This is a genomic window from Kosakonia sp. R1.Fl, from assembly GCF_023516815.1.
Classification (GTDB): domain Bacteria; phylum Pseudomonadota; class Gammaproteobacteria; order Enterobacterales; family Enterobacteriaceae; genus Kosakonia.
This window is the reverse complement of record NZ_JAMGSQ010000001.1, coordinates 2,867,924-3,329,296: the sequence shown is the minus strand read 5'-3', so window position 1 is coordinate 3,329,296 and position 461,373 is coordinate 2,867,924. Positions and strand designations below refer to the sequence as shown.

444 protein-coding genes, 7 tRNA genes, 1 pseudogene, 2 riboswitches and 1 other annotated feature (2 of these 455 only partly in view) are annotated in these 461,373 nt (G+C 54.1%); of the genes and pseudogenes, 153 read left to right on the top strand and 299 right to left on the bottom strand.

Annotation, left to right across the window (positions count from 1 at the left end):
- The 5 genes from M8Q36_RS15735 to M8Q36_RS15715 form a co-directional block, all read right to left on the bottom strand.
- Positions 1–1,574 carry the 5' end (the start) of a glycosyltransferase family protein gene (locus tag M8Q36_RS15735; RefSeq protein ID WP_249881507.1) on the bottom strand. It extends 1,867 nt beyond the left edge of the window, so only the first 1,574 of its 3,441 coding nucleotides appear in the window; the start codon lies at positions 1,572–1,574; its stop codon lies beyond the left edge, outside the window.
- 47 nt (positions 1,575–1,621) lie between these two features.
- A complete protein-coding gene (locus tag M8Q36_RS15730) occupies positions 1,622–5,269 on the bottom strand; it encodes a glycosyltransferase (protein ID WP_249881506.1) in 3,648 nt (1,215 codons plus the stop codon).
- Positions 5,270–5,453: 184 nt separating this feature from the next.
- Positions 5,454–6,359, bottom strand: a complete 906-nt coding sequence (locus M8Q36_RS15725) for a flagellin N-terminal helical domain-containing protein (RefSeq protein WP_065368156.1) — start codon at positions 6,357–6,359, stop codon at positions 5,454–5,456.
- A 199-nt stretch (positions 6,360–6,558) separates the two neighbouring features.
- A complete protein-coding gene (locus M8Q36_RS15720; protein WP_020454183.1) occupies positions 6,559–7,464 on the bottom strand; it encodes a flagellin N-terminal helical domain-containing protein in 906 nt (301 codons plus the stop codon).
- A 183-nt stretch (positions 7,465–7,647) separates the two neighbouring features.
- Positions 7,648–8,553: a flagellin N-terminal helical domain-containing protein gene (locus M8Q36_RS15715; RefSeq protein ID WP_017458356.1), complete on the bottom strand. Its 906-nt coding sequence runs from the start codon at positions 8,551–8,553 to the stop codon at positions 7,648–7,650.
- A gap of 240 nt (positions 8,554–8,793) precedes the next feature.
- On the opposite strand from M8Q36_RS15715, the gene fliD reads away from it, so the two are divergent.
- From fliD to amyA, 4 genes are all read left to right on the top strand, one after another.
- Positions 8,794–10,212, top strand: coding sequence for a flagellar filament capping protein FliD (gene fliD / locus M8Q36_RS15710; protein ID WP_249881505.1), 1,419 nt, complete (start codon positions 8,794–8,796; stop codon positions 10,210–10,212).
- Between the two features lie 23 nt (positions 10,213–10,235).
- The gene (gene fliS / locus M8Q36_RS15705; protein WP_017458358.1) at positions 10,236–10,646 is read left to right on the top strand and encodes a flagellar export chaperone FliS; all 411 of its coding nucleotides are present in this window, start codon (positions 10,236–10,238) and stop codon (positions 10,644–10,646) included.
- Positions 10,646–11,005, top strand: coding sequence for a flagella biosynthesis regulatory protein FliT (gene fliT, locus M8Q36_RS15700; protein WP_065368154.1), 360 nt, complete (start codon positions 10,646–10,648; stop codon positions 11,003–11,005). Before fliS ends, fliT begins: the two co-directional genes overlap by 1 nt.
- Before the next feature lie 175 nt (positions 11,006–11,180).
- The gene (amyA, locus tag M8Q36_RS15695; protein ID WP_249881504.1) at positions 11,181–12,668 is read left to right on the top strand and encodes an alpha-amylase; all 1,488 of its coding nucleotides are present in this window, start codon (positions 11,181–11,183) and stop codon (positions 12,666–12,668) included.
- 73 nt (positions 12,669–12,741) lie between these two features.
- Here the strand turns inward: amyA and yedD are convergent, their stop codons facing one another.
- Positions 12,742–13,152 carry a lipoprotein YedD gene (yedD, locus tag M8Q36_RS15690; protein WP_249881503.1) on the bottom strand — a complete coding sequence of 137 codons (411 nt, stop codon included), beginning with the start codon at positions 13,150–13,152 and terminating at the stop codon, positions 12,742–12,744.
- Between the two features lie 193 nt (positions 13,153–13,345).
- On the opposite strand from yedD, the gene yedE reads away from it, so the two are divergent.
- The 3 genes from yedE to M8Q36_RS15675 all read left to right on the top strand — a co-directional run bounded on the left by yedE (position 13,346) and on the right by M8Q36_RS15675 (position 15,712).
- Positions 13,346–14,554, top strand: coding sequence for a selenium metabolism membrane protein YedE/FdhT (yedE, locus tag M8Q36_RS15685; RefSeq protein ID WP_249881502.1), 1,209 nt, complete (start codon positions 13,346–13,348; stop codon positions 14,552–14,554).
- The gene (gene yedF, locus M8Q36_RS15680) at positions 14,551–14,781 is read left to right on the top strand and encodes a sulfurtransferase-like selenium metabolism protein YedF (protein ID WP_017458363.1); all 231 of its coding nucleotides are present in this window, start codon (positions 14,551–14,553) and stop codon (positions 14,779–14,781) included. The genes yedE and yedF overlap by 4 nt, the downstream gene beginning before the upstream one ends.
- Before the next feature lie 88 nt (positions 14,782–14,869).
- Entirely contained in the window at positions 14,870–15,712 is an 843-nt protein-coding gene (locus M8Q36_RS15675; protein ID WP_249881501.1) for a WcbI family polysaccharide biosynthesis putative acetyltransferase, read from the top strand.
- A gap of 149 nt (positions 15,713–15,861) precedes the next feature.
- Here the strand turns inward: M8Q36_RS15675 and M8Q36_RS15670 are convergent, their stop codons facing one another.
- The 14 genes from M8Q36_RS15670 to M8Q36_RS15605 all read right to left on the bottom strand — a co-directional run bounded on the left by M8Q36_RS15670 (position 15,862) and on the right by M8Q36_RS15605 (position 27,192).
- On the bottom strand, positions 15,862–16,758 hold the full coding sequence (locus tag M8Q36_RS15670; RefSeq protein WP_249881500.1) for a diguanylate cyclase: 897 nt from the start codon (positions 16,756–16,758) through the stop codon (positions 15,862–15,864).
- A gap of 185 nt (positions 16,759–16,943) precedes the next feature.
- Positions 16,944–17,336, bottom strand: coding sequence for a VOC family protein (locus M8Q36_RS15665; RefSeq protein WP_249881499.1), 393 nt, complete (start codon positions 17,334–17,336; stop codon positions 16,944–16,946).
- 374 nt (positions 17,337–17,710) lie between these two features.
- Positions 17,711–18,028 carry a hypothetical protein gene (locus tag M8Q36_RS15660; protein WP_249881498.1) on the bottom strand — a complete coding sequence of 106 codons (318 nt, stop codon included), beginning with the start codon at positions 18,026–18,028 and terminating at the stop codon, positions 17,711–17,713.
- Positions 18,028–18,267 (bottom strand): hypothetical protein, encoded by a 240-nt coding sequence (locus M8Q36_RS15655; RefSeq protein WP_249881497.1) that lies wholly within the window; start codon positions 18,265–18,267, stop codon positions 18,028–18,030. The genes M8Q36_RS15660 and M8Q36_RS15655 overlap by 1 nt, the downstream gene beginning before the upstream one ends.
- A gap of 55 nt (positions 18,268–18,322) precedes the next feature.
- The gene (locus M8Q36_RS15650) at positions 18,323–19,558 is read right to left on the bottom strand and encodes a tail fiber domain-containing protein (RefSeq protein ID WP_249881496.1); all 1,236 of its coding nucleotides are present in this window, start codon (positions 19,556–19,558) and stop codon (positions 18,323–18,325) included.
- A 59-nt stretch (positions 19,559–19,617) separates the two neighbouring features.
- Entirely contained in the window at positions 19,618–19,854 is a 237-nt protein-coding gene (cor, locus tag M8Q36_RS15645) for a phage exclusion lipoprotein Cor (RefSeq protein WP_249881495.1), read from the bottom strand.
- A 110-nt stretch (positions 19,855–19,964) separates the two neighbouring features.
- Positions 19,965–20,639 (bottom strand): hypothetical protein, encoded by a 675-nt coding sequence (locus M8Q36_RS15640; protein ID WP_249881494.1) that lies wholly within the window; start codon positions 20,637–20,639, stop codon positions 19,965–19,967.
- Positions 20,640–20,942 (bottom strand): hypothetical protein, encoded by a 303-nt coding sequence (locus M8Q36_RS15635; protein ID WP_249881493.1) that lies wholly within the window; start codon positions 20,940–20,942, stop codon positions 20,640–20,642. It lies immediately after the preceding gene.
- Positions 20,942–24,124, bottom strand: a complete 3,183-nt coding sequence (locus M8Q36_RS15630; protein WP_249881492.1) for a TipJ family phage tail tip protein — start codon at positions 24,122–24,124, stop codon at positions 20,942–20,944. Before M8Q36_RS15630 ends, M8Q36_RS15635 begins: the two co-directional genes overlap by 1 nt.
- Positions 24,125–24,175: 51 nt before the next feature.
- Entirely contained in the window at positions 24,176–24,775 is a 600-nt protein-coding gene (locus tag M8Q36_RS15625; protein WP_249881491.1) for a tail assembly protein, read from the bottom strand.
- Between the two features lie 54 nt (positions 24,776–24,829).
- The gene (locus tag M8Q36_RS15620) at positions 24,830–25,444 is read right to left on the bottom strand and encodes a hypothetical protein (protein ID WP_249881490.1); all 615 of its coding nucleotides are present in this window, start codon (positions 25,442–25,444) and stop codon (positions 24,830–24,832) included.
- A gap of 109 nt (positions 25,445–25,553) precedes the next feature.
- On the bottom strand, positions 25,554–26,297 hold the full coding sequence (locus M8Q36_RS15615) for a hypothetical protein (RefSeq protein ID WP_249881489.1): 744 nt from the start codon (positions 26,295–26,297) through the stop codon (positions 25,554–25,556).
- 78 nt (positions 26,298–26,375) lie between these two features.
- Positions 26,376–26,957: a BRO-N domain-containing protein gene (locus M8Q36_RS15610; protein WP_249881488.1), complete on the bottom strand. Its 582-nt coding sequence runs from the start codon at positions 26,955–26,957 to the stop codon at positions 26,376–26,378.
- A gap of 73 nt (positions 26,958–27,030) precedes the next feature.
- Positions 27,031–27,192, bottom strand: coding sequence for an Arc family DNA-binding protein (locus tag M8Q36_RS15605; RefSeq protein WP_249881487.1), 162 nt, complete (start codon positions 27,190–27,192; stop codon positions 27,031–27,033).
- A 114-nt stretch (positions 27,193–27,306) separates the two neighbouring features.
- Between M8Q36_RS15605 and M8Q36_RS15600 the strand changes: the two genes are divergently transcribed.
- Complete coding sequence (locus M8Q36_RS15600) at positions 27,307–27,741, top strand: Arc family DNA-binding protein (protein WP_249881486.1); 435 nt, start codon at positions 27,307–27,309, stop codon at positions 27,739–27,741.
- 186 nt (positions 27,742–27,927) lie between these two features.
- On the opposite strand, the gene M8Q36_RS15595 is transcribed toward M8Q36_RS15600, so the two are convergent.
- The 35 genes from M8Q36_RS15595 to M8Q36_RS15425 form a co-directional block, all read right to left on the bottom strand.
- Positions 27,928–28,656, bottom strand: a complete 729-nt coding sequence (locus M8Q36_RS15595) for a C40 family peptidase (protein ID WP_249881485.1) — start codon at positions 28,654–28,656, stop codon at positions 27,928–27,930.
- Position 28,657: 1 nt separating this feature from the next.
- Complete coding sequence (locus M8Q36_RS15590; RefSeq protein ID WP_249881484.1) at positions 28,658–29,413, bottom strand: phage minor tail protein L; 756 nt, start codon at positions 29,411–29,413, stop codon at positions 28,658–28,660.
- Positions 29,410–29,757, bottom strand: coding sequence for a phage tail protein (locus M8Q36_RS15585; protein ID WP_249882785.1), 348 nt, complete (start codon positions 29,755–29,757; stop codon positions 29,410–29,412). Before M8Q36_RS15585 ends, M8Q36_RS15590 begins: the two co-directional genes overlap by 4 nt.
- A 2-nt stretch (positions 29,758–29,759) precedes the next feature.
- The gene (locus M8Q36_RS15580) at positions 29,760–32,261 is read right to left on the bottom strand and encodes a phage tail tape measure protein (RefSeq protein WP_249881483.1); all 2,502 of its coding nucleotides are present in this window, start codon (positions 32,259–32,261) and stop codon (positions 29,760–29,762) included.
- Positions 32,242–32,550 carry a phage tail assembly protein T gene (locus M8Q36_RS15575; RefSeq protein ID WP_249881482.1) on the bottom strand — a complete coding sequence of 103 codons (309 nt, stop codon included), beginning with the start codon at positions 32,548–32,550 and terminating at the stop codon, positions 32,242–32,244. The genes M8Q36_RS15580 and M8Q36_RS15575 overlap by 20 nt, the downstream gene beginning before the upstream one ends.
- 8 nt (positions 32,551–32,558) lie before the next feature.
- Positions 32,559–32,966 carry a phage tail assembly chaperone G gene (gene gpG, locus M8Q36_RS15570; RefSeq protein WP_249881481.1) on the bottom strand — a complete coding sequence of 136 codons (408 nt, stop codon included), beginning with the start codon at positions 32,964–32,966 and terminating at the stop codon, positions 32,559–32,561.
- A 36-nt stretch (positions 32,967–33,002) separates the two neighbouring features.
- Entirely contained in the window at positions 33,003–33,740 is a 738-nt protein-coding gene (locus tag M8Q36_RS15565) for a phage tail tube protein (RefSeq protein ID WP_502825494.1), read from the bottom strand.
- Between the two features lie 7 nt (positions 33,741–33,747).
- The gene (gene gpU / locus M8Q36_RS15560; RefSeq protein ID WP_249881479.1) at positions 33,748–34,146 is read right to left on the bottom strand and encodes a phage tail terminator protein; all 399 of its coding nucleotides are present in this window, start codon (positions 34,144–34,146) and stop codon (positions 33,748–33,750) included.
- Positions 34,143–34,694, bottom strand: coding sequence for a phage tail protein (locus M8Q36_RS15555; RefSeq protein WP_249881478.1), 552 nt, complete (start codon positions 34,692–34,694; stop codon positions 34,143–34,145). Before M8Q36_RS15555 ends, gpU begins: the two co-directional genes overlap by 4 nt.
- 11 nt (positions 34,695–34,705) lie before the next feature.
- Positions 34,706–34,978: a DNA breaking-rejoining protein gene (locus M8Q36_RS15550; RefSeq protein WP_249881477.1), complete on the bottom strand. Its 273-nt coding sequence runs from the start codon at positions 34,976–34,978 to the stop codon at positions 34,706–34,708.
- Positions 34,971–35,297: a DUF2190 family protein gene (locus tag M8Q36_RS15545; RefSeq protein ID WP_249881476.1), complete on the bottom strand. Its 327-nt coding sequence runs from the start codon at positions 35,295–35,297 to the stop codon at positions 34,971–34,973. The genes M8Q36_RS15550 and M8Q36_RS15545 overlap by 8 nt, the downstream gene beginning before the upstream one ends.
- A gap of 82 nt (positions 35,298–35,379) precedes the next feature.
- Positions 35,380–37,404, bottom strand: coding sequence for a ClpP-like prohead protease/major capsid protein fusion protein (locus M8Q36_RS15540; RefSeq protein WP_349654605.1), 2,025 nt, complete (start codon positions 37,402–37,404; stop codon positions 35,380–35,382).
- Positions 37,331–38,839: a phage portal protein gene (locus tag M8Q36_RS15535; protein WP_249881475.1), complete on the bottom strand. Its 1,509-nt coding sequence runs from the start codon at positions 38,837–38,839 to the stop codon at positions 37,331–37,333. The genes M8Q36_RS15540 and M8Q36_RS15535 overlap by 74 nt, the downstream gene beginning before the upstream one ends.
- The gene (locus M8Q36_RS15530) at positions 38,839–39,051 is read right to left on the bottom strand and encodes a DUF6148 family protein (RefSeq protein WP_249881474.1); all 213 of its coding nucleotides are present in this window, start codon (positions 39,049–39,051) and stop codon (positions 38,839–38,841) included. The genes M8Q36_RS15535 and M8Q36_RS15530 overlap by 1 nt, the downstream gene beginning before the upstream one ends.
- Positions 39,048–41,156 carry a phage terminase large subunit family protein gene (locus tag M8Q36_RS15525; protein WP_249881473.1) on the bottom strand — a complete coding sequence of 703 codons (2,109 nt, stop codon included), beginning with the start codon at positions 41,154–41,156 and terminating at the stop codon, positions 39,048–39,050. Before M8Q36_RS15525 ends, M8Q36_RS15530 begins: the two co-directional genes overlap by 4 nt.
- On the bottom strand, positions 41,156–41,647 hold the full coding sequence (locus tag M8Q36_RS15520) for a DUF1441 family protein (protein WP_249881472.1): 492 nt from the start codon (positions 41,645–41,647) through the stop codon (positions 41,156–41,158). The genes M8Q36_RS15525 and M8Q36_RS15520 overlap by 1 nt, the downstream gene beginning before the upstream one ends.
- A gap of 312 nt (positions 41,648–41,959) precedes the next feature.
- A complete protein-coding gene (locus M8Q36_RS15515) occupies positions 41,960–42,367 on the bottom strand; it encodes a DUF2513 domain-containing protein (protein WP_249881471.1) in 408 nt (135 codons plus the stop codon).
- Between the two features lie 74 nt (positions 42,368–42,441).
- Positions 42,442–42,642, bottom strand: coding sequence for a hypothetical protein (locus tag M8Q36_RS15510; protein WP_249881470.1), 201 nt, complete (start codon positions 42,640–42,642; stop codon positions 42,442–42,444).
- Between the two features lie 634 nt (positions 42,643–43,276).
- Positions 43,277–43,810: a hypothetical protein gene (locus tag M8Q36_RS15505; RefSeq protein ID WP_249881469.1), complete on the bottom strand. Its 534-nt coding sequence runs from the start codon at positions 43,808–43,810 to the stop codon at positions 43,277–43,279.
- Positions 43,810–44,259, bottom strand: coding sequence for a lysozyme (locus M8Q36_RS15500; RefSeq protein ID WP_249882783.1), 450 nt, complete (start codon positions 44,257–44,259; stop codon positions 43,810–43,812). Before M8Q36_RS15500 ends, M8Q36_RS15505 begins: the two co-directional genes overlap by 1 nt.
- Positions 44,256–44,540 (bottom strand): phage holin family protein, encoded by a 285-nt coding sequence (locus M8Q36_RS15495; protein WP_061493547.1) that lies wholly within the window; start codon positions 44,538–44,540, stop codon positions 44,256–44,258. Before M8Q36_RS15495 ends, M8Q36_RS15500 begins: the two co-directional genes overlap by 4 nt.
- A complete protein-coding gene (locus tag M8Q36_RS15490) occupies positions 44,527–44,907 on the bottom strand; it encodes a phage holin family protein (RefSeq protein WP_020454456.1) in 381 nt (126 codons plus the stop codon). Before M8Q36_RS15490 ends, M8Q36_RS15495 begins: the two co-directional genes overlap by 14 nt.
- A gap of 144 nt (positions 44,908–45,051) precedes the next feature.
- Complete coding sequence (locus tag M8Q36_RS15485; RefSeq protein ID WP_249881468.1) at positions 45,052–45,546, bottom strand: hypothetical protein; 495 nt, start codon at positions 45,544–45,546, stop codon at positions 45,052–45,054.
- 3 nt (positions 45,547–45,549) lie between these two features.
- On the bottom strand, positions 45,550–45,852 hold the full coding sequence (locus M8Q36_RS15480) for a hypothetical protein (protein ID WP_249881467.1): 303 nt from the start codon (positions 45,850–45,852) through the stop codon (positions 45,550–45,552).
- 416 nt (positions 45,853–46,268) lie between these two features.
- Positions 46,269–47,027 (bottom strand): antitermination protein, encoded by a 759-nt coding sequence (locus M8Q36_RS15475; protein ID WP_249881466.1) that lies wholly within the window; start codon positions 47,025–47,027, stop codon positions 46,269–46,271.
- Between the two features lie 12 nt (positions 47,028–47,039).
- Positions 47,040–48,038: a DUF968 domain-containing protein gene (locus tag M8Q36_RS15470; RefSeq protein WP_249881465.1), complete on the bottom strand. Its 999-nt coding sequence runs from the start codon at positions 48,036–48,038 to the stop codon at positions 47,040–47,042.
- On the bottom strand, positions 48,035–48,754 hold the full coding sequence (locus M8Q36_RS15465; protein WP_502825474.1) for a phage antirepressor KilAC domain-containing protein: 720 nt from the start codon (positions 48,752–48,754) through the stop codon (positions 48,035–48,037). The genes M8Q36_RS15470 and M8Q36_RS15465 overlap by 4 nt, the downstream gene beginning before the upstream one ends.
- A gap of 11 nt (positions 48,755–48,765) precedes the next feature.
- Positions 48,766–49,155, bottom strand: a complete 390-nt coding sequence (locus tag M8Q36_RS15460) for a RusA family crossover junction endodeoxyribonuclease (protein WP_249881464.1) — start codon at positions 49,153–49,155, stop codon at positions 48,766–48,768.
- A complete protein-coding gene (locus M8Q36_RS15455) occupies positions 49,152–49,490 on the bottom strand; it encodes a LexA family protein (RefSeq protein WP_249881463.1) in 339 nt (112 codons plus the stop codon). The genes M8Q36_RS15460 and M8Q36_RS15455 overlap by 4 nt, the downstream gene beginning before the upstream one ends.
- A 9-nt stretch (positions 49,491–49,499) precedes the next feature.
- Complete coding sequence (locus tag M8Q36_RS15450; RefSeq protein ID WP_249881462.1) at positions 49,500–50,375, bottom strand: DNA adenine methylase; 876 nt, start codon at positions 50,373–50,375, stop codon at positions 49,500–49,502.
- Entirely contained in the window at positions 50,369–50,800 is a 432-nt protein-coding gene (locus tag M8Q36_RS15445; RefSeq protein WP_249881461.1) for a PerC family transcriptional regulator, read from the bottom strand. The genes M8Q36_RS15450 and M8Q36_RS15445 overlap by 7 nt, the downstream gene beginning before the upstream one ends.
- Positions 50,797–51,735 (bottom strand): conserved phage C-terminal domain-containing protein, encoded by a 939-nt coding sequence (locus M8Q36_RS15440; RefSeq protein WP_249881460.1) that lies wholly within the window; start codon positions 51,733–51,735, stop codon positions 50,797–50,799. The genes M8Q36_RS15445 and M8Q36_RS15440 overlap by 4 nt, the downstream gene beginning before the upstream one ends.
- The gene (locus M8Q36_RS15435) at positions 51,719–51,910 is read right to left on the bottom strand and encodes a DUF4222 domain-containing protein (RefSeq protein ID WP_249881459.1); all 192 of its coding nucleotides are present in this window, start codon (positions 51,908–51,910) and stop codon (positions 51,719–51,721) included. Before M8Q36_RS15435 ends, M8Q36_RS15440 begins: the two co-directional genes overlap by 17 nt.
- A 239-nt stretch (positions 51,911–52,149) precedes the next feature.
- Positions 52,150–52,611, bottom strand: a complete 462-nt coding sequence (locus tag M8Q36_RS15430) for a YmfL family putative regulatory protein (RefSeq protein ID WP_249881458.1) — start codon at positions 52,609–52,611, stop codon at positions 52,150–52,152.
- Positions 52,612–52,636: 25 nt separating this feature from the next.
- Complete coding sequence (locus tag M8Q36_RS15425; RefSeq protein WP_131409057.1) at positions 52,637–52,834, bottom strand: Cro/CI family transcriptional regulator; 198 nt, start codon at positions 52,832–52,834, stop codon at positions 52,637–52,639.
- A 99-nt stretch (positions 52,835–52,933) separates the two neighbouring features.
- On the opposite strand from M8Q36_RS15425, the gene M8Q36_RS15420 reads away from it, so the two are divergent.
- A complete protein-coding gene (locus M8Q36_RS15420) occupies positions 52,934–53,590 on the top strand; it encodes a LexA family protein (RefSeq protein ID WP_249881457.1) in 657 nt (218 codons plus the stop codon).
- 281 nt (positions 53,591–53,871) lie between these two features.
- Here M8Q36_RS15420 and M8Q36_RS15415 read toward each other — a convergent pair whose 3' ends face one another.
- Positions 53,872–54,156, bottom strand: coding sequence for a hypothetical protein (locus M8Q36_RS15415; protein ID WP_249881456.1), 285 nt, complete (start codon positions 54,154–54,156; stop codon positions 53,872–53,874).
- Positions 54,157–54,666: 510 nt separating this feature from the next.
- On the opposite strand from M8Q36_RS15415, the gene M8Q36_RS15410 reads away from it, so the two are divergent.
- From M8Q36_RS15410 to M8Q36_RS15355, 12 genes are all read left to right on the top strand, one after another.
- Complete coding sequence (locus M8Q36_RS15410; RefSeq protein WP_249881455.1) at positions 54,667–55,209, top strand: HD family hydrolase; 543 nt, start codon at positions 54,667–54,669, stop codon at positions 55,207–55,209.
- Positions 55,200–55,976 (top strand): hypothetical protein, encoded by a 777-nt coding sequence (locus tag M8Q36_RS15405; protein ID WP_249881454.1) that lies wholly within the window; start codon positions 55,200–55,202, stop codon positions 55,974–55,976. Before M8Q36_RS15410 ends, M8Q36_RS15405 begins: the two co-directional genes overlap by 10 nt.
- Positions 55,977–55,996: 20 nt before the next feature.
- Complete coding sequence (locus tag M8Q36_RS15400) at positions 55,997–56,470, top strand: SAM-dependent methyltransferase (protein ID WP_283946085.1); 474 nt, start codon at positions 55,997–55,999, stop codon at positions 56,468–56,470.
- Positions 56,463–56,879 (top strand): hypothetical protein, encoded by a 417-nt coding sequence (locus M8Q36_RS15395; protein ID WP_249881452.1) that lies wholly within the window; start codon positions 56,463–56,465, stop codon positions 56,877–56,879. Before M8Q36_RS15400 ends, M8Q36_RS15395 begins: the two co-directional genes overlap by 8 nt.
- A 1-nt stretch (position 56,880) precedes the next feature.
- On the top strand, positions 56,881–57,375 hold the full coding sequence (locus tag M8Q36_RS15390) for an ead/Ea22-like family protein (protein WP_249881451.1): 495 nt from the start codon (positions 56,881–56,883) through the stop codon (positions 57,373–57,375).
- A 2-nt stretch (positions 57,376–57,377) separates the two neighbouring features.
- Entirely contained in the window at positions 57,378–57,686 is a 309-nt protein-coding gene (locus M8Q36_RS15385) for a hypothetical protein (protein WP_249881450.1), read from the top strand.
- Between the two features lie 2 nt (positions 57,687–57,688).
- The gene (locus M8Q36_RS15380) at positions 57,689–58,066 is read left to right on the top strand and encodes an HNH endonuclease (RefSeq protein ID WP_249881449.1); all 378 of its coding nucleotides are present in this window, start codon (positions 57,689–57,691) and stop codon (positions 58,064–58,066) included.
- The gene (locus M8Q36_RS15375) at positions 58,063–58,632 is read left to right on the top strand and encodes a hypothetical protein (RefSeq protein WP_249881448.1); all 570 of its coding nucleotides are present in this window, start codon (positions 58,063–58,065) and stop codon (positions 58,630–58,632) included. The genes M8Q36_RS15380 and M8Q36_RS15375 overlap by 4 nt, the downstream gene beginning before the upstream one ends.
- A 1-nt stretch (position 58,633) precedes the next feature.
- Positions 58,634–59,020, top strand: coding sequence for a hypothetical protein (locus M8Q36_RS15370; RefSeq protein ID WP_249881447.1), 387 nt, complete (start codon positions 58,634–58,636; stop codon positions 59,018–59,020).
- A 73-nt stretch (positions 59,021–59,093) separates the two neighbouring features.
- The gene (locus tag M8Q36_RS15365; protein WP_249881446.1) at positions 59,094–59,369 is read left to right on the top strand and encodes a hypothetical protein; all 276 of its coding nucleotides are present in this window, start codon (positions 59,094–59,096) and stop codon (positions 59,367–59,369) included.
- Between the two features lie 27 nt (positions 59,370–59,396).
- Positions 59,397–59,690: an excisionase family protein gene (locus M8Q36_RS15360; protein WP_249881445.1), complete on the top strand. Its 294-nt coding sequence runs from the start codon at positions 59,397–59,399 to the stop codon at positions 59,688–59,690.
- Positions 59,687–60,985, top strand: coding sequence for a site-specific integrase (locus M8Q36_RS15355; RefSeq protein ID WP_249881444.1), 1,299 nt, complete (start codon positions 59,687–59,689; stop codon positions 60,983–60,985). The genes M8Q36_RS15360 and M8Q36_RS15355 overlap by 4 nt, the downstream gene beginning before the upstream one ends.
- Before the next feature lie 29 nt (positions 60,986–61,014).
- Here the strand turns inward: M8Q36_RS15355 and fliE are convergent, their stop codons facing one another.
- Complete coding sequence (gene fliE / locus M8Q36_RS15350; RefSeq protein ID WP_017458367.1) at positions 61,015–61,326, bottom strand: flagellar hook-basal body complex protein FliE; 312 nt, start codon at positions 61,324–61,326, stop codon at positions 61,015–61,017.
- Between the two features lie 225 nt (positions 61,327–61,551).
- On the opposite strand from fliE, the gene fliF reads away from it, so the two are divergent.
- From fliF to rcsA, 14 genes are all read left to right on the top strand, one after another.
- Positions 61,552–63,252, top strand: coding sequence for a flagellar basal-body MS-ring/collar protein FliF (gene fliF, locus M8Q36_RS15345; protein ID WP_249881443.1), 1,701 nt, complete (start codon positions 61,552–61,554; stop codon positions 63,250–63,252).
- The gene (fliG, locus tag M8Q36_RS15340) at positions 63,242–64,240 is read left to right on the top strand and encodes a flagellar motor switch protein FliG (RefSeq protein ID WP_017458369.1); all 999 of its coding nucleotides are present in this window, start codon (positions 63,242–63,244) and stop codon (positions 64,238–64,240) included. Before fliF ends, fliG begins: the two co-directional genes overlap by 11 nt.
- Positions 64,233–64,949: a flagellar assembly protein FliH gene (gene fliH / locus M8Q36_RS15335; protein WP_249881442.1), complete on the top strand. Its 717-nt coding sequence runs from the start codon at positions 64,233–64,235 to the stop codon at positions 64,947–64,949. The genes fliG and fliH overlap by 8 nt, the downstream gene beginning before the upstream one ends.
- Complete coding sequence (gene fliI, locus M8Q36_RS15330) at positions 64,949–66,319, top strand: flagellar protein export ATPase FliI (protein WP_249881441.1); 1,371 nt, start codon at positions 64,949–64,951, stop codon at positions 66,317–66,319. Before fliH ends, fliI begins: the two co-directional genes overlap by 1 nt.
- Positions 66,320–66,338: 19 nt before the next feature.
- Complete coding sequence (gene fliJ, locus M8Q36_RS15325) at positions 66,339–66,782, top strand: flagellar export protein FliJ (protein ID WP_017458372.1); 444 nt, start codon at positions 66,339–66,341, stop codon at positions 66,780–66,782.
- The gene (gene fliK / locus M8Q36_RS15320; protein ID WP_249881440.1) at positions 66,779–68,053 is read left to right on the top strand and encodes a flagellar hook length control protein FliK; all 1,275 of its coding nucleotides are present in this window, start codon (positions 66,779–66,781) and stop codon (positions 68,051–68,053) included. The genes fliJ and fliK overlap by 4 nt, the downstream gene beginning before the upstream one ends.
- Before the next feature lie 103 nt (positions 68,054–68,156).
- Entirely contained in the window at positions 68,157–68,624 is a 468-nt protein-coding gene (gene fliL, locus M8Q36_RS15315; protein ID WP_017458374.1) for a flagellar basal body-associated protein FliL, read from the top strand.
- A 4-nt stretch (positions 68,625–68,628) separates the two neighbouring features.
- The gene (gene fliM / locus M8Q36_RS15310) at positions 68,629–69,633 is read left to right on the top strand and encodes a flagellar motor switch protein FliM (RefSeq protein ID WP_017458375.1); all 1,005 of its coding nucleotides are present in this window, start codon (positions 68,629–68,631) and stop codon (positions 69,631–69,633) included.
- Complete coding sequence (fliN, locus tag M8Q36_RS15305; protein ID WP_020454200.1) at positions 69,630–70,046, top strand: flagellar motor switch protein FliN; 417 nt, start codon at positions 69,630–69,632, stop codon at positions 70,044–70,046. Before fliM ends, fliN begins: the two co-directional genes overlap by 4 nt.
- A 7-nt stretch (positions 70,047–70,053) precedes the next feature.
- On the top strand, positions 70,054–70,428 hold the full coding sequence (fliO, locus tag M8Q36_RS15300; RefSeq protein ID WP_017458377.1) for a flagellar biosynthetic protein FliO: 375 nt from the start codon (positions 70,054–70,056) through the stop codon (positions 70,426–70,428).
- Complete coding sequence (gene fliP / locus M8Q36_RS15295; protein WP_017458378.1) at positions 70,428–71,165, top strand: flagellar type III secretion system pore protein FliP; 738 nt, start codon at positions 70,428–70,430, stop codon at positions 71,163–71,165. Before fliO ends, fliP begins: the two co-directional genes overlap by 1 nt.
- Before the next feature lie 9 nt (positions 71,166–71,174).
- Positions 71,175–71,444 carry a flagellar biosynthesis protein FliQ gene (gene fliQ, locus M8Q36_RS15290; RefSeq protein WP_017458379.1) on the top strand — a complete coding sequence of 90 codons (270 nt, stop codon included), beginning with the start codon at positions 71,175–71,177 and terminating at the stop codon, positions 71,442–71,444.
- 8 nt (positions 71,445–71,452) lie between these two features.
- Entirely contained in the window at positions 71,453–72,250 is a 798-nt protein-coding gene (gene fliR, locus M8Q36_RS15285; RefSeq protein WP_017458380.1) for a flagellar biosynthetic protein FliR, read from the top strand.
- A 276-nt stretch (positions 72,251–72,526) separates the two neighbouring features.
- Positions 72,527–73,150: a transcriptional regulator RcsA gene (rcsA, locus tag M8Q36_RS15280; protein WP_017458381.1), complete on the top strand. Its 624-nt coding sequence runs from the start codon at positions 72,527–72,529 to the stop codon at positions 73,148–73,150.
- 41 nt (positions 73,151–73,191) lie between these two features.
- On the opposite strand, the gene dsrB is transcribed toward rcsA, so the two are convergent.
- The gene (gene dsrB / locus M8Q36_RS15275) at positions 73,192–73,380 is read right to left on the bottom strand and encodes a protein DsrB (protein ID WP_017458382.1); all 189 of its coding nucleotides are present in this window, start codon (positions 73,378–73,380) and stop codon (positions 73,192–73,194) included.
- Positions 73,381–73,507: 127 nt separating this feature from the next.
- Here dsrB and yodD point away from each other — a divergent pair, with 127 nt between their 5' ends.
- Positions 73,508–73,738: a YodD family peroxide/acid resistance protein gene (gene yodD, locus M8Q36_RS15270; RefSeq protein ID WP_017458383.1), complete on the top strand. Its 231-nt coding sequence runs from the start codon at positions 73,508–73,510 to the stop codon at positions 73,736–73,738.
- A gap of 222 nt (positions 73,739–73,960) precedes the next feature.
- Positions 73,961–74,791, top strand: coding sequence for a mannosyl-3-phosphoglycerate phosphatase-related protein (locus M8Q36_RS15265; protein ID WP_249881439.1), 831 nt, complete (start codon positions 73,961–73,963; stop codon positions 74,789–74,791).
- On the opposite strand, the gene dgcQ is transcribed toward M8Q36_RS15265, so the two are convergent.
- The 3 genes from dgcQ to M8Q36_RS15250 form a co-directional block, all read right to left on the bottom strand.
- Positions 74,755–76,452, bottom strand: coding sequence for a cellulose biosynthesis regulator diguanylate cyclase DgcQ (dgcQ, locus tag M8Q36_RS15260; RefSeq protein WP_249881438.1), 1,698 nt, complete (start codon positions 76,450–76,452; stop codon positions 74,755–74,757). The genes M8Q36_RS15265 and dgcQ overlap by 37 nt on opposite strands.
- A gap of 93 nt (positions 76,453–76,545) precedes the next feature.
- A complete protein-coding gene (locus M8Q36_RS15255) occupies positions 76,546–76,728 on the bottom strand; it encodes a YodC family protein (RefSeq protein WP_017458386.1) in 183 nt (60 codons plus the stop codon).
- A 79-nt stretch (positions 76,729–76,807) separates the two neighbouring features.
- Positions 76,808–77,719: a DUF808 domain-containing protein gene (locus M8Q36_RS15250; RefSeq protein WP_249881437.1), complete on the bottom strand. Its 912-nt coding sequence runs from the start codon at positions 77,717–77,719 to the stop codon at positions 76,808–76,810.
- 176 nt (positions 77,720–77,895) lie between these two features.
- Between M8Q36_RS15250 and yedA the strand changes: the two genes are divergently transcribed.
- Complete coding sequence (gene yedA, locus M8Q36_RS15245) at positions 77,896–78,807, top strand: drug/metabolite exporter YedA (protein ID WP_249881436.1); 912 nt, start codon at positions 77,896–77,898, stop codon at positions 78,805–78,807.
- On the opposite strand, the gene M8Q36_RS15240 is transcribed toward yedA, so the two are convergent.
- The 4 genes from M8Q36_RS15240 to M8Q36_RS15225 all read right to left on the bottom strand — a co-directional run bounded on the left by M8Q36_RS15240 (position 78,782) and on the right by M8Q36_RS15225 (position 80,779).
- Entirely contained in the window at positions 78,782–79,276 is a 495-nt protein-coding gene (locus tag M8Q36_RS15240) for a very short patch repair endonuclease (protein WP_249881435.1), read from the bottom strand. The genes yedA and M8Q36_RS15240 overlap by 26 nt on opposite strands.
- A gap of 12 nt (positions 79,277–79,288) precedes the next feature.
- A complete protein-coding gene (locus M8Q36_RS15235) occupies positions 79,289–79,987 on the bottom strand; it encodes a phosphohydrolase (RefSeq protein ID WP_249881434.1) in 699 nt (232 codons plus the stop codon).
- A 36-nt stretch (positions 79,988–80,023) separates the two neighbouring features.
- Positions 80,024–80,290, bottom strand: coding sequence for a cell division protein DrpB (gene drpB / locus M8Q36_RS15230; protein WP_249882781.1), 267 nt, complete (start codon positions 80,288–80,290; stop codon positions 80,024–80,026).
- A 399-nt stretch (positions 80,291–80,689) separates the two neighbouring features.
- A tRNA-Ser gene (locus tag M8Q36_RS15225) sits at positions 80,690–80,779 on the bottom strand.
- 93 nt (positions 80,780–80,872) lie between these two features.
- On the opposite strand from M8Q36_RS15225, the gene mtfA reads away from it, so the two are divergent.
- Complete coding sequence (gene mtfA / locus M8Q36_RS15220) at positions 80,873–81,670, top strand: DgsA anti-repressor MtfA (protein WP_020454212.1); 798 nt, start codon at positions 80,873–80,875, stop codon at positions 81,668–81,670.
- Positions 81,671–81,769: 99 nt separating this feature from the next.
- A tRNA-Asn gene (locus tag M8Q36_RS15215) sits at positions 81,770–81,845 on the top strand.
- 187 nt (positions 81,846–82,032) lie between these two features.
- Here the strand turns inward: M8Q36_RS15215 and M8Q36_RS15210 are convergent.
- Entirely contained in the window at positions 82,033–82,812 is a 780-nt protein-coding gene (locus M8Q36_RS15210; protein WP_249881433.1) for an SDR family oxidoreductase, read from the bottom strand.
- A complete protein-coding gene (locus M8Q36_RS15205; protein ID WP_249881432.1) occupies positions 82,812–83,138 on the bottom strand; it encodes a nuclear transport factor 2 family protein in 327 nt (108 codons plus the stop codon). The genes M8Q36_RS15210 and M8Q36_RS15205 overlap by 1 nt, the downstream gene beginning before the upstream one ends.
- Positions 83,139–83,228: 90 nt before the next feature.
- On the opposite strand from M8Q36_RS15205, the gene M8Q36_RS15200 reads away from it, so the two are divergent.
- Both M8Q36_RS15200 and M8Q36_RS15195 read left to right on the top strand, forming a co-directional pair.
- Positions 83,229–83,573: a winged helix-turn-helix transcriptional regulator gene (locus tag M8Q36_RS15200; RefSeq protein WP_249881431.1), complete on the top strand. Its 345-nt coding sequence runs from the start codon at positions 83,229–83,231 to the stop codon at positions 83,571–83,573.
- Between the two features lie 236 nt (positions 83,574–83,809).
- A complete protein-coding gene (locus M8Q36_RS15195) occupies positions 83,810–84,601 on the top strand; it encodes an MBL fold metallo-hydrolase (RefSeq protein ID WP_249881430.1) in 792 nt (263 codons plus the stop codon).
- A gap of 59 nt (positions 84,602–84,660) precedes the next feature.
- Here the strand turns inward: M8Q36_RS15195 and M8Q36_RS15190 are convergent, their stop codons facing one another.
- A complete protein-coding gene (locus tag M8Q36_RS15190) occupies positions 84,661–85,173 on the bottom strand; it encodes a GNAT family N-acetyltransferase (RefSeq protein WP_249881429.1) in 513 nt (170 codons plus the stop codon).
- Between the two features lie 304 nt (positions 85,174–85,477).
- Between M8Q36_RS15190 and M8Q36_RS15185 the strand changes: the two genes are divergently transcribed.
- Positions 85,478–86,023 carry a chorismate mutase gene (locus M8Q36_RS15185; RefSeq protein WP_249881428.1) on the top strand — a complete coding sequence of 182 codons (546 nt, stop codon included), beginning with the start codon at positions 85,478–85,480 and terminating at the stop codon, positions 86,021–86,023.
- 349 nt (positions 86,024–86,372) lie between these two features.
- Positions 86,373–87,698 (top strand): shikimate transporter, encoded by a 1,326-nt coding sequence (shiA, locus tag M8Q36_RS15180; protein ID WP_249881427.1) that lies wholly within the window; start codon positions 86,373–86,375, stop codon positions 87,696–87,698.
- Positions 87,699–87,741: 43 nt separating this feature from the next.
- Here shiA and cbl read toward each other — a convergent pair whose 3' ends face one another.
- Positions 87,742–88,692 (bottom strand): HTH-type transcriptional regulator Cbl, encoded by a 951-nt coding sequence (cbl, locus tag M8Q36_RS15175; protein ID WP_020454221.1) that lies wholly within the window; start codon positions 88,690–88,692, stop codon positions 87,742–87,744.
- Between the two features lie 104 nt (positions 88,693–88,796).
- A complete protein-coding gene (nac, locus tag M8Q36_RS15170) occupies positions 88,797–89,714 on the bottom strand; it encodes a nitrogen assimilation transcriptional regulator NAC (RefSeq protein WP_086873058.1) in 918 nt (305 codons plus the stop codon).
- Between the two features lie 330 nt (positions 89,715–90,044).
- On the opposite strand from nac, the gene M8Q36_RS15165 reads away from it, so the two are divergent.
- A tRNA-Asn gene (locus M8Q36_RS15165) sits at positions 90,045–90,120 on the top strand.
- Positions 90,121–90,450: 330 nt separating this feature from the next.
- Here the strand turns inward: M8Q36_RS15165 and M8Q36_RS15160 are convergent.
- A complete protein-coding gene (locus M8Q36_RS15160) occupies positions 90,451–91,995 on the bottom strand; it encodes a methyl-accepting chemotaxis protein (RefSeq protein ID WP_249881426.1) in 1,545 nt (514 codons plus the stop codon).
- A gap of 349 nt (positions 91,996–92,344) precedes the next feature.
- Positions 92,345–93,277: a LysR family transcriptional regulator gene (locus M8Q36_RS15155; protein ID WP_249881425.1), complete on the bottom strand. Its 933-nt coding sequence runs from the start codon at positions 93,275–93,277 to the stop codon at positions 92,345–92,347.
- A 95-nt stretch (positions 93,278–93,372) separates the two neighbouring features.
- On the opposite strand from M8Q36_RS15155, the gene M8Q36_RS15150 reads away from it, so the two are divergent.
- The 6 genes and pseudogenes from M8Q36_RS15150 to M8Q36_RS15125 all read left to right on the top strand — a co-directional run bounded on the left by M8Q36_RS15150 (position 93,373) and on the right by M8Q36_RS15125 (position 99,456).
- Positions 93,373–93,861, top strand: a complete 489-nt coding sequence (locus tag M8Q36_RS15150; RefSeq protein ID WP_249881424.1) for a GNAT family N-acetyltransferase — start codon at positions 93,373–93,375, stop codon at positions 93,859–93,861.
- 159 nt (positions 93,862–94,020) lie between these two features.
- A complete protein-coding gene (locus M8Q36_RS15145; RefSeq protein ID WP_017458405.1) occupies positions 94,021–94,209 on the top strand; it encodes a YjfB family protein in 189 nt (62 codons plus the stop codon).
- Between the two features lie 146 nt (positions 94,210–94,355).
- Positions 94,356–95,093, top strand: a pseudogene (gene acuR / locus M8Q36_RS15140) (acrylate utilization transcriptional regulator AcuR).
- Positions 95,090–96,067: an acrylyl-CoA reductase (NADPH) gene (gene acuI / locus M8Q36_RS15135; protein WP_249881423.1), complete on the top strand. Its 978-nt coding sequence runs from the start codon at positions 95,090–95,092 to the stop codon at positions 96,065–96,067. Before acuR ends, acuI begins: the two are co-directional and overlap by 4 nt.
- A 136-nt stretch (positions 96,068–96,203) precedes the next feature.
- Entirely contained in the window at positions 96,204–97,658 is a 1,455-nt protein-coding gene (locus M8Q36_RS15130) for an AMP nucleosidase (RefSeq protein ID WP_249881422.1), read from the top strand.
- Positions 97,659–97,677: 19 nt separating this feature from the next.
- A complete protein-coding gene (locus M8Q36_RS15125; RefSeq protein WP_249881421.1) occupies positions 97,678–99,456 on the top strand; it encodes an aminopeptidase P family protein in 1,779 nt (592 codons plus the stop codon).
- 232 nt (positions 99,457–99,688) lie between these two features.
- On the opposite strand, the gene M8Q36_RS15120 is transcribed toward M8Q36_RS15125, so the two are convergent.
- From M8Q36_RS15120 to M8Q36_RS25600, 3 genes are all read right to left on the bottom strand, one after another.
- A tRNA-Asn gene (locus tag M8Q36_RS15120) sits at positions 99,689–99,764 on the bottom strand.
- Positions 99,765–99,845: 81 nt separating this feature from the next.
- On the bottom strand, positions 99,846–101,312 hold the full coding sequence (locus tag M8Q36_RS15115) for an EmmdR/YeeO family multidrug/toxin efflux MATE transporter (protein WP_096325403.1): 1,467 nt from the start codon (positions 101,310–101,312) through the stop codon (positions 99,846–99,848).
- 9 nt (positions 101,313–101,321) lie between these two features.
- Positions 101,322–101,480 (bottom strand): DUF5951 family protein, encoded by a 159-nt coding sequence (locus M8Q36_RS25600; RefSeq protein WP_353891278.1) that lies wholly within the window; start codon positions 101,478–101,480, stop codon positions 101,322–101,324.
- 6 nt (positions 101,481–101,486) lie between these two features.
- Between M8Q36_RS25600 and M8Q36_RS15110 the strand changes: the two genes are divergently transcribed.
- A tRNA-Asn gene (locus tag M8Q36_RS15110) sits at positions 101,487–101,562 on the top strand.
- Positions 101,563–101,862: 300 nt separating this feature from the next.
- On the top strand, positions 101,863–103,041 hold the full coding sequence (locus M8Q36_RS15105; protein ID WP_249881420.1) for a dienelactone hydrolase family protein: 1,179 nt from the start codon (positions 101,863–101,865) through the stop codon (positions 103,039–103,041).
- 108 nt (positions 103,042–103,149) lie between these two features.
- Here M8Q36_RS15105 and M8Q36_RS15100 read toward each other — a convergent pair whose 3' ends face one another.
- Positions 103,150–104,457 (bottom strand): MFS transporter, encoded by a 1,308-nt coding sequence (locus tag M8Q36_RS15100; RefSeq protein WP_249881419.1) that lies wholly within the window; start codon positions 104,455–104,457, stop codon positions 103,150–103,152.
- Positions 104,458–104,667: 210 nt separating this feature from the next.
- On the opposite strand from M8Q36_RS15100, the gene M8Q36_RS15095 reads away from it, so the two are divergent.
- Positions 104,668–105,003, top strand: coding sequence for a gamma-glutamylcyclotransferase family protein (locus M8Q36_RS15095; RefSeq protein ID WP_249881418.1), 336 nt, complete (start codon positions 104,668–104,670; stop codon positions 105,001–105,003).
- 512 nt (positions 105,004–105,515) lie between these two features.
- Complete coding sequence (locus tag M8Q36_RS15090) at positions 105,516–106,025, top strand: hypothetical protein (protein ID WP_249881417.1); 510 nt, start codon at positions 105,516–105,518, stop codon at positions 106,023–106,025.
- 97 nt (positions 106,026–106,122) lie between these two features.
- Here M8Q36_RS15090 and M8Q36_RS15085 read toward each other — a convergent pair whose 3' ends face one another.
- The 8 genes from M8Q36_RS15085 to fusA form a co-directional block, all read right to left on the bottom strand.
- Positions 106,123–106,368: a DUF2543 family protein gene (locus M8Q36_RS15085; RefSeq protein WP_017458416.1), complete on the bottom strand. Its 246-nt coding sequence runs from the start codon at positions 106,366–106,368 to the stop codon at positions 106,123–106,125.
- 37 nt (positions 106,369–106,405) lie between these two features.
- Positions 106,406–106,945 (bottom strand): DUF2058 domain-containing protein, encoded by a 540-nt coding sequence (locus tag M8Q36_RS15080; protein ID WP_249881416.1) that lies wholly within the window; start codon positions 106,943–106,945, stop codon positions 106,406–106,408.
- A gap of 252 nt (positions 106,946–107,197) precedes the next feature.
- A complete protein-coding gene (locus M8Q36_RS15075; protein WP_249881415.1) occupies positions 107,198–107,674 on the bottom strand; it encodes a cold-shock protein in 477 nt (158 codons plus the stop codon).
- Positions 107,675–107,862: 188 nt separating this feature from the next.
- Positions 107,863–108,888 carry an LLM class flavin-dependent oxidoreductase gene (locus tag M8Q36_RS15070; RefSeq protein ID WP_249881414.1) on the bottom strand — a complete coding sequence of 342 codons (1,026 nt, stop codon included), beginning with the start codon at positions 108,886–108,888 and terminating at the stop codon, positions 107,863–107,865.
- A gap of 145 nt (positions 108,889–109,033) precedes the next feature.
- Complete coding sequence (gene ldtA / locus M8Q36_RS15065; RefSeq protein WP_249881413.1) at positions 109,034–109,984, bottom strand: L,D-transpeptidase; 951 nt, start codon at positions 109,982–109,984, stop codon at positions 109,034–109,036.
- A 79-nt stretch (positions 109,985–110,063) separates the two neighbouring features.
- A complete protein-coding gene (gene proR / locus M8Q36_RS15060) occupies positions 110,064–110,366 on the bottom strand; it encodes a transcriptional regulator ProR (protein ID WP_249881412.1) in 303 nt (100 codons plus the stop codon).
- Between the two features lie 4 nt (positions 110,367–110,370).
- Positions 110,371–110,724: a type II toxin-antitoxin system RelE/ParE family toxin gene (locus M8Q36_RS15055; protein ID WP_416211206.1), complete on the bottom strand. Its 354-nt coding sequence runs from the start codon at positions 110,722–110,724 to the stop codon at positions 110,371–110,373.
- A gap of 215 nt (positions 110,725–110,939) precedes the next feature.
- Complete coding sequence (gene fusA / locus M8Q36_RS15050) at positions 110,940–113,042, bottom strand: elongation factor G (RefSeq protein ID WP_249881410.1); 2,103 nt, start codon at positions 113,040–113,042, stop codon at positions 110,940–110,942.
- Positions 113,043–113,279: 237 nt separating this feature from the next.
- Here fusA and M8Q36_RS15045 point away from each other — a divergent pair, with 237 nt between their 5' ends.
- Positions 113,280–113,591 carry an ArsR/SmtB family transcription factor gene (locus M8Q36_RS15045; protein WP_017458424.1) on the top strand — a complete coding sequence of 104 codons (312 nt, stop codon included), beginning with the start codon at positions 113,280–113,282 and terminating at the stop codon, positions 113,589–113,591.
- Positions 113,592–113,628: 37 nt separating this feature from the next.
- Here the strand turns inward: M8Q36_RS15045 and cobT are convergent, their stop codons facing one another.
- From cobT to M8Q36_RS14945, 20 genes are read right to left on the bottom strand one after another with little or no spacing between them, the layout of a single operon-like run.
- Complete coding sequence (cobT, locus tag M8Q36_RS15040) at positions 113,629–114,687, bottom strand: nicotinate-nucleotide--dimethylbenzimidazole phosphoribosyltransferase (RefSeq protein ID WP_249881409.1); 1,059 nt, start codon at positions 114,685–114,687, stop codon at positions 113,629–113,631.
- Between the two features lie 27 nt (positions 114,688–114,714).
- Positions 114,715–115,455, bottom strand: coding sequence for an adenosylcobinamide-GDP ribazoletransferase (gene cobS, locus M8Q36_RS15035; RefSeq protein WP_249881408.1), 741 nt, complete (start codon positions 115,453–115,455; stop codon positions 114,715–114,717).
- The gene (cobU, locus tag M8Q36_RS15030) at positions 115,452–115,997 is read right to left on the bottom strand and encodes a bifunctional adenosylcobinamide kinase/adenosylcobinamide-phosphate guanylyltransferase (protein ID WP_249881407.1); all 546 of its coding nucleotides are present in this window, start codon (positions 115,995–115,997) and stop codon (positions 115,452–115,454) included. Before cobU ends, cobS begins: the two co-directional genes overlap by 4 nt.
- Positions 115,991–117,514, bottom strand: a complete 1,524-nt coding sequence (locus M8Q36_RS15025; protein WP_249881406.1) for a cobyric acid synthase — start codon at positions 117,512–117,514, stop codon at positions 115,991–115,993. The genes cobU and M8Q36_RS15025 overlap by 7 nt, the downstream gene beginning before the upstream one ends.
- Positions 117,511–118,326 carry an energy-coupling factor ABC transporter ATP-binding protein gene (locus tag M8Q36_RS15020; RefSeq protein WP_249881405.1) on the bottom strand — a complete coding sequence of 272 codons (816 nt, stop codon included), beginning with the start codon at positions 118,324–118,326 and terminating at the stop codon, positions 117,511–117,513. Before M8Q36_RS15020 ends, M8Q36_RS15025 begins: the two co-directional genes overlap by 4 nt.
- Positions 118,327–118,335: 9 nt before the next feature.
- Positions 118,336–119,016 carry an energy-coupling factor ABC transporter transmembrane protein gene (locus M8Q36_RS15015; protein WP_502825493.1) on the bottom strand — a complete coding sequence of 227 codons (681 nt, stop codon included), beginning with the start codon at positions 119,014–119,016 and terminating at the stop codon, positions 118,336–118,338.
- A complete protein-coding gene (locus M8Q36_RS15010) occupies positions 119,000–119,281 on the bottom strand; it encodes an energy-coupling factor ABC transporter substrate-binding protein (protein ID WP_249881403.1) in 282 nt (93 codons plus the stop codon). Before M8Q36_RS15010 ends, M8Q36_RS15015 begins: the two co-directional genes overlap by 17 nt.
- Position 119,282: 1 nt before the next feature.
- On the bottom strand, positions 119,283–120,017 hold the full coding sequence (gene cbiM, locus M8Q36_RS15005; RefSeq protein WP_249881402.1) for a cobalt ECF transporter S component CbiM: 735 nt from the start codon (positions 120,015–120,017) through the stop codon (positions 119,283–119,285).
- Positions 119,999–120,724, bottom strand: a complete 726-nt coding sequence (locus tag M8Q36_RS15000) for a cobalt-factor II C(20)-methyltransferase (protein WP_249881401.1) — start codon at positions 120,722–120,724, stop codon at positions 119,999–120,001. Before M8Q36_RS15000 ends, cbiM begins: the two co-directional genes overlap by 19 nt.
- Complete coding sequence (gene cbiK, locus M8Q36_RS14995; protein WP_249881400.1) at positions 120,721–121,515, bottom strand: sirohydrochlorin cobaltochelatase; 795 nt, start codon at positions 121,513–121,515, stop codon at positions 120,721–120,723. Before cbiK ends, M8Q36_RS15000 begins: the two co-directional genes overlap by 4 nt.
- A gap of 10 nt (positions 121,516–121,525) precedes the next feature.
- Positions 121,526–122,311: a cobalt-precorrin-6A reductase gene (locus M8Q36_RS14990; protein ID WP_160269577.1), complete on the bottom strand. Its 786-nt coding sequence runs from the start codon at positions 122,309–122,311 to the stop codon at positions 121,526–121,528.
- Positions 122,308–123,033, bottom strand: coding sequence for a precorrin-3B C(17)-methyltransferase (locus tag M8Q36_RS14985; RefSeq protein WP_249881399.1), 726 nt, complete (start codon positions 123,031–123,033; stop codon positions 122,308–122,310). The genes M8Q36_RS14990 and M8Q36_RS14985 overlap by 4 nt, the downstream gene beginning before the upstream one ends.
- Positions 123,033–124,088: a cobalt-precorrin 5A hydrolase gene (cbiG, locus tag M8Q36_RS14980; protein WP_249881398.1), complete on the bottom strand. Its 1,056-nt coding sequence runs from the start codon at positions 124,086–124,088 to the stop codon at positions 123,033–123,035. Before cbiG ends, M8Q36_RS14985 begins: the two co-directional genes overlap by 1 nt.
- Positions 124,069–124,842: a cobalt-precorrin-4 methyltransferase gene (locus M8Q36_RS14975; RefSeq protein ID WP_249881397.1), complete on the bottom strand. Its 774-nt coding sequence runs from the start codon at positions 124,840–124,842 to the stop codon at positions 124,069–124,071. Before M8Q36_RS14975 ends, cbiG begins: the two co-directional genes overlap by 20 nt.
- Complete coding sequence (locus M8Q36_RS14970) at positions 124,835–125,404, bottom strand: decarboxylating cobalt-precorrin-6B (C(15))-methyltransferase (RefSeq protein WP_249881396.1); 570 nt, start codon at positions 125,402–125,404, stop codon at positions 124,835–124,837. Before M8Q36_RS14970 ends, M8Q36_RS14975 begins: the two co-directional genes overlap by 8 nt.
- On the bottom strand, positions 125,394–125,999 hold the full coding sequence (locus M8Q36_RS14965) for a cobalt-precorrin-7 (C(5))-methyltransferase (protein ID WP_249881395.1): 606 nt from the start codon (positions 125,997–125,999) through the stop codon (positions 125,394–125,396). Before M8Q36_RS14965 ends, M8Q36_RS14970 begins: the two co-directional genes overlap by 11 nt.
- Positions 125,993–127,132 carry a cobalt-precorrin-5B (C(1))-methyltransferase CbiD gene (gene cbiD / locus M8Q36_RS14960; protein ID WP_249881394.1) on the bottom strand — a complete coding sequence of 380 codons (1,140 nt, stop codon included), beginning with the start codon at positions 127,130–127,132 and terminating at the stop codon, positions 125,993–125,995. Before cbiD ends, M8Q36_RS14965 begins: the two co-directional genes overlap by 7 nt.
- Complete coding sequence (locus M8Q36_RS14955; protein WP_249882780.1) at positions 127,129–127,761, bottom strand: cobalt-precorrin-8 methylmutase; 633 nt, start codon at positions 127,759–127,761, stop codon at positions 127,129–127,131. The genes cbiD and M8Q36_RS14955 overlap by 4 nt, the downstream gene beginning before the upstream one ends.
- 11 nt (positions 127,762–127,772) lie before the next feature.
- A complete protein-coding gene (gene cbiB / locus M8Q36_RS14950) occupies positions 127,773–128,729 on the bottom strand; it encodes an adenosylcobinamide-phosphate synthase CbiB (protein WP_249881393.1) in 957 nt (318 codons plus the stop codon).
- Positions 128,726–130,099, bottom strand: coding sequence for a cobyrinic acid a,c-diamide synthase CobB (locus M8Q36_RS14945; RefSeq protein ID WP_249881392.1), 1,374 nt, complete (start codon positions 130,097–130,099; stop codon positions 128,726–128,728). Before M8Q36_RS14945 ends, cbiB begins: the two co-directional genes overlap by 4 nt.
- A gap of 99 nt (positions 130,100–130,198) precedes the next feature.
- Positions 130,199–130,380, bottom strand: a riboswitch (cobalamin riboswitch).
- A 440-nt stretch (positions 130,381–130,820) separates the two neighbouring features.
- Between M8Q36_RS14945 and M8Q36_RS14940 the strand changes: the two genes are divergently transcribed.
- Entirely contained in the window at positions 130,821–131,681 is an 861-nt protein-coding gene (locus tag M8Q36_RS14940) for an L-threonine kinase (RefSeq protein WP_249881391.1), read from the top strand.
- A 35-nt stretch (positions 131,682–131,716) separates the two neighbouring features.
- Here M8Q36_RS14940 and M8Q36_RS14935 read toward each other — a convergent pair whose 3' ends face one another.
- From M8Q36_RS14935 to dacD, 4 genes are all read right to left on the bottom strand, one after another.
- Complete coding sequence (locus M8Q36_RS14935; RefSeq protein ID WP_017458442.1) at positions 131,717–132,052, bottom strand: DUF496 family protein; 336 nt, start codon at positions 132,050–132,052, stop codon at positions 131,717–131,719.
- 166 nt (positions 132,053–132,218) lie between these two features.
- Entirely contained in the window at positions 132,219–133,277 is a 1,059-nt protein-coding gene (locus M8Q36_RS14930) for an FUSC family protein (RefSeq protein WP_249881390.1), read from the bottom strand.
- A 126-nt stretch (positions 133,278–133,403) separates the two neighbouring features.
- Positions 133,404–133,877, bottom strand: a complete 474-nt coding sequence (sbmC, locus tag M8Q36_RS14925) for a DNA gyrase inhibitor SbmC (RefSeq protein WP_200550498.1) — start codon at positions 133,875–133,877, stop codon at positions 133,404–133,406.
- A gap of 121 nt (positions 133,878–133,998) precedes the next feature.
- A complete protein-coding gene (gene dacD, locus M8Q36_RS14920; RefSeq protein WP_249881389.1) occupies positions 133,999–135,159 on the bottom strand; it encodes a serine-type D-Ala-D-Ala carboxypeptidase DacD in 1,161 nt (386 codons plus the stop codon).
- Positions 135,160–135,369: 210 nt separating this feature from the next.
- On the opposite strand from dacD, the gene sbcB reads away from it, so the two are divergent.
- The gene (sbcB, locus tag M8Q36_RS14915; protein ID WP_249881388.1) at positions 135,370–136,794 is read left to right on the top strand and encodes an exodeoxyribonuclease I; all 1,425 of its coding nucleotides are present in this window, start codon (positions 135,370–135,372) and stop codon (positions 136,792–136,794) included.
- 32 nt (positions 136,795–136,826) lie between these two features.
- Here the strand turns inward: sbcB and tsuB are convergent, their stop codons facing one another.
- The 5 genes from tsuB to M8Q36_RS14895 form a co-directional block, all read right to left on the bottom strand.
- Positions 136,827–137,054 carry a thiosulfate utilization sulfurtransferase TsuB/YeeD gene (tsuB, locus tag M8Q36_RS14910; RefSeq protein ID WP_249881387.1) on the bottom strand — a complete coding sequence of 76 codons (228 nt, stop codon included), beginning with the start codon at positions 137,052–137,054 and terminating at the stop codon, positions 136,827–136,829.
- Between the two features lie 15 nt (positions 137,055–137,069).
- Positions 137,070–138,125, bottom strand: coding sequence for a thiosulfate utilization transporter TsuA/YeeE (gene tsuA / locus M8Q36_RS14905; protein ID WP_249881386.1), 1,056 nt, complete (start codon positions 138,123–138,125; stop codon positions 137,070–137,072).
- Positions 138,126–138,292: 167 nt separating this feature from the next.
- The gene (locus M8Q36_RS14900) at positions 138,293–139,654 is read right to left on the bottom strand and encodes an APC family permease (protein ID WP_249881385.1); all 1,362 of its coding nucleotides are present in this window, start codon (positions 139,652–139,654) and stop codon (positions 138,293–138,295) included.
- Entirely contained in the window at positions 139,644–139,706 is a 63-nt protein-coding gene (yoeI, locus tag M8Q36_RS25595; protein ID WP_487249776.1) for a membrane protein YoeI, read from the bottom strand. Before yoeI ends, M8Q36_RS14900 begins: the two co-directional genes overlap by 11 nt.
- 286 nt (positions 139,707–139,992) lie before the next feature.
- Positions 139,993–140,820, bottom strand: coding sequence for an SDR family oxidoreductase (locus M8Q36_RS14895; RefSeq protein WP_249881384.1), 828 nt, complete (start codon positions 140,818–140,820; stop codon positions 139,993–139,995).
- 175 nt (positions 140,821–140,995) lie between these two features.
- Here M8Q36_RS14895 and hisL point away from each other — a divergent pair, with 175 nt between their 5' ends.
- From hisL to hisIE, 9 genes are all read left to right on the top strand, one after another.
- On the top strand, positions 140,996–141,046 hold the full coding sequence (gene hisL, locus M8Q36_RS14890) for a his operon leader peptide (RefSeq protein ID WP_001364200.1): 51 nt from the start codon (positions 140,996–140,998) through the stop codon (positions 141,044–141,046).
- Positions 141,022–141,144 (top strand) — a sequence feature (His leader region). Its footprint overlaps the gene before it by 25 nt.
- A 35-nt stretch (positions 141,145–141,179) precedes the next feature.
- Positions 141,180–142,079: an ATP phosphoribosyltransferase gene (gene hisG, locus M8Q36_RS14885; RefSeq protein ID WP_249881383.1), complete on the top strand. Its 900-nt coding sequence runs from the start codon at positions 141,180–141,182 to the stop codon at positions 142,077–142,079.
- Positions 142,080–142,083: 4 nt separating this feature from the next.
- Complete coding sequence (gene hisD / locus M8Q36_RS14880) at positions 142,084–143,388, top strand: histidinol dehydrogenase (RefSeq protein ID WP_249881382.1); 1,305 nt, start codon at positions 142,084–142,086, stop codon at positions 143,386–143,388.
- Positions 143,385–144,446 carry a histidinol-phosphate transaminase gene (gene hisC, locus M8Q36_RS14875; RefSeq protein ID WP_249881381.1) on the top strand — a complete coding sequence of 354 codons (1,062 nt, stop codon included), beginning with the start codon at positions 143,385–143,387 and terminating at the stop codon, positions 144,444–144,446. Before hisD ends, hisC begins: the two co-directional genes overlap by 4 nt.
- Positions 144,443–145,510 (top strand): bifunctional histidinol-phosphatase/imidazoleglycerol-phosphate dehydratase HisB, encoded by a 1,068-nt coding sequence (gene hisB, locus M8Q36_RS14870; RefSeq protein ID WP_249881380.1) that lies wholly within the window; start codon positions 144,443–144,445, stop codon positions 145,508–145,510. Before hisC ends, hisB begins: the two co-directional genes overlap by 4 nt.
- Positions 145,510–146,100, top strand: a complete 591-nt coding sequence (hisH, locus tag M8Q36_RS14865; protein ID WP_045510644.1) for an imidazole glycerol phosphate synthase subunit HisH — start codon at positions 145,510–145,512, stop codon at positions 146,098–146,100. Before hisB ends, hisH begins: the two co-directional genes overlap by 1 nt.
- A complete protein-coding gene (gene hisA / locus M8Q36_RS14860; RefSeq protein WP_249881379.1) occupies positions 146,100–146,837 on the top strand; it encodes a 1-(5-phosphoribosyl)-5-[(5-phosphoribosylamino)methylideneamino]imidazole-4-carboxamide isomerase in 738 nt (245 codons plus the stop codon). The genes hisH and hisA overlap by 1 nt, the downstream gene beginning before the upstream one ends.
- Positions 146,819–147,595, top strand: a complete 777-nt coding sequence (hisF, locus tag M8Q36_RS14855) for an imidazole glycerol phosphate synthase subunit HisF (protein WP_249881378.1) — start codon at positions 146,819–146,821, stop codon at positions 147,593–147,595. The genes hisA and hisF overlap by 19 nt, the downstream gene beginning before the upstream one ends.
- Complete coding sequence (gene hisIE, locus M8Q36_RS14850) at positions 147,589–148,200, top strand: bifunctional phosphoribosyl-AMP cyclohydrolase/phosphoribosyl-ATP diphosphatase HisIE (protein ID WP_249881377.1); 612 nt, start codon at positions 147,589–147,591, stop codon at positions 148,198–148,200. Before hisF ends, hisIE begins: the two co-directional genes overlap by 7 nt.
- A gap of 39 nt (positions 148,201–148,239) precedes the next feature.
- Here hisIE and wzzB read toward each other — a convergent pair whose 3' ends face one another.
- Positions 148,240–149,223 carry an LPS O-antigen chain length determinant protein WzzB gene (gene wzzB, locus M8Q36_RS14845; RefSeq protein ID WP_249881376.1) on the bottom strand — a complete coding sequence of 328 codons (984 nt, stop codon included), beginning with the start codon at positions 149,221–149,223 and terminating at the stop codon, positions 148,240–148,242.
- Between the two features lie 203 nt (positions 149,224–149,426).
- On the opposite strand from wzzB, the gene M8Q36_RS14840 reads away from it, so the two are divergent.
- Positions 149,427–150,431: an NAD-dependent epimerase gene (locus M8Q36_RS14840; RefSeq protein WP_249881375.1), complete on the top strand. Its 1,005-nt coding sequence runs from the start codon at positions 149,427–149,429 to the stop codon at positions 150,429–150,431.
- Between the two features lie 42 nt (positions 150,432–150,473).
- On the opposite strand, the gene ugd is transcribed toward M8Q36_RS14840, so the two are convergent.
- The 38 genes from ugd to M8Q36_RS14650 form a co-directional block, all read right to left on the bottom strand.
- Positions 150,474–151,640 carry a UDP-glucose 6-dehydrogenase gene (gene ugd / locus M8Q36_RS14835; protein WP_249881374.1) on the bottom strand — a complete coding sequence of 389 codons (1,167 nt, stop codon included), beginning with the start codon at positions 151,638–151,640 and terminating at the stop codon, positions 150,474–150,476.
- Between the two features lie 267 nt (positions 151,641–151,907).
- Positions 151,908–153,314, bottom strand: coding sequence for an NADP-dependent phosphogluconate dehydrogenase (gene gnd / locus M8Q36_RS14830; protein WP_249881373.1), 1,407 nt, complete (start codon positions 153,312–153,314; stop codon positions 151,908–151,910).
- Between the two features lie 99 nt (positions 153,315–153,413).
- A complete protein-coding gene (locus M8Q36_RS14825) occupies positions 153,414–154,460 on the bottom strand; it encodes a DUF1972 domain-containing protein (RefSeq protein WP_249881372.1) in 1,047 nt (348 codons plus the stop codon).
- 23 nt (positions 154,461–154,483) lie between these two features.
- Entirely contained in the window at positions 154,484–155,632 is a 1,149-nt protein-coding gene (locus M8Q36_RS14820) for a glycosyltransferase family 4 protein (RefSeq protein ID WP_249881371.1), read from the bottom strand.
- Between the two features lie 64 nt (positions 155,633–155,696).
- Positions 155,697–156,827: a hypothetical protein gene (locus M8Q36_RS14815; protein WP_249881370.1), complete on the bottom strand. Its 1,131-nt coding sequence runs from the start codon at positions 156,825–156,827 to the stop codon at positions 155,697–155,699.
- Positions 156,824–157,819, bottom strand: coding sequence for a glycosyltransferase family 2 protein (locus tag M8Q36_RS14810; RefSeq protein ID WP_249881369.1), 996 nt, complete (start codon positions 157,817–157,819; stop codon positions 156,824–156,826). The genes M8Q36_RS14815 and M8Q36_RS14810 overlap by 4 nt, the downstream gene beginning before the upstream one ends.
- A complete protein-coding gene (gene wzx, locus M8Q36_RS14805) occupies positions 157,816–159,144 on the bottom strand; it encodes an O-unit flippase-like protein (RefSeq protein WP_249881368.1) in 1,329 nt (442 codons plus the stop codon). Before wzx ends, M8Q36_RS14810 begins: the two co-directional genes overlap by 4 nt.
- Before the next feature lie 27 nt (positions 159,145–159,171).
- The gene (locus tag M8Q36_RS14800; protein ID WP_249881367.1) at positions 159,172–160,038 is read right to left on the bottom strand and encodes an NAD-dependent epimerase/dehydratase family protein; all 867 of its coding nucleotides are present in this window, start codon (positions 160,036–160,038) and stop codon (positions 159,172–159,174) included.
- 7 nt (positions 160,039–160,045) lie between these two features.
- A complete protein-coding gene (gene rfbC, locus M8Q36_RS14795; protein WP_249881366.1) occupies positions 160,046–160,582 on the bottom strand; it encodes a dTDP-4-dehydrorhamnose 3,5-epimerase in 537 nt (178 codons plus the stop codon).
- Between the two features lie 49 nt (positions 160,583–160,631).
- Positions 160,632–161,945 carry a lipopolysaccharide biosynthesis protein RfbH gene (gene rfbH / locus M8Q36_RS14790; protein ID WP_097405675.1) on the bottom strand — a complete coding sequence of 438 codons (1,314 nt, stop codon included), beginning with the start codon at positions 161,943–161,945 and terminating at the stop codon, positions 160,632–160,634.
- Between the two features lie 21 nt (positions 161,946–161,966).
- Positions 161,967–163,046 (bottom strand): CDP-glucose 4,6-dehydratase, encoded by a 1,080-nt coding sequence (rfbG, locus tag M8Q36_RS14785; protein WP_249881365.1) that lies wholly within the window; start codon positions 163,044–163,046, stop codon positions 161,967–161,969.
- A gap of 5 nt (positions 163,047–163,051) precedes the next feature.
- Positions 163,052–163,825 carry a glucose-1-phosphate cytidylyltransferase gene (gene rfbF, locus M8Q36_RS14780; protein WP_097405673.1) on the bottom strand — a complete coding sequence of 258 codons (774 nt, stop codon included), beginning with the start codon at positions 163,823–163,825 and terminating at the stop codon, positions 163,052–163,054.
- A 16-nt stretch (positions 163,826–163,841) separates the two neighbouring features.
- Entirely contained in the window at positions 163,842–164,816 is a 975-nt protein-coding gene (locus tag M8Q36_RS25515; RefSeq protein ID WP_249881364.1) for a CDP-6-deoxy-delta-3,4-glucoseen reductase, read from the bottom strand.
- A gap of 6 nt (positions 164,817–164,822) precedes the next feature.
- The gene (gene rfbC, locus M8Q36_RS14770; RefSeq protein ID WP_097405671.1) at positions 164,823–165,371 is read right to left on the bottom strand and encodes a dTDP-4-dehydrorhamnose 3,5-epimerase; all 549 of its coding nucleotides are present in this window, start codon (positions 165,369–165,371) and stop codon (positions 164,823–164,825) included.
- A 2-nt stretch (positions 165,372–165,373) separates the two neighbouring features.
- On the bottom strand, positions 165,374–166,252 hold the full coding sequence (gene rfbA, locus M8Q36_RS14765; protein WP_097405670.1) for a glucose-1-phosphate thymidylyltransferase RfbA: 879 nt from the start codon (positions 166,250–166,252) through the stop codon (positions 165,374–165,376).
- A gap of 48 nt (positions 166,253–166,300) precedes the next feature.
- Complete coding sequence (gene rfbD / locus M8Q36_RS14760) at positions 166,301–167,200, bottom strand: dTDP-4-dehydrorhamnose reductase (protein ID WP_249881363.1); 900 nt, start codon at positions 167,198–167,200, stop codon at positions 166,301–166,303.
- Positions 167,197–168,285, bottom strand: coding sequence for a dTDP-glucose 4,6-dehydratase (rfbB, locus tag M8Q36_RS14755; protein WP_249881362.1), 1,089 nt, complete (start codon positions 168,283–168,285; stop codon positions 167,197–167,199). The genes rfbD and rfbB overlap by 4 nt, the downstream gene beginning before the upstream one ends.
- Before the next feature lie 407 nt (positions 168,286–168,692).
- A complete protein-coding gene (gene galF / locus M8Q36_RS14750; protein ID WP_017458475.1) occupies positions 168,693–169,586 on the bottom strand; it encodes a GalU regulator GalF in 894 nt (297 codons plus the stop codon).
- 177 nt (positions 169,587–169,763) lie between these two features.
- Positions 169,764–171,179: a colanic acid biosynthesis protein WcaM gene (wcaM, locus tag M8Q36_RS14745; RefSeq protein WP_249881361.1), complete on the bottom strand. Its 1,416-nt coding sequence runs from the start codon at positions 171,177–171,179 to the stop codon at positions 169,764–169,766.
- A 10-nt stretch (positions 171,180–171,189) separates the two neighbouring features.
- A complete protein-coding gene (wcaL, locus tag M8Q36_RS14740; RefSeq protein ID WP_249881360.1) occupies positions 171,190–172,410 on the bottom strand; it encodes a colanic acid biosynthesis glycosyltransferase WcaL in 1,221 nt (406 codons plus the stop codon).
- Positions 172,407–173,687 carry a colanic acid biosynthesis pyruvyl transferase WcaK gene (gene wcaK, locus M8Q36_RS14735; protein ID WP_249881359.1) on the bottom strand — a complete coding sequence of 427 codons (1,281 nt, stop codon included), beginning with the start codon at positions 173,685–173,687 and terminating at the stop codon, positions 172,407–172,409. Before wcaK ends, wcaL begins: the two co-directional genes overlap by 4 nt.
- 32 nt (positions 173,688–173,719) lie before the next feature.
- Positions 173,720–175,198, bottom strand: a complete 1,479-nt coding sequence (gene wzxC, locus M8Q36_RS14730) for a colanic acid undecaprenyl disphosphate flippase WzxC (RefSeq protein ID WP_249881358.1) — start codon at positions 175,196–175,198, stop codon at positions 173,720–173,722.
- A gap of 9 nt (positions 175,199–175,207) precedes the next feature.
- Complete coding sequence (gene wcaJ / locus M8Q36_RS14725) at positions 175,208–176,602, bottom strand: undecaprenyl-phosphate glucose phosphotransferase (protein ID WP_249881357.1); 1,395 nt, start codon at positions 176,600–176,602, stop codon at positions 175,208–175,210.
- Between the two features lie 59 nt (positions 176,603–176,661).
- A complete protein-coding gene (gene cpsG / locus M8Q36_RS14720) occupies positions 176,662–178,032 on the bottom strand; it encodes a colanic acid biosynthesis phosphomannomutase CpsG (RefSeq protein WP_044489686.1) in 1,371 nt (456 codons plus the stop codon).
- Positions 178,033–178,141: 109 nt separating this feature from the next.
- Positions 178,142–179,578 (bottom strand): mannose-1-phosphate guanyltransferase, encoded by a 1,437-nt coding sequence (gene cpsB, locus M8Q36_RS14715; RefSeq protein WP_249881356.1) that lies wholly within the window; start codon positions 179,576–179,578, stop codon positions 178,142–178,144.
- On the bottom strand, positions 179,575–180,879 hold the full coding sequence (wcaI, locus tag M8Q36_RS14710; RefSeq protein WP_249881355.1) for a colanic acid biosynthesis fucosyltransferase WcaI: 1,305 nt from the start codon (positions 180,877–180,879) through the stop codon (positions 179,575–179,577). The genes cpsB and wcaI overlap by 4 nt, the downstream gene beginning before the upstream one ends.
- On the bottom strand, positions 180,876–181,349 hold the full coding sequence (locus tag M8Q36_RS14705; protein WP_020454306.1) for a GDP-mannose mannosyl hydrolase: 474 nt from the start codon (positions 181,347–181,349) through the stop codon (positions 180,876–180,878). The genes wcaI and M8Q36_RS14705 overlap by 4 nt, the downstream gene beginning before the upstream one ends.
- 2 nt (positions 181,350–181,351) lie before the next feature.
- Positions 181,352–182,317, bottom strand: coding sequence for a GDP-L-fucose synthase (gene fcl, locus M8Q36_RS14700; protein ID WP_086868345.1), 966 nt, complete (start codon positions 182,315–182,317; stop codon positions 181,352–181,354).
- A gap of 2 nt (positions 182,318–182,319) precedes the next feature.
- Positions 182,320–183,441, bottom strand: coding sequence for a GDP-mannose 4,6-dehydratase (gene gmd / locus M8Q36_RS14695; RefSeq protein WP_017458486.1), 1,122 nt, complete (start codon positions 183,439–183,441; stop codon positions 182,320–182,322).
- Positions 183,442–183,467: 26 nt separating this feature from the next.
- The gene (wcaF, locus tag M8Q36_RS14690) at positions 183,468–184,022 is read right to left on the bottom strand and encodes a colanic acid biosynthesis acetyltransferase WcaF (protein WP_017458487.1); all 555 of its coding nucleotides are present in this window, start codon (positions 184,020–184,022) and stop codon (positions 183,468–183,470) included.
- 22 nt (positions 184,023–184,044) lie between these two features.
- Positions 184,045–184,791 (bottom strand): colanic acid biosynthesis glycosyltransferase WcaE, encoded by a 747-nt coding sequence (gene wcaE / locus M8Q36_RS14685; RefSeq protein ID WP_017458488.1) that lies wholly within the window; start codon positions 184,789–184,791, stop codon positions 184,045–184,047.
- A 13-nt stretch (positions 184,792–184,804) separates the two neighbouring features.
- Positions 184,805–186,025: a colanic acid polymerase WcaD gene (gene wcaD, locus M8Q36_RS14680; protein ID WP_020454309.1), complete on the bottom strand. Its 1,221-nt coding sequence runs from the start codon at positions 186,023–186,025 to the stop codon at positions 184,805–184,807.
- Positions 186,000–187,217, bottom strand: a complete 1,218-nt coding sequence (wcaC, locus tag M8Q36_RS14675; RefSeq protein ID WP_249881354.1) for a colanic acid biosynthesis glycosyltransferase WcaC — start codon at positions 187,215–187,217, stop codon at positions 186,000–186,002. Before wcaC ends, wcaD begins: the two co-directional genes overlap by 26 nt.
- Positions 187,214–187,705: a colanic acid biosynthesis acetyltransferase WcaB gene (gene wcaB / locus M8Q36_RS14670; RefSeq protein WP_249881353.1), complete on the bottom strand. Its 492-nt coding sequence runs from the start codon at positions 187,703–187,705 to the stop codon at positions 187,214–187,216. Before wcaB ends, wcaC begins: the two co-directional genes overlap by 4 nt.
- The gene (gene wcaA / locus M8Q36_RS14665) at positions 187,705–188,550 is read right to left on the bottom strand and encodes a colanic acid biosynthesis glycosyltransferase WcaA (protein ID WP_044489411.1); all 846 of its coding nucleotides are present in this window, start codon (positions 188,548–188,550) and stop codon (positions 187,705–187,707) included. The genes wcaB and wcaA overlap by 1 nt, the downstream gene beginning before the upstream one ends.
- Before the next feature lie 103 nt (positions 188,551–188,653).
- Positions 188,654–190,822, bottom strand: a complete 2,169-nt coding sequence (wzc, locus tag M8Q36_RS14660; RefSeq protein ID WP_020454313.1) for a tyrosine-protein kinase Wzc — start codon at positions 190,820–190,822, stop codon at positions 188,654–188,656.
- A 2-nt stretch (positions 190,823–190,824) separates the two neighbouring features.
- Positions 190,825–191,268, bottom strand: coding sequence for a low molecular weight protein-tyrosine-phosphatase Wzb (wzb, locus tag M8Q36_RS14655; protein WP_020454314.1), 444 nt, complete (start codon positions 191,266–191,268; stop codon positions 190,825–190,827).
- 2 nt (positions 191,269–191,270) lie between these two features.
- On the bottom strand, positions 191,271–192,416 hold the full coding sequence (locus tag M8Q36_RS14650) for a polysaccharide export protein (RefSeq protein ID WP_249881352.1): 1,146 nt from the start codon (positions 192,414–192,416) through the stop codon (positions 191,271–191,273).
- A gap of 693 nt (positions 192,417–193,109) precedes the next feature.
- Between M8Q36_RS14650 and M8Q36_RS14645 the strand changes: the two genes are divergently transcribed.
- Positions 193,110–194,693 (top strand): TerC family protein, encoded by a 1,584-nt coding sequence (locus M8Q36_RS14645; protein WP_249881351.1) that lies wholly within the window; start codon positions 193,110–193,112, stop codon positions 194,691–194,693.
- A 40-nt stretch (positions 194,694–194,733) separates the two neighbouring features.
- Here M8Q36_RS14645 and M8Q36_RS14640 read toward each other — a convergent pair whose 3' ends face one another.
- Positions 194,734–195,489, bottom strand: coding sequence for a DeoR/GlpR family DNA-binding transcription regulator (locus M8Q36_RS14640; RefSeq protein WP_045510709.1), 756 nt, complete (start codon positions 195,487–195,489; stop codon positions 194,734–194,736).
- 84 nt (positions 195,490–195,573) lie between these two features.
- On the opposite strand from M8Q36_RS14640, the gene M8Q36_RS14635 reads away from it, so the two are divergent.
- A complete protein-coding gene (locus M8Q36_RS14635) occupies positions 195,574–196,158 on the top strand; it encodes an NUDIX hydrolase (RefSeq protein ID WP_249881350.1) in 585 nt (194 codons plus the stop codon).
- A gap of 46 nt (positions 196,159–196,204) precedes the next feature.
- Here the strand turns inward: M8Q36_RS14635 and asmA are convergent, their stop codons facing one another.
- From asmA to udk, 3 genes are all read right to left on the bottom strand, one after another.
- Complete coding sequence (asmA, locus tag M8Q36_RS14630; RefSeq protein ID WP_249881349.1) at positions 196,205–198,055, bottom strand: outer membrane assembly protein AsmA; 1,851 nt, start codon at positions 198,053–198,055, stop codon at positions 196,205–196,207.
- A gap of 25 nt (positions 198,056–198,080) precedes the next feature.
- The gene (dcd, locus tag M8Q36_RS14625; RefSeq protein WP_017458501.1) at positions 198,081–198,662 is read right to left on the bottom strand and encodes a dCTP deaminase; all 582 of its coding nucleotides are present in this window, start codon (positions 198,660–198,662) and stop codon (positions 198,081–198,083) included.
- A gap of 86 nt (positions 198,663–198,748) precedes the next feature.
- On the bottom strand, positions 198,749–199,390 hold the full coding sequence (gene udk, locus M8Q36_RS14620) for a uridine kinase (protein WP_017458502.1): 642 nt from the start codon (positions 199,388–199,390) through the stop codon (positions 198,749–198,751).
- 353 nt (positions 199,391–199,743) lie between these two features.
- Between udk and M8Q36_RS14615 the strand changes: the two genes are divergently transcribed.
- Complete coding sequence (locus M8Q36_RS14615; RefSeq protein WP_249881348.1) at positions 199,744–203,073, top strand: diguanylate cyclase; 3,330 nt, start codon at positions 199,744–199,746, stop codon at positions 203,071–203,073.
- Between the two features lie 157 nt (positions 203,074–203,230).
- On the opposite strand, the gene alkA is transcribed toward M8Q36_RS14615, so the two are convergent.
- Positions 203,231–204,079: a DNA-3-methyladenine glycosylase 2 gene (gene alkA / locus M8Q36_RS14610; RefSeq protein ID WP_249881347.1), complete on the bottom strand. Its 849-nt coding sequence runs from the start codon at positions 204,077–204,079 to the stop codon at positions 203,231–203,233.
- 133 nt (positions 204,080–204,212) lie between these two features.
- Between alkA and yegD the strand changes: the two genes are divergently transcribed.
- The 7 genes from yegD to baeR all read left to right on the top strand — a co-directional run bounded on the left by yegD (position 204,213) and on the right by baeR (position 216,841).
- Positions 204,213–205,565, top strand: coding sequence for a molecular chaperone (gene yegD / locus M8Q36_RS14605; RefSeq protein WP_249881346.1), 1,353 nt, complete (start codon positions 204,213–204,215; stop codon positions 205,563–205,565).
- Between the two features lie 180 nt (positions 205,566–205,745).
- A complete protein-coding gene (locus M8Q36_RS14600; protein WP_160269521.1) occupies positions 205,746–206,981 on the top strand; it encodes an MdtA/MuxA family multidrug efflux RND transporter periplasmic adaptor subunit in 1,236 nt (411 codons plus the stop codon).
- Positions 206,981–210,103, top strand: a complete 3,123-nt coding sequence (locus M8Q36_RS14595; RefSeq protein WP_249881345.1) for an MdtB/MuxB family multidrug efflux RND transporter permease subunit — start codon at positions 206,981–206,983, stop codon at positions 210,101–210,103. Before M8Q36_RS14600 ends, M8Q36_RS14595 begins: the two co-directional genes overlap by 1 nt.
- Entirely contained in the window at positions 210,104–213,181 is a 3,078-nt protein-coding gene (gene mdtC / locus M8Q36_RS14590) for a multidrug efflux RND transporter permease subunit MdtC (protein WP_249881344.1), read from the top strand.
- The gene (locus M8Q36_RS14585; protein ID WP_249881343.1) at positions 213,178–214,593 is read left to right on the top strand and encodes an MFS transporter; all 1,416 of its coding nucleotides are present in this window, start codon (positions 213,178–213,180) and stop codon (positions 214,591–214,593) included. The genes mdtC and M8Q36_RS14585 overlap by 4 nt, the downstream gene beginning before the upstream one ends.
- On the top strand, positions 214,590–216,122 hold the full coding sequence (gene baeS, locus M8Q36_RS14580) for an envelope stress sensor histidine kinase BaeS (protein WP_249881342.1): 1,533 nt from the start codon (positions 214,590–214,592) through the stop codon (positions 216,120–216,122). The genes M8Q36_RS14585 and baeS overlap by 4 nt, the downstream gene beginning before the upstream one ends.
- A complete protein-coding gene (baeR, locus tag M8Q36_RS14575) occupies positions 216,119–216,841 on the top strand; it encodes an envelope stress response regulator BaeR (RefSeq protein WP_017458511.1) in 723 nt (240 codons plus the stop codon). The genes baeS and baeR overlap by 4 nt, the downstream gene beginning before the upstream one ends.
- 41 nt (positions 216,842–216,882) lie before the next feature.
- Here baeR and M8Q36_RS14570 read toward each other — a convergent pair whose 3' ends face one another.
- Positions 216,883–217,347, bottom strand: coding sequence for a helix-turn-helix domain-containing protein (locus M8Q36_RS14570; protein ID WP_249881341.1), 465 nt, complete (start codon positions 217,345–217,347; stop codon positions 216,883–216,885).
- Between the two features lie 233 nt (positions 217,348–217,580).
- Between M8Q36_RS14570 and M8Q36_RS14565 the strand changes: the two genes are divergently transcribed.
- The 3 genes from M8Q36_RS14565 (at position 217,581) to yegS (ending at position 220,940) form a co-directional block, all read left to right on the top strand.
- The gene (locus M8Q36_RS14565) at positions 217,581–218,312 is read left to right on the top strand and encodes a tetratricopeptide repeat protein (RefSeq protein WP_249881340.1); all 732 of its coding nucleotides are present in this window, start codon (positions 217,581–217,583) and stop codon (positions 218,310–218,312) included.
- Positions 218,313–218,429: 117 nt separating this feature from the next.
- Entirely contained in the window at positions 218,430–219,791 is a 1,362-nt protein-coding gene (trhP, locus tag M8Q36_RS14560) for a prephenate-dependent tRNA uridine(34) hydroxylase TrhP (protein ID WP_020454331.1), read from the top strand.
- A 249-nt stretch (positions 219,792–220,040) separates the two neighbouring features.
- Entirely contained in the window at positions 220,041–220,940 is a 900-nt protein-coding gene (yegS, locus tag M8Q36_RS14555) for a lipid kinase YegS (RefSeq protein WP_249881339.1), read from the top strand.
- Between the two features lie 613 nt (positions 220,941–221,553).
- Here yegS and M8Q36_RS14550 read toward each other — a convergent pair.
- The 11 genes from M8Q36_RS14550 to M8Q36_RS14500 form a co-directional block, all read right to left on the bottom strand.
- Positions 221,554–222,327, bottom strand: coding sequence for an ABC transporter ATP-binding protein (locus M8Q36_RS14550; RefSeq protein WP_249881338.1), 774 nt, complete (start codon positions 222,325–222,327; stop codon positions 221,554–221,556).
- 10 nt (positions 222,328–222,337) lie between these two features.
- A complete protein-coding gene (locus tag M8Q36_RS14545) occupies positions 222,338–223,201 on the bottom strand; it encodes an ABC transporter ATP-binding protein (RefSeq protein WP_249881337.1) in 864 nt (287 codons plus the stop codon).
- The gene (locus M8Q36_RS14540) at positions 223,173–224,078 is read right to left on the bottom strand and encodes an ABC transporter permease (protein ID WP_249881336.1); all 906 of its coding nucleotides are present in this window, start codon (positions 224,076–224,078) and stop codon (positions 223,173–223,175) included. Before M8Q36_RS14540 ends, M8Q36_RS14545 begins: the two co-directional genes overlap by 29 nt.
- Positions 224,075–225,112 (bottom strand): ABC transporter permease, encoded by a 1,038-nt coding sequence (locus M8Q36_RS14535; RefSeq protein ID WP_249881335.1) that lies wholly within the window; start codon positions 225,110–225,112, stop codon positions 224,075–224,077. The genes M8Q36_RS14540 and M8Q36_RS14535 overlap by 4 nt, the downstream gene beginning before the upstream one ends.
- Positions 225,109–226,737: an ABC transporter substrate-binding protein gene (locus M8Q36_RS14530; RefSeq protein WP_249881334.1), complete on the bottom strand. Its 1,629-nt coding sequence runs from the start codon at positions 226,735–226,737 to the stop codon at positions 225,109–225,111. The genes M8Q36_RS14535 and M8Q36_RS14530 overlap by 4 nt, the downstream gene beginning before the upstream one ends.
- An 88-nt stretch (positions 226,738–226,825) precedes the next feature.
- Positions 226,826–227,980, bottom strand: a complete 1,155-nt coding sequence (locus M8Q36_RS14525; RefSeq protein WP_249881333.1) for a mandelate racemase family protein — start codon at positions 227,978–227,980, stop codon at positions 226,826–226,828.
- A gap of 236 nt (positions 227,981–228,216) precedes the next feature.
- Complete coding sequence (gene fbaB / locus M8Q36_RS14520; RefSeq protein WP_131410601.1) at positions 228,217–229,269, bottom strand: class I fructose-bisphosphate aldolase; 1,053 nt, start codon at positions 229,267–229,269, stop codon at positions 228,217–228,219.
- Positions 229,270–229,419: 150 nt separating this feature from the next.
- On the bottom strand, positions 229,420–230,220 hold the full coding sequence (gene thiD / locus M8Q36_RS14515; RefSeq protein WP_249881332.1) for a bifunctional hydroxymethylpyrimidine kinase/phosphomethylpyrimidine kinase: 801 nt from the start codon (positions 230,218–230,220) through the stop codon (positions 229,420–229,422).
- Positions 230,217–230,999 (bottom strand): hydroxyethylthiazole kinase, encoded by a 783-nt coding sequence (gene thiM / locus M8Q36_RS14510; protein WP_249881331.1) that lies wholly within the window; start codon positions 230,997–230,999, stop codon positions 230,217–230,219. Before thiM ends, thiD begins: the two co-directional genes overlap by 4 nt.
- 34 nt (positions 231,000–231,033) lie before the next feature.
- A riboswitch (TPP riboswitch) is annotated at positions 231,034–231,130 on the bottom strand.
- 131 nt (positions 231,131–231,261) lie between these two features.
- Entirely contained in the window at positions 231,262–235,896 is a 4,635-nt protein-coding gene (locus M8Q36_RS14505; protein WP_249881330.1) for an autotransporter outer membrane beta-barrel domain-containing protein, read from the bottom strand.
- Positions 235,897–236,653: 757 nt separating this feature from the next.
- A complete protein-coding gene (locus tag M8Q36_RS14500) occupies positions 236,654–237,727 on the bottom strand; it encodes a LacI family DNA-binding transcriptional regulator (protein WP_249881329.1) in 1,074 nt (357 codons plus the stop codon).
- A gap of 268 nt (positions 237,728–237,995) precedes the next feature.
- On the opposite strand from M8Q36_RS14500, the gene M8Q36_RS14495 reads away from it, so the two are divergent.
- Positions 237,996–239,264, top strand: a complete 1,269-nt coding sequence (locus M8Q36_RS14495; RefSeq protein ID WP_249881328.1) for a maltoporin — start codon at positions 237,996–237,998, stop codon at positions 239,262–239,264.
- Positions 239,265–239,487: 223 nt separating this feature from the next.
- Here M8Q36_RS14495 and M8Q36_RS14490 read toward each other — a convergent pair whose 3' ends face one another.
- The 6 genes from M8Q36_RS14490 to M8Q36_RS14465 form a co-directional block, all read right to left on the bottom strand.
- The gene (locus M8Q36_RS14490) at positions 239,488–239,805 is read right to left on the bottom strand and encodes a PTS sugar transporter subunit IIB (RefSeq protein WP_249881327.1); all 318 of its coding nucleotides are present in this window, start codon (positions 239,803–239,805) and stop codon (positions 239,488–239,490) included.
- A gap of 66 nt (positions 239,806–239,871) precedes the next feature.
- Entirely contained in the window at positions 239,872–241,929 is a 2,058-nt protein-coding gene (locus M8Q36_RS14485; RefSeq protein WP_249881326.1) for a beta-galactosidase, read from the bottom strand.
- A gap of 30 nt (positions 241,930–241,959) precedes the next feature.
- The gene (locus M8Q36_RS14480) at positions 241,960–243,159 is read right to left on the bottom strand and encodes a glycoside hydrolase family 53 protein (protein WP_249881325.1); all 1,200 of its coding nucleotides are present in this window, start codon (positions 243,157–243,159) and stop codon (positions 241,960–241,962) included.
- A gap of 4 nt (positions 243,160–243,163) precedes the next feature.
- Positions 243,164–244,015: a sugar ABC transporter permease gene (locus M8Q36_RS14475; RefSeq protein WP_020454348.1), complete on the bottom strand. Its 852-nt coding sequence runs from the start codon at positions 244,013–244,015 to the stop codon at positions 243,164–243,166.
- Positions 244,016–244,025: 10 nt separating this feature from the next.
- On the bottom strand, positions 244,026–245,333 hold the full coding sequence (locus M8Q36_RS14470; protein WP_017459830.1) for a carbohydrate ABC transporter permease: 1,308 nt from the start codon (positions 245,331–245,333) through the stop codon (positions 244,026–244,028).
- 56 nt (positions 245,334–245,389) lie between these two features.
- The gene (locus M8Q36_RS14465) at positions 245,390–246,625 is read right to left on the bottom strand and encodes an extracellular solute-binding protein (RefSeq protein WP_017459829.1); all 1,236 of its coding nucleotides are present in this window, start codon (positions 246,623–246,625) and stop codon (positions 245,390–245,392) included.
- Between the two features lie 353 nt (positions 246,626–246,978).
- Between M8Q36_RS14465 and M8Q36_RS14460 the strand changes: the two genes are divergently transcribed.
- From M8Q36_RS14460 to M8Q36_RS14445, 4 genes are all read left to right on the top strand, one after another.
- On the top strand, positions 246,979–248,109 hold the full coding sequence (locus M8Q36_RS14460; RefSeq protein ID WP_097407471.1) for an ABC transporter ATP-binding protein: 1,131 nt from the start codon (positions 246,979–246,981) through the stop codon (positions 248,107–248,109).
- A gap of 108 nt (positions 248,110–248,217) precedes the next feature.
- Complete coding sequence (locus M8Q36_RS14455) at positions 248,218–249,231, top strand: zinc-binding alcohol dehydrogenase family protein (protein WP_249882779.1); 1,014 nt, start codon at positions 248,218–248,220, stop codon at positions 249,229–249,231.
- Between the two features lie 198 nt (positions 249,232–249,429).
- Complete coding sequence (locus tag M8Q36_RS14450; protein ID WP_200550425.1) at positions 249,430–249,765, top strand: RcnB family protein; 336 nt, start codon at positions 249,430–249,432, stop codon at positions 249,763–249,765.
- Between the two features lie 12 nt (positions 249,766–249,777).
- Entirely contained in the window at positions 249,778–250,203 is a 426-nt protein-coding gene (locus M8Q36_RS14445) for a GNAT family N-acetyltransferase (protein ID WP_249881324.1), read from the top strand.
- A gap of 33 nt (positions 250,204–250,236) precedes the next feature.
- On the opposite strand, the gene apbC is transcribed toward M8Q36_RS14445, so the two are convergent.
- Positions 250,237–251,346, bottom strand: a complete 1,110-nt coding sequence (gene apbC, locus M8Q36_RS14440; RefSeq protein ID WP_017459824.1) for an iron-sulfur cluster carrier protein ApbC — start codon at positions 251,344–251,346, stop codon at positions 250,237–250,239.
- 282 nt (positions 251,347–251,628) lie between these two features.
- On the opposite strand from apbC, the gene metG reads away from it, so the two are divergent.
- Positions 251,629–253,662 carry a methionine--tRNA ligase gene (gene metG / locus M8Q36_RS14435; RefSeq protein WP_249882778.1) on the top strand — a complete coding sequence of 678 codons (2,034 nt, stop codon included), beginning with the start codon at positions 251,629–251,631 and terminating at the stop codon, positions 253,660–253,662.
- A gap of 87 nt (positions 253,663–253,749) precedes the next feature.
- A complete protein-coding gene (locus M8Q36_RS14430) occupies positions 253,750–254,205 on the top strand; it encodes a YehR family lipoprotein (protein ID WP_249881323.1) in 456 nt (151 codons plus the stop codon).
- 84 nt (positions 254,206–254,289) lie between these two features.
- Here the strand turns inward: M8Q36_RS14430 and M8Q36_RS14425 are convergent, their stop codons facing one another.
- Genes M8Q36_RS14425 through M8Q36_RS14415 form a run of 3 tightly spaced genes read right to left on the bottom strand, consistent with a single transcriptional unit; the run spans position 254,290 to position 257,230 of the window.
- Positions 254,290–254,775 carry a YehS family protein gene (locus M8Q36_RS14425; RefSeq protein WP_045510781.1) on the bottom strand — a complete coding sequence of 162 codons (486 nt, stop codon included), beginning with the start codon at positions 254,773–254,775 and terminating at the stop codon, positions 254,290–254,292.
- A 53-nt stretch (positions 254,776–254,828) separates the two neighbouring features.
- Positions 254,829–255,548 carry a two-component system response regulator BtsR gene (btsR, locus tag M8Q36_RS14420; protein WP_017459820.1) on the bottom strand — a complete coding sequence of 240 codons (720 nt, stop codon included), beginning with the start codon at positions 255,546–255,548 and terminating at the stop codon, positions 254,829–254,831.
- Positions 255,542–257,230, bottom strand: a complete 1,689-nt coding sequence (locus M8Q36_RS14415; protein WP_020454358.1) for a sensor histidine kinase — start codon at positions 257,228–257,230, stop codon at positions 255,542–255,544. Before M8Q36_RS14415 ends, btsR begins: the two co-directional genes overlap by 7 nt.
- A gap of 219 nt (positions 257,231–257,449) precedes the next feature.
- On the opposite strand from M8Q36_RS14415, the gene mlrA reads away from it, so the two are divergent.
- Both mlrA and M8Q36_RS14405 read left to right on the top strand, forming a co-directional pair.
- On the top strand, positions 257,450–258,181 hold the full coding sequence (gene mlrA, locus M8Q36_RS14410) for an HTH-type transcriptional regulator MlrA (RefSeq protein WP_249881322.1): 732 nt from the start codon (positions 257,450–257,452) through the stop codon (positions 258,179–258,181).
- 60 nt (positions 258,182–258,241) lie between these two features.
- A complete protein-coding gene (locus tag M8Q36_RS14405; RefSeq protein WP_020454361.1) occupies positions 258,242–258,355 on the top strand; it encodes a protein YohO in 114 nt (37 codons plus the stop codon).
- Here the strand turns inward: M8Q36_RS14405 and M8Q36_RS14400 are convergent.
- The 5 genes from M8Q36_RS14400 to bglX all read right to left on the bottom strand — a co-directional run bounded on the left by M8Q36_RS14400 (position 258,330) and on the right by bglX (position 264,518).
- Positions 258,330–259,067 carry an ABC transporter permease gene (locus M8Q36_RS14400; RefSeq protein ID WP_249881321.1) on the bottom strand — a complete coding sequence of 246 codons (738 nt, stop codon included), beginning with the start codon at positions 259,065–259,067 and terminating at the stop codon, positions 258,330–258,332. The two genes, M8Q36_RS14405 and M8Q36_RS14400, sit on opposite strands and share 26 nt — an antisense overlap.
- The gene (locus M8Q36_RS14395; protein ID WP_249881320.1) at positions 259,051–259,998 is read right to left on the bottom strand and encodes an ABC transporter ATP-binding protein; all 948 of its coding nucleotides are present in this window, start codon (positions 259,996–259,998) and stop codon (positions 259,051–259,053) included. The genes M8Q36_RS14400 and M8Q36_RS14395 overlap by 17 nt, the downstream gene beginning before the upstream one ends.
- Positions 259,991–261,145, bottom strand: a complete 1,155-nt coding sequence (locus tag M8Q36_RS14390; protein WP_249881319.1) for an ABC transporter permease — start codon at positions 261,143–261,145, stop codon at positions 259,991–259,993. The genes M8Q36_RS14395 and M8Q36_RS14390 overlap by 8 nt, the downstream gene beginning before the upstream one ends.
- 8 nt (positions 261,146–261,153) lie before the next feature.
- A complete protein-coding gene (gene osmF, locus M8Q36_RS14385) occupies positions 261,154–262,071 on the bottom strand; it encodes a glycine betaine ABC transporter substrate-binding protein OsmF (RefSeq protein WP_249881318.1) in 918 nt (305 codons plus the stop codon).
- 149 nt (positions 262,072–262,220) lie between these two features.
- Complete coding sequence (bglX, locus tag M8Q36_RS14380) at positions 262,221–264,518, bottom strand: beta-glucosidase BglX (protein ID WP_249881317.1); 2,298 nt, start codon at positions 264,516–264,518, stop codon at positions 262,221–262,223.
- A 308-nt stretch (positions 264,519–264,826) separates the two neighbouring features.
- Here bglX and dld point away from each other — a divergent pair, with 308 nt between their 5' ends.
- Complete coding sequence (gene dld, locus M8Q36_RS14375; protein WP_249881316.1) at positions 264,827–266,563, top strand: D-lactate dehydrogenase; 1,737 nt, start codon at positions 264,827–264,829, stop codon at positions 266,561–266,563.
- A gap of 101 nt (positions 266,564–266,664) precedes the next feature.
- A complete protein-coding gene (locus M8Q36_RS14370) occupies positions 266,665–267,219 on the top strand; it encodes a GNAT family N-acetyltransferase (protein ID WP_249881315.1) in 555 nt (184 codons plus the stop codon).
- Here the strand turns inward: M8Q36_RS14370 and pbpG are convergent, their stop codons facing one another.
- Entirely contained in the window at positions 267,220–268,164 is a 945-nt protein-coding gene (pbpG, locus tag M8Q36_RS14365; RefSeq protein WP_017459803.1) for a D-alanyl-D-alanine endopeptidase, read from the bottom strand.
- 170 nt (positions 268,165–268,334) lie between these two features.
- Positions 268,335–268,922, bottom strand: coding sequence for a Yip1 family protein (locus M8Q36_RS14360; protein ID WP_017459802.1), 588 nt, complete (start codon positions 268,920–268,922; stop codon positions 268,335–268,337).
- Positions 268,923–269,092: 170 nt separating this feature from the next.
- Here M8Q36_RS14360 and M8Q36_RS14355 point away from each other — a divergent pair, with 170 nt between their 5' ends.
- On the top strand, positions 269,093–269,677 hold the full coding sequence (locus M8Q36_RS14355) for a DedA family protein (protein WP_200550414.1): 585 nt from the start codon (positions 269,093–269,095) through the stop codon (positions 269,675–269,677).
- Here the strand turns inward: M8Q36_RS14355 and M8Q36_RS14350 are convergent.
- Positions 269,674–270,447 (bottom strand): SDR family oxidoreductase, encoded by a 774-nt coding sequence (locus M8Q36_RS14350; protein ID WP_249881314.1) that lies wholly within the window; start codon positions 270,445–270,447, stop codon positions 269,674–269,676. The genes M8Q36_RS14355 and M8Q36_RS14350 overlap by 4 nt on opposite strands.
- 109 nt (positions 270,448–270,556) lie before the next feature.
- Here M8Q36_RS14350 and yohP point away from each other — a divergent pair, with 109 nt between their 5' ends.
- Positions 270,557–270,640, top strand: coding sequence for a small membrane protein YohP (gene yohP, locus M8Q36_RS25475; RefSeq protein WP_000698460.1), 84 nt, complete (start codon positions 270,557–270,559; stop codon positions 270,638–270,640).
- Between the two features lie 39 nt (positions 270,641–270,679).
- Here the strand turns inward: yohP and M8Q36_RS14345 are convergent, their stop codons facing one another.
- The gene (locus M8Q36_RS14345) at positions 270,680–271,636 is read right to left on the bottom strand and encodes an MBL fold metallo-hydrolase (RefSeq protein WP_249881313.1); all 957 of its coding nucleotides are present in this window, start codon (positions 271,634–271,636) and stop codon (positions 270,680–270,682) included.
- 73 nt (positions 271,637–271,709) lie between these two features.
- Between M8Q36_RS14345 and M8Q36_RS14340 the strand changes: the two genes are divergently transcribed.
- The gene (locus tag M8Q36_RS14340) at positions 271,710–272,624 is read left to right on the top strand and encodes a LysR family transcriptional regulator (RefSeq protein ID WP_249881312.1); all 915 of its coding nucleotides are present in this window, start codon (positions 271,710–271,712) and stop codon (positions 272,622–272,624) included.
- Between the two features lie 421 nt (positions 272,625–273,045).
- On the opposite strand, the gene dusC is transcribed toward M8Q36_RS14340, so the two are convergent.
- Complete coding sequence (dusC, locus tag M8Q36_RS14335) at positions 273,046–273,996, bottom strand: tRNA dihydrouridine(16) synthase DusC (protein ID WP_249881311.1); 951 nt, start codon at positions 273,994–273,996, stop codon at positions 273,046–273,048.
- 220 nt (positions 273,997–274,216) lie between these two features.
- Here dusC and M8Q36_RS14330 point away from each other — a divergent pair, with 220 nt between their 5' ends.
- The 4 genes from M8Q36_RS14330 to sanA all read left to right on the top strand — a co-directional run bounded on the left by M8Q36_RS14330 (position 274,217) and on the right by sanA (position 277,165).
- Positions 274,217–274,615 carry a CidA/LrgA family protein gene (locus tag M8Q36_RS14330; protein ID WP_045510813.1) on the top strand — a complete coding sequence of 133 codons (399 nt, stop codon included), beginning with the start codon at positions 274,217–274,219 and terminating at the stop codon, positions 274,613–274,615.
- A complete protein-coding gene (locus M8Q36_RS14325) occupies positions 274,612–275,307 on the top strand; it encodes a CidB/LrgB family autolysis modulator (protein ID WP_249881310.1) in 696 nt (231 codons plus the stop codon). The genes M8Q36_RS14330 and M8Q36_RS14325 overlap by 4 nt, the downstream gene beginning before the upstream one ends.
- Positions 275,308–275,436: 129 nt before the next feature.
- Entirely contained in the window at positions 275,437–276,324 is an 888-nt protein-coding gene (gene cdd, locus M8Q36_RS14320) for a cytidine deaminase (RefSeq protein ID WP_249881309.1), read from the top strand.
- 121 nt (positions 276,325–276,445) lie between these two features.
- A complete protein-coding gene (sanA, locus tag M8Q36_RS14315) occupies positions 276,446–277,165 on the top strand; it encodes an outer membrane permeability protein SanA (protein ID WP_017459792.1) in 720 nt (239 codons plus the stop codon).
- Positions 277,166–277,169: 4 nt separating this feature from the next.
- On the opposite strand, the gene M8Q36_RS14310 is transcribed toward sanA, so the two are convergent.
- The 9 genes from M8Q36_RS14310 to M8Q36_RS14270 all read right to left on the bottom strand — a co-directional run bounded on the left by M8Q36_RS14310 (position 277,170) and on the right by M8Q36_RS14270 (position 286,337).
- Positions 277,170–277,595, bottom strand: a complete 426-nt coding sequence (locus M8Q36_RS14310; protein WP_249881308.1) for a hypothetical protein — start codon at positions 277,593–277,595, stop codon at positions 277,170–277,172.
- Positions 277,596–277,730: 135 nt separating this feature from the next.
- Positions 277,731–277,958, bottom strand: a complete 228-nt coding sequence (locus tag M8Q36_RS14305; RefSeq protein ID WP_249881307.1) for a hypothetical protein — start codon at positions 277,956–277,958, stop codon at positions 277,731–277,733.
- A gap of 178 nt (positions 277,959–278,136) precedes the next feature.
- Complete coding sequence (mglC, locus tag M8Q36_RS14300; protein WP_017459789.1) at positions 278,137–279,147, bottom strand: galactose/methyl galactoside ABC transporter permease MglC; 1,011 nt, start codon at positions 279,145–279,147, stop codon at positions 278,137–278,139.
- 15 nt (positions 279,148–279,162) lie between these two features.
- The gene (gene mglA / locus M8Q36_RS14295) at positions 279,163–280,683 is read right to left on the bottom strand and encodes a galactose/methyl galactoside ABC transporter ATP-binding protein MglA (RefSeq protein ID WP_017459788.1); all 1,521 of its coding nucleotides are present in this window, start codon (positions 280,681–280,683) and stop codon (positions 279,163–279,165) included.
- An 81-nt stretch (positions 280,684–280,764) separates the two neighbouring features.
- Positions 280,765–281,763 (bottom strand): galactose/glucose ABC transporter substrate-binding protein MglB, encoded by a 999-nt coding sequence (gene mglB, locus M8Q36_RS14290; RefSeq protein WP_200550405.1) that lies wholly within the window; start codon positions 281,761–281,763, stop codon positions 280,765–280,767.
- 294 nt (positions 281,764–282,057) lie between these two features.
- Complete coding sequence (gene galS, locus M8Q36_RS14285; RefSeq protein ID WP_020454385.1) at positions 282,058–283,083, bottom strand: HTH-type transcriptional regulator GalS; 1,026 nt, start codon at positions 283,081–283,083, stop codon at positions 282,058–282,060.
- 155 nt (positions 283,084–283,238) lie between these two features.
- Positions 283,239–284,399 (bottom strand): DUF418 domain-containing protein YeiB, encoded by a 1,161-nt coding sequence (yeiB, locus tag M8Q36_RS14280; RefSeq protein WP_249881306.1) that lies wholly within the window; start codon positions 284,397–284,399, stop codon positions 283,239–283,241.
- 18 nt (positions 284,400–284,417) lie between these two features.
- A complete protein-coding gene (gene folE / locus M8Q36_RS14275) occupies positions 284,418–285,083 on the bottom strand; it encodes a GTP cyclohydrolase I FolE (RefSeq protein WP_017459784.1) in 666 nt (221 codons plus the stop codon).
- A gap of 126 nt (positions 285,084–285,209) precedes the next feature.
- Positions 285,210–286,337 (bottom strand): YbfB/YjiJ family MFS transporter, encoded by a 1,128-nt coding sequence (locus M8Q36_RS14270; RefSeq protein WP_249881305.1) that lies wholly within the window; start codon positions 286,335–286,337, stop codon positions 285,210–285,212.
- Positions 286,338–286,489: 152 nt separating this feature from the next.
- On the opposite strand from M8Q36_RS14270, the gene fghA reads away from it, so the two are divergent.
- Positions 286,490–287,326 carry an S-formylglutathione hydrolase gene (fghA, locus tag M8Q36_RS14265; RefSeq protein WP_160269460.1) on the top strand — a complete coding sequence of 279 codons (837 nt, stop codon included), beginning with the start codon at positions 286,490–286,492 and terminating at the stop codon, positions 287,324–287,326.
- Between the two features lie 90 nt (positions 287,327–287,416).
- Here the strand turns inward: fghA and M8Q36_RS14260 are convergent, their stop codons facing one another.
- The 7 genes from M8Q36_RS14260 to yieE form a co-directional block, all read right to left on the bottom strand.
- Positions 287,417–290,203, bottom strand: coding sequence for an RHS repeat domain-containing protein (locus M8Q36_RS14260; protein ID WP_249881304.1), 2,787 nt, complete (start codon positions 290,201–290,203; stop codon positions 287,417–287,419).
- Positions 290,204–290,456: 253 nt separating this feature from the next.
- On the bottom strand, positions 290,457–291,926 hold the full coding sequence (locus tag M8Q36_RS14255; RefSeq protein ID WP_020454390.1) for an amino acid permease: 1,470 nt from the start codon (positions 291,924–291,926) through the stop codon (positions 290,457–290,459).
- 182 nt (positions 291,927–292,108) lie between these two features.
- Positions 292,109–292,846, bottom strand: a complete 738-nt coding sequence (locus M8Q36_RS14250) for an amino acid ABC transporter ATP-binding protein (RefSeq protein WP_249881303.1) — start codon at positions 292,844–292,846, stop codon at positions 292,109–292,111.
- Complete coding sequence (locus M8Q36_RS14245) at positions 292,827–293,483, bottom strand: amino acid ABC transporter permease (protein ID WP_045514135.1); 657 nt, start codon at positions 293,481–293,483, stop codon at positions 292,827–292,829. Before M8Q36_RS14245 ends, M8Q36_RS14250 begins: the two co-directional genes overlap by 20 nt.
- Positions 293,483–294,148: an amino acid ABC transporter permease gene (locus M8Q36_RS14240; protein ID WP_249881302.1), complete on the bottom strand. Its 666-nt coding sequence runs from the start codon at positions 294,146–294,148 to the stop codon at positions 293,483–293,485. Before M8Q36_RS14240 ends, M8Q36_RS14245 begins: the two co-directional genes overlap by 1 nt.
- A gap of 3 nt (positions 294,149–294,151) precedes the next feature.
- Complete coding sequence (locus tag M8Q36_RS14235; protein ID WP_502825492.1) at positions 294,152–294,937, bottom strand: transporter substrate-binding domain-containing protein; 786 nt, start codon at positions 294,935–294,937, stop codon at positions 294,152–294,154.
- Between the two features lie 176 nt (positions 294,938–295,113).
- Positions 295,114–295,980 carry a DNA-binding transcriptional regulator YeiE gene (gene yieE, locus M8Q36_RS14230; protein WP_249881301.1) on the bottom strand — a complete coding sequence of 289 codons (867 nt, stop codon included), beginning with the start codon at positions 295,978–295,980 and terminating at the stop codon, positions 295,114–295,116.
- 101 nt (positions 295,981–296,081) lie between these two features.
- On the opposite strand from yieE, the gene M8Q36_RS14225 reads away from it, so the two are divergent.
- Both M8Q36_RS14225 and nfo read left to right on the top strand, forming a co-directional pair.
- Positions 296,082–297,131 (top strand): YeiH family putative sulfate export transporter, encoded by a 1,050-nt coding sequence (locus M8Q36_RS14225; RefSeq protein WP_249881300.1) that lies wholly within the window; start codon positions 296,082–296,084, stop codon positions 297,129–297,131.
- A gap of 71 nt (positions 297,132–297,202) precedes the next feature.
- Positions 297,203–298,060: a deoxyribonuclease IV gene (nfo, locus tag M8Q36_RS14220; protein ID WP_249881299.1), complete on the top strand. Its 858-nt coding sequence runs from the start codon at positions 297,203–297,205 to the stop codon at positions 298,058–298,060.
- Positions 298,061–298,110: 50 nt separating this feature from the next.
- On the opposite strand, the gene fruA is transcribed toward nfo, so the two are convergent.
- The 3 genes from fruA to fruB are packed head-to-tail and all read right to left on the bottom strand — an operon-like array spanning position 298,111 to position 301,888.
- Positions 298,111–299,802 carry a PTS fructose transporter subunit IIBC gene (gene fruA, locus M8Q36_RS14215; RefSeq protein ID WP_249881298.1) on the bottom strand — a complete coding sequence of 564 codons (1,692 nt, stop codon included), beginning with the start codon at positions 299,800–299,802 and terminating at the stop codon, positions 298,111–298,113.
- 16 nt (positions 299,803–299,818) lie between these two features.
- Positions 299,819–300,757 carry a 1-phosphofructokinase gene (gene fruK, locus M8Q36_RS14210; protein WP_045514123.1) on the bottom strand — a complete coding sequence of 313 codons (939 nt, stop codon included), beginning with the start codon at positions 300,755–300,757 and terminating at the stop codon, positions 299,819–299,821.
- Positions 300,758–301,888: a fused PTS fructose transporter subunit IIA/HPr protein gene (fruB, locus tag M8Q36_RS14205; protein ID WP_249881297.1), complete on the bottom strand. Its 1,131-nt coding sequence runs from the start codon at positions 301,886–301,888 to the stop codon at positions 300,758–300,760.
- Positions 301,889–302,252: 364 nt separating this feature from the next.
- Between fruB and setB the strand changes: the two genes are divergently transcribed.
- Positions 302,253–303,434 carry a sugar efflux transporter SetB gene (setB, locus tag M8Q36_RS14200; protein ID WP_249881296.1) on the top strand — a complete coding sequence of 394 codons (1,182 nt, stop codon included), beginning with the start codon at positions 302,253–302,255 and terminating at the stop codon, positions 303,432–303,434.
- On the opposite strand, the gene M8Q36_RS14195 is transcribed toward setB, so the two are convergent.
- The gene (locus M8Q36_RS14195) at positions 303,431–303,685 is read right to left on the bottom strand and encodes a YkgJ family cysteine cluster protein (RefSeq protein WP_017458533.1); all 255 of its coding nucleotides are present in this window, start codon (positions 303,683–303,685) and stop codon (positions 303,431–303,433) included. The genes setB and M8Q36_RS14195 overlap by 4 nt on opposite strands.
- A gap of 163 nt (positions 303,686–303,848) precedes the next feature.
- On the opposite strand from M8Q36_RS14195, the gene yeiP reads away from it, so the two are divergent.
- Positions 303,849–304,421 (top strand): elongation factor P-like protein YeiP, encoded by a 573-nt coding sequence (yeiP, locus tag M8Q36_RS14190; RefSeq protein WP_017458534.1) that lies wholly within the window; start codon positions 303,849–303,851, stop codon positions 304,419–304,421.
- Between the two features lie 66 nt (positions 304,422–304,487).
- Here the strand turns inward: yeiP and uxuA are convergent, their stop codons facing one another.
- Positions 304,488–305,678, bottom strand: coding sequence for a mannonate dehydratase (gene uxuA / locus M8Q36_RS14185; protein ID WP_249881295.1), 1,191 nt, complete (start codon positions 305,676–305,678; stop codon positions 304,488–304,490).
- Between the two features lie 206 nt (positions 305,679–305,884).
- Here uxuA and M8Q36_RS14180 point away from each other — a divergent pair, with 206 nt between their 5' ends.
- The 9 genes from M8Q36_RS14180 (at position 305,885) to yejF (ending at position 317,525) form a co-directional block, all read left to right on the top strand.
- The gene (locus tag M8Q36_RS14180; RefSeq protein ID WP_249881294.1) at positions 305,885–307,351 is read left to right on the top strand and encodes a mannitol dehydrogenase family protein; all 1,467 of its coding nucleotides are present in this window, start codon (positions 305,885–305,887) and stop codon (positions 307,349–307,351) included.
- A 120-nt stretch (positions 307,352–307,471) separates the two neighbouring features.
- Complete coding sequence (locus M8Q36_RS14175; protein ID WP_249881293.1) at positions 307,472–308,452, top strand: CobW family GTP-binding protein; 981 nt, start codon at positions 307,472–307,474, stop codon at positions 308,450–308,452.
- A 40-nt stretch (positions 308,453–308,492) separates the two neighbouring features.
- Complete coding sequence (locus tag M8Q36_RS14170) at positions 308,493–309,194, top strand: phosphatase PAP2 family protein (RefSeq protein ID WP_249881292.1); 702 nt, start codon at positions 308,493–308,495, stop codon at positions 309,192–309,194.
- Positions 309,195–309,617: 423 nt separating this feature from the next.
- Positions 309,618–310,181, top strand: coding sequence for a bifunctional murein DD-endopeptidase/murein LD-carboxypeptidase (gene mepS / locus M8Q36_RS14165; RefSeq protein WP_017458539.1), 564 nt, complete (start codon positions 309,618–309,620; stop codon positions 310,179–310,181).
- A gap of 158 nt (positions 310,182–310,339) precedes the next feature.
- Positions 310,340–311,896, top strand: a complete 1,557-nt coding sequence (gene pdeN / locus M8Q36_RS14160) for a cyclic di-3',5'-guanosine monophosphate phosphodiesterase PdeN (RefSeq protein WP_249881291.1) — start codon at positions 310,340–310,342, stop codon at positions 311,894–311,896.
- Positions 311,897–311,990: 94 nt separating this feature from the next.
- Entirely contained in the window at positions 311,991–313,799 is a 1,809-nt protein-coding gene (locus M8Q36_RS14155; RefSeq protein ID WP_249881290.1) for an extracellular solute-binding protein, read from the top strand.
- A gap of 9 nt (positions 313,800–313,808) precedes the next feature.
- Positions 313,809–314,909 carry a microcin C ABC transporter permease YejB gene (locus tag M8Q36_RS14150; RefSeq protein ID WP_017458542.1) on the top strand — a complete coding sequence of 367 codons (1,101 nt, stop codon included), beginning with the start codon at positions 313,809–313,811 and terminating at the stop codon, positions 314,907–314,909.
- Entirely contained in the window at positions 314,909–315,934 is a 1,026-nt protein-coding gene (locus M8Q36_RS14145; protein ID WP_249881289.1) for a microcin C ABC transporter permease, read from the top strand. Before M8Q36_RS14150 ends, M8Q36_RS14145 begins: the two co-directional genes overlap by 1 nt.
- Position 315,935: 1 nt before the next feature.
- Positions 315,936–317,525 (top strand): microcin C ABC transporter ATP-binding protein YejF, encoded by a 1,590-nt coding sequence (yejF, locus tag M8Q36_RS14140; protein ID WP_249881288.1) that lies wholly within the window; start codon positions 315,936–315,938, stop codon positions 317,523–317,525.
- A gap of 1 nt (position 317,526) precedes the next feature.
- Here yejF and M8Q36_RS14135 read toward each other — a convergent pair whose 3' ends face one another.
- The 3 genes from M8Q36_RS14135 to rsuA form a co-directional block, all read right to left on the bottom strand.
- Positions 317,527–317,871 carry a YejG family protein gene (locus M8Q36_RS14135; RefSeq protein WP_200550382.1) on the bottom strand — a complete coding sequence of 115 codons (345 nt, stop codon included), beginning with the start codon at positions 317,869–317,871 and terminating at the stop codon, positions 317,527–317,529.
- A gap of 336 nt (positions 317,872–318,207) precedes the next feature.
- Positions 318,208–319,401 (bottom strand): Bcr/CflA family multidrug efflux MFS transporter, encoded by a 1,194-nt coding sequence (locus M8Q36_RS14130; RefSeq protein ID WP_249881287.1) that lies wholly within the window; start codon positions 319,399–319,401, stop codon positions 318,208–318,210.
- 14 nt (positions 319,402–319,415) lie between these two features.
- Entirely contained in the window at positions 319,416–320,123 is a 708-nt protein-coding gene (gene rsuA / locus M8Q36_RS14125; RefSeq protein WP_249881286.1) for a 16S rRNA pseudouridine(516) synthase RsuA, read from the bottom strand.
- Between the two features lie 149 nt (positions 320,124–320,272).
- Here rsuA and radD point away from each other — a divergent pair, with 149 nt between their 5' ends.
- Positions 320,273–322,033 (top strand): DNA repair helicase RadD, encoded by a 1,761-nt coding sequence (radD, locus tag M8Q36_RS14120; protein ID WP_249881285.1) that lies wholly within the window; start codon positions 320,273–320,275, stop codon positions 322,031–322,033.
- Between the two features lie 123 nt (positions 322,034–322,156).
- The gene (gene rplY, locus M8Q36_RS14115; protein WP_065370493.1) at positions 322,157–322,441 is read left to right on the top strand and encodes a 50S ribosomal protein L25; all 285 of its coding nucleotides are present in this window, start codon (positions 322,157–322,159) and stop codon (positions 322,439–322,441) included.
- A 228-nt stretch (positions 322,442–322,669) separates the two neighbouring features.
- Here the strand turns inward: rplY and yejK are convergent, their stop codons facing one another.
- The gene (gene yejK / locus M8Q36_RS14110) at positions 322,670–323,677 is read right to left on the bottom strand and encodes a nucleoid-associated protein YejK (protein ID WP_200550378.1); all 1,008 of its coding nucleotides are present in this window, start codon (positions 323,675–323,677) and stop codon (positions 322,670–322,672) included.
- A gap of 133 nt (positions 323,678–323,810) precedes the next feature.
- Here yejK and M8Q36_RS14105 point away from each other — a divergent pair, with 133 nt between their 5' ends.
- The 3 genes from M8Q36_RS14105 to M8Q36_RS14095 all read left to right on the top strand — a co-directional run bounded on the left by M8Q36_RS14105 (position 323,811) and on the right by M8Q36_RS14095 (position 325,970).
- Positions 323,811–324,038, top strand: coding sequence for a YejL family protein (locus M8Q36_RS14105; RefSeq protein ID WP_017458551.1), 228 nt, complete (start codon positions 323,811–323,813; stop codon positions 324,036–324,038).
- An 18-nt stretch (positions 324,039–324,056) separates the two neighbouring features.
- A complete protein-coding gene (yejM, locus tag M8Q36_RS14100; RefSeq protein ID WP_249881284.1) occupies positions 324,057–325,817 on the top strand; it encodes an LPS biosynthesis-modulating metalloenzyme YejM in 1,761 nt (586 codons plus the stop codon).
- A 76-nt stretch (positions 325,818–325,893) separates the two neighbouring features.
- Positions 325,894–325,970, top strand: a tRNA-Pro gene (locus M8Q36_RS14095).
- Positions 325,971–326,064: 94 nt separating this feature from the next.
- On the opposite strand, the gene M8Q36_RS14090 is transcribed toward M8Q36_RS14095, so the two are convergent.
- A complete protein-coding gene (locus M8Q36_RS14090) occupies positions 326,065–327,021 on the bottom strand; it encodes a DUF2786 domain-containing protein (RefSeq protein ID WP_249881283.1) in 957 nt (318 codons plus the stop codon).
- A gap of 288 nt (positions 327,022–327,309) precedes the next feature.
- Positions 327,310–328,965: a malate dehydrogenase (quinone) gene (gene mqo, locus M8Q36_RS14085; protein WP_249881282.1), complete on the bottom strand. Its 1,656-nt coding sequence runs from the start codon at positions 328,963–328,965 to the stop codon at positions 327,310–327,312.
- A gap of 274 nt (positions 328,966–329,239) precedes the next feature.
- Between mqo and M8Q36_RS14080 the strand changes: the two genes are divergently transcribed.
- Positions 329,240–330,475: a SulP family inorganic anion transporter gene (locus M8Q36_RS14080; RefSeq protein WP_249881281.1), complete on the top strand. Its 1,236-nt coding sequence runs from the start codon at positions 329,240–329,242 to the stop codon at positions 330,473–330,475.
- On the opposite strand, the gene mgtE is transcribed toward M8Q36_RS14080, so the two are convergent.
- From mgtE to M8Q36_RS14050, 6 genes are all read right to left on the bottom strand, one after another.
- Complete coding sequence (mgtE, locus tag M8Q36_RS14075; RefSeq protein ID WP_200550372.1) at positions 330,438–331,874, bottom strand: magnesium transporter; 1,437 nt, start codon at positions 331,872–331,874, stop codon at positions 330,438–330,440. The genes M8Q36_RS14080 and mgtE overlap by 38 nt on opposite strands.
- Before the next feature lie 147 nt (positions 331,875–332,021).
- A complete protein-coding gene (locus tag M8Q36_RS14070) occupies positions 332,022–333,665 on the bottom strand; it encodes a multidrug ABC transporter permease/ATP-binding protein (RefSeq protein ID WP_249881280.1) in 1,644 nt (547 codons plus the stop codon).
- 73 nt (positions 333,666–333,738) lie between these two features.
- Entirely contained in the window at positions 333,739–334,389 is a 651-nt protein-coding gene (gene alkB / locus M8Q36_RS14065; protein ID WP_249881279.1) for a DNA oxidative demethylase AlkB, read from the bottom strand.
- The gene (gene ada, locus M8Q36_RS14060; protein ID WP_249881278.1) at positions 334,389–335,450 is read right to left on the bottom strand and encodes a bifunctional DNA-binding transcriptional regulator/O6-methylguanine-DNA methyltransferase Ada; all 1,062 of its coding nucleotides are present in this window, start codon (positions 335,448–335,450) and stop codon (positions 334,389–334,391) included. The genes alkB and ada overlap by 1 nt, the downstream gene beginning before the upstream one ends.
- A gap of 72 nt (positions 335,451–335,522) precedes the next feature.
- Positions 335,523–336,554 carry an FAD:protein FMN transferase ApbE gene (apbE, locus tag M8Q36_RS14055; protein WP_249881277.1) on the bottom strand — a complete coding sequence of 344 codons (1,032 nt, stop codon included), beginning with the start codon at positions 336,552–336,554 and terminating at the stop codon, positions 335,523–335,525.
- Between the two features lie 116 nt (positions 336,555–336,670).
- Positions 336,671–337,813 carry a porin OmpC gene (locus tag M8Q36_RS14050; RefSeq protein WP_249881276.1) on the bottom strand — a complete coding sequence of 381 codons (1,143 nt, stop codon included), beginning with the start codon at positions 337,811–337,813 and terminating at the stop codon, positions 336,671–336,673.
- Positions 337,814–338,651: 838 nt separating this feature from the next.
- On the opposite strand from M8Q36_RS14050, the gene rcsD reads away from it, so the two are divergent.
- Both rcsD and rcsB read left to right on the top strand, forming a co-directional pair.
- Positions 338,652–341,321: a phosphotransferase RcsD gene (gene rcsD, locus M8Q36_RS14045; protein ID WP_083127019.1), complete on the top strand. Its 2,670-nt coding sequence runs from the start codon at positions 338,652–338,654 to the stop codon at positions 341,319–341,321.
- A gap of 16 nt (positions 341,322–341,337) precedes the next feature.
- Positions 341,338–341,988 carry a response regulator transcription factor RcsB gene (rcsB, locus tag M8Q36_RS14040; RefSeq protein ID WP_017458563.1) on the top strand — a complete coding sequence of 217 codons (651 nt, stop codon included), beginning with the start codon at positions 341,338–341,340 and terminating at the stop codon, positions 341,986–341,988.
- Between the two features lie 33 nt (positions 341,989–342,021).
- On the opposite strand, the gene rcsC is transcribed toward rcsB, so the two are convergent.
- Together rcsC and gyrA are read right to left on the bottom strand one after the other, a co-directional pair.
- Positions 342,022–344,868: a two-component system sensor histidine kinase RcsC gene (rcsC, locus tag M8Q36_RS14035; RefSeq protein WP_249881275.1), complete on the bottom strand. Its 2,847-nt coding sequence runs from the start codon at positions 344,866–344,868 to the stop codon at positions 342,022–342,024.
- A 113-nt stretch (positions 344,869–344,981) separates the two neighbouring features.
- Positions 344,982–347,624, bottom strand: a complete 2,643-nt coding sequence (gene gyrA, locus M8Q36_RS14030; RefSeq protein WP_249881274.1) for a DNA topoisomerase (ATP-hydrolyzing) subunit A — start codon at positions 347,622–347,624, stop codon at positions 344,982–344,984.
- 158 nt (positions 347,625–347,782) lie between these two features.
- On the opposite strand from gyrA, the gene ubiG reads away from it, so the two are divergent.
- The 4 genes from ubiG to yfaE all read left to right on the top strand — a co-directional run bounded on the left by ubiG (position 347,783) and on the right by yfaE (position 352,580).
- Positions 347,783–348,511, top strand: a complete 729-nt coding sequence (ubiG, locus tag M8Q36_RS14025; RefSeq protein ID WP_020454501.1) for a bifunctional 2-polyprenyl-6-hydroxyphenol methylase/3-demethylubiquinol 3-O-methyltransferase UbiG — start codon at positions 347,783–347,785, stop codon at positions 348,509–348,511.
- A gap of 345 nt (positions 348,512–348,856) precedes the next feature.
- A complete protein-coding gene (gene nrdA, locus M8Q36_RS14020; protein ID WP_249881273.1) occupies positions 348,857–351,142 on the top strand; it encodes a class 1a ribonucleoside-diphosphate reductase subunit alpha in 2,286 nt (761 codons plus the stop codon).
- A 53-nt stretch (positions 351,143–351,195) separates the two neighbouring features.
- Positions 351,196–352,326 carry a class Ia ribonucleoside-diphosphate reductase subunit beta gene (nrdB, locus tag M8Q36_RS14015; RefSeq protein WP_017458568.1) on the top strand — a complete coding sequence of 377 codons (1,131 nt, stop codon included), beginning with the start codon at positions 351,196–351,198 and terminating at the stop codon, positions 352,324–352,326.
- On the top strand, positions 352,326–352,580 hold the full coding sequence (gene yfaE, locus M8Q36_RS14010; protein WP_017458569.1) for a class I ribonucleotide reductase maintenance protein YfaE: 255 nt from the start codon (positions 352,326–352,328) through the stop codon (positions 352,578–352,580). Before nrdB ends, yfaE begins: the two co-directional genes overlap by 1 nt.
- A 27-nt stretch (positions 352,581–352,607) precedes the next feature.
- Here yfaE and glpQ read toward each other — a convergent pair whose 3' ends face one another.
- Together glpQ and glpT are read right to left on the bottom strand one after the other, a co-directional pair.
- Complete coding sequence (gene glpQ / locus M8Q36_RS14005; RefSeq protein ID WP_249881272.1) at positions 352,608–353,672, bottom strand: glycerophosphodiester phosphodiesterase; 1,065 nt, start codon at positions 353,670–353,672, stop codon at positions 352,608–352,610.
- A gap of 12 nt (positions 353,673–353,684) precedes the next feature.
- A complete protein-coding gene (gene glpT, locus M8Q36_RS14000; protein ID WP_249881271.1) occupies positions 353,685–355,037 on the bottom strand; it encodes a glycerol-3-phosphate transporter in 1,353 nt (450 codons plus the stop codon).
- 273 nt (positions 355,038–355,310) lie between these two features.
- Here glpT and glpA point away from each other — a divergent pair, with 273 nt between their 5' ends.
- From glpA to glpC, 3 genes are read left to right on the top strand one after another with little or no spacing between them, the layout of a single operon-like run.
- Complete coding sequence (gene glpA, locus M8Q36_RS13995) at positions 355,311–356,933, top strand: anaerobic glycerol-3-phosphate dehydrogenase subunit A (RefSeq protein ID WP_249881270.1); 1,623 nt, start codon at positions 355,311–355,313, stop codon at positions 356,931–356,933.
- Positions 356,923–358,179 (top strand): glycerol-3-phosphate dehydrogenase subunit GlpB, encoded by a 1,257-nt coding sequence (glpB, locus tag M8Q36_RS13990; protein WP_249881269.1) that lies wholly within the window; start codon positions 356,923–356,925, stop codon positions 358,177–358,179. Before glpA ends, glpB begins: the two co-directional genes overlap by 11 nt.
- Positions 358,176–359,366 carry an anaerobic glycerol-3-phosphate dehydrogenase subunit GlpC gene (gene glpC, locus M8Q36_RS13985; RefSeq protein WP_249881268.1) on the top strand — a complete coding sequence of 397 codons (1,191 nt, stop codon included), beginning with the start codon at positions 358,176–358,178 and terminating at the stop codon, positions 359,364–359,366. Before glpB ends, glpC begins: the two co-directional genes overlap by 4 nt.
- 23 nt (positions 359,367–359,389) lie before the next feature.
- Here glpC and M8Q36_RS13980 read toward each other — a convergent pair whose 3' ends face one another.
- Both M8Q36_RS13980 and M8Q36_RS13975 read right to left on the bottom strand, forming a co-directional pair.
- Complete coding sequence (locus M8Q36_RS13980) at positions 359,390–360,589, bottom strand: nicotinamide mononucleotide deamidase-related protein YfaY (RefSeq protein WP_020454508.1); 1,200 nt, start codon at positions 360,587–360,589, stop codon at positions 359,390–359,392.
- Between the two features lie 93 nt (positions 360,590–360,682).
- Entirely contained in the window at positions 360,683–361,225 is a 543-nt protein-coding gene (locus M8Q36_RS13975) for a YfaZ family outer membrane protein (RefSeq protein WP_020454509.1), read from the bottom strand.
- A gap of 172 nt (positions 361,226–361,397) precedes the next feature.
- Here M8Q36_RS13975 and nudI point away from each other — a divergent pair, with 172 nt between their 5' ends.
- Positions 361,398–361,823, top strand: a complete 426-nt coding sequence (gene nudI, locus M8Q36_RS13970) for a nucleoside triphosphatase NudI (RefSeq protein ID WP_249881267.1) — start codon at positions 361,398–361,400, stop codon at positions 361,821–361,823.
- Positions 361,824–361,831: 8 nt separating this feature from the next.
- On the opposite strand, the gene M8Q36_RS13965 is transcribed toward nudI, so the two are convergent.
- The 9 genes from M8Q36_RS13965 to M8Q36_RS13925 all read right to left on the bottom strand — a co-directional run bounded on the left by M8Q36_RS13965 (position 361,832) and on the right by M8Q36_RS13925 (position 370,781).
- Complete coding sequence (locus M8Q36_RS13965; RefSeq protein WP_249881266.1) at positions 361,832–362,764, bottom strand: Rpn family recombination-promoting nuclease/putative transposase; 933 nt, start codon at positions 362,762–362,764, stop codon at positions 361,832–361,834.
- A 112-nt stretch (positions 362,765–362,876) separates the two neighbouring features.
- Positions 362,877–364,247 (bottom strand): o-succinylbenzoate--CoA ligase, encoded by a 1,371-nt coding sequence (gene menE / locus M8Q36_RS13960; RefSeq protein WP_249881265.1) that lies wholly within the window; start codon positions 364,245–364,247, stop codon positions 362,877–362,879.
- Positions 364,244–365,209 carry an o-succinylbenzoate synthase gene (menC, locus tag M8Q36_RS13955; protein WP_249881264.1) on the bottom strand — a complete coding sequence of 322 codons (966 nt, stop codon included), beginning with the start codon at positions 365,207–365,209 and terminating at the stop codon, positions 364,244–364,246. Before menC ends, menE begins: the two co-directional genes overlap by 4 nt.
- Positions 365,209–366,066 carry a 1,4-dihydroxy-2-naphthoyl-CoA synthase gene (menB, locus tag M8Q36_RS13950; RefSeq protein ID WP_249881263.1) on the bottom strand — a complete coding sequence of 286 codons (858 nt, stop codon included), beginning with the start codon at positions 366,064–366,066 and terminating at the stop codon, positions 365,209–365,211. The genes menC and menB overlap by 1 nt, the downstream gene beginning before the upstream one ends.
- Complete coding sequence (gene menH, locus M8Q36_RS13945; RefSeq protein WP_249881262.1) at positions 366,063–366,839, bottom strand: 2-succinyl-6-hydroxy-2,4-cyclohexadiene-1-carboxylate synthase; 777 nt, start codon at positions 366,837–366,839, stop codon at positions 366,063–366,065. Before menH ends, menB begins: the two co-directional genes overlap by 4 nt.
- The gene (gene menD, locus M8Q36_RS13940; protein WP_249881261.1) at positions 366,836–368,506 is read right to left on the bottom strand and encodes a 2-succinyl-5-enolpyruvyl-6-hydroxy-3-cyclohexene-1-carboxylic-acid synthase; all 1,671 of its coding nucleotides are present in this window, start codon (positions 368,504–368,506) and stop codon (positions 366,836–366,838) included. The genes menH and menD overlap by 4 nt, the downstream gene beginning before the upstream one ends.
- A 71-nt stretch (positions 368,507–368,577) precedes the next feature.
- Positions 368,578–369,873, bottom strand: coding sequence for an isochorismate synthase MenF (gene menF, locus M8Q36_RS13935; protein ID WP_249881260.1), 1,296 nt, complete (start codon positions 369,871–369,873; stop codon positions 368,578–368,580).
- An 87-nt stretch (positions 369,874–369,960) separates the two neighbouring features.
- Positions 369,961–370,266 (bottom strand): stress response protein ElaB, encoded by a 306-nt coding sequence (gene elaB, locus M8Q36_RS13930; RefSeq protein WP_017458585.1) that lies wholly within the window; start codon positions 370,264–370,266, stop codon positions 369,961–369,963.
- A gap of 53 nt (positions 370,267–370,319) precedes the next feature.
- On the bottom strand, positions 370,320–370,781 hold the full coding sequence (locus M8Q36_RS13925; protein ID WP_249881259.1) for a GNAT family N-acetyltransferase: 462 nt from the start codon (positions 370,779–370,781) through the stop codon (positions 370,320–370,322).
- 62 nt (positions 370,782–370,843) lie between these two features.
- On the opposite strand from M8Q36_RS13925, the gene rbn reads away from it, so the two are divergent.
- Both rbn and M8Q36_RS13915 read left to right on the top strand, forming a co-directional pair.
- Positions 370,844–371,761 (top strand): ribonuclease BN, encoded by a 918-nt coding sequence (gene rbn, locus M8Q36_RS13920; protein ID WP_249881258.1) that lies wholly within the window; start codon positions 370,844–370,846, stop codon positions 371,759–371,761.
- 77 nt (positions 371,762–371,838) lie between these two features.
- Positions 371,839–372,864 carry a chemotaxis protein gene (locus tag M8Q36_RS13915; protein WP_249882776.1) on the top strand — a complete coding sequence of 342 codons (1,026 nt, stop codon included), beginning with the start codon at positions 371,839–371,841 and terminating at the stop codon, positions 372,862–372,864.
- A 75-nt stretch (positions 372,865–372,939) separates the two neighbouring features.
- On the opposite strand, the gene nuoN is transcribed toward M8Q36_RS13915, so the two are convergent.
- The 14 genes from nuoN to lrhA all read right to left on the bottom strand — a co-directional run bounded on the left by nuoN (position 372,940) and on the right by lrhA (position 389,645).
- Positions 372,940–374,397: an NADH-quinone oxidoreductase subunit NuoN gene (nuoN, locus tag M8Q36_RS13910; protein WP_020454521.1), complete on the bottom strand. Its 1,458-nt coding sequence runs from the start codon at positions 374,395–374,397 to the stop codon at positions 372,940–372,942.
- A gap of 6 nt (positions 374,398–374,403) precedes the next feature.
- Complete coding sequence (nuoM, locus tag M8Q36_RS13905; RefSeq protein WP_020454522.1) at positions 374,404–375,933, bottom strand: NADH-quinone oxidoreductase subunit M; 1,530 nt, start codon at positions 375,931–375,933, stop codon at positions 374,404–374,406.
- 234 nt (positions 375,934–376,167) lie between these two features.
- Positions 376,168–378,009 (bottom strand): NADH-quinone oxidoreductase subunit L, encoded by a 1,842-nt coding sequence (gene nuoL / locus M8Q36_RS13900; RefSeq protein ID WP_249881257.1) that lies wholly within the window; start codon positions 378,007–378,009, stop codon positions 376,168–376,170.
- Positions 378,006–378,308 (bottom strand): NADH-quinone oxidoreductase subunit NuoK, encoded by a 303-nt coding sequence (gene nuoK, locus M8Q36_RS13895; RefSeq protein ID WP_002463445.1) that lies wholly within the window; start codon positions 378,306–378,308, stop codon positions 378,006–378,008. The genes nuoL and nuoK overlap by 4 nt, the downstream gene beginning before the upstream one ends.
- A complete protein-coding gene (gene nuoJ, locus M8Q36_RS13890; protein WP_017458592.1) occupies positions 378,305–378,859 on the bottom strand; it encodes an NADH-quinone oxidoreductase subunit J in 555 nt (184 codons plus the stop codon). The genes nuoK and nuoJ overlap by 4 nt, the downstream gene beginning before the upstream one ends.
- Before the next feature lie 11 nt (positions 378,860–378,870).
- Positions 378,871–379,413: an NADH-quinone oxidoreductase subunit NuoI gene (nuoI, locus tag M8Q36_RS13885; protein WP_017458593.1), complete on the bottom strand. Its 543-nt coding sequence runs from the start codon at positions 379,411–379,413 to the stop codon at positions 378,871–378,873.
- 14 nt (positions 379,414–379,427) lie between these two features.
- Positions 379,428–380,405: an NADH-quinone oxidoreductase subunit NuoH gene (gene nuoH, locus M8Q36_RS13880; protein ID WP_017458594.1), complete on the bottom strand. Its 978-nt coding sequence runs from the start codon at positions 380,403–380,405 to the stop codon at positions 379,428–379,430.
- Positions 380,402–383,128 (bottom strand): NADH-quinone oxidoreductase subunit NuoG, encoded by a 2,727-nt coding sequence (nuoG, locus tag M8Q36_RS13875; RefSeq protein ID WP_249881256.1) that lies wholly within the window; start codon positions 383,126–383,128, stop codon positions 380,402–380,404. The genes nuoH and nuoG overlap by 4 nt, the downstream gene beginning before the upstream one ends.
- A gap of 90 nt (positions 383,129–383,218) precedes the next feature.
- Positions 383,219–384,556: an NADH-quinone oxidoreductase subunit NuoF gene (gene nuoF / locus M8Q36_RS13870; protein ID WP_020454525.1), complete on the bottom strand. Its 1,338-nt coding sequence runs from the start codon at positions 384,554–384,556 to the stop codon at positions 383,219–383,221.
- On the bottom strand, positions 384,553–385,053 hold the full coding sequence (gene nuoE / locus M8Q36_RS13865) for an NADH-quinone oxidoreductase subunit NuoE (protein WP_017458597.1): 501 nt from the start codon (positions 385,051–385,053) through the stop codon (positions 384,553–384,555). The genes nuoF and nuoE overlap by 4 nt, the downstream gene beginning before the upstream one ends.
- Positions 385,054–385,055: 2 nt before the next feature.
- Complete coding sequence (gene nuoC, locus M8Q36_RS13860; RefSeq protein WP_020454526.1) at positions 385,056–386,858, bottom strand: NADH-quinone oxidoreductase subunit C/D; 1,803 nt, start codon at positions 386,856–386,858, stop codon at positions 385,056–385,058.
- Between the two features lie 89 nt (positions 386,859–386,947).
- Positions 386,948–387,622, bottom strand: coding sequence for an NADH-quinone oxidoreductase subunit NuoB (gene nuoB, locus M8Q36_RS13855; protein WP_007371088.1), 675 nt, complete (start codon positions 387,620–387,622; stop codon positions 386,948–386,950).
- A 15-nt stretch (positions 387,623–387,637) separates the two neighbouring features.
- On the bottom strand, positions 387,638–388,081 hold the full coding sequence (gene nuoA, locus M8Q36_RS13850; RefSeq protein ID WP_017458599.1) for an NADH-quinone oxidoreductase subunit NuoA: 444 nt from the start codon (positions 388,079–388,081) through the stop codon (positions 387,638–387,640).
- Positions 388,082–388,706: 625 nt separating this feature from the next.
- Positions 388,707–389,645, bottom strand: a complete 939-nt coding sequence (gene lrhA, locus M8Q36_RS13845; RefSeq protein ID WP_045512998.1) for a transcriptional regulator LrhA — start codon at positions 389,643–389,645, stop codon at positions 388,707–388,709.
- A 946-nt stretch (positions 389,646–390,591) separates the two neighbouring features.
- Between lrhA and M8Q36_RS13840 the strand changes: the two genes are divergently transcribed.
- Together M8Q36_RS13840 and yfbR are read left to right on the top strand one after the other, a co-directional pair.
- The gene (locus M8Q36_RS13840) at positions 390,592–391,806 is read left to right on the top strand and encodes a pyridoxal phosphate-dependent aminotransferase (RefSeq protein WP_249881255.1); all 1,215 of its coding nucleotides are present in this window, start codon (positions 390,592–390,594) and stop codon (positions 391,804–391,806) included.
- Between the two features lie 79 nt (positions 391,807–391,885).
- The gene (gene yfbR, locus M8Q36_RS13835; RefSeq protein WP_020454531.1) at positions 391,886–392,485 is read left to right on the top strand and encodes a 5'-deoxynucleotidase; all 600 of its coding nucleotides are present in this window, start codon (positions 391,886–391,888) and stop codon (positions 392,483–392,485) included.
- A gap of 31 nt (positions 392,486–392,516) precedes the next feature.
- Here the strand turns inward: yfbR and M8Q36_RS13830 are convergent, their stop codons facing one another.
- The 4 genes from M8Q36_RS13830 to yfbV all read right to left on the bottom strand — a co-directional run bounded on the left by M8Q36_RS13830 (position 392,517) and on the right by yfbV (position 396,217).
- On the bottom strand, positions 392,517–394,349 hold the full coding sequence (locus tag M8Q36_RS13830) for an SLC13 family permease (protein ID WP_249881254.1): 1,833 nt from the start codon (positions 394,347–394,349) through the stop codon (positions 392,517–392,519).
- A 75-nt stretch (positions 394,350–394,424) separates the two neighbouring features.
- Positions 394,425–395,084 (bottom strand): sugar phosphatase, encoded by a 660-nt coding sequence (locus M8Q36_RS13825; protein ID WP_249881253.1) that lies wholly within the window; start codon positions 395,082–395,084, stop codon positions 394,425–394,427.
- 10 nt (positions 395,085–395,094) lie between these two features.
- Complete coding sequence (locus M8Q36_RS13820) at positions 395,095–395,589, bottom strand: YfbU family protein (protein WP_200550337.1); 495 nt, start codon at positions 395,587–395,589, stop codon at positions 395,095–395,097.
- A 172-nt stretch (positions 395,590–395,761) separates the two neighbouring features.
- Positions 395,762–396,217, bottom strand: a complete 456-nt coding sequence (yfbV, locus tag M8Q36_RS13815; RefSeq protein WP_044489434.1) for a terminus macrodomain insulation protein YfbV — start codon at positions 396,215–396,217, stop codon at positions 395,762–395,764.
- Positions 396,218–396,553: 336 nt separating this feature from the next.
- Here yfbV and ackA point away from each other — a divergent pair, with 336 nt between their 5' ends.
- Together ackA and pta are read left to right on the top strand one after the other, a co-directional pair.
- On the top strand, positions 396,554–397,756 hold the full coding sequence (gene ackA, locus M8Q36_RS13810) for an acetate kinase (RefSeq protein ID WP_020454536.1): 1,203 nt from the start codon (positions 396,554–396,556) through the stop codon (positions 397,754–397,756).
- Positions 397,757–397,834: 78 nt separating this feature from the next.
- Positions 397,835–399,973: a phosphate acetyltransferase gene (gene pta, locus M8Q36_RS13805; RefSeq protein WP_200550335.1), complete on the top strand. Its 2,139-nt coding sequence runs from the start codon at positions 397,835–397,837 to the stop codon at positions 399,971–399,973.
- 294 nt (positions 399,974–400,267) lie between these two features.
- Here the strand turns inward: pta and yfcD are convergent, their stop codons facing one another.
- The 3 genes from yfcD to yfcF are packed head-to-tail and all read right to left on the bottom strand — an operon-like array spanning position 400,268 to position 402,119.
- Positions 400,268–400,813, bottom strand: coding sequence for an NUDIX hydrolase YfcD (gene yfcD / locus M8Q36_RS13800; protein ID WP_249881252.1), 546 nt, complete (start codon positions 400,811–400,813; stop codon positions 400,268–400,270).
- Positions 400,814–400,867: 54 nt separating this feature from the next.
- Positions 400,868–401,419, bottom strand: coding sequence for a phosphodiesterase (yfcE, locus tag M8Q36_RS13795; protein WP_249881251.1), 552 nt, complete (start codon positions 401,417–401,419; stop codon positions 400,868–400,870).
- A 55-nt stretch (positions 401,420–401,474) separates the two neighbouring features.
- The gene (gene yfcF, locus M8Q36_RS13790; protein ID WP_097407093.1) at positions 401,475–402,119 is read right to left on the bottom strand and encodes a glutathione transferase; all 645 of its coding nucleotides are present in this window, start codon (positions 402,117–402,119) and stop codon (positions 401,475–401,477) included.
- Between the two features lie 139 nt (positions 402,120–402,258).
- Here yfcF and yfcG point away from each other — a divergent pair, with 139 nt between their 5' ends.
- The 4 genes from yfcG (at position 402,259) to M8Q36_RS13770 (ending at position 405,083) form a co-directional block, all read left to right on the top strand.
- Positions 402,259–402,888: a GSH-dependent disulfide bond oxidoreductase gene (yfcG, locus tag M8Q36_RS13785; RefSeq protein ID WP_249881250.1), complete on the top strand. Its 630-nt coding sequence runs from the start codon at positions 402,259–402,261 to the stop codon at positions 402,886–402,888.
- Positions 402,889–403,008: 120 nt separating this feature from the next.
- Positions 403,009–403,905 carry a TIGR01777 family oxidoreductase gene (locus M8Q36_RS13780; RefSeq protein ID WP_200550331.1) on the top strand — a complete coding sequence of 299 codons (897 nt, stop codon included), beginning with the start codon at positions 403,009–403,011 and terminating at the stop codon, positions 403,903–403,905.
- A 68-nt stretch (positions 403,906–403,973) separates the two neighbouring features.
- On the top strand, positions 403,974–404,465 hold the full coding sequence (locus M8Q36_RS13775) for a GNAT family N-acetyltransferase (RefSeq protein ID WP_249881249.1): 492 nt from the start codon (positions 403,974–403,976) through the stop codon (positions 404,463–404,465).
- A 51-nt stretch (positions 404,466–404,516) separates the two neighbouring features.
- Positions 404,517–405,083: a hypothetical protein gene (locus M8Q36_RS13770; RefSeq protein WP_249881248.1), complete on the top strand. Its 567-nt coding sequence runs from the start codon at positions 404,517–404,519 to the stop codon at positions 405,081–405,083.
- A gap of 6 nt (positions 405,084–405,089) precedes the next feature.
- Here the strand turns inward: M8Q36_RS13770 and hisP are convergent, their stop codons facing one another.
- The 15 genes from hisP to pdxB all read right to left on the bottom strand — a co-directional run bounded on the left by hisP (position 405,090) and on the right by pdxB (position 419,293).
- A complete protein-coding gene (hisP, locus tag M8Q36_RS13765) occupies positions 405,090–405,863 on the bottom strand; it encodes a histidine ABC transporter ATP-binding protein HisP (protein ID WP_017458616.1) in 774 nt (257 codons plus the stop codon).
- A gap of 7 nt (positions 405,864–405,870) precedes the next feature.
- Positions 405,871–406,587 carry an ABC transporter permease gene (locus M8Q36_RS13760; protein ID WP_020454550.1) on the bottom strand — a complete coding sequence of 239 codons (717 nt, stop codon included), beginning with the start codon at positions 406,585–406,587 and terminating at the stop codon, positions 405,871–405,873.
- The gene (locus tag M8Q36_RS13755) at positions 406,584–407,270 is read right to left on the bottom strand and encodes a histidine ABC transporter permease HisQ (protein WP_097400372.1); all 687 of its coding nucleotides are present in this window, start codon (positions 407,268–407,270) and stop codon (positions 406,584–406,586) included. Before M8Q36_RS13755 ends, M8Q36_RS13760 begins: the two co-directional genes overlap by 4 nt.
- Before the next feature lie 83 nt (positions 407,271–407,353).
- Positions 407,354–408,136 (bottom strand): histidine ABC transporter substrate-binding protein HisJ, encoded by a 783-nt coding sequence (hisJ, locus tag M8Q36_RS13750; protein ID WP_017458619.1) that lies wholly within the window; start codon positions 408,134–408,136, stop codon positions 407,354–407,356.
- Positions 408,137–408,402: 266 nt separating this feature from the next.
- On the bottom strand, positions 408,403–409,185 hold the full coding sequence (gene argT, locus M8Q36_RS13745) for a lysine/arginine/ornithine ABC transporter substrate-binding protein ArgT (RefSeq protein ID WP_017458620.1): 783 nt from the start codon (positions 409,183–409,185) through the stop codon (positions 408,403–408,405).
- A 272-nt stretch (positions 409,186–409,457) separates the two neighbouring features.
- Complete coding sequence (locus M8Q36_RS13740) at positions 409,458–410,039, bottom strand: UbiX family flavin prenyltransferase (RefSeq protein WP_017458621.1); 582 nt, start codon at positions 410,037–410,039, stop codon at positions 409,458–409,460.
- Between the two features lie 92 nt (positions 410,040–410,131).
- Positions 410,132–411,649: an amidophosphoribosyltransferase gene (gene purF / locus M8Q36_RS13735; protein ID WP_017458622.1), complete on the bottom strand. Its 1,518-nt coding sequence runs from the start codon at positions 411,647–411,649 to the stop codon at positions 410,132–410,134.
- A 180-nt stretch (positions 411,650–411,829) separates the two neighbouring features.
- On the bottom strand, positions 411,830–412,318 hold the full coding sequence (gene cvpA, locus M8Q36_RS13730) for a colicin V production protein (RefSeq protein ID WP_020454555.1): 489 nt from the start codon (positions 412,316–412,318) through the stop codon (positions 411,830–411,832).
- A gap of 210 nt (positions 412,319–412,528) precedes the next feature.
- A complete protein-coding gene (dedD, locus tag M8Q36_RS13725; protein WP_249881247.1) occupies positions 412,529–413,230 on the bottom strand; it encodes a cell division protein DedD in 702 nt (233 codons plus the stop codon).
- Positions 413,220–414,491: a bifunctional tetrahydrofolate synthase/dihydrofolate synthase gene (gene folC / locus M8Q36_RS13720; protein ID WP_249881246.1), complete on the bottom strand. Its 1,272-nt coding sequence runs from the start codon at positions 414,489–414,491 to the stop codon at positions 413,220–413,222. Before folC ends, dedD begins: the two co-directional genes overlap by 11 nt.
- A 70-nt stretch (positions 414,492–414,561) precedes the next feature.
- A complete protein-coding gene (gene accD / locus M8Q36_RS13715; protein ID WP_020454558.1) occupies positions 414,562–415,476 on the bottom strand; it encodes an acetyl-CoA carboxylase, carboxyltransferase subunit beta in 915 nt (304 codons plus the stop codon).
- Positions 415,477–415,579: 103 nt separating this feature from the next.
- Positions 415,580–416,239, bottom strand: a complete 660-nt coding sequence (locus M8Q36_RS13710; RefSeq protein ID WP_017458627.1) for a DedA family protein — start codon at positions 416,237–416,239, stop codon at positions 415,580–415,582.
- Positions 416,240–416,266: 27 nt separating this feature from the next.
- Positions 416,267–417,079, bottom strand: coding sequence for a tRNA pseudouridine(38-40) synthase TruA (gene truA / locus M8Q36_RS13705; protein WP_017458628.1), 813 nt, complete (start codon positions 417,077–417,079; stop codon positions 416,267–416,269).
- Positions 417,079–418,092 (bottom strand): aspartate-semialdehyde dehydrogenase, encoded by a 1,014-nt coding sequence (locus tag M8Q36_RS13700; RefSeq protein WP_249881245.1) that lies wholly within the window; start codon positions 418,090–418,092, stop codon positions 417,079–417,081. Before M8Q36_RS13700 ends, truA begins: the two co-directional genes overlap by 1 nt.
- 64 nt (positions 418,093–418,156) lie before the next feature.
- Positions 418,157–419,293, bottom strand: coding sequence for a 4-phosphoerythronate dehydrogenase PdxB (gene pdxB, locus M8Q36_RS13695; protein ID WP_249881244.1), 1,137 nt, complete (start codon positions 419,291–419,293; stop codon positions 418,157–418,159).
- A gap of 111 nt (positions 419,294–419,404) precedes the next feature.
- Between pdxB and flk the strand changes: the two genes are divergently transcribed.
- Positions 419,405–420,412 (top strand): flagella biosynthesis regulator Flk, encoded by a 1,008-nt coding sequence (flk, locus tag M8Q36_RS13690; protein WP_249882775.1) that lies wholly within the window; start codon positions 419,405–419,407, stop codon positions 420,410–420,412.
- Positions 420,413–420,443: 31 nt separating this feature from the next.
- On the opposite strand, the gene M8Q36_RS13685 is transcribed toward flk, so the two are convergent.
- The 3 genes from M8Q36_RS13685 to fabB all read right to left on the bottom strand — a co-directional run bounded on the left by M8Q36_RS13685 (position 420,444) and on the right by fabB (position 424,762).
- Positions 420,444–421,874: a 6-phospho-beta-glucosidase gene (locus M8Q36_RS13685; RefSeq protein WP_249881243.1), complete on the bottom strand. Its 1,431-nt coding sequence runs from the start codon at positions 421,872–421,874 to the stop codon at positions 420,444–420,446.
- 120 nt (positions 421,875–421,994) lie between these two features.
- Positions 421,995–423,176, bottom strand: coding sequence for an MFS transporter (locus tag M8Q36_RS13680; protein WP_249881242.1), 1,182 nt, complete (start codon positions 423,174–423,176; stop codon positions 421,995–421,997).
- Positions 423,177–423,547: 371 nt separating this feature from the next.
- Positions 423,548–424,762: a beta-ketoacyl-ACP synthase I gene (fabB, locus tag M8Q36_RS13675; protein WP_200550317.1), complete on the bottom strand. Its 1,215-nt coding sequence runs from the start codon at positions 424,760–424,762 to the stop codon at positions 423,548–423,550.
- A gap of 156 nt (positions 424,763–424,918) precedes the next feature.
- On the opposite strand from fabB, the gene mnmC reads away from it, so the two are divergent.
- Complete coding sequence (mnmC, locus tag M8Q36_RS13670) at positions 424,919–426,919, top strand: bifunctional tRNA (5-methylaminomethyl-2-thiouridine)(34)-methyltransferase MnmC2/FAD-dependent 5-carboxymethylaminomethyl-2-thiouridine(34) oxidoreductase MnmC1 (protein WP_249881241.1); 2,001 nt, start codon at positions 424,919–424,921, stop codon at positions 426,917–426,919.
- 43 nt (positions 426,920–426,962) lie between these two features.
- On the opposite strand, the gene M8Q36_RS13665 is transcribed toward mnmC, so the two are convergent.
- From M8Q36_RS13665 to prmB, 6 genes are read right to left on the bottom strand one after another with little or no spacing between them, the layout of a single operon-like run.
- Positions 426,963–427,241: a YfcL family protein gene (locus M8Q36_RS13665; protein ID WP_020454568.1), complete on the bottom strand. Its 279-nt coding sequence runs from the start codon at positions 427,239–427,241 to the stop codon at positions 426,963–426,965.
- A gap of 27 nt (positions 427,242–427,268) precedes the next feature.
- A complete protein-coding gene (locus M8Q36_RS13660; RefSeq protein WP_020454569.1) occupies positions 427,269–427,808 on the bottom strand; it encodes an elongation factor P hydroxylase in 540 nt (179 codons plus the stop codon).
- A complete protein-coding gene (locus M8Q36_RS13655) occupies positions 427,805–428,617 on the bottom strand; it encodes a sulfite exporter TauE/SafE family protein (protein ID WP_249881240.1) in 813 nt (270 codons plus the stop codon). The genes M8Q36_RS13660 and M8Q36_RS13655 overlap by 4 nt, the downstream gene beginning before the upstream one ends.
- Entirely contained in the window at positions 428,617–429,441 is an 825-nt protein-coding gene (gene mepA / locus M8Q36_RS13650) for a penicillin-insensitive murein endopeptidase (protein ID WP_249881239.1), read from the bottom strand. Before mepA ends, M8Q36_RS13655 begins: the two co-directional genes overlap by 1 nt.
- 2 nt (positions 429,442–429,443) lie before the next feature.
- Positions 429,444–430,529 (bottom strand): chorismate synthase, encoded by a 1,086-nt coding sequence (aroC, locus tag M8Q36_RS13645; protein ID WP_131406771.1) that lies wholly within the window; start codon positions 430,527–430,529, stop codon positions 429,444–429,446.
- Between the two features lie 37 nt (positions 430,530–430,566).
- Complete coding sequence (gene prmB, locus M8Q36_RS13640) at positions 430,567–431,499, bottom strand: 50S ribosomal protein L3 N(5)-glutamine methyltransferase (protein WP_249882774.1); 933 nt, start codon at positions 431,497–431,499, stop codon at positions 430,567–430,569.
- A gap of 166 nt (positions 431,500–431,665) precedes the next feature.
- Here prmB and smrB point away from each other — a divergent pair, with 166 nt between their 5' ends.
- The gene (gene smrB, locus M8Q36_RS13635; protein WP_045513070.1) at positions 431,666–432,217 is read left to right on the top strand and encodes an endonuclease SmrB; all 552 of its coding nucleotides are present in this window, start codon (positions 431,666–431,668) and stop codon (positions 432,215–432,217) included.
- Between the two features lie 58 nt (positions 432,218–432,275).
- Here the strand turns inward: smrB and sixA are convergent, their stop codons facing one another.
- The 4 genes from sixA to M8Q36_RS13615 all read right to left on the bottom strand — a co-directional run bounded on the left by sixA (position 432,276) and on the right by M8Q36_RS13615 (position 436,872).
- On the bottom strand, positions 432,276–432,761 hold the full coding sequence (gene sixA / locus M8Q36_RS13630) for a phosphohistidine phosphatase SixA (RefSeq protein WP_249881238.1): 486 nt from the start codon (positions 432,759–432,761) through the stop codon (positions 432,276–432,278).
- A 208-nt stretch (positions 432,762–432,969) separates the two neighbouring features.
- Positions 432,970–435,117 (bottom strand): fatty acid oxidation complex subunit alpha FadJ, encoded by a 2,148-nt coding sequence (gene fadJ / locus M8Q36_RS13625; RefSeq protein WP_249881237.1) that lies wholly within the window; start codon positions 435,115–435,117, stop codon positions 432,970–432,972.
- The gene (gene fadI / locus M8Q36_RS13620; protein ID WP_249881236.1) at positions 435,117–436,424 is read right to left on the bottom strand and encodes an acetyl-CoA C-acyltransferase FadI; all 1,308 of its coding nucleotides are present in this window, start codon (positions 436,422–436,424) and stop codon (positions 435,117–435,119) included. The genes fadJ and fadI overlap by 1 nt, the downstream gene beginning before the upstream one ends.
- Positions 436,425–436,587: 163 nt before the next feature.
- Positions 436,588–436,872, bottom strand: a complete 285-nt coding sequence (locus M8Q36_RS13615; protein WP_249881235.1) for a YfcZ/YiiS family protein — start codon at positions 436,870–436,872, stop codon at positions 436,588–436,590.
- A 372-nt stretch (positions 436,873–437,244) separates the two neighbouring features.
- Here M8Q36_RS13615 and fadL point away from each other — a divergent pair, with 372 nt between their 5' ends.
- The gene (gene fadL, locus M8Q36_RS13610; protein ID WP_502825473.1) at positions 437,245–438,612 is read left to right on the top strand and encodes a long-chain fatty acid transporter FadL; all 1,368 of its coding nucleotides are present in this window, start codon (positions 437,245–437,247) and stop codon (positions 438,610–438,612) included.
- 57 nt (positions 438,613–438,669) lie between these two features.
- On the opposite strand, the gene mlaA is transcribed toward fadL, so the two are convergent.
- Entirely contained in the window at positions 438,670–439,425 is a 756-nt protein-coding gene (gene mlaA / locus M8Q36_RS13605; protein ID WP_017458648.1) for a phospholipid-binding lipoprotein MlaA, read from the bottom strand.
- A gap of 305 nt (positions 439,426–439,730) precedes the next feature.
- Here mlaA and M8Q36_RS13600 point away from each other — a divergent pair, with 305 nt between their 5' ends.
- On the top strand, positions 439,731–440,672 hold the full coding sequence (locus M8Q36_RS13600) for a formate/nitrite transporter family protein (protein WP_249881233.1): 942 nt from the start codon (positions 439,731–439,733) through the stop codon (positions 440,670–440,672).
- 75 nt (positions 440,673–440,747) lie between these two features.
- Positions 440,748–440,819 (top strand) — tRNA-Arg (locus M8Q36_RS13595).
- 120 nt (positions 440,820–440,939) lie between these two features.
- On the opposite strand, the gene M8Q36_RS13590 is transcribed toward M8Q36_RS13595, so the two are convergent.
- Entirely contained in the window at positions 440,940–442,307 is a 1,368-nt protein-coding gene (locus tag M8Q36_RS13590) for a formimidoylglutamate deiminase (protein ID WP_249881232.1), read from the bottom strand.
- Between the two features lie 110 nt (positions 442,308–442,417).
- Between M8Q36_RS13590 and hutC the strand changes: the two genes are divergently transcribed.
- Together hutC and M8Q36_RS13580 are read left to right on the top strand one after the other, a co-directional pair.
- A complete protein-coding gene (gene hutC, locus M8Q36_RS13585; RefSeq protein ID WP_249881231.1) occupies positions 442,418–443,179 on the top strand; it encodes a histidine utilization transcriptional repressor HutC in 762 nt (253 codons plus the stop codon).
- The gene (locus tag M8Q36_RS13580; RefSeq protein ID WP_249881230.1) at positions 443,176–443,739 is read left to right on the top strand and encodes a HutD/Ves family protein; all 564 of its coding nucleotides are present in this window, start codon (positions 443,176–443,178) and stop codon (positions 443,737–443,739) included. The genes hutC and M8Q36_RS13580 overlap by 4 nt, the downstream gene beginning before the upstream one ends.
- Here M8Q36_RS13580 and M8Q36_RS13575 read toward each other — a convergent pair.
- From M8Q36_RS13575 to M8Q36_RS13540, 8 genes are read right to left on the bottom strand one after another with little or no spacing between them, the layout of a single operon-like run.
- Positions 443,726–444,493: an enoyl-CoA hydratase-related protein gene (locus tag M8Q36_RS13575; protein ID WP_249881229.1), complete on the bottom strand. Its 768-nt coding sequence runs from the start codon at positions 444,491–444,493 to the stop codon at positions 443,726–443,728. The genes M8Q36_RS13580 and M8Q36_RS13575 overlap by 14 nt on opposite strands.
- Positions 444,486–445,382, bottom strand: a complete 897-nt coding sequence (locus M8Q36_RS13570; protein WP_249881228.1) for a 3-hydroxyacyl-CoA dehydrogenase family protein — start codon at positions 445,380–445,382, stop codon at positions 444,486–444,488. The genes M8Q36_RS13575 and M8Q36_RS13570 overlap by 8 nt, the downstream gene beginning before the upstream one ends.
- 11 nt (positions 445,383–445,393) lie before the next feature.
- Positions 445,394–446,590 carry a CaiB/BaiF CoA transferase family protein gene (locus M8Q36_RS13565; RefSeq protein ID WP_249881227.1) on the bottom strand — a complete coding sequence of 399 codons (1,197 nt, stop codon included), beginning with the start codon at positions 446,588–446,590 and terminating at the stop codon, positions 445,394–445,396.
- The gene (locus tag M8Q36_RS13560; RefSeq protein ID WP_502825491.1) at positions 446,583–448,118 is read right to left on the bottom strand and encodes an HAL/PAL/TAL family ammonia-lyase; all 1,536 of its coding nucleotides are present in this window, start codon (positions 448,116–448,118) and stop codon (positions 446,583–446,585) included. The genes M8Q36_RS13565 and M8Q36_RS13560 overlap by 8 nt, the downstream gene beginning before the upstream one ends.
- Positions 448,119–448,156: 38 nt before the next feature.
- On the bottom strand, positions 448,157–449,038 hold the full coding sequence (locus M8Q36_RS13555) for an ABC transporter substrate-binding protein (RefSeq protein WP_045513091.1): 882 nt from the start codon (positions 449,036–449,038) through the stop codon (positions 448,157–448,159).
- Between the two features lie 33 nt (positions 449,039–449,071).
- The gene (locus tag M8Q36_RS13550; protein WP_020454586.1) at positions 449,072–449,752 is read right to left on the bottom strand and encodes an ABC transporter permease; all 681 of its coding nucleotides are present in this window, start codon (positions 449,750–449,752) and stop codon (positions 449,072–449,074) included.
- 3 nt (positions 449,753–449,755) lie between these two features.
- Entirely contained in the window at positions 449,756–450,400 is a 645-nt protein-coding gene (locus M8Q36_RS13545; protein ID WP_249881225.1) for an ABC transporter permease, read from the bottom strand.
- Positions 450,397–451,494, bottom strand: coding sequence for an ABC transporter ATP-binding protein (locus M8Q36_RS13540; RefSeq protein WP_249881224.1), 1,098 nt, complete (start codon positions 451,492–451,494; stop codon positions 450,397–450,399). The genes M8Q36_RS13545 and M8Q36_RS13540 overlap by 4 nt, the downstream gene beginning before the upstream one ends.
- Positions 451,495–451,977: 483 nt before the next feature.
- Here M8Q36_RS13540 and hutU point away from each other — a divergent pair, with 483 nt between their 5' ends.
- Genes hutU through hutG form a run of 3 tightly spaced genes read left to right on the top strand, consistent with a single transcriptional unit; the run spans position 451,978 to position 455,705 of the window.
- A complete protein-coding gene (hutU, locus tag M8Q36_RS13535; RefSeq protein WP_249881223.1) occupies positions 451,978–453,654 on the top strand; it encodes a urocanate hydratase in 1,677 nt (558 codons plus the stop codon).
- Between the two features lie 49 nt (positions 453,655–453,703).
- Positions 453,704–454,912: an imidazolonepropionase gene (gene hutI, locus M8Q36_RS13530; RefSeq protein ID WP_249881222.1), complete on the top strand. Its 1,209-nt coding sequence runs from the start codon at positions 453,704–453,706 to the stop codon at positions 454,910–454,912.
- Positions 454,905–455,705 carry an N-formylglutamate deformylase gene (hutG, locus tag M8Q36_RS13525; protein ID WP_249881221.1) on the top strand — a complete coding sequence of 267 codons (801 nt, stop codon included), beginning with the start codon at positions 454,905–454,907 and terminating at the stop codon, positions 455,703–455,705. The genes hutI and hutG overlap by 8 nt, the downstream gene beginning before the upstream one ends.
- Positions 455,706–455,931: 226 nt before the next feature.
- On the opposite strand, the gene hutH is transcribed toward hutG, so the two are convergent.
- Together hutH and M8Q36_RS13515 are read right to left on the bottom strand one after the other, a co-directional pair.
- The gene (gene hutH / locus M8Q36_RS13520) at positions 455,932–457,458 is read right to left on the bottom strand and encodes a histidine ammonia-lyase (RefSeq protein ID WP_249881220.1); all 1,527 of its coding nucleotides are present in this window, start codon (positions 457,456–457,458) and stop codon (positions 455,932–455,934) included.
- Entirely contained in the window at positions 457,455–457,970 is a 516-nt protein-coding gene (locus tag M8Q36_RS13515) for a urocanase-related protein (RefSeq protein WP_283945956.1), read from the bottom strand. The genes hutH and M8Q36_RS13515 overlap by 4 nt, the downstream gene beginning before the upstream one ends.
- A gap of 197 nt (positions 457,971–458,167) precedes the next feature.
- On the opposite strand from M8Q36_RS13515, the gene M8Q36_RS13505 reads away from it, so the two are divergent.
- Both M8Q36_RS13505 and ypdK read left to right on the top strand, forming a co-directional pair.
- Positions 458,168–458,563: a hypothetical protein gene (locus tag M8Q36_RS13505; protein ID WP_249881219.1), complete on the top strand. Its 396-nt coding sequence runs from the start codon at positions 458,168–458,170 to the stop codon at positions 458,561–458,563.
- A 211-nt stretch (positions 458,564–458,774) separates the two neighbouring features.
- Positions 458,775–458,846, top strand: a complete 72-nt coding sequence (gene ypdK, locus M8Q36_RS13500) for a membrane protein YpdK (RefSeq protein WP_099458783.1) — start codon at positions 458,775–458,777, stop codon at positions 458,844–458,846.
- Between the two features lie 74 nt (positions 458,847–458,920).
- On the opposite strand, the gene alaC is transcribed toward ypdK, so the two are convergent.
- The gene (alaC, locus tag M8Q36_RS13495) at positions 458,921–460,162 is read right to left on the bottom strand and encodes an alanine transaminase (protein WP_249881218.1); all 1,242 of its coding nucleotides are present in this window, start codon (positions 460,160–460,162) and stop codon (positions 458,921–458,923) included.
- Positions 460,163–460,552: 390 nt separating this feature from the next.
- Between alaC and M8Q36_RS13490 the strand changes: the two genes are divergently transcribed.
- Positions 460,553–461,373 carry the beginning of a LytS/YhcK type 5TM receptor domain-containing protein gene (locus M8Q36_RS13490; protein ID WP_175273358.1) on the top strand. It continues 865 nt past the right edge of the window, so only the first 821 of its 1,686 coding nucleotides appear in the window; the start codon lies at positions 460,553–460,555; its stop codon lies beyond the right edge, outside the window.

Genomic DNA, 461,373 nt, shown 5'->3' with positions numbered 1-461,373 from the left:
AAAGAACCAACGATGCCGCCCTCAATTTCAATGCTTGCGGGAGTGAGCATTTTCTCGTCAACAATATTGACGATATCCGCATAATGACCAATCGCGGCGGTGTCATAACGGGCAATCAATTTTGTGATGAGATCGAATTCAAAAGCCGATCCTGCGTTAGTGTCCCATCCACCGCATTCCAGCCATGCCGAGGCGCGAAAGAAAACCCGTTGCAAATAACGGGATGGCGCACTGACAAAGAGATCAAGATTAAATTCTGGCTTGAAAAAATGCGTCACCGAATCCGCATGCTTCACGGCTTCATCAGCATAAATAGCCTGCACAGCGGAGCGCTGTTGCAGTGTTCGGGCTAAACGATACACGCTGTCATGCCTGTAGGTCACACCGGCAGGAACCACCTGTAACCAGTCGGCAGCAGCGCTCTGAACCAGGCTGGCAAAATGGTGCTGGTAATGCTGAAAATCGACAACCGAGAGGGTGTTATCCGTTGCGTCGTGATGCGCGCCATCCTGCACGAGAAGGATGCGGGCATTCGGCAAATCGCCTGATTGCCCACGTAAAGAATCCACGGTGATATTAACAGCGGCGCTATCGCCGTGCGGATTGAGAATAACGAACAGCAACGCCAGTGAAGAGCGCGTATCAATGCGTTTTTCCGCCACGCTATTTTCAAGCCAACCCTGAAACGTATTACGGTAATGTTGTTGTGCTTTTTCTTGTGCTTTACGTTGTGTTTTTTCTATGAAGTCCCTGAATTGCACCAGCGATCGTTCGCGTCTCAGTAATAATTGCTCGCGCGACTTATACAGGTTTTCGCGAGCGTGTTCGATAGCTTCCGGGGTATTCACCAGCGTATAACCTGCATTACCGTTTTCGCGTATCGTTTTTTCACTTAATGCATAGCTTTCGTAACCTGGCGCGATTAACCCAACGACCGGACAACCACATAAATTCGCCAGCAGACAGGTACCAGAAGATTCATAGGTATATAACACGCGCCCACGCTTGAGAACTTTTGCCAGTTCGTCGAGCGGCAGCGGGTTTTGCATACTCAGTATCGTCAGATTTTTCGGCAATTTGTCATATTCAATAACGCTGGCGGGTAAGCGGTTAATATAAAGTAAGTCCAGATCCTTATGCGGGTTATCATCCTGGAACAGATCGAGATCGTAATTCTCAATATTTAACAGCGCCGGTTGAAACTCTTTTTCGGCGAATTCCACGCGATACCAGAAAAACAGATCATCAGGCGAAAAGTCGAGGCGATTGCCATTCATCACCCCTTCTCTGTTGAGCATATAGCGCACTACCACCGGCGCACGCAGCGGGTTGCCGCTCGTCACTTCCGGGTAGACCGCAATCCACGGTTCGCCTGACGTCTGTAACTGCGCGTAATCATCTTCCGTAAGACGCGGCGTATTCCATTTTGGGTTAACCGTCCCGCCCACAATCCACGCTTTGCCGCCCGAGTTGTTTATGGTCTGGCAAAAAAAATGCAGCACTTGTATCCCGGCCGACGCTTCCGAGTAATCGGGTGCCACAATCAGATAGGGGTACTGAGCGAGGTTATTCATCGATATTCCTTGAACGTTTGCCAGGCCCGCCGGCCTGGCAGAGAAAATTATGCTTTCGGTAACCAGCCCTGCTGCCAGTCATCCAGACCTGCGCCGCGCAAATACCAGTTATTCAGCACCGCTTCACGCAGCGCATCGCCCTGCCGATGACGTAAATCGGCATCGTTGATATAGGCCTGAACCGCGTTCATCCAGTCTTTGAAGCGGTTTTCCACCAGCGTCACCGGCAGATCGCAACGGTAAGGCACAATGTCGGTGGCGATGATCGGCACACCGCAGGTGCCGATCTCCAGCAGACGCAGGTTGCTCTTACATTCGTTGAACTGATTAATTTCCAGCGGCACCAACGCCAGGTCAAGATTGAGGCTGGCCAGTTTTTCCGGGTACATTTCAAACGGCACACCAGGGTGGAATTCACAGCGAATATTGCGCGGTTTCATGCCCATAAAGACCCATTCCACCTTCCCTTCCAGTTCTTTAATCAGCGGCAACAAGATCTCCAGATCGCCGGTATGAGAACTGCCGCCCGCCCAGCCAACGCGCACTTTTTTGCCCGTGCCACGCTCGCTCAACAGATGTTCCCACTGGTTCGGCGCAAGACGGTTTTGCGCAATACGGATGTCGCTATGGAAACGGCTGTAGGCGTCCGCCAGCGGCGCGGTGGAAACCACCAGCCAGTCCGCGCTGTCGACGACTTTGCGAAAATTCTTCACCATTTGCTGCGGGAAGTGCTGACGAGAACCATTTTTGATCGGCACATTAAGCAGGTAGTCATCATATTCGAGCACGATTTTGGCATTACTGGTGCTGCGTAACTGCTCAATAATCTGCGGGAAACGGCTGCCGGTAATCAGCTCCAGCAAAATCACATCCGGCTGCTGCGCGGCAGCTTCCATCACGCCAGGTATGGTGTTGGTCAGGCCGCCTTCAATCATCAAGTGACGTTCCAGCGCTTTGAAGGGTTGCATCACCCGGTGGTGCCCGCCGCCGACCCAGTTAACATGGTGCGCCAGCACCACCGGCAGCGGCCGCCCCGGCAACGGCTGATGCAGGCGCGCCAGGCTCGCGCTGAGCGTGAACGCCTGCCCCGCTTTTTGCATTAACGGATGGTATGACGGTTCTGCCAGCAGCCCTTGCCGCCATTCATTACGCAGCGTGGCAAAATCCGTCAGTAACGGGCGCTCCTGCACATGGAACTTATCGCCCAGTAAACGAGTGGCACCGCCCATATGTTTCACGCGGGCGTACGGTGTCCAGACATTGAGATAACCTTGCTGCTGCGCGCGTAACCCAAGATCGACATCGGCAAAATAGAGCGGATAGGTTTCCTGGTTAAAACCGTTGAGGGCGAAAAAGACCTCTTTGCGCACCATCATGCAGGAAGCGCTTACCGCCGCCAGGTTACGCGGCGTTTTCAGATAGTGCTGGAAACCGTTGCTTTCGCCATCGGCACCGTCGAACGCCACCTCCACACCATGCTGCACGCCGAGCAAAAAGCCGCCGTGCTGAATACGACCATCCTGATACTCCAGACGCGCGCCAACCAGCCCCACTTCCGGGCGTAGCGTCTGCTCCAGCAAGGCATCAAGCCAGCCGCCATCAATAATTTCACAATCATTATTGAGAAAAACCAGCACCTCACCGCGCGCCTGTTGCGCCGCAGCGTTGTTGATTTCAGCAAAATTAAACGGCGCGTCGTAGCGCAAAATGCGCACCTGATCGATACCCAGCTCCGCCAGATCATTGAGAAAACGGCAGGCATCCTCTTCCACCGACTGGTTATCAACAATTAACAGCTCATAGTGCTGATAACGCGTTTTCTCCATCAAACTTTCAATACAGCGTTTGAGCAGGGCAACGCGATCGCGGGTTGGAATAATGATCGACACCAGCGGCTTTGCGTCCCAGTGGTAGCGCAGGCGTTTGATGTTCGCCGCTAACCCCTCTTCCAGCGAGGCCTGAATGCCAAGCCGTTGCAGGTGCGCCAGTAAAATCTGTTCGCATTCGGCCACCACCGCCGGATTTTCGCTCCAGCACGACGCCGCTTCCGGGCTTTCCACCAGCACTTCAGCAACGCGGCCCAGCGCCGGTGTTCCCTGCCCTTCAACAAAGCGCCACAGCAAGTCGATCATTGCCGCCTGCGGATAGTGGCTGTTCAGGCCACCAAGCTGGCGGGCAATATCACGCGAAAAAAGCAGAACGCGGCCGACATACGGCACGCCGCGCAGCAGGTCAATATTGACATCAGGACGCAGCGTCAGGAGTGGTTCGCCGTTTTCCGCGCGCGTCATTTCATCGCAGTAAAACAGCCAGGCACTTTGTTGCTGCATCCGTTGTTCGGCAAAGCGCAACAACGCATCATCCCGCAGTGTAAAACCGGCGGGGATCAGTAGCAGCGCATCGGCATCCCGCGTGCTTAGCAGCGCATTTACTGCCGCAGGCCAGGCGTTATCATCGGCAATGACATCAATGCTGGCGGCAGCCAGTGACTGGCTTTCCACAGAGCGCCTGGTCTGCGCGCTGCGGTCGTTATCGCCAAGGATAACCACGCCGATACTGGCTTTGTCAGGGTTTGCGCCAGCGAAAGAGAGCAGCGCTTCGCGGCGCGCATCGCTAATCTGGCGATCTTCGAGCCAGCGGCTGAAGGAGTACTCGCTGGTCTGCTGCTGCGCCAGCACCGCTTTACTGTGGAAGTTCAGCGTATAGCGTGCTTTGTTATCGAGCTGGCGGGGTTTTTCCACCAACGGCAGTGAAAAAATGGCCTCCAGCGCGGTATCCAGCGTCCATTTATTGACAAAAGTCGCACGCTGCGCCAGCGCCCACTCGCGTGCGCTGGCATAACCGCTTTGCAGCAGCTCCACCCACTCATTGGCGTCCGGGCAGTTGTGCAGCGTCACCGCGCAGAAATGATCGGCTTCATGACGCGCCAGGTTATCGGCATTCAGATAACCTTCAACGTAACCTTCGTTAACCAGGAACAGCGGGATCCCAAGCGTCAGCGCTTTCGCCACGCTTTCGTCATTACCGATGATCACGTCATACTGTTCCAGCCAGGCCGGTTCGAGGCGTTGTACCTGCTGGCTCAGATCGAACCACTCGATCTGGATGCCCGCCTCCCTCGCCTGCTGCTGAACTTCATACATTTCTGCCGACATTTTGCCCGCTATATAAAGAACGCGGGACAAGGTTTGCGCGTCGCGCGTGCGGGTAAATGCGCCAAAGCTGGCCGGTACTGACCACGGTAAATGTTTGAGCTGCGCGTTCTCCACACCGGTCTGTAGCAAGATGGCTGAAGTGCGCGCGGAGAGATCCAGCGTCAGCGCGGCAAACTGGTTCTCCAGCGCCACGCCCCACGGCAAGTAGAGATCGTTGTAATCGCTGAAATGGCGGAAGATCATCGCGCCGTCGAGTTTCCCGGCTTCGATAGCATCAAGTAACTTTTCGCTAAAGAAACCGCGATAGATCCAGATGGCGTTGTAATAGGTTTCCAGCGCCCCCTGCTTTTCGGTGATGACAGTAAAACGCCCTGTCGCGCTCAGGCGTGCAATTTCACTCGTTAACTTCTGCCCGGCGGTTGAGCTAATGACATCCACGCGCCAGCCTCTGGCCAGCAAGGCGTCCGCAATATCGATAAGTTCAGAGGTATGGGGGGTAAACGCGTCAAATTGATCAACGCTGATTAGTATGCTTTGCATCTGTCATCCTCATATCACCGCGCAAACCGCCGGGGTGATAGCAAAAGGCGTTCCTGTCGTTATGCAATATTCTGGAGGACGAAAGAAAGATCGAGAGGCAAAACAGCTAACAGAAAAGGCGTTATATCTGGCGATTGCAGATAAAAAAAGGCATCCGAAGATGCCTTTTTTAAGCGGTTGCGAATTAACGCAGCAGGGACAGCATGGTCTGCGGAACCTGGTTGGCCTGGGCCAGCACGGAAGAACCAGCCTGCTGCAGGATCTGCGCGCGGGACATGTTCGACACTTCAGTTGCGTAGTCAGAATCCTGAATACGGCTGCGTGCGGAAGACAGGTTGTTCACGGTGTTGTTCAGGTTGGTGATGGTGGATTCGAAACGGTTCTGGGATGCACCCAGCAGGCTGCGCTGGGAGTCAACCGCTTTGATTGCCGCATCGATATCTGCCAGCGGGTTACCGTCGGTGGTGCCACCGCTGTTCACAGTACCGCTCAGAACGTCGAAGCCTTCAGCAGCGGTAGTACGTGCAGTACCGTTGATGGTCTGGCCGGAAGTCTGGGAAGTTGCACCGGTAGCGTTGTACAGGTTGTAAGAGTTGGAAGAGGTCAGGCTGATGGAGATCTGCTCGCCGTCTTTCGCGCCAACCTGGAAGTTGTAGCTGCTGGTGCCGGAACCGGTGTTCAGCACTTTGATGCCGTTGAAGTCGGTCTGGGTGGTTACGCGGTTCACTTCTTCCATACGCTGGTTAACTTCAGCCTGGATGGAGTCGATGTCAGAGGCAGAGTTGGAGCTGTTCTGCGCCTGAACGGTCAGGTCACGGATACGCTGCAAGTTGTTGTTGATTTCGCCCAGCGCGCCTTCAGCGGTCTGCGCCAGAGAGATACCGTCGTTCGCGTTACGTGCAGCAACGGTCAGGCCGTTGATGTTAGAAGTAAAACGGTTAGCAATTGCCTGGCCAGCCGCATCATCTTTTGCACTGTTGATACGCAGACCGGAAGAGAGACGCTCGATCGAGGTGCCCAGAGAAGACTGAGATTTAGTCAGGTTGTTCTGGGTCATCAGCGACAGGGTGTTAGTATTAATAACAGCCATGATAATTATCCTTCAGTGAGAAATTTATATTCCGGTATGGGCCAGCGGCTTCATCACCGTCATAATTGTTATCGACGACCTCGCAGAACTCTTTAGTAGTTTTTCTATTTTTTGAGCAATTTTCGTCGAAAATATGCGCAAATCACAAAATAAAAAAGCGCCGACAAGCGGCGCTTTTCTGATACTACGTAATTTGCGATTAACGCAGCAGGGACAGCATGGTCTGCGGAACCTGGTTGGCCTGAGCCAGCACGGAAGAACCAGCCTGCTGCAGGATCTGCGCGCGGGACATGTTCGACACTTCAGTTGCGTAATCAGAATCCTGAATACGGCTGCGTGCGGAAGACAGGTTGTTCACGGTGTTGTTCAGGTTGGTGATGGTGGATTCGAAACGGTTCTGGGATGCACCCAGCAGGCTGCGCTGGGAGTCAACCGCTTTGATTGCCGCATCGATATCTGCCAGCGGGTTACCGTCGGTAGCGCCGCCGCTGCTTACAGTACCGCTCAGAACGTCGAAGCCTTCAGCAGCGGTAGAACGTGCAGTACCGTTGATGGTCTGGCCGGAAGTCTGGGAAGTTGCACCGGTAGCGTTGTACAGGTTGTAAGAGTTGGAAGAGCTCAGGCTGATGGAGATAGTTTCGCCGTCTTTCGCGCCAACCTGGAAGTTGTAGCTGCTGGAGCCAGAACCGGTGTTCAGCACTTTGATGCCGTTGAAGTCGGTCTGGGTGGTCACGCGGTTCACTTCTTCCATACGCTGGTTAACTTCAGCCTGGATGGAGTCGATGTCAGATGCAGAGTTAGAGCTGTTCTGTGCCTGAACGGTCAGGTCACGGATACGCTGCAAGTTGTTGTTGATTTCGCCCAGTGCGCCTTCAGCGGTCTGCGCCAGAGAGATACCGTCGTTCGCGTTACGTGCAGCAACGGTCAGGCCGTTGATGTTAGAAGTAAAACGGTTAGCAATTGCCTGGCCTGCAGCGTCGTCTTTAGCGCTGTTGATACGCAGACCGGAAGAGAGGCGCTCGATCGAGGTGCCCAGAGAAGACTGAGATTTAGTCAGGTTGTTCTGGGTCATCAGCGACAGGGTGTTAGTATTAATAACAGCCATGATTATTATCCTTCATTGAGTAATTTATATTCCGGTATGCGCCAGCGGCTTCATCACCGTCCTAATTGTTATCGACGGGGTTAACGAACTCTTTAGGGATTTTTTTATTTTTATTCGGCTTATTTTTCAAAGAAATAAAAAAGCGCCGACAAGCGGCGCTTTCTGATACTACGTAATTTGCGATTAACGCAGCAGGGACAGCATGGTCTGCGGAACCTGGTTGGCCTGAGCCAGCACGGAAGAACCAGCCTGCTGCAGGATCTGCGCGCGGGACATGTTCGACACTTCAGTCGCGTAGTCAGAATCCTGAATACGGCTGCGTGCGGACGACAGGTTGTTCACGGTGTTGTTCAGGTTAGTGATGGTGGATTCAAAACGGTTCTGGGATGCACCCAGCAGGCTGCGCTGAGTGTCAACCGCTTTGATTGCCGCATCGATATCTGCCAGCGGGTTACCGTTGGTGGTACCGCCGCTGTTCACTGTACCGCTCAGAACGTCGAAGCCTTCAGCAGCGGTAGAACGTGCAGTACCGTTGATGGTCTGGCCGGAAGTCTGGGAAGTTGCACCGGTAGCGTTGTACAGGTTGTAAGAATCAGAAGAGGTCAGGCTGATGGAGATCTGCTCGCCGTCTTTCGCGCCAACCTGGAAGTTGTAGCTGCTGGTGCCGGAACCAGTGTTCAGCACTTTGATGCCGTTGAAGTCGGTCTGGGTGGTTACGCGGTTCACTTCTTCCATACGCTGGTTAACTTCAGCCTGAATGGAGTCAATGTCAGATGCAGAGTTAGAGCTGTTCTGTGCCTGAACGGTCAGGTCACGGATACGCTGCAGGTTGTTGTTGATTTCGCTCAGCGCACCTTCAGCGGTCTGCGCCAGAGAGATACCATCGTTCGCGTTACGTGCAGCAACGGTCAGGCCGTTGATGTTAGAAGTAAAGCGGTTAGCAATTGCCTGGCCAGCAGCGTCATCTTTAGCGCTGTTAATACGCAGACCAGAAGACAGGCGCTCAATAGACGTACCCAGAGAAGACTGAGATTTAGTCAGGTTGTTCTGAGTCATCAGAGACAGGGTGTTAGTATTAATAACAGCCATGATGTAATTCCTTAAAAAAGTTATCAGATTCAGGCATCTGCCTACGGTTTTCTCACCGTCACCCTGATTATCGACCGCCTCCGAGCAACCTTTAGAAAAAAAGATCATTTTTTTAAAGCCGCAAACTGCCCGCTATTCTTTATCTTTATTTCGCCATTGTTTTAAAAAAAACCCTCTAATCTTTTCGCAGTCGCTGCCGATAATCCCCACAGTGATTGTCTAAAACTGAAGGATAAAGAAATGGCAACTATTAGTTCTATCGGAGCAGGCACCAGCTTAAGTTCGTCGCTCAGTACGCTGTATAGCCAGCTGCAGACGGCCGAAGAGACAAGGCTGACGCCAATTACCACTCAGCAGACATCGTATAAAGCAAAACTCACTGCCTGGGGTATCGTTCAGACGTCGCTGACCAAACTGCAAACAGCGGCCAACGCGCTGAAAGACACCTCCAAAATTGCATCGGCCAAAGTTTCCAGCACCAACACGGCGTTTACCGCCTCCCTGGCGACCAGTGCAACGGCGGGATCATATTCTATTGAAGTGACGTCGCTGGCAGCAGCGCAGTCGCTGCTCAGCCCGAAAGCGGCAAGTAAAGATACGGATTTAGGTGATAGCAGCCTGAGCTCGCGTACCATTACGATCACCCAACCGGGTCAAAAAGATCCGCTGACCGTTACGCTGGCAAGCGATAAGACCAGCCTGGCGGATATCCGTGATGCGATCAACGCGAAAGCAGGAAGTGTGACCGCAAGTATCATTAAAGCCGATGACAGCAGCTACTATCTGGCGCTGACCTCGCGCGATAGCGGTACCACCAACCAGATGACGATCACCACTAATGATACCGAATTAGCCAAGTACGTTAGTTATGATTCAAGTAACGCCGGCAGCGCCAGCAATACCATGACGCAGCAGGTTGCCGCTGCTGACGCCAACCTGAAGATCAACGGCGTGGCGATCACGCGTAGCAGTAACACCATCACCGATGCGCCGGAAGGCGTAACGCTGACGCTGAACAAGACCAATATCGGCAGCCCGGAAACGCTGGCGGTAACCAAAGATAACGCGCCAATGACTGCCGCGGTGCAGGCGTTTGTTGATGCTTATAACTCACTGCAAACGACCATTGCCAACCAGACAAAATACACGAAAGTGGATCAGGGCAGTACGTCTCAGGACAATTCTAACGGCGATCTGCTGGGTGACGGTACGCTGCGTAACATTCAGACGCGTCTGCGCTCGCTGCTCTCCTCTTCGCAGAGCAACAGTGGCAGCTATAACATTCTGTCGCAGCTGGGTATTACCCAGGATGTCTCCGGCAAATTGACCGTTGACAGCACCAAGCTCGACAAAGCGCTGACGGAAAAATCAACTGACGTGATCTCCTTCCTGACCGGTGATGGCAAAACCACAGGTTTTGCGACGCAGGCCAGCAATCTGCTGGACGATTTCCTCGGTACTGACGGCACCGTGCAGAATGCAACCGATGGGATTAACAAGACGCTGAAAAAGCTCTCTGAGCAGTATGACCGGGTTAACGACCAGATCACCGCAACCATGGCTCGTTATAAAGCGCAATTTACAAGTTTAAGTACGCTGGTATCGTCACTGGAATCAACCGGTAACTATTTGACCCAGCAATTTAACAAGACCAATTAATAAAGTATTCGTTGAGGTTTGAAATGTATACGAAATCGGGAACTCAGGCTTATGCTCAGGTCGGCGTGGAAAGCGCCGTCCTGAGCGCCAGCCCGCATCAGCTTGTGGTACTGCTTTTTGATGGCGCGTTAAGCGCCATGAAAAGGGCTGCGATCCTGATTGAGCAGGGAGATATTCCCGGTAAAGGACAGGCGCTTTCAAAGGCTATTAATATCATTACCAACGGTTTGCGTGCCGGTCTCGACCACGAAGTCGGTGGCGAGATCGCCGCAAACCTGGACAGTCTTTATGACTATATGACACGACGTCTTTTACAGGCTAATCTCCACAATGACCTCTCCGCCATTGATGAAGTTTCAACGTTGCTCAACAACATTGCTGATGCCTGGAAAGAGATTGGCCCCAATAATCAAAACGCGCGGGACACTTACTAATGGAAGCAAATTTCGGGTTGCTCCACCACTATCAGCAGCTGTTGGTCACCAGCCGCACCATGCTTAACCTCGCGAAGGAAGGGCGTTGGGACGAACTCATTGAGCACGAGTTGAAATACATTACCGCTGTGGAGAAACTGACACAGTTCCAGGACATTAGTGAAGTCGCGCCTCAAATGCAGGCGCAAATTCGCCCGCTGTTACAGCAAATTCTGGACAATGAAGTTTCACTCAAAGAACTGTTAAGCCAGCGAATGGACGAGCTGCGGACATTGGTTGGACAGACATCCCGACAACATAACCTACATTCGACATATGGACGTCTCTCTGGAAACATTTTATTCCCCAACGAGATCTAATCTCATACCCGGCGGGTGATACAGGAACAGTCCATCACCCGCTACGGTTTTCGCCTTACCCCCCTTTTCCCGTTCTTATCTCGCAATACAAATTCCCACACCAATATGTGCGTAGCGGTTCGTCGTTTCTGAAATCTCAGCCATACTTCCAGCGTCTCATTCTGGAGCATGGAAGATGAAAAACCCCACCCTGTTGCAAACGTTTCACTGGTACTCCCCTGATGGCGGCGCACTCTGGCCGGAACTTCGCGCGCGCGCAGGTGCGCTGAAGGAGATGGGGATCAATATGGTCTGGCTTCCACCGGCGTACAAAGGTGCCGCAGGCGACCAGTCGGTGGGTTATGACAGCTACGATTTATTCGATTTAGGTGAATTTGATCAGAAAGGCAGCGTCGCCACCAAATATGGAGACAAAGCACAACTGCTCGCTGCCATAGACGCCCTGCAGGCGAACGGTATCGCCGTGCTGCTGGATGTGGTGGTGAACCACAAAATGGGCGCCGATGAAAAAGAAGCCGTACGCGTGAACCGGGTCAATCAACAGGATCGCACGCAAATTGACGGCGAGATTGTTGAATGCGAAGCCTGGACGCGCTTCACCTTCCCTGCCCGCGCCGGGCAATATTCGCAGTTTATCTGGGATTACAAATGTTTTAGCGGCGTCGATCATATCGAAAATCCTGACGAATACGGCGTATTTAAAATCGTTAACGACTATACCGGCGACGGCTGGAACGACCAGGTCGACGACGAGCTGGGCAACTTTGACTACCTGATGGGCGCCAACATCGATTTTCGTAACCATGCGGTGACGGAAGAGATCAAATACTGGGCGCGTTGGGTAATGGAACAGACTCACTGCGACGGTTTTCGTCTGGACGCGGTGAAACACATTCCGGCCTGGTTCTATAAAGAGTGGATCGAACATGTGCAGGAAGTCGCGCCCGGGCCGCTGTTTATTGTCGCGGAATACTGGTCCCATGAAGTGGAAAAGCTGCAGCAGTATATCGGCCAGGTTGAGGGCAAAACGATGCTCTTTGACGCGCCGCTGCATATGAAATTTCACGAAGCCTCGCAACAGGGGCGCAATTACGATATGCGCCAGATCTTCGACGGAACCCTGGTGGCAGCCGATCCGTTTCACGCCGTAACGCTGGTTGCCAACCACGACACGCAACCCCTGCAAGCCCTGGAAGCGCCGGTCGAAGCCTGGTTTAAACCGCTGGCCTATGCGCTTATCCTGCTGCGTGAAAATGGCGTGCCGTCAGTCTTTTATCCGGATCTGTTTGGCGCAAGCTACGACGATACTGGCGGCGATGGCGAAACCTACCACGTCGATATGCCCGTCATTGAAAATCTCGAACGGTTAATTCTCGCCCGCCAGCGTTTCGCCCACGGCGTGCAAACCCTGTGGTTTGATCATCCTAACTGCATCGCCTTTAGCCGCAGCGGCACCGAATGTGAGCCGGGTTGCGTGGTGGTGATGTCCAATGGCGACGAAGGAGAAAAGCAGTTGATGCTGGGGGAGAATTACGCCAGTAAAGTGTGGCGGGATTTTCTTGGCAACCGCGAGGAGACGATCACCACCGATGAACACGGTGAAGGAACATTCACCTGCCATGGGGGTAGCGTCAGCGTGTGGGTCATTGAAGATGCGCTATAAAAGTGCGCCGGGCAATATGCAGGCCCGGCGTGCTATTTAGTGCGCCGGGCAACATGCAGGCCCGGCGTGCTATTTAATGCGTAATGTTCAGCCCGGATTTTGTCAAAGCGTCCTGGCATTCAACCGTAGGTTTATCGACGCGTTGCAATGTCAGGCCATCAAACTCCAGCGTATTACCTTCGCGCTCAAGGCGGTAAATGTCACGTTTTTGCGTCACGTTATACAGCTTGTCGCCATTACGCATCAGCTTGCCCGGCACGGCAATCACGCGTTGCCACTGGCGGCAATCGAGCGTATCACCCTCTTTTGTCACGATAAGGCTGGCGATGGTTTCCGGGCTCACCAGGCTGCTTTGCGGCCCGGAAGATTGCCAGTAACCCGCCAGCCCTGCCGGTGCGGGCTGTTTCACCACCGCATCGTAATTATCCACCTGAACGCAGCCGCTCAGCAGCATCGCCGCGCCAATAATCACTCGCTTTTTCATTATTTATCCTGCTCGCGAAGAAAAAAATATTGTGGCATTAAAGCATTATCATCGCCACCCTTTCCCCCACCCCCTGCAAGTTTGATCTGTACCAGGTTTTTCGCCTTTTTTACGTTAGCTTGTCATCCCGCCCGTGTATTATCCGGGGTTCTTTTGCATTACCCGTTCCTTCTGAGTTCAGAGGCTCATTTCTATGTCATGGCAACAGTTCAAAGACCGCTTTCTGATTAAGTTCTGGTCTCCCGTCCCGGCGGTTATCGCTGCGGGCATTCTCTCTACCTACTATTTTGGTATCACCGGCACGTTCTGGGCGGTCACCGGCGAGTTTACCCGCTGGGGCGGCCAGTTATTGCAACTGGCAGGTGTGCATACCGAAGAGTGGGGCTACTTCAAATTGATCCACCTGGACGGCACCCCGCTCACCCGTATTGACGGCATGATGATTATCGGCATGTTCGGCGGCTGTTTCGCCGCCGCGCTGTGGGCGAACAACGTTAAACTGCGTTTGCCGCACAGCCGTATCCGCATCATGCAGGCGATTATCGGCGGAATGATTGCCGGTTTCGGCGCACGTCTGGCGATGGGTTGTAACCTCGCCGCCTTCTTTACCGGTATTCCACAGTTCTCGTTACACGCATGGTTTTTTGCCATTGCCACCGCCATTGGCTCGTGGTTTGGCGCACGCTTCACGTTGCTGCCGCTGTTTCGTATCCCGGTTAAAATGCAAAAAGTCTCAGCCGCCTCACCGCTGACGCAAAAACCCGCGCAGGCAAAACGCCGTTTTCGCATCGGCATGCTGGTGTTCTTCGGCATGGTGGCCTGGGCGTTGCTGACGGCAATGAACCAGCCCAAATTAGGCCTGGCAATGCTGTTTGGTGTGGGTTTTGGTCTGCTTATCGAACGTGCGCAAATCTGTTTTACCTCGGCCTTCCGCGATATGTGGATCACCGGGCGCACGATGATGGCGAAAGCGATTATTTTCGGAATGGCGGCCAGCGCTATCGGTATCTTTAGTTATGTCCAGTTGGGCATGGAAGCCAAAATCATGTGGGCGGGTCCGAATGCGGTGATCGGCGGATTGCTGTTCGGCTTTGGCATTGTACTGGCCGGCGGCTGTGAAACCGGCTGGATGTATCGCGCGGTGGAAGGCCAGGTGCATTACTGGTGGGTTGGGCTGGGTAACGTGATTGGCTCAACGATCCTTGCCTACTACTGGGATGATTTATCCCCTGCGCTGGCTACCAGCTGGGACAAAATCAACCTGTTGAAAACCTTCGGTCCGCTGGGTGGACTGCTGGTCACTTATCTTTTGTTGCTGGCCGCTTTCTTGTTTGTCGTCGGCTGGGAAAAACGCTTCTTCCGCCGCGCTAACACCGCGACTACCGTTAAGGAGACTGCATGAATATCGTGCCCGATTACCGTCTTGATATGAGCGGCGAGCCCTGCCCTTACCCTGCTGTTGCCACGCTTGAAGCGCTGCCGCAGTTAAAAAAAGGCGAGATTCTGGAAGTGGTAAGCGACTGCCCGCAATCCATTAACAATATTCCTCTGGATGCGCGTAATCACGGCTATACCGTGCTGGATATTCAGCAAGATGGGCCGACGATCCGCTATTTGATACAAAAATAAGGTTTTACCTGTACTCCCCCCCCAGGCTAACGATAAAATTAGGCGCTGTAATTACAACGGAATGCATTAGCCTGGGGGCGTTTATAAAATGAAATTAGCATTAATTGGTAATTGCCAACTTGAAGTTCTGGGAAATTTGATAATGAACGTCAGCGGGCTGCATGAAGGAAAGTTCGACGGCATTTTCAATATGCCTATTTATAAACTTAACGAAAATAATGACTTCATTAACTTCTATCACGAATTAGAACAGTGTGATTTCATTTTTATGCAGCATCATGCAGAAAAATGGGGACCGTTTTCAACAGCGGCCCTAAGCCAATTCTTCGATATCACCATGCTGCCGACTATGGAATCCCGCATTTCAACGCCGCAGCTCGGGTATTATAAAGATAAAATCCCTGATTTTATGGTCTATGTCGATTACCGCATGCTGCATCTTTATCTCACCAATGTGAGTGTTCGAAACGTGGTAGAAGTGTACCATTCGGTGAGTTTTTCCAGTGAAAAACAAACCACTATGCTCAAAGAAGATGCGTTGAAATACCGCACATTATTTCAACAAGGCAAGCTTTACTTCGATTATTCAGAAGAGTATTTCCGCACCCTTTCCGCTAACCCAGATTGCTACTCAACGGTAAGCCACCCGGATAACTATAATCTCAGTTTGTTATTACAGGTGATTTATCACAAATCGCTGGGTATTAACGAGAGTTTCGATCTGCAGGGTAATGACCTGCTGAAAAATTACCTTGCACCGAAAATTGGCTCCGGCGACAACGCGTATCATATGATGCGCCCGACAGGCCTTGCGCTGGCCAGTAAAATTAATTATGCCTTCTTTGACAGCCAAAATCGGCATGCCCTTAAACAAGCGCTGTTCAACTCGTCTTATTATATTGGTCTGGAAGACCGCTACCAGAATCTATAATTATCAGGGCGTTTTCCTGCCATAAAAAAGCCCTTTAAAGGGCTTTTTTATTATGATTAAAAATCAGATCAACTGGCAGTGAAAACTAAAAAAATCCCTGTAGCAGCAATGAATGCAATATAAAAAATCAAACCTGAGATAACAGAATATTAGTCGGTAATAAGGTGAATCTCACCGCCTTCATCCATAAACATACAGCGATTGCGCCCGGTCTGTTTTCCCCGGTACATCGACGCATCGGCTCTTTTTGCGACGACGCCAATAGACTCGCCTGCCCATGCCTGAGTCACGCCGATGGTCACCGTAATGTTAAGCGCTTTATCGTCACAGTGAATGGTTGTCTCTGCAACCGATTCACACAGGCGCAACGCGGCCTGACACGCCTCTCTGTCCGAAGGCGCGTGTAAAATAATGATGAACTCCTCACCGCCGTAGCGGTAAGCGGTGTCGCTCCCACGGATCCGATCGCGCAGTTGCTGCGCCAGCTCACGTAAAACACCATCGCCAATCAGATGCCCATATGTATCATTCACATTTTTAAAACGATCGATATCAAGCAGCAGCATATAAATATTCTGGTCTGATACTTCCTTCAATTGCTGCTCAAATCGTTCATCCAGCATTCTGCGGCCAGGCAAGCCGGTTAATATATCAACGCCACCGCGCATTTTTAATAAATACGTTTTATAGGCGGTCACTGCTGCGGAAAATAATGAAAGCCGATGCTTAAATTCTGAAAACTTATCCGTGTTTGTCTTTTTATCCCTAATCACCCACATCAATTCACGGCCGCAGTTATGTATTTTTTTGTGTGTTGCATAAATTGCCTGCAGGCAGTTGGACTCCTCCTGATTCGTGGGTTGATGCCCATCCAGCCAGCGACCGAAATGGCACAGGTGGTGCGAGTGTGCGTTTATGCTTTCCGACTTTTCAATATTACTATTAACTACGCAGGCGAACATATTGATTAACCAATCATAATGCGCGTCAACTGCCTTATTAAGATCAAAAAGAATATTATCAATTTGTTCCGTACTCCGATACATGATATTCCTCACCGCTGCGTTACAGGCGCTACAGTGTAAAAAACAAAATGTATATTTATGTCAATGTAATAAAGAGAGCGCAATAATCAGATATTTCTTCACAAGGAATATTTACGCAAGCGGGACTCACCCGCTTGCTTATTCATGGACATTTTAAAGCACGCTGATGATAAGACTGACCGCATTCAGTCAGTTATCCACGCTCTGTTTTGCAACACTACACGATAGCCGTCACTGTCCTGCCAGCTCTTGCCTGAAATATCCCAGTAAGGGTTAAACGAAACCGCCTCTGTAAATCCGGCTTTGCGCATAGCCTCACAGCGCGCAGTCCATTCAGCAGCATCAGGGTAATAGAGCACCAGCAAATCCTCTGCCGTCGCAGCAGGTTTCACCGGATGGTGATGACACAGGGTGAATTCAATGTGCCAGGGCGCAGAGCGATGCCCCACCATCACGCCACTGAATCCATCGTGATCGGTGAAATCTGCAATCTTGTGCAGTTCAAGCGCGTCGCAGTACATGCGGCAGGTCAGTTCAAGGTCCGTTACGGGCCGGGCGATTCTCATATGGGCAAACATGCGCAATCTGTCCTTCGGGTGTCGTCAGTTGAAAACGATAAGCATGACTTTATCCGCAACGGCAATAACGGATGTGATCGTCTGTGCCCACGCAAAGTGGCAGGGAGGGTGCAAAAAGGATTGGGTGGGAAAACGCGCGAAACACAAAAGAAGAGAAGATAACCGCCTGAGTGGTGGTTATCTTCCCATTATTCGTGGTTATGCGTGAGCAAGGCTCACTACACCTGCATATTCATGATATGACTGTGCAATTTTCATAAACAGTAAAGTTCGCCCAAGAGCACACGTAACAACAGGCGTTTACTGATATGCAATTTGGTTAACATCCATATTCGCCCATAAACGTAGAATAAAAATGCCCCATACATGCCCCATCACACAATGCCACCATCATCATGCAATCGGGTAATAGTGTACGTAAGTAGTCCATGCACGGTGACACCATCCAGCGCCTCACCTTCAACCGCTTCCCCGTCTTCAGTTATCAGCGCCCCGCCCATCCACTTAGCGAACTGCGCGCGGCCGTCGAAGGTTGCCAGTACCGTTTCACCTTCACCAGGCCTTGAAGCCCTGTCTATCACCGCATACCCTGAATCGGTTTCGATGATCCGGCAATTGGCATCCATCTGACAAATCGAGTCAACAGTGAGGACGCGCTCTGCATAGTCTGTTGCTGGCGATGGAAATCCCATTAGTGGATCCTCCCCATATTTCTCAACATCCAGAGACGGTTTTCGCTAAAGTCCGTCGTCTTGTCCACGAAGTCTGTTTGATACTGCTCAATCCACGCGTTTGCATCCGCCTGGCTGAAATGCCAGTTGCGAGCAGCAAGCTCACGTATAAAATCGGCTGTGCGCAGGTATTGGTAACCCTTGGGGTTTTGCTGTATGGAAGCCACAAAGGCGGAATGTATTTCGTACTGGCGTGGCATAATTGCATCCTGTGAATACTGTTTTTATATACAGTAGTTACGTTGATTGCAGCAATCAAGATCCAGGTTGCAACTGTTTAACAACTCCCTCTAATTCTTCGATTTTTAATATGGACACTTTCAGCGCCAGCAGGGCATCAAGCAGGAGGACATTGGTATCCAGTGCCAGCGTGCTGGAGTCGTCAAAGAAGTTCGGTACCTCTTTCACATAGTCTGCATCAATCTCACGAACGTCCTGGGCTATCACACCACGCCGGACGCGCTCCTTCTCATCGTCGTTGTAGATGAAAGAACACGGCATGATTTTTTTGATGTTCTCGTAAGACTGCAATCCGTCGTTATATTCAATGTCGCGCTTAAGGTTACGGTCTGATGTTGCCGCTTTTGTAAAAATGTACGATCCCGGCTGAGCACCTGAACCGCTACAGGCCAGATCTCCGGACGACATGGAAAATGACCATATTCTGGCACCAAAATTTGTGTCATTAGCGGTTTGCATCAAAATAGTTGCGGGCCATGCTGCCGTTCCTGTACCAAGCGCCCCAAGCCCGGTACATAACTCATAACCGCTGCCATTGTTATATTTGTATGAATAGCCGAATACCGCATTAACTCCGCCTGAATCAATGGTTATCCCTTGTTTGTATCCTGCACCGTTAAGCGCATTAAGATAACTACCAACAGTGCCGGCGGAGCTGGCCAACTTTCCGTTTACTGTCACATCGCTGCTGATAGTCCCGCCTGATTTTCCGTTGACAGTATCAAGCCGCGAATCATCACCGGCGGCGACCGTATTAGCCGTTGTGCCTACATTGAGAGCCGCAGCGCCACCCAGTGAACTTTTATCAGCCTTGCCGTCCAGCGCTATTTTATCGGCCTTGCTGGCTAAAGACGTTGCCAGACTGTTCCATGTGGGGCCGGTAAAAGATGTGTCGTCGGGAAGTTTCACCGTGGCAGTACCACTTCCGGCAAAGATTTGCTGCCAGTTCTGTTTGTCGTAATTCAGGCCGCGCAAAGCCTCAGCACTCTGCGCAACCAGCGCGGCGGTAACCAGGTTCATTGCAACGCGGGGCACAGCATACCAGGCTGCGCCAGCCTGCGTCGGCCCGGTGTAATTGCTGACGAGCGTCAGGGCAGTTATGCTGTCCACCGTTTTCACCGGCAGCGTGTAAGGGATGCCGCCGACCGTAACCACAATAAAATCGGCGGCGGCAAGCTCAGTAGTGAATGACGTGCCATTCCCGGCAACTACGGCTGAATTGTTCGTTAGTGTTAAGGTTCCTGCTGACATATTTTCTCCGGAAATAAAAAAACCCGCTTCGTGAGCGGGTTCTGTATATATTACATCTGCTATTTGCAGGTTGAAGAGGTAAAGTTATTTCGGTTTACCCATCGCCAGTTAAATGGGTCTCCAGCTTTATACTCTACCTGATGTGCGACAACACGAACGCCATAAATCTGAACAGTTCTTGGAAGACTACCAAGCATCGCTGTGGCTTCGCAAACCGGCTCTTGCTTTTCAAGCAATTGACCTGAACAGCCGGATAAAACAAATAAGAACATTAAAATTGCAATTATTTTTTTCATTTTTTATACCAGAGGTTAATTAACATAATTAAATTACCCCTGAATTATAAATAATGAAAATAGGTTTAATGTATTGATTTCTATAAATTCGATCGATTAAAACGATCAATTTAATCATAGGCTTCTGTTTTTATCGCTATGATTGCATTCCCATTGTTTGTACTACCAACAACGGAACCGGAAGCATTGCTGTTGGAAGCGGCACTTATTCTTGAGGTTGTGCCATTAAACCTGCATCCAGTGTATGCGGTGGCTGCAATAATCTGTGGCTGTCCCTGTACCATGAACTGTATCAGCGTTGACCCAAGAATCCCAGGACATACGGCATAGCTTCCATCCAGTGTCTGATCAATGTTTACGCCTCCACTGTTACCGGGCGTGCCGATTGTAACAAGGTCGCTTAACACACGACTCTCATTTGTTAATACAAGCTTGCCTACAGCATCCCATATTGCAAAGCCCCATTGAGGAAGGGTTTGAGGGAAAATGGCGAAAATATAAGCCGTCAGCGTGTGGGCTTGACCATAAGGGTTTCCTGAAGACACCGATATATTGTTTCCTGACCTTGCCGCACCAACAACAGTTGGCTGATTTGTATAATTTGTTTTGCAGAAAGCAATCGCAGGAAATGAAGCGTCGAGATTGACTGCGGCTGATGCGCTGTGGAATGTCCCATTTGCAACAGAATTCACAACTACTTTTCTGTATAAACAAAATGGGGTTGATTGTGGCGTAACAAAGGGATTACCGTTTTCCATGAGTATCATCGCGCCATAATCGGCCATTTAATTTTTCTCCAAAAATACAACCAGCTCGCATGCTGATGCAGGATAGTTGCCACTCCCTACGCTGTTTGCCGATGAGATCGTAATTGTGTTTCCGTTGGCTTCAATTCTTCTTCCAACATTTACCGCACCAGCATCAAGAGAAACGACAAACCCTACCTTAAAACCAGCCGGTACGGCGTAGCTCCATGAACCAGAGGTTTGTCCTGCGGCCAGAGGAATGTGACCTATAACAGATACTGGTTTGATGCCATAGTTGTTGGGGATGCCATTGGCATCCCATGTCTGAATTCCCCACGTCATCAGTATACCCCTGTTAATTTCCCGAACTGCACGCGCAGGACACCATTACCGTCTTTAACGCTCTGGGTGGTGTTGGTTATCCTCATCCCCCCCTCTCCGGAAACTGCCCCATTAACTTCAAACGTCCCGTCCGCTTTCATTATTGTTCCGGTCTGGCCAGGAATATAATTTGAAGAACGGAGTTCGCCGATTTTTGCGAGTGTAATGGCAGCATACTGAATAAAGGCATCGCTGATAAACACCTGCCCATTAACTACCGCGAACGGTGAATATTGCGTGTCGCCGCTGCCGCTCATCAGTACGAACTGATTGGCATTGAACCCCACCCGGGTGACAACTGGCTGCCCGGCCTGCGCCAGCACCGCAATCGACATCCCCGCGTTGTACATCACACCGTTGATACGCACACCAGTCTTCAACGTATAGATAGCTGTCGCGCCCTCGGCATCAACAACAGCTGTGAGCTTATCTTCCAGCGCCGCAGTCACGTCACCAATCTGCGCCTGCACCTGCGTTGAGAGCTCCGCCAGCGCGCTATCGACTTCAGCAATGGTGGTTTTTACGACCAGGATATCGGCCCGCACTTCACCATACTGTTGATACTGATGTTCAACGGTGCTGTGGTTCGCCAGCGCGTTTTGCAGCGCAGCTTCGAGGTTAGTGTCTATGTCGCTGGACAGGCGGTCACCGTCGGCGGAGGTAAGGAAATCACCAGTAATGTCACCGAGATAATCAGCAGCCTGGTCGTTGGCCATCCCCCTTATCCAGTCGGTATAGCCTGATTCGTTACCGGTCTTATCGACGATCTGCGCACGGTACCAGAATTCCTGCCCCGCTTTGAGCCCGAGCTGGGTGTATTCTGCCGACGGGTACGGCACATCGCTGAGCAGCAACGGACTGGAAAAATCGCTGTTGGCGGTATACTGAATTTCCGTTTTCAGCGTGTCGGCAGTATTAGCCGGGAAACCCCAGTTCAGGCGGATCCCCCAGTTAATACCTGTTGCAGTAAAGCCCACCGGCTTCGGCGGGTTGCCTTCTTTTCCGGTCAGCGTCGTTTCGGTTGAGTATCCCCAGCCGCTGGAAATTTCCGCTGCATTTATGGCGCGCGCACGCACCAGATATCGCCCGGCATAAATACCCGGCACCTCAAATGATGCAGTGGAGCTGCGCGGGACGTTAACCCAGTTGCCATCGTTGCGGCGCCACTGAGCCTCATATGCAATAGCGCTGACCGTGTCTGACCATGAAACACGCATGGTCTGAACGCTAATCCCCTGGTTAACAACGGAGTAACTGTCGATAACGATATTATCGGGCGCGGCCTGGCTGCCCGGTGGCACGACACTCACAGGGCGGCTGTCGATGACTGCACCGGTATCGATGCGGGCATATTTATCTGGATCATGCGCCGCCCCGGTGATGGAAAACGTGCCATCATCATTATCGGTTACACTCACCACCCGGTACTGTTGCGCATACAGTTCGTCGGACTCAACAATCCACACGCTTTCGGCTTCCGGCGGTTCGCTGTAGGCAGTCGTTACCGTGACAATACTGCCGTTAACGGCCTGGATGGTACGGCTCTGCGCGGCACCAGAGGGCAAATTAAGGATCAGACGGGCACCGGCAACAGCATCAGGCGTTCTGTCCAGCGTGATTGCCCGGCCATTCACAGCGCTGATTCGCCCGCCGGTGACTTTGCCGGAGAGGTTCTCATCAGCCACAGCAATAATATGGCCGGGCTGTGGAATATTGCCGTCCAGCCCCACAGAGAAAGTCACCACCCTGTCTTTATTATTGGTGAGGATCCCCCAGCGCCCTTTGCGGTTCGCTTCCGACTGGCGGGTACAGCCAATCGCCGTCAGCTCAAGCTGATTAAATCCTCTGTAGCGGGAGACCAGTTCAGCTTCGAACACAGGCTCCATTGCATCCGCGTAGGCGTTATCCGGATCGGACCATGAAACCAGCGCGCTGGTATACCGGTTTTTCGTTGTGCTGCTGCTGTAGCTGAAGCGACCATCGATGACGTTTGCTTTGGTGTAGCTGTAATCAACATCGCGCGGCATGTCTGCCAGGGTCACAATCTGGTTACCTCCCCAGTATGTCATCCCCCGGAAGATAGCCGCGAAGTCACGCAGCACCGTGTAGGCGTCATTGCGATCCTGGACATAGACATTACAGATATAGCGAGGCTCAGTCCCGCTGCCGCCTTTGCCATCAGGAACAGGCGCATCGCAATACTGCGCCACCTGATAGAGCGTCCATTTGTCGATGTTCTCAGCATTAAGACGGTCGCCCAGACCGAAACGGTCAGAGACTACCAGATCGTAAAAAATCCATGCCGGATTATCTGTCCAGGCCCACTTAAAGGCACCCGACCATGTGCCGCTGTATGAGCGTGTTTCCGGGTCGTAATTGTCCGGCACGCGGATAACGCGTCCGCGCGGCTCACAGGAAATCTGCGGGATGGAGCCGTTGAACTGGCTCGAGTCAAATTCAATATAGAGCAGCGCCGTATTGGGATAGCGCAGCTTGGCGTCGATAACCTCCGTGTAGCTCTGGAGCGTCATGGTGTCGCCAATTTTGGCACTGTTGGCGTCAGCAGTAATTTTCCTTACCCGAACGGTCCATGACGTGGCACCCGCAGGTAAATCAATACGGTGGCTACGTTCGTAGCCTGATGTGGTTTTTCCGCTCACTGCCGTGTTGATTTTAGTGACAAACGCACCGCCATCGACCTGGAGATCAATCGCGTACAGAATCTGATTACCCACCAGATCGCCATCATCTTCCTGCTTAAAGAGTGACGGCCATTTCAGGCGCAGGCGTACCGCGGAAAGCTGAGAGTTGGTAAAGGTGTGTGTCCAGGCAACAGAGCTTTTAATCTCGATACCGACGCTGATCTCATTCTCTGTACCGGGAATGCCCTGAATATAACTTTGCGCCTGGGTACCCGGACGGAACTCCCACGTCACCCCGCTGAAATTTGATGAGCCGTTCGTATTCAGCAGTGGCGTGCCGTCGAGAAAAATACTCTGCCCGGTGAGCTGCCCGGAAAATTCCCCCTCACCCAGCGCGACAAGGAGCTTCGCCTTCGCGACAGACTGGAGATCGTCAGGCTGTTCTGTAGGCGTGCGGGAACTTGAGCTGCCGCCTTTGCGCCCCTGAATTTTCTTTGCCATATTGCGCCCATAAAAAAACCGCCCGCAGGCGGTGATTAACCGGAGAGGATTTTATTGCTGGTCTTCGACGTAAATACCGGCGGAAATAATCGCGCCACCGATACGGCGTTTACCGTAAAGAAGCGGTACCGGATAGCCCTGTGCGGCTGTATTCGTCACACCGCCAAATGCGTACGATGCCCTGTTGTCGCTGTCCTGTTTACTCGCCAGTCCTGCGGCCTGCGGGGAAAGCATCTGTACGACCCCGCCCAGCATCATTACCGCGCCCATTTTAGCCATCCCGTAACCGACTGCAGACAGCGTACCACCAGAAAAATAGCCAATGGCAACACCGACTACTACCAGCACAGCACCAAGGATGGTCTGTAATGCACCGGCTTTTTTACTTCCCATTGCGACTGGAACTATTCTTATAACCTCATCCGTTACGGGGAACCCCAGATCATCAACGCCAATATTCTTTTTCCCGCGAAAAACAGCATAAGTCAGACCACGGCGTTTGCTGGAAATCATGAACTGCTCAAAGCCTTTAACGGTAGCAGCCAGAGCGCGCGTTGCTTCGTGAGTTGTGCGGATCAGACGATAGTGTACCTTGCCAAAGGTTTTACCAAGTATTCCGCTTAGTTCGATTCGAGTCATTATTTCTTGCAAAAGAATGCCCCCACAACAAAAACCCGCCATTTGGCGGGCTTGGTTAGTGATGATCTACAGTCCTTTTTCTTTCTTGTCTTTATTCTCAGCGTCTCTTTCATCTGTCACACTCTTAAATAAAAGAGATTCATAACTAATTTTGACAAAACCTTGACCTCTTTTGATTCCTTTTAGTTCTAATGCAATATCACCGCCACCAGCAGGTGAAAAAAAGGTACTATACGAACCGCACCCCTGATACGCTAGACATTGATAAAACTCGTTTTTTTCTCTATATAAATCTCGACCAATATACTCATATGACAGGTCTGGCTTGCTATACTTTTTAGTTAAAAGAGACTTAAGGCTTTTGTATTCGTCCAACCCTTTACTGCCAAATGCATCATCGTTAATATTTTCTATTGCAATAACTTTAACAAGGCCAAACTTATCATCAACAACACCATAATATTCTTCAAAACCAGGTACTGGTGTAGGTGGTTTATTTATCACATAAATCTTCAGTCTTGTTTCATTTTTATCATAGAGACTAGCTCCGTAATCATTTACTAGCTTTTCTCTGCTATCTCCCCAGGTTAATCCAAGCGGTGCAGAAAAACCATCAGCAGCGCGGGTTAAAGAAACTATAGATAAAAGTATTACACCGATAGCTAAGTTGACCTTATTCATCCCTATCCCCTTCAGTAAAAGATAAGATAAATCCTATCAGGATCGAAGGCGTAAAAAAACCCGCAGTTAAGCGGGTTTGGATATCGAACTATTTTGATTATTGAAACAGTTAAGCTACATCAGCACCGTGAATAATATGACGGATTGCTTTGATACCTTCTGCGTTATAACGGAACGCCTCAACCTGCTTGTCTGAGTGTTTCGACTTATCCAGGAAGAACTTCCCATATTGATCTGTTTTCAAATTGTGCTTGTTGGCAATGCGCCCGATTTTGTTCGCCGTGCAACCGATCTCGGCGGCTACCTCACCAGCAGTTGAGTAATGTTCTTCAATGACCGGCAGAGGAACGACTTCATGACCAAGAAGCGGATTAACGAGATTCGCCACGATCACTTGATTAGCTGACTCACCAAGCCGGGGGAACATGGTCATCAACTCACGAGCCGATGCTATGTTCTTTTCCAGCGCCTGCGCTTTCAGTTGCTCCGCCTTTGCGCGTCGATATTCAGGAAGCCCGGAGTTACTTTGTACCGGCACCTGAATGGCCTGCATGTCTTCAAGTTTATCAACCAGAGAACGGCGAACAGCCTTAGACTCGCGAGCGGCTACACGAAGCGCTTGTTTAATGGTCATGGTAATGATGTCGATTTCAGCACCATTTTTCTGACCTGCACTTTTTGTGTAGGTCTCTCCTTCAAGTTCATCGACGATTTTCTCAATGAACTTGTTATTACGCACAGCAGGTTCACCACACTGCTTACGGGCATCATTGACCATTGAAAGCAGTGACTGGCTGTCAATGGTTTTCTCGGTGACAATGCTACCTTTTGGTGCTAAATTTAATGAAGTCATTGGTTGGTCCTTATGACAGTTTTATGGATAGCCAGCAGCTGCGAACTGCTGGCTTTTCTATTTGCATCTCTGCAAAATTCATCTGATTCTTGCCTCCTCACCCGGAAGAAGCTGATTATCTGCCTGATCCTTTATAAGCCTCATGAAAGCGGCTCCATCAGAGAATCGGTCATGAAGCCGACCAGCCAAAGGTGATTCAATGGCTCTGAGCGCTGGCTCAATTTGATAGCGCCATGCTTCATACATCACGGCAAAATAATCAAACATTGCATTCACGTTATGCGCATGCATTTCCCGATCATTGATATGGCGTTCTACAGGAGTGTTAATAGCGATCTCGCTATCCAAAATATTCAGCACCCAATGGCGAAATTCCTTAGCTATTGCCGTGCGAGCAAACATGGCAACCAAGTGGGCTCCGCGCAGAGAAAAAACGCGTGTCATTTGCTCTCCATAAGGGGTGGTCACTTTGACCACCCTTGACATTTGATCTGTAAATTCATCTGAATGGCGTGAGTAAATTCGCTGTACAGCTTTTTCGTCTGCATACTCAAGCGCGCAACCAATTTGGTTGGCCGTCAACCAAATACCGTCCAAGTTTTCCACTGGTTGCAAGCAAAGCCCGTGGAAGTTGAGATCCGTTTTCGCTACAATATTCATGTCGATATTTCCTTTGCCGGATTTTTTCGATAAGGAGCCCTGACTATCGCAAGTAGTTGGGGCTTCGTCGTTTCTATACCTTGATAAAACCATCTTCTTTCAGGCTCCGCTCAATGCGCTTAATAACTTCGCTATTCAGCGAACGCCCCTCTTCTTTAGCTGCCTTTTTAATGATCTCTTTCAGGTGCTCCGGGAACCGGATACCTGTTGGCGGAATATTGCGGATATGTTCCATACTCACTCCTTTGGTTACATGGTGTAGTCATTAAAATACTACATGATGTAGCTATCGCGTCAAGTGTATTTTGACTACATTATGAAGCTAGTTTTATTTAGATCTGGAGTCACAATGAAAGGGGCGAGCTTGATTGCACCATTCGGTCTACGTATGCCGGAAGAACTGAAGGAAAAAATCGCAGAACGGGCCAAAAATAATGGCCGCTCAATGAATGCTGAAATAGTTCAGATACTCCAAGATGCGGTTGACGGTCGTATAAACCCATTAGCCGACGACGATGAAATTGAGAAGATTTACATTGAGGTCATTTCCCGTGATCCCAGCAAAATGAGCATGGAAGACTTCGATGCTAATAACGCAAAGCTTGATTGGCTAATTGACGCCTTTATGCAACGCATATCAGAGGACACAGAAAGATTCCAGTCTGCAATCCGCTTCAAATCACAAACCAAAGAGTTAATCGCAAGGCAAATTCATCAGCTAGTTCTGCAAAAGGCTGATTACCCAAGCCTAAGCAAAACCCCAGAAAACAGTAAAAAAAAATAAGTCACTGATACAAATTTATATCACAATCCCGCTGTTTAATTGTTAAAGAGCAACTTCTGGCGTGATTAAAACGCATGCTCTTTTGTGTGTAAAGCCTATAAATATCAGCAAATTAACTTAAATTATCTACGATTAGATATGAATAGATACTGTGATGTTGCGCTTACATAAATTTACAATGCCCTATCAGCCCAACTGAGTGGGCAACATCATTTCTTTGTAGCGTAATACCTTCATCGTTCTTTCCTTCCAGTAGCCGCCCCATGGCTCCCGATTGCTGAGTCTTCCGTACAGGTGATGCAACATCATGTTACCTTCCAGCAGGATCGCCGCATGATTCCACTTATTTGCCTGCACCTGCATGATCAGCAGGTCGCTGGGAGCTGGCGCGCCGGACACTTCCCGGAATCCACACTCGTACCAGTTGTCTTGGTATAAATTATCCGGATACTGGTCTTCCCACCACGGATAATCGACACGGTAATCAGGAAGCTCAATGCCGTGCATTTGCCGGAACCAGCTCATCACCAGCCCCCAGCAGTCATAAACGCCGAGCACAAACGGGCGCTCCAGCAGCGGCAGTTCGCCGCGCGGCAGGATGGTACGAAAGTCGCCTTCCGGCCAGCTTACGATATGCCACGGCAGCCCACTCAGATCGCATTGCGCTTTGTCGGCCTCGCTGGGCTGGGTGGTGGCGTCAGGGTGGCTGTGTACAATCGCCGTTACCGTGCCCCGGTCTTCTGCCGCAGCATAGTCCTCCGGGCAGAGGACAAAATTATCCTCCGGTGTTTCGGCAATATTGCGGCACGGAAAATAGCGTTCCACACGGCTTTTCTGCACCACCAGGCCGCAGCACTCGCGCGGATATTCGGCGGCCGCATGCGCCATAATGGCGTCAATAATTTTCTGGCGCATATCAGCTCCGGATCAGCGATGTGCCGGGAAAACCGCCAAACGACAGTTCATTATTTTCCCCAAAACGCAATTTGCACCCTGTGAGCGTACCGTTGCATTCATCCAGCGACGGATCACTTACCGGGTTATTGTGCTTATCGAAATAGCGCGTACCGGCGTAATCACAGCCGTTACCGGAACGGTACTGACCGCGAATGCACCAGGTACAAAGCGAATGCAGCTGGCGCGTCGGGATCATCAGTCCCTGCAAATCCATCGGGCTGGACAGCGTGAACGCCACAACCTCGTTTGTCTCGCTGCTTTTCGCATCGATGTACCAGACCTGCAACTTTTCCTGCAACGGATCAGCCGTCGGGTTTCCCTCAGCAAAATTCCGTGCGTCAAGGTACTGCGCCAGCGTGTCGTGGATGGTGACTTTCGCCTGCAGCATGTCATCGTAGGCAAGGCACAGCGCAGTGATCGACGCATCGAGGTTAGCAACAGTCAGTTTCGGTGATGCGCTGCTGCCGCTGGTTGATACTTCAATTCCATCCAGCTCATACGGCCAGGCTTTGTACTCGTTACCCTGCCACCAGACGGACTTCGCTGGCAGCAATGATTCATCGCCACCCGCAGCGATAATTTCCGCTTCCGTGTGAGGGATGTTGTGACTGTGAAAACGAAGAATATCGCCCACACCGAAAGCGGATCCGTCAACGTCAAGGAGCCGGACCGCGTTGCCCGGTTCCAGTTTTTGATAGTCGCTGTGTAAACTCATGGTGCAAATGCCTGCTCGAAGGTTGCAGTGACAGACATAACATTCTGGCTTTTGACAACCTGCTGGAGGCTGTCAGCCTCAACACGCCAGAGCGCCAGCGCCCCGAAAGGCGGTTTAAAAGAAAAGGATTTGGTCTTGTGTCTGCGCAGGAACGCATAAATTTCCAGCGCAGTTTCCGTACGCCCGTTGAAGGAAAAATCAAACGTCAGCGATTCAGGATGAAGGCCATCGCCACTCACCTGGGCATAACCATCACCGAATTGGGCTTTTCTGACGTTGTCTTTACTTTTTATTGTGGGCTGCCCGGCTGATTGAATCGGCCAGGTAAAGGTTTCAATGGTCATCATTACCTCCGGTTTACTGCACTCCAGATAATGCCGCCGGGACGGACTTCGCGCTGAATACCCTCAGTGACAGACTTCTCTACTACCTGCTGATATGCTTTTCCAATCTTCTCACTGGACGCCTGCGGCTTACCGTTGCTGTTCTCAGAGGAGGTCACTGAAACCGGAGCGTAAACACTCACACCCATCGGGGAAGAAGCTACAGGCGAGGCGTTGCCGACATATCCACCATTTGCATAACCTCTCATCAGCCTGTAAAGGTTACCAACACCGATTCGGCTCGTAGCCTCCTGGGTAAACACGAACTCACCGCGATGGACGATACCTGCAGGATCATATTTTCCGCCAGGCCCTGTGAACCCACCGCCCGCAAAGCCAAGAAAAGAACCAAACGCGGTACCACCCAGCGCAGCTTTAGCGGTACTCAGTATTGTCAGTTGGCTCACCATCTGAACGATCCCTTTAAGGAAGGTGGTGAGAAAGTCTTTGAAGTTTGATTTGCCCGTTGTCAGAAAATCAGTGAGCTGGGATGACATTCCCGTGAACGCCCCCTGCGAAATCTGCTGTACCTGCGAATAAACGTTGGTGGCCGTATCTGCAAATTCTGCAAATCCTTTTTTAGCCCCGGCCTGCCAGTCGCCACGTAACTTATCCTCCTCTGCGTAATAATTACGCAGCGCCACCAGCTCTTTCTGGTAATCGGTATCCGTCAGCTTACCGCCGGAATTCAGCCACCCACTTTCAAGCTGGGCAAATGAATTTTGTCGGGATGCGTCACGATCGTTCAACGTTGACGACTTCGTAAGCGCAGCCTGTTTCGCGGACATCTGGGTGACGTACTTACTCGCGGTGTCCATCCGCTTATTCAGTTGTTCCTGCGCAACAATCTGATCGCCCAGCAAGGCTTTCTGCTGCGCCAGCGCAATAACCTGCTCTTTACTGGAAAGCAGCGACTGTTCCTGCTTCGTCAGCTTTCGCTTACCCGCGGCATCTTCCAGCACGGTGAATTGCGCTTCGGTTGCCCAGAGGTCTTTTCGTTGCTGGCTGATGACATCGTTAATACCCTGATGCTGTTGCAAAACCTTAAGCTGAGCCTGAAGCGCCAGCAGCTCAGCGGTGGACTTATCCTCCGCCCGGTCACCAGCGGGGACACTGGTTTTAGGTCCTTTCGGATCCTTATATTTCTCATTAACCGCAGCAATAAGCTGGTTGAATTTCTCCTGCTTTATCAGCCCCTGATCGAGCTGTCGCTGGTACTTCGCCTGCAGGTCATTGCGGATTTGTGCGTTTGTGCGGGCGTTTTCGAGAAATTTATCCGCCTCGACGTTGGCGGCGATCTGCTCTTTATTAAACTGCGCCGTTTTTTCAGCCTGTTGCTGACGCAGAATGGCAAGGTGATTTTCTTTTTCAGTCTGGGCATCAAGATTTTGCTGGCGCTCCTGATCCCCCTTTTCCATTTCAGCATTGATGGTGTCGAAAACGGCAGATCCGGTCTGGAACTGAGGTTTCGGCAAGGGGGTGGAGGTGGCTTTATCTGCCACCCTGTCATTCCAGAATTTATAATCTTTTACTTTATCAATCAGCCCCTGCCAGTAGCTGGTGAGGCTGTCGACTTCGGTTTTGGCAGAATCAGTAAACTGCGTCTGGCTGTTACTGAGAGAATCAATAATAAGTTTTGTTGCGCCCGCTTTATCGCCCAAATCAACCATATGTTTGACCTGCTCATACAGAGCAAGGTTGGCAAAATTGTACTGGCTGTTGATATCGACAAACGCTTTTAGCGGATCCTGCGGAATCTTGCCCAGTTGGGTAACAAGATCCTCAACGCTTTGCCCGGTGTTTTTCGACAGCGTTAGTGCCGTCTGGCTCACCAGGCGAATCTGTTCAATCGTCAGGCCAATCCCCGTAGCCTGGGCCACCGCTGCAGCGGCAGCGGTTTTACTCGCATCAGCATTTTTGGCGATGGCCACTGACAGGCGTGAAAGACTGTCACTGGTTTGCCCGCTGATATTGCCGGTTTTAGCCAGTGCCTGGTTATAGGCTGTCGACTGCTGGCTGCTCCGGTACAGATCCAGAGAAAGCAGCGCCACCCCGCCCGCCAGCGCGCCGATACCAAGCGTCATCGGGGTGATCAGGCTCAGCATGATGCGAAAATAATCCCCCACCCCGGTAAGCGCCCCCTTGACGCCGCCAAAGGAGTCTTTGATCTGACCACCCTGCTGGAGAAGAATCAGAAACGGGGACTGCCCGCCAGCGAGCTGTGTTGCAATGTCGGTGAACTGCGCCGGTAGCATCTGCATTGCATTTCTGTACTGCCCCACAGAAATACCCGCTTTCCTGGCTGAAATTTCCTGCCGGCTGAATGCCTGCTGTACCTGTAACGCAGCATCATTTGCCGCCTCACCCGCTCCCTGTAACTGCCGGCGGGCAAAGGCAATCTGTTCCGTAAACTTTGCGTTATCGATATCAAGGCTGACGACAAGATCACCCACTGGCTGGGCCATAGCGTTTTCCTCCGGAAATGCCCTCAGCAAGATGCATCATCGTTTCGTCATCCTGTTCCGGGGCTGATGGGCTGGGCCTGAGAAGACTGAAATCAGCGGGCGTCAGGCCGTGATCCCGGCACATCATGTCAACGACAAGATGGCTGAGGCATGAAAAATGATTATCAAGCAGGTCATTGCTGAAATACTGATCGCGGAAGAAATCCCCCCACTCCGCCAGCTCTGTGGAAGACATTGCAGAAAGCATTGCACGCCAGTCAGGTTTGCCAAACTCGCGCGCCAGCTTCATAACGAAGTTCAGCTCGCTGGCATAGACTTTTCCGGGCTGGCTTCCTCATCTGCGGGTTGTTCCACAGGATCTGCGTCGGCCTGGACGGGAGGCAACATCAGCGACATCTCCTGCACGATAAACTCAGCTTCACTGAGCGCCGGTAGCGGCCATGTTGACATAACCTGCTGCTGAAGCTCATCCACCGACGGACCGTTGATATCGGCCTGCCAGAGAGACATCGCCACCAGCCGGGAAGAAATTTTCACGCCCACAATGGATGTCATCTGCGTGCGGACTGATTCATCCGCATCGACTGGGATCTCTTTTGATACCTTCGTGAGATAGCCGATGTATTCAATGCGCTGGAGCGCGGAAAGTTCGTAAAGCGTGATTTCCGCGCCGTTGAACGCGAATTGCTGTGTTTTAAGAAACATGAATTACTCCGGGGAACGGGGCGGGTGCCCCGGTGATCAGGAAACCGTGACGTCCAGTTGTGCAATAAACTGTCCGTCACTGGTCATCACAATGATGTCAGTTGTACCCGCAGACTCGCCCTTATAGCTGACGGTCATGCCATCCGCGGTTACCGTTGCGACGGCAGGTCTCGAAGAAGCGACGCGGAAGGCTTTATCCGTTGCGCCTGCCGGGGCAATGACGACGGTTGCCGTGGCGGTATCACCCACGCCAATGGCATCGGTGGTTTTATCCAGCGTAACGCCGGTGACAGGAACGACGGGCGCACGCTGGTCTTCGGCCAGTGACGGTTTACCGTTATTGGTGATTTTCGCCGTGCGGGTGATAACTTCGTTAGACGGGATAGCTTTGCCCAGGCTGCTGGCCCAGCCTTTAAACACATCGACAGCACCGTTGGGATACTTGATTTTGTAGGCACGCTCTTCACCGTTGTTAAACCAGCTCACCAGATCCTGTTGACCGGATTCGCCCGGCTTCCAGGCCAGCGTAAAACTGGTATCACCCGCTGATTTCGTGCCCTGGGCGGTAGATGCCCATTCAGCGTCATCATCATCGAGATAGCTGTCGTCGTATGATTCAGCCGTCATATCGCCGGGCGTCAGCTCTTTAATCTTCGCGAGTCGGGTCCAGTCGATATCCGAAAGCGGGTTTGCATAAGGGTCACCGGTACCGGAATAAATCCACAAAGTTGTTCCGGCACCTTTTACGGGTACTGCAGGCGATTTCGCCATAATGCGGTCCTCACATTGAGTAAGTGATTGAATATTTCAGATCAACGGAACCCCAGGTCGCGGCTTCGTCATCGCGCTGATAGTCATAGCTGACGGGTGACAGCGTTTCGACAAGCTCATCCAGCGCCGGGATGTCACTCAGCACAGGGTGAATGCGGTCTTCACTCCACGCATCAAGCGCGCTGTCGGTCTCGGTCGCCTTGAGGAAAACCTCAATATGCAGTTCTGCCGTCCACATCTCCCCGTCCAGCTCCGATTCATTACATTCGGCACCGGAGATATAGACGGCGACGGCGGGTAAATCGCCTGGTTCAATGAATGCCGGGCGACCGTCAAAAAAGGTGGTTTCAGCAGTGATTGCCGCCTGTAATGCAGAAATCACAGCAGCACGGATATCGGTATGAATCATTTAAGGATCAGCCTCAGTTGTCTGTTCAGCGCGGCGGACAGTTCCTTTGGAAGATCGGACTCCCGCAACCCACCGACTTCCCTGTTAAATGCCTCAGTAAGCGGAGCAGCAAGAGGAATACTCACCACCTCAATCGGGTAACGGCTTTTCGTGGTGCGCCTGAGTACGTGCCAGCGACCATTCGACAGTTGCTGGATAAAGGCACCGGGAAAAGAATATTTACCGATCCGCAGAACGCTGTTCGTTCCCCTGCTGTCTTTTTTGCGCCGGGACAATCGCACACTGGCCGGGCCAAGTTTGATAGCCGGTAAATTCCCGCGGTTAACACGGATGGTGACCACAGGTCTTCTGACCGTGGCTTTTTTCACACGGGCGCGCTGCCTGATGAGTTTTTGCGGCAGTTTCTTCTCCCCTGCTACCGCTTTTGTACTGCGCGATACCGCACGGGAAGCGATACGGTTCACGGCCTGAGCAGATGCCCGCGGTACAGCCGTTTTACTGATGCTTTCCAGATTGCGCATCGCCTGCTCAAGCCCTTTGATGGACATGACACCTCCCGTCACTCGATGAAGATACGGGGCTTACCGTTAAAAATGTCGTGCCGGGTGACAGCGAAAGAGGTCCCCTCATAGTCGACGACGTCATTCCGCTTTGGTGTGTAGGGAGAGAACACCACAAGCGACAGGCCATTTCCCATCAACGGCCCCATCTCTTCCAGAAATCCGGCAGGCACAACACTCATCGACGTGCCGTTGATAATGGCGGTTTTTCCCATCATGGCAACGGTTGCCGCGTCCATGCGGCTGACCATATTGTCGAAGGGGTTAGGCATTGATTTTCACTTCAATGACCGTCGTCGCAGCGGCAGCATCTTCCCAGGCAACACCAGCAGGCACCGCATCAGCTTCCGCAAGTTGCACGGCACCCTCTTTCAGAAAAACGCGGGCACCAGCCGTAATAGCGTCAGCCGTGAGCTTAGGCAGGAGAAACACGCCTTCGGTGAAGCCATCACCGGTTTCACCGGGCTGGATTGTGGCGATTGCAACAGCCACAACGGAGCCGACAGCAACGGGAGCACCGCCGGGGATATCGGTCTGACCGCTGTTGATCAGGGGAATGGTTTTACCATCCTGAATAAAATTCTTAGCCACAGAGCACTCCTTTCAGCCCGCGACGGGCTGAATTTTGGGTATAAAAAAAGCCCTTACGGGCGTCAGTTTCTGCAATGGGGGATTACTTCCCGCTGGATTTCACCATGCCGCGGTAATCAAGCGGTGCCACGCCAGCATCGATACGGACTTTTGTCGCAATACCGTCGGTGGTGAACCCCTCCTGCTGGTCGATATAAGGCGTATCAACCCCGTTCAGATAAGCCACTTCAATGGTGTCGCTACCCTGCGCAGCGGCGAGATACCAAGCTTCCGCATCCGCATCATCCAGGCGAGCTTCCGCGATAACTTCGGCAAAGTTCTGGATGGGGTTAATGATACCGGCGTTGACGTCAGCGCCTTTGACACTGGCAGATTTGATGGTCTGGTTTGCGGTGGTTTCCAGCCCTACCGGTACCAGCATAAAGGCTGGACGGATATTCAGGGAGCGTTCGCCCTCTTTCTGCAGGCGCATCAGTTTACGTGCGTTATCGAGACTGGTTACGGAGATAGCCCCCTGGGACAGGTTTTTGTGATCTGCATGGAAAATGCCTTTCCCGTCGGAGAGTTTCGCGTTTTTGGTGAGCACGGCATAAACCAGATCGCCGATGGTGCCTTTAGCCGCCCGCCCCATCTTCATCGGGACATCCGTTAACTGATTCAGATCATCGTTGATAATGGCCTGACGGGTGACAGAGAAAATCTCACCGTAAGTGGCCAGCGCAATGGTTTCGCCTTTATCCCCTGTGGTGACGTATTTGTATTCTGCCCCCTCGCGAACCTGTCGCAACGACGGGAAGCCGCCCATACCGACGCGGTGCGCCGTTTTAAAGTCAGACAACTGGCCTTTTTTGGTCCAGCGCTGGAATGTCTCTTCCGCTTCATCCCAGCCCTGCAACAACGCTTTGTTGGCAACATCGAGCAGAATATTGCCAAAATCAGAGGTGCTGTGCGTCAGCGCCAGGCCGACCATCTGCATCGGATTATGGCTTGCAACACCAATTCCGCGTTCAGTCAGGGACATCCGCGCATATTCACGCAGGGTCATGCCGTTATAAACGTTATCCCGCTCCTGATCTTCAAACCCAGCGCGCGCCATCAGCGCCTGGCGGATACCATCGCCGCAGAAATTACCGTTGCCCGCATAAATGTGAGCCGGTGTGGTTTTGTTGGATGGCGTGGACGTTTTTCCGAGCTCAGCCAGGAGCAGGTCTTTGGCCTGGTCGACGGAACATTCCGGATCCGCAACACATTTGGCCTGAAGCTCCTGATGTTTCCCGCCAAACATTGCGAAGAGATCGCCGATGCCGTTAACGCGGGCTTTCTGCTCCGCCAGCACCTGGGCACGAATGGTCGTTTCGTCCGCACCGGAAGGCGTGTCCGGGGTGTTTTGCGGTGCCGGGTTCTCGCGCTGGGCGCTGTTTCGCGGCGGCGTGATCATATTACGAATGCTGCTTGGCATCTTTTCGAATTCCTCAATACGTTTGGAATGAATACAGGCCATCGCCTGCAGTGAAGGGGTAACCTGATCGGCGAAACCCATGGCGAGGCACTCAGCGCCATCCATCCAGGTTTCATCTTCAAGCAGGGCGGCAATCTCCTCAGTGGACTTGCCTGTTTTCTGCGCATAAGCCGGAATAAGTACGGATTCGACCTTATCCAGCAGGTCTGCGTAATCGCGCATGTCGTTGGCATCACCACCCGCAAAACCCCATGGCTTATGAACCATCATCATGGTGTTTTCCGGCATGATGACCGGGTTGCCGACCATCGCGATGACTGACGCCATCGACGCGGCCACACCATCAATGTGAACAGTGATGGACGCACCGTGATGCTTCAGCGCATTAAAAATGGCGATGCCGTCAAAGACATCGCCTCCTGGTGAATTAATGTGAAGATTGATCAGGCTGATATCGCCAAGCGCCTTTAAATCGCTGACAAACTGTTTTGCCGTTACCCCCCAGTAGCCGATTTCATCATAAATAAAAATATCGGCAGTGCTGCTCCCGCTGGCCTGCATGCGGAACCAGGAGTTACTTTTTGCGCTGGCTTTCGGACGGTGGCGCGCCCGGCTCTTTGACTTCGGCACTGGTGCCTCCTTTATCATTGGAAGGGTCTGTATCAAACACCAGCCCCAGTTCTTTGTTTTCGTCGATTTCAGCTTTGCGACGGGATTTAACATCATCAGGATTGCGACCACTGGCGCGCACCCAGTCAGATTCTGTGGCAGCACCACCCCTGATCTGGGTTTTCCAGGCGTTGGCCTCTTTTACCGGATCAATCCATGGCATCACCGGACCGGAATAGACGGCGTTATAGAGCGTGTCCATGTCGACACCACGCGGCACCATAATTTCACCGGATGCCACCGCCATTTTCAGCCAGGCGCGGTACATTGGTCGGGTTACCGCGCCGATAAACCAGTTCTGCAGGATAAGGTAGCCGTCGGTGGACTCCACCAGCTCCTGACGCTGTGCGCTGTACGTCCCGTTGTAGTTTCTCGCAGTACTCGAAAAACTCAGGCGGGTGCCGGCAGCGACGGCGCGCAGCTGACCGTTTCGGAAAGTCTCCAGGTTGGGATTGGGGCGGTCGGATTTAATCATCCCGATCTCTTCACCGGGCTGCAGGTCGTCATACAGCATACCGGGCTGGATCATCAGCTCGCGGTCATCTTTGCCCGTTCCCGCTGAATCATCCTCATAACTTTGCCCGTCTCCTTTTTTGATATACATACCCAGCGCGGCGGCAATACGTGCGGCAGTCAGCTCTGAATCCTCATACTCTTTCAGGGCACTGAGCCGCATCAGGACACCGGATAGCAACGAATTGCCGCGGGTCTGATGCAGCCGCCGGGTATACTTCAGATGCAGCATGTTTTCCGCCTCAACATCCTTGGTGTCGAGTTGTTTCCCACTTACCGGCAGAATCTTGTAGACCTGATAGGCTTTCGGGCGCCCCCAGTCATCGAGGTAAACCCCCTGGCTGAGTTTGCGGGATACATCGCTGTTCATTGGGACGAAATCCGCTTCCAGCGCCTCCAGCCAGAATGGGATCCGCGCTGATGGCACCAGCCCGTTGCCCGTTCCGCTGACTATCTGGGCGAATACTTCACCGTCACGCAGCCAGCTGCGAAGCATAAGTCGCTCCAGCATGGGGCGGGTGAACTGGCCCGTGACTTCAGGCTTAACAGACCATTCAGCGAACTTCTTGCGGATATCCACCACCAGCTTTTTCGCTATTTTGCCGCTGTTCATCTTGGGATGTGGCTCCACCACAATCCCGTTCGCTCCCACGACACGCTCTTCCAGTTTGTCGAAAATGCCGATCACCAGATCGTTGTTGTTGTCGAGCCAGCGCGCCTGCTCCCGAAGGGAAACGGCGCCCATCTGGCTCAGCTGGTTAGCGGACCGATTTTCCCGGCGTGCCTTGTGAGTCCGGGACGGTCTTGCGGCCTCATAAGCCTGTATCACCGCCCTTGCCCGCAGCCGTGAAGCTTTCCATGCCGGCGAAAAAAGTCCGATTGCATCGTCAAGGATGGTCATCAGAACCTCGCCAGTCTGTAGCCCGGTCTGCCCCGGCGTTTGTTGTTAATCGCAGCCAGTCGACGCTCCCACTCCTGCCGTCCCTTACGGATCTCGGCCAGATTTTCAAAGCTCATCTGCTGCCCGTTAAAGGTAATGGACTTGCCGCCCAGCACCGCCATTTCTGCGTCGGTATAACGCTGGATCATGGCTTCAATATCACTCTGGTTCACACCCAGCCTCCTGACGTAGCCCACGGGTTTGCTTCTGTTTCGGATTTCGACTTTTTACGCCGGGTTTTAACTACCGGCACGGGATGAACTTCCGGCGCGGGTGGCGTTTCGCCAGTTTCCGCCGGCGCGTCCTCCAGCCAGGTTTCCCGCCGTGCCCACTCAGGTGCATCCGGCCATTTGATTTTCTCGTAGCCGTGAAGGGTCGCCAGCGCGCTGGCATAGACAAGCAGGTCGAAGGCTTCATTCGCGCCGCGCCCCGGTTTGCTCCATTTGTCATCGGTTGATCGCTCCTCATACGTCAGTTCGTCGTAAAACCAGCTGCCGAGCCATTTCGGGAAATGCACATAATTCGGACCAGGGGATTCGCGCCATAAGGCGTTATTAACCTGGTCTTTCAGTGCATCAGTCTGTAGAAGATACAGCGGCACATCACCCGCGGCTTTTGCCCGACGGGTGGACCTGTCAGTGTTATCAGGGAATGTGCGGGTGATGAGTTTTGAGCGTCTAACGCTGTCGCCCTTGAAGAGAAATATCCTTTTACCCAGTCCATCCCGGCGGCATTTGCGCCAGAATTTATAGGCATTGTCGGTGACGCCATCCTCTCCGCCGGAATCGACCGCCATTGCCATCAGTCGCATGCGTTTTTTCGGGTCGCCTGCCAGAGGCCAGGACTTTTCAAACACATCAGAAAGCAGTAAATCCCAGTCCTCGGGATAACTGGCGGGATCTACCGGGTAACACTCTCCATCCTGGCTGGTTCGCAAGGATTGGCGAATGTTGTAGCGATCAACTACCCATCGCTCTCCCTGCGCACCATACCCGGTCACCTGAACCACAAACCGGCGGGATTTACCGCCCTGAACGTCGACAGTAGCCATAATAAATTCAACACCGTCGGGTACTGCGCGTTTGGGCACATCTTCGGCACGCTGCTCGAGCAGTTCGCTTTTACGCTGTTCAAGACTGGCGCGGGGCAGATAAGGCCTGCCAAAGTCGGTATTAACCACCGTTTTGAGCGTTTCCTCACTCCGGGTGGCTTCATACTCCTGCTCAGCCGTGAGGAATTTATAAATCATCTGCGCCCACGTCTGGTACGCAGCGGCGGGCCCCTCCATCCAGAACGATGCGATACGCGAGCGACGTGGTTCACCGAATCGATTGCCATCCCGGTCTATTTTTTCCCCGTCGCGTAGCCAGACATGCCGGATATTCAGTTCACGCTTCATCTCCGGAGTTATCCTGCCCTTACAGGCAGGGCACTGGAGATAAGCGGCTTCACTTGCCAGAACCGGATCCGCCGTTTCCCTGTACCCCGCCATATTGGCGATTTCTGGCTGGAAATATTCGTGGCAATGCGGACACTGCCAGTACAGGCGGCGACGGTCGCCACGATTAAATAAAGAGAGGATACCGGTAGTCGGCGGCGCTTCATGTGGCGATGCAGGCCGCCATTTAGTGTCACGAATATCGCGACCGGGCGAGCTTTCGACCAGGGTCATGCCGCCGGACATAAACGTGGTTGTTCGTTTTGAACCGAGTGAAAACGCGTCACCTTCCCCGTCAATGTCTTCGGGGAACCGGTCGTAGTCAGTAAGCGCCACACTTTTATAGTCCGACGACGACATGATATTGACCGATGGCCAGCCGAGTTTGAGGTAGTTACCCGCCCGGAATGTCCGGTCATGGACGTTATTGTCATTGCGGCGGGGACTCAGCCGGGCTTTGACTTCCGGACTGCAGCGGAATGTCCTGTCGAGGCGCTTTTTCGAGTGCTCGCGCGCTTTCTCCTCGGAAACCTGGATGACCAGCATGTCAGCCGGATCGCAGACAATGTTGTAGACAATCCAGCCATCGATCAGACCAATGGTTTTCCCGGTTCGGGCTGGCCCGACAAAAACCACTGCATCATATTCCCGCGATGCCAGGCAATTCATCGGCTCAATAATATAAGGTGCAAGATTTGGATCCCACGGTACGGAGTTACCCGCGCCCATCGGCACACGCATATATGAGCTGACCGCATCGGCCACCTGCATACGACGCGGGGCACGTAAAATGCCGGAGACATCGCGGCGGATCCCCCTGGCTGATGCCCGTTTTGCCATCAGTCCTCCTCTGGCTCTCCCTCCTCTGGTTCGGCGTCCATCACTTTTTGTGCCACCTGGTCGCGCAGATCATCGATAACACTCTGTACGCGCGATACCGCAACCGGCGTCAGCGCGCAGTCGCGCTCAAGAATATCCGGGAGCGTCTCAAGCACCATAACGACAGCTTTCGCCATTAATGAAAATTCCCGTGCAACGTCTTCGGCCGGTATCAGTTGATTTGTGTCGACCTCGAATTTCAGCCGCTCATTTTCAGCTTTCCAGTGCGCGAGCCTGTCTGCTGGCTCCATTTCTTCCACGTTTGCCGTGGAGAGGGTCGGGATCATCAGTTCGCACAGAATGTCTGTGACGAGATAAAGTTTCAGTTTGCTGTTACTGCCGGGTGCCGGGCTGACATTTTTCAGCCGTGCTGCAACCGTCTGCCGGTGGACGCCAGTGATACCGGCGAGCTGGTTGATATTGAGTTTTAACGCTGCGATTTCCTGGTCCATGATGATGAACACTTTTTGAACAATTCGACATCATTGAAAAGCGGACACCTTAAAAATCAATAAGCTGCCCACATGATGATGATGACTATAAAACGCGAAAACTAGCCGAAACCCGCGGCCGCGTCGCCCCGTGGCTGGCGGCTCCGCCGGGAGGACCCACTCAATTGTTAATGATTATCAATATCGCTTGCATTGAATGGTCGCAGGCTTACGGCAGAAAGACTTTCTATTGTTTAGCGCATGCGAAGCGCAATAAAAAAGCCCCGCATAGGCGAGGCGTGTTTTAATTAATGAAGCGGATTTCGATATTTATTAAGAACCAAGAATGTTATCTATTTTTTTCTGAACGAATCCTTCCAGCAAGCGCTTTGATACATCAACTAACGTCCCAATGCTTGCATCTTTAAATCCAGTCTTTACGGTATTCCATACTTCTTTATTTCGTATCGCTTCGAGAAAATCATGGCCGCTGGCAGTTAAACGTAACGGTAATGCGCCCCACGAACCTCCGTCATCTGCACCTTCAAAGTAACCGAAGCCATATTTACCGTCAGTTCTAGCAATCAGGTTTCGATCATCTAACAAGCGCATATGAAATAAGAATTCATTAGTCATGAAGTCATAGCCAGCTTGCTGCAATTTATAAATATCTGTTTGCGGCTCACCTGCAGCCTCGAAAGCTTCAAGAAGTCCTTTCAAATATTCATGATCTATTTTCATAGCCATCCCCACTTAAGAAGTGAGGGTTTAATTTAGCATTATCACAGGCACTCAGTGAATGCCTGCTGTAATGCCTACTCGCCCACAGAGTGCTCATAGCGTGAGATGGTCTTTCCTGCTGCGTTCATCACATAGGCCACCTCTCCTTCTTTCAGAAAGATGTTCTGATCCGTGCCGGCAACCGCGATGCTTTGTTGGGCGGGATTGAAACCAACGCTCAGACCGCTATGAATCTCTTCGCCGCCACCGGGCGACATTACTTTTACTGTTAACATGCTTCTTCTCCTGCTTCTGGGGATAAAAAAAGGCCGCCATTGGCGACCTTGTGAAGGTTTGATGCTATTAAGTTGTATGACACGGTTTGCAGCAGTAGTAACACCCATTTGCATTGTAACCAAGCCGCTTAGCTTCCGTTACAGCAGGTGCGCATGAGCCATAGTCACCAAGATATTTCCGGTTCGACTCCGACGGCATGTAACTGCAACCAGAAACATGAACTTCATTATCACCGTTAGACTGCTTATTCGTATTTACGTAATACAAAGACATTCTAATATCCCCAGAGTATCGCTGCGTTATGCAGCATCAGGGATAGTAATAATCTTACCGGTTCGTTTGTTCGATATATCCTTAGAATTTGAGCCCGTTCACTTTAAACATTGCTGCCTGATGTATTCCTGCAAGTAGCTCACTTGCCCGGTGATGGTGCTGGTTCGATATCTGAGGGCAAACCCAGGATTTCTCTTATTAACTACCGCTTACTCTTGCCAACCTGGCATTATGTGCCACGTTTAAATAACCCTAGCGTGGCTCCTACCCACACCAGGGAAACGCTCAGGGATGAGCGTTAGTCAATGCTTGAACCTATCAGATAAACGAAATATTTCTCCATTCGCCCTCTTCGGAGGGCTATTTTTGTTGCTGCCGCTGACGCTCAATATCACGGATACCTGCAAAGTTGTTATTGCCCTGCTCGATAGTTGAAAGCAGCGGCCGAATCCACAGCACCGCCTGGCAATATGTCAGCCCGCTGGTGGCATCGGCACTACCATCGGTTGTGTCAGGCTGGCCGGAATCGGTGTGCATTGCGCTGGCACGTAAACGGTACGCGTATTCGAGCAACCCGCGAGCAACGTCAGCAGGAACAGGCAGATCACAGGTTTTCTCACGGCGAAGAATCTCCCGGTATTCAATAACGGTTTTTTCGGCATCACCAGCGACTACCGCATTAGCACTGGCTGCCAGTTGCGCCACCTGGTTAAACCGGTTGACGTTGAATGCCTGAGTGGCAATCACCTGCCCCTGCAGCGCGTTGTCACTCTTCAGGACGCGGTTATCGCTTTCTGCATTTGACAGGTCAGCTTTTGCAAATGCCAACAGCGCTGCCAGAACGGCAATAACGACTACCGCCGCAATTGATGCAATAGCAGTTATGCGGTTCATCACGCACCATCCAGGAATAACGCACGCTCTGCCTCACGGCGACGGGTAAGACCAGTCAGCACCTGCCCGCCAGCTTTGTTCCAGCGTAAGAACTCATCGGCGGCGCCGCGGTAATCACCGGCATTAAGTTTTTTCAGCAGCGTTGATGTGGAAAGCGCCCGGGCGCCGAGGTTGTAGGCGAAAGCAACCAGCGCATCGAACTGGCCCTGCGTCAGTTTAACTTTCACCAGCTTCGATACGTCGCTTTCATAGCTGACCAGCCCGGTACGCAGCAAACGTTCTGCCGTTTCCTCTTTGATGGTCATTCCGGCGCGGATTGGTTTCCCGTCCACCGGCTGTGTCCAGCCATAGCCGATCGTCCACACGCCCACGCTGTCCTGATACGCCGTCAGCCGCAGACCTTCAAACTGTTTTATGAGCGCAATGCCCTTATCGCTGATCTGCATTATTCTGGCCTCAGTACGTGAAAAATCCGGGCTACGTTACCGCGCGCAGCGAATACAGCAGCGCAGATGATGAGATTCATCAACACGGTCGCCCAGTGAACATGGAAATAGAAATCGAACATGAAACGGAATGGCACCGAGGCATAAGCCAGGATGATCAGATATGCCAGCCATGACGCCCACCAGTTGTGTCGCCCGCCCGGCTTACGAAACATCATCAGGCGCAGAACAATAGCCGTACTGGTCACCACGTTGGTCAGTACCAGCGGATCACTTGTTACCATTTGTCCCTCCCCGCCACCTTTGCAGCAGCGACAGAGGATCCTGCTCGCTGAAGAAGGTGAGCGTCTTAATCGCCACCGCAGAAAGCAAAACCGCGCCGAGCGCATCAAGCGGTTTGTCACTGTAATGGGTGATGCTCGCCAGCATTGAACCCACCAGCCCGGAGCCGTACACGCCAGCGAAGTAAGAAACGATGAAGTAGGCCGAACGGCGGAGAATCGTCAGATCGGCAGCAGTGGCGACATAGAACACGGCGCCAGCGAACGCACCGAACACGACGCCGTAATCGGTGCCGGTTAACAAGCCATACAAACTGGCACCGGTTAAAGCGCTTGCCGCCGCAGCGGAACCGGAAACAGGTTCGGACATTTAGCCCCCTCGTATATGCTGTGAGTCCTCTCAGAATGAGGGGAATAAGAAAGGCCGCCTGTAGGCAGCCAGAAATGAAAAAGGCCACCAATTGGTGGCCTTTGCATTTACGGTGAGGTCTGACAAGCTACCCTCACATGAATATTATGAGTGTTGGTGAGTAGCCCCTAATGTCTCTAAATCTATGGGCGTGCTCTTGTACAGTTCAATTGGAACAGTTTTCTTGACCCTGACTGCCTGAGAGTTACAAAGGATAGATGCAAACCACAGAACCCGGTTAAAGCTCAAATTGAGCCTTATCATCATCTGAATAATCTTATCTGCTTCAGCAGCCGCTGGTAACGAGCTAGTATCTTCCATCTCTTCTCGTTTGCACTCTTCCAAGGTAGCCATAACTCTTGGGTCTTCTTCTTTTTGCAGACGCCAAGTTCTAGCCAACACAAGTGGAAGATTAAAAGACAATGTATCTTCGAACGAAGATGCGACTAACTGCTTGAGCCTAAGAGAAGCATCCTCCCGACCTAAATACTCCATAACCCGTTTTAGCATGATCATTCGACGCAAATATACAGCTCTCGCGTACAAAGAAAGTTGTAAGAACACCAGCCCTACTATAAGCAGAGGAATAAAAGTGCTCATATGTCACCCACCAGTTGTGGTTGTTGTTGTGTTCGGAGCTTCAACCTTGTCGGCTGCAACATCCATTGTCTTCTTACTACTATCGGCAAACTCATACTGTAACTTTAGCTTAGATATAACAGCTTCGTTGTCCAGTCGACGCATGTTAGCTGCAAATTTGAGCAAAAGATATAGGGGCAGTGATCCTAAAAGAAGTAAGAAACCTATCGATGCAATTGTTGGGTTCTTATCATAAAAGGAAAGTACTGCACCAAAGGTCTCATGAGCCAAGTCACCAACCCAGCTCTTAGAATCTTCATCAGACATGATTAACGGCCCATACTTTTTTTTACAAAAAAATAGCATGGCACATGTATTAATCAAGGTGATGAGATCAGGACTTAGTATTTACACAACTTACGAATGAATCAAAGTCAATCTGCAGTTTTTTATAAAACTTAATTACTAACAATAAGAATATTCCGCTTACTGGTACGGGCAACCAATTCATTGTTATTGCAGATTCAAATTGTGGTCCTGCCTTATTGAGCTTTCCGTTAGGCTGAAACATGTAACATTAGTATCGCCATCGCACTTATCTCATTGGTGGCGGTTTACCATAAAAAAACCCGCTCGCTGGCGGGTTTTTAACGCTGAACACACAATGCCCATCGTTGGGAAAATCCTAACCAGTTTTTTTGAAAATTGCAAGCATCGTGACGCCATAAGTCGCGAAAATGTGGCTAACGTGTCACTTTTCTCAAATACATCTCTGCGCTTGCCTCTTCAAGCCAGCATTTAGTCACCAACGCGTTAATCACATCGGCATAACCGCTATACCATTCGTAATTGGTCAGGTCTGGCACAACTTTTTTGACCAGTGCGCGGGCAAGCGTTGTCGGAACGCGGCTGTAGCGATTGCCATTACAGCGACCGCATACCTTATTAACCGGTACACCGTGCAGCTTGGTGCGCTTTTCATCGAGCACTTCGCCCTTGCCTTTACAGCCACGGCACGCTGTTCTTACCTCTCCTTTACCGCCGCAGTGATGGCAGATCTCTTGCACCTCTTCATACCTGACCTTTGCCTCCACACCTTTAACGCCGGGGTGCTTGACCACATCGCGCATAACATGTAATACACCAAGGCCATTACAGTGCGGGCACCGCGCCTTACTTGCCGCCGATCGGGAATAATCGGCATAGGCGAATTGCACCAACACCGGCAGAATTTCGAGGCGGTCTTTCTCGCTGAGTTTCGTCAGCACCGGATTTTTTAGCGCCAGCGCATAGTTCATCAGTCCATCAATCGCCGGTGCCGGATCCTGAATCCCCATCTTTGCCAGGAACAGATTAAAGCCAAGCGATGCTTTTGACTGCACCATGCCCTGAGCCGCCATTACATCGGTAATGGTCAGTGCGACACCGCCCGTAGCTGGCGTCTCGTCGTTATATTTCTGCGACTTTGGCGAATAGAATTTAGGTAATGATTCGAGGTTCATAGCGTCTCCACTTTACGCAAGCACCAGCACGCCTATGGCTGCCGCTTTTTGTTGAATTCGTATAACCAGTTCAAGCTGGCTACCATGTTTTTCTTCCCATGCTTTTGGATCTGCATGAAGCTCACGGTGATCCGCCCTGCAAAGCGGAATAACGTGAAAATCATGAGCTTTTGTTCCCATTCCTCCTTGTCCATGTCCAATCAGGTGGTGAGCATCATCAGCAGGCATGCCGCATGCAACACAGGGCTGCGTCTTAACCCAACTGATATATTTGGGTATTACCAGTCGAGTGCTTTTTGGACGCTTCATTTGAGCGTTCGGTGTATCCGGGTCTGCTGCTATTTTCACTACTTGCTTTGCGACCTCCTTAACGATTTCCCGCGCCTGCGGCATACCGGGCACCAGATCAAGCTCGCGCGTCACCGATTTAATGACCGGCTTAGGCATAAGGAGAACCTGCCGTGCGGCTTCCTCCGGCAGCACGTCGGCGAGGCCGTAACGCGCCAGCCACCAGCAGAACTCCGGCAGCGTCAGTGAATGGGAGTCGTCGAAGCCAAGCTCACGGCGTGCGGTCGTGAGGATGTATGAGGCGCAGTTCGCCCTTGCTATGGCTGCCAGTCGCTCTGTGCTGTGCTCGCGAAGGATGTTGTCGCAGTGCCAGCACAGCCGGATCGCACCCGGCGCGTGGCGCATGGTTGTCATGTTCTCATCGTGCCAGCTTTCGTGTGGCCACTGGCATCCGGTACCGGATTCAAGCCAGCTTTCCAGGCCGTTGATGCCGCCAGCGCGGCGCAACACCGCTTCATTTTCGAATACGCCAGCCAGTGCCGGATCTTCCGCCAGCGGCTGCTCTGCTGGTGGCAGTTCACCGTTCGGCATACCCGCCAGGCGCTCGGGTTCGTTCTCAAGCAACATGCGGCCGCGGCGAAAATACGGCAGTAGGCTGGTGCCGGGACGGAACATGACAAGCCCAAGCTCAGTTACCACGACGGGGTTTAACAGAACCCTCACTCTGCGCCCTCCTTCGCGATATGTGCAGCCCACAGACCGCCAATCCACTGCACACCTTTTGCGGTAAATCGTGCCTGGCTGAATGCATGGTTGTTTTCGGTGCTGGTACCGGTTTTCACTTCGAACCGGCCAAGAGCGATATGACGGTGGCGCGGTGTCAGCGTGCCGCCCAGTCGGTATAGAATGTCGTTATCCAGCAGGAAGCATCGAAAATCTGGCTCTTTTGCGTTAAGCAGCTTCGCTACCTGTCTGAAGGACATCGAGCCTTTCGCGGAGCAATAACGGTCGACAAACTCAACCTTTGGCGCAGCGGCGGCAAGTTCTTGCTTAAGTTGTTGTTGCTGCTCTGCAAGGTCAGCAGCGAGGCGCAGTGCTTCAGGTAATGACTTCGGCACCTGCATTGCCTGCTGGCTTTCCAGTTCCTGCCAGCGATCTACCAGGCGCGCGGTAAATTCGGGAGATAATCTGGCAACCACAATATAACTGTCTCGCTTGCATACCTCATAAACCGATACGGATTGTCCTAGATGATTTTTAACAACCCCCAATGGAGGAAGCTGAATAACTCCGCGCTCTGCCAGTCGCTCGATGGTGCGCTTAACATTGTCGTGACGTGACTCAACCAGATCGGCAATCTCCTGGCTGCTCATTGTCAATTCCTGCCCTGGCATAAATGGCGCAGGGGTGAAAGCTGGTGTTGCGTTCATCTGTTGCATGCGTATCTCCTTTAAGCGGCTGCAACCGCTGTTGGTTCAAACTTGCTGATCGTGATCTCCACCATGCCGCCCTGCTGTACCGGTCCCCACTCCACCAGCAGGCGTTTAACCTGGCTGTCGTCCTCCCACACTCCGGCATGCGTTAGCGAATCAAGCAGCGCTTTGCAGTAATTGTCGATGTCGCGGAGACGCTCATCAGGTGGGAAGAGTGTTATTTCCACAGCGGCCAGTGCGGTTGATGGCTTCGGCAAGCGGCGTAGCTGCTCGATAATTGCCGCGCAGGCAGCACTCTGGTACTTTCGCCCGGCGGCGCTGATAAGGTGGCGGCCTTTAAGCGGCCCTTTATTCGGGGCGCGCCAGTAGGTGTTCACGCTCGGCGGGAAAGGTAAAATCAGCTTCATGCCGTGGACCCTCTGCGTTTCAGCCATTCCTGAGCCAGATCAGCCGAGCTTTCTTCACCCGCCAGGAGTGCGCGGATCAATTCCTCGGCTTCATCGAGCGCCAGCGTGTCGTTTACGCCAATCACTTTGATTCCGCGCGCGGTGCCGCTGGCAATCGTGATGTAGCCTTTTTTCACCAGGGCGCGCAGGTGTTCAAAGGCAGCGTTGACCGACGCGACGCCAATCAGCGCCGAAAGCTCGGTGTAGGTCGGCGGGTAGCCGTGCACGTTGTGAAAATCCACCAGCGCATTAAGCACCTGCTGCTGCCGGTCAGTCAGTGGTTTACGTTCTTCCACGGTTCCCCCTCAGAGAATGGCCACGATGTCGGTGGCGGTTTCGCGCGTGCTGCCTTTGCTCGATATGGCGCGGCGGGCGCTGACATGGTGCAGGTCGAAGCCATGCCCCTTGTAAAGCTCGATGATGCGAGGCGCGGTGGAATTGCTGATCACCACTCTGGCGCCACGCTCATGCGCGGCCACACAGCAGCGCGCTAACGCCTGCTGGTCGTCCCACGTAAAACCCCCGGCGGCATAGTTGGTAAAACCGGCGGTACCGGGCATCGGTTCGTATGGCGGATCGCAGTACACAACATCACCCTCACCGGCAAGCGCCAGGGTTTTCTGAAAACCAGCGTTCATAAACACGCAGTTGTGCGCCATGTTGGCGAAGGTTTTTATTTCTTCTTGTGGAAAATACGGGGAGCGGTACTTGCCAAAGCCGACATTAAATTGCCCGCTGAGGTTGTATCGAATCAGGCCGTTAAAGCAGTGTCTGTTCAGGTACAGGAATGCTGCTGCACGCTCAATGCTGTCTATCCGCTGCGCGTTGAATTCTTCCCGGACAATCCCATAACCGCGCTCAGAGTTGAGACTGGTGAACATGCGGCGGGCAAACGTCAGAACCTGCTCCGGAACGATGGCTAACATCTGGTACAGGTTGATCAGATCAGCGTTTACGTCAGCCAGCAGGAAACTTGCATGCTTATCAGAGTTGATGAAGACAGAACCGCCGCCCACGAATGGTTCGACGAGGCGTTTACCCGCCGGAATGAGGCGATCAAGTTCCGGCAGCAGTGAATACTTGCCACCAGCCCATTTGAGGAACGGGCGCTGCCATGCGCGTGGTGCTGGCGTTTCTGATGGTCTGGCAATGGTAATGACATTATCTACCTGGCTCACCATGCCCCCCCGATATTGGTTTCGTTCCAGCGGTTCCCGGCACCATCAGCAACGCCGCGCGTCATTCCTGACAGGCACTTTGCCCGGCGCAGCGCGAAGCATGCTCTGGCTTGTGGGGTTTTTGCACAGTCAAAGGCTTCCAGCCATACAGTGGCAGCGCGACGGCGTAAGCCCCTTGCCTCCAGATCAAGTGCCTTGTTCGCCAGTTCAACCGGACGGCCTGTTTCGCTGGGGGCAATCGGTGCGTCGGTGTAATACAGGAAAAAGCGGCCAAGCGGCTTGCGCTTTAACTGGCCGATGCTCGCCAGGCGCTCAAGCGTGCGCTGTACAACTCTGAGATCCAGATGTTCAAGGCCGCAACACACCTCGCTAGTGGTGCATTCGCCGTTTTGCTGGATGTATTCGAGGACTTCAGAAAAGGCGCTCATCCACGGAACCCCGGCGGTATAGTGGTATCAGGGCAACTAATGGCATTGATGTCCCTCTCCCGTTTCCTGTCCCATGTCTCGCGAAGCGGACGGCCTTTCGCTTCCCAGTTGGTGGCGCGCTGAAGGTAACCTTCGAATTTCTTCGGCCCAAACAGAGTTTCCGGGCGCATGTACTGATAAAACTCGTCGTTGTCGCGCCAGTGCTCGTGCTTCAGGTCGATAACCAGTTTCATGTCATTGACTGTGAACCCCTCGCGAAGACGCGCGCGGATGTGCTCAAGCGATCTCCGTGATTTCTGGTAACGAGATCCGCTGACCTGGTTCAGATGGGTAAGAACCTCAATCGCAGAATCAGTTATTGCCACTTCGGGGTCGGGTTGCGCAGCAACCTGACAAGAGGGTTTTGAGATCTGTTTGTGGTGATCTGTGTAATGATCTGTATAGAGAATAGGTTCCGCGACTTCGCGGTTAGGGTTCTGCGATTCTGCGGTTTCGGTTCCGCGATTCTGCGTAATGGGTTCCGCAACTTCGCGTTTCCCGTTCCGCGATTCTGCGGAATCCACTGGATTCGCAGGAAAGAGAGCATTTATCAGCGCATCACCATCAATTCGGTAATGCGTTTTTTTGGTGCCATTAACCTGACGCTGTGCTTTTTCCACCACACCATGAAGCCAGCGCGTGCAAATCTTGTTTACGAGGCGCTGCACCTGGTCTTCACTTACACCACGGATTTCGGCTGCAAGCTCGCTGTGCTCTTTGTAAAACCAACCATCATTCAGATCTGATTTACCTGACCAGAACACAAGCTGATTTAGTATTGCCCCAAGCGCATGCGCCTGCTGATCGCCGGAAAAGAAGTCTAGGTAAGGAACAGGGATCGTGATGCTGTTTCTCTGCCCTGACAGCGACTGGACGATTTCAAATATCTGGCTCATGGTCGTCCTTTATTTCTCTGAATTTACGCTGGAACTGCTCAAGCGGGCTGAAGCATTCATGCTCATAGCCTTGCGCTTCACGAAGATAGATAACGCGCTGCTTTTCTGGCTCCCAGCGGATAACCCGTACCGGGATTCCGCGGTGGTCTCTGAACCGCCGGTTAACTTCAGCCATTCTTCGCGCCCCTGCTCGTTCATAGTGGCAAACTCCTCTACCATTCCGGCGGCGCGCTGGTAGTTGTTGGCATCTGCGCAACCGCGTACTCTTTCCACATAGCCGAACGGTGCATTACGCCCCACCAGCGGTGGGCAGCGGAATTGCTTAGCTGGCCGATATCGGTTTAAACTGTTCATGCGTAGGTATCTCCACAACGATCGACACGCCACGACGCCAGAGGCTGCAACCTGCTGGCGTCACTTCTTTTTGCGGCTGAATAATTCGATGATGGCCGCGACTTCTTCTTCACGCGCAGCCATATGACGGCGGTGATATTCGTGGATAAGTTCTGCTTCATGCTGTTCAATCACCCCGTCTTTTAGTGCCTGTTGGATAATCTGATCAACCTGCCCGCGAGCTGCGGCGGTGCGCATCGCCCTGCTGAAAAGGTCGACGCGATCGAGATCTTCAAAGGTTGGAACTTCCACCAGCAGACAGCCGCGGCGCTTCGCAAAGTAATCAGCCAGGAATGAGGTATTCGATAAGTCCTCCATCGCTTCCAGCTCTGTCACTTCGAAAAACCGGCAGCCGTTTTTCTCGTAAAGGTTGTTATTGAACTGCGTGGCGGTCATGCCAAGCGCACCGGCCATGGCTTCACGTCCACCGGGATAGGCTTTACACATCGCCTTAACCACTTCTTTCAAGCTGTGCTCTACCATCTTGTTTTTCCTTTGGTAGTTACGATTAAGCGGCCGTTTCGTTAGGCTTTGCATAAAGAGTCGGATCGACTTTCAATGCGTTGTTGGTGATGGTCTGGATTTCAAAAGCGCGACCTTTAGGAATTACGTTTCCCCAGCCTGAAACTGATGCGTGAGAAATACCCAGCAGCCTTGCAAGGTTGCTCACGCCACCGAAGTAAGAAAGCACTTCGTCTTTGTTCATATGACCCTCTCATGTAGTAAATGGGAACATCTGAATAGTAGGATATCTTACATATAGAGGTCAAGGATTCCTACATAGATAAATGGTAGGATTGCCTACATGAAAATGAATGATCGCATCCGCTCACGCCGTAAAGAGCTAAAGCTGACTCAGGCTGTATTAGGGAAGCTCGTTGGCGTTAACCGTGTAACTGTCACTGGCTGGGAATCTGGTGATTATGCTCCTGGTGGTTCTAACCTTCAGGCGTTGGCTGCTGCTCTAAAATGCAATCCCCAATGGCTCATTGCTGGTGTTGGTGATCCTGAAAGTGATGCACCAGCGTTAAGCCCCACAGATAAATTTGGAGTGAAGCAAATCCCTGTCCTGACTTGGGTTCAGGCTGGTGAATGGACTGAATCTGCATCGCCAATAACACAAAATGATGTTTCTGAATGGATTTATACCACTGCAAACCTCTCTGATGAGGGATTCGCGCTGAAAGTACGTGGCGATTCAATGACTAATCCAAATGGAGCGCCAAGTATCCCAGAGGGCTCTTTGGTGATAGTTGATCCAGATTATGGTAGTCCATACGAGGTTAACGGCCGGATTGTGGTAGCTCAGATTGAAGGTTCCACTGAGGCGACATTGAAAAAATTCGTCATCGATGGGCCGATGAAATACCTTGTCCCTTTGAATCCAAATTATCGAGTGCTTGAGGTAAATGGAAACTGCCGTATTGTCGGCGTCGTTAAACAGGTTGTTACCGACCTCTGAAAAGATCCGCAATTCAACCAAAGCCGCCAAGTGCGGCATTTTTTTTACCCATCGATGTAAGATTTCCTACTTTTCATGTTGACACGGCAAGGTAAGTTATCCTACATTCAATTCGTCGGCGTATGGCACATGCGTCGTTAGCGGTCCGGGGATTCCTTTGACAGTATCCCGATCCAGCGGGTAGCCGGAATGTGCAAGCCAGCCCCGTACTTCGGCCTGAGTGATTCACCATCGTGGCGATTAGGTGTGACCACCGGGAAGAGTCCGGTAAAACGCGGCGGCTAAAAGTGTGCTCTCGGATAGCTGAGGATTTCGATAACGGTGTGGCGGGCCTGCTCGACGCTCTCAGTGTAACCGGTGATTTCGACGGGAGCCTCCTTGATGAAATCCACAGCATCATCGGTGCTGATGGTGCCGTCGGAAATAAGAGCCGAGATCAGCGCAACGGTAAATTCAGACCGTGCGACAAGGTTTACAACGTTTTTCTCGGCTACTGCCTGAGCCTCTTTCAGGCGGGCAATTTCGAGAGTCAGTTGGTTAATTTGTTGCTGCAGCACCGTGTCCATATTCGAGTCCTTCTGATTGGGTGAGAACACAAGGAAACCACCGAACCTGATGTGGTTAAAAGCCAGGCACACAACATGAAAGCGCACTCCTTCTCTCATCAGTTATGGGTGGCAGGTGTGATTAAGCGGGAGTGCGCTTCCAGTTGTGGTGAATTGCAGCCGCTTCGACAGTAACGAGAAGATAAGCGTCTGGCACCACACAACAGTATAAATGCCAACTGGTAGTTTTTGGCGGCGTCGGATCTTTCCCGTGAGGGCGCCGCATTTTTTTTACATAACTGTAAGCGCGTTCCGGCCTCTTCCCCTGAGTGTCTGGTCGTTAATGCAAACCCCTTCCGGAGCGCGCTTTCAATTATGTGGAGATACCACAGGCGGTTGCAGCCGCCCGCTTCATTAAGCGCCCTGCTCCGGGCGTTTATTAAAGCGAACTGTCATTAATTATCGCCACCCGGCGAGGGATTCGTGCATCCAAAAATCGCGCGTTGCAGCGCGCAAAGGAGATACAACGCAATGAAAGAAACCTTTATTCGCACCTACACGGGCAAAAAGTTTGACTACCTGACGGCCACCACCGACGACATTGATATCGAAGATATTGCCAATGCCCTGTCTAAGGTCTGCCGCTTTAACGGTCATCTGCCGGAATTCTACAGCGTAGCGCAGCATTCGGTGCTGTGTAGCCGCATCGTTCCGGTTGAGAACGCATTTGAAGCACTGATGCACGATGCTGCCGAAGCCTATGTGCAGGACATTCCCGCACCACTGAAAGCGCTGCTACCTGACTACCAGCGCATCGAGGCTCTGGTTGATGAAATGATCCGCCAAAAGTTCGGGTTGCCGCGCGAGCATACGCCAGTCGTCAAATATGCAGACCTCACCATGCTTGCGACCGAGCGCCGTGATCTGGATATCGACGACGGTACTACCTGGGCAATTCTGGAAAATATTCCGGCAACCGACCTGATCCAGATTAACCCGCTCCGCCCAGGGCAAGCCTATGCCCTCTTCATGAATCGCTTTAACGAATTGCAGGAGGCACGCCAATGCGCCTGAATGCCAAAGAACTGATCGCTGATGCCCGCGTTACGGCTCCTACTCTGCCACCAGCAGCATCGAAGTTAATGACTGAAATGGCTGACCGCCTGGATGTTCAGTTTGCGGCGCTGTGCGAATCACGCGAGCAGGTTAAGCGGATCGCTGTGGAAAGTGACTTCAACCTGCATTGTGCAGCGCGTGAATTAAATACGTCGTGGATGATGCACAGAACAATGCTCGGCGCGCAGGCCGCCCTGCTTTGCCTTTCACAGGGTGATATCCGTTCTGCAAAAGACTGGCTTGAAGGTACCACGGACGAAGCATTTGCGGATATGCCTGACGATTTGACGCCTGATGGTTTGCAGGCATGGTACGACAGGAACATGACCAGCAATGACGGCGGTAATGGGTTCCTAACGCAAGAAGAAGCTCTGGTAAAACTGCGCCAGCGCGCTCCCGCCACCGACGCTGCAATCGCCTCCCTGCGCACAGAAGGGGCAGCAAATGCCATTCCTGAAGGCTATGCGCTGATGCCAAAACAAATTCACCTGGATGCTGACGCTGTTGAGTGCATTTGCTCTCAGGGTGGCGATGGTGGGTACAACTACGGCGATTTCACAGATGTGGTTTTGTGGGTTGGCGAAGTGGAAGACGATGACGGTAGTAAAACTCACGGCCTGAATGTTTCCTCCGCAGACTACCCAGAAGAAGGCTCAATCAATCTTTGCGAGTTTTCTGCCCAGCTCCGCAGCCAGTCTGAGCAGGTGAAGGGGGTGCAATCGTGAGCGAGCTTTCAATCCTCGATATGTGCTGCGGCAGCCGCATGTTCTGGTTCGATAAGCAGGACAATCGCGCAGTGTTCAGCGATATCCGCGCCGAGCAGCACACGCTATGCGACGGGCGTAGCCTCGTTATCAACCCGGATGTGATAGCTGACTTCCGCGCGCTGCCGTTCGCTGATTCATCTTTCCCGGTTGTTGTGTTCGATCCGCCACACCTTGAGCGCGTCGGCGATAACGCCTGGATGGGTAAAAAATACGGACGCCTGAACAAAGACACCTGGCGCGATGACCTGCGCGCCGGCTTCAAAGAGGCTTTCCGCGTGCTGTGGCCACACGGCGTACTCGTTTTCAAATGGAACGAAACGCAGATACCAGTGAGCCAGATTCTCGCGCTGACCGACGAGAAGCCAGCCATCTGGCAGCGCACCGGCAAAGCCGACAAAACGCACTGGGTGTTATTCGTGAAAGGCAACGCAGGAGAAGGCAGCAATGGCTAAGCACTCTCACACCACCGCGCGCCTTGAGAAAAAGGTATCTAAAAACGCAAAAGAGCTTTTGCTGGCGTTGTTTCCTCACTTCAAGGCGAAAGACTTCTCACTTGAAGAGGGAGATTTCACCGGGTATCGCGGGGACGTTTTTCACCAGCAATGGCATGTCTGGTTCGGGCCCGATTATTTCTATGGAGATTACGACAGCGAGGATTGTTACTGGATTCTCTACTCCTGGCTTATCGACAACACCACTGACTTTGAAGGCATGTCTGCTGCGCAGGAAGAGAACGACTGGCAAGAGGACACTGACCTTGAGCCGTTTTATTCACCGTGGCGAGGCGCTTCACGCGCAGAGGTAATTAGCCACTGCCGCGACCTGGTTAAAGCTGGCGTAACACTTGAGAGGATGCGCTGATATGAGCATGACTAACAACGACGAGCTGGCGCTGAAGCTGAAAGCGGCGGCAGAGAAAGCGACAAAAGGTAACTGGCGTCGCGCATCAACCCGATTTAATGGAATCACCGCGACTCCATTCTCACTCAGTGGCGTAGAGAGGATGCTGGCCAGAACATTAGAGAAATGTGATGCGGAATTCATCACTACTGCATCGCCAGCCAACATCCTCGCCCTGCTGGCAGAGCGTGACGCCGACAAGAAGCGCATCGAAATGCTGGAAAAATACGTCAACGAGCGTGACGCACAAAACCAGGATTTACTGCTGACAATCGGCAAGCTTCGCGAAGAGCTGGAAGCGCGGACAGTTAGCGTTAAGTTGCCGGATTGCGATTACGCAGCCGTTCAGCACATGTCAGGCGGCACACCGATTACTGCTGATGGCACGCAGAACGCCATAAAGTGCTTCAAGGCCGACCTTGCCGCCGCTGGCATCAAACTGGATGTGGGAGAGTGATTATGCAAACTGAAGATTACGAAATTGACCGTAAAGATCTGGAATTGTGGTGGGGGCTTAGTTACGCGAGTTTTCTGGTGATGCCGCGTGTTGCCATGCAACTTATGCCAGAAGAATGGCAGGAGAAAATGGCAGAGTTGCTTAATCAATATGATGAGGCAATCAATACTGATGCCTTCGGCGTTAAGGGCTGTCGTGTCCAGGCGATTGGTGAGAATGGCAAGCTGATGACGATGCCTGACGAATGGAAGAATTATCGTCATCCCTCGCGTGAAACCAAAGCCGCGATTAAAAAGCCTGATGGGGAATAGATATGGCGCTCACTAAAAAACAACGCTCCGAGCTGCGAATGAAATTCGGTGGCCGCTGCGCGTATTGTGGTTGCGAGCTTGGCGAAAAATGGCATGCCGATCACGTTGAAGCGGTACGAAGAAATATCAGTAACGGCTACGCAATGGACAAGCCAGAAAATGACACCATCAGCAATATGGTTCCAGCATGCATTCCATGCAATCTGTTCAAAATGTGCAGCACCGTTGAAGACTTCCGCAGTCGCATAGCTACCCAGGTTGACGTGACGCGCCGGGCATCAAGAAGTTACCGCACCGCTGAATCATTCGGTCTAATTAAACCAACTAACGCGCCAGTGGTGTTCTGGTTTGAACAATATCAGCAGCAGGAGGCAGTATGACAGCAAAACTGAGCCGGCAAGAGTTAGAGACAGTGCTAACGCAATGTCGAAACTATCATGCTGACTGCATAGCACCTGTTTCTGTGCGTAAAGTCGAAACAATGGCCCGCATGCTGCTGGCGGGAATGAGCAGAGAGCCGGTGGCGGATATTCGTGAGGATTTGGGGCGGCTTTTCGTGCACATCAAGCATCCTACTAATCTGAAAGCTGGAGATGTCCTCTACGCCGCACCGCCAGCGCCGGTGGCTGCGCCTGAATGCTTCCGCAACGCGGTATCAGCGCTTGAGTCTCTTTATCGAAACGGGCAGAAACAATGCTGGAATGAGCGCTACACGACGGACATGGCTTATGCCTCCGGTGTGCTCAATGCCTGCCGCGCCGCCATGCAAGCCGAACCTGTAACGGCGGCTACGGTGCCTGGGGATTTGCTGGCAACGTTCACCCGGAAACGACTGTTACAAATCATCGTCACTGGGCCTGATGCATCTGGTGCAGAACAAAACATACTGGCTCGCATAGCGCTGTCACTGATGCCACTCCCGGCAGCGCCTGAGCAGGAGGTGTGAGGTGGACGACAACGTTATCCCACTTGTGCAGCCAAAGCGCGACGAAGAGAAGTTGTTGAATGTCACAGTGACTGACCGTAAGGAGTACGCACAGCAGCGCTGCAAGCATCGTGCAGTTGAAGCCGATGAGACAAACAGGGTTATACGATGCCTGAATTGTGGATGCGTCGTTGACCCTTTCGAACACATCCTGCGGTGCGCCATTGATGGCGAGCATATTGTCACTGAAATTATGCAACTGCACCGCCGCCGCGATGAAATGCGTGAATCAGTGGCCAGCCTGGAGCGAGAAGAAAAGAATGCAAAGGCCCGGCTGCGTTCTGCCAGAACATTGATTCTCTTCGCCGAGAACGACCTGAAAAACGTTGAGCAGGGAGTGAAGCAATGATGCCTAACCCATTCGACGCCGTGATGTTCGTCCTGCTGGCGGCTGGCGCGCTCAATGAGCTTGGGTGGTTACCATGGTGAGCAAACTCAAACAGCGGCGTATGCGCCGCCTTAAAGCAGATCTGTGGTGGTGGAAAGAGGAAGCAAAAGACCTTCACACCCGCGTCATGGAACAGGCCGATGAGATTGCCGCGCTGCGCCAGCAGATATTTCGCGTGCCGATGCCAGTGCTCGTCCCTGCCCCGATCATGAAACTGGTGGCTCCGGCCACCAGCGAGCCTGAAATTTGTTTGAAATGTAACGACGGTGCCAGGCTTGGCTGCTCGTCATGTGCGTACAGATTGAAATAGCCGGTTGCAGCCGGTGGAGATACCTGGATGAATGAAAAATCTTACGTTGTCCCCAATGAATGGGTGACTGAGCAAAAGCTCACTGAAATTACTGGCCTGCGCCACGGCACAATAGAGGTGGCACGTAAGAAGTCATGGCTTCTTGGTCGTGAATACCTGCATGTCGCTCCTGATGGAGATCCGAAGCCGAACAGTGAATGTATGTATAACCGCAAGGCTATTGACCAGTGGATTGAAAGCCTCAAAAAGAAACAGCCAGGTGCACGGTCATTACAATCCGTTTATTCTTGTCAGGCTCTTGGGCGTCAGGAGGGTGAATGAATAAAACATACCCAACAGGCGTTGAAAACCATGGCGGTTCACTACGCATATGGTTCATCTACGAAGGGAGGAGGGTCAGAGAGAATCTCGGTGTTACCGATACACCAAAGAATAGAAAGATGGCGGGAGAATTGCGGGCGGCAGTTTGCTTTGAAATAAAAACAGGGAGATTTAATTACGCAGCACATTTTCCAAACTCCCCTAACCTTTCAAAGTTTGGCGTTTCAGATCGGCAGATAACACATATAACAGTGCAGGAAATTGCAGAGCGCTGGCTTGAGCTGAAGAAGGTCGAAATCTGCGCGAATGCACACGGAAGGTATCGGTCAGTGGTGAGAAATATGCTTCCGCGCCTTGGTAAAGACAGGCTGATCTCATCCTTTACGAAGGAGGATATGCTGAACCTCCGGCGCGAATTGCTGACGGGTTATCAAATATTGAAGAAAGGACATACCAGACCTGTAAAAGGCCGATCTGTCCCTACGGTCAATTACTATATGGGCGTGGTAAATGGCCTGTTTCAGTTTGCAATTGATGGTGGATATATAAAGGAAAGCCCGTTCAATGGAATGTTGCCACTTAAAAAATCACGTTCTGAGCCAGATCCGCTTAGTCGTGATGAATTCGACAGGCTTATTGATGCGCTACGGCATCAGCAGGTCAAAAACATGTGGTCACTGGCTATTTATACCGGGCTGCGACACGGTGAGTTGGTATCTCTTGCCTGGGAGGATATAGATCTCGTTCAGGGTGTGGTTACGGTTTCAAGAAATCATACTTTGGCTAACGAGTTTACATTTCCTAAAACTGAAGCTGGCACAGATCGGAAGGTTTTTCTTGTTGACGCCGCGATAGAGATTTTGCGAAATCAGGCTGAAATGACAAGGCTGGGTAAGCAGTACGAAGTTGAGGTTATGACGAGAGAGTTTGGAAGGTCGGTCAAGCATAAATGCACGTTTGTATTCAACCCACAAATCAGTTCGATAAACGGCAAGTGTGGTCATCACTATTCCGTAAGTTCGATAAATCAGATCTGGGGAGATGCACTAAAAAAAGCGGGACTACGGCACAGGAATGCATACCAGTCCCGACACACTTATGCATGCTGGTCTTTATCTGCCGGAGCTAACCCGAACTTCATAGCCAACCAGATGGGACATGCCGACGCCCAGATGGTTTACAAAGTTTATGGGAAATGGATGGCCGACAACAATCTGGATCAGATCGCAATTCTGAACCAGAAATTGTCAGCGTTTGCCCCACCCATGCCCCAGGCAGTAGGATCCAATCTGTAATACTGTTATGCAACAGTATCTTAGGTTGGTCACACCTGCATGTTCATGATGTCCTGGTATGCAGAAACCAGTTTGTTACGTACCTGAATGCCCATTTGCAATGAAATCGATGATTTCTGCAAATCGGTCATTACGTCGTTCAGCGCTACGCCCGGCTCACCGAGTGTAAATTTTTCCGCCTGAGTACGCGCTGCGTTTTGCGTGTCGCTAATGCGATCCAGCGCAGCATGCAGTTGCCCGGCGAAGCTGATAGACGGTTCACTTTCCACGCTCTGATTACGCGCAATCCCGGCAGTTGCCTGCAGCTGACTGACGACGCTTTCAATGCCCTGTATAGCCATGGTAAATCCCCGGATGGTTTGATACCTGACAAGGTTAACAGCTTGTCAATGGGATAATGGCGGTAAATAGCGATAAAAAACCAGGTTATTTGAGGCATAGAAAATTCGGATTCATCAAATAATGACACTGCCAGTTAATGGACATTTGTCGAGTTTGCCGACCCGGGAGTCTGTTTTGTTTCTCAACTCAAATAACAACATCCACCCAGAGTTACGAGGTGCGCAATGAGTGCGACTGCAACAACTGCACCGCAGAATAAATCTCTTGAGTGGCTTAACCGCTTACGCGCGAACCCCAAAATTCCTCTCATGGTGGCCGCTGCAGCAGCGGTTGCCATTGTTGTTGCGATGGTACTGTGGGCGAAAAGCCCGGACTACCGCACGCTTTATAGCAACCTGTCCGATCAGGACGGCGGCGCTATCGTCACCCAATTGACGCAGATGAACGTCCCCTACCGCTTTGCTGACGGCAGCGGTGCTATTGAAGTTCCCGCCGATAAAGTCCAGGAGCTGCGCCTGAAACTGGCTCAGCAGGGTCTGCCGAAAGGCGGCGCTGTGGGTTTTGAATTGCTGGATCAGGAAAAATTCGGTATCAGCCAGTTCAGCGAACAAGTGAACTACCAGCGTGCGCTGGAAGGCGAACTGGCACGCACCATCGAAGCACTCGGCCCGGTAAAAGGCGCACGCGTTCACCTCGCGATGCCAAAACCGTCGCTGTTCGTGCGCGAGCAGAAAGCCCCTTCCGCGTCCGTAACGGTGAATTTACAACCGGGACGCGCGCTGGATGACGGCCAGATCAGCGCCGTGGTACACCTCGTTTCCAGCGCGGTGGCAGGTTTGCCGCCGGGCAACGTGACCGTTGTCGATCAGGGCGGTCGTCTGCTGACCCAATCCGGCGTTGCCGGACGTGATCTGAATGATGCACAACTAAAATACACCGCCGACGTTGAAGGGCGTATCCAGCGTCGTATTGAAGCGATCCTTGGGCCTATCGTGGGTAACGGCAACGTTCACGCGCAGGTAACGGCGAAACTCGATTTTGCGAATAAAGAGCAAACGGAAGAGCAATACACGCCAAACGGCGGCGATCCGTCGCAGGCTGTACTGCGTTCACGTCAGGTAAACAGCAGCGAGCAGATTGGCGGCCAGTATCCTGGCGGCGTTCCGGGTGCGCTGTCGAACCAGCCTGCCCCGGCGAATACCGCACCGATCACCACGCCTGCGACCAATCAGCAGAACGGTCAGCAGACTCAAAATGCGCAAGGTCAGCAAGGCACGAGCACGGCAAGCACCACTACCGGGCCGCGTAACACCACGCATAACGAAACGAATAACTACGAAGTCGACCGTACGATCCGCCACACCAAAATGAATGTCGGCGATATCGAGCGCCTCTCTGTGGCGGTGGTGGTTAACTATCGTTCGCTGCCGGGTGGCAAAACCGCCGCGCTGACAGCCGACCAGATTAAACAGATTGAAGATTTGACTCGCGAAGCGATGGGTTACACCGAGAAACGCGGTGACACCCTGAACGTCGTCAACTCGCCGTTCAACGCAACGGACGATCTCGGTGGTCAGCTCCCGTTCTGGCAGCAGCAGTCGTTTATCGAACAGCTGATGTCCGCAGGCCGCTGGTTGCTGGTGCTCATCGTGGCGTGGCTGCTGTGGCGTAAAGCGGTTCGTCCGCAGCTGGTACGCCGCCAGGAAGAAGCGAAAGCCCTGCAGGAAGCGCAACAGGCCAGAGCAGAAATCGAAGAATCGGTGGAAGTTCGCCTCAGCAAAGACGAACAGAACCAGCAGCGTCGCTCTAACCAGCGCCTGAGCGCCGAGGTGATGAGCCAGCGTATTCGCGAAATGTCAGATAACGATCCGCGCGTCGTGGCGCTGGTCATTCGCCAGTGGATGAGTAACGAACATGAGCAATAATCTTTCCGGAACGGACAAAAGCGTCATCCTGCTGATGACCATTGGCGAAGATCGCGCGGCTGAGGTGTTCAAACACCTCTCCGCCCGCGAAGTCCAGCACTTGAGTACCGCGATGGCCAGCGTACGTCAGATCTCCAACAAACAGCTGATGGACGTGCTGCAGGAGTTCGAGAACGAGGCGGAACAATTCGCGGCGCTGAACATCAACGCCAACGATTACCTGCGTTCGGTGCTGGTCAAAGCCCTCGGCGAAGAGCGTGCTTCCAGCCTGCTGGAAGATATTCTCGAAACGCGCGATACCACCAGCGGCATCGAAACGCTCAACTTTATGGAGCCGCAGAGCGCCGCCGACCTTATCCGCGACGAACACCCGCAGATCATCGCCACTATCCTTGTGCACCTCAAACGTTCTCAGGCGGCGGATATCCTTGCGCTGTTTGATGAGCGTATGCGCCACGATGTGATGCTGCGTATCGCCACCTTCGGCGGCGTACAGCCTGCCGCACTGGCGGAACTGACCGAAGTGCTGAACAACCTGCTCGACGGCCAGAACCTCAAGCGCAGCAAAATGGGCGGCGTGAGAACCGCGGCGGAAATCATCAACCTGATGAAAACGCAGCAGGAAGAAGCCGTTATTACCGCCGTTCGCGAGTTCGACGGCGAGCTGGCGCAAAAAATTATCGACGAGATGTTCCTGTTCGAAAACCTGGTGGATGTGGACGATCGCAGCATCCAGCGCCTGCTGCAGGAAGTGGATTCCGAATCCCTGCTGGTCGCCCTCAAAGGCGCCGAGCCGCCGTTGCGCGAGAAGTTCCTGCGCAACATGTCGCAGCGTGCGGCAGATATCCTGCGCGACGATCTGGCCAACCGTGGGCCGGTGCGTCTGTCTCAGGTGGAAAACGAACAGAAAGCCATCCTGCTCATCGTTCGCCGTCTGGCGGAGACCGGCGAGATGGTAATTGGCAGCGGCGAGGATACCTATGTCTAATGAATTGCCGTGGAAAGTCTGGAAGCCGGACGATCTGGCCCTCCCGCTGGCCGCCGAGTTCGCTCCCCTGCTGACGAAGGAGTCGTCGTCAGCCGCTGAAGAGGACGGCGAGGAAGACGAGATATCCCAGGAGCAAAAGCTGCAACAACAGCTGGCGCAGATCCAGATGCAGGCGCACGACGCCGGGTATAACGCCGGTCTGGCGGAAGGCCGCAAAGCGGGTCACGACGTCGGCTACCAGGAAGGTCTGGCACAGGGGCGCGAAGATGGCCTGAACCAGGCGCGCCAGCAACAGGCGCCGATACATGCGCGTATGCAGCAGTTGGTCAGCGAATTCCAGTACACGCTGGATGCGCTGGACAGCGTTATCGCCTCGCGTCTGATGCAGATGGCGCTGGAAGCCGCGCGTCAGGTGTTAGGCCAGGTGCCGGTTGTTGATAACAGCGCACTGATTAAGCAGATCCAGCATTTAATTCAGCAGGAGCCGCTGTTCAGCGGGAAACCGCAGTTGCGCGTGCATCCGGACGATTTGCAGCGCGTGGAAGAGATGCTTGGCGCAACCCTCAGCCTGCACGGCTGGCGTTTGCGTGGCGACCCGACCCTGCATCCGGGCGGGTGCAAAGTATCCGCCGATGAAGGCGATCTCGACGCCAGCGTAGCAACACGCTGGCAGGAACTGTGCCGTCTGGCGGCGCCGGGAGTAGTTTAATGACCGCACGTTTGACCCGCTGGCTAACGACGCTGGATAACTTTGAAGTCAAAATGGCGCAGCTGCCCGCTGTGCGCCGTTATGGTCGACTGACCCGCGCGACCGGGCTGGTGCTGGAAGCCACCGGCCTGCAGCTGCCGCTGGGCGCGACCTGCATTATTGAGCGTCAGGACGGTGTCGAAACGCGCGAAGTCGAATGCGAAGTGGTTGGCTTCAATGGCCAGCGCCTGTTTTTGATGCCGCTGGAAGAAGTCGAAGGTATTTTGCCTGGCGCGCGCGTGTATGCCCGCAGCGTGTTAGGTGATGGTTTGCAAAGCGGTAAACAACTGCCGCTCGGCCCTGCCCTGCTTGGCCGCGTACTGGATGGCGGCGGCAAGCCGCTTGATGGCTTGCCTGCACCAGAAACCGGTGAAACCGGGGCGCTGGTCACGCAGCCGTTTAACCCTTTACAACGTACAGCGATTGAGCATGTGCTCGATACTGGTGTACGCGCCATTAACGCGCTGCTGACCGTCGGTCGAGGTCAGCGTATGGGCCTGTTCGCCGGTTCCGGCGTCGGTAAAAGCGTGTTGTTAGGCATGATGGCCCGTTATACCCAGGCCGACGTTATCGTCGTCGGGCTGATTGGTGAACGTGGCCGCGAAGTAAAAGATTTTATCGAGAACATCCTTGGCGCGGATGGTCGCGCACGTTCGGTGGTGATTGCCGCCCCGGCAGACGTTTCTCCTTTATTGCGTATGCAGGGCGCTGCGTACGCGACGCGCATTGCTGAAGATTTCCGCGACCGCGGTCAGCATGTGCTTCTGATCATGGACTCCCTGACGCGTTATGCCATGGCGCAGCGTGAAATCGCGCTGGCTATCGGCGAACCGCCAGCGACGAAAGGTTATCCCCCTTCTGTCTTCGCCAAATTACCGGCGCTGGTGGAACGCGCGGGGAACGGTATTCACGGCGGCGGATCGATCACCGCGTTTTATACCGTTCTGACCGAAGGGGATGACCAGCAAGATCCGATCGCTGACTCCGCACGCGCCATTCTTGATGGGCACATTGTCTTGTCTCGCCGCCTGGCGGAAGCCGGTCACTACCCGGCCATTGACATTGAAGCCTCCATCAGCCGTGCGATGACAGCGTTAATTACGGAACAACATTACGCCAGAGTCCGGAACTTTAAACAGTTGCTGTCGAGCTTCCAACGTAACCGCGATCTGGTCAGCGTTGGCGCATATGCGCGCGGTAGCGACCCAATGCTGGATAAAGCCATCGCATTGTGGCCACACCTGGAAGCCTTCCTGCAGCAGGGCATTTTTGAACGTGCCGGGTGGGAAGATTCAATACAGGCATTAGAGCTGATCTTCCCGACAGTCTAAGGTAGTGGAGAGCTGACTTATGACGCAAAACAGCGCATTAACGACGCTAAAGGATTTGGCAGAGAAAGAAGTCGACGACGCCGCACTGAAACTGGGTGAGATGCGCCGCGGCTGCCAGCAAGCGGAAGAGCAATTAAAGATGCTGATTGAATATCAGCATGAGTATCGCAGCAGTCTGAATAACAACATGAGCCAGGGGATCGATAACCAACGCTGGCAGAATTATCAGCAATTTATTCAGACGCTGGAAAAAGCGATTGAGCAGCACCGCCAGCAGTTAGCGCAGTGGAATGAAAAAGTCGATAGTGCCCTGGGTAGCTGGCGTGAAAAGAAACAACGTTTACAAGCCTGGCAAACCTTGCAGGACCGACAAAGCGCCGCGGCGTTACTGGCGGAAAACCGTCTCGATCAGAAAAAAATGGATGAATTTGCACAGCGCGCGTCCCTGAGGAAAATAGAATGATCAACTTGTCAAAACTGTTAATGACAGAATCCGATGCCACCACCGGTGTGCAAGCCGGCAAAAGCGGCGGCGATTCTGCACAAGATTTCCTCGCTCTGCTGACGGGTGCAATGACCGGCGGCCAGGGACAGGAGAGCGATGCACCCATCACGCTTGCCGATCTGCAAGCAGCAGCCCTGAGCGGCAAGCTGGCGAAAGGCAACCTGGCAGCAACCGCAGCCACCGGCGAAGAGACGCAGGCACAAACCCCGGCGCAAAAACTGGCAGAACTGCTGGCGCGGCAGAGCGCGAAAAGCGATCTGACTGCATCAGCGGCAAGCGACGCCGATGTGCAAAAACTGTTTTCTGGCCTGACGCCTGCGGCGAAAACCGATGTGCTGGCCGCGTTAAGCAAAACCGCGAAAGCGGGTGACAGCGAAAACAAAACCGATTTAAGCGATGAGGAACTGGCAGGTTTAAGCGCGCTGATGGCGATGCTCCCGCATCAACAAGCTGCGCAGTTAAACAACGCCAGCGCCCAACCGGCTACCGCGACAAGCGGTATTGATGTGGCCAAAGCAGCAAACCGCGCACTGAATACCAGTTCACTGACGACAGATACTGATTTACCGCGCGGTAGTGCGAAAAATGACAGCGCTGCCGGTACCACGCCGTTCCATGTAGCGGATGATGCCCAGCAGACGGCGGTGCTCGCCTCCTCTTCTGCGGCGGTGAAGAAAGATAATGACAATGCGCTGCAAACCACCAATACCACTGCCAGCATCGCACCGGTGACCACCACCGCCAGCGCCGCGCAGGCCAGCACGCCTGTCGCCGCGCCGGTGATCAGCGCCCCGCTGGGTAGCCATGAGTGGCAGCAGAATATCAGCCAGCATGTCACGCTCTTTACCCGCCAGGGCCAGCAGAGCGCGGAACTGCGTCTGCATCCGGAAGATCTGGGCCAGGTACAGATTTCTATTAAGCTCGAAGATAACCAGGCGCAGTTGCAGATGGTGTCAGCGCACAGCCATGTTCGTCAGGCACTGGAAGCGGCGCTGCCGATGCTGCGTACGTCGCTTGCAGAAAACGGTATTCAGTTGGGTCAGAGCAATATCAGCAGCGAGTCTTTTGCCGGTCAGCAGCAGCAACAGCAGGCCTCTCAACAACAGCAACAGGCTTCACGTTCGGGCGCAGGCGATCTGTTTGGCACAGATGATGGCGACGCGTTAGTCGCCCCGGCGAGCCTGCAATCTGCGGCTCGTGGCAACGGCGCAGTCGACATCTTTGCCTAAACGCCAGAGGTAGCATGATTATCCCCGTCTTTTCCACCCTTTGACGGGAGCAGGACACGGGATAATCAGCTCATAAGCAGTATTAACAGGAAGCCCGTAACAGATGACTGACTCCGCTATTAACAAAAAACGTAAGCGCTCTATCTGGATCCCGCTGCTGGTGTTAATCACACTCGCAGCTTGCGCCACCGCTGGCTATAGTTACTGGCGTATGCAACAGAAACCTGCGGCTAACGCAAAAGTGGAAGCGCCTCCTCCGCCTGCGCCGGTTTTCTTCGCTCTCGACACCTTCACTGTAAATCTGGGCGATGCTGACCGTGTGTTGTATGTCGGTATCACACTGCGTCTGAAAGATGACGCTACGCGCGCCAGACTTAGCGAATATCTGCCGGAAGTACGCAGCCGCTTGTTGATGTTGTTCTCACGTCAGGACGCAGCACAGCTTGCAACCAACGAAGGCAAGCAGAACCTTGCTACCGCGATTAAAGAGACGATCGCAACGCCATTAGTGCCAGGACAGCCGAAGCAGGAAGTCACTGACGTTCTTTATACAGCTTTCATTTTGCGGTAAAGACATGGGCGATAGCATTCTTTCTCAGGCCGAAATCGATGCGCTGCTCAACGGAGACAGCGATAAGAGTGATGATCCGCAACCGGGTATGGGCGGCGATAGCGATATTCGACCCTATGATCCCAATACCCAGCGCCGCGTGGTGCGTGAGCGTCTGCAAGCGCTGGAGATCATCAACGAGCGTTTTGCGCGTCAGTTCCGTATGGGGTTGTTTAACTTGCTGCGTCGTAGCCCGGATATCACCGTCGGCGCGATCCGCATTCAGCCCTATCATGAGTTTGCGCGTAACTTACCCGTTCCGACCAACCTTAACTTGATCCACCTGAAACCACTGCGCGGCACCGGCCTGTTTGTTTTCTCGCCAAGCCTGGTGTTTATCGCCGTGGATAACTTGTTCGGTGGCGACGGACGTTTTCCAACGAAAGTGGAAGGCCGTGAATTTACGCACACTGAACAGCGCGTTATCAACCGCATGCTGAAGCTGGCGCTTGAAGCCTACAGCGATGCATGGAAGGCGATTCACCCGCTGGACGTGGAATATGTGCGTTCGGAGATGCAGGTAAAATTCACCAACATCACGACATCGCCAAACGACATTGTTGTGAATACGCCGTTCCATGTTGAAATCGGCAACCTGACGGGTGAGTTCAATATCTGTCTGCCGTTTAGCATGATCGAACCGCTGCGCGAAACGCTGGTTAACCCGCCGCTGGAAAACTCCCGTAATGAAGACCAGAACTGGCGTGACAACCTGGTGCGTCAGGTTCAGCACTCTGAACTGAATTTGATTGCCAATTTCGCGGATATTCCCCTGCGCCTGTCGCAGATACTTAAGCTCCAACCCGGCGATGTGCTGCCGATTGATAAACCCGATCGCATTATCGCTCATGTGGACGGCGTACCGGTGCTAACGAGCCAGTATGGTACGGTCAACGGACAATATGCGTTACGTGTAGAGCACTTGATAAACCCGATTTTGAATTCGCTGAATGAGGAACAGCCCAAATGAGTGATATGAACAATCCGTCCGATGAGAACAGCGGAGCACTGGACGATCTGTGGGCTGACGCGTTGAACGAACAAAAAACCACTCCCGCGACGAAAAGCGCGGCCGATGCCGTGTTCCAGCAGCTCGGCGGTGGTGATGTTGGCGGCACTCTCCAGGATATCGACCTGATTATGGATATCCCGGTCAAACTGACCGTGGAACTGGGTCGTACGCGTATGACAATTAAAGAGCTGCTGCGTTTGACGCAGGGTTCCGTGGTGGCACTTGACGGGCTGGCGGGCGAACCGCTGGATATCCTGATCAACGGTTATCTGATTGCTCAGGGTGAAGTGGTGGTCGTTGCGGATAAATACGGCGTACGTATCACCGATATCATCACCCCTTCCGAGCGTATGCGTCGTTTGAGCCGCTGAGTCGAGCATGAAAACACAGGCCACGGTTTCCCAACCGTCTGCCCTTTCCGGTTCGCCACTGTTGCAGGTCAGTGGCGCGCTGTTTGGCATGATCGCGTTAATTCTGATTATCGCGTGGCTCGCCAAACGCCTTGGCCTCGGCGGCAAAACCGCCAGCGGCCGGGGTTTAAAAGTGACCGCCAGCACCACGGTTGGCCCGCGTGAACGCGTGGTGATCGTGGATGTTGAAGATGCACGCCTGGTGCTGGGCGTTACGCCCACCAACATCAATCTGTTGCACAAACTTCCTCCCGCACCCGCAGAAAGTGAAGACGTGAACGTGAAAAATGTGGATTTCCAGACCGTGATGAAGAATTTGCTTAAGCGTTCCGGGAGATCCTGATGCGCCGTTTGTTCTCTTTTGCGCTGGCCGGATTATGGCTGGTTGCCCCTGCGGCATTTGCACAACTTCCGGGTTTGATTAGCCAGCCGATAGCCGGTGGTGGCCAGAGCTGGTCGCTGCCGGTGCAGACGCTGGTATTTATTACCTCGCTCACCTTCCTGCCCGCCATTTTGCTGATGATGACCAGCTTTACCCGCATCATCATTGTCTTCGGCCTGCTGCGAAACGCGCTGGGAACACCGTCTGCTCCGCCGAACCAGGTGCTGCTTGGGCTGGCGCTGTTTTTGACCTTTTTTATTATGTCCCCGGTGATCGATAAGATTTATACCGACGCCTATCAGCCGTTTAGCGAAAATAAAATCTCTGTCGATGTGGCGCTGGAACGCGGCGCACAACCGCTGCGTGAATTTATGCTGCGCCAGACGCGCGAAGCCGATTTGGCGCTGTTTGCCCGTCTCTCTAATAGCCCGCCGATTCAGGGGCCGGAAGCCGTATCAATGCGTATTCTGCTACCCGCTTATGTCACCAGCGAGCTGAAAACCGCATTCCAGATTGGTTTTACGATCTTTATTCCGTTCCTGATTATCGATCTGGTGATCGCCAGCGTCCTGATGGCGCTCGGGATGATGATGGTACCGCCTGCCACCATTGCCCTGCCGTTCAAACTCATGCTGTTCGTGCTGGTCGATGGCTGGCAGTTACTGGTCAGCTCGCTCGCCCAGAGCTTTTACAGTTAGGAGTAAGCCATGACACCAGAATCGGTCATGATGATGGGCACCGAGGCGATGAAAGTCGCACTCGCGCTCGCTGCCCCACTGCTGCTGGTTGCGCTGGTCACGGGCCTGGTTATCAGTATTTTGCAGGCGGCAACGCAGATCAACGAAATGACGCTCTCCTTTATCCCGAAAATCATCGCCGTGTTTGTCACGATTGTGGTTGCCGGGCCGTGGATGCTGAATTTACTGCTTGATTACATGCGCACCCTGTTCAACAACATTCCTTATATCATCGGGTAAGCCGACTTATGTTGAACGTCACCAGCGATCAGTGGCTGCATTGGATCAGTATGTATTTCTGGCCACTGCTGCGCGTGATGGCGTTAATTATGACCGCGCCGATCCTCAGCGAATCGCGTATTCCGCGTCGGATAAAAGTGGGGCTGGGGATTGTGATTACTATCGTGATCGCCCCCACCTTGCCGCCCACGCCGGATGTACCGGTATTCGCGCCAGCGGCACTTTGGCTGGCGCTGCAGCAGATCCTGATTGGCGTTGCGCTCGGTTTTACGATGCAGTTCGCCTTTGCGACCATTCGTACCGCCGGTGAGCTGATTGGCCTGCAAATGGGTCTCTCTTTTGCCACCTTTGTCGATCCCACCAGCCACTTAAACATGCCGGTGCTGGCGCGCATCCTCGATATGCTGGCGCTGCTGCTGTTCCTCACGTTCAACGGACATTTGTGGCTAATCTCGATGCTGGTCGATACCTTCCACACCTTGCCGATTGGTGGTAATCCGGTAAACAGCAATGCGTACCTGGCGCTGACGCGTGCGGCGGGCATGATCTTCCTCAATGGGTTGATGCTGGCGTTACCGGTTATTACCTTGCTGCTGACCATTAACCTTTCCCTGGGTTTACTGAACCGCATGGCACCGCAATTGTCGGTGTTCGTGATTGGTTTTCCCGTTACGTTAAGCGTTGGGATTTTACTGATGGCGGCAATGATGCCGTTGATCGCCCCTTATTGTGAGCGATTATTCAGTGAGATTTTCAATCTGTTAGCTGATATTGTTAGCGAACTTCCGCAGAATAGTAATCCCTGACTTTAGTAATGCCTTTCTGAGGATATTCCTAAAGTTAAATTTGAAAAACATCCCCCACCATATATCTGGCGCGGCTTATTTGTTTTTAGCCTTCTCACATAACGCAACATTTACTTTACTTTAAGATGATTCCTGGCAAATTATACCTAACTTTACGGGATAGTGGGTTCGCCTGAAGTTTCGCGTCGTACTTCAGTAATATAAGTTTTTCCTGTATGGCTTCTGAAGCTTCTGGCGGGTGGTGAATTATCGTTACGCATTGAGTGAGGGTATGCCATGTCAACGATTATTATGGATTTATGCAGTTATACCCGGTTGGGATTAACAGGGTATCTGACAAGCCGGGGGGTTAAAAAGCGAGATATCAACGACATCCAGACTGTTGATGAACTCGAATCAGCTTGCGCCACACTCCAGCCAACCGTGGTGTTTATTAATGAGGACTGCTTTATTCATGACCCAAGCAGCAGTCAACACATTAAGCAAGTCATTAATCAGCATCCTCGTACACTTTTTATTGTGTTTATGGCTATCGCCAATATCCACTTTGACGAATATCTTTTGGTTCGCAAAAACTTATTGATTAGTTCTAAATCAATCAAGCCTGAGTCGCTGGATAATATTCTGGGAGATTGTCTCAACAAAGAGAAAAAAAGCGTTGGGACCATTAACTTACCAACACTTTCGCTAAGTCGTACCGAGTCAAGCATGTTGAAAATGTGGATGTCCGGGCAGGATACGATTCAAATTTCCGATCAGATGAATATTAAAGCGAAAACGGTATCATCACATAAGGGTAATATTAAAAGAAAAATTAAAACGCATAATAAGCAGGTTATATATCATGTAGTACGACTAACAGATAATGTTACCACTGGTATATTTGTTAATATGCGTTGAAGGTATTTTTTCTATTCACCCTCCAGGCGGAGGGCGAAATATTAATCTGCACGTTCTACAAATACGCCGTCCGGGTGGTCTTTTTCATTAAAGAACCAAATCCCGAGCGGGTAATCTTCCAGTGAGACCAGGTACATCGTACCTTCATTAAACGCTTCGACAGCCAATACCACCCCCGGACGGCGTGGACCCCCGTCCGTTTTGACCGTAACCCGATCGTTAACCTTCATAAGTACCCTCCTCTCGCATTTACGCCAGTGTAGAACAAAACCGTTGCCCTGACAGCGTGCTTGCGTTTAGCTGGCGATTTTTTCTACCGACTATACTTAACACTGCATTTATGAAGGAGGTGACGGCGTGAAAACAGTCAAAGAGTATAGCGAGACCGCAAAGCGGGACGTGCATATTGATGTCGATGCCCTGCTGGCTGCAATTAACGAAATCAGCGAAAGTGAAGTGCATCGCGTCGATGACGAAGATGGCCAGCGCGTAAGCGTGGATGGTCGGGAATATCATACCTGGCGGGAACTGGCGGAAGCATTTGAACTGGACGTGCATGACTTCAGTATTACGGAGGCGAATCGCTGAAGAAAACATCCCGGCCGCCGAAACGGCCGGGACAAACTTGCTCTCGCAAGAAGCACTTAAAATTCGTACACCAGGGAATCTGATGTGGGGACAACTTTATAGATAAAACATCCACAAGACAAGAAATAACTATAAATCAATGAATTAGCAGATACATCTGTATTCTACTGCATACAATGCGCGACAAAAGTCTCCCGACTCATACTGCCAAAGGAGCTCACTATGCCGAGCCTGGACGACCCATTACTGATCTTTACTGACATAGAAGGAACACTGCTGGATAGCCACACGGGTGAATGGCAACCTGCTGCCCAGTGGCTTGCTCGCCTGCGCCAGCGGCAGATACCGGTGATCCTCTGTAGCAGCAAAACGGCGGCAGAAATGGTAGCTGTGCAAAACATGCTGCAACTGCAGGGCCTGCCCTTTATTGCCGAAAACGGCGCGGTGATTCAGTTAGATGAACACTGGCAAGATCACGACGACTACCCACGGATTATTACCGGTTCCCCCCATGCCGAAATCGCCCGTGTGCTGACCCAATTACGCCTGAGCAATGGCTGGAAATTCACCACTTTTACAGAGCTGGATGAACATGTTCTTGCTGAGTTAACAGGTCTTACGCCTGCGCAGGCTAACCTCGCTAAGTTGCAGGAAGCCTCTGAAACGCTGATCTGGCGCGACAGCGATGAGCGCATGAACGCCTTTGATGATGCGCTGGCGCAACTGGGCTTACGTGTTGTTCAGGGGGCACGATTCTGGCATGTGCTGGATGAGCGCGGCGGAAAAGATCAGGCCGTAAATTGGCTCACCCGGCAATATCGCCATTACCAGGGCAAACGCGCCGTCACGGTCGGGCTGGGTGATGGACCAAACGATGCGCCGCTACTTGATAACGTTGACTACGCCGTGGTGGTAAAAGGTCTTAATCGTGAGGGGGTAAGGCTGCGCCAGGATAGCCCGCCACGGGTTTATCATACACAACAAGAGGGAGCGGCGGGCTGGCGCGAAGGCCTCGATCACCTGTTTGGGATCACATCGACTGAACAGACTTGATTGCGACCACTGTTTTTTGCCAGGTATAAGCGGCTATCGGCAATGGATTGCAGGTATTCAAAATCGTAATTGCCGCTTTCCTGCGCAGCGCTTACGCCGAGCGAGACAGTAATGCGCAACGTTGTACGCTTGTGGATCAGGATCTCTTTACTTTCAATGCGTGAACGGATGTGCTCGGCAACCTGTACTGCCTGCTCAAGCGTGCTGTCCGGTAATAAAATACAGAACTCTTCGCCGCCGACGCGACCGGCGACATCCTGCTCTCGGATGGAGCTGCTGATAAGCCCGGCGGCGTGGGATAACACCAAATCACCGGCCTGATGACCGAACTGGTCGTTGACGCCCTTAAAATGGTCAATATCAAGCTGAATAATCGAGAAAGGTCGCCCCTGCACCCGCGCCTCTTCTGATAACACTTTCGCCTGCTCAAAGAACGATCCCCGATTATAAAGGCGGGTCAGCGGGTCAAACCACGCCTGCCATTGCAGCGTGTGTTGCATGCTATACAAGTTGGTCACCATTCTGCGGATCACCACCCAGGAAAAGAGCAGCATGCCGGTAAACAGCACCCACAGCAGCGAGAGCGCAATGCTGATACGCCCGAAATCTCCGGAGAGGCCTTCACGCAAAGAGTGAACACGCAGCAGGACGCCACCAAAATGTTTAAGCTTTTGCCAGCTCACATAACGGGTACCCAAATGCAGGCCACCGACGGTATCGTGCGCCATGTCGGCTTGTAGCTTAGCGATCTCATCCTGATTAAACTCAACGCTGGCATTCTGCCGTGGTTGCGTACTGATAAGCAGGCGGAAATGATTATCGTAAAGCTGATATTCCCCACCATCTTGCTGGAGTTGTTCATCAATCAGTAACGGCTTAATTGCACTCAGCGGAAAGCTCATTACCAGCACGCCGTACCAGTAATGCTGATAATCGAGCGGCACGCTGGCGGCGACAAAACTGTTATTTTCCGGGTTGGTTAAAAGCGTGAACCAGCGAACGCCTCGCGCACGATTTTCCTGTTGCTGTTGGCCGCTAAACCATGGGCGCGTTAATAAGCGGTAGTAGGTAGAAATAATGTCCTGCTCGCGATCCACAGCGCGTGTGGAGAGAAAAAAACCGGCGCGCGAGAAATAATAAGCCTGACGCGGCAGCATGGCGGCCTCAGAGGAGAGACGAAACAGATACCCAAGCTCCATCGCCGCCATGAGTTCGTCGTGTAAACGTTCCTCGTCGCGACGCAGCAGCCCACTCTGTTCAACTAAAGAATCAGAAACGCCGTAAATAGGCAGCGTCCGGCTATTATCCAGGCCAATCTGCCAGTACGGTAAGGCGCGTTTACGATCAAACTCACCCTGCACGGAATTTAGTGCCTCAAATCCCAACGGCTTTTGCAGCGCGGCCTGCATACCATTTCGGAAAAAAAGTAACCGGTCTACGCCGACCTGAATCTGCATATCCAGAGCATTACTGACGTTTTCCAGCGCGCTACGCTGGCTGGCGACATAAGCCCCCTGCAGCACAATGACTTCACGCCACGTCAGTAGCGTTGAACACACCATCACGATCACAAAGCAAAGGTTTACCACCTGAGCCGGAACAAAATAGCGCTGCAGTTGTTTAAACGACCTGGGCTGTTTTACGACACGGTTCTGCCGCACACGGGCTCCCTGAGATGTCTGTGAATGCTCTTTCGCCCCGCTCGCGTGTAATCCGGCAATAAAAACGCCCAGCAATGCCGGGCGTTTTTGTGGTTACGCTTCTTCGTGGATCCGCCGCCTGTTGCCAGGCATTAGCTCATCTTCACGAAAGGCTTCCCGTTTGACGCCGTAGCCGTCATACCAGCGGCACTCAACCATACCACTGGCATAACCGGTAACAATCATGAGCGGACCACCCTTTTTACTCTGCACTTCATCGCTGACCAAAAAGACCATTCTTGCCTCCGGTATCAGGGCGAAACTTTTTCACCTTAGACGAAGTTGCTTAAATTTGCGTAATCCTTGCCGCGAGATTTTATTTTTCACCGCCACGTAAACGTTCCACACCTTTCATCACCGCAACCACAACGGCACCAATCACAAAGCCCAGCACCAGGTTGGCCACCATCGGTGCCAGCGCTTGCAGCAGTGCAGGCTGGTTTGTGGCGAATTGCTCGATAGCATGATGTAACGGCGCAATGCCGTGAACCACAATCCCGCCACCGACAAGAAACATTGCCAGCGTACCGACAACAGACAGGATCTTCATGAGCCAGGGCGCGGTGAATAACAACCCTTTCCCCAGCCCTTGCGTCAGAACGCCCGGTTTCTTCACCAGCCAGTAGCCCATATCATCGAGCTTAACAATGATGCCCACCAGCCCGTAAACACCAATGGTAACCAGCACCGCGATGCCCGACAGGATCAGCACCTGGTTTAGCAAAGGCGCGTCGGCAACGATGCCAAGGGTGATAGCGACAATCTCGGCAGAGAGAATAAAATCGGTGCGCACCGCGCCTTTGATTTTATCTTTCTCGAACTGCTGCGGATCTTGCGCCGCCAGCGCCTCCAGACGCTGCTGGCGGGCTTCCGGGCTCTCTTTATGTTTACGCGCTTCAAACGTGTGCAGCACTTTCTCCACACCTTCAAAGCATAAAAACGCGCCGCCAAGCATCAACAGCGGTGTAATGGCCCACGGGATAAAAGCGCTAATCAGTAACGCCAGCGGCACGAGAATCACCTTATTCAGCAATGATCCACGCGCGACGCTCCACACCACCGGCAATTCGCGGTTGGCGCGCACGCCGGTGACCTGCTGCGCGTTAAGCGAAAGATCGTCGCCCAGCACACCGGCAGTCTTTTTCGCCGCCAGTTTGCCCATCACTGAAATATCATCCAGCAACGTCGCAATATCATCGAGTAATGTTAATAAACTACTTCCTGCCAAAATATCTTCCTTTTGAATTTATGATGTCACGCTTCTCAGTATGATGGAAAAAGTCCGGGACGAAAATCACCTCCTTGAGTCAACAAAAATTTAACACTTCTTTCGCAATTAACCACTCGCCAGGCCGATAGTTTTAACGTTTACTATAAGCCTCTTATCTTTTGCCGTGGTGGGTTATGCGTTTCAGGCAAGTTTTACCGCTTATTGGCGCGCTTTTCGCGCTCTATATTATTTGGGGTTCCACGTACTTTGTTATTCGCATTGGCGTTGAAAGCTGGCCGCCGTTTATGCTGGCCGGGACACGCTTTTTATCTGCGGGCGTCATTCTGACCAGCGTCTTATTACTGACCGGCCATAAATTGCCGCCACTTCGTCCGACGCTTAATGCCGCGCTGATTGGCGTGCTACTACTGGCAGTGGGCAATGGGTTTGTGACCGTCGCCGAACACCAAAATGTGCCATCAGGAATTGCCGCTGTTGTTGTGGCGACCGTTCCGCTATTTACCTTGTGTTTCAGTCATTTTTTCGGCATTAAAACGCGAAAACTTGAGTGGTTTGGCATTGCCATTGGTCTGGCAGGCATTGTTTTGCTTAATAGTGGCGGGAATTTAAGCGGTAATCCGTGGGGCGCTGTGTTGATTCTGGTCGGTTCGCTAAGCTGGGCATTCGGCTCGGTATACGGTTCGCGCATTGAACTGCCGGGCGGAATGATGGCGGGCGCAATCGAAATGCTGGCCGCAGGCATTGTGTTGTTAGCGGCTTCGGCATTAAGCGGCGAGCGCCTGAGCGCAGTACCGCCACTGTCCGGTTTCTTTGCCGTCGGTTATCTGGCGCTATTTGGCTCCATTATCGCTATCAACGCCTATATGTACCTGATCCGCAACGTCTCGCCTGCCGTTGCCACCAGCTATGCGTATGTCAATCCGGTTGTCGCCGTGCTGCTCGGCACGAGCTTTGGCGGGGAACATCTCTCGTCTGTGGAATGGCTGGCGTTGGGCATCATTATTATGGCGGTGGTGCTGGTGACATTGGGTAAATATCTCCTTCCGGCGCGCCCGGGAGTTACGCCTTGCGAGACAGAGAAGTAACCGCCATCGCATGAATACCCTGAGTGTCGATCTGCGCAGTCTGTTGCCCTTCGCAGATCCACTCCTCCAGCCGTTCACATAGCGCCTCGTCGCTAAGTTTTAACCGCCCCCGCAGCGCACACTCCCAGACCACCAGCACTCGCCAGCCCTGCTCCAGCAACAACGCCGTGTCGCGTGCATCGCGTTCAACATTTTTGCCAATCTTTTCCAGCCAGAAATCCGTGCGCGTGGCAGGCACTTTGAACAGATAACAGGTGTGGTGATGCCAGAAGCAACCGTGGGTAAAGATAACGCAGCGATAATCGTCGAGCACAAAATCAGGCCGCCCCGGCAAGGCGGCGTCCTGGACACGAAAATCGAGTTCCAGTGAAAGAAGACATGCGGCAAGCCGCTTTTCAATCGCCGTATCCTTTGTGCCGATGGCGCGCATATTTTTACTGCGCGTTGCTTTATCATGCACATCCGCCATTACGCGTCTCCGTCAGGCCAGATGAAAACCAAAGCGGCGCAGCACCTCTTCATCCACGCGCTGGTGATCGCCTTGCAGTTCGGCGCTGAGTTTCGCCATAAAGTGCACTAAAAAATCCGCGTTGTGTTCGGCGAGTTTACGCCCTTGTTCAGTCTGCATGGTGGCGGGTAATTTCAGCAATTTGCAACGAAAATGATCGAGGGCGAAGGCTTTATCATCCAGTTCACGTTCGGCGGCAAACGGATCTTCGCCATCGAATAAGGCCGCTCCCATTGAGCCGGAAACGGCAAAAACGCGTGCAAGGCCAATCGCTCCAAGCGATTCCAGCCGATCGGCATCCTGAACAATTTTCGCCTCCAGCGTTTGCGGCGCAATGCCGGCGCTGAAGCTGTGCGCTTCAATGGCATGGCGTACGCCAGCCACCGCGTTTTGCGGGAAATCAGGAAACTCGCTTTCGAGAATAGCCGCCGTTTTTTCTGCCGCCATGACTGAAGACTGGTGACGCTGCGGGTGATTTTTGGCAAAGCTCACAATGTCATGGAAATAACAGGCGGTGAGCACCACCAGCGCATCAACCTGCTGGCCTTGCATTAGCGTTTGTGCTGTTTTCCAGACCCGGCGAAAGTGTGAGACGTCATGCGCGGCGTCGCCGTGGTTAAAATGCTGAGAAATCCATTGGTCAAAACGGTGCTGCCAGTCGATTACATTCATTCTTGTTCCCGTTAATGAAAGCCCTTACCTGCTGTTTCAGGCATCCGGATCCTGCGGACGTGTATACCAGGCAATAGCGCCAAGTATCGCACCCACGACGGCTAACACCAGCACGCCAAAAACAGAGTTCAGCCAGTTCCCGGTCGCGGTACCCACCGTGCCAGTATTAAATCCGGCAGGCAAATTTGTCTGGCTGACTGGCCAGATATCGTTTAGCACAGACCAGATAAAATAGACGCAGAAAATCCAGAACACCCAGAGTGCCAGTTTGCCACCGAGGCTACGCACCGCTTTATCGTCCATAATGATTTTTTCCGCATGGGTTAAGGGATGAAAGAAATGAAATTGTCCCGACATAAATGTGACAACTTTCTCATCATATCGTCAGTTGATGAATTTTAAAGATATATCAGCGAGACTGATGAATCCCCTCACCCGCAACGGTCGCAAACCGCGAATGAGTGTGCCATGCGTAAATGACAAACAGACGTAACGGGATAAAAATTAATAAGAAAAAGTGTAATTAGTGCATTTAGAGTGACATTTTCAGACCGCGCGGAAACGCTCCAAAAATTAATGATAAAAGCGGCATTCATTTCTATCAATTATGTTAAGAAAAGGTTATAAAATGTGCAAATGCAAGAGTGGAAAAGCAACTGTGACGGGAGTCGTTGAAAGCGAAGCGCGTAACTGTTTGAATAATGGCGGAGAGAGGGGGATTTGAACCCCCGGTTGAGTTGCCCCAACTACGGTTTTCGAGACCGTCCCGTTCAGCCGCTCCGGCATCTCTCCGTTCAGATGGTTGCCATGATGCCAGGTAATTTGGCATTTTAACAGACCCTGTCCCGTTAATTTGGTTCAAGTGGCGAGTTTGCGAGCAAAACGATGATTAAGTGGCCCTGGAAGACAAGGGAATCTGCCGAAGGCGCAGAATACCCCTGGGAAGAAGCGTTAAATGCCCCTGTGTTAGCAAATTTGTCGCCGGAGGAACAAGAGAAACTTGTTCATCTGGCTGACCGCTTTTTGCAGCAAAAACGCCTGGTTCCGTTGCAAGGATTCGATCTGGATGCGCTGAAAAGCGCGCGCATCGGCTTACTGTTTTGCCTGCCGGTGCTGGAGCTTGGTCTTGAATGGCTGGATGGCTTCCACGAAGTGCTGATCTACCCGGCGCCGTTTGTTGTTGATGACGAGTGGGAAGACGACATTGGTCTGGTGCACAATCAACGCGTGGTCCAGTCCGGGCAGAGCTGGCAACAAGGCCCCATCATCCTGAACTGGCTGGATATTCAGGATTCGTTCGACGCTTCTGGCTTCAATCTCATTATTCATGAAGTGGCGCATAAACTGGATACGCGCAACGGCGATCGCGCCAGCGGCATTCCACTGATTCCGCTGCGCGAAGTGGCAGGCTGGGAACACGATCTGCGCGCCGCGATGGACAACATTCAGGATGAGATCGATCTGGTTGGCGAAAGCGCAGCCAGCATTGACGCCTACGCGGCAACCGATCCGGCAGAGTGTTTCGCCGTGCTTTCCGAGTATTTCTTTAGCGCGCCTGAGCTGTTTGCTCCCCGCTTCCCGGCGCTGTGGCAGCGCTTCTGCCATTTCTATGGCCAGGATCCACTAAGCCGTCTGCGCGGGCAGGCGGGCTGCGATAACGAAAGCGCAAGGCAGGTACATTAAAACGCCGCCTGTGTTTTAATTCGCCAGTTGAATCAGTGCGTTAAATTTAGTGTTGACACTCAAGTACGGGGCCAGTAGTATGCGCCCCGTTCACACGATTCCTCTGTAGTTCAGTCGGTAGAACGGCGGACTGTTAATCCGTATGTCACTGGTTCGAGTCCAGTCAGAGGAGCCAGATTCAGAAAAGCCTGCTTTTAAGCAGGCTTTTTGCTTTTCAGGCCTGGCAACGTGTTGCCCCGTTCCCTTCAGCCGTTACTTCTCTTTTTCCGTACAGCGAGCGGCCTGATTTACGCACATTCCAGCTCGCGCGAGAGAATAAACAGCCGCCGGCACACAGACTTCACGCGCCATCGTCGTCGCGATTACGCGGTGGGTACTGTGCCGCCATCAATAACGTACTCCGTACCCGTGATTGCCGCCGCGCAGGATGAAGCGAGGAACACAATGAGATTCGCCACTTCCACCGGTTTTGACGGGCGCCCCAGCGGGATGCCACCGAGCGAATCCATGATGATTTTCTTGCCGCCTTCATAATCCGTTCCTGCCTGATGCGCGAGCCGTTCAGCCAGCGCGACAGAGGCTTCCGTTTCAATCCAGCCGGGTGCGACACGCAGCACGCGGATCCCTTTTGGTGACACCTCTTTCGACAGGCTTTTACTGTAGGTAGAGAGTGCAGCCTTTGCCGCGGCATACGCTGTTGTCGATTCCGGCAACGGCAGTTCGCGCTGGATAGAGGTGACATGAATAATAACCCCCGCTCCCTGCGCGAGCATGCCGGGTAAAAGCACTCTGTCGAGCCGAACCGCAGGCAGCAGATTAAGATTCAGTTCCTGCTGCCATTCCTCTTCGCCTAACGCCGCAAAACCACCCGCGGGCGCTGTCGAGCCGCCAACAACATGAACAATAATGTCTACGCCGCCAAAGCGGCTCTGCACCGCCCGCGCGACGCGCTGACAACCTTCAACCGTTGTCAGATCGGCCGCCACAAAGTGATCCGCTAACGATTCATCAGGCTGGATCCGCGCGGTGGTTAACACTTTTGCCCCCTGTTCATGAAACAGACCAACAACCGCCTTTCCGACACCTTTAGTGCCCGCCGTGACCAGAACGCGTTTTCCTTGTAAGTTCAGATTCATGCTCATCAGACGATCTCCAGTGCGGCAATCTTCCCGTCCAGCAAAGTGAACGCATGGCTAAGTTGCACCGGGCTGCCGGGAAAATTGCCCGCCACATGCGAGGTCACCGTTAACCGTGTTCCCTCATCAGCAACCCGGATCGGTTCAACGGTGTACTCAAACGCACTCTGCACGTCGCGTTGCCAGGCCTGGATAGCGACAAGGCCGCGATGGGTCTTATGTTCATCGATAACCACGGCATCAGGCGTAAAACAGTGGTTAACGTTGGCGATATCTGCGCCATTGCTGATGGCGAAGTAGGTAGCAACAGCGTCGGGTAGTGACAAAGACATGATGAGAGGCTCCTTCGGTTTGCGGTGCTCTCATTTTCACCATATAGTGTCAAATCATCAAGAACGCACAAAAAAGTTAGTAACAGGCTTATGAGTAAGATTTATACCCCCGATACCGCCGCGCTTGGCGTCGAACAGGTGCTGCGATTACTGGAAGGCCGCTGGAAGCTGGTCATCCTGTTTCATTTATTTGATGGAAAAGTTCAGCGCTACTCCGATTTCAGCAGGCTTATTCCGGGCATTTCGCAAAAGATGTTGAGCCAACAACTAAGGCAGCTTGAAGCGGATGGCATCGTGTCGCGCAAGGTCTATCCGCAGATCCCGCCGAAGGTGGAATACCGGCTGACAGAGTGGGGCCAGGCTCTGTGCCCGGCGCTGGATGCCATGCTGAAATGGGCAGAAAAACGCGACACCTTCCCACCGAACGCGCCGTAAATCCGGCAATCACCTTTTCCTTCGTTCTGCCCCAGCCTGCTGCGCGCTGAACCGTTCTGTCGCGCAGCGGGCATTTCTTCTTTTTTTGGCCGCACTCTCCAGCACATACCGCGACCGCAATGTGCCATGCTAAAGATGTTGTTATTCAAATAATGGCGCGGGCATCGCCCGGCAAAAAGAAGCCATTCGCTGCAAAACCCTTTAGCACTGACGTATCCGCAACAAAGAGGACGATAATGATCACCTTATGCAACGCGTGCGGCACATCGTATGCAATCACCGACACTCACCCACACCGGTGCGATATCTGCGAAGATGAACGCCAGTTCGTGCCGGTAACGGGACAGAAGTGGGTTGATTTCCCCACCCTTCTGGCCTCGCATGTCAATAAATGGCAACAACACGAGAGCGATCTCTTCAGCATTAAAACCGTGCCTGATTTCGCGATTGCGCAGCGCGCTTTCCTGCTGAGAACAGCGCAGGGCAATATCCTGTGGGACTGCATTTCCACCCTCGACGACGCCACAAAGACGCTAATCGCCTCTGTGGGCGGGCTCAAGGCTATCGCTATTTCGCATCCCCATTTCTATACCACCATGCAAGACTGGGCCGCCGCGTTTGACGCACCGATTTATCTGCATGAACGCGATCGCGAGTGGATCATGCGCGACAGTCCGCACATTACCCTCTGGGACGGCGACACCCTGCAACTGACCTCCGACGTGAGCATCATGCGCCTTGGCGGCCATTTTGCCGGTGGCTGCGTCCTTCACTGGGCGCGTGATGACGGTGTGTTGCTGTCCGGCGATATCGTTCAGGTCACGCCAGGCGCTAATGCCGTCTCCTTTATGTGGAGCTATCCCAATATGCTGCCGCTACCGGCAGAGACGGTTCGTGAAATGACACGCCGGCTGGATGCGGTGAAATTCGCGAAACTTTACGGCGCGTTTGAAGGGCGGGAGATCGTGCAACATGCTGCGGAAATTGTGCGCCGATCAGGTGAGAAATATATCGCTTGCCTGCGCTAAGCGGTTGTTTATCTATCCGTTCGCGCACGCTTGCGTATAACGCACTGCGCCCCTTGATTTCAATACAATAATTGCATGGCAACCCGACGTTTCGGATCCAGCCCGGCGAGGATTTCCTCTGTTAGTACCGCTTTCAGCCGGGGTGAAATGGCGTTGCCTTCAACGATGTCAAAACCCAGCGAAGCGTAAAAAGGCGCGTTGAAGGGCGCATCACGATCGGTCGTCAACGAGGCGCCGTTTAAACCGCGCGCTTTGCCTTCCGACAGCAGCGCGTGCATCAGGCGCCGGCCAATGCCCTGCCGCTGCCAGTTCGGGTGAACATCCGCTTCGGCAATGTGCAGCCAGTTTTCTGTGATCGCGGCACCGGCAAACCCGACGGGAATATCGCCCGGCGCGAAAGCGACGAATAACACGCCTTCCCTGCACAACTGGTGCAACGCTTCCAGGCTGTTAGCAACAGGCGTTCCGCTCACTGCACCCGCCTCGCGCAGGGTTTCAAACGCTGCAAGTTCGATGGCTCTTAACGCCGCAAAATGCTCGCTTCGCGCTGGTCTGATTGTGATATCTGTCATCTGAATGTTCCCAAAGGTAACAAGCGTTAAGCCTGAGCGACACGAGAGTGTCAGGCGTTCCCGCGCCATCTCGCGCCCGGTATTGTACATCCCGCATGCGCCAGCACAATTTTCATACTGCTCCCCCACTCTTTGTACCTTATTTACATCGTTTCATTTACTTACATAAAACGCTCAACAGGAAATAATTCATTCACGTAACTAATAGAATATGAATCGTGTTAGTGATTTTAGCCGTGATGGTCGATTCGCCGTTCTTCCCCGAGAACGGCTTTTTTTTGGGTTTTGACAGGAGGGTAAGTTGATGTTCCAGTCTGCGGTTGTTTTCCTTTCGTCACTGTTCATGTGCGGCAATGTGTTTGCAGGCTCCGTCGCCTCGGTGTCGCTCAGCACACTTTCATCAGCGCTCAATGAACGCATGCTGATCATGAAAGACGTCGCCAGTTACAAGGCACAGCACAATTCCCACGTAGAAGATCTAGAACGGGAGCAAAAGGTACTGGCAGAAGCGGTAAAAAATGCCCAGGACGCGGGTCTGGATCCCCGCTCTGTGGAGCCTTTTTTTCGCGCGTTGATGAACGCCAGCAAAGCCGTTCAGTATCGCTATCTGGCCGACTGGTTAGCCACACCGGATGCCAACAGCACTGTCAGAAGTCTGGACGTAACCCGGCAACAGATAAATCAACTGGATAGCCAGTTGCTCACCGCCATCAGCCAGCGGCTGCTCACCGGTGCCTTTACTGAAGCCGACACCGCATGGCTGTCGGCACAAATTATGGCGCCCAATCTCAGCGAGGCGGATAAAAACAACCTGCTTGCCGCTTTACGCCGTATTCATCGCGTACGTTAGCCATCAATGCCGTACGCAATGAATAACACGGATACCTGGCCTGCCAGGCGCATGACAGGCCGGGCATCCGATAAGAAGATTAACGGCTTATGGCCGGCGTCTGCGGTGTAACATCAACCGCCCAAATACCACACACGCGAACCATTCAACAACCGAATAATCTTCTGCGCATTAACGCCCCCTGAGTTAAATTCCCCCTTTCATGCCGCCCGCTCTGCAAAAGAGTTTTCACCTGTCCGCTGTCGCTGTAGTCTCAATAGCGGCTTTTTTAGCTGCGTACGATGTGAGTAACCTTTTCTCCTATTAAAACTAGAAAATTTGGCAATTTTGAGGAACGGACAAAACAACTATGGACTCCACGCTCATCACCACCCGCCCCGATGAAGAGGTACCGCCACTAAATCGCGCCCGCCGTGCAGCCTGGGGCAGCTTCGCTGGCGCAGTGGTCGACTGGTTCGATTTTTTACTGTATGGCATCACCGCCGCGCTGGTGTTTAACAGCGAATTTTTCCCGCAGATAGATCCGGCAATGGGCACGCTTGCCGCTTTCGCCACGTTTGGCGTCGGATTTTTATTCCGCCCGCTCGGCGGCATTGTCTTTGGTCATTTCGGCGATCGTCTCGGTCGCAAGCGAATGCTGATGATGACGGTCTGGATGATGGGGATTGCCACAGCCTGTATTGGTATTCTGCCCTCTTTTGCCACCATCGGCTGGTGGGCACCGGCGTTATTGGTCATCCTGCGCGCCATTCAGGGTTTCGCCGTTGGCGGCGAATGGGGCGGTGCGGCGCTGCTGGCTGTCGAAAGTGCGCCCTCCGGCAAAAAAGCCTTCTATAGCAGCGGCGTTCAGGTCGGATATGGCGTCGGGTTGTTGCTCTCCACGGGTCTTGTGTCGCTTATCAGCAGCCTGACCACCAACGAACAGTTTCTGAGCTGGGGCTGGCGTCTGCCTTTCTTGTTCAGCATTGTACTGGTGCTTGGTGCGCTGTGGGTGCGTAACGGCATGGCGGAATCGGCCGAGTTTGAACGAGCGCAGACGCAACAACCGACGCAAATAAAAAAACGCCCGCCCGTATTTGAAGCGCTGTTTCGCCATCCAGGGGCGTTTTTGAAAATTATCGCCCTGCGCCTGTGCGAACTGCTGACCATGTATATCGTCACCGCCTTTGCGCTGAATTACTCGACACAAAATCTGGGTTTACCGCGTGAGCTGTTCCTCAATATCGGTTTGCTGGTCGGCGGGATTAGTTGCCTGACCATTCCGTTATTCGCCTGGCTGGCGGATCGTTATGGACGGCGGCGCATCTATATCACCGGCGCATTGATCGGCGCGCTGAGCGCCTTCCCGTTCTTTATGGCACTGGAAACGCGCTCCATTTTCGGCGTGGTGATCTTCTCGTTACTGCTGGCCAATATCGCCCACGATATGGTGGTTTGCGTACAGCAGCCGATGTTCACTGAAATGTTCGGCGCGGGTTATCGCTACAGCGGCGCGGGTGTTGGTTACCAGGTCGCCAGCGTGGTTGGCGGCGGTTTTACGCCCTTTATTGCCGCCGCACTGCTGAACTTTTCCGGCGGCGAGTGGCATGCCGTCGCCATTTATCTGCTGGCAGGCTGTCTGCTCTCCGCTCTGACAGCGATGCTGATGAAAACACCGCAGCACGAGCATCAATAAAAAAAGCCTCCGCATGCGGAGGCTTTTTTTATTGTGACCCTTGTTAAATCTGGTAATCGATCGCCGCTTCATCCGGCTCCATCACCTGGCGTTTGATATCATCGACCGACAGCCCGGCGTTACACAGTTCAATAAAGCGCCAGACATAATTTCGTTGTAACTGGCCGCGTTTTAACCCTAACCAGACAGTATTGGCATCAAACAGGTGTTGCGTATCGAGCCGCACCAGTTTGCCCTCTTCGTTTTCGCCGCTCGATTGCTCCGCCACCAGCCCGACGCCCAGCCCCAGCTCGACATAGGTTTTGATAACATCGGAATCCTGCGCGCTCAGCACCACATCCGGGATTAACCCCTTGCGACCAAACGCTTCATCAATGCGCGAACGTCCGGTTATCCCCTGGCGATAAGTGATAAGCGGCCAGCGGCTGATATCTTCGAGCGTTAACGGTGAGGATTGCGCCAGCGGGTGATCCGCCGGTACCAGCAAACTGTGGTGCCAGCGAAACCAGGGGAACGCCACGAGTGAGCTGTCATTGCTTAAGCGTTCGCTGGCAATGCCGATGTCTGCGCCACCGTTATGCAGCAGAGATTCAATCTCTTGTGGGGTGCCCTGAATCAACTCCAGCCGCACTTCCGGGAACAGCGCGCGAAAAGCTTTAATCACCGAGGGCAAGCTGTAACGTGCCTGTGTATGCGTCGTCGCAATAGTCAGCACGCCAGAGGTGTCATTGGTAAACAGATCGGCGAGCCTGCGCACATTGCTCGCTTCGTTAAGAATGCGCTCGGCAATCACCAGCAGCGCTTTACCGGGTTCCGTCATGCCCAACAAACGTTTGCCGCGACGGATAAAAATCTCAATCCCCAGCTCTTCTTCAAGCTCACGAATATGGCGGCTCACGCCGGATTGTGATGTGTAAAGCATGTTGGCGACTTCGGTCAGGTTGTAATCCCGCCGCGCCGCCTCGCGGATAATTTTGAGTTGCTGGAAATTCACCCTTCACTGCTCCTGGCCTGTCAGACATGACGATATTGTTAAAGTCTGCGGCCAGGCAGAACAAATAATAAAAACCAGCATCTTATTCCATTAAGGAATAATGCTTAGCTCACCAGCTGCAACTCGTGGCTTTCCATCGCCGGGCGGCTGACTAATGACATTAAAATATCTTTCACCGCTTGCGCCTGCGGCGAGAGCGTGCCGCGCGCGGAAACGTTTAATGACAACGGCAAGTTCATCGACGGCGTGGTGATACGCGCCATCCAGCCGTTGGTCGCGGCGCACAGCGAACGCGCGGCAGATTCCGGCAGTACCGTCACGCCCATTCCGCTGGCAATTGCCGCCGTCAGCGTGGCGATCGACTCAATTTCGCCAATGATCTTCGCGGTCAGTCGACGCAGCGAAAAGGCTTCATCAACACGCAAACGGACAGCGCTGTAATCGCGCGGCAGGAAAAGATTCATATCGGCAACCGCCGTCAGATCGACGCTCTGGCCTGGGCAGTCACGCGTGCCCACCAGATACAGATCCTCTTTCAGTAGCGGCAGGCTGTTGATCCCCGCGCCAGGCGCGCGTTCATACAGCACCGCCATATCCAGTTGCCCACTGAGCAATTTATCGTTCAGCGTTGAGCCGCTATTTTCATGCAGATAAACCATAACTTCCGGCAACTCGGTCCGCACCGCCTGCAACAACGGCATGGTGACGGAAGACGCAGCAGTGCCCGGTGCCAGGCCGATGGAGACTTGTCCCCGCAGGCACTGACCGACATTGTTTACCGCCAGTTGCGCCTGTTCGCACTGGCGCAAAATCGTTCGTGCATGGGTGTAGAGGATTTTGCCCGCTTCGGTCGGCGTCACACCGCGTTTGGTGCGAATAAGCAATTGCTGATCCAGCTCGCCTTCCAGAGTGGCAACCTGCTGGCTCAGCGCGGGCTGCGCAATGTGTAATACTTCGGCTGCCTGAGTCAGGCTTCCAATATCGACGATTTTTACGAAGTATTTCAGTCGTCTTAAGTTCATTTTGCCTCCTGTACGGGTACCAGTGCCAACGCCGGATGTGATGTAGCCAGAGGAGTTGCAATATGCTTGCCAGTTTTAGTTAGGCAAAACGAAAGGCGCTAACAGGCTGGATAATAAGAGATTCTAATTACGAGCGGGGGAATTATTACTGAAACAGTGGTTCGTATGCTGCCCCATGGAGGATGCATTGCACAGTTTTGGTGCAAATGCGCGCTTAAGTGCTTATCCCGGCAGCAGATTGCTGAAATAGTCAGCAAACGATCGCGACGGCACGATCCATCCTTTGACAAGGCTCTGGGGCATCGCTAATATTCGCCCCGTTCACACGATTCCTCTGTAGTTCAGTCGGTAGAACGGCGGACTGTTAATCCGTATGTCACTGGTTCGAGTCCAGTCAGAGGAGCCAGATTTAAAAAAGCCTGCTTTTTAAGCAGGCTTTTTGCTTTTCTGCCAACCGCACGCGATAAACCACTCACCTTTCATCCAGGCAAAACGTTGCTTTGTTCGCTGCGCGCTTGCGCCTCAGATGCGGTTTCCCCTCTCCTTCTTTCAGCTATTGCTGGCCGTTCAGGGCTTATGCTTACCCGATTCAGGAATAAAGGCTGTTCGTGCAGTATAAAAGTGAATATGACCTCCCGTTGTTGCGATTTCTGATTTGCCTGTAATGACGAGGCTGGCAGGGATAAGGATTAACGGGCCTGCCCTCTGCAGGCCCGTAAGTGTGTTGCTGCGGTGATTATCTGCCGGTATTAAAAAAGGCTACAGTTTGCGTCAGCCGGCGGGTCTGCTCTTCCAGCGCACTGGCCGCCGATACCGCATGCTGAACCAGAGCGGTGTTCTGCTGCGTGACCGCATCAATTTGCACAATCGCTTCGTTAACATGGCTGATGCCTTTACTCTGCTCGTCGGTCGCGACGGAGATTTCCGACATGATGTCCGACACGCGCCGCACCGCCACAATCATCTCGTCGATACTGCTGCCGGCAATTTTGATTTGCGACGAGCCGTTGTTAACCCGAGTGACGGACTCTTCCACCAGCCCTTTAATTTCCTGCGCCGCCTGCGAACTGCGCAACGACAAGCTGCGCACTTCACCTGCGACCACCGCGAAGCCTCTGCCCTGCTCACCGGCTCTGGCCGCTTCAACTGCCGCATTCAGCGCCAGAATATTGGTCTGAAACGCGATGCCATTGACCACCTCAATAATGCTCGCGATTTTCCCGGCGCTTTCGGAGATACCGTTCATGGTTTCATTCATGCTCCGCATTACCACACCGCCGCGCGAGGCGATATCCACGGCTTCACTCGCCAGATGGCGCGCCTGCCCGGCATTCTCCGCGTTTTGTTTCACGGCGGCGGTGATCTGTTCCATGCTGGACGAGGTGCGTTCCAGTGATATCGCCTGCTGCTCAGAATGGGAGGCAACCTGTTGATTTCCTGCAACAATATCATGAGTGCTGGTGTTGATTATCTCCGCCCCTTCACGGATATCTTTAATCACGGCGGTCAGTTGCTCACGCATCACACCCATTTCGTGGATCAGGCTTGAGTTATCCCCGGCTTTTTTATCCACCGTCTGCGAAAGATCCCCGGCGGCAATCCGCGCGGCGACATCAACGGCATAACGAGGTTCGCCCCCAAGCGCTAGCAACGTTCCCCGGTTGATGAGATAGACGATCACCGACAGCAAAATACTGATAGCCACAAATTCAATCAGGTTCTGATACAGCGAAACCCGAAACGCCGCGTCGATATCATCCACATACAAACCGGTGGTGATGATCCAGCCCCAGGGCGTCCACGGAATGCTGTAAGCGATTTTCGGCTGAGCTTCTGTCTCACCGGGACGGGGGAAAACGTAAGCGGTAAACCCGGCCTGATTATCACGGGTAACAGTAACCATATCCCTGAAGATATAGGCACCATTGGCGTCCGCGATCTGTGGCCCCTGACCAATCAGCTTGGCGTTGATCGGATGCATAATCACTTCGGCCTGGGTATTGAGAATCGTGAAGTATCCCGTTTCCCCATAGCGTAAATCCTTAATTAACTGGGTTGCACGCTGTTGCGCTTCCTGTTGCGTGATCGTCCCTTTATCAACCAGCGCGGCCTGTGTTTTGACGATACTCAGCGCCAGTTGCGAAACATGCTGCAACTCGTTTTTCCGCAGTGACAGTTGGTCTTCTTTGACCGTAAAAGAGCTGTAGAGCAGTGTCCCGGCAAGGCACACCAGCGCCACGATGAGAGGGAGCCAAAGTTTTTGCGCGAGGGATAGTTTCATGGCATGAGTACCTATTGTTGTTTTATATGGCGGGTACAGCATCGGCTTCGGGCATTCGAACCGCGCCTTATCTCTATATCGGAAATAAAAAAAAACGAGTTAATCGATAGAAGTTGTATATCTTTAACAACTTAACCGTTTTGAGGTTATGAAAAAGTAACTGATTAATAAATAGAGTGTTATTTTTGGCAGGTTAATTTATCCGGTGAAAGTCTTATTAATAAATAAGAACGCCGTCACATTCATGCGCGAAGGCGTCTCCGGGAGATAGCAGCAATCCCGCCGCATTCGCTAACGAGTCATCGCCGGTTTTGTGCACCGCGCAACGTCTGGCCTACAGGCAGGCTGTTTACGTGTTGCGCGTAGTTTGCGGGTGCGACAGCGCTTTCAACATTTTCTGCAACCACTGCGCCGCCCCGCGCTTGCCGCTGCGTTTATGGGAATAAATCTTCACCTCGAACGGCGGAACCGCAAAAGGCAGCGTAAAAATGGTGATCCTTGCCGCCTGCTTTAACTTTTCCGCAGCCGAACGCGGAAGCGCCATCAGCAGATCGCTGTCGGCGATAATAAAAGGCGCGCTGAGCATTGAGGGCGTTTTTATCGCCACCTGTCGCGTATAACCCAGACGTTCAAGTTCACTATCCAGCACGCCTTGGCTTTCATTCCACGGTGTCACCACCAGGTGGCGCGCGGCAAGGTAATCGTCCAGTGTTAATTGTTGCCTGAGTTGATTGCTGATAACGACATATTCATCGGTAAACCAGCCGATTTCATCCAGCTCTGCGTAATGAATATCCTGCGGCGCGCTAAATCCCAGCGCAAAGTCCACTTCTCCTGCCAGCAGCTCATTAAGCGCCGGGCTATGGGGCAAATAGCGAAACTCAAAACGCAGGCCGGGTGCGGTGTGCTGCAATTCAGCCATCAGCGCGGGAAAAATACTAAACGCGGTGAAATCGGTGATTGCGACCTGCAAACAGTCTGTGGTCGTCGCGGGATTAAACTCCGCTTGCGGGGTGAGTTCATGATTCAGATGCGCTAATGCCGACGCAATGGCGGGCGCAAGTTGGCTGGCATAGACGCTTGGGCACATAAGGTGCCCTTCGCGGAAAAATAACGGGTCGTTGAGCGTCACACGTAGCCTTGAGAGCGCGTGGCTGAGCGCCGATGTGCTCATCGCCAGTTCTTCTGCCGCCTGGCGCACAGAACGGTGGCGGTAGACCGCGTCGAATACAGGTAACAGGTTGAGATCAAGACGTCGTAACGTTGGATGCATAATATTCATCGAGTAGTGATTTCATTGCACTTAATTCTTTGCACAATACCGCTTATGCTGGCGGCCATCAATTTTGAACTCCCGGTAAAAAAACAGGAAAAACAATGAGCATTACCATCCGCCCCGCCCGCCCGACTGACGCAAACGCCATTTTTGCGATGATTTATGAACTGGCGGTGTATGAAAAAGCGCCTGAAGAAGTGATCACCACAGCCGATGAAATCCGCGAAACCCTGTTTGGCGCAACGAGCAAAACGGAAGCCTTGATCTGTGAAATCGAAGGCAAAGCCGTGGGCTATGCGGTGTTCTTCACCAGTTATTCAACCTGGCTTGGTCGCAACGGCATTTACATGGAAGATCTCTATGTTTCACCGGATTTTCGCGGTAACGGTGCCGGAAAAGCGATGCTGCAAAAGATTGCGCAGTACGCCGTTGAGCGCCGCTGCGGTCGTCTGGAGTGGAGCGTGCTCGACTGGAACCAGCCAGCCATTGATTTTTATCAGAGCATCGGCGCGCGGGCGCAAAGTGAATGGGTGCGTTACCGGCTGGATGGCGATGCCCTGCTGAAATTCGCCGAAAGCCCCGGCGTTTAATCTTTCTCCATTAACCCGCCACGGCGGGTTTTCGCTTATTCATCATCGGGTTCGTCTCACGCCTCGCTTAAAGATCCCGCGCTTACTGCCGATAAAAACTGTGCAGCTATACTCATAGCTGTTCTCTGGTTGTTTTTTCTACAATAAAGGATTTACAGCATGGATCCGATACAAATTGCATCATTAGCCAGCAGCCTTGACTCTTATCAGCTTGATAACCAAGTCAACACGCTGGTGCTGAAAAAAGCGCTCGATACCCAGAAAACAATCGCCAGCGACTTGATTCAGCAGATCCCGCAGTTACCTTCCAACCCGGCAATCGGTCGTAATATCAATACCACCGCCTAACCCGGTTTGCCCGCTGGCGTTTGCGGTAACAGCGTCAACCGGCAACGTTTGCAAGCCCGCCTCGTGCGGGCTTTTTTGTTTCTTCGCTTGCCTGCAAGGGTAAATCGGCGTAGCCTCTGCCGAATTAAAACCGATCGGTCTAAATTATGAATGGCGAAACAGCAGCACGGCAAAAACCCCGCCGTGGACGGCCGCCAAAAGTCGAGCGCGACTTTACCGATACCCGCCAGGCGCTGATTCGCTCAGGCCTGGAAGTGCTAACGGAAACCGGCTATCTCTCAGCGGGTATTGATGCGGTGATCAAAAATATCGCGGTTCCTAAAGGCTCGTTCTATCACTGCTTTAAAAGTAAGCAGGAATTTGGCATGGCAGTGCTCACCGCTTACGGTGACTTTTTCGCGCATAAACTGGATAAATTTTTAACCGATACTCAACGCACACCGCTGCAACGTATGGCCGCCTTTGTGCACCACGCGGGCCAGGGAATGGCGAAATACGATTTCCGCCGTGGTTGCCTGGTGGGCAACCTGTTGCAGGAAACGCCACTGTTACCGGAAGCCTTCCCGGCGCGCCTGAAAGCCATCCTCGCCGACTGGGAAACGCGCGTCGCAAGGTGTCTGGATGAAGCAAAAGCCTGCGGCGAACTGCCGCCAGACGCCGCGAGCCGCGAACTGGCCAGGGTGTTCTGGTCCGGCTGGGAAGGCGCAGTGATGCGCGCCAAGCTGTTCCGCTCCGTCGAGCCGCTGGATCAGTACTGGAAATTTTTCCATCACAGCATAACAACCGCCCCTGCTGCGTGAAGCATGACGGGGGATGGAGCATCTGCACAGGACGGCGAAAACGCCGAAAATACACCTCATCCGACGAGGAAAACGCAGTCATGAAAGCATTAGTTCTGGAACAGAATGAGAATAAAACCCTGGCGGAAGTGAAAGAGGTCGACCTGCCCGCATTGGGTGAAGGCGACGTTCGGGTCGATATTGACTGGTCCAGCCTTAACTACAAAGACGCGCTGGCTATCACCGGTAAAGGCAAAATCATTCGCCAGTTCCCGATGGTGCCAGGCATTGATTTTTGCGGTCGCGTGAGCGAAAGCCGCGATGCGCGCTTTGCTCCCGGCCAGGCCGTGATCCTCACCGGCTGGGGCGTGGGCGAAAACCACTGGGGTGGACTTGCCGAGCAGGCCTGCGTAAAAGGCGACTGGCTGGTGGCGCTGCCGGAAAGTTTACGTGCGCGCAATGCGATGATCATTGGCACCGCTGGGTTTACCGCCATGCTGTGCGTCATGGCGTTGCAGGATGCAGGCATTAAACCGCAGGACGGTACCGTGCTGGTCACCGGTGCCAGTGGCGGCGTTGGCAGCACTGCTGTCGTGCTGCTGAAAGCGCTGGGCTACACCGTTGCTGCCGTGACCGGGCGCGAATCTACCCATGATTTTCTGCGTAAGCTGGGCGCCGATGAGATCCTGCCGCGCAGCGATTTTGAACAGACCCGCCCGCTGGAAAAACAGCTGTGGGCCGGTGCGATCGATACCGTTGGCAACCACGTACTGGCAAAAGTGCTGGCGCAGACGAACTACGGCGGATGCGTTGCCGCATGCGGTCTGGCAGGCGGTTTCGAACTGCCTACCACCGTGATGCCGTTTATTCTGCGAAACGTGCGTTTGCAAGGCGTGGATTCCGTGATGGTGCCAACCGCACAGCGCGGCGCCGTGTGGGAAAATCTCGCACGCACGTTGCCAGAAAGTTACTACCAGCAGGCAGCAACCGAAATTACGCTGGAACAGGCTCCGGCAACCGCTGCCGATTTTCTGAGTAATAAGATCCAGGGCCGTACACTGGTGAAAATCAGCGGCTAATCCGCCTTCCGGCGCGGGCTGTCGCGCCGGATCGTTCCCTCATCCGTTTCCTCTGAATCCCGTTGCGCGCTGCTTTCGTTTCACATTCCTGTGACATACTATCGGCTACAGCCGTAGAGCAGATAAGGAGATAAAGATGAATAATAAGGGTGCAAATCTGACCCCGGAGCAAGCGCTGGATCAACTTGAAGCGTTGTATGACCGTTCCGTTGAGGCCCTTCGTCAGGCGATCGCTCGCTATATTGACGACGGTCAGCTTCCCGATACCGAAGCCCGCGCACAAGGGTTATTCGTCTATCCGCAGTTATCCGTAAGCTGGAATGGCAGCGCGACGAACCCACCGAAAACCCGCGCCTACGCCCGCTTCACCCATTCGGGCTGTTACACCACCACCATCACCCGCCCTTCGCTGTTTCGTCCCTATTTACTCGAACAATTAACCCTGCTGTGCCAGGACTATGGTGCGCACATCGAGGTGGGGTTATCCGCGCATGAAATCCCGTACCCTTACGTGATTGATGGTTCGGAGCTGACGCTGGACAGATCAATGAGCGCGGGCTTAACGCGCCATTTTCCCACGACCGAACTGGCGCAGATTGGCGACGAGACCGCCGATGGCCTGTTCCACCCGACCGAGCTTTACCCGCTTTCCCATTTTGATGCGCGCCGTGTCGATTTCTCGCTGGCGCGACTGCGCCACTACACCGGCACGCCGGTTGAACATTTCCAGCCGTTTGTGTTGTTCACCAACTACACGCGTTATGTCGACGAGTTCGTGCGCTGGGGCTGTAATGAGATCCTCAACCCGGACAGCCCTTACGTCGCCCTCTCCTGCGCGGGTGGCAACTGGATCACTGCTGATACGGAAGCGCCGGAGCAGGCCATTTCCGACCTGGCGTGGAAAAAACACCAGATGCCGGCCTGGCACCTCGTCACCGCTGACGGTCAGGGTATTACGCTGATTAACATTGGCGTTGGCCCGTCGAACGCGAAAACCATTTGCGATCATCTGGCCGTGCTGCGCCCGGATGTCTGGCTGATGATTGGCCACTGCGGCGGCCTGCGTGAAAGCCAGTCGATTGGCGATTACGTACTGGCGCATGCCTACCTGCGCGATGACCACGTGCTGGATGCCGTGCTGCCGCCGGATATTCCGATCCCGAGCATCGCTGAAGTACAACGTGCGCTGTACGACGCGACCAAAGCGGTAAGCGACATGCCGGGTGAGGAGGTTAAACAGCGGCTGCGTACCGGCACGGTGGTCACCACCGACGATCGCAACTGGGAGCTGCGTTATTCCGCCTCCTCACTACGCTTTAACTTAAGCCGCGCGGTGGCGATTGATATGGAAAGCGCCACCATTGCCGCCCAGGGTTATCGCTTCCGCGTGCCGTATGGCACCCTGCTCTGCGTTTCTGACAAACCGCTGCACGGCGAGATCAAACTTCCCGGCCAGGCCAACCGTTTTTACGAAGGGGCGATTTCCGAGCATTTGCAAATTGGCATCCGCGCCATCGACCTGCTCCGCGCTGAGGGCGATCGTCTGCACTCGCGTAAATTGCGCACCTTTAACGAACCACCATTCAGATAACAATTAAAAAGGATTAACCATGCAAACCCCGACACCGTTACAAGCGTTACGCGATCGGCTGGTCGCCCTGGAGCTTGACGGTATGATTGTTCCGCGCGCCGATGCGCACCAGAGCGAAGACTGCGCGCCACATGATAATAAGCTCCAGTGGCTCACCGGCTTTACCGGTTCTGCCGGGCTGGCGCTGGTGCTGCGCGATAAGGCGCTGTTGTTCGTGGATGGCCGCTACCAGGTACAGGTACGCAGCGAAGTCGATCTCCATGATTTTGCGATCCACCATTTGCACAACGAGCCGCTGGATCAGTGGTTAAACGCTTCATTGCCTGCGGGCAGCCGCATCGGCTTTGAGCCGCTGTTGATGGTCAACAGCCAGTTTCAGGCGCTGAACGCCACGCACTGTGAACTGGTGGCACTGGATAGCGATCCGTTCGATGCCATCTGGGCCGATCGCCCGGCGGCACCGTGCGGCGCGATCCGTGAAATGCCGCTGGCGATAAGCGGTGAAAGCAGTGCCGATAAACGCGCACGCATCGCGCGGGTGCTGGCGGAAAAAGGCGCGGATTACCTGGCAATTACGCTGCCGGATAATATCGCCTGGCTGCTGAATATTCGCGGTTCGGACATCGCGATGAACCCGGTGGCGCACTCTTTCGCCTTGCTCAGCCGCGAGGGAAACGTCGAGTGGTTTGTCAATCCGCAGAAAATTGCCGGTTTATCTGCGCAGCTCACCTCCACGCTGACGCTGCATGATTTCGAGGATTTCCTGCCGCGCTGCCAGCAAATCGCTGCCGGCAAACGCATCCTGCTTGATGGTGATTTCGCGCCGGTGGCGCTGCGTTTTGCCATCGAACAACAGGGTGGTGAAGTGCTGTGGAGCGCCGATCCCATTACCTTTATCAAAGCGCATAAAAACGCGACCGAACTGGCAGGCTACCGCGAAAGCCACCAGCAGGATGGCGCGGCGTGGGTTAATTTTCTCGCCTGGCTGGCGCGCGAAGTGCCCGCCCGTGAAGCGGCGGGTAACCCGATAACCGAACTGGAAGCACAGCAAAAACAGCTGGCATTCCGCCAGCAGCAACCCGGTTTTATTGAACAGAGTTTCAGCACCATTTCAGCCTCCGCCAGCAATGCGGCGATGTGCCATTACCACAGCAGCGAAAAAACGAATAAAGCGATTACCTGTGCCAACTTCTATTTGAATGATTCCGGCGGTCAGTACCAAAACGGTACCACTGACGCGACGCGTACGCTGTCGTTTGGCCCTCTCAATGCTCAGCAGCGGTTGCATTACACCGCCGTGCTGAAAGGCTTTTTATCGATGTTCACCCTGCAATTTCCTGCAGGTACGCACGGTCACCAACTGGATGCGTTTGCCCGCCGGGCGCTGTGGGATTTAGGGCTGGATTTCGATCACGGCACCGGTCATGGCGTTGGTCATCAGTTGTTGATCCACGAGCAGCCGCAGCGCATTGCGAAAAAGGTCAACCCCTGGCCGCTGTCGGCGGGCAACATCATGACTATTGAGCCGGGCTACTATTTAGCGGACAACTACGGCATTCGTATCGAAAACCAGGCAGAAGTGGTGGAAAGCCAGCCGGGATTTTGTCGCTTTGCTTCGCTGACGCTTATTCCCATCGATTTAAGCCAGGTGGAATGGAGCCTGCTTAATGAACAGGAGCAGCAGTGGCTGGATGACTATCACCAGCAGGTGCGCGACACTCTATCGCCACTGGTTGATGACGACGCCCGCGCGTGGCTTGATGCCGCCACTGCCCCGCTGCGCGTGCAGGCAAGCTAAGCGTTCGGTTCATTTACAAACCCGCTGCGGCGGGTTTTATTTTAATAAGTGCAGGCGTAACGACTCTTCAGCGTTTCTTTGCCAGCCTATCGATGCCCGAACTGACGATAGCCTTTGTCATTGCGATGGATTGCTGCTTCAAAGAGAATTTCCCGCAGGGAAAAGCGCTAAGCTGTGGGATGTAAGAACGCAGAAAAGCAAAAAGCCTGCTTAAAAGCAGGCTTTTTAAATCTGGCTCCTCTGACTGGACTCGAACCAGTGACATACGGATTAACAGTCCGCCGTTCTACCGACTGAACTACAGAGGAATCGTGTGAACGGGGCGAATATTAGCGATGCCCCAAGGCCTTGTCAAAGCCTGATTTTCACATTTTGGCGCGTTTGCCGAATTATTCTCCATTCTGTGCAGAAATGGTGCTTTTTTGCGGCTTCGGGTACTTCCACAGCCAGCGCCCGCTGACCATACGCCAGTAAAACAGCGCGCCGCGCACCGCCCAGTCAAGGAACATGCCGAGCCAGACCCCAACCACGCCCATACCGAGCATAATCCCGAGGGTATAACCGGCGACGACGCGACAACCCCACATTCCCAGCATGGACACCCACATGGCAAAACGGGCGTCGCGCGCGCCTTTCAGCCCGGCGGGTAGCACCCACGATGCCGCCCAGATGGGCATAAACGCCGCGTTAAGCCAGAGAAGCACTTTAACCACCTCTTTTACATCCTCTTCCTGGGTGTAAAACGAGGCGAAAAGCCCGGCAAACGGCGCGGTTCCCCAGGCAAGCACCGTCAGTAACAGCGTCGAGAGCCAGAATACATGCCGCAACTGGCGCTCAGCCTGGCTTATCTGTCCTTTGCCCAGTCGTTTACCGGTAATAATTGTGGAGGCGGAACCCAGCGCGTTGCCCGGCAGGTTAATTAGCGCCGCAACGGAGAAAGCAATAAAGTTACCGGCGATAACGTTGGTGCCCATACCGGCAACGAACATTTGCGTCAGTAGTTTGCCGCCGTTAAACAGCACCGATTCGATACTGGCGGGGATGCCGATACCCATCACTTCCCAGATAATGCCGAAGTTGAGCTTTTCGAAGTAACTTTTTAGCGGAATACGCAGCGCCGGATTAAAGCCAATCATCAGCACCCAGATAATCGCCACCGCGCCAATATAGCGAGAAATGGTCAGCCCCAGCCCAGCCCCGGCGAAGCCCATCCCTTTCCAGCCAAAGAGGCCGTAGATCAGCACGCTGCTGATTAGAATGTTGAGGATATTCATGCCGCCGTTAATCAGCAGCGGGATTTTGGTATTGCCCGCACCGCGCAGCGCACCGCTGCCAATCAGCGCAATGGCCGCAGCCGGGTAGCTGAGAACCGTCAGTTCAAGGTAGGTCAGCGCCAGCGCTTTGACCTCCGCCGTTGCCGCCCCGGCGATAAAATCGATAATTTCTGTGCCGTAGTAGTGGATCACCGCCGCCAGCACAATCGAAAACAGGGTCATGATCACCAGCGACTGACGCGTCGCCGCCCTCGCCCGCTCGCCGTCCAGCTTACCGAGGCTGAACGCCACCACCACCGTGGTTCCCAGGTCGATAGCCGCGAAAAACGACATCACCACCATGTTAAAACTATCGGCAAGACCTACCCCCGCCATCGCCTCTTTGCCCAGCCAGCTCACGAGGAAGGTGCTGAGCACGCCCATCATCAGGACACAGGTATTTTCGAGGAAGATAGGTACGGCAAGGGGGGTGATTTCTCGCCAGAATAAAACACGGTAGCTTTTACGCTTTCTGTACCACGGCGTGCGCATGACAGCCTGGCGAAGAGGAGTAACGACGTTCAAATTGGTCCTTAGCCGCAAAAGGTGAAATCACATTTCAAATGATGGGGGAGAAACCCTGATCCTGCAAAGCATTTCGGCAGAAAACGATGATAACGAACTCAAATTGTCGATGGATTCAGCAGTCAGAACACCCTGCGAGAAATGAGGTTTGACAAAAGATTTTTCGCCGCTAAGATAAGCCTCCACAACGATTCCTCTGTAGTTCAGTCGGTAGAACGGCGGACTGTTAATCCGTATGTCACTGGTTCGAGTCCAGTCAGAGGAGCCAGATTTAAAAAGCCTGTTTTTAAGCAGGCTTTTTGCTTTTATCGCTCCGCTAAACATAGCGATAAGTTTTTCCCTTCCAGAAACGGCCCCTTTCCGCATCTTCAGTATCAAGCTGCATTTGTTACCTAATCCGTTGAAAATGTTTGCTTACCTTAATGCTCTAATCGCTGCTTGCAGAAATCATCGACATGCGTAATCAATACCGCGCGACAGGAAATACAAAAACGCGTGACCAGCCTGGTAAAGTTGCTCGCCGGTCACGCCGCGTCTATCAGGGACAAACATTTCAGGGTTAACCACCATGCGCAACCGTTTTACGACTCGTCTGGCAAAACGCCTTTTCGCCACCGCACTCCTTCTTTTTACTGCCTCAGGCCATGCAGATGTGGTGGGGCAAGCCCCCGAATACCAACAAATTGACGGGTTGATAAGAGAGCCGCTTTTGCTGGCGGTCACCTTAGATAATGGTCAGCCGGCCGTGCTGGATGCCTTTGTGACACGCATGACCAGCCAAACGCCTTTGCCCGTGGTGTTAATCACTAATGGAACCGTTGGCACTGCTGAATTTGATCGCTGGATAATCAACCCGAACCGTTATGCCGCAACGGCTATCGCTTTTGCGCGCCACGGTTATGCGGCGGTGGTAGTCCTGCGCCAGGGCTACGGGCAATCAAGCGGTGCGGCGGAGTATGCCGATGGCTCCTGCGCGCAACCTTTACATCTGCAGGCCGGGGAGCAGGACACCCGTAACCTGCTCGCCGCCCTCGATGCCGTGCGCCGCCAGCCGTGGGCCGCAGCCGATAACGCGATCCTTGCCGGGATGTCCGCAGGTGGTTTTGCGGTAATTGCTACTGGCGCGGCTAATCCACCAGGCGTTAAGGCGGTGATCAATTTCGACGGCGGAAGGGGCGCGATTGACGGGAAATCACTCTGCGATAAAGCTGGTCTGCTGCAAGCTTACGCACGTTACGGGAAAACAGCGCAGATCCCGTCCCTGTGGCTGTATGCGAAAAATGATAAATCCTTCCCGCCGTCGATGGGCAAAGAGATGTTCGATGCCTATCAGCAGAGAGGCGACACGGCGCAATTCATCACGATGCCTGCCTTCGGTAATAACGGCCATGTCTTTATGGATTCAGCGCCGGAGAGTTTCTGGTGGCAGACGGTGGCAGCATTTCTAAAACAGCAGCATTTACCGACCGGCGAAGCTGTGCCTCTGCCCGAAACGCACCTGGATGCACCACCCGCCCTCAATGCTGCCGGGAAAAAAGCGTTCTCAGAATATGCAGCAACACAACGCTATGAAAAAGCCTTTGCCACGGACGAGGACGGCGACTGGGGCGCCGCGTACTGGGCCAGAAACAGCCATCAAGCCGCAGAAACGGCGCTAAGTATCTGTCAACAGGAGCAGCGTCCGGGCGCGGCTAAATGCACGGTGTACGCCATTAATAACCGTGTCGTCACCGGAAAGATGCCTTAGAGCCAACAGAAACCGATATGCAGTGAAAACGCACTCAGCATGTGTTGCCATTCTGGCAACACATGCAATGTCTGGTCATAACTTAAAAGCGCTTCTATTAAATATTGTTTATGTGTCTTGTTTATGCTGCCCGCGTTTATAAAATGCGGCCGGGTAAGTTTTTTCGTAATACCCTTTCATTTCAACTTCATTAAGTGAAAGTGCCCGACGCAAATGAAACGAACATAGAATAACAGGAGCAATTAACACCACCACGGCACCGGAAATAACAGTAAATGGAACCACACCTAACAAACTGATATACCAGCCGGCAAAAGCAACGCCAAAAGGGTTCGCCAGACTGGATAAAAAGCCTGCCATGGCGCTCATTCTTACTCGGTAATCACGTGGCGTTGCGGTTGAGCGCAGCGTACTGAGGTTGATATTAATAAAAATAAACGCCATACCGCAGAAAAACGCTAGCGCAATAGACATATAGATATTTCCCATCAGGACAATTGCCATAACGCTGCTGCCCAACAGGACAAAACCAAATAAAACATTATTGAGCCGTCCCACCCATTCTCTTATGAAAGCGTTAATGTAAAGGCTACTAACAATCAATCCCAAAGCAAATGAGAGTTCGAATGCACCAAGATAGGTAGCGGGAAGCTTTAATTCAGTGCTGATCCAGTACGGTATCGTCACGGAAAAGAAAGGAAACATCGTAAAATTAATGACAGAGGAGACCAATGCAATATGAAATTCAGATTTAACATGATAAATCGCTTTAAATGCCCCTTTCGTTTTATGAAACCAGCTCTCCTTTTCACCCGTTGAAACGGCGTCCACATCATATTTAAACGATAAAATAATAAATGCGATGCAGGACAATACATAAACCAGTGCAGAAATGTACAGCGCAACCCCTGCTGAAAAAATCGAAATAAGCGAGGCGGCAATCACCGGACCTGCCAACATAATTATGGAATTGATGGTCGAGCGGTGCGATATAGCCTGCGTCACTTCCCCTTCTGCAACAAGATCGGGAATCAGTCCCATAATCGTTGGTTCACGCACAGATGAGATAGCGCTTATTACCACGAGTCCCGAGGCGATAGCCACCAGATTGAAATATCCCAGATAACTTGCCAGGCAGAATAATGTGATGATCCCTGAAACAGCGAACTGACAGGCAATGATAAATTTAATGCGATTGAAGCTATCGCCAAATGACGCCAGAAACGGTTTAAGGTAAACCTCTGCCGCCACGGATATCGCAATGAGTGAGGAAAAAGCGACCGCCGAGTGCGTGGCTTGCAGGCACCACCAGGCCATAGCCAGGCGGAAAATATGCCCCGACACCATGCCCAGCGATGCGCCCGTTTGCAATAAGAAGAAACGGAAGTCAGGACGCATCGACGCATCAACTTTCATATTGCCCATCCCATTAGCGCCAAAATTGCTTTTCGCTTTGTATCAGCCCCATCGTCCCCGCCGGTAAGGTTAACAATGTGGGTACAACTTGATCTTTGAGATACAGGATAGCGTGTTTGCTCCGATTCGCGACAGTTGCGAACTGCAGCGCTTAAACGTATGTTGATGATCATTCTGCTGGTTATTCATTGCGTTAGATAATGAGGAAAAATGGAATCACTGTTTGTTTACGGGACGCTTCGCCCCGGTCATTCGAATGCACATATTCTGGAAAATATCGGTGGAGAGTGGCTGCCGGGTTACGTTACGGGAACATTTTATGAATTTGGCTGGGGAGCCGCCGCCGAATTCCCTGGCATTGTGCTGGATAAAGACGGTTCCCGGGTTGATGGTTACCTGTTTATATCCGCTAATCTCGCGGCGCACTGGACGATGCTGGACGAATTCGAAGAGGGCTACGATCGTGTTCAGGTGGATGTGACCACGCTCGACGGCAAGCATGTGACGGCATGGATTTATCAACTGCAACCGCAGGAAAAAGCGTAGCATCGCTGTGATTAACAACCTTCATCGCCAAATGCAGCATGCCTGAAGCAAGTCTGCTGAACCTTTCTGCTGAATAAGGCCCCTCTTTTGCGGGGCTTATGCCTCGCTAACCGTTAAGCCGCAAAACGCTGGCGGTTTGCAAAATACCGGAACCTGTTCGAAGCAAATCCAACACCGGCGATACCGCTTCTCGCAGGCCGCCCCACGTTAGCAGCCCCTATCGTTATTTACCATGTTGAGTTGAACTCACAGCAGACCGCACAATTATTCGTTTTTCAAACCGCACACTATCAATAATACTCATCGCGTAAGCCTGGCAGCGCGCTGCTATGTAAAAATGAAACAGGATCTGCGTGACGTTTTAAAAACGTTCATTTAAAGCACCTGTCATATGCTGGCAGGCCATGTGTTATTTTCGACACGGGATTTATTAACAGTGATACAAAGCTGCCAGCACTATTTTTCGTTATCGCCAGTTAATACCGCACAATGAAATTCATAAGGCACATTAAATGACTTTTGAAATTTTAAATTACCTAATTGAAATTGCATCAAATAGCACTCAACTTCCTTCTGAAGCCCAGCGGAAAACGCATTATGATCACAGCCCGCCTGAGGATGAGTTATCCGCTTTTATTACGGCACTCTCGTCAGAAAAAGTGGATAACGATATTCTGTCTAAAACAAAATATCGCTTACAGCTACTTTCTACTGCACAAAAAGATGATAAAAAAGCAGAAGAGTTGTTATTAGCCAACATATCACCCGATAAAGAAGCGTTCCCGTTAATTGATTTTACAGAGTGGCCTATTGTCCGTTACGCTGTTTCGGGCGAATTACAAACTGTGGAATCGGAAGAATATTTTAACAACATTTCTACGGCAGCGGCGATAATACGCTCCGCGATTGTCGACTGCGAACGCGCTAAAAAAGCACCGACATTCTCTATTCTTGAAAAAGTCCTGGCGTTGAACAGCGCGTTACCTGAACGGTACAAAGCGATGGCAAATATTCTCTACTGATCTTTTGCGCGTTCGGGGAGAGTTGCGATGTCCGCTTCCTGCGGCGAGCGGACATAAAAAATGCACTTTCGCGCTTCGGGAATCACAGTAACAGAGGTTACTCGTTGCCCCACTGGTTCAGAAACGTCGCAATCTCATCAATACGCAGCGCGTCGATACCCGCTTCAGTGGCCATCTCTTGCTGCGCCTCTTCACTGATTTCTTCGTTATTCATCAAACGGGTGATCAGTAGCTGAAAATAGTGCGCCAGCGCATCGCGTTCTGATTCTTTTACCGTTTTTTCGGTTTCCGTCGAATACTCATCCACGATGTCATAAAATTTAAGCGGTACTTCGTTACTCATACATTCCCCCGGAGGTTGAGATCGTTTGCAGTGGTTATTACCACATCAAATCATCAGGCACTTTAAAATCAGCGTACGGATCATCTTCATCTTGCTCTTCCTGACTAAGCGCGCTGTTTAATACAATACTGTTCGCATCCCGCTGAGCGATTTTATCGGCTACGATTGCAGGAATAATCGCATATTCACTTTCATCCTTGCCATCAACAACCAGACGAGCAATGGCGAGGCGACCGCTAATCAGTTGTGCCTGAGTATTTTTATCCACCGCTATTTTTTTAATTAACTTATTATCTGTGAAATTAAAATCAATATTGCCTTTGGCAATGGTGATCCTGTTCATTTCAATAAGTTGTTTCACCTGCGCTTTATATTCTTTCGATAACGCAGCTTGTTTTTGTTGCTCGCTTAACTGCTTATCGCGCTCAAGCTGTGCTTTTTTATTCTCTTCCACTGCCTCTCTTGCTTCACGCGCCTGAACGCGTGATTTTTTAGCAGTGCGCTGGACTTTGGCCATTTTCTTACTGGTTACTAATCCCGCTTTGAGCATCTGCTCTTGTAAGGTGAGTTTTGTCATTTTCGTCTGTAAACCGGTTGAACAATGTGTCGGATTATAGCTGTAATTGCTGCGAAGAGACCAGATTGTGGAATCGACTCATTACCCGCGAAGCGCAAACATTGCGCTCGCCATTCCACACTCGCACGGGGCGAAAGCATTGCTCTGGCGGGACGGATTGAACAGAAAAACGGGAACCACAGCGAACAGTAAATGATGCCGAAACGCGGTTTAGAAAAACGCCGGTTTCGGCAGCAAACCATTCTGGATGTTTTAGACTTTAAGCAGCTTAACCGTCGCATCCACGTCTATCTCGTCTTCGGAGAAGATCAGGGTTGTTCCCTGAAAGGTGGTGATTGCCAGTTTTTTTAGCGAGCGCATTTCGCCAGGCTTCGCGGCTGATTTCGGCCGAATACTCCCCATCAACGCGCCAACAGACAACACCGCATTGTCTTTATCGATGCGGGTATCGGCAGGAACTTCTTCGCTGTACACCAGATAAGATTTGATCGAAGTGAGCTTAATTCGTTCACCGGCGATATAGATGTATTTGCTATCCGGGACCACTTTCACGGCATAAGCAGACAACCCTTTGTTGTTTGTCGTGGGTTCGAACGTTACCGCCGCATCTTTTTTAAGCAACTCAGGGTTGGCGACCTTAATCACATGAAAGTAACGGTTTTCTCCGTTTTCATCTCTGATAAATCCAAAACCTTTATCTTTAAACCAGGTTGTGATCTTTCCGTTCATCGCCTTACCACCTACTTAATCGTTCATTTGCTCTGTTTTTGCTGCGCGCAGTTTAAAGCACAATGCCTGCGCCGACTACGTCTTTGGCTTAAGTGTCGGTGATAAATTTCCACACTGCAAAACGGAGTGCGGCGCTTTATAAAAGCGCCGCACGATGAGGAGGTAAGGTTTTCAACGGCAGTTTCTGATCAATCACGCCAGCCAATCGCCGGTGCGACATGCTTAAGAATCGACTCAATCACGTGCGCATTATAATCTACGCCTAATTGATTCGGCACCGTCAGCAGTAGCGTATCCGCTTCGGCAATGGCCTCATCCTTTTTCAACTGCTCGATTAATTTATCCGGTTCTGCGGCGTAGCTGCGGCCAAAAACAGCGCGGGTTTTCTCATCAAGAAAGCCGATTTTATCGCTGTCATCATGGCTGCCACCAAAGTAAGCCCGATCACGATCGTCCATTAACGCAAAAATACTGCGGCTGACGGAAACGCGCGGCGTGCGCGAGTGCCCTGCTGCTTTCCAGGCTTCACGGTAGGCACGAATCTGCTGCGCCTGCTGGATATGGAACGGTTCGCCGGTTTCATCATTTTTCAGCGTGGAGCTTTGCAGGTTCATCCCCAGTTTTGCCGCCCAAACCGCTGTCGCGTTCGAACCTGCGCCCCACCAGATACGTTCGCGCAAACCTTCAGACCAGGGTTCCGGGCGCAGCAAACCGGGCGGGTTCGGGAACATCGGCTGCGGGTTCGGTTTGGCAAACCCTTCGCCGCGCAGCACATCCAGAAACGTTTCCGTATGATGGCGCGCCATATCCGCATCGGTTTCGCCTTCCGCCGGCTGAAAGCCAAAATAGCGCCAGCCATCAATAACCTGTTCCGGGGAGCCCCGGCTGATGCCCAATTGCAAACGCCCGCCGGAAATCAAATCTGCCGCACCGGCATCTTCTGCCATATACAGCGGATTTTCATAGCGCATATCGATAACGCCGGTGCCAATCTCTATTTTGTGCGTTTTGGCACCAATGGCGGCCAGCAGCGGGAAAGGTGAGCTGAGCTGGCGGGCAAAGTGATGCACGCGGAAATACGCGCCATCCGCACCAAGTTCTTCAGCGGCAACCGCCAGATCGATGGATTGCAGCAACGTATCAGCCGCCGAACGCGTCGCGGATTGTGGCGAAGGTGTCCAGTGACCAAATGACAAAAATCCGATCTTCTTCATGGCGTCGTTGTCCTTCTGTTCAGAAAGGTAATCAGCAGACGGGAGTGTAATTACCCGTCCAGAATTGCCCCTACTCTACGCACTCCATGAGAAGAATAAATACCGATCGTTTAACCTTAAGGTTCAAATTTATTGATAAACCATTCTATAGCGGTTGTTTATCTATCGGGTTGTTCATAGCAGGTGCACTAATATTTACCGGCATACCAGAACGGCGCTCCAGTTCCAGGGTTGCGCGGTTCGCATCAATGCCTTCGCCTTTCATCAGCGCATGCAGCACCGGAGTGGCAGGCAGCGGCACTTTGTTGCTGGACTCAAACTCGGCGCGATTGCGGGATAGCGGTTCGTGAACTTCAACCCAACTGCTGCCATCCGGCTCGGTGGTTATCTTGACCGGCTGGTCGATAATCTGCACCCGCGTTCCCACAGGCACGTTGTCGAAGAGATATTTAATGTCGTCGCTGCGTAAACGGATACAGCCCTGACTGACGCGCAGCCCAATGCCAAAATTAGCATTCGTACCGTGAATAGCGTACAGCTTCCCGATATAGATGGCATAAAGCCCCATTGGGTTATCCGGCCCGGCGGGCACAAACGCAGGTAAAGTTTTTCCCTCTTTTTCGTACGCTTTCCGCGTATTCGCCGTAGGTGTCCAGGTTGGCCCTTCCTGCTTGCGTTCCACCGAAGTCACCCAGTTGCGCGGCGTTTCGCGTCCGGCCTGGCCGATGCCAATCGGTAAGATCTCGACCGTATTCGAATCTTTCGGGTAATAGTAGAGGCGCATTTCCGCAACGTTAATCACAATGCCTTCGCGGACGGTAGCGGGCAGGATCACCTGCTGCGGAATGACCAGCTGCGAGCCAGCTTTGGGTAAAAAGGGATCGGCATCCGGGTTGGCTTCGAGCATATTACTCAGCCCCTGTCCGTATTTCGCGGCAAACGCTTCCAGTGGGAAGGTGTTGTCATGAGGAATGGTGATAGTTAACGGGCTGCCCACCAGCCGACTGCCTTCCGGCGGCAGCGGATAGCTCACAGCCTGCGCGCCCTGGGCGCAGAGTAACGCAACACAACAAAGAAGTTTAACGCAGCGCATCATCTTATCCTCAGGCGCAACGGGTATTTGCTAATCATAGTTTGCTTTGTGGGTTTTCTCTTTTTTACAGCGCATTATCGCTTCACAGCGCAAAGCCATAGTGCGAGCCATCCGGCAGCTCAATATCAATGCGTAGCTTGCTGCCTGTCGCTTCCACATAGCGCTTCAGCGTGGAAAGTTTAATGTCCCGGCCCTGCTTTTCCATCACCGCTACCGTGGGCTGTTTCAGCCCCAACTCCTGCGCCATTTCGATCTGCGTTTTTTGTACCCGCTCACGCAGCTCTGCAAGATGGATATTGAGCAGCATCTCTTGCGCGAGTGACTGCGCAGCGGTGACAACATCAGCCTTTTGTTCGGCAATTAGCTGTTCCAGTGTTTTGCTCATCGTATTACTCCTTGATTTTAATCTGGTGCAGATGGTGCGTTAGCTCCCGATCTGCAATCTGGATCATCACATCGTAAAAGCGTTTGTCATGACTCGCCTTGTTACCAGCGCAAAGCAATATGCCCACGCGCTGCGGATCAAAGGCATAGAAGACCCGAAACGGCTCACCCCGGCTTTGTATGCGCAGTTCCTTCATATTGTTATAACGCGAGCCTTTTACCGTATCCGCGTAAGGCCTTGGTAGCTGCGGACCTTTAACCCGTAGCACCATCAACGCCGCCAGTACACGGGCGCGATCGTTGTCACCCAGTGCATCAAACCACTTTTCAAACGTCTGCGTCATTGTTATCTGCCACACAACACACCTCACCAATATAGATCAAAAACTATATAGATCAAATTCTATATTTGAATGATGTAGCGTTCGGTCGGTGTATGCATGCACAGATGGAAAGTAATGGAAGCGTGATTCCTGAATATCAGCCGCAAAATGCAACGTTGCATTGATTTTGCGACCCGGCTTCACGCAAAAAAAACCCCGCCGGAGCGGGGTTTGCTGTTACAGCGTAGACGTTACGCTTTCGCACGGCTGGCGATGATATCGTCCGCCACGTTGCGCGGCGCTTCCGCATAGTGGTGGAACTCCATGCTGTAGGTCGCGCGGCCTTGCGACATGGATCGCAGCGTGGTGGAGTAGCCAAACATCTCGGCCAGCGGCACATCGGCGCGGATAATCTGGCTACCGAAACGCTCTTCCATGCCCTGCACCATCCCGCGACGGGAAGAGAGATCGCCCATAATGTTCCCGGCGTACTCTTCCGGCGTTTCCACTTCCACATGCATGATCGGCTCAAGGATTGCCGGATCCGCTTTACGTGCGCCCTCTTTGAAGCCAAAGATCGCCGCCATGCGGAAGGCCATTTCCGAGGAGTCGACATCGTGATAGGAACCGAATGTCAGGGTTGCCTTCACATCGACGACCGGATAACCCGCCAGCACGCCGTTGTTCATGGCTTCGCGCAGGCCTTTTTCCACGGAAGGAATGTACTCGCGCGGCACCACGCCGCCTTTGGTGGCATCTTCAAATACAAAGCCGCTACCCGGCTCCAGCGGTTCAAGTGTCAGAACCACATGACCATACTGACCTTTACCGCCGGACTGGCGCACAAATTTACCTTCGATATCCTTCACGGTTTTACGCAAGGTTTCGCGATAGGTAACCTGCGGGCGACCGATATTCGCCTCCACGCCAAACTCACGTTTCATGCGGTCGACAATAATTTCCAGATGCAACTCGCCCATCCCGGAAATAATCGTCTGTCCGGATTCCTCGTCAGTATGCAGACGGAATGACGGATCTTCTGACGCCAGCCGTTGCAAGGCGATGCCCATTTTCTCCTGATCCGCTTTGGTTTTCGGTTCAATAGCGAGCGAAATCACCGGCTCAGGAAACTCCATGCGCTCCAGGGTGATCACTTTATCCGGGTCGCTTAACGTGTCACCGGTGGTGACATCTTTCAGACCGACGCACGCGGCAATATCACCGGCGCGCAGCTCATCCACTTCGTGGCGATCGTTGGCATGCATCTGCACGATACGTCCGATACGCTCTTTCTTGCCTTTCACCGGGTTGTAAACTGCATCCCCTTTTTTCAGCACGCCGGAATAGACGCGGATAAAGGTAAGCTGTCCAACATACGGGTCGGTCATCAGTTTAAACGCCAGCGCCGAGAACGGTTCGTCGTCATTCGCATGGCGCTCTGCCGGTTGGCCTTTTTCATCCACGCCCTGAATAGCAGGGATATCCAGCGGCGACGGCATCAGTTCCACCACCGCGTCGAGCATGCGCTGGACGCCTTTATTTTTAAAGGCGCTGCCGCACAGCATCGGCTGAATTTCCCCGGCAACCGTGCGTTTGCGCAGGCCGGCAATAATTTCCGCTTCGTCGAGCGAGCCGGTTTCCAGATATTTATCCATCAGCTCGTCACTGGCTTCCGCCGCCGCGGACATCATCTTCTCACGCCACTCCAGCGCGGTTGCCATGAGATCATCCGGCACCGGGCCATAGCTGAAAGTCATGCCCTGCGTCGCGTCATCCCAGATGATTTCGCGCATTTTGATCAAATCCACCACGCCGGTGAAATGCTCTTCCGCGCCGATAGGGATCACAATCGGCACCGGGTTGGCTTTCAGGCGGTCGATCATCATCTGTACCACGCGGAAAAAATCCGCGCCGGGTCTGTCCATCTTGTTGACGAACGCGAGACGCGGCACGTGGTATTTATTAGCCTGACGCCACACGGTTTCCGACTGCGGTTGCACGCCACCCACGGAGTCATACACCATTACCGCGCCGTCGAGCACACGCATGGAACGTTCCACTTCAATGGTGAAATCCACGTGCCCGGGGGTGTCGATAATGTTGATGCGGTGCGGCTCAAAACCTCTGTCCATACCAGGCCAGAAGCAGCTTACCGCCGCAGAGGTAATAGTAATGCCGCGCTCTTGCTCCTGCGCCATCCAGTCGGTTGTTGCCGCGCCATCGTGTACTTCACCCAGTTTGTGGCTCATCCCGGTGTAAAACAGAATGCGCTCAGTAGTGGTTGTTTTACCGGCATCGATATGCGCTGAGATACCGATGTTGCGATAACGTTCGAGGGGGATGGGTCGGGGCATGATGCGTCCTTAGTCATTTGACTGTTAGTTCGCGACCGGAATTGGCCGCTATTCATTCACGGCATCTATAATAGTACAACTGTACGAGTATATTCGAACTATTTTTGCTATTCTTACGATTGGTTGAGCCGCGATTGACCTCGTGGCTTTCGCAAAGCAGTTTGCGTATAGTACCGGCCCAGCCGCCGATACGGGCTGCTGCTTTTTCAGCACAGCCACCGCCGACACAGGAAGATTATGATCGCTAACCACCCCGAACGTGAGCAATTTCGCCTTGAAAATGTGCTCTTTGCCCTTGGCAATCCCCTGCGCCTGGCGATGATCAAGCGGCTTGCCGACGGCAGCGAATTGAGTTGTAACGCCCTGCGCCCGGAAGATGTGGCGAAATCCACGATGACGCACCACTGGCGCGTCCTGCGCGATAGCGGCGTGGTCTGGCAGCGCCCGCAGGGACGGGAAAATATGATCTCCCTGCGCCGTGAAGACCTCGACGCCTGCTTTCCGGGATTGCTGGATACGCTGTTGCAGGCGATGCAAAAAGAGGGGTAATGCCGGGCAAGGCGAAGCGACACCCGGCAAAAAGATCTTATTTCGTTTCCGGCAACACTATATTGCTCGCCGCCAGCGTGCCCATGTGGTTGTAGATCGCACATGCCGCATCAACCAGTTGCATCGCCAGCGCCGCCCCGCTCCCTTCACCTAAACGCATGCCCATATTGAGATACGGCTCCAGCCCTAAATGTTCCAGCGCCAGGTGCGCCCCTTTTTCCGCCGACAGATGCGAAGGGATCAGGTACGGTTTTACCTGTGGCGCCATGCGGCACGCCGCCAGCGCCGACGCGTAAGAAAGAAAACCATCCAGAACTACAGGCAAACCACAAGACGCCGCGCCGAGCATCACGCCGGTCATTCCCAGCAGATCGTATCCCCCCACTTTTGCCAGCACCTCAAGGCCATCGGCGGGATTGGGCTGGTTGACGGCAATTGCTTTACGCACCACCTGCGCTTTATGCCCGAGCAGGTTTTCCGGCAAATTTGCGCCAATGCCGACCACATGTTCAGGTTCTTCGCCGGTCAACACGCTGACAATCGCCGCCGCCGGCGTGGTGTTCGCCATGCCGAGTTCACCGACGCCAAAGAGCTTCACGCCTTGCGCCGCCAGCTCTCGGGTATAGCGCATCGTTTCCAGCAACAACGCTTCGGCTTGCTGCTGGCTCATTGCCGGGCCGGTGGCGATATTGTCGCTGCCGCGCGCGACTTTCATATTCACCAGGCCGGGGATCGGATCGGCATCAATGCCAACATCCAGCACATGTACTTTCGCACCGGCCTGCGCGGCCAGAACGCAAACGCCCGTCGTCGCCTGCGTCATGTTCGCCGCCTGAATCGCAGTGACAACCTGCGGTGATACCGCCACGCCCTCATGCCAGACACCATGATCGGCACAGAGCACCACAATGGCTTTCTCACCGCTACGTGGTGTGCCGTTTAACCCCGGCATTCCCGCCAGTTGTACCGCTAATGCTTCCAGTCGCCCGAGGCTGCCAACCGGCTTCAGTAAACCATCCAGGTGGCGCTGTGCCTGCGCCATTGCTACATCATTGGGGGTCGGAATACTTGCCAGTAGTGTCGTCAATGTCTGCATGTTGTTTCTCGTTATGTTGCGGGCTGTTCAGAGCAGCGCCAGAAGAAATACCAGTTCGCCAAGTTCAATCGCTGCACCCAGCGTGTCGCCGGTTTGCCCACCCAGCGTGCGTTTAAGCATCTGCCCCAGCAGAAAGATCGCCGCCAACATCACCAGCAGCGCAATAATCCCTTTCATGCCCAATATGGCAATCGCCAGCAACGCCGTGATTGCCAGCGTAACCAGCGTGTCTCTGGCGGAAACTTTGCCGATAAACAGGTTGCCGAGCCCCTCTTCGCGCGCATAGCGATGGCCGAACATCAGTAATACTGAGCAGCCACGCCCGGCGGCGCAGGCCATCGCCAGAGCGGCAATGATGCTCACACCGCGCAGTTGCAGCTCGCTGATAACCAGGATTTTGGCGACCAGCACAAACACCAGCGCCAGGCCACCGTGGGTGCCAAGTCGGCTGTCACGCATGATTTCCAGCATCCGTTCGCGTCGACGCGCGGAAAAGATACCGTCGCAGGTGTCCGCCAGACCATCCAGATGAAAGCCACCGGTTAGCAAGGCCAGCGCCAGCACGCCAAAAAGCGCCGCCAGCGGCACGCCGCACCAGGGTTGTAACGCCAGTACGACAACACCGCTGAGCGCCCCGAGCAGCAGCCCGACCAATGGAAAGGTCACAATACCGCGCACATATTCCGCGACATCCAGCCCCTGCACACAACGGCCAGGCACCGGCAAACGGCTGATAAAGGAGAGCGTGGCGAAAAACAATTTGATCATTTGATTTTGACTCCAATCCCAGACACCACCAGCCAGACGTGATCTGCCGCCTGCGCCAGCCGCTGGTTGACGCGCCCGGCGATATCGCGAAAATGCCGCGCCAGCCGGTTTTCCGGCACAATACCCATGCCCACTTCATTAGTCACCAGCACCACCGGCGACGGGCACGCCGCGCAGGCTGCAATCAATTGCTCAATCTCTTGCTGAACCTGCGCTTCCAGCGCGGCGTAATCCCAGTTATCCGGGTCGTCGCCCGCGCCAGAAGCAAATAGCAGATTGGTGACAAGCGTCGTAATGCACTCCAGCAATACCGCTTCGTCAGGATCGTTATGCGGAGTAATGACGGCTGACAATTGTTGCCAGCGCTCTTCGGTGCGCCAGTGTCGGGGGCGTTCCTGCCGGTGGTGCTCAATCCGCATCGCCATTTCGTCATCAACGATTTGCGAAGTGGCGATATAGAGCACCGTTTTTGCATCCGCGACCAGCGATTCAGCATGACGGCTTTTGCCGCTGCGCGCGCCGCCGGTAACAAGGGTTAACATGCTTGCTCCTGATGTTGCTGCATAATCTGATAAATACGATCAATGTCCACATGCTGACGCATGGCGTCGGCGAGGATATCAAACTGCTGCGCTTTGTACTGCGCATAATCAACGCGCGCATCCAGCGGCGGCAGCCCTTTGCGCTGGCGCAGCCCGTTAAGCAGTGTGCGGGTGAACGCGTCGCTATCAAACAAGCCATGCAGATAGGTGCCAAACACCAGACCGTCACGGCTGACTGCGCCGTCTGCCACGCGCTGCCCCGCTTTTTGTAGCCACAACGCCGGCTGGCAACCGCTGCTGCGCGTGGTTTCACCCAGATGAATTTCATATCCGCGCAGCGTTAGCCCGGCGCACGGCGCCAGCCAGCCGGGGAGCGTCTCCTGCAAACTCGCTTCGACTCGGGTGGTGGTTTTGTCGCGGGCAAATTGCGTCACCGTCTCCAGCAGCCCCAGCCCTGGCTGTTGACCCAGCCCGGACTCCACCTCATCAATAATGGTGTCGCCAAGCATTTGATACCCGCCGCAGACACCGATAATTGGCACACCCGCGCGATGTCGTTCCAGCACTGCTTTCGCCAGCCCGCTTTCGCGCAGCCAGTTAAGATCGCCAAGGGTGTTTTTACTACCAGGGAGGATTAGCAGATCGGCGCTATGCAGCTCCTCCGGCGTGCGCACGTAGTGAACGCGTACGTCGGGCTGAGCAGCGAGCGCATTGAAATCGGTGAAATTAGAGATATGCGGGAGTTGCACCACGGCGATATCCAGCGCCCGCTCGCCGGCGCGCAGATATTTTCCACGCTGTAACGCCACGCCGTCTTCATCTTCAAGGTCGACCTCCAGCCACGGCATTACGCCAATCACTGGTACGCCGGTCAATGCTTCGATCTGCTTAATTCCAGGGGTGAGCAGCGCGACATCGCCGCGAAATTTATTGATGATCACTCCTTTCACCCGCCAGCGCTCATGCTCCTGTAACAGCGCCAGCGTGCCGTAAATCGCGGCAAAAACGCCGCCTCTGTCAATATCCGCCACCAGAATGACCGGGCAAGCGGCCATCTCTGCCATGCCCATATTGACAATATCCCGGTCGCGCAGGTTGATCTCCGCCGGGCTGCCCGCGCCCTCCAGCACCAGCGCGTCATACTCCTGCGCCAGGCTCTGGTAAACGCGGATAATCTGCTCGCGCAGCCGCGGTTTATAGTCGTGATAACTTACGGCGTCCATATCGGTGGCAACTTTGCCCATCAGCACCACTTGCGCGTTGCGATCGCTGGTCGGTTTGAGCAGCACCGGGTTCATGCGCACATCCGGCTGGACACCCGCCGCTTCCGCCTGAAATATCTGCGCACGCCCCATCTCGTGGCCGCCTTCGGTGATACCGGAGTTGAGCGCCATATTCTGCGATTTAAACGGCGCTGTTTTTAGCCCGTCCTGATGAAAAATACGGCACAGCCCCGCAACCAGCACGCTTTTGCCCACGTCCGATGCGGTGCCTTGCAGCATAATGGCCTGCGTCATGACGCCTCCTTAACCTGCGTCGCCCGCATGCGGGCAAAAAATTCGTCTTCACTTTTGCACAGCGGCAACCCCAGCTCACTGTGCAGTTTTACTAACCATGGCTGTGTCAACCCGGCATCTTCTATTAATGTCCGGCGGGCAAAAACCTCGCCGGGCGCGCCGTGGGTCAGCAACTCACCGTGGCGCAGCACATACACCGCGTCACAAACCTCATAGATTAAATCAATGTCATGGCTGGAGATAACAATATGATTTCCCTGCGCCACGATGCGCCGGATGAGCGCAATCATCTGCGTGCGCCCGGCAGGATCCAGCCCGGCGGTCGGTTCATCAAGGAGCAGGTATTTTGCCTGTAATACCAGCGCACCGGCGATTGCCACACGCTTTTTTTGCCCGTGGCTCAGGCACTGAATTGGCTGCTGGCGAAAAGAGTGCGCATCCACCAGCGTCAGCGCCTCGTCAATGCGGCGGGCGATTTCCGCTTCCGCCACGCCAATATTACGCAGGCTGAACGCGATATCGCTGTCGATATCGGTATAAAAAATTTGCTGATCGGGATCCTGAAACACGGTGGTAACTTGCTGGCGCAGCGCCAGCAGCCCGCGCTTGCTGTAATCGAGTGGTTTTCCCTGCCACCACACCGCCCCCTGTTGCGGGCGCAAAATCCCGCTCAGGTTCATAAACAAGGTCGACTTGCCGCAGCCGTTAGCGCCCACCAGCCCGGTGACCGGCTGGCGAGAGAAATCAAGCGTTAAGCCCTTTAGCGTCGGCGCGTCCTGATAACTGAACCACAAATCCCTGGTGACCAGCATGCTCAATCCTTACAGGTGAAAATCACCCTGATACAGTTTGCTATCCAGCGTTACCGCCATCGCCTTATAACGCAGCAGCACGCGGGTAAATAACAGGCTAACCAGCATCGCCAGCGAGCGGTAACCCTGGGGCAACGTGCGATAGCCAAAGCGCAGCGTTTGCGCACGGTGAATTGCCGCCGCCTCTTCCATCAGGATAAAGATAAAGCGCCATGTCAGCAGAATTTGCTCAATGAGAATACGCGGCACTCGCCCGCGTTTGAGTAGCAGGATCAGCTGTGGAAATGGCAGATTAAGCACCAGCCAGAAGGTCGCCGCCAGCGCCGCAAGACTTCGCCACAACGTGCTGTTCGCCGCCGCCATCCCCTGCGGTGTTACCCCCAGCCAGACATTGCCGACTGATACGCCAAACAACATATGCTGCGGTTCACGCGTAATGCTGAACAGCACCGTCAACACGCCGATCAGCAAAAAGCCCATCGGCAGTGCCATCCAGCGCAACCAGCGCCACAGCGAGACGCGCAGTAACCAGCAGGTGAACACTGCCAGTAAGGCCAGCAACGCCGCCTGCCCAACCGGCGGCAGAGAGAACGCCAGCGCCATCATCAGCAACCAGCAGCCAAACTTGCGCTCCGGCGCAACGGCGAACCAGCGGCTCTGGTAGCTCAGCCGGTCAAACACGTTTGTTATCACGCTGCCTGCCTTTCATATAACCCAGAATGTAAAAAATCACTGCAGCACCGATTGAGCCTTGCAGCGTGAAAAGCAGGCTTTCAATCTCGCTGCTGGCCGGTTCATATAACGGCTGAAACCACGGCTGGTAATGCGGCGCCACGCGCTGGATCTGGCTTTCCGCTTCGCTATCGGAACCGCCGTATTCACCGCCGTGATTGATAAAAAATGGCAGGATGACCAGGGCGATCACCATTGCTAACAGAATCAGTGTCTTTTTCATGTTACTGCCTCCCGGCGGGGATGAGCTGACGTTTGGTGAGCTGGTCGTAAATCATCACCGTTAACAAGCCTTCGGCAATGGCAATCGGGATTTGCGTCAGGCAGAAAATACCCATGAACTTAACGATGGACCCGCTCGCGCCCTGCTGCGGATCCGGGAAAGCCACGCCAAGCTGCACCGAGGTGACAAAATAGGTCACCAGATCCGCCAGCATCGCGCACAGAAACACCGCCACATCGCGACGCAACCCCGCGCGACACGCCAGTTTCCACACCATATAACCGACAACCGGGCCAATCACCGCCATCGACATGCCATTGGCGCCAAGCGTGGTCAGCCCGCCGTGCGCCAGCAGCAGTGCCTGAAACAGCAGCACGATCGCGCCAAGCACCGCCACCACGCCGGGGCCGAACAGGATCACCGCAAGACCAACGCCGGTCGGGTGCGAACAACTCCCGGTGACCGAGGGGATTTTTAACGCCGACAACACAAAAATAAACGCACCGCACAGCGCCAGCAGCACTTTCTGGTTGTTATCATCCGCCACGATACGACGCAGCCGCACCAGCCCGTACCACAGGCATGGCAGGAACAGCAGCCACCAGGCCAGCGCCCACACTGGCGGCAAAAAACCTTCCATGATGTGCATCGCAAACGCCTCCTGCGGCACGATTATCAATAGCAGCGCCGCCGCAAGCCCACTGAAGGACAACGGTTTTAGTTGTTGCTCTTGCATAGCCTCTCCCACTGTTTATTCACCAGAATGGTCGAAAAATAGGGCAGCGGCTGATCGTCGCTCACCTCGCTCAGTTGCCGCCAGCACTGCTCGTCCGGCAGCGTGGCTTCCGCCATCATCAGCGCATGGTCGAGCAACCCCGCTTGCGCAAGCAGTGCTTTGATCCGCGCGAAACGGCCATAGACTTTCATCAACACCAGGCTGTCGTGCTGCGCCAGTGCCTGGCGGATGTCGCTTTCCGGCGCGGTGCAGGAGACCACCGCCAGCGACTGTTGTTCAATCGCCAGCGGTGTTTGCGCCCGCGCGGCGATGGCGGCAAACGAGGTGACGCCGGGAACAATCTCCAGATTTTGCCGGTGTTGCAGGCGCTGCAGCAAAAACACCCAGGTGCTGAACAGCATGGCGTCACCAAGCGTGATAAAACCGACCTGCTTACCGGCCTGCACTTCAGCCTCCAGCGCAGCAGCGACCTCATCCCACACCGCCTCTTTTTCCGCGCTGTCGGCGCTCATCGGGAAGTGACAACAGCGCACGTCGGTCTGCTCACCGAGATACTCACGTACAATCGACAACGCCAGGCTGTCGCCGCCTTTGCGCCCGGCCGGCGCGTACAGCACATCCAGCTTTCCGAGAATACGCGCACCGCGCACAGTGATAAGATCCGCCGCGCCCGGGCCGGTGCTGAGGGCGTAGAGTTTTCCGCTCATGCCGCCACCTCCAGCGCGTGTTCGAGCGCCTGGTGTAAATGCTGAACAAACATGGCGCGGATATCAGCGTTTTCACCCAGGCCTTGTAGCCACGGCGTGGCAGCGATACCGACGCGTTCGAACTGCGTTTTCCACGAATCGTCATCATCGGAAGCCATATCATTAATCGCATGATCGCCTGCCACCAACATCAGCGGCATCAGATGAACGGCTTTGACATCTTCCCGGCGCAGGCTGTCGATGATGACATCGATTTCCGGGTAGCTTTCCACCGCGCCGACGCGCGCCGGGAAGCGATGCGCCGCCATCATATGGTCAAGGCAGGCATAGGCTGCAAAAGCATGATGGCTGGCGCCGTGGCCCATAAACACCACGCGTTCATCCGGGGCGACCATCGGCATCTGACGCGAAAGCGCCTGCATCAGATGCAGGTAATCTTCATGGCTGCTGAGTAACGGCGCACCAATCACCAGCCGTTTAAACAGCGGGCGCATCGTTTGTACTTCACGGGCAATTTTTTCGTACTCATCGCCGTTGATAATGTGCAAAGACTGGATTGCCACATCCTGATAACCCTGTTCCGCCAGTTTTTGCAGCGCTTCGAGCGGGGTATCAATGTGCAGGTTGTCGCGCTGCCTGAGCTTGCGAATGATCATGCCGGAAGTGAACGCACGAAACAGGGTGCGATCCGGGCAACTGGCCGCCAGCTCTCGCTCGCAGGCAACAATGTTTTTCTCACAGGTGTCGTGATAGCTGGTACCGAAGCTCACCACCAGAAGGGCTTTTTTCATGCTGTTCTCCTCACTGTGCCGCCAGCCAGCGCCGCAACCGCCCGGCGAAGGCATCCTGACTGTTGAGTAACTCTTCCCCGCTCACCGCAGGTTGCGGGCGGGCAATGACGATGCACGGAATGCTGGCATCCAGCGCGGGCTGTACTTTTTCCAGATAACCGCCTTCCGCCCCGGAGGCTTTGGTGATCAGCACTTCCACACGATACTGGCGATAAAACGCGGCGTTAAACCCGGCGCTGAACGGGCCGCAGAGGGCGAAAATATCACCAACGCCGAAACCCAGCTCCGCGCACTGCGCCACCACTTCCGGCACGGGAAGCACCCGTGCCAGTAAGGTTTTATCCGGCAAGCCTTCGCGCCAGCGCGCCAGATCTTTACTGCCGGTGGTCAGCAAAATACGCTCGCCCAGTTCGCGGGCTTTGGCGCAGGCCTCTTCCAGCGTGGCGACATAAAACAACAACGGATGGGTTAAATCCGCTAACTGCTCCGGGCGCTGATAACGGCTGAGCAGCACCTGTGCCTGCTCGCAGGCCGCGGCAATATTGCGGCTCACCGCATCGGCATACGGGTGCGAAGCATCAATGACCCAGCGCGTACCGTGGTGTTGCAGCCATGCGACCATATCGCGCATCTCCAGCCGCCCGCAGCGCACCTGGCCGCGAATATTTCCCGCCAGTTGCTGCCCGGTCGGTGTCGCCACCGACAGCGTGTAGCACACATTGGCTGCGTCCAGTTGTTGGCAAATTTGCCGTGCATCGCTGGTGCCGCCGATAACCAACACCTCCCCGGCGGTCACAGGGTGTAGCCCCGGGGCGTGATCATCAGGCCGTTTTGCACATAAGTGGCGCGGTTGCCGACAATCACCAGGCTGGTCATATCGACGGGTTCAAAATCCATCTCGCCAAGCGTGGTCAGCCATTTCTCTTCTTTTTTGCGCCCGGCAGATTTCACCACGCCCACCGGCGTGTCGGCGCTTTTGCTGGCCGCAAGCAGTTCAAACGCGCGCGCCAGGTGGCCTTCGCGGCCCCGACTGCGCGGGTTGTAGAAGCAAATAACGAAATCCGCTTCACCCGCCGCGACAATGCGTTTTTCAATCACCGGCCACGGCGTCATCAGATCGCTTAAGCTGATATGGCAAAAGTCATGCATCAGCGGCGCGCCGAGCAGCGCGGCGGCGGCAATGCTGGCGGTCATACCCGGCACCAGACGGACTTCCACATCGAGTTGCTGCTTGTTCACTAACTCAAGTACCAGCCCGGCCATGCCGTAGATCCCGGCGTCACCGCTGCTGATCAGCGCCACGTTATGTCCTGCCTGCGCCAGCTCAATCGCCGCCTGGCAGCGCTCAATCTCTTTGCACATGCCGGTTTTGATCACCTGTTTATCGCCGGTAAAGGCTTTCACCAGATGGGTGTAGGTTTTGTAACCGACCACAATTTCCGCCGCCTGCAGCGCTTCAACGGCTTCCATGGTCATCATTGCCTGTGAGCCGGGGCCAATCCCGATTACCGTTAACATCAGTGTGAAACTCCCAAAGTAATAGTCACGCCCTGCTCACGCAGGGTTTCGCCAGTCAGTTGCCCGTCGCTCATCAGCCATGCCGCCGGGCCGGAGACACTCCCGACCCCGGCGTTGCGGCGGACAAATCCCGAGGCGGGAAAATGGTGTTCGTATTGCCGCAATGCCTCAGCCGTGAAAACGTCAAACGGCACGCCCAGGCTTTGCGCCAGTTGGATTAGCCCTTTTTCATTCTGCTTTAAGGTGATGCTGCCAATCGCGCGCAGCGCCAGCGGGTCAATGGCGTTCGTCTGCAACTGGCGTTGCAACAGCGCCGAAAGCAGCGTAAACGGCGTATCGCGCCGACAGCCCATCCCCGCCACAATGCGTTTCGGCACCAGTTTGAAAACAGGCACAGGGAGAACCGGCAGCGCCGCTTGTGTGGTCACGCACACGAGGCCATCCAGTGGCGGTAACGCATCGAGGCGATCCACTGCGATAAAACCACGCGTATCGCAGCGCGCCACCTCCTCGCGCATCGCCGCGTCACACCACAGGCCAACGCGTTTACCGCTGACCAGCATCTGGTTGATGGTCTTTACCGCTGCGCGAAAATCCTGCATTCGCGCATCCAGTTGGATGGCCAGCGTGTCGAGCGCCGCCAGATCGTTTACGTCTGTCGCGGTGGTGATCACCGGATCGGCGTCCAGTACCGCCGCGAGGTAACGCGCCAGCGCATTCGCACCGCCGCAATGCCCGGAGAGCAGGCTGATCACATGCTGCCCGCGCTCATCAATGACGATCACCGCCGGATCGTTAAACTTGTCATTCACCAGCGGGGCGATAACGCGCACGACAATGCCGGTTGCGCCAATAAAAATCACCGCTGAAAAGTGGCAAAACGCCTCGCGCAGACTCTTCGCAAAACTGCCGTCGAAAGGCTGAAATCCCGCCGTGAGCAGTTTCTCGCTGGTAAAACAGGTCATCGGCAACGCAGATTGCAGCCGCGCCGCCAGCGCCACGCCGCCCGGCGTCAGGCAAAACAGCGCTATCGATTCAGGCTTTGCGGTATTCATGGCTAAAATCCGCCGCGTAAAGTCGTGAGTAGTGGAACTCTTCGCCCAAAAAGGCGCCAACGAGGATCAGCGCGGTTTTGCGGATCCCGGCATCGCGTACTTTGTCAGCAATATCCGCCAGCGTGCCGCGCACCGTCTGGCTTTCCGGCCAGGTCGCTTTATAAATAACCGCCACTGGCGTGGTCTGCGGGTAACCACCTTCGATTAAACGTTCCGCCACGCGGTGAATGCGTTGTACCGAGAGGTAAATCGCCATCGAGGTCTGATGGCTGGCAAATGCCTCCAGTTGCTCGCGCTCCGGCACCGGCGTGCGTCCTTCGAGGCGGGTGATGATCAGGCTTTGCGACACCTCCGGCACGGTGTACTCCACACCCAGTTCCGCCGCCGCGCCGAGAAACGCGCTGACGCCGGGTACAACCTGCCAGCGAATGCCACGGCGGGTTAACACTTCCCCCTGTTCGCGCACCGAGCCATACAGTGAAACATCGCCGGTTTGCAGGCGTACCACCACTTTCCCGGCCTTCACCCCGGCTTCCATCAGGTCAATAATTTGCTCAAGGTGCAGCTCTGCGCTGTCGTGGCACTCTGCGTCTGGCGGGCAGTATTCCAGCAGTTCGGTATTAATCAGCGAACCGGCGTAAATCACCACCTGCGCCTGTTGCAACAGGCGATACCCTTTCAGCGTGATGAGCTCTTTATCGCCCGGTCCTGCGCCCACAAACCAGACAGTTTGTGCATCCGTGTGCTCAGCCATGGTGTTGCTCCTTTTCACAGGAAATTAAAAAAACGGGATTATGCGCTTTGAAGTAGTGACCGCTGCCAAGCGCGGTCAGTTGAGAAACCTGAAGTTGCTGGCAATCCAGCGCAGTGACGGGGCAATCGGCCAGATGCGCCAGTGCGGTACTGAGGTTTTCCTGCAGAATAAAGGTCATCACCAGCCGCCCGCCGGGCTTAAGCTGCGCCAGCGACCAGTCGATAAGTTGTTTCAGATTGCCGCCGCTGCCCCCCATAAATACCGCGTCCGCAGGCTGCTCAATGAATAGCGGTGCAACGCCGGGGATCAGGGTGATATTGCGACAAGCAAAGCGCTGACAATTCTCTTCCAGTAGCCCGAGCGCTGCCGGGTTGCGTTCAATCGCCGTGACCTGCAACTGCGGGTGCGCCAGCGCCGCTTCGATGCTCACACTGCCGGTGCCCGCGCCGATATCGATCAGGTGGCGGGCATCGTGCAGCGCCAGCTTTGACAGCGCTACTGCGCGCACGGCCTCTTTGGTCATCGGCACCTTTTCACCGCGAATAAACCGCTCATCGTTCATTGAGGATCACCACCACATTCATTTCGTAATGCGCCTGCACATCCGCCGGGCGCAGCCTGTGGATACGTTCATTGTCCATACCGAGATTTTCGCCAATCACCAGCCAGCGGTTCTCGGCCCCGCGCGAAATCAGCGCATCGGCAATGGCTTTTGGCCCGCAGCGGGCATCGGTCACCATCGCGACCTTGCTGGCACGCGCCAGGGCATCGAAATCGACATCGCGCCCGTGGCTACTGGTCAGCCAGATATCGTTCATATCAATACCGGTGCGCGAGCAGAGGTATTGCGCGGCGCTGATGCCGGGAATAATGCGCAACTGTTCAATACCAAAATGCGCCACCAGCCGCGTGCCGATGCCGTAAAACAACGGGTCGCCGGAGGCCAACACCACGACATTGCGCGCGGCGTGCTTTTCCAGCCACGCCAGCAAAGCAGGAATGTCAGCATCCAGCGCTCGTCGTTGCCCGGCGAAATCGGGGAACTGCGCCAAGTGGCGTTTACCCCCGACCAGCACGTCAGCCTGCGCCACCGCCTCCTGCGCCTGCGGTGTCATTAGCGCCAGATTGCCTGGTCCCATTCCGGCAACGGTCAACATCTGAGATCCCTCGCAATTTCTTCAACCGGACGGTTCGCACCCAGCACCTTGTTATCAAAGGAGAACATCACGGCATCGCACTGCGGCGGGTTGTTCGTAAAGCGCAGCATCTGCTTGATACGCTGACAGATTCGGGTTGCCAGGTGATCGTAAAGGTGGCTGAACCCGGCGGCGTCGATGTATTCCATTGCCGCTTCGGTGGTGTCGCACTCGCTCACCGCCAGCAGCAGCGCGTGCGGCGCACCGAGCAGCGCCAGATGTGCGACCAGCGTTTCCATGCGCGCATCCGCGATATGGCTGTGGGTGTGAAAGATCCCGGCGGCGATTTTCACCAGCTTGCCAGGGTGACCGACCAGCACGATATGCCGGAAACCGAGGCGCACCGCCTCTTCCAGCATGTAGCCGACAAAGTTACTCATGGTGACCACAAGTTCGCCCGATACGCCCAGATGTTCACGCACAAAACGCTCGCCGTGGTTGCCGGGCACCAGGATCACCCGATCCATCCCGACGGCGCGTTTTAACTCCAGCTCCAGCGCCAGCGAGCGCTTCCAGCTCTCTTCAGACATCGGCGTGACAATGCCGGTGGTGCCAATAATTGAAATACCGCCAAGAATACCGAGCCTGCCGTTGTAGGTTTTCTTCGCCCGCGCTTCCCCTTCCGGGGCAAAAATTTCCACCTCTGCGCCGCGCGTCGGACCAATCACTTCGCGCACGGCGGCTTCGATAGTTTGACGCGGCGTGCGGTTGATGGCCGCTGCTCCGACCGCCAGGCCAATGCCTTTACGGGTCACCGTGCCAACGCCCTCGCCGCCACGCAGGGTAATCTCCCCCTCATCATTGAGCGTAACGCGGGCAAAAATCAGCATGCCGTGCGTAGCATCGACGTCATCGCCTCCGTCTTTGCGAATCGCGGCGACAGCCTGAAGCCCCTCCACATGCGGACATTCGACATTCAGGCGCAGCGTGACACCCGATGGCGTGACAATCGACACCTGGTGAAGAAGGTGCTGGCGCAGCACCATCAGCGCGGCCACTTTCGCTGCCGCCGTCGCACAGGAGCCGGTGGTATAGCCTTTGCGCAGCGCTTTTCCGTTGTGCCACACCGGATCGTCGAAGGCCTGTTCGCTCATTGCGCCTCCCGCAGGCTGTAAAGCAATGCGTTAACGATCGCCGCCGCCACGTTGCTTCCGCCTTTGCGCCCGCGAGCGGCAATACCCGGTAAACCGCTCGCCACCAGTGCCTCTTTCGATTCTGCCGCGCCGACAAACCCGACCGGCACACCGACCACGCCATTCACCGGCGCGTTATGTTCCAGCAGGCGAAACAGTGCGGTGGGCGCATTACCGAAGACAAACACTTTGCCGCCCTCTTCGCCCAGCGCCAGATCAACCGCCGCCATCGAACGGGTGATACCGTCGGCTTTGGCGCGGCGCACCACGCGCGGATCGGAGATATAGCACCGCACTTCACCACCGAATTGCGCCAGCAGCGTTTTGTTAATGCCGGAAAGCGCCATGGTGGTATCGGTGTAGAGCGTGCAACCCTGTTTAATCGCGGAACACAGGCTTTCCAGCGCGTCAGAGGAGAACCATAAGATATCGAGCCAGTCGAAATCCGCTGTGGTGTGAATGACCCGTTTGATCACCGCTTCATGCAGCGGGCTGGCAAAGCGGTAATCGGGACGCGTCTCGTTGATGATGTCGTCGATAATGACAAAACTTTTGGCTTCAATAGCCTGCGGTTGCTGCAAATAATCCATCTTTTCCATCCTCAGGCTCCCGTCCACACAAAACGCACCAGTGCAAACAGCACCAGCGCCAGCGTTGAGGCCAGCCACATCATCCGGATGGCTCGCCCGATGTCATCCACGTCGATGGCGCGGGTGTCATCGCCAATCCAGGGTTTGTCGACACGTTGGCCGAAGTAGTCATTTGGCCCGCCAAGGCGCACGCCGAGCGCACCCGCCACGGTGCCTTCCGGCCAGGCGCAGTTCGGGCTGCTGTGATTGTTCCGATCACGAAAACCAATACGCAACGCGGCGCGGGCATTCTGGCGACAACACCAGGCGGCGACGCTCAGCAGCAGCCAGCTCAGGCGTGCCGGGATAAAATTGGCGACATCATCCAGCCGGGCGCTGACCATGCCGATGGCGCGGTACTTTTCATGTTTGTAGCCGACCATCGAATCCAGCGTATTGACCGCTTTATAGGCCATCGCCAGCGGCGCACCACCGAGCAGTAAAAAGAACAGCGGGGCAATCACCCCATCGACGGTGTTCTCGGCGACCGTTTCCACCACCGCGCGGGTGATTTGCGGCGGCTGCAACTGGCGGGTATCGCGCCCGACGATCCATGAGAGTTTTTCACGGCTTTGCGCCAGAAGCCCTTCGCGCAGCGGTTTTTCCACTTCCCGCGCCATGTCCGCCAGGCAACGGGTGGCGAGCGTGGTGTAAATCATCCACACCTCAATGCACCAGCCGAACCACGGGTGAATGGCGTTCGCCAGCGCCAGCACGCCCCAGGCAAGACTCCAGCTCACGCCGACCACCACCAGCCACATCACGCCGCCGCCCACTCGCAGCGCGTTATCGCTATGGCAGCAGCGCCGCACGATGCTTTGCAGTAAATTAATCAGCGCGCCAATCCAGCGTACCGGATGCGGCCAGTGCGGCGGGTCGCCCAGCAACCGATCGAGTAAAAAGGCCACAGCCCAGGCAAGTAGCGTCATTGCGCGCTCCTTGCGGCGGCAAACCAGTGGTTGAGCATTTGCGGGCGTTGCGCGAAGTGCAGATGCAGGTAGCTGGCGAATGTGTTGCCAACCTGCCAGCCGCCCTGCCAGCGTTTGAGTACTTCGCCGTCGCGGGTTTTATGGCAGTCAAGCACCGCCGCCGTTTGTGCGGTGAAATCCGAGTAGTGAAATTCATGACCGCGCAGGGTTTCACCCGCCGCTGCCAGTAAGGTCTGTTGCGTGGCGCGGGCTTCGCAGTAGCCAAAGCGGGTCAGTTTGTTACCCATCACGCTAAGACCGGGGATCACATTCGCCATCGGCCATTCGTCGCTGTCCGCGTCACGCAGCGCGGTGCCGAGATACATCAGCCCGCCGCACTCGGCGTAGATCGCCACACCGCGCCGATGCGCCGCGCGGATAGCCTCCAGCATCGGGGTATTTTCTGATAACGCCCGCGCATGCAGCTCCGGGTAACCGCCGCCCAGCCACAGCATCTGGCATTCCGGCAACTGGCGATCCCGTAGCGGACTAAAGCGCACAATGCGCACACCTGCACGATCCAGTAAATCGAGGTTATCGGGGTAGTAAAAATTAAATGCTTCATCAAAGGCTAATGCCAGCGTCAGCCCTGCAACGACATCCGGCAACGGCGGCATTTGCCCTGCGGGAAGGGTCGTGACCTGGCTGAGCGTCAGCAGTTGGTCGATATCAAGGGTTTGCTCCAGACGCCCGGCAAAATCGTGCCACGGCCGCGCTTCCTCCACTGATTCACGGGCGGTCACCAGCCCGAGATGGCGTTCCGGCAGCGCAACGCCGGGCGTGATCGGGACATAACCCAGCACCGGGAGCGCGCAATAGCGTTCAATGGCGTGTTTCAGTAGCTGAAAATGGCTGTCGCTGTTGACCCGGTTAACGATAACGCCGGCAATGGACAGTTGCGGATCAAAGTGCTGAAAACCCATCACCGTGGCGGCAATGGAGGTCGACACCGCTTTGCCGTCAACGAGTAAAATCACCGCAACACCGAGCTGTTTTGCCAGCGCGGCGCTGCTGCAATAATCGGGGTCAGTGCCGTAGCCGTCGAACAATCCCATCACGCCTTCAATAACCGCGACATCGCATGCCGCAGCATGATCGCTAAAGAGCGCGTTTAGCGTGGGTTCCGGCAGCATAAAGCTGTCGAGATTGCGGGAGGCAACGCCAGAAACGGCGCTGTGCCAGGCAGTATCGAGGTAATCCGGCCCAACTTTGAACGGCTGAACGCGTAAGCCACGGCGCTTAAAAACAGTGAGCAGCCCCAGCGTGACGGTGGTTTTCCCACAGCCGCTGCCGGTTCCGGCAAGGAGAAAGGCGCTGCGCCTGTTTGACATTGCTGACACCCCATTACGGGCGGAAAGCTGAAGTCAGGCGCGCGTTTGCCCGGTCTTGCGACCGTACGCTTCTGAGCAACCCACTTCCCACCGAAGTTGTTGATAATGGCCCATCAGGTCGGTCTTCTGGCTTAGCGTCATCCTCACCCGTCCTTCCCGATCTGGCGATCAGTGGTGTTTTCGGGGTTGTCAGCATCACAGCAGCGGGGGCTGCGGGGGATTTTCACCCCCTTCCCAGCCGCGCAAAAAGCGGCGGCAAAACCTGTTGGCTTATTGCGTCACGGCGCGAAAACAGGGTTCGCGTTCTCATGACATTTCCCCAAAGCGCACTGGATTGCCGCAGGGAAATAAAACTGAAGCAGTTTATCGTCGCGTAAACGCGAGTTTGTTGCGCTATGACAATGTATTGCGTGCCCGTTTTTATCAACACCTGATTTATTCAGCTTTCGCCAACCGATCTTTAGCGCTGGAAACTTCATGCGTAATTCAACACCGTCTCAGATGGTAAAAAATACCGGCGCAGTCAGGTGATAGCGCTGACGAAAAAGGCTGTGCACTATCGATCCTGCGAAAATCCTTACCTGCCGAAGGTAAAAGCCATCTGCGAGTGCAATAACAGGGAATGCTTCGTGCCCTGATGGACATATACCGGCAGTGGTTAACGCTGGCATTCGCGCGGATGAAGTGACACTATCCGGTTTTATTTTTAAGGGGAAGCACCGTGGCGCAGGCAGCATGTCCCGCATCCTGCGGCGAAATTATCCAGGGCTGGATCCTCGGCGGTGAAAAGCTGGTCTCCTGCCCGGTGGCGTGGTACAGCCACGTGGAAGTCACCACCGGTACGCCACTTGCCAATGAACGCCCGCTCACCCGCGCGATGCTCAGGCAACTGCTGGCGCACTGGCAACTCCCCGCGTCACTCTCATCAACCCTGCGTATCGACTGCCGCTCGACGATTCCGGTAGCGAAAGGCATGGCCAGCAGCACCGCCGATATCGCAGCGACAGCCGTGGCAGCAGCCCGACACCTCAATCAATCATTGGATGAAGAGACGCTGGCGCAACTTTGCGTGGCGCTGGAGCCGACCGACAGCACCCTGTTTTCAGGCCTGACGCTGTTTGACCACAACACGGCGGCAACGCGCATTCCCTGTGGCGCGCTGCCGCCCACCGAGATCCTGCTACTGGAAAGCCCGCTGACGCTGACGACCGCAGATTATCACCGGATGGCGCGTCAGCAGGCGCTGCTGGACAATGCGGAAATACTGGATAGCGCGTGGCAAATGCTACAGCGCGCGTGCGCACAAAAAGATGCCGCGCGGCTCGGCGAAGCCGCAACGCTCAGCGCGATAGCCAGCCAGGCGCTATTGCCGAAACCTGCGTTCACTACCCTGCTCAACCTGGTGGAGCAGTTCGGTTTATATGGTCTGAACGTGGCGCACAGCGGGAGCGTGGTGGGTCTGTTTCTGGATTCGGCACGTCACGATGTGGAGGCGGTTTGCCGGTTTTTAACGAAGAGTGAGCTGGCGGCGCACTGGCCGAAAAATTACTTGTTGAAGATGGTGGCGGGCGGCGTGAAATAAATAAGGGTGAGAGGCGAACCTCTCACCGCGAGGCATTATTCGGTTTTCGCTTCAACCGACTTCAGTTCGCCCATGGTTTTCAGCTTTTTGGAGATGTCGCGACGCTCTTTCGACAGCTCGGCGTTTTTGATGATGTAATCATCTACGCGATCTTCGTAGTCGGTTTTCATGCTGGCGATAATGCCCTGAATGGCTTCAACGCTCATGCCCGGTTTGATGTAATCGCTGAGGTTATCCAGCAGCAGTACGCGCTTCTGGTTATCACGGATCTTCTTCTCAACGTCCTGAATTTCACGCTGCAACTTGTTTTTGCGGCGGAACAGACGCACAAACTCCAGAACGTCCTGGAACGAAGGCTTGGTTGTTTCCATTTTTACACCCCTGATAATGTGAGATTCGGATTCGTTAACGCAACAAGCTTAGAGGCAAACCTACCCAAAGCGGTTGCATATGACAATAATTTTTCCTTTTCCCTATCATAACCACAAATCCAGCTGAATCGAAACAACCAGACTGTGTACAGCGGCTATCTGCCGCTTATTTGCGCAATGCCCGGCAGATCAAATGCGATAACAATTCCAGCTGGCGCGCCAGCTCCAGGCTTAACCAGACATAACCATGAATCGAGGTTTCGGCCAGTGCATCCCCCTGATGCGCGCGGCTTAACTGGCGTAACTCGGTGACAATCTCATTGAGCTTTTCCGTATTTGCCAGAATCGGCTGCGGGTTGCCTTCATACAACGCGTGGGCAATGGTTAGCAACGTCTGCTGCGTCATCTGCTGTGTTTCACGCAACGTATTCGCATTGATCATGACAAAATGGCTGGCGCGCGAGCTCCAGTGGGCATTGATCTGCAACTCCAGCATACACACCAAATTACGGCTGACGGTCTGGATAGCTTCAAAAATCGCTTTCTGGATATGGGTTTCTTTACTGGCTGGCGTGATTAAGCCGCGCATTTTTACCACGTCATTGAGAATTTTTTGCAGGTGCTTTTCCAGACGCGGCCGCTCCACCAGGTTGCGGGACAACCCCGCCTGATAGACCCGGTTAAACGCCGTGACATAATTCGCCATCTGAATGCGCCAGTGCAAAAACGCCCGCTGCGGCCAGATGCCGGTGAACAACATGGCCAGCAGCGAACCAATAATGACATCGCCACTGCGCCACAGCGCTGTTTGCATATCGCCTGTTGGCGCGCCGACTACCACCGAGAGCGTCACGCCGATAATCAGTGCCTGATACGGCTTTTTACCGAGCGCCAGCCAGCCGCATATAAACATCGCAACGGCACACCACACCAGCATTACCGGCAAAGAAATCAGCTCCAGCCTTAACGCCACCAGCCCCAGTACGGCTCCGAAGATGGTGCCACCGATACGCTCAAAAGCGCGCGGAACAACATTCCCCCAAAAGGAAATTGGCCCCATCAACACCACCAGCGTGATTAATGGCCAGGTGCCTTCCGGCACATCCAGCAGGCGGATCAGCAGGAAAGTCAGTACAAAGGCCAGAGCGATGCGCACGCCGTGCACGACGCGATAATGACGGTAAAGACGAATTTCAAAAGTACTGAGTGATTTGTCGCGGCGCACGGCCGTTCTCCGGGCTAGAAATAAAAAGAGGCGCAATTGTAGGATTTTTCAGTGGCAGATATCACCTTTTAAAACAAAAAAGAGACGCCAGTTTGATCCTGACGTCCCTTTGCATACGTTTACGGCTTACAGCACTTTCGACTCTACCGGAATATACATCTCAATCTCCCAGTAACCGTCGCGCTGCCCGTCGTTACGATAGATTTCGAAACAGGGTCCGGCAGCAATTTGTAATGCCTGATCGGTGAGCAACTCATCGAAAAAGAGATCCCAACTGGCGGCAAACTCTTCGTTGTAAACCCGCGCCTGCGCCACCGCGTACTGGCCGCCCGGAACCTCGGTGGTCATCACCCCCTCGCTGTTGGCTGGCACCTGAAACGCAGCGTCAACGGTGATCGCCACATCCGCCCGCAATTTCTCTGCTGGCACTTCATCCGGGTTGTCGTAATAAACGCAAATCCACTCCAGCGGCTGGATCTGCTTGTTATCCACCCACATCGACAGCTGTGCAAATCCCTGTTTAACTTTCTCGTCCCACGGCCCGACCAGATGAAACCCGGCAATACGGCGTTTTTCACACTGCTTGACTGTGTAGCTCATACTAACTCCCTTAGTGTTACTGTTCGAACATACAGTATAACGGGCAGGCGTATGCCTGCCATCTGCCACCGCTCAATTATGCGAGCAACCTCGCATGCCTTCCAGACGGCGCTTGACGGTGTCAGCTTTTATGGTGGAGGTAATCGCTCAGACGCGAGAACAAGCCGCCTTTGCCGACGCTATCCAGCGTGACCAGCGGCCAGTGCGCGATCACTTTATCGCGGTCATAAAGCTGGATTTCCCCCACGCGCTGATGTGCTGCCAGCGGCGCATCCAGCTCCTTGCTGTCCAGTACATATTTGGCTTTTACGTTTTGCAGTTCCGCTTTCGGCAGCACCAGCCAGTAATCCCGATCGGTGCCGACATCAACCTGCTCTTTATCCCCGTACCACACACGCTCGCTACCCACTTTTTTACCGTTACGCAGAATTTCCACGGTATTAAAGTTCTGCTGACCCCAGTGAAGCAGCTTACGCGCCTGCTCTTCACGCCCTTTCGGGCTGTCTGCACCCATGATCACCGCAATCAGGCGACGTTCTCCGTCCACGCTTGAGGCAATCAGGTTAAAGCCTGCGCCAGACGTATGGCCGGTTTTCAGCCCGTCAACGTTCAGCGTTTTATCCCACAGTAAACCGTTGCGGTTTTGCTGGGTAATGCCGTTCCACGTCAGGCTTTTTTCACTGTACATATGGTAGAAATCCGGCTCGCCATGAATGATGGCACGGGAGAGCACCGCCAGGTCGTACGCAGAGCTGTGCTGACCCGGCGCATCCAGCCCGTGTACGGTTTCAAAATGGGTATCGCGCAGATTCAGCTTCTGGACGTAATCATTCATCATGGCGACAAACTGTGGCTGCCCGCCCGCCACGTGATCCGCCAGCGCCACGCAGGCATCGTTACCGGAATCAACAATCAAACCACGGCTTAAGTCACGCACCGTCAGGCGATCGCCTGGCTTGAGGAACATCAGTGAAGAACCATCGAACACTGGGTTTCCTTTTGCCCAGGCGTCTTTTCCGACGGTGACGACATCATCAGCCCTGATGCGGTGGCTATCGATGGCGCGGTCAACCACGTAGCCGGTCATCAGTTTGGTCAGGCTCGCCGGGTTACGTTGCTGATGTTCATTGCCTGCCGTTAAGATTTGCCCGGTGGTGTAGTCCATCAATACCCAGGAGCCCGCCTGAATTGCCGGGGGCTGAGGAGCAAAAGGTAAGTCGTCGGCGTAAGCGTGGTTCACGCAAACCGCCAGCAAAGAAGCAGCAAACAAACGGCGTTTCAATGAAATATCCTCAATAGCATCTAAAATCGTCGTTCTTTGTACGGAACTTCGTGTGTCGTTACCTGGTTAAATTGCAAAAAAGTGTGACACAGATCGATTTTAACCACCTGTTTTTGCGAAGGTCTGCGGAAGAATGACCGGTTTTCCTTCGGCACACGCGCCGGGATGGTTTACCATAGAGGGCATATTTACTGACAGGATGAGCATCTGGTGTCTGATTCCGCCGCAACGCCCACTTTTCTCTTTCACGATTACGAAACTTTCGGTACCAGCCCGGCGCTGGATCGCCCGGCGCAGTTCGCCGCGATCCGCACCGACGCGGATTTCAACATTATTGGCGAGCCGGAAGTCTTCTATTGCAAACCGGCGGACGACTATCTGCCGCAGCCGGAAGCGGTGCTGATAACCGGTATCACCCCGCAAATTGCCCGCGCCAAAGGCGAGAACGAAGCGGCTTTCGCTAAACGTATTCACGATCTGTTCACCGTGCCGAACACTTGTGTGCTCGGTTACAACAATGTGCGTTTTGACGACGAAGTGACGCGCAATATTTTCTACCGCAACTTCTACGATCCTTATGCCTGGAGCTGGCAGAACCATAATTCACGCTGGGATCTGCTGGACGTTATGCGCGCCTGCTACGCCCTGCGCCCGGACGGGATTAACTGGCCGGAAAATGAAGACGGTCTGCCCAGTTTCCGCCTTGAACACCTGACAAAAGCCAACGGCATTGAACATGCCAACGCCCACGATGCAATGGCGGATGTTTACGCCACTATCGCCATGGCGCAACTGGTGAAAGCGAAGCAGCCGAAGCTGTTCGACTACCTTTTCAGCCATCGTCACAAGCAGAAGCTGGCAACGCTGATCGATGTGCCGCAAATGAAACCGCTGGTGCATGTCTCCGGGATGTTTGGTGCCTGGCGCGGTAACACCAGTTGGGTGGCGCCCTTGGCCTGGCACCCGGAAAACCGCAACGCGGTGATTATGGTGGATCTGGCGGGAGATATGTCGCCGCTACTGGAACTGGATACCGATGCGCTGCGCGAAAGGCTGTATACACCGAAAGCGGAACTCGGCGATAGCGCGGCGGTGCCGGTGAAACTGGTGCATCTGAATAAGTGCCCGATCCTGGCGCAGGCCAATACGCTGCGCCCGCAGGACGCCGAGCGGCTGGGCATTAACCGCCAGCAGTGCCTGGATAATCTGCAAATCCTGCGCGATAACCCGCAAGTGCGCGAGAAAGTGCTGGCGATTTTTGCCGAGGCGGAACCGTTCGTCCCTTCTGATAACGTGGACGCACAGATCTACAACGGCTTTTTCAGCGATGCTGACCGCGCCGCGATGAAAATTTTGCTGGAAACCGAGCCGCGCAACCTGCCCGCGCTGGACATCACCTTTGCCGATTCGCGCATTGAAAAACTGCTGTTTAACTACCGGGCGCGTAACTTCCCCGGCACGCTGGATGAGCACGAACAGCAGCGCTGGCTTACCCATCGCCGCAATGTCTTTACTCCTGAGTTTTTGCAGCAATACGCCGAAGCGCTTCAGGCGCTGTTCCAGCAATATGACGGCGACAATGAAAAGCAGGCGCTGTTGAAAGCGCTGTGGCAGTACGCCGAAGAGATTGTCTGAAAGAGCCCTCCCGCTACCGGGAGGGCATCGGCTTACGCCTTCTGCACGGTAATACTCCAGGCGGCATCGCCAACCTGTTGGTAATCCGTAATGGTGTGGCCCTCTTCCGCCGCCCATTGTGGGATAGCTTCCGTCGCCTGGGTGCAGTCGAACGCAATAATCAGTTCATCGCCGCGGGCCATCTCCGCCAGCGCCGCTTTTGCTTCTATCAGAGGAAACGGGCAAACCTGCGTTACCACGTCCAGTTTTTTTACAGCCATAACAGCTCCTGTAAGTTAAGCCGCAGCCGCCGCCAGTTTCGCTTTGCGCTGCGGACGGACATATAAAAACCATGACGCCGTCCATACGCCAAGGATCATAAATACCAGCCCGACCCAGCCCTGCCAGGTCATCATCGCGGTCATCACCAGACCATTACCAATCGAACAGCCGCCAGCCATACTGGCTCCCACGCCCATCAGCAGGCCACCAAACCCGCTGCGCAGCGTGGTTTGCGCATCCGCCGCGCGTACGCGGAATTCACGGCTGGCTTTCGCGGCAATAAACGACCCCAGGAAAATCCCCAGCACGAGGAAGACGCCCCAGTTGAGGAACTTACTCTGCCCCGCCACCAGGAACTGCAAAATGTTGGCGGTGGGTGAGGTAATGCCCAGCCCAAACATGCGGCCAGTCGCTTCACTGAGCGGCCAGGCCAGCAGTGCGATTAGACCGATAAGTATCGCAGTGACAAAAGGATGCCAGCGCTTTTCAAACAGCAGGTGCGCAAGCCCGGTGCGTCGCGGCGGTAATGACGCAATCTTCAGCTTCGGCTTACGCAGCTCTCTGACGACCGCCCACAGCGTGACGGCAAGCAGCAGTGCGATAAAAGGCCAGACGGAAACGCCGAAGGTTTCGGCAATCGAGTTATGTTCGGTGCTGTAGGTTTTCAGCAGGCTGTTAATGCCGTCTGCATGCGGGGATCGCATAACCGCGCTCATCACCATATAGGTAAACAGCGCAATCCAGCTCCCGATCAGCCCTTCCCCTGCACGGTACCAGGTGCCTGTCGCGCAACCACCGGCATAGACAATTCCCAGTCCGAAAATGTAACCGCCAACAACAGTGCCAAGCCACGGGAACGTCCCGGCATTGTATTGCAGCGCTCCGCTCTGGATTAAGGCAAAGACACCAACGCTTTGAATGGCGATGGCAATCAACAGGGCATAAAACATCCGGTTATTTTTGGCGATATACATATCGCGAAATCCGCCGGTCAGGCAGAAGCGCCCGCGCTGCATCACAAACCCCAGCAGTGCGCCGCAAATCAATCCACTCAATATCATTGAAAACATAACGGTAGCTACGTCAGAAAAACCAGATCGTGAATTTTCCACGCGCAGCTTGGACGGAACCAATAACGAAATTATCTAACTTAGTTCGCCGGGTTATTAATAGGGAGGTAACAGATATAAAAAAGCCGGAGACAAGGCTCCGGCTGAGTAGATATGCAGAAGAAAATTTACTGCGCGATATCTTCGTACTGCGGGACTGGATTGCGGAAGCTGCGCGTCACGCACGCCAGGTAAACCAGGCCGATACCGCCCCAGATAAGCCCCAGGATCATCGAGCTTTGCTCAAGGTTGATCCACAGTGCGCCAACCGTCAGCGCACCGCACACTGGCAGCACCAGATAGTTGAAATGGTCTTTCAGCGTCTTGTTGCGTTTTTCGCGGATCCAGAACTGGGAGATCACCGACAAGTTAACAAAGGTGAACGCCACCAGCGCACCAAAGTTAATCAGCGCCGTGGCCGTTACCAGGTCAAAACGGATCGCCAGCAGCGCGATTGCGCCAACCAGCAGCACGTTCCACGCCGGAGTACGCCATTTCGGATGGATATAACCGAAGAAACGGGTCGGGAATACGCCATCGCGCCCCATCACATACATCAGACGGGAAACGCCCGCATGCGCGGCCATACCGGACGCCAGCACGGTCACGCTGGAGAAAATCAGCACGCCCCACTGGAATGTTTTACCCGCAACGTACAGCATGATTTCCGGCTGAGAAGCATCCGGCTCTTTAAAGCGGGAGATGTCCGGGAAGTAGAGTTGCAGGAAGTAAGAGGCCCCGATAAATACCATGCCGCCGATCAGCGCAGTCAGGAAGATGGCGCGCGGGATCACACGCTCAGCATCTTTGGTCTCTTCAGAAAGAGAAGAGATACCGTCAAAACCGAGGAACGAGAAGCACAGGATAGTAGCGCCAGTGATCATCGGCACGACATGGGCGCCTTCAGACCAGAACGGGCGGGAACTTACCAGCGTGCCAGCACCTTCGCCGTGGGAAACACCGTAGATGATCAAACCAACGATGACGGCGACAATCCCCATTTGCAGGATAACAATCAAGGTGTTGAAGTTCGCCACGGTTTTGATGCTGCGCAGGTTGGAGATGGTCATAAAGGCCACCAACGCCACCACGAAAATCCACGACGGCACCGAAGGCACCAGCGCTTCAAAGTAAATTTTCGCCAGCAGAATGTTGATCATCGGCATGAACAGATAGTCCAGCAGCGATGACCAGCCCACCATAAAGCCGACGGCCGGGGAGATGGATTTCTGAGCGTAGGTATACGCAGAGCCAGCAGACGGGAAGCGGCGTACCAGCTTGCCGTAGCTCAGCGCAGTAAAGAGGATAGCGACCAACGCAAAGGCATACGCGGTTGCCACGTGACCATCGGTCAGGCCAGAGACGATACCAAACGTATCGAACAGCGTCATTGGCTGCATATAGGCCAGGCCCATCATTACAACCGGAATCAACGTAAGCGTCTTACGTAATTCCACGCGAGAGGTTTTTGGAGTAACGTTATGCGTCATGGCGATTCTCCTGTACGGCGAGTGCCGGCGCAAAAGCAAAAAATTGCCCCATTTGTGTTATTTCCTCAGCGACAACGACTGTCGGTTTTTAAATGTGTATCTATCCGGTACGAAGCCCGGCCTCTTTTATTGAATGACGTTTGTGCCTGCAAAAAAAATAACCGACGGATTAACGTCGGCTAGTCTCTTCATTTTTTTGCAGCGGCGTATTTTGCACCATCCTGAAGCAGGATGACAATACACTACGGCCTACCCTGCAGTATTTATGCAACTAAATGCTTGAATTTTAGGCTATCGCTGAATTATTAAACATTTTAATAGCACTTTTTGCTAAAAAATTACGCCAGCGGCATCTGAGCCGGATCCGGATAAAGATAGTCAAAGCCCAGTTCATTGCAAATACGGCTGCCGTCGATGATTTTTCCCTTCTCATCATCGCTACGCGACGCGGTGAAGGTGGGCGGCGTAAGGCCAAGCTGTCGCGCCATTGCCGTGTAGAAACTTTCGCGCGACGGATGTCCCGGTGCGCAAAGATTATAGATGTGTCCGCCTTTCGGTGCCTGCAGCAACAAAGTAATTGCAGCGATAACATCTTCGAGATGCACCAGATTAACGCCGTGCTGGCCGTTAGGCGCGGTTTTTCCGGCCAGAAAGCGCCCCGGATGGCGTGCCGGTCCCACCAGCCCTGCCAGGCGTAAAATATCCACCGATGTGCCAGGCAAATTATGCAGCCAGTCCTCCAGCTCTTTCAGCACCCGTCCGCTTGCGGTAACAGGCTGGCGCGGCGTGGTTTCTTTGATGACACCGGGCGCATCGCCATAAACAGAAGTAGAACTGGTAAAAATAATGCGCGGTATGCGATAAGCCAGCGCGCTGTCGACAATCTCCTGCATCGCTTGCAGATAGAACTCTTCGCCGGGGCCGCTGCGGCGCGCCGGGAGGGTGATAACTAACGCATCGACCTGCATCAGCGCATCCAGATCCTCCGATTCGCAGACTAATTCTGGTTCAAGGTTGAGCACATAACTTTCGATGCCGCACATACGCGCCGCCTCGACGCCATCCTGGCTGGTTTTACTGCCGGTAACTTGCCAGCCTCGCGCTGTTAATGACAGTGCCAGCGGCATTCCCAGCCATCCTAATCCGATAATCGCGACCTTTTTCATGCCTCTCCCCTGCACTCTCGCTTCCACCTGTTTAAGGCTACGCCAGCCAGTGATAACTGACAATTCATACAACGAATATGAAATGATTTAATGATAAAAAAAAGCCCTTGCCTTCGGCGACCAAAGTGGTTTACGTTAACTGACAACTTATGAATAAACATTCATCGAGAATTTTATGACCCGCGTTCAATTTAAACACCACCATCATCACCATCATCCTGACTAGTCTTTCAGGCGATGTGTGCTGGAAGACGTTTGGATCTTCCAGTGGTGCATGAACGCAGAGAAAGCCCCCGGAAGATCTTCTTCCGGGGGCTTTTTTTTGAACCAAATTCAGCAGGATAAAAGAGGACAACAGAATGTTAGACAACTCGCGTTTACGCATAGCTATTCAGAAATCCGGCCGCCTGAGCGAAGATTCACGCGAACTCCTGGCCCGCTGCGGGATTAAAATTAACCTGCACACCCAGCGCCTGATCGCCCTGGCAGAAAATATGCCGATTGATATTCTGCGCGTTCGCGATGATGACATTCCGGGCCTTGTGATGGACGGTGTCGTTGATTTGGGCATCATCGGCGAAAACGTGCTGGAAGAAGAGTTGCTGACCCGCCGCGCGCAGGGGGAAGATCCGCGCTATTTTACGCTGCGTCGCCTCGATTTCGGCGGCTGCCGCCTGTCACTGGCAACCCCGGTTGACGAAAGCTGGAACGGCCCGCAAGCGCTGGACGGTAAACGTATCGCCACCTCTTATCCGCACCTGTTAAAACGCTATCTCGATCAGAAAGGCGTCTCTTTTAAATCTTGTCTGTTAAATGGTTCTGTTGAAGTCGCCCCGCGTGCGGGTCTGGCGGATGCGATTTGCGACCTGGTGTCGACCGGCGCGACACTCGAAGCTAATGGCCTGCGCGAAGTGGAGGTGATTTACCGCTCCAAAGCCTGCCTGATCCAGCGCGACGGTGAAATGACCGATGCCAAACAGCAACTTATCGACAAGCTGCTGACCCGTATTCAGGGTGTTATCCAGGCGCGCGAATCGAAATACATCATGATGCACGCGCCAAGCGAGCGTCTGGAAGAGGTCGTTGCCCTGCTGCCTGGCGCTGAACGCCCCACCATTCTGCCGCTGGCGGGCGATCAACAGCGTGTGGCAATGCACATGGTCAGCAGCGAAACCCTGTTCTGGGAAACCATGGAAAAACTGAAGGCGCTGGGGGCTAGTTCTATTCTGGTGCTGCCGATTGAGAAGATGATGGAGTAAGGCCATGAGCTTCAATACCGTAATCGACTGGAACAGCTGTAGCGAAGCAGAGCAACGCGACTTGCTGATGCGCCCGGCGATCTCTGCCTCTGATAGCATCACACGTACCGTGATTGAGATTCTGGATAACGTGAAAGCGCGCGGGGATGACGCCCTGCGTGAATACAGCGCCAGGTTCGACAAAACGCAGGTCGACGCGCTGAAAGTTACCGAACAGGAAATCGCTGATGCCAGCGCGCGCCTGGGTGACGATATCAAGCAAGCGATGGCCGTGGCGGTGAAAAATATCGACACCTTCCACACCGCGCAGAAGCTGCAAACGGTGGATGTTGAAACCCTGCCAGGCGTGCGCTGCCAGCAGGTTACCCGCCCTATCGCCTCGGTTGGCCTGTATATTCCTGGCGGCTCCGCGCCGCTGTTTTCAACCGTATTAATGCTGGCCACACCGGCGCGTATTGCCGGTTGCCAAAAAGTGGTGCTCTGCTCACCACCGCCGATTGCCGATGAAATTCTCTATGCCGCCAAACTTTGCGGCGTGCAGGCGATCTTTAAAGTGGGTGGCGCGCAGGCGATTGCCGCGCTGGCCTTTGGCACCGAATCGATCGCGAAGGTCGACAAAATTTTTGGCCCAGGAAATGCCTTTGTGACCGAAGCCAAACGTCAGGTCAGCCAGCGTCTGGACGGTGCGGCGATTGACATGCCCGCCGGTCCTTCCGAAGTGCTGGTGATTGCCGATAGCGGCGCAACGCCAGATTTTGTTGCCTCGGATCTGCTTTCGCAGGCGGAGCACGGCCCGGACTCGCAGGTGATCCTGCTGACGCCGGACAGTGAAATGGCCACCCGTGTAGCCGAGGCGGTTGAACGCCAGCTTGCGGAACTGCCGCGCGCGGAAACGGCTCGCCAGGCACTCTCTGCCAGCCGTCTCATTGTGGCGCGCGACTTAGCGCAGTGCGTGGCGATTTCCAACCAATACGGGCCGGAGCACCTGATTATTCAGACCCGCGATGCCCGTTCGTTAGTGGAGAGCATCACCAGCGCAGGCTCGGTGTTTCTCGGTGACTGGTCACCGGAATCCGCAGGCGATTACGCCTCCGGTACCAACCACGTGCTGCCGACTTATGGTTATACCGCCACCTGTTCCAGCCTGGGTCTGGCCGATTTCCAGAAACGTATGACGGTGCAGGAACTTTCCCGGGAAGGGTTTGCGCAACTGGCAAGCACCATTGAAACACTGGCAGCAGCTGAACGCCTGACCGCTCACAAAAACGCCGTCACGTTGCGCGTTAACGCGCTGAAGGAGCAAGCATGAGCATTGAAGAACTGGCGCGTAAAAATGTGCGCGAACTGACGCCCTATCAGTCGGCTCGCCGTCTTGGTGGTAAAGGTGACGTCTGGCTGAACGCCAATGAGTTCCCGACAGCGGTTCCTTTTGAACTGACACAGCAAACATTAAACCGTTACCCGGAGTGCCAGCCGAAAGCGGTTATCGAAAGTTATGCGCAGTATGCGGGCGTAAAACCGGAGCAGGTGCTGGTCAGTCGTGGCGCAGATGAAGGGATTGAACTGCTAATCCGCGCGTTTTGTGAACCGGGTAAAGACGCGATACTGTTCTGCCCGCCGACCTATGGCATGTACAGCGTCAGCGCCGAAACGCTGGGTGTGGAATACCGTACCGTTCCGGCCCTTGCCGACTGGCAACTGGATCTGCAAGGCATCGCCGACAAACTGGCTGGCGTCAAAATTATTTATGTTTGCAGCCCGAATAACCCCACCGGGCAGATCATCAATCCGCAAGATTTCCGCGTCTTGCTCGAGATGACGCGCGGCAAAGCCATTGTTGTGGCGGATGAAGCGTATATTGAGTTTTGCCCGCAAGCCACGCTGGCGGGCTGGCTCAGTGAATACCCGAATCTGGTGATACTGCGTACGCTTTCTAAAGCGTTTGCGCTGGCTGGACTGCGTTGCGGTTTTACCCTTGCTAATGAAGACGTTATCGCGCTGCTGTTAAAAGTGATTGCCCCCTACCCGCTCTCCACGCCGGTGGCGGATATTGCCGCGCAAGCGCTCAACCCGCAGGGGATTGTCGCGATGCGCGAGCGGGTGGCGCAGATTCTGGTTGAGCGCCAGTATCTGGTTACCGCGCTACGGGATATTCCCTGTGTGGAGCAGGTGTTCGACTCAGAGACTAACTATATTCTCGTGCGTCTGACTGCCTCCAGCGCAGTGTTTAAATCATTGTGGGATCAAGGCATTATCCTGAGAGACCAGAACAAACAACCTTCTTTAAGCGGCTGCCTGCGTATCACCATTGGCACCCGTGCAGAGAGCCAGCGCGTCATTGACGCCTTACGTGCGGAGCCAGTATGAGCCAGAAGTACCTGTTTATTGACCGTGACGGAACCCTGATTACCGAGCCGCCTACCGATTATCAGGTGGATAAATTCGTCAAGCTGGCCTTTGAGCCAAATGTGATTCCGGTACTGCTGAAACTGCAAAAAGCGGGCTACAAACTGGTGATGATCACCAACCAGGACGGTCTGGGCACCAGCAGTTTCCCGCAGGCGGATTTTGATGGCCCGCACAACCTGATGATGCAGGTCTTTACTTCGCAGGGTATTGCGTTTGAAGAGGTGCTCATTTGCCCGCATTTTGCAGATGATGAGTGCGACTGCCGTAAGCCAAAAGTGAAGCTGGTGGAACGCTGGCTGGCAGAAGGTGCACTCGATCGCGCGAATAGCTATGTGATTGGCGACCGCGCCACTGATATTGAGCTGGCGAACAACATGTCGATTGGCGGTTTGCGATACAACCCTGAGACGCTGAATTGGGCAATGATTGGTGAGCAACTGACGCGCCGAGACCGTTATGCGCACGTTGAGCGCAACACCAAAGAGACGCAGATTGACGTCAAAGTGTGGCTGGATCGCGAAGGCGGCAGCAAGATCCACACCGGCGTCGGTTTCTTCGACCATATGCTTGATCAGATTGCGACACATGGCGGTTTTCGGATGGAAATTGCGGTGAAAGGCGATCTCTATATTGACGATCACCACACGGTCGAAGATACCGGCCTGGCACTGGGTGAAGCGCTCAAACTGGCGCTCGGCGACAAACGTGGTATCAACCGTTTTGGCTTTGTGTTGCCGATGGACGAATGTCTGGCTCGCTGTGCCCTGGACATCTCCGGCCGTCCGCACCTCGAATATAAAGCTGAATTTGCCTACCAGCGCGTGGGTGATTTGAGCACCGAAATGGTCGAGCACTTCTTCCGCTCGCTCTCTTACACCATGGCGGTGACGCTGCATCTCAAAACCAAAGGCAAAAACGACCACCACCGCGTGGAAAGTTTATTTAAAGCATTTGGCCGCACGCTGCGCCAGGCGATCCGCGTGGAAGGCGATACGCTCCCCTCATCAAAAGGAGTGCTGTGATGAATGTGGTGATCCTCGATACCGGCTGCGCCAATCTGAACTCGGTGAAATCTGCCGTCTCGCGCCACGGTTATGAGCCGCAAGTCAGCCGCGACCCGGATGTGGTGCTGCGCGCAGACAAACTGTTTTTACCCGGTGTCGGAACCGCGCAGGCGGCGATGGATCAGCTACGCGAGCGAGACCTGATCGAACTGGTGAAAGCCTGTACGCAGCCGGTGCTCGGCATCTGCCTGGGAATGCAACTGCTTGGGCGCTTTAGCGAAGAGACCCATGGCGTCGATTTGTTGGGCATCATTGAACAGGATGTGCCGAAGATGAAAGACGCTGGCCTGCCGCTGCCGCATATGGGCTGGAACCAGGTTTACGCAAAAGCCGGCAACCGCCTGTTCCAGGGCATCGAGGATGGCGCTTATTTCTACTTTGTGCACAGCTACGCCATGCCGGTGAATGAGTACACCATTGCCCGCTGCGATTACGGCGAGCCGTTTACCGCTGCGGTGCAGAAAGACAATTTCTACGGTGTGCAGTTTCACCCGGAACGCTCCGGCCGCGCGGGTGCGCAACTGCTGAAAAACTTCCTGGAGATGTGATGATTATTCCGGCTTTAGATTTAATTGACGGCACCGTCGTACGTCTTCATCAGGGCGACTACGCACAGCAGCGCGATTATGGCAATGACCCGCTGCCACGCTTGCAGGATTACGCCGCTCAGGGCGCGCAGGTACTGCACCTCGTCGATTTAACCGGCGCGAAAGATCCGGCGAAACGCCAGATCCCGTTGCTGAAAACGCTGGTTGCCGGGGTGAACGTTCCGGTACAGGTGGGCGGCGGTGTACGCACGGAAGAGGACGTCGCCGCACTGCTCTCGGCCGGTGTTGCCCGCGTGGTCATCGGCTCGACGGCGGTAAAATCGCCTGAGGTAGTGAAAGGCTGGTTTGCACGTTTTGGCGCAGACAAACTAGTGCTGGCGCTGGATGTGCGCATTGATGAACAAGGCACTAAGCAGGTCGCGGTGAGCGGCTGGCAGGAAAACTCAGGGGTGACGCTGGAAGCGCTGGTGGAAACCTATCTTGCTGTTGGCCTGAAGCATGTATTGTGCACCGACATCTCGCGAGACGGCACGCTCGCGGGCTCGAACGTTGCGTTGTATGAAGAGATTTGTGCCCGCTGGCCGCAGGTGGCGTTTCAGTCTTCCGGCGGTATTGGCGGTTTAAATGATATTGCCGCCCTGCGCGGTACTGGCGTGCGCGGCGTGATTGTCGGACGGGCGCTGCTGGAAGGTAAATTCACGGTGAAGGAGGCCATTCAATGCTGGCAAAACGGATAATCCCTTGTCTTGACGTGCGTGATGGCCAGGTGGTGAAAGGCGTACAGTTTCGTAATCACGAAATCATTGGCGACATTGTACCGCTGGCAAAACGCTACGCCGAAGAAGGCGCGGACGAGCTGGTGTTCTACGATATCACCGCTTCCAGCGATGGCCGCGTAGTGGATAAGAGCTGGGTGTCACGCGTGGCGGAAGTGATTGATATTCCTTTCTGTGTCGCAGGTGGGATTAAGTCTGCTGACGATGCGGCGAAAATTCTCTCGTTTGGCGCAGATAAAATTTCGATTAACTCCCCAGCACTGGCCGATCCGGAATTAATCACACGGCTGGCCGATCGCTTTGGCGTGCAGTGCATTGTAGTCGGTATCGACACCTGGTTTGACGCCGACACGGGCAAATATCACGTTAATCAGTACACCGGTGATGAGAGCCGCACCCGTGTGACGCAATGGGAAACGCTGGACTGGGTGCAGGAAGTGCAAAAGCGCGGTGCCGGGGAGATCGTGCTTAACATGATGAACCAGGATGGTGTGCGCAATGGCTACGATCTTGAACAACTGAAGAAAGTGCGCGCGGTGTGCCACGTACCGCTGATTGCTTCTGGTGGCGCGGGCACCATGGAACATTTTCTGGAAGCCTTCCGCGATGCGAACGTTGACGGCGCGCTGGCAGCTTCCGTGTTTCACAAGCAGATTATCAATATTGGTGAATTAAAAACGTACCTGGCAGGCCAGGGCGTGGAGATCAGGGTATGTTAACAGAGCAACAACTGGCCCAACTGGACTGGAAAAAAACCGACGGACTGCTGCCCGCCGTGGTGCAACATGCGGTTTCCGGCGAAGTGCTGATGCTGGGTTACATGAATCAAGAGGCGCTGGCAAAAACGCAGGAAAGCGGCAAAGTGACTTTTTTCTCCCGCACTAAAGGGCGCTTATGGACCAAAGGTGAAACCTCGGGCCATTTCCTTAACGTAGTGAAGATAGCTCCTGATTGCGACAACGACACATTGCTGGTCCTTGTTAACCCAATCGGCCCAACCTGCCACACGGGAACATCCAGCTGCTTTGGCGATACCAGCCACCAGTGGTTGTTCCTCTATCAGTTAGAAGAGTTGCTCGCCGCGCGTAAGACGGCCGACCCGGCAAGTTCTTACACCGCCAAACTCTACGCCAGCGGTACTAAACGTATCGCGCAGAAAGTGGGCGAAGAAGGCGTAGAAACGGCTCTGGCGGCAACCGTGAACGACCGCGAAGAGCTGACTAACGAAGCCTCTGACCTGATGTATCACCTGTTGGTGCTGTTGCAGGATCAACAGCTTGATTTGACGACCGTGATTGAGAATTTACGCAAGCGGCACAAATAGCGGGCGTAAAAAAACCGGGCGCTGCCCGGTTTTTTTTGCTTATGCTTTCGATTGATGGTTTCGTAATGCGTTACGCATGAGAACGAATCCGGATCCAACGATAATGCCCAACAGTATGGCCAGTACGATGGTTAATGCTCGCATAGGACTGTCGCGGTGAATCGGCAATGTTGGTTTCATCACGTAACGATAAGCATGGGTATTCTGCGGCTTAACAATAATCGTCTGAATATTAAGAAGATTCTTTCTTGTTTTGTAGTAATCATCAGGAAATATCAGCGGACGCGATGACTCATTCTTGATCATTGACTCCAGCGCCGCGCTACCAAGCAGAAACAGCGTATCCTGGGATACGTTTTCAGTTTGACGCACCTGCGGGGACTGTACCTCAGCCTCTTTCGCGACGGTAAGCGCCTGCGCTATCTGTTTAATTCTGAGATCTTTTTGTTCTTGTGCCACTTTTTCCTGAGTTGACAGCGACTCAACTAAATCGCGAGTGCGCGATTTAACACTGGTTTGTAAATCATCAATCAGTTCTTTGGCGATTTGCTGATCGACTTTTTCAATATATTGCGCCAGTTTGCGCTGTGCATCCTTTGCTGTTGGCCCCTGATAGGTAACTTTCAGAGGTAGCGGTTGTCCTTGTACAGCACTATCGATAGTCAGTTTTTCGGGGTCTTCCTGATTGCCCAAGGTTTCCGACAATGCTGCGAATGCAGAATTAAAGCGGCCAATCACGCGCTGTTGAATACCAGCGATGTCATACTTCTCGTCGTTACTTAATATACTCATCGCATTGGCGTAGCCAGCAATCTGCCCGGCATCCGGAGCACTAATCACCGCGATCGAGGTCCATTTTTCTTTGGCAATGCTTAAATAGACGCCAGCAATAATAACAGCGACAAGAATAAACAAGGCAATAATCCATTTGCCGCGCCAAATTTGAGATAAAACCTCTAACAAATCAATCTGTTCTGAATCATTACTCTGCCAGGCAGGTAAGCTTTGTTTTTCGTACGTCATAGCGACCCTAAATGAGAAGCGCAAAAGAGAATTATAGAGCGCGAGTTTAGCGGTTCGTTATTTTTTTTCTATAGGACTACGTGTAAATAAGTTTTACCAGACACTATTTAACCGCTTTTACGCGTTTATAACTGATAGCGATTACCAGGCTGGGATCATACAATAGACAGATTGTACGTTTTAGATGTTTGAAAGGATTAGCTATGAAATTTCTGGTTACCGGCGCTGCCGGGTTTATCGGCTATCACGTCAGTGAACGTTTATTGCAGGCGGGCCACCAGGTGGTGGGTATTGATAACCTGAATGATTACTACGATGTCAGTCTGAAGCAAGCGCGCCTGGATTTACTGGCCTCTCCCGATTTCCATTTTCATAAAATCGATCTCGCTGACCGCGAAGGGATGGCGCAACTGTTTACGCGTGAGAAATTCGACCGCGTTATTCACCTCGCTGCACAAGCTGGTGTCCGTTACTCGCTGGAAAATCCGCACGTTTACGCAGAGTCTAATCTGATTGGGCATCTGAACGTACTTGAAGGCTGTCGTCATCATAAAGTGCAGCACCTGCTGTATGCTTCCTCCAGCTCCGTTTATGGGTTAAACCGTAAGATGCCGTTCTCCACTGATGATTCAGTTGATCACCCGGTATCACTCTATGCGGCAACGAAAAAAGCCAATGAACTGATGTCGCATACCTATTCGCATCTGTATGGTCTGCCAACGACCGGCCTGCGTTTCTTTACGGTCTATGGCCCCTGGGGACGCCCGGACATGGCGCTCTTCAAGTTCACTAAAGCGATGCTGGAAGGTAAGAGCATAGATGTATACAACTACGGCAAAATGAAGCGCGACTTCACCTACATTGACGATATTGTGGAAGCGATTATCCGCATGCAGGATGTGATCCCGCAGCCAGATGCAAACTGGACGGTTGAAAGCGGATCGCCGGCAACCAGCTCCGCGCCTTACCATGTTTATAACATTGGCAACAGTTCACCGGTTGAGCTGATGGATTACATCACGGCACTGGAAGAGGCGTTGGGGATTGAAGCGCAGAAAAACATGATGCCGATTCAGCCCGGCGATGTGCTGGAGACAAGCGCAGACACCCAACCGCTGTATGCTGTGACTGGCTTTAAGCCCCAGACTTCGGTCAAAGACGGTGTGAAGCGCTTTGTTGACTGGTACAGAAATTTTTATAACGTGTAAAAAAACGGCCCTGACGGGCCGTTTTACTTTCTGCAATAACAATTAGTCGTTGCCGAATAAATCGCGGGTGTAGACCTTCTCTTCCACATCCGCCAGCTCTTGGGCCATACGGTTGGAGATAATGACATCCGCTTCCTGTTTGAACGCGTCCAGATCGCGTACCACGCGGGAGTGGAAGAATTCATCTTCCTGCATGACCGGTTCATAAATGATGACCTGCACGCCCTTCGCTTTGATACGCTTCATGATGCCCTGAATCGAAGAGGCGCGGAAGTTATCGGAACCGCTCTTCATGATAAGGCGATAGACTCCCACCACCTTCGGTTTACGCGCCAGGATGGAATCCGCAATAAAGTCTTTACGGGTGCGGTTAGCATCAACGATAGCCGAAATAATATTATTCGGTACCGACTGGTAGTTCGCCAGCAGCTGTTTGGTATCTTTCGGCAAGCAGTAACCACCGTAACCAAACGATGGGTTGTTGTAATGATTGCCGATACGCGGATCCAGACATACACCTTCGATAATCTGACGGCTGTTCAGCCCCAGGCTTTCTGCATAGCTATCCAGTTCGTTGAAGTACGCCACGCGCATCGCCAGATAGGTGTTAGCGAACAATTTAATCGCTTCGGCTTCGGTTGAATCAGTGAACAGTACGCGAATATCTTTTTTGATCGCGCCTTCCTGCAACAACGCGGCAAAACGTTCGGCGCGTTCGGAGCGTTCACCGATAACGATACGCGACGGGTGCAGGTTATCGTACAGCGCTTTACCTTCACGCAGGAATTCCGGTGAGAAGATAACGTTATCAATACCGTATTTTTCACGGATGGATTGGGTAAAGCCCACCGGAATGGTGGATTTAATGATCATCACCGCTTGCGGGTTGATCTCGTGAACATCACGGATCACTGATTCTACGCTGCTGGTGTTGAAGTAGTTCGTTTTCGGATCGTAATCCGTCGGCGTGGCGATGATGACGAAATCCGCGCCGCGATAGGCGTCGAGTTTGTCCGTCGTCGCACGGAAGTTCAGCGGCTTATTCTGCAAATACTCCTGGATCTCCTTATCCACAATGGGAGAGATCTTCTGATTAAGCATATCTACTTTGGACTGAACGATATCCAGCGCCACCACTTCATGGTTCTGCGCAATCAGAATCCCGTTCGATAGCCCAACGTAACCTGTTCCGGAGATTGTTATTTTCATTCGATAAGCAACTTTTGTGAGTGTATGAAACCGGAGATGACGATCCCGTCGCCACCCGCTTAATATCAATAACTGTTGGGGTTTTTACCTCTTCTGTTGAGGGACTGTCAAGGCGACAATCAGCCGTCAACAGCAGCGTTTATGTATGGTTTAGTAGGCAATAATCGACTAAATGAATATGACTGCCCGAAAAAATGGCGGTTAAGACGAAAAAAAAGCCCGGTTTTAGTAACCGGGCTTGGGTAAACCAGATGGGTGATTATCAGATTAATCCAGCCATTCGGTATGGAACACGCCATCTTTATCTGTGCGCTTGTATGTGTGCGCACCGAAATAATCACGCTGAGCCTGGATCAGGTTCGCCGGCAGTACCGCAGAACGATAACTGTCGTAGTATGCCACCGCGGCAGAGAAAGTCGGTACTGGAATACCATTCTGTACGGCATAGGCCACTACGTCACGCAGCGCCTGCTGATAGTCATCCGCGATTTTCTTGAAGTACGGCGCCAGCAGCAGGTTTGCGATAGCCGGGGTCTCGGCATAGGCGTCGGTGATTTTCTGCAGGAACTGAGCACGAATGATACAGCCTGCGCGGAAGATCTTCGCGATTTCGCCGTAATTCAGATTCCAGTTGTGCTCGTCAGAAGCAGCACGCAACTGGGAGAAGCCCTGCGCATAGGAAACGATTTTACCGAGGTACAGCGCACGGCGTACTTTCTCGATAAATTCAGCTTTGTCCCCTGCTGTTTTCGCCTGCGGGCCAGACAGCACTTTAGACGCGGCAACACGCTGCTCTTTCAGGGAAGAGATATAGCGCGCAAACACGGATTCGGTAATCAGTGACAGCGGCTCGCCGAGGTCCAGCGAGCTCTGGCTGGTCCATTTACCGGTGCCTTTATTCGCCGCTTCGTCGAGGATCACATCAACCAGGTATTTGCCTTCTTCATCTTTCTTGGTGAAGATATCTTTGGTGATGTCGATGAGATAGCTACTCAGCTCGCCAGCGTTCCACTCACTGAAGGTTTTCGCCAGCTCTTCATTAGAGAGGTTCAAACCACCTTTCAACAGCGCGTAAGCTTCGGCAATCAGCTGCATATCGCCATATTCGATACCGTTATGCACCATTTTAACGTAGTGACCCGCACCGTCCGGACCAATATACGTCACGCAAGGTTCGCCATCTTCCGCCACTGCAGCAATTTTGGTCAGGATCGGAGCAACCAAATCGTAAGCTTCTTTTTGACCGCCAGGCATGATTGATGGACCTTTCAGCGCGCCTTCTTCACCACCGGAAACGCCTGTGCCGATGAAGTTAAAACCTTCTTCCGAAAGTTCGCGATTACGACGAATGGTGTCCTGGAAGAACGTGTTGCCACCATCAATAATGATGTCACCTTTATCGAGATATGGCTTGAGGGAATCGATAGCGGCGTCGGTGCCTGCACCGGCTTTCACCATCAGCAGGATGCGGCGCGGGGTTTCCAGGGATTCGACAAATTCTTGTACGGTGTAGTAAGGAACCAGCTTTTTGCCCGGGTTTTCGGCAATGACTTCTTCGGTTTTTTCACGGGAGCGGTTGAAAACTGAAACGGTGTAGCCGCGGCTCTCAATGTTGAGCGCCAGGTTGCGCCCCATTACCGCCATACCAACAACGCCGATTTGTTGCTTGGACATTACATACTCCTGTCAGGTGTTTAATAATGACAATTATACATGATGTTGTTTTTGTGTTACATAGCATTCATTAAGAACGTTCAAAAACATCTCGTAACATTATCGAGATAATATCTTGTAGTATTGTTCTCTTACTTTTTCCCACGTATATCGTCTGTTCGCTATCTCTGCCATTTTAGGATTCTCATGGCAAGAATCATCGTTTTGAATTAATTGACACAATTCTTCTTCGTTCGAGAAATAAAAAGCCTGATTTTCAGTTGATGCGCGGTTGTAATTGCAGTCAAAGCAGTATGTTTTTTTTCCAAAATGCATGAACTCAACCAATGAAGGATTAGTTCCACCAGCAGAGTGACCGTGAACATAGAGGGAGCAACCAGCGCGTAACTCAGCTAATTTGTCGAGATCATAAATTGGATCCAGCATTTTAATATTAGGACAGGATGAATATTTACTTAGTAATTCCAGACCAAACGCACTGTTTCTCCAGTTACCAACAAAAATCAATTCCTTATTAATTCTGGAAAATGCTTGCAGGATCATTGCGACGTTGTTTTCAGGTTCTATGCGACATAGCGCAAGTGCATATCCTTTATCGCAGATATTCGCATCTGAAGGAAAAGCATGGTCGCCACCATAAGCAATAACTTCACTAGAAACATTATATTCTTCTTTTACATAATCAGCGATGGCCTGATTATCCGAAATAATAACATCAGAAAATCTTACCGCAATGCGCTCTGAAAGCTTTAAAAAGGACTTCGCACCTTTTCCCCATTTATCACGCTTCCATTCTAAACCATCAATATTTGTTACAACTTTCGCTTTTGAAAATAACCTAAAGGCAGGGAGTAGTAAACAACCTGAAACACCAAGAATTAAAACCGAGTCTGCTTTTTTAAATGCAGCAATAAATAAAGAAACGATGTCATATATTACACTATGTAATCCATTAGCCTTGAACGGTAAATAGATCAGCTTGGCATTTTTATATATGTGTTTACGGTTCTCTTTCGAGTATGTTTTTCCAGAACAATACACGGTAATATCTGTTTTCTGTTGTTCTGCCAGATATTCGACCAGAGTTTCAAAACCACCGTAACATGCGGGAATACCTACTGTACCTATAATATGTACTTTTTTCATTTAACACCAACGCTGCAAGCGGCCTACGCCTTGTTTTTTATTACATCATTGAAGAAAATCTCGAAACGATCCTGAAACTTCTCAATACCATAGCTTTGCTCATACGTCATTCGAGCTTGTTGCTGAATATTTTTCCGCTCTTCAGAACTGAGCTGTAAAAATGAACTAAGTAAATTTGTGAAATACTGAACATCACCATGTTTAATAAGAAAGCCGTTTACGCCATCTTTTATTATCTCAGAAGCGCCACCGTTATCCGTAGTAAGCACAACTTTACTAGCCCTTAGTCCTTCAATAACGGTCGTTGGGAAAGGATCGACCATAATTGAAGGAATTATCCATACATCAAGTAGACTCGCTTTTATCGATGCATCAGGATCAAAACCATGTAATACAAAAACGCTATCCAGTTGAGCATCGCTAATCAATGACTTAAATTCTTTAAATAAATGAGATCGCGTCGGAGGAGCATCACCATAAACATGAATTTTAATTTTTTTCTTCAGATAATCAGGTAGATTTTTCACTGCCTCGCAAAGAAACCATTGCCCTTTTTCCGGCATGACTCTTCCAACCATGGCAAAGTGAATCATATCATCTGGAGTTGATGATGCCCTCTCTGTAACACGCAGAGTCACATCGGGAATGCCATTGTGTATTACAACAACTTTTGGATTATCACCAATATAGCTCGCTACTTTTGCTGAAACACAGACAATCTTATCAGCCCCAAACCGAATAATTCTGCGGATAACTTCACCGTAAAGCGATCCTTTGAGGTATTCATGGCAATGCACCATATTTTTTACATTCAGCATACGGCAAATTAAGCTTATACTGAAAAGAGCCACTGTATTAATATAGACAATTTCGTAGTCTTTACGTAATTTCATAAGGAATCGCAGGGTTCTAATATTTTGCCAAACCCAAACATATAAACCTTTCAGCGAATACATCTTCCGATGAACTAGCGGTGCACAGGGGAATTCTATAAAATTAACATTTACATCATGACTTACTAACTCTTGCAGTGTCAATTCAATTTCATGCGTCAGAGCAGGAATGTAGACATCGCATTTATACTCCCGGGATAAAAAGGATAAAACATAAGCCAGGATTTTACTTGCTCCATACCTATCATCAACAGGATGAAATATAGCAATTCGTTTCATTTCCACACCAACTCTTAAAAAGAAATCTGAGAAGTAAAAAGTGAGCTATCTAAAACAGAATAAATCAAAAAGATTTATTATTTTCCTCTTGTGAGCCCTTTAAAATACATGGATAGCTTAAAAGCAAGAATAAAACCTGAGGAAATACGAAACTTACAAATTCATTTGTGAAATTCTGTGCAATAAACAGATAGAATATTGCATACACACACAGCATAAAATTTATTTTTCGTATTTTAATCGCAACAACACAACCTGTAACAATATAAAGCAAAAGACCAGCAATACCAAAATACTTAAATAGAAACAAAAAACCATTTTCCACATAATTAATGTCAACTTGATATTGTGGAATATAAAAATGAATAGTAGAAAAGTCACCAAAAAGAACCGATAACACGCTATCAAAATTAATTTCAGAAATAACGCCTGTGAACAAATACAAACGACTCTGTATTGTTTGCAGATTAATTTTAGAGTAATCAAGCAATTGCAGGGAAATTATGGCAACGACAACACCTAACAGAGGAGATAGTAATTTTACAAATTGCCAAAGAGTTTTATTTTTCAGACGGGTATTTACTTTCAAAAAACCCAGCAGGCATAATGCAATAAGGTTAACGCGATTAATTGTGAATATCAGCATGGCAATTGACAATGTTTTAGACGCGAATAATGAAGGTATTCGTTTTTCTTGACGCGGTGTACATAAGAAGAAGGCTGCTAAACAAATTGATGCCATTAGTTGTGGAGTAGAATAAATGCCCCTTAAAGCCAGTAAACCACTAAATCCTTTAGCATGCCCGGCGTCAACAAACATCGAATGTTCGCCCGTAATTATTCCAACAAATGCGATAAATGCGGATATAAAGATTTGCACCTGTAATGCACGAATAAATATCCAACGCAATTCTGCATTACGGAAATCCAAAGTAAACAGAAATAATAACTGTAAGAAAAAATTATATACAACTACATCAATAGCTTTCCCATCCACGTAGACGTGAGCTGTGTTAAACAAAACCAGAGACGTGACTAAAAAGACCATAAAAACGCCCTGCTGAGTTAATTTGCCAGTTAACAAATTAATAAGAATCAGCAAAACGATTCCAATATAGGAACTGACGCCCAAATAATAAGCATTTGATGATATTACAAGAAGTAATATATATATAAATGATTTTAGCTTGTTCATTTAGCCTTTATTTTCAGTTTAACTGCCTTTTTAAAAAAAAGCACCGATGTTTTCACAGCTATATAGAATATTGTTTTTAAAATCCCGAACTTATTTCCGGAACCAGCCCACAAATAATCACAATCTAACTTATCATTTAATTTCTTAAGCTTAACAAATAAAATGGAAATAAAAGATGCATCGCTCGTCGACAGTATTCTTTCTCTGAGCTCAACATTTTTATTGATAAATCCCTGAATAACGTCTTTACGCAAACTTTCATTCTTCTGAATTCTGTAGCGCCCCACACTCTCTGGATGAATACTTATTTTGCCAAATTGGGTGACCCAGCGTATCCAAAAATCATAATCTGAAATCGGGTACATATCCTGGTTGAAACCACCGATTGCAACTACTTTGTCCCGCTGCATGACCACACCCAGGGTGCCTTGAAAGGGATTGCTCGTGAATAAATCGTCGAGTCCCACTACACGGATATTTTTCTCCCGACTACGTCTGGCCTTCTCTTTTATGCGCTGAAGTAAAGTGTTTGTATGAACAACATCTTCACTAGCGCGTTGATCAAGTATCGAAACATTGAAGCCAATCAATGTTTCAGAAAACAACTCCTTATTGCTGACGAGCCTGTTCATTATAACGCCAAAAGTAGCATCTAAAAGGTCATCATCGTGTAACAAAGTAACATAACGACCTCTGGCGAGCCCCAGACATTGGTTCCAGTTGCCGAACATGCCATAGTTCTCGTTATTTTTAAAATAGCGGATGTGCTTAATGCCAATACTTTCAATGAACTGCATGGCAGCATCAGCATTCTCTGGATCATTATCGACAACAATAATCTCAACAGGAAAAATGAAATTGGATGCTGAAAGATTTACAAGACATTCCCTTAACAAATTGAATCTTTTATAAGTTGGGATTGCGATAGTTAAGATAAATTCTTCTTCTGCGCAATCATCATAAACAAGTTGTACAGGTAAAACGGATATCATCTAATATAATCCTTATACACACAACATGGCCATTTCCAGTTATTATATAATAACTGAATAAGCCCTTGAGCAATAATCAACCCCAACACACCCGTTGTGGTAAATTTCATTAGTAAATACGATATCAGAACGATTAATATACCAGAGACTAGGGATGGTTTGACAAATGGTACTTTATTAGCAGTCGTAAGAATCGTTGCACAAATAGTATGATTCAGCTCCAACAAATACACAACAGCCAGTAGCAATAAAAACCCCGAATCCAGAAAAGTCACATTAGAATGAAAAATACTGATTATATAACTCTGTAAGAAATAAAACAAAACAAACCCAAAAAGATACAGACCCACAGAGAAAGTCAGTATTTGAATGATCAACTTTTTCATTGCTGACTTATTATTCTGCAATATTTGCTGTGACAAAATGGGAACCTTTACGGTTACGAAAACATTTCCGACCGCCAGTAGCGCCATATAAACCTGTAAGGAAAAAGTATACTGCCCAGCTACAACTAATGGCAGTGATGCTCCCGCAATGAGAACCGTTGATCGACTGATTAAAAAACTCCCCAAGCTTACCGTGCCAAGCTTAACTGCATTATGCGCGATATAAGGGATCGTTGATTCTTTTTGTGGCAAATTATTATTAAGTTGAGCGACATATTTATGACGTTGGTACAGATGTTTAATGAATATACGGTTGACAATTACCGAAAGTAGAAATGAAAGCGAAAACGTCAAAATACTTGGCAATAATAATATCGCTCCACCTGTGAACAGTAACCAGCAAATCCGTCCTAAAATGTTCGCTTTATAAGAATCTTGTATCACCCCAAAACCACATAATAATGGCGTATAGTACAGGTAATATAAATTCATCAAGAGTCCAACAGCAAATATTCCCCAAGACGCAAGCGCTTCAATTTTCAGTGATCCTGGAGCAATAGAATAAAAATAAACGCTTCCTAACCCCCCAATGATAACAAGGCCTATCAACGTGAGTACCCGATATATTTTTCTAATATCAAGGACAAGACGAGATAAGAGACTAAAATCTATCGAATCATAGAATTCGATGTCATCCAGGCCATTTTTCGCTAACTTTCTGGCCCCCCCTACAACGTAGCTTACATTTCGTATTATTGTTGGGGAAAGACCAAAATCCAGTAGATTTATTAATACCACCATCGACAAAAAAATAAGCCAAATACTACCAGATACCGCATCGATATACTTAAGACCGATAATCGTTACAATAAATGGTGTTAATATATTAAAACCCTGATTAACTAAACCAATAAGTAGTTGGTAGTGCTGTTTAATCATAATTATATGTCACAGTGTGGATTATAACTATTTTCTGTTAACTCGATTTAAACCAAAGGATAATTCCACACTGGGCTCCCACCCAGGTAATCGCTCAAGATTGCCAGCAGGCTTCATTACTTCTCGCGGACGATACTCCCTTCCTCCCCAATTAATATGGATATCGCAGTTATTACTACGCTCATAAATAGCCGCTAATTCTTTTAAAGAATAGCTTTTATTAGAGTGGAGACCATAGTTAGCCTGATAACCGGGTTGTTGTTTCATTATCATCTGAATGGCGATGTTATAGGCGTTACAGATATCAGAGATATGAACCAAATCAATGTGCTGTTCGCCTGGTGACATATCAAGTGATTCCTGATTTTCTGCCAGGCGATCGAATAATGAAACAAGTTTTCCCCGGGTATCTCCAGGGCCATAAGAGTCGTAAATTTTTAATGTAAGACAGCTGAAACCTTTTGCTTCGACATAGTACTTTATAATATCTTCGAAAGATTGTTTTGTCGCAGCATATAAATTTACAGGATTATAAGGTTCAGAATCATAATGCTGCCACGAAGTGCCTGTATTAATAAAGTGGGTTACTCCAGCACAATCCATTGCGTCAAGCAATTTTGTTGGAAAGGTAATATTACTTTCTATTAATTTTTCAATATCAGAATACTGATGGGCAGCCAAAAAAAGTGATGCAATATGAACGACGACATCTGGCTTAACGGCGCTGACAATATCTCTAATATTATCATTCTCTAATAAATGATAATGTACCGAATCGCTGATCGAGACAGCTTCCTTTCTTACTAAACCGTGGACATCATGTCCCTGTTTCGCCAAATGGTGCATTACCGCATTGCCAATATAACCCGTCACACCAGTTAGTAATATTTTCATATTCTACTCAGAATGGGCTGTTAAATTCAGTAAAACCGGAATGTTTCGTGTCACGTTCCGAAATGATTGGTGAAGCAATTGGCCAATTATAACCAAAGCTATCCCATCGAATGCCACAATCCTTAAGCGGGTCATGGACAGTACTCGTTTTGTATATCATCACACTATTGTCTTCTAAGGATAAGAAACCATGCGCAATGCCTTTTGGAAGGAATAATGCCCGAGTATTTTCACCGCTTAACTCAATCCCCATTGATTGACCGTAAGTGGATGACTCTTTTCTGAGATCGAGAAACACATCTAAAACCGCACCACTAAGGCAATAGACTAATTTTTCGTGATCGGATGGCGGTAATTGAAAATGCATCCCTCGTAATACATTCTTTTTTGAAACTGAATAAAATTCTTCAGCAAAATGCATTGCAATACCATTCTCTTCGAAGATTTTTTGATGATAAGTTTTTACAAAACCACCACGTGTATCGATAAACTTAGATGATTCAATTAAGAAACATCCAGGGAATTGCACTTCTGTAATTTTCATAATAAATAATAAGAGAGCATAAGCTCTCTTATTTCCTGTTTATTAAGGATTAGAAATTTAGACCAAAGAATTCTTCGAATTTAGAAACAACATAATCCAGATGTTCTTTTGTCAGGCCTGGATAAATACCAATCCAGAAAGTCTGGTTCATAATGCGATCGGTATTTGTCAGTTCACCTACAACGCGGTATTTCACATTTGCAAAATAAGGCTGGCGAGTAAGGTTACCGGCAAATAGTAGGCGCGTACCAATTTTAGCTTCATCAAGGAACTTAACCAAATCAACACGCGAAACGCCGCTGTTTTCTTTGAGCGTAATCGGGAAACCAAACCAGGACGGTTCGGATTTCTCGGTTGCTTCTGGCAGTTCAATAAACTCCGCACAAGACTGGAGGCCTTGTTTCAGATACGCGAAGTTTTCTTTACGCAGACGAACAAACTCATCGATACGCTCTAACTGTGCGAGGCCGCATGCAGCCTGCATATCGGTAATTTTGAGGTTATAACCCAGATGAGAATAGGTATATTTGTGATCGTAACCAAACGGCAACGACCCAAGTTGATGACCGAAACGCTTGCCACAGGTGTTATCACAGCCTGGTGCACAGTAGCAATCGCGGCCCCAATCGCGGAAAGACTCAATAAGCTTTTTCAGTTCAGCTGATTTGGTAAATACCGCGCCGCCCTCACCCATCGTAATATGGTGAGCAGGATAGAAGCTTACTGTGCCGATATCACCGAAAGTGCCGACCATTTTACCGTCATAGGTGGTGCCAAGCGCATCGCAGCAATCTTCAATTAACCATAGATTGTACTTATCAGCGATACGGCGAACTTCTGTCAGATCGAATGCGTTCCCCAGCGTATGGGCAATCATGATAGCTTTGGTTTTTTCTGATACCGCAGCTTCAATCAGTTTCGAATCGACGTTGTACGTTGGAATATCGACATCAATAAAGACAGGTATTAAACCATTCTGAATCGTCGGGTTAACTGTGGTCGGGAATCCTGCAGCTACAGTAATCACTTCATCACCCGGTTTAAGCGCGCGCTCACCCAATTTTGGTGATGTTAATGCTGTCAACGCCAGCAGGTTAGCGGAAGAGCCTGAGGTCGTGGTCAGTACATGCGGGACACCGATGAACTCACCCAATTTTTTCTCAAAAGCGTCGTTAAAACGACCAGTGGTTAACCAGCCATCCAGCGAGGCTTCAACCATCAGTTGCAGCTCTTTTGCACCGATAACTTTACCAGAAGGCGGGACGACACTGCTGCCAGCAACAAACGGCTTTGGACTCAGCGCTTCGTCAGCATATTGGGCAACTAGTTGAGAGATTTGCTCACGCAGGTTATTTGCGCTCATTGCTATTTTCCTGTTAATCAATTATTTCAAAGAGGTATTCATGTATTCGCTGATTTCATTCCGCGTAAGTTCAAGCATATCTTCGCCAGCAATCCATGCCTTATGCCATCTGACAATACGCTCCAGCGTTTCTACTAAATTCCAACGCGGCTGCCATCCCAAACGCATACGCGCTTTGGAACAGTCAAGTTTTAGATAATGGGCCTCGTGTGGATGCTCATTACCATCCAAAAGCCACGCCGCATCGTCTCCCCAAATTTTTACCATGGTTTCAACGATAAACTGCACTGGCATAGCATCGTCTTCCCGCGGACCAAAGTTCCAGCCCTCGGCAAATACCGGCCCTTCCTCATAGAGGCGTTGGGCAATGGTGATGTAACCAGACAGTGGTTCCAGTACATGCTGCCACGGGCGAATTGCGTGGGGATTGCGGATGATAACAGTTTGTTGGTTCTCAAACGAACGTAGGATATCCGGAATAAGGCGATCTTTAGCCCAGTCACCGCCGCCAATCACATTCCCCGCGCGTACAGAAGCGAGAGCAACTCCATGTTTTGCATAATCCTTTTCATTAAAAAATGAATTTCTGTATGCTGACGCGACCAGTTCTGCGCACCCTTTACTATTCGAATAAGGGTCATAGCCCCCCATCGCTTCGTGCTCACGGTAGCCCCAAACCCATTCACGGTTTTCGTAGCATTTATCGCTGGTAATGTTCACGATGGCCTTCACACCACCGACACGCTTGACGGCTTCCAGCAGATGAACCGTACCCATCACATTTGTGGAATACGTCTCTATAGGCTCATCATAAGAGAGTCTGACCAGCGGTTGAGCAGCCATATGAAAAACGATTTCAGGCTTGAATGCTGCGATGGCGGCATGCAATTGATCGAAATTTCGAATATCGCCGATCGTGGAATCAATGAGGTTATCGACTGAAGCGCTTTCGTATAACGAGGGCTCAGTTGGAGGATTCAAAGAAAAACCCTTCAGAACCGCCCCCATGGAGTGCAACCAAAGTGTCAACCAGGAACCTTTGAAGCCAGTGTGCCCAGTAATAAATACACGTTTGCCTTGCCAGAATGAAGCGTCGATCATGCTGATTACTCCCATGTTTTCCAGGGCGCCTTTCCTTTTTCCCACAATCCTTCCAGATACATTTTGTCCCGGAGAGTATCCATTGGTTGCCAGAAACCCGGATGTTCAAACGCCATCAATTCACCTTGTTCCGCCAGTTGCATTAGCGGCTCCTGCTCCCAGATCGTTGCATCATTATCAATCAAGTCGATAACGGAAGGATGGAGTACAAAGAACCCCCCGTTGATCATCGCGCCATCACCTTTTGGCTTCTCTTTAAAAGAACGGACCTGTTTATTTTGAATGTCCAGCGCACCAAAGCGGCCGGGAGGGAACGTCGCCGTCAGCGTTGCTTTTTTGCCATGCTTACGATGGAAATCAATCGTCGCGCTAATATCCAAATCAGATACGCCATCACCATAGGTAAAGAGAAAAGCTTCATCCTCTTTAACATAGTCGCGTACGCGTTTAAGGCGGCCCCCCGTCATAGAAGCTTCGCCCGTGTCGACAAGCGTAACATTCCAGGGCTCTACACGTTTCTGGTGAACTTCCATACGATTTTCTGCCATATGGAAAGTCACGTCAGACATATGAAGGAAATAGTTGGCGAAATATTCTTTAATCACGTATCCCTTGTAGCCGCAACAAATAACGAAATCACGGATACCGTGAGCGGAATACATTTTCATGATGTGCCACAGAATCGGCTTGCCACCGATTTCAACCATCGGTTTTGGTTTTAATACGGTTTCTTCGCTTAAACGTGTACCTAAGCCACCGGCTAAAATAACGGCCTTCATCTATTTATCCTCTATCTTATTTTGATACGGTAAACGCGTCCGAATAAAAGTGTTTAGCCGGCAATCCCAACGTCATCAAATCCTTTCGGCTAGCTTCGATCATCACTGGTGAACCACAAGCATAAACATCGAAACCTTCCAGGTTATCGAAGTCTTCCACGACCGCATTATGAACAAAACCCTTACGTCCTTGCCAGCCAACCTCATCGCCGGATACCACTGGAATAAAATGAATATCTGGATTCTCTGAAGCCCATTGCTGGGGCAAGGACGAATAGAAATGCCCGGAGTATTGCATACCCCAATAAATATAAATTTTCCGTTGCGTATTTTCGGCAAGCAGCGATTCGACCATTGCTTTAACCGGCGCAAAGCCTGTCCCCCCGGCAATAAAAATAACCGGACGCTCATTTTTACGAATAAAAAATGTTCCGCACGGCCCTTCGATGCGCATCAATGTGTTTGCGGTAAGCCCGCCAAAAACCAACTGGCTCATTTGCCCGTTAGGTACGTTTCTGATATGTAACTCGATGCCCTCTTTCGCATCAGCATTTGCGATGGAATAACTGCGAGTGACCCCCTGATACTGCAAGTTAATATACTGCCCGGGTAAGTAATTTAGCTGCGCTGTTGGTGGGAAACGAAGCACGAGTTTAATAACATCTTCAGAAACATTTTCAGCGCTTACTACTTTGCAGGGCGTTATTTTTTTGATCTGCCCCGCAAGCTCCGGGTAGTACGTTGCTTGTAGCGAAACATCGCCACCGGGGCGGCAGCTACATGTCAGGATATTATTGCCAGCCGGCACCACTTTATCTTGCGCATCAATCACCTCGCCTGCGATAAGCTGAGCTTCACATATGCCACAACTGCCATTTTTGCAACTGTGTTCAAGATGGATCCCCGCCTCGAGGGCAGAATCAAGCAACGTTTTTTCGCTTTCACCTTCAAAAGCGATATCAGCGGGAAAGACTTTAATTACATATGACACGGGCGGTTACTCAAAAAAATTCGCTAAGGTAAAGGAAGGTGCTATCGCATCTTTGGCTGATAGTTCCGGCTCAACTGAGAGCGGCCATGCAATATTCAATTCTGGATCGTTCCAAATAATACTGCTTTCAAATTGCGGATTGTAATAATTGGTTGCCTTGTAAACGAACTCAGCGCTATCACTCAGCACAACAAAACCATGGGCAAACCCTTCCGGGATCCATAACTGACGTTTATTTTCCGCAGATAAATGCACGCCAACCCATTTTCCGAATGTCGGAGAACTTTTACGCACATCAACAGCAACATCAAAAACCTCGCCGGCGATGGCGCGAACCAGTTTCCCCTGAGCATAGGGCGCTAGCTGGTAATGCAAACCACGTAATACGCCTTTTTTTGATTTTGAGTGGTTATCTTGCACAAATTCGACTTTACGACCAATAGCTTCTTCAAAGCGGCGCTGGCTGAAGCTCTCAAAGAAAAAGCCGCGATCGTCGCCAAACACTTTTGGCTCAAAAATAAGTACATCGGGGATCGCCGTCTCAACGGTTTTCATTTTTAGTGACCTTTAACCATTCTCAATAGATATTGACCATACGCATTTTTTTTCAGCGGCTCCGCCAGCTTTTTAACCTGCGCAGCATCAATAAAATTCTTGCGGTAGGCAATCTCTTCCGGGCAGGAAACTTTTAACCCCTGACGTTCTTCAATGGTTTGGATGAAATTACTGGCCTCGATCAAGCTCTGGTGTGTCCCGGTATCAAGCCATGCGTAACCACGGCCCATCATCGCTACAGACAAACGTCCTTGTTGCATATAAATACGATTGATATCTGTAATTTCCAGTTCACCACGCGCGGAAGGGGTGAGACTTTTTGCCATGGCGACAACATCGTTATCGTAAAAATAGAGCCCGGTTACCGCATAATTACTTTTCGGTTCCAGCGGTTTCTCTTCAAGGCTGACTGCCGTGCCATTTTTATCAAATTCGACCACGCCATAGCGCTCTGGATCGGTAACATGGTAAGCAAAGACAGTTGCACCGCTTTCCTGTTTCACAGCGGTATCCATTAGCTTCGGCAAATCATGACCATAGAAAATATTGTCGCCCAGCACCAGAGCGCAGGAGTCATTACCAATAAACTCTTCACCAAGAATAAACGCCTGCGCTAACCCATCAGGGCTTGGCTGTACTTTATAATGGAGGCTTAAACCCCACTGGCTACCATCGCCAAGTAATTGTTCGAAGCGAGGTAGATCCTGCGGGGTACTAATAATTAAAATATCACGAATCCCCGCGAGCATAAGCGTGGATAACGGATAGTAAATCATTGGCTTATCATAAATTGGCAGCAGTTGTTTACTCACAACCATTGTAACCGGGTACAGACGAGTTCCCGAACCACCCGCCAGTATAATTCCTTTACGTGTTTTCATTTCGTAATCCCGAGCAAAAATGCCTGCCCATAGGCACTTTTCAAATAGTCAAATAGGCGTTGTGCTAAATAACTCAGCCAGCATACGTTTCACGCCGAGCTCCCAGTCAGGAAGAACCAGATCGAAAGTTTGCTGAAATTTATCTGTGTTCAGTCGCGAATTGTGCGGACGTTTCGCCGGCGTTGGGAAACTTTCTGTCGTTACCGGATTTAATTTATTCAAAGCGAGTTCAACTCCCGCTGTCCTGGCCTCAGCAAAAACCAGCGCCGCGTAGTCATGCCAGCAAGTCTCACCACCAGCAACCAAGTGATACAAACCGGCCACGCGCGGTTGCATTAGTGCTGTGCGGATTGCGTGAGCAGTACAATCTGCCAGTAGCTCTGCGCCGGTCGGTGCGCCAAATTGATCGTTAATCACCGAGAGTTCCTGGCGTGTTTTCGCCAGTTTTAACATGGTTTTCGCGAAATTATTGCCTTTTCCGGCGTAAACCCAACTGGTGCGGAAAATAAGATGCTTAGGGCAGTTTTCGCGCAATGCATTTTCGCCATCCAGCTTTGTCTGGCCGTAAACATTCAGCGGAGCAGTGCTATCAGTCTCTACCCACGGCGTTTGACCATCACCCGGGAAAACATAATCGGTTGAATAGTGAACCACCCATGCATCAATTTTGGCGGCTTCACGCGCAATAGCTTCAACACTTTTCGCATTCAGCAGTGAGGCAAATTCCGGCTCGGACTCAGCTTTATCAACCGCCGTATGCGCGGCGGCGTTGACGATCACGTCAGGTCGTATACGGCGCACAGTTTCAGCAACACCTTGCGGGTTACTGAAGTCACCGCAATATTCTGTGGAATCAACATCCAGCGCAATCAGGTTGCCCAATGGAGCCAGCGAACGCTGGAGCTCCCAGCCTACTTGTCCCGTTTTTCCGAATAACAGAATATTCATTCGCTGCGCTTCCCGTAGTTTTGTTCAATCCATGACTGGTAGGCACCACTTTGTACGTTCGCGACCCATGCGCTGTTGGACAAATACCACTCAACCGTTTTACGGATTCCGCTTTCAAAGGTTTCGACCGGTTTCCAGCCCAGTTCTTTACTGATTTTATCGGCATCGATTGCATAACGGCGATCGTGCCCCGGACGGTCAGTTACGTAAGTGATCTGCTCACGATAAGAGGTTGCCTTCGGTACGATCTCATCAAGCAAGTCACAAATCGTGTGGACAACATCGAGGTTCTGTTTTTCGTTATGGCCGCCTATATTATAAGTCTCACCCGCAACACCTTGCGTGACCACTGTATAAAGCGCACGCGCGTGATCTTCGACATACAGCCAGTCGCGAATTTGATCGCCTTTGCCATACACAGGCAAGGCCTTGCCTGCTAAAGCATTTAAAATCACCAGCGGGATCAATTTTTCCGGAAAATGGAACGGTCCGTAATTATTGGAGCAATTGGTAACAATCGTCGGGAAACCATAGGTTCTGCGCCACGCGCGGACCAAATGATCGCTGGAGGCTTTAGAGGCAGAGTAAGGGCTACTCGGTGCGTAAGCAGTTTGCTCAGTGAACAGAGGCAATGATTCACCGGCGGTCACTTCATCCGGGTGAGGCAAATCACCATACACTTCGTCAGTGGAGATGTGGTGAAAACGGAAGGCCGCTTTACGTACGGTATCCAGTTGCGCCCAATATTGACGTGCCGCTTCAAGCAACACATAGGTGCCAACAATGTTGGTTTCAATAAACGCGGCAGGGCCAGTAATCGAGCGATCGACATGGCTTTCCGCAGCCAGGTGCATAACGGCATCGGGTTGATGCTCAGCAAAAATCCTCACCATTGCGTCACTATCACAAATGTCCGCACGTTCAAAAACGTAACGCGGGTCGTTATTGATTTCCGCCAGTGATTCCAAATTCCCGGCATAGGTTAATTTATCCACATTAACCACGAAATCAGCAGTGTTATTAATGATATGACGAACAACTGCAGATCCAATAAAACCTGCACCACCGGTGACCAGTATTTTCACGAGTATCTTCCGCTTTTGCTTTACTATGTTTTAACTTAAGGTTAGTTAAGAGTAGGTTATTAACTTGCGTGTATATATTTCAGGCACGCTACCGCCCCAGGCTCTTCAGCTACCTGTGTACTGTGTGCTTTTGTCGGCAATTTGTGATGTTAACGACTGCGCTACTCTTATTTGAATCTGCCACTTGGCACAAAATGCTAAGCGGCTATTCTCCGCCGAAACAGGCACGGAAACAAGGAAAAATCTTGCTTACGTCAGCGCAATAATTACCCATGCCTACCTTTTTTAATCGTTGATTTTATAATGAAAATAAAAAGGGCAGTAAGAATAACCAAAGGATCAAATGTCCTTGTGGCAACCCTATACCGCCCCTGCTGTAAATATCTTCACTACACCGTTTTAATTATCTATTGCGCCAGCAGTTTTTTAATACTTTCGCGGAATTTCTGACCTTCTTTCAGGTTACGCAGACCGTAGTTCACAAAGGCCTGCATGTAGCCCATTTTCTTACCGCAGTCATAGCTGTCGCCGGTCATCAACATCGCATCAACAGACTGTTTTTCTGCAAGCTCTGCAATCGCATCGGTGAGTTGAATACGCCCCCATGCGCCCGGCTCGGTTTTTTCCAGTTCCGCCCAGATATCGGCAGAAAGCACATAGCGCCCCACTGCCATCAGGTCGGAATCCAGCGTCTGCGGTTGATCCGGTTTTTCAATAAACTGCACAATGCGGCTGACTTTGCCTTCTGTATCCAGCGGCTCTTTGGTCTGGATAACAGAGTATTCAGAGAGATCGCCTTTCATGCGTTTTGCCAGCACCTGGCTGCGGCCGGTCTCAGCAAAGCGTGCCACCATCGCCGCGAGATTGTAACGCAGTGGATCGGCGGTCGCCGTATCCAGCACGATATCCGGCAATACCACGACAAACGGATTGTCGCCTACAATCGGGCGCGCACAGAGGATAGAGTGGCCTAAACCCAGTGGCTGCGCCTGACGCACGTTCATAATCGTCACGCCTGGCGGACAAATAGACTGCACTTCAGCCAGCAACTGACGTTTAACACGCTGTTCAAGCAGCGCTTCAAGTTCGTAGGAGGTGTCGAAGTGGTTTTCCACCGCGTTTTTTGACGAGTGAGTCACCAGAACGATTTCTTTGATCCCTGCAGCAACAACTTCGTCGACGATGTACTGAATCATCGGCTTGTCGACGATCGGTAGCATCTCTTTTGGAATCGCTTTCGTGGCCGGGAGCATATGCATCCCCAGACCGGCTACCGGAATAACTGCTTTCAAATTAACCATTATTTCTTCCACCTATAATAATTGGATGAATTATAAACCTTTAACCTGTTTTCGCCAGTGCGTTTGCAGCGAGGAAAGTGAAAGATGTTACGCCTAATGTCCCTGCAAGGCAGTAGATGTAATCCTAACCCTGGAGCTAAATCACCAGGATTTATCGTAAAAGGCCATTTCCCGCGCTTATAGCCGCTTCGCCGGCAAACGGAAGTTCAAATTATCGACATTCACCACATGCTGATCGACTCGGTCGATATCGACTGAACTTTGCCCGTTTTCATTGACTGCGTGAATATTCGCCAACGACAGCAAGGTGTCCTGTTTCGCCATAAAACGCCCGCGCACATCTTTGCGTAAATCGAAGTTCAGCTTCAGTGCCGGGCCGTTGGCCGCCTGTTGCGTCACGTTGATATTACGCAGGAAAAGATGTTGCGGTTTATTGTGCAGTTCCAGCGTCGCGCTCTGCATTTTCACGTTAGTGATAGCCACAAACGACGTGGCATTGCCGGACGATATCTGGATACCGCGCAGCTTATATTTACTACTGCTATTGTCCTGCTGGATATCGTTGAGTTTGAAATTCTGCGGGATCGACAAATAGTCGCCTTTGATAACGCCATAGCCAATCAGCATGCCGGCACTATTGACCATTGAAACATTATCAATGACGAAATTATCACAGCCGTAAATCGCCACGGTCGCATTATCAATCCCGGCTTTTTTACTGAAATCCGGGGTGATGTTTTTCGCTTTCACGTTGCGAATAATAAAGTGTTTACCGTTTTCCACATGCACTAACTGGCGGCAGTTGCTACCGGTAATATTCGCCACGACAAAATTTTTAACCGCTTGATCTTCAGGGTAGTTATTGTCGTAGGTGCTGCCCGCCAGCCCAATACCAATGCCCCAGTTAATTTTGCCGTTGGTGCAGTTGATATTATCAATCACATGGTCGGAGATCAGAATGTTGCGGTCATTGATGGCCACATTCCATTCGATAGCATCACCTTGTAAATCGCTGAAATGACCATTGGTTATCCGCACACCGTCCAGTTCATTGTGGAAACCCTGGCGTAAAATGCCATAGTTCGCTTTGCTCACCGTGATGTTATCGATGACCAAATTGCGCATCGTGCGCGCCTCTTTCCCGCCAATGTAAATCTGCATCACCGGGCCAAAGCCACTCATACTCACGCCCTTGATCACGCAGTCTGAACCGCGCACATCCAGCGTGATGTTATAGAAATTACCGCCCTTCTCCCCCACCACCCGGCTACCGTCCTGTAACACAAAGCGCCCGCGCCCGTTACCTTTCAGCGCACCGCGCACCAGCAGCGTTTTACCGGCAGGAATGAAAATACCGGTGTTGATATTGTCGCAGACCACACCTGCGGGAACTTCCACCGTTTGCCCGTCAGCAAAAGCTTGTTTAAACGCCGCGGGCCAGTCATTGCGGTTGTAATCACTGATGCTGACCGTGTCGTTACGTCCCAACGCGCGGGCGGCTGGAATATGTAGCAAAGGAAGTGCCGCCAGCGCGGAACCGGCGGCCAGGAAAGTGCGTCGCGATAGCGCAGTTGCTGTTTTCTTCACGGTCATAAAACCTCTGTTAAAGCGTCTGCAACAGACTGGCAAGTTGCTGGTTGATGATTTTCTGGTTGAAGTCGTTCTCGACTTTCTCTCGCGCCCGCGTCACCACCGGTGTTAAATCACGGCTCTCCATGTCACCGAAAGCAGCCAGACGCTGCGCCAGCGCCTCGGCATCATTTTCCGGCACCAGCCAGCCGGACCGCCCGGCATCGATCAATTCCGGAATGCCGCTGTGGACAGTTGAAACCACCGGGATCCCCACCGCCATCGCCTCCATCAGCGCAACCGGGATGCCTTCCATATCCCCATCCGCGCCGGTAACTGACGGCAGCAAAAAGACGTCGGCTTCATCAAGCAGCGCTTTCACTTCATGGCTGGGTTTAAAGCCCGGCATTTCAATCACATCTTCCAGCTGGAATTGTTCGATAAGCGTGCGTAAGCGGCGTTCCCAAGGGCCAATACCGAGGATGCGATATTTGAAATCCACGCCGCGTTCTTTCAATAAACGGCACGCTTCAATGGCGACGTGCAGCCCTTTTTTCTCGGTCAGGCGCGCCACAGAGATAATTTGCAGCGGACTACCGGGGTTTTTAACCGAGCGCAAACTAAAGCGGGCCATATCGACCCCCATGCGCGACACGGCGATTTTGGTCTCCGGGCAACCCATATTTTTCAGCCTGCCGGCCCATAAGTCGCTGATCGGCAACATCAGATCGCCACGCTGGAAAAGTTGCTGATACTCCGGCGTATAGTGGTTCAGCACGTCGCGATGCGAGATATCGATGCCGTGGAATACGGTGGCGATTTTGCCCTTGAGGACGCCGAGCTCCCGCAATTTGGCAGCGGTAACGCCTGCCGGGCCAAAGTGGGCGATAAAGACATCAGCGCTGAATGTGCGCGGCGCAAGGCCGCAAATGGCTGGCAGGATCAGATTGCGGGCTTCGTCGCCGTAACGCGACATATTCAACGCTTTCCAGGTGGAGGATTTCCAGATACCCCGCGCTATCGCCTGCCCGCGATAGCTCAGTTTTGCCATCTTCCCTTCCGGCTCGGCCAGCAGCCAGTGCGTTTTTTCCGCCAGCCGGTACTCGGTATACGCCGCGTGTGTATTGTTCATATCGCCCTTATGCAGGGCGACAATCTCAACCTCAAAACCCATATTGATAAAGGCAACGATCTGGTTGAGCACAAAAGTTTCGGAAGATAAGGGGAACTTCAGCAAAAAGAAGCTGACTTTCATTTCACCCCCTGTACACGATCGAGCACCGATTTAACCATTTTCATGCCATGCTCGCGCTCAGCCGCCACCGCCGTTGCCAGACGCTGGTTAATCGCAGGCAGTTGCCCCAGCGTGTCGGCCGCCATCGCCGCCAAAGAACCATCCAGCAGATGGCGAATGTCGACCGCCATTTCCGGCATCCCAAGTTGCTGCATGATGCCTGCCGATTTGTGTTCATAGTTGATGGCAATCGCCGGTGTTCCAAAGTTCATCGAGATAATCGCGGAGTGCAGGCGCGTACCAACCGTTAAATCACACGCGCCAAGGATCTTGCCCATCTCCAGATCGTTCAACTCATCCATCACCACGTGGTAGCGCGACGGGTCGCTGACATACTGGCGCAGATTGAGCGCCACCATGCGGTCATCTTTGTTGTAGCTGTCGATACCGGTGCAGGTGGAGAGCGCAATAACCTGATAACCCGCGTCAATAATCCGGTTGACCACCTCGGCAAAAGCCTGTTCATAGGCCTGTTGGGTAGTGCTGAGTCGTTTATCAAACGGCGCCAGTTCACGCAGCGTAATCGCCACGGTTTTCTCTTTCGCCGCCAGATCCAGCCAGTGCTGCACTGCATAGCTGGCCACAAAATCATGCTGATGGTGATCCACCAGCCAGGCCGTATCGACGCCCTGCTCGACTTTATCCGTGGTGATATTGCTCTGCTTCATCAGGTTCAGGCTGACTGTTTCGCGCAGGATCAGCGCATCACAATGGCCAAAAACATAATTCGCCAGCTGGTTAAACGCCTCGTTCTGGAACGGTCCCACGCTGTGACCAATCATGTAGATCGGTTTTTTCGCCATAAACGTACACAGCGCGTGTTCAAACTGCGGCACACCATACAGATCGACAAAGAAAGAGCCGCCAACCTGAATAATCGCGTCATAGTCCGCCAGACGGCGGACAAAATCGGTAAACCCTTGCGCAATGGCGATATTGCGCAACTTCCCGGTATCCGTCACCCTGGAGAGCAGCACCTGGTGCTGGTAACGGCGGCGCAGCACCTTCTTCACGCGCCCCATCAATCCGGCAGCGTTGTTCTGCTCTTTCATCTGGCTATAGAGCGGGTCGCCCATCACCGGGCGGTTGAGTAACCAGGATGAGCTCACCGGATAGCGGCTCATCACATCCACCTCTGCATCCGGCTCAATCAGGGCAATCGCATCCAGCAATCCACGTAAAATAGCGCTGTCACCACGGTTGCCGCATGTGTGATTGCCAAGGATCAATAATTTCATAACGACCTCATAAAGGGGTTCAATCAGGTTTCTTATCCTGCGCGAAGCAGCGTTTTAAGTTTCTCGTTGCGGCAAAACTGGCGTTTCATCTCTACCACCAGCGCATTACGCGACACAATCAGCATCCCGGCGAACGCCACCACGCCCGCCGCGACCTGAATCGCCAGCATCGCCGCCAGCGGCAGATGTCCGTTCAGGGCCAGACCCAGGCCATAGCTCACCACCAGCGTCGGCAGCGACAGGTAAAAGGGCAGCCACAGGCTCAGGATGTACTGACGGTAGCTGGAACCGAGCACCGGTTTGATCATCACGAAGTAGCTCAGAACGGTGTTGATGATTTGCACCAGCAGAAAACCGAGCGTCACGCCGAGCGCCCCCGCCAGATGTCCACCGACAATGATGGCAGGGATAAAGAGAAACGTTTTAAAGACGTTGAATTTAAAGCTGATATCCACCCGCGCTTTCGCCATCAGCAGCGAACCGATCGGGTTACCCACCGCGCGCAACAGGCCGACAATACACAGCAGTTGCAGGATGGGAATGATGCTGTTCCATTTGTCGCCAAACACCAGCGGCACAAAGTTATTCGACACCACCATCAGCCCCAGCAGGATCGGGAAGTTAATGATCCCGACCACTGACAGCAGTTTGTAGAAGTTCACGCGCAGCTTCTCGGTGTCGTCCTGAATTTTGGCAAACGCCGGGAACAGCACGCGGGTGATGATAGGGTTGAGCTTCATCGGCGGCACTACCGCCACGTTGTACGCCAGGTTGTAGCCCCCGGCGACACTGGCGCCGAGGATACGCGCCAGCACCAGCGTGGAGAGGTTGGTGTTCACATAGTTGATGATGCTGTCTGCCGTCAGCCAGGCGCCAAAACGCAGGTTGGAACTGACCGACGCCAGCGAGAAATGCAGCCCGGGGCGGTAAATTTTGCGCCCGAAATAGCCAAACAGCAGCGTACGCACGGCGCTGTTGACCAGATAACCGAGGATCGCGGTCATTGCCAGCGGCCAGAAGAACGCGCTGATAACCGTAAAGCTGAAGCCCGCCAGCACCGACAGCGTTTCAATGGCGCCAATCTTGTTGAACTCCAGCTCTTTTTGCATCAAGGTGCGAAATTGCTGGCCATGTGGGATCACCACGAAGGCCAGTGACAGCGTTTTAATCAGCGGTGCCAGATCCGGGTTATTCAGCACATCGGCGATCACCCCGCTCAGGGAGAAAACGGCGATGCAGACCACGATGCCCAGCCCAACATTGAGCCAGTACAACGTGGTCAGTTCGAGATGGCTTATCTCTTTACGTTGAATAATGGAGTTGGCGATGCCGAAATCCGACAGCGTATCCGCCAGCGCGATAATCACCAGCGAGACGGTCAGCAGACCGAACTGGTGGTTATCGATAATGCGCGCCAGCACGGTCATCTGCACCAGCCCCAGACCAATAATGGTCAGGGTCGCCATGGCGGACCACTTCGCGCCGCTGATGGTTTTTTCTCTCAGGCTCATGACCTTTCCTTAATACGCCGCTTTGTTAACAAAGCCTTTAAAGATGGTCAGAAAAACGATTTTGATATCGAACCACAGGCTCCATTCACGGATGTACTCGAGATCGAACTCAATACGTTTTTCCATTTTCTCCAGCGTGTCGGTTTCACCGCGCCAGCCGTTGATTTGCGCCCAACCGGTAATACCAGGTTTCACTTTATGGCGCAGCATGTAGCCCTCAATCAGTGAGCGGTACTGCTCGTTATGCGCCACCGCGTGCGGGCGCGGGCCAACAATCGACATCCCGCCGGTCAGCACATTGATAAACTGCGGCAGTTCATCGAGCGACGTACGGCGCAGGAAGCTGCCGACTTTCGTCACGCGCGGATCGTTCTGCGTTGCCTGGGTCACCACTTTGTCGTTTTCCATCACCTTCATGGAGCGGAATTTCCACACCTTGATTGGCTTACCGTCCATGCCATAGCGCGTCTGGCGGAAGATAACCGGCCCCGGCGAGCTGAGTTTCACCGCCACCGAAATCGCCAGCAGCACCGGGGAGATGAGCAGCAAAATCAGCGAGGAGAGGACAATATCTTCCAGACGTTTCAGGATGCGGTTAACACCGGAAAGCGGCGTGTCATACAGCGGTACCACCGGCACGCCGTTCACCTCTTCCACACGTGAGTGCAGAATGTTAAAGGTGAAAACGTCAGGGATAAGGATCACCGAACAGGTGGTATCGGCGAGCTGGCGCACCAGCTTTTTAATGCAGGCCGCATCGTTCATCGACATGGCGATGTAGACATTGTGAATTTTCCCGCTTTTCGCATCTTCCACCAGTTGGTCGAGGTTTCCCGCCCAGCCAGTCGTAATGCCGCCCGGTTGTGGATCGTGGTAAACCCCGACCACATCAAACCCGAGCCACGGTTCATTACGAAAACCTTCCAGCAATTCCTGGCCCATCGGCATATCACCGGCTACTGCCACGCGGCGCGTGTTGTAGCCCAGGTTACGCATCCAGCCAGCGCCAAAGCGGATCACCGCCCGGCTCATCATCAGCCCCATTGAGGTCAACAAATACCAGGCGAGATAAATGTTGAAGGTATTATCAAAATCATTGTTGAACGCCAGCAGACCGGCGCTGAAAATCAGGCTCAGCGTCCAGTTCTGCAACAGCAGCGTCAGTTCAGTCATGATTTTTACGCCCCGCCAGGAGCGGTAAAAATCGGTCATTCCGCCGATCATCTGGAAAACAACCAGCGTAATCAGAGCCATCAGCAGATGCATGTAGAAGAACGGCAGCGCATTGACCTTACACACCAACCACAGGCCACCGAACATAATGGTGATGTCGGAGAAGCGCTGCACGATAGAGATTAACGATGCATTCGTTTTGGCCCGGTCGCGTTTTTTGAGATGAGTCATTGTTGTACCTGCCTGTAATGTTCACCCTCCCCGGCATCGGGGAGAGGAACGCCTTATCGTTATTGATTTAACAGTGCCAGAATTTCCTGCGTTCGCGCTTTCATCAGTTCCTCGTCGTGCCGCGATTCAACATTCAGACGTACAACGGGTTCTGTGTTGGAAGAGCGCAAGTTAAAGCGCCAGTCGGCAAATGCGATGCTGATGCCGTCCGTACGGTCGATCTCCAGCGCACCCGGCGTGAAGTGTTGTTCAACGCGGTTGATCGCCGTCACCGGATCCGCCAGTTTGCTGTTGATCTCGCCGCTCGCCGGGAAGGCCACCATGCGGTCGCGCACCAGTTGCGCCAGCGTTTTCCCTTTCAGGCACAGCAGCTCGGTGACCAGCAGCCACGGGATCATGCCGCTGTCGCAGTAGGCAAAGTCACGGAAGTAGTGGTGCGCGCTCATTTCGCCACCGTAAATGGCGTCTTCTTCGCGCATCCGCTCTTTGATAAAGGCATGGCCGGTTTTCGACATCACCGGCGTACCACCCGCGCGACCAACGACATCCACCGTGTTCCACGACAAGCGCGGGTCATGAATAATTTTCGCGCCAGGATGTTTTTCGAGGAACGCTTCGGCCAGCAGGCCAACAATGTAGTAGCCCTCGATAAACTGCCCTTCCCCGTCGAACAGGAAGCAACGGTCAAAGTCGCCATCGAAAGCAATGCCCATATCGGCGTTATGCTCAATCACCGCATTGCGCGTATCGTCGCGGCACTCCGGCAGCAGCGGGTTAGGAATACCGTGCGGGAAGGTGCCGTCCGGTTCGTTATGCACTTTGACGAAAGTCACCGGCACATTCAGTGCCTTAAAGCGAGCTTCAATGGCGTCCACCACCGGACCTGCCGCGCCGTTACCGGAGTTAATTACCAGTTTTAGCGGCTTGAGGTTGTTGGTGTCGATATAGCCCATCAGGTGATCGATATAAGCGTCGCGCAGATTAATTTGCTCGTAGCTGCCGCGTTTTGCCGGGTTCACCGGCGGGAAGTCATTGGCTTCAGCCAGGCGCTGCACATCGCGCAGGCCGGTATCGCCGCTGATCGGACGCGCGCCCTTACGCACCAGTTTCATGCCGTTATAATCCATCGGGTTGTGGCTGGCGGTCACTTCGATACCGCCGTCAACGCCCAGATGGAAAGTGGCAAAATAGATCTCTTCGGTGCCGGAAAGACCAATATCCAGCACATTCACACCGGCGTCCTGCAACCCTTTCGCCAGCGCCAGTTTCAGCGCTTCGCTGGTCTGGCGCACATCGCCGCCCAGCACGATGGTCTGCGGCTTCAGGTATTCCCCATAGGCGCGGCCAATACGCCATGCAATATCTTCATTCAGTTCTTCGCCCAGCTTGCCGCGAATATCGTAAGCTTTAAAACAGGTTAATTTTTCCATCATTACCTCTTCTTCAGGCAACAGTCAGCCGTGACCGTAAAATGGCCATATCTTGTTGATTAATTTAAATTTATAAACCGGACAACGTTCGCGTTATCCGGCACGGGAATTAAATACGGCCGTAACGATCGGCAAACCGCACAATGTCATCCTCTTCAAGGTACGAGCCGGAGCGCACCTCGATCAGATCGAGCGGAATTTTCCCGGGGTTTTCCAGACAGTGGCGCGCGCCGAGCGGAATATAGATAGATTCGTTTTCACCCAGCAGTTTCACCTCACCATCAATCGTCACTTTTGCCGTACCGGCAACCACCACCCAGTGTTCAGCGCGGTGGTGATGCATCTGTACGGAAAGTCCTTCGCCCGGCTTCACGGTAATGCGTTTTACCTGGTAGCGGTCGCCGGAATCGATGGAGTCATATTTGCCCCACGGACGGTAGACTTCGCGGTGGATATGGTGTTCGTGGCGCCCGTCGGCTTTGATTTTCTCGACCACTTTTTTCACATCCTGCACCGCGTTACGGTCGGCAATCAGCACCGCATCTTTGGTCTGCACCACCACCAGATCTTTCACCCCGACGGTCGTCACCAGCCCCGATTCGGCGTAAACGTAGCTGTTTTCGGTTTTATGGGTGATGACGTCGCCGTGATGGACGTTTCCCTCCGGCGTGTGCTGGCTGATTTCCCACAGCGACGACCAGGAGCCAACATCGCTCCAGCCCGCATCCATTGGCACCACTACCGCATCGGCGGTGCGTTCCATCACCGCGTAGTCAATCGACTCTTCCGGACAGGCGAGGAATGACTCCTCGTCAACACGGATAAAGTCCATATCCGGGTCGGTGGCATCCATCGCTTTTTCGCAGGCCTCGAGAATGTCCGGGCGGTATTTTTTCAGCTCTTCGAGGTAGCGACCGGCACGGAACAGGAACATGCCGCTGTTCCAGTAATATTCGCCGCTTGCCACATAACCCTGCGCCGTTTCGAGGTTGGGTTTTTCAACAAACTGCGCCACTTCAAACGCCACCGCATCGACTTCACCGGCAGAAACCGCGCCGCGGCGGATGTAGCCATACCCGGTTTCCGGAAGATCCGGCACGATACCAAAGGTCACCAGTTTGCCCGCTTCGGCATAAGGGATCGCATTGCGTACCGACGTGCGAAACGCCTCTTCATCCTGGATCACATGGTCAGCGGCCAGCACCAGCATCAGCGGATCGCTATCCGGGTTGTGGCGTTTTACCGCCAGCGCCGCCAGCGCGATAGCCGGAGCCGTGTTGCGGCCTGCCGGCTCGAGGATGATGTTTTCGGTCAGCTTATGCAGCTGACGCAGTTGCTCCGCGACGATAAAGCGGTGCTGTTCGTTACAAATCACCACCGGGCTTTCGCACTCCACGCCATTCAGGCGGCAGATGGTGGTTTGCAACATGGTGAGTTCGCCTTTCAGGCAGAGAAACTGTTTAGGGTAAAGCACACGGGACAGCGGCCACAAACGGCTGCCAGAGCCGCCGGCCATCACGACCGGATAGAGTTGTGTTTGACTCATGATTTATCCCCATTGCCATCGAAGTTCAGTTCGCCGTCATGCACGCTTTCACTGGCAGGTGCGGGCTGAGTGGAATTCTCCGGGCTGATATCTGCAATAAACTGGCTTAACACGTTCTCTTTTTCGAGCGTGCGTTCGGCATATTCACGTGCCACCGTGTTGTTTTTGGGCATCGCCAGTGCGCGTTCAATGCCCCAGGTCAGCGCGTCCACCGATTCCGGTTCAACGCAGACCGCAATGCCAGGCTGGGTCAGGCACAGCTGGCCAAGTTCGGTACTCTCTTCGGCGGTAATGACGGCATTGCCGCCGACCGCCAGAATGTTGGTCAGTTTGGACGGCAGCACCGCGTCAGCCGCGCCGCGCTTTTGGATAACCAGATGGCAATCGCCCATTTTTAATAAGGCTGGTAACGCGTCGTACGGCTGCAACGGGAAGAATTTCACGTTGTGAAGCCCGCGCTCGCTGACCATTTTTTCCAGTCTTGCCTTGCCGCCGCCCTGGCCGACAATCACAAACAGCCACGGCTGGTTGTGCAGTTTTGCCGCCGCTTCAATAACGTTTTCCAGCCCCTGCTTCTCACCGATATTGCCGGAGTAGAGAATGATTTTTTTGTCATCCGGCAGGCCGAGCGTGCGGCGCAGTTGCGCGACGGATCCATCGTCGATATCGCGAAAACGCGCCACTTCGGACCAGTTCGGGAAGAAAATTATGTTGTCCGCAGCCACACCTTTCTCCCGCGCTTTGTTCATCATCGAACGGGAGATGGTCGACACGTTGTCAACGTTATGCAGGTTGCTGCGCTCAAAAGCGGTCGCCAGCTTCGCCACGCGACCATTTTTACCTTTGCCCGCCATGCCTAAACCCAGCATGGCGTCGACTTCATAATCCTGAATGTGCAGCACGGTTTTCGCACCGCTCAGTTTTGCCAGCAGGCGCATGCCCGGTGTGCAAAACAGGGTCGGCACGACGCCGATAATGCGATCCGGTTTCCAGCGACGCTGCGCCATCAACGGGAAGAAGCTGCTCAGGGCAAAACTGCCCAGATGCAGTAGCCGTTTTAAGGTCGATGGCTGCGCGGGCACATACAGCGGGCAGCGCCACACGGTGGCAACGCCCTGCTCTTTGCGCCAGCGCCAGGCGCTGTAATGCTCACCCACTTTCCACTCCGGGTAGTACGGCGGCGCGGTGATAACGCGCACGTCATGGCCCTGACGGGCCATCCATTCCACCATTTCGCCGGTGTACTTACCGATCCCGGTCAGCTCCGGCGAATAGTTGATGCCATAGACCAGGATTTTCATAAGCCCGGTACTCCCTGCGCGTCGAGGAAATAGGCGCGGCTGTTGTCATGTACCAGCGGGTCGGCAATCAGCGACTCCGGTGTTCCCCAGCGGTAATCATTGTGCTGCTCCGTCGGCAGCGCGAGGGTGTCCTCATCCACACGCAGGCGGAAGCCCAGCACGATGTAATGCGTGGTGAAATCCGGGCCGGAAAAGTTGTCGTCATAGAAGTGCTGCCAGACGCCGTAAAACTCGCCTGCCGACATCGGCAGGCGCAGTCCCAGTTCCGCCTGAGTCAGTCGCTCGAAAGCGGCCGCCAGCGGCTCGTCCTTTTGCACGCGTCCGCCCGGGACAAACCAGTATCCCTGGGCCGGGCGGTTAGTGCGCTTGCCGAGTAAAAACTCGCCGCGTGAGTTCTCCACGATCAAATCGATGGAAATCAGCGGGGTCGAACGCACCACCGTGGCAAAATCTTCCTGACTCAAAAACATGCTTACCCCCGGAACCGGTGCTGGTTTTCAAGGAACCACTGGTAGGTGCTGGCAAGCCCCGCTTCCAGTGAGATCTCGTGATACCAGCCAAGCTGATGCAGGCGCGTCACATCCAGCAGTTTGCGCGGCGTGCCGTCCGGTTTGGTGGCGTCAAACACCACGCGACCTTTGTAACCGACCACGCTTGCCACGGTTTGCGCCAGTTCACGAATGGTGCAGTCCACGCCAGTGCCGACGTTGATATGCGACAGCATTGGTTCGGTATTCTCCTGCCACACTTCGCGCGCCAGCTCCTGAACATGAATGCTGGCCGCAGCCATATCATCCACATGCAGGAATTCACGCATCGGCGTGCCGCTGCCCCACACCACCACATCCGGCGCATTTTCCTGCGTCGCTTCGTGGAAACGGCGCAGCAGCGCTGGAATAACGTGCGAGTTGCTCGGGTGGAAGTTGTCGTGCGGCCCGTACAGGTTGGTCGGCATCACCGAGCGGTAATCACGGTCATACTGACGGTTGTAGGATTCGCACAACTTAATACCGGCGATTTTGGCAATCGCGTACGGCTCGTTGGTCGGCTCCAGTGTCCCCTGCAACAGCTCACTTTCCGCAATCGGCTGGTGAGCCAGTTTCGGGTAGATGCAGGACGAACCGAGGAACAACAGTTTGTTCACGTCGTTCTTGTGCGCGGCGTGAATGATGTTGCTCTCAATCATCATATTTTCGTAGATGAAGTCCGCCGGGTAGGTATTGTTCGCCACAATACCGCCCACTTTCGCCGCCGCCAGGTAAACCTGGTCGATACGCTCACTGGCGAAAAACGCATTCACAGCCGCGCTATCTAACAGGTTGAGCTCCTCGCGGGAACGCAGCACCAGTTCGATATCCGCCCGCTGTTCGAGCTGCCGTACGATGGCTGACCCCACCATCCCGCGATGGCCAGCCACAAAAACACGTTGTTTGGTCATGCTCAGGACTCCAGCGCGATGGCAACCTCGTAACCGTGGGCCTTAAGCAGTGAGTGTTTTTTCGCTGCTTCCAGATCTTTTGCCACCATTTCGGAGACCATCTCCTGCAGGGTGATTTCCGGTTTCCAGCCCAGTTTTTCGTGCGCTTTGCTCGGGTCGCCCAGCAGGGTTTCCACTTCAGCAGGACGGAAGTAACGCGGGTCAACGGCAACAATCACATCACCCGGTTTCACGCCCGGTGCATCATGGCCGGTCACAGAAACGACAATGCCTTTCTCTTCCACGCCGGTGCCTTCAAAGCGCAGTTTGATACCCAGTTGTGCCGCCGCCATTTCGACGAACTGACGCACGGAGTACTGCACGCCGGTGGCGATAACGAAGTCTTCCGGTTTTTCCTGTTGCAGCATCATCCACTGCATTTTCACGTAATCTTTGGCATGGCCCCAGTCACGCAGGGAGTCCATGTTGCCGAGGTACAGGCAGGATTCCAGACCCTGTGCGATGTTGGCGATAGCGCGGGTAATTTTGCGGGTCACGAAGGTTTCGCCACGGCGCGGAGACTCGTGGTTGAACAGAATGCCGTTGCAGGCGTACATGCCGTAGGATTCACGGTAGTTCACGGTGATCCAGTACGCGTACAGTTTGGCAACCGCGTATGGAGAGCGCGGATAGAACGGCGTGGTCTCTTTCTGCGGGATTTCCTGCACCAGGCCGTACAGCTCAGAAGTGGACGCCTGGTAGAAACGGGTTTTCTTCTCCAGACCCAGGAAGCGAATGGCTTCCAGCAGACGCAGCGTACCCATGGCATCAACGTCGGCGGTATATTCCGGGGATTCGAACGACACAGCCACGTGGCTCATCGCGCCCAGGTTGTAGACTTCATCCGGCTGCACTTCCTGCAGGATACGCGTCAGGTTGGAGGTATCGGTCAGGTCACCGTAGTGCAGATGGAATTTCGGGTTGCTGGTGTGCGGATCCTGATAGATGTGATCCACACGCTCGGTATTGAATGAGGAAGCGCGGCGTTTAATGCCGTGAACTTCGTAACCCTTCTCCAGAAGCAGTTCAGCCAGATAAGAGCCATCTTGCCCGGTTACGCCGGTGATGAGAGCGACTTTAGACATAATTTATTTTCCTCAATAGTCCCAGTTCAGGGAGTTACCTTTTCAACGCGTTCGCGCGTCACCACTGCGGGATTGCCACGGCAAATCACATTTGCCGGAAGCGATTTAAAAACACTGCTGCGCGCACCGACTACCGTCCCGTCGCCGATGGAGACGCCCGGCGCGACAAACACATCTGTCGCCAGCCAGCACTTCTCACCAATCACGATTGGCGTCGCGTTAATATCAAAATGCGCGCTCATATAATCGTGACTGCCGGTGCACAAATAACATTTCTGAGAAACCACTGAATTCGCACCGATAGAAATATCACCCAGCGTGTATAACACTGCGTCATCTCCTACCCAGCTGTAATCGCCTAATGTTAATTTCCACGGATAAGTAATTTTTACCGATGGACGAATAACCACGCCTTTTCCAACCTTTGCGCCAAATAAGCGCAACAGGAATGCGCGCCAGCGATATAGCACCTGCGGGGACCAGGCAAATAATGTCGCCTGAACCGCCCACCACAGTTGAACCTTAATAGCGTTGCCGCCCCGAAAACCTTTCGGCACGGAGAATCCTTTTAAATCCTGCATCATTTTTCCTTATATCTGAGCGTTATGCTTTGTTATATAAGGCTTTCGTTTTGCCGGTCGTCCGTAAACGCAACATATAAGACAACTGTGCCCAGAAGCCCGGCATGCGTAATATTTTACGCTGCACATTGCGAGCATCCTGACATAATTCAAGGTTATTAGACGTTGATACGCCGCCCATCGAAAATTCAGACACAAGGCCTTTCAAACGCTTAAACGGGAAACCCGCTTTAAACATTCTGGCGGCTAATGCGTAATCGGAAGAGACTTTATATTGCAGATCGTAGGGGTAAGTTTTCAGACCATTTACCGGGAAAAATATAGCCTGATGGCTGGCCGGTAAGCTGTGGTAAATATACCAGCCATGTTTTGCGCCACGACGTATTTTTGTGCCATCGCCGAAATCCAGCAGCGCATCGCCAATATACATTGCGTTTTCTTGCTCATCATCCAGCTGACGAACAACATCCACAATTTCTTCATGGAAAATATCGCCGGAATTAAGAAACAGCGCAAAGCGTCCTGCGGCCATATCGATCCCTTTATTCATGGCATCATAGATGCCTTTATCGCGTTCGCTGATATAACGTAAGTTGTACTGACCGTTAAGGTTTTTCAGAAATTCCTCAGTACCATCCTGAGAACCGCCGTCAACCACAATCCATTCGAATTCAATATTTTGCGCTTTCGCCAGGTGAGCCAGCGACTGCCAGGTTTTCATCACACCTTCATAATTACGAAACGCGACAGTAATAACACTTAGCAGCATTTGACCCACCTCTTCATGTAGCCGCGATATTCAGCGCTTTGCGCAGAATAAACGGACAAACAATTAAAAACGCATATTCCGGGCTAAAGATAGACCCCGTAAAAAACAACGATATCGGAGTGAACAGATAAAGTTGAACACGAAAATTCTGATTGTTGCCAAAGGCATTTATCGTCATTTTCCCAACTTTAAACAAATACCATCCGGTCAGTAATACCGCAAACCATGAAAAATAAATGATCAGCAGATACAACCCATTGTCTATTGTTTTCCCGACGTCCGCACCGTTAAAGATTCCGAATGATGCGACATATTCGTAAAGTGAGCCAAATCTTACTACACCATCAATATTGGTCAGTGAATATCCCACCATCACCAGCGGACCGATAATACGATAATACGAGGAAGAGCCTTCCGTACCTAAATCGCCGATTCGTTCTGCGATATATGGAAAAGCAAATACAACGCCAACAATAAAGACTGCCAGTGAAATAATTGCCAATGGTAACTTTTTACGGATCGCCTCTTTGTTCAGATACTGGAAAGCCCATTCCAGCAGATAAAACAGGATAAATGTCATTACCCCTGAGAACGATCCCGAAAGAACTATCCCTGCCAAAATCATAGCATCGGTCTTCGGCGTTTTGATACCAAACTGTTTGATGCTGAGCCAAATTGAGATTAACGCCAGAGCGAAGAATGCCGGTTCGAAATATAGCGCCGTAGTACGTTTACCGCCGAACTTGATAAAATTCAGCACGTAACTGTTGCTATAGATGAGATATTTCGAAATCGTCTCCATTAAACTGCTGCCGCCAGTGAGGATAATCTGCGCCATTTCCATCGCCGCCAGCAGCACCACGAATGCCACTACCGCATAGAAAAATCTCAAGATCTTACGGTAATTATGCGGCGAAATAGTTTTGAAGCGGATACTCCACACCATGCCGATGATGATCACGATATAAACGAACAACATCGTTGAGGTGACATATTTACTGGCGTCCAGCGACTTACCGAATATGAAGTTAAACAGCGTCAGCCCTGCCCCGGCACCCAGCGCTATCATCAGTTTTTTCACGCTGATGCGCTCAACATAGAGCAACAGCAGCACCGGCAAAAACGTCACGATAGTGATGGGAAAACTCTCTCCTAACTGGAGGAGTTTGACGTTAACCAGCAGGTAAATGAGCGGCAGCAGGAGGTAGCTACAGACCTTGATAGAATGAGACATACTCCTCCAGCATCTGTTGGCCACTGTATGCCTGGCGGCTGCGCGCGCGGAACGCGTCGAGGCTTTCGCCAAATACCGCCTGGGCAATGTCGGCTTTATGGCACTGCACCAGCGGCAACACTTCCTGCTCGCTGAACGTTTTCCCGCCCGATTTCTGCAACACTTCGCGTGCCGCATCGCTGTGGGTGGCAATCACCGGAACACCGATAGATAACGCTTCACACAGAATCAGCGGATAGTTATCCACGCGAGAGCTAAAAACCAGCGCATCCATCTCGTTGAGTTCACTCATCAATTTGCGCTTATCGGTCAGAAAACCGTGGTTGATGACATTGCTGCCTTCAAACGGGGAAAACTTACCGAAGGTATGCAGCTCCACACGGTCATCCATCGCCATGATGTCGCGCACCAGTTGTTGGTTGGTTTTCCCGTCATAGCGTAGATCGTGCGCCACCACCGCAATCTTCGGTTTACCTTGCGTCACTTTCACCGGAGCCAGCTCCGCCAGAATCGCTTCTGTCGCCACATCAATACCGTTATTGATAATGCTGCAGCGCCCGGCGCCATACAGGCTATTAAAGGCGTCCGCTACATGCTGGCTGGGGGAGATAAACTGGCAGCCGAGCGCCAGCATGTCGTTGAATAACTGACGTTTGCTGTCGACCAGCTTATGCGCACGATCAACTTTCACCGGCGGGTAGTTCGACAACGTTGGGCATTTACGGCAATTCTCTTTCCAGCCTTCACAGCCATCGGTAAAGGCGCAGCGCCCGGTCACGCTCCAGTGGTCATGCAGCGTCCAGACAAAGGTGACATCCGGCTTGTGCGCTTTCACCTTTTGGCAAAATGTCACCAGTTCATCCAGATTCAACCAGTAGCTGTGCATGACATGAAAGTGCAGCACAACCGGCCCTTCCGTGCGGGTCACGGTGCGATAGAGATTATTCAGGTTGCCGAACACATCGCGGTTAAACAGGCGAAACAGCGCCAGATTAGCTATGGAAGTCAGACGTGGCGTCTGTTTATAGACCTGCGGATAGTTGTCGTGGCTGACGCTTTTTTTGCCGCCTTTGCCATAGCCGTAAATAAAACGTGATGAAATGCCCTGTTGCAGCGCGCGCTGATGTAAATCGAGCGCAACCCCTGCGGCACCGCCTTCTGCAAGGCGCACGTTAAATTGCAAAATATTCATTTAATCACCTTCACGCGCGCTTTCTCGCCGACCACCAGCGCGTTGTCCGGCACGCTGTCGAGCACCACGCTACCCGCGCCAATGGTGACGTTGTTACCAATGGTGATATCGCCAATCATCACTACGTTGGCACCCAGTTCAACGTTGTTGCCAATCACCGGGCAGGCCATGCTATCGGTCCCACGGTTGCCGATAGTGACACCATGACGAATGGTGAAATCATCCCCGGCGACGGTGTTTTTATTGATCACCACCGCATAGCCATGATGGATGGTAAAGCGGCGACCAATCGTCGCGGCGGCCTGAATTTCATAGCCAAACAGGCATTCCGTGACAAAGCGGTACAACAAAATGACGGGCGCGGCCCAGAGATTGTTGATGACATGCTTTTTGCGCCACACGGAGCAAAAATGGGCAATGCGGTACGCCGCAACCATGCAGCACGGGCGCAAATTCCAGTGATTAGCGCGAAAATCTTCCAGACGCATTATTTCCCCCGCAACCCATCAGCCAGACGCTTACCGTTACGCAGAGAAAACAGCGTCAACAAGGTGCGCCAGTTCATCCGCTTATTGCGAATCTGGTAGAGGGTAAACAGCTGATATTTCTTGCTGGCGCGATCGAATTTGTCTTTGTGCTTACGATAAAAGTGGAAGTAGCCGGAAAACTTCTTCGGTGAAGAAGTGATCTGCATTTCACCGTGGTTAATGTGCAGGATCTGCGTGGCTTCCTCGATTTTCCACGGCTCGCCGTACTCCTCGACCATTCGCAGGAAAATGTCGTAATCCTGTGCCGCCTTCAGTTGGGTATCAAACAAGCTCTCTTTAAAACGCCAGCCCCAGGTGAAAACCTGGTTGCCAACGATGTTGCGCTTGTAAAACAGCTTGCGCGAGAACGGCGATTTCGGGTACAGCGGCAAGCTCGCCGGTTGCGAATAGACTTCGCCCTGGCAGACATAATCGTTGGCGTACAAAAAGGCGCGGGTATTAAGCAGATGTTTGTGCGCCAGAAAAACGGACAGACGGTTTGGCGTCCATTCATCGTCATCGTCAATGCCGGTAATGTACTGGCCTTTCGCCTGCAAAATCGCCTGGTTGCGCACCGCGCAAGCACCAGAGTTAAAGGCGTTGCGCGTGTAACTGACACGCGGGTCGCCCAGCTCATCAACAAACTGTTGCAACTGCTCGAAACTTGCGGAGCAGTCATCAACAATGATCATTTCCCAGTGTGGGTAATCCTGGCGCAGCACCGATTTAATCGCGCGGATCGCCAGCTGCTGCCGGTTCCAGGTTGGCATATAAATTGAAATTAATGGGTTTGCTGTTGTACTCATGATGCGTTCCCTAATGCGTTCAACATGCCGCTTTCGCCCTTACTGCCGCCTTTTCCCGTCAGGGAAAAGGCGCAGCGCGTTGAGGGACAGAGGTAAGGTCTGGTTATTTTGAATCGGACTTGTATTCGTACTCGTAGTAGCCGTAATCCTGGTAGCCGGTCGCGCGGCGGAAAATCGAGTTCAGGATCACCCCTTTCACCTGAATACCGTTTTGCTCGAAGCGGCTCAGGCTGGTCTGGATCTCTTTGAGCGTATTCACCGCGTAGCGCGCCACCATCAGCGTGGTGCCCGCATGGCGACCCACTACTGCCGCATCCGTTACCGCAAGAATTGGCGGGGTATCGATCAACACCAGGTCGTAGTGGCTGCTGGCCCATTTCACCAACTGGCTGAAGCGTTCGCTCATCAGCAGCTCGGATGGGTTTGGCGGCACCTGACCGCGCGGTACAAGGTCAAAGTTGCTGATAGAGGTCGGCTTCGCGCAACTTTCGATAGCGCCCTTCCCGGCCAGCACTTCGGACAGGCCATTCACGTTATCGGTGCCCAGCAGTTCGTGGGTGTAGCCTTTACGCATGTCACAGTCGATCAGCAGCACGCGTTTATTGGTCTGGCTAATCACTGCGGCCAGGTTGGCGCAGACAAAGGTTTTACCGATTGACGGGCTGACCCCGGTCATCATCAACACGTTGTTATTAGCCTGCATCATGGCGAAGTGCAGGCTGGTACGCAGGCTGCGCACCGCTTCGATGGCCAGATCCGTCGGGTTCCCCACCGCCAGCAGTTGGCTCTGCTTATAGCGTTTAACCCCTTTGATGGTTTTGACACTATCGCGCGCTTTTTGCCATTCCGACAGCGGAATGCTGGCGTAGACGCTGATGCCCTGCTCTTCGAGCACTTGCGGGCTTTCGATACCGCGGTTAAACAGCGAGCGCAGCAGCACACCGACCACCGAAACAATCAGACCAAGAATAATGCTGCCAAGAATGATCAGCGCTTTCTTCGGCTTCAGTACCCCCGGTTGTGCAATAGCCGGGTCGACGATACGCACATCGCCAACGGTGCTCGCCTGGGTGATACGCAGCTCCTGCTGTTTGTTCAGCAACTGCATATAAACCTGCTGGCCTGATTCGACATCGCGCGTCAGACGCACAATCTCCTGCTGCGTTTCCGGCATCGCGGTGATGCGATCGTTCAGCTTCGCTTTCTCATCTTCCAGCGCTTTACGTTTTTCCAGCAGGGTGCGGTACGCCGGGTGCGCTTTGGTATAGAGCTTGGAGATTTCGGCTTCGCGGAAAGTCAGTTCGTTCAACTGCGCGTCGATGTTGACCATCGAATCGAGCACCGATTTCGCTTCCAGCGGCAAGTCGACGGAGTCTTTGCGCTGACGGTAGGTGTTCAGTTTTTCCTCGGCCTCATCGAGGTTTTTGCGCACTTCCGGCAGTTGCTTATCGAGGAAGACCAGGCTTTTGGCCGCTTCTTCGGATTTGCGCTCAATGTTCTGCTCAAGGTAGTTGCGCGTGATGCTGTCCAGAATGGCGCGGATCTGATCACGGTCTTCGCCGGTATAGGTGAGGCTCAGCACGCCGGTGTCTTTACCGTTCTCGGTTACCGTCAGGTTGTTTTGCAGGTTGTTAATCATGCCAAGCGTAGAAAACTTGGTCACGGTGAACTCGCTGTCATTCGAGGCCTGAATGGCGCTCACCATCATGGTGACGCCTTGCTTGCTGAGCTGTTGCCCCACTTCGCCGCGCGCTTCAAAACCGCCGTCGCTGCTTAACAGATACTGTTTCGGGCTGAGTACTTTTAATGTGAAGGTCTGATCGTTCATGCCTTTTGGCAGCGTGAACGTGGTGACTTTCACCGTCTCGTTCTGCCGTCCCATCAGGCGATCCCACCCTGCGCCAAACAGCGGGAAGGTGTTTTTGACCACGGAGATATCAAGATCAAGATCGTCAACGGTTTTACCCAGTACCAGGCGTGACTGGATAAGCTGGATTTCTGCGTCCGACGCCGGTGGCTTGTTCGACAGCGCACTGTTCAGATCCTGTACCAGCGAACTTCCGGTGTTCTGCTCGATTTGCACCAGCGCGTCAGCGCTGTAAATGGGGGTGGCGAACAGGCAGTAGACAACAGCAATCAGTGCGAAGACCGAGGTGATGCCCAGCACCCACCAGCGAGCTTCAATGATTGTGCCGAGCAAACGGCCAATATCGATTTCGTCGTTGCCCACCGCCGGGGCAGCAGAATGCGAATGGTGTGTTTTCTCTGTCATTATTATCCCTGCTGAGCTTGCAATGCCTGCGCCCAATGGCGGGCAGACTGGTCAAGTAAGGTGTAAATAGCTTCAAAAGCTTCACGACTTTTGCGATACGGGTCGGGGATCTCCCGCTCGTTATCCCAGTGGCCAAATAACATGACCTTTCCACGCATTTCCGGGGCAATCTCGCACAGGCGGGCGATATGACGTTTTTCCATCACCAGAATCAGGTCGTATTCGCGGCACATTTTTCCGGTAATTTGTCGCGCGCAATGCCCTTCCAGAGAGAGTTGATGATCCGCCGCCACACTCACGGCGTTGGCGTCCGCGCTACGTCCAACCAGCGCGCCCAGCCCGGCTGACGCCACCGTTAAAGCGGGCTGGTATTTTTTCAGCAGCCGTTCTGCCGTTGGGGAACGGCAAATGTTCCCCACGCATACCACCAGAATTTTGTTGAACATAGTCATTGCAGATTTTGGATGTCGTTGGCCGTATTGGTCATGTAGCGAACGCCACTGATTGTCGGCAGCAACTGGTTGATAAGACGGTTCCAACGCGCAACCGGTGCGGTCGTGACATACACCACGTCATACGGCTGGAGACGGAAGTTCGTTGCCATAACCAGCGATGTGGCATCCGACATATCGAGCTGGTAGATGTTGGCGATCTTGTTGCCACGGCCACTTTCGCTGCCTTTGAGCGGACGAATAACAAAAATGCCGCTGGCGTTGGAGGTGGTCAGATCGATACCTTCGGCCTGGCCGAGCGCTTCGGTCAGCGTCATGCCGCTGAAGTCCATTTTGAGCGTGCTTTGTTTTTTCACTTCGCCCATCACGAACACTTTCAGATCGTCATTACGCGGAACAAACAGAATGTCGCCGGGGTAGAGCAAACGGTTCTGGCTGAGATCGCCGTTTTGCATCAGCGCCTGCAGTGAAATGCGCTGCTCCTGGCCCTGGTGTGTCAGCACGACGTTGCGCCAGTCTGCGCTGTCGGTCAGACCACCTGCGGCATTGATCGCGTCAAGAACGGTAAGCGGTACGTTGGTGATCGCCTGCTGACCAGATTTTGCCACCTGGCCGGAGATATAGGCTTTTTGCGAGCGGAACGCGGCGATATTAACGTCCACCTGCGGATCAGCAATATAGGTCGCTAAACGGCTGGTAATATCACTACGGATCTCATTCAGCGTTTTACCGGCAACGTGGATCTTGCCGACATACGGATAGAACATGGTGCCATCGGGTTGTACCCAGTTACCGGCATCGCTCGAACTACGATACTGACCGGCTGGCGTGGTGAGTTCCGGGTGATCCCACACGGTTACGTTCAGCACATCCCCTGGGCCAACGCGGTACTGGTAGGCGGAAATCTCCTGATCCAGTGACATATTTGGTTGAGCAACATTGTTGCGCGGGCGCAATTGTTCAATCAGACGTGGGGTTAATGGATAGACATTCACCATACGGTCTATATCAAAATCAGCATCCTGCTGTTTAATCACATCCTTTCCCATCGTAGACATATTGCTCCCGGGGAAGACGGTGCAGCCACTCATCAAGCTAATGGACACCAATAATGGCATCAATTTCGTTTTAGATTTCATCATTGATTAATTATCACTTTGGCAGAGTAATTATCCTGTGCGATTTAAATAAGCGCTCAAGCTGTACACAGATTCAGAATGCAGTTAATTCTTGAGAAATATAACTGGCATCAGTCCTAAAAAGCGTTTATTCAACCACATGCGATTACAGAATAATCCAGGCTGATTGACATACCCGCAGGCACGCTACCGCCCCTGGCTTTCAGTTACCAATTCACTGATTGACGCTAAGTCATTGATAGTCATCCATTACATCCTCTTTCTGGTGGCGCTATTTGCCAACCAGATAAAATACGGCAGGTACCGGCTTTCGCACTGATTAACAATGCTGAAAATAAAGACGCTGGTATATTTGAACGATGCTGGAGGAATTGTTGCAGCTAAGCGAATAGCAGGCAAGGCGACATTCAGAGATAAACATCTTTTTAAGAATAATATTAAGACCAAAATTTTAGCTTTTTAGGATTTACCGCATATTGACAAAAAACTGACATGGTATTACCCATGCGACTTTTCTTATTTTCCATATTTAAATAGTAATAGTTAATCCCAGAAACAATAAGGAAATAACATTTAAAGCGTTTTAAATAACCACCTAAAATAAGATAAATCGCAGGCTGACATTGCAATTTATCTCAGCTTTATCCATGATCGCATTGTGACAATTGTCATATCACATAAGGTGTTACGTTAACGATGGAATGGATTGCCGATCCGTCAATCTGGGCTGGTCTGGTCACATTGGTAGTGATTGAACTGGTTCTCGGTATTGATAACCTGGTTTTTATTGCAATTCTCGCCGAGAAATTGCCGCCGGCGCAGCGTGACCGCGCGCGCGTCACCGGTCTGATACTCGCCATGCTGATGCGTCTGCTGCTGCTGGCCTCAATTTCCTGGCTGGTCACGCTGACCCAACCTTTATTTACCGTACGCGGCCTCAGTTTCAGCGCCCGCGATTTAATCATGTTAGTGGGCGGGCTATTCCTGTTGTTTAAAGCAACGGTTGAACTCAACGAGCGCCTCGAAGGGAAAGACAGCGACAACCCCACGCAGCGGCGCGGGGCGAAATTCTGGGCCGTGGTGACGCAGATTGTCGTGCTGGACGCGGTTTTCTCACTGGATTCCGTGATCACCGCTGTGGGGATGGTTGATCACCTGACCGTGATGATGGCGGCGGTGGTTATCGCCATTTCACTGATGCTGCTGGCGAGTAAAACCCTCACCCGCTTCGTCAATAACCATCCGACGATTGTTATTCTGTGTCTCAGCTTCCTGCTGATGATTGGTTTCAGCCTGGTGGCCGACGGCTTTGGTTTCCATATTCCGAAAGGTTACCTGTACGCCGCCATTGGCTTCTCGGTCATGATTGAAGCGCTGAACCAGTTGGCAATCTTCAACCGCCGCCGTTTTCTGTTCGCCAACCGAACGCTGCGCCAGCGCACCACCGAAACGGTCATGCGCTTGCTGAGCGGGCGTAAAGAAGATGCAGAGCTGGATGCCGATGCCGCCTCGATGTTGCGCGACGGCGATGATGGCCAGATTTTCAACCCGCAGGAGCGGCGGATGATTGAGCGCGTGCTGAATCTTAATCAGCGTACGGTGAGCAGCATCATGACGTCGCGTCACGATATTGAACATATCGATCTGAGCGCGCCGGAGGCTGAAGTCCGCGCCCTGCTGGATAAAAACCAGCATACGCGCGTGGTGGTTACCGGTGGCGAAGAGGATGATACCCTGCTGGGCGTGGTGCATATCCTCGATCTGCTCCAGCAATCGTTGCACGGCGAACCGCTCGATCTGCGTGTGCTGGTGCGACAACCGCTGGTGTTCCCGGAAGGATTGCCGTTATTGCAGGCGCTGGAACAGTTCCGTAATGCCCGTACCCACTTTGCGTTTGTGGTGGATGAGTTTGGCTCCGTTGAAGGGGTGGTCACTCTAAGCGATGTGATGGAAACCATCGCCGGCAATTTGCCCAACGAAGTCGAAGAGATTGACGCTCGCCACGATATTCAGAAAAACAGTGATGGTAGCTGGACGGCAAATGGTCATATGCCGCTGGAGGATCTGGTGCAATATGTACCGCTGCCGCTCGACGATAAACGCGAGTATCACACTATTGCCGGGTTGCTGATGGAATATTTGCAACGCATTCCCCAGCCGGGAGAAGAGGTTCAGGTGGGTGATTACCTGCTAAAAACGCTGGATGTCGAAAGCCACCGGGTGCAAAAAGTGCAGCTTATTCCGCTTGGCAGCGACAATAATCTCGATTATGAAGTGTAAAACATGCCGGGGTTCGCCCCGGCCATTCCCGCCTGCTTTCCTACGCTTTGACAATCGCAATACCACGCCGGGCAAACGGCTCCAGCGTGCGCCCATCGGTTTGCGCATCGACCACCAGCGTATTGATAAGTCCGATATCGCCGATCACCCACGGTGAAGCGGTGTTTAATTTTTCCGGTGAGGCCAGCACCACCGTCTCCGCCGCCCTTTGCGCCATGGCATGCTTGATACGCGACTCTTCGAAATCACCGGTGCTTAAACCCGCTTCAACATGCACGCCGGTCACCCCCATAAAAAAGAGATCGGCGCGCACGCGAGCAATTCCCTCCAGCGCCGCCGCGCCGACATTGACGATAGAGTGTTTATAAAGCTGGCCGCCAATCATCACCACGTTAATCAACGGATGTTGTGCCAGCCCGACAGCGATACTCGGGCTGTGGGTGACAACCGTAATGCGCAAGTCTTCCGGGAAAAAACGGATTAACTCACTGGTAGTGGTGCCGCCATCGATCATCACCACCTGCCCGGGGGATACCAGCTCTGCCCCTTTCTGCGCGATCCGCCGCTTGGCATCCGATTGCAATGTTTGTCGCTCGGAAAAGGTGACCACCGCCGCCGATGCCGGTAACGCACCGCCGTGCACCCGCTGCAAGCGCCCTTCCGCCGCCAGCTCGCGTAAATCGCGGCGCACCGTATCTTCTGATATGCCGAACTGCTCACTGAGATTTTTTGACAGCACCTGCCCCTCTTCAGCAAGCCGGGCAAGGATCAATTGTTTGCGTTGTGAAGTCAGCATAGGGGTGCTCCTGTATGCACGAAATATCTTGTTAATGCACGAAAGTGCACGTTAAGATGAGATCTTACGTCCTGAGGAGCGAATATGCCATCTGAAAATGCACAAGTACGCATTATTGCGACCAAACCCTTATCCGAAGACTGGGGCAAACTGACGAAGTACACCTTTGACTTTCGCCGCAGAGACGGTGAATGGCAGCGCCAGAGCCGCGAAGTTTACGACCGCGGCAACGGCGCGGTGATCCTGCTGTATAACGCGAGCAAACGCAGCGTGATCCTCACCCGGCAGTTTCGCTTGCCGCTGTTCGTTAACCAGCACAGCGGCTTTTTACTGGAAGCGGCAGCCGGCTTACTGGATGAGCTTGCCGCAGAAGAGCGCATAAAACAGGAAGCAGAAGAGGAGACCGGTTACCGGCTTGAGCAGGTGCAAAAGGTGTTTGAAGCGTGGATGAGTCCCGGCTCGGTCAGCGAAAAATTGCACTTCTTTATCGCCGAGTATGATGACAGTCGACGCACCGGCAATGGTGGTGGTTTAGCCGATGAAGGTGAGGATATCGAAGTGGTGGAGATGGATTTTAGCGCCGCACTGGCGGCTATTCGCAGCGGTGAGATTGCCGACGGCAAAACCATTATGTTGTTACAACATCTGGCGCTGGAAGGCATTTTGTAAATTGCGTTGCCGGGTGGCGCCGTGTCCACCCGGCAAACTGGCTCGCTTACATCTTCTCGAGCAGTTTTTTCACATCTTTGCTGCTCTGGCGATCTTTATTGCGATCCGCCCAGTCGTTTAACCGGCGTTTCGCTTCATCCTGCAGATGTTTACGCAGCAGTTGATCCACTTGCAGGCTGTAGTTGAGCGTCTGCCATTTACCGTATACGCGCAGTGGAACGGGGGTATTTTTCAGGAAATCGATAAGCTCGCTCTGCCCTTTCCAGCCTTCCATCACACGCACTTCAAAGCGGGTATCCGCCTGCTCTTTCACCAGATCCATCTCGCCTTCACCGGTAAGCGACAGCAGCGCTGAACTCCCCTGTATATCACTGAATTTCATCTGCCCGTTATCCAGTGACACATCGCTGGTGAAGCTATCAAGCCGCGTGGCGTTATCGTAGTTTTCCTGCGCCTGCACATCGCTGCTACGCGCCACGGCCTGCTGTACCAGTTGCTGGAAGTTGAGCCCTTCCATACGGCTGTTTTTCAAATCGACATGTGCCTCGCCCTGCCAGTGGCGGCGGAAATCTTCTGCGTCGATATTCGGTCCGGAAAAATCGCCCGCCATGCTCAGGCTGCCGGTCAGGGCAATCGGGTAATTAAAGGCTTTCAGAATGGTGCCGATTTCGACGTTATCCAGTTTTGGCTGGAAGGTCGCGCGGGATACATCACCGCGCACATCCAGCTCACCCGGTAACGAGATCTGCCCGTTGCCCATTTTTCCTTGCAGCGTGGGGATCGACAGCCAACCGGCATTATTGTTGAATTGTCCGACCACATCCGCAAACTGCATACCGCGCCAGCGCACGCTTTTCGCGCTAATGCCAATCTGTGCGGTAAAACTGCGTAACCCGTTGTACTCCGGCGTGTCCAGGCTGGTGGAGATAACCGGGCGCGGCAGGCGGTTTTGCGCCTGCCCTTGCTGCTGCGGCGAGCCGCTGTTATCGGCGGTCTGCTCCGGCGGTAACAAATTATCAAGATTGAGGGAATCAAACTGTAAATCGAGCGCCCACACCGGCAGGTTGCCAAACGTCACGCTGCCGTTACCGGTGAGCGCGGTGTCGTTCGCGCGCAGGCTCAGATCGTTGAGTGTCAGGCGCTGCTGGGCTCGTTGCCACTGCGCCTGTAAGCGCCCTTCTCCTTCGATGCCCTGCGTCGGGACATCGCCGCCCTGCAATTGCCATTTCACATTATCAATGGCAGCGGTAAGGTTATGCGGATAATCGCGGGCATCTACTTGCGCGCTGAAAGAGAGCGTTAAATCACGTTGATTGCGGTTAATCCGCCCGGCGAAATCAAGCTTTGCCTGGTGCAACGAATCCTGCTCCATTTGCAGGCGGATATCGCGCACCGTCAGTTGTTCATCATCATCGTGCTGAAACACCAGCACGCTATCAGCCACTTGCAGGCTGGCGATATCCCAGGACCAGCCGCGATCCTCTTCCACCTGCGGCAGGTTGTTTTCTCGCGGTGCCACGGGCGCGCCTTTTTGCGGCGCGGCGGCGCTTTGCGGCGTTAACTGGATAACCGCGCCTTTGAGCATCACCTGTTTGACCTGCAACTGATGCGAAAGCAACGGCCACAGATTAACGTCAAGGCGCATATTGTCGGCGGCGACCACCGGCGTCTGCGCACCGGGAGCGGTTAAGGTCATCCGCCCTGAGAGAATGCTAAGCTGCGGCCAGACATGCCAGCGCAGCGGGCCATCAAGCTGTAATTGATAACCGCTACGGGCTTCAACCTGACGCACCATATAAGCGCGAAAATCGTTGGGATTGACCAGTAGCACCAGCGCCGAAAGGCCGGCTACCAGCACGACCAACAGGATCATCAGCGTGGTTAACACTCTTCTCATGGCGTCCTCAGTAGCTCTACTTCACTCAGTCTTTATCAATACGGCTGGCGACAGCACCTTGCTGATCGCGATATTTCGCATCTTCACGACGGTTATAAGGGCGTTCTGCCGGACCGGAGAGCGGCTCGAAGCTCAACGCGCCAATCAGCATACCTGGACGCAGTGCCAGCGGCAGTTTGCCTGAATTATAGAACTCCAGCACGATGCAGCCTGACCAGCCCGGATCGATACGGTGCGCGGTAACATGCACCATCAAACCCAGACGCGCCAGCGAAGAGCGACCGTCCAGCCAGCCAACCAAATCCGCAGGCAGTGTGACGGATTCATACGTCACCGCCAGCGCCAGTTCACCCGGGTGCAGGTAAAAAGCGTCGCCTTCTGCCAGCACAATTTCATCGCTCATCACCCGGTCAAGCGCCGCGCTAACTTCGTGTTTTGGGCCGCTGAGATCGATAAACGCCGCCGTGTGCCCACTGAATGTGCGGAATTTGTTGCCCAGGCGGACATCAACCGTCGCACCGTTAATACGCTCAACCGGCGGGCGCGGATTAATCGCGAGCCGACCGTCGTTCAACCAGGCTTCAATATCTCGGTCACAAAGACGCATGGCACATTCTCCTTTTGATGCGACATACCCCTGAGCGCGCCTCAGGGGCCGGGCAAATTAATACGAACGGTGACAGCCTAACATTATTACTCAAAGAATTGGCTGATTTTGGCTTTCAGAATATCAATGGCTATGCGGTTTTTACCGCCGCGCGGCACGATAATATCGGCGTACTGTTTGGAGGGTTCAATAAACTGCAGGAACATCGGACGCACGGTTTTTTGGTACTGCGCCATTACCGAATCCATTGAACGGCCACGCTCGTTAACATCACGTTTGATACGGCGCATCAGGCAGATATCCAGCGGCGTATCGACGAAAATAGAGAAGTTCATCGCATCGCGCAGGCGTGAATCGGTCAGCAGCAGGATCCCTTCCAGAATGATGACTTTTTTGGCTTCAATGCGAATGGTTTCTTGCGTACGGGTATGTTCAACGTAGCTGTAAACCGGTAACTCAATGGCTTCGCCGCGTTTAAGCGATTCTAAATGCTGGAATAACAGGCTGTGATCCATCGCACTCGGATGGTCATAGTTGGTTTTTACACGTTCTTCCATCGACAGATGACTTTGATCTTTGTAGTAACTGTCTTCCGGAATAACGCCAATATGTTCATCACCTACCTGTTCGCGCAATTCGCGGTAAAGAGTACTGGCAATAAGGCTTTTACCTGAAGCGGATGCGCCGGCGATACCGATAATGACGCACTGATGAGACTGATCAGTCATAAATTTAGCGACCTGATAACCTGGATGTAAAGGAAGGGCGACGCCAGAGCGTCAAACGCCGCAATTATAGGGATTTCACCGTCGCGATACCAGTCGAATAGACACGGGATTCAGGTGTGATAAAAAGTCGCCAATTTTTACCGGCAAAACGCATTATTCGCAAAGCAAACCGCTCAAAAATGGAGCGCGGTGCGCGTTTTATTCATCCACTAAGTAATTAATAACACTATGATGTCAAATTATGAGCGCCCGCCATAGGAATTGTAAATTGTTTGTACTAGCATAATCCAAATTTCAAATTTCATTCGTCGGACTCTGTTCCGGACGGCACAGGGCTTGCGGATTAAGCGGTAATGAAGAAACAACACCAGCGCGTTTTGGTTACCACACCCTATCCTGGACTGCGGCTGCTCAGTTTAGGGCTACTCTCTTTTATCTTCACCCTGTTCTCGCTGGAACTGATCCGCTTTGGCACCGTCATTGCCCCGCTCTGGTTTCCCACCGCAATCATGACCGTGGCGTTTTACCGCCATGCAGGCAAGATGTGGCCCGGCATCGCGTTCGCCTGCGCGCTGGGGAATGTTGCCGCTACCGTCCTGCTTTTTTCCGTTTCTTTTGTCGATCTGCGTTATACCGCCGTCAATATTGTTGAAGCGGCCGTCGGCGCCGTGCTGCTGCGTAAATTGCTGCCCTGGTATAACCCACTGCAAAATCTGGGCGACTGGATCCGCCTTGCCATCGGCAGCGCGGTGGTCCCGCCGCTGGTCGGCGGGGCGCTGATCTGTTTGCTGGTACCGCCAGAAAATGTTCTGCGTACCTTTATTATCTGGGTGTTATCGGAATCCATCGGCGCGCTGGCGCTGGTACCGCTTGGGCTGTTATTCAAACCGCACTACTTGCTGCGCCATCGCAAACCGCAATTACTGCTGGAAACACTGGCGACGCTTGCCATTACGCTGACGCTCAGCTGGCTGTCGCTGCACTATTTACCGTGGCCATTTACCGCTGTCATTGTGTTGTTGATGTGGAGTGCGGTTCGTCTGCCGCGCATGGAAGCGTTTCTGGTGTTTCTGATAACCGTCATGATGGTGTCGTTGATTATCGCGCAGGAGCCGAACCTGATTATCGCGCCGAAAAGCGGCGTGATGACCAACGCGCCCTGGCTGCCGTTTTTGATGATCCTGCTGCCGGTTAACGTGATGACTATGGTGATGTACGCCTTTCGCGCCGAGCGTAAGCACATTACCGAAAGCGAAGAACGTTTTCGTAACGCCATGGAATATTCCGCCATTGGCATGGCGTTAGTCGGCACCGATGGGCAGTGGCTGCAGGCTAACAAAGCGCTGTGCCAGTTTCTGGGTTACAGCCAGGATGAACTGCGTTTAATGAACTTTCAGCAGCTCACCTGGCCGGAAGATTTACACAAAGACCTCGAACTGCTTGACCAATTGGTGCGCGGCGACATTCCCACCTACTCGCTGGAAAAGCGCTATTACACGCGTAATGGCGATCTGGTCTGGGGGTTGCTGGCCGTTTCCGTCGTGCGCCACGCCGACGGCACCCCGCTCTATTTCATTGCCCAGATAGAAGATATTAACGACCTGAAGCAGACCGAGTGGGTGAACAAGCGCCTGATGGAACGCATTACCCTTGCGAACGAAGCGGGCGGTATCGGTATCTGGGAGTGGGAGCTGGAGCCAGACATCATCAGTTGGGATAAACGTATGTTTGAGATGTACGAAGTCCCCGCGCATATGAAACCGACCTGGCATCTGTGGTACGAACGCATTCTGCCGGAAGATCGCCCGGAAACCGAGCGCGTTATCCGCGATGCGCTGGCCGCCCGCGTCGCCTTCAAGCTGGAGTTCAGAGTGCCAGTTAAAGAGGGAATTCGCCATATCCGCACCCTTGCCAACCGCGTGCTCAATAAGAACGGCGAAGTTGAGCGACTGCTCGGCGTCAATATGGACATGACCGAGGTAAAACAGCTTAACGATGCGCTGTTCCAGGAAAAAGAGCGGCTGCACATTACGCTGGATTCCATCGGCGAAGCGGTGCTGTGTACCGATGTTGATATGAAAGTCACCTTTATGAATCCGGTGGCGGAAAAAATGAGCGGCTGGCCGCAGGAACACGCCATTGGTCAGCCCTTATTGACGGTGCTGCGTATCACCTTCGGCGATAACGGCCCGGCGATGGAAAACATTCATAGCGGCGATATGTCGCGTACCGCGATTGAGCAGGATGTGGTGCTGCACTGTCGCACCGGCGGCAGCTTCGATATCCACTACAGCGTTACGCCGTTAAGCACACTGGACGGGCAGAATATCGGCTCGGTGCTGGTTATCCAGGATGTCACCGAGTCGCGCAAAATGCTGCGCCAGCTCAGTTACAGCGCCTCTCACGACGCCCTCACCCATCTGGCGAACCGCGTCAGTTTTGAAAATCATCTCAAGCGCCTGCTGGTGACCGTGCAGGAATTCCATCAGCGACACGCGCTGGTGTTTATCGATCTCGACCGCTTTAAAGCAGTGAATGACACCGCCGGGCATGCCGCCGGTGATGCCTTGTTGCGCGAAATTTCCTCGCTGATGCTCAGCATGCTGCGATCCACCGATATCCTCGCCCGTCTCGGCGGCGATGAGTTTGGCCTGCTGCTGCCGGACTGTAATGTCGAGAGCGCGCGCTATATCTCCGGGCGGATGGTGGAAGCCATCAATGATTATCACTTTATGTGGGAAGGTCGTTTGCACCGCATTGGTGCCAGCGCCGGGATTACAATTATTGATGAGACCAATTACCAGGCCTCAGACGTTATGTCGCAGGCGGATATCGCCTGTTACGCCTCCAAGAACAATGGCCGCGGCATCGTTACCGTCTACGAAGCGCAGCAAGGGCTGATGCAGCATGAGCGCAGCTTGATGTCGCTGGATGAGCAGTGGCATATGATCAAAGACAACCATTTGCTGATGATTGCGCGCGGCGTGGCCTCTCCGCGTGTACCGGAGGCCTGCAATTTCTGGCTGCTGTCGCTGCGCCTGTGGACCAGCGAAGGGGAAGTGATGGAGGAGCACGCGTTCCGCTCAGGGTTGTCGGAACCGGAACTTATCCGTGCACTCGACAGACGGGTGTTTCACGAATTTTTCCGCAACCATGCGACAGCCGTCGCGGGTAAAGGCCTTGGCGTCGCCCTGCCCCTGTCCGTCGTTGGGCTGGCAAGTCAGTCTCTGGTGACAGAACTGCTGCAAATGCTGGAAAGCGGGCCACTGCCGGGGCGTTTGCTGCATCTGATTATTCATGCCGATGCGCTGATGCGCGAAGGCAACACCATTAATGAGAATCTCAAACGCCTGCGCCATGCGGGTTGCCGCATTATTTTCAGCCATATCGGGCACGATCTGGAAGTGTTTAACCACCTCACACCGCATATGGCCGACTACCTGTTGCTGGAGCCTGAGTTAGTCACCAACGTTCACGGCAACCTGATGGACGAGATGATGGTGACCATTATTCAGGGTCACGCGCAGCGCCTGGGCGTGAAGAGTATTGCCGGACCAACTCACCAGCCGCTAATGATGGATACCCTATCGGGGATCGGTATCGATTTGATCTACGGGGATATTATTTCGCAGGCGCAGCCGCTGGATTTGATGCTTAATACCAGTTATTTCGCCATTAACTGACAAGAGGTAATAAGGCTATTTTACTTGCCATTTTGAAACCGGGCAGTGCTCAAAATCCTCACGTACTACGTGTACGCTCCGGTTTTTCCGCGCTGGCCGGTTCCAAACTTGCTGCGACAATAACGCCTTATTTTCCTCTTGTGCGCAATTAACAGCCTTATTCCCCTTCCGGCTGCCAGCCATCGGTATACCAGACATGCAACAACGCATACGACCGCCACGGCTGCCAGCGCGCCGCGTAGCGGCGGATTTGCGCGGGCGTCATCCCGGCAAAACGCTGCTTAATCAAATAATCATCCGGCAGGAACACATCTTTCGCCTGCCAGCCACGCAGCGCGAAGTAGTTCGCAGTCCAGCGACCGATACCCGGCCAGGTTTGCAGCGCTTTCACCCCTTGTTCCACATCTGCGGGTGGAGTGAGCGGGAATGTACCATCGCAGACCGTCTGCGCAAGAAAAAGGAGCGACTCCGCGCGTTTTAACGGCATGCCCAGCGCTTTGAGTTCTTCCGGTTGCGCTTGTGCCAGTTGCTGCGGCGCGGGAAAGCAGATCATGCCCGGCGCTTCTGCCAGCGGTTCACCGAAGCGCTGCGCCACTTTTGCGGTCAGCTTCGCCGCCATCGCCACACTCACCAGTTGCCCCAAAATCGCCCGCACCGCCTGTTCAAACGGGTCCATGCTGCCCGGCAAACGCAAGCCGGGACGCGCCGCGCCAAGTGAACCCAGCACGGTGTTCACCGTTTCAGCATCACAATCCAGATCAAACAAACAGCGCAGGCGCGCCAGACAGTGTTCAGCCACCAGCGCAAGTCCATCGCTGAGCGTAACCTTCAGCGTCGCGGTGGCTTCGTCAGGCTCGGCAGTGATTAACCCGCGATGGCCGCAGTAGTGGAAAGTGCGCACATAACGCGTTGCGCTAATCTCCTCAACGCCCGCCACGGCGCGCGCGCGTAAAAAATCGAACATCCACGCCCAGTCATATGGCTTGCGCCAGTGCAGTGTGTACATAGCAACTCCTGAATAGTGACGCTAACAGCATAACAAACCGGGGATTTTCCGCCTTGCTTTCATATTCCGGTTGTCGCCCGTCACGCATTCGGCTAAAGTCGCCCCCCTTCTTCACTGGCATGGGGATAAACACGTGTTTGTTGGTTTTGACTACGGTACGGCAAACTGCTCGGTCGCGGTGATGCGCGACGGCGCAGCGCAACTGCTGAAAATGGAAAATAACAGTACCTTACTCCCGTCGATGCTCTGCGCACCGACGCGTGAAGCGGTCAGCGAGTGGCTCTATCGCCACCATCAGGTTCCGGCGACAGACGGCGAAACCCAGGCGCTGTTGCGCCGGGCGATGAGCTTTAACCGCGAGGAAGATATTGAGGTTAGCGCCGCCAGTGTGCAGTTCGGGCTGGCTTCATTGCGTCAATACGTCAGCGACCCGGAAGAGGTGTACTTTGTTAAATCACCGAAATCCTTCCTGGGCGCCAGCGGCCTGAAACCGCAGCAAATCGCCCTGTTCGAAGATCTGGTCTGCGCCATGATGCTGCATATTCGCCAGCAGGCAGAAACGCAACTGCCGGAAAGTATTGAGCAGGCCGTGATTGGCCGCCCGATCAACTTCCAGGGGCTGGGCGGTGATGAAGCCAACGCGCAGGCGCAAGGCATCCTCGAGCGTGCCGCGAAGCGCGCCGGGTTCCGTGATGTGGTGTTCCAGTTCGAACCGGTCGCCGCCGGGCTCGATTTTGAAGCCACGCTGAGTGCGGAAAAACGGGTGCTGGTGGTGGATATCGGCGGCGGTACGACCGACTGCTCATTGTTGCTGATGGGGCCGCAATGGCGCGACAAGCAAGAGCGCGCCGCCAGTCTGTTGGGGCACAGCGGTTGCCGCGTTGGCGGTAACGATTTAGACATTGCACTGGCGTTCAAAAGCCTGATGCCGCTGCTCGGCATGGGCGGTCAGACAGAAAAAGGCATCGCGCTGCCGATCCTGCCCTGGTGGAATGCAGTAGCAATTAACGATGTTCCCGCGCAGACCGAGTTTTACAGCGCCGCCAATGGCCGCTTGCTTAACGATCTCCTGCGCGACGCCCGCGATGCGGAGAAAGTGGCGCTGCTGGTAAAAGTATGGCGGCAGCGTCTGAGCTACCGGTTAGTGCGCAGCGCCGAAGAGAGCAAAATCGCCCTTTCCGACGACACCCAGGTTACCGCTCCCTTGCCATTTATTAGCGATGACCTCGCGGCGGCAATTGACCAGGAAGGTCTGGAAAGCGCGCTAAATCAACCGCTGCAACGCATCCTTGAACAGGTACAACTGGCGCTGGAAAACAGTGCGGAAACGCCGGAAGTGATTTATCTCACCGGCGGTAGCGCGCGTTCACCGCTGATTAAAAAAGCGCTGGCGCAAACCCTGCCGGGGATCCCGATTGCGGGCGGCGATGATTTCGGCTCCGTCACCGCCGGACTTGCACGCTGGGCGCAGACACTGTTTCGTTAATATCTTGCCGGGAGGATCCCTCCCGGCATTATTTTCTCCTTTAAAATCCCCCTAACGCAAATTACCCTACCTGCCATACGTTTCCAGACAGTGTTTCATTTTTCCTCCATTTTTCCGGGGCATGCCGTTACTAAACTAGTATTATTTCGCCATTAGTTTTCCGATGAGATTCCCATAACGATGAAAGGCAGTGTTACGTTTCGCCGCACGCTTGTCGCGGCCGTGGTCATGGCGGTAGCGGGCGTAGCCTGGTACCAGTTCGCACATAAAGAGACTTCTTCTACCGCCACCGGGCAGACTCAGCGCCAGGGCGCGCCGGGCGGTGGTCGCCACGGTATGCGCGGCGGCGCGCTGCCGCCGGTGCAGGCCGCAACGGCAACCCGCGAAGCCGTACCGCGTTATCTCTCCGGGCTCGGCACCATTACCGCCGCTAATACCGTTACCGTGCGCAGCCGCGTTTCGGGCCAGCTTATGGCGATCCATTTCCAGGAAGGCCAGCAAGTAAAAGCCGGCGATCTGCTGGCGGAAATCGACCCAAGCCAGTTCAAAGTGGCGCTGGCGCAAGCGCAGGGCCAGTTGGCGAAAGATAAAGCCACACTCGCCAACGCCCGCCGTGACCTTTCTCGCTACCAGCAACTGGCGAAAACCAGCCTGGTTTCACGCCAGGATCTCGATAGCCAGCAGGCGCTGGTCACCGAATCGGAAGGCACCGTGAAAGCGGATGAAGCCGCTGTAGCCAGCGCGCAGTTAGAGCTGGACTGGAGCCGCATCACCGCCCCCATTTCCGGGCGAGTGGGTTTAAAACAGGTGGATATCGGCAACCAAATCAGCAGCAGCGACACCACCGGCATCGTGGTGTTGACGCAAACCCACCCCATCGATCTGGTGTTTACCCTGCCGGAAAGCGAAATCGCAACCGTAGTGCAGGCGCAAAAAGCAGGTCAGCAACTGGTGGTGGAAGCCTGGGATCGTACCAATAAACAGAAGCTGAGCAGCGGCACATTGTTAAGTCTCGATAATCAGATTGACGCCACCACCGGCACCATCAAACTGAAAGCCCGCTTTGATAACCAGGACGATGCCCTGTTCCCCAACCAGTTCGTCAACGCGCGCATGCTGGTTGCCACGCAGCAGGACGCGGTAGTGATCCCGGCAGCTGCCCTGCAAATGGGTAACGAAGGCAACTTCGTCTGGGTTCTGAACGATAAAAATCAGGTCAGCAAACACACCGTCACGCCAGGTATTCAGGACAGCCAGAAAGTGGTAATTGCCGCCGGTCTGTCGGCGGGCGATCGCGTGGTGACGGACGGCATTGACCGCCTGACCGAAGGGGCGAAAGTGGAAGTCGTGGATGCGAAAAACGCCGATGCCGTACCGGCAAAGCGTGAACATCCGGCCAAAGGAGCGCAGTCCTGATGCAGTTGCTACCGCCGGGCCGGACGGGCGGCCCTTCCCGTCTGTTTATTTTGCGTCCGGTCGCCACCACGCTGTTGATGGTGGCGATCCTGCTTGCCGGTATTATCGGCTACCGTTTTCTGCCCGTTTCCGCGCTGCCCGAAGTCGATTACCCGACCATTCAGGTAGTGACGCTCTACCCCGGCGCCAGCCCCGATGTGGTCACTTCGGCGATCACCGCGCCGCTGGAACGCCAGTTTGGTCAGATGTCCGGCTTAAAACAGATGTCGTCGCAAAGTTCCGGCGGCGCGTCGGTGGTGACCTTGCAGTTCCAGCTCAGTTTGCCGCTGGATGTCGCCGAACAGGAAGTGCAGGCGGCGATGAATGCCGCTAACAGCCTGCTACCGTCCGATCTGCCCAACCCGCCGGTCTACAGTAAAGTTAACCCGGCAGACCCACCGATTATGACGCTCGCCGTCACCTCTTCCGCCATGCCCATGACCCAGGTGGAAGATATGGTGGAAACGCGCGTCGCGCAGAAAATCTCGCAGGTTTCCGGCGTCGGTCTGGTGACGCTCTCTGGCGGCCAGCGCCCGGCGGTGCGTGTCAAACTCAATGCCCAGGCGATTGCTGCTCTCGGGCTGACCAGCGAAACCATTCGCACCGCCATCAGTAACGCTAACGTCAATTCGGCGAAAGGCAGCCTCGACGGCCCAACCCGCGCTGTCACGCTCTCCACCAACGATCAGATGCAGTCTGCCGAAGAGTATCGCCAGTTGATTGTCGCGTATCAGAATGGCGCGCCGATCCGCCTTGGCGATATTGCGACCGTTGAACAAGGCGCAGAAAATAGCTGGCTTGGTGCATGGGCTAATAAGCAACAAGCGATTGTCATGAACGTCCAGCGCCAGCCGGGGGCGAACATTATCGACACCGCCGACAACATCCGCAGGCTGCTACCGCAGTTAACCGAAAGCCTGCCAAAATCGGTGACGGTGAAAGTGCTGTCAGACAGAACCAACAACATTCGCGCGTCGGTTGACGACACCCAGTTCGAGCTGATGCTGGCGATCGCGCTGGTGGTGATGATTATCTACGTCTTTCTGCGCAATATTCCGGCGACCATTATTCCGGGCGTGGCGGTGCCGCTGTCGCTGGTCGGGACATTCGCGGCGATGGTATTTCTCGGTTTCTCCATCAACAACCTGACGCTAATGGCGTTGACCATCGCCACCGGCTTTGTGGTCGACGACGCCATTGTGGTAATCGAGAACATCTCACGCTACATCGAAAAAGGCGAAAAACCGCTGGCCGCCGCCCTGAAAGGGGCCGGTGAGATCGGTTTTACCATTATCTCGCTGACCTTCTCGTTGATTGCGGTCCTGATCCCGCTGCTGTTTATGGGAGATATCGTTGGTCGCCTGTTCCGCGAATTTGCCGTCACGCTGGCGATAGCGATTCTGATTTCCGCGATTGTGTCGCTGACGCTGACGCCGATGATGTGCGCACGCATGCTAAGCGCCGAATCCCTGCGCAAACAGAACCGTTTTTCCCGCGCGTCGGAGCGCTTCTTCGAGCGCGTTATCGCGGCCTACGGCAGGCTACTGAGCAAAGTGCTCAATCACCCGTGGCTGACGTTGAGCGTGGCGGTCGGTACCCTGTTTTTGTCGATCATGTTATGGGTATTCATTCCGAAAGGTTTCTTCCCGGTGCAGGACAACGGCATTATCCAGGGAACCCTGCAAGCGCCGCAATCCGCGTCCTTTGCCAGCATGGCAGAGCGCCAGCGCCAGGCGGCCGATATTATCCTGCGCGATCCGGCGGTAGAAAGCCTGACGTCATTTGTTGGCGTTGATGGCACCAACCCATCGCTTAACAGCGCCCGATTGCAAATCAACCTGAAACCGCTGGATGAGCGCGACGATCGCGTCCAGCCAGTGATTGAGCGCCTGCAACAGGCAGCGGCGAAAGTGCCCGGCGTGGCACTCTACCTACAACCGACGCAGGATTTAACCATCGATACCACCGTCAGCCGCACGCAATATCAGTTTACCTTGCAGGCCAACTCGTTAGATGCGCTCAGTACCTGGGTGCCGCAACTGGTGAGTAAACTGCAGGCGCTGCCGCAGTTGGCGGATGTCAGCAGCGACTGGCAGGACAAAGGCCTGGTGGCCTACGTGAATGTCGATCGCGACAGTGCCAGCCGTCTTGGCATCAACATGGCGGATGTGGATAACGCCCTTTATAACGCGTTTGGTCAGCGGTTGATCTCCACCATTTACACCCAGGCAAACCAGTATCGCGTGGTGCTGGAACACGACACGGCGCAAACGCCGGGGCTTTCTGCGCTCGACAACATTCGCCTGACCAGCACCGATGGCGGCATCGTGCCGCTCTCGTCGATTGCGAAAGTGGAGCAACGCTACGCACCGCTGAGCATCAACCATCTGGATCAATTCCCGTCGACGACGATCTCCTTCAACGTGGCGGAGGGGTATTCGCTCGGCGATGCGGTGCAGGCCGTGCTGGATAGCGAGAAAACGCTCAACTTCCCGACAGACATCACCACGCAGTTCCAGGGCAGCACACTGGCGTTCCAGGCGGCGCTTGGCAGCACCATCTGGCTGATTGTCGCGGCTGTCGCGGCGATGTATATCGTACTCGGCGTGCTGTACGAGAGCTTTATTCACCCCATCACTACCCTGTCGACTTTGCCAACGGCTGGCGTTGGCGCGCTGCTGGCGCTGATGGTTTCAGGCAGTGAACTGGATGTGATTGCCATCATTGGCATTATTTTGCTTATCGGTATCGTCAAGAAAAACGCCATCATGATGATTGACTTCGCCCTCGCAGCCGAACGCGAAGAGGGCATGTCGCCGCGCGATGCGATTTTCCAGGCCTGTTTACTGCGTTTTCGCCCGATATTAATGACCACGCTGGCGGCGCTGCTTGGTGCGCTACCGTTAATGCTGAGTACCGGCGTCGGCGCAGAGTTACGCCGTCCGCTGGGCATTGGTATGGTCGGTGGTTTGCTGGTGAGCCAGGTGCTGACGCTCTTTACGACGCCGGTGATTTACCTGTTATTCGATCGCCTGTCGCTGGCGGTGAAAAAGCGTTTCCCGCGCCGTGAAGAGGAGGCGTAAGTGAAGTTTTTCGCCCTCTTCATTTACCGCCCGGTGGCGACGATTTTGATTTCGCTCGCCATTACGCTGTGCGGCATTCTCGGCTTCCGGCTGTTGCCGGTCGCCCCGCTGCCGCAGGTCGATTTTCCGGTGATTATGGTCAGCGCCTCACTGCCGGGCGCCTCGCCGGAAACCATGGCCTCCTCTGTTGCCACTCCGCTTGAGCGCTCACTCGGGCGCATTGCCGGGGTCAGTGAAATGACCTCATCCAGTTCGCTGGGCAGCACGCGCATTATTCTTGAGTTTAATTTCGACCGCGATATCAACGGCGCGGCGCGCGATGTGCAGGCGGCGATTAACGCGGCGCAAAACCTGTTACCAAGCGGCATGCCATCGCGCCCGACCTATCGTAAAGCGAATCCGTCGGCTGCGCCGATCATGATTTTGACGCTTACGTCAGACACCTATTCGCAGGGGCAGTTGTATGACTTCGCCTCGACGCAACTGGCGCAAACTATTTCGCAGATTGACGGCGTGGGCGATGTCGATGTTGGCGGCAGTTCCCTGCCCGCCGTGCGTGTGGATTTAAACCCGCAGGCGCTGTTTAACCAGGGCGTATCGCTGGATTCGGTGCGCACAGCAATCAGCAATGCCAACGTGCGCAAACCGCAGGGCGCAGTGGAAGACGGCTCGCAACGCTGGCAGGTGCAAACCAACGACGAGCTGAAAACCGCCGCCGAATACCAACCGTTAATCATTCACTACAAAAACGGCTCCGCCGTACGCTTAAGCGATGTCGCGAAGGTCACTGATTCGGTGCAGGATGTGCGCAACGCCGGGATGACCAATGCGAAGCCCGCCATTTTGCTGATGATCCGTAAACTGCCGGAAGCCAATATTATTCAGACGGTGGACAGTATTCGCGCGCGTCTGCCCGGCCTGCAGCAAACCATTCCTGCGGCGATCGATTTGCAAATCGCCCAGGATCGCTCGCCGACCATTCGCGCGTCGCTGGCCGAGGTCGAACAGACGCTGGTGATCTCGGTGGCGCTGGTGATCCTGGTGGTGTTCCTGTTTTTACGTTCAGGCCGCGCAACGCTGATCCCGGCGGTTGCCGTCCCCGTGTCGCTTATCGGCACGTTTGCCGCCATGTATTTATGCGGCTTTAGCCTGAATAACCTGTCGCTCATGGCGCTGACCATTGCCACCGGTTTTGTTGTCGATGATGCGATTGTGGTGCTGGAAAATATCTCACGCCATCTGGAAGCGGGAATGAAACCGTTGCAGGCGGCGCTGCAAGGTACCCGCGAAGTGGGCTTTACCGTGCTATCGATGAGCATCTCGCTGGTGGCCGTATTCCTGCCGCTGCTGCTGATGGCGGGGCTTCCGGGACGTTTGCTGCGCGAATTCGCCGTCACGCTGTCAGTGGCAATTGGTATTTCGCTGGTTATTTCCCTGACGCTAACGCCGATGATGTGCGGCTGGTTGTTAAAAGCGCATAAACCGCGCGAGCGCAGCCGGGAAAAAGGCTTTGGCCGTCTGCTGGTGGCGCTACAGCGGCAATACGCGCGTTCGTTGAAATGGGTGCTCAACCACGCGCGGTTAGTCGGGTTAGTGTTAATTGGCACCATCGCGCTCAATATCTGGCTCTATATTTCGATTCCGAAAACCTTCTTCCCTGAGCAGGATACCGGCGTGCTGATGGGCGGCATTCAGGCCGATCAGAGCATTTCGTTCCAGGCGATGCGCGGCAAATTGCAGGACTTTATGAAGATCATCCGTGACGATCCCGCGGTAGATAATGTCACCGGTTTTACCGGCGGCTCGCGCGTTAACAGCGGCATGATGTTTATCACGCTGAAATCCCGCGATGTGCGTAAAGAGACCGCGCAACAGGTGATTGATCGTCTGCGCGGCAAGCTGGCCAAAGAGCCGGGCGCGAGCCTGTTTTTGATGGCCGTGCAGGATATTCGCGTTGGCGGACGTCAGGCCAATGCCAGCTACCAGTTCGCCTTACTGTCGGACTCGCTCAGCGCCCTGCGTGAATGGGAACCCAAAATCCGCAAAGCCCTCGCCGCGCTGCCGGAACTGGCGGACGTTAACTCGGATCAGCAGGATAACGGCGCAGAGATGAATCTGGTGTACGACCGTGAAACCATGTCGCAGCTCGGTATCAGCGTCCAGGCGGCCAACAGCCTGTTAAATAATGCTTTCGGTCAACGACAGATTTCCACCATCTACCAGCCGCTAAACCAGTACAAAGTGGTGATGGAAGTCGACCCGCGCTACACCCAGGATGTCAGCGCGCTGGATAAGATGTACGTCATCAACAGTGACGGTAAAACGATCCCGCTCTCCTACTTCGCGCACTGGCAGCCCGCCAACGCGCCGCTGTCGGTGAATCACCAGGGGTTGTCGGCGGCATCGACCATTGCCTTTAACCTGCCAACAGGTACCTCGTTATCGCAAGCCAGCGACGCCATTAACCGCGCGATGACGCAGCTTGGCGTGCCTTCCAGCGTGCGCGGCAGTTTTGCCGGCACCGCGCAGGTGTTCCAGGAAACGATGAACTCACAGGTCATTCTGATCCTGGCGGCAATCGCGACGGTCTACATTGTGCTGGGGATTTTGTACGAGAGCTATGTTCACCCGCTGACCATTCTCTCTACCCTGCCCTCGGCGGGCGTGGGCGCGCTGCTGGCGCTTGAGCTTTTCGGTGCGCCGTTCAGTTTAATAGCGCTGATTGGCATTATGCTGTTGATTGGGATTGTAAAGAAAAACGCGATAATGATGGTCGACTTCGCGCTTGAAGCGCAGCGCCAGGGGAACCTCACGGCTGAAGAGGCGATTTTCCAGGCCTGCCTGCTGCGTTTTCGCCCGATAATGATGACCACGCTGGCGGCGCTGTTTGGCGCGCTGCCATTAGTGATCTCCGGTGGCGACGGCTCCGAGCTACGCCAGCCGCTCGGTATTACGATTGTGGGCGGGCTGGTAATGAGCCAGTTGCTCACCCTGTACACCACGCCGGTGGTCTATCTCTTCTTCGACCGCCTGCGTATGCGCTTTAGCCGACACGAAAGAGAGCCAGTTAGTGAATGAATGAGCTACCGAAAAACATCCGCTGGCAGCTATGGATTGTCGCCTTTGGCTTTTTTATGCAGTCGCTGGATACCACCATTGTTAACACGGCGCTCCCCTCGATGGCGAAAAGCCTCGGGGAGAGCCCGCTGCACATGCATATGGTGGTGGTCTCCTATGTGCTGACGGTGGCGGTGATGCTGCCCGCCAGCGGCTGGCTGGCTGACAGGGTTGGCGTGCGGAACATCTTTTTTGCCGCCATTGTGCTGTTTACCACCGGCTCACTGTTTTGCGCGCAGGCATCGACACTCGATCAGTTAGTCATGGCGCGCGTGCTACAAGGTGTCGGCGGCGCGATGATGGTGCCGGTCGGCAGGCTAACGGTGATGAAAATTGTCCCGCGCGATCAGTACATGGCGGCGATGACTTTTGTCACCCTACCGGGGCAGGTAGGCCCGCTGCTCGGCCCGGCGCTTGGCGGTATCCTGGTGGAATATGCCTCCTGGCACTGGATTTTCCTGATTAACCTGCCGGTGGGCATTCTCGGTGCGATCGCCACCCTCAGCCTGATGCCCAACTACACGCTGCAAACCCGCCGCTTTGATATGGCGGGTTTTGTGCTGCTCGCGGGCGGCATGGCAACGCTGACGCTGGCGCTCGATGGCAATCGCGGACTGGGGCTAACGTCGTGGCAACTCGGCGCGCTGGTGGCAGTGGGCGCGGCGGCGATGCTCTTTTATCTGCTGCATGCCAGGGGCAACGACGGCGCGTTGTTTAATCTGCGGTTATTCCGTACACCCTCTTTTTCGCTGGGTCTGGCCGGGAGTTTCGCCGGGCGCATCGGCAGCGGTATGTTGCCGTTTATGACGCCGGTGTTTTTGCAGATTGGCCTGGGGTTTTCGCCCTTTCACGCCGGGCTGATGATGATCCCGATGGTGCTGGGCAGCATGGGAATGAAACGCATCGTGGTGCAGGTGGTGAACCGCTTCGGTTACCGCCGCGCGCTGGTCTGCTCCACGCTTGGCCTGGCCGCCATCAGCCTGCTGTTTATGACAACAGCGCTGCTCGGCTGGTATTACCTGCTGCCGGTGGTGCTGTTCTGCCAGGGGATGATCAACTCAATGCGCTTCTCCTCCATGAACACCTTAACGCTCAAAGATCTGCCCGATGAGCTGGCCAGCGGCGGCAACAGCCTGCTGTCAATGATCATGCAGCTATCGATGAGTATCGGGGTGACTGTCGCCGGGCTGCTGCTCGGCCTGTTTGGTCAGCAACATCTGTCCGCAGACAGCGGCGTGGCGCACCATGTTTTCCTTTACACCTATCTCAGCATGGCGGTGATTATTTCACTTCCGGCGTTGCTCTTCGCCCGCGTCCCGAATGACGCCAGCCAGAACGTCGTGATTGCCCGTCGCAACAGGAGAGAATCATGAAGTTCTGGCGGCCGGGTATTACGGCCAAACTGTTTCTGGCGATTTTAGCCACCTGCATTGTTCTGCTGATCACCATGCACTGGGCGGTGCGTCTCAGCTTTGAGCACGGTTTTATTGACTACATTAAGCGCGGCAACGAACAGCGCCTGCAAATGCTGAGCGACTCGCTGGCCGAGCAGTATGCGCAGAACGGAAGCTGGCAGTTCCTGCGCAACAACGACCGGGTGATTTTTCAGCTTTTGCGTTCATTCGAACGTGATAACGATCGTGAAGAAGACAGACCTGGTGGCCCCGGCGAGCCGCCGCGCGAGATGGACAGAAACGCACCGCCTGGCATGGAACCCGGCGGGGAGCGTGACATGCGACCTGGTCCGGATGGCGAAATGGAACGCGAGCCTGGCCCGCCACCGCCGGATATGCCGCCGCACGGCTGGCGCACCAAATTCTGGGTCGCCGATCAGGATAATAATGTGCTGGTCGGCCCGCGCTCACCGGTACCAAAGGACGGCACACGCCGGGCGATTGTCGTAAATAACGCGACCGTCGGCTGGGTTATCGCTTCGCCGATTGAGCGCCTGACGCGCAACACCGATATCAACTTTGAGCGTCAGCAGCGGCGCACCAGCTGGCTGATTGTCGGCCTTGCCACACTGCTCGCCGCGCTGGCCACTTTCCCGCTGGCGCGCGGTTTACTGGCGCCGGTAAAACGTCTGGTCGATGGCACCCACCGGCTTGCCTCCGGCGATTTCACCACCCGTGTCAATCCCGGAAGCCAGGATGAACTTGGCTGGCTGGCGCGCGACTTTAACCAGCTCGCCAGCACGCTGGAGCGCAACCAGCAGATGCGGCGTGATTTTATGGCGGATATCTCGCATGAACTGCGCACGCCACTGGCGGTGCTGCGCGGCGAACTGGAGGCGATCCAGGATGGTGTACGGCAGTTCACGCCGGAATCGGTAGCCTCGCTGCAGGCAGAAGTCGCCACGCTCACCAAGCTGGTCAATGACCTGCATCAGTTGTCGATGTCCGATGAAGGGGCGCTGGCCTACCAGAAAGCGCCGGTGGATGTGGTGTCGCTGGTCGAGATCGCCGCAGGCGCTTTCCGCGAGCGTTACGCCAGCCGCAATCTGACCCTTTCTCTTGAAGTGCCCGCCAGCGCCACGGTGTTTGGCGATCCCGATCGCCTGATGCAGTTATTTAATAACCTGCTTGAAAACAGCCTGCGCTACACCGATGCGGGCGGGCAAACGCTTATCCAGGTCATGACCCGCGATAACACGCTGGTGATGCGTTTTGCCGACAGCGCACCGGGCGTCAGCGATGAGCAACTCAAACGGCTTTTCGAGCGCTTTTATCGCACGGAAGGCTCGCGTAACCGTGCCAGCGGCGGCTCCGGCCTGGGGCTGGCTATTTGTTTGAATATTGTGGAAGCGCACGGTGGCGCTATCCATGCGGCGCACTCGCCATTCGGCGGGGTTAGCATTACAGTTGAACTACCGCTTGAACGCGAAAAAACGAGAGATGTATGACTGAGTTACCGATCGATGAAAACACGCCACGCATCCTGGTTGTTGAAGATGAGCCTAAGCTTGGGCAGTTGCTGCTCGACTATCTGCGCGCGGCAAGCTACGCGCCAACGCTGATTAACCACGGCGATCAGGTGCTCTCTTACGTGCGCCAGACGCCGCCGGATCTGATCCTGCTGGATTTGATGCTGCCCGGTACCGACGGGTTAACGTTATGTCGGGAAATCCGCCGTTTTTCTAACGTGCCCATTATTATGGTGACGGCGAAAATCGAAGAGATCGACCGCTTGCTGGGGCTGGAGATTGGCGCAGATGATTACATCTGCAAACCGTACAGCCCGCGCGAAGTGGTGGCACGCGTGAAAACCATTCTGCGCCGTTGCAAACCGCAGCGCGAGCTGGAGCGGCTGGACGCGGAAAGCCCGCTGATTGTCGATGAAGGGCGTTTTCAGGCGAGCTGGCACAACAAGCTGCTGGATCTCACGCCCGCTGAGTTTCGCCTGCTGAAAACCCTCTCCAGCGAGCCGGGTAAAGTCTTCTCCCGCGAGCAGTTGCTTAACCATCTGTATGACGACTACCGCGTGGTAACGGACCGCACCATCGACAGCCATATCAAAAACCTGCGCCGCAAACTTGAAGCGCTGGATGAGGAGCAATCCTTTATCCGCGCCGTTTACGGTGTCGGCTACCGCTGGGAAGCCGACGCCTGCAAACTGGCGTAAGCCAGATGTCGGGCGCATGCGCCCGACACGCTTCATCCATGTTATTTACGCAGCAATCGCTGCAAACGCTGCTTATGCCACTGGCTAATCAGATTCGCGAAGACAAAAATCCGCAGCCCTTTCACCGCCACTAGCCCGCCCCAAATCGCCGCCACCCACAATGACCAGTGGCTTTCCGGCGAGGTGCTGCGGTTGAGGAAAAACAGCAGCACGCAGACGACAACGGCGGTGATCAACATGCGCCAGAAACTGCTTTCGGCATCGAGCTGTTCCCGCGCGGCAGTAATGCGTTTATCCAGCGCCTCTTCGCCCGCCTCGCTTTGCGCGGAAAGCTCGGTGACGCTGACGCCAAACACCGCCGCCAGTGCGCTGAGTGTTTCCAGAGAAGGCTGATCGCCATTTTCAATTCTCTGCACGGTTCTGACGCTCAGCGCCGCCATCTCTGCCAGTTGTTCCTGTGACCAGGCCCGAGCCAGACGTAATGTTTTTACTTTGTTATCGCTCATACTCTTTCTCCTGATGAATCCGGCCTGTAGTGTCACCCAACCCCGCAGACAGCAACACGATCCGCACCTGACAGCGACCCGACAGCAGCCTGACACGGCCTGTCGTCAAGTATAACCCCAGTGAATACGTCTTCCGTGAACAACGGCGCAATCCTCTGTATGATGGCTGCCGCCTGGGGCATAGTATCGTTTCGTCAGCCGCCAGGCCTGACAACAATAAAAGGAAAGGGATAGTGAGGAAATACTACTACGGTGCGCTGACACTCTTCTTTGCCGCGTTCAACTGCCAGGCAGAGTTAACCGAAGCACAGATGGATGCAGACTGCGCGAAAATCGCCGATTACGCCAAAAAAGGCGATCAGTATTACAAAGCGAAAGACTACCCCAAAGCGCGCGAGGCTTTCGAAGAACAGGCCGCATGGCTGGAGCAGTGCGAATCAGGCAAAGATAAACCGAATGATGTGTTGATAGCGACCGCCTACAACAACGTCGCGCTTACCTGGATCCGCCAGGGCGAATACCGTAAAGCACAGGCGTGGCTGTCCATTATGCCGGACGATGAAAAGTCGAAATATAACCTCGCGCGTATTCAGGACAAGCTGCAGGCGCTGCCAAAACCGGCTTCCGCCGCGGGTGAATACTGGCAGTATGCCGGGCGCAGCGAGTGGGAAGTGCTCACGCTCAAACCGCAGGGTAAAGAGAGCTGGCAGGCGGACTGGTCCGGTCTTTATTTCGGCATCATGGGGCTGTACTCCGGGCCGAATATGGGTGATTTCAGCGAAAAAATGACGCTGAAAAACGGCAAAGGCGACATCATTTTGCGTGATGAAGGTATTTCCCAATGCACCATTTCGCTGAGTCTGGCGGCGGATCTCAACACGCTGGAGATGAAAACGGATGATGCGACGAACTGCGGTTTCGGCCATAACGTCAGCGCCGATGGCACCTACCTGCGCGTGAACTAACGCGCGGGTTTACTCCCCTGCCCCACGGCGCTACAATTCCCGCCCTAAATTTAGGGGAACTCCCCTGCGGCCTCACTTCGGTGAGGCTATCTGACCTGTCATCAGAACGAGAACATCATGTTTAAACCGGAACTCCTTTCCCCGGCGGGAACGCTGAAAAATATGCGTTACGCTTTCGCCTACGGCGCAGACGCGGTTTACGCGGGCCAACCGCGTTACTCGCTGCGCGTGCGCAATAACGAATTCAACCACGAAAACCTGCAAATCGGCATTAACGAAGCCCACGCGCTGGGTAAACAGTTTTACGTGGTAGTGAACATTGCCCCGCACAACGCCAAGCTGAAAACGTTTATTCGCGATCTGAAACCGGTGGTGGATATGGGGCCGGACGCGCTGATTATGTCCGATCCCGGTTTAATCATGCTGGTGCGGGAAAACTTCCCGCAGATGCCGATCCATCTGTCGGTGCAGGCCAACGCCGTTAACTGGGCGACCGTAAAGTTCTGGCAACAAATGGGGCTGAGCCGCGTGATCCTCTCCCGCGAACTGTCGCTGGAAGAGATTGCCGAAATCCGCGCCCAGGTGCCGGAGATGGAGATCGAAATCTTCGTGCACGGCGCGCTGTGCATGGCTTATTCCGGCCGCTGCCTGCTCTCGGGGTATATCAATAAACGCGATCCGAACCAGGGCACCTGTACCAATGCCTGTCGCTGGGAATATAAGGTGCAGGAAGGCAAAGAAGACGCTATCGGCAATATCGTGCACGTGCATGAACCGATCCCGGTTCAAAACATTGAACCGACACTCGGCGTCGGCGCGCCGACCGATAAAGTCTTCATGATTGAAGAAGCCCAGCGTCCGGGCGAGTACATGACCGCCTTCGAAGACGAGCACGGCACTTACATCATGAACTCGAAAGATCTGCGGGCGATCGCGCACGTTGAACGTTTAACGCAGATGGGGGTGCACTCTCTGAAGATTGAAGGCCGCACTAAATCCTTCTACTACTGCGCGCGCACTGCGCAGGTTTATCGCAAAGCGATTGACGACGCCGCAGCGGGCAAGCCGTTCGACACCTCGCTGCTGGAGACGCTGGAAGGCCTGGCGCACCGTGGATACACCGAAGGGTTCCTGCGCCGTCACACCCATGACGACTACCAGAATTATGAATACGGTTATTCCGTTTCCGAACGCCAGCAGTTTGTCGGTGAATTCACCGGTGAGCGCAAAGGCGACCTTGCGGCCGTCGCGGTGAAAAACAAGTTCTCCGTTGGCGACAGCCTGGAGCTGATGACGCCGCAGGGCAACGTCAACTTTACGCTGGAGCATATGGAAAACGCCAAAGGCGAAGCCATGCCGGTGGCGCCGGGAGACGGTTATACTGTCTGGCTGCCGGTTCCGCAGGATATGGCGCTGGAATATGCGCTGTTAATGCGTAATTTCACCGGTCAGTCAACACGTAATCCTCACGCGAAGTGATTGAGCAGGGTTATTTTTTCGGCGCGAAAAATCTTAGAATCGGATCACATACCGCCCCGTTTAATACGGGTATTATCCTTCTCGCTGAAAAACATAACCCATAAATGCTAGCTGTACCAGGAACCACCTCCTTAGCCTGCGTAATCTCCCTTACGCAGGCTGATTTTTTTCATCCTTTCTCTGCTTTTTCTCCCCACTTTTCTCTCCTGAGATACACTTTTCTCATCGAATTCAATAAGGATGAAGAGAATGAGCGCATTTCCCACAAGTTTGTTAATCCTCAACGGTAAAAGCGCCGGGGACGAAGCCCTGCGCGAAGCGGTAACGCTATTGCGCGACGAAGGCATGGATATTCAGGTGCGCGTTACCTGGGAAAAAGGCGACGCGGTGCGCTATGTCGAGGAGGCTCAACGGCTCGGCGTTGCCACGGTGATTGCCGGTGGCGGCGATGGCACCATCAATGAAGTGGCGACCGCGCTGGTGAACCGCAAAAGCGAAACAAGCCCGGCGCTGGGCATTTTGCCGCTCGGCACCGCCAATGATTTCGCCACCAGCGCAGGCATCCCGGAAGCGCTGGATAAAGCCTTGCAACTGGCGATTGTCGGTAAAGCGGCGCCGATTGATATCGCCCGCGTGAACGATAAAACCTGCTTTATCAATATGGCGACCGGCGGTTTTGGGACGCGTATTACCAGCGAAACGCCGGAAAAACTCAAAGCCGCGCTCGGTGGCGTCTCCTATTTGATTCACGGTCTGATGCGCATGGATATGCTGAAAGCAGATCGCTGCGAAATAAGTGGTGAGGATTTTCACTGGCAGGGCGACGCGCTGGTGATCGGCATCGGTAATGGCCGCCAGGCGGGCGGCGGACAGCAACTCTGCCCGCAAGCGCTGATCAATGACGGCTTATTACAGCTACGGATTTTCACCGGTGATGAACTGCTTCCCGCGCTGTTTACCACCCTGACACAGCCGGAAGATAACCCGCATATTGTCGACGGGAAATCAGCGTGGTTTGAGATCAATGCCCCACATGAAATGACCTTTAATCTCGATGGCGAACCGCTGCGCGGCGAGCAGTTTCGCATTGAAGTGGTGCCGAATGCGTTGCAATGCCGCTTGCCGCCGGATTGCCCGTTATTGCGTTAACGCACCGTAACGCTGCGCGGGTGTTGGAAGCCAATAATCAAGCCCGGTGAGTACAAGCGCCACCGGCAATCGATGCGACATGCCGCATGAATGGAATGGTTCCGTTCACCAGGCGTTCTGCGGTTTCTGAAACTTCACCTACCGTGAACGGGATAAGAGGAGCTGCCGCGCTCCCCTTATCCCATCTATGGATCATTGCGCCATAAGCCGTTATTTATTGTCGCGAATCTAACAGCGATGGGGTTGAGTCCACGCTGAAATCGGCGAACCGGAGCGTGAATGACAAGGTCTGGACGCCATGGATGGCGGCCAGAGGCGAATCGAGACAGGACAAAATTGCCGGGAGCAATTTTGAACAGCGCTAGCGCTGGCCCCGAAGGGGCGAGTCCCAGGGATGGGACGAGTAATCTTGAGTCGAGCCGACCGCAGGCAGGCACGCGGGAGGTGAGTGCAGTGCGCAGCACCGATTTCCTGCGGGGCCGCGGAGATTGACAAGGGGAACGCAGTGTTCCCCTTGTCCCGTTCACCGCTATACGGTTTATTGTGAGAGCCGTTCTGATAGTGAACGGAACCATTCCACAATACTAAAGCAGCGCCAATGAATCCCACAAACTTAATACGCCGCCACCTCGCGCGCCATCTCGCGGCTATATTGCTGGCTGGCGTTAACCAGCATCCGCGTATAATCCGTTTGCGCCGCGCCGCTCACCAGCGCATCGACGGTTAATGTCTCGAGGATTTTACCGTGCTGCATCACCGCCACTTTCTGGCACAAATGGGCGATCACGCCAAGATCGTGCGTCACCATCAGGTAGGTGAGTTGAGACTCCTGATGCAGCGCCGCCAGCAAGTTGAGGATTTCCGCCTGCACCGAGACATCCAGCGCCGAGGTCGGTTCATCGAGCAGCAATACGCGCGGCTCCAGAATCAGCGCCCGGGCGATAGCCACACGCTGACGCTGGCCGCCGGAGAGCTGATGCGGATAACGGTCACGAAAAGCACGGTTTAACCCTACTTTATCCAGCAGCGTGTTGATGCGCCGATCGCGGTCGTTAATGCCGTGAATTTGCAGCGGCTCTTCCAGAATGTCGCCAATGGTGTGGCGCGGGTGCAGCGAACCGTAAGGATCCTGAAACACCATCTGCACCAGCCGACAGCGCGCCGGGCTAAGGCGCTTTTCCAGCGGCTGGTCGTTGATTGCTAACTCACCTTCCCAGTGGGTAAACAACCCGGCCAAGCATTTCAGCACCGTGGTTTTGCCGGAGCCGGACTCCCCCACCAGCCCGTAAATTTCACCCGGCCGCACGCTGAAACTGACATCCTCCAGCACCTGATTGCGCTTCTCCCCTTCACCAAACGCGAGGTGAAGGTTTTTCACGTTGATCATTTTGCTCTCCTTATTCGCCGAGCCAACTGGCCTGGCGCTGCAATACCGGCAACACCGGGCGACGGTTATGGATTTCCGGCAGGGAGTGAATCAGCCCCTGCGTGTAGGGGTGCTGCGCGTTATCGAGATCTTGCGCGGCAATCGACTCCACCACTCGTCCGGCGTACATCACCAGTACGCGGTCACAGAAACTGCGCACCAGGTTGATGTCGTGGCTGATAAAAATCAGCCCCAACCCGCGCGATTTCACTAAGTCATCCAGCAAACCCAGCACCTGCAAACGTACCGAAACATCCAGCGCCGAAGTGGGTTCATCGGCGATCACCAGTTCCGGGTCGGTGATCAGCATCATAGCAATCATGATGCGCTGCCCCTGCCCGCCGGAAATCTCGTGCGGATAGAGGTGATAAACACGCTCCGGCTGGCGGATGCGCACCACATCAAGCATCTCCAGCACTTTTGCTTTCGCCTCGGCTTTCTTGCCTGGATGGTGCGTCAGCCAGGCTTCGGCAATCTGATCGCCCACGCAAACCACCGGGTTCAGCGAATATTTCGGATCCTGCATAATCATCGAAATACGCTTGCCGCGTACCTGGCGCATCTGCGCTTCGCTGATGTTCAGCAGATCAACGTCACCAAACTGCATACAATCTGCCTGAATGCGCGCTTTCGCCGGGTGCAGGCGCAGCAAGGCGCGCCCGACGGTGGATTTCCCTGAGCCAGACTCACCGACAATCGCCAGTTTCTCCTGACCAAGACTGAAGGAGACGCCGCGCACCGCATGGGTTACCGCGTGCCCGTTGATAAAATCGACATGCAGGTTGCGCACATCGAGTAGCGGCGAATTATTCGCTGCGAGGATCGAGGATGTCACGTAAGCCGTCTCCCAGGAAATTAAAGGCCAGGCTGTTGATCAAGATCGCCAGCCCTGGAATGGTTACTACCCACCAGCACTCCATCATGTAGGTGCGCCCGCTTGAGATCATCGCGCCCCACTCCGGCTCCGGTGGCTGCGCGCCCAGGCCTAAAAAGCCCAGCCCCGCGGCGGTCAGGATGATCCCCGCCATATTCATAGTGATGCGGATAATCACCGACGGCAGGCACAGCGGCACAATATGACGCCACAGCACACGCACCGGCGACGCCCCCTGCAAGCGCACGGCAGAGATAAAATCGGCCTGGCGCAATGAGAGGGTTTCCGCGCGCGCCAGACGCGCTATCGGTGGCCAGGCGGTGAGCGTAATGGCGATCACCACATGTTCAAGCCCCGGCCCAAGCGCCGCGACAAACGCCAGCGCCAGCACCAGGCTTGGAAACGAGATAAAGATGTCGGTCACACGCATCAGCACCATATCGACCTTGCCGCCAAAGTACCCGGCGCTGACGCCAAGCAGCAATCCCAGTGGGCCAACAGTGACGGACACCAGCAGCACGATGTAAAGCGTGATGCGCGAGCCGTAAACCAGGCGGCTGAAGATATCGCGACCAAACTCATCGGTACCAAACCAGTGCGCGGCATTCGGCGCGCTCAGGGCATTTTCCAGATCCTGAACCAGCGGGTTATAAGGTGCGATAAGCGGTGCGAAAATCGCCACCACCAGCAGCAGCAATATGATGCTGCCACCGATTGCCGTGAGCGGGTTGCGCGCCATTTTGCCGATAAAACCTGCCGCACGCCCAACGCCGCGTTTGATGCGCAGGCTGCGCTCGCGGCTTGCCGAAGAGATCGGCGAATCAAAAGAGACCGTCATGATTTCGTCCTCGGATCAAAGAGTTGGTAAAGCATGTCGGAGAGCAGATTGAGCAGCACGAAAATCACGCCGACCAGCAGTACGCAGCCCATAACCGCATTCATATCTCCCAGTAATAAACTGCCGGTAAGGTAGGAACCAAAGCCCGGCCACGAAAAGACAGTCTCGATCAGCACCGCCCCTTCCAGTAGCGAACCGTAAGCCAGCGCCACCACCGTTAACAGTTGCACGAGGATATTGCGAAACGCGTGATTCCAGATGACCTGGCGTTCCGTCAGCCCTTTCACCCGCGCGGTGATGATGAACTCCTGCGACAGTTGCGCCAGCATAAAGCTGCGCGTCATGCGACTGATATACGCCAGCGAGTGGAAACCGAGCAGCGAGGCGGGCAGCACCAGATGATTAAGCGCATTCCAGAACACCGCGCCGTTGCCTGCCAGCAGCGCATCCACGGTGATAAGCCCGGTGCGACGCGGCACTACGCCATCCAGCCCCAGATCCAGCCGACCGGCACCACCGACCCAGCCAAGCCAGGCGTAGAACAGCAGCAACCCCATCATGCCAACCCAGAAAATCGGTGTCGAGTAACCGGCAAGGCTGATAATGCGCACCACATAATCGGACACGCTGTTACGGCGTGCCGCTGCCAGCACCCCCAGCGGAATGCCCAGCCCGGCGCCAACGATGATCGCCATCGTCGCCAGCTCAAGCGTCGCCGGGAAGACGCGCACAATATCGTCCAGCACCGGTTTGCCGGTCAGCAACGCGTTGCCGAGATTGCCGTGCAAGAGGTTGTTCAGGTAAATGCCGAACTGGGTCAACAGCGACTTATCAAACCCCAGTTGCTGATAAACCTGCTGATAGGTGCTGTGATCCGCATCCGGGCCAACAATCGCCAGCACCGGATCGATAGGCATCACGCGGCCAATAAAGAAGGTCAGCAGCAGCAAGCCAAACAGCGTCACCGCCACCTGAGTTAACCGTTTTGAAAGGCGTCTGGTGCGTGAGCCAGGCGCAAGCAGTAACGAACTCATCCTTTCTCTCCTCCGGTGGCGGGCACTTTGTACACATCGCGCAGGAATGTGGTGGCTGACGGGTGCGACTGGAAGTTTTTCACTTCATTACGCACCACCACCGAATCCACCATTTGCGAGAGTGGGATCAGCGCCGGGATCAGTTGGTCATAGCGCAGCTGAATTTGCTGATAATCCGCTTTCTGTTTTTCCGGGTCGCGCTCCAGCAACGCGTTGTCGATCATCTCGTTAAGCGGTTTATCGTAGAAACTGGTGCGCCAGCCCTGGAAGTTGGTCAGCCGGGCGTCGTCGCTGTTATCCGGGTTATAGACCAGCGCGCGCAGACTCGAGTGCGGATGCGGCTCCACACCGCTGCCGCCGCGCCCCACCAGCATCTCGAATTTACGCTCACGCATCGCGCCATAAATCTGGTTGCCGGTGCCGGTGACGATTTTGGCGTTGATTCCGGCCTGCATCAGCGTTGACTGCACGGCAATGGCGATATTGAGAAACGGCTGGTCAGCCAGTACGCGTAGCGTGGTGTCAAAACCCTGCGGGTAACCCGCTTCCGCTAACAATTTTTTCGCACGCGGAATGTCCAGCCGGTAGCCGGGATCGGGCAGCGTGGAGGGCATTCCCGCTTTGATCGGCCGCTGGTGCAGCACGCCGTAGCCCGGCATCAGCGCTTTATTAATCCCCTGGTAATCAATCAGATAACGCACCGCTTCGCGCACTTTCGGGTTGGCGAAATGCGGCTCTTTCATACTCATCGCCACGTAATAAACCGTGCCCTTTTGCACCGCTTCAACCGTCACATCAGGGTCTTTACGCAGCGCGTTGATATCCGATACCGCCATGTTGTTGGCAATATCCAGATCGCCTTTCGCCAGCATCAGGCGCAGGGTTTGCGACTCCTGGAAATGGCGCAGCACCACGCGGCTCAGTTTGGGTTCCTCACGCCAGTAATCCGGGTTGCGCTTCATGCGCAGCACATCTTTCGCCTGCCAGGTTTCCAGCGTAAACGGACCGGAACCCGCTTCGTTGGTGGTCAGCCAGCGGTTGCCCCAGTCACCATTCACTTCATGGCTTTGCACGGTTTTGCTGTCCAGCACGCCGAGATTGCCAAGCGCGCCCAGCGAGTAGATAACCAGTTGCGGATCGTTAGGCTTAGGTAGTGTGATTTGCACGGTGTTGTCGTCCGGTGCGCTCACCTGCTGGTCGATATTCTTTTTGCTAAAACCGTAGGATTTCCACACCGACGCCTGCGCCAGATTCAAATGCAGCAGGCGGCGCATCGACCACACCACATCCTGCGCGGTCAGCGGGTTGCCGGAGTGAAACTTGACGTTGTTGCGCAGGTGGAAGGTGAGCGTTTTGCCGTCCGGGCTGATATCCCAGGACTCTGCCAGCGCCGGTTTGACGTTGGTGAGTTCATTAGCATCGAGCTCCACCAGCGAATCGTAGAGATTGACCACAATGCCGACCACTTCGTTGCCGGTCATCGCCGCCGGATCGAGGGTCAGCAGGTTGTTCATGTTCATGCCGATGATGAGCTGATCGGGCGGCGTTTTCGCCAACGCCGCGCCGCTCCCCATCATCAGCGAGAGCGCGAGTAAACACGCTCCCGCGAGGGAAGTTTTTTTCATCTGTGCATACCGTTTGTAGAGTACGTTTTGCCGGAAATCGGCTTATGTAGCCCGAACGTCATTGCCTCCGGGCATTTATTGTTATCTGTCAGTCGTGGCTGACGGTATTGGCTTCGATATACGCAAAATTGATGTCTTCGCCGAGCCCTGGTCGCTGCGGCAGATGAACAAAACCCTCTTCATCCATCGGGTCGACGATGCTGTTTAAGTACGCCGCCGGTTGGTCATAATCGAGGAACGGGTGCAGCAAACCCCGCTCGTACCAGCGGCAGTTGCGGATTGCGCCAATCACCGCCAGGCTCGCCGCACCGTTGCCATGCACTTCACAATCCATGCCGAACGACTCCGCCAGGTTCGCCACTTTCAGCGTTGGCGAAATGCCGCCTACGCCGTTGGCGCCGGCGCGCAGAATGTCGCAGGCGCCCGCTTTTATCCAGTCCGCGCGGCTGTGGTGTTTCCCGCCGAGGCTTTCCGGGCCGATAACTGGAATCGACAGATTTTCCGCCAGCCACGCGTAAGAGGACATGCTCTCTTCTTCCATCGGCTCTTCGAACCAGGCGAAGTTGAGTTTTTCCAGCTCTTTGCCGATATAGAGCGCTTCGGTGCGGCTGTACCAGTGGTAGCCGTCAATCATCAGGTCGATATCCGGGCCGACCGCCTCACGCACCGCCGCGCAGGCTTTGACGTCCATTTTCGGGTTCGGCGCGAATTTCACCGGCGGCATCCAGGTGTGTAACTTGATGGCTTTGTAGCCGCGCGCCACCAGTTTTTCCGCGAAAGCGGCGTACTCTTCCGGCGTCGAAAGCCCGCCTTCCAGTTCGTCGCCGCACATGGTACTGCCGTAAGCGGGCACTTTGTCACGGTAGCCGCCAAGCAGCTTGTACACCGGCATATTGAGTTTGCGGCCAATCAGATCCCACAGCGCTTGTTCAACAAACGACAATGCGCGCTCGGTTAACTGATGTGCACTGCCGCGCTGCCAGTGCACCAGATCCTGCCAGATGCGCTCGCGGTTAAACGGATCCTGCCCGACCATCACTTTGCGGAAAAAAGCGTTGAGCACAAACGAGCGCACCACTTCCGGCGGCGCGAAGGAATAGCCTTTGCTGCCATCGTCTGCGGTGATCGTCAGCATCGCCATTTTGGCCTGCGTTTCCGGCCCCGGATGCGAGTGCCCGGCGCTGTCGGAAACGCGGCGCGTGGGATGCTGAAAGACGGTGACATTGACAGATTCAATTTTCATTACAGATCCTTGGTGTTTTTTGAAAAGCCGTTTCACAAGCAAATATATGCACAAAAATACACCGCATCCTCGGACAATTTCCGCTAAGCGGCCGCCATTTTTTGGGCATGCGCACGACGGTGCGTGACGTTTTTCACAAAAGGTTATGGAAATGTGATAACGATCGGGAAGGGAATTGAGCAGAAATGAAATGGCGTTTTTAGTTTACCCTCCCCGCAGGGAGGGTAACTGACGCATCAGGCGATGGTCACTTTCTCGTCAAGATAGACATCCTGCACGGCGTTAATCAGCTTCACGCCGTCGGCCATGGTTTTCTTAAACGCTTTACGACCAAGGATCAGCCCCATGCCGCCCGCGCGTTTGTTGATAACCGCCGTACGAACGGCGTCGCCGAGATCGGTATCGCCGCCCGCCGCGCCGCCGGAGTTAATCAGCCCGGCCCGGCCCATGTAGCAGTTCGCCAGTTGATAACGCACCAGATCAATCGGGTTGTCGCTGGTCAGCTTGCTGTAAACGCGCTCGTCGGTGTAACCGAAATTCACTGCTTTGTAGCCGCCGTTATTTTCCGCCATTTTCTGCTTCACAATATCCGCGCCAATGGTGGCGGCAATGTGGTTCGCCTGGCCGGTTAAATCGGCGGAAACGTGATAATCAACGCCATCTTTCTTGAACGCCGAATTACGCAGGTATGCCCACAATACGGTGACCATGCCAAGTTCATGCGCGCGTTCAAAGGCGGCGGAGATCTCCTCAATCTGGCGGCGGGACTCCAGCGAGCCGAAATAGATCGTCGCCCCGACGGCGACCGCGCCCATATTGAACGCCTGCTCGACGCTGGCGTACAACGTCTGGTCATATTCGGTAGGGTAGCTGAGCGTTTCGTTGTGGTTCAGTTTTACCAGGAAGGGAATGCGGTGCGCATAGCGGCGCGAAACCGAGGCCAGCACGCCGTAAGTGGATGCCACGCAGTTACAACCGGCTTCAATCGCCAGCTCGACAATGTTCTTCGGATCGAAGTAGAGCGGGTTGGCGGCAAACGACGCGCCCGCCGAGTGCTCAATGCCCTGGTCGACCGGCAAAATAGACAGATAGCCTGTGCCCGCCAGCCGCCCGTGGTTATACAGCGTCTGCATATTTCGCAGCACCGCAGGCGGACGGTTATTGTCGACCATTACGCGATCAACATAATCGTGTCCTGGCAGATAGAGCTGGTCAGCGGGGATGGTCATACAACGGTGTTGCAGAAGGCTGTCGGCGTCTTTGCCAAGTAACTGCACAATATCAGTCATAGCTATGCTCCCGTAAGCTTCGCGCAAAGCGAATTGGATTATCCTTACCTGCCTGACGGCAGGCAGAGATAAGCCTGGTTCCCTCTCGTCAGATTTTCCACCGCTGGCCTTTTTTTCAGCATTATCTGCTGGCACGTTTCATATAGCGGTTTACCACCACTGATGAAAGTGATGCACCGGCCCAATGCCGTTCCCCACTTCCAGCGTATCTGCCTGCGCGAGCGCCGCCGTTAACCACTGTTTTGCTTGCGCAACGGTTGATGCCCAGTCGTTATGACGCGGGCGCAGCGCTGCCAGCGCGGCAGAGAGCGTGCAGCCCGTGCCGTGGGTATTTTTCGTTTTCACGCGCGGGGTGGTAAAGCGCAGTGCCCCGTCGCGGGTAAATAGCCAGTCCGGGCTTTCGGCGTCATCCAGATGACCGCCCTTCATCAACACCGCTTCACAGCCGAGCGCCAGCAGCGCTTCGCCCTGCGCATGCATCTCCTGTTCGCTGCGGGCATGTGGCGCATCAAGCAGCGCGGCGGCTTCCGGCAAATTAGGCGTAATAAGCGAAACCTGTGGCAGTAAATGCTGACGCAGCGCAGCGACCGCTGAGGGCGATAACAGCGGGTCGCCACTTTTGGCGAGCATCACCGTATCCAGCACCACATTGCGCACCTGATAGCGCCGCAGTCGCTCCGCGACGGCTTCAACAATGTCCGTTTCCGCCAGCATGCCGATTTTGGTGGTGTCGATACGCACGTCGCTGAGCACAGAATCAAGCTGCGCGGCGACAAAATCGGGTTCAATGCGGTACACCGATTGCACGCCACGGGTGTTTTGCGCCACCAGCGCGGTGATCACCGAACAGCCATATGCGCCCAGCGCCGAAAAGGTTTTCAGATCCGCCTGAATACCCGCCCCACCGCTGGGGTCGGTGCCGGCAATGGTTAACGCGTTGATGCGTTTCATGCATTGCCTCCCAGCGTATACAGCGCGTCCAGAAAGGCGGGAACAAAACTGCCCGGTCCGGTGCTTTTCGCGCAGGCCAGGCTACCGGCTTGCGCCATAAACGCACAGGCCGCGGCGACATTCTCCAGTTTATCGCCCGGCAACGCGCAACTGGCAGCTACTACCGCCGAGAGCGCGCAGCCGGTGCCAACCACGCGTGTCATCAGCACATCACCGCCGGTCACCATCAGCACGCGCGGGCCATCGGTGATGTAATCCACTTCGCCGCTTACCGCGACAATCGCCCCGCTTTGCCGCGCCAGCGCCTGCGCCGCAGGCAGTGCCGCGCTGGCGGTATCGGTGGTATCCACGCCGCGCCCACCTGCGCTCATGCCGGCCAGCGCGAGGATTTCCGAAGCATTCCCCCGGATCGCCGCCGGGCGCAGCGCCAGCAGTTGCTGGCAGAATTCCGTGCGTAGCGTGAGCGCGCCAACGGCGACGGGATCGAGTGTCCAGGGTTTATGTGCGGCATTCGCGCTCTCTACCGCCGCGCGCATTGCCCCGGCGCGTTCGCGCGTTAAGGTGCCCACATTGATTAGCAGGGCATCGGCGATGGCGCTGAACTGTGGCGCTTCTTCGCTATCAATCACCATCGCGGGTGATGCGCCAAGCGCCAGCAGCACGTTAGCGGTAAAGGTTTGTACGACGTCATTAGTCATACAGTGCACAAGGGGAGAACGACGGCGGAATTGCTGTAACGCATGTGCGAGTTGCACACGATCAAGCAGGTCAGGTTGCATGGTTTCGCTCCTGCCCGGCGTGAAGAAGGGATGCCAGGCAGGCATCTGACTTCCCTACGCTGGCATTATCCAGATCAGGTGGTACGGGTATTTCTCAGCCTTCACAAAGAAGGGCACCCCGAGTCATTTAAAAATCAATACGTTGCGGTTAACCGTTTAGTAACCGCCACTCAGGATAATGCGCGCGCCGGGTGTTGTAAACCAGCCTTCCTGCAAAAGCGCCATGCGCGGGCGAACCCTGCAACGTAAGGCGTATGGGCCACTATTTGAATTCATAACGAACACCCAAGGTCGCTTGCGTACTGCTATAGCTTTTGCCGCCGAGTTGATGGCCGATATTGCCCCACAGACTCAGCTGCGGGTTCAACCTGCCAGTAATGCCGATTTTCACTTCGCCGACATTCTCCGCGCCCGCCTGGCTGATGGTTTCACCATCCATACGCGTCGCGAAACGCTGCGTGTTGTGGATCCAGTTGGCTTCGATAAACGGCTGTAACGTGCGCCCGTGTTGATTATCCTCACTGCCGTAGCTGTTCAACCAACTGCGGATCCCGAGCCGCGTTTGTAGCGCGTTACTCCCGTCGCCGCTGACGCGCGTGCCGTTTGCTTCGCGGTGATCTTCGGCTTTTACCCCCATCCATATAGCCTGCGCCTGCGGCTGGATGTGCCAGATTGTCCGCGAACCGTTGCTGGCGGAAAACTCCGCAGCTTTCCAGTTCCAGGCGGTTTCAACGGACGCACTGACGCCTTTCGCGTGATACGCCTCGGAAGAGAGTTCCTCGCCGCTGACTGAATTCGTAAACCAGCTGTATTGCGCCCAACTGCCAATATACAGCCCGGTTTTATTAACATCGTCGGCATACCATGCGCCGTATGCGCCTGCCGTGAAGCCGTTTACCCGACCGTCAGCATCGTAACCGCTGATGTCCGAGTGCGTGTTGCTATGGTTGTTTCCGTACCCGGCCATGACGCCCGTGCGCCCCTGCCGGTCGTCGCCCCACTGCACCAGGTCGCCGCCCAGCATCATTACGTACTGAGTCGACGTGGTTTTCAATTGTCCGCTGCCGTCGCTCGAGCGATTACGCGCTCCCGCCTGATGCATCCACATGCCGCTTTCTGCGGTATCGCCCTGCTGCGCGTTATCGGTCTCGCTATCCTGCAAACGGAAGGCAAACATGCGGTTGGCTGCCGCCAGATTTTCCGTGTAGCTTCCCCCTTCCGGGCGGTTAACCGGCGTTGTGGATTGCGGTGGTTCCGGTTGGGATGGCGTCGGGTCAGGATCGGGCTGCTCAGTCGGCGGCTGCTCCGGCTCGCCCGGGGGATCTTCCGGGTCGGTCGGCGGGTCTTCCGGGTCAGGCGGCACGTCTTCTGGCATCTGGTTGCTTAAATACCAGTGCGCATGATCCTGCCCGTTGCCGCGCACCAGCATATATTCATACGCGCCTGCGACAATTCGCCCCTGCTGAGTGAATCGCCCGGCGGAGTGACCGTTTACCTGGATGAGCCGAATCCCGTTTAGCGTAGGTAATCCAGTGCCGCCGACATTGTTAACGCTGACCTTCGTCGTACCGCTGGTATCGCCTTCCACGCGCAGCGTTTCCGTGGCGGCGCTGTCATCCGCCAGAACGGTGTTGAAATTAATTAAACCGTTGCTGCCCTGGTAATCGCCCTTCACTACCAGTTGATTACCCGGCGCTTTGCCGCTTGTTGCCGCACCTATCTGAACAGTGCCGCTGTTACTCAGGTTACCGTTTATGGTTAACACATCGCTCACTGCGGCGGCACCTGCCGCGCGTGCAGACTGCTTCCCGGTTCCAATCGACAGAGTACCAGCGTTAGTGACATCGCCTGCTACCGCGCCGTTGCCGATAAGTGCAGCGTCCTGATAGATATTGACGTGCGATGACTCGAGCGTGAACGGATCTTCGGGGGAACCAAACTTCACTCCGCCGGTTCGGATATTCGTCTCGCCTCTGTAAAGCGCAGCGGCCTGCGAGAGCGTGATGATGCCGAGGCCGCCTTTTTCCAGCCCGCCGGAACCGGTCACGCTGTTTTGTACCGTCCAGTCATCATTAGTCACCAGCCGAAGCGTTCCGTCATTGATTATCGAAGCTGAACTCAGCTGATTTGCCGCATTAACCGTAAGCTGGCTGCCGTCGCCAATCTCAACCGTCCCGCCGAAATGAGTATTATCAGCGGTAAACTGGATGTCGCTGTTGTTGAGAACAACGATGCCGTTATTGGTAAGCGTGTTTTCAAACAGACCGGAAGCACCGTTAAATTTGAGAAAACCGAGATTATCGATGCCTGCGGTTCCCAGCCCACGAGGAGTATCGAGGGTGACGGATGCCCCCGATGTTATGGTGATATCGGCGCTGAGCGCGTTATTGTCGCCGTGGATAGCCATCGGCCCACTGGTGAAATTCAACGCGCCGCTGCCGGTGAGCGCACCAGCGATATCGCCGCCTTTGGTCACCGTCAGCGTACCGCCAGCAAGATCAATCCGCGATCCCTGCTCGCTCTCCACCGCGCCCAGCGTTTGCTGATAGCCATGAATGTCCAGCACCGTTGCAGAGGCCATGTCGAGCAACGAGGTGTTGCCCAGGGTGTGATCGTTAGCTAATTGCAACTCACCGGCCACAATTCGCGTTGTGCCGGTGTAGTCGTTATCCTGATTGGAGAGTGAAACTGCGGTGTCGGTATTAATTTGTAAATCGCCGCTTCCGCTGACTTTCGCGCTCAGATCGGCGGCGTTACCGCTGTTGCCTGCGGCGTTCAATGTCAGGGCATCATTGCCCTGCGCCAGCAGTTCAAGCTCAGTCAGCCCGTAATTAATATACATACCATCCGCGCCGCTACCGCTGGTAAGACGATAATCATAGTGCCCTTTCGCCACGGTCTGGCCATTTTGCGTAACGTCGTGCTCCGTTTCTGCGGAAACCGCCAGGCCATTTTCATCGACGAGCAGCAAATTACCGCCAGCGCCGGTTACGGCTTGCTGGCTTTCCACCAACTGACGTACAACTTCCGCCTCGTCCTGTTGCATGAGCGGGTTACTGGTATCAGGCGGCGCATGTTGCAAACTGCTGCTGTTGCTGATCTGAATGGTGCCCCGCCCGGACAAATCCACATTTCCCGCAACTTCAACCGAAGGCAGAGAGCCGACATCGCCAAATACCATGGTGCCGCCGTTGAAAGCCAGGCCGCCAATGGATTGGGTGCCCGCGCCAACGGTGGTGGTGTTGCCGTTTTCAACATGCAGTGTGGCCTGAGTGAGCGCGGCGGTATTGACCCCATCCAGCAGAAAATCGTTATTTCTGAGATAGACATCACCGGAAAAATCACGCCCGACATCAGCGGTAAAATTAAACGAGTTGTGGTTATTATCGGCAATAAAATCGCCCGTACCGGTCAGGTGATTATTAAATTCGAAAGCAGCATCTGTTTGTGCGCTGAATTCACCATTCGTATCAACATTAATAGTGCCCGTACCAAACGCGTTGTTACTGAATAATAAATCCTTACTGGCTGCCGCTTTCCCGGTAATATTCCACATCCCGGCATAGGTGTTTTTATTAATAAAAATGATGACATCCCCTGACACGGTAGTCATACCCGTGCCGATCATTTTATTGGTGAAGGCGTAGTGTTCCATCCCGGCAATTTCCAGCCCTTGCGACCAGTCATTTGCGTCAGTATTAATTGTTATAGTATTTGATCCCAGCGCTTTCGTATGATTAATCGTAACCAAACCACCGCTAATTAGCGTATCACCGCTATAATCAGACTCTAAACCCAGCGTGGTATGACCCGACTGATATTCGACACTACCCTCACCCACTATTTGCATGTTAAAAACATAGCCATCATCATTCGATTGCGTAGAAAAATTATTATTAAAAATAACTTTATTATTACCAGCCCCGCTCATAATAATACGAGTCGCCCGAATATGATTTTGTTCATCCGTTAATGCGTCACCAATATAAAGGGTGTTATTTGCGCCAGATACGCTGCCAAGGTTAATATTACCCCCCACATCCACCCACGCATTATTACCGAGTACCGTTTTCATGTTATTACCGGCAGCAGACGCATTAAGATTCATATTTTCGCCGATAACTACGTGTTGCCCGGAAGAACCACCCTGTATTTGCCACGCCGTGTCACCGGCATGCGTGCCATTAAGGTTCATATCGCCGTTAACATGCACGTCCGCATTGCGAATTATTGCGTTATCCGCAACCGCATTGATGTCATTGAGGGTTCGATCATTTGAGAGCGTTAAATCACCGCCAACATTGACGGTTGCGCCATCGGCAATATGTAAGCCCATGCCACCGCCAGCGAGATCGGCGGTGAGATTATCGCCTACATTGAGAATCGCGGAACCGCTGACGGATAACCCGCCACTCGCCGCGCCACCACTGGGTAAAATCGACATATCATGTGCCACGGTGGTCGTGCCGCCGGTCTGGACGAACTGGCTTGTTTCAGACTGCAGGTTGATGCTGCTGGCCACGATTACCGACTGCGCATCATAAATATTAATAGATGTTGACGTGCCAGCACCGGTGCTGGTTACAAGGTTGCCAAACGAGAGTGTGCCGCCATAACCGTTTGTCAATGTGGGGACACCACCGATTTGCGCCCCGCCGAACTGAATGTGCGACTGCCCCTTCAAAAGCAGATCGCCCGCGCCATTAAGCGAACCGCCATGTAACCATAAATAAGCGCTGTCCATCTCTACTGCATAGGGACCTGAGCCGTTAGTGATATTGACAGTACCGGCTCCAGCGGTAATTTCCAGGCCGCTATTCGGATCGAACTTAAGGCCATCGGTAATATCGTTAACCGGCTTATCGTAAAGCGTATTTTGCGTAATATTTACGGCCATAGCACCCGGAATGCCCGTAAAAAACAACAACACTGGAAAGGTACGTCTTACTGCGCAGGAAAGGCGTGTAAGCGTGGTTTTCATATTCGACACGCTATTTAAACCGAATGAGGGGTAGCGCGTCATATCCAGTTTAAAGGGTGCAGAAAATTGCCGCGCTAACTTACCTGAATTAGGTTTAATAATCCTTTCCATATAGAACTCCCTTATATTTAAAATAAGCGTTCCTGTAATTTATTTCGGTAAACAACACCCACAACTCATGCAGACACACCGCGACCTCAACTGAGCAATTCGTGACAGTCATGGAAGATAAATTAATGGAACAGATAAAACAAAACGCTATTACACAGAAAATAACGCACCGACCTTAAAATATTAAATATATCCCGATTACCGTTACCGCTAAGATCACAAGGTATTTATCGATTAAGTAAACGCTTAATTACATTTACCCGAAAATGTCAGCATTAACTCTCATGCACAAGTTATCTTAACAGCAAACTGCTGGACAGTTACCAGGTAAGATCATTTTTTACTCGCCGTTTATTTCGCTCAATGAAGTGAGAAATATTAACAAGTTGCCTGTTATTTTTGTGTTAATTATTAAAATTAAAAATCCGAAAATAAATGGGGACTCAGCGCAAGGCCAAAATGAGATACATGGCTGAAACACGGAATAATGGATTGGAAAGTGAGCCGGCGCGGGGATGTCACCCGGCACAAGCGCCGGATGACAGGTGACATTAAAGCGTAATTATTTCCACAACTTGTGTGCAATGGATTGCAATTGCTGGGCGATCTCTTGCAGGTTGGTGTCCTGCGCCTGCAGTGCCCCTGTTGAGTGGCGCACAATAAGCCGTGCGGGCAGTACCGAAGAGCTGCGAGCGGCATCGCCGTGACCGCTGTCGAGCAGCCGCCGAACCGCTTCCTTACCCTGTAAATCGAGATCCAGCGAGACGGTGGTCAGCGCCGGGTAAAAGAATGAGCTTTCGTAGGTGTCATCATAACCGACGACCGATTTCTCACCGGGGATCGCCACCTGGTGCTGATGAAACGCGCTTAGCACGCCCAGCGCCATCTGGTCATTACCTACCAACACGGCGGTGAAGTTTGGCGTTTCGCGCAGCATCTGTAGCGCACCGGCATAACCACTTTGCGCGTCCCAGTTACCATGAAAAACCATCACCGGTTTCAGGCCATAGCCGTTTAGGGTTTCGATCCAGCTTTTCAGGCGCAGCTTCGCGGAGACAGAACTTTCCGGCCCGGCCAGTAAAGCAATCTCCCGGTGTCCCAAATCGTACAGGTGTTTGACGCTGGCACGGGTACCATCTGCCGGGTTAAACGAAACGTTAAACACCGAACTGTAAGGGTCAACATCGAGAAACAGGCAGACGACATCATCGTTGTCAGACGCGATGCGCTGCGCCTGTTCGGTCTCCAGCGGCACGTTGATGATCACTTTATCGACCAGCTGTGATTTCAGTTCATTGATCGCAGCCTGGATATCATGATTGACGTTCTCATCAATCATTGAGATCAGCACCTGGTAACCATCGAGGTTGGCATAGCGTTTTACCGCCGCCGCCACCTGCGATGGTGCGTGCAGGGCCAGCGAAGTGGTCACCAGTCCAATGGTCTGGCTCTGCTTGCCGACCAGCTGTTGGGCCAGCCTGTTGGGTACGTAGCGCAATAACTCTATGGATTTCTCAACCTTGAGACGCGTGGCTTCGGATACATTGGCAGATTTGTTGAGTACCCTGGACACGGTCTGATAGGAGACACCCGCATGGCGGGCAACGTCTTCTAACGTCGCACTTTTAGACTTCATGGTCCGGTTCCTTATGTTGTTATGCGCCGATTGTAACAGGGGCCATCTAAAAAAACGCTCACCACACTTTTCCTCGTCTCTTTTTCGCCAACTAAGTATCACGCTCACAATAGCGAACATTGTGAAGGAATTCGCTACCTGTAACAAAAAACGCTGATTTATTTGCACTTAATCACACATTCGTAATCGTTAGTTTGCCTGCTTTTACATTTAGGCATTTTATGACAGCGTTTATGTGAACGTAATACAAAACAATAAGAGGAATGATATGAACACTACGCTACGCACTCTCACACTTGCGTTAGCCGCTGCGCTGACTTCACCATCCATCCTGGCCGCCTCATCTTCTGTGCCTATCGACTTTCACGGTTACCTGCGCGGCGGCGTAGGCGTGTCGGGCGATGGCGGACAGGTGGAGTGGCAGAAAAACAAACTCGGCCGCCTCGGTAACGAATCCGACACCTACGGGGAAGTGGAACTGGGCTCGGAAGTGTATAAAAAAGACGAAGTGAGCTTTTACCTCGACACCATGGTCAGCATGGTTTCCGACGGCTCCAACGACAACGAAACCACCATTGGCGACGACGCCCAATTTGGTTTGCGCCAGTTAAACCTGCAAATCAAAGGGCTTATCCCTAACGATCCCAACGCGGTGATCTGGGGCGGTAAACGTTACTACCAGCGTCACGATCTGCACATTATCGATACTAAATACTGGAACATTTCCGGTTCCGGCGCAGGTGTTGAAAACTACACCTTAGGCCCGGGCGCAGTGTCCGTGGCGTGGATCCGTGGCGACGCCAACGATGTCGATTACCGCGTGGATAACGATAACGACGTCAACATCAACTATATCGACCTGCGTTACGCGGGCTGGAAACCGTGGTCAGGTGCGTGGACCGAGTTCGGCATCGACTACGCCATGCCAAACCCGACCAAAAAACAGAAACAGTATGGTGGCCTGTATGAAGCCGATGATGGCGTGATGGTAACCGGTGAAATCAGCCAGGATATGTTTGGCGGCTACAACAAGCTGGTGCTGCAATACGCCAACAAAGGACTGGCGCAGAACATGGTGTCGCAGGGCGGCGGCTGGTACGACATGTGGCATTACGTTAATGACGCCAGCGGCTATCGCGTGATTAACACCGGTCTGATTCCGATTACCGATAAGTTCTCGCTGAACCACGTGCTGACATACGGTTCGGCCAACGACATTACCGAATACACCGACAAAACGCGTCTGGTTTCGCTGGTTGGCCGCGCTCAGTATCAGCTCACCAATTATGTGCGCCTGATTGGTGAAGTCGGCGGTTTCTACCAGAAAGATGATTATAAAAACGGCACTCACTACAAACAGAGCGGCGAGAAATATACTTTTGCCGTCGGTCTGGCGGATGGCCCGGAATTTATGTCTCGTCCTGAGTTACGCCTTTTCGCTTCCTATTTAAATGATTCGGAAGACGGAAAATCATTTGAAGACGGAACGAAAAATAATACCTGGAACTTCGGTGTTCAGGTTGAAGCCTGGTGGTAATACGCTTCATCCTTCACGTTATCTCTTTGTTGGCTGATGCTGTTTACTCTGGCTTTTTATTTTAATAAGCCAATACCAGGAAACTATGTTGTCGCAAAAAGATAATGCACCACGTTGTATGTATTAACGAGTAACATCATTATTTACTTTATCTCCGCAAACTGAGCAAAGTTGCCACTGTTTTATTTCGGGATACCCATGCAGGTATCCCTTTTTTTATTTATTAGCGAGATGAGAAATGTTCATCAAGTAATTTACGCAGCGCGTCAGATTGTTTACCGAAAATAGCGTGGACTTCTTGGCCAAGAATAATTACACCCAACGCCCCTTCATTTTGCAGTGCCTGAGAGTCGACAACAGCCAGATCGTTTACCGTCACGCGTAAACGGGTTAAGCAGGCATCCACATGCGCAATATTCGGCGCGCCGCCAAAGGCTTGCGCCAGTCGCTGGATTTTCTGTAACTCCCCCTCGCTAATCGGCGTTGTTGCCGCATTTTTCGCTTCAGAGAAGTAGTGCAGGAAGGATTTAAGGCTCACCATAATAGTCTCCTGATAATCAGCAGATAAAAAAACGCCTGCCCGAATGGGCAGGCGCGGAAGGTTCACTTACGCTTTACGGCTTACAACCCGGCAATCCCAGGGAGCGAGCGGCATCGCGCCGCTGACCGACGAACCGGATAAACAATCCTGACAACCGTCAGGCAGCGTTATTACCTGCTGCTGGGCGCTAAAGTTCTGGATAAAGACAAAGGTGCTTTCGCCATCGGTACGCGCCGTGGCAATGACGCCCGGCGGCAAATCGTGTTGTAACGCGCGCGGCAACTTCAACTCCTCAATAATGTTGGCGAAGAAATCACGCTGGAAGGCGAGATCGTTGCGTGATGCGACGTGCCAGGCCTTGCCTTTGCCGACATGATTGACCGTCACGGCGGGTCGACCGGCGTAGAAATCATCCCGGTAGGTTGCCAGCGCCTGCGCGCTCTCGGTATGGATCAACTCACACAGATGGCGCACCTGATACGGCCCCTGTAACCCGGCTTCATTCCCCGCCAGTCCCTGCACCAGATTGCGCTCGTTATCGTCCAGGCAATCAATCTCTTCTGCCCAGATACCCAGCAATTTGCGCAGCGGACCCGGGAAACCGCCGAGATAACAGAGATCGCTTTCATTGACCACGCCAGTCCAGTAGGAGGTCACCAGATGACCGCCCGCCGCGACAAACGCCTCTGCGCGTTCGGCAAAACCGTTGCGCACCATATACAGTATCGGCGCAATCACCAGTTGATAACGGCTGAGATCGGCATCGGCATTGATCACATCAACAGCAATGCCTTTTTCCCAGAACGGTCGATAGTGCTCGTTAACCGTTTTTTCATACTCCAGCCCTTTATTGCGCGGGCCTTCGGCGTCATCCAGCGCCCAGCGGTTTTGCTGATCGAAGATAATCGCCACACGGGCATCGGTACGGCACCCCATTACCGGGGTGAGTTTGCTGAGCATGTCGCCCAGCGCGCAGACTTCACGACCCACGCGCGTATCCAGATGTCCGACGTGATCGATAACCGCACCGTGGAACTTCTCGACTGAACCACGGCTTTTACGCCACTGGAAGTACTGCACCGAATCGGCGCCGTGCGCCACCGCCTGCAGTGACGAGAGAATGTGCATTCCCGGTTTTTTCAGCTTGCTGGTCGGCTGCCAGTTGGTGACGCTCGGCGTCGACTCCATCAGCACAAAGGGTTTGCCGCCTTTCAGCGTGCGCATCATGTCGTGATACATGGCGGTGTAGCAGGCCAGCGTCGTTTCGTCTTTATCCCGGTGCCACATCGGGTAGCTGTCCCAGGAGATAAAATCAATTGCTTCAGCCAGTTGCCAGTAGTCGTAATCGTAGAAATACTCCATAAAGTTGGTGGTCACCGGCAGCGCCGCGTTGGTGGCCTTCAGCGGGGCCACTTCATGGCGGCAAAAGTCGGTTACCTGCGCGGTGTTAAAACGCCGCCAGTCGAGGTTCAGCCCGTGAATGGAGACTTCCCCCTGCGGCGATGGCGACTGGATCTGCGACCAGTCACTGTAGGTGTGGCTCCAGAAGTCGCTCCACCAGGCGTGGTTAAGATTTTCCAGCGTCTGATAACGTGCTTTCAGCCAGCCGCGGAATTTCTCCTGACATAAATCGCAGTGGCATTCTCCACCGTATTCATTGGAAATATGCCAGCCCAGCACTGCGGGATGGTTTGCATAACGCTCTGCCAGCAGCGTATTAATTTTCAGCGTCTTTTCCCGGTACACCGGCGAGGTCATGCAGTGGTTGTGCCGCCCGCCGTGCAGCGCCGGAACGCGATCGCGCCCGACCCGCAACACCTCCGGGTATTTTTGTGACATCCACGCCGGACGCGCGCCGCTTGGCGTGGCGAGAAAAATATGGATACCGGCGGCATATAATTTATCGATGACCTCATCCAGCCAGGCGAAATTAAATACCCCTTCCTGCGGTTCGAGTTTCGACCAGCTGAATATGCCGACGGACATCACATTGCATTTTGCCTGCTCCATCATGGCAATGTCTTTATCAATAATATCGGGATAGTTTTCCCACTGTTCCGGGTTATAGTCCGCGCCATGCAATAGCGAGACGACCTTCGGGCTTAAAGGCGCAAATTTATTCATAATGAATTCCTGAAATTTACCACACCAAAATTAATTAAAGACTTTTACCGATGGCAGCACTTTCCCATGGCAATCAAATAACGCCTGGTTTTCTCGGGCATTTCCCTCTTTCCACTGGTCGTTGATATATTTCATGCCCGCTTGTGTGGCCCAGGTATTTCCGGGAACGGCAATCCAGGTTGGCTCCCAATAAAAAATACCTTTACCGCGATGGCCCTGAACATTGATTACCGACTGCATTAAATCGTGAATATAGTCATATTGCCCCTGCACAGTGCCGGGGTAGCCGCCCTCTTTTTCCTCTTTCGCCTGGAAGCTGTTTTCCGCGTTATCACAGTTCGCCAGCGTATAGCCGTAGGCCGCTTCCACCACAATCACATCTTTGTTGTAGCGCTTGCTGATGTCGTCCATATTGGCCTGCAACGCGCTGATTGGCCCGTTCCAGTAGGTGTACATCGAGAGGCCAATGACATCGAACGGCACGTTGCGTTTGGTGATTTCATCAAACCACCAGCGGAAGGTATCGTTCTTGGTGCCTTCCGCCAGATGCAGCATGATTTTTACCTGTTCGCCGTTCTTCAGGTTCTCTTTCAGGCCGTCGATAGCGGAATTCAGCAAGCCCGCCAGCCGGTCAAACTCACCGCCGCCCTGCCCCCAGCTTTTGCCTTCCGGCCACAACATGCCGCCGTTGATCTCATTGCCGATTTGCACCATATCCGGCAGCACGCCTTCTTGCTTAAAGCGGGCGATGGTGTCGCGGGTGTAGTCATGGATTGCCGTTTTCAGCTGCGGGTAATCCATCTTCTCCCAGGCTTTCGGTTTGTATTGCTTGCCCGGATCGGTCCAGAAATCGCTGTAGTGGAAATCGAGCAGCAGTTTCATACCCTGCGCTTTGGCCCGTTTCGCCAGCGCCAGCGTGCTGGCTAAATCATTATTGCCGCCGCCGTACGCCTGCCCTTGCGCATCTTTCGGGTCCACCCACAAACGCAAGCGTACATAGTTGACGCCGTTGGCTTTCAGAATGGCGATCGCATCCTGCGGCTGGTTACTTTCGTTATAAAACGTCGCCCCGTGTTTCTCGGCGTCGAGCAGCGTTGAAATATCCGCGCCTTTGATGAAATCGGCGGGCATGCCGCTAAAAGGGCGCGTCTTTAACGCGTCGGCGGCAAAGGTGCTGGCGGACAAACTACCAAGACAGACAGCAAGCAGAGCGGGTGCAAATCTTTTCATGTGGTTATCCTTTGGTGCTGCCGGAGGTCAGGCCGGAGACGAAGTATTTTTGCAGTGCCAGATAAAGAATGGCCACCGGAACGGCGATCAAGACCGCGCCCGCCGCGTAGGTGGTGTAACTGGCGCCCATTTTTTGCGCTACCAGGTTGTAAAGCCCAATCGGCAGCGTGTATTTGTCCGGGGTGCGCAGAATAGTGCTGGAGAGAATGAAATCCCCCAGCGGCCCGGTGAAAGAGAACAGTGCCACCACGGCCACAATGGGTTTCGACAGCGGCATGATGATCTCAATAAAAATGCGGAAGTTACTCGCGCCGTCCATACGTGCGGACTCATCCAGGTCACGCGGAATAGCATCGAGATAGCCTTTCATCAGATAGGTGTTCATCGGGATCATCCCGGCGACATAAATCAGTACCAGCGCCATATGGCTGTTGATTAAGCCCAACAGTTGCGACAGCACGAAAATGGCGATCAGCGCCGAAAACTGCGGGATCATCTGCAACAGCAAAAACAGCATCAGCCCGTTCTGCCGCCCTTTAAAACGAAAGCGGGAAAAGGCATAGGCGGTGAAACTGACACTGATTAAGGTCAGCACCATCGTCAGCAGGCTGATCTTCATTGAGTTCCAGTACCAGGTCAGATAGTTGACCTGGCCGTTAAACAGATCGGCGTAGTGCTGAAACGAGAGGTTTTCCGGGATTATCGAGGTGCTGAGCAGGCTGTTACCAGCGTTCAGCGACGCGCCAATCGTCCACACCAGCGGATAGATAATCATCAGCGATACCAGCGCGATAACCAGCCAGGAGAGCGTCAGGCGGATCCACTTTTCGCGGCGGATACTTTGTGATTGAGCCATTTTTCTTCCCTTATGCCATGTCGTCGTTTTTAAAGGATTTGGTCGCGCGGAACTGCCACAGCGCCAGGCCGACGACAAAAATCGACAGCAAAATGGTGATGGTCGCCGCAATCGCGTACTGCGAGGAGGACATCGTCAGCTTGTAAATCCACGACACCAGGATATCCGTCCCACCCGCGTTCGCCCCTGCGACTGCCGGGCCGCCGTTGTTAAACAGATAGATGATGTTGAAGTTGTTAAAGTTGAAGGTGTACTGGGTGATGATGATCGGCGCAATCGAGTACAGCACCAGCGGCAGCGTAATGGTGCGCAGCCGCGTCCAGGTGCCCGCGCCATCCATTTTCGCCGCTTCGTATAAATCGTCCGGGATAGCCTGCAACACGCCGGTGGTCATGGCGAAAACAAACGGGAAACCGAGCCAGGTTTGCATCATGATCAGCGCCGTTTTAGTCCAGAACGGATCCGTTAGCCACGCTTTCGGTGCAATGCCGAAGAACGCAAGAATGGCATTGTTAATCACGCCGAACGAATCGTTAAACATCCCGGCGAACACCAGAATGGTGACAAATCCCGGCACCGCCCACGGCAGGATAAAAATGGTGCGTACCAGCGGCTTAAAGCGCAGATCTTTCTGGTTCACCAGAATCGCCAGCAGTACGCCAACGGAACACTGCAACGTGGTGGCCAGCAACGTCCATACCACCGTCCATTGCAGCACATCAAAGAAGGTTGAACGCCAGATCGACAAGGTAAAGATGTTTACGAAGTTCTTTAACCCTACCCAGTCCACCAGCTTGGCCGGCGGCGTGTGGTAAAGGTTGTAGTTAGTGAAGGCGATGGCGAAACCGAAGAGGATCGGGAAAATCACCACAAACACCAGCAGAATAAAGCCTGGCGTGATCATCAGATACGGGAAACCGTCGCTGAGTAACATCTGGTACTGTTTGCGCACGCTGTTGAGCGGTTTTCCTGCGTCGCGTTTTTTACCGTTTACCCACGCATCGCGCAGCGAGAGGTAATAGACCATCACGCCAAAGGCGATGATGAGTACGCTGATGATCCCTTCCGCCAGTAAGAAAATGGAGTTATCACGCGGGACTTCTTCGCCAAGGGTGTATAACCCCCACAATCCTTCACGCAGAAAATCGTAAAAAATGCCCATAAAGCTGCTAAGCAGCACCAGGAAGATAAGGCCCTTGAACCACTGGCGGTGATAAAACTGACCAAAACCCGGCACAACGGCCAGCAGCAGCCCGCACCACGCATGCCGCCCTGCGCCACGCGTTTTGGCAAAATTTTCGCTGGGACTGATAATCACGTACGACTCCTTTTCAACAACGGGAGGTGTCCCTCCCGTTTCGCAACAACACGCGGTTACTGGTTACTGGCCTGCATCGCTTCAACTTGCATATGGATCTGTTTGGTGGCCGCATCGAGCGCCGCCTGCGGTTCCTGTTTGCCGGTCAGGCTCAGCTCCAGCGCGGCGTTCGCCGGGCCCCACACTTCGCCCATCTCCGGAATGCCCGGCATTGCCGTCGCGCGCGCCGCCTGAACCGCCACAGCGCTGGCTTTTTCGTCGTTTTTGATAACCGGATCGTCAATCATCGCTTTCTGCGCCGGGATTTCACGGGTGGCGATATAGCGCGTTTTCACGTACTGCGGCTGGTTGATAAATTCGATGAATTGCTGAGCGAGCTTTTTGTCTTTGCTCCAGGTTGAAACGACATAGCCTTTCACACCGAGGAACGAGCTCATCGGCTTGCCGTCTGGTAAGTTCGGCAGCGGCGCGACGCCGTAATTGATACCCGCCGCTTCATACGGCTGGAACGCCCATGGGCCGTTAATCACCGCTGCGGCTTTTTTCTCGGTAAACAGCGAATCGATGGCGTTCAGACCGTTATCGCCGAGGATGCCAGAGGGGAACACGCCTTCGGCGTAGAATTTTTTCAGGAAAGTGACGGCTTCCACCGCGCCCGGTTTATTGAGGCCAATATCCTGCGGGTTGAAACCGCCTTTATCGTTTTTACCAAACAGGTAGCCGCCTTCCGGCCCGATAGCACCCCAGCTGTAATAAATCTGGTCAAACTTGGCCAGCAGCCCGTATTTGTCCTGTGCGCGCTGTTTTTTCGAATAGTCGAGCCACTCCGGAAGGCTTTGCAGCGGCTTATCAATCAGTTCCTTGTTATAGATAAGCACGAGGGTTTCCACCGCTTTCGGCACACCATACAGCGTGTTATCCAGACGAAAGGCGTTGATTGACGCAGGCGTAAAGGCGTCAACTTTTTCTTTATCCAGATTCAGGGGGGTCAGCAACCCTTGCACCACCGCGCCACCCAGTTGATCATTGGGAATGACCAGCACATCCGGGCCAATGCCGGCCGGGCCATCGAGGCGTAATTTCTCCAACTGCTGCGCGTAGGGCATCTCCTGCACATTAACTTTGACGTCGTACTTTTGTTCGAAATCTTTTACGGCGTCCTGAATGCCGACCGACTTTTTGATGTCTTCCCAGACATTAAGCTGCTGAGTGGCGGCGTGCGCCGACAGGCTAACCGTCTGGCCAACGGCGAGTGCAGAGAGGATCAGTGCAGTAAGTGTGTTCTTTTTCATTATCAACCTCATGTCAAGGTATAACAATTTTGTGGTTTTTATGGCGCAGCATCAGGATGCCTTTTAAACAAACCACCTGATATTGCAGGGTTTAAGACGTATTCACCCGCCTTATTGAATTTGTTATACGCTACGCTTTAACAATTAATAAAACGAGCATAAACGGTGAGTTATGTGACCGGCATTACAGAAATGAAAATTCGATATAGGGCGCAAAAACACTGGAAGTTATAGTCATAGCAAGACTTTTCGCCGTTACGCAGCGACGCCAGATGATTGTTATACGTAATACAAAAAACACTCAGCGCACGGCATAAACGGTAAATAACGGCTACTACATTCGGGGAACGTTGATGTCCAATATACGACTGAGGAATGTCACCAAACGGTTTGGCGACACGGTGACGCTGAACAATGTCAATTTGTCGATTGATGATGGCGAATTCGCGGTATTTGTCGGCCCTTCCGGCTGCGGTAAATCCACCATGCTGCGCATGATTGCCGGTCTGGAAGAGGTCAGCGAAGGCGAAGTGTTGATTGGCGACGAAGTGATGAATGATGTCGCGCCGGCGCATCGCGGCGTGTCGATGGTGTTCCAGTCTTACGCGCTCTATCCCCATATGACCGTGGCGGAAAATATGGGCTACGGGCTGAAAGTGAACAAAGTGCCGAAAGAGGAGATCCGCCGCCAGGTGGAGATGGTGGCGAAAACCCTGCAACTGAGCCACCTGCTGGACCGAAAACCGAAACAGCTCTCCGGCGGTCAGCGCCAGCGCGTCGCCATTGGCCGCGCGATTGTGCGTAATCCGCGTGTGTTTATGTTCGACGAGCCGCTCTCCAACCTCGATGCTGAACTGCGCGTCGAGATGCGCCTGCACATTGCGCGCCTGCACCAGGAGCTGAAAACCACCATGGTGTATGTCACGCACGATCAGGTGGAAGCAATGACGCTGGCGGATAAAATCGTGGTGATGAACTACGGCAATGTCGAGCAGATGGGCTCGCCGATGTCGCTCTACTACAATCCGAAAAACAAGTTTGTCGCCGGGTTTATCGGCTCGCCGAAGATGAATTTCCTGCCCGCCACGGTTAACGCCTGGCAACCCGGCGAAGTGACTATCACGCTGGCACAGGGGCATCAATTAACGCTCGGTATCGACACCTCGCGCCTGGAGCCTGGCGCTTCGATTACGCTCGGCATTCGCCCGGAACATCTCTCCACGGATGTCACGCGCGGCACGCCGCTGGAATTTCAGTGCGAAGTGGTAGAACGGCTGGGTAATAACACCTACCTGTTTGGTCAGTGTTACGGCCATGACAACATAAAAATTCTGTTGCCGGGGGATGTCCATTTCCGCCCGTGGCAGAAAATAACCCTCGCCTTTGATAGCCGTCACTGCATGATTTTCGACGATCGGGATCTGCGCGTCAGCGCCGATATTCCGGTGCCAAACCCGGACTCCCCGGACGGCCCGATCAATTGATTTTCACTTATCGAGGATAAGTGCTGCTCCGTTTTGCGTGTTTTTCATCAGATAGGCTTTGACTACCCTTATCTGCATCGACACCAAAAACGCATTAACGGAGCCATGATGAAAGCTATCGCTATTACCCGCGCCGCGCAGAACGGCAGCAATCTGGATTTTCTTACCGACATTGAACTGCCGCAACCGACCGTCAGCGGCCACGACTTGCTGGTGGAAGTGCAAGCCGTTTCCGTCAACCCGGTGGATACCAAAGTACGTGCCGGTTTCAACGCCGATGCGCCGCGCGTACTGGGTTGGGATGCCGTTGGCGTGGTGACTGCCGTGGGGGAAGCGGTGACGCTGTTCCAGCCGGGCGATGAAGTGTGGTATGCCGGTGCGTTGACCCGCCCCGGCAGCAACAGCGAATTCCAGTTGGTGGACGAACGCATCGCGGCGCGCAAACCGAAAACGCTGGATAACGCTGCCGCCGCCGCACTGCCCCTAACCGCCATTACCGCCTGGGAGTTATTGTTCGACCGTCTTGGCATCAAAGAGGGCGGCAACGAAAATGATGTGCTGCTGATTGTTGGCGCAGCGGGCGGCGTAGGCTCGATCATGACGCAACTGGCACGTAAGTTAACGCGCTTAACGGTGATTGGTACGGCATCCCGCCCCGCCAGCCAGCAGTGGGTAAAAGAACTGGGCGCGCACTATGTGATTGACCACAGCAAACCGCTGACCGAAGAGCTGGCGCGCATTGGCGTCAAACAGGTTTCACATGTCGCCAGCCTCAATAACACCGAGGAGCATTATCAGCAGCTGATTAACGCCCTTAAACCTCAGGGTAAACTGGCGCTGATTGATGATCCGCAAAGCCTGGACGCGCTGCCGCTGAAGGTGAAAAGCATTTCGCTGCACTGGGAATTTATGTTTACCCGCTCCATGTTCACCACCGACGATATGATTGCCCAGCACCAGTTGCTTTCACGCGTGGCGCAGTTGATCGATGAAGGCGTGCTCAGAACCACGCTTGGCGAGCACTTTGGCACCATCAATGCCGCGAACCTGCGCAAAGCCCATGCGCTGCTGGAAAGCCAGCGGGCAGTCGGGAAAATCGTACTGGAAGGGTTTGCTGACTGACGATTAGCCAGGATTATTCTTAAAGGTTACAAGCGGATAGCGAAAATCGCTGTCCGCTTTTCCTGCTCTGCCCTGGGTTTGCTTACACTTTTTACCAAAGCGTTATTTTTTGGTGGTTGCTCCGCTGTCAGTTAACGGCAATGATGGCGTGCTATTTATGCAACCGCGTGAAATGTATAAGAACAACCTGGAGAGAGTATGAGTAAAACAAAAATGATGCTTCTGGGCGCGCTGTTGGCAACCGCCTCGACGGCCTTTGCCGCACCGCAAACCGCTACACCAGGCGCTACCGGGCCGCAATCTTACGAAATTAACGAATTTGTCGCTGACTTTACGAAATTCACCATTGGCGATACCGTACCGGCGATGTACCGCAGCGAAGAGTACAACATTAAACAGTGGCAATTGCGCAACCTGCCAGCCCCCGAAGCCGGTAGCCACTGGACCTACATGGGCGGCAACTATGTGCTTATCACCGATGCCGAAGGCAAAATCCTCAAAGCCTATAACGGCGACATCTTTTACCATCGCTAAACCAGGAGCTGAATGATTATTCGCCGCTGGCAGGAAAGTGACAGACCGTTTTTACGCACCCTTTTTTTACACGCCCGCAAAGCGAGCTGGCACTGGCTTGATGGCAGCGACTGGCGGCTGGAAGATTTTGACGCCGCCACGCTCGATGAAACCATCTGGGTCGCCGAAGAAGAGGGTCACCGGCTGGGGTTCGCCTCGGTGTACGAAAACGACAATTTCCTGCACAACCTGTTTGTCGACCCGGCCTTTCAGGGCAAAGGCGTCGGCAGCGCTCTGCTCAAACATGCGCAATCCACCTTTACCGGCACTGGCGCACTGAAATGCCTGCTGCATAACAAAGCCGCACTGGCGTTTTATCAGCACCATGGCTGGCATATCGAAGCACAGGGCGTTTCGCCGGAAGGGGATTACGTGCTGATGCACTATCTGAAGAAGTAAAAAACCTCTCCCGAACGGGAGAGGTTGACTGAGTTACACCGCGCGAAACGCGATATCGCCAGGAATGACTTCGCCCTGCCAGTAAAGCTGTGCGGCTACGCGCCCGGCAAGTTGACGGTAGATAGCGGTAAATTCGCTGTCCGGGCGGCTCACCACGGTCGGCGTGCCTTTATCCAGATCCTCACGCAGCGAAATGTGCAGCGGCATCTGCCCCAACAACTCGGTGTGATACTGCTCGGCCAGTTTTTCCGCACCACCGGTGCCAAAAATCGGTTCGTGATGACCGCAGTTGCTGCAAATGTGCATGCTCATGTTTTCAACAATACCGAGCACCGGCACTTCCACTTTCTCGAACATGACGATGCCTTTTTTGGCGTCGATCAGCGCGATATCCTGCGGCGTTGTCACCACCAGCGCGCCGGTCACCGGAATGTTTTGCGCCAGCGTCAGCTGAATATCACCGGTGCCTGGCGGCATATCCAGCACCAGGTAATCAAGATCCGGCCACATGGACTCCTGCAACAGTTGCAGCAGCGCTTTGCTGGCCATCGGGCCGCGCCACACCATGGCGTTATCATCGGTAACCAGGTAGCCAATCGAGTTGGTCGCCAGACCATGGGCGATAATCGGCGCCATATGCGTGCCGTCCGGCGAGGTCGGACGCTCGTGCTCCGCACCGAGCATGACCGGGATCGACGGGCCATAAATATCGGCGTCGAGAATACCGACTTTCGCCCCTTCCGCCGCCAGCGCCAGCGCCAGGTTTACCGCCGTGGAGGATTTCCCTACCCCGCCCTTGCCGGAACTGACGGCAATGATGTTTTTCACACCGTTGACGCCCGGCTGGTTCTTCACACGTTTTAAGGTGGCGATGTTGTGCGACAGCTTCCAGTCGATGGCACGCGCGCCGGTCAGCCGCAGCAATTCGGCGCTGCACTGCGCTTTTAACTCTTCAAACGCGCTGCGCCAGACGAACGGCATCAGCAGTTCTACGTGCAGGGTGTCATCCAGCCATGCGACATGGTGTACCGCTTTTAAAGCAGTGAGATTGTGCTTCAGGGTTGGGTGCTGAAAATCGGCCAGCGTCCCGGTGACAATCGCGCGTAACGCTTCCGGGGATTTGGCCTGGGATTGCGAACTCATCCCGACTCCTTTGTAGTTGTTCTGAAAACGACATTGTAGCCAGCAAGTTTACCCCACGGGCAACAATTATTCATTTACGGATAAATGCCGTTAACGCATGGGTTAATTATTACTCATCTATTCATATATGGATTGAAACGTTCTTAAAACCCTTAGTACTGGGGAGCAATCTTTACCCAAAAATCCCTGTCTGAATTAAAACGTCCGCAGATCGCGTAGCGCGCTAATTCCCCTTTTGGTACTATCGATACCCCTTTTTCTCAAGAAGATGTAATGCCTACTATGACTCAAGTCGCGAAGAAAATTCTGGTAACGTGCGCACTGCCGTACGCCAACGGCTCCATCCACCTCGGCCATATGCTGGAGCACATCCAGGCTGATGTCTGGGTCCGTTACCAGCGAATGCGCGGCCACGAGGTCAACTTCATCTGCGCCGACGATGCCCACGGCACGCCGATCATGCTGAAAGCGCAGCAACTGGGGATCACCCCGGAGCAGATGATTGCCGACATGAGTCAGGAGCATCAGACCGACTTTGCTGGCTTTAACATCAGCTACGACAACTACCACTCGACGCACAGCGACGAGAACCGCGAGCTGTCGGAGCTTATCTATACCCGCCTGAAAGAGAACGGTTTTATTAAAAATCGCACCATCTCTCAGCTCTACGACCCGGAAAAAGGCATGTTCCTGCCGGATCGTTTTGTGAAAGGCACTTGCCCGAAATGTAAATCACCGGATCAGTACGGCGATAACTGCGAAGTGTGCGGCGCGACCTACAGCCCGACCGAGCTGATTGAGCCGAAGTCGGTGGTTTCCGGCGCGACGCCGGTCATGCGTGATTCCGAGCACTTCTTCTTCGATCTGCCGTCATTTAGCGAAATGTTGCAGGCGTGGACGCGCAGCGGCGCGTTGCAGGAGCAGGTGGCGAACAAAATGCAGGAGTGGTTCGAATCCGGCTTACAGCAGTGGGATATCTCCCGTGATGCGCCTTACTTCGGTTTCGAAATTCCAGGCGCGCCGGGCAAATATTTCTACGTCTGGCTGGATGCGCCGATTGGCTACATGGGGTCGTTCAAAAACCTGTGCGACAAGCGCGGCGATACCACCAGCTTTGATGCGTACTGGCAGAAAGATTCCGACGCCGATCTGTATCACTTCATCGGTAAAGATATCGTCTATTTCCACAGCCTGTTCTGGCCCGCAATGCTCGAAGGTAGCGGTTTCCGTAAGCCGACCAACCTGTTCGTCCACGGCTATGTGACGGTGAACGGCGCGAAGATGTCCAAATCGCGCGGGACGTTTATCAAAGCCAGCACCTGGCTGAACCATTTCGACGCCGACAGCCTGCGCTATTACTACGCGGCGAAACTCTCTTCGCGCATTGATGATATCGATCTCAACCTCGAAGATTTCATCCAGCGCGTGAATGCCGACATCGTCAACAAAGTGGTTAACCTCGCCTCGCGTAATGCCGGTTTTATCAATAAGCGTTTCGACGGCGTGCTGGCGGCAGAGCTTGCGGATCCTGCGCTGTACAAAACCTTTACCGACGCGGCAGCGACCATCAGCGAAGCGTGGGAGAGTCGTGAGTTCGGCAAAGCGGTACGCGAAATTATGGCGCTGGCCGATGTGGCGAACCGTTACGTTGACGAACAAGCACCATGGGTGGTGGCAAAACAGGAAGGCCGCGACGCCGATCTGCAGGCCATTTGCACCATGGGGCTGAACATGTTCCGCGTGCTGATGACGTGGCTGAAACCGGTTCTGCCGTCGCTGGCGGAGCGCGCCGAAGCGTTCCTCAACACTACGCTTGAGTGGGATGCCATCAACCAGCCGCTGCTCGGCCACAAAGTTAACGCCTTCAAAGCGTTGTATAACCGTATCGAAATGAAACAGGTGGAAGCACTGGTGGAAGCGTCAAAAGAGGAAGTGAAAGCGGCTGCCGCACCGGTCACCGGCGAACTGGCGGATAACCCGATTCAGGAAACCATCAGCTTTGACGATTTCGCGAAAGTCGATCTGCGCGTGGCGCTGATTGAAAACGCCGAATTCGTCGAAGGTTCCGACAAGCTGCTGCGCCTGACGCTGGATCTGGATGGCGAAAAACGCAATGTCTTCTCCGGCATCCGTTCCGCGTACCCGGATCCGAGCGCGCTGATTGGTCGCCTGACGGTGATGGTCGCCAACCTCGCGCCGCGCAAAATGCGTTTTGGTATCTCCGAAGGGATGGTGATGGCCGCCGGCCCTGGCGGGAAAGATATCTTCCTGTTAAGCCCGGATAGCGGCGCAAAAGCAGGTCAGCAAGTGAAGTAAAAAAATAAGGCGCTGAATTCAGCGCCTTTTTCTATACTCAATTTTGCATTACCAAACATTACTTCACATGGAAAACAGGGGATTATCGTGAAATTCAGTAAACTCATCGCCGCACTCTTTTCTGTCGCTTTACTCATTGGTCTGACCGGCTGTGGGGAAAAAGAGCAAAGCAAAACCTTTACCTTTGCTCAGGCGGGCACGGAAGTGACGTTGACCTATTACTACAAAGGTGACGAAGTTGAGCGTCAAACCGCCAAAAACAAAATTGAGTACGCCTCTATCGGTGCGAAAACCAAAGAAGATGCCATGAAAGTGCTGGATCCGATCAGCAAAAAATACCAGAGCATTAAAGGGATCAAAGAGAGCGTCGATTATCAGGAAACCTACGCGCAAGAGACGCTGGATGTGGATTACAACGAGGTCGATTTTGCTGCGCTGAACAACCTGCAGGGTTCCGAGTTTACCGGCACGGTCAATGGCAAAATCAGCATGAAGAAATCAGAAGAGCTGCTGAAATCTCGCGGCTTTAAAGAAGTGCAGTAAGTCCTGTTCTCCTTCAAGCTGCGCGTTGTTGGCGATGCCCGCCTGGCGCTAAACCACCCGCGACGCAGCCTGAAGGATTATCGATTATTCCGCGTCGGTTTTACCCTTCGGTTTTTGCTCGCGTACCGCCAGCCCACGTAAAAAATAACGCATCACCTGATCGCCGCATTCGCGGAAGTTCTTATGATCTGGCGCACGCATCATGGCAGTGATTTCCGGCATCGAGATGCGGAACTGCTGGGCGGTCAGAATAGCCAGAATATCGTCAGTCTTTAACGAAAAGGCGATGCGCAGCTTTTTCAGCACGATGTTGTTATTCAGCTTGCGTTCAGCCACCAGCGGCGGCGCGGTTTCATCTTTGCCGCGCTTTTCATAAATAAGACCGTTCAGAAACGCGGACAACACAATATCCGGGCACGGCTTATAACCTTCCTCGTCTTCTTTGCGCAGCCAGGGCGCCAGCTGTTCAACGGTCACTGCCGTGTCTGCCAGTGCCAGAATGCGCACCAGCGCGGTGTTATCAGCTTGCAGGGTGTAACGCACGCTGCGCAGGATATCGTTATTAAGCATATTTGTTTCCGGAAATGATGAACCAGCGCGCAGTGTAGGCATCGCACAGGAATTTACAACCCCAACGCCTCTTTTAAATTTTTCAGATAACGCCGACTCACCGGCACCGTCAGGCCATCGCGCAGCAGTAACTCCGCCTGGCCGTTATCTTCCAGGCGGATCTCTTTCAGGTGCGCCATATTGACCAGGTACTGGCGGTGGCAGCGCACCAGCGGCGTACGGCTCTCCAGCGTGCGCAGCGTCAGCTCGGTAAACCCCTCTTTGCCCTCCTGGCTGGTCACATACACGCCGCTCATGCGGCTACTGACAAACGCCACTTCGTCCATCTGCAATAACCAGATCCGGCTGTGCCCGGTACAGGGAATGAATTTCAGCGCTTCCTGGTTTTCCGGCAGCACCGACACATCCTGCACGTTTCGCTCAAGACGCAGGCGGCTGAGGGTTTTCTCCAGCCGACGGGCTTCAATCGGTTTAAGCAAATAATCGAACGCGTGTTCTTCAAACGCCTGCACCGCGTACTCATCAAACGCGGTCAGGAACACGACATACGGCCGGTTTCCCGGATCGAGCATCCCGACCATCTCCAGCCCGCTAATGCGCGGCATCTGGATATCAAGAAACAGCACATCCGGACGCAGTTTATGCACCGCGCCAATTGCTTCGACGGCGTTGCCGCACTCGCCAACAATCTCAATATCGCTCTCTTCCTGGAGCAGAATACGCAGGTTTTCCCGGGCCAGCGGTTCATCATCAACAATCAGCACTTTTAACATGCGTGTTCCTCCAGCGGGAGTCGTAGGGTAATGCGGGTAAACAGATCCGGCTCGCAGGCAATGGTAATGCCGCACTCATCGCCAAACCGCGCACGCAGGCGCTTATCCACCAGGCTCATGCCTAATCCACTGGCGTCGGTTTTCGGCTGGTACAACCCGGCATTGTCTTCAATATCCAGCACCAGATGCCGCCCGTCCTGGCTGGCGTTAATCATAATCTCGCCCACGCCGAGCAGGTGCGACGTGCCATGTTTGATGGCATTTTCCACGATCGGTTGCAGGGTAAACGCCGGAAGTTGCAGGTGCGACAGCGCTTCCGGCACATGTAATTGCACCTGCAAGCGCGACTGAAAACGCGCTTTTTCAATTTGCAGGTAGGCGTTCACATGTTCAATTTCGTCCGCCAGCGTCACCACTTCCGACGGGCGTTTTAAATTTTTACGAAAGAATGTCGAGAGATATTGCACCAGCAACCCGGCCTGATCGCTGTCGCGGCGGATCACCGCTTTTAGCGTGTTCAGGGCATTAAACAGGAAATGCGGATTTACCTGCGCGTGCAGCAGCTTAATTTCCGACTGGGTGAGCAGCGCCTTTTGCCGCTCGTACTGCCCGGCAAGGATCTGCGCCGAGAGCAGTTGCGCTATCCCCTCGCCCAGCGTGCGGTTGATAGAGCTGAACAGGCGGTTTTTCGCCTCATATAATTTGATGGTGCCCACCACGCGCTGGTTTTCGCCACGCAGCGGGATCACCAGCGTCGAACCGAGTTTGCATTGCGGGTGGAGCGAACATTGGTAGGGCACTTCGTTGCCGTCGGCATAAACCACTTCGCCGGTTTCAATGGCGCGCTGCGTCCAGACCGACGAGATAGGCCGCCCCGGCAGATGGTGATCGTCGCCGGTGCCGGTGAAGGCCAGCAGTTTTTCCCTGTCGGTTATCGCCACCGCGCCAATATCGAGCTCTTTATAGAGCACCAGCGCCACCTTCATGCTGTTCTCTTCATTAAAACCCTGGCGCAAAAACCCTTCCGTCGACGCCGCCACTTTCAGCGCGGTAGCAGAAAACGCCGAGGTGTACTTTTCGAACATTGCGCGCTTATCGAGCAGGATGCGCATAAACAGCGCCGCACCAACGGTATTGGTGACCATCATTGGCGCGGCGATGCTTTGCACCAGGTGCAACGCGCTATCAAACGGACGGGCGATAAGCAGGATAATCAGCATCTGGATCAGCTCCGCCACGCAGGTCACCGCCCCGGCGGTAAACGGGCTGAACACCAGATCGGTGCGCCCGCGTTTGATTAGCGCGCGGTGTACCAGGCCGCCGAGCAACCCTTCAACAAACGTAGAGAGCATGCAGCTCAGCGCGGTCATGCCGCCCATCGAATAACGGTGAATACCGCCGGTTAACCCGACAAGACCGCCCACTAACGGGCCACCGAGCAGGCCGCCCATTACCGCGCCAATCGCGCGCGTGTTGGCGATAGAATCCTCGATATGCAGGCCGAAGTAGGTGCCGAGAATGCAGAAAATGGAGAAGGTGACATAGCACAGCAGCTTATGCGGTAAGCGAACGGTTACCTGCATCAGCGGAATAAACAGCCGCGTTTTGCTCATCAACCAGGCGATAACCAGAAACACGCACATCTGCTGAAGCAGCAGCAACACCAGATTGAACTCGTACATACCCGCCACACCACATCAACTAAAGCGCGTAACATACAGGGTGTTTTCAGATGTTTCTTTGAAGCGCTGCAAAAAAATACAAAATCGTGCTCCGCATCACAAAGTAAGCCACATTGATTAACCGTTCGCACACATTTTGCGCAATTTTGCGGCTGCGCATCCTGTGCCAGGCGGCAGCGGCTACAGTTATACAGGGAGTCGGCTGGCGAGGGTAACACCATGGCGCTTTACACAATCGGTGAAGTGGCGTTGTTATGCGAAATCAACCCCGTGACGCTGCGGGCCTGGCAGCGACGTTATGGACTACTACAACCCCAGCGCACGGATGGCGGCCACCGGTTATTCACCGAAGAGGACATTGACCGCATCCGGGAGATCAAACGCTGGATCGAAACCGGCGTACAGGTCAGCAAAGTGCAAAAGCTGCTCTCTTCGGCGCTGGAAGAGACGCGAGATGGCTGGCGCGCCCAGCAGGAAACCGCCCTGCAATACCTGCAACAGGGCGACCCGCATCGCCTGCATCAGTGGATCAAAGAGCACGGGCGCGACTACCCGGCCCAGGCGCTGGCAGCGCATCTGCTTATCCCCTTACGATTACGCCTACAATCTCAGCAGCCCGCCCTGCTGGCGATGCTGAGCCTGCTTGACGGGATCCTGATCAATTACATTTCCGGCTGCCTGACTTCTGCGCGTAAAAAACCGGGCAAAGACGCGCTGGTGATTGGCTGGAATGTGCAGGACACCACGCGGCTGTGGCTGGAGGGCTGGATGGCAAGCCAGCAGGGATGGCGGGTGGATATTCTGGCGCACGCCCTGCCCCAGTTGCGCCCGGAGATGTTTCCCGGCCGGACACTGCTGGTGTGGTGCGGCGAAACACCGGGAGAAGCACAGCAACAGCAGATGCTGGCATGGCGCGAAGCGGGGCACAGCGTCTGGTTGCTCGGCATTTAATGTTTTATTAACAACTCAACTTGCCTTTATAATGCCCGCCTGATTCAGAAGGAGCATAAAATGAAGTCTGGTAAAATTGTTGTTATCGCTATCTTTTTGCTGATGGCTATCGGCGGCATTGGTGGCGTCATGCTCGCCGGTTATTCGTTTATTGTGCGTGGCGGTGTCGGTTGAGCCGCTGCGCCAGCCGCTCAAATCCCCGATCGACAATAATTGCTGCCAGCGCCACCAGCACTGCCCCCTGCACCACATAAGCCGTATTAAAACCGCTCAGGCCAATGATGATTGGCGTCCCCAGCGTACTTGCGCCCACCGTTGACGCGATGGTGGCGGTGCCGATATTAATGATCACCGACGTGCGCACCCCGGCGATGATCATCGGTGCGGCGAGCGGCAACTCCACCTTCAACAACCGCTGCCATGCGCTCATGCCCATGCCTTTCGCCACGCTTTGCACGCTTTCCGGCACCGAGGCGATCCCCGCCAGCGTGCCCTGCAAGATCGGCAATACGCCATACAGTACCAGCGCAATAATTGCCGGTTGTTTACCAAAACCCATTACCGGCACGGCAATCGCCAGCACCGCCACCGGGGGAAAAGTTTGCCCCACGGCGGCAATGGTTTCCGCCAGCGGGCGAAACTCCCGCCCGGCAGAACGTGTGACCACAACGCCTGCGCCGACCCCCAGCACAATCGCAATCACGCTGGAAATCGCGACCAGCGAGAAATGGGCGACAGTCAGAGAAATAAAACTCTCCTGCAAATAGACCGGGCGCGGAAGTTGCGGAAAGAACGCGCTAAACAGCGCTGCGCTGTGCGGCAACCAGACCAGCAGCGCAACAAACAGCGTCATCAACCACAGCAGCGGGTCACGCAGGATCTTCACAAGCGGCCTCCACGCGCAGTAAATCGCGAAAATGCAGGCTGCCGCAGGGCTGCCCCTGCGCATTATTCACCGGCAGCACCTCGCACTGCTGGGCGACAAACGCCGAGAGCGCTTCACGCAGAGTCATCGCCTCCTGAAGCGGTTCGCCGACAGCAACGCGTTCACTGCGCAGATAACCGCTCACCTGGCGCAATGAGAGCAGCCGCACGCCAAGCTCGCTGCGGCCAAAAAACTCGCGCACAAAATCGTTACGCGGCGCGGTCAGCATCGATAATGGCGTCCCCTGCTGGACCACCTTTCCGCCATCCATCAGTACCAGGTGATCGGCCAGTTGTAAGGCTTCATCAATGTCATGCGTTACCAGCACAATAGTGCGCCCAAGCAGACGGTGAATGCGCACCATCTCCTGCTGTAACGCCGCGCGGGTTACGGGATCAAGCGCACCGAAAGGCTCATCCATTAACAGCACTTCTGGGTCGGCGGCAAGCGCGCGGGCAACGCCCACCCGCTGCTGCTGCCCGCCGGAAAGCTGATGCGGAAAGCGCTCGCGCAGGGCGGGCTCCAGCCCCAGCAGGGCCATCAGTTCATCGACCCGTGCGTCACGCTTCGCGCGCGACCATTTTTGCAGTTGCAGCACGGTGGCAATGTTCTGCGCTACCGTCCAGTGAGGAAATAAACCAATCGACTGAATGGCATAACCCATGCGACGGCGCAATTCCAATACCGGCAGCGAGCGGATATCCGTCCCGGCAAACGTAATCGTGCCTTCGTCATGCTCCACCAGCCGGTTAATCATCTTCAGGGTGGTGGATTTCCCCGATCCCGAGGTGCCAATCAGCACCGAAAACGCACCAGTTTTAACCTGTAAATCGAGATGGCTTACCGCGGGCTGCCCGGCAAAGGTTTTACTGACGTTATTAAATTCAATCATGATGTTTCACCTTCAGCAGTGCTATCCCTAAGGCAAATAACGCATCAACGATCACCGCCATGGCGATAACCGGAATGACGCCCAGCAGCACCAGATCCAGCGCGCTGCTCAGCAGCCCCTGAAAGACCAGCGCACCAAACCCACCCGCACCGATCAATGCGGCAATCACCGCCATCCCGACTGTTTGCACCGCCACCACCCTCAGGCTGCGCAGTAGCAGCGGAAGCGCCAGCGGCACGCGCACCTGCCAGAAACGCTGGCGCGCGCTCATGCCCATCGCTTCGGCGCTTTCCAGCACCTCCTGCGGCACTTGGTTTAACCCGGCGACCACACCGCGCACCAGCGGCAGTAAGGCATAGAGAATTAACGCTATCAGCGCGGGTGTCATGCCGGTGCCGGCAATTCCCAACTGGCTAAGTTCGGGGAATTGTTTTACCAGCCCGGCTAACGGCGCAATCAGTAAGCCAAACAGTGCTACCGAAGGAATGGTTTGAATAACGTTGAGCACCGCGAACACCGGCCCCTGGCGAGAGGGATGACGATAGCACCACAGCCCGATGGCAAAGCCGACCACCAGCGCAGGTAGCAACGTGCCAAACAACAGCGTTAAATGCTGCGCCAGCGCATCGTTGAACACATCCTGCCGATTGGTGTATTCGCGTAGCAGCGAGAGATTATCCAGCGCGCCGCTGAGCAATAAATAGAGAGGAAAGCACCACACCTGCGCATGCAGCAGCCAGCGCCACACGGGGTTGGAGACAACGCGGCGAATCGCATCGCTACAGGCCAACAGCGTTAGCGCCAGCCACAGCCACAACCCGCTGCCGGGCGACGTGCGCGCCAGCGGGCTGCCCGTTTGTACGAGATCGGTCGCCGCCCTGCCCGCACTCCATATCAGCAGACAGAACAGCACTTCGGTGAACAGCAGAGTTGCCACCTGCGCACCGCGACCTGGAATAAAGCTCATTGCCAGTAAGAGACAGGGCGCAAGGAGCCACAGCGCGGAAAAAAGCTGCCATAAGGCGCGGCTTTCACCGGAAACCAGCCGGTTTGGCGCATAGTTCACAAACGGCAGCCACGCCGCCAGCCCGCCCAGCACCGCCAACAGCAACAACACACGGTTATGGCAGCGTATCGAAACATCCATAGGGGTAATTATTTCACCAGGCCTTTTTCTTTCAGGTAGTCTGCCGCGACTTTCTTCGCATCCAGCCCTTCCACCGCAATGCTGGCGTTGAGTTTTTGCAGCGTTTTCTCATCCAGGCTGGCAAAGACCGGTTTCAGCCACGTATCGAGTTCCGGGTAGGCTTTCAGCACAGATTCGCGTACTACCGGCGTTGGTGCGTAGATGGGCTGCACACCTTTCGGGTCGCTCAGGGTTTGCAGACCGAGCGCCGCCACCGGGCCATCCGTACCGTAGGCCATCGCCGCGTTAACACCAGAGGTTTGCTGCGCCGCCGCTTTGATGGTGACCGCCGTATCGCCACCGGCCAGCGACAGTAGCTGATCCTGTTTCAATTTAAAGTCATAGGCTTTTTCAAAGGCGGGCAGCGCATCGGTGCGCTCAATGAATTCAGCCGACGCGGCGAGCTTAAAGTCACCGCCCTCTTTCAGGTAGCGGCTCAGATCCTCAAGCGAGTTAAGTTTGTTTTTCTGTGCCACATCCTGACGCACCGCGATTGTCCAGGTGTTGTTCGCCGGGGCGGGGGTTAGCCATACCAGTTTGTTTTTTTCAGCATCCAGCTTTTTGACTTTTTCGTAGCCCTGCTGCGCGTTTTTCCATGCGGCATCGTTCTCATCTTTAAAGAAGAAGGCACCGTTACCGGTGTACTCCGGGTAAATATCCAGCTCGCCAGAGGTGATCGCGCCGCGCACCACTGGCGTGGTGCCGAGTTGCACTTTATTGACTGTTTTTACGCCATGACTTTCCAGAACCTGCAAAATGATATTGCCCAGCAGCGCCCCTTCGGTATCAATTTTGGAACCGACCTTTACCGGCTCCGCCGCCTGGAGCGGCAGGCTCACTGCGGCCATCAACCCTATTGAGCACGCAATCTTTTTCATGATTGTCATTGTACTTCCCTCATTTTTTACCGCCTTTTTCAGCAGCTTGAGAAAAGAGCGTAGCCGAAAATTAGCGGCTTTGTCGCGTCAGAAGGTTAAACGATTAAGGAATAAGGTATAGCGAGGGAAATCAGGCCGGTTTCCCGGCCTGTGAGAGGTTAACGCAGTTCGAACTCGCCCTGGTTAACGCGCGCGGAATCAACGCCGATAAAGACATTAAATTTGCCTGGCTCCGCATCGTACTTCATCTTCTGGTTCCAGAATTTCAGCGCATTGATATCGATCGGGAAGCTAACGGTTTGAGTTTCGCCCGGTTTCAGGTTCACCTTATCAAAGCCGCGCAGTTGTTTTACCGGACGGCTCATTGACGCGGTGACATCCTGCAAATACATCTGAATAACCGTTTCGCCTTCGCGTTTGCCGGTGTTGGTCACTTCAACGCTGGCGGTCACTTTGCCGGTACGCGTCATCGACGGTGCAGACATCTTCACGTCAGAAACCTTGAAGGTGGTGTAGCTCAGGCCATAGCCAAACGGATAGAGCGGACCGTTCGCTTCGTCGAAGTAACGAGAGGTGTATTTGTTCGGTTTATCGGCATCATACGGACGCCCGGTATTCAGGTGGCTGTAATAGACCGGGATCTGCCCGACAGAGCGCGGGAAGGACATCGGCAGTTTGCCGGACGGGTTGTAATCACCAAACAGAATATCGGCAATGGCGTTGCCGCCTTCGGTGCCGGCAAACCAGGTTTCCAGAATGGCGTCGGCTTGTTGATCCTCTTTCACCAGCGCCAGCGGACGACCGTTCATCAGCACCAATACCAGCGGTTTGCCGGTGGCTTTCAGCGCGGCAATCAAATCGCGCTGGCTCTGCGGAATGGTGATATCGGTACGGCTGGAGGCTTCATGCGCCATGCCCTGCGCTTCGCCCACTACCGCAACAACCACGTCGGATTTTTTCGCCGCGGCGACCGCTTCATCAATCATCGCTTGCGGGGAGCGCGGATCGACAACCACTGCCGGTTCATAAAGATTGAGGAAATTAACGATATCTTTGTCATTGGTGATGTTTGCCCCTTTGGCGTACACCACTTCACCTTTACCGGCCAGCGCGTTGCGGATACCGGTCAGCACGGTAACGGACTGATCGGCAACGCCTGCCGCAGACCAGCTGCCCATCGAATCGCGTTTGCTGTCAGCCAGCGGGCCCACCACCGCCACGGTGCCCGATTTTTTCAGCGGCAGCGTTTCCAGACGGTTTTTCAGCAGCACCATGCTTTCACGCGCCACTTCCCGCGCTTCTTTGCGGTGCAGACGGCTTTCGGCATTGGTATCTTTCGGGTCGCTCTCTTTCGGCCCCAGGTGGCTGTACGGATCGTTAAACAGCCCCATATCGTATTTCACATTCAGCACGTGGCGGGTGGCATCATCCAGCTCCGCCATCGTCACTTTGCCGGATTTCACCAGGCCCGGCAGGTATTTGCTGTAGTACTCGTCGCTCATACTCATGTTGATGCCGGATTTCAGCGCCACGCGCACGGCGTCTTCCGGGTCGGCGGCGGTGCCGTGTTTAATCAGCTCTTTAATCGCCCCGTGATCGGAAATGGTGATGCCTTTAAAACCCCACTCATCGCGCAGCAGATCTTTCAGCAGCCATGAATCGGAGGAAGCCGGTGTGCCGTTGAGGGAGTTCAGCGCCACCATCACGCCGCCGCTGCCAGCGTCCAGCGCGGCTTTATACGGCGGCATATAGTCATTGAACAGGCGCTGCGGGCTCATATCAACGGTGTTGTACTCTTTACCGCCCTCTACCGCGCCATAGGCGGCGAAGTGTTTCACGCTGGTCATCACCGCGTAGCGATCGGCCGGGCTTTTGCCCTGCATCGCTTCGACCATGGTGCGCCCCATTTCAGAGGTCAGGTACGTATCTTCGCCAAACCCTTCGGAAACGCGGCCCCAGCGCGGATCGCGCGAGACATCAACCATCGGCGCCCAGGTCATATTCAGGCCGTCATCAGCGGCTTCATAGGCAGAAACGCGACCAACGGTTTTCACCGCATCAAGGTTAAAGCTGGAGGCAAGACCGAGGCTAATCGGGAAGACGGTACGCTGGCCGTGTACCACGTCATAGGCAAAAAACAGAGGGATTTTCAGGCGGCTTAGCTGCATCGCCTGATCCTGCATGGCGCGAATATCCTGCCGGGTGACGGTGTTAAAAATTGCGCCGACCTGGCTTGCTTTGATCATGTCGCGAATGGCTTCTTTTGGGTTATCCGGCCCGACGCTGATTAAACGCAGCTGGCCGATTTTTTCATCGACCGTCATTTTTTTGAGCAACTCAGTGACAAACGCATCCCTTGCTTCTGGCGTCAGCGGATGGTTGCCGAACATCTCTTCCGCCAGCACTGGTTGCAGCGCGAGGCTCACAGCGACACCTACAGAACATAGCCATTTCATGTCGTTTACTCTCTTGTTTTTTCACCCATAACCGCGGTCACTGGCCGCGAAAGAAACGCAGTGTGCCATAATCCTGGCACGTGTTGCAGAGTTGGACTCTGATTTTTATGCGAATTCGCTCCCCCGTTTGGTTTTACGGGGCTAACATTAATGCGCACTTTACACGTCATCATGCATAACGCGCCAAAGCGGCAGGTCTTCACATTCTTAAGACGCTTACTGAGATAAGCTTCCGGGCGCTAACGCCAGTAAAAAGCGGCCCGAAGAATGAAATGTCTTGAACAATGATTAGCCACAAGGAGTGGATAATGTCACATCCAAACAACGCGTTTATCAGCGAACTCAAACGGCTGGTTGGCGCTTCTCATCTGCTTACCGACCCGGCCAAAACGGCCCGCTATCGTAAAGGCTTTCGTTCTGGCCAGGGCAATGCGCTGGCGGTGGTTTTTCCCGGCTCGCTGGTCGAATTGTGGCGCGTTCTGCAGGCCTGTGTTAACGCCGATAAAATTATCCTGATGCAGGCGGCGAACACCGGGCTGACGGAAGGATCAACGCCAAACGGCAATGATTATGACCGGGACATCGTGATTATCAGCACCCTGCGTCTTGATAAGCTGCATCTGCTGGATAACGGCGAACAGGTGCTGGCCTATCCTGGTACCACGCTCTATTCGCTGGAAAAAGCGCTTAAACCGCTGGGTCGCGAACCGCATTCGGTGATCGGCTCCTCGTGCATTGGCGCATCTGTTATCGGCGGGATCTGCAATAACTCGGGCGGTTCGCTGGTGCAGCGCGGCCCGGCCTACACCGAAATGTCGCTGTTCGCGCGTATCGATGAGCAGGGCAAACTGGTGCTGGTGAACCATTTAGGCATTTCGCTGGGGGAAACGCCGGAGCAGATCCTCAGTAAACTTGATGACGATCGTGTGAACGATAGCGACGTGCTGCACGACCAGCGCCACGGCCACGATCATGATTACGTCACCCGCGTGCGCGATGTCGATGCCGACACCCCGGCGCGTTACAACGCCGACCCGCAACGCTTGTTTGAATCCTCCGGCTGTGCGGGCAAACTGGCGGTTTTCGCCGTGCGTCTGGACACCTTCCCGGCCGAAACGCGCCAGCAGGTCTTCTACATCGGCACCAATCAAACAGCAGTGCTGGCGGAGATCCGCCGTCATATTCTGGCGAACTTCGAGCATCTGCCGGTCGCCGGTGAGTATATGCATCGCGATATTTACGATATCGCCGAACGCTACGGCAAAGACACCTTCCTGATGATCGATAAACTCGGCACTGACAAAATGCCGTTCTTCTTCACCATGAAAGGCCGCACCGAAGCGCTGCTGGAAAGAGCGACGGTGTTTAAGCCGCATTTTATTGATCGCTCCTTACAAAAAATCAGCGGCTTTTTCCCGTCTCACCTGCCGCCGCGCATGAAAGCGTGGCGCGATAAGTATGAACATCACCTGCTGCTGAAAATGTCCGGCGATGGAATTACGGAAGCAGAAAACTGGCTGAAAACCTACTTTGCCAGTGCCGAGGGGGATTTCTTTGTCTGTACGCCGGAAGAAGGGAGCAAAGCGTTTTTACACCGCTTTGCCGCCGCCGGTGCGGCAATCCGTTACCAGGCGGTTCATGCCGATGAAGTGGAAGATATTCTGGCGCTGGATATCGCGCTGCGCCGCAATGACAACGACTGGTTTGAGCATCTGCCGCCGGAAATCGACAGCCAACTGGTGCATAAACTCTATTACGGCCACTTTATGTGCCATGTTTTCCACCAGGATTACATAGTAAAAAAAGGCGTGGATGCCCATGCGCTGAAAGAGCAAATGCTGGAACTGTTACGCCAGCGTGGCGCGCAGTATCCGGCCGAGCATAACGTCGGCCATCTGTATGAAGCCGCCGAGCCGTTAAAACGTTTTTATAAAGAAAACGACCCGACAAACAGCATGAACCCCGGCATCGGTAAAACCAGCAAGCGTAAGTTCTGGCAGGAAGACGCTGCTACGGATAACGCATCGTCAACGGCGATGAAATAACCCGGCAACGGGCTGTATTGTGTGCTCCTTTCGTAATAGAGTAGCGAACAGCGCCAGAGAAACGTTTCTATGGCCGCCTGCTTTGAAGGAGCACACCCGTCATGTCAGCTGTCGATATCTTATCCGGTCCTGCGGTGGTAGTGCGCGACGCCTGCCCTGATGATGTTCACGCTATCGCCTCGCTTTACGCCTGGCATGTTCTGCACGGCCGCGCCTCCTTTGAAGAAGTCCCGCCTACTATTGATGAAATGCGCACCCGCATGAACAACATCGCCAGAGAGGGTTTACCGTGGATGGTGGCGCTCTATCACGGCATTGTGGTCGGCTATTGCTATGCCGGTTATTACCGTCCGCGCGAGGCGTATCGCTATACCCTTGAAGAGTCGATTTACGTGGATGCCAGTATGACCGGGCGCGGCATTGGCAGTACGTTGATGAGCGCGTTGATCGCACGCTGCGAAGAAGGCCCGTGGCGGCAACTGATTGCGGTGATAGGCGATGGCAACAACAATTCCGGTTCGCTGCGACTGCATAAAAAGCACGGTTTTGAGATTGCCGGGCAGTTGCGAAGCGTCGGCTACAAGAAAGGCGACTGGCGGGATACGCTGATTATGCAGCGTCCACTCAACGACGGTGACTGGACGCTGCCGGAGTAATTAATCGTTTTGCGCGGTCTGCTCACCCGCAGACGGGTTTTGCGCCATCTGCGCCGCTTTCTGGCGCTTATAGCTCAATGCAGAAGCCGGAACCGGCTGCACTTTGCCCGTTTCAATCCAGGTGCGTAAACGGCTGGCATCGGCAAAATGGGTAAATTTGCCAAACGCATCCATCACCACCAGCGCCACCGGTTTGTTGTTAATCACGGTGCGCATCACCAGGCAGTGACCTGCCGCATTGGTAAAGCCTGTTTTGGTTAGCTGAATGTTCCAGTTATCGCGGTACACCAGGTGGTTAGTGTTGCGAAACGGCAGCGTGTACGCCGGGTTGGCAAAGGTCGCCATCTCTTCACGCGTGGTGCTTAACTGACCAATCAGCGGATACTGTTTGGTGGCAATCAGCAGTTTGCTCAGATCGCGGGCGGTCGAGACGTTGTGAATCGACAGCCCCGTCGGTTCCACATAGCGCGTATTCGTCATGCCTAAGGCTTTCGCTTTGGCGTTCATCGCCGCGATAAAAGCGTTATAACCGCCCGGATAGTGGTGCGCAAGGCTCGCTGCCGCGCGGTTTTCCGAGGACATCAGCGCCAGCAGCAGCATATCTTTACGGCTGATTTCGCTATTGAGGCGCACGCGAGAATAGATCCCTTTCATCTCCGGCGTCTGGCTGATATCCACTTTGAGTTTCTCATCCAGCGGCAGGTGCGCATCCAGTACCACCATCGCCGTCATCAGCTTGGTAATGGAAGCAATAGGACGCACCAGATCAGGGTGGCTGGAGTAGATAACCTGATTGGTTTGCAGATCGACAATCATCGCGCTACCTGAAGCAATTTCAGGTTGTGCGGCGGTGGTCGCCGCTGTGGTTTTCGCGACGGCAAACGGCGCCACGGGCGCAGCCAGGATTAACGCCAGGCTTAATAAGGAAACTCGAAATTTCTGCATGGTGAGACTTCTGAAAATTATTCACGCACGTTATTACGCACACCGCTTCTGTCAGCCGGAGCAATAACAGAGCTGGCTTTGGCATAATAGCCGCCACGCAGGGTTGTCGCCAGAGGATAATCGTTGCGAGAGATTGCGTTGCCGACATTTACGCCAGCAACGCAACAGGTTTAGAACAAGCGGTAACCGTAACCCCACAGGATCACCGTCAGCGCCAGCAGCACTTCGAGCACCAGCACCCCGATCGCCAGCGTCGAGCTTGAGAAACTCAACCCCTCTTCTTTATTGATATTCAGGAAGGTCGGGATACCGACATACAGCAAGTAGCCGGTGTAAAACAGCGCCACCGTCCCCACCAGCGCGCAAAGCCACACCAGCGGATAGAGCGCCACAATCCCACTGAGAAACAGCGGCGTCGCCACATAACCGGCGAACACCATACAGCGCCCTAATGAAGGCCGCTGCGGCAAGCTACGCGCCATCCACCAGATAACGCGGCCCATCACCGCCACGCCTGCCAGCATCAACGCATAGAACAGCACCGCCAGATAGAAACCGGTAAACAATGACAGCGTCACCACACTGTTTTCGCCAAAATTCCAGCCAATTTGCGTGGTACCAATAAACGCACAAACAACCGGAATCGCCGCCATGATTAGCACATGGTGGGTGTAGTGATGCGAAATTGTCTCGTTTTCGCCTTTGATAACCTGCATTTCACGATCGGGATGGGAAAAGAGTCCCCAGACATGGTTCATAACGCCCCCTCGCTGAAAGCCCGAACATCGACACTGTCAGTATAATTCACTATTGCGATTATTTTTTGTACAGCAACAAAAATGCCGCGACAACGAAACGGCGTCATTCCGGCGAAGGCGCGATATCGGGTGTATGCTTATAAGCGTTTTACCGGGAGGACGTAAAAACAATGGATATCAATCATCTGATTAGCCAGTACGGCTACGCCGCGCTGGTGATTGGCAGTGTGGCTGAAGGAGAGACAATTACCCTGCTGGGCGGTGTTGCCGCGCACCAGGGGCTGTTACGGTTCTGGCTGGTGGTGGTATCCGTGGCGCTTGGCGGCATGATCGGCGATCAGCTGCTTTATCTGGTCGGCAGACGCTACGGCACGAAAATCCTGCGCCGCTTCTCCCGCCACCGGGACAAAATCCACCAGGCACAGTCGCTCATCCGCCGCCATCCCTACCTGTTTGTTATCGGCTCACGTTTCATGTACGGCTTTCGCATTATTGGCCCGCTGTTGATTGGCACCAGTCGTTTGCGACCGAAAATCTTTCTGCCGCTCAACATTGTTGGTGCCATCGTCTGGGCGCTACTGTTTACCACGCTCGGTTACGTCGGCGGGGAAGTGATTGGCCCCTGGCTGCACCAGTTCGACCAGCATGTAAAACGCTGGATCTGGCTGATTCTTGCCATCGTGCTGGTGGTTGCGCTGCGCTGGTGGTTTCATCATCGGCGGAAAAAACGCCAGCGCAACGCGTCAAACGACTAAGCCGTTTTCGGTTTGAACTGCGGGTTAGCCAGCATAAAACCGCCATCAATAATCAACGATTGTCCGGTGGTGTAGCTGGCATGTTCTGAACAGAGCCAGGCGACCATGCTGGCTATCTCTTTGGTGGTGCCTGGTCTTGTCAGCGGAACAATCGGCAACGACCCCGGTTTTGCATCTTCGTCGCGCATGTTATTCATCGGCGTGGCTATCGCCCCCGGCGCGACGGCGTTCACCAGAATGTTGTGATCCACCAGCTCCAGCGCCATCGATTTGGTTAACCCGCCGAGCGCGTGTTTGGCGGCGGTATAGGCGCTGGCGTCCGGCAACGGCGTATGCTCATGCACCGAGGTGATATTGACGATGCGCCCGCCCTGCCCCTGCTGCACCATGTGCCTGGCGGCGATTTGCGAGCAGAGAAACGCGCCGTCGACATCCACGGTGAAAATGCTGCGCCAGTCCTCAAATTTCATATCAAGAAACGGGGCTTTGCTCATCGCCCCGGCATTATTCACCAGCACATCGATACGCCCGAAGCGGGAAATCAACGTCTCAATCGCCTGCGCCCCTTCCGGCAACTGGCTAAGATCGAGATGGATGGTTTCCGCCCGCCGCCCAAGATCCTCAACATGCAACGCCGCCTCTTTCGCGCCGTTTTCATCCGAATGCCAGGTAATGCCGATATCAAATCCCTGTTCCGCCAGCATCAGTGCACACTGTCGGCCAATCCCGGAATCGGCGGCGGTCACAATCGCAACTTTGGTTACAGGCATAGGTCGTCCTCTGGTTAACAAATAGACAGGTAAGTATAGGAAAAAGGCACAACTGCGTGAGATTGCCTACGCTTTTAACTACCCGCATATAAAAAGGACGAAGAAAATGATGAAGATATTGCTTTGGGCAATCCTGATTATCTTTCTGATTGGTCTGCTGGTGGTCACCGGCGTGTTTAAGATGATCTTCTAACTGTGCAGCCGGGTAGCGCCCGCTACCCGGCATTACGGGTTAATTCCCCTTCGCGCTGTAATTCACCGGCACCCAGCGATAGCCGTTCTCCGCTTTCATCACTTTACCGATGCCGGGAAAAGCAATATGCGCTGCGGCCACCCAGTCCCCTTCGCGCGCGACCTGCGCCAGCACGGTCTCACGGGTTTTAACCGCCTGCTGCTGGTTAACATCAAAATGGATCGCCACTTCCGGCTGCGGTAGTTGCACCGGGTGCGCATGAATAATATCGCCCCACAACATCAGCGTCTTACCGCCGTGAGTGACGCGGTAAATCACGCTGCCTGGCGTATGGCCCGGTGCCGGGATCGCTTCAATGCCGGGGATAATTTGCGTCGGCGCGCGGAAAGGGCTGAGCTTACCGGCATCTATCACCGGGCGCAGTGAGCGCTCGGACTCCGCAAAAGTATGGCGCTGCCCCTCTTCCACCTCTTTTTCATGTGCCGGGTTGAGCCAGAACTCGACATCCCGCTGATCGACCCGCACGGTGGCATTGGCGAACACCGGTTTGCCGTCGCGCTGTACGCCGCCGGAGTGATCGGCATGGATATGCGTCAGCAGCACGGTATCGATGGTGGCCGGATCAATGCCCGCCGCACGCAGGTTTTCCGGCAGATGACCGCCCGCGTCGCCAAACAACTGCCCGGCACCGGCATCCACCAGGATTAACTGCTTACCGGTGTTAATCACAAAGGCGTTGATCGAGGTTTCGGCATTGACGGGTAAACTGGCCTGCGCCATCCGTTCCTGCAACTGCTCCGGGGTGATATGGGTCAGCAGTTTGTCAAACGGCACCGCGACGGTGCCATCGGAAACGGCGGTGATTTGCCAGTCGCCCATTGCCATGCGGTAAAAGCCCGGCGCTTGCGGCTGGTGCGTTGAGAGCGGTGTGGCAGCAATAGCGCCAAAACTCAAACCCGCCGTCGCCAGCGCCAACAGAAGTGGATAATGTTTCATACTCTTCTCCAGTCGTTTTCATTGCGCCAGTATCCGGCAACGGCTACTATCACTCCAATTGATTGGAGCAATAATGACTATCAAAGAGAATGATTTCCGCAAAATCGATCTTAACTTGCTGATCGCCTTTGCCGTGCTGTTTCGCGAACAGAGCGTTTCTGCGGCGGCGGATAAGCTGCATCTGGGTCAACCGGCGGTGAGCGGTGTGCTGTCGCGCCTGCGCACCCTGTTTGACGATCCGCTGTTTATTCGTAGCGGTCATAAAATGCAGCCCACCGCGCGCGCCGTCGAGCTGCATACGGAACTGCTACCGCTGCTGGAGCAGTTGCAAAGCGCGCTGTTTCAGCAAACGGCCTTTGATCCGCAGACTGCCAGCGTCACGCTGACGCTTGGCATGGCGGACTGGGTGGAAATGTGGCTGATGCCAAAGCTGATCCCGGCGCTGCAACAGGCCGCGCCCGGCATGCGTCTGAATGTGGTGGCCAGCGATCCGTTCAGCGATGCCGGTCGGCTGGAAGGCGGCGAAATGGATATGGCGATAAGCGTCGCCGAAGCCGGGCCGCGCTGGCTGGAGCGCGACGTGCTGACCACCATGCCGTTTATCACGCTCTGGCACCCGCAACAGCTGGCATTGAGCGCACCGCTGGATATCGATACTTTTGCCGCACAGCCGCATTTAATGGTCAGCTACCGGGAAGCCACCAGCAGCCACTTCGACACGCTACTGGCCAAAACCGGCCATCAGCGCCGCATCCACTACACCACGCCGCACTTCGCCGCCCTGCCAGGATTACTGGAGACCATGTCAGCACTGGCGACCGTACCAGCAGGTCTGGCGCAGGAGTGGCAGCGCACGCGAGGGTTTGCAAGCAGTCCGCTGCCGCTGGATGTGCAGCCAATTGAGGTGGCGATGCTGTGGCATCAGCGTCACAGCAGCGATCCGGCGGTAATGTGGCTGAAAGAGTTTATCGCTAAACGCCTTAACTGACGCGTCTGCCCGGTTTGTGCGGGCAGAGCGGGTGTTATTTCAGGCTTTCACCGTTACTGCCGCGATACCCGTAGAAATTTTTCTCAGGGCTGCGCGGCCGGGGTGCCTTGCCGTTAGCATCAATAAAACCGTAACGCCTGGCGCTCTCCGCTTTGGCGGCGCTTTCCAGATCAACCGGCTTTCACCGGGTGTAACTTATCACCACTTGTGCGCGCGACTGCCGCCCGGCACCACGACAACAACGTTGTTTACTATTTTGGCGCTATTCATTCCGACCCCGGAAACAAAAAAACCTGACCTCCGGCAGTTGCCAGATGATCAGGTTTCGCCTGCTTACGCAGTAACAATCCACACCCGCACTTCAACCCAGCTTTATTCGAGCGCATAACGAGACCGCCTGCGAAAGGTTCACCGGCGCGTGTCAGACGCCAACGCGGCTGCGCTGGCGGGCGATTGCTTGTGCGATATCGTCGGAATGTTTATAGGCGCGGATCTCAGTAAACAGCTCGCTGGCCTCAAGATATTCTTTGCGTAAATAACCGAGCCACTGTTTGATGCGCGCAACATGATACAAACCGGTATCGCCCTGCTTTTCCAGCCGCGAATATTTCGCCAGTAGCGCGACAACCTCCGGCCACGGCATACGCGGCTCGTTGTACTTCACCACCCGGCTCAGATTCGGCACATTCAGCGCGCCACGGCCAATCATCACCGCATCGCAACCGGTGGCTGCCATACAATCCTGCGCACTTTGCCAGTCCCAGATCTCGCCATTGGCAATCACCGGAATGGTTAGCCGCTTGCGGATCTCACCGATGGCCTGCCAGTTGATGCACTCCGCTTTGTAGCCATCTTCTTTGGTGCGCCCGTGTACCGCCAATTCGCTGGCGCCGGCCTGCTGTACCGCATCGGCAATTTCAAACGCGCGTGCGGGGCTGTCCCAGCCAAGACGCACTTTTACCGTCACCGGCAGGTGCGACGGCACCGCTTCACGCATCGCTTTTGCGCCACGGTAAATAAGCTCAGGATCTTTGAGCAACGTCGCGCCACCACCGCTGCCGTTGACCAGCTTCGACGGGCAACCGCAGTTGAGATCGACGCCCCAGGAGCCCAGTTCAACCGCGCGCGCCGCATTTTCCGCCAGCCACTGCGGGTATTGTCCTAAGAGTTGAATACGCACCAACGTACCGGAAGGCGTACGGCTTTGACGATGCAGTTCCGGGCAGATTTTATAGAAGGATTTTACCGGCAGGCGTTGATCCACCACGCGCAAGAATTCGGTGATGCATAAATCATAATCGTTAACCTCGGTCAGCAGCTCGCGCACCAGCGAATCGAGCACGCCTTCCATCGGCGCCAGTAATACACGCATATCTCGCCCCATAAAAAAGAGGCGCCATAGTAGCGTCTCTGTTCAGGCGTGGAAAGTGCCTTTCTTCACTACACTTTTGGCTATATCGCGCGGTAAATCTTGTGGGAATGCATAACGTTCCTGAATGGAATGTTTGGTATGCTCACAATTCATGATGTGATCAGTAGCACGTTTTTCGCTTTAATTGTATGATGAATGCGTTTCGACAAGGGCTTTCACCATGAGTAACTCACTGAATATTATCTGGCAGTACCTTCGTGCGTTTGTGCTTATTTACGCTTGTCTCTACGCAGGCATTTTTGTTTCATCGCTGCTGCCTATTGCTATTCCGGGCAGCATTATCGGCATGCTGATTATGTTCGTGCTGCTGGCGCTGCAAATTCTGCCCGCCAAATGGGTAAATCCCGGCTGCTTTATTTTGATCCGTTACATGGCGCTGCTGTTCGTGCCCATCGGCGTTGGCGTGATGCAATATTACGACCTGCTGCGCGCGCAGTTTGGCCCGATTGTTGTTTCCTGTGCGGTGAGCACAATTATCGTCTTTTTGGTGGTGAGCTGGAGCACCCATCTGGTGCACGGCGAGCGTAAAGTGGCAGGACAAAAAGGTCAGAAAGAATGATGACGTATATCTGGTGGTCGTTACCGCTGACACTGGCGGTGTTTTTCGCCGCGCGTAAACTCGCCACGCGTTTCAAGCTACCGCTGCTCAACCCGCTGCTGGTGGCGATGGTGGTGATTATCCCGATCCTGCTGGTGACGGGCATTCCATATGACCACTATTTCCTGGGCAGTAAAATTCTTAACGATCTGCTGCAACCCGCCGTTGTTGCGCTGGCGTTTCCGCTCTATGAGCAGTTACATCAGATTCGCGCCCGCTGGAAATCGATCATTACTATCTGCTTTATCGGCAGCATGGTAGCGATGTTTTCCGGTACCGCTGTGGCGCTGCTGATGGGCGCGACACCGGAAATTGCGGCGTCGATATTACCCAAATCCGTCACCACACCGATCGCGATGGCGGTTGGCGGCAGCATTGGCGGTATCCCGGCAATCAGTGCGGTCTGCGTGATCTTTGTTGGCGTATTGGGCGCGGTGTTCGGCCATACCTTGCTGAACCTGATGCGTATCACCACGAAATCGGCTCGCGGGCTGGCAATGGGCACCGCCTCACATGCGCTGGGTACCGCGCGCTGCGCTGAGCTGGATTATCAGGAAGGGGCGTTCAGTTCGCTGGCGCTGGTGATTTGCGGGATTATCACTTCGCTGGTCGCACCGTTTCTGTTCCCGGTTATCCTCGCGTTGCTGGGCTAAAATTTGCGATACGTCGCGCATTTTTAATTTGAGTTTCATAAGTTGCACATACAGTGTGAAGTGAATCACACATAGAGGCTATGCAGCCCCGTAAACTACGATTCCAATACACTGCTATGAGGCACAGCTATGCATTCACGTTTTCACTCTGCTTTTTCCGGGCTTGCGGAGAATTTACAAACCGCACTGGCTCCTCTGCTGGCGGATGATCACTTCCCCGCCATGCTGAGCGCAGAGCAGGTGGCAACTTTGCAAAGCGCGACGGGGCTGGACGAGGACGCGCTGGCATTTGCCTTGCTGCCGCTCGCCGCCGCCTGCGCCCGCACTGACCTTTCCCATTTCAACGTGGGTGCGATTGCGCGTGGCGTCAGCGGAACATGGTACTTCGGTGCCAATATGGAATTTGCTGGCGCGACGATGCAGCAAACCGTGCATGCCGAGCAGAGCGCCATCAGCCACGCCTGGCTGCGCGGTGAAAAAGCGCTCTCTTCCATCACCGTCAACTACACGCCGTGCGGCCACTGCCGCCAGTTTATGAATGAACTGAACAGCGGCCTGAATTTGCGCATTAACCTGCCGGGTCGCGCGCCGCATACGCTGGGCGATTACCTGCCGGACGCGTTTGGCCCCAAAGATCTCGACATCAAAACGCTGTTAATGGATCAACAGAACCACGGTTTTTCACTGAACGGGGATGAGGTAACGCAGGCGGCCATTCATGCAGCCAATAAAAGCCACTCGCCTTACACGACTTCGCCCTCAGGCGTGGCGATTCTTTGTCGCGACGGGCGCATCTTCAGCGGGAGCTACGCGGAAAATGCCGCCTTCAACCCAACGCTGCCACCCTTGCAGGGCGCGCTGAATCTGCTTAGCCTCAGCGGTTTCGATTATGCGGATATTCAACGCGCGGTACTGGCAGAACGCGCTGATGCGCCACTCACCCAATGGGATGCCACCGCCGCCACGTTGCGCGCGCTGGGATGTGAGAAGGTCGAACGCGTTTTGCTGAGTAAATGATCCTCGCTGCGGGTTCGTGCCCGCAGTGATGAAAAACCCCGCAATTGAACCGCCGTTTCTTGCGCTTGCCGTACGGGTAAAGTAGCCTGAGGGACATTCTAATTCTGCTCGAGTCTGCTGCATGTTAAAGCGTTTTACTTACAGCTTGTTAGTCCTTATCGGCTTACTGCTGTTGACTGCGCTTGGCTTAGACCGCTGGATGAGCTGGAAAACCGCCCCCTATATTTACGACGACTTGCAGGATCTCCCCTGGCGCCAGGTCGGCGTCGTCCTCGGCACCGCAAAGTACTACCGCACTGGCGTTATCAATCAATATTACCGCTACCGGATCCAGGGCGCGCTTAATGCGTATAACAGCGGCAAGGTTAACTACCTGTTGCTGAGCGGCGATAACGCGCTGCAAAGCTATAACGAACCGATGACCATGCGTAAGGATTTGATTGCCGCCGGTGTCGATCCTGCCGACATCGTGCTCGATTACGCCGGTTTCCGTACGCTCGATTCAATTGTGCGTACTCGTAAAGTCTTCGACACTAACGATTTCATTATCATTACCCAACGTTTCCACTGCGAACGCGCGCTGTTTATTGCCCAGCATATGGGTATTCAGGCGCAGTGTTACGCCGTGCCGTCGCCGAAAGATATGTGGAGCGTACGCGTACGCGAGTTTGGCGCACGGCTGGGCACGATTGCCGATCTCTATATCTTCAAGCGTGAGCCGCGCTTCCTCGGCCCGCTGGTACCCATTCCGTCAATGCAGGAAGTGCCGGACGACGCGCAAGGCTACCCGGCCGTCACCGCCGAGCAGCTTATCGATATGCAAAAGAAAGGAAAAAACTGAAGCGTTAGTTCATTGACGCATTGCGACTGCTGGTTTTCACTGGACGGACAAGTGTAAAACCGCGCTCCACAAAATGGCGGTGATCGATAACCGCACGGCTGGTTCTGTCGAGCGTCCAGTGGCCATTTAACGCATTGAAGGACAATGCTTTCTCCCCATCCGGCGTATTAACCAGATACTCCCCGCTTTTTAAGTACCCTGCGCTACACACAATTCGCGCTGGCGGGCTGTTTTTCATTCTGAACTCTATTTTGCGAAAGCCGGTGGGTACCGGGCAAAAGTAAAAGAACGGCAAGGACGTGATTTTGATATCGCCAAGTGAAGCAATCACGTCGCCATCGCGCAACAGTTCGACATTTTTCAAAGAGAAGTTAACAGGTGAGTTTTTTTCATGCGGTAAATAATCAACAGTAAAATAAACAAAATTCATAAGCGCCCCTGAGCTGCGGATACAACCTCATTCACAGATTCATTCTTTCAAGCGTAAGTAGCGATGGGCATACAGGCATTCAGAATTGACTTAAATATCGGGCACATGGGATGTACCCGAAGTGCAAGCGAAGCGTCAGGCCACTTTGCTCTCATGCTGTTGCAGGCTACGCTCAAGGTCGTAGATCAGGCTTCTCACCATATCAGGCGTTAAATTAAAAAAGGGCGAATCAAACGTCGTTGCTCCCGCGTCGCAGGGGCCTGTGCTGCAACCAAACTTCATGACCACACCATCCAAATCCTCAACCACTCCCACCTGCCAGCCAATCACTGGAAGTGCAGGAAATGCGCACTCACTGTTCATCCCCAATCTCCTTATTAATATTGCGACTTTATTGAGCGTAGCACCGAAGCAAAAAATTTAACAACTCGCCGCGAGCGAAGTTTTTTGGCTGAAGCAGTGGGTTAAATCCATGGCAGAAGGCGGCAAAACAGGCAAAAAAAAGCCCGCTCGTTGAGCGGGCCGGGTACAGATGATGGGATTATTTTTTACGAGCGTATTTCAGCGAGTCCAGCGCCACGGCGAAGATGATGATGCCGCCCTTGATGATGTACTGCCAGTACGGGTTAATACCGATATAGGTCAGACCATAGTTGATGACGGTGAAGATAATCACACCGGTCACTACGCCAAGCACGGTACCCACACCGCCGCTGAAGGAGACCCCGCCAACCACGCAGGCGGCGATGGCGTCCAGTTCATACATAAAGCCAAGGTTGTTGGTGGCAGAGCCGATACGACCCGCTTCCAGCATCCCGCCGAAGGCATAGAACACACCGGACAGCGCGTAAATCATCAGCAGGTTCAGCGCCACGTTAACGCCGGAGACTTTCGCTGCTTCCGGATTACCACCGATGGCGAAAATGTTTTTGCCAAAGCGGGTTTTGTTCCACAGCACCCAGACGAACGCCACAGCAATCAACGCATAGAAAGTGATATACGACAACCGGAAGCTGCCCAGCGCAATAAAGCCCTGCGTAAAGGTTGAGAAGCCGCTGTCGAAACCGGAAATCGGCGACGCGCCCACAAAGTCGTAGTACAGGGAGTTGATACCGTAAACGATGATCATCGTACCCAGCGTGGTGATAAACGGCGTCACGTTCAGGTATGCAATCACGATACCGTTCACCAGCCCAATCACCGCGCCAATGGCGCAAACAATCAGGATCACCACCGGAATCGGCATTGTCGCCATATCCGGGAAGACCTTGTTGACGTTTTCCATCGATTGCAGCAGCGTGGCGGCAACCACCGCCGCAAGGCCAACCTGGCGCCCGGCGGAAAGGTCAGTACCCTGAGTAACAATCAGCCCCGCTACGCCCAGTGCGATAATAATACGCACGGAGGATTGGGTCAGAATATTACTTAAGTTCAGTAGACTTAAGAAAGTGGGATCCTGAAAAATGATAATGGCCAGTAACACTAAAAGAACAACGTAAATACCGCCGTCTTTCAGATAAGTGAGAAAAGTTTTCTTATTTAACGCACTCATGAGGAGCCCCTGATCTTAAAGGTGCAAAGACGCAAGACGGAGAATTTCGTTTTGCGTTGTCGTTTTAGTATCAACAATTCCGGAAACGAGGCCATTGCTCATAACCAGAATACGGTCAGTGATGCCTAACAACTCAGGCATTTCAGAGGAAATAATAATGATCCCCTTATTCTTTTTCGCCAGTTCGGCAATCAGTTGGTAAATTTCAAATTTAGCCCCAACGTCAATACCACGGGTCGGCTCATCGAGCATTAAAATTTCTGGCTGTGTTAATAACCAACGACCAATAACCACTTTTTGCTGGTTACCACCGGAAAGCGAACCAATTTGTGTACGGTGGCCGGGTGTTTTAACACGCATGGAGTCAATAACCCACTGGGTATCACTCTTCATACGGCTATTATCCAGCAAGCCGACTTTATTTTTGTAATTCTGAATATTCGAGATTAATGAGTTAAATCCGATATCAAGATAAGCATAAATACCGGTAGAACGGCGTTCTTCAGTCACCAGCGCAAAGCCATTATTAATCGCTTCATTGGCGGTGTGATTATTAATCAGTTTGCCATGAAGTTTAATGGTGCCAGCGGACTTTTCGCGAATGCCAAATAACGTCTCAACTATGTCGGTACGTTTCGCCCCGACCAGACCTGCGATACCGAGAATTTCGCCTTTGCGTAAATCAAAGGAGATATCGCGAATAGAGGGCTGGCGCAACGAGGTAAGATTACGCACTTCAAGAATGGTTTCGCCCGGCACGTTGTGCTTATCCGGGAAGCGCTGGTTCAGGGAACGGCCAACCATCATGGCGATGATCTTGTCCATATCCAGCCCTTCCAGCGGCTGGGTGGCAATCCACTGGCCGTCGCGCAGAATCGTAATTTCATCGCACAGCTGGAATATCTCTTCCATTTTATGGGAGATATAAACAATTCCGCAGCCACGCTCTTTCAGTTTACGGATAATTTTAAACAGATGATTGACTTCTTTTTCCGTCAGCGAAGAAGTCGGTTCATCCATAATGACAATTTTGGCGTCGTAAGAGAACGCTTTGGCAATTTCAATCATCTGCATTTGCGATACAGATAATGTTCCCACGCGTGCTTTCGGGTCGATATCAATATCCAGCTCATCAAAAATGGCTTTGGTATCGTGGAACATTTTATCCTGATCGACAAACATGCCTTTGGTCGGGTAACGACCCAGCCACATATTGTCCATCACGGAGCGTTGCAACACCAGGTTGAGTTCCTGATGAACCATCGAAATACCATTTTCCAGCGCTTCTTTCGCGGAATGGAAGTCGATCTCTTTCCCCTGAAAAAGAATGCTACCGGAATCTTTTTGATAGATCCCAAAAAGACATTTTAATAATGTTGATTTCCCCGCACCGTTCTCGCCCATTAATGCATGGATCGAATGCGGACGGACTTTCAAATTGACATTATCGAGTGCCTTTACGCCTGGAAAAGACTTGTTGATATTGCTCATTTCCAACAAGAATTCACCTGACGACTGAGTATTATTGCTGACCATAATTATACCTTGTTGGCCTGGCATATCGTGTTATAAGGGCGCAACAGTCGTTGCGCCCAATGAGAACATGCTTACTTAATATTATTTACCGGCGATTTCAGCCAGGTTGTCTTTATCTACACCTACGTAAGGAATACGAACAATTTTATTGTCGATTTTCCAGTTGGTGCCATCTGCCGCACCTTTACCTTCGGCCAGGTTTTTCGCCAGATCAAAGCTTGCTTTCGCCTGGTTGTTCGCATCGTTCAGCACGGTACCGGCCATTGCACCGGATTTCACCAGCGCCAGCGCTTCTGGCAGCGCATCGACACCGAATACCGGAATAGCAGATTTGTTGTGTGCTTTCAGGGCTTCAACCGCGCCCATTGCCATCGCGTCGTTGTTAGCGATAACCACTTCAATTTTGTTAGCGTTCGGGCCAGAGAGCCAGGCGTCCATTTTGTCTTTCGCCTGAGCGGTATCCCACATCGCGGTATCCAGAGCCAGCTGCTGGGTTTTAATGCCCTTGTCGTTCAGCTCTTTGATAACGTAAGTGGTACGCGCTTCAGCATCCGGGTGACCCGGCTCGCCTTTCAGCAGTACGAACTGGATCTGGCCATCTTTGTTCAGATCCCAGCCCGGGTTCGCCGCCCAGTGTTTAGCAATCAGGTCGCCCTGAATCACGCCGGATTCTTTGGAATCGGTACCCACGTAATAGGCTTTATCGTAGCTATCCAGCGCTTTACGAGAAGGTTCTTTGTTGAAGAAAACAACCGGAACGTTTTGACCACGCGCTTTCTCAATCACCGTACCTGCCGCAGCCGGGTCAACCAGGTTGATCGCCAGTGCTTTTACGCCTTTCGCCAGCAGCACGTCAATCTGGTCGTTCTGTTTGGATTGGTCATTCTGCGAGTCGTTCATCAGCAGCTGAACATCTGGCGCTGCTTTGGCGTCTTTCTCAATAGCCTTACGGACAACGGACATAAAGTTGTCGTCATATTTATAGATGGTCACACCAATGCGGGTATCCGCTGCGTGTGCGGCTGCGCCAAAAAGCATGCTTGCCATAACAGCAGACAGAGTCAACACCTTCTTATTCATGGTATCTCCGGTTTTTTTATATGCAGGGTAGTTCTTGTGAATAATGCTCGGCGGGTCAGTTGTTACGAAGACGTTACTGCCGACCGAAGTTCACTCTAAAAATCCATTCGTCCGTGTCCGGGTAACGCTCCAGAAGTTCGCTTTATTCGATGTTTCAAAGCGCTCACTTGTAGTGAAAGTGATTAATCACCGTTACATCGTGTTTCAGCTTCTAAAACGCTGACATCATAGTCAGCGCCTTGTTAAGATACTGTGAATTTACTCACAGATTGAAAACGGTTACATCATCGAAGTTTATAAGTTAGTGATCGGTGCCACAGTTTGTCGTGCGGTCACGGAATGGCGGCGTACCAGCGTCGGCATAAAGCAGTGCGCAGCCTCTGGATCCAGCTTACCTGCGGCCCCCTGCAACGCCAGCTCGGTCGCCAGGCGTGCCATTGAAGCGACCGGGTAACGCACCGTGGTCAGTTGCGGATCGGTGTAACGCGCAATGGGAATATCATCGAAACCAATCAGTGATAAATGCTGTGGCACCGCAATACCGTTGTCTTTCAGCGCCGTCAGCGCCCCCGCCGCCATGCTGTCGTTATAGGCGAAAACTGCGGTCAGTTGCAGATTGCGCCCCAGCAGCTCAACCATCGCCGCTTCACCGCCCTGCATGTCCGGCGAACCGGTGCCAACCCAGCTGTCCGGGGCGTTAATCCCCTGCTCTTCCAGCGCGCGGAACCACCCTTCGCGGCGCATATCGTTGTCTTCAATCTGGTGGCTGGAGGCCAGATAACCGATGCGCTGATGACCGTTATTAAGCAGCATGCGTGTCGCCATCACCGCCCCGCTGACGTTATCAAGGCAGACGCAGCGGTGCGCATAGCCTGGCACCAGCCGGTTGATCAGCACCATGCCGGGGATCTGCTCCATAAAGCCTGTCAGCTCTTCATCGCTTAGCGCTTTTGAGTGAACAATCAGGGCGTTACAACGCTGGCGGATCAGGACTTCAATGGCGTGACGCTCCTTTTCCGCCTCGTGATAACTGTTGCCAATCAGCACATATTTTTCGTGCTGCTGCGCAACCGTATCTACCGCTTTCACCAACGCACCGAAAAAGGCATCAGAGACGTCCATCACCACCACGCCAATGGTGTCGCTAACCTGCGTCGCCAGCGCCTGGGCGTTGGCATTCGGGCGATAACCCAGCTGGGCGACGGCTTTCATCACCGTTTCGCGCGTTTCCGGGCTGACCAGCGCGCTGTTATTGAGCACGCGGGACACCGTCGCGACAGAGACGCCCGCATGCCGGGCAACGTCACGAATGGTGATCATTTTTACCCACCTTTTCTGGATTGCGGCAGTTCACAGCCACCCCCTGTGTTAAGTAAGGAGGCTATTCTGGCAGCGAGCAGGCGATTGCTACGTGAGTGGCATCACATGAATGGAAACGGTTACATCCGTTTTGTTAATGATTGTGATCCAGATCGTTATCTGGATGTGCGTGCTAATGATGTCCCTGCAGCACGTGCGGTCAATTGCCGCCATAGCCATTCCATTGGCCCCTGACGAAAATGCCTGAGCCAGAACAGAGAGAAGAGGATATTCACGGCCCACACCGCAGGTACAAAAGCCAGCAGTTGCAGACGGTCGAACTGCATAAACAGCCCGAAACGATTGAATAAGGTGATGCAGATTAGCGTTTGCAGCAGGTAGTTAGTGAGCGCCATGCGTCCAACGCAGGCAATAGCATTGACCAGTTTGTAACCGCAGATCTGCGGCCAGAATCCCCACGCCAGCGCCGCGTAACCCACCGCCTGTAACGGCGCGCCAAGTTCGCGCGGAGCCTGCAGAAGAAAAGCGCACCAGCGATACGACCAGCCAAGCTGCCACTGCGCAATAATCGCCGGGATGTTGATCAGTAACCCTAAGCCAATCAGCAGCGCCCCCGTCCGACGGTAATGGCGCAGGCTGAATTGCCCTTTCAGCCAGCCGCTGCGCATCAGCGCCGCGCCTGTCAGCATCATGCCCGCTAGTTGCCAGCCATATTGCGCCCCCAGCGCCAGCAGCGCGTTAGAGAGCATATCCGCACGATTACTGATGGCCTCCCCGATACTGCCGCTGACTCGCCACCAGGTCTCGTACTGCACATTCGCCGCATCCGGCAACCAGGAGCGGTTCGGTTGCGAACCGGAAATTCCCCCCAGCAACAACAAAACCGCAATGCCAATCAGGTACAGCACCACACCAGTGTTAAACATCGTCTTCACGTTCTGCGCATCACGCACCATGCGCCAGGCAATCAGCCCCACCAGCCCATAAGCCAGCAGAATATCGCCATCCCAGAAAAAGAGACCATGGATGAAACCGAGCAGCACCAGCAGCGTCAGGCGCGACTGGATCCAGCGCTTACCGCGCGGCAGCAACATTTGCAGACCCGCACCGAACAAAATGGCAAACAGCGAGAGGAATTTCACCTGCGCGAAGAGATCGAGCAGCGCCCAGGTCCATGCATCCGACGCCGTGATGTCGCCGTACCAGGCAGGGTTCAGATAGGCCGCCTTTGGCAAACCAAAGGCGGTGATATTCATCAAAAGAATACCGAGAATGGCGATGCCACGAATAAAATCCAGCGTGACATTCCTCTCCATGTCGGCGGCTCCAGCGAATTAGTTAGTGTGGCGGACTGCGCGCAGGAACTCCTGGCGGGTATTCTGGCTCGACTTGAACAAGCCACCGAGCGAAGTGGTCGTCGTCGCGCTGGTCGCGTCGCGGATGCCGCGCGCTTTCACGCAATAATGCACCGCATCAATAGAAACCGCGACATTGTTAGTGCCGAGCAGCGTTTGCAGCGCGGTCAGGATCTGCTGCGTCAGTCGCTCCTGCACCTGCGGGCGCTGCGCAAAAAACTGCACGATACGGTTGATTTTCGACAGGCCAATCACTGAATCCTTCGGAATATAGGCAACGGTGGCTTTGCCGTCGATAGTGACAAAATGGTGCTCACAGGTGCTGGTCAGTGTGATATCGCGCACTGTCACCATCTCATCGACTTTCATTTTGTTTTCAATGACGGTGATCTTCGGGAAGTTAGCGTAATCGAGGCCGGAGAAGATCTCATCGACATACATTTTGGCGATGCGATGCGGCGTTTCCATCAGGCTGTCATCATTCAGATCGAGATTCAGCAGTTGCATAATCTCGGTCATATGCCCGGCGATAAGACGTTTACGGGATTCGTTATCCATTTGCACCGGTGGGCGCAGCGGCGTTTCCAGACCACGGGCAACCAGAGCCTCGTGAACGAGCGCCGCTTCTTTACTGAGTGATGACATGTTTTTTATTCTCCTGCAGGTGTGGCGAACTTCGCGTTGTTAACGCAAAGTGAGCGAACATTGTGCGTGAGGTCGCGCACATAATCCAGCCCTGGTGGCGATAATTATTGAAATCGCTGCCGCCTTTCAGGCCGTGCGTTTCCAGACTAAAAGCCCGCCAATGACCAGGGCAATTGCCGCCACGCCAAGCGCCGGTTCAAGCTGCTGCGTAAGCCAGGTGGAAAGCGCGGAAGTCATAGGGCCAACCAGTTGTCCCATCGCATAGCCGGTGGTCAATAACCCGGCCATGTAACGCGTGTGATTGGGCGCGAGCTCGCGTCCATACAGCAATGAGAGCTGTACGGCACAAAGAAATCCGCCGCCCACCAGCAACGCACCGCACACCAGACCGCTCATCCCCGGCAGCAACCATGCCGCCAGTACGCCCGCCCCCTGCAGCCATAGCACCACCGCCAGCCGCTGATGGCTGTGACCAACGTGGCGCAGCAAAATACTGAGCGCAATCCCCACCACCGCTGCGGCACCGAACACGGGCCAGACAAACTGGGCAAACAGGCTGCCAGGAAAGCGCAGCGCCGCCATTTGCGACAGGAACGTCGCCGGTAAAATATAGCCAAATCCGGCCAGGCTGTAGCTCCAGACCAGCCGTTTAAGATCGGTGGTTAATTGTAGCGGCTGCGGCTTTTCGCCCGGTCGATGCCACTCGCCAAGACGCGGCAAATAGCGGGCAATCAACGCCACCAGCAGCAGCGCCAGCACCCCATACACCTGCCAGGCGGATGCAGCGCTTAAGCCTTTTGCCTGGATCGCCACCGCCAGCAGGCCGCTTAATGCAATGCCTGCGCCCGGCCCGGCAAACACCGCGGCATTCAGCCCTGGTTTTCCAGCGTGCGCCAGCCGATCGTTGGTCCAGGCGGCAATCAGCACCATCGCCCAGCCGCTCATTGCGCCAATCACCAGGCGTAACGCGCCGTGAAGCAGCGCGTTATCCGCAAGCGAAGAGAGAAAAGTGAGTGCCACCGCGCCGCCAATACCAAGATAAAGACGGACTTCGATATGCCGCTGCGCGCGCATTGCGTCCCACGCACCAAGCAGATAGCCGAGATAGTTAATCGCCGCCACCAGCCCGGCACTGGTCAGGGTGAGTTGTTCGTCGCGGATCATTAACGGCACCTGCGGCGTGAAGGCAAAACGCCCGATCCCCATTGCTACCACCAGCACAATAAACCCACAAAGCGCCACACGTTGCGCCATTAGCGCCCCCAAAATGTTAACGTAAAGTTATGTTTATGATGCAGTATGTTGCGTTTATGCGGAAGTGAAAGTTACTCACAGCAAAGGGAATAGTCTGTATGATGACAAGAAGTCACCTTACTTTGTTTGTAAAAAATTCTAAGGAGCCCCGCATGGAAATGCTTGAAGAGCACCGCTGTTTTGAAGGCTGGCAACAGCGCTGGCGCCACGACTCCGCCGTACTGAACTGCACGATGACCTTTAGCATCTTCTTACCGCCGCAATACAGCGCAACACCGCCGCCGGTGCTGTACTGGCTCTCCGGTCTCACCTGTAATGACGAAAACTTCACCACCAAAGCCGGTGCGCAACGCGTAGCCGCAGAGTTAGGCATTGTGCTGGTGATGCCGGATACCAGCCCACGCGGCGACGATGTCGCAGATGCAGAGAGCTATGACCTCGGCAAAGGCGCAGGTTTTTACCTCAACGCCACCGAGCAGCCGTGGGCGGCGCATTATCGTATGTATGATTACCTGCGCGATGAATTACCGACGCTTATCCAGTCGCAATTTAACGTCAGCGACCGCTGCGCTATCAGTGGTCATTCGATGGGCGGCCACGGCGCATTGATCATGGCGCTGAAAAACCCCGGCCGTTACACCAGCGTTTCCGCCTTTGCACCGATAGTGAACCCGATGCAGGTGCCGTGGGGGCAAAAAGCGTTTCGCGCTTATCTGGGCGAGGATGCGCAACAATGGCGTGAATGGGATAGCTGCGCGCTGATGCTGGAAAGCAACGAAACTGACGCGATCCCAACACTTATCGATCAGGGGGATAATGATCAGTTCCTGGCCGATCAACTACAGCCCGCGCGGCTTGCGGAAGTGGCACGGCAAAAATCCTGGCCGCTGACGCTGCGCATCCAGTCCGGCTACGATCACAGTTACTTCTTTATTGCTGCGTTTATTGAAGATCATCTGCGCTTCCATGCGCAGCATCTGCTGAAATAATCGTAAACCCGGCGATTAACTCGCCGGGGCTTATCCAACCTACCAACATTTCCTGATATGCCATTCATTATTCGCATTCGCTTTTAATAATTAATGGATTTGTTTTATATCCCTCTTAAAACGCTTCCATTGTATTTTCTCTCTTCCCAGGCTAATTGCGACCAACCCAATTGTATCTGCGTTATCAAGAGCAATATTCATTCGACTGGTCGGCGTCCCCGTCGTTAGCTTATTTATCTTTCCAGCCATTTTTTGATTTTGTATTTTCATTACATTTAATGACAACCTAAAATAATCTGGTTGTATTTTTGTCTCGTCAATTTCTTGCGTACCGTAGTAATAATAGTCTTGCGTTCCCCGATCCTTATACAGTTTTTCATACTTTGAACCGGGAACTCTTTCAACACCTGAGAAATGTGAAGCCTCGTGGATAAATGTTTGCAAGCTATTGATAGTTCCTAAGTTTTTCATATAGTTCTCAGTAAGAAAAATATGTTTCTTCGCTTCGTCATGAAAAACATACGCACGTGCGCCTTCTGGAAGCGTTTCCGACCCCCTGGGATCAAATAATATATAGCTCTCAGACAGGTGTTTTTTTATTGCCGTAAATCTCGCTAATAACTCATCTCTAAACCTTGAGGTTTTTATTTTACCTTTACTGGACGCCCCAGAGAAAATCTCTCTAATTTTTAATTTAGTATCAGACGATAATTTTTTCTCACTTAATTTCTTTATAGCCTCATCGACAATATTAATTGCAATTGTCCGTGCATATAACACCTGTTCGTCATCAAACGGATATGCTTCTGAACCAATATGTGTGTATTGTATTTTCCCCTCCCTATCGATTATTGCCCTTTGCGCCTCCTTCCCCTCTTCATCAAAAAAGGTAATTGGATTATTCCGCACCATTCTGAACAGATTCAGCCCGTCCACCGTACCCGAAGGATCCGCTGAGAGCCACCGCCCCGCCCACGGCTGATAATAGCGGTAGCCGTAGTAATAAAGCCCGGTGGCGTCCTGCTCCTTGCCGGAATAACGAATTGTTTTGTAATCCGCCTCCAGCTGACTGCGCGCGGCGAATAACGCCGTGCCGCCGAACGGGTAATACTCCTCCTGGCTGATAAGCTCGCCACTGCTGTCCACTTCCAGACTGCTGCTGCCGGTGAGGTTGTCGTAGCTGTAACGAATCTGGTCGTTAGCAATTCCGGCAGGCTGACCGCTTTCCCAGTGCAGCACCCGCACCTGCGCGCGCCCGGCGACACCGACGGTTATCACCTGTAACTCCTCTGAGGCGCTGCTGCGCAGTTCCAGACCCGGCAGATAAACCACCCGTCTGGTCTGTGTGCTGTTGCCGGTCAGTTGCGAGGTGATTTTGACGATGCGCTGGCTGCTGGCGTCGTAGCGGTAACGTTCGCTGTCGTCCGCTGCACCACTGCGGGTGACGGGCGTGACCTGCTGCAGCTCCTGGCGTGCTGTCCACAGCAGGCCCTGCCCCGGTAAAAGCTGTTGCTGCTGGCCGCCGGCGGTGAACAGCGCCTCCACATCCGCCGGGTTTTCGGTGAGTGTGCTGATTACCGCCCGGTTGCTGCGGTCGGATACGGTGATGCTGGTGGTGTAGTTATTGCCGGACGCCGGGGCGCTGTGCTGAATTTTCGTCAGATTACCGGCGTTATCGTAGGTGTACGTGCGGGAGTAGTTTGTGTACGTGGCGTTATCGAAGGAGGTGAAATCAGGCAGGTTACTGTTCTGCTGTACCGCGCTGGCCATTTCGCGTCCGCTGGCACTGACCAGCTGGTACAGGCTGTCGTAGGTATAGGTGTTTTCGGGAACGACCTGCTGATTGCGCCAGAAACGCGTCTCCTCGGCATCGTTAGTAATCACCAGCACGTTACCCACCGGGTCGTATTCGTAGCGCAAATCCTGCAGCACTTTTGTGGCGGAGACTCGTTCCGTTTTAATGCCAACGAGGCGCTGCGTTTCCGCTTCATACGAATATGTGGTCACCACGCCGTTGCCGTGCTCCTCGCGCAGCTTCTGCCCGGCGGCGGAGTATGACAGGGATTTCACGATAATCTGCTCGGAACCGCCACTGACTGTCAGCCAGCTGCCTTTCAGCAGCCCCGCCACATCATAGGCCACGCGCTGGATATTGCCTTTCGCGTCGGTGGTGGTCAGCACATTTCCGGCCGCATCCACCGTGCTGTTGGTCGTGTAGGTTTCGCCCGCCAGCAGGTCATTCCACGCGGAAGCATCCGCGCCCTGCCAGTCTGCGTCGGCATCGTCCGGCAACAGCTGGCGGGTGACGGCAAGCGGTACGCCGTTCAGGGAAACGCTGCCCGTCGAAAGCAGGCCTGCCGGGTCGTAATGGCTGACCAGCTGACCGGCGAGATTGTGGCTCTGTTCATCCGCTGAAACGCTGCCCCAGATAAACAGCTCCGTGATGCGCGCGCTGTCTCCGGCAACTTGCTCGCTAATGCCAAGCAGACGTCCCGGCAGGTCTGCCGCTTCATACTGGAAGGTGCGGGTCACGGCGGCGCTGCGCTCGTTGCCTGTACCGATATTGCTGATCTGCAAAAAAGCCCGCCCTGACGCGTCATTCAGGGCAACGGATGTACCGGCATCGGCACTCTGTGCGCGCAGCGGCGTACCGTTCAGGTCGTGGAGATAACTGAAATTCGCCAGCCCGGCGGCATACAGACGCGGGTCGGCGCTTTGAGACGGCAAACCACGCGCGTCGAACCGATGGCGAGTGATGCGCTCGTCGGTGATGTCCGGGAAGTCGGGATGGCGGTGATAAACAATATCGCGTACCGCCATTGCACGATTATCAAGCACCGCAACATGGGGGGTTTTACTGTAAAGGGATGTACTCATACGATTCTCCATTACTGTCGATAACACTTGTGGATATCAGGAGAAGTATAGGTTCGTTGGCGCAGAGATCTGATAGCGAAGCCAGGACAGGGGCACAAAATATACGCTTTCACAGGAAGCGACACTCATTTCGCCCCCGAAGGGCGCACTAAAAAACCTTAAAAAAAGTCTCTGTCAGTCGTGTGAGATGTAAATCTAAAGGCAACAGGCAGAGCAAAAAAAAGCCCTCCATACAGAGGGCTAAAGAGTGAATTTATTTCGTGAAACGTTCCGGGAACTCCATTTCACTATAACGCACGAAACGGGTTCCTTTGGAAAATTTATAGCCTAACCAGATAATAAGGAACAGCGGGATGCCGATATACGTCGCCGCAACGGCGCCCCAGTCAATGCTATCGGCCAGGAAAGCCTGATAGTTCTGTCCAAGCGTGATGATGAGGCACAAAGCGAAGGCGAAAATCGGCCCCAGCGGGAAGAAACCTGAACGGTACGGCAGGTTATCCAGCGAATGCCCCTGCGCCACATAGCCGCGGCGAAAACGGTAGTGGCTAATGGCAATCCCCAGCCACGCAATAAAACCGGTCATACCGGAGGTGTTCAGCAGCCACAAATACACGGTCTGGTTGCCAAACATTGAGGTCAGGAAGCACAGCGCGGCAATCACCGTGGTGGCATACAGCGCGTTACGCGGCACGCCGCCTTTCGATAATTTCGCGAAAATGCGCGGCGCTTTGCCGTCACACGCCAGCGTGTAAAGCATACGCGTGGAAGCGTACATGCCCGAGTTCCCCGCCGACAGCACCGCCGTCAGGATCACCGCGTTCATCACCGCCGCCGCCGAGAGCAGACCCGCATGCTCAAACACCAGCGTGAACGGGCTGACGCTGATATCTTTCACGTCGTTGCGCAGCAGGCTCGGATCGGTGTACGGAATAATCAGGCTGATAATCAAAATCGCAAACACATAGAACAGCAGAATACGCCAGAACACCTGACGCACCGCGCGCGGGATGTTCTTCTCCGGATCTTCCGATTCACCCGCCGCGATACCAATCAGCTCAGTGCCCTGGAAAGAGAAACCGACAATCATTGCCACACCGATCATGGCGGAAAAACCACCGGCAAATGGCGCATCGCCAATCGTCCAGTTGCTCCAGCCGGCCGGTTTTTCCCCCTGGAAAATACCGACAATCATCATCACACCAACAATGATGAAGATAATGACGGTGGCGACTTTGATCAGCGAGAACCAGTACTCCGCTTCACCAAAGCCTTTCACCGAGATGTAGTTAAGCAGGAAAATCACCGCGAGGAACAGCGCGCTCCAGATCCAGCCTGGCGTGTCCGGGAACCACCAGGTCATGACTAATTGCGACGCCACAAGGTCAACGGCAATGGTCACCGCCCAGTTGTACCAGTAGTTCCAGCCCAGCGCGAAGCCGAACCCCTCTTCAACATATTTCTGACCATAGGTGGAGAACGAACCGGAAACCGGCATAAACGCCGCCAGTTCACCGAGGCTGGTCATCAGGAAATAGACCATCAGGCCAATCAGAATATAGGAGAACAACGCGCCGCCAGGGCCCGCTGAAGAAATGGTCGCCCCTGATGCGACAAACAAACCTGTACCGATGGAACCGCCAATGGCGATCATCGTCAGATGACGCGCTTTGAGTTCTCGACGAAGCGTGGGCGCTTCTGTGGTTTTAGTTTCGGAAACCATAAGAAAATGCTATCCATCCAAAAAATGAGGCGCGATTGTAGCAAACGAAACGCAGGCCTTCCGGCATAAAACGCCTCTTATTAGAGACCTTCATGATCGGCAACGGATTATAAGTAAAGCAGTGAATGGGCGATGTTGCGAGGCGGTAAATAAGCTCCCGCGCGGATGCGGGAGCAGAAAGATCAATTCAGACCGCGTACCGAGGCGATAAACTGCTGCAGTTCCGGTGTTTTCGGCTGCGTGAAAAAGTCCTTGCTGTCACCCTGCTCCCAGACTTTTCCCTGATGCATAAACACCACGCGGTCGCCCACTTCGCGGGCAAAGTTCATTTCATGGGTCACCAGAATCAGCGTCATGCCTTCACGAGCAAGCTGCTCCAGTACGCGCAGCACCTCGCCGACCAGTTCTGGATCCAGTGCCGAGGTGATTTCATCGCACAGCAGCACTTTCGGTTTCATCGCCAGCGCACGGGCAATCGCCACGCGCTGCTGCTGGCCACCGGAAAGATTGGCCGGAGAGTAGTCGATACGCTCGCCAAGCCCCACTTTCTCCAGCATCTCAATGGCAAGGCGACGGCACTCGTCAGCAGGCAATTTCAACACCCGGCGCGGTGCCAGCATCACGTTTTCCAGCGCCGTCATATGCGGGAACAGATTAAAGCTCTGGAATACCATTCCCACTGAGCGGCTGATTTCACGCGCCTGCGATTCCCGGTCCGTTACCGTCATACCGCCCAGTTTGATACTGCCATCCTGGTAGCCTTCCAGTCCGTTCATGCAACGCAGTAAGGTGCTTTTGCCCGAACCGCTGCGGCCAATAATCGACACCACTTCGCCCATTTCAATGTCGAGGCTTACGCCCTTCAGCACATGGTTGTCGCCATAATATTTCTGCACTTCATTAATGGTGATGAGCGGCATGGAATTTCTTCTCCAGATAGCGGCTGTAGCGCGACAGCGGATAACACAGCAGGAAATAACCCAACGCCACCAGCCCGAACACTTTGAATGGTGCAAAGGTGACGTTGTTAAGCATGGTGCCGGCTTTGGTGAGTTCGACAAAACCGATAATCGACGCCAGCGCGGTGCCTTTAATGACCTGCACGGAAAAGCCCACCGTCGGCGCAATGGCGATTCGAATGGCTTGCGGCGCAATCACGCGAAACAGCGTTTGACCAAAACTCAGACCCAGACAGCGGCAGGCTTCCCACTGCCCTTTTGGCAGCGCGTTGATGCTGCCGTACCAGATATCAAGCAGGAAGGCGCTGGTAAACAGCGTTAGCGCCAGCGTCGCCGCCGTCCACGCGCTGACATCAATACCAAACAGCGCAAGGCCAAAAAAAGCGAGGAACAGTTGCATCAACAGCGGTGTGCCCTGAAATAGCGCGGCATAGGCGCTGATAAACCGTTTTGGTAAACGCCAGCGGCTAATGCGCAACACCAGCAGCGGCAGCGTCACCAGCGTGCCGCAAACAAAGGCGATCAGCGACAGCAGCACCGTCCAGCGCGCCGCCAGCAGCAGGTTGCGCAGAATATCCCAGTCGGTAAACGTACTCATCAGTTCTCGCTCCCCAGCCATTTGCGCCCGATTGCCAGCAGTAGCTGGCGCATCAACAGCGACAGCATCAGATACAGCAACGTGGTGACAAAATAGACTTCAAAACTTAAAAACGTGCGCGACTGAATCAGGTTGGCCATAAAGGTCAACTCTTCATAAGAGACTTGCGACACCACCGAGGAACCCAGCATGACGATAATGCACTGGCTCACCAGCGCCGGATAAATGCGTTTCAGCGCGGGGGGCAAAATCACCCGTAAGAAGGTTTGCGATTTGCTAAGCCCCAGTACGCGAGCAGCTTCCCACTGCCCTTTCGGCGCGACCTGGATCCCGGCGCGGATAATTTCCGTGCTGTAGGCGCCAAGGTTAACCAGCATGGCGATCAGCGCCGCTTCACCGGCGGTGAGCTTCAGCCCGAGGCCCGGCAAACCAAACACAATAAAGAACAGTTGCACCACAAAAGGCGTGTTGCGGATAAGCTCAACGTACGCGCCCCAGATGGCACTCATCACGCCGGGTTTACCGCTACGCAGCGCCGCACCGACGATGCCTATTAGCACACCGCCAACCGTCGCCAGCGTGGTTAAGGTCACCGTGGTCCAGAGCCCTGCCAGCAGCTCCGGCCAGAACGGCCAGAGCGCGGCGAAATCAAGCGATGTCGTCATGCGTTACGCGCCAAAGTTGGCCGGTAACGGCGCTTGCATCCATTTCTGTGACAAGTTGTTGAGCTCGCCCTCTTTCAGCGCCTGCTCAACCAGCTTGTCGACTTCCGCTTTCAGCGCTGGTTCGTTTTTCATTAGCCCGATATAGCACGGCGAATCTTTCAGCATAAACTGGCTGACCGGCGCTTTTTGCGGGTTCTGCCGCGCAATTGCCGCCACAACAACATTACCGGTGGCGAGATACTGCACCTGGCCGGACATATAAGCAGAAAGCGTGGTGTTGTTATCTTCGTAGCGCTTCACGTCGGCATCTTTCGGCGCGATATCGCTCAGCACCATGTCTTCCACGGCACCGCGGGTAACGCCGATGGATTTGCCGCTTAACCCTTTCGCATCGGTCACCGTGGCCTCTTTCGGGCCAAACACGCCAAGGAAGAACGGTGCATAGGCACGGCTGAAGTCGATCACTTTTTCGCGCTCCGCATTTTTGCCAAGACTGGAAATCACCAGGTCAACTTTATGCGTTTGCAGATACGGCACGCGGTTGGCGCTGGTTACGGGCACCAGTTGCAGTTTCACCTTCATGCCTTTTGCCAGGTATTCGGCCATATCAATGTCGTAACCCTGCGGTTTGAGATCGGTGCCGACAGAGCCAAACGGCGGGAAATCCTGCGGTACTGCCACACGCAATACGCCGCGCTGCTGAATATCCTGTAATTGATCCGCCATCGCCTGCGAGGCGCAAGCCATCATTACTGTCGCCACCGCGGCGGCCTTCATCCACGTTTTCATCATCAACACCTCATCGCTCATGAAACAAAAGATTCTTTGAATCACTTTCTGCAACTAATGTGCCAATACGATATATTCTGACGGAGCGTGATATTCGGGAGGTTGAGGGATGAATCGAAGGTTGCAGCGCTACGTCTGCACCACCAAAACGGTGCAGACGCCTGCTGATGGTGCAATCAAATCTCGCAGTAGCGAATAAAGCGGTTTAGTGCGCTGGAGAGGTGCTTCTGACGATGGTGGATACGCCACAGCGTGCGCACCAGACGGGGCAGCGGAATCGGCACTTCCTTTAAGCTGCCGGTTTCCAGTTGTTCGGCAATGACGCGCCGCGACAGGCAGCTAATGCCCAACCCGTGACGCACCGCGTGCTTAATGGCTTCGGAGTTGCCAAGCTCCATGCCCAGGTGAAACTGCGGCAGATGCGAGAGGAGTAAATAGTCGACGATTTCGCGTGTGCCGGAGCCGCGTTCGCGCAGGATCCACGGTGCAGCGGCGAGTTGCTCCAGCGTTACGCGACCTTGTAACAGTGGGGATGACGGCGGAGCAAACACCACCAACTCATCTTCCAGCCACGGCTCGGCGATAATTTCCGCCGTGTGGCACGGACCTTCGATTAAACCGATATCAACGCGGAAATCCGCGACCGCGTTGATAACGTCCTGGCTGTTACCCACGCTCAGTTCCAGCGGCAGATCGGGGAAATCACGGCGGTAGTGGGCAATCACCTCCGGCAGGATGTAATTACCAATCGTGCTACTGGCGAATACGCGGATAGCACCGTTATCTTCGCGAAACAGTTGCTCGATTTCTGTCGCTTGTTCAAGCGCTGCCAGCGCGCGGGGATAGAGCAAACGCCCGTGTTCATTCACCACCAGCCGTTTACCCACGCGGTCAAACAATTGCACGCCCAGCTGGCCTTCAAGATCGGTCAGTGCCGCGCTAACCGCAGATTGCGAGAGCGCTAACTGCTGCGAAGCCTGGGTGGTGGAGCCGCTTTTCAGCACTTCAGCAAAGACTTCAAGCTGACGTAACGTTATATGCATAGAGGTCACTTACCACTTATAAAGATTGATTATAAATATATAATCAATTTTACCTTTAAACCAGTTCGCCTTAACCTTTTCGCCATTGAGAGGAGAAGGTTATGACAGAAATCACGTTACAGACTCGACGCCATCCGGCATGGCATTTTGTTCCCGGCTTGCTGTTGACCGGCCTGATTACCGCCGCCGCATTATGGCTTGGATCGATTCCTTCAGTCGCAGGTCTTGGATTGAGTGCCTTAACGCTGGCTATTCTTATCGGCATGCTGCTTGGCAACACGCTCTACCCCGCCTGGCACCATCGTTGCGACGGCGGCGTACTGTTCGCTAAACAGCACCTGTTACGACTGGGGATCATTCTTTATGGTTTTCGCCTGACGTTTTCGCAAATTGCCGACGTGGGGGTCAGCGGTATCGCCATCGATGTGCTGACGCTATCAAGTACTTTTTTGCTGGCCTGTTTTCTTGGGCAAAAAGTATTCGGGCTGGATAAAAAAACCAGCTGGCTGATTGGTGCAGGTAGCAGTATTTGCGGTGCGGCAGCCGTGCTGGCAACCGAACCGGTGGTCAAAGCGGAAGCCAGTAAAGTGACGGTTGCGGTCGCCACAGTCGTGATTTTCGGTACGCTGGCGATTTTTATTTACCCGGCACTCTATCCGCTGCTTGCACAGTGGTTTAGCCCGGAAACCTATGGCATTTGGGTAGGTTCAACGGTACATGAAGTGGCGCAAGTGGTTGCCGCCGGACACGCTATCAGCCCGGAAACGGAAAATGCCGCCGTGATTGCCAAAATGCTGCGCGTGATGATGCTGGCACCGTTTTTACTGCTGCTGGCCGCACGCGTTAAACAGCTCAGCCCGCAGCAAGGGGCAGAAAAAAGCAAGCTGACTATTCCGTGGTTTGCGCTGGGCTTTGTGGCTGTCGCGGTGTTTAACTCGTTTCATCTGCTGCCAGCATCGATGGTGAACATGCTGAACACGCTGGATACGCTGCTGCTGGCGATGGCGATGGCGGCGCTGGGATTGACCACACACGTCAGCGCGCTGAAGAATGCCGGGGCAAAACCGCTGGTCATGGGGCTGATTCTGTTTGTCTGGCTGATTGTCGGCGGGGGCGCCATTAACCTGGCCGTTCACCACCTGATGGCATAAACCACTACATCTCCTCCCTGTTGACCCGCTATGATGAGCGTTTTCCCCTGGCGGGTTTAACAGGAGTTTTTATGAAATATATTGGTGCGCATGTGAGCGCCTCCGGCGGCGTGGCGAATGCCGCCATTCGCGCGGCTGAGATTGGCGCGACCGCCTTTGCGCTGTTTACCAAAAACCAGCGCCAGTGGCGGGCCGCGCCGCTGAGTCCGGAAACCATCGACGAATTCAAAGCCGCCTGCGAAAAATACCGCTTCACACCCGGTCAGATCCTGCCGCACGACAGCTACCTGATTAACCTGGGTCACCCGGTGGCTGATGCACTGGAAAAATCCCGCGACGCGTTTATTGATGAGCTGAGCCGTTGTCAGCAACTGGGGCTGAGCCTGCTGAACTTCCACCCCGGCAGCCATTTAATGCAGATCCCCGAGGATGAATGTCTGGCGCGTATTGCCGAGTCCATCAACATTGCGCTGGCGCAAACCGAAGGCGTCACCGCCGTGATTGAAAACACCGCCGGTCAGGGCAGCAATCTGGGGTTTAAGTTCGAGCATCTGGCGGCGATTATTGACGGTGTGGAAGACAAATCCCGCGTTGGTGTCTGCATTGATACCTGCCATGCGTTTGCCGCAGGCTATGATTTACGCACTGAACAAGCCACGGCAGACACCTTTGCGGAATTCGATCGTGTGGTCGGTTTCCAGTATCTGCGCGGTATGCATCTGAACGACGCCAAAAGTGCTTTTGGTAGCCGCGTTGACCGCCACCACAGCCTCGGCGAAGGGAATATCGGGCATGACGCGTTTCGCTGGATCATGCGTGACGCACGTTTCGATGGCATTCCTATGATCCTGGAAACCATTAATCCGGATATCTGGGCCGAAGAGATTGCCTGGCTGAAGGCGCAGCAAACCGCTGAAGCCACCGCATAAAAAAAGGGCCGCTAAGCGGCCCTTCTCATTTCCCGGATGTCGGCAATTTCTTATGCTACTTTCGCTACGGCTTCTGTTTCTGGCCGTTTCAGGAAGGCATACACCAGACCCGCCAGCAGCGTACCCGCGACGATAGAGAGCAGGTAGCCCAGTACCGGCGTGATAGCGCCTGGGATCAGCAGCACAAACAGACCACCGTGCGGTGCCATCAGTTTCGCGCCAATCGCCATGGAGATAGCACCGGTCAGCGCACCACCGGCGATACAGCACGGCAGAACACGCATCGGGTCGCGGGCGGCGAACGGGATAGCCCCTTCGGAGATAAAGCACAGACCCAGTACCAGCGCCGCTTTACCGCCTTCACGTTGACCTTTATCGAACTTGTTGCGGGCAACAATGGTCGCCAGACCCATCGCCAGCGGCGGCACCATACCGGCAGCCATAATCGCCGCCATCGGCGCGTAAGTTTGCGTACTCAGCAAACCCACACCAAAAGCGTATGCCGCTTTGTTGACCGGACCACCCATGTCGGTACACATCATGCCACCGAGAATTGCGCCCAGCAGGACGGCGTTAGCCGTGCCCATGGTTTGCAGCCAGGAGGTCAGACCCGCGAGGATTTTCGCCACCGGCGTACCGATCAGGTAAATCATCGCCAGACCGACAATCAGGCTGGAAACCAGCGGAATGATCAGAATCGGTTTCAGCGCTTCCATACTTGGTGGCAGCTTCAGACCTTTACTGATGCCTTTCGCCAGGTAGCCCGCGAGGAAACCGGCAATGATACCGCCGATAAAACCCGAACCGGTGCTGACCGCCAGCATACCGCCGATAAGACCCGGGGTCAGACCCGGACGGTCGGCGATGGAGAACGCGATAAAGCCCGCCAGCACTGGCACCATCAGGGCAAAGGCTGAACCACCACCGATTTTCATCAGCGCAGCCGCCAGCGTGCCTTCTTCTTTAAACGCGGTAATACCGAATGCGAAGGAGAGCGCAATTAACAGACCACCCGCCACCACCATCGGCAGCATGTAGGAAACGCCCGTCAGCAGGTGACGGTATGCGCCCGCGCTCTCTTTCTTACCTTCAGCAGCATCAGCAGAGGGTTTACCCGACGGCTGATAAGGCTTCGCTTCCGCGACGGCTTTATCCAGTTCCTGCGCCGTTTTCTTCAGCGCCAGGCCTGTTGTCGTACGGTACATCGGCTTACCGGCAAATTTCGCCAGGTCGACTTCGATGTCAGCGGCAACCACCACCAGATCCGCCTGCGCAACCTCTTCCGGAGTGATGGCATTACCCGCACCCACGGAGCCACGGGTTTCCACTTTCACCCACCAGCCGCGTTTTTTCGCTTCGGTTTCGATAGCTTCCGCCGCCATAAAGGTGTGTGCCACACCTGTCGGGCAGGCAGTGACCGCAACAATGCGTTTCGGGCCACTACTGGTCACGGCTGTCGCCGCTGCAGCAGGCGCGACATACACCGACGCGTGGTTTTTCGCTTCGCTCAGGAACAGTTCCGGGTGGGCGACTGCGCGATTGATATCGCCCAGCCAGACCTTTTTCCCGTCCAGCGCACTGTCGCCAGGCAGCTTGCTACCCAGCACGATAGCCAGTTCCGCTTCGCCTGGGTTATCAATAAATTGCAGATTTGCTTTCTGCGCCGCCGCGCCCAGCAAGGTCTTCGCCATATAGGCGCGGGCCTGCCCGAGTTCGGAGTCGATTATCAGCAGCGTTTTCATTATGCCTCTCCTGCTGTTAGTTGAAGGGTTTTAAGTCAACTCGCGCCATCATCGCGGCTAACTGGGTACGATCGGTAATACCTACGTTACTCTGACTTACCGCCAGTGCAGCAACAGCGGTGGCCAGGCGTAATGTATGTTCACTGGATTCACGCATCAGCAGACCATAAATCAACCCACCGACCATTGAATCCCCTGCGCCAACGGTGCTTACCACTTCCATTGACGGCGGTTTGGCGATCCATTCGCCCGAAGCGTTAACCCACAGCGCGCCTTCTGCGCCCAGTGAAATCACCACATGGGCGATCCCCTGTTCGCGAAGCGCATGAGCGGCTTCAATAACGTCCTTCAATTCTGGTAATTTACGGCCCGCCCAGATTTCCAGCTCACGGCGGTTTGGTTTCACCAGCCACGGCGCGGCTTTCAGACCGGCTACCAGCGCGTCGCGGCTGCTGTCGAAGATAATGCACGGGCACTGGCTACGCAGGCGCGTCATCCAGTCCGTAAAGGCTTCCGGACTGACGCCCGACGGCAGGCTACCGCTCACGCAAACCATGTCGAACTGACCAAGCCAGGTCAGCGAATCGTTAACAAAGCGTTCCCAGTCAGCCGGGGTGACTTCAAAGCCGGAGAAGTTAAAGTCCGTTACTTCGCCATCTTTTTCCGTCAACTTGACGTTGATGCGGGTACGCCCCTGCACCACCTGGAAACGGTTAGCAATGCCCAGCTCGCTGAACAGTTGCTGAAAGCCGTCCTGGTTATCTTTACCGAGGAAGCCACCCACGGTGACATCAATGCCAAGGTCTTTCAGTACCTTTGCGACGTTGATCCCTTTACCCGCGGCATGCAGGCCAGTGGTGCGCACAAGGTTAACTTCACCGCGTTCAATTTCCGGGGTGAAACCCACCAGATCATAGGCCGGATTCAGGGTGATCGTAGCGACACGTCTGCTCATTTATGCGCCCTCTCCCAGACCAGCAGCGATGGCTTCGCCAATCGCTTTCAGCGCCTGTTCAGCATCATCACCCTGCGCGGTGAAACGCAGGCGGTGTCCTTTTTTCACGCCAAGTGCAACAACTTTCATCAGACTACGTCCATTCGCGGGTTTGCCAGTACCGTCAAGGTTGGCGACGGTAATTTCACTGTTAAATTGCTTGATGGTGTTGACCAGCATGGTGCCCGGACGCGCGTGCAAACCGTGTTCGTTACGCACGACAAACTCCTCGCTCAGCAGGTCTTCAGCCACCGCATCATCACTGCTCAGCAACGCCAGCAGCGTGGCGGCGTCGGCATTCAGCAACAGGTTGGCTTTATTGTTAAGCAGCAGATCGCTAAGACGCTTGAGCACCGCAACAGGCTGTTCGTCGGCCATCGCAACACTGACCAGCAGCGCCGCACGCTCACCTTCCACCTCAAACGGGGTAGCTGCGCGGCTCACTGCAACAGCACTCAGCACGTTGCCTTCAGCACTGTCGTTCAGCCAGATGCCCTGACCCAGGTTCAGCGGTTTGTCGTTAATGGCGCGAGTAACATACGCAGCATCAACTGCACCCGCTTCTTTCAGGCGCGCAGCGTTCAGCGCTTGCAGCGTCGTCAGATCGCTGGCGGCAACATCGAGCGTTAAGGTTTCATTATCCAGCTTGAGTGATGCGCTCAGTTTTTCGCCCATCAGCAGTGCGCGCAGCTCTTCAGCAGAGGTGGCGGACTGCAACTGTGCGGCGACAGAATCATCGCTCAGCACATGTGTCAGCTGACGCAGCAGGCCAAGATGTTCATCGGAGCTGGCGGCAATACCGATGGCGACATACGCCACCTGCCCTTCGCTCCAGAGGATGCCCTGCGGGAACTGGAAGACTTTCACACCGGTTTTTAGCACCTGATCGCGCGTGTCGGTGGTGCCGTGTGGAATAGCAATACCATTGCCAAGGTAGGTGGACGTTTGCCCTTCGCGCGCCAGCATACCGTCGACGTAACCGTCGGCGACGTTGCCTGCTGCTGCCAGTGCCGCCGCAATCTGGCGGATAGCATCTTCTTTATTGCTGGCCTGCTGGCCTGGATGGATGTCCTGAACGGATAACTGGAACATGTGACCCTCTCTCGCTGACTTGAATCGTTTCAGCTAGGTTGAGAAATAGTGCGTCACCGCCGTTGTTCAGACATAACGCGATGACGCTGAAACGTTTCAAGGAGCATTCACTTTTTTTCTTCTGTAAGCAAGAATTCTCTCATTTGGCATTGCAGAATTTTGAGGTTCAGCACATTTCGGTCGCGCGTAAGGCAAATTTGCTGAAGCAGACTTTCTGTTCAGCAATCCACTTTCAGCTTTCGTCAGCCTTTATAAAAACCCCGGAAAGAGATTTGGATTTTTTGTCGCAAATTTTACTTAGCAGGCTGTGTTTTTTTCATGCAGCGGCGTACACTCCGCGTCTCGCTATTGGATCTCATTTAACATGCAAAATTCTCCCGCCGCTGCCCGTCCCGGCGCATTTGATTTCACCTCAACGGCATTCCTGATCGTCGCCTTTTTAACGGGGATTGCCGGTGCGTTACAAACACCGACGCTGAGCCTGTTTTTAACCAATGAAGTGCACGTTCGCCCGGCGATGGTGGGCTTCTTTTTCACCGGTAGCGCGGTGATAGGCATCTTGGTAAGCCAGTTTCTTGCCGGACGTTCCGATCGCAAAGGCGATCGCAAAACGCTGATTGTGTTTTGTTGCCTGCTCGGCGTGCTGGCCTGTGTGCTGTTCGCCTGGAACCGTAACTACTTTGTTTTGCTGTTTGTCGGCGTGTTCCTCAGCAGTTTCGGCTCAACAGCGAACCCGCAAATGTTTGCCCTTGCGCGTGAACATGCGGATCGCACCGGGCGTGAAGCCGTGATGTTCAGTTCGATACTCCGTGCGCAAGTCTCCCTGGCGTGGGTGATTGGCCCACCGCTGGCCTACGCGCTGGCGATGGGCTTTGGTTTTTCCACCATGTATTTGTGTGCGGCGGCAGCCTTTATTGTCTGCGGCGCAATGGTGTGGCTGTTCCTGCCAACCATGCGTAAAGAGCCGAAGCTGAAATCGGCGGTAATAGAAGCACCACGCACTCACCGCCGCGATGCGCTGCTGTTGTTCGTGATTTGTACGCTGATGTGGGGTACTAACAGCCTTTATATTATTAATATGCCGCTGTTCATTATTGATGAGCTGCATCTGCCGGAGAAACTGGCAGGCGTGATGATGGGTACTGCTGCCGGGCTGGAAATCCCCACCATGCTGATAGCCGGGTATTACGCTAAGCGCTTCGGCAAACGCTTTCTGATGCGCGTCAGCGCCGTGGCGGGCATCTTCTTTTATGCCGGAATGTTGACGGTGCATACGCCCGTGGTGCTGCTTGCTTTGCAACTGCTGAACGCGATTTATATCGGCATTCTTGCCGGGATTGGCATGCTCTATTTTCAGGATTTGATGCCTGGCCAGGCGGGTTCAGCCACCACCCTTTATACTAATACCACGCGCGTCGGCTGGATCATCGCCGGTTCGCTGGCTGGCGTGGTGGCAGAGATCTGGAGTTATCACGCGGTGTTCTGGATTGCGCTGGCGATGACGCTGGTTACGCAGGTTTGCCTGAGCCGGATAAAAGATATTTAAGGCGCGGTTTGTTGCTCAAGATCGAGCAGGTAAACCATCGCCTGCTCGCGGTTTGCGCCGCACATGTCACGGCTGGGTTGCAGCCCGGCGCACACTTTTGGGCGCAGCGGCGAGCCGAATATCTTGCAGCGCTTTTGCGCGTCAAGCTGAACGCAGGGCGTATTAGCGGGCTTCCCGTCAGGCATGCCGGGTATCGGGCTACTGATGGACGGGGCGGTACAGCAGGCTCCGCAGTCCGGGCGGCATTCCATAAACGTTCTCTATTATCAGGCGCGCGGGGCTGCGCGTGCAGGGCGCAAGCTACCATCTTTTGCCCTCTGAACGCAAAACTCTCCGATTCCACTTGCCTGAAAAGTCCCTCGCGAGTAGTTTGTCGCGATATTTTCGTTATTTTCAATTTACAGGACCCTTGCAATGCCAAGAGCGAACGAAATTAAAAAAGGTATGGTGCTGAATTACAACGGCAAACTGCTGATTGTGAAAGATATTGACATTCAGTCACCGAGCGCCCGTGGCGCAGCAACGCTCTACAAAATGCGTTTTTCCGATGTCCGTACCGGGCTGAAAGTGGAAGAGCGTTTTAAAGGCGACGATATCCTTGATACCGTGACCCTGAACCGTCGTTTTGTCGACTTCTCTTATGTTGACGGCAATGAATACGTGTTTATGGATAAAGAAGATTACACGCCATACACCTTCAATAAAGAGCAGATTGAAGAAGAGCTGCTGTTTATTCCGGAAGGCGGTATGCCGGATATGCAGGTTCTGCTGTGGGATGGCCAGTTGCTGGCGCTCGAACTGCCGCAGACGGTGGATCTGGAAATTGTGGAAACCGCACCAGGCATCAAAGGTGCTTCCGCCAGCTCGCGCACTAAACCGGCCACCCTGACCACCGGTCTGGTTGTCCAGGTGCCGGAATACCTGACCACCGGCGAGAAAATCCGTATTCATATCGAAGAGCGCCGCTATATGGGCCGCGCCGACTGATAAGCGTGATGCATGAAAAAAGCCACTTCATTGAAGTGGCTTTTTATTTTCCGACGATAAATCTAATTACAACAGATCGCGGAACAGCGTTTTCTTCAGCGCCAGCTCAACGCCGCGCACTTCCGCCATCCCTTTCAGGCGACCAATCGCCGAGTAACCTGGGTTGGTTTTCTTACGCAGATCGTCAAGCATCTGGTGACCATGATCCGGGCGGAACGGGATCGGGCGCAAATCACCGGCTTTCATGCGGCGCTGCTCTTCGGTAAGAATGGCGGCAACCACCGACACCATATCCACATCACCCTGCAAATGCGCGGCTTCATGGAACGTTTTCGGGTTATCTTCGCGGCAGGTGGAACGCAGGTGCGTAAAGTGAATGCGATCGCCAAACGTCTCGATCATCCGCACTAAGTCGTTATCCGCACGCACGCCGTATGAACCTGTGCACATGGTGAAACCGTTATTGATGCTGTCTACCGCGTCTTTCAGCCACTGCATATCTTCAATAGTAGAAACGATACGCGGCAGGCCGAGGATCGGGCGCGGCGGATCGTCCGGGTGAACCGCCATACGTACACCCACTTCCTGCGCAACCGGCACGATAGCGCGTAGGAAATAGGCCATATTTTCACGCAACTGTGCTTTGTCGATGCCGTCATATTCGGCAAGGCGTGCATGGAACTGTTCCAGGGTATACCCCTCTTCAGCGCCCGGCAGACCAGCAATGATATTGCGCGTCAGCTTTTCCACTTCCGCTTCCGTCATGGCATTGAAGTAAGCCTGCGCCTGACGCTGCTCTTCTTCGCTGTAATCAGCTTCGGCGCCTTTGCGCTTCAGGATATGCAGCTCGAACGCGGCAAAAGCAATCTGGTCAAAACGCAGCGCTTTGGAACCATCCGGCAGTTCATATTCCAGATCGGTACGCGTCCAGTCGAGGATTGGCATAAAGTTGTAGCACACGGTATCAATGCCACAGGCAGCCAGATTGCGGATGCTTTGCTGATAGTTGGCAATCCAGGTGTCGTACTGCCCGGTATGAGTTTTAATATCTTCATGCACCGGAATACTTTCGACCACCGACCAGACAAGCCCTTTTTCCGCCAGCAGCGCCTGACGCGCTTTGATCTCGTCTACCGGCCACACCTGGCCGTTCGGGATATGGTGCAGTGCGGTCACGACGCCCGTCGCGCCTGCCTGACGCACATCATCAAGCGACACCGGATCGTTCGGTCCATACCAACGCCAGGTTTGTTCCATTGCCTTACCCTCTACAAAGTTGTTATACCAATACACACAAACATATGACGACTACCATACATGCTTAATTGCAGCGGTCAAATCTTCCCACAGCAATGATTGATCCAGCTCACATTCCCCGGATAATTACGGCATACCAATTCTTTTTGCTGTCATATAACTTTACACTGCACATTGTTAATTATTGGTTAATCAGGTGTATATAGATGAAGACAATCGCCTCCGTAACGCTGCCCGCCAGCGTACAGCAACCCCAGTATGACCGCACACAACTGCGCTCGCGAATTGTGCATTTTGGTTTTGGCGCATTTCATCGCGCGCATCAGGCGCTGCTGACCAACCGGGTGCTGAACGCGCAAGGTGGCGATTGGGGGATCTGTGAAATCAGCCTGTTCAGCGGCGATGTGCTCATGTCTCAGTTACGCGAGCAGGATCATTTATACACCGTGCTGGAAAAAGGGGCGGAGGGGAACCAGCCGATAATCATTGGCGCGGTGAACGAATGTCTGAACGCGAAACTTGATTCGCTGCCCGCCATTATTGAAAAGTTTTGCGAACCGCAGGTGGCGATTGTTTCCCTGACAATTACCGAAAAAGGCTATTGCATCGATCCTGCCAGCGGCAAACTGGATCTGCAGCAGCCGCGCATTGCACACGATCTCCAGCATCCGGGCGAACCGCACTCAGCGCCGGGGATTCTGGTTGAGGCGCTCTCCCGTCGCCGTGAACGCGGGCTGCCGCCCTTTACCGTGCTCTCCTGCGATAATATTCCCGACAATGGTCATATTGTTAAAAATGCCGTACTCGGAATGGCGCAAACCCGTTCACCGGAACTGGCGCAGTGGATAGAGGAGAATGTGAGCTTTCCGGCCACCATGGTGGATCGCATTGTTCCGGCGGCAACAGATGAATCACTGGCGGAAATTGGCGAAGCGCTGGGCGTATTTGATCCGTGCGCCATCAGTTGTGAGCCGTTCATTCAGTGGGTAATTGAGGATAATTTCGTCGCCGGACGTCCCGAATGGGAAGTGGCTGGCGTACAACTGGTTCAGGATGTACAGCCGTGGGAGCAGATGAAGTTACGCATGCTCAATGGCAGCCACTCTTTTCTGGCCTATCTCGGCTACCTGGCAGGCTTCGCGCATATTAATGATTGCATGCAGGATGAGGTCTTCCGCACGGCAGTGCGCCGCCTGATGCTCCAGGAACAAGCCCCGACGCTGCGCATTACCGGCGTTGATCTCACCGCCTATGCCGATAGCCTGATCGACCGTTTTTCAAACCCGGCGCTGAAGCACCGCACCTGGCAAATCGCCATGGATGGCAGCCAGAAGCTGCCACAGCGTATGCTGGACGGCGTTCGGGTACATTTGCAACGCGAAACGCCGTGGCCGCTGTTAGCGCTGGGCATTGCGGGCTGGATGCGCTATGTCAGCGGCGTGGATGACGCCGGTAACAGCATTGATATTCGCGATCCGCTGGCGGATAAAATTCACGCGATTGTTGAAACCAGCAGCGTCGATGAACGCGTAACGGCCCTGCTGACACTGAAAGAGATTTTCGGTAGCGACCTGCCGCACAACCCGACGTTTGTTAATGCCATTAATCACGCATGGCAGACGCTCACCACCGAAGGTGCGCATGCAGCGGTGAAGCGCGCACTCGATAATTAACAATTTCTGCTACTTAAGCGGACGGTTAGTGCTTTTACGCCGTCCGCGCCCTTCTCTTTTCGCACTTTTTTCGCCAAGATCGTCAGTCACCCTTACATTTCGTTGACGCCTGGAGCACTTGTGACCAAAACCAACCTCATCACCGGCTTTCTCGGAAGCGGCAAAACCACGTCGATTTTGCATTTGCTGGCCAATAAAGACCCGCAGGAAAAATGGGCCGTGCTGGTGAATGAATTTGGTGAAGTCGGCATTGATGGCGCGCTGCTGGCTGACAGCGGTGCGCTGCTTAAAGAGATCCCGGGCGGCTGTATGTGCTGCGTGAATGGCCTGCCGATGCAGGTGGGTCTCAATACATTGCTGCGCCAGGGGAAACCTGACCGCTTGTTGATTGAACCGACAGGCCTGGGCCACCCAAAACAGATCCTCGATATGCTCACCGCGCCGGTGTATGAGCCATGGATAGACCTGCGTGCAACGCTCTGCTTGCTCGATCCCCGCCAGTTACTGGATGAAAAAGCACTCACCAACGAAAACTTTCGCGACCAGTTAGCGGCGGCAGATGTCGTTGTCGCCAATAAACAAGATCGCGCCACACCGCAGAGCCAGCAGGCGCTGGAGACGTGGTGGACCGAGTTTGGCGGCGATCGCTTACAGGTTAGCGCGACCCAGGGCGTAATTGACGGCGCACTGCTTGATCTTCCTCGCCGTAACCTGCGTGAGCTGCCTTCCAATGCCGCGCATAACCATACTCACGACGAGAAGAAAGGTCTCGCGGCATTAAGCTTGCCAGCGCATCAACGCTGGCGCCGCAGCCTTAACAGCGGCCAGGGCCATCACGCCTGCGGCTGGATTTTTGATGAAGAGACGGTGTTTGACACCATCGGTTTGCTGGAGTGGGCGCGGCTTGCGCCTGTTGAACGGGTTAAAGGGGTGATGCGCATTCCGGAAGGATTGCTGCGCGTTAACCGCCAGGGGCAGGATCTGCATATCGAAACGCAAAACGTCGCGCCGCCGGACAGCCGTATCGAGCTTATCACCGCCTCGGAGGCAGACTGGAACACACTTCAGTCCGCTTTGTTGAAGCTTCGTTTAAGTCAGTAACACTAACGTTGCCGCCGTGTTAATTGAAAATAGACTCGTAATGAAAACTCGTTTACCGCTCATTTTACTGTTGAACGCCGCAGGACTGGCGCTATTTATTTCCTGGTACTTACCCGCTAACCACGGTTTTTGGTTTCCGCTGGACGCCGCGATGTTCCATTTTTTCAACCAGGGTCTGGTGGAAAACCGCGCTTATTTGTGGCTGGTGGCGCTAACCAATAACCGCGCTTTTGACGCCTGCTCGCTGCTGGCGATGGGCTGTTTAATGCTCACTTTCTGGGTAAAAGAGGATGCAAGTGGACGACGCCGTATCCTGATGATTGGTCTGACGATGCTGCTGATAGCCGTGGTGATCAATCAACTGGCGCAACATCTGATGCCCGTCAAACGCGCCAGCCCGTCGCTGTTCTTTACCGATATTCACCGGGTTAGCGATTTGCTCGACTTCCCCACCAAAGATGCCTCGAAAGACAGCTTCCCTGGCGATCACGGCATGATGCTGCTTATTTTTGCTGGTGTAATGTGGCGATATTTTGGCCGAAAAGCGTTTGGGGTTTCCCTGATTATTTTTGTGGTTTTCGCCTTCCCGCGCGTGATGATTGGCGCGCACTGGTTTACTGATATTGCTATCGGTTCTCTTTCGGCTGTTTTGATCGGTCTGCCGTGGTGTCTGTTAACATCACTTAGCGACAAAATTATTTCTGCGTTTGATCATTTCCTGCCCGGAAATAACAAAATTTAAACAACTTCCGATTATCAATAACACGCATTCATCAGGGATCGTTTTCGATTCCTGATGCGTAATCCCGGCTTTTCCCTAATTTTGTCATTTTCTCGTCACGGCAATCTGCCTATAAAAGAGCATTTTGCACGCTATTTAAGCTAAATTGATTATTTTTTATTCAATCCTGAGAATTCACTTTCTGTATCATAATTTCTTATAAAAAATTAAAGAAAACCGCTCGCCATGCCGAAGATGTTCAGGTAACCTCGGTTCGTCTTGTCGCAAAGAGTGCTCTTATTCTCATTGCGCGTAAATTTGTGCGTTCTTCCACAAAATTACGTCAGAGCATTTGTCTCGATGCATTCAGATAATTAATCTCGCTGCGTTGGCATTTTTTATAACGATATTTATCGTTAAGGACTTCAAGGGAAAATAAGCAACATGGTCAAATCTCAGCCGATTTTGAGATATATCGTGCGGGCGATACCCGCGATTGCAGTAGCGGTTCTGCTTTCAGCTTGTTCTACAAATACCGCAAAGAACGTGCATTCTGAGACGCTTGCTGTGGGCGAAGACAACTCTTCACTGCAAGCCTCTCAGGATGAATTTGAAAATATGGTTCGTAATCTGGACGTAAAAGGCCGCATTATGGATCAGTATGCTGACTGGAAAGGCGTTCGCTACCGTTTGGGCGGCGACACCAAAAAAGGCATCGATTGTTCCGGCTTTGTGCAGCGCACTTTCCGTGAACAGTTTGGTTTAGAACTGCCGCGTTCCACCTGGGAACAGCAGGAAACAGGCAAGTCCATCTCGCGCACCAGTTTGCGCACCGGCGACTTAGTTCTGTTCCGCGCAGGTTCTACCGGCCGACACGTTGGCATTTATATTGGTAATAATCAATTTGTTCATGCTTCCACCAGCAACGGTGTCATGATTTCAAGCATGGATGAGCCGTACTGGAAGAAGCGTTACAACGAAGCGCGACGCATCCTGACACGCAGCTAATTGCTTAATGCCGGTTTTCCCTTGGCTGGCGTTAAGTATAAAAAAACACTGCTCCGGCAGTGTTTTTTTATGTCTGCGTTATGCTATACGAATCTTTTCAGGTTATAGTCCGACTCTGTTACCACGCCGCCCCGAGCACCTACAATGGGCCCAACGCCATGTTCACCCGCCATTTTTCAGTTAATCGAAAAATTTTGCTGACCAGCCTGCTTATCGGTCTGTTCTCAGCATTAATCGCGAGTGGCTGTCAGTTTTGGTTCGAACAACAACGGCGGGAAGCCCGATACGATACGCTGCTGACTAATATGCAGTCCTGGCTTTCGGATTATCTCAACGATATCCGCGCCACTGCCGAATCGCTCCAACCACTCACGCTGAATGATTGCCACGCCGTCGCCGGCGAACTCACTTCCCGTGCCGCATTCAGCATGAACGTGCGTGCTTTTTTACTGGTAAAAGATCGCTACGCCTTTTGCTCCTCGGCCACCGGCGAGATGAGCCTTGCGATGAAAGATTTGGTACCGGAAATCGATCTCGATAAAACCAGCGATATGGTGTTTTTACCCGGAACACCGATGATGCCGGATAAACCCGCTATTGCGCTCTGGTTTCGCAGCCCATTACTGGATCATCGCGGCGTATTCGCTACGCTGAACATCAATCTGACCCCCTACAGACTTTACACCTCGCAGCAGCCGGATCTAACCGGCATCGCCCTGGGTATTGGCGATCGGGCTGTCTCCACGTTTTCCAGCGGGCTTATTAACCTGAGCAATATGCCTCAGTCCCCTTTTCTGACCACCCGGATTGAAGGTTCGCCAATCACACTTTATCTCTATGCAGAAAAGTGGCGTCCGGAAGATATACAGTTCGCCGCACTGCTGGGAGCCACCTTTGGCATGCTGGCAGCATTGCTGAGCGCCTTCATTCTTAATACGCAATTGCGCCCCGGCAGAGAGATCCTCACCGCGATTAAGCGCGACCAGTTTTATGTCGTTTATCAGCCCGTTATCGGCGCGAAAGATTTAAAAGTGACGGGTATCGAAGTGCTGATGCGCTGGCGGCATCCCACCGCGGGAGAAATATCGCCTGACGCTTTTATTCACTTTGCCGAAGCGCAGCAGCTTATTGTGCCGCTGACATTGCATCTGTTTGATCTCATTGCTCGCGATGCGCCGGTATTACAAACACTGCTCCCGCCAGGCGCAAAAATGGGCGTTAATATCGCGCCAGGCCATTTGCATGCTGCCAATTTCCTTGACGATATACGCGACTTCGCTCACTCCCTGCCCCCGCACCATTTCAGTATCGTGCTGGAAATTACCGAGCGGGATATGCTGCGCTATACGGAAGTGACCAAACTGTTTGATTCGCTGCGCAACGAAGGTTATGAAATCGCTATTGACGATTTCGGTACCGGGCACAGTGCATTGATTTATCTGGAACGCTTTACGCTTGATTATCTGAAAATCGACCGTGGTTTCGTTAACGCCATCGGCACCGAAACCGTGACATCGCCGGTGCTCGACGCCGTCCTCACGCTGGCGAAGCGGTTAAATATGCTCACGGTTGCCGAAGGTGTCGAAACGCCAGAACAAGCCAGGTGGCTACGCGAACATGGCATTCATTACATGCAGGGCTATTTCTTCAGCCGCCCACTGACGCTGGAGCAATTTGTCGCGTGGCATCCGCCAGAGTTCACCAGAATGCTTTAGCGTGAATAATTTCACATCAGACCAGGCCTCCCTTATTATTCAATGATAAGTAGTTAGCGAGCCTGTCGCGTTGCAGGTCAAAGGAACACACCGGATGAAGTTTGTGCGCATTTCAGCTTTATTGCTGGCTTTTGTCGGCCTGACATGTCAGGCGCAAACCATAAAAGAGAGCTACTCATTTGCCGTTATTGGCGAACCCAAATACGCGATTAATTTTTCCCATTTTGATTACGTCAATCCCGCCGCGCCTAAAGGCGGTAACGTCACGCTGTCCGTCATTGGCACGTTTGATAACTTCAACCGCTACGCATTACGCGGGAACCCAGCGGTGCGCACTGAAGCGCTCTACGACGCCCTGTTTACCACCTCGGACGATGAGCCCGGGAGCTATTACCCGCTGGTCGCCGAAATGGCACGCTACGCTGATGATTATTCATGGATGGAGATCAGCATCAATCCGCGGGCAATATTTCATGACGGTTCACCCATCCGCGCCAGCGACGTCGCCTTTACCTTTCAGAAATTTATGACCGAAGGTGTGCCGCAGTTCCGTCTGGTCTACAAAGGCACGACCGTCAAAGCTATTTCGCCGCTGACCGTGCGCATTGTGCTGGCGACACCGGGTAAAGAGGACATGCTCAGCCTGTTAACGCTGCCCGTTATGCCGGAGAAATTCTGGAAAGATCATAAGCTGAGCGATCCGCTCGCCCAGCCGCCGCTGGGCAGCGGGCCGTATCGCATCAGCACCTGGCGCATGGGGCAATATATTGCCTATACCCGCGTTCGCGATTACTGGGCGGCTAATTTACCGGTGAATCGGGGGCGCTGGAATTTCGATAATATTCGTTACGACTACTACCTCGATGACAACGTGGCGTTTGAAGCTTTCAAAGCGGGTGCTTACGACCTGCGCAGCGAAGGCGATGCGAAAAACTGGGCGACGCGCTATATCGGCAGCAATTTCAGCCGTGGCTATATCGTTAAAGATGAGCAGCCCAACACCTCCGCGCAGGATACGCGCTGGCTGGCGTTTAATACCACGCGTCCGGTATTTAGCGATCGCCGCGTGCGCGAAGCCGTATCGCTGACCTTTGATTTTGAATGGATGAACAAAGCACTGTTCTACGGGGCATACAGCCGCGCCAACAGCTATTTTCAGAACACCGAATATGCGGCGCGCAACTACCCCGACGCCGATGAACTGACGCTTCTGGCGCCGCTAAAAGCACAGGTGCCGCCGGAAGTGTTTACCTCGATTTATTCGCCCGCGAAATCCAACGCGGACGGCTACGACCGCGAAAACCTGCTGAAAGCCGATAAACTGCTCACTGAATCCGGCTGGATACTGAAAAATCAGCAGCGCGTTAATGCCAAAACCGGCCAGCCTTTCACCTTTGAACTGCTACTCCCCTCCGGCGGCAATACGCAGTGGGTTTTGCCGTTTCAGCACAACCTCGCGCGGCTTGGCATCAATATGGATGTGCGCCAGGTCGATAACTCGCAGGCCACCAATCGTCTGCGCAGCCGCGACTATGACATGATGCCGAGTCTGTGGCGCGCGCAACCGTGGCCGAGCGGTGATTTGCAGATATCCTGGAGCTCACAATACATCGACTCTTCGTATAATGCTGCCGGCGTCAAAAACCCGGCGGTCGATAATCTGATCGCGCAGATCAACCGCTGGCAGGGAAATAAAGAGAAGTTACTTCCGCTCGGACGCGCGCTGGATCGCGTGCTGACCTGGAACTTTTACATGCTGCCAATGTGGTACATGGCAGCCGATCGCGTCGCCTATTGGGATAAATTTTCCATGCCCGGCATTCGCCCCGTCTACTCCCTTGGGTTCGATACCTGGTGGTATGACGTAAACAAGGCGGCGAAACTGCCCGCTGCCAGACGTTAAGGAGAAGAGATGGGCGCGTATCTCATTCGCCGGTTATTGCTGATCATCCCTACGATTTGGGCAATTATCACCATCAACTTTTTTATCGTGCAGATTGCGCCCGGCGGCCCGGTCGATCAGGCTATTGCGGCTATTGAGTATGGCGATCAAAGCAACCTCCCCGGTAGCGGCGGTGGCGGAATGGGTGCCACACATGCACGCACGGGCGTCGGCGATGCGTTGAGCAATAACAGCCACTATCGCGGTGGTCGCGGCCTTGATCCGCAAGTCATTGAAGAGATCAAAAAGCGCTACGGTTTTGATAAACCGATGTACCAGCGCTACTTCAAAATGCTGTGGGATTATGCGCGTTTCGACTTTGGCGACAGCCTGTTTCGCAGCGCGTCGGTGTTGCAGCTGATTAAAGACAGCCTGCCGGTTTCGGTGACCATTGGCCTGTGGGGTACGCTAATTATCTATCTGGTGTCGATTCCCCTTGGCATTCGCAAAGCGGTCTATAACGGTAGCCGCTTTGATAGCTGGAGCAGCGCGCTGATTATTGTCGGCTACGCCATTCCACCTTTTCTGTTTGCCATCTTGTTGATTATTTTCTTCGCGGGAGGCAGCTATTACGACTTCTTCCCGCTACGCGGGCTGGTGTCGACCAATTTCGACACGTTGCCGTGGTATAAGCAAATCACCGACTACTTGTGGCACATCGCTCTACCGGTGCTGGCAACCGTGATTGGTGGTTTCGCCGCGCTGACCATGCTGACCAAAAACTCCTTCCTTGACGAGATCCGCAAGCAGTATGTGGTGACGGCGCGCGCCAAAGGTGTCAGTGAGCGCAATATTATGCGCAAACATGTGTTCCGTAACGCCATGCTGCTGGTGATTGCCGGTTTCCCGGCGACATTTATCAGCATGTTTTTTACCAGTTCGTTGCTGATTGAGGTGATTTTTTCCCTTAACGGGCTGGGGCTGTTGGGTTATGAAGCCACCGTCTCGCGGGATTACCCGGTAATGTTTGGCACACTCTATATTTTCTCTTTGATCGGCCTGCTGCTGAATATCCTCAGTGATATCACCTATACGCTGGTGGATCCGCGCATCGATTTCGAGGGGCGCTGATGGTTCAATTAAGCTACATCAATCGGGCGCGCTGGGCGCGTTTTCGCCATAACCGCCGCGGCTACTGGTCGCTGTGGATTTTCCTGGTGATTTTTATTCTGAGTCTGTGCGCCGAACTGGTGGCTAACGATAAGCCTCTGCTGGTGCGCTATCAGGGGCACTGGTTCGCGCCCGTGGTGAGAGATTACAGCGAAAGCGACTTTGGCGGTCCTTTCGCCACACCTGCTGATTACCAGGATCCGTGGCTGCAAAAGCAGCTTGAAGAGCATGGATGGGTGCTGTGGGCACCGGTGCGTTTTGGTGCGCGCAGCATCAACTACGCCTCCACGCAGCCCTTCCCTTCCCCGCCTTCGGCACAAAACTGGCTGGGTACTGACGCGAACGGCGGAGATGTGCTGGCGCGACTCCTTTACGGCACGCGCATCTCGTTACTGTTCGGTTTAATGCTAACCCTCTTTTCCAGCGTTATCGGTATCCTGGCCGGTGCGGTACAGGGTTATTACGGCGGCAAAATCGATCTGCTCGGACAGCGCTTTATTGAAGTCTGGTCGGGGTTGCCAACGCTGTTTTTAATCATCTTACTTTCGAGTGTGATCCAGCCTGGCTTCTGGTGGCTTCTCGGCATCACGGTGGTGTTCGGCTGGATGACGCTGGTGAGCGTCGTGCGTGCCGAATTTCTGCGTACGCGTAATTTCGACTATATCCGCGCCGCGCAGGCCATGGGCGTGGGCGATCGCGGCATTATCCTGCGTCATATGCTGCCCAATGCGATGGTCGCGACGCTGACATTCCTGCCGTTTATCCTTTGTGGCTCGATCGGCACGCTCACCTCGCTCGATTTCCTCGGCTTTGGTCTGCCGCTCGGTTCACCGTCGCTCGGCGAATTGTTATTGCAGGGCAAAAATAATTTACAGGCACCGTGGCTGGGTATCGCCGCGTTTGTTTCTACCGCGCTGCTGCTTTCGCTGCTGATTTTTATTGGCGAAGCCGTGCGCGACGCGTTTGACCCCAATAAGGCGGTGTAAAATGGCGACTCCCCTGCTCTCTGTCGATGCGCTGAGTATTGCCTTTCGCCAGCGTGATACGCTACATCCTGTCGTCAATGACCTCTCCTTACGGATTGAGGCGGGCGAAACGCTGGCGCTGGTGGGCGAATCCGGTTCCGGTAAAAGCGTTAGCGCGCTATCGATCTTGCGCCTGCTCCCTTCACCGCCGGTGGTTTACCCTTCCGGCGATATCCTGTTTCATGGCGATTCGTTATTGCATGCCAGCGAAAGAACCCTGCGCGGCGTGCGCGGTAATAAAATCGCCATGATTTTCCAGGAGCCGATGGTCTCCCTGAACCCGCTGCATACGCTGGAAAAACAGCTCTATGAAGTGCTCTCGTTGCATCGTGGCATGCGGCGTGAAGCGGCGCGGGCAGAAATTCTTGATTGCCTGGATCGCGTGGGCATCCGCAACGCGCGCGCACGTTTGGGCGATTTCCCGCATCAGCTTTCCGGCGGTGAGCGCCAGCGCGTGATGATCGCAATGGCGCTGCTCACGCGTCCCGAACTGCTGATTGCCGATGAGCCGACGACCGCACTTGATGTCTCCGTGCAGGCGCAAATCCTGACGTTATTGCGCGAGCTGCGCGATGAGCTGAACATGGGGCTGCTGTTTATCACCCACGATTTAAGCATTGTGCGTAAGCTGGCGGACAATGTGGCGGTGATGCAAAACGGCCGCTGTGTCGAGCAAAACAGTGCACAGACCTTGTTCAGCGCACCGACACATCCGTATACGCAAAAGCTGCTCAATAGCGAGCCCAGCGGCGAACCCGTCGCCCTTCATCCCGATGCACAGCCCTTGTTACGGGTTGAAAATCTCGCCGTTAACTTCCCAGTCCGCAAAGGGATCTTTAAGCGCGTGGTGGATAACAACACGGTGGTGAAGGACATTAGCTTTACGTTGCGCCCCGGCGAAACGCTCGGTCTGGTGGGGGAATCCGGTTCGGGGAAAAGTACCACCGGCTTAGCGTTGCTGCGTCTGGTGGCCTCGCGCGGGACGATCCTGTTTGATAATAAACCGCTGCATCAATGGAACCGCAAGCAGATGCTGCCGGTGCGCCATCGCATTCAGGTGGTCTTTCAGGATCCGAACTCGGCCCTGAACCCAAGGCTGAATGTGCAGCAGATTATCGAAGAGGGGCTGCGGGTGCATCACCCGGAGCTTTCGCGTGAACAGCGCGAACAGCGTGTGATCGAGGTGATGCGTGAAGTCGGGCTGGATGCCGAAACGCGGCACCGCTTCCCGGGTGAGTTTTCCGGCGGCCAGCGCCAGCGTATCGCTATCGCCCGCGCGCTGATCCTCAAGCCCGAGCTGATTATTCTCGACGAGCCGACATCATCGCTGGATCGCACGGTGCAGGCGCAAATTCTCGCGCTGCTGAAAGCCTTACAGGAAACCTACCGGCTGGCGTACATCTTCATCAGCCACGACCTGCAGGTTGTGCGCACCTTGTGCCATCAAGTGATTGTGCTGAAAGAGGGTGAAGTAGTGGAGCAAGGAGAGTGCCGGCGTGTGTTTGATGCGCCTGCACAGGCGTATACACGCCAGCTTCTGGCATTAAGCTAAATCAGAAAGGATTTTGTCCTGAGAAGGGTTCCGCGATGGCAACGCCGAAATTTTTCAGGCGGCACGTCGCGGCAAATTCATCCTCGCAGTTGACGAACAGGCACGGTTCCCCTTCGCACTCAAGCACGGAGCAATTCACTTCGATATCGCTCAGCGCCTGGCTGAGCTTGTGCATGACGGGCCATGCGTTGTCGCCATCCGGACTCAACAGTTTTAAGGCGACAAGCGTGTCGTCCGCTGACTGACCATTTTGCGGAATCGGTTCAACTTTGGCACCTGCAAAACCATCTGACCAGCGATAGCACTGGGGCAGACGGTGGATGATGGAGAGCTGTAATGTATTCACGTTCTTTCCCCGGAAGTACTTTTACTTCACAAATATTTCACACTTATATTAACACACTATTGACAATTCATCCTGTCAACCACACAGAAATGACGGCATCCCGCGCGGCGTGTGGGGTAGTCACTCATTTATTCAGGATTTTATGGGTAAGCGACAGACCCGGTTTCGGGGTATATGTACCCGTTTCTGCGATCTAACTCAACCTTTTTCACTACAATGATGTGACTTTTTACACGAATAGATTTTACATAAAATAAACAAATGCGTGTAAAGGTAAGTTGTTTCTGGTTGACATGTATCAAAAAAGGGAGCGTTTCTGCTCCCTATTCAGGTGGGTTATGCCGATTTTTTCGCCCGGCTGGCGTAGAGATAGAAGAGAATCGAGCAGGTAGCGCAGAAGGTAATTGACCAAATCATCGGCCAGGCGGTGTTAAAGGTCGCCATCGACAGCAGCGCACCCACAATGGCGCCAATGCCAAAACGGAACGTCCCCGCCAGTGATGATGCCGTGCCCGCCATGTGCGGAAACTCATCCAGGATCACCGCCATCGCGTTTGAAGCCACCAGCGCAACGCAGCCGACAAACGCCGCAACGCCCAGCACCAGCGACCAAAAACCGACATCCAGCAGCGCCGTCACTACCATCCACAACGCCATGGCAAATTGCACCCACAGCCCGCTGCGGAACATGTTTAAGGCACCAACACGGCGAACGATGCGGCCATTAATCATCGTCGTCACAAACAGGAACACGATGTTCAGCGCAAAGTAGTAACCAAAGTCCTGCGGTGAGATATGGTTAATTTCGATATAGACAAACGGCCCGGCGCTGAGAAAAGAGAACATACCGGCAAAGCTGAAACCGCTCGCCAGCATATAGCTCAGTACGCGTTTATGGCGAAACAGCGACGCGAAGTTACCAAGCGTGGTGCGGAAATGGAATTTTTGCCGTTTTTCAACCGGAAGCGTTTCGCGGATAAAAAAGACAATCATTGCCGAGACCAGCAATGCGGCAATCGCCAGGATCCAGAAAATGGCGTGCCAGTCGAACCAGACCAATACCGCGCCGCCAATCATCGGGGCCAGCAGCGGCGCAATGGTCGTCACCAGCATGACAAACGACATCATGCGGGAGAACTCTTCACGTGGGTAAATATCGCGCATCAGCGCGTTAATCACCACGCTTGCCGCTGCCGCCGCAAGACCATGAAAAAAGCGCATGGTAATCAATTGCTCAATGCTCTGTGCCAGGGCACAGGCAACGGCAGCGGCGGCAAAAACCAGCGTGCCGCCGAGAATGACCGGCTTACGCCCGATGCTGTCGGCCATCGGCCCGTATAACAACTGACCGACCGCAAAGCCCAGAATATAGGTACTCAGCGTCATCTGCGCGCTGCCCGCCGGAACGCCAAACTGTTCGGCAATCACCGGCAGCGCAGGCAGATACATATCGATGGATAACGGCATCAGCATGGCCAGCAGGCCAAGAATAAACACAATGCTCAGTGATGAGTGTGGCCTGCGGGTCACGTAAATCTCCTGAATTAGCGGGGTGGCATGCCAACGCTGGCAATTTCGTCTTCGGTTAATGGCCGGTATTCGCCCGGTTCGAGATCCGCGTCAAGCTCAATCGCACCGATGCGCTCACGGTGCAGGCCTACTACATGGTTGCCGACGGCGGCGAACATCCGTTTGACCTGGTGATAACGCCCTTCGCTGATGGTCAGACGCACTTGTGTTGGCGTGATAACTTCCAGCACCGCAGGCTTGGTGAGATCTTTTTCATTATGCAACTGTACGCCACGGGCAAATTGCTCAGCGGTGTCATCGGCCACCGGCGATTCAAGCGTCACCAGATAGGTTTTTTCGCAGTGATGGCGCGGCGAAGTAATGCGGTGCGACCATTGACCATCGTCAGTCATCAATACCAGACCGGTGGTATCAATATCCAGGCGCCCCGCCGCGTGCAGCTTATGCGCCACCGGTTCATCAAGGAAATAGAGTACCGTCGGATGATCCGGATCGTCCGTCGAGCAGACGTAACCTTCCGGTTTGTGCAGCATAAAGTAGCGTGGGCCATTCTGCTGAACGAGCGAATTACCGTCGTATTCAACCTCGTGTTCGGGTTGCAATTTAAAGGCGGTGTCTCTGACGATCTCACCATTGACCGTAACGCGCTGGCCGCGGATTTCACGCCCGGCAATAGCGCGGCTGACGCCGAGTTGCTGAGCGATAAACTTATCAAGTCGCATGAAATTTTTTTGCCTGTATGGTGCTGGGTGCGGGCAATGCGCCCGAAAACAGAAATGAGTACCCAAACAGTATAACGAGCATCATAGACCGCTCAAAGGAAAGATTCGTGGCATACTGTGCAGTGTGAATGTGTAACCCCTGCGAGATAATGACTTTTACCTTACGCCCCTATCAACGCGAAGCCGTGGATGCCACCCTCGCCCACTTCCGTCAACATGCCGAACCTGCAGTCATTGTACTGCCCACCGGTGCAGGAAAGAGCCTGGTTATCGCCGAACTGGCGCGGCTTGCGCGCGGGCGTGTATTGGTGCTGGCGCACGTTAAAGAGCTGGTAGCGCAAAACCACGCGAAATATGTCGCGCTTGGGCTGGAGGCCGATATTTTCGCCGCCGGGCTTAAAAGCAAACAGAGCCACGGCAAAGTGGTGTTTGGCAGCGTTCAGTCCGTTGCGCGTAATCTGCCGCAGTTTCAGGGCGAATTTTCCCTGCTGGTGGTCGATGAATGCCACCGCATTGGCGACGACGATAACAGCCAGTATCAGCAAATCCTCAGCCATTTGCGCGAAGTGAACCCTCATCTGCGTTTGCTGGGCCTGACGGCGACACCTTTTCGCCTCGGTAAAGGCTGGATTTACCGCTTTCATTATCACGGCATGGTCCGCGGTGATGAAAAAGCGTTGTTTCGCGACTGCATTTATGAACTGCCGCTGCGCTACATGATTAAGCACGGCTACCTGACCCCGCCGGAACGGCTGGATATGCCGGTAGTGCAGTACGATTTCAGCCGTTTGCAGACGCAAAGTAATGGTCTTTTTAGCGAAGCGGATTTGAACCGCGAACTGAAAAAGCAGCAGCGCATTACGCCTCATATTGTTAGCCAGATTGTCGAATTTGCACAGACGCGCAAAGGGGTGATGATTTTTGCCGCCACAGTCGAACACGCGCGCGAGATAACCGGCTTGTTACCTGCCGATGATGCGGCGCTGATCACCGGTGACACCCCCGGTTCACAGCGTGATGCCTTAATCGAAGCCTTCAAAAATCAGCAATTTCGCTTTCTGGTAAACGTAGCGGTACTGACAACAGGCTTTGATGCGCCACATGTGGATTTGATAGCTATTCTGCGCCCGACCGAATCCGTCAGTCTGTATCAGCAAATTGTTGGTCGCGGCCTGCGCCTCGCGCCGGGAAAAACTGACTGTTTAATCCTTGACTACGCAGGCAACCCGCACGATCTCTACGCCCCGGAAATCGGTGCGCCAAAAGGTAAAAGCGATAATGTGCCGGTGCAAGTGTTCTGTCCGGCGTGCGGTTTTGCCAATACCTTTTGGGGAAAAACCACCGCCGACGGCACGCTGATTGAACATTTTGGTCGCCGTTGCCAGGGCTGGCTGGAAGATGATGACGGCCACCGCGAACAGTGCGATTTCCGCTTTCGCTTTAAAAACTGCCCGCAATGCAACGCAGAAAATGATATCGCCGCCCGCCGTTGTCGTACCTGCGATACGGTGCTGGTCGACCCGGACGATATGCTAAAAGCGGCGCTGAAACTGAAGGATGCGCTGGTGCTGCGCTGTAGTGGTATGACGTTGCAACAGGGCGCGGATGATAAAGGCGAATGGCTGAAAATCACCTATTACGATGAGGATGGCGCGGATGTCAGTGAGCGCTTCCGCCTGCAAACCGCCGCGCAACGCACCGCCTTTGAGCAACTCTTTATTCGCCCACACACTCGCACGCCAGGCGTGCCACTGCGCTGGATTGTCGCGGCGGATATCGTGGCGCAGCAGGCGTTGTTACGCCACCCTGATTTCGTCGTCGCGCGGATGAAAGGCCAGTACTGGCAAGTGCGGGAAAAAGTGTTCGATTATGAAGGGCGTTTCCGGCGGGCACATGAATTACGGGGATAAACGCGCTTTTGATTGATGTATCGAACATTCAGGGATAGAATACCGCCCGCTTTTGCATCCGCAAAGCCGATCATCTGCCTGTTGCTGGGTCGCCTGTAACAGGATTATTTAAGAGAGATTCAAATGTTTACTATTAACGCAGAAGTACGTAAAGAGCAGGGTAAGGGTGCGAGCCGCCGCCTGCGCACAGCGAACAAGTTCCCGGCTATCGTTTACGGTGGAACTGAAGCGCCAATCGCTATCGAACTGGATCACGACAAACTGTGGAACATGCAGGCGAAAGCTGAGTTCTATAGCGAAGTTCTGACCATCGCTGTTGATGGCAAAGAAGTAAAAGTGAAAGTTCAGGCTGTACAACGTCACCCGTACAAAGCCAAACTGAACCACATCGACTTCGTTCGCGCTTAATCGCCGACAAGTTGAAGAAACCCCGCTCCGGCGGGGTTTTTTTTATGCCCGCTCGCTATCGATAAGCGGCTGGCCCGCCCATACGCGAATCGTCCTCTTTCACTGCCAGCTCGCATTTAAGCTGGTTGAGCAATGTTCGCGCGCAGTAATGTGAAATCGATACCCGGGTTAAGGGCTCCCGTGGGGGCGTAAAACAGACAACCTGCCCACACGGGCAGGTTCAGAGGATCACTTCCCGCCGGACAAACGGCGTTGCAGCTGGTCGCGCAGATTCGGCGGCGTACCTTTAATGGTCAGCGTATCGGTCGCCGGATCCCAGAAAATGCGCTCACCGAGCAGTAAAGCATCGAAATTGATGGTCAGGCCACCACCGCTACCGGCATATTTAGTCAGCTGACGCAGCGTGCTGCGATCCGCCGGGAAGCTCTCTTCCAGTTCGTAGCCCTGACCTGCAGTAAACTCCTCGAAACTGACTTCGCTCACGCCAGCCAGTTCTTTGGAGAGCGAGGCCAGTTCAATCTCTTCGCCCGCCTGCAACTGCTCGTTACAGTAGGTGTAAACCTGCTGGCGCACCGTCTGGCGTTCTGATTTGTCCAGCTCCGCCTGGGCGGTAAAATCGTCCACCGCTTGCAACAACCCGCGGTTCTGCGCTTTGGCGTTCAGCCCTTCGCTAGCCCCGAGGAAATCCATAAAGAAGTCGGCGACTTTTCGCCCTACCCGGCCTTTCAGAAATGTCAGGTAGCGGGTCGACTCCGGATTGGTTTCCCACTCCGTGAGATCGATACGCGCGACAATATCCGCATGGTTAATATCCAGATAGTGTGTAGAGCTGATATCCAGATGTTCATTAACACGCATGCTGCTTAAGTTGTTCAGCACCGCGATCAGCAGATATTCCACCGCCAGGTAACGGTAGTGGCAGAAAAGCACAATACCGCCATCAGCGAACGGATATTTTGCCAGTTCATCACGTAAGCGCCCGGTTGCCGCACGGCTGAAGGCCAGAAACTCTTCTTCACCCTGGCGCTGAAGACGCAGCGCTTGTGCCAGCTCGCTCTCATCATTAAACAGGCCGTAGGCTTTATTTTTCGCACTGTAAACCCGGTGTAATTCAGCGACCATCTCTTCGACAGGCGCGGTGGGTTCCAGCAAAGAATCGCGCAGCACCAGTTCGAGGGTTTGCTCATCACGTTTGATAAGCTGGTGCAGGGCAATCTGGTTGATGTCCAGACTCATGATAAACTCTCCTTTTAGACCGGCGGTATTCAACCACCACCAACGCGACTGTGCAACTGCTGATAAAAAAGCAGAAAAAAAGCTGTTGCTACGGTAATATGTTGCCCTTTCATGAACAGACTGATTTCGATTTATGCCACAAATCTCCCGCTACAGTGATGAACACGTTGAAAAGCTTCTGAGTGAGCTGGCTAACGTACTGGAAAAACACAAAGCACCGACCGATCTATCCCTGATGGTGTTGGGCAATATGGTGACGAACCTGATTAACACCAGCGTCGCCCCCGCACAGCGTCAGGCTATCGCGAAGTCTTTCGCGCAGGCGTTACAATCGTCCATCGGCGACGACCAGGCGCATTAAGGGAAATAGCGACAGTTTATGGTGACCAATCGTCAGCGCTACCGTGAAAAAGTCTCCCAGATGGTAAGCTGGGGGCACTGGTTCGCGTTGTTCAACATTCTGTTGTCCATCGTGCTCGGTAGCCGTTATCTGTTTGTTGCCGACTGGCCGACCACCCTCTCCGGGCGTATTTATTCCTACCTGAGCGTGGTCGGGCATTTTAGTTTTTTGGTGTTCGCCACCTATCTGCTGGTGCTGTTTCCACTGACATTTATTGTGATGTCCCAGCGGCTGATGCGCGTGCTGTCCGCGCTGCTGGCAACCGCTGGCATGACGCTGTTGCTGATCGACAGCGAAGTGTTTACCCGTTTTCACCTGCATCTCAACCCGATCGTCTGGGAACTGGTCATTAACCCGGACCAGAACGAAACCGCGCGCGACTGGCAATTAATGTTTATCAGCGTACCGGTGATCCTGCTGATTGAGATGTTGTTTGCGACCTGGAGCTGGCAGAAACTGCGCAGTCTTACCCGGCGTCGCCACTTTGCCAAACCGTTGGCCGCTTTTTTCTTCGTCGCCTTTATTGCCACTCACGTGATGTACATTTGGGCCGACGCCAATTTCTATCGCCCCATTACCATGCAGCGGGCGAATCTGCCGCTCTCCTACCCGATGACCGCGCGTCGTTTTCTGGAAAAACATGGGCTGCTGGATGCGCAGGATTACCAGCGTCGCCTTGTTGAGCAAGGCAACCCGGAAGCGGTATCGGTACAGTATCCGCTAAGTGATTTGCGTTACCAGGATATGGGTTCCGGCCAGAACGTATTGTTGATTACCGTCGACGGTCTCAACTATTCACGTTATGAGAAACAGATGCCGCAACTGGCGAGCTTCGCTCAGCAAAACGTCACATTTACGCAGCATATGAGTTCTGGCAATAGCGCTGACGGCGGCTATTTCGGCCTGTTTTATGGCATCTCGCCAAGTTATATGGATGGCGTGCTGTCGGCGCGTATTCCGGCGGCGCTTATTACCGCTTTTAACCAGCAGGGTTATCAACTCGGGCTGTTCTCTTCCGATGGTTTTAGCAGCCCACTCTATCGCCAGGCGCTGCTATCTGATTTTTCGCTGCCTGCGGCAAAAGTGCAGAGCGATGAGCAAACCGCCGACCAGTGGATTAGCTGGCTGGGGCATTATGCGCAGGAAGATAACCGCTGGTTCTCATGGATTTCGCTAAACGGCACAGCGTCCGTTGATATGTCGCAGCCAGGCTTCGCCCGGAAATATGGCAAAGCGGCGGCCAGTGTCGACGATCAAATCGCCCGCGTGCTGGATGCCCTGCGCGCCTCCGGTAAGCTTGATGACACGGTGGTGATTATTACCGCCGGACACGGCGTTCCGGAAAGCAAAGAAGATAATCATTTTGACTGGTCACGCAGCCGGTTACAGGTGCCGCTGGTTGTGCACTGGCCGGGGACGCCGGCACAACGCATTAGCAAGTTAACGGATCATAAAGACATCATGACCACGCTGATGCAGCGCCTGTTGCATGTCAGCACGCCGGCAAGCGAGTATTCACAAGGACAGGATCTGTTTACCGCCACGCGCCGTCATAACTGGGTAACCGCTGCGGATAGCGACGTACTGGCGATTACCACGCCGGAATTGACGCTGGTGCTGAACCAGAATGGGAATTACCAGACCTGGAATGCGCAGGGTGAGAAAATTCGCGATCAGAAACCGCAACTCAGTTTGCTGCTGCAGGTTCTGACGGATGAAAAACGTTTTATCGCTAACTGATTGATTAATTATGAATCACTCAGCGTGCCCTTAGCTTGCAATCAGCTATGAAAAGGGTACTATTAGCGCCACACGTCGGCACGTAGCGCAGCCTGGTAGCGCACTGTCATGGGGTGTCAGGGGTCGGAGGTTCAAATCCTCTCGTGCCGACCAAAAAATCCCAGGAAAACCAACCCATTGCGGTTGGTTTTTTTTGCCTGCGATTTGCCCAAGGTAAAACATGTGGCTTGTTACTAAAAGCAGGCTATTACGAAGCGTCAACCACCGTGCAATTGACAACACTCCCGCCCTGATAGGTCAGTTTGAATTTTTGTCCGACTCCTGGAACGGATTTGTCCGGCAAAGAGAGCGAATAGCCATCAGGTAGAATGTGCGTTGACTCTTCAACCAAAAAATTATTGATATCTACTTTCCATTGTGGGCTAAATATATTACCGTGAGCATTCACACAATCCGCTTTTAAATTATATATTCCTTTGCGCCCATATGAGCCTTGCGCGGTAAGTTTGCTATCCATAGAATTGTCATCGAATTGATCAAATATATTCGCTTTCTTATTCTGGTTACTATCTTGCGGCTGCTCTGTTTTACGTTTAGCGGTGGGTTTAGCTGCCGAGATTTGGATCTGTTTTTGAAGCGCAGCTATCTTTTCATCTTTATTGTCTAGTTGTAAGCGCAACGCATCAATACTCTCGTTCATTGAATTATTCGCAGCAGCACCGCCAAAAACATAACCACCAACAGAGGCTACTCCTGTTAATAAAATCAGGGTCTTTACCCAACCGCGCAAGTCGCTCAGCTTTTCGCCTTGCCGTTTTATGGTTTCCTGCGCCGCAGCCGCAGTCGGGCCCAATACGTTTAAATGTGCCTCGTATTCTTGCGAGATACGGTGCCATTTTATAGCAAGTTCCTTGGCTTCACGCAGATCAGCATAATTGCCTCCGCCTTTTCTGGCAGCGTCTAACTCACGCTCCAGGCGCAAGGTGGCATGGCGCATACTTTCACATGTTTGTTGCAAATCAGCATATTCAGATCTCAGTAATTCCAGCTCGGCATTCCGTTCATCTTTCGAGGCCAAAAAGTCTTTCGGATTCAGTCCCTCTTTCTGCATGCTGCTGGCAGCCATTTTAAGTGCCTGTGCCGCTTCATTTGCGCTTGAATTATTCAGTGCTGAACTAATCAGCTTATTTATTTTAGAGGTCATTATGTTTACCTATAGAACAATCCTGTTCATATTTATCGCACCGTCTTGAAAGACTGGCGATTCTAACAGGAAAACGCCACGACTTAAGCCATATATCAGGAATATCTGAATCGTTAATTTTTATTTCTCGTTGAAATTATTTAGGATCAATATTAATTATAGTGAGAAGTAATTGCAGGCAGAAAACGATTAACTACTTCTTCCACGTGAAATACCAACGTAATTAATCTGCTTTATACATAAAAAAATCCCGGCGATTTTGCCGGGATTTTCATTTTGCAAAAGCATTTACAGCGCGATATCCGCAACCTGCTCGCCATCGTTGTGCGGCTGTGTTGTCGGTTTTTGCACCGGCGGCGTAATATCTGCCACCAGCGACTCGTCGCATTTCAGGCCGAGGATCTCGCTGGTGTAGCGCAGCTCCTGGTCGGCGGCTTCAATATTGCCATTCAGCTCGGTGCCAAAAGAGGGAATAATCTCTTTCAGTTTTGTCTGCCAGGCATCAGAAGCGAAATGCTCAGCGAACACTTTCTCCATCAGCTCCAGCATGATTGGCGCTGCTGTTGAGGCGCCTGGTGACGCGCCAAGCAGCGCAGCAATAGTGCCCTCTTTATCGCTCACAACTTCGGTTCCGAGACGTAAAACACCGCCCTTGCCCGTTTCGCGCTTAATAATCTGCACGCGCTGACCCGCCTGCCACAAACGCCAGTCCTCTTTCTGCGCCAGCGGATAGTACTCGCGCAGCGCATCGAAGCGGTCGTCCTCATTTTGTAGCACCTGGTTAACCAGATATTTCACCAGGCTGAAGTTGGTCATCCCCACGGTCAGCATTGGCAGAATATTCGACGAGTTAGTCGAACGCAGCAGATCCCACAGAGAACCGTTTTTCAGAAAACGCGTCGAAAACGTGGCGAATGGCCCGAACAACAGCACGCGTTTGCCATCGATAATGCGCGTATCAATATGCGGTACCGACATGGGCGGCGCGCCCACGGTGGCCTGGCCGTAGACTTTCGCCAGATGGTGATTGACCACTGCCGGGTTTTCCGCCACGAGGAACTGCCCGCCAACCGGGAAGCCCGCATAGTCTGCTGCTTCCGGAATTCCGGATGCCTGCAACAACTTCAGCGCGGCGCCACCGGCACCAATAAAAATAAACTTCGCCTTGATGACCTGTTCCGCGCCGGTTTGCAGGTTATGCAGCGTCACATTCCAGCTATTATCAGCATTGCGTTTGAGGCCGCGCACTTCAGTGCCCAGTTGCAAAGCGAAGTTCTCTTTTTTCTGCAATGAACCAATCATCTGGCGCGTCAGTTCGCCAAAGTTCACATCGGTGCCGATTTCGGTACGCGTGGCGGCAATTTTTTGCCCGGCATCGCGCCCTTCCATCACCAGTGGTGCCCACTGTTTGATCTGTTCGGCATCTTCGGAATAGCGCATACCGCGGAACAGGGAACACTGCTGCAACGCTTTGTAGCGCGCACGCAGGAAGTTCACGTTATCGTCGCCCCAGACGAGGCTCATATGCGGCACGGTATTAATAAATGAACGCGGTTCGCGCAACACACCGGTTTTCACCTGATGCGCCCAGAACTGGCGAGAGATACGAAAGGCTTCGTTGATTTCAATCGCTTTTTTAATACTGACAGAGCCGTCCGCGCTGCGTGGGGTGTAATTCAGTTCCATTAAGGCGGCATGCCCGGTTCCGGCATTGTTCCAGCCGTTCGAGCTCTCTTCCGCCAGGGCATCCAGCCGTTCCACCATAGTAATCGACCAGGTGGGTTCGAGATCCTGCAACCAGGTTCCCAACGTGGCGCTCATGATCCCACCACCGATTAAAAGCACATCTGTTTCCTGCTCTTTCGATGCGGACATTTTTGCTGCTTTTGAGACAGCATTAAGCCCGACAGCCATCGAAAACAGCCTGGCAGTCATTTTTTTCATGATGATATTGCCTTACTTTTAGTGCTGCTTTATTCGCATTTATTGAGGGTAAAGTAGTTAGCACCCCTAACGTAGCACTTAAAAAGTGAGATTTAAATAATGTTTAAACATTAAATATTCATTGTATTAATGTTACTAATAAGTTGATTTTTTGCATTATATTTAACACTTATTGCTGGTCACTCTGCTCGGAAATCTGCTATCATCCCCCGCTTTGCCGAATGCAGGGATGCCGTTTGTCACTGCTTTTCTCGCATCCCACCTGCGAATCTTTATGACTGAAAAATCAACCCATTCTGTACTGCGCGTAAGCCACCTCCTAAGCTCACCACAGTTTTTTACCCGCGAAGTTCTGGCAGGCGTTATTACCGCGCTGGCGCTAATCCCGGAAGTTATCTCGTTTTCTGTTATCGCAGGCGTTGACCCGAAAGTAAGCCTGATAGCCTCAGTAGTGCTTTGTTTTAGCATGTCTTTGCTCGGCGGGCGTCCGGCAATGGTCACGGCGGCGGCGGGATCAGTCGCGTTGGTTATCGGTCCGATGGTTCATCAAAACGGTGTGGAATACATTTTGCCCGCAGTTTTACTCGCCGGCGTGATCCAGATTTTGTTCGGTTTAAGCGGAATGTCCCGGCTGATGCGCTTTATCCCACACGCTGTGATGACCGGTTTTGTTAATGCACTGGGAATTTTGATTTTCTTCGCTCAGGTGCCGCATTTCTGGCATAAAGATCCCCTGATTCTGGCGCTGTTCGCCCTCACCATTCTGATTGTGCTGTGGCTCCCGCGCTGGGTTAAAAGTATTCCTGCACCGCTGGTGGCGATTGTGCTGCTCACGGCGTTCACCGTTTTTACCGGTCAGTTGCTACCCACCGTGGGGGATGAAGGTTCTATGCAGGGCGGTTTGCCAGGCCTGACGCAATGGCTGGTGCCATTGAATCTACATACGCTGAGCATTGTCTGGCCGTGTGCGCTGAGTATCGCGTTTGTCGGCCTGATGGAGTCGCTGCTGACCGCCAAATTGGTCGACGATCTGACACATTCGCCATCGAATAAAAGCCGGGAAAGCACCGGGCTTGGGATCGCGAACATTCTGGCAGGTTTCTACGGCGGCATTGCAGGCTGCGCCATGATCGGCCAGACCATTGTCAACGTGGAGATGGGCAAAGGGCGCACGCGTATCTCGACCCTTGCTGCTGCGCTGGTGCTGTTGTTGCTGGTAACAGCATTAAGCAATGTGATGGCGAAAATCCCGATGGTGGTATTAGCCGGGATTATGGCGATTGTCGCGTGTAAGACCTTTAACTGGACCAGTTTGCAACCTGTGACGCTAATGCGAGCGCCGGTTGTTGAAACGCTGGTGATGCTGGTCACCGTGGTTGCCACCGTCAGCACCGGTAATCTGGCCATCGGCGTTGTTGCCGGGCTGGTTACGCTGGCGATTACGCCAGCGGCGCTGCGGGAAAAGAACCTGTTTACAGCAAAAAAATCGTCGCCAGCCCAAGAAAAATAAAGAAGCCGCCGGTATCGGTAATGGCGGTGATCATCACGCTGGAGCCGACCGCGGGGTCGCGCCCCAGCCGGGTCATCACCATCGGGATTAATACTCCCATTAGCGCCGCCATCAGCAGGTTCAGCACCATTGCCAGCGTCATCACGCCGCCCAGCGCCGCATCGTCGTACAGCCACCAGGTGACACCGCCCATAATCCCGCCCCACACCAGACCGTTAATCAGCGCCACGCCCATTTCACGCAGTATAAGAAAGGTAAAGTTTCCCGGCTGAATGTTCTGCAAAGCCAATGCGCGAACGATCATGGTTATGGTTTGATTACCCGTATTGCCGCCGATGCCAGCGACAATCGGCATCAGCGACGCCAGCGCCACCAGTTGCGAAATGGTGTGTTCGAAACCATCAATGACACGTGATGCGATAAACGCAGTACACAAGTTGGTTGCCAGCCATACCCAGCGGGTTTTCACCGCTTTACTTACCGGGGCGAAAACATCTTCCTCGGTGCTTAAGCCCCCCATCTGGCGCATATCGTTGTCGGTCTCTTCGTACACCACATCAACGATTTCATCGATGGTCAAACGCCCCATCAGCATGCCGTTTTCATCCACCACCGCCGCACTGAGTAAGTTGTCACGCTCGAAGGTGCGCGCCACTTTTTCCGCTTCGTCTTCGGGTGAGAAGGTGACCGGATCGGCATCCATCACCTCGCTCACCCGCCGTCCGGCGGCGTTAAGCAGGATAGTTTGCAGCCCAAGCTCACCCATTAGCCGGTTATCACGTCCGATAACAAACAGTTTATCGGTGTTCTCCGGCATTTTACCGAGACGGCGCAGATAGCGCTGGACAGCCGCCAGCGTGACTTCCGAGCGGACAGTGATGACTTCAAACGCCATAATTGCGCCGACGCAATTTTTGCCATAGCGCATGACCTGTCGCATACGGGCGCGCTCTGACGGCGGCAATGTCGCCATCAATCGCCCGGTGAGGTTACGCGGCAGATGCTGCACCAGCCAGATTTGCTCATCGATATCCAGCGTATCGAGCGCGTCCAACAGCGCACGGTCGCTCATCTCATCGATCAGGTCATCCCAGACGTTTTCGGACGCTTCCAGCAGCACTTTGCCACGCTTATCATCATCGATTAGCCGCCATAACGCGTGGCGTTCAACCACTGGCAGCGCTTCAAGGGTGTCAGCCAAATCCGGGGGCGGCAGATGCGAAACCAGCACTTTCACTTCGGCGAGATCGTGCTCAAGCTCGGCACTATCGACCTGCTCGACCAGCGTGATTTCGCCAAGCAGCGCGGCGGTGAGCGGTTTATGGGTGGTGAGCAGCCAAATCAGCCGCGCACGCTCTTCGTCGCGCAGTTTGACGCTGTTTTTTTTGATAACTGGCATTGGCCGGTCCCTGAGTGTGGCAAAGCGCTCCGAAGCCAGAGCGACGTAGCCTTAAGCATAGCGGTAGGTTTTGTAAAAAATAATAAACAACGCAGGCGTTTGGATAAAAAACCAGCGAAAGCCCCCTCGGCAGAAGGGGCGTTTTTGTCAGGCGGTACGTGCTACTGCGTCGCGGGAAGCGTGCGCACGCTCTTCACCCACCAACTCGGTAAGCTGGCCGTTGCGCATCTCCAGCAGGCGATCGGCATGCACGAAGTAGTGATCGTCATGGCTGATGGCAAAAATGGTTTTGCCCATCTGCTGCATTAACGGGAGTAAGACCTGGTAGAAATCGCGGCGGAAATGGGGGTCCTGATCCGCCGCCCATTCATCCAGCAGCAAAATATCGCGCTCTTCCGCCAGTGCCAGCAGCAACGCGACGCGTTTTTTCTGCCCTTTCGACAGCTTCAGATTGAGGATCTTGCCGTTGTTTAGCTCCAGCTTGTGCGACATTTTCAGTTGCTCAAGCCACTTTTCCACCAGCGCCGGATCCGCCTGCTTGCCTTCCGGCCCCAGCAGGTCGTCAAACAGCCAGACATCGGTAAAAACCGCCGAAAATAATTTACGGTAATCTTCCGGTTTATCCTGCACCATCGGTTTGCCATCAAGCAGGATCTCGCCGGAAACCGGCTGATACAGCCCGGTTAACAGCATCGCCAGCGTCGACTTGCCGCTGCCGTTGCCGCCAATCAAAAACACCAGCTCGCCGCGATTCAGCGTCATATTGACGGGACCAATCGCGAAGTCGTTGTCCTGATATTTAAAGGTGACATTGCGCAGCTCCAGCGTTTGCCAGTTCGGGAAAGCCTGCGGGCGGGGAAACCCGGCTTTATAGGGGGCCAGCGCAAACTGTTTTAGCTTTTTGAAAGCCACCTGCGCACTGAGCAGCGTGGGCAAGGCACCCACTGCTGACAACAGCGGCGTGCGCAAAAACAGCAGGGTCAGGGAATACGTTGCGGCGACATTGGTATCCGCCCAGCCGAGGCTGTTTGCCATCCAGAACACCAGGCCGATTGCCCCCAGCATCATAATGTTCGACCAGTTTACCGCGCTTAAATGGAACGTATCGGCGCGAATAATATGATGGCGATACTCACGCGCATCCGGCAGATACATCTTTTCGAAAATGTGTTCCGCGCGTTCGCGGTTGAGGTTCAGCTCTTTGCGCCCTTCCAGCACGGTCTGGAAATCGTTGTACAACTTGTCTTCTGTTTCGCGCAGCCTCGCCATATGTTTGTACACACGCGACACCAGCACGAACCCGCCCCAGATAGTCAGCGCCATCCACAGCACAGTGATCAGCAGCATCTTGCCAGAGAGCATCGCCAGGTAGATACAGGAACCGACAGTCAGAATAATGCCCTGCACCAGTTCCGGCAGGCGCACAAAGGCGATGGTGATATTACGCACATCGCTGGTCAGACCGGCCAGCAGCGCGGCGCTACCCAGTTGTTCAATGCGTTCGACCGGGGTGTCGAGAATACGTTTGATAAATTCACTGCGCAGACGGAAGACAAAATGGTGACCGAGCGTAGTCAGCGCCAGTTGCGATCCCAGCGTCACCGCCATCAATAACAGCAACAGACCGAGAAACTCCGGTAACACGGTCAGTGATATATCCACCGTTTCAATCAGCCGCTGGTTAATAAAAGCAATCAGGCCGATACCAAACGCGGCGCTCAGGAGGGTAAGCGCGAGCACACCGACAAAAGGCCAGCGATACTGACGCCAGACAAGAAGGAGAAGTTCCATAGCAACACCCGGTCAACAAAATCAGCCAGCAGTTTAAACGGCTATCGGGTTACATCAAGAATAATTCTTATTTTTATTCGCCATTGCCTGCCTGGCGAAACGTCAGGTTGTAGCGGCATTCACCGGTCGCCGGATGATAGCCGCCTTTTAGCGGCGCAATCCCATGGTAAAAGAGCCGCGATTCGCCGCCCCATACGACAACATCGCCGTGTTCAAGCATCAGCCGCTGCAGCGGATCGCTACGTTTCAGGCCGCCAAACTGGAAAACGGCCGGTAAACCGAGCGACACCGACACAATCGGCGCACGCAGATCGGGCTCATCTTTATCCTGATGCAGAGACAATTTCGCACCCGGCACATAACGGTTGATAAGACAGGCATCCGGACGGAAATCCGGATAACCCGCCGCCTCGCTCGCCTGCTGGCACAACGCGGAAAAAGCCGCAGGCATCGGCGGCCACGGCTGTTGAGTTAACGGATCGACCGGCGCATAGAGATAACCACGCTTGTCGGTGGTCCAGCCGAGTTTGCCACAGTTGGTCATCGCCACGGACATGGTATAACCGCCTGGGGTGACCATATGGCGCAGCGGAGACTGGCTAACCACCTGCGCAATACCACGTAACAGTTGGTCGGCGGGCGCTAATGCAAGGCGCCGCAGCACGACAGCGCCCGATGCCAGCGGCTCCTGCCAGGGTTGTTCTCCGGAAAACAAATCGAGCATTACGTCTCCTCTTTGTTACGTTCTCGCTTGAGCAACTGGGCTTTGCGCGCCATCCCCCAGCGATAACCGGACAGCGTCCCATCGCTGCGCACTACGCGATGACAAGGGATCACAATCGCCAGTTTGTTTGCGCCGCAGGCGCTGGCAACCGCCCGCACCGCTTGCGGTTTACCCAGTTTTTGCGCCAGTGCCTGGTAACTTACCGTCTCACCAGCGGGTATTTCGCGCAGTGCTTGCCATACCTGTAACTGGAAAGCGGTACCGCGCAGATCCAGCGGCAGCGTAAAGGGGGCATCGACATTGTCAAGCCGCTTGATAACCTGCGCCACACGTTCGCTGAACGCATCATTTGCCTGCGCACGCTGGGCGCGCGGGAAGATTTCCTGCAACTGCTCAAGAAGCTGCTCGTCACTGTTGGCCAGTAAAATGGCGCAAATTCCACGTTCGCTCTCCGCCACCAGGCAGCGCCCCAGCGCGCAGGCGCTAAAGGTATACCAGACATCAGTTGCATCGCCGCCGCGGCGAAACTGCTGTGCCGTCATCCCCAGCGATGCATCGGCCTGGCGGTAATAACTGCTGCTATCGGGGAAGCCGGCAGCCAGCACAGCGTCGGTAACGGTTTCGCTCACGGTAAGGGTATTGCGTAAGCGGCGAGCGCGAAAAGCCAGTTGCCAGGCTTTTGGCGTCATGCCGGTAACGGATTTAAATAAACGGTGAAAATGATAAGGACTCAGCGCCACTTCGGCGGCCAGTTGCTGAAGCGTAATGGGCGTATCCTGCTCCAGTAAACGGCAGGCTTTAGCCACTTTATCCAGCCGCTGTTGCTGCGGGTGAGTTTTATCCGGCTGGCAGCGCTTACAGGGGCGAAAACCAGCGGCCTGCGCGCTCTGCACATCAGAATAAAAACGCACATTCTGGCGCAGGGCATGGCGTGCCGTGCAGGAGGGACGGCAAAAAATGCCGGTGGTCAGCACGGCAAAAACAAACTGACCATCGGCCTGCGCATTACGGGCCAGCACCGCTTGCCAGCGCTGTTCATCTAATAATGTGGTGTCGTTCATGTCAGGCTCCTCATGTAAGCTTAGCCTCACTGTGCCCGTATGCGCAGCTCCAGACACCCGCAATCTTGCGGTTTAATTTTTTTCGCTGAGCAGAAATGCGGAAAACTGCGGTGACATCCAGGTGCGGAAACCGTCGCCGTCTTTGATAATCATAAATACCGCCAGTCCTTCCCGCGTCACCACCTCTTTTGCCTGCTCGGTGCCGAGCACCATTAAACCGGTGTCCCAGGCATCCGCTTCCAGCGCCGTGGGCGCGATAACCGTGACCGACACCAGCGCATGCTGGATTGGCCGCCCGCTACGCGGATCAATGATGTGTGAAATGCGTTTGCCGTCCAGTTCGTAATAGTTACGGTAGCTGCCAGAGGTACTAATACCATGACCGTTGATATCGACCACCGCCTGGGCAACGTTCTCACGATCGGTCGGTTTCTGGATCGCCACGCGCCACGGCTGACCTTGCGCGTTCATGCCCCGGCTGGCTAATGCGCCGCCGACAGAAACCAGATAACGCGCGATCCCTTCCTGCTCCATTAACTTTGCCAGATGATCCGCCGCGTACCCTTCCCCTACCGTAGAAAGATCAACAAACAGTTCCGGCAGATCTTTTTGCAGGAATTGCTCCCCGGCGCGGTTGATCACGGTTAAATGCGCTAAACCGGTACGCGCTTTCGCCGCATCAATTTGTGCCTGACCCGGTGTTTTTACCGGCTGTTTATCCGGGCCAAAACCCCATAAATTAACCAGCGGCCCGACGGTGATATCCATTGCGCCTGCGGTTTTTTCGCCGACACGCAACGCGGTGGTGACAATATCTGCCATCGCGGCACTGACCGGCCACGGCGCGGTGCTGGCCGAGTGGTTAAAACGCATCAGCGCGGAGTCGTCTTTCCAGGTCGACATCAGATGATCGTCAGCATCCAGCTGCGTTTGAATTTTCTGCTGCAGGGTTTGCGCCTGTTGCGGGCTGATATCGACTACACTGACGCGCCAGAAAGTGCCCATGGTTTTGCCTTCCAGCACGGTGGGCTGTGCCTTGCTACCGGTGTCGCAACCGGCCAGTAACAACAACGCCGCGACTACCCCGGCACGAAGAAAAATCATCTCTGTCTCTCGTTATTTGTTAACCCGCGGCAAGCCTACACTAAAACGCAAGCGTTGACCGACGCGGGCCATAAAAAAAGGGGCCTTTCGGCCCCTTAATAATCACGGTTGCTAACTTAGAACTGGTAAACCAGGCCCAGAGCAACAACGTTGTCGGTGGCAATGCCAGCGGCTTTGGTGAAGTCATTGTCGTCCAGCAGGTTGATTTTGTAATCAACATAGGTGGACATGTTTTTGTTGAAGTAGTAAGTCGCGCCAACATCGATGTATTTCAGGATATCCTGGTCACCGAAGTTAACAGTACCGGTGTTGTTGCTGACATCCTTGCCTTTAGATTGCAGGTAAGCGATGGACGGACGCAGACCGAAGTCAAACTGGTACTGGGCAACCACTTCGAAATTCTGCGCTTTGTTGGCAAAACCGAAAGCAGTGGATGGGGAAGAGCCATTGGAAGTACCAAAACGGGTTGCGTTATAGGTCTGAGAGTACTGTGCTGCCAGGTAAATATTATTGGCGTCGTATTTCAGGCCGCCGCTGTACACTTCCGCATGATCGCCTTCGCCGAACAGCGCATCATTGTTGGTCGCGTTCTGGTCAGCAGTACGTTTGGAAGAGGACATCGCGCCGCCCACGCTGAAACCTGCGCCCAAATCGTAAGTCAGAGACGCGCCATAGCCGTCACCATTCTGGTTCAGCAGGCTGCGACCGTTGGTGTTCTCACCGCTTACGCTACCGTTTTTACCCTGGTATTGCAGAGCAAAGTTCAGACCATCAACCAGACCGAAGAAGTCGGTGTTACGGTAGGTTGCAACGCCGTTAGCACGGGACTGCATGAAGTTATCTGCACCGTAGGTATCGCCGCCGAACTCCGGCAGAACGTCGGTCCAGGAAGTGACGTCGTAGATAACGCCGTAGTTACGACCGTAGTCGAAAGAACCTGCATCAGCCACGCGGATACCGGCGAAAGCCAGACGAGTCCATGCCTGGTCGCTTGCACCTTCTTCGCTGTTCGCCTGAATGTTGTATTCCCACTGACCGTAGCCGGTTACCTGATCGTTAACCTGCGTTTCACCTTTGAAGCCGAAACGGACATAGCTCTTATCGCCATCGGAACCGTTGTCGTCAGAGAAATAGTGCAGACCGTCTACTTTGCCGTACAGATCTAATTTGTTGCCATCTTTGTTGTAAACTTCAGCCGCATTTGCTGCGCCTGCTACCAGCAGAGCCGGTACCAGGAGGGACAGAACTTTAACTTTCATTTTATTAACCCTCTGTTATATGCATTTTTATTGCCACTGCTTGCCGATCAACCCTCTAATCAGCTGGCAAAATCATTGTGCTTAAAATAGAAAAATAATCCAACGAGAATATGATACGAAAACTTTGAAGATGTTTCATACATAATGATAGATGTTTCATTTTGTAAATATGAGGGAACTTTTTTTCGCACAAATAGCTAAACGAATACGCACAAATAATCAAAAAACAATAAAAAATCATTTAAAAACAATATAATAATACAAATTAAAATCATAGCACTGAATGCAAAACCATAATCTTCAATCGCAACTAAAATACCTAACGCTATCATCATTAACTTTATTTATTACCGTCATTCGAATCTGAATGTCTGTTTACCCCTCTTATAACCGGATGCGTCGCATTCGGTTTTTTTTTACTCTTATTTACGTAAGTTGAATAATTATTTAGATATAATAACGATTTGTAACGACTATTAATTAATCAATTACTATGCCAGATATTTCTCATTGACACATTCACCAAATTAATTGTTTGTTATTTATCGCGTTCTTTTTGCAAGCAACCGGTAAATATATGTACAACTTTCCCCGGCTGTACATATTTGCCACTACGTTTAGTCAATATGCCTATCCCCATGTTTTCGAGGCTGAAACGGGAAAGAGAGTCTGGAAATTCACTCATTAACCGATATACTGCCTGCTGTACACTGCTCTGCAACACAACATCTATACGTTCGCCGCATGTTTCAGGCGGCTCTTACGGCATGGCAGCAACATTGTCTCAGCGAGCGCTGAGTGTTAACAGCAGTGTTGTCATAACGGGTTCCACACAAGAATGAGTCGATCGGACACAATGATCCCTGGCAAATTTTCCCTGATACCGGGCAACATCACCCGTTACTTTCTTTTGTTGATTATCGTCCTGTTGGTGACAATGGGGGTGATGATCCAAAGTGCGGTCAACGCCTGGTTAAAAGATAAAAGCTATCAGATTGTCGATATTACCCACGCTATTCATAAGCGTATCGACACCTGGCGCTACGCAACCTGGCAAATCTACGACAACATTGCAGCGGCCCCTGCCGCTACGTCTGGTGAAGGTCTGCAAGAAACGCGCTTAAAACAAGATGTTTACTACCTGGAAAAACCACGGCGTAAAACAGAAGCGTTGATTTTTGGGTCCCATGACAGTTCGACGCTGGAAATGACGCAGCGGATCTCCACTTACCTCGATACGCTCTGGGGCGCGGAAACCGTGCCCTGGTCGATGTATTACCTCAACGGCCAGGATAACAGCATGATCCTGGTGTCGACGTTGCCACTAAAGGATCTTTCGTCCGGTTTCAAAGACAACACGATCAGTAATATCGTCGATTCCCGCCGTGCGGAAATGCTGCAGCAGGCGAATGCCCTCGATGAACGCGAAAGCTTTTCATCTCTGCGCCATCTGGCCTGGCAAAACGGCCATTATTTCACGCTGCGTACGACATTCAACCAGCCGGGTCACCTGGCCACGGTGGTCGCATTCGATTTGCCAATTAATGATCTGATCCCACCCGGAATGACGCTGGATAGCTTCCGTCTCGATCCGGATACCACGCAGACCAACACTCGCGGCCAGGATAAAGAAACAACCGACAGCGTTGCCGTCAATTTTAATAGTTCACGCATTGAGATCTCCTCGGCGTTGAACGGCACCGGGCTACGTCTGGTCTGGCAGGTGCCATTCGGAACACTGCTGCTGGATACGCTGCAAAATATTCTGCTGCCATTACTGCTGAATATCGGCCTGCTGGCACTGGCATTGTTCGGTTACACCACCTTTCGCCAGATGCCAGGGCGTAAAACCGACGGTCTGGCAACGCCTGGTGCAAGTAACGAACTGCGTGTGCTGCGTGCCTTTAATGAAGAGATCGTTTCACTATTGCCGCTGGGGCTGCTGGTGCACGATCAGGAAGCGAACCGCACCGTTCTGAGCAATAAAATCGCCGATCACTTATTACCGCACCTGAATCTGCAAAATATTACGGCCATGGCCGATCAGCATCAGGGCGTGATTCAGGCCACCATTAATAACGAACTGTACGAAATTCGTCAGTTCCGCAGCCAGGTCGCTTCGCGTACGCAGATCTTTATTATTCGCGACCAGGACAGAGAAGTGCTGGTTAATAAAAAGCTGAAGCAGGCGCAACGGCTGTATGAGAAAAACCAGCAGGGCCGAGCCAGCTTTATGAGTAACCTTGCCGAGTCGCTGAAACAGCCGGTGAAATCGCTGGCCAGCGAAGCCGCAGCGTTGCAGAGCCAGGAGGGCAACCTTGTCGCGGATCACGCCGACAGGCTGGTACAACTGGTCGATGAAATCCAGCTGGCACATATGCTGGAAAGCGACAGCTGGAAAGGCTCGTCTACACTGTTCTCGATTCAGGATTTGATTGACGAAGTGGTGCCGGAAGTCCTGCCGGTTATCAAACGTAAAGGTCTGCAACTCTTAATTAATAACCCGCTTCCGGCCAATGAAGAGCGTCACGGCGACCGCGACGCACTGCGGCGGATCCTGTTGCTGCTCATCCAGTACGCGGTCACGACCACGCAGATGGGCAAAATCACGCTTGAAGTGAATGTGGACGAATCGGCGGAAGACCGCCTGACCTTCCGGATTCTCGATACCGGCGTGGGTGTGAACGCCAGCGAAATCGATAATCTGCATTTCCCGTTCCTAAACGATACGCAGGGTGATCAGTACGGAAAAGCGAACGCCCTCACCTTCTGGCTGTGCGATCAGCTGGCACGTAAACTTGGCGGGCATCTGAATATTAAAGCGCGTGAGGATCTGGGCACCCGTTATTCACTGCATGTGAAAATGGCGGCCCGTCCGCAACAGGCAGAGAGCGAAGAAAAATTACTCGATGACGTAGTGGCGATGATTGATATTACCTCTAACGAAATCCGTAATATTGTGGTTCGCCAGTTGGAAAACTGGGGAGCGAGCTGTATTTCCCCGGATGAGCGGTTATCAAGTCAAGAATATGATCTCTTTTTGACAGATAATCCGTCTAATCTTACTGCCTCAGGCTTGCTTTTAAGCGATGATGAGGCAGGCGTACGGAAAATTGGCCCAGGCCAATTGCGCGTGAACTTTAATATGAGCAATGCAATGCAGGGAGCAATATTGCAACTCATTGAAGAGCAACTGGCGCAGGAGGATGTACCGGAGTCGCCTTTGGGGGGTGACGAAAACGCCGAGCTCCACGCCAGCGGCTATTACGCGCTGTTTGTTGACACAGTACCCGATGATGTTAAGAGGTTGTATACTGAGTCGGCGCTGCGTGATTTCGCGGCGCTGGCGCAGACGGCACACCGCCTGAAAGGCGTGTTTGCCATGCTTAATCTGGTACCTGGTAAGCAGTTGTGTGAAACGCTGGAGCAATTAATTCGCGAGAGCGATGTTCCAGGCATAGAAAATTACATCAGCGACATTGACGCTTACGTCAAGAGCTTGCTGTAGCAAGGTAGCCTAATACATGAACAATATGAACGTAATTATTGCCGATGACCATCCGATTGTACTGTTCGGTATTCGCAAGTCACTCGAACAAATCGAATGGGTAAACGTTGTCGGTGAATTTGAAGACTCTACAGCGCTGATTAACAACCTGCCGAAACTTGAGGCAAACGTATTGATAACCGACCTGTCAATGCCGGGCGATAAATACGGCGATGGCATCACGCTTATCAAATACATTAAACGTCACTTCCCGACGCTGTCGATTATTGTGCTTACCATGAACAATAACCCGGCCATCCTGAGCGCAGTGCTGGATCTGGATATTGAAGGTATCGTGCTAAAACAAGGCGCGCCGACAGACCTGCCAAAAGCGCTGGCGGCATTGCAGAAAGGGAAGAAATTCACCCCGGAAAGCGTCTCCCGTCTGCTGGAAAAAATCAGCGCGGGCGGTTACGGCGACAAACGCCTGTCACCGAAAGAGAGCGAAGTGCTGCGTCTGTTTGCCGAAGGTTTCCTGGTAACGGAAATCGCCAAGAAGCTGAACCGCAGTATCAAAACCATCAGTAGCCAGAAAAAATCAGCAATGATGAAACTGGGTGTCGATAACGATATCGCACTGCTGAACTATCTCTCCTCCGTCACCCTGACGCAGACAGAAAAAGAGTAATCCTGCAACCCCGGCACCCGCCGGGGTTCTTTTTTATCCCCGGCTGTTTCGTACCCGCGCAGCATATGCCGCCAGCGTTTGCTTGAGAATATCCAGCGTTACCGGCTTCGACAGGCAGCTGTCCATACCCGATTCCAGACAGCGTTGCTTCTCTTCTGCCAGCGCGTTAGCCGTCACACCAATCACCGGCAGCGTTAGCCCTAACTGGCGAATACGTTGTGTCAGGCGGTAACCGTCCATATTCGGCATGTTGACGTCGCTGAGCACAATATCGATAGGGTTTTTACTCAGAACATTCAGCGCATCCACGCCATCATTGGCCGTTTTACATTGATATCCCAGCGATCCCAGCTGATCGGCCAGCAGGCGGCGGTTAATCGGATGATCGTCCACCACCAGAATCATCATGTCATCGTTACGCGCCTCTTCCCGGGTCTCGGCAGGAAGCGCGTTGCTCGCCTGCGGCTCAATAACCTGCACGCGGTAAATGCGCCCAAGCAGCGTCAGCAGGTCGTGTGGCGACGCCACGCTGTGCAACCATTCGCCTGGCGCTCGCTCAACGGGAATACCGATATGGCGACGGCAGAAAATAATGGCCGCGCGTCCGGTCCACGATGCGGAGAGTTCATCATCGGTGATCAACGTATCCTGGTTGCCCAGCGCGCGTCCGTCGTACTGCTTCACCTGAATACCGTGCCATTGCAGTAATGTCTGCAGATAACCCGACAGCCAGGCATTACGCACCGCCAACCAGCAGCACGTATCCGCCAGGCCATCGACATCGGCGCGAACCGGTGCCACCGCGCTGTAAAGCGGGATACGGATGGTGAACTGGCTCCCCATGCCCGGCTCGGTATCAACGGAAATATCGCCATCCATCATGCTGATCAATTTTTCACAAATCGCCAGCCCCAGCCCGGTGCCCTGGAAGTTACGCTGTACGCCGGTTCCCACCTGGAAGAAGGGATCGAACAGACGCACCACTTCTTTACCCGGAATTCCCACGCCGGTATCACGTACGCGAATACTGAGATAATCCGCATCACGATGCACATGCAGCACGATACACCCCATATCAGTAAACTTAATCGCGTTGCTGAGCAGGTTGGAAATCACCTGCTGTAAACGCATCGGATCGCCATTCAGCGCCATCGGCACATCCGGTTCAATAAAGCAGTACAGCCCCAGCTGTTTGCGTACCACCAGCGGTAAATAGTTGGCAGTGATATGGCTCATCACTTCGCGCGGGGAAAACTCGCGCGGCTCGATTTTCAACTGTTCCGATTCAATTTTCGAGAAATCGAGGATATCGCTGATAATTTTCAGCAACAGACTCGACGAGTTGTTCATTGCGGTGACTAACCTGTCCACCCCTTTCGGCAGCTCTTTCGTTTGCAGCAGATCGAGGTTACCGATAATACCGTACAGCGGCGTGCGCAACTCATGGCTGACTGTCGCAAGGAACATCGATTTCGACTGGCTCGCCTGCTCTGCCGCTTGCGCCATTTCCTGCAACGACTCTTCCATTTTCACGCGAGCGGAAACATCCACCAGCACGCAAATCGCCACGTTTTCATTGCGATAACGTGAATGAACAAAGCTAATTTGCAGATTGGTATTATTGCTGGTCAGCACATCAACGAAATTGACCTGCTGACCACAGATAATTTGCGTAAGCCGCTGCCTGTCTTCATGTGTCAGCATATTCAGATAGTTGTGCGCCAGTTCGTTACTGAGGATGTTTGTGCCGTCCTGAGTACGTAAAATGCAGATCCCCACCGGCGCGGAGGCAACGATTTTACGGTTGAACTGCTCATGCTCTTCCAGCCGCTGGGCATCATTTTCCGCCGGAATAAAAATCCGCCGCTCGTACATACGCGCAAGCGTAAACAGCGCCACACCGACCAGCACATTCAGCAACACGGCGTTAAGGATCAGCATGCGAATGCGCTCCAGCACCATATCAACCGGTACGGAGTAAACCACGCTCAGCGATGACGGTGGCAGGCTCTTTTTCAGGATCAGTTCGCGGAAACCCGAGGTATAACCAAACCATGAACGTTCCTGCATCCAGCGCGGATCGACAACAATGCCGCTATCCTGGCCGGTAAGGGAAATCAGCGCATGGCCGTTGTCATCCAGAATGGTCACGCCCATCGGCAGGCTACCCGGCGTGAAAAAGTTCTCCATGCGAATGGACTGTTCCGTTCCCAGCAGCGCTTGCAGGCGGTTGCCGAGGTAAACCGGCGTCAGCGCATAGAAGTAACCGATCCCCGGACGCGGCCCCTGGCTCATCCAGTAGACGTTGTTGCTGCGCTCATCCTGCGGAGCGTTACGGTATTTAACGATACGCTCATGCAGGCTTTTCAGCGTATCGTCGCGTTCAACGGGGAGATCGCGCAGGCCGAAGTCGGCCATGCAGAGATTGTCGCTGCCGATCAAAAACACGCGGTTGAGATCGTAAGCGGCGGAGAAATTGTCGCGCCAGTAGCGCATAAACCACGCCAGCGACTCCAGCGAGCCGCGCCAGGAGCTGCCCATGGCGGAGCAGTCAGAATCCGGGAACAGCGGTAAAAATGTCGGGACTTCGGTTTTGTCGTCGCGGTTGCGCGAGGTCAGAATACCGTTTTCTGCCGTCAGACGATTTTCAGCGATGTACTTCAGCTCTTTCATCACGTCAGACGTGCGCTGGATGTAACGCTGCGCCTGATCGGAGCTGAGGTTAAATTCCTGGCGAATTTCCGACTCTTTGTCATGCAAGGCGTTAACGATATAAAAGACAGAAAAAAAGGCAATCAACAGCCAAAGCAATAGCGCCAGCGCCCTGAACAGATAGCGGGAGACTTTCAGGGTACTGCGAAACGAGACGAGGTATTTCAACCTGGGGAAACTCCGCCACAAGGAAGTTAAAAAAGAGTGTGATTAAGGTAGCGATAAATCGCAAAGGCCGCAACGGCAATGAAAAAGGGCCGGAAACCGGCCCTCATAACGCATTACTCGGCGTCGTCGTCCGCCGCGTCGTCGTCGGTATCGGTATCAACTTCCGGCGCGATATCATCATCGCCTTCCGCCACGCTACCGTCGATGGAGTCTAACTCTTCATCATCTACCGGCTCAGCAACACGCTGCAGACCCACTACGTTTTCATCTTCCGCGGTGCGGATCAGAATAACGCCCTGGGTATTACGCCCTACCACGCTGATTTCCGAGACGCGTGTACGCACCAGCGTACCGGCATCGGTGATCATCATGATCTGGTCACAATCATCAACCTGCACCGCGCCGACCACTGCGCCGTTACGCTCGGTGACTTTGATGGAGATAACGCCCTGAGTACCGCGCGATTTGGTCGGGTACTCGGTTTCCGCCGTACGTTTACCGTAACCGTTCTGCGTTACCGTCAGGATTGCACCTTCGCCACGCGGTACGATCAGCGAAACAACGCTGTCTTTTTCCGCAAGTTTGATGCCACGAACACCGGTCGCAGTACGACCCATTGCGCGCACAGCACCTTCTTTAAAGCGCACCACTTTGCCCGCCGCAGAGAAGAGCATCACTTCGTCGCTACCTGACGTCAGATCGACGCCAATCAGCTCATCGCCTTCGTTCAGATTGACGGCAATGATACCGGCAGAACGCGGACGGCTGAATTCGGTAAGCGCGGTTTTCTTCACGGTACCGCTGGCGGTCGCCATAAAGACGTTGACGCCCTCTTCGTATTCACGCACCGGCAGGATGGCGGTGATACGCTCGTTCGGCTCCAGCGGCAGCAGGTTGACGATCGGGCGACCACGCGCGCCACGGCTCGCTTCCGGCAACTGATAAACCTTCATCCAGTACAGACGTCCACGGCTGGAGAAGCAGAGGATGGTGTCATGGGTGTTGGCCACCAGCAGGCGGTCAATAAAGTCTTCTTCTTTAATACGCGCAGCCGATTTACCTTTACCACCACGGCGCTGGGCTTCGTAGTCGGTCAGCGGCTGATACTTCACATAGCCCTGGTGCGACAACGTGACCACCACATCTTCCTGATTGATCAGGTCTTCGATGTTGATATCGGCAGTGTTAGCGGTAATTTCGGTGCGACGTTCGTCGCCAAACTGTTCGCGAACCAGCTCAAGCTCTTCGCGGATCACTTCCATCAGGCGTTCAGCACTGCCAAGGATGTGCAGCAGCTCGGCAATCTGCTCCAGCAGCTCTTTGTACTCGTCGAGCAGTTTTTCATGCTCAAGGCCGGTCAGTTTCTGCAAGCGCAGATCCAGAATCGCCTGTGCCTGCTGTTCGGTCAGATAGTATTTACCATCGCGAATACCGAACTCCGGCTCCAGCCACTCCGGACGCGCCGCGTCATCACCCGCACGTTCCAGCATAGAAGAGACATTGCCCAGATCCCACGGCTGCGCGATGAGGCCCGCTTTTGCTTCAGCAGGCGTCGGCGCGCGGCGGATCAGTTCAATGATCGGATCGATGTTCGCCAGCGCCACGGCCAGCGCTTCAAGGATATGCGCGCGGTCGCGAGCTTTACGCAGTTCGAAAATCGTACGACGCGTCACCACTTCGCGGCGGTGGCGCACAAACGCGGCCAGGATTTCTTTCAGCGCCATGATCTTCGGCTGACCATGGTGCAGAGCCACCATGTTGATACCGAAGGAAACCTGCAATTGCGTCTGGGAGTAGAGGTTATTCAGAACCACTTCACCCACGGCATCACGTTTGATTTCGATAACGATGCGCATACCGTCTTTATCGGACTCGTCACGCAGCGCGCTGATGCCTTCAACGCGTTTATCTTTCACCAGCTCGGCAATTTTCTCGATCAGGCGCGCTTTGTTCACCTGATACGGAATTTCATGCACGATGATCGTTTCGCGACCGCTTTTCGCGTCGGTTTCCACTTCCGCGCGCGCACGAATGTAAATCTTGCCGCGACCGGTGCGGTAGGCTTCTTCGATGCCACGACGACCGTTGATGATCGCCGCCGTCGGGAAATCTGGCCCCGGAATATGCACCATCAGCTCTTCAATGCTGATGTCTTCGTTATCAATGTAAGCCAGGCAACCATTGATCACTTCCGTCAGGTTATGTGGCGGAATGTTGGTTGCCATACCGACGGCAATCCCCGAAGAACCGTTCACCAGCAGGTTCGGGATCTTGGTGGGCATCACATCAGGAATTTTTTCGGTGCCGTCGTAGTTATCGACGTAATCAACCGTCTCTTTTTCCAGATCGGCCATCAATTCATGGGCAATCTTCGCCAGGCGGATTTCCGTATAACGCATCGCCGCCGCGGAGTCGCCATCGATGGAACCGAAGTTCCCCTGACCATCGACCAGCATGTAACGCAGCGAGAACGGCTGCGCCATACGGACAATGGTGTCGTACACTGCGGAATCACCATGGGGATGGTACTTACCGATTACGTCACCAACGACACGGGCAGATTTTTTGTAGGCTTTATTCCAGTCATTGCCCAATACGTTCATGGCGTAAAGTACGCGACGGTGAACCGGTTTCAGGCCATCTCGGACATCCGGAAGCGCACGGCCAACAATGACCGACATCGCATAGTCCAGATAGGAGCTCTTCAGCTCTTCCTCGATGTTAACCGGTGTAATTTCTCTCGCAAGGTCGCTCATCTAACCGCTATCCCTCTACTGTATCCCGGATTCAAAGGTCGCAAATTATAACACAACCGCTTTGATACAGGTAAACCTATAACACCCGTGCAAAGGTTTATTCATCCCGTTGGCCTGATATACTCACGGGTCTTATTGATAGAGGAGTTATTGCGCCCATGAATGCCGAAAAAACGCCGGTCGCTCAAAACGTTGATCATGCTGAAATCGCCAAATTTGAGGCTGTCGCCTCGCGCTGGTGGGATAAAGAAGGTGAGTTTAAACCCCTGCACCGCATCAACCCGCTGCGTCTGGGTTATATCAGCGAACACGCTGCCGGTCTGTTCGGTAAGAAAGTGCTTGATGTCGGCTGCGGCGGCGGGATTCTGGCGGAAAGCATGGCGCAAGAAGGCGCGGATGTCACCGGGCTCGATATGGGCTTTGAACCACTCCAGGTGGCGCGTTTGCATGCGCTGGAATCTGGCATTCAGGTCAATTATGTGCAGGAAACCGTAGAAGAACATGCGGCAAAACATGCGCAGCAGTATGACGTCGTCACCTGCATGGAGATGCTGGAGCATGTTCCGGATCCGCAATCGGTGGTGAAAGCTTGTGCGCAACTGGTCAAACCCGGCGGCCATGTTTTCTTCTCTACCATTAACCGCAACGGCAAAGCCTGGTTGATGGCGGTAGTCGGCGCGGAATACGTGCTGCGCATGGTGCCGAAAGGGACGCACGACGTGAAGAAATTTATTAAGCCAGCGGAGCTCTTACATTGGATTGATGGCACCGTGTTACAGGAACGTCACATTACCGGGTTACATTACAACCCGTTGTTAAACCAGTTTACGTTAGGGCCGGGTGTGGATGTGAACTATATGTTACATACAACGGCAAAAAATGACTAAGGTCATCAGATAAAGTGATAGAAGATTGCGCAGCATCAAGTTGCGCAATTGCCTTTCCCGATGAAGAAATCAGCACTCGATCAAAAATTCATTTTTTTTTGCGAAATATTGACATCGCCGCCAGGCCTTACGATACGAGGACTTAGCGATTATCACCCTTTCGCAACCTCAATTTAACCTCAAAATCAACTCTTGTACTGAAAAGAATCCTTACTAGAATACTCACCATATAGCGTTTCTCTTATCGCAAACCCCCTATATGTAGTATTTATCCACAGAGTTAATCACAGCAACGAATTGTGGATAAATGGGGGGATATTTTCTATTTCACGGACAGGTAATCACATGAATCAGAGTCTGCTGGTGACAAAGCGTGATGGTGGCACTGAGCGCATCAATCTCGACAAAATTCATCGAGTACTGGATTGGGCGGCAGAGGGGCTAAGTAACGTATCTATCTCTCAGGTTGAACTGCGCTCACACATTCAGTTCTACGACGGTATCAAAACGTCCGATATCCACGAGACCATCATTAAGGCCGCCGCGGATCTGATTTCCCGCGACGCGCCGGACTACCAGTACCTGGCCGCACGCCTGGCCATTTTCCACCTGCGTAAAAAAGCCTACGGCCAGTTCGAGCCGCCAGCGCTGTTTGACCACGTGAAGAAAATGATTGAGCTTGGCAAATACGATCATCATCTGCTGGAAGACTACACGGAAGAAGAGTTCAAGCAGATGGACGGTTTTATCGACCACTGGCGTGATATGAACTTCTCCTACGCGGCGGTGAAGCAGCTGGAAGGCAAATACCTGGTGCAGAACCGCGTGACCGGCGAGATCTACGAGAGCGCGCAGTTCCTCTATATCCTGGTTGCTGCGTGCCTGTTCTCCAACTATCCGCGTGAAACCCGTCTGGACTACGTGAAGCGCTTCTACGACGCCGTTTCCACGTTCAAAATTTCGCTGCCGACGCCGATCATGTCCGGCGTGCGTACGCCGACCCGTCAGTTCAGCTCCTGCGTACTGATCGAGTGTGGTGACAGCCTGGACTCCATCAACGCCACTTCCAGCGCGATTGTGAAATACGTTTCCCAGCGCGCCGGTATCGGTATCAACGCCGGTCGCATTCGTGCGCTGGGTAGCCCGATCCGCGGTGGTGAAGCGTTCCACACCGGTTGTATCCCGTTCTACAAACACTTCCAGACGGCAGTGAAATCCTGCTCGCAGGGCGGTGTGCGCGGCGGTGCAGCAACCCTGTTCTACCCGATGTGGCATCTGGAAGTCGAAAGCCTGCTGGTACTGAAAAACAACCGTGGCGTGGAAGGTAACCGCGTGCGTCACATGGACTACGGCGTACAGATCAACAAACTGATGTACACCCGTCTGCTGAAAGGTGAAGATATCACCCTGTTCAGCCCGTCCGACGTGCCGGGTCTGTACGATGCGTTCTTCGCCGATCAGGACGAGTTCGAACGCCTGTACACCAAATATGAAAAAGACGACAGCATCCGCAAACAGCGCATCAAAGCGGTGGAGCTGTTCTCCCTGATGATGCAGGAACGCGCATCTACTGGCCGTATCTACATTCAGAACGTCGATCACTGCAACACCCACAGCCCGTTTGACCCAATAGTTGCGCCGGTACGTCAGTCCAACCTGTGCCTGGAAATCGCCCTGCCGACCAAGCCGCTGGATGATGTGAACGACGAAAACGGTGAAATCGCGCTCTGTACGCTCTCTGCATTTAACCTCGGGGCGATTAAAAACCTCGACGAGCTGGAAGAGCTGGCAACGCTTGCGGTGCGTGCGCTTGATGCCCTGCTGGACTACCAGGATTACCCAATTCTGGCCGCTAAACGCGGCGCGATGGGTCGCCGTACGCTGGGTATTGGCGTCATCAACTTTGCTTACTGGCTGGCGAAGAACGGCAAACGTTACTCGGACGGCAGCGCCAACAACCTGACGCACCAGACTTTCGAAGCCATTCAGTACTGGTTGCTGAAAGCCTCTAACGAGCTGGCGAAAGAGCAAGGCGCGTGCCCGTGGTTCAACGAAACCACCTACTCGAAGGGTATTTTGCCGATCGATACCTACAAGAAAGATCTCGACGGTATTACCAACGAGCCGCTGCATTACGACTGGGAAGCGTTGCGTGAATCGATCAAAACGCACGGCCTGCGTAACTCCACGCTCTCCGCGCTGATGCCGTCTGAAACATCTTCGCAGATCTCCAACGCCACCAACGGCATTGAACCGCCGCGCGGTCATGTGAGCATCAAAGCGTCGAAAGATGGCATCCTGCGTCAGGTAGTGCCGGATTACGAAAAACTGAGTAATGCCTACGAGCTGCTGTGGGAAATGCCGAATAACGACGGCTACCTGCAACTGGTCGGCATCATGCAGAAATTTATCGATCAGTCGATTTCGGCAAACACCAACTATGACCCGTCACGCTTCCCGTCGGGCAAAGTGCCGATGCAACAATTGTTGAAAGACTTGCTGACCGCCTACAAATTTGGTGTGAAAACGCTGTACTATCAAAACACCCGCGATGGCGCGGAAGATGCGCAGGATGACCTGGCACCTTCCATCCAGGACGATGGCTGCGAAAGCGGCGCATGTAAGATCTAACTAAGGGGCGGGGAAACCCGCCCTTTTTTTTCGCAAGACAGGACTCACATTCCATGGCATACACCACTTTTTCACAGACGAAAAACGATCAGTTGCTGGAGCCGATGTTTTTCGGCCAGCCGGTTAACGTGGCGCGCTACGATCAGCAAAAATATGACATTTTCGAAAAGCTGATTGAGAAACAACTCTCCTTCTTCTGGCGTCCGGAAGAAGTTGACGTTTCCCGCGACCGTATCGATTTCCAGGCGCTACCAGAACACGAAAAGCACATTTTTATCAGCAACCTGAAATACCAGACGCTGCTGGATTCCATTCAGGGTCGTAGCCCGAACGTCGCGCTGCTACCGCTGATCTCTATCCCGGAACTGGAAACCTGGGTAGAAACCTGGGCGTTTTCAGAAACGATCCATTCACGCTCTTACACCCACATCATCCGCAACATCGTTAACGATCCGGCGGTGGTGTTTGACGATATCGTCACCAACGAGCAGATCCTCAAGCGCGCGGAAGGCATCTCGCACTTCTACGACGAGCTGATTGAAATGACCAGCTACTGGCACCTGCTGGGAGAAGGCACGCACAACGTCAATGGCAAAACCGTGACCGTCAGCCTGCGCGAGTTGAAGAAAAAACTCTACCTGTGCCTGATGAGCGTGAACGCGCTGGAAGCGATTCGCTTCTACGTCAGCTTCGCCTGCTCCTTCGCTTTCGCTGAGCGTGAGCTGATGGAAGGCAACGCCAAAATCATTCGCCTGATTGCCCGTGACGAAGCTCTGCACCTGACCGGCACCCAGCATATGCTGAACCTGCTGCGTTCCGGCGCAGATGACCCGGAAATGGCCGAGATCGCCGAAGAGTGCAAACAGGAGTGCTATGACCTGTTCGTGCAGGCGGCATTGCAGGAAAAAGAGTGGGCGGAATACCTGTTCCAGGGCGGCTCGATGATCGGCCTGAACAAAGACATTCTCTGCCAGTATGTTGAGTACATCACCAACATCCGTATGCAGGCAGTCGGTCTCGACTTACCGTTCCAGACCCGTTCGAACCCGATTCCGTGGATCAACACCTGGCTGGTTTCCGATAACGTCCAGGTGGCACCGCAGGAAGTGGAAGTGAGTTCCTATCTGGTCGGCCAGATCGACTCTGAAGTCGACACCGACGATCTGAGCAGCTTCCAGCTCTGATGAGCCGCGTTACGCTTAGCCTTTCCGGCACGCACGTCCAGTGCCAGGATGAGCACCCTTCCCTGCTGGTGGCGCTCGAATCGCACCAGGTGGAAGTTGAGTACCAGTGCCGCGAAGGCTACTGCGGCTCCTGCCGCTGCCGCCTGGTGGCAGGCCAGGTTGACTGGATTGCCGAGCCGCTGGCCTTTATCAACGAAGGGGAAATTTTGCCCTGCTGCTGCCGGGCGAAAGGCGATATCGAAATCGAGATGTAAAAAAGGGCCTTCACAGGCCCTTTTGTTTTACTTGTGCTGTAAAAACTGCACCGCTTTATCCGGGAAATCGGTGAACAAACCATCGACACCCGCCTGCTGATACAACACCTTATAGAGCTGATTCACATCGCTGGCATACGGCGGAAGTTGATCCGCGCGTACGGTAAACGGATGGACCTGCAAATGGCTGGCATGCGCCTCTTTCACCATTGCCGTTAGCTTAACGTTACCCGGTTTTGAACCGTCCGCCACCAGCATGTGGTAGTCCGGGCCGATGCCGTCGGCATACTGCGCGATTTGCTTCATCGCGCCGGGTTTGAACATCCAGTCGTAACTGTAATTCACCCATTTGCCGTCCGGCTGCTGCTCCTGCGTTTCATTCCATTTGGTATACGCAATCAGCTGCACCAGTTTAAGATCCATCCCCATCTTCGGTTCCAGCTCATTCTTAATGCGCTTAAGCTCATTGACGTCAAAACATTGCAGGTAAACGTTGTCCTGCTTGCTGGTGTAACCGTACTTTTTCAGCACTTCCAGCGTTTTTGCGGCAATATCTTTCCCCTCCTGATGGTGGAACCAGGGCGCTTTGATCTCCGGATAAATACCGATGTTTTTGCCAGTGGAGTGATTTAACCCCTGCACAAACTCGATCTCCTCTTCAAATGTATGAATGCGGAAATCGGATTTGCCCATCGGGAAACGCCCCGGATAGACCTGCACTTTCTTGCCCTTTTCCAGCTCGAACCCTTCGGTAAACTTCAGCGAGCGGATCTCGTCGAGCGTAAAGTCGATGGCATAGTAACGCCCGTCTTTACGCGCGCGCTGTGGGAAGCGCTCCGCGACATCCGTTACGCGGTCGAGATAGTGATCGTGCAAGACAACCAACTGGTCGTCTTTGGTCATCACCAGATCCTGTTCCAGGAAATCCGCGCCCTGCGCATAGGCCATCGCTTTCGCCGGTAAGGTATGTTCCGGCAGATAACCGCTGGCGCCACGATGGGCGATAACGATTTTATCGGCGGCCAGCGCCTGGCTGGTTAACGCGCCTGCCAGCAGCAGGCTTGAGGTCATACGGGTGAAAGTGGTTTTCATCAGTGCTCCCTGTTAGCTGCGACGCGCCAGCACGTCGGCATGGTGACGTTTCTCGCCAATCATCACGATAACCAGCAGTAAAACCGCCAGAATGCTGCCGCCAATCATCACCATAAAGCCGCCATCCCAGCCGAAGAAATCAACGGTATAACCGACAATCGCGCTGGCGGCGACAGAACCACCAAGATAGCCAAACAAGCCGGTAAAGCCCGCCGCCGTACCCGCCGCTTTTTTCGGTGCCAGCTCCAACGCATGCAGACCAATCAACATCACCGGGCCATAAATCAGGAAGCCGATGACAATCATGCAGGCCATATCCACGCTCGGGTTGCCCGCCGGGTTCAACCAGTAAACGATAGTCGCAATGGTCACCAGTGTCATAAAGAACACGCCCGTTGCGCCGCGGTTTCCGCGGAAGACTTTGTCCGACATCCAGCCGCACAGCAGCGTGCCGGGGATGCCCGCATATTCATAGAAGAAATAGGCCCACGAGGATTTATCCAGCGCGAAGTGTTTCACCTCTTTCAGGTAGGTCGGCGACCAGTCGAGAATGCCGTAGCGCAGCAGGTAAACAAAAACGTTCGCGACCGCGATATACCACAGCAGTTTGTTCGGCAGGATGTACTGCATGAAAATCTGCTTTGCGGACAACTCCTCTTCGTGTTTGTCACTGTAATCATCCGGGTAATCGTTTTTGTACTCTTCAATCGGCGGTAAGCCGCAGGATTGTGGCGTATCGCGCATCAGTGCGAAGGCAAGAATCGCCACCAGAATCGCGCCAAACGCGGGCATATATAACGCCGCGTGCCAGTCGTTAAACCACGCCATCCCCAACAGGAACAGCAGCGGAGGAATGCCACCGCCGACGTTATGCGCGCAGTTCCATACCGACACAATGCCGCCGCGCTCTTTTTGCGACCACCAGTGCACCATGGTACGCCCACACGGCGGCCAGCCCATCCCCTGGAACCAGCCACACAGGAACAGCAGCACAAACATGACCATGATGCTTGAGGTTGCCCACGGCACGAAGCCCATAACCAGCATCACCGCCGCCGCCAGAATTAACCCGGCGGGCAGGAAAACGCGCGGATTCGAGCGATCCGACACCGAACCCATAATAAATTTCGAAAAACCGTAGGCAATGGAGATCCCGGACAGCGCAAACCCCAGATCGCCACGGGAAAAGCCCTGTTCGACTAAATACGGCATTGCCAGCGCAAAGTTCTTACGCACCAGATAGTAAGCGGCATAGCCGAAGAAGATGCCGAGGAAAATCTGCCAGCGCAACCGCCGGTACAGCGGGTCGATTTGCGCATCGGGCAGACGCGATTGATGGGGGGCAGGTCTAAAAATACTCAACATAGCGGCCTCCGTGGCGCGGTAAGACTCATATCTTTCATTCATGAGTGAAAACGAACATAACCAGAGTTATTCGCGGCGGATTGTAGTGAAAGTTTTAACCAGAGTGAATGAGTTGTCGCAGGTATTGTTACAGAAATATGACAAACATCTAACTTCACGCATGAAAGCGCGTTTCACTTTCGTTTTTTGCTCGAATATGCGCGATATCAAACAAACCACAATCATAGTATGGCTAAATGGTTGCTAAGGAACGTCGACCAGAAGGACGCGAACATGCGCAACTCCAGTGACTACGATGTGATTATTATCGGCGGCGGCGCGACCGGCGCAGGCATCGCCCGCGACTGCGCCCTGCGCGGCTTGCGCGTGGTGCTGCTTGAACGCCACGATATCGCCACCGGCGCGACCGGCCGTAACCATGGCTTACTGCACAGCGGTGCGCGTTACGCGGTGACCGATAACGAATCAGCGCGTGAATGTATTGCCGAAAACCAGATCCTCAAACGCATCGCCCGCCACTGTATCGAACCAACAGACGGCCTGTTTATTACCCTGCCGGAAGATGATCTGGTCTATCAAAGCCAGTTTATTGACGCCTGTCTGCAAGCGGGGATCCCGGCGCAGGCCATCTCACCGCAGGCGGCGCTGCGCATGGAGCCAGGCGTCAACCCGGCACTGATCGGCGCGGTGCGTGTACCAGACGGCACGGTGGATCCTTTCCGCCTCACCGCCAGCAATATGCTGGACGCGCGCGAGCACGGCGCCAAAATCCTCACCGGACATGAAGTATGTGGCCTGATCCGCCACGGCGACACGGTGAGCGGTGTGCGGCTATATCACCCTGCCAGTGGTGAAACCCAGGAACTTCATGCGCCAGTGGTGGTGAATGCCGCCGGGATTTGGGGCCAGCGTATCGCTGAGTATGCCGATCTGAGCATCCGCATGTTCCCCGCGAAAGGCGCGCTGCTGATCCTCGATCATCGCATTAACCAGCACGTCATCAACCGCTGCCGCAAACCCGCCGATGCCGATATTCTGGTGCCAGGCGACACGATTTCCCTGATTGGCACCACCTCAACGCATATTGATTATGCCGATATTGATAACCTGCGCGTCACGCCTGACGAAGTGGATATTCTGCTGCGCGAAGGGGAAAAACTGGCACCGGTGATGGCGAAAACGCGCATTCTGCGTGCTTATGCCGGTGTGCGACCGCTGGTCGCCAGCGATGATGATCCGAGCGGACGCAATGTCAGCCGGGGAATTGTGTTGCTGGACCACGCGCAGCGCGACGGACTGGAAGGGTTTATCACTATTACCGGCGGCAAGCTGATGACTTACCGGCTGATGGCCGAATGGGCAACGGATGCCGTGTGTCGCAAGCTCAATCATCATGCCCCCTGCACCACCGCCACCGCGCCGCTGCCAGGCTCCCGCGAGCCGACAGAACAGGCGCTCAAAAAAATCATTTCCCTGCCGACGCCGCTACGTGGTTCGGCGGTCTATCGCCATGGTGATCGTACGCCAGCCTGGCTTGGCAGCGACAGACATAACCGCAGCCTGGTTTGCGAATGTGAAGCCGTCACCGCCGGGGAAGTGCAGTACGCGGTCGAAAACCTCAATGTCCACTCGCTGCTGGATTTGCGCCGCCGCACACGCGTCGGGATGGGCACCTGCCAGGGCGAGCTGTGCGCCTGTCGTGCCGCCGGGTTGCTTAACCGCATGCATGTCACGACCGAAAGTGAATCTCTGCATCAACTGGCCGGTTTTCTTAATGAACGCTGGAAAGGAGTTAAACCCGTCGCCTGGGGCGATGCGCTGCGTGAAAGTGAATTCACACGCTGGGTTTATCAGGGGTTGTGCGGTCTGGAAAAGGAGGCGGAAGATGAGATTTGATACGGTTATTATCGGGGGCGGGCTGGCCGGTTTAGTCTGCGGGATCCGTCTTGCGCAGAGCGGCCAGCGCTGCGCCATTGTCAGCCGCGGACAGAGTACTCTGAGCTTCTCCTCCGGCTCACTGGATTTACTTTCACACTTACCCGACGGCCAGCCCATCAATACGCTTGATAGCGCCATCGCGCACCTCCAGCAGCACCATGCCAATCACCCTTATGCCCGGCTCGGCGCAGACCAGGTTCGCCACTATGCACACCAGGCGCAGACGCTGCTGGCAGATTGCGGGCTGGCGTTACAGGGCGATGTTGATACGCCGCACCAGCGCGTAACACCGCTTGGCACATTCCGCACCGTCTGGCTTAGCCCGTGGGAAGTGCCGGTAAAAACAGAAACCCACCAGCACACTGGCGTGGTCGGTATCAGTGGTTTTCTTGATTTCCAGCCGCAGCTTGCCGCTGGTGCCCTGCGTAAACGCGGTATTGACGCGCAGGCAGAAGAGATAGATCTGCCGCTACTGGATCGGCTGCGTGATAACCCCAGTGAATTTCGCGCGGTGAATATCGCCCACCAGCTGGACGCACCCGAGCACTACAACGCCCTGTACGAAGCGCTGCTGCCGCTAAGCCAGCACTACGCGATGCTCTATCTGCCCGCCTGCTTTGGTCTGACGGACAGCAGCGTCTTTACGCGCCTCAACCAGCAACTGGCCTGCCCGCTGCGCCTGCTGCCTACGCTGCCGCCATCTGTACCGGGTATGCGCATGCAACAACTCCTGCAACAGGCGTTTATACGCAGCGGCGGTAACTGGATGCCCGGTGACGAGGTACTGCGTGCCGATATCGCCGACCAGCGCGTAACGCAAGTGTGGACGCGTAAACATGAAGATATCCCGCTGCGTGCGCGCAATGTGGTGCTCGCCAGCGGCAGTTTTTTCAGTAACGGGCTGGTTGCCGGGCGCGATCGCGTGCGGGAAACGGTGTTTGATCTCGACGTGCTGCAAAGCGCGCAGCGTCAGGAGTGGTATCGCGATAATGTGTTTGACAGCCAACCGTGGCAGCAGTTTGGCGTGCAGACCGACGCGCAACTACACGGCCTGCGCGAGGGCAACGCGGTGAACAATCTCTATGTGGTTGGTTCCGTGCTGGGCGGTTTTGATGCCATCGCCCAGGGGTGCGGCGGCGGCGTTTGCGTCGTTACCGCGCTGCATGCCGCACAGCAAATTAGCGCACAGGGAGGCGAACAATGAACAATACGCAATTTGAAAGCTGCATTAAATGCACCGTTTGCACCACCGCCTGCCCGGTCAGCCGCGTCAACCCTGCTTACCCTGGCCCGAAGCAGGCAGGGCCTGATGGCGAACGTCTGCGGTTAAAAGACGCCGCGCTGTATGATGATGCGCTGAAGTACTGCACCAACTGCAAACGCTGCGAAACTGTCTGCCCGTCCGGGGTGAAAATTGGCGATATTATTCAGCGCGCCCGTGCCCAGTACGCGCCGAAAAAGCTCTCCATACGAAATGCCATTCTCAGCCACACCGACCTGATGGGGACGCTATCAACACCGATGGCACCGCTGGTGAATGCGGCAACATCACTCAAACCCGTGCGCCAGTTACTGGATACCGCATTAAAAATCGATCACCACCGCACGCTGCCAAAATATTCCAGCGGTACATTTCGCCGCTGGTATCGCAGCATTGCCGCGCAGCAACAGGCATTTGCGCAGCAGGTGGCGTTTTTCCACGGTTGCTACGTGAATTACAACCATCCCCAGTTGGGTAAAGATCTGATCCGTGTGCTGAACCATATGGGCATCGGCGTACAGTTATTGCAGCGGGAAAAGTGCTGTGGCGTACCACTGATTGCGAATGGTTTTTTCGATAAAGCGAAAAAACAGGCGCAGTTTAATGTGCGCTCGCTGGAGCAGGCTATCGGCACGGAGGGATTGCCGGTTATCGCCACCTCTTCCACCTGCGCTTTTACGCTGCGCGACGAATATCCTCACCTGCTGGATGTGGATAATAGCCATCTGCGCTCGCATATCGATTTAGCCACGCGCTGGATCTGGCGCATGCTCGACGAAGGTCGCGCATTGCCGTTGAAAGAAACGCCGCTAAAAGTGGTCTACCACACGCCATGTCATATGGAAAAAATGGGCTGGTCGCACTACACGCTGGAACTGCTGCGGCGCATCCCCGGGCTTGAATTAACGGTGCTGGATTCGCGTTGCTGCGGGATTGCCGGCACCTACGGCTTTAAAAGCGAAAACTACCCGACATCGCAGGCGATTGGCGCGCCGTTGTTCGAGCAAATAGAAGCCAGCGGTGCGGATCTGGTGGTGACGGATTGTGAAACCTGCAAATGGCAAATTGAGATGTCCACCAGCAAACGCTGTGAACATCCCATTACGCTACTGGCAAACGCATTGGGGTAACGGCATGCCGTTACCCTCAGCGATCACTCTACCGACAGTGTTTCCACCACATTGATCCAGCCGTGATCGCTGGCAATGTCTTTGCCCGCTAACCAGCGGCGCAGAATGTTCAGCGCCATCATGGCGCACACTTCCTGGCGCACCACCAGCCCGTGGCGGTTGGTGTTGAATTTCACTCGCAGCGCGCGGGTGCCTTCCGGCGTCGCCAGCGCGAAGTTGAGATGATCCTCTTCAAGACCGGTCACTGTCAGCGCCAGCCCGGCGAGATGGCGATTGCGCAGCTCGGTGGTCCAGCGAGCGCTTTGCGCCAGCGCTTCCGCCTGCGACGGTAACACTTCGCTGGCCAGCAGCGGCGCACCAGCGCGGGAAAGCTGTAAGGCCACCAGACCGCCGGTGAACTGTTCGCTCAGTGTCAGGCTGAGCTGACGTTCCCGCAGGGTTGCGGCAAGTGCTGCCGGTAAACCCTCGGTGCCTTCAAAAATCAAACTTTCCCCGGCGACACGTTTCACTTCCGGCCACAGCGCTTCCATCGCGGCGCGATGTTCTGCCGGGCCAGTCAGTTTTAACTCGATAATCGGCATGGAAGAGCGGTAGCCCATCACCACGCCTGGCGGCAGTTGAAGGTGTTGCAGACTCTGCGCCAGATCGCTCTCTGAGCGACCAAAAGTGGTTAAGCGCAGGCAAACCGGCGGCTCCGGCAAGGTAAAGCGGGCGCGCAGGCGCGGCAGAATTTCTTGTTCCACCATCACTTTAAATTCCGACGGTACGCCCGGTGTGAAGAACATCAGGCAACGGTTGAGCTGCAGAGCAAAACCACAGGCAGTACCGACCGGGTTATCCACCAGTTCGGCGCTGGCCGGGATCTCGGCCTGTTTGCGGTTACTTGGCGCCATTACGCGACCACGTTCGGTAAAGAAGCGTTCCATTTGTGCCAGCCACGCTTCGTGTAGCACCAGCGCTTCGCCTTTAGCAGTCGCCGCCGCCAGCGCGCTGAGATCGTCGCTGGTCGGCCCCAGACCGCCATTCACAATCAGCACATCCGCGTGCTCACTACGTTCACGCAGGATAGCGACCAAATCATCAAGGTTATCGCCCACGGTGTTACGGCGCGTGAGAGGCAACCCCTGGTTAAAGAAAAAGTCAGCCAGCCAAGCCGCATTGGTATCCACAATCTGGCCATGCAGCACTTCATCGCCGGTCGATAACATCTCCACATTTAACATCGTTAGCTCCTGCAATCGAGGTTGAAACACTATAGCGCATGCGCAGAGGAAAAACGGAGACAAACGGGCGCGGACAGAGGCCGCGCCAGGGGATTAGAAACTGGCGCTAACGCCAACATAGGGGCCATCGGCAACCGCGTTGTCGCGACGCCCTTCTTTACCGGTCATGTCGATGTAGCGGTAACCAGCCTCAACCGTCAGCGGGCGCATAATGGTGTAACGCGCCCCGGCGTTCGCTTCCTGATACTCTTTTACGCCGCTGGAGAGTGAATCCGGTGAGTAGTAGTATTCGCCGAAGATACTGAAGCTGCTGGCAATTTTCCACTGCAGCCCGCCACCGACAGCAACGGCATAACCTTCGCTGCCCACATCCGGATTCAGATAAATGCCTTTACCGCCGACGGTCGCAAGGAACGGACCAAGCGGGATGTTGTAACCGAGCCCCAGGCCGGCGATATCGCCATCATCTTCACTGTGTGCCCAGTTACCGCTCACGGCGATCCCGCTGGTTTCGGTACCCAAACCAAAACCAAAGTTGGTGTAATCTTTCCCAATCTGGCCGTTCAGACTCACAGCCTGCGCCCCAGCAGAGACCAGCAACACGCTGGCTAAACCTAATAAAGCAATCTTCTTCATTTTTGATTTCCGCACATAACGGGCCTGATGCCCAAAAGCCTCTGATTGTACGCTTATTTTTCTGTCAGCAGAATGAATAAAAAGGCCAGTAACTATAGACGGGGTCAATTTTTCTACACCAGCGCTTGCGTTAACATGGCGCATTCTATTCATCACGCTAAAAGAATTAACCATGCGACAACGGACAATTGTATGCCCCCTGATTCAAAATGACGGTGCCTATTTGCTGTGTAAAATGGCCGACGATCGCGGTGTTTTCCCCGGTCAATGGGCACTATCCGGCGGCGGTGTGGAGCCTGGAGAGCGGATTGAAGAGGCGCTGCGCCGGGAGATCCGTGAAGAACTGGGCGACAAGCTGGAGCTGAGAGAAATCACCCCGTGGACATTTCGCGACGATATTCGGGTGAAAACCTATGCTGACGGCATTAAAGAGCAGATCTACATGATTTACTTAATTTTTGACTGCATCAGTGCCAATCGCGACGTCAGTATTAATGACGAATTCCAGGATTACGCATGGGTAAAACCTGCGGATCTGCACCGCTACGATCTGAACGACGCGACCCGCAATACCTTAAGGATGAAAGGGTTGCTCTGAAAGCGTGCTCAGTGGCTGACCTTTTCCACCACTTCCGCCGGTAGCCCGGTTAATGTTGCCACAACATCGGGCTCCATTCCTTTTTCCAGCATCACTTTGGCAATGCGTAGCGCTTCTTGTTGAACGCCTTCGGCACGCCCCTGCGCCAATCCTTTTTTCAGGCCAAACGTCATGCCTTCTTCGCGAAGATATTGTGCAATATTCATTAACGCCTCCTTTTGCTGATGATCCGTGGTTCTGCTGGCAATGGCGGTTAAAAACGCTGCCGGATCGGCGGTATGACCCACCTTCAACAAATAGTGCAGCAACGTCTTCAACTGTTCGCCGCCAGTGTAGCCCAGTGCCAGCAGGCTGACCAGTTGCTCCTGAAACTCCAGCATATCGCGTTGCCGGACATGTTTTTGTAAAAGCTCAAGCATGGCGATACGCCGATGTTGCACAATTTCAGCATCGGCAAGTTGGGTGATATCCACCAGTGGAAACGCACTGGTGTAGAGCTTTTCTGCCTGCTGCGGCAACTGAAAGGCATCCAGCCAGCGTAGCGACCATGGATACGGCGTGACGCGTCCATGATAAAAAAGCATCGGGATAACCATTGGCAATTCACCATGCCCTTTATCAAGATGGCGTTGCATTGCAGCAATGGCATAGCGCATCAGGCGAAAGGCCATATTTTTATCAGGTGAACTTTGGTGTTCAATCAAGGCATAAAGATAACCGTCGCCAGCGCGCGTTCTCAGCGAATAGAGAATATCCGAGTAGCAATATCGCAGATCTTCCTCAACAAAACTGCCCGACTCCAGATGAAGCGTGGAAAGATCACACAGTGCAATCAAGTGCTCTGGAAGATGAATATCGAAAAAATCACGAGCAGTTTGCGCATGTGATAATAATTTGCGAAACACCGCATCGTGCGGTGTAGAAGAGGATGAATGCGGCATCGCTATCCCTGCGTTTCAGAAGCCAGAGCGCAAACTAACACACTTGCGGGAGGGGGTTTTATTGGCCAGTCAGTTTGTCGTGAAGGCTCGCAAAATTGTCCTGCCGCTATTTTTACGTGTTGCCTTCAAGGGTGCTAACCCACTGCTGAACGGCGCGACGGGAGATTTTAATACCGCCATTTTTAAGCGCTGCGGGCAACATCAGCCAGCGTACCGGCTGCTGGAAACGGGCCAGTTTATCGGCGACCCACTGGCTCAGCGCATCGGCATTTACGTCACCTGCGCACTCCACTACCGCCACCGGGCGTTGACCAAACTCCGCGTCATCGACCGGCACCACCAGCACCTGCTGCACCTGCGGGTGGCGGGCAATAACGCGTTCAACTTCTTCTGGTTGAATGCCTTCCCCGCCGCTGAAAAAAAGATTGTCCAGACGACCGTGAATGGTCAGGCGACCATCGTTCAGCTCGCCGCGATCGCGCGTGGCAAACCAGCCTTCACTGTTTACCAGCGGGAGGGGTTCTCCGTTGCACCAGTAACCCGACGCCATGCTGGCGGCACGCAGCCAGACTTCCTCGCCGACAATTTTCACTTCACGCCCTGGCAGCGCGTAGCCGACATCAGGTTTGCCATCGGCTTCTTTCGCACACACCGTCGAGGCAAATTCAGTTAAACCGTAACCACACCAGCTGCGGATCCCGCGCTCGCGGGCCTGCTGTGTGAGTTCGACGGGGATCGCTGCGCCGCCCAGTAACACTGCTTTCAGCGAGACCGGTACATTGTCGTTCAACAAGCGCCACAGCTGCGTTGGAACCAGCGAGGCGTGGCTACACCCGGCCAGCGCCTGCTCCAGCGGCGCTTTTTGTCGCACGGTGATCCGCGCGCCAGCCAGCAGCCAGCGCCATAAAATCCCTTGCCCGGAAACATGAAACAGCGGTAGCGAGAGCAGCCAGTCGTCTTTCGCGGTAAACGGGATCAGCGCCAGCACGCCCTGTGCACTGGCAAGATGCGCCGCGCCGGTATGCACGGCGGCTTTCGGCAGGCCGGTAGAACCGGAAGTCAGAGTCATTGAGGCCAGCCGTTGAGGCCACCAGTCAACGGCATAATCGCCGTCAGCCTCGCTCAGCGCCAGCGATGTTAAACCGGCATACGCCGCATGCGACTCCAGGTCGAGTGCAAAACGCAGCGTCAACTGCCCTAACAGCGCATCCAGTTGCGTGGCGGGTAACTGCGGATTCAACGGCAAAACCCGCGCGCCGCATTGCAACAGCGCCAGCCACGCCAGCAGCGTTTCCGGCTGATTGCGCGCGCGCAGCATGACGCCGTCGCCCGTCTGTACACCCTGGCGGGCAAACCCGCTGGCCAGCCTGCCAATACGCACACAAAGCTCACGCCAGTTAAGGCTTTGCTGCTCAAGACGAATTGCCGCCTGCTCGCCACGTACCTTACGCCAGTGACGCCAGGGCCAGTCGGCAAAAATCATAGCAGTGGTTCCAGCGCATCAACCTGCAAGCAGGGTAAATCACTCTCCGGCCAGCGGCGGATCAACTGCGTTTGCATTAATTGCAGCGTATCCAGACCCGGCACCATTCCCGGCGTCAGCCAGGCGGCGATACGCGCCAGTTGCGTCAGACCAAGGCTCGATTCGAGTGACGAACTGATAACGGTCGTCAGCCCCAGCGCTTTCGCCGCTGCAACCTGCTGTTGGACTTTCTGCAAGCTGCCGGTCAACATCGGTTTAATCACCACGGCGCCGACGCCTGGCTGCTGCTCAAAACGAAAGTCTGCGTCACGCAGGCTCTCATCCCAGGCGAGGGTAATGCCGGTCTCGCGGGCAAACGCCAGTGATTCCTCGCGCGTCTTGCAGGGTTCTTCAAGAAACGCAATGCGCGAGCGGTAAGCCGGGTTGACATACTTCGCAAACTGTTGCGCTTTCAGCGGCGTCCAGGCACGGTTAGCATCCAGCCGCAACCGGAGATCGGGAATGGATTCCAGCAGCAAGTTGACCACCATGCCGTCACGCACCGCTTCATACAGCCCCACTTTCACTTTCGCCAGCTTTTCACCCGGCAAAGCAGCAAGCGCGGCGAACAACTCGTCCGGATCACCGCTACACAGCATCGCGGCGCGGTAATCCGCCGCCTGCGGCAGCGCATCGCTAAGCTCTGCCAGCGCGCAACTCAAACCAAATGCCGCAGAAGGCTCGTCCGGCAGCGGTGGTTGTTCGCCGTCGCGCCAGCTACCTACCCACGCCACCACAACCGGTTGAACGTCATCCAGCGTTTCCAGGCTAAACCCCGGCAGAGGGGAAATTTCCCCCCAGCCTTCGCGCTCACCTTCACGAAGATGAACGAACAACCCGTCACGTGTTTTCAGGCGCCGCTCACGCAGCACCACACCCGCATCAAGCGGGATTTGCCAGCGGTAAACCTGCGCCTGTCGCATTATGGATTCCGTTTGAATTTGCTGAAATCAGGCTGGCGTTTTTCGTTAAACGCATTGCGGCCTTCCTGCCCTTCTTCGGTCATGTAGAACAGCATGGTGGCGTTACCCGCCAGCTCCTGCAGCCCCGCCTGACCATCGCAGTCGGCGTTCAGCGCGGCTTTCAGGCAGCGCAGCGCCATTGGGCTGTTTTGCAGCATTTCACGACACCAGCGCACGGTCTCTTTTTCAAGATCGGCAACCGGCACAACGGTGTTGACCAGCCCCATATCGAGCGCCTGTTTAGCATCGTACTGGCGGCAGAGGAACCAGATTTCGCGCGCTTTTTTCTGCCCCACGATGCGCGCCATGTAGGACGCACCCCAGCCACCATCGAAGGAGCCGACTTTCGGGCCGGTCTGGCCGAAAATGGCATTTTCCGCCGCAATGGTCAGATCGCACATCATGTGCAGCACGTGGCCGCCACCGATGGAGTAACCCGCCACCATCGCCACTACCGGTTTCGGACAGGTGCGGATCTGGCGCTGGAAATCCAGCACGTTGAGATGATGCACGCCGGAGTCATCCTGGTAGCCGCCGTAATCACCGCGCACTTTTTGATCGCCGCCGGAACAGAAGGCTTTTTCCCCTTCACCGGTGAGAATAATCACGCCCACGCTGTCGTCATAGCGCGCGTCAGCCATGGCCTGAATCATCTCTTTGACCGTCAGCGGGCGAAACGCGTTGCGCACCTGCGGGCGGTTGATGGTGATTTTGGCAATACCATCGGCCGATTTTTGATAACGGATGTCGGTGTAACCTTCAGAACAGTCACGCCATTCAACCGGCGCATAAAGCATGTTTTCATCTGGGTGGATCATAGTGTGTCCTTTGTCTCAAGACGCAGAATACGCGCCAGGGCGGCAATAACGGCAGCGGGATTTTCCCGGTGCGCGTTGTGCCCGGCGGCAGGAATGGCGTGACAGTGGCGCGAGACTTGCGTCGCCAGCGCCTGAAATTTGCTGTCATGTTCACCGTATAAATAATGTACTGGCACAGAAAGTGTCTGAAGTGCGGCGCGCAAATCGGGCTGGCAGGCAAGCGAGGTTGCCTCCAGCATCGCTGCCAGCGTCGCACCGTTATTCTCGCCGCGTGTGGCCACCAGCGCCGCCCGTTGCGATTCGCTTAGCGTGGCAAAAACAGGCTGCCGGTACCAGGCGTCAAATACCTCACTCAATGGCTGCTGGCGAAAACGCGCAGCCCACTGCTGATCATTACGCAGCCGCTGGGCACGATCGTCAGCGGATGTCAGTCCCGGGTGGCCACCTTCAACCACCAGGCCGCACAGCCCGGCAGGATGCTGGCAGGCGTGGTACATCGCCACGCGCCCGCCAAGCGAATATCCCACCAGCCAGTAGTTGCGTATGTTGTAGTGCTCAAGAGTAGTGCGCAGCAGCGCGTCCAACTCATCAAAGGACGCAACGCCAATATGGGCTGAATCGCCATGTCCGGGCAGATCGAGATACAAGCGCGGGAAATCACTCAGCGCGTCGCCAACGTGCTGCCATTCACGGTTATCGCCGGAAAAACCATGCAGAAACACCAGCCACGGTTGGAGCCGATGTCCAGTAATGGCCTGGCCGTGCAGGATCACAGATGGCTCACCTGCGCCAGCAGCGTTTGTAACGTCTGCGCGCCGTCGGTTGCGTTCACCACCAGTTCAATCACCGTCGCACCTGGCTTGCACCAGGCGCCTTCCAGCGCCTGCTCAAGCTCAGCCCAATTCTCCGGTTGATGGTAAGCAAGGCTAAACATCGCCGCCGCATGCGCAAAATGGACATTCTGCGGCATCAAATAAAACTGCTCGCGCTCGGCGGGCGGCGTGGGCAGTAGCGAGAAAATTTGCCCACCATTGTTATTCACTACCAGCAGGACGAATGGCGCAGAAGCCTGCCGCAGCAGCGCCAGCGCATTGAGATCGTAAAGCGCGGAGAGATCGCCCACAATCGCCAACGTAGGCCGCGCGGTAGCACGCTGAACGCCCGCCGCCGTTGAAAGCAAGCCATCAATACCACTGGCGCCGCGATTGCTGTAAATCGGATATCCCGCCGGGAGTTGCGCCAGCGCATCGACCAGCCGCACGACCAGGCTGTTGCCAAGAAAAAGCTGGCCCTGGGCTGGCAAATAATCCGCGATGCGGTGCGCCAGCTGTGCCTCGCCAAAAATATCACGCTTCGCACAAACGGTTTCCCAGGCCTGCGCTGAAAGGCGTGGGATCGCCTCGCACCAGGGTGCGCGCGGTTCAGCCGGATGCTGCTCCAGCCAGTCGGCAATGCTGGAAACCAGCCGACGCCCGCGATGATGGGCCGGATCGAGCCGCCCTTGCAGGCGATCAATCAGCCAGTACTCTTCCGGTTCGCAGGTTGCCTGCCACTGCAACAGACGTTTGCCGGTCAGGCTGCTGCCAAACTGCAACACAATCTGCGCCTGATTCAGCTCTGCCACTGCCTGGCCATTACCGAGCCAGAGATCGGCACACGGCAGCGGTTGCCCGGTTTGCGAAAGCGCATCGCCAATCAGCGGCCAGCCGAGCGTTTTCGCCCATTCAGCAAGCAACCGGCCTTCAGCCGCGCTCATGCGACCAGCCACTATCACACCGCGTTTTTGTCGCCAGAAAAACCAGTCGCGCTGTGTTTCGCTGCTAACCCTGTTCGGTGCGCGCAACCATGGTGTGTCTGACTGCCACCAGTCACCCAGCGCCTGCTGCCAGGCAAGGCCGGTATCATCCATCTCACCGTAAAGCGGCTCGGCAAACGGGCAGTTAATATGTACCGCGCCGCCCTGTAACGAACCCAGCAGGTTATCAAGGGTGGAAACCAGCCAGCGCGCAGGGATGTCCTGTGAGGGTCGCGGCAACGCGAGAGATTCCGTAGGATGCGTGGCAAACATGCCCGGCTGGCGAATTGCCTGGTTAGCACCGCAATCAATCAACTCCGGCGGTCTGTCCGCCGTCAGCAGCACCAGCTTTTCACCGGTCAGCCCTGCTTCAATCAGCGCGGGATAAAGATTCGCCACCGCCGTGCCGGATGTCACAATCACCGCCACCGGCTCATTGCTGGCCTTTGCCAGCCCCAGCGCAAGGTGGCCTAAACCACGCTCATCAAAATGGGTGTGGTGAATAAAGGCGTGATTTTCCGCTGCGGCCAGCGTTAATGGGGTGGAACGGGATCCCGGGGCAATGCACACATGCCTGACGCCGTGACGGGTAAGAGCTTCGAGGATCACCGCCGCCCAGCGTCGGTTAAATGAGCTTATCGACATGAATTTGTCCGGTATCAATATTACGGCTTAGTATAAGTAATCAGGAACTATGTATTTTTGATATGAGTCGGTTATGCGTGACTAAGTTGTAATAATGATCGCAATCCCGCCGCTTTGTTCTCAATTTCCTGCCACTCTTGCTCCGGGTCTGAACCGGAAACAATGCCCGCACCGGCATAAAGACGTACGGTATTGCCGTCAATTTTTGCCGAACGCAGGGCAACGCAGAACTCACTCTGTTGCCGCGAAAGATAACCCGCCGAACCGGCATACCACTCACGCTGAAAAGGCTCATGCTGCGCAATAAATGCCCGCGCTTCACGGCGTGGCAATCCTGCAACTGCCGCTGTCGGCTGGAGCATTTGCAGGCAGAGCGCGTCATCCGGCGTTTGCAGATCGGTCCAGATACAGCGGCGAAGATGCTGTACTTTACGTAGCCGGACCACTTTCGGCGGCAGCACCTCCAGCGCACCGGTTTGCTGCTGTAAACGCTGGCAGATATCTTCCACCACCAGCATATTTTCACGCTGGTTTTTGTCATCAGCCATTAGCCAGTCGGCAAGCTGTTGCGCCTGCTGGTCATCTTCATGATTGGCCACCGTTCCGGCCAGCGCTTCCGTGCGCAAGGCGCAGCCACGGCGACGCCACAGCCGCTCCGGCGTTGAACCTAAGAAGGCCGTTTGCGCATTAAACGCCATCATGAAATGAAAACAGTGATGATTGAGGCGACGGCTGGCGGCCATCAACGCGGCGGCGTCCACCGCACTGGCAAAATGGTAATCCGTTGCGCGGGCGAGTACGACTTTATCCAGCTCACCGCGTTCCAGCGTTTGCAACGCCTGTGCAATCAGCGTTCGCCAGCCATCGCGCTCGGGGATGTGATGCTGCTCAAGGCACGTTTGCTGCACGTTTTGCAACGGTGTCGATTCCACCAGCGCCGAAAGAAATGCGATTGCGCGCTGTGCATCATCACAGAGGGACGTCTCGCTGAAAATATAGACGCGCAGAAAGGCGTGACCGCCTTCCCGTCGCCACTCCAGACGCGGTAAAAACAGTTCGCCTTGTGTGGGATCAAACGCGTTAAGCCCCCAGATGCGGACATCTTCAGCGCATTGCTGCAAGAAATCTTGCGCTAAGGGTAAAGAAGAGAAACGGCGCAATGCGCCAAGCGCGGCGGCTTCGTCATCACCGCTACGTTGTTGCCAGTAAAATTGCGGCCACACGCCTTGGCTGGCAAGCCAGGTCAGGGGATCAAAAGCGTCGTTTAACGGGAAAGGGGCATCAAAAAAGCAAAATCCTGACGACCGGGGAATGTCGTCGGTCAGGCAGAGGTGTAAGTGTGAAAGCGCCGAAGAAATGGAGTACACGCGAGCCCCTCCCTGTTAAAAACCACATAGTATACGGGGTACTTAGCGTAATAACAGTACCCCCTTCCAGGGAGGGGAAGTGAAACGTTAGCGGCGGGCTAACAGCAGACCGAGCACCAGACCCACTGCGGCACCGGCACCAATGCCCTGCCACGGTTTTTCATGCACGTAGTCGTCTGCGCGATAGACGGCTTTTTTCGCACGGTAGTAGTACGTATCCGATGCGCTGCTGACGCGGTTTTTCACTTCATGCAGCGCCTGTTCGGCACGGGCCTTCAACTCAATGTACTTTTGATCTGCGGGGTCGCCCGATGAGCGGAGAATTTCTTCCAGCGTTTCGCTCAGCAGGGTCAGGTCGTCATCAATATGTGATTCATAAGAATGATATGCCATCTGTTATCTCCATGTTATGCACCTGTCCGCTAACTATAGACAAAGGCTGTCGGTTACGCCTGGCGGATCTCGCGCGCCATCCCGATATGCGCAATACCATCTTCGTCATACACATCGGTAACGGGTTGAAAACCGAAATGGGCATAGAAAGATTGGAGATGCGCCTGCGCGCCCAGATATAGCGCGTGCTGCGGCCAGTGTTGCTCGCAGGAAAGCACCGCGCGCTCCATCAACTGATAGCCCAGTTTTTCGCCGCGAACCTGCGCCCTGACAATCACCCGACCAATAGCAACCGGCGAGAGATCATCATCACTTTTCAGAATCCTCGCATACGCCACCAGTTCGTCGCCTTTCCAGCCGAGAATATGGCGGTTCTCGCCCACCAGGTCATCACCATCCACATCCAGATAAGCGCAGGCCTGCTCAACCACAAACACTTCGCAGCGCAATTTCAGTAACGCGTACAACTCAGAAACGGTCAGTTCGGAATGGTGCACATCCTGCCAGCGGATCATGTTGTTCTCCTCATTTATAGTGACCTCGTTATACTAGATTCTTTTTCATTCGGGCAAAGATTGTGGAACTGATTTTCTTAGGCACCTCTGCGGGCGTACCTACACGGGCGCGTAATGTCACGGCGATGCTGCTCAATTTACAACACCCAACCCGCGCCGGGCTTTGGCTGTTTGATTGCGGCGAAGGAACCCAGCACCAGATGCTGCGCACTGCCTTTCACCCCGGCAAACTCGATAAAATTTTTATTACTCACCTGCATGGCGATCATCTTTTCGGTCTGCCCGGGTTGCTGTGCAGCCGCTCGATGGCCGGCAATGTTCAGCCGCTGCAGATTTACGGCCCGAAAGGGATCCGCGAGTTTGTGGAAACCACGCTGCGGCTTAGCGGTTCATGGACCGATTACCCGCTGACGATTGAAGAAGTGACGCCGGGGCTGGTGGTGGATGATGGTTTGCGCAAAGTGACCGCTTACCCGCTGTCGCACCCGGTGGAGTGCTACGGCTACCGGATTGAAGAGCATGATAAACCCGGCGCGCTGAATGCGGCGGCGTTAAAAGCGCAAGGCATCCCGGCCGGGCCGCTGTTCCAGCAATTAAAAGAGGGGAAAACCGTCACACTGCCTGACGGGCGCATCGTCAATGGCGCGGATTATCTTGCCCCGGCAGAAAGCGGAAAAAAACTGGCGATTTTTGGCGACACCGCGCCCTGCCCGGCCGCGCTGGAACTGGCACAGAGTGTTGATTTACTGGTGCATGAAGCCACGCTTGAGCAGGCAATGGAGGAAAAAGCGAACAGCCGGGGGCACAGTTCAACCCGCCAGGCGGCGCAGCTCGCCGCCGATGCCGGGGCAAAAAAGTTGGTGATTACCCATCTCAGTTCACGTTATGACGAACAGGGCAGCCAGGCGATGCTCGCCGAGTGTAAAACGTACTTTTCGCAAACGACATTGGCTGAAGATTTTGCGGTAGTTCACATTTGATTTTAATTTAGGCACTCTATTTTTTCTCCACCATGCCGATAATAGATATACGCAGGCATTTCCTATTTGAGGGCATGATGGACAATTTCCAGAAAGACATCGATGACAGGGCGAATCTTACTCTGTCGAACCGGTTTGAGCTGTTGCTGTTTCGCCTTGGCACATCGTTAGATGCCACCAAATCCGAGTTATTTGGCATCAACGTATTTAAGCTACGCGAAATCGTACCGATGCCCACCTTTACCCGTCCCGCAGGGATGAAAGCGCCGCTGATGGGGATGGTTAACATCCGCGATCAGGTGATCCCGGTGATTGACCTCGCCGCCGTGGCGGGTTGTAAACCTGCAAGCGGTCTGAACATCTTACTGATTACGGAATATGCCCGTAGCGTGCAGGCATTTGCCGTTGAGTCCGTGGAAAATATTATTCGCCTGGACTGGAAACAGGTGCACACGGCCGAAAAAGCGATCAATGGTCGCTACATCACCAGTATTGCCTGCCTGGATGACGATAAGGATACCAACAACCTGGCGATGGTGCTGGACGTTGAGCAGATCCTGTATGACATCGTGCCTGCGGATCATGACGTCCACGGCGATCATGTGCCGGACAAGAAATTCAACCTGAAACCGGGTTCTGTTGCCATTGTGGCGGAAGATTCCAAAGTGGCGCGCGCGATGCTGGAAAAAGGCCTCAATGCGATGCAGATCCCGAGTGCGATGCATATCACCGGTAAAGACGCGTGGGAAAAAATCCAGTTAATGGCGCAGCAGGCCGACGCGGAAGGTGTTCCAGTAAGCGATAAGATCTCGATGGTTCTGACCGACCTCGAGATGCCGGAGATGGATGGGTTTACCTTAACGCGCCTGATCAAAACCGATCCGCGTCTGAAAAACATCCCGGTGGTGATCCACTCGTCGCTTTCCGGTAGCGCTAACGAAGATCACGTGCGGAAAGTGCAGGCAGACGGTTACGTGGCGAAGTTCGAGATTAACGAACTCTCTTCCGTGATTCAGGAAGTGCTGGATCGCGCTGCGAATAATATTCGCGGCCCGCTGATTAGCCACCACCAAGTAACATCTACCCCGCTGCTGGCGAAGTAATCGTTGCGCGTTTATCTGGTTAGCCCATAAAAAAACCGCCGATACCGGCGGTTTTTCTTTACCTGTTTCCAGGCCTTACATCATCGGCATCGCCAGTTGAACAATGCTGATCAGCGGCTGCGGATAGATACCTAACAGCAGCACCAGCAACGCGGAGATAAGTACCACAATCCCGCCTGCGCTGTAAGCCCAGTTGGACGGTGCATCGCGGTTCAACTGTTGCGGTGCGTTCAGGTAAAGACTCACCGCCACGCGCAGGTAGTAATACAAACCAATCGCCGAGCCAAGCACCACCGCGGCAGTCAGCCACCACAGATGCGCTTCAACACCGACCGCCAGAATGTAGAACTTACCGATAAAGCCCAGCGTCATCGGAATACCCGCCAGCGACAGCATCATTACCGTCATTACCGCAGACAGGATCGGACGGTGCCAGAACAGGCCACGGTAGGAGTAAAGCGACTCTGCATCCGGGCCGCGATACGGGCTGGACATCAGGCTGACCACACCGAACGCGCCAAGGCTGCTGAACAGATAACCGGCCAGATAAACACCGACGGTTTCCATCGACATCTGGCCGCCTTGCAGCGCAATCAGCGCCACCAGCAGATAACCCAGGTGCGAAATAGAGGAGAAGCCCAGCAGACGTTTAATATTGGTCTGGCTCAGCGCCATCAGGTTACCGAAGATGATGGAGACGAAAGCAATAATACCCAGAACCACGCGAACCGCTTCGCTTTCCCCCACCGGTGCGTAGAGGAACAGACGCATCACCACGCCAAAAATGGCGATTTTGCTGGCGGTGGCCAGGAAGGTGGACACCGGCGCAGGCGCGCCCTGGTAAACATCTGGCGTCCACAGATGGAACGGCACCAGCGAGAGTTTAAAGCCAAGTCCGACAATCATCATGCCCAGACCCGCCAGCAGCAGCGGTTCATGCAGCATCCCTTCGCCCAGGCTTTTACCGATCGCGACAAACGACAGGTTGCCGGTTTGCGCATAAACCAGCGCGATACCGAACAGCAGGAACGAGGAGGCGGCAGCGGACAAAATGGTGTATTTGATACTGGCTTCCAGCGAACGTTTCTGGCGGAAGGCGTAGCCCACCAGCCCGAACAGCGGCAGAGAGATCAGCTCAATACCGAGGAACAGCGCCGCCATGTGATTCGCGTTCGCCAGCAGAATGCCGCCGAGCGCGGCAATCAGTACCAGCAGATAAAACTCTTCTTTGTTATCGCTATACCCTTCCAGCCATGGATAGGCAAAGGTGCAAGTGGCGAGGCTCGCCAGCAGCACCAGCCCGGTGTAAAGCATGGCGTAGCCATCGACGCGCATCAGCGGGGTGACATCCATCGCCCCCGCCTGGCCGACGAACCACAAAGAGAGCAGCGCGACGTTCAGGCCAATGACCGACAGCGTGGCATTGAGAAAATGGTTGCGTCGCCACGCAATGGAGAGCATCACAACCACCACCGTCAATCCGACGATTAGCAGCGGCAGCAGCGCAATCAGGTGTTGTGGAGTTATCGTCATGGCGATTTACGGCCTTGTAGTAGTAACAGAATTAACAAACCACTGCTGGATATTGCCCATCGCGGCGTGCGATGTATCCAGAATCGGCTGCGGATAGAAGCCAAGCAGTACCAGAAGCACAACCAGGATCAGAATCATAAACAGCTCGCGTAGCGACAAACCCCGCAGTTCCTGGCTGGCGAGTTCGCTTTTCGCCTTGCCGAAGTAAGCACGATGCAGCATCGCCAGCGAGTACACCGACGCGAACACCAGGCCGAAGGTGGAAATCACCGTGATCGTCGGCACAACCTGGTAGCTGCCGAACAGGATCATGAATTCACCCACGAAGTTACCGGTACCCGGCATCCCAAGCGTTGCGACGGCAAAGAACATTGACAGCGCCGGCAGCCACTTAATTTTGCTCCACAAGCCGCCCATCATGCGCATATCGCGCGTATGCAGACGTTCGTACAGCTGGCCGCACAGAATAAACAGACCCGCAGCGGAAAGACCGTGGGCAATCATCTGAATCACCGCGCCCTGGTAAGCAAGCTGGCTGCCGGTGTAGATAGCAATCAGCACAAAGCCCATGTGAGACACAGAGGTGTAGGCGATAAGACGTTTGATATCGGTCTGGGTGAAGGCCATCCACGCGCCGTAGAAGATACCGATCACGCCAAGCCACATGGCGATAGGCGCAAACTCTGCCGACGCGTTCGGGAACAGCGGCAGCGAGAAGCGCAGCAGACCGTAAGCGGCGGTTTTCAGCAAGATCCCCGCGAGGTCAACGGAACCGGCGGTCGGTGCCTGCGAGTGCGCGTCTGGCAGCCAGCCGTGCAGCGGCACCACCGGCATTTTTACCGCAAAGGCGATGAAGAAGCCGAGCATCAGCAGATATTCGACATTGCCGGACATCGGCGTCTTCAGCAGATCTTCGTAAGCGAAAGTCCATACGCCGGTCGCGTTGTAGTGCACCAGCACCAGCGCCAGGATGGCAATCAGCATGACCAGGCCGCTCGCCTGGGTATAAATGAAGAACTTGGTCGCCGCGGTAATACGCGTCTTCCCGTCGGAGGCTTTATGGCCCCACAGCGCGATCAGGAAGTACATCGGCACCAGCATCATTTCCCAGAAGAAGAAGAACAGGAACATGTCGATGGCAAGGAACACGCCGATAACGCCGCCGAGGATCCACATCAGGTTCAGGTGGAAGAAGCCCTGATATTTCTCGATTTCACGCCAGGAGCAGAGCACCGCCAGCACGCCGAGAAAGCCGGTCAGCACCACCATCAGCAGCGACAAACCATCCATCGCCAGATGAATGCTAATGCCAAAGCGCGGGATCCAGTCATGCTTGAACGTTTCCTGCCACTGCGGAAGGCCGGTGACTTGCGTCAAAGAATAGCCGCCCTGCAACCAGAGTTGCAGAGAAAGCGCCAGCGTCAGTCCCATGGTGATCAGCGCGATCCAGCGCGGCACCTTCACGCCGAAGCGCTCGGTCTGCCAGCAGAGGAAGCCGCCGATAAAGGGAATCAGAATTAGCCAGGGTAGTAACATGGCGATTTTTGTTCCTTGTTTAAGTCCGTCTCAGGCTATCTTGCTCGTCATAGCGAACCCCGGCAGTGCTCGCAATCCTCACGTACATCTGTACGCTCCGGTTGCTCTGCGCAGGCGGTGTCTACTCTGACTTCGCCGATAACGCCTGTCCATTCGGACCAGATTTTCAACGAATTTCTAAAAATTCTCTTTCCGTTTGCAGGCCGGATAAGCGCACTCAGCCGGCCAACAAACTCAGCGCAATACCATCAACAGCGCCAGCACGACAACCGCGCCAATGCTCATGGATGCCACATACCAGCGCAGGTAGCCGTTCTCGCTAAACAGCAGACCTTTGCCTGCGAAGCGGGAAAGGATCGCCGGGATGTTCATCAGCGCATTGAGCGGATCGCTCTTCAGCAACCATGCGATACCGAGGTATGGCTTCACAAAGACGCGATCGTAAAGCCAGTCGAAGCCCCAGGCATTGAACCACCAGGTACCGAAGAAACGCCCCGTTGCGCTGTTGGCAATCGAATGCACCAGTGTGCGATTACCCAGCCACAGCCAGGCTGCCAGCAGGATACCGATAATCGCTACCGCACCGGATGCCACTTCCAGCATCACAACACTGCTGTGCGCAAGCTCGGTGGTTTCCGGCAACACGCCTTTCAGCGGCGGCACGATCATCGCGCCAACAAAGCTAGACAGCACCAGCAACACGATCAGCGGCAGATGATGGGTAATCCCCTTCCCTGCATGCGCGTGGATTTGTTCTTTTCCGTGGAAAACAATGAAAATCAGACGGAAGGTGTAGAGCGATGTCATAAAGGCACCGACCAGGCCTGCAATCATCAGATTGATATGACCATTCGCAACCGCACCGGCAAGGATTTCGTCCTTACTGAAGAAGCCCGCGGTGATCATCGGCAACGCTGACAGCGCCGCGCCACCGACCAGGAAGCAAACATACACCAGCGGAATCGACTTACGCAGGCCACCCATTTTGAAGATGTTCTGCTCGTGATGACACGCGAGGATCACCGAACCGGAGGAGAGGAACAGCAGCGCTTTAAAGAACGCGTGCGTCATCAGGTGGAAAATCGCCGCATCCCACGCCTGTACGCCCAGCGCCAGGAACATGTAACCAATCTGGCTCATGGTGGAGTAAGCGAGCACACGTTTGATATCGGTCTGCACCAGCGCGGCGAAACCCGCCATCAGCAGCGTTACGGCACCCACAATACCCACCAGATGCAGCACTTCTGGCGTCAGCAGGAACAAGCCGTGCGTACGTGCAATCAGGTAGACACCGGCGGTAACCATCGTCGCCGCGTGGATCAGCGCCGAAACCGGGGTCGGGCCAGCCATCGCATCCGCAAGCCAGGTCTGCAACGGCAGCTGTGCGGATTTACCAACCGCACCACCCAGCAGCATCAGTGTCGCCCACATCAGCATGTTATTGCCGTTGGCGAAGTGCTGCGGTGCCAGTTCAACCATTTCGCGGAAGTTCAGCGTGCCCAGTTCGTTGTAAAGAATGAACAGTGCGAAAGCGAGGAACACGTCACCCACGCGGGTAACGACGAACGCTTTCATCGCCGCGGCGCCATTCTTCGGATCGGTGTAGTAGAAACCAATCAGCAGATAGGAGCACAGACCCACGCCTTCCCAGCCGAGGTACATCAGCAGCAGGTTATCACCCAGCACCAGAACGACCATGCTGGCGATAAACAGGTTGGTGTAGGCGAAGAAGCGGGAGTACCCCTCTTCACCGCGCATATACCAGGAAGCGAACATGTGGATCAGGAAACCTACACCGGTGACCACCGAAAGCATGGTTAATGAAAGGCCATCCAGCACCAGATTGAAGCCGATGTTGAAATCACCGACCGCCATCCACGTCCACAGTGGTTTTGCGAAAGGTTGCTGACCGTGATTGAAGAAATCAACGCCCGCATACGCGGTAACCAGCGCAGCCAGACCAATCGACCCGACACCTACGGTTGCAGAAACATTTTCCGACCAGCGGCCACGGGAAAACGCCAGCAGCACAAAGCCAATAAAAGGAAAAATAATGGTTAAGGCGAGCATGTTCATCCACGCATCTCACTTACTGAATCGATATTCAGATTCTGGCGGCGACGATGGAGTTGCAGCAGCAACGCCAGGCCAATGCTCGCTTCGGCAGCCGCGAGGCTAATGGCGAGAATATACATCACCTGTCCGTCGGTCTGACCCCAGTAGCTGCCCGCGACCACAAAGGCCAGCGCAGCGGCGTTAATCATGATTTCCAGCCCAATCAGCATAAACAGCAGGTTGCGGCGGATAACCAGACCGGTCAGCCCCAAAACAAACAAAATCGCAGCGAGGATCAATCCATGTTGCAACGGGATCATGCGTGCTCCTCCGTTTTTCTTTTCGCGCGGTCTTCCGTACGATTGCTCAGCACTTCGCCCGGGCGGTCTTCGCGTCCCAGATGGAAAGCAACAACCAGCCCCGCCAGCAGCAGCATCGAAGCCAGTTCTACCGCCAGTACGTAAGGACCAAACAGCGTAATGCCAACCGCTTTCGCGCCAATCGCCGTCCCCTCGATACCCTGATCGTTAACGCCGAGGATGGCGTAAATCATTACCACCAGCAGCACTGCGGAGAGCAGCGCCGGGCCAATCCAGATTTGCGGCGACAGCCAGTTGCGCTCCTGCTCGACCACGGTATTGCCGAGGTTTAGCATCATCACCACAAACACAAACAGCACCATGATGGCCCCGGCGTAGACGATGATCTCCAGCGCCCCGGCGAAGTATGCGCCGAGCGAAAAGAAGACCCCGGCAATCGCCAGCAGAGACACAATCAGATACAGCAACGCGTGTACCGGGTTGGTATGCGTAATCACGCGTACCGTCGTCAGGATGGCGACCAGGCCACAGATATAAAAAGCGAACTCCATTGCCCCTCTCCTTACGGTAACAGGCCCTTGACGTCGATAGGCTTGGCTTCATTTTCCGCTTCGCCTTTATCTTTGCCGTCGATTGCCATACCTGCCATCCGGTAGAAGTTATATTCCGGGTATTTGCCCGGACCGGAGATCAGCAGATCCTCTTTTTCGTACACCAGATCCTGACGTTTGTATTCGCCCATCTCGAAATCCGGGGTGAGCTGAATCGCCGTTGTCGGGCACGCTTCTTCGCACAGACCGCAGAAAATGCAGCGCGAGAAGTTGATTCGGAAAAATTCCGGATACCAGCGGCCGTCCTGCATCTCCGCTTTTTGCAGCGAGATACAGCCGACAGGGCAGGCTACCGCACACAGGTTACAGGCAACGCAGCGCTCGGAACCGTCCGGGTCGCGCGTCAGTACGATACGGCCACGGTAGCGCGGTGGCAGATAGACCGGCTCTTCCGGGTACATACGCGTTTCGCGTTTGGCGAACGCATGCAGGCCAATCATCCAGATACTACGAACCTGGGTGCCGAAGCCCACGAGTAATTCTTTTAAAGTCATGGTCTTTTCACCCCTTATTGCGCTTGCCAGAGAATGACAGCCGCCGTTCCCAGCAAGTTAATCAGCGTCAATGGCAGGCAGACTTTCCAGCCGAAGGACATCACCTGGTCATAACGCGGACGCGGCAGCGCGGCGCGGATCAAAATGAACATCATCATAAAGAACGCGGTTTTCAGCGCGAACCAGATGAATGGCGGTAACAACGGCCCTTGCCAGCCACCGAAGAACAGCGTGACCATCAACGCGGAAATGGTGACGATACCGATGTACTCCCCGACGAAGAACAGGCCGAACTTCATACCGGAATATTCGATGTGGTAACCATCCGCCAGTTCCTGCTCCGCTTCCGGCTGGTCAAACGGGTGACGGTGACACACCGCAACGCCCGCGATCGCGAAAGTCACAAAACCGAAGAACTGCGGGATAACGTTCCACAAACCGGCCTGGTTGTTAACGATGTCGGTCATGTTGAATGAACCGGCCTGCGCAACCACACCCATCAGGGAAAGCCCGAGGAACACTTCATAGCTCAGAGTCTGCGCGGAGGCACGCATCGCACCGAGCAACGAGTATTTGTTGTTACTCGACCAGCCAGCGAACAGCACTGCGTAAACTGCCAGACCCGCCATCATCAGGAAGAACAGGATCCCGATATTGAGGTCGGCTACCACCCAGGTGGGGCTGACCGGCACAATGGCGAACGCTAACAGCAACGAAGTAAAGGCAATCATTGGCGCAAGAGTAAAAATCACGCGGTCCGAAAAGCGCGGGATCCAGTCCTCTTTAAAGAACATCTTGATCATGTCCGCTACCAGCTGGAGTGAACCACCCCAGCCTACGCGGTTCGGCCCGTAACGGTTCTGGAACAGACCGAGCAGACGACGTTCACCAAAGCTCATGAAGGCACCGCAGGTGACCACCACCAGCAGAATGACGACCGCTTTCAGAATGCTTAACAGAATGTCGATAACATCCGGTGTTAACCAGCTCATGCTTGCGCCTCCTGCAGATTTTCAAGACGTGCTCCGGCCAGTACCGGCGCGATACCCGGCATCCCCATCGGCAGACCAACCTGCCCTGCCACCAGACCTTCCGAAACCTGCAACGGCAGGCTGATCGTCTGCCCTTCGTAAGTGAAGGAGATATGCGCGCCCGCGTTCACGCCAAGTTTCGCGGCGTCTGCCGGGTTCAGCTTGATGTACGGCTGCGGCATGCGGCTCTGGAACACCGGAGAGCGCTGCGACAATTCATCACTGCCAAACAGGTGATAGTAAGGCGCGATACGCCATTTGCCATCCTGCGCTTCGAACGCGCCGGGTACGGTAGTGAAATAATCAAGACCGCTTTCAGACGCTTCGATCAGGCGTACGCCCGGATCGCCGTGACGCAGGTGACCACCCACTTCGTCCTGGAATTTGTTCCACGCCTGCGGGGAGTTCCAGCCCGGCGCCCATGCAAACGGGATTTGCGAACGCGGTGCAGACGGCTGGTTGTTCCCTTCCATTGAGAAAGCGAACATGGTGTCTTTGTCCTGCGGCTGACGCGGTTCGTGCACGCTGATATTGGCGCGCATCGCGGTGCGTCCACTGTAGCGGTGCGGTTCACGCGCCAGTTTCTGACCACGAATGCGGAAGCTGGCATCCGGCGCGGCATCTTTAATACCGGCCAGCTGCGGCAGCGCTTCAATAGCCGCGTCAATCACATGATCAAGCTGCGTCCAGTCCACTTCGCGGTTTTGCACGGTGCTGTGCAGCGAGTGCAGCCAGCGCCAGCTTTCCAGCATCAGCGTTTTGCTGTCGTAATAAGTCGGGTCATAAACCTGGAAGAAGCGCTGCGCGCGGCCTTCGTTGTTGATGACCGTACCGTCGCTTTCAGCGAAGCTGGCTGCGGAGAGCACCAGATGGGCGCTGTCCATAATGGCGGTGCGCTGATGATCAACCACCAGCACCAGCGGCGCTTTCGCCAGCGCCGCGTCAACGCGGGCAGCAGAAGCGTGACGGTGCAAATCGTTTTCCAGCACGACAACGGCGTCAGCACTGCCGCTTTCCAGCTCAGCCAGCGCATCATCGAGGCTACCGCCACCGATAAGCCCCAGCCCCATGCTGTTTACCGAACGGGCAATCATGGTGATGCCGACATCAGAACCACGGCCTTTGAGCGCTTTAGCTACGTTTGCCGCTGCCTGAATCACCGCCGTGCTACCGGCGTTAGTTCCGGAGATAATCAGTGGTTTTTTCGCCCCGGCCAATGCCTGAACAATCACATCAACTTTGCTTTTCAGGTCGTTGCTCAGACCGTCAACCGCAGGAGACGCGTCGTCCAGCGCATGCGCAATGGCGAAACCTAAGCGAGCCTGATCTTCTACCGGTGCGCAGTAGGTCCATGCTGCGATATCGTCCAGACGGGTACTGTCAACGTTGGTAACGAACAGCGGATGTTTAGCACGCTGACCAATGTTCATGATCGCCGCGATCTGCCAGTCGGCCACTTTCTGCGCCGCCGCCATTTCGCGGGCTTTGCCTTTCACCGCCTGACGAACCGCCAGCGCGACGCGCGCGCCGGTCTGGGTGATATCTTCACCGAGGATCAGCACCGCGTCGTAAGATTCAATTTCACGCAGCGCCGGTGTACGGATACCGCCTTCGCGCAGCACTTTCAGCGCCAGCTCAAGACGTTCCTGCTCACCTTTGGCGATGCCGGTATAGAAGTTTTCCGCGCCGACTAATGCACGCAGCGCGAAGTTGCTCTCGACGCTTGCGCGTGGAGAACCGATACCGATCACTTTCTTCGACTGACGCAGAATATCCGCCGCACCCTGCATCGCCTGTTCGGCGTTGAGGGTGATCAGATCGTCGCCACGGCGCTGAACCGGCTGGCGCGGTCTGTCTTTCAGGTTGACGTAGCCATAGCCAAAACGACCACGGTCGCAAAGGAAGTAGTGGTTAACAGTACCGTTGTAACGGTTTTCGATGCGGCGCAGTTCGCCATAACGTTCGCCAGGGCTGGTGTTACAACCCAGGGAGCACTGCTGGCAAATGCTCGGCGCGAACTGCATATCCCACTTACGGTTATAACGCTCGGAGTGGGTTTTATCAGTGAATACGCCGGTCGGGCAGATTTCCACCAGGTTGCCGGAGAATTCGCTCTCAAGCACGCCGTCTTCCGGGCGACCGAAGTAGACGTTGTCATGGGCGCCATACACGCCAAGATCCGTGCCGTCCGCATAGTCTTTGTAGTAACGCACGCAGCGGTAACAGGCGATACAACGGTTCATTTCGTGAGAGATGAACGGGCCGAGATCCTGATTACGGTGCGTACGTTTGGTGAAACGATAGCGACGGAAGCTGTGACCGGTCATTACGGTCATATCCTGCAGGTGGCAGTTTCCCCCTTCTTCGCAGACCGGGCAGTCGTGCGGGTGGTTGGTCATCAGCCACTCGACCACGCTTTCACGGAACTGCTTCGCTTCGTCGTCATCAATAGAGATAAAAGTACCGTCGGATGCCGGTGTCATACAGGACATCACCAGGCGGCCACGCGTGTCTTCCGCGTTTTGATATTGCTTCACCGCACACTGGCGGCACGCACCCACGCTCCCCAGCGCCGGATGCCAGCAAAAATAGGGAATATCAAGGCCTAAAGAGAGACACGCCTCAAGAAGGTTGTCTGCTCCGTTTACCTCGTATTCTTTGCCGTCTACATGAATAGTAGCCATTAGCATGCTTCCAGTTGTCTCAGTCAGCGACTAAGAGTTAATCAAAATTCTGTTCGCGTTCCCCTCATCTGCCTGATGAGGGGAGAACCATTACCAGCGCGCTTTCAGCAAGTTTGGCTGGATACCGCCAATTGCATGGGTATTGCTGAATTGCTGTTTAATGCCCGCTTCGAACTCTTCGCGGAAATATTTAATTGCGCTCTGTAACGGTTCAACCGCACCTGGCGCATGCGCGCAGAAGGTTTTACCCGGCCCGAGTTGTCGACACAGTTGCTCAAGTGTCTCGATATCTCCAGGCTGGCCTTCGCCGCGCTCCAGCGCACGCAGGATTTTCACGCTCCACGGCAGACCATCGCGGCACGGCGTACACCAGCCGCAGGACTCACGAGCGAAGAACTCTTCCAGGTTGCGTACCAGCGACACCATGCCAATTTCATGGTCAACGGCCATCGCCAGCGCCGTACCGAGACGGCTGCCCGCTTTACCGATGCTTTCAAACTCCATCGGCAAGTCGAGGTGCGCTTCGGTCAGGAAGTCAGTACCTGCCCCGCCCGGCTGCCAGGCTTTAAATTTCAGGCCATCGCGCATACCGCCCGCGTAATCCTCAAGGATTTCACGCGCGGTGGTGCCAAACGGCAGCTCCCACAGACCCGGATTTTTCACGCGGCCAGAAAAGCCCATCAGCTTGGTGCCCGCATCTTTGCTGGTCGAAATGTTCTGATACCACTCAACGCCGTTCGCCAGAATTGCCGGGACGTTGCACAGGGTTTCGACGTTGTTAACACACGTCGGTTTACCCCACACGCCGGAACTGGCCGGGAACGGTGGTTTGGAGCGTGGGTTAGCGCGGCGGCCTTCCAGCGAGTTAATCAGCGCCGTTTCTTCGCCGCAGATATAACGTCCCGCACCGGTATGCACGAACAGTTCGAAGTCGAAACCGCTGCCAAGAATGTTCTTGCCGAGCAAACCGGCTTCGGTTGCTTCAGCAATCGCGCGGCGCAGATGCACCGCCGCTTCAATATATTCACCGCGCAGGAAGATGTAGCCACGGTAGGCTTTCAGCGCGAATGCCGAAATCAGCATCCCTTCCACCAGCAGGTGCGGCAGTTGCTCCATCAGCAGGCGGTCTTTATAGGTTCCCGGTTCCATTTCATCGGCGTTACACAGCAGGTAACGGATGTTCATGGATTCGTCTTTCGGCATCAGGCTCCACTTCAGACCCGTGGAGAAGCCCGCGCCGCCGCGACCTTTCAGACCAGAGTCTTTAACCGCGTTGACAATCTCATCCGGCGCCATGCCGGTCAGCGCTTTGCGCGCACCGGCGTAACCGTTTTTGCTCTGGTACTCTTCGAGCCAGACCGGCTGTTTGTCATCCCGCAGACGCCAGGTCAGCGGATGCGTTTCAGGAGTACGGATAACTGTTTTCATTTATACCGCTCCAGCAAGTCAGGGATCGCGTCCGGCGTCAGATGGCTGTGAGTGTCCTCATCAATCATCATGTTCGGGCCTTTATCGCAGTTACCCAGACAGCAGGTCGGCAGCAGCGTAAAGCGACCGTCGAACGTTGTCTGGCCCGGTTTGATCTTCAGATGGCTTTCAATCGCAGATTGAATGCCCTGATAGCCAGTGATGTGGCAAACCACGCTGTCGCAATAGCGAATAACATGGCGGCCAACCGGCTGGCGGAAGATCTGGCTGTAGAAGGTTGCCACGCCTTCGACATCGCTCGCCGGAATACCCAGCACATCAGCGATGGCGTAAATTGCGCCGTCCGGCACCCAACCACGCTGTTTCTGAACAATCTTCAGCGCTTCAATGGACGCCGCACGCGGGTCTTCGTAGTGGTGCTTCTCGTGCTCAATTGCCTCACGCTCTGCCGCACTCAGCTCAAAAGCCTCGGTTTGTGGTTGTTGATTCTCGTGCATAATTAGCGATCCACATCTGACATAACAAAATCGATACTACCCAGATAGACAATCAAGTCTGATACCAGGCTGCCGCGGATGGCCGACGGGATTTGCTGCAGGTGCGCAAAACTCGGGGTACGAACGCGGGTGCGGTAGCTCATGGTGCTGCCGTCGCTGGTCAGGTAGTAACTGTTAATACCCTTGGTTGCTTCAATCATCTGGAAGGATTCGTTGGCCGGCATTACCGGGCCCCACGATACTTGCAGGAAGTGAGTAATCAGGGTTTCGATATGTTGCAGCGTGCGCTCTTTCGGCGGCGGCGTAGTCAGCGGGTGATCCGCTTTGAACGGGCCTTCCGGCATGTTGTTGAGGCACTGCTCAAGAATGCGCAGGCTCTGGCGCAACTCTTCAACTTTCAGCATCACGCGGGTGTAGCAGTCGCTCACGCCACCGCCAACCGGGATTTCAAAGTCGAAGTTCTCGTAACCGGAGTACGGGCGCGCTTTACGCACATCGAAATTGATGCCGGTCGCACGCAGGCCTGCACCGGTCGTGCCCCACTCCAGCGCTTCTTTCGCGTTGTAAGCGGCAACGCCCTGCGAGCGGCCTTTCAGAATGGTGTTACGCAGCGCCGCTTTCTCGTAAGAGGCCAGGCGTTTTGGCATCCAGTCGAGGAATTCGCGCAGCAGACGATCCCAGCCACGCGGCAGATCGTGCGCCACGCCGCCAATGCGGAACCAGGCCGGGTGCATACGGAAACCGGTGATCGCTTCCACCAGATCGTAGATTTTCTGACGATCGGTAAAGGCGAAGAACACCGGCGTCATTGCGCCGACGTCCTGGATAAAGGTTGAGATATAAAGCAGGTGGCTGTTGATGCGGAACAGTTCAGACAACATCACGCGGATCACGTTGACGCGATCCGGCACGGTGATACCGGCCAGTTTTTCCACCGCCAGCACGTAAGGCATTTCGTTTACGCAACCGCCGAGATACTCGATACGGTCGGTGTAAGGAATGTAGCTGTGCCAGGACTGGCGCTCACCCATTTTCTCCGCGCCACGATGGTGGTAACCGATATCCGGCACGCAGTCGACGATCTCTTCGCCGTCCAGTTGCAGGATGATACGGAACGCACCGTGCGCAGAGGGGTGGTTCGGACCGAGGTTGAGGAACATAAAGTCCTCGTTTTCGGTGCCGCGTTTCATGCCCCAGTCTTCCGGCTTGAAGGTCAACGCTTCCATTTCCAGATCCTGTTTGGCTTTGGTCAGCTCAAACGGATCGAATTCGGTTGCGCGCGCCGGGTAATCTTTACGCAGCGGGTGACCCGTCCAGGTTTGCGGCATCATGATGCGCGTCAGGTGCGGGTGACCATTAAAGGTAACGCCAAACATCTCCCAGGTTTCACGCTCATACCAGTTGGCGTTCGGGAAAAGTTTGGTCATCGTCGGCACATTCAGATCGTTTTCGGCCAGCGCCACTTTCAGCATGATGTCGCGGTTGCGGTCGATGGAAATGAAGTGGTAGAAAACGGAAAAATCCGCGGCGGGCAAACCGGCGCGGTGTGTGCGTAGACGTTCATCCATGCCGTGCAAATCGAACAGCATGACGTACGGTTTCGGTAATTTCTTTAAGAAATCGACCACTTCCAGCAACTGCTCACGCTTAACCCAAACAACGGGTACCCCGGTGCGGGTCGCCTGAACGGTAAAGGCATCCGGCCCAAAACGGTTGCGCAATTCGCCAATGACCGGATCATCCAGATGATCCCGGGTCTGCCATGCGGCTTCTTGCGCAGTTAAATCGGTCATATTGTTCACCATTGCAAAGGGTCCGTGGTGACTGTTGGGTATGGCTTCGCGTTATTGGATTATTGAAATGCGAAGTTTCTTCCATTACCCACAGGCGCAAATTAAATCTCGTCCGGCGTACGCAGATTGGTTACGGCGATACGCTCGCCACGCTTACGGTCGCGTTCCGACTGCATATTGGCGCGATAAACGCCCTGATCGCCAACCACCCATGAGAGCGGACGACGCTCCTTGCCAATCGACTCCTGCAGCAGCATCAGCGCCTGCATATAGGCTTCAGGACGCGGCGGGCAGCCAGGGATGTAAACATCCACCGGGATAAATTTGTCGACGCCTTGTACGACTGAGTAGATGTCGTACATACCGCCAGAGTTGGCACAGGCACCCATGGAGATAACCCATTTAGGTTCCAGCATCTGGTCGTAAAGGCGCTGAATGACCGGCGCCATTTTGGTAAAGCATGTGCCTGCTACCACCATCAGGTCTGCCTGACGAGGAGACGCACGCAGCACTTCCGCACCAAAACGCGCAACGTCGTGCACCGCCGTAAAGGATGTCACCATCTCTACGTAACAGCACGACAGGCCAAAGTTATATGGCCAAATTGAGTTTTTACGTCCCCAGTTCACCATATCGTGCAGGGCATTTTCGAGTTTGCCCATATAAACGCTACGGTTAATTTCTTGTTCCAGGGGGTCGGTTACGATCTCCTGTTTCTGCAGGGGGTAACGGTCGTTCTCACCGTTAGGATCTATGCGGGTGAGCGTATAATCCATCTTATTGCCTCGCGGTTAGCGTTGACTGTCAGTGTAGCTGTTAGTCTCTGGGTTGATTTGCTCACGGCGCGAACGCACGGGCGTCCAATCCAGCGCGCCAATACGCACCAGATAAACCAGACCAGCCAGCAGCACTAATATAAAAATTGCGGCTTCGACAAACCCGACCCAACCACTCTCGCGAATGGAAGTTGACCATGCGTATAAATAGAGCGCTTCCACATCGAAGATGACGAAGAACATGGCCACCAGGTAGAACTTGGCGGATAGACGTAAGCGAGCGGAACCGACGGAGTCGATACCCGATTCGAAAGGAACGTTTTTGTGCCTCGCGCGTGCGCGACCGCCCAAAAACCGACCGCCGATCAGCATCAGGCAACACAGGCCAATGGCGACAATAAGAAAGATAGCGAATGCCCAGTGATGAGCGATGATTTCAGTGGATGTTGACATACGCATTGCTTAACTCAAAAGGTAGCGTTATTACCTCTGCTCTTGCTGGCAGATGACGCCACATCGATTCACGGGGAGGAATAAAAAACCACACATTAACTGTGTAAAAGGCGAAAACAGCTAAACGATGTGGATTTTTACTCCTTTCTATAACCTTTTGTCAACTTTAACAAAGGTTTCCTCACATTAGTTTACATCGGCAGCAATTCATTAACATTTAGTGCCGTTTTCTTGAACGGATTCAAACATTCACAAGAAATATCCAGGTGTTGAATCGTGTCCGTAGCGAGGTTTTACACTAATTACCCGCCTATTTTGACAGGATTTTGTCCGGATTCCTCCCCCTCAACGGGAGTATTTTCTTGATCTGAGACACGCTTTTGTTAATTCATTCAGTGAAACAGCAACAATCCGCCTTGATTTTTAACATGACCAGCAGGCATGAAAGACTATAGTTGAAAAAAGGCGATCTTGCTGTGAGTGATATTAACTTATTGAAAGAAAGAATAATTTTCAGGAAGGATGTTTCTGTGATTCAGAATCTGTGCGTAAAATGAACCGATAACCGCTTTTTTGCCGCCAGCGGTTCATTTTTGCACTTACATTTTGTTACCAGATTTGGCAGGGAATGTTAGCTAAAATCCCCTTCTATAACCAACGGATCGCCTCCTCCTTCGGGAGTACCGCCGCTGTAATGCCAGGGATTTTGATAATGTTCCATGGCCTGGAAAATTACCTGTGCCAGCTCGTTGCGGCTTTGCGGATTATAACAGAGCAAATATTCCGTATCCGGCAACAGCGGCAGCCCTTCGGCTCTGCCCAGCACGCGCAAATCAGGGCTCATCATTTCCACCGGTCGCGCGGTTACACCTAATCCGGCTTTTACAGCAGCTTTTACCGCCGACAGCGACGAAGCAACATACGCCATACGCCAGGGGATATCCGCATCATTTAGCGAATTGATGACCATATCGCGAAATGGGCTGGGCTCATCCAACAGAACCAATGGTATCGCCTCACTTTTCTGTAACACATATTCAGCCGAGCAGTACCAGTGCGTTGGCGATGTGCGTAACGTCAGGCAATCAAACTGCGCGGAACGGTGAGTCGTCACCACGAGATCAACATCATGCTCTTGTTCGCGTTCGTCAGAAAAGGGGTTGCGTTTCACGCGCACATCAAGAGCCAGCTTCGGGTATACCGAGCTAATACGATTAAGCAAAAACGGTAAAATGGTGTCTGCGGACTCATCAGAAGCGCCAATAGTTAAGACGCCCTGAAGATTGCTAAACATTAACGATGTACATGCTTCGTCATTGAAACGTAAGATCTTTCGCGCATATCCCAGTAACTGAATACCATGTTCAGTTAACAGTTTATTGCGGCCATGACGGGCAAATAATTCTTTTCCCACTAATTGTTCAAGCCGCTGCATTTGCTGACTTACGGCGGATTGTGTGCGACAAACTGCAGCAGCGGCCGCAGCAAAAGTGTTTAGATCGGCGACCGCAACGAAAGTTCTCAGCAGATCGAGGTCGAGATTCAATATCGGACGATTTGCATTTATCATATTTTTTCACTTACGGGTCGTTCGCGCGGAGTGACCCGGGTTTATGCTGTGCTCGTAAGATTAAGTAATTCCATTTAAAAAGTGCATCCAGCAGGATCATAACCAGGTAAAGCTGGCAGTCGTTCAGGTGTTTATAGTTCGCTGTCTAACGCAAGCTGAACTGAATGGCTTTATTTCGCCTTCTGCCATTCCTTTTAGATATATAAAAGATGCCAAAGCGCGTTATTCCTTTTAAGAAAAACATGTTTGTGCAACGTTCATAGGCTATACATAGCACTGCGCCATATAGAACCAGCCTATATAACTGGTCAGAATTAAAAGCGAATAATAACAATCAACTACAATTAAGAAATAAACCTTAACTAAAGCAAGGCTTTTGGTGTCGGTTCCATTTCTTGCCCCACGAGTTTAACCTAAAACCTTTATATTTATAAGCATTATTGCGAATTATCTTAAGCAAACAAATGGCTTGTACCACACCATCATCTTATTAATATTAGTGATAGTCATCGTTCCCATTCTCAATATTAAATAGTAATTAATTAAGTGAAGAACTAACTATTAATAACGCTTAACATTGCGTTTACAGCTAACTCACCTCTTCGCCTGTCGACTGAGGAGGTAATCTATCGCGCTGGTTTTGAGCAGGAAGCGAATTCTACCGTAGCACAGTCGCCTAAAACCGAGACGAAACGAACGCATTTAGACGGTTAAAAATATCACCTAAAAAAACAAAATCAGCATGAAAAACCAAATTTAAAAACAAAAACGGAAAAAACGAAAAACAAAAAACACGATAAACAGTTAAAAAAGCGTTAACCATCAGAGGCATTAAGACAAAATCTTCTCCTGCAAACCCTTCAAAACAGCCGGACGGGGGAGTACATTGTTCCGTGCTCACTTCCACGGCAGGCAGTGGCTATTCTAGCTAAAAGGTCAAAGGTTCATGTCCTCCATCGAAAAATCCAGCAAATTAGATAACGTCTGTTACGACATCCGTGGCCCGGTTCTGAAAGAAGCAAAACGTCTTGAAGAAGAAGGCAACAAGGTCCTCAAACTCAACATCGGCAACCCAGCCCCTTTCGGCTTCGAGGCACCGGATGAAATTCTGGTTGATGTGATCCGCAACCTGCCCAGCGCGCAAGGTTACTGCGACTCCAAAGGGCTCTATTCCGCGCGTAAAGCCATCATGCAGCACTACCAGGCACGCGGCATGCGCGAAGTCACTGTGGAAGACATCTATATTGGCAACGGTGTTTCCGAGTTGATCGTGCAGTCGATGCAGGCGTTGCTTAATAGCGGTGACGAAATGCTGGTGCCCGCACCGGATTACCCGCTGTGGACGGCTGCAGTCTCGCTCTCCGGCGGGAAAGCGGTGCACTATTTATGTGATGAGTCGGCAGGCTGGTTCCCCGATCTCGACGATATCCGCGCCAAAATTACGCCGCGTACGCGCGGGATTGTGATTATCAACCCAAACAATCCAACCGGCGCGGTTTACTCAAAAGAGCTGCTGCTGGAAATCGTTGAGCTCGCGCGTCAGCACAACCTCATCATCTTTGCAGATGAAATCTACGACAAAATTCTTTACGACGAAGCGCAACATCACTCCATTGCCGCACTCGCGCCGGACCTGTTCACCATTACCTTTAACGGATTGTCGAAAACCTACCGGGTCGCGGGTTTCCGCCAGGGCTGGATGGTGTTGAGCGGGCCGAAAAAGCACGCGAAAGGCTACATTGAAGGGCTGGAGATGCTGGCATCAATGCGCCTGTGCGCCAACGTTCCGGCACAACACGCAATTCAGACAGCGCTCGGCGGCTACCAGAGCATTAGTGAATTTATTGTTCCTGGCGGGCGTCTGTATGAGCAGCGTAACCGCGCGTGGGAGCTGATCAACGAGATCCCAGGCGTTTCCTGTGTGAAACCAAGCGGTGCGTTGTATATGTTCCCGAAAATCGACGCCAAACGCTTCAATATTCACGACGATCAGAAAATGGTACTCGATTTCCTGTTACAGGAAAAAGTACTGCTGGTACAAGGTTCTGCGTTTAACTGGCCATGGCCGGATCACGTGCGAATTGTGACGCTACCACGTGAAGACGATCTGGAAATGGCGATTACCCGTTTTGGTCGTTTCCTCTCGGGTTACCACCAGTAAGCACACCGGGGGAGGATTTGCATCTTCCCCCACTCTCTGCGCACAATGACTCAGGTCGCAGTCACAGACAAGGTTAACCATGAGTCAGAGTCATTTTTTCGCCCACCTTTCCCGCCTTAAACTCATCAATCGCTGGCCGCTGATGCGCAATGTGCGTACGGAGAATGTCTCCGAACATAGCCTGCAAGTCGCGATGGTCGCCCACGCGCTGGCGGCGATTAAAAACCGTAAATTCGCAGGCCAACTCAATGCTGAACGCATCGCGCTGCTGGCGATGTACCATGATGCATCGGAAGTGTTGACCGGGGATTTGCCAACGCCGGTAAAATACTTCAACTCGCAGATCGCCCAGGAATATAAAGCCATCGAGAAGATCGCCCAGCAAAAACTGGTCGAGATGGTGCCGGAAGAACTGCGCGATATTTTTGCGCCGCTGATCGATGAACATCACTACACCGCAGAAGAGAAATCGATCGTGAAGCAGGCAGATGCCCTGTGCGCTTATCTGAAATGTCTGGAAGAGCTCTCCGCTGGCAACAACGAATTCTTGCTGGCTAAATCACGGCTGGAAAAAACGCTTGATGCGCGCCGCAGCCCGGAAATGGATTACTTTATGCAGGTGTTTGTACCGAGCTTCCATCTGTCGCTGGATGAAATCAGTCAGGATTCGCCGCTGTAACTGAACATGCCGGGCTAACAGCCCGGCCAGGTCAGAACGGAAACAGCACCGGGATTAATAGTGCGCAGACCACCATCACCAGTAATGTGAACGGCACGCCAATTTTTACGAAATCACTGAACTGATAGTTACCCGGCCCTAAAACCAGCGTATTCACCGGTGAGGAAACAGGCGTCATAAACGCCGCCGAGGCCGCCATCGCCACGACCATGGCAAACGGATAAGGTGACACGCCCATCGATTTCGCCGCCGCCAGAGCAATCGGCGCCATCAATACCGCAGTCGCAGTGTTAGAGATAAATAAACCAATCGTGGCGCACATCACGAACAAACATATCAGCATCAGGTGCGGACCGTAGCCACCGCCCAAATCCATCAACCCTTTCACCACCAGATCCACACCGCCGGTTTTTTGCAACGCCAGCGCGAACGGCATCATGCCGACAATCAAAATAATGCTCGGCCAGTGGATCGCTTTATACGCACTTTCTGCATCAATACAGCGAAACTTGCCCATCAGCATACAAGCAATGATCGCGGCCACCGGATTGGGAATTTCATCGGTCAGCATCAATGCAATCATCAATACCAGACAAAAAATAGCGTGTGCCGCCTGGCTGTGCGCCGGGGAAGCGGCGCTCTCTTCCACCGGTAAGTTGAGCACCACAAAGTCGCGCCCGTGCGAACCAAGCTGGCTGATAAGTTTCCAGTTGCCGACCACCAGAAAAACATCGCCCAGTTGCAACGTTTCATCCGTCACCGCACCTTCCAGCGCCTCACCGTTGCGTTTCAGGCCAACAACGTTAAGACCGTAGCGGGTGCGAAAACCGATTTCCCGCACTGTTTTACCAATCAATTCCGAATCGGGGATCAACGACACCTCCGCCATCCCAACATCCAGCGCCTGGTCGGAAAAATACTCACCGCGCAGGATCATCGGCTCAAGCAGTTGTTCAGCGCAAAACTGGCGCAAGTCGACTTCGGCGGCAGACATATCAATCAGCAGCACATCGCGGGCACGAAATTCGGACACCCCATTAACGTTAACAATGACACGCCGGAAATGTCGCCAGCGCTCAACACCGATAATGTTGGCGCCATACCGTTCGCGCAGCTGTAAATCATCCAGGCGTTGTCCAATCATTGGCGAACCGGGGCGAATCGCCAGACGGCGCGCGCGCCCGGCCAGACGATACTCCTTAATAAGATCGCGAAAACTGCGGCGTTTCCAGCTTTCACGCGCGGTATCGTCATTCTCCCCTTTCAACGTGAAACGCATCAACAGCATATAAATGATGCCAAGCAGCAAAATCACCAGCCCCAAAGGCGTCACGCTAAAAAAGCTGAACCCGCTAAAGCCTTCGCGTAGCAATTCGCTGTTAACGACAAGATTTGGCGGCGTCGCTACCAGCGTCATCATGCCACTAATAAGGCCAGCGAAGCTGAGCGGCATCATCAGCCGTGACGGCGAAATCTGCATACGCATTGACACACTCAGTACCACCGGGATGAAGATAGCCACCACGCCGGTCGAACTCATAAATGCGCCAAGCCCGGCAACGGTAACCATCAACAGCACCAGCATTTTGATTTCGCTGCTGCCCGCCATGTTGACCAGCCACGCCCCCATATTCGTCGCTACGCCGGTGCGCACCAGGCCATCGCCGATGATAAACAGGGCGGCGATTAACACGACGTTCGGATCGCTAAAACCAGAAAACGCTTCGGAAAGCGTCAGCGTTCCACTGAGAACAAAGGCAACAATAACAAACAGCGCAACAGCATCCATACGCACTTTGCCCGTTGCAAAAAGCACCACCGCGATGCCCAGCAGACACAGTACCCAGATAAGTTCACCGTTCACAACGTATCCTTGTCAGTTGATAGTGGAGAAATAGTGCCATAAAAAACCCCACAAAAGTGGGGTTAAATCATGGGATCAGGCCTTTAGCGTGACATCCACCAGGCCGTCCGGCCGTTTTGCGACATCAAGCGTTTCAAGTGTGGTGAGCCGGAAATCAACTTCATCAAGCCGGGGCGCATCTGCAGGAACATTTACCGCAATCACATGGCAACCTGCGGCAAGGCCGGAAAGGACACCCGCCGGCGCATCTTCCACCACCACGCACTCTTGCGGTGCCAGCCCCAGCAGCTGAGCGCCGAGGAGATAAGCATCAGGCTCAGGTTTGCCGCGTGTGACCTGCTCGGCGGTGACGAACACTTTCGGCGTCGGCAACCCGGTCGCACGATGTCGCGCGTGAGCGACAGGCACCGACCCGGAAGTGACGATAGCCCATGGAATGCCTGACTCATCTAAATGCTGAAGCAGCGCAATCGCGCCAGGCAGCGCGGTAATGCCATCGGTATCTGCCGCTTCAATCTGTTCAAGCCAGGTAAACTCAGCCGCAATCTCTGCTTCAGACTTGCCCGGTAAGAAATGCCGCAGCGAGGTAATCGCCTGTTTGCCATGGATAAAATTCAGTACTTCATCATGCGCGATACCAAATCGATCGGCCCAGTTACACCATGCCCGCTCCACGGCAGGCAGCGAATTCACCAGGGTGCCATCCAGGTCAAACAGAAATCCTTTACACTGCACACTCACCTCCTCAGGCGTTGATAATCTGATTAATTTCGTTACTGCTCAGGTGGTACTGACGCGGGCAGGAGTGCCACACGCCCAGCATGCGCTGATATTTTTCCCACATTGGGGTTTGCGCGTTAAAGCCGTGGGTTCCCGCATCGAAATGGGTATAACGGCCTTCGATGTTGACCATAAAACGCACATAGCCGAGGTAACGCGCTTCCGTTGCGGCGTCAAAGCCAAGGAAAGTCACGCGGCGCTCATCAATGGCGCTGGTGTCTTTCAGGTTGGCCCAGGAGACATGCAGTGCGTGGTACATCTCCATAATGTCGATAACCGTGCGACAGGTCTCTTCTTTCAACTCGCCGAATTCACGATCCAACTCGCGCATTTGCAGGCCATATCCACGCTCAATAATGGTTTGCAAACGACGATAGCGCTCCGCATTAGCCGGGTCCATCATGGTCATCATTTTGTACTGGTTGGATAAGATCAGACGTTGGGCATTAGTCATTTCCATCTTTCGACTCCTGTGGCACATCGGCGCATTAAAAAAGATGTCTTGAGTTTACCTGCTGAAAAAGACGGCTTTTTTGATTTGCCGGGGGTTTTGGGTAGAACAGGATGAAAAATAAAAAAGAAGACATCGCAAAAATGCCTTCTTTTATAGAGATTACGAAATTTGCTCAAACTCACAAATCATCAAGAAATGTTTTATCGAGCTGTTTAAAAGCACGTTTAAGCGTGTCAGCCAGCGCCTGATAATCAGGCTTACCCTCTACGGGTGCCAGCGCCTGCCCCGCTTCTTGCAACTTACCGCGCACTTCATAAAACCAGTGCAGAATCGACGGCGGTAGCGGCGTCACGGAACGCTTACCCAGCCACCAAAGCCCCTGCATCGGCAGGCTCAGCGCAAACAACGCGGTAGCCACCGCCGGGCCAAGCTGACCACCGAGCGCAATTTGCCAGCAGAGAGTAAACACCGCCACCGGCGGCATAAAGCGCGTGGCATAGCGCATTGCGCGGATCACGCGGTTTTCAACGAACATCGGAGCGAGGCGTTTTTCCATAGGCCAGGTCTTCGCATAGTGCTGACCCCGACGAAACAAACTAAAAAAAGTGACGGGTCGATTCTCTGAAGTGGACATGGTTTACCTCAACTTCACATATAAAAATTAAAAAATTTGTGCAAAACAACAACTGTGAATGACATCGTTAAAATTTTTTGTCAATCCCACCTGGTATCAGGTATCCTGTGGCGGCCTTGACCGGTTCATTAGACGAATATCTTTAAATCGTCAAATTTAAGCTCATTATGCCACTGCCTGAAATTTGCGCAAAATAGCTTAAAATTTTATGTATTCTTCTCATCATGCCAGAAAGTAAACCCGGCATGATGTTAATCATAATTGTCAGTGTCCACCTGCGCTACGCTGTGCGACTCACTGACCTTTTTTAGCCACGTATCATAAATAGGTACTTCCATGTCGAGTAAGTTAGTACTGGTTCTGAACTGCGGTAGCTCCTCACTGAAATTCGCAATCATCGATGCAGTTAATGGTGACGAGTACCTTTCTGGTTTAGCCGAATGTTTCCACCTTCCTGAAGCGCGCATCAAGTGGAAAATTGATGGCGGTAAACAAGAAGCGGCTTTAGGTGCAGGTGCCGCTCACAGCGAAGCGCTGAACTTTATCGTTAACACTATTCTGGCACAAAAACCAGAACTGTCTGCACAGCTGACCGCAATCGGTCACCGCATCGTGCACGGTGGCGAAAAATACACCAGCTCTGTGGTTATCGACGAATCCGTTATTCAGGGCATCAAAGACGCAGCCTCTTTCGCACCGCTGCACAACCCGGCTCATCTGATCGGTATCGCCGAAGCGCTGAAATCTTTCCCGAACCTGAAAGACAAAAACGTAGCCGTATTCGACACGGCGTTCCACACCACCATGCCGGAAGAATCCTACCTGTATGCGCTGCCGTACAAACTGTACAAAGAGCACGGCGTTCGTCGCTACGGCGCACACGGCACCAGCCACTTCTATGTGACTCAGGAAGCAGCCAAAGTTCTGAACAAACCGGTTGAAGAACTGAACATCATCACCTGCCACCTGGGCAACGGTGGTTCTGTTTCCGCTATCCGTAACGGCAAATGCGTTGACACTTCCATGGGGCTGACCCCGCTGGAAGGCCTGGTAATGGGTACCCGTTCTGGTGATATCGATCCGGCAATCATTTTCCATCTGCATGACACTCTGGGCATGAGCGTTGAAGCTATCAACAAAATGCTGACCAAAGAGTCTGGCCTGCTGGGTCTGACCGAAGTCACCAGCGACTGCCGTTATGTAGAAGACAACTACAAAGATAAAGAAGACGCGAAACGCGCAATGGACGTTTACTGCCACCGTCTGGCGAAGTACATCGGCTCTTACACTGCGCTGATGGACGGTCGTCTGGACGCGGTTGTCTTCACCGGCGGTATCGGTGAAAACGCCGCCATGGTACGTGAGCTGTCGCTGGGCAAACTGGGCGTTCTCGGCTTTGAAGTTGATCACGAACGTAACCTGGCTGCCCGTTTTGGTAAGTCTGGCTTTATCAACAAAGAAGGCACCCGCCCGGCTGTCGTTATCCCGACAAACGAAGAGCTGGTCATCGCGCAAGACGCGAGCCGCCTGACTGCCTGATTCCACACACCGCCAGCCCACGCTGGCGGTGCTGTTTTGTAACCCGTCTCGCAAGACGGTAACGAAAGAGGATTAACCGTGTCCCGTATTATTATGCTGATCCCTACCGGAACCAGCGTCGGCCTGACCAGCGTCAGCCTTGGCGTTATCCGTGCTATGGAACGCAAAGGCGTTCGTCTGAGCGTCTTTAAACCGATCGCCCAGCCGCGCGCCGGTGGCGATGCGCCGGACCAGACCACCACTATCGTGCGTGCTAACTCTGGCCTGACTGCAGCAGAACCGCTGAAAATGAGCCACGTTGAGTCGCTGCTCTCCAGCAACCAGAAAGACGTGCTGATGGAAGAGATCATCGCCCGTTACCACGAAAGCAGCAAAGACGCTGAAGTGGTGCTGGTTGAAGGTCTGGTTCCGACGCGTAAACATCAGTTCGCGCAGTCGCTGAACTTTGAAATCGCGAAAACGCTGAACGCAGAAATCGTGTTTGTCATGTCTCAGGGCACCGACACGCCGGAGCAGTTGAAAGAGCGTATCGAACTGACCCGCAACAGCTTCGGTGGCACGAAAAACACCAACATCACTGGCGTTATCGTTAATAAACTGAACGCACCGGTTGATGAACAAGGCCGTACCCGCCCTGACCTGTCAGAAATTTTTGATGACTCGTCCAAAGCAAAAGTGGTTCATATCGATCCGGCTAAACTGCAAGAAGCCAGCCCGCTGCCGGTGCTGGGCGCTGTGCCGTGGAGCTTCGATCTGATTGCTACCCGCGCAATCGACATGGCCCGCCACCTGAATGCGACCATTGTTAACGAAGGTGATATCAAAACCCGCCGTGTGAAATCCGTGACCTTCTGTGCGCGCAGCATTCCGCACATGCTGGAACACTTCCGCCCGGGTTCACTGCTGGTGACCTCCGCAGATCGTCCGGACGTGCTGGTTGCCGCTTGCCTCGCAGCGATGAACGGCGTGGAAATCGGTGCGCTGCTGCTGACTGGCGGTTACGAAATGGACGCCAGCGTGCGCAAACTGTGTGAACGTGCATTCGCCACCGGCCTGCCGGTATTTATGGTGAATACCAACACCTGGCAGACCTCTCTGAGCCTGCAGAGCTTCAACCTGGAAGTTCCGGTTGATGATAACGAGCGTATTGAAAACGTTCAGGAATACGTAGCTGGCTACATCAATGCCCAGTGGATCGATTCTCTGACCGCGACTTCCGAACGCAGCCGTCGTCTCTCTCCGCCGGCATTCCGTTACCAGTTAACTGAGCTGGCGCGCAAAGCGGGCAAACGCGTTGTTCTGCCGGAAGGCGACGAACCGCGTACCGTGAAAGCTGCCGCTATCTGTGCTGAACGTGGTATCGCGACCTGTATCCTGCTGGGTAACCCGGACGAGATCAATCGCGTTGCCGCTGCGCAAGGCGTTGAGCTGGGTACCGGGATTGAAATCGTCGATCCGGACGTGGTACGTGAAAGCTACGTTGCTCGCCTGGTTGAGCTGCGTAAGAGCAAGGGCATGACCGAAGCCGTCGCCCGCGAACAGCTGGAAGACAACGTGGTTCTCGGCACGCTGATGCTGGAACAGGACGAAGTTGACGGTCTGGTTTCCGGTGCTGTGCACACCACCGCGAATACCATCCGTCCGCCGCTGCAGTTGATCAAAACCGCACCGGGCAGCTCACTGGTTTCTTCCGTGTTCTTTATGCTGCTGCCGGAACAGGTTTATGTGTACGGTGACTGCGCCATCAACCCGGATCCGACCGCTGAACAGCTGGCAGAAATCGCGATTCAGTCTGCGGATTCCGCTATCGCGTTCGGTATCGAACCGCGTGTGGCAATGCTCTCCTACTCCACCGGTAACTCCGGCGCGGGTAGCGATGTAGAGAAAGTGCGCGAAGCAACACGTCTGGCACAGGAAAAACGTCCTGACCTGGTAATCGACGGCCCGCTGCAGTATGACGCTGCGGTTATGGCTGACGTTGCGAAATCCAAAGCGCCGAACTCTCCGGTTGCAGGTCGCGCTACCGTGTTTATCTTCCCGGATCTGAACACCGGTAACACCACCTACAAAGCGGTACAGCGTTCTGCCGACCTGATCTCCATCGGGCCGATGCTGCAGGGTATGCGCAAACCGGTTAACGACCTGTCCCGTGGCGCGCTGGTAGACGATATCGTCTACACCATCGCACTGACCGCGATCCAGGCTTCACAGCAGTAATCTGCTTTAACCGGCAACAAAAAGGCGACCATCCGGTCGCCTTTTTTAGTTCTGACAGAAAATCATGTTTTGTTGGCAAGCGAAGCAGGTTTTGGCTCGCTTATTACCAGGAGTGAAATCTCACAGCGCGACAGACAGGTGCTTCTCTAGTAGACGTTTCGACATGGCTTTCAGGGGCAAATCAGTACCGCTTCTGTGAAAGCGGCTTTATGCTTGCGCAGCCATACCAAATGTCAGGACAGAAAAAACAAAACACCGATAATGTCGGTGTTTTGCCTGCGGCAGAAAGGCTGATTACTCTGCTTCCTGCACCGCTACCGCATCATTGCTGGCATTGCGCGTCATCCACAGCGCCAGCGCTTTCAGTGAATCAGGGGTGAACTCGTCGCAGCGGGCGGTGATCTCTTCCGGCGTCATCCAGCATACTTCGCTGACTTCTTCTTCCTGCAACGCGAACGGCCCGTGGGAAACGCAACTGAACAGCCCGCCCCAGACCCGACAGTGTTCATCTTCAAAATAAAACTGACCATGCTCGGCAAACGGCACACCCGCAATACCTAACTCTTCTTCCGCTTCCCGGCGCGCGGAATCCAGCAGGTTTTCTCCTGCCTGCACCACACCACCGGCGGTGGCATCCAGCATACCGGGCATAAAATCTTTGATCTCTGTGCGACGCTGCACCAGCACTTTGCCCATCCCATCATGCACCACAATGTAGGTTGCGCGGTGACGCAGACATTGCGCCCGCATTTGCTGCCGGCTGGCCTGCGCGATCACCTCATTGTCTTCATTGACAATATCCACCCACTCCATGCCTGCAAAATGACTCTGTTCCACCATCGGGAAATCTTCTCTTTAGGGCGCTCTGTTGGCGCGTTTCGGTTGAAAGGTAACTTACGGATTAATCGTGACCTGCGCAATAACCCGCTGATCATTAAGTGTGATAACGCGCAATACGTCCTCTTCCAGCATGCCGTAGCTGGCCGCGAACCCGCCTTTTGGAATACTGACCGAGCCGGGGTTGAAGTGGAAAATATCACCTCGTTTCTCAGCAACCGGAATATGCGTATGACCATAGACCAGCACATCGCCCGCCGCCAGCGATGGCTCGTCATCCGGGCTAAAGAGATGACCGTGCGTCAAAAACAGGCGGCATTCAGGCAGTAAAACCTGCTGCCAGGGCGCAGTAATCGGAAACTTCAGCAGCATCTGATCCACTTCACTGTCGCAGTTGCCGCGCACGGCAATAATCCGGCTGGCCTGTTCATTCAAACGATCCGCAACCTGCGCTGGCGCATAGCCTTCCGGTAAGGCATTGCGCGGACCGTGATTCAGCACATCGCCAAGGATCACCAGCCAGCGGGCATCACTTTGCGCGAACCGTTCCAGTACGCGTTCCGTCGCGGGCAACGACCCATGAATATCCGATGCAAACATCAGTTTCATCACTGCACCTCATGTGGAAGAAAACGCCCCATAATAACGGAAGTTGCCGGGCTTATCAGCCCGCGCGCTTAGCGGAAAGTGCAACAAAGCGCTGGACCGATGAGCGTTGCCACTGGAAGGTGGCGTAATCCGCCAGCCGCTCCGGTACATTGTCGCCGTTCAACACTAGCCGGTTCAGCATCAATGCCAGGTCAACATCGGCGATGCACCATTCGCCAAACAGATTCGGTTTATCGTGCGCCAGCAGCTCACCGGCAATCGCGAACAGCTTGGCGGCACTCGCCTGCCCGGCAGCACTGAGCGGCGCTTTTTTGGCGCCGGCAAACACTACGGTTGTCGAACGCTCTTCGCGGATAGGCATTAAATCGCTACGTAGCCAGGCCTGAATTTGCCGGGCACGCGCACGTTTTTGCAGATCAAGAGGATAAATACGTTCCCACTCCGGCGGGGCAAAGCGCTCCTCCAGATATTCATCAATCGCCGTGGATTCACTGAGCTCAAACCCTTCAATCTCCAGCACCGGCACACGTTGCGTCAGGCTGAAACCTGGCCAGTCGGGTGCACGTTGCGCACCACTATCAAGATCGACAGTTTTGAGGGTAAAGGGCAGCCCTTTTTCATGTAGTGCGACATAGGCCGACAGCACATACGGGGAAAAATACTCTGCGTCAGACCATAAGGTGATAGCCGGTTCGCTCATAACATCCTCGTTCAATAGTTGAGATTTTTCTTCAAAATATAACGTCCTGTGCGCCCTGTCACTTGATGAAAGTTCACGCATCAGAGGTAACACCTATACTCAAACTCAGACGTTTCTTTTCCGCTTCACGGGAGCTTTGATGATAGACCTCTATTTTGCGCCCACACCAAACGGTCATAAAATAACGCTTTTTCTGGAAGAGGCGGAGCTGGAATATCGCCTGATCCGTGTGGATATCAGCAAAGGCGATCAGTTTCGCCCCGATTTTCTGACCATCTCACCTAACAACAAAATTCCCGCCATTGTCGACCATCTTCCCGCCGACGGCGGTGCGCCGCTTAGCGTGTTCGAATCCGGGGCGATCCTGCTTTATCTGGCGGAAAAAACAGGGAAATTGCTCAGCGGTGAACTCCGCGAGCGCCATCTTACGCTGCAATGGCTGTTCTGGCAGGTTGGCGGGTTGGGGCCAATGCTCGGACAGAACCACCACTTTAACCACTTTGCGCCGCAGCCGGTGCCCTACGCTATTGAGCGCTACCAGGTCGAAACCCAGCGTTTATATCAAGTGCTGAATAAGCGTCTTGAACGCGTACCGTGGCTGGCAGGCGAGCATTACAGCATTGCCGATATTGCCGCCTGGCCGTGGATCAATGCCCACGCGCGCCAGCGCGTCGATCTGGAGGATTACCCGGCGGTATTTAACTGGTTCGAGCGTATTCGTACACGTCCGGCGACCGAGCGGGCGCTACAGAAGGCGCAACAAGTATAAGCATTGCGGGTAACCTCTTCACATTGCTAAAAAATTTGATGCAAAATGTGCCCGCCATCGCATGCGGGTTTTGCTGAGTCACATATGCTGAGGAAAAGCACACACATCCTGGAGGGAAGCATGAAGATACTGATTACCGGCGGAACTGGCCTGATTGGTCGTCATCTGATCCCCCGCCTGCTGGAGCTAAAACACAGTGTGACCGTGGTAACGCGCAACCCAGCCAAAGCACAACAGCTGCTTGATGCGCGTGTCAGCCTGTTAAAAGGGCTAAATGAGCTGAGCAACCTGAATGATGTCGATGCGGTGATTAATCTGGCCGGTGAACCCATTGCCGATAAGCGCTGGAGCGAGGAGCAAAAACAGCGTCTGTGCAACAGCCGCTGGCAGATAACCCAGCAGATTGCGGATCTGATCAACGCCAGCGACACACCGCCGCAAGTGCTGATTTCCGGTTCAGCCGCCGGTTACTATGGCGATCTCGGTGAGGTCGTGGTGACTGAGGAAGAGCCGCCCCACAACGAATTCACCCATAAGCTGTGCGCCCGCTGGGAGCAAATCGCCTGTGAAGCGCAAAGCGATCGCACCCGGGTTTGCCTGCTGCGCACTGGCGTGGTTCTCGCACCGAAGGGCGGCATTCTCGGCAAGCTGTTGCCGCTGTTTCGTCTTGGCCTTGGCGGCCCAATAGGCGATGGCCGCCAGTATCTGGCGTGGATCCATATCGATGATATGGTCAACGGCATACTCTGGTTGCTTGATAACGACCTGCGCGGGCCATTCAACATGGTTTCGCCCTACCCGGTTCGTAATGAGCAGTTCTCGCATACGCTCGGTCATGTGCTGCACCGTCCGGCTATCATGCGCGCGCCGGCGTTTGCGGTGCGCCTGATGATGGGGGAATCCTCTGTGCTGGTGCTTGGCGGTCAACGCGCGCTGCCAAAACGCCTCGAAGCCGCCGGTTTTGCCTTCCGCTGGTACGATCTGGAAGAGGCGCTGGGAGATGTGGTTCCCTCCTAATTTTCGTGGCATCCGTACGTCACTGGCGGTGGTAAGCTAAAGCGCCTTACCACCGCAAAGGCGATTTCATGACGTTGCACACGCCCCGCTTTACGCTCTCTTCATTTCAGGAATCCGACTGGCCGTTTTTTCTGCAGCTGCGTTCGAATAACAGCGTGATGCGCTATATGACCGAAATCGCCTCAGAGGCGCAAATCCGCACCCTGTTTGACGATCGCCTGCGGGACAGCAATGCCTTTATCATTCGTGACCAGCACAGCGCAGTTGGCGATATCGGTCTGCGTATCAGCCAGCATAATCCGCGCGAAGCCGATGTTGGTTATTCGGTTGCACCAGCAGCGCAGGGGCGAGGCATCGCCTCCGAAGCGCTGCAAGCGCTCTGTGATTACGTTTTTTCACAGGGTAAAGTGAATGCGCTGAATGCATGGGTGCTGGCGGACAATCAGGGTTCAGTGCGGGTGCTGGAAAAGAGCGGCTTTACCCGCGTACAGGTGCTGGAAAAAGTGTATCTGCTCCATGGCGAATATTATGACGACTGGGTTTACCGGCGGGAAAAATAAGGCTTACACGCTGAGCTGACAGTCACATTAAAAGAGAGGAATACGGAAGGGATGAAATCCGGCAAAACGCGGTTTTGGCTTTATCTGGGGCTGTTCACGATATGGATTATCTGGATACTGTTTGCCAGCCGGCTCAGCCATAAAGTCTACCTGCAAGCGGGCGCGCCCGACACGTGGGTGATGCTGGCAATTGCCGTGCTGGTGGCATTATTAGCGACATGGTGTAGCAGGAAAAAAGTCACCCGCAACAAAACCCGGCTGCTGACGTTTTTGGGCCTTGTTTTGTTTGCAGAGATGACGTTGTGGAATGTGCCGGAAGCGTGGGTGCGCTACAGCGCAAACGAGATGGTGCACAGTGAAGTGGCTTTCTCGATTGGTCACCCTGGCCCGCCAATCAGTAAGAGTAAGCACTGCGAAGCCGGGTTACGTTTCTATGACGAGTGGCTTCAGCGTCCGATTGAGCTGTGCACGCGCGATGCCATCGTTATGCCCGGCGCACAGAAAGTACAGCTGGAAAAACGTGTCAGCGCCAGGGGCGCCGTGTTTACCCACTATCGCTTTATCTCAGCGAACGGCATCCCGCAGGGATGGTGGCCTGTCTCGCCACCTTCCCGTTAAGGCACTTTATTTCAGCGAACCTTTGAGGAACTGCTGCAAACGCGGGCTTTTCGGATTGCCGAATAATTCATCCGGTGTGCCTTCCTCTTCAATCTTGCCCTGATGCAGGAAGATAACGTGCGTGGAAACATGCCGGGCAAATCCCATTTCATGGGTCACCACCACCATTGTTTTCCCCTCTTCCGCCAGCTGTTGCATGATGCGCAGCACTTCGCCCACTAGTTCCGGATCCAGCGCCGAAGTGGGCTCATCAAACAGCAACACTTCCGGCTCCATCGCCAGCGCACGGGCAATGGAGACGCGCTGCTGCTGACCACCGGATAAATGCACCGGGTATTTTTGCTGCTGCATCGTATCAATGCCGACCTTCGCCAGGTATTTCACCGCACGTTCGCGGGCTTCCTGCTTGCTCAGACCGAGCACCTGAATGGGCGCTTCCATGACGTTTTCTAATACCGTCATATGGCTCCATAAATTGAAGTGCTGGAACACCATCGTCAGACGGGTACGCAGCAGACGCAGCTGGTTTTTGTCGGCGACTTTTAACTGGCCGTCTTTGTCGCGCACCAGATTGATATTCTGTCCGTTAACCACAATCGAGCCTTCGCTCGGTTTTTCGAGAAAGTTAATGCAGCGCAGAAACGTACTTTTACCGGAGCCGGAAGAGCCGATGATGCTAATCACATCACCGGCGTTCGCCTGCAACGACACCCCTTTCAGCACTTCATGCTCGCCGTAGCGCTTGTGTAGATCGATAACGTTTAATTTATTCTCAGACATCGTGTTCTCAGTGCGTCGAAGAAGGTTTCATATGCTGAAGCCAGCGCTTTTCCGCTTTACGAAAGAGGCTTATCAGCACATAAGAGATAATCAGATACAGCACTGCGGCAAGACCAAACGCGGTAAACGGCTGGTAGGTCGCAGAGTTAATATCGCGAGCAATTTTCAACAGATCCGGCACCGTGGCGGTAAATGCCAACGCCGTGGAGTGCAGCATCAAAATCACCTCGTTGCTGTAGGCTGGCAGCGCAATGCGCAACGCCGAGGGCAGAATAATGCTGCGATACATTTTGAACGAGGAGAAGCCATAGGCGCGCGCCGCTTCAATTTCACCGTGCGGCACAGAGCGGATCGCCCCGGCGAAAATCTCGGTTGTATAAGCGCAGGTGTTGAGCGTGAGCGCCAGCACCGTACAGTTAAGGCCACTGCGGAAAAAAGCGTTCAGCAGCTCAGTACCTTTCACCACTTCCAGCGTGTACATGCCGGAGTAGAACACCAGCAGTTGCACATACAGCGGCGTGCCGCGAAACACATAGGTGAATAACCAAATCGGGAAACAGATAAATTTGTTGCTGGAAACGCGCCCGATAGCCAGAAACACCGCCATCACGCCTCCCATCACCACCGAGGAGATCAGCAACCACAGCGTGATCGCTACACCGGTCAAGCGATAGCCATCGCTCCACAGCAGGGATTTCCAGTACTCCTGAATAATCTCGATCACAGGTCAGCCCTCTTCACACCCACCGAGTAGCGACGTTCGAGCAGAAGCAGTACGCCATTGGAAGCCGTTGTAAAAATAAGATAAATGACGCCGCAGACAATGGCGAAATAGAAAGGCTCCCAGGTGCTTTTCCCGGCGAGCTGAGTAGCTTTAACCACATCTTCCAGCCCCAGCAACGAGACCAGCGCAGTGGCTTTGAGGATCACCTGCCAGTTATTGCCAATGCCCGGCAGCGCGTAACGCATCATCGCCGGAAACAGGATGCGGCGGAAAGTCTGGCGACCGGTAAAACCGAAGGCGGTTGCGGCTTCAATGTGCCCCTTCGGCACCGCCATATAAGCACCGCGGAAAGTTTCAGTGAAATAGGCGCCGTAGATAAAGCCGAGCGTGATGATACCCGCCACCATCGGATCAATATCCAGCTGTTCCATGCCCAGCGCATCAGTAATGCCGTTGAGCGCAATTTGCAGGCCGTAAAAAATAAGCAGCATCAGCACCAGATCCGGCACACCGCGGATAAGCGTGGTATAGCCTTCAAAGATCAGCGCGAGAAGCCGGTTTTTCGAGAGCTTCGCTCCCGCGCCCGCAAGGCCAATCAGCACCGCCAGCACCACGGAACTGAGAGCCAGCTCCAGCGTGACCAGCGCGCCTTGTAAAATGACTTGAGAAAACCCGTACAGCATGCAGCCAGTCCTGTCGTGTGTGGTGTTGCCGTGTCTCTTCCCCTCCCGACGCGGGAGGGGCCGCACGTTAATCACGCGTGGTATTAACCACCGTAAACATCAAAATCAAAGTATTTCTTCGCCAGCTTTTCGTAAGTCCCGTCAGCGCGCATCTCTGCAAAGGCTTTGTTCAGCGCGTCGCGCAGTTCGGTGTCGCCTTTACGCACACCCATACCGGTACCGACGCCAAACAGTTTTTCGTCTTTAATGGAAGGACCACCAAACTTATAGGCTTTGCCCTGCGGGGTTTTCAGGAAACCTTCGCTGGCGGCCACTTCATCCTGAAACGCGGCGTCTATACGGCCTGCGGTCAGGTCGGAGTAAATATTGTCCTGCCCCTGATAGGAGACAATTTCCACGCCTTTCGGCGCCCAATGTACGTTGCCGTAGGTCTCCTGCGTGGTGCCTTGCAGTACGCCAATGCGTTTGCCTTTCAGTTTGTCCAGCTCCGGCTGAACATCAGAATCTTTCGCTACCACCAGGCGGGAATCTGCCGCGTAGAGCTTGTCGGTAAAATCAATTTCCTGCTGGCGTTTTTCCGTAATGGAGAGCGACGACATAATGGCATCGATTTTTTTCGCTTTCAGAGACGGGATCAGCGCGTCGAGTGGGTTTTCGATAAACACACATTGCGTATTAATGCGTTTACAGAGTTCTTTTGCCAAATCGATATCAAAACCCACTAATTCACCCTGCGCATTCTTCGATTCGAATGGTGCATAGGTTGGATCAGTACCGATACGTAATTTTTGCGGAATGGCGGCGAACACGTTGGAAACGCTGGAGAAAGCGAGCACCAGAGAAAGAGATAACACCAGTTTTTTCATCATTATCCTCAACAGACTGTCTTCCCTAAGGGAATTCTCATCACAATACGGTGCCGCTATCGTGCCACTTTATGCCCCGTTAAGGCAAAAAATTATGGCTGTCTAATGGCTTTTATTTGCATTCTGAATGCTTAACTATGCACTCATGCACCATTACGAAGCATTCGATGCACTATTCTGGAGCATTCACCGTATCTCTGCACCATGCCGATTTCCCGGCATGGTGCAGTTTTCCCTTTTGACCCGGCATAGCGGGTCGGCCAGTCTTAATCGCCGTAGACGTTAAAGTCGAAGTATTTTTTGGCGAGTTTGTCGTAGGTGCCGTCTTTGCGCAGTTCGGCAAACGCTTTGTCGAAGGCGGCTTTCAGCTCGGTATCATCTTTACGCAAGCCGATACCGGTACCGTCACCGAAGTATTTTTTGTCTTTGACTGACGGGCCAGCAAAAGCAAAATCTTTCCCGGCAGGCTGTTTCAGGAAGCCTTCGCTGGCGGCGACTTCATCCTGGAACGCAGCGTCCAGACGACCTGCAGCGAGGTCAGAATAAATCAAATCCTGGTTCTGATAAGCCACCACATCGATACCTTTGCTGCGCCAGTTGTCATTGGCGTAGCCTTCCTGCGTTGAACCTTGAAGGACACCAACATGCTTGCCTTTCAGCGACTCCAGCGTCGGTTGAATCGGCGAGCCTTTCGCGGCGATCAGGCGGGAATCTGCGGCGTAGAGCTTGTCAGAGAAGGCGATCTCCTGCTGACGTTTTTCGGTAATCGACAGAGAAGAGATGATGGCATCGATTTTCTTCGCTTTCAGCGACGGGATCAGCGCGTCGAAATCGCTGCCCACCCAGGTGCATTTCACATGAATGCGTTTGCACATTTCATTGCCAAGATCGATATCAAAACCCACGAAGTTCCCTTTTGCATCTTTCGATGAGAACGGTGCGTAGGTCGCATCAGTTCCGATGCGTACCGTCTGGGGAAGCGCTGCATAAACGCTGGCCGTCGCCGACAGGCCCAGCAGTAAAGACAGAGCGAGAACCGTCTTCTTCATACATTACCCTCAAGTGTTCTGTTTTTATTTTGTATTACGTTGTGTTGTGTGTTGCTGACAGTTACCTTGCACGTCTTATGCCACTTTCCCGGGCGCTAAAAAACACCGCGTTAAATATGTTAATAAAACGTTGCAGACTTACTTAATGATGAAAGATAGCAGCTCTGCTGAACGAACCGCAGTGCTAACACAGCGAAAAGAGGATTAAATGTTGAGGATATGATCGCGCTTGCAGAATTGCCCCAAAAAAGCGCATGCCGGTAAGCGGCGCACTATTTTGCGACATCGCTCCCTTGCCAGCGGGTAAAAAGGTCGTGGGGTAATTCAATATCGAACTGGTCCAGCACGCGATTAACAGTCTGATCAACCACCTCCTGCAAACTCTGCGGGCGATGATAAAACGCCGGAACCGGCGGCATAATTACCGCGCCCAGTTCCGCCGCTTGCGTCATCAAACGCAGGTGCCCAAGGTGCAACGGTGTTTCACGCACACACAGCACCAGGGGTCTGCGCTCTTTGAGCACCACGTCCGCCGCACGCGTCAGCAGGCTGTCGGTATAACTGTGCACAATGCCGGAAAGGGTTTTGATCGAGCACGGCAAAATCACCATGCCTGCGGTTTTAAACGAGCCGGAAGAGATACTGGCTGCGATATCGCGCGCGTCATGCACCACGTTCGCCAGCGACTGCACATCGCGCAGCGAGTAGTCGGTTTCCAGAGAGAGGGTCTGGCGGGCGGCCTGACTCATAACCAGATGGGTTTCCACTTCCGCCACGTCACGCAGCACCTGCAGCAGGCGCACGCCGTAGATAGCACCGCTGGCGCCAGAGATCCCCACAATGAGTCGTTTCATGATTGTTGCCCCTTTTTACACGCACGAACTTTGCCTGATTATAGAGGGCGTTGCAACAGATTGCGCCCCTCAGAGCGAGGGGCGCAGGAGGATCAACCTTCGTTATGCATCTCTAAACTTTCCACTTCGTTCTGAAGCTGTACTGCTTTGGCATCATCATTACGCAGGGAGTCGAGATAATCGAGGTATTGCTGATCGACATCTTTGGTGACGTAAACACCGTTAAATACCGAGCATTCAAACTGCTGAATATCCGGATTCTCGGCACGCACCGCATCAATCAAATCGTTAAGATCCTGGAAAATCAGCCCGTCTGCACCAATTATCTGGCGGATTTCGTCCACTTCACGACCGTGCGCAATTAGCTCATTTGCCGTTGGCATATCGATACCGTAGACGTTCGGGAAACGAATTTCCGGAGCGGCAGAAGCGAGATAAACCTTCTTGGCGCCCGCTTCACGCGCCATCTCGATAATCTGCTCAGAAGTGGTGCCGCGCACGATGGAGTCATCCACTAGCAGCACGTTTTTATCGCGGAACTCGGCACGGTTGGCGTTCAGTTTGCGGCGCACAGACTTACGGCGCAACTGTTGGCCCGGCATGATAAAGGTGCGGCCAACATAGCGGTTTTTCACAAAACCCTGGCGGTACGGTTTGCCGAGAATACGGGCGATTTCCAGGGCGATATCGCAGGAGGTTTCCGGGATCGGAATCACCACGTCGATGTCCAGATCTTCCCACTCGCGGGCAATTTTTTCGCCAAGCTTGGTGCCCATGTTGACACGCGCGCTGTAGACGGAAATTTTGTCGATGAAGGAGTCCGGGCGCGCAAAGTAAACGTATTCAAACAGGCACGGATTGCTGACCGGGTTGTCCGCGCACTGGCGGCTGAACAACTGACCTTTTTCAGTGATATATACCGCTTCGCCCGGCGCGATGTCACGCAGGAATTCGAAGCCCAGCGTATCCAGCGCCACGCTTTCAGAGGCGACCATATACTCGGTGCGGCCATCGCCGATCTCGCGTTTGCCCAGCACCAGCGGACGGATGCCATTCGGGTCGCGAAACGCAACCATGCCGTGGCCGATGATCATTGCTACACAAGCGTACGCACCGCGGATCTGGCGGTTAGTCGCGGCAATGGCGGCAAAAATGTTGTCTGCTTCCAGCGGATAGTGGCGGAAGTTATCCAGCTCGCTGGCAAAGATATTGAGCAGGATTTCAGAATCAGAGGTGGTGTTAATGTGGCGACGCTTCTCTTCGAACAGCTTTTTACGCAGCTCGTGCGCGTTGGTCAGATTGCCGTTGTGCGCAAGCGTAATGCCGTACGGGGAGTTAACGTAAAAAGGCTGCGCTTCTGAAGCGCTGGAGCTGCCCGCCGTGGGATAACGTACGTGACCAATACCCATATTGCCCTGCATACGCTGCATATGGCGGGCTTCAAATACATCACTCACCATGCCGTTCGCTTTACGCAGACGGAAACAGTTATTGGCATCAATTGTGATGATGCCCGCAGCATCCTGCCCACGGTGCTGAAGCACCGTCAACGCGTCATAAATCGACTGGTTTACCGGCATAAAACCGGCGATACCGACAATACCGCACATACGTCTTTTCCTCGTTAAGAGTTTGGTTTAGTAGGCGTAATTGTCGAAGACAGTTTGAACACGGACAGCGCGCAACAACCGGAGCGTACATGTAGTACGCGAGGATTGTGAGCACTGCCCAGGTTCAAAATGGCGAGTAAAATAGCCTAATACACCAAACTCTAAGCCACATCTCAGGGCTTATGCCCTGGGCAAGAAACTCGACGAGCTTTGCAGATAGTCAAAGAACCATCTGATGATGAAGCTGAATTGCGGGATAAGCTGCGACTTCTGCCAGTCGTCACTTTTCGACAGGCCTGTAAAGGTATCCAGAAAGAACAGAATGGCGGCGACGATCAGCACGCCGCGTAGCGCGCCAAAACAGATCCCCAACACCCTGTCCGTACCCGACAGGCCGGTTTTCTCCACCAGCGCACCGATCACATAGTTAACGATAGCGCCAACAATCAGCGTCGCGATAAACAGGACCGCGATGGCGATGCCATTGCGCACCAGTTCGTCTTCAAAGCCCGTGAACCAGACAGACAGGTAAGTGTAGTAATGACTGGCGACAAAGAAAGCACAGCCCCATGTCACCAGCGATAACGCTTCACGAACAAAGCCGCGGATCAGGCTTACCAGACAAGAAAAACCAATCACCGCAATGATGGCGTAATCAATCCAGACCATATGTGTCCCACGATTTTACGCCCTGTCGTCCAGTTCGGGGCGCATTCTAACAGAAAAAGAAAACGTTTGCGTAGGGATTTCCTTCCCGCGCGGAAATAAAAATGGCGCTGAAAAAATATTCAACGCCATCGGAACTTTGGCCTCTTCGGGCGTAGTAATTACTGGCTTCCCTCGCCCGCTTACCTCAACAAGTGAGGCAAAGTTGAGCCATTAATTCGCGCTATAGTTCATGACGACGCCGCTTAAACCTGAGATCTGTTTAAGCTCGCCGAGCGAATCTTTTAGCTTGTCCCGTGATGCATCCGGTCCCACCAGAATGCGGGTGATTTTACCCTGAACCGGCGTCGTCGGCGACGTGTAAACGCGATATCCCGCGCCACGCAATTTGCCCACCACTTCATTCACTTTATCGGCGTTTTTCAGCGCGCCCAGTTGCACCACATACGCTTTACCGGTCGGCACGGATTTATCTTCCTGCGCTTTCGCCGGCGCGTCGCTGGCCGCCGTCTGCTGCTCACGCGCGGCTGGCGGTTGTGCCTGCTGCTGCGGTTGCGGTTTTGGCTGCGGCTTCTCGACAGGTTTTGGTTTGGGCTGTTCTGCCGGTGTACTGCTCACTTCCGGGTCCGGGTTGTCGTTTGCCGCCAGGCGCGACGAATCCAGCGATGGCGCAGCCGCGTTTCCGGCGCGCACCTCCTCCGCAGCGCCTTCCGGCGGCTGCGCCGGTAACGCTTGCGTTGCCGCAGGCATCATATCCGGCTCATCGCGATCGCCGGGTTTCGGCACCAGCGGAATTGCCGCGAATTCATCCTGGTAATGCTTTTTCTGCCCGTCGAGCAGCCCGGGGAGAATAATCACCCCGAGCGCGACCAGCACAATGGTACCCATCAAACGGTTCTGAAACTTACTTGCCACCGGTTCTCCCCGCTTTTTCCATCGCTTCCATGACATGCGCCACCGTGTGGAACGAGCCACACACCAGCACGGTATCGCAGGCGTCAGCGTCCGCCATTGCCGCCTGCCAGGCCTGCGCGACATCCGGCCATGCACGACCGGTTTGCAGATGTTCCAGCAGTTGTTCCGCTGTCGCACCGCGCGGCCCTTCCAGAGGGGCACAATACCAGCTATCGACCACCGGCTCCAGACAGGCAAGCGTTCCGGCGATGTCTTTATCATGCAGCATGCCAATCACCGCCAGCACGCGTCCGGTTTTCGGTAGTGCGGAAAGACGCCCGGCAAGATAGCCTGCCGCGTGAGGATTATGCGCGACATCGAGGATGAGACGCGGCGACTCGCTCACAATCTGGAAGCGTCCGGGTAAAATCGCCCCGGCGATGCCGTCGCGGATAGCCTGCTCGTTCACCGCCAGCTTGCTGGCGCGCAGCGCGGCTACAGCCGTTGCGGCATTTGGCTGCGGCACCTGCGGTAGCGGTAATCCGTTCAGCTCGCCCTGCGCATCACGAAAACACCAGCTATCAGCGCCCACCTCATACTGCCAGTCCACACCGCGACGCAGCAGGTGCGCGCCTTTTTCCTGCGCCACCGCGTCAATGGTGTGCGGCATGTCCGGTTCGCCCACCACCGCCGGTTTCCCGGCGCGGAAGATCCCCGCTTTTTCGCGGCCAATACTTTCACGATCCGGTCCCAGCCAGTCGGTATGATCAAGCGCAATGCTGGTGACAACGGCGACATCGGCATCGACCAGATTTGTCGCATCCAGGCGACCGCCAAGGCCGACTTCGAGGATCACCACATCGAGCTGCGCCTGTTTAAACAGCCACAGCGCCGACAGGGTGCCGTATTCAAAATAACTCAACGAAATATCGCCACGCACCGCTTCAATTTCGGCAAACGAGTGAGTATGCGCGCTCTCGGGCAGCTCATCGCCCTGTACGCGCACGCGCTCGGTGTAACGCACCAGATGTGGCGAACTGTAAACGCCGACGCGATAACCCGCAGCCAACAGGATAGATTCCAGGGTGCGGCAGGTCGTGCCTTTGCCATTGGTTCCGGCAACGGTAAAGACAAACGGCGCGGGACGGAGCACATCAAGACGCGCCGCCACCTGGCTTACGCGCTCAAGGCCCAAATCGATGGTTTTACTGTGCAGGTTTTCCAGATAAGAAAGCCACGCGGCCAGGGGCGACGTGGCTTGCGGAATGCGTTTTGTGTCCATGATGCCCGTTAATAATGTACGGTTTGAAAAGCAAAAGGGCAGAGCCTGTTGGCTCTGCCCTTCGGTATTATCAGGCTTCGCCTTCCTGATCGGTCGGTGACGGCATCACCGTGCCCGTCAGCGTATCTTCCGGTTCCGGCGACGGCAGATTCATCAGCTTCGCCAGAATACGCGCCAGCTTCAGACGCAGTTCCGGACGGCGGATAATCATATCGATTGCGCCTTTTTCGATCAGGAACTCGCTGCGCTGGAAGCCCGGCGGCAGTTTTTCACGCACGGTCTGCTCGATAACACGCGGACCGGCAAAACCAATCAACGCCTTCGGTTCAGCGATGTTCAGATCGCCCAGCATCGCGAAGCTTGCAGAAACGCCACCCATGGTCGGGTCGGTCAGCACGGAAATATACGGCAGACCGCGCTCCTGCATTTTCGCCAGCGCGGCAGAGGTTTTCGCCATCTGCATCAGGGACATCAGCGCTTCCTGCATACGCGCACCGCCGGAAGCGGAGAAGCAGATAAGCGGGCAGTTGTCTTCCAGCGCCTGCTCGACCGCACGCACAAAACGCGCGCCGACAACCGAACCCATGGAGCCGCCCATAAAGGCGAACTCAAACGCCGCGGCCACAACCGGCATGCCGTGCAGCGTGCCTTTCATCACCACCAGCGCGTCTTTCTCGCCGGTTTCCTTCTGCGCTGTCGCCAGACGGTCTTTGTATTTTTTGGAATCGCGGAACTTCAGCACATCTTTAGGCTCAAGTTCGCTACCCAGTTCTACCAGTGAACCTTCATCCAGCAGGCTATGCAGGCGATTACGCGCTGACATCCGCATGTGGTGGTCACATTTCGGGCAGACCTCAAGGTTACGCTCCAGCTCGGCGCGATACAGCACCTGGCCGCAGCTGTCGCATTTTGTCCACACGCCTTCAGGAATGCTCGCCTTACGGGTGGGGGTAATGTTGCTCTTAATTCTTTCAATCCAGCTCATTGATAACCTTTATACATGAACCTGGTAGCCCATAAATGGTGCACATTAAAACATAACGGTTCGCAACTTGGGATAAAAAAGTGGTCGAACCGCCACTGACTTCTTATTTTGCCTGTCGCGACGCGGCGCGACGATGACGAATAACTTCAAACACTCCGGGAAGTATAGACACCACGATAATTCCCACAATCAGCAGCTTAAGATTCTCCTGAATCGCCGGAATGGTGCCAAAGAAATAGCCTGCGTAGGTAAACAGTAATACCCACAGCAGCGCACCAGCGACGTTGAACAGCGCGAAGTGGCGATAGGACATATGCCCCATACCGGCGACAAAAGGTGCAAAAGTGCGCACGATCGGTACAAAACGCGCCAGAATAATCGTTTTTCCCCCGTGCTTCTCATAAAACTGATGCGTTTTATCGAGATAGCTGCGACGGAAAATCTTTGAATCCGGATTACTGAATAAACGCTCGCCGAACAAGCGTCCAATGGTGTAGTTCACCGCATCGCCCGCAATCGCGGCAACCAACATCAGCACCACCATCATATGGACATTCAGATCGTTGGTGCCAAGCGAGGCCAGCGCACCGGCGACAAACAGCAGCGAGTCACCCGGCAAAAAAGGCGTCACCACCAGGCCGGTTTCGCAAAACAGGATCAGGAACAGGATGGCGTAAACCCAGATGCCGTATTGCGCTACCAGCTCCGCCAGGTGCACATCAATATGCAGGATGAAATCAATAAGGAAGTGTATTAAGTCCATGTCTGGTTATGCCTTTTTAAATTGCGACTAGTCCGCCAGGAACAGCGGGCCCATTGGCGCAGCGGGAAGCTCAAAGCGCGCGGGATAATCCACCGACACCAGATAGAGCCCTTCCGCTTTCGCCGTTGCTGCCGCCAGCGTTCTGTCCTTTACCGCCAGCAACTCTGCTATCCAGCTCTCCGGCTGGTTGTGGGCGCCTACTTCCATCAGGCTGCCGACAATATTCCTGACCATATGATGTACAAAGGCATTGGCTTTGATATCGACCACAATATAAGCACCGTAACGACTGACGTTGATATGCATCAGGTTGCGCCACGGTGTACGCGACTGACACTGCACCGCGCGAAACGAGGTAAAGTCGTTTTCACCGAGCAGACACTGCGCCGCACGGTGCATGCGCTCCGCGTCCAGCGGCTGGTGATAGTGCGTCACACCGTGACCGAGCACCGCCGGGCGCAAACGATGATTGTAGATGACGTAGCGGTAACGGCGAGCCGTGGCGCTAAAACGCGCATGGAAATCATCCGGGACATCTTTGACCCAACGTACCGCGATGTCACCAGGCAAATTCGCATTTACACCCAGCGTCCAGGCCGCGTCTTTGCGCAGCGCCGTGGTTTCAAAATGCACCACCTGGCCGGTCGCGTGTACGCCTGCGTCGGTACGCCCGGCGCAGAACACGTTAATGGGCTCGTTAGCCACCTGCGAGAGCGCTTTCTCCAGCTTCTCCTGCACGCTGCGTACTTCCTGCTGACGCTGCCAGCCGTAATACTTGCTGCCGTCATACTCAATGCCAAGCGCAATTTTGTAGACCGGCGCTTTCAGCTCGTCCTGCATCAGTACAGATACTCCTGAACCAATTTTTCAGCGATTTTCACCGCCATCAGCGCACCGCCAAAACGTACGTTATCGGCAACCGACCAGAACTGCACCTGCTCCGGCATACCGTAATCGTTACGCACGCAACCGACAGAAAGGTGCGCCTGGCCGGAGGCATCGCCGACCTGGGTCGGGAACTCACCCACTTCAGAGAGCGCGATATCTTCAAAGCGGCTGAACGCATCGCGTGCCTCTTCCGCCGCCAGTGGACGAATCGCTTCAAAGCTCACCATCTGCGCATGGCCGTAAAAGACCGGCGACTGTACGCAATTCGCCGAGATCATCAGTCCTTCGTCCTGCAAAATTTTGCGCATCTGATCGACGAGAACCCGCTCTTCACGCACACTACCTTCGCTGTCTGACAGCAGCGGCAGCATGTTGAACGCTAACTGGCGGCCAAAATAGTCGTCTTCATCAATCGGGATACCGTTCAGCAGCTTGGCGCTCTGCCCGGCCAGCGCGTCCACCGCCTGCTTACCGTTGCGGGAAACGGACAGCAGGCACGTTACGCTCACGCGTGATAAACCACCTTCATCAATCAGCGGTTTTAGCGCCGCCAGCAATTGGCTGGTGAGGCTATCCGGCACAGCAATAATGTTGCGATTACGGTAATCCGCCAGTACGAACGGGTTAACATCCGGCATCACCAGCGGCACATCCGGTTCCAGAGCAAACAGACCGCTGGTGTCGATCACCAGACAACCCGCGTTGGTCGCCTCTTCAATATAGGTCGCCGAAGCCTGTGCTCCCGCGACGAAAAAGGCCAGTTGCGCCTGCGTCCAGTCAAACCCGGCGGCATCTTCCACACGCACGGTTTTACCGGCAAAACGCAGGTTTTCACCGGCACTTTCGCTTCTGGCCAGCGCATACACTTCGCCAACCGGGAACTGGCGCTCCGCTAACGTTTCGAGCAAGGCTTCTCCGACAGCGCCCGTGGCACCGAGAACGGCAATATTCCAGCCTTCAGACATGGTGATTTACTCCAGGAAAAAAGCGTCCCCGCCGCACTATTCGGCAGGGAGCATTAAGATGACATTAACGTGCCGGGTTATGCGTGGCGTTGAAACCAAGCTGTTGCAGCAGCGCAGCGGCGCTGGCGTCATCGCACTGCACATACAGCGATGACCATTCACGGCGCTCAAGGTAATTTTTGCGCAGCTTGTCAAACTCACCCGGCGTGCCCGCTACTTTTCGCAGCAGCGCATCGTCGCGGCGCACATCATACACCAAATGCACCAGCCTTTTTAGCGTTGACTGATCAAGCGGGCCATGCAGCGTAATGCGGCCAAATTCCGGTGCGGGCAGCAGCGTGTCGAGCGCCACTTGCTGGCGCTTACCGAGAAAATCGCTAAAGGCTTCAAACACCTGCGTGGTGCCGCGCGCTTTGCCTTCAAGGGTATACCCGGCGATATGCGCCGTCCCGATATCGACAAGGTTAAGCAAGTCGACATTCAGATCCGGCTCCGGCTCCCACACGTCCAGCACCACGCTCAGCGCCTGCCCGGCCTGCAAATGTTGCAGCAGCGCAGCGTTATCGACCACCGGCCCGCGGCAGGCGTTTATCAGAATAGTGCCAGGCTTCAGGCGCGAAAGCAGCGCATCATCCGCCAGGTGCAACGTTTTATACGGCCCGTCTTTAAACAGCGGCGTATGGAATGTCAGCACATCGGCTTCGCGCACCAGTTCATCCAGACTGCGGAAATCCCCGTCGTCGCCACGATCGGCGCGCGGCGGATCGCATAGCAATGTACGAACACCGAACGCTTCCAGTCGCGCCTGCAGGCGACCGCCCACATTGCCGACACCTACGATACCAACGGTGCGATCCTGTAACGCAAAGCCGTCGCGCTCCGCCAGCATCAGCAGCGAGGAGAAAACATATTCGACGACCGCAATCGCGTTGCAACCTGGTGCGGCGGAAAAGGCAATGCCCGCCTGCTGCAAAAACGCCTCATCAACATGGTCAGTGCCTGCCGTCGCCGTGCCGACAAATTTGATCCCCGTGCCCTGTAATAAACCGTCATTTACCTTCGTGACAGAGCGCACCATTAAGGCGTCCGCATCGGCCAGTTCCGCCACGGGAATCGGGCGACCGGGAACCGCTTTTACCTCGCCAAGACGACTAAAAAGATCGCGGGCGTAAGGCATATTTTCATCAACAAGGATTTTCACGCTTCAGTACCTGTTTGAGAACGGGAGTTGAGCGCGCAAGTGTGCCATAATCTCGCGGCCGGGCATACCCGCAATGCCGCCACCGCCACGCGAGAGTAAGAGGAAACCATGATTCAACCCATTCAGGGTGCCCCCGCGCGCCCTCCCGGGCAAGAGCCAGCTCCAGCCGCCAATAATATCGGCGAGCAACCGTTATCCACGATGCAGCGCACTGTGCTCGAGCGTTTGGTTATTCGCCTGATTGCGCTGACCCAACAGCAGAGCGCGGAAGTGTGGGCGGGCGTTAAGCATGATTTAGGGCTGAAGAACGACACGCCGCTGCTTTCCCGCCATTTTCCGGCGGCGGAACAGAACCTCAACCAGCGCGTAGAGACGGCAACGCAGAACCACACAACTCGCCAGATGGTTTCACAGCTGACGGAGCTGTTAAGCCAGGGGAATAATCGCCAGGCAGTGAGTGATTTTATTCGCCAGCAGTTCGGGCAGACGGCGCTAAGCCAGCTGACACCGCAGCAGTTGAAAACGGTGCTGACGATGCTGCAAAACAACCAGATCACGATTCCGCAGCCGCAACAGCGCCCTTCCACCGAGCGCCCGCTGCTGCCCGCAGAGCATAACTCGCTCAACCAGGCGGTTATCAAACTGACCGCGGCTACCGGTGAATCGGGTAAACTTATCTGGCAATCGATGCTGGAGCTGTCCGGCGTGAAAAGCGGCGAACTGATCCCGGCAAAACATTTTACACCGCTGATGACCTGGCTACAGGCGCGTCAGACATTGAGCACGCATCCCGCGCCAACGCTGCATGTTATCCAGACGGCGCTGAAGCAACCGCTGGATAACAACGAGATGCGCAGCATCACCGAATACGCGCAGCAGACATGGCAAGCGACGCCGCAGACGGTGTTAACCACCGCGCAGGTGCAGGATATTCTGAACCATGTGTTCTTGCGCCGCACGGAACGGGCGTCGGGGATGATTGAGGTGCGTGATATTCAGCCGATTTACAGCCCCTTCGTGGCGCCGATTGTAGAGACGGTCAAAGCGATCTCCACCCGTCCGGGTTTCTTCTTTATCGCCCTGCTGATCGTGGCATTTCTTTTCTGGCTACTCAGTTAAAAAAATCCCCTCCGCTGGAGGGGATTCGCTTTTACAGATTGTCACCGTTATGTTTGATCACGTCCTGATACCACCAGAACGATTTCTTGCGGCTGCGCGCCAGCGTGCCGTTGCCGTCGTTGTCTTTATCGACGTAAATTAAGCCGTAACGTTTTTTCATTTCGCCGGTGCCCGCCGAGACCAGATCGATACAGCCCCACGGGGTGTAGCCCATTAAATCAACGCCATCTTCCACCACCGCTTTTTTCATTTCACTGATGTGGTTACGCATATAGTCAATGCGGTACTGATCATTGACCACGCCGTCGCTTTCAGGCTTATCAATCGCGCCAAAGCCGTTTTCCACCACAAACAGCGGCAACTGGTACATGTCGTAGAAGTAGTTCAGGGAGTAACGCAGACCAACCGGGTCGATTTGCCAGCCCCAGTCGGACGCTTTGACATACGGGTTCGGCACCAGGCTCTTGGTTTCGTCGTAATCCAGCTGCGGGTTATCTTCTTTCGCTTTGGTCACGAAAGACATGTAGTAACTGAAGCCGATATAGTCGACGCGACCACGCGTGAGGATCTGCAAATCCTCGTCGGTAATATCGAGTTTGAAACCACGGCGCGCGAAGTAGTTGAGCAGATGCTGCGGGTAATAACCACGCACATGCACATCGGTAAACCAGTAGCGGCGATGCATTGCCACCACCGACATCATCATGTCGTCCGGCGCGCAGGTTAACGGATAGATCGGGCACATGGCGATCATGCAGCCAATTTTAAAATCCGGGTTGATTTTATGTCCGGCCTCTACCGCCAGCGCGCTTGCCACCAGCTCATAGTGCGCCGCCTGATACATAATCACTTCCCGATCTTCACCAGGCTGGTACTTCACCCCGGAGTTAGTAAAGGGCGCGAAATCTTCGTGGTAGTTGGCCTGGTTATTGATTTCGTTAAATGTCATCCAGTATTTCACCTTGCTGCGGTAGCGGGTGAAAACGGCATTGGCGAAGCGGACAAAGAAGTCGATGAGTTTACGGTTGCGCCAGCCGCCATATTCGGTGACGAGGTGATAAGGCATTTCGAAATGAGACAGGGTAATCACCGGCTCAATATTGTACTTCAGGCATTCGTCGAACAGATCGTCATAGAATTGCAGCCCGGCCTCGTTTGGCTCCAGCTCGTCGCCTTTCGGGAAAATCCGCGTCCAGGCAATGGAGGTGCGAAAACATTTAAAACCCAGCTCGGCAAACAGCTTAATGTCGTCTTTGTAGCGATGGTAAAAATCGATGGCATCATGGTTGGGATAATTTTTACCGGGCAGCACGCCGTCGGTAATCTCACGCGGTACGCCGTGCGCGCCTGCGGTCATTACATCGGCAACACTCACGCCTTTACCGCCTTCCTGCCAGCCGCCTTCCAGCTGATGCGCGGCAACAGCGCCACCCCATAAAAAATCCGCTTTAAACCCGGACATATCTCTCTCCTTTCGCTCAATGGTGAACCAAGGATAAACAAGCCCGCGATGACATGACATCATCGCGGGCTTGTTTTGTGAAACCGGTTGCAAAGAGTTTTATTGCTGTGGTTTTCTGCGCTATTTACGGGAGCGGAAAGCGATTAACGTCACGATAATCCCGGTCACCGCCGAGATAGCCCCGGCGAGGAACACCGACGAATAACCGAGCGAGGTTGCCAGCAGGCCGGTCAGCGGGCCGGTGACAGCATACGAGATGTCCTGAAACGCGGCATAACCGCCAAGCGCCGTACCGCGTACCTGCGGCGGCACGCGTTTCACCACTTCCACGCCGAGCGCCGGAAAAATCAGTGAACAACCGCAGCCGGTTAGCGCCGCGCCAAGCAGCGCCGTCCACGCGTCGTGCGCCTGCCACAGCAGCAACAGACCCACGGTTTCAACTATCAGCGAGGCTATCGCCACCCGCACGCCGCCAAAACGATCCGGCATCCAACCAAACAGAATGCGCATCAGCACAAACGTCCCACCAAAGGCGGTCAGGGTAAAGCCCGCCATTGCCCAGCCGTTGCTGGCGAAATAGAGCGAAACAAAAGTGCCGATAACCGCAAAGCCGACGCCCTGTAACGCCAGCCCCAGGCCCGGCTGCCAGATAAGTCCAACCACACTCCACAACGACGGGCGCTCACCCGGATGTGCCGGTACTTTGCGCACGCTGCCGTTAAACGCCCAGGCGATAAACGGTAGCGCGATAGTGGTCGCGGCAAGCGGCGCAAAACCAAACTGGCTGTGGATCCATAACCCCAGCGGCGCACCGGCCGCCAGTGCGCCATAAATCGCCATCCCGTTCCACGACATCACTTTGCCGGAACGCGCCGGGCCAACCAGCCCCATGCCCCAGGTCAGCGTTCCGGTCAGTAACTGGCTTTCGCCAAAACCGAGAATTAAACGCCCCACCACCAGCAACGCGAATTTTGCCAGCGGTTCAACCGGCAATAACGCAGCGAGAAGCCACGCCACACCGGCCAGCGCGCAGGCAAACATTCCCTGCAACGCCGAGCGTTTGGCACCGAACTGATCCGCCAGCCGCCCGGCGTAGCCGCGCGTTAAGACGGTAGCAAGAAACTGAATTCCGACCGCGATACCGACCATCGTGTTGCCGTAGCCGAGCTCGTGGTGAACAAACAGCGGGATCACCGGTAGCGGCAGCCCAACGGTCATATAGGTAAGAAACACCGCGAAAGCGATGCGAAACAGCGAGACATTCGCTGAAGAAGAACGAACAGATTGTGATTCTGCAGACATGCATTACTCCATAACGCAGAGTAAGGCGGGATTTGGAAGTACCACGCCCCCTCTACCTGAGTTTCAGGATTAAGGCGCGTTGGTTAACGTTAAACGCTTACGCATTATCGCGGGGATAATGTTGCGGGTGGAGTTTGCCTGTCAACGTAGCGGGTTGTCAACGCATAAAAATCCCCGCAATAAAAGCGGAATGGTTTTCGCCGCCAGAGCGCGTGCCAGAAACCATAAAAACAGCCTCTGCCAGATCGGTAAGATGTCACTTCAACGACAATCAAGACAGAGCCAAAGCCCGTTGCTGCCCCGCAGAAGAAGGTTTAACGCTGGCAATAAAAAAGGGAGCCTCAGGCTCCCCTTCTCGCGGTAAGACAAACTTATTTCAGTTTGCGCATCACCAGAGTGGCGTTTGTGCCGCCAAAACCGAAGCTGTTAGACATCACGGTAGTCAGCGTGGCATCCATCGGTTTAGTGACAATGTTCAGGCCTTCAGCCTGCTCATCCAGCTCTTCCACGTTAATGCTCGGGGCGATAAAGCCGTGTTCCAGCATCAGCAGGGAGTAGATCGCTTCCTGAACGCCAGCCGCACCCAGAGAGTGACCGGTCATCGCTTTAGTCGCGGAAATCGCCGGGCTGTTGTTGCCGAACACTTCGCGGATAGCGCCCAGTTCTTTCACATCGCCAACCGGCGTGGAAGTCCCGTGGGAGTTCAGATAATCGATCGGCGTATCAACACCGTGCATCGCCATCTTCATGCAGCGCACTGCGCCTTCGCCTGACGGCGCTACCATGTCTGCGCCATCGGAGGTCGCGCCGTAGCCAACGATTTCGGCATAAATGTGCGCGCCGCGCGCCAGCGCGTGCTCCAGCTCTTCAACCACTACCATACCGCCGCCACCTGCGATAACGAAACCGTCACGGTTTTTATCGTAAGTACGGGACGCTTTTTCCGGCGTTTCGTTGTATTTGGTCGAGAGCGCGCCCATTGCGTCGAACTCGCAAGCCATTTCCCAGCACAGCTCTTCGCCGCCGCCGGCAAAAACGATGTCCTGTTTGCCCAGTTGGATCTGCTCTACCGCGTTACCGATACAGTGCGCGGAAGTGGCACACGCGGAGCTGATCGAGTAGTTCACGCCATGAATTTTAAACGGTGTTGCGAGGCACGCGGAAACCGCAGACGCCATCGCTTTGGTGACCACATATGGGCCAACCGCTTTCAGACCACGCGGGCTGCGCATTGCATCAGCGCCGAAAACCTGAGATTTAGACGAACCGCCAGAACCTGCAATCAGGCCCACGCGCGGGTTGTTCTGGTAAACCTCGTCTTTCAGGCCGGCATCTTCAATCGCCTGCTGCATGGAGAGATAGGAATAGATAGAGGCATCGTTCATGAAACGAACCACTTTACGGTCAATCAAACCAGTGGTGTCCAGTTTAACGTTACCCCATACGTGGCTGCGCATGCCGGAATCTTTGAATTCCTGAGAGAATGTGATCCCTGAGCGTCCTTCACGCAGGGATGCCAGGACTTCCTGCTGGTTGCTACCAATGCTGGAAACGATGCCCAGGCCAGTAATCACTGCACGTTTCATTCAATACCCCTAAAGTCGCACTAATTAAGTTTCGTGTCGCAAGATAGCGTACACTTGTACGCCGAACAAGTCCGATCAGACAATTTCTGAGGAAATTTGCGCCTTTCTTTGTCCCTCGTTAAGATCGTGACACTGCTTGATGGACGAGTAACTTACGTGAAACAAACCGCTATACAATCCGCCAACCTGGAATTCAACGCTGAGGGTACACCTGTTTCCCGAGATTTTGACGATGTCTACTTCTCTAATGATAACGGGCTGGAAGAGACTCGTTATGTTTTTCTCGGCGGCAACCGTCTTGAACAGCGTTTTCCTGACCACCCGCGCCCGCTGTTTGTGGTGGCGGAGAGCGGTTTCGGCACCGGTCTGAACTTCCTTACCCTCTGGCAGGCGTTTGCGGCCTTTCGCGCAGTTAACCCCGACGCTACCCTGGAAAGATTACATTTCATCAGTTTTGAAAAATTTCCGCTCACCCGCGACGATCTGCGCAAAGCGCACGCCCACTGGCCGGAACTGGCGAACTGGGCAGAACAGCTACAAGCACAGTGGCCGCTGCCCTTTGCCGGTTGCCACCGCCTGTTGCTGGATGGCGGTCGTGTGACGCTCGATTTGTGGTTCGGTGATATCAACGACCTGACCGATACGCTGGATGATTCGCTCAACCAGAGCGTCGACGCCTGGTTCCTTGACGGATTTGCGCCCGCCAAAAACCCGGACATGTGGACACCCAATCTGTTTCAGGCGATGGCGCGTCTTGCAAGGCCTGGCGGTACGCTGGCGACTTTTACCTCGGCGGGTTTCGTCCGGCGCGGTCTGCAAGAAGCGGGTTTTACCATGCACAAAAGCAAAGGTTTTGGCCGCAAACGCGAAATGCTCACCGGGGAGATGGAAAACCCGCGAGCGCCTGCAGTCCGTGCACCGTGGTTTGCCCGCAGCGGTACAGAGAAGCGCGAAGTAGCGTTAATTGGCGGCGGTGTAGCCAGTGCCCTGTTGTCGCTGGCGTTGCTGCGTCGCGGCTGGCAGGTCACGCTGTATTGCGCCGATGAGGCTCCTGCCGAAGGCGCATCCGGCAACCGCCAGGGCGCACTCTATCCTTTGCTCAGCGCCCACGATCCGGCGCTGGCGCGCTTCTTCCCGGCGGCTTTTACCTTTGCCCGCCGCGTGTACGACGCGCTTGCCGTTGAATTCGATCATCAGTGGTGTGGCGTGACCCAACTCGGCTGGGATGAAAAAAGCCAACACAAAATCGAACAGATGCTGACGCTGGATCTGCCCCCGGAACTCGCCAGGCGCATTGAGGCTAATGAGGTCGATGCGCTCTGCGGCGTGGAAACCGGCTGCGGTGGCATCACTTACCCGGCTGGCGGCTGGCTTTGCCCGGCGCAGCTCACGGCGGCCGCCATCGCGCTGGCTTGTGAACAGGGCTTACAGGTGCACTATGGGTATGATGTTGAGCAATTAACGGCTGACGATGAGCACTGGCAGTTGCATATCAAAGGCGGCGAATTACGCCAGCATGCCGCCGTGGTGCTGGCCAACGGGCACCGCATACAACATTTTGCGCAAACGGAAAAACTGCCGGTGTATCCGGTGGCAGGCCAGGTCAGCCATATTCCCAGCACGCCTCAGCTCAGCCCGTTGCGCCAGGTGCTGTGTTATGACGGCTATCTGACGCCGCAAAACCCGCACAATCAGCAGCACTGCATTGGCGCCAGTTATCATCGCGGTCAGCAGGAAACCGCCTACAGCGAAGCCGATCAGCAGCAGAACCGCCAGCGGTTGCTCGACTGCTTCCCGCAGGCTTCATGGGCCAAAACGGTGGACGTCAGCGCGGGCGAGGCGCGCTGCGGCGTGCGCTGCGCCACGCGCGATCACCTGCCGATGGTCGGCAACGTGGCGGATTACGACGCAACGCTTAGCGCCTATGCGAGCCTCGCAGAACACAGCGAAACAGCCGTCAGCGCGCCCGTTTATGACGGCCTGTTTATGCTGGGAGCGCTGGGTTCACGAGGTCTTTGCAGCGCGCCGCTGGCGGCAGAAATCCTGGCATCGCAAATGAGCAATGAGCCGATCCCGCTGGACGGTGAAACGCTGGCAGCAATGAACCCGAATCGTTTATGGGTCAGAAAGTTATTGAAGGGTAAAGCGGTGAAATGAGGTGGATGTTTTCCCTCTCCTGAGCGGAGAGGGAAAGAACGGCTTAGTGCGCTTTCGCCTGCTGATACAGGTTTTCCCACATGCCGAGCACCAGCGCCTGATCGCGCGGCGATAATTCCCCCGCCTGAATAGCGGTTTGCACACTGGTGGTCACTTTGCCATACAGGGTTTCGGGCGCATGGTCATCGCCGCTCTCCAGCTCCGCCACCGCCAATGTCAGGTGGCCGCGCAGATAACCGCCCGCGAACAGCTCATCATCACTGGCGTGGTCCACCATGTTATCTATTAACGCCAGAATGCGTGATTCAAACTCCGCGATCATCTCTCTTCCTCATTTTAAAAAATGGCCTTACAGGTCTTCCGGCCACGGAAATTGTGCTGCCGCTAAGGGCGGCGTCTGGTAATAATCCTGTAGTGCTTTAATAAAACGCGCCGGACGTGCAGGAATGCCCTGCTCCAGATACGCCATCACCTGTGCATGTACACGGCGCTGGAACACGATGCGATCGGGTTCGAAATCGCCTTCCAGATTGTCGCAACTGACGTTAAACGGGAAACCTGCCGCCACGCAGAACAACCAGTCAAACGCCTGTGGTTTGACTTCAACATCTTCGAATTTCCCCTGCGTCGCCGCATCGCGGCCGTCCGGGCAGTACCAGTAACCAAAATCCACCAGCTTGCGCCGCTCGGCTCCCGCAATGCACCAGTGCGAAATTTCATGTAACGCGCTGGCATAAAAGCCGTGGGCAAAGACAATGCGGTTATAAGGAACATCCGCATCAGCAGGAAGATAGATCGGTTCGTCGTCGCCTTTAATCAGACGGGTATTAAAATCGTCGGCAAAACAGCCGTCGAAAATATCAATGAGTTGTTGATAGTGATGCGTCATACATTCACCCCCAGATACTGGAGGATCTCCTGCCCGTGACTGTCATAGAGAAGTTTTGCGCTCATCACCGCCGAGACAATCACAATCATCGGACGAATGAGCTTTTGCCCTTTGCTGAGCACCAGACGCGAGCCCATGCGCGCGCCGAGAAATTGCCCGGCCAGCATAACAAAACCGGTGCCCCACACCACTTTGCCGCCAATAATAAATAGCAGCAGCCCGCCGACGTTGGAGGTGGCATTCAGCACTTTGGCATGAGCGGTCGATTTTGCCAGGTTAAAACCCGCAAGCGTGACAAACGCCAGGGCGTAAAACGAGCCTGCGCCCGGGCCGAAGAAACCGTCATAGAAACCAACACAGCCGCCAGAAACCAGCGCGAAAGGCAGACCGTACAAGCGGCGCTGACGATCTTCTTCGCCCAGCCCTGGCATCAGCAGGAAATAGAGGCCAATACAGATAATCAGAATCGGCAGGATCTGGCGCAGCACATCGGATTGCACATGTTGCACCAGCAGCGCGCCGGTGGTGGAGCCGATAAAGGTCATCAAAATATTGAGCTTCTGATCGGCGAGATTCACCACTTTGCGGCGAATAAAATAGAGCGATGCCGAAAGCGAACCGCCGCAGGCCTGCAATTTGTTGGTCGCCAGCGCCTGCGCCGGTGACATGCCCGCCGCCATCAGCGCCGGAACGGTTAGCAGCCCACCCCCGCCCGCCAGCGCGTCAATAAACCCGGCCAAGAGCGCGACAAAAAAAAGCGTCACCAGCAGCAGCGGTGACACCATAAACAGTTGTTGAAAAAGTTCCATCAGAGTGCGTGTTCATCCAGTAAAGCCTGACAGGACGGCGGCAACGGCGGCGGCGTCTTTTTCTCAGGCGTTGAACTACCCGGCTTCGCCGGTTCAAACCAGCTTTGCAATTCCGCGCCGCAACCATCGCCTGGCGGCGGCAGCGGTTGATCCTGGCACTCCAGGCTGTCCGCCGGGCAGCGCAGGCGCACATGCATATGCGCGCGATGCTGGAACCACGGGCGCACTTTGCGCAGCCAGTCACGATCGCTACCCGCATCCAGGCAAAGCTGCTGCTTGATTGCCGGGTTAACGAAGATACGCGTCACCTCGTTATCCTCGGCCGCCAGCTTGATCATGCTGCTGATTTCCGGCTTCCACAACGCGGGCACCACCTGTTTGCCATCGCTGGAAACCAGATCCAGCGCCTGCGGTTTCAGCAATTGCGCCGCGCTCCAGCGCGTTTTCGGAAGCTGCAGGAAGATATCGACATCCAGCCCCGACTGGTGGCTGGCGTGACCGCCGTTAAAGCGCCCACCGGCTGGCATTCCCATATCGCCTACCAGCACCGTACCGAGCCCGAGGTTGTACACCTGCGTGCTGAAGCGCTGAATGAATAACACCAGATCCGGGTGACCGAAATAGCGCCGTTGATCGGTGCGCATCACCTGGTAGTGATCCGATTGCAGCGGCAGCTCATGCGCGCCAACGATGCAACCATTGGAAAACGCGCCGATAGATTGCGGGCTACCGGCGACAGGATGGGTCAGTTTTTGCCAGGGCGTCGCCGCCATGACAGTTGCGCTCACCAGCAGGGCAAACAGGGCGATTGCCGTTTTTTTCATGATTACCAGCGTGGAATATCGGTTATTACATCAGCGTTTTGCGCGCGCTGACGCAGGAAGTGATCCATCAAGACAATCGCCAGCATCGCTTCAGCGATAGGTACGGCGCGAATGCCAACACACGGATCGTGACGACCTTTGGTGATCATTTCGACCTCATCGCCAAAGCGGTTGATCGTCTTCCCGGGCACGGTAATGCTTGAGGTGGGTTTCAGCGCAATATTGGCAATAATTTGCTGACCGCTGCTGATACCGCCTAATATGCCGCCCGCGTGATTGCTCTGAAAGCCTTGTTTGGTGATTTCGTCGCGGTTTTCGCTACCGCGCAGTTTTACCACCTCGAAGCCATCGCCAATTTCAACGCCTTTCACCGCGTTAATGCTCATCAGCGCATGGGCAATATCTGCATCAAGACGGTCAAATACCGGCTCGCCAAGGCCTGCCGGCACGCCATCGGCGACCACGGTCACTTTCGCGCCAATGGAATCGCCCTCTTTTTTCAGGCCGCGCATCAGCTCATCCAGCGCATCAATTTTGTCGGGATCCGGGCAGAAAAACGGGTTCTGCTCCACCTGATCCCACGCTTTGATCTCCAGCGGGATGTCGCCCATCTGCGTCAGGCAACCGCGAATGACAATGCCAAATTTCTGCGCCAGGTATTTTTTAGCAATAGCGCCAGCCGCCACGCGCATCGCCGTTTCACGGGCGGAAGAACGGCCACCGCCGCGATAGTCGCGCACACCATATTTTTGCTCGTAGGTGTAATCCGCATGTCCCGGACGGAACAGATCTTTAATTGCGCCATAATCCTGCGAACGCTGATCGGTATTTTCAATCAGCAGACCAATGCTGGTGCCGGTGGTTACGCCTTCAAACACGCCGGAGAGAATTTTCACCTGATCCGGCTCGCGGCGCTGGGTGGTGTAGCGCGATGTCCCCGGGCGGCGTCTGTCCAGATCGTGTTGCAGATCCGCTTCGGTCAGCGGAATGCCCGGCGGCACGCCGTCGACAATACAGCCGAGCGCCAGGCCGTGCGATTCACCGAAGGTGGTTACGCGAAAGAGTTGTCCAATTGTGTTTCCTGCCATCACGGCTCCGTTGTCGTTGTCTGTGTTGAGCGTCGTTTTAATCTTTATAAATGCTGAAGTGTTCGCGAGCGGCGATAAGCTGCGCTTTGGTCAGCATGAAGACGCCGTCCCCGCCGTTATCAAACTCCAGCCAGGTAAACGGTACGTCCGGATATTGTTCCATCAGATGTACCATGCTGTTACCCACTTCACAAATCAGGATGCCGTTGTCAGAGAGGTAATCCGGCGCGCAGGCGAGGATGCGGCGCGTCAGTTTCAGGCCATCGCTGCCGGAGGCCAGGCCAAGTTCTGGCTCGTGGCGATACTCGGAAGGCAGATCCGCCATATCTTCTTCGTCAACGTACGGCGGGTTGGTCACAATCAGGTCGTACTGCACTTTCGGCAAGTCGCGGAAAACGTCGGAGCGGATTGGCGTCACGTGATGAATAAGCCCGTGCTCTTCGATATTGTGTTCGGTTACCGCCAGCGCGTCTGTGGAGATATCGACGGCGTCCACTTCCGTTTCCGGGAAGGCATAAGCACAGGCAATCGCTATACAGCCGCTACCGGTACACATATCAAGAATATGCTTCGGCGGCTCATCGATAAGACCCGCAAAATGGTTGTTAATCAGCTCGCCAATCGGCGAACGCGGCACCAGTACGCGCTCATCAACATAAAATTCGTGGCCGCAAAACCAGGCTTTATTAGTGAGGTAAGCGACCGGAATACGTTCATTAACGCGACGGATCACGCGCTCAACAATGCGGTGACGCTCGCTGGAGGTCAGGCGCGCGGTGCGCATATCTTCCGGGATATCCAGCGGCAGGTAGAGCGTTGGTAACACCAGTTGCACCGCTTCGTCCCACGGGTTGTCGGTGCCGTGACCGTACCAGATATTGGCGGCGCTAAATCGGCTTACCGACCAGCGCAACATGTCCTGAATGGTGTGCAGCTCGTTCACTGCTTCGTCGACGAAAATTTTATCCATGGTATCCCCCAGGCGCATGCTCGCATTAAATTCGGCGGCTAGTTTGCCACGAAGACGGCGATAAATCAGCATTCTCACGCACCTGCGCGGGGTAAAAATGCATTTTGCTGCACCGCTGGCGCAATGAGTCGGGTACACTGAAAAAAAGAAAAGATGAGATGCGCAGATGAAAAAGAAACCATCGCTTAGCGAGGAGGAACAGGCGCTGTTCCGGCAACTAATGACCGGTACACGCCAGATAAAGCAGGACACCGTGGTTCATCGCCCGGCGCGAAAAAAAATTACTGAAGTGCCGGAGAAACGGTTGCTGCAGGAGCAGGCCGATAACAGCCACTATTTTTCTGATGAGTTCCAGCCGCTGTTAAACACCGAAGGCCCGGTAAAATATGTGCGCGACGATGTCAGCCATTTTGAACTGAAAAAGATCCGCCGTGGCGATTATGCCCCGGAGCTGTTTCTTGATTTGCACGGTTTAACCCAGCTTCAGGCGAAACAGGAACTGGGGGCGTTGATTGCCGCCTGTCGTCGCGAACATGTATTTTGCGCCTGCGTGATGCACGGCCACGGCAAACATATTCTCAAGCAGCAGACACCGTTGTGGCTGGCGCAGCACCCGCATGTGATGGCGTTTCACCAGGCCCCGAAAGAGTATGGCGGCGATGCGGCGATACTGGTGCTTATAGAAGTAGAAGAGTGGCAGCCGCCGGAGTTGCCCTGAAGCGCAGAAACGACAAGAGCCGCACAATGCGGCTCTTTATCTTTCATGGTCCGGCGAATCAGATAGCTTTTGGCATCTTCAGGTTGCAGGGACTCATTTGCCAGTTAAAGACACCTTTACCGTCTTCATCCAGCGTAACGCTGGCGATGGCGGAGGTGGTAAACATCGGCGGCGCTTCACCCGGGCAGAGTTCGGACACCAGGTATCCGACCAGCGGCAGGTGAGAAATCACCAGCACGGCGGAAGTACCTTCATTTGCCAGCGCCTGCAAATAGGCGCTAATCAGGCCGATATCGCCGCAGGGCGTCAGTTCCGGCAGGACATCCACGTTGTCAGGCAGGTTCATACACTCCCCTACCTTATCCAGCGTCTGTTCAGCACGTAAAAAAGGGCTGACCAGAACACGTTCAATATCCACTTTTTGGCCTTTCAACCATGTTGCCATCAGACGGGTTTCGTCACAGCCACAAGGGGTTAAGGGACGAACCGAGTCACTGGCTGCATCGAGGGCAGCGTCGCCGTGACGCATGATAAAAACTTGCATATTGCACCGCTTTTGTTAACCAGAATCATTAATACTTTCACCGCAAAATCATTTCACGACATCGGAAAATATTAATGGCCGGGCATTGTGCCTGATCCATTCGTTGAATGAAACGCTGTTTTTTACCTCAATGGCGCAACTATAGTCAATCACTGTTTATTAAATAACCGTAAAGCCCATGAGGTATAACAGAATTACTTTTTAGACACTAACTGAAACGTTCGGTTTCTTTTGTCGGCCAGAAAGTTACACCTTGTTCCGCCATGCGTAACAGCGGCTCGCAAGGAGCAAAACGCTCGCCGTACTGCGCCTGTAACCGCTGTAGTGTCGCCACCACTTCGCTTACGCCCAGCGCATCCATATAGTGGAATGGTCCACCCAAAAACGGTGGGAAACCGATACCAAACACGGCGCCAATGTCACCATCGCGCGTACTGCGAATCACCTGTTCATCAAAGCAGCGAGCCGCTTCGTTCAGCATCAACATCACGCACCGTTCTGCTATCTGCTGAGACGGTAACTGCGTGCCATCTGAAACACCGATTAAGCGGTAGATCGATGGGTCTGGCTGCTTTTTGCTTTTACGCCCTTTCGTCGGGTAAAGATAGAAACCGCGCTCATTTTTTCTGCCTTTGCGATCGTCATTCAAGATTGCGTTAACCACACTTGCAGGCGCGCTAAAACGTTCTCCATAGGCAGCTTCCAGCACCGGGATAATTTTGGTGCCGGTATCGATCCCCACTTCATCCAGCAACTGGATGGGCCCTACCGGAAAACCGAATTTCACCAGCGCCTGATCGATAGTTTCAATGCGTTGCCCTTCGCTTAGCAGGCGCATCGCTTCATTAATATAAGGCGCGAGGATGCGGTTAACGTAAAAGCCCGCTTTATCTGCCACCACAATCGGTGTTTTGCCCTGTTTTTTCGCCAGCTTCACCGTCGTGGCAATGGTCTGCTCATCGGTACCGGCATGAGGGATCACCTCGACCAGTGGCATTTTTTCCACTGGGCTGAAAAAATGTAATCCGATGACCTTTTCAGGACGCGCCGCATGCGCAGCAATATCGCCGATCGGTAAAGATGAGGTATTGGAGGCGAAAATGGTATGCGCTGCGCAGTTAGCTTCGACTTCAGCGACCATTTTCTGCTTCAACGCAAGATCTTCGAACACCGCTTCAATCACCAGATCGCGATGGGCAAAGCCACGATAATCGAGTGAACCGGAGATCTTCGCCATCTGGCTGTCGCGCTCGGCGGGTTTCAGGTAACGACGGCGCACTTTTTTATCCAGTTGTTGCCAACTGTATTTCAGCGCATGGTTAATGCCCTGCGCATTAATATCTTTAATGCGAACCGGCAAACCGCCTTTGCTGGCCGTGACAAATGCGATACCGCCGCCCATCAACCCACCGCCCAGCACGCCCACACTGTTAAGCGGGCCGGGTTCGACGAGGCTGCCAGGATCTTTTTTGATATCGGTACTGGTAAAGAAGAGATGCCGTAGCGCCTGCGATTGTGGCGTCATCGCCAGTTGGCCAAACGCGCGCGCTTCGGCGTCATAACCGCTGCTGCGCCCCTGGGCAAGACCGGTTTCAATCACCGAGAGAATGCGCAACGCAGCAGGGTAATTCCCCTGGGTTTTCTGTTCCGTTTTCTTCGCCACCATGCGGAACAGTAACGTGCGGCCAAGCGGCCCGGCAAGAATGCGTTCGCGCACCGGTAAATGGCGGCTGGCAGGACGCCCCTGCGAAACCAGCCCGACGGCGGCGTCCAGTAAAATGGAAGGCGGAACCACATCGTCAACCAGACCCACTTTTAATGCCTGCCGTGGGCGTAACTGCTTACCGGTGAGGATCATCTCCAGCGCGGTACTCACGCCGATCAGGCGCGGCAAACGTTGCGTACCGCCAGAACCAGGAAGCAAACCCAGTTGCACTTCCGGTAATCCCAGCACCGTTTTGGCATCGTTTGTACAAATCCGGCGATGGCACGCCAGCGCCAGCTCCAGCCCACCGCCGAGGCAAGGGCCATTAATCGCGGCGACGACCGGGATGGGCAGAGCATGAATTTCTGCCATTATCTGCTGCCCCTGACGGGCAAGATCTTCGGCCTCTTTCGCCGTCTGGCAGCGGGCGATCATATTGATATCCGCGCCCGCAATAAAGTTGTCCGGTTTTGCTGAGATAAACACTACGCCGCGCAAGGCTTTGTTATCGCGGATCTGTTTTAAAATGGCGCGAACATCCGTTGCGAACTCCGCTTTCAGCGTGTTCATCTTCTCGTTCGGTACATCAATAGCGACTACCGCCACATTGTCGGGACGCACACTAAGGGTAAATGCCGATGTTGTGGTCATTACTCTGCCTCCAGAACCATTGCCGCACCCAGACCGCCCGCGGCACAGGCCGTCACCAGACCAAAACCGCCGCCACGACGGCGCAGCTCATGCAGGGTTTGGGTGATCATACGCGCGCCGGTAGCGGCAAACGGATGCCCATAAGCGATAGAGCCGCCAAGCACGTTAAATTTGCTGTCATCCACTTCGCCGGTAGCCTGTGAACGTCCCAGCACCTCGCGGGCAAAACGCTCGCTGGCCATCAGCTTCAGGTTGCTCAGCGTTTGCGCGGCAAAGGCTTCATGCATATCAAGCAGGGTTAAATCCGCCATTGATAATCCGGCTCGCTCCAGCGCCAGCGGCGTTGCCCACGCCGGGCCAAGCAGCATATCTTCACGCACATCAATCGCGGTAAACGCGTAGCTGCGCAGGTATCCCAGCGGTACCAGCCCCAGCTCTTTGGCGCGGGATTCGGTCATCAGGATCACCGCCGCTGCGCCATCAGTAAGCGGCGTACTGTTGGCCGCCGTCACCGTGCCGTGCTGGCGATCAAACGCCGGACGCAGTTTTGCATAATCCGCCAGGCTCGAATTTGTACGTACGTTGTTATCTTTCTCGACCGGGTCACGAAATGGCGGTGCGTAAGCGGTCATCACCTCTTCTGCCAGTTTGCCTTCTGCCCAGGCTTGGGCGGCAAGCTGGTGTGAGCGGTGCGCCAGCGCATCCTGCTGCTCACGGCTGATAGCGTAAGTTTTTGCCATCTGTTCAGCGGTATCGCCCATGCGTAAGCCGGTGGAATATTCCGCCACCGCCGGAGGAACCGGCAGCAGGTCACGCAGACGCAGGCGCGAGAAGAGTTTCAGTTTTTGCCCCATGCTGCGCGCTTTGTTGGCATCCACCAGCGTTCGCGCCAGTTTTTTGCTGACGCCAATTGGCAGCACTGAAGATGAGTCTGCACCACCGGCGATACCGGCACGAATGGTGCCCGCCAGCAGGCTTTCGGTGACATTCGCCACCGCCTGGAAGCTGGTCGCGCAGGCGCGGCTTACGCTGTAAGCGTCGGTATGCACACTCATGCCAGTGCCAAGCACAATTTCGCGCGCAATGTTCGGCGCTTCTGGCATTTGAACCACCTGGCCAAAAACCAGTTGTTCAATCACTTCGGGGGGAATCTCGCTGCGTGCCAGCATCTCTCCCACCACCATTTTGCCAAGATCGATGGCCGGCACGCCGTGAAAGACGGTCGCCTGGCGGGCAAAAGGGGTACGTAACCCACTGACAATGGCAATGCGGTCGCCCTGGCGGGTGACAAGCGGTAATGCCTTCATAACACTCCCCTGTTAACAGCGTAATGTATTAAGTGGTCTGACCTGATAACAGTCTTAACCAATTTTTTACATTTAGCCAATGGGAGGGAGAAAAAAATGGGAGCTAAGGCACAGAGATACTTAAACAAAACGCTCCCGTTGAACGGGAGCGTTTGCGGGATAATTAACGCAGACCGAGCTGGAAAATCAGCGTTTCGGCTTCGCAAGCGAAGACAAAATCGATATCCAGGCGCACACCGTCTTCAACTTCCGTAAATGTGGAAGTGATTTGGCAAGGATCGGATTCCACGCTGCGGGCTCTGGCGCTCAGCGCAGCCAGGGTTTCTTCCGCATCGGCGCGTTTAGCGAACACGCGGCTGTAAGAGGCGGTGCAGTCGGAGTTGTCCATAATGGTGCCAACATCCATACAGCAGCAAACCGGGGTTTCATCAGCACTGCATTTACTCATGGTAGATTTCCTCTGAATTCGCACCCAAGGTGCCAGATAAACGTTGCGCATATTTTACGCCGCGAGGGAATGTGGCTCCAGTCGTTAATTCCGCAAGCGGTGATAAGTGACCGAAATCACACTTAAAAATGATCTAAAACAAAAATCATCTAATCGACTGATTAACACCGGGGGCAATTTTGCTGCGCAGATCCCGTTTCGAAGATCACAATTGAAAAATCTTATATACATACTTGCAACATTTCCTCTGGTCAGACCTATACTCTCGCCACTGGTCTGATTTCTCAGATGTACCTCAGACCCTACACTTCGCGCTCCTGTTACCCCGCGTAACAAAGTTTGTATAAAAATAAATCGATTTCGAATGAGGTTATGGTCATGAGCCAGAAAACCCGGTTTACCAAGTCTGCGTTGGCAGTCGCAGTGGCAATCGTTTCTACCCAGGCCTGGTCTGCAGGCTTCCAACTCAACGAGTTTTCATCTTCTGGCCTTGGCCGAGCTTATTCCGGTGAAGGTGCTATCGCTGATGACGCAGGCAACGTCAGCCGCAACCCGGCGCTGATCACCATGTTTGATCGCCCGACCTTCTCTGGTGGTGCGGTGTTCGTCGATCCGGATGTTAACGTGACGGGCCGTTCTGCCATTGGCAACAATGCCAGCCAGGATAATATCGCCCCGACCGCATGGGTGCCGAACCTGCACTTTGTTGCACCGATTAACGATCAATTTGGCTGGGGCGCGTCCGTGACCTCTAACTACGGGCTGGCTACTGAGTTCAATAACAACTACGCCGCCGGTTCAATGGGCGGTAAAACCGACCTCGAAACGCTGAACCTCAACCTGAGCGGCGCGTATCGTCTGGATAGCCACTGGAGCTTCGGCCTCGGTTTCGACGCCGTTTATGCACGTGCTAAAGTGGAGCGCTACGCGGGTGACCTGCCGCAAATCATCGGCGCAGGTCTGCCAGGGCTGGTGCAATCAGGTCAGTTGTCCGCGCAACAAGCCGCCGCGATTGGCGCGCAGGCTGGTGGTATTAGCCGCGATACGCAAATCGCCCATCTGAAAGGTGATGAGTGGGGCTTTGGCTGGAACGCAGGGATTCTCTACGAGCTGGATAAAAACAACCGTTACGCATTAACCTATCGCTCTGAAGTAAAAGTCGACTTCGACGGCGATTATAAGAGCAGCCTGCCCGCGACGCTGAACCCGATCAATGCGGCACTGGGTCTGGGCTTGCCATATGGCACCGGCGGTTCCACCACCAACGGTTCGCTCTCATTACATCTGCCGGAAATGTGGGAAGTATCGGGTTATAACCGCGTTGATCCGCAGTGGGCGGTTCACTACAGCCTGACTTACACCAGCTGGAGTCAGTTCCAGGAACTGAAAGCCACCGGCAATAACGGCCAGACGCTGTTCTATAAAGATGAAAGCTTTAAAGACGCCTACCGTATCGCGCTGGGTACTACCTATTATATGGATGATAACTGGACCTTCCGCGCCGGTATCGCCTTCGATGATAGCCCGGTTCCGGCAGACAAACGCTCCATCTCCATCCCGGATCAGGATCGCCTCTGGCTGAGCACCGGTGCGACCTATGCATTTAATAAAGATGCGTCCGTTGACGTCGGCGTTTCTTATATGCACGGTCAGAAAGTGAAATTCACCGAAGGCCCGTATACCTTCAGTTCTGAAGGTCGTGCATGGCTGTACGGCGCGAACTTCAACTACGCGTTCTGATAAACCTGCAGGCATAAAAAAAGGTGAGCGCCGTGCTCACCTTTTTTATTTGCTGTGTTATTGCGAGTCGATGTCTTTCAAATCGCCCTCTATCGCCTGCGCGTTCGGGTTTTCCTGCGGTTTCAGCTTACCGCCGTTGGCGATAAAGTCGTGGCGCTGGAAGTAGGCTTCACGCACCAGAATGTACGGATCGGAAGACTGACGCAGCAGGCCATCTGAATCCAGCAGTTGCGCGCGCGATTCGATGCCTTCAACCGTCCATTTGCCCACCGACAGCGGCCATGTCAGCCACGACAACACCGGATAGAGTGTATCGGCCATATCACCACCGTCTTCACGCAGCGTGAAACTGCCATAGAACGGCAGTTGCATATAAGGGCCATAACCCATGCCGTAATGGCCCAGCGTGCTACCAAAACGGTGCGGTTCAACGCGCTGCAATTTCGGGTTCGCCGCACCCGCGACATCCATCAAGCCGCCCATTCCCAGCAGAGTGTTCAGGAAGAAGCGCGTAAAGTGAACCATCCCCTGATACGGATCGCCTTGTAAGAAGAAGTTCACCATTACCGCCGGTTCTTCAAGGTTGCTGGTGAAGTTACTCAGGCCATTACGCGCTGGCTGCGGCACGTAATCACGCCAGACAACGGCAACGGGCCTGACAACATACGGATCCAGTACATTGAAGTTGAAGCTGTACATGGTGCGGTTGAACCCTTCCAGCGGGTCTGAACGTCCCTGCGAATCTTTACCGGAACTGGCACAACCGACCAGCACAGTGGTAGCCAGCGCAAGCGCCGACAGGCGGAATTTCATAGGTGTCTCCCTGAAGAAAATGGTCATCGCTGAATGCCATTTTGAATAACGCAAACGCGGAAATCCGTTTTGCGCAGACAATGCGCAACGCATTGTATCAGCACATATTCTGATGTCCACGCGGCGAACAACTCTCACTCAGCCTAACCGAACTCACCTTTACGGCTCGTTAACAATTCTATACAAACTTCCTCAATATCGTATTGCCATTATTGCTTTTCGCGCAATTTAGGACGAAGCCGTCACGGAATAATCGCGAAAACCGCTACGCTTAAATTTTGCCGCCATCACCAAGCGAGGCCATCGTGGACAATATTAAAGAAGAGAAACTCGACAAACACAGCGATGACATACAAGTGGAGAGCGACGAGAAGAAGAGTGGGAAGAAAATTGAACTTGATGAAGAGCGCCTGCCCTCACGTGCGATGGCGATTCATGAACATATTCGCCAGGACGGCGAAAAAGAGCTGGAACGCGACGCGATGGCGCTGTTCTGGTCAGCGATTGCGGCGGGCTTATCGATGAGCGCGTCGCTGCTGGCAAAAGGGATTTTCCACGTACAGCTCGACGGCGTTCCCGGCGGTTTCCTGCTGGAAAACCTCGGTTACACCTTTGGCTTTATTATTGTCATCATGGCGCGCCAGCAGTTGTTTACCGAAAACACCGTCACGGCCGTATTGCCAGTAATGCAGAAACCCAGCTGGGTTAACTTTGGCCTGATGACGCGCTTATGGAGCGTGGTGTTACTGGGGAATCTGGTTGGTACAGCTATTGCTGCCTGGGCGTTCGAGTATATGCCCATATTCGATGAAGCCACGCGCGATGCTTTTGTCAAAATCGGCATGGAGGTGATGAAGAACACGCCGCTGGAGATGTTCTCTAACGCCATTATCTCCGGCTGGATCATCGCTACTATGGTGTGGATGTTCCCATCGGCTGGCGCAGCGAAAATTGTGGTGATCATTTTAATGACCTGGCTTATAGCGCTGGCGGACACCACGCATATCGTGGTCGGTGCGGTGGAGATTTTCTATCTGGTGTTTAACGGTACGCTGCACTGGAGCGAATTTATCTGGCCTTTCGCCCTGCCGACACTCGCCGGGAATATTTGCGGCGGCACCTTTATTTTTGCCCTGCTCAGTCACGCGCAGATCCGTAACGATATGATCAATGCGCGTAAAGCCGAAGCAAAAGCCCGCGCCGACGAGCAAAAACAGCAACGTGACGGCGCAGAAAAAGAGGCATAAACGGCGACAGTTTAATCACTTGGCGGCCTGTGAGCTTAACGCGAGACGTAAATAACGTTATACTCCCGCCGCTTTGTCCCCTTAGTTAAATGGATATAACGAGCCCCTCCTAAGGGCTAGTTGCAGGTTCGATTCCTGCAGGGGACAATATCCCGCTTACTGCAAACATCGGTCAACGTCGTTATTTTCTCATAAATTCAGTAAGTTAAAGAACTCTCTCCGTCTACCCATCGCCATTGTTTCTTATCCACAACCTGCTGGTTAGTATTACGCCATCAGTTGCTGCATGACCTTAATAAACGCGGAGGTCACCTGCTCTTCCTGCGCGTGACGCCCCTCTTCGATCACCCAGCGCCCTCCTGTCATCACACTTTTTATCGGGTTTGTCGAACAGGCGAAAATCCAGCGATTCAGACGGTCACGATCGCCTGCGGCAGCCAGGAAGGGATCGCGGCTGTCGAGCAACAGCATATCCGCGCGATCGCCTGGCGCCAGTTGACCAATCGCCTGCCCCAGCGCACGACGTCCGCCCTGCAATGCTCCCTGATACAGCACATTTCCGACATAGGGTTCATCCGGCAAAGACAGTAAGTTGCGCCGCCGTTTTTGTAATCGTTGCCCGTACTCAAACCAGCGCAAATCCTCGCTGACACTGACGCTAATATGGCTGTCGGAGCCAATTCCCCAACGCCCCTGCTGTGCAAGATAGTCCGGCCCAGGAAAAATACCATCGCCAAGATTGGCTTCAGTCGTCAGGCAAAGACCCGCCACTGCGCCGGAAGCGGCAATCTGGTGGGTTTCCTGCGACGTAATGTGCGTGGCATGGATCAGACTCCACTGCTCATCCACCGGCATATGCTGATAAAGCCACTCTACCGGACGCAATCCAGACCAGGCCACGCAGTCATCAACCTCTTTTTGCTGCTCGGCAATATGAATATGCACCGGTTGCTTTTGCGGACAGGCTTTAAGCACGCTCTGCATCTGTTCCGGCGTAACGGCCCGCAGCGAGTGGAAGCACAGCCCGGTACGCTGCATCGGCTCAGCAGCAAGCCGGGAAGTCAGTGTGTTATGCAGTGCCAGATAGCTTTCCGTATCGTGAATAAAGCGGCTCTGCCCGGCGGTCGCTGGCTGCCCGCCAAAACCGGAGAAACGGTAAAGTACCGGCAGTAATGTCAGGCCAATGCCCGCCGTTTTCGCCGCCTGCGAAATACGCAACGCCAGTTCGGCTGGCTGTGCGTAAGGTTTTCCGCCACGATCGTGGTGCAAATAGTGAAATTCGGCAACTGAGGTATAACCGGCCTTCAGCATTTCGATGTACAGATAGCTGGCAATGATTTCCAGCTGTTCGGGGGTAATTTTATCCACCAGCCGGTACATCAGATCGCGCCATGTCCAGAAGCTGTCCGCCGGATCGCCCACCACTTCGGTCAGCCCGGCCATTGCACGCTGAAAAGCGTGCGAATGCAGGTTTGGCATGCCCGGCACCAGGAAACCTTCCAGGCGAATCGCCGTGTCGTCTGGCTGACTACCGCTTTCGAGCGCGGTGATGATGCCCTGCGGGGAAACCGTAATGCGAACATTCTCCGCCCAGCCCTGCGGCAACAATGCTTTTGCCGCGAAATATACCGTCATATATCCCCTCACCGCCTGCCGTTATTTAATATGTATATACATGCTTATATATATACATCCAAAAGTGCGTAGAGTAAACTTCAACGGTTATCCGGCCGAGGAAAGGGTTAATGGAGCAAAGCGACATTTTTAAAGCAGCCACAGGCGAGACACGTCTTGATCAGCCCGCCCCTTTCTATGAAAGGGTGAAGAGCATGATTAAAACCAATATCCACAGCGGCGCCTGGCCGGTGAACTACCGCGTGCCGTCCGAAAGCGAGCTGGTCAGCCAGTTTGGCTACAGCCGGATGACCATTAACCGCGCGCTGCGTGAATTGACCGCCGAAGGGCTGCTGGTGCGTATGCAGGGCATTGGCACCTTTGTCGCCGAAGTCCGCGGGCAGTCGGCGCTGCTGGAAATCAATAACATTGCTGATGAGATTGCCAGCCGCGGCCATCGCCATCATGCCAGAGTGCTGGAACTGACCCAGCAGCATGCAGATGCTCAGCAAGCACTGGCTTTTAATCTGCCGAAAGGCAGCCGCCTGTTCCATTCGTTGATTTGCCATTATGAAGATGGCGTTCCGGTGATGCTGGAAGACAGGCTGGTGAATGCGCTGATTGTGCCAGACTATCTGCAGCAGGATTTCACCCGTATCACGCCGAATGCCTATCTCTCTTCCATCGCACCGATTGTCGAGGGCGAGCACATTATCGAAGCGGTGAACGTGCCCCGCAGCGAGTGCGTTTACCTGGAAATAGATGAGCACACCCCCTGCCTGCAAGTGAACCGCCGCACCTGGACCGGTCGTCAGGACAAGAAAATCGTCACCAGCGTGCGTCTGGTCTATCCGGGTTCGCGTTACCGCCTTGAAGGAAGCATGCGCAAATGAGGCTGCTGCCTTATAGCGGCTACGCTGAGATGCGCTGGAAAAATGGCCAGGGTGTCACCCGCGAAGTGTGCCGTTTTCCCGCCAGCGAGCAGTATGACTGGCGCATATCGGTTGCGACGATCCGCGAAGACGGGGCGTTTTCACGTTTCTCCGGTTACCTGCGAAACATCAGCGTACTGGAAGGCGAAGGCATGTTTCTGACGATTGATGACCAGCGCAGCACGTTAATTCCACCGTTTCAGGCGACGGATTTTAACGGCGACAGCCAGGTGTTCTGCGAGGTTGTCGGCGGGCCGTTGCTCGATTTCAACGTGATTTATCGCCGTGAAACCACCCAGGCAACGGTGTGCTGGCAGCGCGCTGGCACATGGCAACATCAGCAGGGAACCATGCTGCTGTTCAATGCCGGAAATCTGCTTGACGTCATCGTCGGGGACGAACGCCATACGCTGCAACATTACGACAGCCTGCTGCTCGATAACCCGGCGACGGTTACCGTCAACGCAGGCAGCAACACGTTTTTCGCCTGCGTGACGCTGACATCCATTAACGCCCGCTAAACTGCGGCGTTTGCCGGTTCTGAAACGCCGCAAGCCCGGCAGCGCGATCGTCGCTATCCGCAATCAGCGCCGAGAGCGCCCGCTCATACGCCACGCCCGAACTTAATGGCATTTCGTAGCTGGCCAGCACTGCTTTTTTGATCATCACGGCCGCCAGTGGCGCGGCTTTGGTGATTTGTCGCGCGATGCTTAGCGCCTGCGCTTCCAGTTCATCCGGCTGAACCAGCTGGCTAATCAGCCCCGCCTGGCGCGCCTCTTCGCCATTGATGCGTCTGGCGCAAAGCAACATCTCCATCGCCAGCGATTTCCCGACCGCGCGCACCAGCCGCTGGGTGCCGCCAGCGCCGGGAATAATGCCGATGTGGCTTTCCGGTAACCCAAACTGTGCCGTGGTGTCGGCAATAATAATGTCGCACAGCAGCGCCAGCTCCAGCCCACCGCCGAGCGCATAACCTGAAACGGCAGCAATCACTGGTTTTTCAATGGCGGCAATGCGATCCCATTTCTCGCTAAAACCGCTGCGCCATAAGGTAATGGCGGAAGCCGACGCCAGCGTGCCGGTATCCGCCCCGGCAGAGAAGGCTTTCGGGCCGCCCAACAGCACAATGGCGCGCACTTGCGGATCCCGCTCAAGCTGCTGAAGCGTGGTGACCAGCGCATCCAGCATCTCTGCGGTCAGGGCGTTATATTTCTGCGGGCGGTTTAGCGTCACAACGGCGACGGTATCTTCATGGCGGCACACAATATCATTCATCGTCCGCGCTCCTTGTCGTCAGGCGGGTAACGATCGCTTCACGGTGACGCATCGCCGCCGCCGCGCTTTCCTCGTCCCAGGAATAAAAGCCTTCCCCGCTTTTCACTCCCAGTTGTTTCGCAGCGACTTTCTCCAGCAGCCAGCAGGGTAAAACCGTGCTGTTATCCAGCGCGGGCAGCAATATTCCGGCGACTTTCTCGACCGTGTCCAGCCCGGCGAAATCCATCAGTTTCATCGGCCCCATCGCCGCCCAGCGCGGCGCCAGCGTACGCTGCACTGCACGGTCAACGTCCTCAACCGAACCAATCCCGGCGCTCACCAGGTAGAGCGCCTCGCGCAGCATGGCGTATTGCAGGCGATTGATAATAAACCCCGGAATGTCCTGCTTCACAGTGATGGTCTCTTTACCAAGCTGCTCGCATAAATCGCGAATGCGCTGGCAAATGCCGTCTGCGGTTTTCTCGCCGCGCACAATTTCAATCATCGGCATGGTATCTGCCGGGTTAAACCAGTGCATACCAATCAGCCGCTGCGGGTCGTTGAGCACCGACGCCAGTTGCGTGATGGAGACGCTGGAAGTATTGGTCGTCAGCAGGCACTCTGCGGAAACCAGTGGCTCGATGAGGCTGAACAGGTGCTGTTTGAGCGCGACATCTTCCGCCACGTTTTCCGACACCATATCCGCGCCCGCCAGGCAACTTTCCAGCGATGTGCTGTACTGCACATCGGCCTGAGCGACCCGCGATTCGACGATCGCCTGCGCTTTATCCAGCGTTTCCTGCGAGCGGGAATAGAGACTGACGCGATAACCCGCGCGAGCCATCACGACAGCAATGCGCGCGCCCATGGTTCCGGCGCCAATTACCGCCACTTTATTAATTTGCGACATGCTTTTTTCCCCTAAATCACGCCCTGCGTTTGCAGTTGCGCAAGCGTTGCTTCATCCATACCCAGCACTTCACGCAATACCGTGAGTGTATGTTCCCCCAGCACCGGCGGGATCAGCGCCGGTTCGCCCGGCACACCGCTCATTTTCACCGGCTGCGGCACAATCGAGATCGCGCCTGCGCGCGGGTGCTGGATCTGTTTCACCAGCTCGCGTTGGTGGGCGTAATCGCTGTCGAGGATCTGATCGAGGCGCAACACCGGCGAGGCCGGAACGCCAGCGCTATCCAGCAATGCCTGCGCGTCTCTGACGCTTTTATCTGCCAGCCAACGTTCAATCTCTTCGCGCAAGGGCTGTTGATGCGCCAGCCGCTGCGGATCGCTGGCAAAGCGAGGATCGTCCACCAGCGCGGGATTTCCCATTGCGCTGGCAAGCTGGCGGAAGAGTTTGTCGTTGGCGACGGCAATAACAATATGTCCATCCTGCGCCCGGTAGCTGTCCATCGGCGCGCTAATCGGGTGCGCATTACCGAGCCGCCCGGCGCTGGGCTGACCGCCGATCCACTGGGTTAACGACACCATTTGCAGCGTCACCATGGTATCGAGCATCGAGACATCCAGATGCTGGCCTTTACCGGTAATGCCACGCTGAAGCAGCGCCGCGAGTACTGCCCAACTGCCATACAGCCCGGCGACCACATCACCAATCGCATCGCCAACGCGCGTGGGTTCGCCGTTCGCCCAGCCGGTGACCTGCATAATGCCGCCAATGGCCTGGATGATATGGTCGTAAGCCGCTTTGTGCGCCAGCGAGCCTTGCTGGCCAAAGCCGGAGATGCTGACGTAAACCAGCCGCGGATTGATGACCTGTAGCGTCGCGTAATCCATCCCCAACCGCTGGGTTACGCCGGGGCGAAAGTTCTCCACCAGCACATCTGAACAGGCGACCAGCTCTTTGAGGATCGCTAAGCCCTGCGCGCTTTTCAGATCCAGCGTGACGCTTTTTTTGCCGTGGTTGAGCTGCATAAAATAGCTGCTCTCGCCGTTGATATGCGGCGTGAAAGCGCGGGAATCGTCGCCGCTGCCCGGCATCTCGATTTTGATAACGTCAGCACCCAGATCGTTAAGCAGCGAAGCGCACCACGGGCCCGCCAACACGCGCGACAGATCGAGAACGCGTATACCACTGAGCGGCTTAATGGCGTTACTCATCAGCCCCCTCCTTTATCAGTAAAGTAAGCTGGCGGCTCAGTTCGCCATCAGCAATCAGATCGCGGACGGCATGCATATCGGCGTACAACGGCGTATCGGTTTCACGAAACGCGACCTGCTGGCGTACCTGTGACAGCGTCAGTTCCGTACCTACCGAGGCACGCAGCGGGCGGTGAAATTCAATCGCCTGACAAGCGCACAGCAGCTCTATAGCCACAATATCCACCGCGTTTGCCACCGCCTGCATCGCTTTTCGCGCCGAGGAGACGCCCATACTGATATGGTCTTCCTGCCCGGCACAGGTGGAAACCGTATGTATGCTGGCGGGCACCGCCAGGCTGCGGTTATCCCCGGCGAGCGCGGCGGCGACATACGGCGGGATCATCATCCCGGAATTGGCCCCGCTTTTACCGACCAGAAACGCCGGTAAGCCGCTGAGATGGACGTTGGTAATACGGTCAGAACGCGCTTGCGACGCGGTGCTCAGTTGCGCAATAGCCACCGCCAGCGCATCAAGTGCCAGCGCCAGCGGCGCACCGTGACCGTTGCCGCCAGGCAAAATCACCAGCGTATCGTCTTCAATCAAAAACACCGGGTTGTCGGTCACCGAATTGAGTTCGGTGGTGACGATATGACGGCAATGCGCCAGTTGATCGCGTACCGCGCCATGGATTTGCGGGATGCAGCGTAAGCTGAGCGCGTCCTGCACCCGGTGGTCGCGGTAACGCTGGAGGATCTCGCTGCCGTGCAGTAAACGGCGCAAAATGCGCGCTGTTTCTTGTTGCCCGTCATGCGGACGCAGGGCGTGCAGACGCGCGTCATAGCCGCGGGTGTTGCCTTTCAGCGCTTCAAGACACATGCCGCCTGCCATATCCGCAACCGGCAGCAACTGCTCGAAATCCCGCACCGCCAGACAAGCCAGTGCGGTAATTTCGTAGGTGCCGCTGATCAGCGCGTGTCCTTCGCGCGGGCCAGGAATGCGCGGCGCAATGCCCGCTTTCGCCAGCGCGGCGGCGGAGGGTAATAACTCACCCTGATACCAGCACTGCCCTTCGCCAAATAACGATAAGCCGATATGCGCGGTAGCAATCAGATACCCCACGGAACCGCTGGCAGGCGACCACGGCGTCACCTGCCGGTTCAGCATCAGGCACATACGCTGCGCCAGTTCAGAACTGACGCCGCTGTAGCCCTGCAACAGCGATTTCAGCATCACCGCCATCATCGCCCGCACTTCCCGCACCGACAAATCCGGCCCCATCCCGCAGGCGTGGCTGCGCAGCATATTGAGTTGCACACTGGCAATTTGATCCGCAGAGAGACGCTCGGTCACCAGGTCTCCCACGCCGGTTGTCAGACCATAAATCACCTTCCCGTCAGCAATCGCCTTGTGAATATAACCGCTGACCTTATCCATTTGCGCCAGCGCATCATCAGCCAGAACAACCTGAGCGCCATCGGCAATGCGCACCAGCTCGTCAATGGTCGTGGCATCCGTGCCTAAGGTGACCGCATCCATATGCGGCATGGAAGAACGGATTGTTGTCGTCATCTCGCAGCCGTTCCTTACTTGCTCAGTTGGTGTTTAACCAGCCACTGGTGCGCTACATCATCAATGCTGGCGAACTCTGCAAGCTGCTCGTTCATGGCGATCAGATCTTCGGTGGTGAGCTGCGCGGAGATTTTGTTCAATGTGCTTTCAATGGTCGGGTTCAGCGTGCTGCTGGCGACAATCGGCACGATGTTCTGCGCGGCAAACAGGTGTTTCGGATCTTCCAGCGCAACCAGGTGATCTTTTTTGATTTCCGGCGTAGTGGAGGTCAGATCAGCCACCTGAATCTGGTTATTTTTCAGCGCCGTCAGCGTCAGCGGACCAGCGACATCCAGTACTTTGAAGGTTTTGAAATTCAGGCCATAAACTTCACGCAAGCCGGGAACACCTTCATGACGGGTTTTCCACTCCGCCGGGCCGCCAAGCACTAACTGCCCGGCGACAGGTTTCAGATCGTCGATGGTTTTCAGTTTGTATTTGTCGGCGGTTTTCTTCGTTACCGCCAGCACATCGCTGTTTTGCGCCGTGGACGTGTTCAGCATTTTCACTTTCTCCGGCAGCTTAGCGGCCAGCGCTTTCGCCACATCTTCCGAACTGTGCGCGTCGTTTTTCGCATCCAGATAGCTTAACAGCGCGCCGCTGTACTCAGGGATCACTGTAATGGAACCGTCGAGCAGCGCCGGGATATAGACTTCACGGCTACCAATGTTGAGTTTTTTCTCGACCGGAATGTTTTGCGCTTCCAGCGCCCCGGCGTAAATGGTCGCCAGCAACTGGTTTTCCGGAAAATCCGCCGAACCAATAATCACTTTCTGGCCGGCATCCGCAGCCCAGACAGAAGAAGCGACAGACAGCAGCGCGGCACTGAACAACGTTAAATAGCGTTTCTTAATCATCTTATTAACCTTCTGTAATTAAAGGACTCAACATCACTGGTTTTTGGTTTTCCGGGTGATGCCCGGTGAAACCACGACTTTCCCTGAAAGCGAAAAAAAGAGATCAATGATCAATGCCAGCAGCGCGACGAGGATGGCCCCGGCGGTCATCTGCGCAAAGTCGTTGGCGGCACGCCCGTCGATAATCAATCGTCCCAGGCCGCCGAGTGAAACGTATGCCGCAATGGTCGCAGTAGAGACAATTTGCAGCGCGGCACTGCGGATCCCGGAGAGGATCAGCGGCATTGCGCAGGGCAACTCAACCTGCAACAGCACCTGAAGCGGCGTCAGACCAATCCCTTTTGCCGCGTCATGCACGCTGGGATCGACAGAACGGATACCCGCATGTACGCCCAGCGCCACAGGCGGCAGCGCCAGCACTACCAGCACGATGATGCAGGGCAAAACAAAGGCCAAATCCGATTCGAAATAACCCGCCAGCAGGATCACTAGCAGAATAATCAGACCAAAAGAGGGCAACGAACGCAGGGCGTTGGTGGTGCCAATCAGCAGCGCCTCCCCTTTCCCGGTATGCCCGGTGTAGCAGCCGACCGGAAACGCAATGGCGACGGCAATCGCCAGCGCCGCCGCGCTGTAACCAATATGCTGCAACAGCAGCGGCACAATGCCGTCGTCGCCGTACCAGTGGCTGAGATCGAAAAACCATTCACTCATCAGTTATCCCCTTTGCGGTTGCCAGCGGCTTAAAGAGCGGGTTATCGCCACCACCAGGCAATCCAGAATGAAGGCCAGCGCGATACACAGCACAATCCCGGCGATAATCGGGGTGAGGAACTGAAGCTGAAACCCCTGGGTAAACAGCGAACCTAACTGCGGCGCGCCAATCAGCGCGGCAACCGACACGATGCTGACATTCGAAACCACGGCCACGCGCAGCCCGGAGCCGATCACCGGTACAGCAAGCGGCAGGTCGATCTGCATAAATTGCTGTAGCGGTTTGTACCCCAGCGCAAAAGCAGACTGCCGGGTATCTTCGGCGACGGAATCCAGCCCGTCGCACACGGTTCTGACCAGCAGCGCAAAGCTGTAGATAGTCAGCGCCACGACCACGTTGATGGGGTCGAGAATTTGCGTATTCAGCAACGGCGGCAGCAGTACAAACAGCGCCAGCGACGGAATGGTGTACAGCAGGCCGAACAGGTTCAGGATGAGACCTTTCACTTTTGGCAGGTTGTTCACGGCCCAGCCGACAGGTATTGCCAGCAGCAGGCCGATCAGGATCGGCGTAATCGACAAATAGCAGTGCCAGAGCAGCAAGCTGAGGATCCTGTCGCCTTGCCCCCACAGCCAGTCAAATCTCATAGCGCCTCCCGCGTCAGCGACTTGCAGGCGTCCAGCACATTTTCCAGCGCCAGCGATCCCAGAGGGGCAAGCCCTTCATCGACCACCACGGCGCGATGGCAGGGAGAGCTCAGCGCCGAATCCAGCAACTGGCGCAGCGTGCCGTCCTGCGGAGAAAACGTCGCGCCGAGGTTCACGTTTTCCGGCGCTATCACCGTTACCTGCTGATGAGTGTCAAACCAGCCGCAGGCTCTGCCCTGCTGCGTCACCAGCAACCAACGTTGTGCGCTGATATTGCGTGCCTGCGCAAGTGACGCGCCCATTTCGATAGCCGGTTCCGCCTGCAACGCCGTCAGCGGTGCGGAGGTGTGGAAACTGAGTTTGCGATAACCGCGGTCGCGGCCAATGAAATCGGCGACAAATTCGCTCTGCGGCGCATTCAGCAGTTCGCCCGGCGTCGCCAGTTGCGCCAGCTTGCCGCCAGGTTTCAGCACCGCAACGCAATCACCCAGTTTCATTGCTTCATCAATATCGTGCGTGACCATAATGATGGTCTTGCTGACCTCTTTCTGAATACGCAGAAACTCTTCCTGCAACTGTTCACGCACCACAGGGTCAACGGCGCTGAAGGGTTCATCCATCAGCATAAATTCCGGGTCGGCAGCCAGCGCACGCGCCACGCCGACGCGCTGCTGTTGACCGCCGGAGAGTTGCCACGGGTAGCGTTTCGCCAGTTGCGGCGCCAGACCGACCACTTCCAGTAATTCTGCCGCTCTGGCCCTGGCTTTGCTTTTCGCCGCGCCATTAAGGATGGCGGTAGTGGCGATGTTATCGATGATGGTTTTATGCGGGAACAAGCCGGCATTCTGGATCACGTAACCAATACGGCGGCGCAATTGCACAACATCCATCTGAGCGGTGGATTCGCCATTGAGCAAAATCGTACCGGAAGAGGGCTCCACCAGCCGGTTGATCATGCGTAGTGAGGTGGTTTTCCCGCAACCTGACGGCCCCACCAGCACAGTAATTTTGCCTCCTGGCGCGACAAGGTTCAGGCCATCTACCACGACAGTACCGTCGTGGTAATGCTTGGTCACATTGTTGAAAGTAATCATCGTTACGCCTTATGGTCATCGTTTGCCATCCCGTTGTGACGGCAATGCAAAAAAACTTTTGTATATCCTTGTATGTACAACTAGCAAGCCATGTGCCATAACGTAATCGCAACATTCATGATTCAAACAAAATCCCTTTAAAACAAATATATATAAAAAATTCGCAAATAAAATCAGCGTAGCATAACGGATTAACCCTGCTTATTTTCCCGGTCAGCTCGCTTTAAAACAGCGCAGACACGCACTAAAAACGCGCATTTCAGCACCACCTGGCACAAGAACAGTGCAGAAGAGTGCATCAAAACCCTTTCCTTCAGTACCAGGAAAAACCACATCAATAACAACACATTGTTTTGTATGTAAAATAAATAATTTGATTAAACTGGCACCTTATGTGCTTATCATGTATATACAAGACGTACACAGCAGCATCGCAACGTCAGTAAGCATGTATTCCGCTATCAAACAGAGAAGGTAAACCGCATGAGTAGTGAATTATCCCGTTATCGTGATGTTGAGATCAGAGCGCCGCGCGGCACGACATTGAATGCGAAAAGCTGGCTGACCGAAGCGCCGCTGCGCATGCTGATGAATAACCTTGATCCCGATGTCGCGGAAAACCCGAAAGAGCTGGTGGTGTATGGTGGGATTGGACGGGCAGCGCGTAACTGGGAGTGCTTTGACAAAATGGTTGAAGCACTAAAGCAGCTCAACGATGACGAAACGCTGCTGGTGCAGTCCGGCAAACCGGTCGGCGTGTTTAAAACCCACAGCAACGCACCGCGCGTACTGATCGCCAACTCCAACCTGGTTCCCCACTGGGCCAACTGGGAGCACTTTAACGAGCTGGACGCTAAAGGGCTGGCGATGTACGGCCAGATGACCGCTGGCTCCTGGATCTATATCGGCAGCCAGGGGATCGTTCAGGGTACGTATGAAACCTTCGTCGAAGCGGGTCGCCAGCATTATAACGGTTCACTGGTCGGCCGCTGGGTGCTGACCGCGGGTCTGGGCGGTATGGGCGGCGCGCAGCCGCTGGCCGCCACGCTGGCGGGCGCCTGCTCGCTGAACATTGAGTGCCAGCAATCCCGCATCGATTTCCGCCTGCGTACCGGGTATGTGGATGAGCAGGCAACGGATCTGGACGATGCGCTGGCGCGTATCGAACGCTATACCCGCGAAGGCAAAGCCATTTCCGTGGCGCTACACGGCAATGCGGCAGAAGTCTTACCGGAACTGGTTAAACGCGGTGTTCGCCCCGATCTCGTGACCGATCAAACCAGCGCCCACGATCCGCTGAACGGCTATTTGCCGATTGGCTGGCAGTGGGAAGCGTATCGCGAACGCGCGAAGAGTGAACCGGCCGAAGTGACTCAGGCGGCGAAAGCCTCCATGGCCGAGCACGTTAAAGCAATGCTCGCCTTCCAGCAGCAGGGTATTCCGACCTTCGACTATGGCAACAATATTCGCCAGATGGCGAAAGAAATGGGTGTCAGCAACGCCTTCAATTTCCCGGGTTTTGTGCCCGCCTATATTCGCCCGCTCTTCTGCCGCGGTATTGGGCCATTCCGCTGGGCCGCGCTCTCCGGCGATGCGGAAGATATCTATCGCACCGATGAAAAGGTGAAAGAGCTGATCGCGGATGATGCGCATCTGCACCGCTGGCTGGATATGGCGAAAGAGCGCATCAGTTTCCAGGGCTTACCTGCGCGTATCTGCTGGGTTGGTCTTGGGCAGCGCGCACGTCTGGGGCTGGCGTTTAACGAAATGGTGCGTCGCGGCGAAGTCTCCGCGCCGATTGTCATTGGCCGCGATCACCTGGACTCCGGCTCCGTTGCCAGCCCGAACCGCGAAACCGAAGCGATGAAAGATGGTTCCGATGCGGTTTCCGACTGGCCTTTGCTGAACGCGTTGCTCAACACCGCCAGCGGCGCAACCTGGGTTTCTCTGCACCACGGTGGAGGCGTCGGCATGGGCTTCTCGCAGCATTCGGGGATGGTTATTGTCTGTGATGGCACGGATGAAGCGGCAGAACGTATTGCCCGCGTACTGCATAACGATCCGGCGACGGGCGTGATGCGCCATGCTGACGCAGGCTATGATTCAGCTGTCGCCTGTGCCAAAGAGCACGGCCTCAATTTACCGATGATTGCAAAGTAAAACCGACGGCGCGGTGATTGCCGCGCCACACCATGACGGGAGAACGCGGATGCGCATTTTATGGCGTCACTGCCAGATTGCCACCATGGAAGCGGGCAAATACAACCTGATCCCTCGCGGCGCGCTGATCACCAACGGGTCGCAGATTTCATGGCTGGGCGAAGAGGGAACGCAGCCGGATGATGTGGTCGACCGAGAAGTGGATTTGCAGGGGCGGCTGGTTACGCCTGGGTTGATCGATTGCCATAGCCATAGCGTGTTTGGCGGCGATCGCAGCCAGGAATTTGAGATGCGACTCAACGGCGCGAGCTACGCGGAAATCGCCGCAGCAGGCGGCGGCATTATCAGTACCGTCAATGCCACCCGCAACGCCAGCCAGCAACAACTGCTGGAAAGCGCCCGCAAGCGCATTGATGCACTGCGTAAAGACGGCGTTACCGCGCTTGAGATTAAATCCGGTTATGGCCTCAGCTTTGCCGATGAAAGCAAAATGTTGCAGGTGATCCGCACGCTTGGCGCAGAAATGCCGCTCACTCTCTTCAGCACCTGCCTCGCAGCGCATGCTTTGCCGGGCGAGTATCAGGGGCGCGCTGACGACTACATCGACGAGATTTGCCAGCACTGGCTACCCGCCTGGCACGCGCAAGGGCTGGTCGATGCGGTCGATGCTTTTTGTGAACATCTGGCCTTTTCACCGCCGCAAGTGGAGCAGGTTTTCCGCAAAGCGCAGCAGCTTGGCTTACCGGTAAAACTGCATGCCGAACAGCTTTCTCTGCTGCACGGCGCAGGGCTGGCTGCCCGCTACAATGCGCTTTCCGCCGATCACCTCGAGTATTTGTGCGAAGAAGATATCGTGCTGATGGCGCAGCACGGCACCACTGCCGTTCTGCTGCCGGGCGCGTTTTACTTTTTACGCGAGAGCCAGCAGCCACCGGTGGCGCTGCTGCGTCAGCACCAGGTGCCGATGGCGATTTCCAGCGATCTGAACCCCGGTACGTCGCCCGTGTTGTCGCTGCGCCTGATGATGAACATGGCCTGCACGTTGTTCCGTCTGACGCCTGAAGAAGCGCTGGCGGGAGTGACCTGTCACGCGGCCCGTGCATTAGGTATCAGTGAGCGCTGCGGTACGCTCCAGGCGGGTAAAGAGGCCAGCTTTGTCGCGTGGGATGTGGCGCATCCGGCAGAACTCAGCTACTGGCTGGGAGGAACACTGTCAAAACAGGTTATCTATCAGGGGGAGGAAGTCTGGCATGACTAACGCATTCGAATTACATCAGGGCCGGTTGCCGCTTTTGGTCAGCATGCCCCATCCCGGCACGCAATTGACGCCGGAAATTGCCAGCGGTCTCACTACGCGGGCACGACGTCTGGAGGATACAGACTGGCATATTCCGCTGCTGTATCAGCCGATTCGCGAGCTTGGTGCCAGCGTGCTGAGCGCTAATTATTCCCGCTATGTGGTGGATTTAAACCGCCCGGCAGATGACAAACCGCTATACAGCACCGCGACTACCGGCCTGTTTCCAGACACCTTTTTTGACGGCGAGCCGCTGTTCGAAGCGGGTAAAGCGCCGGATGACGCCATAAAAGCCGCTATTTTGCATACTGTGTGGCAGCCTTATCACCAGGCGCTGGCGCAGGAACTGGCGCGGTTGCGCGACACGTTCGGCTACGCGATCCTGTGGGATGCGCACTCCATCAAATCGGTGGTTCCGCGTTTGTTTGACGGCAAACTGCCGGATCTGAACTTCGGCACTGCCGATGGCGCAAGCTGCGCACCGGAACTGAGCACCGCATTACTGGCGTGCAGTGAGGCATTTCCGCACTACACGAAAGTGCTCAACGGTCGCTTCAAAGGCGGGTATATCACCCGCCATTACGGCGCACCGCAACAGAACATCCATGCGATACAACTGGAAGTGGCGCAGTGCTGCTATATGGATGAGACGAGTTTTGCTTTCTCCGAAGAGAAGAGTGAAGCGTTTTGCCAGCTACTGACTTCCCTGATCAATACCGCGCTCGACTGGGGTAAGCAACGACTGTCCCGTTAACATTAAAAGGGATGCGCAAGCATCCCTTCATAACGGGATTCATTCCCGTGTCGTTGAGCCTTTATTTCCCGCCACCGCTTAATCCATTCCAGGCGTGACGCCTGCCCCTGACACCAAAACATTATGCTGGCTTACAGGGGCACCTTACGTTTTATAACAGCAAAAAAGTATTCAATTTCCAAGGCAAAGCCCGCCGTATCCGACTGACCAGCAATGCCTCTCTTCTTCAGCAAGACACTATTGCTGGCAGCAATGTCGTCAGATGGCGTTCCGCCAGCAGAGCAATCGCACGTTCAATATCCGGCGCGAAATAACGGTCTTTCTCATAATGCGCAACCTGTTCGCGCAGCAGATGGCGAGCCTGTTCCAGCAGCGGGCTGCTGGTTAAGCCTTCGCGCATATCCAGCCCCTGGCAGGCGGCAAGCCACTCGACAGCAATCACACCGCGCGTATTTGCCGCCATTTCCCACAGACGACGCCCGGCAGCCGGTGCCATAGAAACGTGATCTTCCTGGTTTGCCGAGGTAGGCAAACTGTCCACACTGTGCGGATGCGATAACGCTTTGTTTTCGCTTGCCAGCGCCGCTGCGGTGACCTGAGCAATCATAAAGCCGGAGTTAACACCGCCGTTTTTCACAAGGAACGGCGGCAGTTGCGACATATGGCTGTCCATCAGCAGGGCGATACGGCGCTCCGCCAGCGAGCCTATCTCCGCAATCGCCAGCGCAATATTATCGGCGGCCATCGCGACTGGTTCCGCATGGAAATTTCCCCCGGAGATCACTTCGTTTTCGGCGGCGAACACCAGCGGGTTATCGGAAACCGCATTTGCTTCAGTTAACAGCACTTCCGCAGCAAAACGCAGTTGCGTCAGGCATGCGCCCATCACCTGCGGCTGACAGCGCAGGGAGTAAGGATCCTGCACTTTATTGCAGTTGTGGTGAGACTGAGAAATGGCGCTGTCATCGGTTAATAGATGACGATATAACGCCGCCGCGTCAATCTGCCCGCGTTGGCCGCGAACGTCATGAATACGCGCATCAAAGGGACGACGCGAACCGAGCGCCGCCTCAGTGGTCAACGCACCGCAAACCACAGCAGAAGCGAACAGATCTTCGGCTTCAAACAGGCCGCGCAAAGCAAAGGCGGTGGAGGTTTGCGTACCGTTCAGCAGCGCCAGCCCCTCTTTTGCCGCCAGCGTGATCGGCTCCAGCCCGGCGTTTTTCAGCGCTTCACTCGCCGGTAACCATTCCCCCTGCCAGCGCGCTTTGCCTTCGCCGAGCAGCGTCAGCGACATATGCGCCAGCGGTGCGAGATCACCTGATGCACCCACCGAGCCTTTCGCCGGGATCCATGGATAAACCTCCGCGTTAACCATCGCCACCAGCATCTGGATCACCTGCAGGCGAATGCCGGAAAAACCGCGCGCCAGGCTGTTGATCTTCAGCACTATAATTAAGCGAACCAGCGCGTCATCCAGCGGTTCGCCAACACCTGCCGCGTGAGAGAGCACCAGCGAGCGTTGCAAATTCTCCAGATCTTCCGTCGCGATACGCGTCTGCGCCAGCAAACCGAAGCCCGTATTGATGCCATAGGCGGTGCGGCCTTCCGCCATAATCGTGTTGACGCAGGCAACGCTCTCATTAATGGCCGCAAACGCGCCATCATCCAGCGACAGATGAAGCGGCTGGCTGTAGATTTCTCGCAGCTGCGCGAGGGTGAGTTGGCCCGGAATAAGGGTGAAATTTTTCATGCTTTGCCCTGCTCCTGCATTACAGCAATCATCGGAAAATTGAGCGTCTGCGCTGCGGCGCACTCAATCGCAATCTCATACCCGGCGTCAGCGTGATGAATCACACCGGTAGCCGGATCGTTGTGCAGCACGCGCGTAATGCGTGCCGCCGCTTCATCTGTGTCACCACAAACGATCACCATCCCTGCATGCCGGGAAAAAACCATTCGCACGCTACTGCCGTGATGTCGCGAGGCACAGGTCGCGCCGCTGGCTGCGTTAAGCAACGGCCAGTTGGATACGACGTCAGAACCGTTGTGCATCGCTTCGGTTTCGCGGCTCGGGCTTACTACCGAGCCTGAATCAAGATGGCTGCGACCCATGCCGCCATACACCACCTGCGCGTTCGTTTTTTTGGAAACATCGGGATCAGAGTTATTCATCAGCATGCGCAGCGGCGCTTCGGCGAGCCAGCTTTTCGTATTCAGCTCCATGCCTTGAGGGGCGTGCTGGCGATTGAGGATGTGCGGCATCGGTGTTCTCTCCTGAGGACATCTCCTGATGTGTAAACATATATACTTGCCTATACAATTGCGCGCAAGGCAGGATTTAACAGAAAAGATACAATTTTATTATAGTGCGCCAGCAATCACGCTTTTGCTGATGCAAACGATCAGGAGCAGAAACGACGCTGTAAACGCTAACGGCTATCCGGGAAAAGCAGGCTGGCATGGGAATTTGTGAGGTTGTCTATGTACGGGTGAACAAGCACGCAGGGATTGTGCTATTTGATGTGCAACAGGCGGCATTAATCAGCCGGGAAGCTCTCGGCTTTGATGATATGCCAGGGCTCTTCAACAATTTTTCCCAGCGCCCTTTTCCCTCAGCGTTTTTTTTCGCCGCAGGGTTATTTTTTCCCCTCTCCTTCACTTTTTTATGCATGTCATCGCAGAAACACGGTGGCGCCTTTTTCCGATCGAATTGCAGATGCTGTGACCTGCTTCAAAAAATTAGCCTTATTATTCAAGCGGAAATGAACCGTTTCAGCAGGCCGTTTTTATCGTCGCTCAATAGCAATTTATTTAGCAGTGAAAGTATTGTGTCGCCAAAGCCCGACACATTCTAAGTTACTAAAATTAAATAGAAAAAAGGCTCTTGTAAGGCCTAAAAATTAAGCGTACATTAGCCCCGTTTGGTGAGGAATTCACCCGAAATTCTGAGATGGAGCTGTGGCCGAAATAGAGATAATTCTCATTTTCGATGTGGCGTAGTTTCACCTCTCTATACTCAGTCCTGAATGGTCATGAATGCATACTTAGGTGTGCGGAGCGATGAACGTGAAATATTTCTTTATGGGCATTTCGGTGATGGTTATTGTGTGGGCCGGCACATTCGCCCTGATGATCTAACCTGAGCATATCGTGCTGTACAAAAAAGGAGCCAAAAGGCTCCTTTTTTGTTTTGCCAGCCGGGCAAGGAACAGTTACGGTTCCAGATCTTCCGCCGCACTTTTTTGCGCTGCCGGAAGCAGCCCGTCGGCACGGAACATGGCCTTAATACCGCGTACCGCCTGGCGGATACGATCGCGGTTCTCAATCAGCGCGAAACGTACATGCGTATCGCCATAATCACCAAAGCCGATACCCGGAGAGACACACACTTTCGCCTCTTGCAGCAGTTTTTTGGCGAACTCCAGCGAGCCCATCGCCGCATACGGTTCCGGAATTTTCGCCCACACGTACATTGACGCTTTCGGCATTTCTACCATCCAGCCCGCTTCATGCAACCCTTTCACCAGTACATCGCGGCGGCGTTTATACTGAGCGGCAATATCGCGCACACACTGCTGATCCCCTTCCAGCGCGGCAATAGCAGCCACCTGGAGCGGCGTAAAGGTGCCGTAATCATGATAACTTTTGATCCGCGCCAGTGCGTTGACCAGCACCGGATTACCAACCATAAAGCCGATACGCCAGCCCGCCATATTGTAACTTTTCGACAGGGTGAAGAACTCAACGGCGACATCGCGTGCGCCCGGCACTTGCATGATTGACGGCGCTTTCCAGCCATCGTACACAATGTCGGCGTAGGCCAGATCGTGAACCACCAGCACATCGTAGCGTTTTGCCAGCGCGACCACTTTTTCGAAGAACTCCAGTTCAACGCACTGCGCCGTCGGGTTAGACGGGAAGCCTAAAATCATCATCTTCGGCTTCGGGTAGCTTTCGCGGATGGCGCGCTCCAGTTCATTGAAGAAGTCGACACCTTCCACCAGCGGCACAGAACGCACCTGCGCTCCCGCAATCACCGCACCGTAAATATGAATCGGGTAACTCGGGTTCGGCACCAGCACAGTATCACCGTGATCCAGCGTCGCCAGCATCAGATGCGCCAGCCCCTCTTTCGAGCCGATGGTGACAATCGCTTCGGTTTCCGGATCGATATCCACTTGATAACGATCCTGATACCAGCGGGAAATCGCCCGGCGCAGACGTGGAATGCCGCGTGACGTGGAGTAACCGTGCGTGTCCGGGCGTTGCGCGACGGTACAGAGTTTCTCAACGATATGCGCCGGCGTCGCGCCGTCCGGGTTGCCCATACTGAAATCAATAATGTCTTCGCCGCGGCGTCGCGCAGCCATTTTCAGTTCAGCGGTGATATTAAAAACATACGGGGGGAGACGATCGATACGCGTAAAACGGCGTTCAGGACTGAAGTCAGCCATAGATTCCTCGGAGTAACGTTAGCGCCCGGACCGTCCGAGCGACGTCGCCGCATTTGCGGCGTACTCAGAACATAGCCCGAAAAAAATCTCGCTGTCGAGAGGTAAGCGCAAAAATAACGCAACACCATAAAAGAGGAAGTTTAATTTAGGAAAGGGAAAGCCAGATTATCCCCTTATAGAAAAATCCATCATATATTTTAACAATAAAATAAAGATAAAATTACCTTATAAATTCACCAGTTAACGCACAGTCTCATCATTTCTTTCGGATCTTTTCAATCCCCTTTTGGAAAAGTGGTCTTTCCTCATTCAGCGAATGAATACTGCGGCTGGTCATCTGCGCCGGGGTTTTTTATCATAGCTTTTTGACGCTATTCATATGAGTCCCCCGTGCACGAAATATTCGACATGCTGCTGGCCGTTTTTGACCGAGCGGCGCTCATGCTGATCTGCCTTTTTTTCTTGATCCGCATCCGCCTGTTCCGCGAACTGCTGCATAAAACGGCGCACTCGCCAAAAGAGCTGCTGGGCGTGACGGCCATCTTCTCAATGTTTGCCCTGTTCAGCACCTGGTCCGGCGTACCGGTGGAAGGCTCGCTGGTTAACGTGCGTATCATCGCGGTGATGTCCGGCGGGATTTTGTTTGGCCCGTGGGTCGGCATTATTACCGGCGTGATTGCCGGGGTGCACCGTTATCTGATTGATATTGGCGGCGTGACGGCGATCCCCTGTTTTATTACCAGCATTATTGCCGGCGTGATGTCCGGGATGATTAACCGCAAAGTGCCCAAAGCGCAGCACTGGCGCGTAGGCATTATCGGCGGCATGATTTGCGAAAGCCTGACCATGACGCTGGTGGTGCTGTGGGCGCCGACTACCGCGCTTGGCCTCGATATTGTGTCCAAAATTGGGGTGCCGATGATCCTCGGCAGCGTCTGCATCGGCTTTATTGTGCTGCTGGTGCAAAGCGTGGAAGGGGAAAAAGAGGCGATTGCCGGTCGTCAGGCGAAGCTGGCGCTGGATATTGCCAATAAAACACTGCCACTATTCCGCAATGTGAATAGCGAGTCCCTGCGCAAAGTCTGTGACATTATTCGCCGGGATATCAAAGCCGATGCCGTGGCTATCACCAATACCGATCACGTGCTGGCTTACGTTGGCGTCGGGGAAAATAATTACCGCGACAGCGATGATATTATCAGCCCAACCAC

Bases quoted from the DNA above. Each gene is read 5' to 3' on its own strand.
- M8Q36_RS15730 (WP_249881506.1), bottom strand. From the start codon at position 5,269: ATGCAAAGCATACTAATCAGCGTTGATCAATTTGACGCGTTTACCCCC.
- M8Q36_RS15725 (WP_065368156.1), bottom strand. From the start codon at position 6,359: ATGGCTGTTATTAATACTAACACCCTGTCGCTGATGACCCAGAACAAC.
- M8Q36_RS15720 (WP_020454183.1), bottom strand. From the start codon at position 7,464: ATGGCTGTTATTAATACTAACACCCTGTCGCTGATGACCCAGAACAAC.
- M8Q36_RS15715 (WP_017458356.1), bottom strand. From the start codon at position 8,553: ATGGCTGTTATTAATACTAACACCCTGTCTCTGATGACTCAGAACAAC.
- fliD (WP_249881505.1), top strand. From the start codon at position 8,794: ATGGCAACTATTAGTTCTATCGGAGCAGGCACCAGCTTAAGTTCGTCG.
- fliS (WP_017458358.1), top strand. From the start codon at position 10,236: ATGTATACGAAATCGGGAACTCAGGCTTATGCTCAGGTCGGCGTGGAA.
- fliT (WP_065368154.1), top strand. From the start codon at position 10,646: ATGGAAGCAAATTTCGGGTTGCTCCACCACTATCAGCAGCTGTTGGTC.
- amyA (WP_249881504.1), top strand. From the start codon at position 11,181: ATGAAAAACCCCACCCTGTTGCAAACGTTTCACTGGTACTCCCCTGAT.
- yedD (WP_249881503.1), bottom strand. From the start codon at position 13,152: ATGAAAAAGCGAGTGATTATTGGCGCGGCGATGCTGCTGAGCGGCTGC.
- yedE (WP_249881502.1), top strand. From the start codon at position 13,346: ATGTCATGGCAACAGTTCAAAGACCGCTTTCTGATTAAGTTCTGGTCT.
- yedF (WP_017458363.1), top strand. From the start codon at position 14,551: ATGAATATCGTGCCCGATTACCGTCTTGATATGAGCGGCGAGCCCTGC.
- M8Q36_RS15675 (WP_249881501.1), top strand. From the start codon at position 14,870: ATGAAATTAGCATTAATTGGTAATTGCCAACTTGAAGTTCTGGGAAAT.
- M8Q36_RS15670 (WP_249881500.1), bottom strand. From the start codon at position 16,758: ATGTATCGGAGTACGGAACAAATTGATAATATTCTTTTTGATCTTAAT.
- M8Q36_RS15665 (WP_249881499.1), bottom strand. From the start codon at position 17,336: ATGTTTGCCCATATGAGAATCGCCCGGCCCGTAACGGACCTTGAACTG.
- M8Q36_RS15660 (WP_249881498.1), bottom strand. From the start codon at position 18,028: ATGGGATTTCCATCGCCAGCAACAGACTATGCAGAGCGCGTCCTCACT.
- M8Q36_RS15655 (WP_249881497.1), bottom strand. From the start codon at position 18,267: ATGCCACGCCAGTACGAAATACATTCCGCCTTTGTGGCTTCCATACAG.
- M8Q36_RS15650 (WP_249881496.1), bottom strand. From the start codon at position 19,558: ATGTCAGCAGGAACCTTAACACTAACGAACAATTCAGCCGTAGTTGCC.
- cor (WP_249881495.1), bottom strand. From the start codon at position 19,854: ATGAAAAAAATAATTGCAATTTTAATGTTCTTATTTGTTTTATCCGGC.
- M8Q36_RS15640 (WP_249881494.1), bottom strand. From the start codon at position 20,639: ATGGCCGATTATGGCGCGATGATACTCATGGAAAACGGTAATCCCTTT.
- M8Q36_RS15635 (WP_249881493.1), bottom strand. From the start codon at position 20,942: ATGACGTGGGGAATTCAGACATGGGATGCCAATGGCATCCCCAACAAC.
- M8Q36_RS15630 (WP_249881492.1), bottom strand. From the start codon at position 24,124: ATGGCAAAGAAAATTCAGGGGCGCAAAGGCGGCAGCTCAAGTTCCCGC.
- M8Q36_RS15620 (WP_249881490.1), bottom strand. From the start codon at position 25,444: ATGAATAAGGTCAACTTAGCTATCGGTGTAATACTTTTATCTATAGTT.
- M8Q36_RS15615 (WP_249881489.1), bottom strand. From the start codon at position 26,297: ATGACTTCATTAAATTTAGCACCAAAAGGTAGCATTGTCACCGAGAAA.
- M8Q36_RS15610 (WP_249881488.1), bottom strand. From the start codon at position 26,957: ATGAATATTGTAGCGAAAACGGATCTCAACTTCCACGGGCTTTGCTTG.
- M8Q36_RS15605 (WP_249881487.1), bottom strand. From the start codon at position 27,192: ATGGAACATATCCGCAATATTCCGCCAACAGGTATCCGGTTCCCGGAG.
- M8Q36_RS15600 (WP_249881486.1), top strand. From the start codon at position 27,307: ATGAAAGGGGCGAGCTTGATTGCACCATTCGGTCTACGTATGCCGGAA.
- M8Q36_RS15595 (WP_249881485.1), bottom strand. From the start codon at position 28,656: ATGCGCCAGAAAATTATTGACGCCATTATGGCGCATGCGGCCGCCGAA.
- M8Q36_RS15590 (WP_249881484.1), bottom strand. From the start codon at position 29,413: ATGAGTTTACACAGCGACTATCAAAAACTGGAACCGGGCAACGCGGTC.
- M8Q36_RS15585 (WP_249882785.1), bottom strand. From the start codon at position 29,757: ATGACCATTGAAACCTTTACCTGGCCGATTCAATCAGCCGGGCAGCCC.
- M8Q36_RS15580 (WP_249881483.1), bottom strand. From the start codon at position 32,261: ATGGCCCAGCCAGTGGGTGATCTTGTCGTCAGCCTTGATATCGATAAC.
- M8Q36_RS15575 (WP_249881482.1), bottom strand. From the start codon at position 32,550: ATGAAGCTGGCGCGCGAGTTTGGCAAACCTGACTGGCGTGCAATGCTT.
- gpG (WP_249881481.1), bottom strand. From the start codon at position 32,966: ATGTTTCTTAAAACACAGCAATTCGCGTTCAACGGCGCGGAAATCACG.
- gpU (WP_249881479.1), bottom strand. From the start codon at position 34,146: ATGATTCATACCGATATCCGTGCTGCTGTGATTTCTGCATTACAGGCG.
- M8Q36_RS15555 (WP_249881478.1), bottom strand. From the start codon at position 34,694: ATGTCCATCAAAGGGCTTGAGCAGGCGATGCGCAATCTGGAAAGCATC.
- M8Q36_RS15550 (WP_249881477.1), bottom strand. From the start codon at position 34,978: ATGCCTAACCCCTTCGACAATATGGTCAGCCGCATGGACGCGGCAACC.
- M8Q36_RS15540 (WP_349654605.1), bottom strand. From the start codon at position 37,404: ATGATAAAGGAGGCACCAGTGCCGAAGTCAAAGAGCCGGGCGCGCCAC.
- M8Q36_RS15535 (WP_249881475.1), bottom strand. From the start codon at position 38,839: ATGACCATCCTTGACGATGCAATCGGACTTTTTTCGCCGGCATGGAAA.
- M8Q36_RS15525 (WP_249881473.1), bottom strand. From the start codon at position 41,156: ATGGCAAAACGGGCATCAGCCAGGGGGATCCGCCGCGATGTCTCCGGC.
- M8Q36_RS15520 (WP_249881472.1), bottom strand. From the start codon at position 41,647: ATGGACCAGGAAATCGCAGCGTTAAAACTCAATATCAACCAGCTCGCC.
- M8Q36_RS15515 (WP_249881471.1), bottom strand. From the start codon at position 42,367: ATGAAAATAGATCATGAATATTTGAAAGGACTTCTTGAAGCTTTCGAG.
- M8Q36_RS15510 (WP_249881470.1), bottom strand. From the start codon at position 42,642: ATGTTAACAGTAAAAGTAATGTCGCCCGGTGGCGGCGAAGAGATTCAT.
- M8Q36_RS15505 (WP_249881469.1), bottom strand. From the start codon at position 43,810: ATGAACCGCATAACTGCTATTGCATCAATTGCGGCGGTAGTCGTTATT.
- M8Q36_RS15495 (WP_061493547.1), bottom strand. From the start codon at position 44,540: ATGGTAACAAGTGATCCGCTGGTACTGACCAACGTGGTGACCAGTACG.
- M8Q36_RS15490 (WP_020454456.1), bottom strand. From the start codon at position 44,907: ATGTCCGAACCTGTTTCCGGTTCCGCTGCGGCGGCAAGCGCTTTAACC.
- M8Q36_RS15485 (WP_249881468.1), bottom strand. From the start codon at position 45,546: ATGAGCACTTTTATTCCTCTGCTTATAGTAGGGCTGGTGTTCTTACAA.
- M8Q36_RS15480 (WP_249881467.1), bottom strand. From the start codon at position 45,852: ATGTCTGATGAAGATTCTAAGAGCTGGGTTGGTGACTTGGCTCATGAG.
- M8Q36_RS15475 (WP_249881466.1), bottom strand. From the start codon at position 47,027: ATGAACCTCGAATCATTACCTAAATTCTATTCGCCAAAGTCGCAGAAA.
- M8Q36_RS15465 (WP_502825474.1), bottom strand. From the start codon at position 48,754: ATGCAACAGATGAACGCAACACCAGCTTTCACCCCTGCGCCATTTATG.
- M8Q36_RS15460 (WP_249881464.1), bottom strand. From the start codon at position 49,155: ATGAAGCTGATTTTACCTTTCCCGCCGAGCGTGAACACCTACTGGCGC.
- M8Q36_RS15450 (WP_249881462.1), bottom strand. From the start codon at position 50,375: ATGGTGAGCCAGGTAGATAATGTCATTACCATTGCCAGACCATCAGAA.
- M8Q36_RS15445 (WP_249881461.1), bottom strand. From the start codon at position 50,800: ATGAGCGCCTTTTCTGAAGTCCTCGAATACATCCAGCAAAACGGCGAA.
- M8Q36_RS15440 (WP_249881460.1), bottom strand. From the start codon at position 51,735: ATGAGCCAGATATTTGAAATCGTCCAGTCGCTGTCAGGGCAGAGAAAC.
- M8Q36_RS15435 (WP_249881459.1), bottom strand. From the start codon at position 51,910: ATGGCTGAAGTTAACCGGCGGTTCAGAGACCACCGCGGAATCCCGGTA.
- M8Q36_RS15430 (WP_249881458.1), bottom strand. From the start codon at position 52,611: ATGGTAGAGCACAGCTTGAAAGAAGTGGTTAAGGCGATGTGTAAAGCC.
- M8Q36_RS15425 (WP_131409057.1), bottom strand. From the start codon at position 52,834: ATGAACAAAGACGAAGTGCTTTCTTACTTCGGTGGCGTGAGCAACCTT.
- M8Q36_RS15420 (WP_249881457.1), top strand. From the start codon at position 52,934: ATGAAAATGAATGATCGCATCCGCTCACGCCGTAAAGAGCTAAAGCTG.
- M8Q36_RS15415 (WP_249881456.1), bottom strand. From the start codon at position 54,156: ATGGACACGGTGCTGCAGCAACAAATTAACCAACTGACTCTCGAAATT.
- M8Q36_RS15410 (WP_249881455.1), top strand. From the start codon at position 54,667: ATGAAAGAAACCTTTATTCGCACCTACACGGGCAAAAAGTTTGACTAC.
- M8Q36_RS15405 (WP_249881454.1), top strand. From the start codon at position 55,200: ATGCGCCTGAATGCCAAAGAACTGATCGCTGATGCCCGCGTTACGGCT.
- M8Q36_RS15400 (WP_283946085.1), top strand. From the start codon at position 55,997: ATGTGCTGCGGCAGCCGCATGTTCTGGTTCGATAAGCAGGACAATCGC.
- M8Q36_RS15395 (WP_249881452.1), top strand. From the start codon at position 56,463: ATGGCTAAGCACTCTCACACCACCGCGCGCCTTGAGAAAAAGGTATCT.
- M8Q36_RS15390 (WP_249881451.1), top strand. From the start codon at position 56,881: ATGAGCATGACTAACAACGACGAGCTGGCGCTGAAGCTGAAAGCGGCG.
- M8Q36_RS15385 (WP_249881450.1), top strand. From the start codon at position 57,378: ATGCAAACTGAAGATTACGAAATTGACCGTAAAGATCTGGAATTGTGG.
- M8Q36_RS15380 (WP_249881449.1), top strand. From the start codon at position 57,689: ATGGCGCTCACTAAAAAACAACGCTCCGAGCTGCGAATGAAATTCGGT.
- M8Q36_RS15375 (WP_249881448.1), top strand. From the start codon at position 58,063: ATGACAGCAAAACTGAGCCGGCAAGAGTTAGAGACAGTGCTAACGCAA.
- M8Q36_RS15365 (WP_249881446.1), top strand. From the start codon at position 59,094: ATGGTGAGCAAACTCAAACAGCGGCGTATGCGCCGCCTTAAAGCAGAT.
- M8Q36_RS15360 (WP_249881445.1), top strand. From the start codon at position 59,397: ATGAATGAAAAATCTTACGTTGTCCCCAATGAATGGGTGACTGAGCAA.
- M8Q36_RS15355 (WP_249881444.1), top strand. From the start codon at position 59,687: ATGAATAAAACATACCCAACAGGCGTTGAAAACCATGGCGGTTCACTA.
- fliE (WP_017458367.1), bottom strand. From the start codon at position 61,326: ATGGCTATACAGGGCATTGAAAGCGTCGTCAGTCAGCTGCAGGCAACT.
- fliF (WP_249881443.1), top strand. From the start codon at position 61,552: ATGAGTGCGACTGCAACAACTGCACCGCAGAATAAATCTCTTGAGTGG.
- fliG (WP_017458369.1), top strand. From the start codon at position 63,242: ATGAGCAATAATCTTTCCGGAACGGACAAAAGCGTCATCCTGCTGATG.
- fliH (WP_249881442.1), top strand. From the start codon at position 64,233: ATGTCTAATGAATTGCCGTGGAAAGTCTGGAAGCCGGACGATCTGGCC.
- fliI (WP_249881441.1), top strand. From the start codon at position 64,949: ATGACCGCACGTTTGACCCGCTGGCTAACGACGCTGGATAACTTTGAA.
- fliJ (WP_017458372.1), top strand. From the start codon at position 66,339: ATGACGCAAAACAGCGCATTAACGACGCTAAAGGATTTGGCAGAGAAA.
- fliK (WP_249881440.1), top strand. From the start codon at position 66,779: ATGATCAACTTGTCAAAACTGTTAATGACAGAATCCGATGCCACCACC.
- fliL (WP_017458374.1), top strand. From the start codon at position 68,157: ATGACTGACTCCGCTATTAACAAAAAACGTAAGCGCTCTATCTGGATC.
- fliM (WP_017458375.1), top strand. From the start codon at position 68,629: ATGGGCGATAGCATTCTTTCTCAGGCCGAAATCGATGCGCTGCTCAAC.
- fliN (WP_020454200.1), top strand. From the start codon at position 69,630: ATGAGTGATATGAACAATCCGTCCGATGAGAACAGCGGAGCACTGGAC.
- fliO (WP_017458377.1), top strand. From the start codon at position 70,054: ATGAAAACACAGGCCACGGTTTCCCAACCGTCTGCCCTTTCCGGTTCG.
- fliP (WP_017458378.1), top strand. From the start codon at position 70,428: ATGCGCCGTTTGTTCTCTTTTGCGCTGGCCGGATTATGGCTGGTTGCC.
- fliQ (WP_017458379.1), top strand. From the start codon at position 71,175: ATGACACCAGAATCGGTCATGATGATGGGCACCGAGGCGATGAAAGTC.
- fliR (WP_017458380.1), top strand. From the start codon at position 71,453: ATGTTGAACGTCACCAGCGATCAGTGGCTGCATTGGATCAGTATGTAT.
- rcsA (WP_017458381.1), top strand. From the start codon at position 72,527: ATGTCAACGATTATTATGGATTTATGCAGTTATACCCGGTTGGGATTA.
- dsrB (WP_017458382.1), bottom strand. From the start codon at position 73,380: ATGAAGGTTAACGATCGGGTTACGGTCAAAACGGACGGGGGTCCACGC.
- M8Q36_RS15265 (WP_249881439.1), top strand. From the start codon at position 73,961: ATGCCGAGCCTGGACGACCCATTACTGATCTTTACTGACATAGAAGGA.
- M8Q36_RS15255 (WP_017458386.1), bottom strand. From the start codon at position 76,728: ATGGTCTTTTTGGTCAGCGATGAAGTGCAGAGTAAAAAGGGTGGTCCG.
- yedA (WP_249881436.1), top strand. From the start codon at position 77,896: ATGCGTTTCAGGCAAGTTTTACCGCTTATTGGCGCGCTTTTCGCGCTC.
- M8Q36_RS15240 (WP_249881435.1), bottom strand. From the start codon at position 79,276: ATGGCGGATGTGCATGATAAAGCAACGCGCAGTAAAAATATGCGCGCC.
- M8Q36_RS15235 (WP_249881434.1), bottom strand. From the start codon at position 79,987: ATGAATGTAATCGACTGGCAGCACCGTTTTGACCAATGGATTTCTCAG.
- drpB (WP_249882781.1), bottom strand. From the start codon at position 80,290: ATGGACGATAAAGCGGTGCGTAGCCTCGGTGGCAAACTGGCACTCTGG.
- mtfA (WP_020454212.1), top strand. From the start codon at position 80,873: ATGATTAAGTGGCCCTGGAAGACAAGGGAATCTGCCGAAGGCGCAGAA.
- M8Q36_RS15210 (WP_249881433.1), bottom strand. From the start codon at position 82,812: ATGAGCATGAATCTGAACTTACAAGGAAAACGCGTTCTGGTCACGGCG.
- M8Q36_RS15205 (WP_249881432.1), bottom strand. From the start codon at position 83,138: ATGTCTTTGTCACTACCCGACGCTGTTGCTACCTACTTCGCCATCAGC.
- M8Q36_RS15200 (WP_249881431.1), top strand. From the start codon at position 83,229: ATGAGTAAGATTTATACCCCCGATACCGCCGCGCTTGGCGTCGAACAG.
- M8Q36_RS15195 (WP_249881430.1), top strand. From the start codon at position 83,810: ATGATCACCTTATGCAACGCGTGCGGCACATCGTATGCAATCACCGAC.
- M8Q36_RS15190 (WP_249881429.1), bottom strand. From the start codon at position 85,173: ATGACAGATATCACAATCAGACCAGCGCGAAGCGAGCATTTTGCGGCG.
- M8Q36_RS15185 (WP_249881428.1), top strand. From the start codon at position 85,478: ATGTTCCAGTCTGCGGTTGTTTTCCTTTCGTCACTGTTCATGTGCGGC.
- shiA (WP_249881427.1), top strand. From the start codon at position 86,373: ATGGACTCCACGCTCATCACCACCCGCCCCGATGAAGAGGTACCGCCA.
- nac (WP_086873058.1), bottom strand. From the start codon at position 89,714: ATGAACTTAAGACGACTGAAATACTTCGTAAAAATCGTCGATATTGGA.
- M8Q36_RS15160 (WP_249881426.1), bottom strand. From the start codon at position 91,995: ATGAAACTATCCCTCGCGCAAAAACTTTGGCTCCCTCTCATCGTGGCG.
- M8Q36_RS15155 (WP_249881425.1), bottom strand. From the start codon at position 93,277: ATGAATATTATGCATCCAACGTTACGACGTCTTGATCTCAACCTGTTA.
- M8Q36_RS15150 (WP_249881424.1), top strand. From the start codon at position 93,373: ATGAGCATTACCATCCGCCCCGCCCGCCCGACTGACGCAAACGCCATT.
- M8Q36_RS15145 (WP_017458405.1), top strand. From the start codon at position 94,021: ATGGATCCGATACAAATTGCATCATTAGCCAGCAGCCTTGACTCTTAT.
- acuI (WP_249881423.1), top strand. From the start codon at position 95,090: ATGAAAGCATTAGTTCTGGAACAGAATGAGAATAAAACCCTGGCGGAA.
- M8Q36_RS15130 (WP_249881422.1), top strand. From the start codon at position 96,204: ATGAATAATAAGGGTGCAAATCTGACCCCGGAGCAAGCGCTGGATCAA.
- M8Q36_RS15125 (WP_249881421.1), top strand. From the start codon at position 97,678: ATGCAAACCCCGACACCGTTACAAGCGTTACGCGATCGGCTGGTCGCC.
- M8Q36_RS15105 (WP_249881420.1), top strand. From the start codon at position 101,863: ATGCGCAACCGTTTTACGACTCGTCTGGCAAAACGCCTTTTCGCCACC.
- M8Q36_RS15100 (WP_249881419.1), bottom strand. From the start codon at position 104,457: ATGAAAGTTGATGCGTCGATGCGTCCTGACTTCCGTTTCTTCTTATTG.
- M8Q36_RS15095 (WP_249881418.1), top strand. From the start codon at position 104,668: ATGGAATCACTGTTTGTTTACGGGACGCTTCGCCCCGGTCATTCGAAT.
- M8Q36_RS15090 (WP_249881417.1), top strand. From the start codon at position 105,516: ATGACTTTTGAAATTTTAAATTACCTAATTGAAATTGCATCAAATAGC.
- M8Q36_RS15085 (WP_017458416.1), bottom strand. From the start codon at position 106,368: ATGAGTAACGAAGTACCGCTTAAATTTTATGACATCGTGGATGAGTAT.
- M8Q36_RS15080 (WP_249881416.1), bottom strand. From the start codon at position 106,945: ATGACAAAACTCACCTTACAAGAGCAGATGCTCAAAGCGGGATTAGTA.
- M8Q36_RS15075 (WP_249881415.1), bottom strand. From the start codon at position 107,674: ATGAACGGAAAGATCACAACCTGGTTTAAAGATAAAGGTTTTGGATTT.
- M8Q36_RS15070 (WP_249881414.1), bottom strand. From the start codon at position 108,888: ATGAAGAAGATCGGATTTTTGTCATTTGGTCACTGGACACCTTCGCCA.
- ldtA (WP_249881413.1), bottom strand. From the start codon at position 109,984: ATGATGCGCTGCGTTAAACTTCTTTGTTGTGTTGCGTTACTCTGCGCC.
- proR (WP_249881412.1), bottom strand. From the start codon at position 110,366: ATGAGCAAAACACTGGAACAGCTAATTGCCGAACAAAAGGCTGATGTT.
- fusA (WP_249881410.1), bottom strand. From the start codon at position 113,042: ATGCCCCGACCCATCCCCCTCGAACGTTATCGCAACATCGGTATCTCA.
- M8Q36_RS15045 (WP_017458424.1), top strand. From the start codon at position 113,280: ATGATCGCTAACCACCCCGAACGTGAGCAATTTCGCCTTGAAAATGTG.
- cobT (WP_249881409.1), bottom strand. From the start codon at position 114,687: ATGCAGACATTGACGACACTACTGGCAAGTATTCCGACCCCCAATGAT.
- cobS (WP_249881408.1), bottom strand. From the start codon at position 115,455: ATGATCAAATTGTTTTTCGCCACGCTCTCCTTTATCAGCCGTTTGCCG.
- cobU (WP_249881407.1), bottom strand. From the start codon at position 115,997: ATGTTAACCCTTGTTACCGGCGGCGCGCGCAGCGGCAAAAGCCGTCAT.
- M8Q36_RS15025 (WP_249881406.1), bottom strand. From the start codon at position 117,514: ATGACGCAGGCCATTATGCTGCAAGGCACCGCATCGGACGTGGGCAAA.
- M8Q36_RS15020 (WP_249881405.1), bottom strand. From the start codon at position 118,326: ATGCTGGTCACCAGGGATTTGTGGTTCAGTTATCAGGACGCGCCGACG.
- M8Q36_RS15010 (WP_249881403.1), bottom strand. From the start codon at position 119,281: ATGAAAAAGACACTGATTCTGTTAGCAATGGTGATCGCCCTGGTCATC.
- cbiM (WP_249881402.1), bottom strand. From the start codon at position 120,017: ATGCAAGAGCAACAACTAAAACCGTTGTCCTTCAGTGGGCTTGCGGCG.
- M8Q36_RS15000 (WP_249881401.1), bottom strand. From the start codon at position 120,724: ATGAGCGGAAAACTCTACGCCCTCAGCACCGGCCCGGGCGCGGCGGAT.
- cbiK (WP_249881400.1), bottom strand. From the start codon at position 121,515: ATGAAAAAAGCCCTTCTGGTGGTGAGCTTCGGTACCAGCTATCACGAC.
- M8Q36_RS14985 (WP_249881399.1), bottom strand. From the start codon at position 123,033: ATGTTAACGGTAATCGGGATTGGCCCCGGCTCACAGGCAATGATGACC.
- cbiG (WP_249881398.1), bottom strand. From the start codon at position 124,088: ATGAATACCGCAAAGCCTGAATCGATAGCGCTGTTTTGCCTGACGCCG.
- M8Q36_RS14975 (WP_249881397.1), bottom strand. From the start codon at position 124,842: ATGGCTGAGCACACGGATGCACAAACTGTCTGGTTTGTGGGCGCAGGA.
- M8Q36_RS14970 (WP_249881396.1), bottom strand. From the start codon at position 125,404: ATGAACGATGAGCGGTTTATTCGCGGTGAAAAGGTGCCGATGACCAAA.
- M8Q36_RS14965 (WP_249881395.1), bottom strand. From the start codon at position 125,999: ATGTTGACCGTTGCCGGAATGGGACCAGGCAATCTGGCGCTAATGACA.
- cbiD (WP_249881394.1), bottom strand. From the start codon at position 127,132: ATGAGCGAACAGGCCTTCGACGATCCGGTGTGGCACAACGGAAAAGCG.
- M8Q36_RS14955 (WP_249882780.1), bottom strand. From the start codon at position 127,761: ATGGATTATTTGCAGCAACCGCAGGCTATTGAAGCCAAAAGTTTTGTC.
- cbiB (WP_249881393.1), bottom strand. From the start codon at position 128,729: ATGACGCTACTTGCCTGGGCTGTGGCCTTTTTACTCGATCGGTTGCTG.
- M8Q36_RS14945 (WP_249881392.1), bottom strand. From the start codon at position 130,099: ATGTCAAACAGGCGCAGCGCCTTTCTCCTTGCCGGAACCGGCAGCGGC.
- M8Q36_RS14935 (WP_017458442.1), bottom strand. From the start codon at position 132,052: ATGGAAACAACCAAGCCTTCGTTCCAGGACGTTCTGGAGTTTGTGCGT.
- sbmC (WP_200550498.1), bottom strand. From the start codon at position 133,877: ATGAGCTACACAGTCAAGCAGTGTGAAAAACGCCGTATTGCCGGGTTT.
- tsuB (WP_249881387.1), bottom strand. From the start codon at position 137,054: ATGGCTGTAAAAAAACTGGACGTGGTAACGCAGGTTTGCCCGTTTCCT.
- tsuA (WP_249881386.1), bottom strand. From the start codon at position 138,125: ATGTTTTCAATGATATTGAGTGGATTGATTTGCGGCGCACTGCTGGGG.
- M8Q36_RS14900 (WP_249881385.1), bottom strand. From the start codon at position 139,654: ATGACGCATAACGTTACTCCAAAAACCTCTCGCGTGGAATTACGTAAG.
- M8Q36_RS14895 (WP_249881384.1), bottom strand. From the start codon at position 140,820: ATGAAAAAGGTCGCGATTATCGGATTAGGATGGCTGGGAATGCCGCTG.
- hisG (WP_249881383.1), top strand. From the start codon at position 141,180: ATGTTAGACAACTCGCGTTTACGCATAGCTATTCAGAAATCCGGCCGC.
- hisD (WP_249881382.1), top strand. From the start codon at position 142,084: ATGAGCTTCAATACCGTAATCGACTGGAACAGCTGTAGCGAAGCAGAG.
- hisC (WP_249881381.1), top strand. From the start codon at position 143,385: ATGAGCATTGAAGAACTGGCGCGTAAAAATGTGCGCGAACTGACGCCC.
- hisB (WP_249881380.1), top strand. From the start codon at position 144,443: ATGAGCCAGAAGTACCTGTTTATTGACCGTGACGGAACCCTGATTACC.
- hisH (WP_045510644.1), top strand. From the start codon at position 145,510: ATGAATGTGGTGATCCTCGATACCGGCTGCGCCAATCTGAACTCGGTG.
- hisA (WP_249881379.1), top strand. From the start codon at position 146,100: ATGATTATTCCGGCTTTAGATTTAATTGACGGCACCGTCGTACGTCTT.
- hisF (WP_249881378.1), top strand. From the start codon at position 146,819: ATGCTGGCAAAACGGATAATCCCTTGTCTTGACGTGCGTGATGGCCAG.
- hisIE (WP_249881377.1), top strand. From the start codon at position 147,589: ATGTTAACAGAGCAACAACTGGCCCAACTGGACTGGAAAAAAACCGAC.
- wzzB (WP_249881376.1), bottom strand. From the start codon at position 149,223: ATGACGTACGAAAAACAAAGCTTACCTGCCTGGCAGAGTAATGATTCA.
- M8Q36_RS14840 (WP_249881375.1), top strand. From the start codon at position 149,427: ATGAAATTTCTGGTTACCGGCGCTGCCGGGTTTATCGGCTATCACGTC.
- ugd (WP_249881374.1), bottom strand. From the start codon at position 151,640: ATGAAAATAACAATCTCCGGAACAGGTTACGTTGGGCTATCGAACGGG.
- gnd (WP_249881373.1), bottom strand. From the start codon at position 153,314: ATGTCCAAGCAACAAATCGGCGTTGTTGGTATGGCGGTAATGGGGCGC.
- M8Q36_RS14825 (WP_249881372.1), bottom strand. From the start codon at position 154,460: ATGAAAAAAGTACATATTATAGGTACAGTAGGTATTCCCGCATGTTAC.
- M8Q36_RS14820 (WP_249881371.1), bottom strand. From the start codon at position 155,632: ATGAAACGAATTGCTATATTTCATCCTGTTGATGATAGGTATGGAGCA.
- M8Q36_RS14815 (WP_249881370.1), bottom strand. From the start codon at position 156,827: ATGAACAAGCTAAAATCATTTATATATATATTACTTCTTGTAATATCA.
- M8Q36_RS14810 (WP_249881369.1), bottom strand. From the start codon at position 157,819: ATGATATCCGTTTTACCTGTACAACTTGTTTATGATGATTGCGCAGAA.
- wzx (WP_249881368.1), bottom strand. From the start codon at position 159,144: ATGATTAAACAGCACTACCAACTACTTATTGGTTTAGTTAATCAGGGT.
- M8Q36_RS14800 (WP_249881367.1), bottom strand. From the start codon at position 160,038: ATGAAAATATTACTAACTGGTGTGACGGGTTATATTGGCAATGCGGTA.
- rfbC (WP_249881366.1), bottom strand. From the start codon at position 160,582: ATGAAAATTACAGAAGTGCAATTCCCTGGATGTTTCTTAATTGAATCA.
- rfbH (WP_097405675.1), bottom strand. From the start codon at position 161,945: ATGAGCGCAAATAACCTGCGTGAGCAAATCTCTCAACTAGTTGCCCAA.
- rfbG (WP_249881365.1), bottom strand. From the start codon at position 163,046: ATGATCGACGCTTCATTCTGGCAAGGCAAACGTGTATTTATTACTGGG.
- rfbF (WP_097405673.1), bottom strand. From the start codon at position 163,825: ATGAAGGCCGTTATTTTAGCCGGTGGCTTAGGTACACGTTTAAGCGAA.
- rfbC (WP_097405671.1), bottom strand. From the start codon at position 165,371: ATGAAAACCGTTGAGACGGCGATCCCCGATGTACTTATTTTTGAGCCA.
- rfbA (WP_097405670.1), bottom strand. From the start codon at position 166,252: ATGAAAACACGTAAAGGAATTATACTGGCGGGTGGTTCGGGAACTCGT.
- rfbD (WP_249881363.1), bottom strand. From the start codon at position 167,200: ATGAATATTCTGTTATTCGGAAAAACGGGACAAGTAGGCTGGGAGCTC.
- galF (WP_017458475.1), bottom strand. From the start codon at position 169,586: ATGGTTAATTTGAAAGCAGTTATTCCGGTAGCCGGTCTGGGGATGCAT.
- wcaM (WP_249881361.1), bottom strand. From the start codon at position 171,179: ATGACCGTGAAGAAAACAGCAACTGCGCTATCGCGACGCACTTTCCTG.
- wcaL (WP_249881360.1), bottom strand. From the start codon at position 172,410: ATGAAAGTCAGCTTCTTTTTGCTGAAGTTCCCCTTATCTTCCGAAACT.
- wcaK (WP_249881359.1), bottom strand. From the start codon at position 173,687: ATGAAATTATTGATCCTTGGCAATCACACATGCGGCAACCGTGGTGAC.
- wzxC (WP_249881358.1), bottom strand. From the start codon at position 175,198: ATGAGCCTGAGAGAAAAAACCATCAGCGGCGCGAAGTGGTCCGCCATG.
- wcaJ (WP_249881357.1), bottom strand. From the start codon at position 176,602: ATGACTCATCTCAAAAAACGCGACCGGGCCAAAACGAATGCATCGTTA.
- cpsG (WP_044489686.1), bottom strand. From the start codon at position 178,032: ATGGAAAAATTAACCTGTTTTAAAGCTTACGATATTCGCGGCAAGCTG.
- cpsB (WP_249881356.1), bottom strand. From the start codon at position 179,578: ATGAGTCAAACACAACTCTATCCGGTCGTGATGGCCGGCGGCTCTGGC.
- wcaI (WP_249881355.1), bottom strand. From the start codon at position 180,879: ATGAAAATCCTGGTCTATGGCATCAACTATTCGCCGGAGCTGACCGGG.
- M8Q36_RS14705 (WP_020454306.1), bottom strand. From the start codon at position 181,349: ATGTTTTTGAGTCAGGAAGATTTTGCCACGGTGGTGCGTTCGACCCCG.
- fcl (WP_086868345.1), bottom strand. From the start codon at position 182,317: ATGACCAAACAACGTGTTTTTGTGGCTGGCCATCGCGGGATGGTGGGG.
- gmd (WP_017458486.1), bottom strand. From the start codon at position 183,441: ATGTCTAAAGTCGCTCTCATCACCGGCGTAACCGGGCAAGATGGCTCT.
- wcaF (WP_017458487.1), bottom strand. From the start codon at position 184,022: ATGCAGGATTTAAAAGGATTCTCCGTGCCGAAAGGTTTTCGGGGCGGC.
- wcaE (WP_017458488.1), bottom strand. From the start codon at position 184,791: ATGCTGCTAAGTGTTATTACTGTCGCGTTTCGTAATTATGAAGGTGTG.
- wcaD (WP_020454309.1), bottom strand. From the start codon at position 186,025: ATGTCTCATTCTATCAAGGTCTGTAGCTACCTCCTGCTGCCGCTCATT.
- wcaC (WP_249881354.1), bottom strand. From the start codon at position 187,217: ATGAATATTTTGCAATTTAACGTGCGCCTTGCAGAAGGCGGTGCCGCA.
- wcaB (WP_249881353.1), bottom strand. From the start codon at position 187,705: ATGCGTCTGGAAGATTTTCGCGCTAATCACTGGAATTTGCGCCCGTGC.
- wcaA (WP_044489411.1), bottom strand. From the start codon at position 188,550: ATGAGTACAACAGCAAACCCATTAATTTCAATTTATATGCCAACCTGG.
- wzc (WP_020454313.1), bottom strand. From the start codon at position 190,822: ATGACAGAGAAAACACACCATTCGCATTCTGCTGCCCCGGCGGTGGGC.
- wzb (WP_020454314.1), bottom strand. From the start codon at position 191,268: ATGTTCAACAAAATTCTGGTGGTATGCGTGGGGAACATTTGCCGTTCC.
- M8Q36_RS14650 (WP_249881352.1), bottom strand. From the start codon at position 192,416: ATGATGAAATCTAAAACGAAATTGATGCCATTATTGGTGTCCATTAGC.
- M8Q36_RS14645 (WP_249881351.1), top strand. From the start codon at position 193,110: ATGGAATGGATTGCCGATCCGTCAATCTGGGCTGGTCTGGTCACATTG.
- M8Q36_RS14640 (WP_045510709.1), bottom strand. From the start codon at position 195,489: ATGCTGACTTCACAACGCAAACAATTGATCCTTGCCCGGCTTGCTGAA.
- M8Q36_RS14635 (WP_249881350.1), top strand. From the start codon at position 195,574: ATGCCATCTGAAAATGCACAAGTACGCATTATTGCGACCAAACCCTTA.
- asmA (WP_249881349.1), bottom strand. From the start codon at position 198,055: ATGAGAAGAGTGTTAACCACGCTGATGATCCTGTTGGTCGTGCTGGTA.
- dcd (WP_017458501.1), bottom strand. From the start codon at position 198,662: ATGCGTCTTTGTGACCGAGATATTGAAGCCTGGTTGAACGACGGTCGG.
- udk (WP_017458502.1), bottom strand. From the start codon at position 199,390: ATGACTGATCAGTCTCATCAGTGCGTCATTATCGGTATCGCCGGCGCA.
- M8Q36_RS14615 (WP_249881348.1), top strand. From the start codon at position 199,744: ATGAAGAAACAACACCAGCGCGTTTTGGTTACCACACCCTATCCTGGA.
- alkA (WP_249881347.1), bottom strand. From the start codon at position 204,079: ATGTACACACTGCACTGGCGCAAGCCATATGACTGGGCGTGGATGTTC.
- M8Q36_RS14600 (WP_160269521.1), top strand. From the start codon at position 205,746: ATGAAAGGCAGTGTTACGTTTCGCCGCACGCTTGTCGCGGCCGTGGTC.
- M8Q36_RS14595 (WP_249881345.1), top strand. From the start codon at position 206,981: ATGCAGTTGCTACCGCCGGGCCGGACGGGCGGCCCTTCCCGTCTGTTT.
- M8Q36_RS14585 (WP_249881343.1), top strand. From the start codon at position 213,178: ATGAATGAGCTACCGAAAAACATCCGCTGGCAGCTATGGATTGTCGCC.
- baeS (WP_249881342.1), top strand. From the start codon at position 214,590: ATGAAGTTCTGGCGGCCGGGTATTACGGCCAAACTGTTTCTGGCGATT.
- baeR (WP_017458511.1), top strand. From the start codon at position 216,119: ATGACTGAGTTACCGATCGATGAAAACACGCCACGCATCCTGGTTGTT.
- M8Q36_RS14570 (WP_249881341.1), bottom strand. From the start codon at position 217,347: ATGAGCGATAACAAAGTAAAAACATTACGTCTGGCTCGGGCCTGGTCA.
- trhP (WP_020454331.1), top strand. From the start codon at position 218,430: ATGTTTAAACCGGAACTCCTTTCCCCGGCGGGAACGCTGAAAAATATG.
- yegS (WP_249881339.1), top strand. From the start codon at position 220,041: ATGAGCGCATTTCCCACAAGTTTGTTAATCCTCAACGGTAAAAGCGCC.
- M8Q36_RS14550 (WP_249881338.1), bottom strand. From the start codon at position 222,327: ATGATCAACGTGAAAAACCTTCACCTCGCGTTTGGTGAAGGGGAGAAG.
- M8Q36_RS14540 (WP_249881336.1), bottom strand. From the start codon at position 224,078: ATGACGGTCTCTTTTGATTCGCCGATCTCTTCGGCAAGCCGCGAGCGC.
- M8Q36_RS14535 (WP_249881335.1), bottom strand. From the start codon at position 225,112: ATGAGTTCGTTACTGCTTGCGCCTGGCTCACGCACCAGACGCCTTTCA.
- M8Q36_RS14530 (WP_249881334.1), bottom strand. From the start codon at position 226,737: ATGAAAAAAACTTCCCTCGCGGGAGCGTGTTTACTCGCGCTCTCGCTG.
- M8Q36_RS14525 (WP_249881333.1), bottom strand. From the start codon at position 227,980: ATGAAAATTGAATCTGTCAATGTCACCGTCTTTCAGCATCCCACGCGC.
- fbaB (WP_131410601.1), bottom strand. From the start codon at position 229,269: ATGACTGATATTGTGCAGTTACTTGGCAAAGACGCCGACAGCCTTCTG.
- thiD (WP_249881332.1), bottom strand. From the start codon at position 230,220: ATGAAACGCATCAACGCGTTAACCATTGCCGGCACCGACCCCAGCGGT.
- thiM (WP_249881331.1), bottom strand. From the start codon at position 230,999: ATGCAACCTGACCTGCTTGATCGTGTGCAACTCGCACATGCGTTACAG.
- M8Q36_RS14505 (WP_249881330.1), bottom strand. From the start codon at position 235,896: ATGGCCGTAAATATTACGCAAAATACGCTTTACGATAAGCCGGTTAAC.
- M8Q36_RS14500 (WP_249881329.1), bottom strand. From the start codon at position 237,727: ATGAAGTCTAAAAGTGCGACGTTAGAAGACGTTGCCCGCCATGCGGGT.
- M8Q36_RS14495 (WP_249881328.1), top strand. From the start codon at position 237,996: ATGAACACTACGCTACGCACTCTCACACTTGCGTTAGCCGCTGCGCTG.
- M8Q36_RS14490 (WP_249881327.1), bottom strand. From the start codon at position 239,805: ATGGTGAGCCTTAAATCCTTCCTGCACTACTTCTCTGAAGCGAAAAAT.
- M8Q36_RS14485 (WP_249881326.1), bottom strand. From the start codon at position 241,929: ATGAATAAATTTGCGCCTTTAAGCCCGAAGGTCGTCTCGCTATTGCAT.
- M8Q36_RS14480 (WP_249881325.1), bottom strand. From the start codon at position 243,159: ATGAAAAGATTTGCACCCGCTCTGCTTGCTGTCTGTCTTGGTAGTTTG.
- M8Q36_RS14475 (WP_020454348.1), bottom strand. From the start codon at position 244,015: ATGGCTCAATCACAAAGTATCCGCCGCGAAAAGTGGATCCGCCTGACG.
- M8Q36_RS14465 (WP_017459829.1), bottom strand. From the start codon at position 246,625: ATGAAAAAGAACACACTTACTGCACTGATCCTCTCTGCACTCGCCGTT.
- M8Q36_RS14460 (WP_097407471.1), top strand. From the start codon at position 246,979: ATGTCCAATATACGACTGAGGAATGTCACCAAACGGTTTGGCGACACG.
- M8Q36_RS14455 (WP_249882779.1), top strand. From the start codon at position 248,218: ATGAAAGCTATCGCTATTACCCGCGCCGCGCAGAACGGCAGCAATCTG.
- M8Q36_RS14450 (WP_200550425.1), top strand. From the start codon at position 249,430: ATGAGTAAAACAAAAATGATGCTTCTGGGCGCGCTGTTGGCAACCGCC.
- M8Q36_RS14445 (WP_249881324.1), top strand. From the start codon at position 249,778: ATGATTATTCGCCGCTGGCAGGAAAGTGACAGACCGTTTTTACGCACC.
- apbC (WP_017459824.1), bottom strand. From the start codon at position 251,346: ATGAGTTCGCAATCCCAGGCCAAATCCCCGGAAGCGTTACGCGCGATT.
- metG (WP_249882778.1), top strand. From the start codon at position 251,629: ATGACTCAAGTCGCGAAGAAAATTCTGGTAACGTGCGCACTGCCGTAC.
- M8Q36_RS14425 (WP_045510781.1), bottom strand. From the start codon at position 254,775: ATGCTTAATAACGATATCCTGCGCAGCGTGCGTTACACCCTGCAAGCT.
- btsR (WP_017459820.1), bottom strand. From the start codon at position 255,548: ATGTTAAAAGTGCTGATTGTTGATGATGAACCGCTGGCCCGGGAAAAC.
- M8Q36_RS14415 (WP_020454358.1), bottom strand. From the start codon at position 257,230: ATGTACGAGTTCAATCTGGTGTTGCTGCTGCTTCAGCAGATGTGCGTG.
- mlrA (WP_249881322.1), top strand. From the start codon at position 257,450: ATGGCGCTTTACACAATCGGTGAAGTGGCGTTGTTATGCGAAATCAAC.
- M8Q36_RS14405 (WP_020454361.1), top strand. From the start codon at position 258,242: ATGAAGTCTGGTAAAATTGTTGTTATCGCTATCTTTTTGCTGATGGCT.
- M8Q36_RS14395 (WP_249881320.1), bottom strand. From the start codon at position 259,998: ATGATTGAATTTAATAACGTCAGTAAAACCTTTGCCGGGCAGCCCGCG.
- M8Q36_RS14390 (WP_249881319.1), bottom strand. From the start codon at position 261,145: ATGGATGTTTCGATACGCTGCCATAACCGTGTGTTGTTGCTGTTGGCG.
- osmF (WP_249881318.1), bottom strand. From the start codon at position 262,071: ATGACAATCATGAAAAAGATTGCGTGCTCAATAGGGTTGATGGCCGCA.
- bglX (WP_249881317.1), bottom strand. From the start codon at position 264,518: ATGAAATGGCTATGTTCTGTAGGTGTCGCTGTGAGCCTCGCGCTGCAA.
- dld (WP_249881316.1), top strand. From the start codon at position 264,827: ATGTCACATCCAAACAACGCGTTTATCAGCGAACTCAAACGGCTGGTT.
- M8Q36_RS14370 (WP_249881315.1), top strand. From the start codon at position 266,665: ATGTCAGCTGTCGATATCTTATCCGGTCCTGCGGTGGTAGTGCGCGAC.
- pbpG (WP_017459803.1), bottom strand. From the start codon at position 268,164: ATGCAGAAATTTCGAGTTTCCTTATTAAGCCTGGCGTTAATCCTGGCT.
- M8Q36_RS14360 (WP_017459802.1), bottom strand. From the start codon at position 268,922: ATGAACCATGTCTGGGGACTCTTTTCCCATCCCGATCGTGAAATGCAG.
- M8Q36_RS14355 (WP_200550414.1), top strand. From the start codon at position 269,093: ATGGATATCAATCATCTGATTAGCCAGTACGGCTACGCCGCGCTGGTG.
- M8Q36_RS14350 (WP_249881314.1), bottom strand. From the start codon at position 270,447: ATGCCTGTAACCAAAGTTGCGATTGTGACCGCCGCCGATTCCGGGATT.
- yohP (WP_000698460.1), top strand. From the start codon at position 270,557: ATGAAGATATTGCTTTGGGCAATCCTGATTATCTTTCTGATTGGTCTG.
- M8Q36_RS14345 (WP_249881313.1), bottom strand. From the start codon at position 271,636: ATGAAACATTATCCACTTCTGTTGGCGCTGGCGACGGCGGGTTTGAGT.
- M8Q36_RS14340 (WP_249881312.1), top strand. From the start codon at position 271,710: ATGACTATCAAAGAGAATGATTTCCGCAAAATCGATCTTAACTTGCTG.
- dusC (WP_249881311.1), bottom strand. From the start codon at position 273,996: ATGCGTGTATTACTGGCGCCGATGGAAGGCGTGCTCGATTCGCTGGTG.
- M8Q36_RS14330 (WP_045510813.1), top strand. From the start codon at position 274,217: ATGAGTAACTCACTGAATATTATCTGGCAGTACCTTCGTGCGTTTGTG.
- M8Q36_RS14325 (WP_249881310.1), top strand. From the start codon at position 274,612: ATGATGACGTATATCTGGTGGTCGTTACCGCTGACACTGGCGGTGTTT.
- cdd (WP_249881309.1), top strand. From the start codon at position 275,437: ATGCATTCACGTTTTCACTCTGCTTTTTCCGGGCTTGCGGAGAATTTA.
- sanA (WP_017459792.1), top strand. From the start codon at position 276,446: ATGTTAAAGCGTTTTACTTACAGCTTGTTAGTCCTTATCGGCTTACTG.
- M8Q36_RS14310 (WP_249881308.1), bottom strand. From the start codon at position 277,595: ATGAATTTTGTTTATTTTACTGTTGATTATTTACCGCATGAAAAAAAC.
- M8Q36_RS14305 (WP_249881307.1), bottom strand. From the start codon at position 277,958: ATGAACAGTGAGTGCGCATTTCCTGCACTTCCAGTGATTGGCTGGCAG.
- mglC (WP_017459789.1), bottom strand. From the start codon at position 279,147: ATGAGTGCGTTAAATAAGAAAACTTTTCTCACTTATCTGAAAGACGGC.
- mglA (WP_017459788.1), bottom strand. From the start codon at position 280,683: ATGGTCAGCAATAATACTCAGTCGTCAGGTGAATTCTTGTTGGAAATG.
- mglB (WP_200550405.1), bottom strand. From the start codon at position 281,763: ATGAATAAGAAGGTGTTGACTCTGTCTGCTGTTATGGCAAGCATGCTT.
- galS (WP_020454385.1), bottom strand. From the start codon at position 283,083: ATGATCACCATTCGTGACGTTGCCCGGCATGCGGGCGTCTCTGTCGCG.
- yeiB (WP_249881306.1), bottom strand. From the start codon at position 284,399: ATGGAGAGGAATGTCACGCTGGATTTTATTCGTGGCATCGCCATTCTC.
- folE (WP_017459784.1), bottom strand. From the start codon at position 285,083: ATGTCATCACTCAGTAAAGAAGCGGCGCTCGTTCACGAGGCTCTGGTT.
- M8Q36_RS14270 (WP_249881305.1), bottom strand. From the start codon at position 286,337: ATGGCGCAACGTGTGGCGCTTTGTGGGTTTATTGTGCTGGTGGTAGCA.
- fghA (WP_160269460.1), top strand. From the start codon at position 286,490: ATGGAAATGCTTGAAGAGCACCGCTGTTTTGAAGGCTGGCAACAGCGC.
- M8Q36_RS14260 (WP_249881304.1), bottom strand. From the start codon at position 290,203: ATGAGTACATCCCTTTACAGTAAAACCCCCCATGTTGCGGTGCTTGAT.
- M8Q36_RS14255 (WP_020454390.1), bottom strand. From the start codon at position 291,926: ATGGTTTCCGAAACTAAAACCACAGAAGCGCCCACGCTTCGTCGAGAA.
- M8Q36_RS14250 (WP_249881303.1), bottom strand. From the start codon at position 292,846: ATGCCGCTCATCACCATTAATGAAGTGCAGAAATATTATGGCGACAAC.
- M8Q36_RS14245 (WP_045514135.1), bottom strand. From the start codon at position 293,483: ATGAGTACGTTTACCGACTGGGATATTCTGCGCAACCTGCTGCTGGCG.
- M8Q36_RS14240 (WP_249881302.1), bottom strand. From the start codon at position 294,148: ATGACGACATCGCTTGATTTCGCCGCGCTCTGGCCGTTCTGGCCGGAG.
- M8Q36_RS14235 (WP_502825492.1), bottom strand. From the start codon at position 294,937: ATGAAAACGTGGATGAAGGCCGCCGCGGTGGCGACAGTAATGATGGCT.
- yieE (WP_249881301.1), bottom strand. From the start codon at position 295,980: ATGCATATAACGTTACGTCAGCTTGAAGTCTTTGCTGAAGTGCTGAAA.
- M8Q36_RS14225 (WP_249881300.1), top strand. From the start codon at position 296,082: ATGACAGAAATCACGTTACAGACTCGACGCCATCCGGCATGGCATTTT.
- nfo (WP_249881299.1), top strand. From the start codon at position 297,203: ATGAAATATATTGGTGCGCATGTGAGCGCCTCCGGCGGCGTGGCGAAT.
- fruA (WP_249881298.1), bottom strand. From the start codon at position 299,802: ATGAAAACGCTGCTGATAATCGACTCCGAACTCGGGCAGGCCCGCGCC.
- fruK (WP_045514123.1), bottom strand. From the start codon at position 300,757: ATGAGCAGACGTGTCGCTACGATCACCCTGAATCCGGCCTATGATCTG.
- fruB (WP_249881297.1), bottom strand. From the start codon at position 301,888: ATGTTCCAGTTATCCGTTCAGGACATCCATCCAGGCCAGCAGGCCAGC.
- setB (WP_249881296.1), top strand. From the start codon at position 302,253: ATGCAAAATTCTCCCGCCGCTGCCCGTCCCGGCGCATTTGATTTCACC.
- M8Q36_RS14195 (WP_017458533.1), bottom strand. From the start codon at position 303,685: ATGGAATGCCGCCCGGACTGCGGAGCCTGCTGTACCGCCCCGTCCATC.
- yeiP (WP_017458534.1), top strand. From the start codon at position 303,849: ATGCCAAGAGCGAACGAAATTAAAAAAGGTATGGTGCTGAATTACAAC.
- uxuA (WP_249881295.1), bottom strand. From the start codon at position 305,678: ATGGAACAAACCTGGCGTTGGTATGGACCGAACGATCCGGTGTCGCTT.
- M8Q36_RS14180 (WP_249881294.1), top strand. From the start codon at position 305,885: ATGAAGACAATCGCCTCCGTAACGCTGCCCGCCAGCGTACAGCAACCC.
- M8Q36_RS14170 (WP_249881292.1), top strand. From the start codon at position 308,493: ATGAAAACTCGTTTACCGCTCATTTTACTGTTGAACGCCGCAGGACTG.
- mepS (WP_017458539.1), top strand. From the start codon at position 309,618: ATGGTCAAATCTCAGCCGATTTTGAGATATATCGTGCGGGCGATACCC.
- pdeN (WP_249881291.1), top strand. From the start codon at position 310,340: ATGTTCACCCGCCATTTTTCAGTTAATCGAAAAATTTTGCTGACCAGC.
- M8Q36_RS14155 (WP_249881290.1), top strand. From the start codon at position 311,991: ATGAAGTTTGTGCGCATTTCAGCTTTATTGCTGGCTTTTGTCGGCCTG.
- M8Q36_RS14150 (WP_017458542.1), top strand. From the start codon at position 313,809: ATGGGCGCGTATCTCATTCGCCGGTTATTGCTGATCATCCCTACGATT.
- M8Q36_RS14145 (WP_249881289.1), top strand. From the start codon at position 314,909: ATGGTTCAATTAAGCTACATCAATCGGGCGCGCTGGGCGCGTTTTCGC.
- yejF (WP_249881288.1), top strand. From the start codon at position 315,936: ATGGCGACTCCCCTGCTCTCTGTCGATGCGCTGAGTATTGCCTTTCGC.
- rsuA (WP_249881286.1), bottom strand. From the start codon at position 320,123: ATGCGACTTGATAAGTTTATCGCTCAGCAACTCGGCGTCAGCCGCGCT.
- radD (WP_249881285.1), top strand. From the start codon at position 320,273: ATGACTTTTACCTTACGCCCCTATCAACGCGAAGCCGTGGATGCCACC.
- rplY (WP_065370493.1), top strand. From the start codon at position 322,157: ATGTTTACTATTAACGCAGAAGTACGTAAAGAGCAGGGTAAGGGTGCG.
- yejK (WP_200550378.1), bottom strand. From the start codon at position 323,677: ATGAGTCTGGACATCAACCAGATTGCCCTGCACCAGCTTATCAAACGT.
- M8Q36_RS14105 (WP_017458551.1), top strand. From the start codon at position 323,811: ATGCCACAAATCTCCCGCTACAGTGATGAACACGTTGAAAAGCTTCTG.
- yejM (WP_249881284.1), top strand. From the start codon at position 324,057: ATGGTGACCAATCGTCAGCGCTACCGTGAAAAAGTCTCCCAGATGGTA.
- M8Q36_RS14090 (WP_249881283.1), bottom strand. From the start codon at position 327,021: ATGACCTCTAAAATAAATAAGCTGATTAGTTCAGCACTGAATAATTCA.
- mqo (WP_249881282.1), bottom strand. From the start codon at position 328,965: ATGAAAAAAATGACTGCCAGGCTGTTTTCGATGGCTGTCGGGCTTAAT.
- M8Q36_RS14080 (WP_249881281.1), top strand. From the start codon at position 329,240: ATGACTGAAAAATCAACCCATTCTGTACTGCGCGTAAGCCACCTCCTA.
- mgtE (WP_200550372.1), bottom strand. From the start codon at position 331,874: ATGCCAGTTATCAAAAAAAACAGCGTCAAACTGCGCGACGAAGAGCGT.
- M8Q36_RS14070 (WP_249881280.1), bottom strand. From the start codon at position 333,665: ATGGAACTTCTCCTTCTTGTCTGGCGTCAGTATCGCTGGCCTTTTGTC.
- alkB (WP_249881279.1), bottom strand. From the start codon at position 334,389: ATGCTCGATTTGTTTTCCGGAGAACAACCCTGGCAGGAGCCGCTGGCA.
- ada (WP_249881278.1), bottom strand. From the start codon at position 335,450: ATGAACGACACCACATTATTAGATGAACAGCGCTGGCAAGCGGTGCTG.
- apbE (WP_249881277.1), bottom strand. From the start codon at position 336,554: ATGATTTTTCTTCGTGCCGGGGTAGTCGCGGCGTTGTTGTTACTGGCC.
- M8Q36_RS14050 (WP_249881276.1), bottom strand. From the start codon at position 337,813: ATGAAAGTTAAAGTTCTGTCCCTCCTGGTACCGGCTCTGCTGGTAGCA.
- rcsD (WP_083127019.1), top strand. From the start codon at position 338,652: ATGAGTCGATCGGACACAATGATCCCTGGCAAATTTTCCCTGATACCG.
- rcsB (WP_017458563.1), top strand. From the start codon at position 341,338: ATGAACAATATGAACGTAATTATTGCCGATGACCATCCGATTGTACTG.
- gyrA (WP_249881274.1), bottom strand. From the start codon at position 347,624: ATGAGCGACCTTGCGAGAGAAATTACACCGGTTAACATCGAGGAAGAG.
- ubiG (WP_020454501.1), top strand. From the start codon at position 347,783: ATGAATGCCGAAAAAACGCCGGTCGCTCAAAACGTTGATCATGCTGAA.
- nrdA (WP_249881273.1), top strand. From the start codon at position 348,857: ATGAATCAGAGTCTGCTGGTGACAAAGCGTGATGGTGGCACTGAGCGC.
- nrdB (WP_017458568.1), top strand. From the start codon at position 351,196: ATGGCATACACCACTTTTTCACAGACGAAAAACGATCAGTTGCTGGAG.
- yfaE (WP_017458569.1), top strand. From the start codon at position 352,326: ATGAGCCGCGTTACGCTTAGCCTTTCCGGCACGCACGTCCAGTGCCAG.
- glpQ (WP_249881272.1), bottom strand. From the start codon at position 353,672: ATGAAAACCACTTTCACCCGTATGACCTCAAGCCTGCTGCTGGCAGGC.
- glpT (WP_249881271.1), bottom strand. From the start codon at position 355,037: ATGTTGAGTATTTTTAGACCTGCCCCCCATCAATCGCGTCTGCCCGAT.
- glpA (WP_249881270.1), top strand. From the start codon at position 355,311: ATGCGCAACTCCAGTGACTACGATGTGATTATTATCGGCGGCGGCGCG.
- glpB (WP_249881269.1), top strand. From the start codon at position 356,923: ATGAGATTTGATACGGTTATTATCGGGGGCGGGCTGGCCGGTTTAGTC.
- glpC (WP_249881268.1), top strand. From the start codon at position 358,176: ATGAACAATACGCAATTTGAAAGCTGCATTAAATGCACCGTTTGCACC.
- M8Q36_RS13980 (WP_020454508.1), bottom strand. From the start codon at position 360,589: ATGTTAAATGTGGAGATGTTATCGACCGGCGATGAAGTGCTGCATGGC.
- M8Q36_RS13975 (WP_020454509.1), bottom strand. From the start codon at position 361,225: ATGAAGAAGATTGCTTTATTAGGTTTAGCCAGCGTGTTGCTGGTCTCT.
- nudI (WP_249881267.1), top strand. From the start codon at position 361,398: ATGCGACAACGGACAATTGTATGCCCCCTGATTCAAAATGACGGTGCC.
- M8Q36_RS13965 (WP_249881266.1), bottom strand. From the start codon at position 362,764: ATGCCGCATTCATCCTCTTCTACACCGCACGATGCGGTGTTTCGCAAA.
- menE (WP_249881265.1), bottom strand. From the start codon at position 364,247: ATGATTTTTGCCGACTGGCCCTGGCGTCACTGGCGTAAGGTACGTGGC.
- menC (WP_249881264.1), bottom strand. From the start codon at position 365,209: ATGCGACAGGCGCAGGTTTACCGCTGGCAAATCCCGCTTGATGCGGGT.
- menB (WP_249881263.1), bottom strand. From the start codon at position 366,066: ATGATCCACCCAGATGAAAACATGCTTTATGCGCCGGTTGAATGGCGT.
- menD (WP_249881261.1), bottom strand. From the start codon at position 368,506: ATGTCGATAAGCTCATTTAACCGACGCTGGGCGGCGGTGATCCTCGAA.
- elaB (WP_017458585.1), bottom strand. From the start codon at position 370,266: ATGGCATATCATTCTTATGAATCACATATTGATGACGACCTGACCCTG.
- M8Q36_RS13925 (WP_249881259.1), bottom strand. From the start codon at position 370,781: ATGATCCGCTGGCAGGATGTGCACCATTCCGAACTGACCGTTTCTGAG.
- M8Q36_RS13915 (WP_249882776.1), top strand. From the start codon at position 371,839: ATGGACAATTTCCAGAAAGACATCGATGACAGGGCGAATCTTACTCTG.
- nuoN (WP_020454521.1), bottom strand. From the start codon at position 374,397: ATGACGATAACTCCACAACACCTGATTGCGCTGCTGCCGCTGCTAATC.
- nuoM (WP_020454522.1), bottom strand. From the start codon at position 375,933: ATGTTACTACCCTGGCTAATTCTGATTCCCTTTATCGGCGGCTTCCTC.
- nuoL (WP_249881257.1), bottom strand. From the start codon at position 378,009: ATGAACATGCTCGCCTTAACCATTATTTTTCCTTTTATTGGCTTTGTG.
- nuoK (WP_002463445.1), bottom strand. From the start codon at position 378,308: ATGATCCCGTTGCAACATGGATTGATCCTCGCTGCGATTTTGTTTGTT.
- nuoJ (WP_017458592.1), bottom strand. From the start codon at position 378,859: ATGGAGTTCGCTTTTTATATCTGTGGCCTGGTCGCCATCCTGACGACG.
- nuoI (WP_017458593.1), bottom strand. From the start codon at position 379,413: ATGACTTTAAAAGAATTACTCGTGGGCTTCGGCACCCAGGTTCGTAGT.
- nuoH (WP_017458594.1), bottom strand. From the start codon at position 380,405: ATGAGCTGGTTAACACCGGATGTTATCGACATTCTGTTAAGCATTCTG.
- nuoG (WP_249881256.1), bottom strand. From the start codon at position 383,128: ATGGCTACTATTCATGTAGACGGCAAAGAATACGAGGTAAACGGAGCA.
- nuoF (WP_020454525.1), bottom strand. From the start codon at position 384,556: ATGAAAACAGTTATCCGTACTCCTGAAACGCATCCGCTGACCTGGCGT.
- nuoE (WP_017458597.1), bottom strand. From the start codon at position 385,053: ATGCACGAGAATCAACAACCACAAACCGAGGCTTTTGAGCTGAGTGCG.
- nuoC (WP_020454526.1), bottom strand. From the start codon at position 386,858: ATGGTGAACAATATGACCGATTTAACTGCGCAAGAAGCCGCATGGCAG.
- nuoB (WP_007371088.1), bottom strand. From the start codon at position 387,622: ATGGATTATACGCTCACCCGCATAGATCCTAACGGTGAGAACGACCGT.
- nuoA (WP_017458599.1), bottom strand. From the start codon at position 388,081: ATGCGTATGTCAACATCCACTGAAATCATCGCTCATCACTGGGCATTC.
- lrhA (WP_045512998.1), bottom strand. From the start codon at position 389,645: ATGATAAATGCAAATCGTCCGATATTGAATCTCGACCTCGATCTGCTG.
- M8Q36_RS13840 (WP_249881255.1), top strand. From the start codon at position 390,592: ATGTCCTCCATCGAAAAATCCAGCAAATTAGATAACGTCTGTTACGAC.
- yfbR (WP_020454531.1), top strand. From the start codon at position 391,886: ATGAGTCAGAGTCATTTTTTCGCCCACCTTTCCCGCCTTAAACTCATC.
- M8Q36_RS13820 (WP_200550337.1), bottom strand. From the start codon at position 395,589: ATGGAAATGACTAATGCCCAACGTCTGATCTTATCCAACCAGTACAAA.
- yfbV (WP_044489434.1), bottom strand. From the start codon at position 396,217: ATGTCCACTTCAGAGAATCGACCCGTCACTTTTTTTAGTTTGTTTCGT.
- ackA (WP_020454536.1), top strand. From the start codon at position 396,554: ATGTCGAGTAAGTTAGTACTGGTTCTGAACTGCGGTAGCTCCTCACTG.
- yfcD (WP_249881252.1), bottom strand. From the start codon at position 400,813: ATGGTGGAACAGAGTCATTTTGCAGGCATGGAGTGGGTGGATATTGTC.
- yfcE (WP_249881251.1), bottom strand. From the start codon at position 401,419: ATGAAACTGATGTTTGCATCGGATATTCATGGGTCGTTGCCCGCGACG.
- yfcF (WP_097407093.1), bottom strand. From the start codon at position 402,119: ATGAGCGAACCGGCTATCACCTTATGGTCTGACGCAGAGTATTTTTCC.
- yfcG (WP_249881250.1), top strand. From the start codon at position 402,259: ATGATAGACCTCTATTTTGCGCCCACACCAAACGGTCATAAAATAACG.
- M8Q36_RS13780 (WP_200550331.1), top strand. From the start codon at position 403,009: ATGAAGATACTGATTACCGGCGGAACTGGCCTGATTGGTCGTCATCTG.
- M8Q36_RS13775 (WP_249881249.1), top strand. From the start codon at position 403,974: ATGACGTTGCACACGCCCCGCTTTACGCTCTCTTCATTTCAGGAATCC.
- M8Q36_RS13770 (WP_249881248.1), top strand. From the start codon at position 404,517: ATGAAATCCGGCAAAACGCGGTTTTGGCTTTATCTGGGGCTGTTCACG.
- hisP (WP_017458616.1), bottom strand. From the start codon at position 405,863: ATGTCTGAGAATAAATTAAACGTTATCGATCTACACAAGCGCTACGGC.
- M8Q36_RS13755 (WP_097400372.1), bottom strand. From the start codon at position 407,270: ATGCTGTACGGGTTTTCTCAAGTCATTTTACAAGGCGCGCTGGTCACG.
- hisJ (WP_017458619.1), bottom strand. From the start codon at position 408,136: ATGAAAAAACTGGTGTTATCTCTTTCTCTGGTGCTCGCTTTCTCCAGC.
- argT (WP_017458620.1), bottom strand. From the start codon at position 409,185: ATGAAGAAGACGGTTCTCGCTCTGTCTTTACTGCTGGGCCTGTCGGCG.
- M8Q36_RS13740 (WP_017458621.1), bottom strand. From the start codon at position 410,039: ATGAAACGACTCATTGTGGGGATCTCTGGCGCCAGCGGTGCTATCTAC.
- purF (WP_017458622.1), bottom strand. From the start codon at position 411,649: ATGTGCGGTATTGTCGGTATCGCCGGTTTTATGCCGGTAAACCAGTCG.
- cvpA (WP_020454555.1), bottom strand. From the start codon at position 412,318: ATGGTCTGGATTGATTACGCCATCATTGCGGTGATTGGTTTTTCTTGT.
- folC (WP_249881246.1), bottom strand. From the start codon at position 414,491: ATGGACACAAAACGCATTCCGCAAGCCACGTCGCCCCTGGCCGCGTGG.
- accD (WP_020454558.1), bottom strand. From the start codon at position 415,476: ATGAGCTGGATTGAAAGAATTAAGAGCAACATTACCCCCACCCGTAAG.
- M8Q36_RS13710 (WP_017458627.1), bottom strand. From the start codon at position 416,239: ATGGACTTAATACACTTCCTTATTGATTTCATCCTGCATATTGATGTG.
- truA (WP_017458628.1), bottom strand. From the start codon at position 417,079: ATGCAGGACGAGCTGAAAGCGCCGGTCTACAAAATTGCGCTTGGCATT.
- M8Q36_RS13700 (WP_249881245.1), bottom strand. From the start codon at position 418,092: ATGTCTGAAGGCTGGAATATTGCCGTTCTCGGTGCCACGGGCGCTGTC.
- M8Q36_RS13685 (WP_249881243.1), bottom strand. From the start codon at position 421,874: ATGTCCGGGTTTAAAGCGGATTTTTTATGGGGTGGCGCTGTTGCCGCG.
- M8Q36_RS13680 (WP_249881242.1), bottom strand. From the start codon at position 423,176: ATGTCTGCAGAATCACAATCTGTTCGTTCTTCTTCAGCGAATGTCTCG.
- fabB (WP_200550317.1), bottom strand. From the start codon at position 424,762: ATGAAACGTGCAGTGATTACTGGCCTGGGCATCGTTTCCAGCATTGGT.
- M8Q36_RS13665 (WP_020454568.1), bottom strand. From the start codon at position 427,241: ATGATCGCGGAGTTTGAATCACGCATTCTGGCGTTAATAGATAACATG.
- M8Q36_RS13660 (WP_020454569.1), bottom strand. From the start codon at position 427,808: ATGACGCATCACTATCAACAACTCATTGATATTTTCGACGGCTGTTTT.
- M8Q36_RS13655 (WP_249881240.1), bottom strand. From the start codon at position 428,617: ATGGAACTTTTTCAACAACTGTTTATGGTGTCACCGCTGCTGCTGGTG.
- mepA (WP_249881239.1), bottom strand. From the start codon at position 429,441: ATGAAAAAAACGGCAATCGCCCTGTTTGCCCTGCTGGTGAGCGCAACT.
- aroC (WP_131406771.1), bottom strand. From the start codon at position 430,529: ATGGCAGGAAACACAATTGGACAACTCTTTCGCGTAACCACCTTCGGT.
- prmB (WP_249882774.1), bottom strand. From the start codon at position 431,499: ATGGATAAAATTTTCGTCGACGAAGCAGTGAACGAGCTGCACACCATT.
- smrB (WP_045513070.1), top strand. From the start codon at position 431,666: ATGAAAAAGAAACCATCGCTTAGCGAGGAGGAACAGGCGCTGTTCCGG.
- sixA (WP_249881238.1), bottom strand. From the start codon at position 432,761: ATGCAAGTTTTTATCATGCGTCACGGCGACGCTGCCCTCGATGCAGCC.
- fadJ (WP_249881237.1), bottom strand. From the start codon at position 435,117: ATGACCACAACATCGGCATTTACCCTTAGTGTGCGTCCCGACAATGTG.
- fadI (WP_249881236.1), bottom strand. From the start codon at position 436,424: ATGAAGGCATTACCGCTTGTCACCCGCCAGGGCGACCGCATTGCCATT.
- M8Q36_RS13615 (WP_249881235.1), bottom strand. From the start codon at position 436,872: ATGAGTAAATGCAGTGCTGATGAAACCCCGGTTTGCTGCTGTATGGAT.
- fadL (WP_502825473.1), top strand. From the start codon at position 437,245: ATGGTCATGAGCCAGAAAACCCGGTTTACCAAGTCTGCGTTGGCAGTC.
- mlaA (WP_017458648.1), bottom strand. From the start codon at position 439,425: ATGAAATTCCGCCTGTCGGCGCTTGCGCTGGCTACCACTGTGCTGGTC.
- M8Q36_RS13590 (WP_249881232.1), bottom strand. From the start codon at position 442,307: ATGACGGTATATTTCGCGGCAAAAGCATTGTTGCCGCAGGGCTGGGCG.
- hutC (WP_249881231.1), top strand. From the start codon at position 442,418: ATGGAGCAAAGCGACATTTTTAAAGCAGCCACAGGCGAGACACGTCTT.
- M8Q36_RS13580 (WP_249881230.1), top strand. From the start codon at position 443,176: ATGAGGCTGCTGCCTTATAGCGGCTACGCTGAGATGCGCTGGAAAAAT.
- M8Q36_RS13575 (WP_249881229.1), bottom strand. From the start codon at position 444,493: ATGAATGATATTGTGTGCCGCCATGAAGATACCGTCGCCGTTGTGACG.
- M8Q36_RS13570 (WP_249881228.1), bottom strand. From the start codon at position 445,382: ATGTCGCAAATTAATAAAGTGGCGGTAATTGGCGCCGGAACCATGGGC.
- M8Q36_RS13565 (WP_249881227.1), bottom strand. From the start codon at position 446,590: ATGAGTAACGCCATTAAGCCGCTCAGTGGTATACGCGTTCTCGATCTG.
- M8Q36_RS13560 (WP_502825491.1), bottom strand. From the start codon at position 448,118: ATGCCGCATATGGATGCGGTCACCTTAGGCACGGATGCCACGACCATT.
- M8Q36_RS13555 (WP_045513091.1), bottom strand. From the start codon at position 449,038: ATGATTAAGAAACGCTATTTAACGTTGTTCAGTGCCGCGCTGCTGTCT.
- M8Q36_RS13550 (WP_020454586.1), bottom strand. From the start codon at position 449,752: ATGAGTGAATGGTTTTTCGATCTCAGCCACTGGTACGGCGACGACGGC.
- M8Q36_RS13545 (WP_249881225.1), bottom strand. From the start codon at position 450,400: ATGAGATTTGACTGGCTGTGGGGGCAAGGCGACAGGATCCTCAGCTTG.
- M8Q36_RS13540 (WP_249881224.1), bottom strand. From the start codon at position 451,494: ATGATTACTTTCAACAATGTGACCAAGCATTACCACGACGGTACTGTC.
- hutU (WP_249881223.1), top strand. From the start codon at position 451,978: ATGAGTAGTGAATTATCCCGTTATCGTGATGTTGAGATCAGAGCGCCG.
- hutI (WP_249881222.1), top strand. From the start codon at position 453,704: ATGCGCATTTTATGGCGTCACTGCCAGATTGCCACCATGGAAGCGGGC.
- hutG (WP_249881221.1), top strand. From the start codon at position 454,905: ATGACTAACGCATTCGAATTACATCAGGGCCGGTTGCCGCTTTTGGTC.
- hutH (WP_249881220.1), bottom strand. From the start codon at position 457,458: ATGAAAAATTTCACCCTTATTCCGGGCCAACTCACCCTCGCGCAGCTG.
- M8Q36_RS13515 (WP_283945956.1), bottom strand. From the start codon at position 457,970: ATGCCGCACATCCTCAATCGCCAGCACGCCCCTCAAGGCATGGAGCTG.
- M8Q36_RS13505 (WP_249881219.1), top strand. From the start codon at position 458,168: ATGGGAATTTGTGAGGTTGTCTATGTACGGGTGAACAAGCACGCAGGG.
- alaC (WP_249881218.1), bottom strand. From the start codon at position 460,162: ATGGCTGACTTCAGTCCTGAACGCCGTTTTACGCGTATCGATCGTCTC.